The organism is Enterobacter genomosp. O (assembly GCF_001022965.1).
In the GTDB taxonomy this organism is placed as follows: domain Bacteria; phylum Pseudomonadota; class Gammaproteobacteria; order Enterobacterales; family Enterobacteriaceae; genus Enterobacter; species Enterobacter cloacae_L.
Window position 1 is genome coordinate 684,526 of the sequence record NZ_LECZ01000026.1, and the last position, 403,970, is coordinate 1,088,495.

A 403,970-nucleotide genomic window follows, 5' to 3' on the forward strand; every position below is an offset into this window, starting at 1 on the left:
ACAATCAGTAAGCTTAAACTCTTGGCAATCCGCACTCTATAGCTGCCTCTCAGAAAATGAGTGGTTCTGTGAGGTTAGATTTAGGTTGTAGAAAAGGTTTTCAGCCAATATCAGCGAGAAATTATATGATGAATTACTATTTTTCTGGCGATAATTGTGTCAAGTCAATTTTTCGCTCATAGCAGCCCCAGACCTCACGGCACTGCAGGAGGTCCGCTCCGTGCTAGGAGCGGATGTTACCACTTCAGGACCTTGTTAATTAGCGAGACTAGTTACTACGTAGCCGCTCTAGTCATCATCTCCCTGCCTCTCAGGTATTAAATCGTTGAAGGAAATAGTATTACTCTTAGGTTTCTCTTCAGTTGGAAGTTCAGCTACTCTTAATTTGAGCGGCATGGGACAGACAACACCACTAAAAATACATGTTCCTGTAGATAGTGTGGGAATCGACTCTTCAGTCAGACGGTCTATATATGATACCGATTTTTCAATTGCGTAGAGATCATTCTGATTAATAAGGCGATGAATAAAATAATTGTGTGCTTGTGATATAATTGTCGACGATATATCATTAGGGCGTTGGCTGGAAATTGTGATGAAAACTCCAAATTTCCTCCCCTCCTTTATGATTTCCTCAAAGGTTTCCAGACGATAATCTTTCCAACTTTCTGTTTCTCGAAAAGAAGTATTAGACAAAATATTGTGGGCTTCATCTATAATGATGTGCAGTGTAGATGTCTCGGTAGACATTTTCTTCATATTGTAAGCCCACTTGGCTATCAAAAGAGGAAGCGTTTTTTTCATGGTTATATTAACCATGTTTAGATTCAAAACCGTGAAATTATATTCTCCCCAAAAATCAAACTGTCCTGAAGTGTCAAAAATTTTGGCTATGTCTTTACGGTTTGCACTCATTCTGTTTATAACTGGTGAAATATGTTCAGGGTTAGACTTGTTGGATAAATACTCCTGAATTAACTGTAAGTACATAAAATCCAACAGATCTTCAATCATATCATTTTTAAATAAAAAATTGCTTGCGAGAGTAAATAGATAGGAGCGCTCCGTATCAGCCTCAGCATTGAATATGATACCAGTCCTCAATTTCCATTTATATGCAGTTGAATGATACTCAAGATCAGATATAAGTTCTGGGTCATCATTAAAAATTGGACTGAAAAATTGATTTATAGCATCGCATTTGGGCTTATCCCCACTAAAGAGATTCTGCCTAACTCTTTTCTTCAGGATATTACGCATAAACTCAAGAGGATTGGCAGAGGTCATCACCTTCTTGCGAAATTCAAGAACTCGCTTCAGAAATGGTTTCTGTGTTTTGTCTGTTGCATCGGTTAGAACGGAGAGCATATCATGCTCAAGCAGAACCTCTCTGGGTAAAGGAAGTTTGTCACCACCTGCATGATGTGTGTTGAGATTATAAACCGTCTTCTCGTTAGTAATGCATTGTGGGGCGGTATACTCTCCATTAAAATCAAATAGAATAAATTTACATCTTTCCCTAAAATGGTTGCCGAGAATATATTTAACCTGGGCAGTACCTGCTTTGTATAGCGCGGCTAGGGTGTTTGACTTTCCGCTACCAGTATTACCGAAAATTGCAATGTGCGAATTAATAAGGCCATTGATTGGTAGTGCAATCTCAATATCTTCAAGGTCTGTACGAGTAAACCTCATTACAGTTTCGTCTGCATCAGCTATCTGATGCACCGTATGTATCATCTCTTCAGTCACTACGAAGGCTTCATTGCCGATGAGAGGTAGTTCACGCGAGCCACCAATGAAGCAACCAGTACGATCAATGTAACCCGTCAGAGTTGATGTCAGGTATCGCCGATATCGCCAAGCATCACTGCCGCTCCCACCGAGATGTTTTTCCTCAATGACTCGTTCCGCTTCAACCTTGCCGATCAGGCTCATGAAACCTTTTTTTATTTCAATGAAGCTACCCACTGATACATTTCTTAGAACTTTCCCATGATAAAATAAATCACTGAGATTTTTGTTTTTATCTACCAAAATGGTCACAGCGCGTCCAGAAACCTCGCAGACTTCGCCTATACGGAGCACCGCTTCCTCTTCAGTAAAGTGCCTGCTCATCTCGAGCCTCCCAGATAGCACGTGATAATGTTATTCATTACCGAGAAATCAACATTTCCTCCCGGGCGATAAATAACCTCTACGTTTGAGTAATCTCGAAATCTCTCCATAAATCCGCTAACACTGGCCTCATCGTAAGCAAAAATCAGCAGTTTCAGGGTAGCGTTTCGTAAGGCTTTTTTAGTTATTGTTTCAAGGTGCTCATCAGCAAACGAGAACCCAAAGACAATTAGCAGGGTTGCTTCTTTATCAAGCTCATTGGAATAGGTTCTCAGTAAATCATAATAAACGTTCTGTAGTAGAGTCTCTTTAAACTTCTCCTTGCGTGGAAGAATAAGTGTATGAGCAAGTACCCATTCTTTCATTTCGGCTGGGGTGGGAAAGTTAAACGGCTTAATATCTGCAATGCGATAAATAATCTTTCCTTTAGAATGTTTCCAAGAGAGTGACCCATGAAGTTTTATAAGGTTAACAGTAGGAAGTTCAACTTTATAATTATACAGATTCCCAGTTGCACTTACCGAATGGTTAAAGCTGCCCGCATCAAATTCCTGATCTCCCCAAACATTTGATCTTCTATTAAAACCATCATTAAAAAGAATGTTATTATTACGAGTGGCTGCTTCTTCAATGAATAAATCATAATTAGTTGTAAAAACGTTAATACGCCTCGGAAGTAGGCCAGTCCGGCGTCGAGTCAGTATCTTTTCCAGTGAAGACATAAAAGCATCATAATTCTTACGGGTACATTCTAAATTGGTGATCACCTGAGGTGCGAAGGGGGCACCATGGCCGCGCTGCAGCATGCATTCATGAGGAAGCCAAACAGCTGATAAAAAGTCAGTGCCCATCCTGAAGTATTCTTCTTCCTGCTCATCATTAATAAGTTGCTGAAGGTCCGTTTCGATTGTCCCCAGTACTTTAATCGCAGGGAGGGATGCACCAGAACCGATGAGAAAGTTAATGTTAGCTGACTGAAATACCCGCTCAAAGTAGTCTCGGTCACTATCGTTACCGTAGTATGCGCGCTTAGCTGCCATTTTACCCTTCTATAAAACATTGGATTTATCTGTAAGTTATTTAATCTTAACGCTGAGCTCAATACTTTGACATCACTTCTTCAGGCGATTGTGATGATTTCTTCTTGAGCAAAAGTACACTCGGGGAGTAGACCCTTCGTGCCACAAGCTTTCTAACTATCCTCAAAAAATAGGTCTTAAAAGTGCGCCAACAAAGTTGCAAGGTCCGCTCATCGCTCATAACTGCCATTCACAACCCTTATGGTTGAAAAGGCAGACATGAGCTATGGGGACCAGCAATAATGAAAGAAATTGGATCTGTTGGCGCGTGGCGAACAAGGCACATAGGGCCGGAACAAAAAAGCCCGCAAAAGTGATTTTTCACGTCACTAGGGAGCCAAGACTGCTTTGCGTATCCTTTGGGTCTCCTCACAGTCTGGTCGGTGTGCTACTGAGACAGTTAAATTCCTGTTGTTGCTAGTGGTGTTCTATAACTGTCCAATCACGATTGGCGGAGCTGGATTGAAGCGACATTAAATGCTAACTGTCTGATTTATCTTATTAAGTAGTGGTAATCAATGCCTCAGCAGTATTTGGCAAAGATTAGCCCTGCTTTAAGACTCAAAGCACTGTTTATAGAAACAGTATTTCTATGATCTGCATCACGATTAGTCCTTGCAATAATGTTGTTATCGATTTTTTTCTGGAATACTATATGTAGTTGTAATTGTTCGTAGGCTGTCAATATATTGTATTTCTCTTGGAGATATTCTATGGCTATTAACAAAAAGCGATCCTCACCTAAGCTCGCCTCTCAAGCAGCGAAAGCTCTACAAGATGAAAACTCATCTGAAATCAAGAAGAAGCTTGCTGCTTCTGTTGTCGCACAAGCCCGGACTGGTAAGCAAACTGGTTCTGAGATGGAGACATTAGCTTCCGATGTTATGAAAAGTTCAAAGTATAGCGAGGAAACCAAAAGCTATGCTGCGTCATTGTTGTCGCAGTCGAATAAACCTCGTTAAGTTCAGCTAAAGGAATCAATAAGTGGCAAGGACTGAAGAGGAGCGAGCTCAAGCAACATCAATTTTCGCTACTTACAAAGCTGAAGTTGATAAGCGTGAGCTTTCTAATACTGACAATTATGATAAGAACATACTGACGTTATCATCTGCTGGCCTTGCCATCTCATTAACTGTCTTTAAAGATATAGCCCCTCATAATCAAACGGCACATATTTGGCTGCTTTACTCTGCATGGGTATTATTTGGATGTGCAATATTATCAACAATATTCAGTTTCTTGATTAGTAATGCAGCACTGAGGGCTCAGTTAGAAATAGCTCATAAATATTACATCGAAGAAGATGAAAGTGTTTTTGGGAAAGTAAGCCTCAAATCAAAGGCTTTGGATTGGGTGAATAGGTTTTCAGGTGGTTTTTTTGTTTTAGCTATAATCTCGGTCATTACATTTGGTGTGATCAACTTTGATAGAAGAACGGAGGTAAGCAAAAGCGATATGGTTAATAAAACGCAGCAAATTAATAACGATGGGGTGCCACCACCAATGATGCAAAGAGTACCTGTTGATAAAGGTGCTACGGTCCCCCTCATGCAACCAGTAACACAAACAAATCAGACAGATGCAACAGTAAACGGTACTCCTTCACCTACAACATCTACTGATTCCGCCAAAAACTAAATTAACGTCAGGAGCTAACTTGAACGATAAATCTAAGGTAATACACTCAGGCTTAGGGATGGATGGGGCAATTATGCCTTCCATGCAGCGTGTATTTGTAGGAAATGGTGCAAATGTTCCTCAGATGCAGGCGATCCCTACCGCCCGAGCTTCGCAACAATCATCTGGAGGAACTACTCAGCAACCTTCCACAACTTCGTCCAATAGCCGCGAATAAATAAGGAGCCTAGTAATGAGTTCAAATAATTACAAAACAGTTCGTATTGGAGATGGTGCCATATCACCTCTGATGGTTAAAGTATCAAACTCTAGCATTGAGAAACACGGCGCAACGATGCCGAAAATGCAGCCAGTTCCCAGTCAATCATCAGGCAGTGCTCCCTCAGCCGCTAAAACAACGAATAATAAACAGTAGCCTAACCATCGATACGGGCCTTTGCGCTGAAGTAAAGGCTTGTCATTACACAAATACATGACTTGCTCCCCATTGACTTAAACACCGCTATTTGAGTAATGCCTCTGTAAGTATCCCTGTAAAACGGCCCCTCGCTTTCTGCGCCCACTTAGGTTTGACAGTGCAATACGTTTAGTTCAACTAGTATTACTTCTGATATATCATTTTATGATGACGTGCAGGACGGGGGATTCTGGTAACGGTAAGAAGTGAAAGGGAAGAAGATCTTGCTGCAGGTGGGCGGACTGGTGAAGATTCCCATGTGATTGGTGGAGGACATATGCTGTCAGGTTTTCCCGCTTACTATAGGGGATTTCCCCACCTTATTCCCCGCGACAAAATCACGTTAAGACCAGCGGATTAAGGTGAAATGATAATTCCCCCGTTTTCCCCGTATTTTCTACTTCATTACGAATGATCTGAGAGAAAGGAACCGTAGAGGACCGTAGAAAGACCGTAGAAAGACCGTAGCAGTGAGGTTAGGAAAAGGTACATCAGAGGATGTTGAGGGGTCTAAAAGTAACGAACATCTGCGAAAATGGCGAGAAATCCAGCAAACAAATAACGTGTTGCAACGACCAGAAATCTACCGTAGCTAAGAAAGGAAAAAGCCCCGCTTTGCAGCGAGGCCTTATGAATATTGGTGCCCGGACTCGGAATCGAACCAAGGACACGGGGATTTTCAATCCCCTGCTCTACCGACTGAGCTATCCGGGCAACGGGGCGCATTAAACCCGATTCACTCTCCGCCGTCAACGAAAAATGTTGTTTTCGTTACAGACTGCGCAATCTCTCACCATTTCGCCGCTTCCTTAAGCGAAAAAGTGCGTCCAGAGCGCGGAGAGCGGCATGGCAAGTAGCAGCGCGGGCAGCATGTTCACCACGGCAAACATCTTAATCCCGCAAATGCGCAAGCCTGTCGCCAGCAGCAGCAGGCCGCCGACGGCGGTGAAGTCCGCCATCATCGCCGGCGTGGTCAGCGGGAGAATCAGGGTGGCGCAGGTGGCGAGTGCCAGCTGGATAAGCAGCATCGGGACGCAAATCGCCGCAACGGCGACGCCAAGGGTGGTGGCGAAAATGGTGGCGGTGAAGAAATCCAGAAACGCTTTCGCAATCAATATGCTCGGATCGCCCGTCATGCCTTCCTGCATCGAACCGAAAATCCCGGTGCCGCTGGCGCAAAACAGAATGATGATGGCGACATAGTTCTGGATAAACGACTCGTGCGTGCCGTGTTTCGCCTTACCGCCCGGTCGGGCAATCAGGTTTTTGGCTTTACTCACCGCACTGTTAATGCCTTTTTCCAGATAGCAAAATTCGCCAACGAGCGCGCCGAGAAGGGTGGCCAGCACCATCACGGGCAGGTTGGCGCATTTGATCACTAAAAGAATCCCGATCCCTAACGATGCCAGGCCGAATATTGAGGGCATAGAGGTGCGAATACGCTCCGGCAGCCGCTGGCTCAGCACTGCGCCGAGTACGCCGCCCAGCAATACGGCGCCTGCGTTGATAAATGGCCCGATAACCACGCTTAACTCCTGTTACTTACTCATTGGTATTGCATGATTATGACATGCTTCTGCTTTATGGCCGTTAGGTTTGGGTGATTAATTGCATAAGGATTCCCTGTTGCGGCTAAAAATAAAAGGTGACATTATTGCGCGAATTTTCTCCTCCTGTCTCACCGCTCGGTGAGGGTAACTGCGCTTATGAAAACCTTGAAAATCGCCGTCAGCCGCGAGCTGCTCTCTACCGTGTCTACGCACCGTGAAAAGGTGACGCTGGATAACACGGATTTCACCGATGTGGCGGCCGTCGTCATGACGACGACGGAAAGTCGCAGCGGCATTCTTGCGTTGCTGAAACGCACGGGCTTTCAGCTTCCGGTGTTCATTTTCTCGCAGGAGCCCACGGAAGTGCCCGATGGCGCTACCGCGGTCATCTCGGGTAAAGCTCAGGAGTTTCTGGAGCTGGAGACCGCAGCCAGCCGTTACGAAGAGAACCTGCTGCCGCCGTTTTTCGACACCCTGAGCCAGTATGTTGAAATGGGCAACAGCACCTTTGCCTGTCCGGGCCACCAGCACGGCGCGTTTTTCAAAAAGCACCCGGCAGGGCGCCAGTTCTATGACTTCTTCGGCGAGAACGTGTTCCGCGCCGATATGTGCAACGCCGACGTCAAGCTCGGTGATTTGCTGATCCACGAGGGATCCGCCAAGCATGCGCAAAAATTTGCGGCAAAAGTGTTCAACGCGGATAAAACCTACTTCGTGCTGAACGGTACGTCGGCGGCCAATAAGGTGGTGACCAACGCCCTGCTGACTCGCGGCGACCTGGTGCTGTTCGATCGTAACAATCATAAATCCAACCACCACGGGGCGCTGATCCAGGCGGGTGCCACGCCGGTTTATCTTGAGGCAGCGCGTAACCCGTTCGGCTTTATTGGCGGGATTGACGAGCACTGCTTTGACGATGGGTATCTGCGGGAGCTGATCCGCGAGGCGGCGCCGGAAAAGGCCGACGTGGCACGGCCGTTCCGCCTGGCGATCATTCAGCTTGGCACCTACGACGGGACGATCTACAACGCCCGTCAGGTGATCGACAAGATCGGCCACCTGTGCGACTACATTCTGTTTGACTCCGCGTGGGTGGGCTACGAGCAGTTCATTCCGATGATGGCGGAAACGTCCCCGCTGTTACTGGAGCTGAACGAGAACGATCCGGGCATTTTTGTCACCCAGTCGGTGCATAAACAGCAGGCCGGGTTCTCGCAAACGTCGCAGATCCATAAAAAGGATAACCACATTCGCGGCCAGGCGCGTTTCTGCCCGCACAAGCGTCTTAACAACGCGTTTATGCTGCATGCTTCAACCAGCCCGTTCTATCCGCTGTTCGCGGCGCTGGATGTGAACGCAAAAATCCACGAAGGGGAAAGCGGGCGCAGGCTGTGGGCGGAGTGCGTCGAGCTGGGGATTGAAGCGCGCAAGGCGATCGTTGCGAATTGCCACATGATCAAACCGTTTATCCCACCGGTGGTGGCGGGGCGGCCGTGGCAGGATCATCCGACTCACGCTATTGCCAGCGAGCTGCGCTTCTTCAGCTTTGAGCCGGGTGCCAAATGGCACGGGTTTGAGGGCTATGCCCGCGAGCAGTACTTTGTCGACCCGTGCAAGCTGCTGCTGACCACGCCGGGCATCGATGCCGAAACGGGGGAGTACACGGATTTCGGTATCCCGGCGACGATTCTGGCGCACTATCTGCGTGAAAACGGCATCGTGCCGGAAAAATGCGACCTCAACTCGATCCTGTTCCTGCTGACGCCTGCCGAAAGCAGCGAGAAGCTGGCGCAGCTGGTGGCGATGCTGGGGCAGTTTGAACAGCACATTGAGGACGATACGCCGCTGGCGGACGTGCTGCCGACCATCTTCCAGAAATACCCGGTGCGCTACCGGGATTACACGCTCCGACAGCTTTGCCAGGAGATGCACGATCTCTACGTCAGCTTTGACGTAAAAGATTTGCAGAAGGCGATGTTCCGTAAGGAGAGCCTGCCGGAAGTGGTGATGAACCCGCAGGATGCAAACCGGGCCTATATTCGCGGGGAGGTGGAGCTGGTTCGCATACGGGATGCCGCAGGGCGCATTGCCGCCGAAGGGGCGCTGCCCTATCCGCCAGGCGTGCTGTGCGTGGTGCCGGGTGAAGTCTGGGGCGGGGCGGTGCAGCGTTACTTCCTGGCGCTGGAGGAGGGCATCAACCTGCTGCCGGGCTTCTCGCCGGAGCTGCAGGGCGTGTACAGCGAGAAGGATGCCGACGGGATTAAGCGGCTGTATGGGTATGTATTAAAGTAGACCCTCTCTCTAACGTAGGCCGGGTAAGCGTTAGCGCCACCCGGCGATTTGCCCGGTGGCGCAAGCTTACCGGGCCTACAATTCTGCTCAGGCTTCTGCGCGGCGGTACATCCTCCTCGGATGCCCAATCTTGCCGTACAGCATCTCCACGCTGAGAAACCCGGTCTCCACGCAGTGCTCCAGATAGCGCCGGGTGGTGGTTTTACTCAGTCCCGTCTCGCTCACGACTTCATCCACGGTAAAGCAGTGCGTTGCTTTGTCGTTAAACAGCGTCTGCACGCGCGCCAGCGTATTTTCCTCAATGCCCTTGCTGCCGTTGTCCTGGCGGTAGTTTTTCGCCTGCAGCTGATAGAGCGAATCGACGTTCTGCTGGTCGACAATCTTCCAGACGCGCTGCTGTTCGGCAAACTGCACGAACCGCTCCAGCGACTGGCTGAGCCGCTTCCAGGAGACGGGTTTGAGAATGTAGTCGAACGCGCCGTTGCGGATCGCCTGGCTGCAGGTGTCCATATCGCTGGCGGCGGTAATAAAAATCACCGAGCAGTTGGCGCGGGCCAGCATGGGGTTATTAATCAGCGAGATCCCTTTGCCGTCAGGCAGATAGTTATCCAGCAGCACGAGCTGCGGCTGTTTGCTTTCAAGCTCAGCCTGGGCCGCTGCCAGCGACGAGGCAATGCCCACCAGCCTCAGACGCGGATGCTTGCCTATCAGCTCCGCGTGCAGTTGCGCCAGCTCGCTCTCGTCTTCAACAATCAGTACGTCGATAAGTTCATGTTGCATAGTCGGTGTCTTCCAGTTGCCGGGCGATTCCCGTGGCAGGGATAAACAATGAGAAAATGGTGCCGCGCGGCGTATTATCGGCAACTTCTATTGCGCCGCCAGCCTGTGTGACATAGCTTTCGATCAGATACAGGCCAATCCCATGATCGCCGCGTGTTTTGGTGGTGATGCCGCGTTCAAAGATCCTGTCGCGGATCTCCGGTTTAATGCCAACGCCCTGGTCGGCCACTTCAATAATCAGCTCCTGTTCGCTGAGTTTTATCAGCACCTCCACCGGCGCATGGGGAAGCGGTGAGCGCTGCGTCGCTTCGATGGCGTTATCCAGCAGGTTGCCAATAATCGAAATCAGCTCTTGCTCCCCCAGTGGAAGGAACGGCCTGTCCAGACGACACGCCGGGTCGAAACACAGCTCGACGCCTTTCTCCCGCGCGCGGGCGGCTTTGCCCAGCAGCAAGCCGCACAGGGTCGGGGAACTGAAGCGCGAAGAGATAAAGTCCAGCAGCTCCTGGGCATGCTCCGACTGGGCCTGAATGTAGCCAATGGCCTCCTCATAGCGGCCCATATGCAGCAGACCGGAGAGCGTGGTCATTCGGTTTAACTGCTCGTGGCGCATAATGCGCAGGTTATCGACATAGCGTTTTACCTGGCTGAGCTGGGCGCTCAGCGAGTCGATCTCGTTGCGATCGCGGAAGGTGATCACCCAGCCCTGCAGCGATCCCTCAAGCATGATGTGCACCCGGCTGGCAATCACCGTGAGATCGTTAAAACGGCAAATCTCGTCATGGGTATCTTTCGCCAGCATCGTTTGCGTATCGAAGAACGGGACCGGATCGATAACCTGGCTTATCAGCTGCCCGCGCAGCTCCCGGGCCGGCTGGCTCAGGCCCAGCAGCTTGCGCGCCGCCTGGTTGATCACTTCAATCCGCCGCCGATCGTCAATGGCAATCACCCCTTCATAAATAGACTCCATCAGCGCCTTCTGCTGGCGCACCAGCAGCCCGATCTCTCGCGGCTCGAGGGAGAAGATCTGCTTCTTAATGCTGCGGGTAAAGAACCAGGAGAAGACAAACAGGGCAAACAGCAGCAGCACGGCGGCAATCAGGATATTGACCACTTTAGTGACGGTAATGGTATCAAGGTAGCTGGTGAGATAGCCTACCGAAACAATGCCGACCACCTGCCCGGCATCGTTGAAGATGGGGGCCTTACTGCGCAGCGAAATGCCCAGCCCCCCTTTACGGATGGTGGTGGTGCTTTTACCCTGTAAAACGGCCTCATTGTCACCGCCTACCAGCGTCGTACCCACTCTGTCGGCAAAGACGGAGTGAAAAAGATGCTGGCCCTTATTATCGCCTATGACAATAAAGCTGGCGTCACTGTGCGCGGACATCTTCTGCATAAAATCATGGATGGCGCTGATATTCTTTTGTTCGACTTCATCACGTAATGTCGGAATAAGCGCAATCTCTTCAGCCTGTATTTTGGCGCGGGCGCTCATTTCCTGATAAAGCTGTTTGCCGACATCGGCATAATAATATCCGCCCAGTAGCGCAAAAAGTACTGAGAAAAAGGCAACCAGCGAAATAAACAGCTTAATCTGGAAAGAGACTTTCATAACTATCACGCGAGGTAGCGACAAAGATCGCCAATATATCATCTTTTTTCGTGCGGATGCCCGCTTTGCCGAAAACTTGTGATCCCTTGCACAGCAGGGGCTGTAAAAGATTTATCCTAAAGGCTAACGTGCCTCAGGCTGCACAAGTAAATGTTATTTGTTTGTTCAATTCAGAAAAGAAACCATAAAAACCACGACAATAAATAAGGCATAAATCACATTAAATAAAAGAAACCATTAAAACCATAGTGGCCATTAAAACTTCGCTTTTAATATGCCATTCCTCACATAAAGTAAGCCTTTGTGACTCTAAGCTGAACGCACAAAATAACTAAGGGGCTTATTATGAGCACAACTGACGATTCTTTCTCTGTTACCCACGACCCGATTGAAATTCAGCGACCTTCGCTCAAAGAGCGCTGGTGGCATATTATGGATACCTGGAAAATCGGGATTATTCCTCTGCCGCTGTTCGTTCTGGCGGGCGTACTGATTGCCATTGATTGCCTGGGTGGAAAACTGCCGAGCGATATCGTGGTGATGGTGGCGACGCTGGCCTTCTTCGGCTTCGCCTGCGGCGAGTTTGGCAAACGCCTGCCGATTGTCGGCAAGCTCGGCGCGGCGGCAATTTGCGCTACCTTTATCCCTTCCGCGCTGGTCTATTACGGTCTGCTGCCGGACGTGGTGGTCGAGTCCACCACCAAGTTCTACAAATCCACCAACATTCTCTATCTCTACATCTGCTGCATTATTGTCGGCAGCATCATGAGCATGAACCGCACGGTGCTGATCCAGGGCTTCCTGCGCATCTTCTTCCCGATGCTGTGCGGTGAAATCGTCGGCATGCTGGTGGGGATGGGCGTCGGCCTGGCGCTGGGTCTTGAGCCGTTCCAGATCTTCTTCTTTATCATTCTGCCGATTATGGCGGGCGGGGTAGGGGAAGGGGCGATCCCGCTTTCCATCGGCTATGCCACCCTGCTGCATATGGACCAGGGCGTGGCGCTCGGTCGCGTGTTGCCGATGGTGATGCTCGGCGGTCTGACGGCGATCATCATCTCCGGCTGCCTGAACCAGCTTGGTAAACGCTACCCGCACCTGACCGGTGAAGGCCAGCTGATGCCTAACCGCGCGAATGCAGATGCTACCGTCTCTCAGCCTGCGTTCTCCGGCAAGGCGGACGTGACCACCATCGCCTCTGGCGCGCTGCTGGCGGTGCTGCTCTACATGCTGGGCATGCTCGGCCACAAGCTGATTGGCCTGCCTGCTCCGGTCGGCATGCTGTTTATGGCGGTGCTGGTGAAGCTCTGCAACGGCGCCTCTCCACGCCTGCTGGAAGGCTCGCAGGTGGTGTACAAATTCTTCCAGACCTCCGTGACCTACCCGATTCTCTTCGCCGTTGGCGTGGCCATCACCCCGTGGCATGAACTGGTGGCGGCGTTCACCGTCAGCAACCTGCTGGTGATTGTCAGCACCGTTTCTGCACTGGTCGCCACGGGCTTCTTCGTCGGCAAAAAGATTGGTATGCACCCGATTGATGTCGCCATCGTCTCCTGCTGCCAGAGCGGCCAGGGCGGTACCGGCGACGTGGCGATCCTGACCGCAGGCAACCGCATGAGCCTGATGCCATTCGCCCAGATTGCTACCCGTATCGGCGGCGCGATTAACGTCTCTATCTCACTGCTGATTCTGGGCAACTTCCTCGTTTAAGTTTTCAGGAAAGAACAATGAAACTCGCAAGCTTTTTATACCAGGGAAAACGCAGCTACGGCATCGTCCAGGCCGACGGCGTGATTGACTTAGGCCGCCGTCTCGGCGACCGCTACGGCGACCTCAAGGCGCTGCTGCAGGGCAACGGGCTGGCGCAGGCCACCCGTTATCTGAACGATGCCGTGGACGTGCCGCTGAGCGCCATCACCTTCTTACCTGTGATCGTGCAGCCGGAAAAAATCCTCTGCGTGGGCATGAACTACGCCGACAAGCGCAAGGAGTTTGACCAGCATAACCCGGCCCCGACGCTGTTTGTCCGCTTCCCGGATTCACAGACCGGACACAACGAGCCGGTGCTGAAGCCGCGCCACTCCAGCGAATTCGACTACGAAGGCGAGCTGGCGGTGATCATCGGCAAAGGCGGGGAGAACATCAGCCGCGACGACGCCCTGCGCCACGTGGCCGGGTACAGTTGCTACATGGACGGCTCCGCCCGCGACTGGCAGCACACCTGGTTTACGGCCGGTAAAAACTGGCGTCAGACCGGCGCGTTCGGCCCGTGGATGGCAACGGCCGATGAGATCCCGGACCCGCACCAGCTTGCGATCCGCACCTGGCTGAACGGCCGCATGGTGCAGGAAGACAACACCAGCAGCATGATCCACAAGGTTGCGGAGCTGATCGAGTACATCAGCACCTTTACCCGCTTAAGCCCGGGCGACGTGATCATCACCGGCTCTCCTGGCGGCGTGGGTAAAAAGCGTAACCCGCCGCTGTTTATGAAAGAGGGCGATCGCATTGAGGTGGAGATCGAGCATATCGGTCATCTGAGTAACGTGATTGTGGAAGCGCCAGCCGTCGGGCTTGCGGCGGCACACTGAGAAAGGCGGCATGAACAGTCAACCCATCGATTTTCGCCACACGCTGGTGGCGAAGCACCCGGAACGCTTAAGCCAGATCCGTTACCTGCTGGCAGACAGCGGCCTTGGCCTGGACAACGACATCACGCTGTTTGTCGAAGCCTGGTCCGGCCCGCAGCTGGTGGGTTGCGCAGGGCTTGCCGCCAACGTCATCAAATGCGTGGCGGTCAACGAGCAGCTTCGCGGCGAGAACCTCAGCGCGCGGCTGCTAGCGGAAGTGCAAAATGCGGCGCTGGAGCGCGGCCATTTTCACCTCTTCCTCTGCACCCGCCCGTGCAACCGGGAGCGCTTTGCCCGCAGCGGCTTCTGGCCGATTGCCCAGAGCGGAAACAACGCCGTGCTGATGGAGAACACCCCGCAGGGGATCGAGCGCTACTGCCGTTCGCTCTCGGCGAAGCGCAGGTGCGGGGAAAACATTGGCGCGATAGTGATGAACGCCAATCCGTTCACCCTCGGCCACCGCCATCTGGTGGAGCAGGCGGCGGCGCGGTGCGACGCCCTGCACCTGTTCGTGGTGCGAGAAGACGCGTCGTTCTTCCCGTTCAGCGCCCGCCTCGAGATGGTGCGCGCGGGCGTGGCGCACCTGCCGAACGTCGTGGTGCATGAAGGGTCGCAGTACATCATCTCCCGCGCCACCTTCCCGGCCTACTTCCTGAAGGAGACCGGCAAAGTACAGCAGGCGTGGAGCGAGATCGACGTGCTGATCTTCCGGGACTTTATCGCCCCGGCGCTGGGCATCACGCATCGCTTTATCGGCTCGGAGCCCTTTTGCGACATCACCCGTCAGTACAACCAGACGCTGCACGACCTGCTGGCCTCGCATATCGAGGTGGTGGAAATGCCGCGCATCAAGGCCACCGGCAACGCCATTTCGGCGTCCGAAGTGCGCCGCTTACTGAAGACACAGCAGTTTTCCCGGATCCGGGAGATCGTCCCGGACTCCACCTTCGCGCATCTCGAAGCACATTACCGTGCGAGTGCGGAAGTCGCTTAACTACCAGGAATTTATCATGAAAATTGTAAGGGAGGCGCTGGCCGGAACGCAGGAGTCCAGCGACCTGATGGTGAAAATCGCTCCCGCTCACGGCGAGCTGGAGATAGTCATCCACAGTGAAGTGATTAAGCAGTTTGGCGAGCAAATTCGCCAGGTGGTCAACGACACATTGCGCGCCATGAACGTGCACCAGGGACTTATCATTATTGAAGACAAAGGGGCGCTGGACTGTGTGATCCGCGCTCGCCTGCAAAGCGCGCTGATGCGTGCCGCCGATGACCAGGCCATCAACTGGGGGGCGCTGAAATGAGCAAACTCCGCCGCAGTATGCTGTTCCTGCCGGGCGCCAACGCCGCCATGCTCTCAACCGCGTTTATCTACCGCCCGGACTCCATCATGTTTGACCTTGAAGACGCCGTTGCCCTGCGCGAGAAAGACACCGCGCGCATGCTGGTGTTCCACGCGCTGCAGCACCCGATGTATCAGGATATCGAAACCGTGGTGCGCATTAACCCGCTCAGCACGCCGTTTGGCCTGCTGGATCTGGAGGCCGCCGTGCGGGCCGGCGTGGACGTGATCCGTCTGCCGAAGACCGACACTCCGGACGATATCTACGAACTGGAAGGTCACCTCGAGCGTATCGAGCAGGAGTGCGGCCGCGAGGTCGGCTCCACCCGCGTGATGGCGGCGATTGAATCGGCCATTGGCGTGATTAACGCGGTGGCGATTGCACGCAGCTCTCCGCGCCTGATCGGGATTGCGCTGGCCGCCTTTGACTATGTGATGGACATGCAGACCGAGCGCGGCGACGGCACCGAGCTGTTCTACGCCCGTTGCGCCGTGCTGCACGCCGCCCGCGCCGCGGGCATCGACGCCTTCGACGTGGTGTGGTCAGACGTTAACGACGAGACCGGGTTCCTGCGCGAGGTCGATCTGATCCGCAAGATGGGCTTCAACGGCAAATCGCTGATTAACCCGCGCCAGATTGACCTGCTGCACAACGCCTACGCCCCGACGCAGGAAGAGGTGGATCACGCTAAGCGGGTGATTGAGGCGGCAGAAGAGGGCGAGCGTAACGGCCTGGGCGTGGTGTCGCTCAACGGCAAAATGGTGGATGCACCGATTATTAACCACGCGCAGGTGGTGCTGGAGCGCGCGGCGGCCTCCGGCGTGCGTCGGTAAGGATGAGATGATGAATCAGACAGAACTTCTTCACGTGAATTTTCCCCATCTGCGGGACTTAAAACCGTTTGATACTGCCCACAGCGCGACGCCGTGGCTGGCGGACAGTGACGCGAAGCACAGCCGCAAACTCTGTGCCTCCATTGAAGAGGCGGTTAAGCGCTGCGGCCTGCAGGACGGCATGACCATCTCCTTCCACCACGCGTTCCGCGAAGGCGACCGGGTGATCAACACCGTCGTGGCGCTGCTGGCGCGGATGGGTTTTAAAAACCTGACGCTGGCCTCCAGCTCGCTGATGACCTGCAACGACGCGCTGATCGAACATATTGAAAGCGGCGTTATCACCCGGATTTACACCTCCGGGATGCGCGGCAGGCTGGCGGAGGCCATCTCCCACGGGCTGATGGACGAGCCGGTGCAAATTCACTCCCACGGCGGGCGCGTGAAGCTGCTCCAGGACGGGGAGCTGAATATCGACGTGGCGTTTCTCGGCGTGCCGTGCAGCGATGAATTTGGCAACGCCAACGGCACGCACGGTAAATCCTGCTGCGGCTCGCTGGGCTACGCCATGGTGGATGCGCACTTTGCCCGCAAGGTGGTGCTGCTGACCGAAGAGCTGGTGCCGTTCCCCAATATGCCCGCCAGCCTGGTGCAGGACCAGGTGGACTACATTGTGCAGGTCGACAGCGTGGGCGATCCGGCGAAAATCAGCGTCGGCGCGGCGCGCGTCACCAGCAACCCGCGCGAGCTGATGATCGCCCGCTACGCGGCGGATGTGATTGAGCACTCCGGCTACTTTAAACCGGGCTTCTCGATGCAGACCGGCTCCGGCGCGGCGGCGACCGCCTGCACGCGCTTTATGGAGGAGAAAATGGAGCGCAGCGGCGTGAAGGCGCGCTTTGCGCTCGGCGGCATCACCGGCAGCCTGGTGGATTTGCACGAGAAGGGGCTGATCGAAAAGCTGCTCGATACCCAGTGCTTTGACGGCCAGGCGGCGGCCTCGCTGGCGCGCAACCCGAACCACGTGGAGATCTCCACTAACGTCTACGCCAACCCCGGCAGCAAGGCGGCAAGCTGCGACCAGCTCGACGTGGTGATCCTCAGCGCCCTGGAAATTGACGTCGATTTCAACGTCAACGTCATCACCGGCTCCGACGGCGTGATGCGCGGTGCGTCCGGCGGGCACTGCGACGTGGCCGCCGCGGCGAACCTGACCATCGTGGTTGCGCCGCTGCTGCGCAGCCGCATACCGACGGTCGTGAAGCGCGTCACCACGCGCCTCACCCCGGGGGAGAGCATCGACGTGCTGGTCACCGACCACGGTATTGCGGTCAACCCGGCGCGCCCGGAGATCCGCGAAAGACTCATGGAAGCAGGGCTGAAGATCGTGGATATCAACGCGCTCTTTGAGCGGGCGATTTCCCTGACAGGTGAACCTAAACCGATTGAATTTACCGACAAAATCGTCGGGGTGATCCGCTACCGCGACGGCAGCGTGATCGACACCGTACGACAGGTGAAGGAGTAAGTATGATTTCAGCGACACCCGTGCGGGCGGGTGTCAGCCTGGACGAACTGCTGGCGGCGAAAGAGCGCCGCGCAGCGCGCCAGGCTGACATGCTTGAGCACTATCAACAACCGGTGATTTCCCTCACGCTGGTCACGCCTGGGGAGATCAAAGACAGCCTGCGCTATCGCAACACCATGGGCGTGGCGCTGCAGATGTGCGATCAGCTGCTGTGGGAAAACCGCTGGCAGGTGCTGGACCGCCAGGTGCTGTGGCTCCCGACCGGGCCGGAAGCCATGTGGTGCGTGGCCCATCCTGCTGTGGAAATCAAAGCGCACTGCGCGGAGCTGGAGCAGACGCACCCGCTCGGCAGGCTGTGGGATCTGGATGTGATCTGCCCGCAGCACGGCCACGTCGGGCGTCAGTCGCTGGGGACCAATCTTCGACGCTGCCTGATCTGCGACGAGCCCGCACACGCCTGCTCCCGCTCGCGCAATCATCCCGTTGAGCAGGTGGTTTCCCGCGTGGAGAAGACGATCGATGACTGGTTTGCTCGCGACTAAACCCCGCCCGGCTGACGTGCCCGCGCTTGCCGAAGCGGCGCTGTGGCAGGAGCTGGAGCTGACGCCCAAGCCGGGGTTGGTAGACAAGCTTAATAACGGTTCCCATCGAGATATGGACCACGCGCTGTTTGTCCGCAGCATCGCGGCGATTGCGCCGTGGTTTTCGCGCTTTGCCGAGCTCGGTCGCGCGCATGCAGATAAACCTGCTGCCGAACAGTTAAGGATTATCCGGCCGATGGGGATGGCCTGCGAGCAGGCGATGTACGCCGCGACGAACGGAGTGAACACGCACAAGGGCGGGATTTTTGCCCTGGGTTTACTGTGCTTCGCCGCCGGGCGTGTGAAAGATATCTCCGCAGACAGCCTCTGTTGTGAGGTGAGTAACATCTGCAGCGGGCTGGTGTCGCGGGAGCTGGCCGGGCGCAGCGGACAGGCGACGGCGGGGGAGCGGCAGTATCAGCGGTACGGATTTACCGGCGCGCGCGGTGAGGCTGAGAGCGGCTTTGCGACGGCGCGTAAGGCGATGGCGCAGTGGAACGGACGTTCACTTCACGGCCTGCTGTTACGCCTGATGGCGATAAATCAGGACAGCAATCTGGTTTCGCGCGGCGGCATTGAGGGGCTGCGCTACGTTCAGGGCTATGCGCGGGAACTGCTGGCTGACGGCTGGGACCGCGAGGCGTTGCTCAGAATGGATAACGCATTGATTGAACGGAACCTGAGCCCCGGCGGCAGCGCGGATTTACTGTCGGTGGGGTGGGTGCTCTCTGCAATAAAATAGCCGGGTGGCGGCTACGCCTTACCCGGCCTACGGTCTGGTTTTGTAGGCCCGGTAAGCGCAGCGCCACCGGGCATAACAATCAATGCGCGATCGGCTGTGCACCATTCGGCACGCGAACGTGCTTGTACTTGAACAGCACGATAAACGCGAAGAACAGCACCAGCGAGTACGCCGCGAAGATCAGCCACACCGGCTGCCAGTTGGTGATACCGTTGGTGGTGTACATCTCAACCACTTTACCGCTCACCACACCGCCCAGAATACAGCCGAAGCCGTTGGTCATCATCAGGAACATGCCCTGCGCGCTGGCGCGGATTTCAGGCTTCACCTCTTTTTCCACAAACACGGAACCCGAGATGTTGAAGAAGTCGAAGGCGCAGCCGTAAACAATCATCGACAGAACCAGCAGCACGGTGCCGAACGGGCTTGGGTCGCCGTAGGCGAACAGACCGAAGCGCAACATCCACGCCGCGATACTGATCAGCATAACGTTCTTGATGCCGTAGCGGCTCAGGAAGAACGGGATGGTCAGGATGAACAGCGTCTCAGAGATCTGAGAGATGGACATCATCACTGACGCATGCTCAACGATAAAGCTGCCGGAGAACAGCGGGTTGTTATCGAAGCTGTGCAGGAAGGTGTTGCCGAACATGTTGGTGATCTGCAGTTCCGCGCCCAGCAGCATGGAGAAGATAAAGAAGATCGCCATGCGTTTGTTTTTAAACAGCGCGAAGGCATCCAGGCCGAGCATGGTGCTCCAGCTCTGGTTTTTCTGCTGGTTTGAAACCGGAATGGTTGGCAGCGTCAGGGTGAACAGCGCCAGCACCACGGAGAGCGCAGCACCGATGTAGAGCTGCATATGGCTCAGTTCAAAGCCCGCGAAGCTCACGCCCCACATCGCCATGATAAAGCCGATGGTGCCCCAGATACGGATTGGCGGGAAATCAGTCACGATATCCATATCCGCAGATTTCAGGCGGTAGTAGGAGATGGTGTTGATCAGCCCAAGCGTTGGCATATAGGCCAGCGAGTTAAGCAGGATCACCATGAACATCGCCCCCGGCGTGGTCACCTGGGCTGCCATAAACAGCGTCCCCGCGCCCACCAGATGGCAAAGCATGTACAGCCATTTGGCACTTAACCATTTATCCGCCACGATCCCCAGCAGCGTTGGCATGAAGACAGCCGCAATACCGAGCGAGCTGTATACGGCACCGATTGACGCACCGTCGAACTTGAGCGTCACAAACATATAGGAGCCGAGTGTAGTCAGCCAGCTACCCCACAGGCAGAACTGCAGAAACGACAATATTTTAAGCTGCAGCTTAAGGTTCATGTTACTTTCCTCACAAGTGAGCGGGAGATATGTTGTTATAGAAACATTCAGGGTTGTTATTTGATGCAATTCTATCAGTTGGCAACGATATGTTTTGTTACCTCCCGCAAAAAAATGCAATCCACATTAATTTGCAGTTTGGATTGTGATGCAAATAACATTTTCGTATGGGTGGTGATGAATGAGTGCGGCCTGATGCCCTCACCCTAACCCTCTCCCAGAGGGAGAGGGAACTTGAATACCCTCTCCCTCTGGGAGAGGGCAGGGTGAGGGGTAGTTCTAGCGACGACGGTAGTTCTTCTGCGCTGTATTCACTTTATACAGATAACGACGGGATTCCGCAGACGGGTGGCGAGTGGTGAGGGTGGCGTACACATCCCCCGGCGCCATGCTGTTGATGATATTTGCGGCCTGCACTTTGTCATTCGAGAACACGCGCAGCACGCTGCCCGCGCCGCCGTTATAGGCGGTGATCACCGCATAGCGGCGCGAGGTTGGGTTATCAATCCCGCCCAGGTAGACATTGTTCAGCATCGCCAGATAGGCCGTGCCGGTATCAATGTTGCTCTGCGGATCGAACAGATAGCTGCGGCTCGGCGTGCCGGATTTCCCCTGCGCGCGGAAGACGTCTTTACCGGCGCTGTGCTGCACAACCTGCATCAGCCCCAGGGCGTCGGAACGGCTCACCGCGTACGGGTTGAACGAGGATTCGGTCTGCATAATCGCCAGGATCAGCGACTCATCCACGCCGTACTTGCGCGAAGCCTGACGCACCATCCCAATGTACTTATGCGCACGCTTGTCGAGGTGGTTCGGGACGAGGTTGATGGTGACGCTGTAGATAATCTTCAGGCCGTTAGAGCGGCTTTTCAGGCGCGTCTGCAGCAGGTAGTCGGCAAATTTCGTGGCGCGACCTTCCCAGCGGATTGGCTGACCGGTCTGATCCACAACCTGACCGTACAGGAACGGTTCTTTGGAAATGGTGATATCGTCGGCATCTGAGTAGAGATCGATAGAGCCCGGATCGTCACCCATCAGCAGGGTTTTGATAATTGCCTGACGGAGCCGTGCCGCAGGGTCTGTGCCTGCAATGGTCTCAATCGTGATCGTACCCTCATCAAAGTTGATGTGGCTACGGGTCTGATAGGCATCGGTGTACTTAACGTAGTCCTTAGGTCCGGCAATAAGAACTTCGTTAAATCCCCATATATTCTCGATGTTGTGGGCAAACTGCCCCATCAAAATGTCAAAACCGTTGGTGTCCTTGATCCAGGCTTCGTTGTAATCTTCGCCTTTTTTTGACGAACACGAGACAAGCAACGGCGCAACAAGGGCTAGCGCTAAAAGTTTTTTCATCATTCCGGGAGTGCGTGTTGTGTTTGCTTTAACGGCGGGGTTTCCCCCGCACGCTGTTATTTTTCCGGTGGCGTATAGCCTTCGATGTGCACGTCTTTACCTTCGAACAGGAAGCTCACCATCTCCTGCTCCAGCAGCTTCCGGTGTTCCGGGTTCATCATGCTGAGTTTTTTCTCGTTGATCAGCATGGTCTGCTTTTTCTGCCACTGTCCCCAGGCTTCTTTGGAGATCTCATTGTAGATGCGTTTACCCAGGTCGCCCGGATAAAGCTGGAAATCCTGGCCTTCAGCGTCACGCTGCAGGAAAGTACAAAAAATCGTTCTGGCCATACTCATTCCTCTTTTTTAGCCGATGCTAAACCATTGCACCGGCACGTAATTGCTGTAACAGGCGCTCCACGGGAGCCGCCAGCCCGACTGATGGCGGTTGCGCTAAGTTATACCAGAGAGCGGTGCCTTCATCCATGCACGAGGTGAATGAGGACACGGGAAGCCACATCGGCACAATATCCAGGTGGAAATGGCTGAAGGTGTGGCGAAACGCGGTCAGCTGCGTCAGGTTATCGGCAGCAATCCCGCGCTGTTTAAGCCATTCACGCAGCAGCGCTTCATTTTCAAACTGTGGGAAGCAGTATAGACCGCCCCACAGGCCGCTCGGTGGACGCTGGGCCAGGAAGACGTCGTCGCCGTGCTGCATCAGCAGCATATAGCCGGTGCGCTCCGGCAGCGTCTGCTTGGGTTTCTTACCGGGATACTGCGCCCACGAATGGTTGGCATACGCCACGCAGAGATTATTTACCGGGCAGAGTTCGCATTTCGGCTTTGAGCGCGTGCAGACCATCGCGCCGAGATCCATCATCGCCTGATTAAAACGCTCCACGCCGTTGGCTGGGGTGACATCTTCACTGATCTCCCAAAGACGTTTTTCAACGTCCTTCTTCCCCGGCCAGCCTTCTACGGCGTAGCAGCGCGCCAGCACGCGCTTCACGTTGCCGTCGAGGATCGGGAAATGCTTGCCTAAAGAGAGGGAGAGAATGGCACCTGCGGTTGAACGTCCGACGCCGGGCAAGTCCGCCACCTCGTCAAAAGTTTCCGGGAATTTACCGTTGTGGCGCGTCGCGACCTGCTGTGCCGCTTTGTGCAGATTGCGCGCGCGGGCGTAGTAGCCAAGCCCGGTCCACAGGTGCAGCACCTCGTCCAGCGGCGCGTTCGCCAGATCGGTCACCGTCGGGAAGCGCGCCATGAAACGCTCAAAGTAAGGGATCACCGTGGCGACCTGCGTTTGTTGCAACATCACTTCGGAGAGCCATACTTTGTAAGGCGTTTTTTCAATTTGCCAGGGCAGGGTTTTACGCCCGTATTTGTCGTACCAGTCCAGCACCTGGGCTGAAAATTGAGAGGCTTGCATGGTCATCGATTCGCATAATCAGGGACGCCGATTGCAGCACAGCGTCAATCTGCTGTAAACCGGATCTTTCCCATGCTTGCATAGAAGCCTTAACTTTGGATAATGCCCGTTTCCCGAACATTCTCACAAGCAGACAACTCTTTTATGAAAAACGACGTCATTTCACCGGAATTTGATGAAAACGGTCGCCCGCTGCGCCGTATTCGCAGCTTTGTCCGCCGTCAGGGTCGCCTGACAAAAGGGCAGCAACACGCGCTGGACAACTACTGGCCGGTGATGGGCGTTGAGTTCAGCGAGCAGCCTCTGGACTTTGCCGGGCTTTTTGGCCGCGAAGCGCCGGTCACGCTTGAGATCGGTTTTGGTATGGGTACCTCGCTGGTGGCCATGGCTAAAGCGCGTCCTGAGCAGAACTTCCTCGGTATCGAAGTACACTCCCCGGGCGTCGGCGCGTGTCTCGCAACGGCTCATGAAGAGGGCGTTGAGAACCTGCGCGTGATGTGTCACGACGCGGTAGAAGTGCTGCACAAAATGATTCCTGACAATTCTTTAACCATGGTTCAGCTCTTTTTCCCTGACCCGTGGCACAAAGCACGTCATAATAAACGCCGTATCGTTCAGGCGCCGTTTGCCGAGCTGGTAAAAAGTAAGCTGAAGCTCGGCGGTGTCTTCCATATGGCGACCGACTGGGAACCGTATGCGGAACATATGCTGGAAGTGATGTCGTCTCTGGAGGGTTACAAAAACCAGTCTGCGAGCAACGACTATGTACCGCGTCCGGAATCGCGTCCGGTAACGAAATTTGAACAGCGTGGCCATCGTCTTGGTCACGGTGTATGGGACTTAATGTTCGAGAGGGTGAAATAATGGCAAAGAACCGTAGCCGTCGTCTGCGTAAAAAAATGCACATCGAAGAATTCCAGGAAGTGGGTTTCTCCGTTGCGTGGCGTTTCCCGGAAGGCACCAGTGTAGAACAGATCGATCGGGACGTAGATGCGTTCATCAATGACGTGATCGAGCCTAACAAGCTGGCCTTCGACGGTAGCGGCTACCTGGCATGGGAAGGTCTGATCTGCACCCAGGAAGTGGGTAAATGCACCGAAGAACATCAGGCGCTGGTACGTAAATGGCTGGAAGAACACAAGCTGGAAGATGTCCGCGTCAGCGAACTTTTCGACGTTTGGTGGGACTAATAAAGTAGTCAAGGGCCAGCATTAGCTGGCCCATTTTGTCTGAGGGAGTGTTTAAGATGCGCAAAACGTTGCTGGCCGTTGCTTTGATGGCTACCGGATTCACCGCCCATGCGGAGTATAAATGTAGCGTCACCCCGCGTGATGACGTGGTGTTAAGCCCGCAAACCGTGCAGGTCAAAGGCGAGAACGGCAATCTGGTGATTACGCCGGAAGGAAACGTCACCTTTAACGGCAAACAGTACAACCTGACAGCCGCACAGCGTGAGCAGGCGAAAGACTACCAGGCCGATTTGCGTACCGCCCTGCCATGGATTAACGACGGCGCGCTGACGCGCGTTGAGAAAAGCCGCGTCGCGCTGGACAAGATCATTACCAAAGAGGTGGGTGAGAGCAGCAATATGCGCACCCGCCTGACCAAGCTCGATAAGCAGCTCAAAGAGCAGATGAACCGGATTATCGAGACGCGCACCGACGGCCTTACGTTCCACTACAAGGCGATTGATCAGGTCCGCGCTGACGGGCAGCAGCTGGTGAACCAGGCGATGGGCGGCATCCTGCAGGACAGCATAAACGAGATGGGCGCCAAAGCGGTGCTGAAAGGCGGCGGTAACCCGCTTCAGGGCGTGCTGGGCAGTCTGGGCGGCCTGCAAACCTCCATTCAGAACGAGTGGAAGAACCAGGAAGATGATTTCCAGAAGTTCGGTAAAGACGTGTGTAAACGCGTGGTGTCGCTGGAAGATAGCCGGAAGGCGCTGGTGGGGACGCTGAAGTAAGGTTTCTGCGCGCTGGGCCCCTCACCCCGGCCCTCTCCCTGTGGGAGAGGGTTAGGGTGAGGGTATCAGGCTCTGCAGTCGTTGCAGTATAACCATCATCACCTCCTCCTCATTTGCCCTAAATTCATTATTCCAGAACCGTAAAACGTCCCAGCCGTTTGCATTTAAGAACGTGGTTCTTCGTAAGTCATACGCCTCTTTTTCCTGATGTTGCCCTCCATCCAGCTCAACGATCAGCTTCGCCTTAAAGCAGGCAAAATCGACGATATATGTGCCAACCGGCATCTGACGGCGAAACTTATACCCAAAGAAGCGACGACCTCTGAGCAAATACCAGAGGCGTAATTCTTCGGGCGTCATTTGTTTGCGGAGTTGTTTTGATTTGTCCATCCCCACACTCTGCCAGCCTTTCCCTCAGCCAGCAGAACGGGATGCGAAATCCTGAATCAGCCTTCAGGAATCTTCGGCGAGGAACAGCTCAAGAAGGGAGTTTAAGAACAGTTTGCCGTGCTCGGTAATCTGCCAGTATTCCTCACATTCCGTGAGATACCCCTGCGCCAGCGCTTCGTCAATCTGCGGGCGAATCACCGCTTCCGGCAGCCCGGTGTAACGCGCAAACTCTGCACGTGGCGCGGCTTCCAGCAGGCGGAAGCGGTTCATAAAGAACTCAAACGGCTTATCCGCCGCCTCGACGTCATGCTGACGCTCAAGGTAACGGCCTTCCATATATCCGCGCGGATGGCGAGTCTTCGCCGTGCGCAGAATGCGCCCGTCAGGGAAGGTGACCTTACCGTGCGCGCCGCAGCCAATCCCCAGATAGTCGCCAAACCGCCAGTAGTTCAGGTTGTGCTGACACTGGTAGCCCGGCTTCGCGTAGGCCGACGTTTCATACTGCTGATAGCCTGCGGCAGTTAACAGCTGATGGCCCTGCTCGAAGATATCCCACAGCGCATCGTCATCCGGCAGCACAGGGGGACGCGAACCGAACAGCGTGTTTGGCTCGATGGTGAGCTGGTACCACGAAAGATGCGGCGGGTTAAGTTCAATCGCCTGGCGCAGATCGTCCAGCGCCTCTTCCAGCGACTGGTCCGGCAGGCCGTGCATCAGATCCAGGTTAAAGCTGCGAAGGTTAAGCCCCGTCGCCAGGTGTGCCGCACGCTTCGCCTCTTCCGGGCCGTGAATGCGCCCCAGGCGTTTCAGTTTCGGCTCGCTAAAGCTCTGCACGCCGATGGAGATGCGGTTCACCCCCGCGCGCTGATACTCGACAAAACGGTCGGCCTCAACGGTGCCGGGGTTGGCTTCCATCGTAATTTCAGCATCCGCTGCCAGGTTCAGACGTGCGCGCACGCCGTCCAGCAGCGTCTGCATCGCCGGGCCGGACAGCAGGCTCGGCGTACCGCCACCAATGAAAATGGTCTTAACTTCACGTCCCTGTGCGTAAGGTACATCGGCGTCCAGGTCGGCCAGCAGATGCGCAACATAGTCATCGTGCGGCACTTCGCCCTTCAGCGCGTGCGAGTTGAAATCGCAGTACGGGCATTTCTGCACGCACCACGGGATATGAATATAAAGACTCAGAGGTGGCAAATTAGCCATTACGCAGTGCTTCCAGTAACAGTTTCAGCGCGCGTCCACGGTGGGATATCGCGCTTTTTTCTTCGCGGGTCAGTTCCGCAGCGGTTTTGCTCTCGGACGGGACATAGAAAATCGGGTCGTAGCCAAAGCCACCGTTGCCTGCCGCTTCGCGGGTAATCATCCCCGGCCAGCTGCCGTGGCAGACGATGGGGGTTGGGTCTTCAGCGTGACGCATATAGACCAGCACGCAGTGGAACTGCGCGGTACGCTGCTCGTCAGGCACGTCCTTCAGCGCGACAAGCAGCTTTTCCAGATTCTGCTGGTCGGTAGCGTCAACGCCGGAATAGCGTGCAGAGTAAATCCCCGGCGCGCCGCCGAGAAAATCAACGGCCAGGCCGGAGTCGTCGGCAATTGCGGGCAGGCCCGTAATCTGCGCGGCATGGCGTGCTTTCAGGATCGCGTTTTCGATAAACGTCAGCCCCGTCTCTTCGGCGGAATCCACGCCAAGATCGGTCTGAGCGACCACATCCAGCCCAAAATCATTTAATAGCGAGGCCAGCTCGCGCACTTTACCGGCGTTACCGGTCGCGAGAACAACTTTCTGCATGGTTTAGTCCTGTTCTGTCAAAGCCGCGACTTCCGTCGGGATCGATTGCGGGTTGAGGATTTTTACCTGTTTATGCCGCCCCAGCTCGCCTTTTTCAATGATGACCTGGCTTTTAGCCACGCGAAACTGTTTTGCCAGATATTTGGTCAGATGCGCGTTCGCCTGGCCGTCAACGGGTGGGGCAGTGATGGCGACTTTTAACTCGTCGCCATGCAGTCCAACAATACTGTCGCGGCTGGCTTTCGGCTGTATATACAGCCGCAAAACCAGCCCGTCAGCGCAGGTGCTTACTGCACTCATAGCGCCATCCACAGCCCCGGCAGCAGCATATCGCCCGTGGACTGTAACAGCTCAGCGATCCCCATATTGACCACATAGAGCAGCAGAACCAGGATCATCGGGGAAAAGTCGATGCCGCCCATAGACGGAAGCAGGTTACGGATTGGACGCAGCAGCGGTTCGGCCAGCTGAATCAATGCGTACTCTACCGGGCTGCGCCCCTGACTGACCCAGCTCATGATTGCCATGACCAGCAGCACCCAGAAAATCAGCAGACCGACGGTTTTGATCAGAATCAGGACGGCGGCAATCCAGATAATCGGCTGGAAGGTGATGACCATAAACAGCACGATTGCTTTGATAACGCTCAGAATAAACGCCACCAGCAGAGACGAACTGTCGATGGGACCCATTGCCGGGATAATACGGCGCAGCGGTCCGACAATAGGTTGCGTGATTTTCACGACAAACTGGGAGAACGGATTGTAAAAGTCACAGCGGGCCCACTGCATCCAGACGCGCAGCAAAAGCGCCATCGTATACAGCTCAAGCACTGTAGAGAGCAGGAAAGTCAACGTCTTCATGGCGTTCCTCAGGTTTCCTTATTATTGGGTGTAGTCGCGCGCACCGAAAATGGCTGTACCGATGCGCACCATAGTGCTGCCTGCCGCGATGGCGGCTTCCATATCATCCGACATGCCCAGAGAAAGCGTGTCTACCGTGTCATAGCGCGCTTTAAGCGCCTCAAATGCTACAGCCATTTGCTGTGCCACGGCAAACTGCCTTTCATAACTTGACTCAGGCGCCGGGATTGCCATCAGCCCGCGCAGGGTTAAGCGCGGCAGTGCGGCTACCTCTGCTGCCAGCGCCTCCAACTCGCTCAGCGCAATGCCGGACTTGCTGTTTTCGTCGCTAATGTTGACCTGAATCAGCACGTTAAGCGCAGGCATCTCCGCCGGACGCTGGTCATTCAGGCGGGTAGCAATGCGCAGACGATCAATGGTGTGGCACCAGTCGAAGTGCTCTGCCACCAGACGGCTTTTGTTCGACTGCAGGGGACCAATAAAGTGCCACTGCAGATGCGTATTCCCCTGTTCCTGGAAGTAGCGAATTTTATCCACGCCTTCCTGGACGTAGTTCTCACCAAACGCCCGCTGGCCTGCATCAATGGCTTCTGCGATGGCGCTCGCAGGCTTCGTTTTGCTGACTGCAAGTAACGTAATTTCTTCTGAAGCACGGCCGCAACGCGCTGCGGCGGCTGAGATTTTGTCCCGGACCTGTGCCAGGTTATGCGCAATGTCGTTCATTTTCCGAGGAGTAGTCTATGGATGTGGAAGAAATGGTGGCGCTTAGTGTAAAGCATAATGTCTCCGATCTACACCTGTGCAGTGATTCACCACCCCGCTGGCGTATTTCAGGCCGCCTTGAGCCGGCACCGTTTCCGCCGCCTGACGTCGAAGCGTTGTTAAAAGCGTGGCTCAACGACGAGCAGCAGGGAATATGGTGGGCAAGCGGGCAGGTAGATTTTGCCGCGACGGTGGCGGGGGGCCAGCGCCTGCGCGGCAGTGCCTTTAAGCAGATGAACGGTGTCTCTGTGGCACTTCGGCTGTTGCCGCGTACCTGTCCACAGCTCGTTTCGCTGGGCGTGCCGCGGGCAATCCCGGAACTGTTATCCAATGAGGCCGGGTTGATTCTGGTGACCGGGGCGACGGGCAGCGGCAAATCCACTACGCTCGCGGCAATGGTCGATTTCCTCAACCACCATACCGACGGCCATATTCTCACGCTCGAAGATCCGGTGGAGTTTATCTACCAGAGTGAACGCTGCCTGATACAGCAGCGGGAGATGGGGCAGCACAGCCCGTCATTTGCTGAAGCGCTGCGCAGCGCGTTGCGCGAGGATCCGGACGTGATTCTGCTGGGGGAACTGCGCGACAGCGAAACGATCCGCCTGGCGCTGACGGCAGCGGAAACCGGGCATCTGGTGCTGGCGACGCTGCATACGCGCGGGGCATCGCAGGCGATTGAACGGCTGGTCGATACGTTCCCGGCGCAGGAGAAAGATCCGGTGCGTAACCAGCTGGCCGGCAGCCTGCGGGCGGTACTGGCGCAGAAGCTGGTTCCTGACTTACAGGATGGGCGCGTCGCGCTGTATGAACTGCTGGTGAACACCGCCGCAGCGGCGAATCTCATTCGCGAAGGAAAAACATGGCAACTGCCCGGCATCATTCAAACCGGTCAGCAGGCAGGTATGCAGAACTTTGACCAGAGCCTGGCGGAGAGACGGGCGCAGGGGCGGCTGTAGGCCCCTGTGCTCAATAGCCCTGTTCGAAATAGCTTTCGAGGATGATAACGGCAGAAGCGGAGTCTACGCTGCCTTTGTTGAGCGCCCGGAAGCCGCCGTGCTCAAACAGACCCGCGCGCGCTTCAACGGTGCTGAGACGCTCGTCGTGAAGCTTCACGGAGACGCCAAAGCGGCCATGGATTTTATTGGCAAACTTACGCGCCCGGGCGGTAAGCGGCTGTTCCGTGCCGTCCATGTTCAGCGGCAGCCCAACAATCACGTCGTCCGGCTGCCACTCTTTGAGCAGACGCTCAATGAGGTTCCAGTCTGGCGTGCCGTCGTTGGCCTTCAGGGCCGTAAGCGGGCGTGCGGTACCGGTGATGCGCTGACCAATGGCGACGCCAATGCTCTTCGTACCGAAATCGAAGGCCAGAAGTGTTCCGCTCATCAGGCGTGCCCCGCGACGCCAGGCATGGTCAGAATATCAATGCCAATCAGCTTCGCCGCGTCACGCCAGCGATCGGCGATAGGGGTTTTAAACAGGATATTCATGTCCGCAGGGGCGGTAAGCCAGGCATTATCGAGGATCTCTTGCTCAAGCTGGCCTTTCTCCCACGAAGAATAGCCCAGCGCCACCAGCACTTCAGAAGGCTGCTCAGCGGTGCCCAGCGTTTCCAGCACGTCGCGCGAGGTGGTGATGACGGTGTTATCCGAAATTCGAATACTGGAGGAGAATACCGGCGGCGTATGGAGGATGAAACCGCGATCTTCTGCGAGAGGTCCACCCAGCATCACGGGTTTATCGAGCCGGATCTCCGGCAAGCGCGCTTCAGCCGGGATTTTCAGCTTGTCCAGAATCCCTTCAACCTGAAGGTTTTCCAGCGGTTTGTTGATGATAATGCCCATCGCGCCGTCTTCATTGTATTCACAAATATAAACCACAGCGCGGCGAAAAATCGGGTCCTGGAGAGCAGGCATGGCAATAAGAAAGTGATGCTGTAAATTCATTGTCAGAGGTACTGTTTCCTGGTTTAAAAAGCGACAGCGACCAGTATGCGGAGAAACCCGGGCGCTGTCACTCATTGGTGGGTTATTTCTGCAGGCGTTTTTCGATAGCGTCCATCAGCATTCCGGTAATGGAGACCGGGAATTCCGCTTCAATTTCACGAATGCAGGTCGGGCTGGTGACGTTCACTTCCGTCAGGCGGTCGCCGATGATATCCAGGCCAACGAAGATCAGGCCCTTGGCCTTGAGGAGCGGACCGACGCGGCGGGCAATTTCCCAGTCGCTTTCGGTCAACGGGCGCGGCTCGCCGCGGCCACCGGCGGCCAGATTACCGCGGGTTTCGCCACCCTGCGGGATACGTGCCAGGCAGTAAGGAACCGGTTCGCCATCCACCACCAGAACGCGTTTGTCGCCGTCTTTGATCGCCGGAATATAGTTCTGCGCCATGCAGTAGCGGGTGCCCAACTCGGTCAGCGTTTCGGCAATCACGCCAATGTTCGGGTCGCCTTCCTTCACGCGGAAAATCGACGCGCCGCCCATGCCGTCCAGCGGCTTCATGATGATATCGCCGTGCTTCTGCCAGAATTCCTTTAGCTGGGCTTTGCTGCGGGTTACCAGCGTTTCAGGCGTCAGGTCAGAGAACCAGGCGGTGTAGAGCTTCTCGTTGCAGTCGCGCAGGCTTTGCGGTTTGTTGACGATCAGCGTTCCTTTCTCTTCAGCACGCTCGAGGATATAGGTGCAGTAGATGTACTCGGTGTCGAACGGCGGATCTTTACGCATCAGAATGACGTTGAGATCGGCAAGCGCAATGTCCTGCTCTGTGCCGAATTCGTACCATTTGTCGTAGTTCTGCTCGACGTTAACGATGCGGGTGCGCGCGCGGGCTTCACCGTTGATCAGGTAAAGATCGTTCATCTCCATATAGTGGAGTTCATAGCCGCGACGCTGCGCTTCCAGCAGCATGGCGAAGCTGGAATCTTTCTTGATGTTAATGTTTGCGATGGGGTCCATCACGATGCCGAGCTTGATCATCTTTCTCTCCAATATGCGTCAACCCAGATCGCCAAACCGTACCTGTAGCGCGGTAATGGCCGTGAGTGCCGTTGTCTCAGTGCGCAGAACGCGAGGTCCCAACAGAATATCAGTAAACTGGTAACGTGCCGTCATCGCAATTTCGTCCGCCGAAAGCCCACCTTCGGGGCCAATCAGCAGGCGTACGCGCTCAACGGGCAAGGGCAGCGTATTGATGCTGGCGCTGGCGCGCGGATGAAGATTGAGTTTAAGTCCACTGTCCTCTTCTGCACACCAGTCTTCCAGATCCATCGCCGGGCGGATCTCCGGAATACGGTTGCGGCCACTCTGTTCACAAGCCGCAATGGCAATTTTCTGCCACTGCTGAAGCTTTTTGTTCAGACGTTCCGCATCCAGTTTAACGCCACAGCGCTCAGAAAAAAGTGGCGTAATGAGGCTTACACCCAGTTCAATGGATTTCTGAATCGTGAACTCCATCTTTTCCCCGCGCGACATGACCTGACCCAGATGAATGTGCAGCGGTGATTCGCGGTCATCTACTTCGCCACGCAGCACGTTAACGTGCACGCTTTTTTTATCGGACCGCGTAATTTGTGCGTCGAAAACCTGGTTTGAGCCGTCGAACAGCTGAATGGCCTGACCTGCGCCCATGCGCAGCACGCGGCCAACGTGGTTGGCGGCGTCATCAGACAGGGCGATTTCGCGACCTGCGGTAATCGGTTCAGGATGGTAAATGCGGGGAATGCGCATAGTCAGAAATTCCGTGTGTAATACGATGTAAGCAATTGCCGCTAGTGTAGGTTAGCTCTTTTGCGCCTGGCAAGCTCGCTGGACGTAAGGGTTATAATTCCCCTGAACCCTGGCGATGCGTTCGTCGCGCTGGCACTCCCACTCCGTCACCGGGTATTGCTTGTCCCAGGCGTTGAACAGCTGCGTCTGCTGGCGGGAGAGGTTGAGGTCGTAACGGTCACGCATATAGAAATAGGTGCGGGCAATGCTGCCGCGCGCGCGGGCAGGGGGCTCGGCGACTTTCTCTTTAAAATCCACCTTCATTCCGCACTGGCCGTACTGGCCTTCGCCACCGTTCCACTGGCTGTACATGAAATTGCCGCGGTCACCGTTCACTTCACCCACGGCGGGCTGCAGGTTATGCATATCGCTTTCCATCTGGCGATAAACCGGATCTTTGGAACAGTTTTTACGTCCGCCGTCCTGCCAGCACTGGCGCTGGTGGCCAAACTGCCACGCCGGGACGACATGTTCCCATTCAATGCGGCTGGCGCGGTTTTCATTTTTACGCACCTTATAGCCGCAGGACTCAAGGTCAACGACCCCTTTTTTACCCTGCCAGTTAATTTTACAGCCGCAGTAGAAATCGCCCGGGACGTCAGCGTTGACCTTTACACCAGCCGCTTTGGCCTGAGAGAAACTGTTGATACCGTCGGCCAGCGCGTGGCCTGAGAGCGCCGTCGTCAAAAAGGCGACCGCGAGAGAAACATTACGGGACATCTTACACTCCGTGTCAAAACGAGCCCGCAACGTAACGAATGTTGTTCCTGTATGCAATCAGTCAGATCAGGAAAGTTCCTGAAAGTTCAGATGATTAGTCCGCAACCAGCGGTTCGCCGCATTTGACGCAGCGGTAGGTCGCCTCGCCGCGCACCACGCGGTTATGGCGGCGGACGGTAAGCTGGTGCTGCTGGCACTGGCAGCGGTAGGGGAAGGTATTGCGGCGTACCGATTCCAGCTCGAACTGATGGGTACGGCGCGCCGGAACGCCGAGCACCGCCTCCATCATCCACTTCCACTCTTTCCCGTGGGGGGCGACGCGCCCGAAGTGCTTCCAGACCAGCAGATGCGCCAGCTCGTGCGGCACCACTTCCTCAATAAACGCCTGCTGGTTTTCCATCATCAGGACCGGGTTAAGGCGGATCTCATAAGACTCGAGCCAGGCGGTACCGGCCGCGGTGCCACGCTGCTGATAAACGATCCTGGGTTCAGGGTAATTGCGACCGAGCTTCAGGTTCGCCTGGGCGAGCTTTTCCCGCAGGCTGCGCATAACGGCCTGCTGAAGGGCGATGGGGAGACGGGGAGCTTTCATAGGGGCAGAGCATAAAGCGCGAAGCGGGGAGGTGCAAGGGGCACCTCCCGCGTGAGGATTAGTCGTGGGCGCCGATTTCGCGCAGAGGACGACCTTTCATCAGGTTACGTTCAATATGTTCCAGGGACACATGTTTGGTTTCTGGAACCAGCCAGATGGTCAGCACGATAAAGAAGATGTTTAGACCCGCGTAGACCCAGAAGGTGTTCGCGTTGCCCAGGGTGTTGAGCATGGTCAGGAAGGTTGCGCCGACGATCATGTTGGCAATCCAGTTCGTTGCGGTAGAGCAGGTGATACCAAAATCACGCCCTTTCAGCGGCTGGATCTCAGAGCACAGCACCCAAATCAGCGGGCCGGCGCTCATCGCAAACCCGACGATAAACATCAGCAGCATGCCTACCGCGAAGTACTGGGCGGTTGGTGAGTGAATGCCCACATGCATCATTGTACCGAGGACACCCATACCGGCCGCCATCACCAGGAAGCCCAGCGTCAGCGTTGGCTTACGTCCCCAGCGGTCCACCAGGCCGATGGCGATAAAGGTCGCCAGCACGTTGGTCAGGCCCACGATGACGGTCCCCCACATCTGCTCAGTGGTGTTGGTATAACCCGCCAGCTCAAAGATTTTTGGCGCGTAATACATGATGACGTTCATCCCGGTGAACTGCTGCATGACCTGAAGCAGTACGCCGAGGAAAACCGCGCGACGGAAGTTGCTGTTCTCTTTAAACAGCGCCCAGCCAGACTGTTTGACCTTCAGGCTTTCGCGGATCTCTTCCAGCTCGTTTTTCGCTTCCGCACTGGTATCGCGCAGGCGCATCAGCACGCGTTCGGCATCGTGGAATCGACGTTTCGCGGCAAACCAGCGCGGGCTGTCCGGCAGGAAGAAGACGCCAATCAGCAGCAGAATGGCCGGGATGATGATCACGCCAAGCATCCAGCGCCATGCGCCGCTGTAGCTAAATGCGGTGTCGGAAAGGTACGCGCCCAAAATACCGATGGTGATCATCAGCTGGTACATCGAAATCATACTGCCGCGGATTTTCTCCGGCGCGATTTCAGACAGGTACAGCGGTGCGGTATATGACGCCACGCCCACGGCCAGACCGAGCAGAACGCGGGAAACCAGCAGGACCTCAACGTTAGGCGCCGCGGCAGAGAAGAGTGAACCGGCAACGAACAGAATAGCGCCGATCATCAGGCTCTTCTTACGCCCGAGCTTGAAGGAGAGCCAGCCGCTGCCGACGGCACCGACGGCAGCACCAAACATCATGGAGCTGACCACCCACTCCTGGGTGTGAGCGCTGATCTGGAACTCTTCTGTGATGAAAGGTAATGCACCGGCAATCACGCCGATATCCAGGCCAAAAAGTAATCCTGCCAGGGCTGCGAGGAAACAGACGAAGAATGTCATCGCCTTGTTGGACGTACGCCCCTGTTTTTTATTGTCAGGCATTATGCCCTCCAGTTGGGTTATCAGTTTTATTGAGGTTAAGGGTAGGTGAGCGACCCGTAAAAATATGTGAGATTAATCACATAGGTGTAATCGGTTACACAAGTGTGCATCCGTAAATAAAATTAAAGCTTTGAAAATATAGAGGTAAATGAGGTGACATGCATCGCGAAAGAATACATTTCAGACTTAACTGAAAGGGGGTGTAACAGCAGAAGAAAAGCGATCGTGCAAAGAGAATATTCTGAAAGCGGGAGGCATCCGTTGTGGTGTAATCGGTTCCAAATGGTACGCCTTTCAGCCGGGTGGCGGCTGCGCCTTACCCGGCCTACAAATACCGCAAAACCCGTAGGCCCGCGCAAGCGAAGCGCCGCCGGGCAAAGATGACCGCACAAATGCAAAAGGCCAGCCCGAAGGCTGGCCTTTTCTAAAGCAAACGGTCGATTACTTCAGACCGGCAGCTTCACGCAGCAGGGCGGCTTTGTCGGTTTTTTCCCATGGGAAATGTTCACGACCAAAGTGACCGTATGCCGCGGTTTCTTTGTAGATTGGGTGCAGCAGATCCAGCATCTGAATCAGGCCGTATGGACGCAGGTCGAAGAACTCGCGCACCAGCAGGGTCAGCTGTTCTGAAGGCACTTTCTCAGTACCAAAGGTTTCAACCATGATGGAGGTTGGCTCAGCCACGCCGATAGCGTAGGAAACCTGGATCTCACAGCGGTCAGCCAGGCCGGCAGCAACGATGTTTTTCGCAACATAACGCGCCGCATACGCAGCAGAACGGTCAACTTTAGACGGATCTTTACCGGAGAATGCACCGCCGCCGTGACGCGCCATGCCGCCGTAGGTATCAACGATGATTTTACGACCGGTCAGACCGCAGTCACCCATTGGGCCGCCGATAACGAAACGTCCGGTTGGGTTGATGAAGTATTTGGTTGCGCTGCTCAGCCACTCGGTAGGCAGCACCGGCTTGATGATCTCTTCCATCACTGCTTCCTGCAGGGATTTCTGATCGATATCTTCGGAATGCTGGGTAGACAGAACTACCGCGTCAATACCGACGATTTTGCCGTCGTCATACTGGAAGGTCACCTGGCTTTTTGCATCCGGACGCAGCCACGGCAGGGTGCCGTTTTTACGCACTTCAGCCTGACGCTGCACCAGACGGTGTGCGTAGGTCACCGGTGCTGGCATCAGCACGTCGGTTTCGTTGGTTGCATAGCCGAACATCAGGCCCTGGTCGCCCGCGCCCTGTTCCAGCGGATCGGCACGGTCAACGCCCTGGTTGATGTCCGGAGACTGTTTGCCAATCGCGCTCAGTACCGCGCAGGAGTTGGCATCAAAGCCCATATCAGAATGCACATAGCCGATCTCACGCACCGTGTTACGGGTGATCTCTTCGATATCAACCCATGCGCTGGTGGTGATCTCACCGCCAACCAGAACCATGCCGGTTTTGACATAGGTTTCACACGCTACGCGCGCTTTTGGATCCTGAGTCAGGATCGCATCCAGCACCGCATCGGAGATTTGGTCAGCAATTTTATCAGGATGTCCTTCTGATACAGACTCGGACGTAAACAGGTGTTTTGCCATGTTTTATTTCACCTAAGAGGAATTTGGTTAGCTCAAGCTGCTGTGTGGAATAGCCAAAGGAGATAATTCTACCAAGGCCTGCAGGTTTTTGACACTGGCAGTATGAGTGTTAATCAGTATAGATGGATTAACATCTGGATGGCTATTTTAGGTCACTTCTTCGCCCGATTTCCAGTTTTTTTTGATTCATCTCTCACTGCGTTGAAATGGCGGCTGGAAATTTTTCCTGACGCTGCCGGCAACACGCGCATTTTTGTTTTGCTTTTTAGCCCCCTTCTCGGTATAAAACGCGGCGCGCGGCTCATATAAAATAAGCGCTCGATGAACTCATCGTGTCGCCACTTCCAGCCGGGTTAAGCAGTGAACTTTTAGCTTTGGCTTGTGGTCCGTTTCAGCAGAGGCGGCCGTGGAGGTGATACGAGATAATGAACCATCGTTTTCCGCACATTCAGCGCAGCCGTTCTGGCGCGCATTTGATTCCCGCAACCCGCATTTCTAGTCTGCAAACCTGCCGATGTTATACCCATCTCGGCGCTTCTCAGGATTCAAGGGCCGGTTACGCTCTGTGAAAACTGAACAAGGGCGCTCTTGTTAATACAAGAGTTTTCTCGTGGTTTCGCCGAACCTTGTCATACAGAGTTCGGATACGTGTTTTACAATGATATGAATAAGAAACCGGTCGCACGGTCTGGATTTCAGCATACTCTGCTGGGAAACGGAGCCGTTTATGGGTTGTTATCGCCGTATAACGCTGCGATAGTAGTCAACTGTTTTACACTTAATACAAAGAGTTGAGGTTCGCTATGTCTGACGACATGTCTTCTTTTTCGCCTTCGTCAGCGGGCGAACGGGGTGTACTACGTTCTATGCAGGAGGTTGCGATGAGCTCCCAGGAAGCCAGCAAGATGCTGCGCACTTACAATATTGCCTGGTGGGGCAATAACTACTACGACGTCAACGAACTGGGCCACATCAGCGTCTGCCCGGACCCGGACGTCCCTGAAGCGCGCGTGGATCTCGCTAAGCTGGTAAAAGCCCGCGAAGCACAGGGCCAGCGTTTGCCTGCACTGTTCTGCTTCCCGCAGATCCTGCAACATCGCCTGCGTTCTATTAACGCCGCGTTCAAGCGCGCGCGTGAATCCTATGGCTACAAAGGCGACTACTTCCTGGTTTACCCGATCAAGGTGAACCAGCACCGCCGTGTGATTGAATCCCTGATCCACTCCGGCGAACCGCTGGGTCTGGAAGCGGGCTCCAAAGCGGAACTGATGGCCGTTCTGGCGCACGCGGGCATGACCCGTTCGGTGATCGTGTGCAACGGCTATAAAGACCGTGAATACATTCGCCTGGCGCTGATCGGTGAGAAGATGGGCCACAAGGTCTATCTGGTTATCGAGAAGATGACTGAAATCGCGATCGTGCTGGAAGAGGCCGAACGTCTGAACGTGGTGCCGCGCCTTGGCGTGCGTGCGCGTCTGGCGTCGCAGGGTTCCGGTAAGTGGCAGTCCTCCGGCGGTGAAAAATCCAAGTTCGGCCTGGCGGCGAACCAGGTGCTGCAGCTGGTGGAGATCCTCCGCGAGCGCGGTCGTCTGGACAGCATTCAGCTGCTGCACTTCCACCTCGGTTCGCAGATGGCCAACATTCGCGATATCGCCACCGGCGTGCGTGAATCAGCGCGTTTCTACGTTGAGCTGCACAAGCTTGGCGTGAACATTCAGTGCTTCGACGTGGGCGGCGGCCTGGGCGTGGACTATGAAGGTACCCGCTCGCAGTCTGACTGCTCGGTGAACTACGGCCTGAACGAATACGCGAATAACATCATTTGGGCGATCGGCGACGCCTGTGAAGAGAACGGCCTGCCGCACCCGACGGTGATCACCGAATCCGGTCGCGCGGTGACCGCGCACCATACGGTGCTGGTCTCTAACATTATCGGCGTTGAGCGCAGCGAAACCACCGAAGCGACGCCTCCGGCAGACGATGCCCCGCGTTCCCTGCAAAGCATGTGGGAAACCTGGCAGGAGATGCACGAGCCGGGCACGCGTCGTTCCCTGCGCGAATGGCTGCACGACAGCCAGATGGATCTCCACGACATTCACGTCGGCTACTCTTCAGGCACCTTCAGCCTGCAGGAGCGCGCGTGGGCCGAGCAGCTCTATCTGAACATGTGCCATGAAGTGCAGAAGCAGCTCGACCCGAGCAACCGCGCGCACCGTCCGATTATCGACGAGCTGCAGGAGCGCATGGCGGACAAGATTTACGTCAACTTCTCGCTGTTCCAGTCGATGCCGGATGCCTGGGGTATCGATCAGCTGTTCCCGGTTCTGCCGCTGGAAGGGCTGAACCACGCTCCGGAACGTCGTGCGGTGCTGCTGGACATCACCTGTGATTCCGACGGCGCAATCGACCACTACGTTGACGGCGACGGTATCGCAACAACGATGCCAATGCCGGAATACGACCCGGAGAACCCGCCAATGCTGGGCTTCTTTATGGTCGGGGCGTATCAGGAGATCCTCGGCAACATGCACAACCTGTTCGGCGATACCGAAGCGGTTGACGTGTTTGTCTTCCCTGACGGCAGCGTGGAAGTTGAGCTGTCCGACGAAGGGGACACCGTGGCGGACATGCTGGAATACGTGCAGCTGGATCCGAAAACGCTGCTGACCCAGTTCCGCGACCAGGTGAAAAACACCGGTCTGGACGACGCGCTGCAGCAGCAGTTCCTGGAAGAGTTTGAAGCGGGTCTGTACGGGTACACCTACCTGGAAGACGAGTAGGTTAACCTCCCTCTCCCGGTGGGAGAGGGGCGGGGTGAGGGCAGCAGGCTGCTGTGCCGCTGATGCCCGGTGGCGCTGTGCTTACCGGGCCTACGTATGTAGGCCGGATAAGGCGGAGCCGTCATCCGGCAGAATGCTATACTCACTTGAACCCGCATGCATTACCGGCGATAATTCGCCCCAATTAGCGATTTACGAATCAATCCCTTCCTCGTCGGGTTTAACGACGCGGAGGGGATTTTTTTTCATCTGTTTTTAATGTATCGACTTTAAAAGAGGTCAGGACATGAGCACTTTAGGTCATCAGTACGATAACTCTCTGGTATCTAACGCGTTTGGTTTTTTACGCCTTCCGATGAACTTCCAGCCGTACGACAGCGACGCTGACTGGGTCATCACCGGCGTGCCGTTCGACATGGCAACCTCCGGCCGCGCGGGCGGTCGTCACGGCCCGGCAGCGATCCGTCAGGTTTCTACCAACCTGGCGTGGGAGCACAACCGTTTCCCGTGGAACTTCGACATGCGCGAGCGCCTGAACGTGGTGGACTGCGGTGACCTGGTGTACGCCTTCGGTGACGCGCGTGAGATGAGCGAAAAGCTGCAGGCCCACGCCGAGAAGCTGCTGGCTGCTGGCAAGCGCATGCTCTCCTTCGGCGGTGACCACTTCGTGACCCTGCCGCTGCTGCGCGCTCACGCCAAGCACTTCGGTAAAATGGCGCTGGTGCACTTCGATGCGCATACCGACACCTACGCGAACGGCTGCGAGTTTGACCACGGCACCATGTTCTTCACCGCGCCGAACGAAGGCCTGATCGACCCGAATCATTCCGTGCAGATCGGCATCCGCACCGAGTTCGACAAAGACAACGGCTTCACCGTGCTGGATGCGGGCCAGGTCAACGATCGCGGCGTGGACGATATTCTGGCGCAGGTTAAGCAGATCGTCGGCGATATGCCTGTGTACCTGACTTTCGACATCGACTGCCTGGATCCGGCCTTTGCGCCGGGTACCGGTACGCCGGTGATCGGCGGCCTGACCTCAGACCGCGCCATCAAGCTGGTGCGCGGCCTGAAGGATCTGAACATTGTCGGGATGGACGTGGTGGAAGTGGCGCCTGCCTATGACCAGTCCGAGATCACCGCGCTGGCCGCGGCGACCCTGGCGCTGGAAATGCTCTACATCCAGGCGGCGAAAAAAGGCGAATAAGCCTTACGCGCTGAGTGCTGCTGCGCGACGCATGCGCAGCAGCAACATTCCGCCCGCCAGCAGGGTGATAGCCTGCGACACGACCAGCACCGAAAAACCTGAACTGACCGATCCCGCCGATTTCATCACTATCCCCATCAGCAGCGGAATAAACGCCGCGCAAATATTCCCAATCCCATTAATTATGCCGTATGCGCTACCTACCGCTTCCCTCGCGGCGTGGTGCTGGATCACGGCGGGTATCGCGGCGCCCTGCAGTCCCCAGAAAGCGTTGGCGGACAGCATAAACAGCGCCAGCCATGCGGGCTGATGGCTGAGCATCAGCGCGACCACGGACAGCGCCGTCAGCGCCCCGCCCACCACAAACAGCACCGGTGCCTGCTCCGGGCGCATTTTATCGAGCAGCACGCCGCCCATGAACTTGGACCCCAGGCTCAGGAGGAAGGGAATGGCCGCAAGCATGCCCGTGGCGTGCAGCGAGAAGTGGTGCTCGTCACGCAGCCATGCAGGCAGCCACGCGCTGCTGCCCCACAGATAGCTCAGCGTGGCGATTTCAACCAGCAGGATCCAGCCCAGCAGCGGCGTTTGCCAGGCGAGCGTGAAGGTGCGGGCAAACCCCGGTTTTTTCACCGTTGAGCGGCTGCGAGGTGCAGGAAGAAAACGCCAGATTAACCCGCCGCCCAGCAGCAGATTGACTGCCGCCAGCGCATAGAACGAGCCGGCCCAGCCCAGATGCGCCATCAGCCAGGTGACCATCGGGAAGCCCACGGCCAGCCCGAGGGAGACGCCCAGCGCGGTCACGGCGTTGGGCTTGCCGATCTCCTCTGCGCGAAAGCTGTCGCTGATAAAGCGCGTCTTCAGCGAAAAGAGCGGTCCTTCGGCAATACCCAAAATCACGCGAGCGATGAGCATGCCCATCAGCGATCCCAGCAGCGGAGAAACCGCGCAGACCGCGGCCCAAATCGCAATGCTGCTTAATAATCCCTGCCGATAATGGAGCTTGCTTTCAATAACTGGCGTTAATAATAAAGCCGAAAACCCATAACCCAGCAGAAAGCAGGTCATGAGCATTCCCTGTAACATTCTGTTTTCATTTAGCTGAAAATGTTCGGCAAATTCCGGGTTTAAAATCATTACCGAAATATTTACCCGGTCAACGTAGGAAATAATAATGAGTAATAACAGTGCAATTGTGCCTTGCCATCTTGCCGTCATAAATCCTGCCTTGTGCGTGCGGTTATTTATATTTTTATGAGAGTGATTGTCACGGAGCTAAAATGGTTCACCTGTGAAACTCATTGTTTATTAACAATAAAATAAAAATGAGTTTCACAGGTGAAACACGATTCTCTGCAACTCTTTTATTTTTAAGGAAGAAAAACAAAAGAAGTCAATATCTCTTTCTTTAAATTTAAAACCATCGATAAAACGTATTCATTCACGCTGCAATAATGAAAATTTCATATCGCTGCATTTTTTCGTGATCCTTTGCACACTTAGTTAATTAATTACTGTCTTATTAACAAATTTGTCACATTGGCGCTTGACGAAACATTCATCGCTTTTATATTGACCGTATTAAATAAGAAACAGAGTTTCATATATGAAACAAAAGCCTGGAGGATCGTGATGAGCTGGATAGGCGTATGTGACGCAGAACAAGTACAGGAAGATTTCCCTTTTAGCGGCAGCGTAGACGGCAAAGAGATCGGCGTTTATTTGATTGACGGTGAATATTACGCGCTGGAAGACGTATGTCCGCACGCATATGCCCTGCTGAGCCAGGGCTTTGTGGAAGACGGCAAAGTTGAATGCCCCCTGCACGAGGCGGTGTTCGACGTCAAAACCGGCCAGTGCCTGCACGGCCCCGGAGGTCGCAACCTCAACCGCTACCCGGTTCGGGTGTTTGAAAACCAAATCCAGATTACCTTCGTCGAGGAGACCGTGGCATGAGCGATACCCTGAACTACAACCCGGCGCTGCCGGAAAGCCGTCAGTTTACCCCGCCTGCCGAGGGCGGTAACGGTGCCATCCATAAGCCGGGTGAGTACCAGAACCTGATCTGGCAAACCCGCAGCCGCGTGCCGGAAAGCTGGGAAGTGAACCTGATTGCCACGCTGGAAAATCTCTTCGAACAGGGCGTTGAAACCCTACCGGAACTGGTGAACGGCCTGAACGCGGTGCGCATGCACGACCAGCAGGGCGAGCCGTGGAGCGACGCCAGCTTCCAGGCATTCTTACAGGTTAACGGCTACTGAGGACAACGCGATGACGACTACCGTACAAAACTATCTCGATAAAGGCCTGCGAGGCCTCTGGTATCCGGTACTGGCGAGCTGGGAAGTGCAGTCTGCTCCTGTGGGCATTACCCGCCTGGGCGAGCAGATTGTGGTCTGGCGCAATAAAGATGGCCAGGTACAGGCGCTGGAAGACCGCTGCCCGCACCGCGGCGCGCGCCTGTCGATGGGCTGGAACCTTGGCGACCGCATCGCCTGCTGGTATCACGGCGTGGAAGTGGCGGGCAACGGCGAGGTGAAAGATGTGCCCGCCGTGGACAAATGTCCGCTGGTCGGCCAGCAGTGCGTGCGCAGCTATAACGTGCAGGAAGTGCACGGCGCGATCTTCCTGTGGTTCGGCGTCACCGCTGACCAGCAGCCGGACGAGCTGGCCTTCCCGGATGAGCTCGCCGACGCGGAGAATTTCAGCAACTTCCTTTGCACCGCCGCGTGGAAATGCAATTACCAGTACGCGCTGGAAAACGTGATGGACCCGATGCACGGCACCTATCTGCATTCGTCGTCGCACTCGATGGCGGAAGGGGATCGCAAGGCCGACATGGTGCTCCAGCCGACCAAAACCGGCTTCATTTTCGAGAAAAAAGGGCAGAGCGGCGTCAACTTCGACTGGGTCGAGCTGGGCAACAGCGGCACCTGCTGGATGCGCCTCTCCATTCCCTATAAGAAGCGCTTCGGACCGGGCGGCCACTTCTTTATCGTCGGCATGGTGGTCCCGGAAGATAACGACAACTGCCGCGTCTTCTTCTGGCGCATCCGCCGCGTGCAGGGCTGGCAGCGCGACATGTGGCGCTTCATGTACCGTAACCGCCTGGAAAAACTGCACTGGGAAGTGCTGGAGCAGGACCGCGTGGTGCTGGAAAGCCTGGCCCCAAACGCACGTGACCATGAATACCTGTACCAGCACGATGTCGGCCTCTCCCGCCTGCGCCGCATGATGCAAAAGGCGGCGAAAGAGCAGCTGGCGTTGCGCGAAGAACAGCAGGGAGCCGCCTGATGAACGGGCTGCTGAGCGGCAAGCGCATCGTGGTGACCGGCGCCGCGCGCGGGCTGGGCTATCACTTTGCCAAAGCCTGCGCGGAGCAGGGCGCCGCGGTAGTGATGTGCGACATCCTCGAAGGCGAGCTGGCTGAAAGCGCGCACGGGCTGGGCGAGCAGGGTTACGCGATCGAATCGCACGTCATCGATCTGGCCGATCCGCATTCCATAGAGCGGGTGTTCAGCGCCATTGGCGAGCGGGGGCAGATTGACGGCCTGGTGAACAACGCGGCGATGGCGACCGGCGTGGGAGGCAAAAACATGCTCGATTACGATCCGGATCTCTGGGATCGGGTGATGAGTGTGAACGTCAAAGGCACCTGGCTGGTGACGCGCGCCGCCGTGCCGCTGCTGCGCGAAGGAGCCGGGATTGTAAACGTGGCGTCCGACACCGCGCTGTGGGGCGCGCCGCGCCTGATGGCCTACGTCGCCAGCAAGGGCGCGGTGATTGCCATGACCCGCTCAATGGCGCGCGAGCTGGGTGAAAAACGCATTCGAATCAACGCCATCGCTCCGGGATTAACCCGCGTTGAGGCAACCGAATATGTGCCGGCCGAGCGGCATCAGCTTTACGAAAACGGTCGCGCATTAACGGGGGCGCAGCAGCCGGAAGATGTCACCGGCAGCGTGGTCTGGCTGTTAAGCGACCTGTCGCGGTTCATCACCGGGCAGCTGATCCCGGTCAACGGCGGTTTTGTCTTTAACTAAGGTAGGGCGATGATGGCAAACGATCGGGAAGTGAAGTATCTGGTGCCGGGGCTGGAGCGCGGTTTACAGCTGCTGTTGGCCTTCGGCGAGCAGCATCGCGAACTGACCTTTGCCGAGCTGCACCGGCTGGTGGATATGCCGAAGGCGACCGCCTACCGCGTGGTACAGACGCTGGAGTTTATGGGCTTTCTGGAGCGCAACGCGCGCACCAATACCTTCTCGCTGGGCATGAACGTGCTGCGCCTCGGCTTTGAGTACATCGCCTCGCTGGACGTGGCCCAGGTTGGCCAGCCGGTGATCGAGCAGCTGCGCGACGTAAGCCAGTGCAGCAGCCACCTGGCGATCCGCGACGGGCGCGACATTATCTACATCGCCCGCGTCAGCGCCGCCGGGTCGCGTATCAATCAGGTCAGCATTGGCACCCGTCTTCCGGTGCACTGCACCTCGCTTGGCCGTATGCTGCTGACCGATATTTCCCGCGCCGATTTTGAACAGCTGTTCCCGCACGAGCGCCTGCCGGGCAACACGCCGGGGCAGCTTCACGACCGCGAAGCCCTGTGGCAGATGGTGCAGCAGGACAAAGCCCGCGGGTACGTGATCGGCGAATCCTTCTTCCGCCACGGCATCTCCTCCATTGTTTACCCGGTGTATGACCGAAGCCATCGCGTGGCGGCGGTGGTCAGCATTCTGGTGCCGTCGGAAGAGATCCCGCAGGCCGACCGCGAGCGCCTGCAAAACGAGGTTCGCCTCGCGGCGGATAAAATTTCTGGCTTCTTAGGGTACCTGTCACAGGCCAGTTAAATCAGTGAATTAACGTCAGGCGCTTGACTGCGTCGGGCATGTTTTACGCCCAATTTGGGCCAGATGAGGCAACGAACGATGAGTGTAACCGGAATTGAAAAGCTGGAATTTGGCGTGGAAGACCTGACGCACTGCGCCAAATTTATGCGTGATTTTGGCCTGACGGGCGATGCCAGCGGCCAGCGTTTTACCACCCTGAGCGGCGCGCGCGTGGAGCTTAACCCGATCGACAGCCCCGACCTGCCGCCGGCGTTTGAAGCGGGCAACACCCTGCGCCGCATGACCTGGGCGGTGGCTACCCGGGAAGACCTGGAGGCGCTGCGCCCGAAGCTTGCGCAGCAGCCCGGCTTTCGCGAAGTGGGTGACGCGCTGGAGTGCCTCGACCCGAACGGCATGACGCTGCGCGTGCAGGTCAGCCAGCAGACCGACGTGGAGCTGAACGTTGAACCGATCAACCAGTGGGGCGACGTTCGCCGGATCGACACGCCCAGTCCGGTTTACGATCGCGCCCAGCCCATCAACGTGGGGCACGTGGTGTTCTTCGTGGAGGAGCTGGCGGCGGTGGAAAAATTCTACCGCGAGGTGCTCGGCTTCCAGGTCTCGGACCGCTACATCAACCGCGCCGTGTTCCTGCGCTGCGGCACGCGCGGCGGCCATCACAACCTGTTCCTGCTGCAGCTGCCGAACCGCAAGCGGGGTCTGAATCACGTGGCCTTCACCGTGCGCGACATCCACGAGGTGATCGGCGGCGGTATCGCGATGAATAAAAATGAATGGAGCACCTTTATCGGGCCGGGCCGCCATCCGGTGTCGTCGGCATACTTCTGGTACGTCAACAGCCCGACCGGCGGCGCGTTTGAGTATTACACCAACGACGACTATTTGACTGAAAGCTGGCAGCCGCGCGAGCTGGAGCACTCGCTGGTTTCCTTTACCGAATGGGCGGTGGAAGGCGGTATCGACCACGATACGCGCCGCCAGCAGAAAAAGCCGGAGGCGGTATGACGTCGCGCATTGTCATTATCGGCGGCGGCCAGGCGGGCGGCTGGGCTGCGAAAACCCTGCGCGACGAGGGCTTCGACGGCGAGATTTGCGTGGTGGCGGAAGAGGAATGGGATTTCTACGAGCGCCCGCCGCTGTCAAAAGCGTCTTTGCTGGAGCCGGACGCGGCGCTCCCAAGGCTGTTTACCGACGAGGCGCAGCAGGCGCTGAACCTGAGCTGGTACCGCCCGCTGCGCGCAGAGCAGATCGACCGCGAGGCGAAAACCGTGCGTTTGAGCAACGGCGAACGTCTTAGTTACAACATTCTTTTAATTGCCACCGGAGGGCGGGCGCGCGTGCCGGGTGAGGTGTGGGCGGCGCATCCGCAGGTCTATACCCTGCGCCACTGGCAGGACGCGCAGCGCCTGAAAGGTCGGCTGGCGGAAAGCCAAACCCTGGCGATTGTCGGCGGCGGCTGGATCGGCCTGGAAATTGCCGCGTCCGCACGCAAAAGCGGCGTGGCGGTCACCCTGTTCGAGCAGCAGCCCGCGCTCTGCATGCGCTCGGTGAGCGGCGAGGTGTCGCAGCGCTTAGAGGCTATCCATCGCGAGCAAGGCGTGGATATCCGTACCGGCTGCGGCGCGCTGGAGCTGGAGGACGATAACGGCCTGCCGGTTATCCACTGCGACGGCCAGCGTGAAACCTTTGATGCGGTGGTGGTGGGGATCGGCGTCGATCTCAATCTGGAGCTGGCCCGCGACGCGGGGCTGAAAACCGGGCGCGGGATCGTCGTGGATGCCCAGGGGCGAACGTCGGATCCGTACATTTTTGCCGCCGGCGATGTGGCGCAGCATCATCACTACGGCCTGTGCATTCAGTCCTGGGCCTTCGCCCAGAACCAGGCGGTGGCGACGGCGAAAGCGATGCTCAACCCCGATGCGCCGGGCTACGACGACGCGCCGTGGCTGTGGTCGGATCAATATCAGCACAATATCCAGATCCTCGGCATTCCGCAGCCGGGCAGCAGAACGGTCGTGCGTGAAGAGGCGCTGTACTTCTCGCTGGACGACAACGGGCGGCTGACGCAGCTGGTGGCGTTCAACGACGCGCGCACTGTCAAGCTGGCGAAGCGCTGGATGGCAGCGGGGCGGGATTTATCGGATGTACCGCTCGCCGACCCGGCTTTTTCACTGATGTCATTGCGATAGCTAACCCGCACCCGTAGGGGGAGACATGACCACATTAGAGACCAACACCGCGCCCGCTGAGGCAAGCGGTGAGGGAACCCGCACGCCCGAAAAAGCGGTGCGCTGGGCCATCCCGCTGTCGCTGCTGGCCTGCGTGCTGCTGGCCTTTTTCGACAAAATCAGCATTGCGGCGCTGTTTTCCGACGGCCATTTCCAGCAGGCGATGGGCATCGATTTCGACACCACGCGCCTCGGCATTCTGATGAGCGCCTTCCTGCTGAGCTACGGCTTTTCGTCGGTCTTCCTCAGCGGGCTGGGGGACAAAATTGCGCCGCTGCGCCTGCTCACCGGGATGATGGTGGTGTGGTGCGCGCTGATGGTGGCGATGGGCTTTACCCATAACTACACGCTGATGATCGTTCTGCGCATCCTGCTGGGCGTGGCGGAAGGGCCGCTGTTCCCGCTGGCCTTCGCCATCGTGCGCCACAACTTCCCGCAGCATCTGCAGGCGCGGGCCACCATGCTGTGGCTGCTGGGCACACCGGTGGGCGCGGCGATTGGCTTCCCGCTCTCCCTCTGGCTGCTGAACACCTTCGGCTGGCAGAGCACCTTCTTTGTGATGGCGATGCTGACCGTGCCGGTGCTTATCTTCGTGCGCGTCGGCCTGCGCGGGATCCGCCTGGAAGCGAAACCCGGTACCTCGCAGGCGTCCCAGGACGAGCGGCGCGCGGCGCGGCGCGAGCTGTTCGTCAGCCCGCACTTCTGGATCATCTGCATCTTTAACATCGCCTTTCTGACCTACCTGTGGGGCATCAACGGCTGGCTGCCGGGCTACCTGATTAAGGGCAAAGGCATTCACCTGGAGCACGCGGGCTGGCTGTCGTCGATGCCGTTCATCGCCATGCTGGCGGGGGAAGTGATTGGCGCGTGGCTCTCTGACCGGGTCGATAAGCGCGCGGCGGCCTGCTTTATCTCGATGGCGGGCGCAGCGGTAGGCCTGGCGGCGGTGATGCACCTCGACACCCCGCTGGCCGTCATCGCGGCGATGAGCTTCAGCACCTTTATGTGGGGCACCGGCGCACCCAACATTTTCGCCCTGCTGGCAAAGGCCACCCATCCGCGGGTGAGCGCCACGGCAGGCGGCATTTTCAACGGGCTGGGAAACTTTGCGGGCGCGCTGTCGCCGGCGGTGATGGGCGCGCTTATCGCCTTCACCCACAGCATGGATTCCGGGCTGATTTTTCTGGCGGTGATGGCGGCGGTGGGCTGCGTCCTGTTACTGCCGCTGCTGAGACGTTACTGAGGAGAGTGTCATGACTGATTCAACCGTAACCAACACAAAAGGCATCAAACCTGACCACCTGACGATGGAAGAGTGGGTCGAGTCGCGCATTGCGCGCTTCGAAGGCCGCAAGTACGACTGGAACGCGCTGAAGTTCCAGGCCGATTTTGACCCGAAATACCGCCGCGCGCAGATGCGCTATATCGGCACCGGCGCAACGGGCGTCGCGAACGACACCAACACCGTGCAGGCGGACCATTTTACCTTCTCCACCATGGTACTGCCGTCGAAGTGCGAAGGGCCGCTGCACCTGCACGACGACGTGGAAGAGGTGTTCTTCATGCTTAAAGGGCAGATCACGCTGATGATCCAGGACGGCGAGAACTACACCGAAACCGTGCTGCGCGAGCGTGACCTGATCTCCGTTCCGCCGGGCATCTATCGCGGGCTGTTTAACCACGGGGAAGAAGAGGCGCTGATGTGCGTCATGCTGGGGACCAACAAGCCAGAAATCCCGACCTATCCATCCGACCATCCGCTTTCGAAAGTGAAGCGGAACTAAGGGGGCATGATGACGGGTTTTCGTGAACAGGGAAGCGGCATTCCGCTGATGCTGCTGCACGGCATCAGTTCCGGCGCGGCCTCCTGGCACAAGCAGATGGCGCTGGCAGGTTTCCGCGTGCTGGCGTGGGACATGCCCGGTTATGGCGAAAGCCCGATGCTGGCGGTGGAGCGCGCGAACGCCAGGGATTACGCCGACGCGCTGGCGGCGATGCTTGACCGCGCTGGCGTCTGGCAGGCGGTACTGGTCGGCCATTCGCTCGGCGCACTGGTTGCCAGCGCCTTTGCGGCGAAATTCCCGGAGCGCGTGCTGCATCTGGTGCTGGCGGACGCCGCCCAGGGCTACGGCAATGCCGCGCCGGAGCAGCGCGAGCAGGTCTGGCGCAGCCGCGAGCAGCAGATAGCGCTCGGCGGCGACATCCTCGCTCAGACCCGCGCCGCGAAGCTGCTGCGCCCCGGCGCGCGCGCGGAGGATATCGCTGTCGTCGCGGCGGGCATGCGCGGGCTGCGCCCGGAAGGCTACCTCGCTGCCGCGTGGATGCTGGCGCATGACGACATTCACGGCTGGCTTAAGCGCTACGCCGGTAATTTTGAAGTCTGGTGCGGCGAGCAGGATGCCATCACCCAGCCCGAACTGGTGCACGGGCTGGCGCTGCGCTACGGCATGCCGTTTACCGTGATTCCCCAGGCCGGGCACGCCAGCTATCTCGATAACGACGCGTTTTTTAACCAACAGCTTTTACGCATTAACGAAGAGGTGCGCGATGAATGCACAAATTGACGGGCGCGTAGCGGTCGTTACCGGCGGTTCTTCTGGCATTGGCTTTGAAACGCTGCGCCTGCTGCTGGGCGAGGGGGCAAAAGTGGCCTTCTGCGGCCGCGACCCTGACCGGCTCGCCAGCGCCCACGCGGCGCTGCACAACGAATACCCCGACGGGGAGGTTTTCTCTTACCGCTGCGACGTGCTGAAGGCCGACGAGGTTCAGGCCTTTGCGGACGCCGTTCAGGCGCGCTTCGGCGCGGCGGACATGCTGATCAACAACGCCGGGCAGGGCTACGTGGCGCACTTCCAGGATACCCCGCGCGAGGCGTGGCTCCACGAAGCCGAGCTCAAGCTGTTTGGGGTGATCAACCCGGTACAGGCGTTTCAGCCTCTGCTGGAGCAGTCCGACATCGCCTCCATCACCTGCGTGAACTCCCTGCTGGCGCTGCAGCCCGAGGAGCACATGATTGCCACCTCTGCCGCGCGCGCCGCGCTGCTGAACATGACGCTCACGCTTTCGAAAGAGCTGGTGGGCAAAGGCATCCGCGTGAACTCCATTTTGCTCGGCATGGTGGAATCCGGGCAGTGGCAGCGCCGCTTTGAGAACCGGACGGATAAAAGCCAGAGCTGGCCGGAGTGGACGGCGGAGATCGCGCGCAAACGAGGCATCCCGATGGCCCGCCTCGGCAAGCCGCAGGAGCCCGCGCAGGCGCTGCTGTTCCTCGCCTCGCCGCTGGCTTCGTTTACAACCGGTGCCGCGCTGGACGTTTCCGGCGGCTTCTGCCGCCATCTGTAAGGACGCATCATGAAAAAAATCATGTTAATCGGTTTTGGCGCCATGGCGCAGGCGGTGATTGAGCGTCTGCCTGCCGGCGTGGCAATCGGCTGGATTGTGGCGCGTGAAGCTCACCACGCCGCCATTCATGCACAGTTTGGCGATGCGGTGGTGGCGCTGGCCTCTCCGATGGATTGCGCGCAAACGCCGGACCTGGTGCTGGAGTGCGCCAGCCAGCAGGCGGTGGCGCAGTACGGCGAAGGCATTCTGCGTCGCGGCTGGCATCTGGCGATTATCTCCACCGGCGCGCTGGCGGATAGCGCGCTGGAGCAGCGTCTGCTCGCGGCGGGCGGCAGGCTGACGCTGCTCTCGGGTGCGGTTGCCGGCATTGACGGGCTGGCGGCGGCGAAAGAGGGCGGGCTTGAGCGCGTGACCTACCGGTCGCGCAAAAGCCCGGCCAGCTGGCGCGGCAGCTACGCCGAACAGCTTATCGATCTCAGTTCGGTATCAGAGGCGAAGGTTTTCTTTGAGGGCAGCGCCCGCGAGGCGGCGCGTCTGTTTCCGGCCAACGCCAACGTGGCGGCAACCGTGGCGCTCGGCGGTGTGGGAATGGACAACACGCGCGTGCAGCTGATGGTCGACCCGGCCACGACACGCAACACCCACACGCTGCACGTTGAAGGAATGTTTGGCGAGTTCCACCTGGAGCTGAGCGGGCTGCCTCTGGCCAGCAACCCGAAAACCTCCACCCTGGCGGCACTGAGCGCGGTCCGCGCCTGCCGCGAGCTGGCCCTGAGCTGAGGAGTGACGATGGACGAACTGAAGATTTTTATCGGCGGCCAGTGGCGACGCGGCAGCGGTAACCCGATGCAAAGCCACTTTCCGGCAGACGGGTCGATCAACGCTGTGCTGAACGCGGCAAGTCTGGACGACCTGCAGGAGGCGATTGACGCCGGAGAGCGCGCCTGGCGGGGGCCTGCCTGGCGCAACAGCCTGCCGCATATGCGCGCGAAGATCCTGCACAAGGTTGCCGATCTGATTGAATCCCGCGTCGACGAGCTGGCGCAGATGCAGAGCCGCGATAACGGGAAGCCGCTGGCGGAAGCGCGCGGGCTGGTGCTGAGCGCGGCGGGAACGGCGCGCTACTTTGCCGCCGCCTGCGAGCTGCTGGAAGGGGAACTTCCGACTCCGCGTCAGCCTGATTTGCTGACGCTGAGCTGCTATGAGCCGCTCGGCGTGGTGGCCGCCATCACGCCGTGGAACTCGCCGATTGCCAGCGAGATGCAGAAGGTCGCGCCGGCCATCGCGGCGGGTAACGCGGTGATCCTGAAGCCTGCCGAAGCGACGCCGCTGATGGCGCTGGAGCTGGCGCGCATCTTTGAGCAGGCAGGGCTGCCCGCCGGGCTGCTGAGCGTGCTGCCGGGCAAAGGCTCGGTGATTGGCGATGCGCTGGCGCGTCACCCTAAAGTGCGCAAAATCTCCTTTACCGGCGGCACCACCACGGGCCGCCATCTGGCGCACGTCGCGGCAGAAAAGCTGATCCCGGCATCGCTGGAGCTGGGCGGCAAATCCCCGACTATCGTGCTGGAAGATGCCGATATTGAACGGGCCGCGCGCGGGATCTGCTACGGCATTTTCAGCTCCGCGGGGCAGGCGTGCATTGCCGGTTCGCGGCTGTTTATCCACGAGAGCATTTACGCCCCGCTGATGGCGCGGCTGCTGGAATTAACCCGCGGCCTGCGCGTCGGGCATCCGTTTACCGACGGCGTCCACGTTGGGCCGCTGATCAATGACAGGCATCGTCAGAGCGTGCAGGAATATGTCGAGCTGGCGAAGCGCGAGGGGGGCCGCGTGCTGTGCGGCGGGGAGATCCCGGCCGATCCTAATCTTGCTAACGGCAACTTCTTCCAGCCCACGATTATCGAAGGGCTGAGCAACAGCGCCCGCGCCTGCCAGGAGGAGATCTTCGGCCCGGTGCTGGTGGCGATGCCGTTTCGCGATGAAGCCACGCTTATCCGCGAGGCGAACGACTCGGTTTACGGCCTGGCCGCGGGGATCTGGACGCGGGATACCGGACGCGCGCTGCGCCTGAGCGAGCAGCTGGAGGCGGGCACGGTGTGGATCAACACCTACAAGGTTTTTGCCATTTCGACCCCGTTCGGGGGCTTTAAAGAGAGCGGTCTGGGCCGCGAAAAAGGCATTCAGGGGCTGAAAGCCTGGATGCAGCAAAAGAGCATTTATCTGGCGACGGGTAACGGCGTCAACCACTGGTGCGACTGAGAAAGGGTGAGCAATGAGCGAAATGATAACCGTCGGCGACGCCATCGCCAGAACGCTGGAGCAGTATCAGGTTGAGGCCATCTACGGCGTCATCTCCATTCACAACCTGCCGATCGCCGATGCGGTAGGGCAGCGCGGCAACATCCGCTTCGTGCCCGCACGCGGCGAAGCCGGTTCCGTCACCATGGCCGATGCCCACGGGCGCTTTTCCGGCCTCGGCGTGGCGCTGACCAGCACCGGCGCGGGGGCGGGCAACGCGGTAGGCGCGCTGGTGGAAGCGATGAACGCCTGCACGCCGCTGCTGCACTTAACCGGGCAGGTGGAAAAGGCCTGGCTGGACGCCGACACCGGGTTTATCCATGAAACCCGCGACCAGTTGACCTTCCTGAAGGCCAGCTCAAAGCGGGCGTACCGCATCAGCAACGCTAACCAGGCGATGGCCATTCTGCACAAAGCCATTCAGGAGGCCCAGACGCCGCCGTGCGGGCCGGTCTCTGTGGAAATCCCGATTGATATTCAGGGTGCGAAAATTCCGCTGTCGCTGGTGACGAAACCGGTGAAACCGGCTTCGGTTCAAGCCGTCGATCCCACGACGGTTGACGCACTGTGGGCGCAGCTTAAGCTGGCAAAACAGCCGCTGCTGTGGCTGGGCGGTGGGGCGCTGGGCAGCGCCGACTCCGTGAAAAAACTGGCGGATGCGGGCATCACCGTTATCTCCAGCACCCACGCGCGCGGCGTGCTGCCGGACGGCCATCGCGCCAGCCTGCGGGCGTTCCATAACTCGCCGTCGGTTGAGGGGCTTATCGCGCAGTGTGACTTTACGCTGGTGGCGGGCTCGCGCCTGCGCAGCAACGAAACCCGCTCCTGGACGCTTGAGCTACCGTCCCCGCGCGTGCAGATTGATATCGACCCGGCGGCGGCAAGCCGTAACTATCTGATGGACAACACGCTGGTCGCCGACTGTTCCGCGTTGCTTAGCGCGCTGGCCGACAAGGCCCAGGGCCGCGAGTGGGGCGACGCGCAGTGGGATGCCCAGGTGCGGCAGGCGGTTGAGCAAGCCGAGCAGGGGCTGCGCGAGCAGTGCGGCGCCTACGCGAAGCTTAACGACGCCATCGAGAAGGCGCTGCCGAAGGACGGCCTGCTGGTGCGCGATATTACCGTGTCCGGCAGCCTGTGGGGGAGCCGGCTGTTCCGCGCCAACGGCCCGCTGATGAACATTCACTCTCTGGCCGGGGCGATAGGCATGGGCCTGCCGATGGCGATCGGCACCTCGATTGCCAACCCGCAGCGCAAGGTTGTGGGGCTGGTGGGCGACGGCGGCCTGAGCCTGAACCTTGGCGAGCTGGCGACGCTGGCGCAGGAGAAAGCCAACGTGACGCTGCTTATCATGAACGATGGCGGGTACGGGGTCATGCGCGGCATTCAGGATAAATATTTCGGCGGGCGGCAGTATTACAACGAGCTGCATACCCCGGACTTCACCCTGCTGGCACAGGCAATTGGCCTGCAGGCGTGGAGCGTTGAGCGGGCGGAGGATTTTGATGCCGTGATGACGGAGGCGCTGGCGATGCCGGGGCCGTCGGTGGTGGAAGTGCGAATGGGGCAAATTGGCGCCCTGAAGTTCGCCGGGCCGCCGCAGAAGACGCTTTACTGATCTGTTTGTGAGCACGAGCATATCGTGCTCACGGCTTACTGGTAGTCAATCTGGAGAATACCCGGGGCTGAAAATTTACCGGTCTGAATGTTGTCACTTAGCTTAAGCAACTGCGCGTTCAGATGGATGGTCGCGCTGTTGTTACCGTTTACAGAGCTGCTGAGTGTGTTAGAACCGTCGGCTTTAAGCTGTTTGTTATTGGTGTCGGTTATTTTGACCCCGACGCCCATGCTTGTGCCACTATTTTTCAGGTACCCGGTACTGCTATCGTAATTATTGGCGGTCAGTTTAAAATTTGCTTGTACAGTATTCACGCAATTCGCCAAATTCACTGCGAAAGGAATGACGCTGGTTGTCCCTTTTTGGAGATCGGAGGTCGTGTAGTCGCCCAGGTTAACGGTATTGCCTGATGCATTTTCGCTTCCAAGCGCTGCCTTACAGGTGGGAAGTCGTAAATCTGCAGTGAAAGATGAACTGGAAACGGCAACACCAATATTGTCATCACCGTCAGAGTTGTCGCCATAAACAAAATGGCCGATGGTACCCGTGGTTTTTGGCGTAATTTTCGTGACCCCGTTGGGGCGGTACGCTGAGCTTTGATAAAGCGCAACATAAAAATAGTGACCGCGGCCGTCTAAAGGACTCGTCTCGGAATTCTTATAAAGTTTCGTCAAGTTAGTGCTGGCAGGGATATAGCCAGAAGAATCAGTTCCCCCGTTGGCAGCGATCTCTATAGCATAGTAAATGCCAGGAACATTCGTTTCAAAGAGCCCGGCATTATAGCTCGTGGTAGCGTTACTGAAACTAATACTCGTTGCGGGGGAGATATCCGCCCAGCCGTTCAGACTGAAGCCATCCGGGCCTAGATTACATGTGGTCGCTGCGGAGACACCGGTAAAACGCTGCCTTGTCGTCAGCCAACCGCTTTGTCCTGCTGGCAATGGGTTTAGCGTCCCTATGGTTGCGGTTTGCATAGTATAGGTTCTGGGAATGGTGAAAAAGCATTCTCGATCAAGAGCAGCATAGCTGGTACTGCAGCTGAAGCCGACAGTGATAATGATTATTTTCAGAAATAGATTCGTGCAAGAAAATCCATTTTTCATCGTAATATATTTCCCACAATAATATTTGAAAAATTAATCGTGCGTTGATTATTCGCTTACTTGAGTCGAGGAGCAATGATTGTTTTTGATTTCATTAAAATGAAATATTTTGTAAAATTTATGCTTTATGTAAAAAGTATTATTTTTCTTGAGGTTGGTTTTTTTTGACGTGGGAATAGAGCAGCTTGTGGCTGGAGTATAATAAGATATGCCTTATTTATAAGGGGCGCTTTTTTACCGTTGCGCGTTGCCGCACGCCATATATTGAGTCGGCATGCGGCATCATTTTAAAGATTCATCTCTGAAGACCGTTTACTTTATTCCATCTGCGGCCATACGGTCGCGAATATGTTGTGCACGCTCTTCTGAGGCTGGGTGATCGTCAAACATGGAGCTTTGGCGTCCCGCTTCCAGTTTGGCCAGCTTTTCGAAGCTGGTGGCTAAACCTGATGGATTAATACCGCGTTTGCGCAACAGGTCGTAGGAGTAATCATCCGCTTCGGACTCCTGACGCTGTGAGAACTGGGAGTTAACCAGCTTTTCGCCCACATCGCCAAGCTGTGACTGTGACAGGCTGCCAACGATACCGCCCGCAGAGGCCGCCGCTGCGCGGATGGCATTGGTGCCTAAGGCAACCTGCATCCCTTTCTTCACGTGGCCGAGTGCAACGTGGCCCATTTCATGGCCGATAACCGCTTCGACTTCATTGTCGGTCATCATATCCATCAGCCCGCTGTAGACGCGGATACAGCCATTTGCCATGGCGAACGCGTTCACGTCTTTCGCCATGTAAACCTTGTAGTTCACCGGCTGGCCGTTGATGTTATCGCCCAGCGCGGAAGCGATCTTATTCAGACGCTGCGTGTAGGAACTGTTAGCCGGCGCAAGCGTGGCTTTTCCGTCCATATCTTTACAGGCCTGGTCGCTCAGCGCTTTTACCTGCGCGTCGCTCAGGGAATAGGCCTGAAAGGCTTCTGCGCCTGAGGTCATCAGGCCGTTAGAATCCATATTCTGACAGCCGCTCAGCAGGAGCGTTGTACCCAGGGCCAGCACTATTGCACGCATTTTCATGATGTTGCTTCCGTACTCGTTAATCTGAATAAAATCCGAAAAATGCACCGTCAGCGAAGCCGGTGTCGGGCTAAGTATAAGGAAGATCTACGAGGCCGGGCGAGCAGATTGCGCAACATGCGAGCATGATCCAGAGATTTCTTAAGCTGCAAAAGAATGCTCCATGTACATGGCATGCCGCTTGGGTTACATTGTTGGCACTTTTTTCCGGCGTAGCCCAAAACGCGCTGTCGTCAAGGGCATGGCCTTTAACAGTCCGATCTGGAGTTAAAATGTCCTCACGTAAAGAGCTTGCTAATGCTATTCGTGCGCTGAGCATGGACGCAGTACAGAAAGCCAAATCCGGTCACCCTGGCGCCCCTATGGGTATGGCTGATATCGCCGAAGTCCTGTGGCGCGATTTCCTGAACCACAACCCGCAGAACCCGTCATGGGCTGACCGCGACCGTTTCGTACTGTCTAACGGCCACGGCTCTATGCTGATTTATAGCCTGCTGCATCTCACTGGCTACGATCTGCCTATCGAAGAGCTGAAAAACTTCCGTCAGCTGCACTCCAAAACTCCAGGTCACCCGGAAGTGGGCTACACCGCTGGCGTAGAAACCACCACCGGCCCACTGGGTCAGGGTATTGCTAACGCAGTGGGTATGGCGATTGCTGAGAAGACCCTGGCGGCGCAGTTCAACCGTCCTGGTCACGACATCGTTGACCACTTCACCTACGCGTTCATGGGCGACGGCTGCATGATGGAAGGCATTTCTCACGAAGTGTGCTCCCTGGCAGGTACCCTGAAGCTGGGCAAACTGGTTGCGTTCTATGACGACAACGGTATCTCCATCGACGGTCACGTTGAAGGCTGGTTCACTGATGACACCGCTAAACGTTTTGAAGCCTACGGCTGGCACGTTGTGCGTGGCGTTGATGGCCACGATGCTGACTCGATTAAACGTGCTGTAGAAGAAGCGCGCGCAGTGACTGACAAACCGTCCCTGCTGATGTGCAAAACCATCATCGGCTTCGGTTCACCGAACAAAGCGGGTACGCATGACTCCCACGGTGCGCCACTGGGCGACGCGGAAATTGCGCTGACCCGTGAAGCGTTGGGCTGGAAACACCCTGCATTCGAAATCCCATCTGACATTTATGCGCAGTGGGATGCAAAAGAAGCGGGTCAGGCGAAAGAAGCAGCATGGAACGAGAAGTTCGCTGCTTACGCGAAAGCCTTCCCACAGGAAGCGGCTGAATTCACCCGCCGTATGAAAGGCGACATGCCGTCTGACTTCGACGCGAAAGCGAACGAGTTCATCGCTAAGCTGCAGGCGAACCCATCTAAAATCGCTAGCCGTAAAGCATCTCAGAACGCGATCGAAGCGTTCGGTCCTTGGCTTCCAGAATTCCTGGGCGGCTCCGCTGACCTGGCACCTTCCAACCTGACCCTGTGGTCCGGTTCTAAGCCAATCAACGAAAATACCGCCGGTAACTACATCCATTACGGTGTACGTGAATTCGGTATGACGGCTATCGCGAACGGTATCTCCCTGCACGGCGGTTTCCTGCCGTACACCTCTACCTTCCTGATGTTCGTGGAATATGCACGTAACGCCGTGCGTATGGCTGCGCTGATGAAACAGCGTCAGGTGATGGTCTACACCCACGACTCCATCGGTCTGGGCGAAGACGGTCCGACTCACCAGCCGGTAGAGCAGGTGGCTTCCCTGCGCGTAACGCCGAACATGAGCACATGGCGTCCATGTGACCAGGTTGAATCTGCCGTTGCCTGGAAATACGGTGTTGAGCGTCATGACGGCCCAACTGCACTGATCCTCTCCCGTCAGAACCTGGCGCAGCAGGATCGTACTCCAGAGCAGCTGGCGAACATCGCTCGCGGTGGCTACGTGCTGAAAGATTGCGCAGGCCAGCCTGAGCTGATCTTCATCGCAACCGGTTCTGAAGTTGAGCTGGCTGTCGCGGCCTGGGACAAACTGACTGCCGAAGGCGTGAAGGCGCGCGTGGTATCCATGCCGTCTACCGATGCGTTCGACAAGCAGGATGCCGCTTACCGTGAATCCGTTCTGCCTAAGGCTGTTACCGCTCGTGTTGCAGTGGAAGCGGGTATCGCTGACTACTGGTTCAAATACGTGGGCCTGAACGGCGCTATCGTCGGCATGACCACCTTCGGTGAATCTGCTCCGGCAGAGCTGCTGTTCGAAGAGTTCGGCTTCACCGTAGAGAACGTTGTCGCGAAGGCGAAAGAACTGCTGTAATTGTTTGTACGGTGCGGGCTGATGCCCTCACCCCAACCCTCTCCCACCGGGAGAGGGTGCAAACACTAAAAACGGTAACCCTCGGGTTACCGTTTTGCTTTTCCCTCGCCGTGAATTATTCCACCTAAAATGTGACGCAAGTCATATAGCTCGCTTATTCATCTGGACAGACATTCCTTTTATTCCCCGATTCGCTTATTCTTGCTGAAGCGTTTCAGTCGATTAAATGTTCGACAATTGACCAATCAATCGCAGTTTGTGACAGCAAGGATTCCCCTTCGGGCGTAGCTGGATTACTCTTTCAGCCACCTCAGACTCAGGGATAGCTTTGCAGGAGATCTATGACCGTACGCGTAGCGATTAATGGCTTCGGTCGCATCGGGCGTAATGTGGTTCGTGCTTTGTATGAATCCGGACGTCGGGCGGAAATAACCGTGGTGGCAATCAATGAACTGGCGGATGCTACGGGCATGGCGCATTTGTTGAAATATGATACCAGCCACGGACGATTCGCCTGGGATGTTCGCCAGGAAAGAGATCAGCTGTTTGTCGGCGACGATGCCATACGCGTACTGCATGAGAGCAGCATCGCCGGGCTACCGTGGCGTGAACTGGGTGTGGATGTGGTGCTTGACTGTACCGGCGTGTACGGCAGCCGCGAACACGGTGAAGCGCACCTTGCGGCAGGCGCGAAAAAAGTCCTGTTTTCTCATCCCGGCAGTAACGACCTCGACGCGACCGTCGTGTTTGGCGTCAACCAGCATGAGCTGCAAGCCGAACACCGCATTGTCTCCAACGCCTCCTGCACGACTAACTGCATTATTCCGGTCATCAAACTGTTAGACGATGCGTATGGCATTGAATCTGGCACCGTGACCACGATTCATTCCGCCATGCACGATCAGCAAGTTATTGACGCTTACCACCCGGATTTACGGCGCACGCGTGCAGCGAGCCAGTCAATCATTCCGGTGGACACAAAGCTGGCTGCAGGGATCACCCGAATTTTTCCGCAGTTCAATGACCGTTTTGAAGCGATTGCCGTGCGTGTTCCGACGATCAACGTCACCGCAATCGACCTTAGCGTGACGGTAAAAAAACCGGTAAAAGCCTGTGAAGTCAACCTCTTGCTGCAAAAAGCGGCACAGGGGGCATTTCATGGTATAGTTGACTATACGGAATTACCGTTGGTCTCAGTGGATTTTAACCACGACCCGCACAGCGCCATTGTTGATGGCACTCAAACGCGCGTCAGTGGCGCACACCTTATCAAGACGCTGGTCTGGTGTGATAACGAATGGGGCTTTGCTAACCGAATGCTCGACACCACGTTAGCAATGGCCGCTCAAGGTTTCAGGTAAGACGCATCGTGCGTCTGCAAAACTTTAAGAATCAACGAGAGGATTCACCATGTCTGTAATTAAGATGACCGATCTGGATCTGGCTGGTAAACGCGTTTTCATCCGTGCCGATCTGAACGTACCGGTTAAAGATGGCAAAGTGACCAGCGACGCGCGTATTCGTGCATCTCTGCCAACCATCGAACTGGCTCTGAAGCAGGGCGCTAAAGTGATGGTAACCTCCCACCTGGGTCGTCCAACCGAAGGCGAGTACAACGAAGAGTTCTCTCTGCTGCCGGTTGTTAATTACCTGAAAGACAAACTGTCTAACCCTGTTCGCCTGGTGAAAGATTACCTGGACGGCGTTGAAGTCGCTGCCGGTGAACTGGTTGTTCTGGAAAACGTTCGCTTCAACAAAGGCGAGAAGAAAGACGACGAAGCACTCTCCAAAAAATACGCTGCACTGTGCGACGTATTCGTGATGGATGCTTTCGGTACGGCTCACCGTGCGCAGGCGTCTACCCACGGTATCGGTAAATTTGCTGACGTTGCGTGTGCCGGTCCTCTGCTGGCTGACGAACTGGAAGCGCTGGGTAAAGCACTGAAAGAACCCGCTCGTCCAATGGTTGCTATCGTTGGTGGTTCTAAAGTTTCTACCAAACTGACCGTTCTGGATTCCCTGTCTAAAATCGCTGACCAGCTGATCGTTGGCGGTGGTATCGCGAACACCTTCGTTGCCGCCCAGGGCCACAACGTCGGTAAATCCCTGTACGAAGCAGACCTGGTTGACGAAGCGAAACGCCTGCTGAGCACCTGCGATATCCCGGTTCCAACTGACGTTCGCGTAGCGACCGAGTTCTCTGAAACTGCGACGGCGACCCTGAAGTCTGTAAACGACATCAAAGACGAAGAGCAGATTCTGGACCTGGGCGACGTTTCTGCACAGAAACTGGCTGAAATCCTGAAAAACGCAAAAACTATCCTGTGGAACGGTCCTGTTGGCGTGTTCGAATTCCCGAACTTCCGCAAAGGTACTGAAATCGTTGCTAACGCTATCGCAGACAGCGAAGCGTTCTCTATCGCAGGCGGTGGTGACACCCTGGCAGCAATCGACCTGTTCGGTATCGCTGACAAGATCTCCTACATCTCCACTGGTGGCGGCGCATTCCTCGAATTCGTGGAAGGCAAAGTACTGCCAGCAGTAGCAATGCTCGAAGAGCGCGCTAAGAAGTAAGCCATTCAAGGGCAGGGAAACCTGCCCAAATTTCAGCGCGCTTTTAAGAGCTCGCACCTTTTCTAACGGCCGAAGATACAGGACTAAGCAACATGTCTAAAATTTTTGATTTCGTAAAACCTGGCGTTATCACTGGTGATGACGTACAGAAAGTGTTCCAGGTAGCTAAAGAAAACAACTTCGCTCTGCCAGCAGTTAACTGCGTGGGTACCGACTCCATTAACGCCGTACTGGAAACTGCTGCTAAAGTTAAAGCACCGGTTATCGTTCAGTTCTCCAACGGCGGCGCTGCGTTCATCGCTGGTAAAGGCGTGAAAACTGACGTTCCTCAGGGCGCGGCTATCCTGGGTGCTATCTCTGGTGCGCACCACGTACACCAGATGGCTGAACACTACGGTGTTCCAGTTATTCTGCATACTGACCACTGCGCGAAGAAACTGCTGCCGTGGATCGACGGTCTGCTGGACGCGGGTGAAAAACACTTCGCGGCTACCGGTAAGCCACTGTTCTCTTCTCACATGATCGACCTGTCTGAAGAGTCCCTGCACGAAAACATCGAAATCTGCTCCAAATACCTGGCGCGCATGGCCAAAATGGACATGACCCTGGAAATTGAACTGGGTTGCACCGGTGGTGAAGAAGATGGCGTGGACAACAGCCACATGGACGCTTCTGCACTGTACACCCAGCCAGAAGACGTTGATTACGCTTACACCGAGCTGAGCAAAATCAGCCCACGCTTCACCATTGCAGCGTCCTTCGGTAACGTGCACGGCGTTTACAAACCAGGTAACGTGGTTCTGACCCCAACCATCCTGCGTGATTCTCAGGAATACGTTTCTAAGAAACACAACCTGCCGCACAACAGCCTGAACTTCGTCTTCCACGGCGGTTCCGGTTCTTCTGCTCAGGAAATCAAAGACTCCGTAAGCTACGGCGTGGTGAAAATGAACATCGATACCGACACCCAGTGGGCAACCTGGGACGGTATCCTGCAATACTACAAAACCAACGAAGCTTACCTGCAGGGCCAGCTGGGCAACCCGAAAGGCGAAGACCAGCCGAACAAGAAATACTACGATCCACGCGTATGGCTGCGCGCAGCGCAGACGTCCATGGTGACTCGTCTGGAGCAGGCTTTCAAAGAACTGAACGCGATCGACGTTCTGTAATTTGAGCTGCTAACAGCATCAGAAGGCCCGCAAATGCGGGCCTTTTTTTATGCATTTTCAATATCCTGCCAGAGCAGTTTTTGTGATCTGTTTGGCAAATCGGGTGCTTTTTGTTTACCCTTTACTGACCTGCCTGTCTCCATGGGGGATGGATTTTGTGTTTTGGTTTAACAAAAGGAAGAATAAATGGAACAACTCGATGTTGTAGACAGCATCAATAACGCCGGTAACTGGCTGGTGCGTAACCAGGCACTGTTGCTGAGCTACGCCGTGAACATCGTCGCGGCGATTGCCATCATCATCGTCGGGATGATTGTGGCGCGTATTGTATCGAACGCGGTCAACCGCGTGATGCTGGCCCGTCACATTGACGCCACGGTCGCTGACTTCCTCTCTGCACTGGTCCGCTACGGCATAATCGCCTTTACGCTGATTGCCGCGCTGGGGCGCGTAGGGGTACAGACCGCGTCCGTGATTGCCGTACTTGGTGCCGCCGGCCTGGCCATTGGTCTGGCGCTGCAGGGCTCGCTGTCGAACCTGGCGGCAGGCGTTCTGCTGGTCACCTTCCGTCCGTTCCGCTCGGGCGAATACGTTGATCTTGGCGGCATTGCCGGAACCGTGCTGCAGGTGCAGATTTTCTCAACGACCATGCGTACCGTTGATGGCCGCATCGTGGTCGTGCCGAACGGGAAAATTATTGCAGGCAACATTATTAACTTCTCCCGCGAGCCGGTGCGTCGTAACGAGCTGATCGTCAGCGTGGCGTACGACTCCGACATCGATCAGGTGAAGTCGCTGATTAGCAATATCATTGCCTCAGACGATCGCATTCTGAAGGATAAAGAGCAGACCGTTCGCCTCAACGAACTGGGTGCATCTTCTATTAACTTTGTGGTGCGTATCTGGAGCAAGAGCAGCGATCTGCAAAACGTGTACTGGGACGTGCTGGAGCGTATCAAGCGCGACTTCGACGCTAACGGCATCAGCTTCCCGTACCCGCAGATGGACGTAAACGTCAAAAAAGTTAAAGAAGCAGAATAACTTCACCAGCAGGCCCGGTAAGCGCCAGTGCCACCGGGCTTTTCTTTTATTAGCCATGCTAATCCTCAATTAATATTATCCATTTCCTCTAATGTGATTCGCGCAGTATAGTCTGCTCCCAGGACAACACTGTGAGAATTTCGTCATGTTATCGTATTACTTTCAAGGGCTTGCCTTAGGTGCGGCCATGATCCTTCCCCTCGGCCCGCAAAATGCGTTTGTGATGAACCAGGGCATCCGCCGCCAGTATCATCTGATGATTGCCCTGCTGTGTGCGGTAAGTGATTTACTGCTGATTTGCGCAGGAATTTTTGGCGGCAGTGCACTGCTGATGCAGTCTCCCTGGCTGCTGGCGCTGGTCACCTGGGGCGGCGTGGCGTTTCTGCTCTGGTATGGCTTTGGCGCGCTGAAAACGGCCATGAGCAGCAACCTCGAACTGGCGAGCGCGGAAGTGATGAAGCAGGGGCGCTGGAAGATCATCGTCACCATGCTGGCGGTGACCTGGCTTAACCCGCATGTCTATCTTGATACCTTCGTAGTGCTGGGCAGCCTGGGCGGACAGCTGGACGTTGAGCCTAAGCGCTGGTTTGCGCTCGGCACGGTCAGCGCCTCTTTCCTCTGGTTCTTCGGTCTTGCCATTCTGGCGGCATGGCTGGCGCCTCGTCTGAGGACTGCCAAAGCCCAGCGCATCATTAATACCCTGGTGGGGCTGGTGATGTGGTTTATTGCTTTTCAGCTGGCAAAAGAGGGCATTCACCACGTCCAGGTATTGTTCAACTAATCCTTGTCTTATGGACAACTGAGCAGGACCCGCTAAGCTTGCTGGCATGCGCCCTGTTATCGGGCACTCTTTGCAACATGGAGGAATAACAGTGAAGTTTAAAGTGATGGCCCTGGCGGCATTAGTAAGTTTGGGTGCGGTATATGTTCAGGCTGGTGAACTGCCGGATGGCCCGCACATCGTCACTTCAGGCACCGCAAGCGTGGATGCGGTACCCGATGTTGCAACGCTGGCAATTGAAGTGAATGTGGCTGCGAAAGATGCGGCGTCTGCCAAGAAGCAGGCTGACGATCGTGTTGCGCAATATCTCTCATTCCTCGAGCAGAACGGTGTCGGTAAAAAAGATATCAACTCCGCTAACCTGCGTACTCAACCCGATTACGACTATCAGAATGGCAAAAGCATCCTGAAAGGCTACCGTGCCGTGCGTACCGTTGAAGTGACCGTGCGCCAGCTGGATAAGCTGAACGCCTTGCTGGACGGCGCGCTGAAGGCGGGACTGAACGAAATCCGTTCCGTGTCGCTGGGCGTTGCGCAACCTGAGAAATACAAAGACGAAGCGCGTAAAGCGGCAATTGACGATGCTATTCACCAGGCGGAACAGCTGGCTTCTGGCTTTAAGAGCAAGCTCGGCCCGGTATACAGCGTGCGTTACCACGTCTCTAACTACCAGCCAAGCCCGATGGTGCGGATGATGAAGGCCGATGCGGCGCCGGTATCCGCTCAGGAAACTTACGAGCAGCCAACGATCCAGTTCGACGATCAGGTGGATGTGGTGTTCCAGCTGGAGCCTGTTGCAGCACAGCCGAAACCGGCTCAGTAATCTGTAGGCCGGGTAAGGCGAAGCCGCCACCCGGCTTATTTTTTAATCCTGCCTCAACACCTTATGCCCAAACGCCAGCAGCGCGTCGGTGACGTTGCGCATCATGCGGCTTTCCGGCGCAAAACGGTGCCAGTAGAGCATCCGACGCTGATACAGCCCTGGCGTCAGGTCAATCAGCTCACCGCTTTTCAACTCTTTCTCGATCTGCAGGTGCGGGATCATGCAGCAGGTCGTGCCCTGGCGCGCAAGCTGCACAAACGCTTCGGACGAGTTAACGATATGACACGGCACGCTGCCCGGCGGCAAATCGAAGTTTTGCTGCAGGAACGCCTGGTGCATATCGTCCAGATGGTCGAACGCCACGGCAGGCGCTTTCAGCAGCGCGGCGCGGGTCACGCCGTTGGGGAAATAGCGCTCGGCAAAGGCTTTTGAACCGACAAACAGGTAATCCAGCGCGCCCAACTGATCCACCAGGCAGCTTGGCAGCGCCTGAGGCTGGATACTGACCGCCCCGACCACTTCACCGCGACGCAGGCGTTCCTGGGTACGGGTTTCATCTTCAACCTGCAAATTCAGACGGATAGGGGAATCTGCTAATACCGGCGCAAGGGCCGGCAGCAGCCAGGTTGCCAGACTGTCGGCGTTGACCGCCAGCGAGAGCAGCAGCGGCGTGGAGCCTGTTTGTTCGTCACCGAGCCATTCATCTTCCAGCAGTTCAACCTGACGCAGCAGGGCGAGGAGCTTTTGCCCTTGCTCCGTTGGGCGAGGCGGCACGGTACGCACCAGCAGTGGCTGGCCGAACATGTTTTCAAGCTGTTTGATACGCTGCGATACGGCGGACTGCGTGATGCAAAGCTTTTGCGCCGCGCGCTCAAAACCTCGTTCACGAATAACTGCATCAAGTGCCTGTAGTGTTCTGTAGTCCGGACGTTTCATTGCTCTGGCTGGCTCCTTAATTTTGCTTAATCTGCACTATGACACAATTTTCCCTTCGTGGCAGACGAATTCCATTCGACGTGTTCTATAATGCGCCCTGAGTTTTCACACCACAGGCAAAACGATCATGACGCAGGATGAACTGAAAAAAGCAGTAGGATGGGCCGCTCTCCAGTATGTACAGCCGGGTACTATTGTCGGTGTTGGTACCGGGTCAACGGCGGCACACTTTATCGATGCGCTGGGCACGATGAAAGGGCAGATTGAGGGCGCGGTGTCCAGCTCTGATGCTTCCACGGAAAAGCTGAAAAGCCTCGGCATTACCGTTTTCGATCTGAACGAAGTTGACCGTCTGGGCATTTACGTTGATGGCGCGGATGAGATCAACGGCCACATGCAGATGATCAAAGGCGGCGGCGCGGCGCTGACGCGTGAAAAAATCATCGCCTCCGTTGCGGATAAATTCATCTGCATCGCTGATGCCTCCAAACAGGTCGATATTCTGGGTAATTTCCCGCTGCCGGTCGAGGTGATCCCGATGGCGCGCAGCGCCGTGGCGCGTGAGCTGGTAAAACTTGGCGGGCGTCCGGAATATCGCCAGGGCGTGGTGACCGATAACGGCAATGTGATCCTTGACGTTCACGGTCTGGAAATTCTCGACGCGATTGCGCTGGAAAACGCCATCAACGGTATTCCAGGCGTAGTAACCGTAGGGTTATTCGCCAACCGCGGCGCGGATGTCGCGCTGATCGGCACGGCTGACGGCGTGAAAACCATCGTAAAATGATCTGACGGGGGGAGTCCTCCCCCCGCTAAAAATATTTTGAAAAGCTAAATTCGGTGACTTGTGTCACGTTTTTATGCCTCGTTTGCCGATCCTGCCACGTACGTAAATTTCTGCAGCATTTTCCTCTGTCATTTTGCCCTGTATGACTTTTCTTCAGAGTGCCGACGCAAACGTTCATATTGCTGCAATAGTTTTTTTTGATATGTTGGCTACAGCGGATTTCAATCCAGCACAACAACAGTTCAGATAAAATACAGGGTCGGGTAAATGGCAAAGGTATCACTGGAGAAAGACAAGATTAAATTTCTGCTCGTAGAAGGCGTGCATCAAAAAGCACTCGATAGCCTTCGCGCAGCAGGTTACACCAACATCGAATTTCACAAAGGCGCGCTGGATACCGAAGAGCTGAAAGCGTCCATCCGTGATGCCCACTTCATTGGCCTGCGATCCCGTACCCACCTGACTGAAGATGTGATTGCCGCGGCGGAAAAGCTGGTTGCCATCGGCTGTTTCTGCATCGGTACCAACCAGGTTGACCTGAATGCAGCCGCTAAGCGCGGTATTCCTGTATTTAACGCCCCGTTCTCCAACACCCGTTCCGTGGCGGAGTTAGTGATTGGCGAGCTGCTGCTGCTGCTGCGCGGTATTCCTGAAGCTAACGCCAAAGCGCACCGTGGCGTGTGGAACAAACTGGCGTCTGGCTCTTTCGAAGCGCGCGGTAAAAAGCTGGGGATTATCGGTTACGGCCATATCGGTACGCAGCTGGGCATCCTGGCGGAATCTCTCGGGATGCATGTCTTTTTCTACGACATTGAAAGCAAACTGCCGCTGGGCAATGCGACCCAGGTTCAACACCTTTCTGACCTGCTGAACATGAGCGATGTGGTCAGCCTGCACGTGCCGGAAAATGCCTCCACCAAAAACATGATGGGCGCGGAAGAGCTGGCGCTGATGAAGCCGGGTTCGCTGCTGATCAACGCCGCGCGCGGTACAGTTGTCGACATTCCGGCACTGTGTGATGCGCTAAAACGCAAGCATCTGGCGGGCGCGGCGATTGACGTCTTCCCGACGGAGCCAGCGACCAACAGCGATCCGTTTACCTCTCCGCTGTGCGAGTTCGATAACGTGATCCTGACGCCGCACATCGGTGGTTCAACTCAGGAAGCGCAGGAGAACATCGGTCTGGAAGTGGCGGGCAAACTGAGCAAATACTCCGACAATGGCTCTACGCTCTCTGCAGTGAACTTCCCGGAAGTGTCTTTGCCGCTGCACGGTGGCCGTCGTCTGCTGCACATTCACGAAAACCGTCCGGGTGTGCTGACCGCCATCAACCAGATCTTTGCCGAGCAGAGCGTCAACATTGCCGCGCAGTATCTGCAAACCAACTCGCAGATGGGCTACGTGGTTATTGATATCGAAGCGGATGAAGACGTTGCAGAGAAAGCGCTGCAGAGCATGAAGGCCATTCCGGGGACGATTCGCGCGCGTCTGCTGTACTAATTGTGCGAGGTAAATGCAAAACGGTAACGATAGTTACCGTTTTTTATGTTTTCACCCTCTCCCTGTGGGAGAGGGCTGAGGTGAGGGTATCAGGCTGCACGCCTGTTTCACCACTCCCACAACTTTGATGGCGTTACCACCGCCGGCAACGGCACATCCCATTTCTCCACCGGCAATGCCTCCACGCCCTGACAATCATGCGCATAACCCACCGGCTGTAGCCCGTACTGCTGCCAGTTTTGCAGTGTTCTGTCGTAAAAACCGCCGCCCATTCCCAGGCGCTGACCCTGCTCATCAAACGCCACCAGCGGCGTGACCAGCACATCCAGCTCTGCCAGCGGGAGCACGTCGCGCACGTCGAGTTTCGGTTCGGTGATTTTCAGACGGTTCACCACCAGCTCGCTGTGCGGGTGATAGTGCAGGAACAGCAGGTTGCCTTCGCTAAACGGATGCAGCACTGGCAGATAAACCTTCTTCCCGGCGCGCCAGAGCTGCTCAATGAGCGGTTGGGTATCCAGTTCGCCATCAAACGAGAGAAACAGGGCAACAGTATGCGCCATAACGACAGGGGGATAAGCCATCATACGGGCGGCAGCCTGCTGGGCAAAATGCGCTTGCTGATCGGAGGTTAACGCGCGGCGGCGTTGACGAATTAACTGACGGATGTCCTGGCGTGAAGCAGAAGCTTCAGGAAGTTGAGTCATGGTAGTCGGTAGAAGAAAAGAGAGGGAATCTCCGAGATGCCGCCGCAGGCTGTAACCCTTGAACCCTTGGTTCAAGGTGAATGTGTCGTCATAGTTTTAAGGCTTCTCGGACGGACCGAGCATGCTCACCAACCATGGAGCGCCACATTCTTGTGGTATGAAATATCGGCTCAGGGGACTGGCCCGCTTGCGAACATCTCAGAGAAATTTTGTCTTCACAGTTACTCTACCATAGTCAACTGAGAAGTGTTATTCAAACTTTGGTCCCGGTCTTTCGGGAGTGCGACCTTGATCAAGCAATGCCTGTTCTATGGTCTGCTGGAGCATTTTAATGCGTTGCTCCATGCTTGCCGCGTAGTCGCGGGTCTTCGCTTTTTCCTGAGTCAGTTCATAGCTGATGTTCAACGCGGCGATGAAAACCAGCTGCTCAGTATTTGTGACTCTAGTGCGTTCTTTTAGATCTTGCAACCGCTGATTCAAATCGTCCGCTGCCTGATTCAAAGCATCCCTTTGTTCAGGCGGACAATTCACTCGCAGTGAACGGCCAAAAATCTGGAGATCGACGGGTTGTGCAGACATGCCACCTTCCTGCTGATTGACTGCGCTGCCTTCGCTTACTGCCCCGGGGGCTGCGAAGGGGCGACACTATAGCTACCCTGATGTGAAGATACAAGCCCTTTTCTGGTATCACCAGGGTCCAAAGTGGTAGCATATCATGAAACTTCCCCCTTTGATGACGAATGCTCATGTCTATACAGAACGAAATGCCTGGTTACAAGGATTTAAACCAGTTACTGAACCAGCAGGGAATCGGTTTAACCTCTGCCGAAATGCACGGTCTGATCAGTGGCATGCTGTGTGGCGGAAACAGCGACAGCTCATGGCAGCCGCTGATCCACGACCTCACGAATGAAGGGCTGGCGTTTGGTCACGAGCTGGCGGAAGCGCTGCGTAAAATGCACGCCGCCATCAGCGATTCGCTGGAAGACGATGGCTTCCTTTTTCAGCTTTATCTGCCTGAAGGCGACGACGTCAGCGTGTTCGATCGCGCCGATGCGCTGGCGGGTTGGGTAAACCACTATCTGCTGGGTCTGGGCGTAACGCAGCCTAAACTGGATAAAGTGACCGGCGAAGCGGGTGAAGCGATCGACGACCTGCGCAACATTGCCCAGCTTGGCTACGATGAAGACGAAGACCAGGAAGAGCTGGAAATGTCTCTTGAGGAGATTATCGAGTACGTGCGCGTGGCGGCACTTCTGTGCCACGACAACTTTACGCGCTCGCAGCCGACCGCGCCGGAAGTCCGCAAGCCAACCTTACATTAAGAAAAATAACGCACAGGAGGGTGTCATGGTTATCTCGAGTCAAGAGTATTCGCGCCGCCGTCAGGCGCTGCTGGCGAAAATGCAGCCGGGCAGCGCGGCGCTGATTTTTGCTGCGCCCGAAGTGACGCGCAGCGCCGACAGCGAATATCCCTATCGCCAGAGCAGCGATTTCTGGTACTTCACCGGCTTTAACGAGCCGGAAGCGGTACTGGTGCTGATTAAGAGCAATGACACCCACAACCACAGCGTGATATTCAACCGCGTGCGCGATCTGACGGCCGAAATCTGGTTTGGCCGCCGCCTGGGCCAGGAGGCCGCACCGGCGAAGCTGGGCGTTGACCGCGCGCTGGCGTTTAGCGAAATCAACCAGCAGCTCTATCAACTGCTTAACGGCCTCGACGTGCTCTATCACGCGCAGGGCGAATACGCGTACGCCGATGAGATTGTTTTCACCGCGTTGGATAAGCTGCGCAAGGGCTCGCGGCAGAACCTGTCCGCGCCCGCAACCCTCACTGACTGGCGTCCGGTGGTGCATGAGATGCGCCTGTTCAAGTCTGAAGAAGAACTGAACGTGATGCGCCGTGCGGGCGAAATCAGCGCCCTGGCGCACACTCGCGCCATGGAGAAGTGCCGTCCCGGCATGTTTGAATACCAGCTTGAAGGCGAAATTCACCACGAATTTAACCGCCACGGCGCGCGCTATCCCTCTTACAACACCATCGTTGGCGGCGGGGAAAACGGCTGCATTCTGCACTACACCGAAAACGAAAGTGCGCTGCGCGACGGCGATCTGGTGCTCATTGATGCCGGCTGCGAGTATCAGGGCTACGCGGGGGACATCACCCGCACCTTCCCGGTGAACGGTAAATTCTCACCGGCGCAGCGCGCGATTTACGACATCGTCCTGGAATCGCTTGAAACGGCGCTCAGGTTGTATCGTCCGGGTACCTCCATGCAGGAAGTGACCGGTGAAGTGGTGCGCATCATGATTACCGGCCTGGTCAGGCTCGGTATCCTGAAAGGCGATGTAGAGACCCTGATTGCTGAAAATGCGCATCGACCGTACTTTATGCACGGCCTGAGCCACTGGCTGGGGCTGGACGTGCATGACGTTGGGGCATACGGTACCGACCGCTCGCGCGTGCTGGAGCCGGGCATGGTGTTAACCGTGGAGCCTGGTTTGTATATCGCTCCGGATGCCGACGTGCCTGAAGAGTACCGCGGGATTGGCATCCGTATTGAAGACGACATTGTCATTACCGAAACCGGTAACGAAAACCTGACCGCGAGCGTCGTAAAAAGCGCTGACGATATCGAGGCGCTGATGGCAGCGGCGCGCGCATGAGCGTGATCGTCGTGGGCGGCGGCATGACCGGGGCCACGCTGGCGCTGGCCATTTCGCATTTGACGAAGGGCCAACTGCCGGTGCACCTGGTGGAAGCCGTTGCGCCAGAGGCGTCGAACCATCCCGGTTTTGATGCCCGCGCCATTGCGCTGGCGCAGGGGACGTGCCAGCAGCTTTCGCGCATTGGTATCTGGCAGGCGATAGCCGACCGAGCCACTGCGATCGGTACCGTTCACGTCAGCGATCGCGGCCATGCTGGCTTTGTCACGCTGGACGCGCAGGATTACCGTATTGATGCCCTGGGCCAGGTCGTTGAGCTACACGACGTAGGATTACGCCTGTTCCGCCTGCTTCAGGACGCGCCGGGCGTCACGCTGCATTGTCCGGCGCGCGTGGCAAGCGTAAGCCGCAGTGAAGCGTCGGTCAGCGTGACGCTGGAAAACGGCACCGTGCTTGATGGCCAGCTTCTGGTTGCCGCGGACGGCTCGCGCTCGGCGCTCGGCGCCCAGTGTGGCGTAGAGTGGCGTCAGCAGCCTTACGGGCAGGTGGCGGTCATTGCGAACGTCTCTACCGCAGCCGAACACAACGGGCGGGCGTTTGAGCGCTTTACGCAGCACGGCCCGCTGGCGATGCTGCCGATGTCGGACGGGCGCTGCTCGCTGGTCTGGTGCCACCCGCAGGATAGGGCTGAAGAGGTTAAGGCCTGGTCAGACGACCGTTTTTGTACCGAGCTGCAAAGAGCCTTTGGCTGGCGGCTGGGGCGCATTACCCATGCCGGCAAGCGGACGGTATACCCGCTTTCGCTGACTACATCCTCGCAGTCCATCTCCCATCGTCTGGCGCTTGTCGGTAATGCCGCGCAGACGCTGCATCCTATCGCGGGTCAGGGGTTCAACCTTGGGTTACGCGACGTGATGAGTCTGGCGGAAACGCTTTCTCAGGCGTGGGGCGAGCAAAAAGACTGTGGCGCATACCCGGTGCTCAGCCATTACCAGAAGCGCCGCCAGGCGGATAAAGAGGCGACGATTGGCGTCACCGATGGCCTGGTTCATCTGTTTGCCAATCGCTGGGCGCCGCTGGTTGCGGGCCGCAACCTCGGGCTGATGGCGATGGAATTATTCATTCCGGCACGTGACGTGCTGGCGCAGCGGACTCTTGGTTGGGTCGCGCGTTAAGGAGTTATCACCGTGCAAAATGTTGATGTCGCCATTGTTGGCGGCGGTATGGTAGGACTGGCGCTGGCCTGTGGCTTGCAGGGCAGCGGCCTGCGCGTGGCGGTGCTGGAGCAAAAGCAGCCTCAGCCCGTAGCCCAGGATGCACCGCCGGAACTGCGCGTCTCGGCCATTAATGCAGCCAGCGAAAAGCTGCTGACGCACCTTGGCGTCTGGTCGGATATTGTGGCGCAGCGTGCCAGCTGCTATCACGGTATGGAAGTGTGGGATAAAGACAGCTTTGGTCATATTGCTTTTGATGATGAAAGCATGGGCTATAGCCACCTTGGCCACATTATCGAGAATGCCGTTATCCATCATGCGCTGTGGCAAAAAGCGCAGTCCTGTAGCGATGTCACCCTAATGGCACCCGCGCAAATCCAGCAGGTAGCGTGGGGCGAAAACGAGGCGTTTATCACCCTGCAAAGCGGCGACATGCTGACCGCGCGTCTGGTGGTGGGGGCTGATGGCGCGAACTCCTGGCTGCGCAACAAGGCGGATATCCCGCTGACTTACTGGGATTACCGTCATCACGCGCTGGTCGCGACAATCCGCACCGAAGAGCCGCACGGCGGCGTGGCGCGGCAAATTTTCCACAACGACGGCATTCTGGCGTTCCTGCCGCTTGCCGATCCGCACCTGTGCTCGATTGTCTGGTCGCTGGTGCCGGGAAAAGCCCGGCTGATGCAGGAGGCGACGCCGGACGCCTTTAATCAGGCGCTGTGCGTGGCGTTTGATAACCGCCTTGGCTTGTGCACGCTCGAAAGCGAGCGGCAGGTATTCCCGTTAACCGGCCGCTACGCGCGCCAGTTTGCGGCGCACCGTCTGGCATTGGTAGGAGATGCGGCTCACACCATTCATCCGCTGGCCGGGCAGGGCGTTAACCTTGGCTTTATGGACGCGGCGGAGCTGGTGGAAGAACTGCGTCGCCTGCATCGCGAAGGGAAGGATATCGGCCAGCATCTCTATCTGCGTCGCTACGAACGCAGCCGCAAGCACAGCGCGGCGATGATGCTGGCGGGTATGCAGGGCTTCCGCGAGCTGTTTGCCGGTGCTAATCCGGCGAAAAAACTGCTGCGCGACATCGGCCTCAAGCTTGCCGATACCCTTCCGGGTGTGAAGCCTCAGCTCCTTCGCCAGGCTATGGGTCTTAACGACCTGCCGGACTGGCTACGCTAATTTAGACCCCCGTCACACTTTATTTTCCCGGCCTCTGCGCCGGGGAAATTCCCTCGTTTGAAATAATCTAATTTCACTGCTTTTTTCGCATTAGATAATCTAATGTCGTGTTTTTCCCGTCACGGAAATTCGGCCCATTTTTCCGCATGAAATATCACCATGTGCTAAATCCTGTTAGCGTGATGTTAATTTTGTGCGGGTTTAATCGCATTTTTCCAGTGAATAACTCTGTAGGCTTTTTAGCGTTTTTTGGTCATAAGCTAATGTGATGACCCGTTTTACCTTATGGTTAACCGCCGGTTTCGGTGGTAAGTTCAGGTAAAAGAGAACGTTTGCGTCGGTGCCTGATAACGGGGCCGATACCGGGTTTCACGGTGAATTTTTTCAACGAGGACAAGATGGCTCAACAGACTCCTTTGTACGAACAACACGTGTTATGCGGCGCCCGCATGGTGGACTTCCACGGCTGGATGATGCCGCTGCACTACGGCTCGCAGATTGATGAGCACCACGCGGTGCGCACCGATGCCGGTATGTTCGACGTGTCCCACATGACAATTGTCGATCTGCGCGGCAGCCGCACCCGGGAGTTTTTGCGTTATCTGCTGGCAAACGACGTCGCCAAACTGAAGACGCCGGGTAAAGCGCTCTATACCGGCATGCTGAATGCCTCCGGCGGCGTGATTGATGACCTTATCGTCTATTATTTCACTGAAGACTTCTTCCGCCTCGTTGTAAACTCCGCCACCCGCGAAAAAGACCTCTCCTGGATCACCCAACACGCCGAACCTTACGCCATCGACATCACCGTCCGTGATGACCTGTCGCTGATCGCCGTGCAGGGACCGAACGCGCAGGCGAAAGCCGCATCTCTGTTCAGCGACGAGCAGCGCAAAGCAACCGAAGGCATGAAGCCGTTCTTCGGGGTGCAGGCGGGCGATCTGTTTATCGCCACCACCGGCTACACCGGTGAAGCGGGCTACGAAATTGCCATGCCAAACGAGAAGGCTGCTGATTTCTGGCGTGCGCTGGTGGAAGCGGGCGTGAAGCCTGCGGGTCTGGGCGCGCGCGATACGCTGCGTCTGGAGGCGGGCATGAACCTCTATGGCCAGGAGATGGATGAGGGAGTCTCTCCGCTGGCCGCAAACATGGGCTGGACCATCGCGTGGGAACCGGCTGACCGTGAATTTATTGGCCGTGAAGCGTTGGAGATGCAGCGCGAAAAAGGCACTGAACAGCTGGTGGGCCTGGTGATGACTGAGAAGGGCGTGCTGCGCGGTGAACTGCCTGTACGTTTTACCGATGCCGACGGCAATCACCGCGAAGGCGTGATCACCAGCGGTACCTTCTCCCCGACGCTGGGCTACAGTATTGCACTGGCACGCGTGCCGGCAGGCATTGGCGAAACGGCGGTGGTGCAAATCCGCAACCGTGAAATGCCGGTTAACGTAACCAAACCGATTTTTGTTCGCGCCGGTAAGCCGGTCGCCTAATCATTTTTATCAGGAGAACTTCAATGAGCAATGTGCCAGCAGAACTGAAATACAGTAAAGAACACGAGTGGCTGCGCAAAGAGGCGGACGGCACTTACACCGTAGGGATCACCGAGCACGCGCAGGAGCTGCTGGGCGACATGGTGTTTGTTGACCTGCCTGAAGTGGGCGCAACCGTCAGCGCGGGCGACGACTGCGCCGTGGCGGAGTCCGTAAAAGCGGCATCCGACATCTACGCACCGGTAAGCGGTGAAATTGTCGCCGTCAACGACGCACTGAGCGACTCCCCGGAGCTGGTCAACAGCGAGCCTTATGAAGGCGGCTGGATCTTCAAGATCAAAGCCAGCGACGAATCGCAGGTTGCCGCGCTGCTGGATGCGACCGCGTACGAAGCCCTGTTAGAAGACGAGTAATTGTTAATCCCCCTCTCCCTTTGGGAGAGGGCAGGGGTGAGGGTGCCCATCTTCCCCTCACCCTAACCCTCTCCCAAAGGGAGAGGGAACTTAAATTCACTGCACGTTTCAGGAACCATCGCTCATGACACAGACTTTAAGCCAGCTTGAAAACCGTGGCGCCTTCATTGAACGTCACATTGGGCCGGATGCTCAGCAACAGCAGGAGATGCTGAAGACGGTTGGCGCGGATTCATTAAACGCACTGATCGGCCAGATTGTGCCAAAAGACATCCAGCTTGCCACGCCGCCTCAGGTGGGTGAAGCCACCACGGAATTCGCCGCGCTGGCGGAGCTGAAGGCGATCGCCGGCCTGAACAAGCGCTATAAGTCTTACATTGGCATGGGCTACACCAACGTGCAGTTGCCGCCGGTCATCCTGCGCAACATGCTGGAAAACCCGGGCTGGTACACCGCCTATACCCCGTATCAGCCAGAAGTCTCCCAGGGCCGCCTGGAAGCGCTGCTGAACTTCCAGCAGGTAACGCTGGATCTGACCGGTATGGATATCGCCTCCGCGTCTCTGCTGGATGAAGCGACCGCCGCCGCCGAAGCAATGGCGATGGCAAAACGAGTCAGCAAGCTTAAAAATGCCAACCGCTTCTTCGTGGCGGCGGACGTACATCCGCAGACGCTGGACGTGGTGCGCACCCGTGCGGAAACCTTCGGCTTTGACGTGATTGTCGACGACGCTGACAAGGTGCTGGATCACCAGGACGTCTTCGGCGTGCTGCTGCAGCAGGTGGGCACTACCGGTGAAGTACATGATTACAGCGCGCTGATCGCCGAGCTGAAGGCCCGCAAAGTGGTCGTCAGCGTTGCTGCCGATTTTATGGCGCTGGTGCTGCTGACGGCGCCGGGCAAACAGGGCGCGGATATCGTATTCGGCTCTGCGCAGCGCTTCGGCGTACCGATGGGCTACGGCGGCCCGCACGCGGCGTTCTTCGGCGCGAAAGATGAATTCAAACGCTCCATGCCTGGCCGCATCATCGGCGTATCGAAAGATGCCGCCGGTAACACCGCGCTGCGCATGGCGATGCAGACTCGCGAGCAACACATTCGCCGCGAGAAAGCGAACTCCAATATCTGTACCTCGCAGGTGCTGCTGGCAAACATCGCCAGCCTGTACGCCGTGTTCCACGGCCCGGCTGGCCTGAAGCGTATTGCCAGCCGCATTCACCGCCTGGCCGATATTCTGGCCTGCGGCCTGCAGCAGAAAGGCTTTAAGCTGCGCCATGCCCACTACTTTGACACGCTGTGTGTGGAAGTGGCAGACAAAGCGGCCGTGCTGGCTCGTGCGGATGCAGCAGAGATCAACCTGCGCAGCGACATCCACAACGCCGTCGGCATTACGCTGGATGAAAGCACCACCCGCGACGATATCCTGAACCTGTTCAGCGTGCTGCTGGGTGACGCGCACGGCCTGGACATTGACGCGCTCGACAAAGAGGTCGCGCTCGACAGCCGCTCCATTCAGGAAAGCATGCTGCGTAACGATGCCATCCTGACGCACCCGGTCTTTAATCGCTATCACAGCGAAACCGAGATGATGCGTTACATGCACTCTCTGGAACGCAAAGATCTGGCGCTGAATCAGGCGATGATCCCGCTGGGTTCCTGCACCATGAAGCTGAACGCCGCGGCAGAGATGATCCCTATCACCTGGCCTGAATTCTCCGAGCTTCACCCGTTCTGCCCGCCAGAGCAGGCGGAAGGTTATCATATGATGATCAACCAGCTTTCCGACTGGCTGGTGAAGCTGACCGGCTATGACGCGCTCTGCATGCAGCCGAACTCCGGCGCGCAGGGGGAATACGCGGGCCTGCTGGCAATTCGTCACTATCACGAAAGCCGCAACGAAGGGCATCGCGATATCTGCCTGATCCCAAGCTCCGCGCACGGTACCAACCCGGCCTCTGCCCAGATGGCGGGCATGGAAGTGGTGGTTGTAGCGTGCGATAAGAACGGCAACATCGATTTGGCCGACCTGCGCGCGAAAGCCGAGCAGGCGGGCGACAAGCTTTCCTGCATCATGGTGACCTATCCGTCCACCCACGGCGTGTACGAAGAGACCATCCGCGAAGTGTGCGAAGTGGTGCATCAGTTCGGCGGTCAGGTATACCTCGACGGCGCGAACATGAACGCGCAGGTGGGCATTACCTCTCCGGGCTTTATCGGTGCGGACGTGTCGCACCTGAACCTGCACAAAACCTTCTGCATCCCGCACGGCGGTGGCGGCCCGGGCATGGGTCCTATCGGCGTGAAAGCGCACCTGGCGCCGTTTGTCCCAGGCCACAGCGTTGTGCAGATCGAAGGCATGCTGACCCGTCAGGGCGCGGTCTCTGCGGCACCGTTCGGCAGCGCCTCTATCCTGCCAATCAGCTGGATGTACATCCGCATGATGGGCGCAGAAGGGCTGAAGCAGGCGAGCCAGGTGGCGATCCTGAATGCCAACTACATTGCGACTCGCCTGAAGTCTGCCTTCCCGGTGCTCTACACCGGCCGCGATGGCCGCGTGGCGCACGAGTGCATTCTGGATATTCGTCCGCTGAAAGAGCAGACCGGCATTAGCGAGCTGGATATCGCCAAACGCCTGATCGACTACGGCTTCCACGCGCCAACCATGTCGTTCCCGGTAGCGGGTACGCTGATGGTGGAGCCAACGGAGTCCGAGAGCAAAGCCGAACTGGACCGCTTTATTGACGCGATGCTGGCCATCCGCATGGAGATCGACCGCGTGCAGGACGGCGAGTGGACGCTGGAAGATAACCCGCTGGTTAACGCCCCGCACACCCAGCACGAAATGGTGGCAGAGTGGAACCACGGCTATTCCCGCGAGCTGGCGGTCTTCCCGGCAGGCGTGGCAAACAAATACTGGCCGACCGTGAAGCGTCTTGATGACGTGTACGGCGACCGTAACCTGTTCTGCTCCTGCGTGCCGATGAGCGAATACCAGTAATATTGCTGATGTAGTAACGTAGGCCGGGTAAGGCGAAGCCGCCACCCGGCTTTTTTATTGGGAGAAAAAATGGGCATTGCACTTGTGACCGGCGCCAGCCGGGGCATTGGGAAAGCCACCGCGCTGCAGCTGGCACGCGAAGGCTATACCGTGGCGGTGAACTATCATCACAACATTAAGGCCGCGACGGACGTTATCAAACAGATTGTCGATGCGGGAGGCAAAGCCTTCGCCGTTCGCGCGGACATTAGCGATGAAGCCCAGGTGCTGGCGATGTTTGACAGTATCGATCGTGAAGGCGAGCCGCTTACCGCGCTGGTCAATAATGCGGGGATTCTATTTGAGCAGTCGACTATTGAGAATTTGTCTGCAGAGCGCATTAACCGCGTCCTGGCGACCAACGTCACGGGCTACTTCCTCTGCTGCCGGGAAGCGGTAAAACGCATGTCCTTCAAACATGGCGGCAAGGGCGGGGCGGTAGTGAATGTCTCGTCAGCGGCATCCCGCCTGGGCGCGCCGGGTGAATATGTGGATTATGCTGCCTCTAAGGGAGCGGTGGATTCGCTGACAACCGGTTTAGCGCTGGAGGTGGCGGCGCAGGGCATTCGCGTAAACTGCGTGCGACCGGGACTGATTTATACCGACATCCACGCCTCAGGCGGGGAGCCGGGACGCGTGGATCGCGTGAAATCGCTGCTGCCGATGCAGCGCGGCGGCCAGCCGGAAGAGGTGGCCCAGGCGATTGCCTGGCTGCTGAGCGAGAAGGCGTCGTACGTGACGGGGAGTTTTTTAGAGTTGGCGGGCGGGAAATAAGCCCCTAACCCTAACCCTCTCCCAAAGGGAGAGGGGATCAATCGTAGGCCCGGTAAGCGCAGCGCCACCGGGCAAAAATTACAGCGCCTCGCCGTTGCTGGCAATCACGCCCTTATACCACTCGAAGCTTTTCTTGCGTGAACGCGACATGTCGCCCGTACCGTCGTCGTGTTTATTCACGTAGATAAAGCCGTAGCGCTTGCTGTACTGGCCGGTGGTAAATGACACGCAGTCGATACATCCCCATGGCGTATAGCCCATCAGATCCACGCCATCGTGCGTCACGGCTTTGATCATCTCTTCCACGTGGGCACGCAGATAGTCGATACGATAGTCATCGTTGATGCTGCCGTCCTCTTCGACTTTATCGTAAGCGCCGAAACCGTTTTCAACGATAAACAGCGGCTTCTGGTAACGCTCATACAGTTCGCAAAGAGAATAGCGCAGGCCAACCGGATCTATCTGCCAGCCCCAGTCGGACGCCTTCACGTGCGGGTTCGGCACGCTGCCCTCGAAACCGGAAATCGCATCCCCGGTGCCGCCTTCCGCTTTCACCGCGTTGGTCATGTAGTAGCTAAAACCCAGGTAATCGCAGGTGCCTTCGCGCAGGATCTGCTCGTCGTTCGCCTCCATTTTGATGGCGAACCCGCGGCGCTCCCACTCATTCAGGACGTAAGACGGGTAGTAACCCCGCAGCTGGACGTCGGTAAAGACATAGCGCTCGCGCATCGATTCCTGGGCGAACATCACGTCTTCCGGCTTGCAGGAGAATGGATAGAGCGCCACCATGGCCAGCATGCAGCCGACTTTCATCTCCGGGTTGATGCGGCGCGCGGCTTTCACCGCCAGGGCGCTGGCCACAAACTGGTGGTGCAGCACCTGATACATGGTCTCTTCCGGGTTTTCGTGTTCGGTATAGACCACGCCGGAGCAGCAGTAGCCGAACAGCGGCGCACGCCAGTTACGCTGGTTGTTGATTTCGTTGAAGGTCATCCAGTATTTGACCTTGTTTTTGTAGCGCTCAAAAACCACTTCCGCGAAGCGCACAAAGAAATCGACCACTTTACGGTTGGTCCAGCTGCCGTACTCCTGAACCAGGTGCAGCGGCATTTCGAAGTGGGAGAGGGTGATCACCGGTTCGATGTTGTATTTCAGCAGCTCATCGAACATGTCGTCGTAGAACTTCAGCCCTTCTTCATTTGGCTGCGTTTCGTCACCTTTCGGGAAGATGCGCGTCCAGGCAATAGAGGTGCGGAAACACTTGAAGCCCATCTCGGCAAATAGCTTGATGTCTTCTTTATAGTGGCCGTGGAAGTCGATGGCTTCATGGTTCGGGTAATATTTACCCGGCACCACGTCCTGCGTGATTTCACGCGGCACGCCGTGGGCGCCGCCGGTCAATACGTCGCAAATGCTGGGCCCTTTACCGCCTTTGTTCCAGCCGCCTTCAACCTGGTGAGCGGCAACGGCGCCACCCCATAAAAAATCTTTTGGTAAGGTTAATTTTTTCATCGCTGCTATTCTCAATAAATGGCTTATTGGCATCGAGTCTAGCAAAGCGAAATTAAATGTCACGATATAACAAATTGGGCATAATGTGATTTGTTACATCTAAAAAACAGGGTGTTTTATTCTGTGAGTTTCTTCGCCAGTTTACGCCCGAGAGATTCCAGAATATAGATGACGGGAATTTGCGTGGTAATATCGTAGACGCCCCCAATACGCGTCTGGGGCACATGCCAGGAGAGATTAAAATCCGCCAGTTTTGCCAGACGCGAGTGCTCGTGGCTGGTAATGGAGAGCACCTTGCAGTGATGCAGGCTGAACTGGCTGGCGAAGCGCAGGATCTCCTCGGTCTCGCCCGAAACCGAGAGCACAATCGCCAGCGCATTTTTTGCCATATCGTTGGTGACCGGGAAATAAGGGTCGTCAATATGGTTACTGAATTTGCCAATATTAGAAAAGAAGCGTGCGCCATATTTTGCCAGCGAGCCAGATGTTCCCGCGCCGACGAATATAATTCGCTCGGAAGACAATATAATCTCCACAGCCTCATCTAATAATGTATCGAACTCTTCATTGTTAACGCTTTTAAAGAAGCTGATAATTTCACTGGCACCGAAATTAGCCTGCTGGGGCTCATTCTGCTCTAAATAGAGCTTAAAGCGCACGCGAAACTCCGAGTAGCCTTCGCAGTTGAGTTTGCGGCAAAAGCGCAGGATAGTGGTGGTTGAGACGCCCGCCGCATCCGCCAGCTCGCGGATGGTCATATACATCACTTTGTCACGGTTTTTAATGACATAGTTGTAAACCATCATCTCCAGGTTATTGAGACTGGCAATGGCGGAGTGGGAGAACATGCTCACAGTGGCTAAACTCACTCATCAGACTTTTCTTCAGGGAATAATAACATGCAGTCAAACGACATCACTTTTTTTCAGCGCTTTCAGGACGACATTCTGGCGGGACGCAAGACCATCACTATCCGGGATAAAAGTGAATCCCATTTCAAAACCGGCGATATCCTGCGGGTGGGGCGTTATGAGGATGATGGTTACTTTTGCACCATTGAAGTAACAGGAACGTCAGCCGTTACGCTCGCGACATTGACGCAAAAACACGCAGAACAGGAGAACATGTCCCTGGATACACTGAAAAGCGTGATTGCAGAGATCTACCCCAACCAGAACCAGTTTTATGTGATTGATTTTAAACGTCTATAATTTAATTCGAAACGCGCGTTCGCTGAAATTAAAGTGTAACTATCTGATTGTAATTTAGAAACGTTATGTTTAACTTTATTTTAGCTAACAGGTGTTCACTGGAATCATTCTCAGTTAGCATAGTCTTGCGATGAATAATCATCTTTTGTTTTCCCGGAGTTTCGTATGGTGAGCAGACCATTAATCGCACAGGGATATTCGCTGGCTGAGGAAATAGCCAACAGCATCAGCCACGGCATTGGCCTGGTGTTTGGGATTGTCGGTTTAGTGTTATTGCTGGTGCAGGCGGTTGACGCCAATGCCAGCGCGATGGCCATTACCAGCTACAGCCTGTATGGCGGGAGTATGATCCTGCTGTTCCTGGCGTCTACGCTGTATCACGCGGTTCCGCATCAGCGGGCCAAGATGTGGCTCAAGAAATTTGACCACTGCGCGATCTATCTTCTTATTGCAGGCACCTACACGCCGTTTCTGCTGGTGGGGCTCAATTCACCGCTCTCGCGTGGCCTGATGATTGTGATCTGGAGCCTGGCGCTGCTGGGGATCCTGTTCAAGTTAACTATTGCACACCGCTTTAAGGTGCTGTCGCTGGTCACCTATCTGACGATGGGCTGGCTGTCGCTGATCGTGGTGTATCAGCTGGCGATTAAACTGGCGGTAGGGGGCGTGACGCTTCTGGCCTTAGGCGGCGTGGTCTATTCGCTTGGCGTAATTTTCTACGTCTGCAAGCGTATTCCATACAACCATGCCATCTGGCACGGCTTTGTGCTGGGGGGCAGCGTGTGCCACTTTCTGGCGATTTATTTGTATGTGGGGCAAGTTTAGTTTTTACACCTTGCGGCCTGTTGCCCTCACCCCAACCCTCTCCCACTGGGAGAGGGAGGACACCAAAGGCTTACTCTTCCAGTGAATACGGCAGCGGCTCGATACTCAGCGTATTCGCGTCGTCGCGCACGCGGAACACGCTGTCGGCTTCCATGTCGTTATTCATGACGGCCTGCACCAGAAGACGTCCATCATCCAGCTGTACGGCGGCCAAAACGGTGCCGGTACGGCGCCAGTTTTCACCCATCTTCAGCTCTAAATCTTCACCTGCTTCCGGTACGCGGCTGGCGTGGCCCGCGAGCGTCCACAGCGCGCGCTTGTTAGCCCCGCGGAATTTTGCCCGCGCGACCATCTCCTGGCCGGTGTAACAGCCTTTTTTAAAGCTGATGCCGCCCAGCGCCTGCAGGTTGGTTGCCTGCGGAATAAACTGCGCGCTGTTTGCGGCGTCAATGACCGGCAAACCCGCTTCGATGTTCAGCGCCAGCCACTGCTGACTGTTGTTCAGCTGCGCTTCGCCGCGCAGCGCCTCGGTCACGCGTTCGGCAGTGGCGGTATCCGTGACTAACAGGAAACGCTCCGCCGGGTGTTCAAACCACAGGATGGAGGTCGCGCCTTCGCTGACCACCTGCTTTTCTGCATCCGGCAGTTCGCTAAAGAGATTTTTCAATGCTGCACGCGCCTGGAAGCCCGCCACGCCGAGCAGGACATGTTCGTCGTCCGCGGCGATGGTGACTTTGGAAAAAACGGCGTACTTTTTCAGCTCTTTGAGCTGGGCGTCTCGCAGGCTGCGGCGCTCAATAAAGGCAAAGCCATCCTGACGGCGGAACAGGCGCAGGTTGCTCCACATTTTGCCTTTAGGGTCGCAATGCGCGGCCAGCAGATGCTGGTGTTCGGTCATCTGACTGACGTCAGCGGTCACCTGGCCCTGCAGGTATTTTTCGGCGTCGGCACCGGCGAGCGTTGCCAGTGCCCAGTCATCAAGAGAAATAAGCGTCAGCGGCAGACGCGCAGAGGCGGCGGGCTGGCGAGGAGAAAATGGTGTAAATGCCATAACGATATCCTGAATTGCTTAACGCTTTGATAATACCTAATGGTAAAAGAGCCTGCAGGCAATGCAAGCGCTTTCAACAGGCCATTTGTGCCATAAACCGGTTATGCGTAGCGCTACGCAAAATAGTGTAATCCGCTGTCTTTGTAGGGATTATTCTGGAAGCCAGCTCGTCGATCGCAATATTCCAGTAAAGAAACGGTCAAAAACACGTTACACTAGCTGGTGTCCCCGTAGAGAAATTAAGAACACGGAACGGGGTGCCGACTGTGCCAAACGTAATGCAGGAAACTGAACATGGATATTAACAACAAGGCCCGTATTCACTGGGCGTGCCGTCGCGGCATGCGTGAACTTGATATTTCCATTATGCCTTTCTTCGAATATGAGTATGACAGCTTAAGCGATGAGGATAAGCGTCTGTTTGTTCGCCTGCTTGAGTCTGACGATCCGGATTTATTCAACTGGCTGATGAACCACGGCAAACCCGCCGACACCGAGTTGCAACGGATGGTGCAATTAATTCAAACACGGAATCGGGAACGTGGTCCTGTGGCAATCTGATCTTCGCGTCTCGTGGCGCTCGCAGTGGATGTCCTTATTGCTCCACGGCCTGGTTGCGGCCTTAGTGCTACTGATGCCGTGGCCGCTGAGCTATACGCCTCTGTGGCTGCTGTTACTTTCGTTCGTCGTTTTCGACAGCGTACGCAGCCAGCGCCGCATCAATGCCCGTCAGGGAGAGATCAAATTACTGATGGATTCCCGCCTGCGCTGGCAGGGAAAAGAGTGGGATATTGTCGGTATGCCCTGGATGCTTAACTCCGGCATGATGTTGCGGTTACGTAAGGTTGACGGCGGGCGTTGCCAGCATCTGTGGCTGGCGGCTGACAGTATGGATGCTGCCGAGTGGCGAGACCTGCGCCGGATGTTATTGCAACAGACGACGCAGGGGTAATACGCGTTAGCTAAACTTTTCTGCCATTTCGCCGAGAATCTGCTCGCACCAGGTTTGCAGGCGCTCATCGCTGAGATCGTACTGGTTGGTTTCATCCAGCGCGAGCCCAACAAACAGCTCGCCGTCGGCAATAATCGGTTTTTTACTGGTGAACTCGTAGCCTTCGGTTGGCCAGTAGCCGATGAACGACACCCCTTTGGTCGCCAGTTTGTCGTGCAGCATGCCGAGAGCGTCCAGGAACCATTCCCCGTAACCCAGCTGATCCCCCATGCCGTACATGGCAACGATTTTGCCGTCGAGGTTGAGCGTATCAAGCTGGTCCCAGATTGCTTCCCAGTCTTCCTGTATCTCGCCGAAATCCCATGTCGGGATGCCGAGGATCAACACGTCGTACTGCTCCATCAGCGTGAGCGCGTCATCTTTCAGGTTATGCAACGTCACCAGTTCCGGGCCAATGATGTCGCGAATTTTCTCTGCCGCCATTTCGGTGTAGCAGGTGCTGGAACCATAAAACAGACCAATATTCATCGCGTATCTATCTCAATTCTTGCTTTGACTTTGCGCGTAGTGTACCAGAAACAGGTCGCAATCAGGCATAATGGCCTGACTGCAGAATCAAAGGGGCCGATGTGGAAAAGGATCTCGCACTGATCGAACAGTTTCTCGATGCACTGTGGCTGGAGAAAAATCTGGCTGAGAATACGCTCAGCGCCTACCGTCGCGATCTCACCATGCTGGTGGAGTGGCTTGCGCACAGAGGGTTGTCCCTTGCGAGCGCGCAAAGCGACGATCTGCAGGCGCTGCTTGGGGAACGTATCGCGGGAGGCTACAAAGCCACCAGCTCCGCACGTTTGCTCAGCGCAATGCGTCGCCTGTTCCAGCACCTTTACCGTGAGAAAATTCGCGAAGACGATCCCAGCGCGCTGCTGGCGTCCCCCAAACTCCCGCAGCGGCTGCCGAAAGATCTCAGCGAAGCACAAGTTGAGAGATTATTACAGTCACCGGCTGTTGACCTGCCGCTGGAGTTACGCGATAAAGCCATGCTTGAGCTATTGTATGCTACCGGCTTGCGCGTTTCGGAACTGGTGGGCCTGACGATGAGCGACATCAGCCTGCGTCAGGGCGTGGTGCGCGTCATCGGCAAAGGAAACAAGGAAAGACTGGTACCGCTGGGTGAAGAGGCGGTTTACTGGCTGGAAACGTATCTGGAGCATGGTCGCCCGTGGTTGCTCAACGGGGTGTCTATCGACGTTCTGTTTCCGAGCCAGCGCGCGCAGCAGATGACCCGGCAAACGTTCTGGCATCGCATTAAGCATTACGCCACGCTGGCCGGTATCGACAGTGAAAAGCTGTCGCCGCACGTATTGCGTCATGCCTTCGCGACGCATCTGTTAAACCACGGCGCTGATTTACGCGTGGTGCAGATGCTGCTGGGACACAGCGATCTTTCTACGACGCAAATTTACACCCATGTCGCGACGGAACGCCTGCGGCAGCTACACCAACAGCACCACCCTCGTGCGTGAGTGCCGACGAATTGTAACAGGATCAACTATGAAAAAGTCTTTCGCGCTGTTCACCCTGCTGGCAGCCTCATTTACCGGTTTCGCCCATGCTGACGACGCCGCCATCAAACAGTCGCTGACCAAGCTTGGTGTTACCGGTAGCGATATTCAGCCTGCGCCAGTTGCCGGCATGAAAACGGTACTGACCAACAGCGGCGTGCTGTACGTTACCGAAGACGGCAAGCACATTATTCAGGGGCCAATGTACGACGTGAGCGGCGCGCAGCCGGTCAACGTCACCAACCAGCTGTTGATGAAAAACCTGAACGCGCTCGAAAAAGAGATGATCGTCTATAAAGCCGCGCAGGAAAAACATGTCATTACCGTCTTCACCGACATCACCTGCGGCTACTGCCACAAGCTGCATGAAGAGATGAAAGACTACAACGCGCTGGGCATTACCGTGCGTTACCTGGCCTTCCCACGCGCGGGCGTGCAGAGCCAGCCGGAGCAGGACATGAAGGCTATCTGGTGTGCAAAAGACCGCAACAAAGCGTTTGACGACGCGATGAACGGTAAAGGGGTTAAACCCGCTTCCTGCGACATTGACATTGCAAACCACTACGCGCTGGGCGTGCAGTTTGGCGTGAACGGTACGCCAGCGATTGTCCTGAGCAACGGCTATGTTGTTCCGGGCTATCAGGGACCAAAAGAGATGAAAGAGTTCCTCGACGCGCACCAGAAACAGTTTGGTGGTAAATAATCCGCGTGAAAGCCCCCATAAAATTGCGCCGCCGCGAGGCGGTTGAACAGGTTGATTTGCCGGACGATCTCCCTGCGCTGCTGAAGCGGCTCTACGCCAGCCGAGGCGTGCGTTCCGCTGAAGATCTTGAACGCAGCGTAAAAGGGATGCTTCCCTGGCAGCAGCTGAACGGTATCGAAAAAGCTACCGACATGCTCTACACCGCGCTGCGTGAAGGTACGCGCATTGTGGTGGTAGGGGATTTTGATGCCGACGGCGCAACCAGCACCGCGCTGAGCGTACTTAGCCTGCGCGCGCTGGGCTGCGATAACGTCACTTATCTGGTGCCGAACCGTTTTGAAGACGGCTACGGCCTCAGCCCGGAGGTGGTCGACCAGGCCCACGCCCGCGGTGCGCAGATGATCATGACCGTGGATAACGGCATTTCATCCCATGCGGGTGTCGATCATGCTCACGCGCTGGGGATCCCGGTACTGGTCACCGATCACCACCTGCCGGGCGAAACGCTGCCGGATGCGGAAGCCATCATTAACCCGAACCTGCGCGACTGCGATTTCCCCTCGAAATCACTGGCGGGCGTGGGCGTGGCGTTTTATCTGATGCTGGCGTTGCGTACCCTGTTACGCGATAAGGGCTGGTTCGACTCTCGCGGTATTGCCGTGCCGAACCTGGCCGAATATCTCGACCTGGTGGCGCTGGGTACCGTAGCGGACGTGGTCCCGCTCGATACCAATAACCGTATCCTGACCTGGCAGGGCTTAAGCCGCATTCGGGCGGGCAAGTGCCGTCCGGGGATCAAGGCGCTGCTGGAGATTGCCAACCGCGATCCGCTCAAGCTGGCGGCAAGCGATCTCGGCTTTGCCCTCGGGCCGCGTCTCAACGCTGCCGGAAGGCTGGACGATATGTCCGTTGGGGTCGCGCTGCTGCTGTGCGATAACATTGGTGAAGCACGCGTGCTGGCCAACGAGCTGGACGCTCTGAACCAGACACGTAAAGAGATTGAGCAGGGGATGCAGGCCGAAGCGCTGACCCTGTGCGAAAAGCTTGAGCGCAGCGGCGATACGCTGCCGGGTGGCCTGGCGATGTACCATCCTGAGTGGCACCAGGGCGTGGTCGGCATACTGGCTTCGCGGATTAAAGAGCGCTTCCACCGGCCGGTGATTGCGTTCGCCCCTGCAGGCGACGGCACGCTGAAAGGCTCTGGCCGTTCGATTCAGGGGCTGCACATGCGCGATGCGCTGGAGCGGCTCGATACGCTGTATCCGGGTCTGATGATCAAGTTCGGCGGCCATGCAATGGCGGCGGGCCTGTCGCTGGAAGAGGCGAAATTCGACGAGTTTCAGCGTCTGTTTGGTGAGCTAGTGACCGACTGGATTGATCCGGCCCTGTTGCAGGGAGAAGTGGTGTCCGACGGCGAGCTCTCACCGCTTGAGATGACGATGGACGTGGCGCAAATGCTGCGCGATGCCGGTCCGTGGGGGCAGATGTTCCCAGAACCGTTGTTCGACGGCCGCTTCCGCCTGCTGCAGCAGCGTATCGTCGGCGAACGTCATCTGAAAGTGATGGTTGAGCCCGTGGGCGGTGGACCGCTGCTGGACGGCATTGCCTTCAACGTTGACACGGCGGTATGGCCGGACAACGGCGTGCGCGAGGTCGAGCTGGCGTACAAACTGGATATCAACGAGTTTCGCGGTAACCGCACCCTTCAGATCATCATCGACAATATCTGGCCAATTTAGCGGCAGTAATCTCTATAAAAAAGGGCGTGGATTCGGTACAATCCCGCTCTTATCACCGCATTTTGACAAGTCCATAAAAGAAAACAGACCATGTTTGAAATTAATCCGGTAAAAAACCGTATTCAGGACCTCACGGAGCGCTCTGACGTTCTTAGGGGGTATCTTTGACTACGATGCCAAGAAAGAGCGTCTTGAAGAAGTAAACGCCGAGCTGGAACAGCCGGACGTCTGGAACGAACCTGAACGCGCACAGGCGCTGGGTAAAGAGCGTTCCTCTCTCGAAGCTATCGTAGATACGCTGGATCAAATGGCTCAGGGGCTGGAAGATGTTTCCGGTTTGCTGGAGCTAGCCGTCGAAGCCGACGACGAAGAAACCTTTAACGAAGCCGTGGCAGAACTCGACGTGCTGGAAGAGAAGCTGGCGCAGCTTGAATTCCGTCGTATGTTCTCCGGCGAATACGACAGCGCTGACTGCTATCTCGATATTCAGGCTGGTTCTGGCGGTACCGAAGCGCAGGACTGGGCCAGCATGCTGACGCGTATGTACCTGCGTTGGGCTGAAGCGCGCGGCTTCAAAACCGAAATTATCGAAGAGTCTGAAGGTGAAGTTGCGGGTCTGAAATCCGTCACCATCAAGATCATCGGTGACTACGCCTACGGCTGGCTGCGTACCGAAACCGGCGTTCACCGCCTGGTGCGTAAGAGCCCGTTCGACTCAGGCGGTCGTCGTCATACTTCCTTCAGCTCCGCGTTTGTCTATCCGGAAGTTGATGAAGATATTGATATCGAAATTAACCCGGCGGACCTGCGTATCGACGTTTACCGCGCATCCGGCGCGGGTGGTCAGCACGTTAACCGTACGGAATCTGCGGTGCGTATTACCCACATTCCAACCGGGCTGGTAACGCAATGCCAGAACGACCGTTCCCAGCATAAGAACAAAGACCAGGCCATGAAGCAGATGAAAGCGAAGCTTTATGAGCTGGAGATGCAGAAGAAAAATGCTGAGAAACAGGCGATGGAAGATAACAAGTCTGACATCGGTTGGGGCAGCCAGATCCGTTCTTACGTCCTTGATGACTCCCGCATCAAAGACCTGCGTACCGGGGTTGAAACCCGCAACACGCAGGCGGTGCTGGACGGCAGCCTGGACCAATTTATCGAAGCAAGTTTGAAAGCAGGGTTATGAGGAACCAACATGTCTGAACAACAAGCACAGGGCGCTGACGCGGTAGTCGATCTTAACAACGAACTGAAAACCCGCCGCGAGAAGCTGGCAGCGCTGCGCGAGCAGGGCGTGCCGTTCCCGAACGATTTTCGTCGTGACCACACCTCAGACCAACTGCACGCAGACTTCGACGCTAAAGAGAACGAAGAGCTGGAAGCGCTGAACGTTGAAGTGGCCGTTGCTGGCCGCATGATGACCCGTCGTATTATGGGTAAAGCCTCCTTCGTCACTCTGCAGGACGTTGGCGGCCGTATTCAGCTGTACGTTTCCCGTGACGATCTGCCGGAAGGCATCTACAACGAGCAGTTCAAGAAGTGGGACCTGGGCGATATCCTGGGTGCGAAAGGTAAGCTGTTCAAAACCAAAACCGGTGAACTGTCTATCCACTGCACTGAGCTGCGTCTGCTGACCAAAGCCCTGCGCCCGCTGCCGGACAAATTCCACGGCCTGCAGGATCAGGAAGCGCGCTATCGTCAGCGCTACCTGGATCTCATCTCTAATGATGAATCCCGCAAGACCTTCAAAATTCGCTCCCAGATCATGGCCGGTATTCGCCAGTTCATGGTTAACCGCGACTTTATGGAAGTAGAAACCCCGATGATGCAGGTGATCCCTGGCGGCGCGTCTGCGCGTCCATTCATCACCCATCACAACGCCCTGGACCTGGACATGTACCTGCGTATCGCGCCGGAACTGTACCTGAAGCGTCTGGTGGTTGGTGGTTTCGATCGCGTGTTCGAGATCAACCGTAACTTCCGTAACGAAGGTATCTCCGTTCGTCATAACCCAGAGTTCACCATGATGGAACTCTATATGGCGTACGCGGATTACAAAGATCTGATCGAGCTGACCGAATCCCTGTTCCGTACCCTGGCGCAGGATATTCTGGGCACCACGCAGGTCCCTTACGGTGAAGAAGTCTTCGACTTCGGCAAGCCGTTCGAAAAACTGACCATGCGCGAAGCGATCAAAAAATATCGTCCGGAAACCAACATGGCCGATCTGGATAACTTCGATTCTGCGAAAGCGATCGCCGAAAGCATCGGTATCAAGGTTGAGAAGAGCTGGGGTCTGGGCCGTATCGTGACCGAGATCTTCGAAGAAGTGGCCGAAGCGCACCTGATTCAGCCGACCTTCATCACCGAATACCCGGCTGAAGTCTCTCCGCTGGCGCGTCGTAATGACGAGAACCCGGAAATTACCGATCGCTTTGAGTTCTTCATCGGCGGCCGTGAAATCGGTAACGGCTTTAGCGAGTTGAACGACGCGGAAGACCAGGCGCAGCGCTTCCAGGATCAGGTTGACGCGAAAGCGGCAGGCGACGACGAAGCGATGTTCTTCGACGAAGACTACGTGACCGCGCTGGAGCACGGTCTGCCGCCAACGGCGGGTCTGGGTATTGGTATCGACCGTATGGTCATGCTGTTCACCAACAGCCACACCATCCGTGACGTGATCCTGTTCCCGGCGATGCGCCCGGTGAAATAAAACTAAGATGTGAAAAAAGCCCCGAAAGGGGCTTTTTTATTGCGCGGCGAACGCTCTGAGGGCGTCTCGCGCGGCCGTCGCTTCCAGCACCATCCACGGGCTAAAGCTCCAGGGCGCGGCATCCAGGGCGCGGAATAACGATTCCAGCGTAACCCACTCAAACGCCATCACTTCATCGTGATTAATCCGCAGTTCGCTGGTGATGCGGGCCGCGAATACCGGGCAAATTTCGTTTTCAACGATCCCGGAAGGATCGGTTTCCCGGTAACGAAACTCGGATGCCACGGGGGTGATATCGGTAATTTCAGCGCCGATCTCAAAGCGGCAGCGCCGGATAATGGCCTCTTCCGTCGCTTCACCCGATTGCGGGTGACCACAGACGGAGTTCGTCCAGACGCCCGGCCAGGCTTTTTTGCTTAACGCGCGCCGGGTCACCAGACATTCACCGCTGGCGTTAAACAGCCAGGAGGAGAACGCCAGATGCAGAGGGGTTTGGGTCGTGTGCGCGGCGTACTTTTCCTGAGTGCCAATCACCATTCCCTGGTCATTTACCAAAATAACGTGTTCTTGAATACTCATTCCTGCTCCAGTGCCAACGATGCGGATGGTTCTGCACCATCAGCAGAGCAGTATTATACGGCATTCTTATACGAACGGTTTGTCTCCAGGAGCGGAAAAGGGCTGACCCTTATCTCTTCGGGCTGGTATCATAGAACGCCATTCACGCTGACCGAGGATCTGTTTTGTTTGCAGGAAGCCTGACGAGAAACCCCATCACCGCCATTTTTTGCCTGACGCTGACGCTTTTACTGGCTGGCTGTTCAGGAAGCAAATCGTCGGATATGGGCAGCCATTCCGGTTCGGTCTATACCGTTAAGCGCGGGGATACGCTGTACCGCATTTCGCGCGCAACGGGGACCAGCGTGAAGGACCTGGCGCGGCTGAATAACCTCTCTCCGCCCTACACCATTGAGGTGGGGCAGCAGCTGAAGGTAAGCGGCGGATCGTCCTCAGGCAAAAAATCCTCCTCGAAGGGCAAAACCGCTAAGGTGACGCCGTCTTACGCGGTGCCGCAGTCATCCTGGCCGCCGGTCGGTCAACGCTGCTGGATCTGGCCTGCCAGCGGTAAAGTGGTGCTGCCGTACTCCCTGTCTGAGGGCGGTAACAAAGGTATTGATATCGCTGCCGCGCGCGGTACGCCGGTTTATGCTTCCGGTGCCGGGAAGGTGGTGTACGTCGGTAACCAGCTACGCGGCTACGGTAACCTGATCATGATTAAGCATGGCGAAGACTACATCACGGCCTATGCGCACAACGACACGATGCTGGTCAACAACGGGCAGAACGTCAAAGCAGGGCAGAAGATTGCCACTATGGGCAGTACGGGCACGGACTCGGTGAAGCTGCACTTCCAGATTCGCTATAAAGCGACGGCCATCGATCCGCAGCGTTATCTTCCTGCGCCCGGCAGCAAGCCGAAGTGCTAAGTGATTATTTAATCGCCGGTTAGTTGTGAAGAGGCTTGTATGAAGAGGCGTAAGGTCTATAATGCCTTACGCACCTCAAAGCGGGCGTAGTTCAATGGTAGAACGAGAGCTTCCCAAGCTCTATACGAGGGTTCGATTCCCTTCGCCCGCTCCAGCTTCACGCTTACTACACTCAATTATTCCCAGAATCAATCAGCAGTCTCAGCATTCCACAACGAGATAACTATGTTACTGGTCTTTGGCGGTCTACCCGGCACCGGGAAATCAACCATTGCTCGCCGCCAGGCCTGGGGAGAGGTCGCGACCGAGAACGCCATAGGTCTCTATCTGGGTCAGCGTTCTGGCGATCGGTCGGCACGTCTGTTTAAAGGCCGTAACGCCCATAGCCTGTTCAATATCCCTACTGGTAAACACCGTTACCAGAGCAATAACTTTTTTTCATAGCATTTTCTTCCTGGTTTTAAGTAAGGATAGGCTGTTCCGGGTGTAGTATTGCCTGGAAAAATTTATAAGAAATATCAGACAGGGTCGGATAATAAAGTTTCTTTTTGATAGTATTAAATGCATTTCATTTAAGATTGTTGATGACTATTGCGAAGTGATTAGTTGAGTTCTTTATTTCAATCACCAGTATTTAGGTTCTTTTATTCTGCATGAATTTAAATTGCAAAATGCCCGACGCGATTTAAGATTTTTAATTCAATGAGATAAGCCAGCGTACGTCTTTGCTGGCCTGGATGGTGTGGACATGTTGGTTTGCGGAATAAGAACGCTTTCAGAAAGCGTGATTCAGCGGTAGCAGAGAAACACGGGGCGCTTTCCTACAGTAAACAGGAAGCTGTTCTTCCCCTGCGGCAGGACGGTATAGGTAATACTTTTCTCTGGGTATACGTAAAAATCTGGAAGCACTTCAGCCAGATCCTCATCAGAGACGGAATTATCGTTAAATATTTTATTCACTTTTACCGAGTAAAAATGAAGGGCGTCTTTGTTTTCAGTCCAGGTATAGGACACGTCCCGGCGAATTACCCCCTTAACCGTATCATCCTGAGCATAAGTCCCGTTTATTGATACCACGCCGGTTTGTGTTTCAAGCGAGTAAATGAAATCAAGCGTCACGTTGGCACGAACATTGTTGTGATAGAGAACAATGGATGCTGAACAGATCTCAGAGTTTTGCCTCTTTTCTGCCCACAGATGCAATAGCCATGAGATGAATAAGCCTGAGACAAAAAGCAGCAGGCAGGCGAGGGCAATCGTTTTTTTAGTCACTAGTTTTTCCACCGAAAATAGAGCGTGACGCACCGTGAGTTTTCTGAGGTTTCAAAAGGTTCTCTGCAAATTAATGCCGAAAGTGCAGGGGCAGTACTGGAAGAGAGGAAGTAAATCCACGGGTATTTTTTGCAATCCAGACCGGTCTGCAGGATCGTGTTTTTGGCTTTCGTAAAACCGCCCGTTTTTTTGATGTCATCATTTTGAGAGACAAAATGGCACTCATTCTCATTTCTTATGATGGTATAGTCGTTAAAAAAATCCCTTTCTGAATGTGGCGTCCACGGCAGATGGAACATGGATAAACCAAGGCCAAAGGAAAGCAATAGCAGAAGGGCAATGCGCGAGTTTTGCACCCATTTCCTGTTTACTGTGCCTGTCCCTGCCTTTGCTACGGATGCAGGTAATGCATTCGCCGTCATTTCAGGCTCAGGTATTAATGCTTCACCCGGTGACGGGTCGACAAACTGCTGTTCCGGCGGCTCTTCTTCGGTAGCGACTCTGGTCACCTTAACGCTGCTGTCAATCTGGAAACCCTTGCGTGGCACCGTGGACACGAGCGTTTCGTCGGCTTCTCCGACGGTGCGAAGCCCGCGACGAATGATAGATATGTTCTGATAAAGCGTATTTGTCGGAACGAGCATGCCGTCTTCAGCCCACACAAAGGTGAATAATTCTTTTTGCGTAACGACGTTGGGCCAGGATTCCAGTAATAGTGTTAAGCAACGGCTGGCCGGGGCGGTAATGATTACGCTCAGCTCGGGTTTGCTTACTGAGGCTAACGTGTTTTTTTCTGGATGGAACTTTATCCTGTCGTTAATTATCCAGAACATATATCAGTTACCGTCTCGAAAAGAGGATTTCACATTATTTAAGAATTATATCCTCAAAGTTTACATTGTCAAAGCCGTGCGTAAGCGTCTCAAAACATGTTTTAGCGTAGTTTTTTAGTCCTCTTTTCAGAATATCTTTCAATAAGGTCATTCGCAACCTGCTTCTACAGGGAAGGGCTGCGTATGCCCTGGCTGTAATAAATAGAGGCTGCAAGCGCACCGGAACGACGGAAGAGAAGGACATAATATAATATGAAATAGTGCGAAGGGTATTAAATGGCATTAATGTTAATTCTGTGATTTTATTTTAAAGGCTCTCGCTATTTAAATATTTTAACAGGGTCGTGCTGTTTGCTGAATTAAAATGTGAAGAATAAAAAGGCTGCATTACGCAGCCTTTATTATCAGTTTTTAGGGAACACCCACACATGCTTCTCAGGCAGCGAAAGATGGCAGTGCTGCGGGTCGCGAACCTCATGCCCATACGCGCGGATGACAAAATCATCTCCCACCGTGCGGAACAGGTACTCCCAGCGGTCGCCGAGATACATGCTGGTGAGCAGCGGCAGCTCAAGCTGATTTTCCCCAGGCCCCTCGACCACCGCCACGCGCTCGACGCGGATCACCGCCGTGGCTTCATCACCGCTCTGCACCCCTTCACCGGCCTGGCCCCACAGCACCCAGCCTTTTCCTTCGATACGCGCTCTGCCGTCGCGCACTTCGGTGACTTTGCCGTGCAGGCGGTTGTTGCTGCCCATAAACTCGGCGGTAAACAGCGTTTTTGGCGATCCGTACATCTCCTGCGGCGTGCCCTGTTGCTCAATTTTGCCGTTGTTCAGTAGCAGGATGCGGTCAGAAATGGACATCGCTTCGTTCTGGTCGTGCGTCACCATCAGCGCCGATAGCCCGAGCTTGATAATCAGCTCGCGCAGGAACACGCGGGCCTCTTCGCGCAGCTTGGCGTCGAGGTTTGAAAGCGGTTCGTCCAGCAAAATCACCGGCGGGTTGTAGACCAGCGCCCGGCCAATCGCTACGCGCTGCTGCTGCCCACCGGAGAGCTGGTGCGGGTGACGTTTGCCAAGATGGCCCAGACCAAGCTGGTCCAGCACGTCCTGCACGCGCTGCTGGATCTCTTTGGCCGGGACTTTGCGCAGCTTGAGCGGATAGGCCACGTTTTCAAAAACGGTTTTGTGCGGCCACAGGGCATAGGACTGGAACACCAGCCCCAGGTTACGCTCTTCCGCCGGGACCTCGCTGCGCGGCGTACCGTCGTAAACTTTATTTTTACCAATGACAATCGACCCCTGGGTCGGTTTTTCCAGGCCCGCGACGGCGCGCAGCAGGGTGGTTTTGCCGCTGCCGGAGGGGCCCAGCAGGGAGACCACTTCGCCGCGCTTCAGGTTCATGGAGACACCTTTTAAAACAGGATTGTCGCCGTAGGTTAAGTGCAGATCGTCAACCGCTAATTCAATCATGTATTTTGACTCCGAAACGAAGGGCAATGCCCAGACCTACCACGACCAGCAGGATGTTAATGAAAGAGAGCGCCGCCACGATATCGATGGCACCCGCCGCCCAGAGGGAAACCAGCATCGAGCCGATGGTTTCCGTGCCGGGTGAAAGCAGGTACACACCCGTTGAGTATTCGCGCTCAAAGATCAGGAACATCAGCAGCCACGAACCGATCAGACCGTAGCGGGAGAGCGGAATGGTGACGTGGCGGGTGATCTGCCCGCGCGTCGCCCCGGTGCTGCGCGCCGCCTCTTCAAGCTCCGGCGCCACCTGTAACAGCGTGGAAGAGATAAGCCTCAGGCCGTAAGCCATCCACACCACGGTATAGGCCAGCCAGACGCTGAAAATAGTGCTGCGAAGCGAGCGCAGCCAGACGATGAGGTTTTCGCGCATCCAGTCGGACCAGGCAAAGCCGGAAAGCCAGCCGGATTTCAGCGCGTTATCGAGCCACATCGGCAGGAACAGGAACACCCACAGGAACGCCAGACCCGCCAGCAGGCCGGGCACGGCGCGCGGCACCAGCACGCTGTAGTCGAGGAAACGCGTGGTGTTGTCCGGCTTGCGGTGCATGGCAATGCCGACAAACAGGTAGCACACCACGGCCAGCGCGCCGCCAATTACCCCAATCGCCATGGAGTTGACGATGGCGCGCAGCAGGTTGGGCTGGGACCAGATGGTGCGGAAGGTGTTCAGCGAAAGTTCATCCCACAGCGAAACGCCCACGCCCCAGTTGGAGATAAACGCGCGCAGCACCACGCCGAGCAGCGGAACGCCGATGGTCACGGTGAGCCAGAAGGCAATCACTCCGCCAGCCACCCAGCGCCATTTGCCCAGCGGTAGCGCGCGTGCCTGAGAAGCCTTCCCCTTCATGGTGACGAAGCGGTTGGCGGTGCGCATCAGGCGACGCTGGAGCATCACCAGAGGGATGGTGATGCAGATCAGCACCACGGCAACCGCCGCCATCAGGTTATAGGAAGGGGTACCCATCTTGTTCGTCAGCTTATAGAGATAGGTCGCCAGCACCATATTGCCTTCCGGGTCGCCGAGCACCAGCATCAGGCCGAACACCTCCAGCCCGAGGAAGAACAGCAGCACGGTGGCGTACAGAATGGACGGGCGTACCATCGGCAGGCTGACGGAGGACATTACCTGCCAGGGAGAGGCTCCCGCGGTACGCGCGGCCTCTTCCACATCGGAGCCCACGCTGCGCAGCGCTGACGAGATATACAGATAGGCGTGCGGCACGTGCGTCAGGCCGGCAATGACCACAATGCTCGACATGTCGTAGATATTCCACGGCACAAAGCCAATCAGCGCCTCAGCCCACTGGGAGAGAAAGCCCACCGGACCGGCGGCCACCACGTAGCCGAAGCCCAGCACCATCGGTGACACGAAAATTGGGACCAGGATCAGCGGCTCAATCAACCGGCGACCGGGCAGGTCGGTACGCACCATCAGGAAGGCCAGCACGCCGCCCAGCGGGATAGAGATAAAGACCAGCCCGAAAGCCAGAATAAAGCCGCTTTTCAGGGCCTTATAAAAATCAGGGTCAGTGAAAATAAAATCAAATGATTCAAAGCTCCACTCTTTTGACGGAGAAAAGAACGGGGCGGACAGGAAGCTCTGGATCACGATAAACGACAGCGGCGTGTAGATAACCAGGGCGGTTATCAGCACGACGATGCCTCGCGGCAGGCTTTGCCACTTTCTGCGTAATGTGTTCATGGGGTATCCCTGGTATTGCAGCCCAGATAAATGAACTCGGTCGATAAGGGAGCGCGGCGGCCTGCGCCGCGCTCAGACGCTTATTTGCCTGCGGCGGTACGCCACTCTTTGATGTACTCCAGGCGTTTTTTCGGCTGCAGGTAGTCCAGCAGCGTTTCATCAACCGGGATCGGCTTCAGCGCGTTGCCGAGGATTTTGGTCAGGCCGTCGATATCATTTTTCCCTTCGATATCGTTACGAATGGAGGGAATGTCCGCCTGATTGGCGAGAATGCTTTGCCCATGTTCAGACAGCACATAGTCCAGCCACAGTTTTGCCGCATTGCTGTTTTGCGATTGCTGGCTGATGAACGACACGCGCGACAGCACCAGGGTGTAATCTTTTGGATAGGAAATGCCGAGCGACGGATCGTTCTTCGCACGCGCTTCCGCATAAGAACCGAGGATATTAAAGCCGATCAGGTTTTCCCCGGAGGAGACGCGCTCCATCATGGTACCGGTAGACGACTGCACCGATAAGCCACCTTTGGCGACGTCGGCCAGGGTTTTAAAGTAATTAGGATCGGCATTGTGATCCTGGACCGAGAGCATAAAGCCCAGACCCGACTTTTCGATGTCGTAGGTGGTGACTTTGTTCTTGAATTTGTCCGTCTGGCTGGCAATCAGCTTCGCCAGCGCGGCGTGAGAATCCGGTACGTCACCGGCCGGGATCAGGCGCTTGTTGTAGATAAAGACCACCGGCTCATAGGTGGTGCCGTAGGCCTTATCTTTCCAGACCGCCCATTTCGGCAGCTGACTTTGCTCCGGAGATTTGTACTCCATGGCGTAGTCGGTGGCGAGCTTCAGGCCGGTGTCCATAGAGGAGCTCCAGACCACGTCGCCGCTCACGCCGCCGGAGGCCTGTTCGCTGATGAAACGGTTGTACAGCTCGGTGCTGTTCATATCGTTGTATTCAACTTTAATGCCCGGGTAGGTTTTTTCGAAGCCCTGGATCAGCGGCCCGGCAGCTTTGATGTCGGTGGTGGAGTAAATGACAACCTTGCCCTCTTTTGTCGCGGCATCGACAACCTTTTGATACTCGGCAGGATAACCCTGCGGCAGGGCAGACAGTGCAGAAGCAGAGAACAGTACGGTAGCGGTAATCAGAGAAATTCGGAATGTGTTCGACATTATAGTTAACCTTTTAGTTACATTTGAGGAACTAATTGTCAACATAGCGCAGTGCGCTCCGCCCACAATAGGGGGGAGCGGATAATGGTTCCGAAGTGTGATTGTCGCCGTCGTTTCAGCAATTAACACCATAAAATCCGCGAACGTTAGCCTACGAACGGTTGCAGATTACGGTTTATCGGGGGTTTTGCGGTATAACCTTCGCGGATGACCAATATTGCCATACAGCATTTCGACGCAAATTAACCCGCTCTCCACGCAGTATTCAAGATAGCGACGCCCCGTGGTTTTGCTGATCCCCACGCTTTCCACCACCTCTTCAACCGACATCGCACTGTCGGGACGATCGGCGAACAGGCGTTTAATCCGCTCCAGCGTCTGGGGCTCAATGCCCTTCGTCGACGGCGTAAGCGAGGACTCCGCGGCAGGCAGGTTAAACAGGCGATCCAGCGCATGCTGATCGACCACCTTCACCTGCTGCACGGTGTGGATGAAGCGCATAAACCGCTCCAGCGAGGCGTGCAGACGCTGGAAAAAGACGGGCTTAATCAGATAGTCAAACGCGCCGCTGCGCATGGCGTGGCTGCAGGTCTGCATATCGCTGGCGGCGGTGATGAAGATCACCGAGCATTCATAGCTTTTCAGCAGCGGATTATCGATTAATTCCACTCCCTTGCCGTCCGGGAGATAGTTATCCAGTAGGATAAGCCGCGGCTGATATTGGCGGATCAGGCTGTGCGCCTGTTCGATTGACGCGGCGATGCCCACCACGCGTAAATGAAAATTCTGCTCGATATACTCGCGATGCAGCTCCGCCAGGTGCGGCTCATCCTCAACGATCACAACATCAAGTGCTCGGGTCATGCTTTAGCCCATTCGGAATAAACACAGAAAAAATAGTCCCTTGTGGCGTGTTGTCGGCAATCTCAATGCTGCCGCCGGCCTTATCGATATATCCTGCCACCAGAAACAGGCCAATACCGTGCTCGGTACCCACAATGTCGTTTTCACTTTCTGGCTTGCTGCTAAATCCCTGGCGGAAAATATGCGGCTTCATCGCATCCTCCACCCCGCAGCCCCGGTCGGCCACCTCGATCAGCAGCTCCTGGTTACGGTCAGAAATGTAGAGTTCTACCGGCGCGGGGACCGGTGCGTTGAGGGTCGCATCCACGGCGTTATCCAGCAAATTACCGATAACCGACATCAGCTCCGTTTCATTGAGCGCAGCAGGCATGCGGATAAGCTGGCAGGCGGGATCAAACAGCAGCTCAATGCCTTTTTCACGCGCGCTGACGTATTTTCCGAGCAGCAGCCCGCACAGCGCGGGGGAGACAAAGCGGGCAGAGACAAAATCCAGCACGCGCTGCGCGCCTTCTGACTGCACCTGAATGTAGCGGATCGCCTCGTCATAGTGTTTCATCTGCAGCAGCCCCACCAGCGTGGCGGTCCAGTTCAGCTGTTCGTGGCGCATAATGCGCAGGTTATCCGCATAGCGCTTGATCTGACTAAGCTGGCTGCTGAGCGTGTTAATGTCGTTTTTGTCGCGAAAGCTATACACCCAGCCGCTTTCAACGCCGGGCTCGACCTCAATCGCGACGCGGTTGACGATCACCTCCCGCTGGTTCAGCACGGCAATCTGGTCGTGGCTGCCACTGCTCACCGAGGCGTAGCGCTGGGATAAAAACCCCGGCGACGTCTGCAGAACGTCTTCCAGCGGTTTGCCGATAAGGTCATTCTCACTTTGCCGAATATCCAGCATCTCTCGCGCGGCGCGGTTTATTAGAATCAGTTGCTTCTCCTGATTGACGGCAAATACCCCTTCGTACATGGCTTCTAATAGCGCCCTTTGCTGCAACACCAGCTGAGCGATATCTTTTGGCTCAAGCCGGAACATCTGTTTTTTGAGATTGCGGGTAAACAGCCAGGAGAAAATAAACAGCAGTAGCAGAAGCGCAATGCCGTACAGCCCGGACTGCCAGAGTATGCGGGCGTTAATATTGGCAATATACGACGTCAGATAGCCGACCGAGACAATGCCAATTACCTGATGCTGCGCGTTAAATATCGGGGCTTTGCTGCGCAGCGACACGCCAATTCCGCCCTGACGTACGGAGATAATGGTTTTGCCTTTTAACACCTCCGCGTTATCCCCGCCGATCATCGGTAAATTAATGCGCTCCGGAGATTCCGAGTGATAAAGGTGCTGCTCGCGCGTATCGCCAATCACAATATAGCTGGCATCGCTTTCGGCGCGCAGCGGCTGAATTAACCGGGCTATCCCCGGAATATCTCTGGCCGCTACCATGGCCGCCAGGCCCGGCATCAGCGCGATCTGGCTAGCCTGAACCCGGGCGCGCTGGCCGAGATCGTGATGAAGCTGCCGGTCAATAAAATGAAACAGGATCGTTCCCAGCAGAACTAACAGCAGGCAAGAGAAGCACACCAGCGCTAAAAATAGCTTTACCTGAAAAGAGAGTCTGCGTTTCATTCAACCTGCGATAGCTTTATAAGTGACACATTTGCGGAGCCTGACATGGGCTCATAGCGGACGCAATCCGGCGAGAAAAGAGTTGTGACCTGGCTTTTCGTTTTCGGCGTTATAGATATCAGGATCCCGTAAGGCTATGCTTCATTCAGCACGATAATAATTACAGAGGCAATGTCATGGATAAAGAGCTACTGGATGCGGGCTACCGGGCCTATACCGGCGAGAAAATTGACGTTTACTTCAACACCGGGATCTGCAAACACTCGGGTAACTGCGTGCGTGGGAGCGCAAAGCTGTTTAATCTGAAGCGTAAACCGTGGATTATTCCCGATGAAGTGGACGTTGAAACGGTTGTACGCGTGATTGATACCTGCCCGAGCGGTGCGCTGAAGTATCGCCAAAAATAAGCGAGGAACCATGGATATTCTGGAAGGCCATAATAAGTTTTACGTGAATGATGCGAACGGCAACCAGGTCGCGGAGATTGTCTTCGTGCCGACCGGCGAGCATCTGAGCATTATCGAGCACACCGATGTGGATGAGAGCCTGAAAGGGCAGGGCGTCGGTAAACAGCTGGTGGCGAAAGTGGTGGAGAAGATGCGCGGTGAGAACCGTAAAATTATCCCGCTGTGCCCGTTCGCGAAACATGAATTTGATAAAACGCGGGAATATGACGATATTCGGGCGTAAATAACACCGGCGATGGCCGGTGTTTTTTTATCTCACCTGCTCAAACAGCAATACCAGCGCGATCAGCACCATCAACCCTCCCGATGCCCTGCTCACCAGCCGCGCCGCCTGTGGCCGAGTCGCCAGCACCGCTTTCGAACCATACCCCACCAGCAGGTAGACCAGGGTACAGGTAATAAGATGCATTATCCCAAGCGCAGACATCTGCGTTGCTATCGACCAGCTTCCGGTCGGGTCTGTAAATTGCGGAAGCAGGGCCAGGAACAGCAAAAAAACTTTCGGGTTTAGGCCGCTAATGCAGAGCCCTTTCATCGCCCACTGCGTCCAGTTTCCCGCGTGTTGGGTGGCCTTTTCCGGTGCGGCCGGGTGTCGCAGCAACGTTATGCCAAGCCACAGCAGATACAGGGCTCCCGCCACGGTCAGCCCGGCTAACGCCAGCGGATGTTGGGCAATCAATACCCCCACGCCTGCCACCACAATCAGCGTGGCTAATAGATGCCCGGACATAAGCCCCATCACCGCCGGGACCACGCGGCGCCCGTTAATCCCGGCGCTAATGGCGTAGGCCCAGTCGGCTCCCGGGGTCATGATGAGCAGAAAAGAAACCACCCAAAAGCCGGCCACAATACTCATTTCCATCGTCCTGAAAACTCCCGCAGTGCGTCAAACGTTGCGAAAAAGAATATCGCTAACACTGCGAAATAGGCTTTCAATGTTATGCTCATAACACGGTGAAATTGAGAAAATCTTCCACATGGATAGCATCGATCGAAAAATTCTTGCTGAGCTGCAGTCTGATGGCCGCCTGTCGCTTACCGAGCTGGCTGAACGGGTGAATCTGAGCCTGTCGCCGTGCCATCGTCGCGTGCGGGCGCTGGAGCAAAGCGGGGCTATAACGGGATACCGTGCCAGCCTGGACCCCGCCAAAATGGGGTTTAACTTCCTGGCGATAGTGTTTGCGACTCTGAAAGAGGGTGACCGCAAGGCGGTTAGCGCGTTTGAAGAAGCGGTGGAGGAGATCCCGCAGATCGTGCTGGCCCAGCGCCTGTTTGGCGATCCTGACTATCTGATGCACGTCGTGACCCGTGACCTTCCCGCTTTCCAGAAGCTTTACGACGAGAAGCTCTCCGCCATGCCCGGCGTGCAGCATCTTCGCTCTACGCTTGTTATGAAAACGGTGGTGCAGGACAGGCCTTTTCCGCTGTAATGGCCTGCCCGGCAGAGCGCCGGACAGGAAAGGGAATTAGCCGACAAACATCACCGACACGCACAGCACGCCGACGATCAGCGTCAGCAGGTTGCCAATGGAGCGGTACTGTTTCAGTGAGGGAATGAGATACGTCGACAGCGTCGGCATGATGAACAGGATCATGGCGATAAGCGGGCCGCTGATGGCGTAAATCATCGAAATGGCGTTCGGGTTAATGCAGCAGACCGCAAAGGTGATTAACGACACCCCCATAATGGAAATCGCGCGGTTAAAGGCGCGGCTCTTTTTCACACCCACCTGATTGAGCGACGACTTCACGATCTCCGTTGCCCCTTCAATCACCCCAAAATAGGTGCCAAGGAACGATTTCGACATCGCAATAATCGCCACGATAATTCCGGAAATGCCCAGCCAGGCCGGAGAAGAGGGCATCATCGACAGCGCCGACAGGATCGTGACCCCTTCCTCTTTGGCGGCCACAATGTACGAAGGCGGGATAGAGAGCAGGCAGCTGAAGACGAAGAACAGCACGCTCAGGCAGATAATCAGGTACGCCACCTTCATGATTTTCTTGCATTTAGCCATGGCCTCGTCCCCGAACTTCTCGCGGCGGTCAACGGCGAACGTCGAGATAATCGGGGTATGGCTGAACGCGAACACCATCACCGGAATCGAAATCCACACCTGATGCAGGGTATGGCGATCGAACGCCATCTGGCTGGTGAGCAGCGAGGGCTGCCAGCTGCCGGTCAGATAGAGCGAAACAAACAGGAAATAGGCAATCAGCGGAAACACCAGGAAGCCCATCACTTTTATCGTGATATGCCGCCCCATCAGGAAGATCAGGTTCAGGACCAGCACCACGCCAAGGCTGACCAGCACGCGAACGGTGGTGTCTACCGTCAGGTGTTTCGCCAGCTGTTCCGTTAACGAGTTGGTGATGGCCACCGCATAAATCTGCACCACCACAAAGAAGGCGATGAAATAGAGCGTGGTGATCAGATTGCCAATCTTCCTGCCGTAGTAATGCGAGACGGCACCCGTGATCCCTTCATTGCCTTTTGTTTTTGACGACAGGATAAATTGCGCCAGCGCCCGGTGCGGCCAGTAGGTTAATGGGTAGGCCACAAGGGCGGTAATAAACAGGACAATAGCGCCTGCGGAGCCCAGCTGGATGGGCAGGAAAAGCGTTCCTGCGCCCACGGCCGTGCCGTAGAGAGCGAAACTCCAGAGAGTCTCATCTTTTGACCAAATTTTCGACATTAGAGCAACGTTTCAACTATCAAACCAACAGAATGGAGTGCAATTTACCATAGTTATGCGTGGAGAGCGCAGTTGCTTCGAAGGGGACTGGCCGGAACGGGCGTCCGGCCAGAGGAGGTTTAGCCTGCCAGGGCGCGTCGTTGCTGGCGACGCTTAAGGAATTTCTCGCGCAGGCTATCGTACGCCCAGTTGTAGAACATGGTGTACGGCAGGAAGAACAGGAAGAAACCTATTTCCAGTGTGAATGCCTGAAGCAGCGTGACGCCCAGCACGGCGGCAACAATCGACACGCCAATCACAATAAAGCCGCATTCGAACCCCAGCGCATGCAGCGCACGCACTTTTGCCGTCCGTTTTACGCGCTGAACCGGCCAGAAACGGTCGAAGCCGAAGTTATAAATGATGTTCCAGACCATGGCCGTGGTGGCCAGGATAATAGTCAACCCACCCATCTCAACTACGGAACGCTGCATAAGCCACGCCGCCGTGGGGGCGAGTATTGCCGTCGCGATCCCTTCGAAGCAGACAGCGTGAAAGATCCGCTCCGGTAGTTTACGTTGGAGTGCATCCTGATGTTGCATAGTGATAGACCTCATTAATTCGCCGATGTGGGCGTTGATGTAGCCTATTTTCATCGCTAAAGCTGATATATTAAAGATAGTATCCATCGCTAAAGTAGATAGGTTATGCGCTATTCACCCGAAGCCCTTACCGCCTTTGTTGAGACCGTTGCGGCCGGATCTTTTTCGGCTGCCGCACGCCGGCTGCGTAAAAGCCAGTCGACGATCAGCACGTCCATTGCCAATCTTGAAGCCGACCTGGGATTCGAGCTGTTTGACCGCTCAGCGCGTCAGCCGGTGTTAACGGCCCAGGGGGAACAGGTGCTGGGCTACGTGCAGGCCATCCTTGCCGCCAGCACGCGGCTGGATGAGCTGGCGGTGTCGCTCACGGCGCAAACGGAGGCGCGTCTGACGTTTGTCCTTTCCGATACCCTCAACCCGGACGTGCTGGAAGAGATGATGAAACAGTTTGACGCGCGCTTTCCCCATACGGAATTCGAATGTCTGATTGGCGAGGAGGAGGACGTGATCGACCTGCTGCAAAAGGAGCGAGCGCAGATTGGTCTGACGGAGGCGCGAGACGGCTACCCCACCGATATTGGCGCCACCCGGCTGCCGATGCAGACCCGCATGGCAGTCTATGTCGCGACCACGCACCCGCTGGCCGGACAAGATGACGTTCAGCATGACGAGCTCCATGCCTGGCGTGAGCTGCGGCTTAGCACCTATCTTGAGCGCGAGGCTGAAATCGCGCGCGGGCCCGTCTGGTCAGCACCGAATTACCTGTTACTCTTGAGTATGGCGGTACAGGGATTTGGCTGGTGCGTGTTACCGTGCGCGCTGGTGGATGAATTTGCCGCCGCGAAATCCCTGGTACAGCTCAATGTGCCAGGCTGGCCGCGGGCGATCGGCATCGATCTGCTGTGGAATAAACGATCCCCTCCCGGCGTGGCCGGAAGCTGGCTGCGGCAGTATCTGCAGGATGCGCGCTGATCCTTGTGATTAAACTCACTATTTTTAAACAATTAAGATAATTGCCAGTAACAATCCTCTACTATCGTCATGTCATTTAACACAGAGGTCGTGATGAAAGATGTCGTAATAGTGGGTGCGTTGCGTACAGCTATCGGCTGTTTTCAGGGAGCGCTTGCGCGTCACTCGGCGGTTGACCTGGGAAGCGTGGTGGTGAAAGCGCTGGTGGAACGCAGCGGGATCGCAGCCCATGAAGTGGATGAGGTGATCCTGGGACAGGTGCTCACGGCCGGTGCCGGGCAAAACCCTGCGCGCCAGGCGGCGCTCAAGGGCGGGCTGCCCAATACCGTTTCCGCCATAACCATCAACGACGTCTGTGGGTCAGGATTAAAAGCGCTGCATCTCGCCACGCAGGCCATTCAGTGCGGTGAAGCGGATGTGGTCATCGCCGGCGGACAGGAGAATATGAGCCGCGCGCCGCACGTATTGACCGACAGCCGTACCGGCGCGCAGCTGGGCAACAGCCAGCTGCTCGACAGCCTGGTGCATGACGGGCTGTGGGATGCGTTCAACGACTACCATATGGGCGTGACGGCGGAAAACCTGGCGCGCGAGTACGGCATCAGCCGTGAGCTGCAGGACGCGTATGCGCTAAGCTCGCAGCAAAAAGCGCGTGCGGCGATAGATTCCGGTCGTTTTCGCGACGAAATTGTCCCGGTCAGCACCCGGCGTCAGAGCGGCGAAGTTATCGTCGTGGACACCGATGAACAGCCGCGCACCGACGCCAGCGCTGAAGGCCTGGCGAGGCTGAATCCGGCTTTTGAAACGCAGGGCTCGGTCACGGCGGGAAATGCCTCTTCTATTAACGACGGCGCTGCGGCCGTCATGATGATGAGCGAAAGCAAAGCCCTCGAACTCGACCTTCCCGTATTAGCCCGCATTAAGGCCTTCGCCAGCGTGGGGGTTGATCCTGCGCTAATGGGGATTGCGCCGGTCTACGCGACGCGCCGCTGCCTGGATCGTGCGGGGTGGCAGCTTGCTGATGTGGATCTGATTGAGGTGAACGAAGCCTTTGCCGCGCAGGCGATCTCGGTCGGCAAAATGCTGGAGTGGGATCCGCTGCGGGTCAACGTTAACGGTGGGGCGATTGCGCTGGGACATCCTATCGGCGCGTCCGGGTGCCGAATCCTGGTTTCGCTGGTTCACGAAATGAAAAAACGCAACGCCCGTAAAGGGATTGCCACCCTCTGTATAGGCGGTGGGCAAGGGGTGGCGCTGGCCATCGAACGTTAATCTTTCCTCACTAAAAAAACCTCCTTCGGGAGGTTTTTTTTATCGTGCTCTTTTTCTCCCGGCGGTTATACCGTGATCCGCACATCATTTTCGCGATAAACAAAAATAAAAATGAAACGTTGTTTTAAATATAATTGAAAAGCCCACTTTATGCCGATAGTATGTGTTCAATACGAAAAACGGAACGCTGTTTCGTTTATTTTCTGCCTTCGGGCATGACCACATCTGGAGGTTACCGTGGACGTCAGAGAAAGCATCCACAGTGCGCACGCCAAAACGCTGGATACTCAGGGGCTGCGCAATGCGTTTTTAGTCGAGCAGGTGTTCGAGGCCGATAAGTACACCATGGTTTATAGCCATATCGACCGCATTATCGTGGGCGGGATTATGCCCGTCGCGAAAGCCGTCTCCGTGGGCGGCGAAGTCGGTAAACAGCTGGGGGTAAGCTATTTCCTCGAGCGTCGCGAGCTCGGCGTGATTAACATCGGCGGGCCGGGCACCATCACCGTGGACGGACAGTGCTATGAGATTGGTCATCGCGAGGCGTTGTACGTGGGTAAAGGTGCGAAAGACGTGGTCTTTGCCAGCATCGACGGCAGCAGGCCTGCGAAGTTTTACTACAACTGCGCGCCGGCTCACGTCACCTTTCCAACCAAAAAAGTGACCCCGGCAGACGTCGCGCCCGTCACGCTTGGCGACAACCTCACCAGCAACCGCCGCACCATCAATAAGTACTTCGTGCCAGACGTGCTGGAGACCTGCCAGCTCAGCATGGGGTTGACCGAACTTGCGCCGGGCAACCTGTGGAACACCATGCCGTGCCATACCCACGAGCGCCGGATGGAAGTCTACTTCTACTTCAACATGGAAGAGGACGCCTGCGTGTTCCACATGATGGGACAACCGCAGGAAACGCGCCATATCGTGATGCACAACGAGCAGGCGGTGATTTCGCCGAGCTGGTCCATTCACTCCGGCGTAGGGACGAAAGCCTATACCTTTATCTGGGGGATGGTGGGGGAAAACCAGGTCTTTGATGACATGGACCACGTTGCAGTCAGCGATCTGCGCTAGTCGCGGGCGGTGAAGTAAAAACCTGCCTGTGAGTGACAGGCTCTCAAAGAGTAAGGAACAAACATGATTCTGGATTCATTCTCTCTGCAGGGTAAAGTGGCCGTGGTTTCCGGGTGTGACACCGGGCTGGGGCAGGGGATGGCGTTAGGCCTGGCGGAAGCGGGCTGCGATATCGTGGGTATCAACATTGTTGAGCCAACGGAAACCATCGAGCGTGTGACCGCGCTGGGCCGCCGTTTCCTGAGCCTGACCGCTGACCTGCGTAAAATCGACGCCATTCCTGAACTGCTGGATCGCGCGGTGGCTGAATTTGGTCATATCGACATTCTGGTGAACAATGCCGGGCTGATTCGCCGCGAAGATGCGATCAGCTTCAGCGAGCGCGACTGGGACGACGTGATGGATTTGAACATCAAGAGCGTATTTTTTATGTCCCAGGCGGCGGCAAAGCATTTTATTGCCCAGGGGAAAGGCGGCAAGATCGTTAATATTGCCTCCATGCTCTCGTTCCAGGGCGGAATCCGCGTGCCGTCTTATACCGCGTCCAAAAGCGCAGTAATGGGCGTGACTCGCCTGCTGGCGAACGAATGGGCGAAGCATAATATCAATGTGAATGCCATTGCACCGGGCTACATGGCGACCAACAACACGCAGCAGCTGCGCGCCGACGAGCAGCGCAGCGCGGAAATCCTCGACCGCATTCCGGCGGGGCGCTGGGGCCTCCCACGCGATCTGATGGGGCCAGTGGTCTTTCTGGCCTCATCGGCATCGGACTATATCAACGGCTACACCGTGGCAGTTGATGGCGGCTGGCTGGCGCGGTAGCCCGTTTCGGTCAAATACCTCTGCTTTCGGGCGGAGGTTTTTTTTGCTCAAAAATTGTCAAAGTCCATATGGATAAACACGAAAAATCCATACTAAAAAATCATGAATGACTGCCATCACACTTTTAATTCTGAAAAATGAATGTATTAGTAAAATAATGTGATTATTCAGCGTTAGTTGAAATTGTAATGTCCATCACAGATCGCTATGTCGCAGCGAAATAGTCCATATCTTCACCTTTTCCCACCTGACACTTTTTCTCCCTATCTCGTAATTTCACTTAACGCATTTCACTGTTCAGGCAGGAAACCATGACATCAATAAATGACTCTACCCTTATGCCCGCGGCGCTGCGCGATACGCGCCGCATGAATCAGTTTGTCTCCATCGCCGCCGCCGTGGCGGGCCTGTTATTCGGGCTGGATATCGGCGTGATTGCCGGCGCATTACCGTTTATTACCGATCACTTTACCCTGAGTAGCCGCCTGCAGGAGTGGGTGGTGAGCAGCATGATGCTCGGCGCGGCTATCGGCGCGCTGTTCAACGGCTGGCTCTCGTTTCGTCTGGGGCGCAAATACAGCCTGATGGTCGGGGCGGTTCTGTTTGTTGCGGGCTCCATTGGCTCCGCGTTTGCCGCGAACGTTGAAGTGCTGCTGCTCTCCCGCGTGCTGCTGGGCGTGGCGGTGGGGATTGCCTCTTATACGGCGCCGCTTTATCTCTCCGAAATGGCAAGTGAGAACGTGCGCGGGAAGATGATCAGCATGTACCAGCTGATGGTTACGCTGGGTATTGTGCTGGCGTTCCTGTCCGACACGTACTTTAGCTACAGCGGCAACTGGCGCGCAATGCTGGGCGTGCTGGCGCTACCGGCGCTGGTGCTGATCGTGCTGGTGGTTTTCCTGCCGAACAGTCCGCGCTGGCTGGCGCAAAAAGGGCGCCACGTGGAGGCGGAAGAGGTGCTGCGCATGCTGCGCGACACCTCGGAAAAAGCGCGTGAAGAGCTGAATGAGATCCGCGAAAGCCTGAAGCTGAAGCAGGGGGGCTGGGCGTTGTTTAAGATCAACCGCAACGTGCGCCGCGCGGTCTTCCTCGGCATGCTGCTACAGGCGATGCAGCAATTCACCGGCATGAACATCATCATGTACTACGCGCCACGCATTTTCAAAATGGCCGGGTTCACCACCACGGAACAGCAGATGATAGCCACCCTGGTGGTCGGGCTGACCTTCATGTTCGCCACCTTTATCGCCGTATTCACCGTGGATAAAGCCGGACGTAAGCCGGCGCTGAAAATTGGCTTCAGCGTGATGGCGCTCGGCACGCTGATCCTCGGCTACTGCCTGATGCAGTTTGATAACGGCACGGCCTCAAGCGGTCTCTCCTGGCTCTCTGTCGGTATGACCATGATGTGTATTGCAGGATACGCGATGAGCGCCGCGCCCGTGGTGTGGATCCTGTGCTCTGAAATTCAGCCGCTCAAATGCCGTGACTTTGGCATCACCTGTTCCACGACCACCAACTGGGTGTCCAACATGATCATCGGTGCGACTTTCCTGACCCTGCTGGACGCGATTGGCGCGGCGGGAACGTTCTGGCTCTATACGGTGCTGAACGTGGCGTTTATTGGCGTCACGTTCTGGCTGATCCCGGAAACCAAAGGCGTGACGCTGGAACATATCGAGCGCAAGCTGATGGCAGGGGAGAAACTGCGGAATATCGGCGTGTGATCGTCTGGCCTGTTTAAGCGTTTAATTCAGTCAGAGTTGGTAAGACGGTGCTTTATTACAATAGTAACGTAATGAAACTCACTACCAACTCTGGCAGGGGGAGATAAATATAGGGATTTGAACTTAAGATAATTCTTAGGATAATGTATCATCGGACCACCGCTATTATTTGCGCAAAATGAAACGCATCCTAAAAAGAAAAATGCCTATGTCTGAGATGGATATCAAAAAAAGCACAGATCTTGATTTTCCCCGTTATGCCACCCCGGTTGTACACGCTAAAGAGATAGATCTTTTGGGCCTGGTTGAGGTGCTGTTAGCGGCGAAAAAGCGCATCGTTGCCGTTACCCTTGCGTTCACCCTGGTAGGGCTTGCCGTTTCATTTTTACTGCCGCAGAAATGGACAAGTAAAGCCGTGATCACGCAGGCAGAACAGCTGCAGTGGAACCCGCTGCGTCAGATGCTGGTTGAGTTACAGGTGCTTGACGTGGATGCGAAAATTTCCCGCCCTGAAGTCTTTGACCTGTTTATCAAAAAGTTTCAGTCTCAGTCATTGCTCGAAGAGTACATGAAAACCTCTCCTTACGTGACGTCGCAGCTGGAAGGCGCGGAGGTGGACCCGCTTGAGCTGCATCGGGCGATAGTCAACATCTCAGAAAGAATGAAAGCGGTGAACGACACTCAGGCAAAAGATGCGGATAAAATGCCGTATGTCTCCTGGACATTAAGCTTCACTGCGCCGACCGCGGGCGATGCCCAATCCGTCCTGCAGGGATATATCAATTATATCGCTGCGATTGTCGAGAAAGAGACGGTGCAGAATATCCGCAGCCAGATCGCTCTGAAAACGAAAGCCGTTGAGCAGCAGCTGGAGCTGGATCGCGTCCGCCTGACCAATATTCACAATACCAACCTGCAGCGACTGAATTATTCGCTGTCAGTGGCGAATGCTGCAGGCATCAAGAAGCCGGTTTACAGCAACGGCCAGGCGGTGAAGGATGATCCTGATTACTCTGTTGCGCTCGGCGCTGACGGGATTGCGCAAAAACTGCAGATAGAAAAAAATCTGAAGGACGTGACCGAGCTGAATGCAGATTTCCAGAACCGGGAATACTATCTGGCAAAGCTGAAAAAACTCTCTTTTGCCGATGTCCAGCTTGAGCCATTCAGGTACCAGCTTTCTCCCTCTATGCCGGTGAAAAAAGATGGCACTGGTAAAGCCCTGATTGTCCTTCTGTCGGCGATCCTGGGCGGGCTGTTTGCCTGCGGTAGCGTTTTACTGCGCGAAGCGATGCTCACCCGTAATCCGCTGCCGGAGCCGGTGACGGAATAAACTCTGCAGTTTAAAAAAGGCGCTGAATACAGCGCCTTTTTTTATTGGCGTTGGTTGTGCTAGAAAGAGAGACCAGAGATAAGGAGGGATGATGAAAACGATTGGCCTGTTAGGTGGAATGAGCTGGGAATCGACAATCCCGTATTACCGCCTGATTAACGAAGGGGTAAAGCAGCGCCTGGGTGGTCTGCATTCCGCGAGCCTGCTGCTGCACAGCGTTGATTTTCATGAAATCGAAGCCTGCCAGTCGAGCGGCGAGTGGGATAAAGCCGGGGAGATGCTAGCCCAGGCAGCGCTGGGACTGGAGCGTGCCGGTGCCGAGGGGATATTGCTTTGTACCAATACCATGCACAAAGTGGCATCGCATATCGAGGACCGCTGCTCGCTGCCGTTCCTGCATATTGCTGACGCGACCGGGCGTGCGATTACGGCATCCGGGATGAAGCGCGTGGCGCTGCTGGGCACGCGCTACACCATGGAACAGGATTTTTATCGCGGGCGTTTGCAGGATGAGTTTGGCATCGAAAGCCTGATCCCGGATGAAGCCGACCGGGCGCGCATCAACCAGATTATCTTTGACGAACTCTGCCTCGGCACCTTCAGCGAGTCTTCCCGGGCGTATTACGTCAGCGTGATTGAAAAGCTGGCGCAGCAGGGGGCAGAAGGCGTAATTTTCGGCTGCACCGAGATTGGCCTGCTGGTGCCGGCCGATCGAAGCCCCGTTCCGGTATTTGATACCGCCGCCATCCATGCAGCGGACGCCGTGGAGTTTATGCTGTCATAACGGGTTTTGCAGGTCAGGTAAGCGAAGCGCCACCTGGCGCGCGTGCTCAATCAAGTGTTCGGTAAAAGCCTCCACCAGCGCGGAAGCCGGACGGTGCAGCGGGCGAATCAGGCTAACGGTGAACGGGACGGAAACGCTAAAGCGGCGGATGACGATCCCGTTTCCGGCATAGTCCATCGCCGTGAGCGGGTTCACGACCGCGACGCCGACGCCCGCCCGCACCATCGCGCAAATCGAGGCCGCGCTGTGCGTCTCCACCACCATTCTCCGTTTTACCTGATGATCGGCAAACAGGGTGTCCAGGAGCTGTCGGTAGCTGTCGGTCTGCGACAGGCTAATGTAGTTTTCCCCATGAAAATCCTCTGGCGTGAGCACCGCCTTACCGGCAAGCGGATGTCCGGCGGGCAAAACGCACACTTCATCTAAAGAGAGCAATTCCAGGCGTTCCGTTCCCGCTGGGGTGGAGAGGGTTTCGGTTAGTCCTAAATCATGGCGCTGTGCCGAAAGCCACTCTTCCAGCAGAGGCGATTCCTGCGGCACGATGGTGAGGCTGACCTCCGGATATCGGGCCAGGAAAGGCTGCAGCAGCATGGGCAGGAACGACTGCGAAAAGACGGGCAGACAGACGATGGACAACTCGCCCTGACGAAACTCGCGCAGGCTTTCCGCTGCACTCACTATTCTGTCCAGCCCGTACCAGGAGCGCTGCACTTCTTCGAACAGACGTAACCCCTGCACCGTCGGGTGAAGCCTGCCCCGGGTACGTTCAAACAGCTTCAGCCCCAGTACCTTTTCGAAGCGAGCCAGCTCGCGGCTTACCGTCGGCTGCGAGGTATGGAGCATCTGCGCGGCTTCGGTGAGATTGCCGGTGGTCATGACGGCATGAAAAATCTCGATATGGCGTAAGTTGACGGCGGGCATAGGTCACCTGAGGAGGTAATAGTATCCATATCATTTTTGCATAGACTCGCCATAAAACGATATTTTTTATTCTGTTCACGCTGTGGCGTAATCATCAAAACGCCTTTATCCGGAGAAGACCATGCCACGCCCGCTGAACCAGACCGATACCGATTTGAACGCTGATAACCTCCTGCGCCTGCCTGCCGAGTTTGGCTGCCCCGTCTGGGTCTACGACGCGCAGATTGTTCGCGAGAAAATTGCGGCACTGCATCAGTTTGACGTGGTGCGTTTTGCCCAGAAGGCGTGCTCCAATATTCATATTCTGCGCCTGATGCGCGAGCAGGGGGTAAAGGTTGACTCCGTTTCGCTCGGCGAAATCGAGCGCGCGCTTTCGGCCGGATTCGATCCGAAAGCCGATAGCGATGCGATCGTCTTTACCGCTGATGTGATCGACGATGCCACCCTGGCGCGCGTCCACGAGTTGCAGATCCCGGTGAATGCGGGTTCTGTGGATATGCTGGAGCAGCTTGGACAGGTTTCTCCTGGCCACCGCGTCTGGCTGCGCGTGAACCCGGGCTTTGGTCATGGCCACAGCCAAAAAACCAACACCGGCGGTGAAAACAGCAAGCACGGGATCTGGTATGCCGATATGCCTGCTGCGCTGGAGGTGCTCCAGCGTTACAATCTGAAGCTGGTGGGCATTCATATGCACATTGGCTCTGGCGTGGACTACGGCCACCTCGAGCAGGTGTGCGGTGCGATGGTGCGCCAGGTGGTCGATTTTGGTCAGGATCTGGAGGCGATCTCTGCCGGCGGCGGTCTCTCCATCCCTTATCGCGAAGGGGAAGAGGCGATCGATACCGATCACTATTACGGCCTGTGGAGCGCCGCCCGCGACCAAATCGCCGCGCATCTGGGCCACGGGGTGAAGCTGGAAATTGAGCCGGGTCGTTTCCTGGTAGCCGAGGCCGGCGTACTGGTTTCGCAGGTGCGCAGCGTGAAAGAGATGGGGTCTCGCCACTTCGTATTGATTGACGCAGGTTTTAACGATCTGATGCGTCCATCGATGTACGGCAGCTATCACCACATTACGGCGCTGGCTGCCGACGGCCGCGATTTAACGCAGGCGCCGCGCGTTGAGACGGTCGTTGCGGGGCCGCTGTGCGAATCGGGCGATGTGTTTACCCAGCAGGAAGGCGGCAAAGTGGAAACCCGCGCGCTGCCAGAGGTCAAGCCGGGTGATTATCTCGTGCTGCATGATACCGGAGCCTACGGGGCGTCTATGTCATCTAACTACAATAGCCGCCCGCTGCTGCCGGAAGTGCTGTTTGATAACGGCAAGGCGCGGCTGATCCGCCGTCGCCAGACCATTCAGGAGCTGCTGGCGCTCGAGCTCGTTTGAGTAAAGTAGGGCCCGGTGGTGACCGAATCGCGTAATACCAGCGTGCCGGTAAACGGCGGGATGGCATCGACCGGCTGGTTTTTTGCCAGCCGGATCGCCTGATCGATGGCCGTGACAATCATATTATCGATAGGCAGATACACCGATGAAAGCGCAGGCTCCAGCCATTTCGCGCTTGGGGCATCGTCAAAGCCAAACAGTGAAATATCCTGTGGGATTTTCAGCCCCGCCTGGTGCAACGCTTTGGACGCACCCAGCGCCATATCATCGTTACAGGCAAACAGGGCGCTGAACGAAACACCGTCGGCAATCAGCTCTTTGCATAGCTCATATCCCCGCGTCATTCCCGCATCGCCGTACTTTATCCGACGCTCGTCCAGACGAATGCCGTGCTTTTCCAGCGCCTTGCGATAGCCCATTAGCCTCGCTTTCCCGGTTGGGGTGTGGATCGGGACGGTGATACAGGCGATCTCCCGGTGGCCCTGATTGATCAGGTAATCCACGGCCTTAAACGCGGCATCCTGCTGTTCGAAGAACACGCAGCGATCCGGCGCCAGGCTGACTTCACGGTTAATGACCACCAGCGGCGTTTGCACGGTGTTCATCAGCTTGATGATCGCTTTTTCGCTCATATAGCGCGTGTAAAGCACGATGGCATCGCACTGGCGATCGGCCAGCATTTGCACCGCCTGCTCTTCCTGCTCCGGCGCGTCGTGGCCGTCGGTGACGATCAGCTGTTTTCCGTGGGTTTCGGTCTGCCGCGATGCCTGTTGCAGAAGGCGACCAAAGTAAAAGCCATCGAAGGTGGAGACGACCAGACCAATGCTGTTGCTGGTCTGGTTTGCCAGCGAGCGCGCGAGAAAGTTTGGGCGGTAGCCCAGCTCTTCCATCGCAGCAAATACCTGCTGGCGCGTACTCTCTTTAACCTGACCTGTGCCGTTCAGCACGCGCGATACCGTGGCCTTTGACACGCCCGCACGCAGTGAGACATCCAGCATTGTTGCCATTCTACATTCCTGATTCCACGTAATGATCTGCAGTTTAACACAGACCTCACGGCGTATAAGCGACGCGGGAGGCGCAAAAATTCCGCCACGATCACGCTTTTTGGTAAGGATCGCTCAGCGCGGGATAAATGTCTTTAAGTGGTATACCAAAATAGTCAAAAGTATTCATCTGGAATACCTCTTTCCTCGTTGAGAGCTTAATCACAGAACGTAAAGCCCCTTAAAGCTATTTTTGGTATGCCAATAGTATCCGGCTGACCCTCTTATTCCATAAAAGCCCTTTTACTGAGGTATTACCCTATGGCATTACAGGAAAAACTGATCGACGCTCTGGGCAGTTTCGCCACTACGTTCAACAGCTATCGCTATATTATGGCGATCAAGTCTGCCTTCATTACCTTAATGCCGGTCATCATCGTTGGCGCATTTTCGGTACTGATCTCCAACATGGTACTGGATCCGAAAAACGGCCTGGCGAGCTTCCAGTCCCTGTCATTTCTCGCAGTGCTGAAACCAATAACCAGCGCGCTTAATTACGCGACCCTGAATTTCCTCAATATTGGCGCGGTGTTTTTAATCGGCATCGAGCTGGGGCGTATTAATGGCATAAAATCATTGTTCCCCGGCCTGCTGGCGGTGATCTGCTTTATCTGCGTGACGCCGACCACCGTGGAAATGCTGGTGGATGGGGAAATGCACGTGGTGAAGGATGTCCTGCTGCGTCAGTTCTCCGATACCCGCAGCCTGTTCCTCGGCATGTTTATCGCCATTCTTTCGGTAGAAATCTACTGCTGGCTGGAAAACCGCAAAGGGCTAAAGATCAGAATGCCGGATACCGTGCCGCCTAACGTGGCCGCGTCGTTCTCCGCGCTGATCCCGGCGATCATCACAACCACTGCCATTGCCACCTTCGGCTTCGTATTCCATCAAATCACCGGCATGTATCTCTACGATGCGGTCTATCAGGTGGTGCAACAGCCGCTGGAGCGCGTGGTGCAAAGCCTGCCGGGCATTCTGCTGCTGATGTTTGTGGCTCAGCTGTTCTGGGTGATTGGCATTCATGGCAACCAGATGATTAAGCCCATCCGCGAGCCGCTGCTGCTGGGGGCGATCACCGTCAACATGAGCGCCTTCGAGCAGGGTAAAGAGGTCCCGAACATCATCACTATGCCGTTCTGGGACGTGTATATGAGCATCGGCGGATCGGGGCTCACCATCGGTTTGCTGATCGCGGTGATGATTGCCACCAAACGTAAAGAGATGAAGGAGATCGCCAAACTCTCTATCGGCCCCGGCATCTTTAACATTAACGAGCCGGTGATCTTCGGCATGCCAATCATGCTTAACCCGATCCTCGCTATTCCCTTCATCATCACCCCGCTGGTGACCGGATCGATTGGCTACTTTGCAACGGTAACCGGTTTTGCCGGTAAAGCCGTGGTGATGGTGCCATGGACCACGCCGCCGCTGATTAACGCCTGGCTTTCCACCGCAGGGTCGATGGGGGCGGTGATCACCCAGCTTATTTGCATCGTTACTGCCGTCATTATCTATCTGCCGTTTGTGAAGATTGCCTCACGCCGCGCAGAGCAGGCCGCGCTGCAGCAAGCTACCGATAACGTATGAGGATGCGATGAGCACAAAAAAGATAACTCTGCCGCAGGATTTTATTCTCGGCGCGGCGGCGTCAGCCTGGCAAACCGAAGGCTGGAGCGGCAAAAAACCGGGCCAGGATTCGTGGATAGACCTCTGGTATAAGAACGATCGTCACGTCTGGCACAACGGCTATGGCCCGGCGGTGGCGACCGATTTTATCAATCGCTTCCGTGAAGATGTGGCCCTGATGAAGCAGGCGGGGCTGACGCATTACCGGACCTCGATCAACTGGTCCCGTTTTTTGACCGATTATGAAAATGCGACGGTGGATGAGGAGTACGCCGCGTATTACGCCGACCTGTTTGATGAAATGCACCGTCAGGGCATTGAGCCGATGATCTGCCTGGAACACTACGAGCTTCCCGGCGTGCTGCTTGAAAAATACGGCGGCTGGGCGTCGAAGCACGTGGTTGAGCTGTTTGTCCGCTATGCGGAAAAGGTGTTTGAACGCTTCCACGGCAAAGTGACCCGCTGGTTTACCTTCAACGAACCGATTGTGGTCCAGACCCGCGTCTACCTCGACGCGCTGCGCTGGCCGTACGAGCAGAACACTGGCACCTGGATGCAGTGGAATCACCACAAGGTGCTGGCGACGGCGAAGGTAGTGACGCTGTTTCGCGCCAAAGGTTACCGCGGCTCGGTGGGCTGTATTCTTAACCCGGAAGTCACGTATCCGCGCTCCCGCGCGCCACATGACGTGCGGGCGGCAGAAATGTACGATCTGTTCTACAACCGCGTCTTTCTCGATCCGCTGGTGCACGGGCATTATCCGCCGGCGCTTTTTACCCTGCTGGAACAGCACCAGGTGCAGTGGGACTACACGGCAGACGAGCTGGCGCTGATCGCGGAAAACACCGTTGATGAGCTGGGGATTAACCTGTATTACCCGCACCGCGTAAAAGCCCCCTCCCGCGCCTGGCACCCGGAGACGCCGTTCCACCCGGCCTACTACTATGAGCCGTTTGAGCTGCCGGGGCGGCGGATGAACCCTTCCCGCGGCTGGGAGATTTACCCGCGCATTATCTACGACATGGCGATGCGGATTAAGCAGGAATACCGCAACATCGACTGGTTCGTGGCGGAAAGCGGGATGGGCGTGGAAAACGAAGCGCGGTTTCGCAACGATGACGGCATCATCGACGACAGCTACCGCATTGCGTTTATCAGCGAGCACCTTTACTACGCGCTGCTGGCGCGGGAGGCGGGGGCGAACTGTCACGGCTATATGCTGTGGGCCTTTACCGACAATGTCTCGCCCATGAACGCCTTCAAAAATCGCTATGGTCTGATTGAGATTGATCTGGACGACAACCGCGCCCGGCGAGCGAAAAAATCGGCAACCTGGTTTCGCCAGCTGCGCGATACCCGCGTCCTCACGCTCAGCGTTGACGATGAATGGAAGTAGGCGAAAAACAGGTGGGTTCTGGTAAAATAGCCTACAAACTGGCCGGGAGGACGCCTGGCCTGCGCATTAACTGAAAAAACAGGTGGTAACGTGGATAAGGCTGTCATCCTGCCGGAAAAAAAACAGTACCAGGAAATTGGCGAGGATTTGCGGGCGCAGATTATCCAGGGGCACTATCCCGTTGGTTCCCGTCTGCCGCCGGAGCGAAATATCGCTGAGACGTATGGCGTGAGCCGCACCATCGTGCGCGAGGCGCTGCTGATGCTGGAGTTACAGGGTACGGTAGATATCCGTCAGGGGTCCGGCGTGTACGTCATGCGCATCCCGGAAGAACACGAGAACGAAGAAGAGCGTTTTCTTAACAGCGACGTGGGGCCGTTTGAAATCCTGCAGGCGCGCCAGCTTCTTGAAAGCAATATTGCCGCGTTTGCCGCCAAAATGGCGACGCGTGCCGATATCGACAACCTGCGCCGGATTATCGAGCAGGAGCAGCGCGCGATAGCCGCCGACGACTACAGCCAGGATAACAACAAGATGTTCCACCTGGTGCTGGCGGGTGCAACGCAAAACCAGATGCTGCTGGCGACGGTGGAAAGTATCTGGCACCACATGGACAGCAGCCCGCTATGGCAGCAGTTTAATGTTCACATCGCCAGCCGCGCATACCGTCTGAAATGGCTGGGCGACAGGCAAACTATCCTTGCGGCGCTCCGTCGTCGCGACGTGATGGGGGCCTGGCAGGCGATGTTCCAGCACCTCGAAAATGTCAAAAAGAGCTTGCTTGAACTCTCGGATGAAGATGCGCCAGATTTTGACGGCTATCTGTTTGAGTCCGTGCCGATTTTTCAGGGGAAACTGGTATGACGATTTTGCCTCTTTACACCGCGCCTCAGTATGCGGAGCAGGTGACAGACTGGATCTGGCAGGCCTTTGGCGAGGGGCTTCCCCGTGAATTTTTCCACAGCATCGTTGAGCACAGCCAGACGCCGGGAGCATTACCCTTGACCTTTATTGCCGTTGAAGGCGAACGACTTCTCGGCACGGTGGGGCTCTGGCGCTGCGATTTGATCAGCCGACAGGATCTCTGCCCGTGGCTGGCGGCGCTGTACGTTGACGACGCGGCGCGTGGAAAAGGGCTGGCGGGGCAGCTTCAGCAGTATGTTATGAGCTATGCCGCGCAGGCCGGGTACGAGGAGCTCCATCTGTGGTCTGCCTGCCGCGACTTCTATGAACGTTACGGCTGGCAGTACGTTGGCGATGCGCTCGAATACCCGAACAAGACGGTACACCTTTACCGCTATTCGCTCTGCGCTTCTGCAGGGGATGCAACGGAGTGACGGCGCACCAGGGTTGGGCTGAAGAGATGGGTAATATCCGGCGGCTGGCGTTGCTCCGCCAGCGCTAGCGCCAGCTCGGCGGCCTGCGTTGCCATCGTGATGATTGGATAACGTACGGTGGTCAGGCGCGGTCGCACGTAGCGGGAGACCAGCACATCATCAAAGCCAATCAGCGAGATTTCTGCCGGCACCTCAACCCCGTTGTCGTTCAGCACCCCCATTGCGCCTGCGGCCATGGAGTCGTTATAGCTGGCCACCGCCGTGAAATTGCGTCCGCGGCCCAGCAGCTCGGTCATGGCCTGCTCACCGCCGCTCTCATCCGGTTCACCGTAGGCCACCAGGCGGTCGTTGCACGGCAGGCCGTTTTCGCGCAGGGCATCGTAGTAGCCCTGCAGGCGGTCTTCCGCATCAGAAATCGGGTGATTGGAACAGAGATAACCAATTCGGGTATGGCCCTGCTGAATCAGATGGCGGGTCGCAAGCCAGGCACCGTAGCGGTCGTCGAGCGCCACACAGCGTTTTTCAAAACCGGGGATAATACGGTTGATGATTACCATCCCGGGAATTTGCTTCATCAGATGAATCAGTTCGGCATCCGGGATCATTTTGGCGTGCACAACCAGCGCCGCGCAGCGGTGGCGGATCAGCTGCTCAATGGCCTGGCGTTCTTTTTGTTCATTGTGATAGCCATTGCCGATCAGCAAAAAATTGCCTGTCTGATACGAAACCTGTTCAACCGCTTTTACCATGGCGCCGAAAAAGGGGTCAGAAACATCTCCCACCACCAGCCCAATGGTTTCAGTGGACTGCTGGGCGAGCGCGCGGGCGTTGGCATTGGGATGATAGTTAAGGGATTCCATGGCGCTTTGTACCGCCTGGCGTGATGCGTCACTGGCTTTTGGGGAGTTGTTAATCACGCGCGAGACGGTTGCCACCGACACGCCTGCCAGACGGGCCACATCCTTTATTGTCGCCATTCATTACCTTCTTATTGGGGGTAAGCGTTTACACACCAAATAGTGTTGCGGAAAAGCAGCGCGCATTCAAGGGGAGTGGGATTCTGCACTCCACAAACGTGACGCAGGACAACCCTGATGGTGTAATCGTTACACGCGTAGTCATGTCTGAAGAATGTCAATCTGAACCTTTAGTTACACTTTGCCTCAGGCTGTTGCGATTGTCTGATAGCGAGGGCGTTAAAGAGGTTGATACAGTCGAGATCCCAGAGGTATTGATAGGTGGAATCAGCTCCGGTTGATTAACACGATTTACACCAACCTGCGTTTTTACGCAGGTTTTTTTTTGCCTGACAGTTCAACCTGTAACAGCAACAGAGAATATTCACACCTGGTTGCACTTAGGCTCATTCCCTTGCGTTTTCCTGCTGGCGAAGCGCAGTGCCAACAGCCAAAATCAAGATCCCAGAGGTATTGATTGGTGAGAATTCTTAGTACGGTTTCGTACTCATCTCTTGCACCAACCTGCGCGGATGCGCAGGTTTTTTTTCGCCTCTATTTTTGCTTGTCGCTCCCGTATCACTTCTCGTGTAATCTGCCACCATTTACTATCAACCCTTCACACTGGCTGGCAAAGGGAGTTGAGATGCTATTTGGGTTCTTCCGTACACTTTTCCATATTCTCTTTCGCATCCGCGTGACTGGCGATGCCCAGGCGCTTCGCGGTGAACGCGTTTTAATCACTCCAAATCATGTTTCCTTTATCGATGGCATCCTGCTGGCGCTGTTTTTGCCCGTGCGCCCGGTGTTTGCGGTCTATACCTCCATCAGCCAGCAGTGGTACATGCGCTGGCTCACGCCGTTGATTGATTTTGTGCCGCTCGACCCGACAAAGCCGATGATGATTAAGCATCTGGTGCGTCTGGTAGAGCAGGGGCGTCCGGTGGTTATTTTCCCGGAAGGGCGCATTTCAGTGACCGGTTCACTGATGAAGATCTACGACGGCGCGGGGTTTGTCGCGGCGAAATCAAAAGCGACCGTGGTGCCGCTGCGTATTGAAGGGGCGGAGCTGACCCATTTCAGCCGTCTGAAGGGGCGGGTGAAACAGCGTCTGTTCCCAAAAATCACGCTGCATCTTCTGCCGCCAACGTCGCTACCGATGCCCGACGCGCCGCGTGCCCGCGATCGCCGTAAAATCGCCGGGGAAATGCTGCATCAGATTATGATGGAAGCGCGTATGGCCGTTCGTCCGCGCGAAACGCTGTACGAATCTCTGCTTTCAGCGCAGTACCGCTACGGCGCGAAGAAAAACTGTATCGAAGACATCAACTTTACCCCGGATACCTATCGCAAGCTGCTCACCAAGACCCTGTTTGTAGGCCGCATTCTTGAGAAGTACAGCAAGAAGGGCGAAAAGATTGGCCTGATGTTGCCTAACGCGGGCATCAGCGCGGCGGTGATTTTTGGTGCGGTTTCCCGGGGCCGTATTCCGGCAATGATGAATTACACGGCGGGCGTGAAAGGGCTGACCAGCGCCATTACCGCCGCCCAGATTAATACCGTCTTTACCTCCCGTCAGTTCCTGGACAAGGGCAAGCTCTGGCATCTTCCCGAGCAGCTCACCCAGGTGCGCTGGGTCTTCCTGGAAGATCTGAAAGCGGACGTGACCACCGGTGACAAGCTGTGGATTTTTGCTCACCTGCTGATGCCGCGTCTGGCCCAGGTCAAACAGCAGCCCGAAGATGACGCGATTATCCTCTTCACGTCGGGGTCTGAGGGCAACCCGAAAGGCGTTGTCCACAGCCACAAAAGCATTCTGGCGAACGTTGAACAGATCAAAAGCATTGCTGACTTTACCGCGGATGACCGTTTTATGTCGGCGCTGCCGCTGTTCCACTCCTTTGGCCTGACGGTGGGGCTGTTTACGCCGCTGCTGACCGGCGCGGAAGTGTTCCTCTATCCAAGCCCGCTGCATTACCGCATCGTGCCTGAGCTGGTGTATGACCGTAACTGCACCGTCCTGTTCGGGACCTCAACCTTCCTGGGTAACTATGCGCGTTTTGCCAACCCGTATGATTTCTACCGCGTGCGGTATGTGGTGGCTGGCGCGGAAAAACTGCAGGAGAGCACGCGTCAGATTTGGCAGGACAAGTTTGGCCTGCGCATCCTCGAAGGCTATGGCGTTACCGAGTGCGCGCCCGTGGTCTCGATTAACGTGCCGATGGCGGCGAAACCGGGTACGGTTGGCCGAATTCTGCCGGGAATGGACGCGCGTCTGCTGGCCGTGCCGGGCATTGAGGACGGCGGCCGTCTGCAGCTGAAGGGGCCAAACGTGATGAACGGTTATCTGCGCGTGGAAAACCCCGGCGTGCTGGAGGTCCCGACGGCGGAAAACGTCAACGGCGAGATTGAAACCGGCTGGTACGACACCGGTGATATTGTCCGTTTTGATGAACAAGGCTTTGTTCAGATTCAGGGGCGTGCAAAACGCTTCGCCAAAATTGCCGGTGAAATGGTCTCTCTGGAAATGGTTGAGCAACTGGCGACGGCCGTATCCGCCGATAAAATGCATGCGACCGTGGTGAAGAGTGATGCCAGCAAAGGCGAGGCGCTGGTGCTGTTCACGACCGACAGCGAGCTTAAGCGCGACAGGCTGCTTAGCTATGCGCGTGAACATGGTATTCCTGAGCTTGCAGTCCCGCGCGATATTCGCTACCTGAAGCAGCTTCCGGTGCTGGGGAGCGGGAAGCCTGATTTCGTGACCCTGAAAGGCATGGTTGAAGAGGCGGAGCAGCAAAATGCGTGAGTCAGTACACACTAACACTTCACTCAGGTCGAAAGGCATGATGGCCGTCATTGCCGCGCAGTTTCTCTCTGCGTTCGGCGATAACGCCCTGTTGTTTGCCACTCTGGCGCTGCTGAAAGCCGAGTTTTACCCCGACTGGAGTCAGCCGATCCTGCAGATGGTGTTTGTGGGCGCTTACATTATCTTTGCCCCGTTTGTGGGGCAGGTGGCGGACAGTTTCCCGAAAGGTCGGGTGATGATGTTTGCCAACGGCCTCAAGCTTCTGGGTGCCGCCAGCATTTGCTTTGGTTTCAATCCGTTTATTGGCTACACGCTGGTGGGCATTGGCGCCGCCGCCTACTCCCCGGCGAAGTATGGCATTCTCGGAGAGTTGACCACGGGTGATAAGCTGGTGAAAGCCAATGGCCTGATGGAGTCGTCAACCATTGCTGCTATCCTGCTTGGCTCCGTTGCGGGCGGCGTACTGGCCGACTGGCATGTCCTGGCAGCGCTGGGCGTATGTGCGGTGGTGTATGGCGGCGCGGTCGTCGCTAACCTGTTCATCCCGAAACTTCCGGTGGCTCGCCCGGGGCAATCCTGGCGCTTTAAGCCGATGACCGGCAGTTTCTTTAATGCCTGCCGCGTGCTGTGGCGTAACGGAGAAACGCGTTTCTCCCTGATGGGGACCAGTATGTTCTGGGGCGCGGGCGTTACGCTGCGCTTCCTGCTGGTCCTGTGGGTGCCGGTGGCACTGGGTATTACTGACAACGCGACGCCGACGTATCTTAATGCGATGGTGGCCATCGGCATTGTAGTCGGGGCCGGCGCTGCGGCGAAGCTGGTGACCCTCGAGACGGTAGCACGCTGTATGCCCGCAGGGATCCTGATTGGCGTCGTGGTGCTTATTTTTTCCCTGCAGCATGCGTTATTGCCCGCTTATGTCCTCCTCGTCCTGATTGGCATTCTGGGGGGCTTCTTCGTGGTGCCGCTGAACGCGTTGCTGCAGGAGCGTGGCAAGCAGACCGTCGGGGCGGGAAATGCCATCGCGGTTCAAAACCTGGGTGAAAACCTGGCAATGCTGTTGATGCTGGGATTTTACTCGCTGGCGGTAAAAGTCGGTGTACCGGTGGTGGGGATTGGCGTCGGGTTTGGCGGGCTGTTCGCTCTGGCGATTGCGGGCTTGTGGATCTGGCAGCGTCGGCGTTGATATGTGCGGCCTGATGCCCTCACCCCGGCCCTCTCCCACAGGGAGAGGGAGCAAACCCTAAAAACGGCAACGTGCGTTGCCGTTTTGCTTTTATTACGGCGCAGGATACGTATAAACCTGGTGCACCGCTTCAATCTCCGCTAACACCTCTTCACTCAGGTTCAGATGGAAACTCTCAATATTGGTTTTCAGCTGTTCCATGGTGGTCGCGCCCAGCAGGGTGCTGGCGACAAACGGCTGACGACGCACGAAGGCAAGCGCCATCTGTGCAGGGTCAAGACCGTGACGCTTTGCGATATCCACATAGGCTGCAACGGCTTTTTGGGTCTGCTCGCCGCTGTAGCGGGTAAAGCGGCTAAAGAGGGTGTTACGCGCTCCGGCCGGCTTCGCGCCGTTCAGGTATTTCCCCGTCAGCGTGCCAAAGCCGAGACAGGAATAGGCGAGCAGTTCCACTTCTTCATACTGTGTTACTTCGGCCAGGCCTACCTCATAGCTGCGGTTAAGCAGGCTGTACGGATTCTGGATGGTGACGATGCGCGGTAGATCGTGTTTATCCGCCAGGTGCAGATAGCGCATTACCCCAAAGGCCGTTTCGTTAGATACGCCAATATAGCGAATTTTTCCCGCGCGCTGGCACTCGGTTAGCGCCTCCAGGGTTTCCAGCAGCGTAACGGCGGGGGCGCTTTCGTTCCAGCTGTAGCCGAGCTTACCGAAGCAGTTGGTTGGACGCTGCGGCCAGTGCACCTGGTAGAGGTCGAGATAGTCGGTTTGCAGACGCTTCAGGCTGGCATCCAGCGCGGCGCGGATATTCTTGCGATCGAGAACTTGATTCGGGCGGATCCCGGCATCGTTGTTGCGCGCGGGGCCACTGACTTTTGAGGCAATTACCAGCTTTTCACGGTTACCGTGTTTTGCCAGCCAGTTACCGACGTAGGTTTCGGTAAGTCCCTGCGTTTCCGGACGTGGCGGAACAGGGTACATCTCTGCGACATCAATCAGGTTAATGCCCTGGCTGACGGCATAATCGAGTTGTGCATGGGCATCGGCTTCGCTGTTTTGTTCACCAAATGTCATCGTGCCCAACCCCAGTTGGCTTATTTCCAGAGCGCTGTGGGGGATACGGTGATAATGCATAGCCGGCTTCCTCATTAGACATATAGACCGCGTCAGGGTGTACCCGACAAAGGAATATAAACATGGCAGAGGGGAAGCAAAAGGGGAAGGAAAAAATCAAAAAGGCCAGCAAGCTACTGACCTCTCTCTGTTTATCGCTCGATAATTTGCGAGACTTCGTCGCGATTGATCTGCATTTTATTGCCTTCCTGGTCGCGATAGCTGACCAGACCGGTATCATCGTCGACTTCGGGTTTACCGTCAGTCAGGATCATTCGCCCGTCTTTTGTCGCCATAACGTAATCGCTACTACAGCCCGATACGGCAAATGCTAAACCGACTGCTGAAACTAACACTGCCCATTTTTTCATCGTTATCGTCCTCATCTGGCTCGTATCAAATCATAGTTTAGTTTTAACCCGATATGGCAACAGGAGGAAGCGGTAAAATCTTAAAAACCAGGTGATTATGTTTGGGAGCTCGCAAAATAAGTAAAAAACTATGTTTTTAGAAGAAAATGACGAGCAAGAAGCGCGCCGGTGAAATTCTTTTTAAGATAAAAACCGCGCGGTAAGGTCAGTATCGGCTCGCCCTGCGCGCCGATTGCCTCGGTGAGCGCTTTACTGTTAGCCGCCTTCGGGCGCAGCTGTAACACTTCACCGTGACGGGCGGTAATGCGCTCTACCTGCCCAAGCACAATCATGTCCATCAGTTCCTCCCAGTCCAGACGCAGCTGGTGCTCTTCATCGTCGCTCGGGCTCCAGAGCAGCGGTGCGCCAACGCGACGATCGGCCAGCGGGATCTGACGCTCTCCTTCAACCGGAACCCACAGGACTCGCTTCAGCTTGTGGCGGACGTGGCTGGTTTCCCACGTTACGCCAGTATTGCCGGTTAATGGCGCAACGCAGACGAAGGTGGTCTCAAGGGGCTTCCCCAGGCTGTCGATGGGAATGGTTTTTAACTCTACGCCAAGCGCGGCAAAATCCTGCTCTGGTTTGCTCCCCGCGCTGGCACCCAGCCACAGCTCAAGCAGCATGCCGATCCAGCCTTTATCCCGTTTCAGATCCTTCGGGATCTGAAGCCCTGCCATTGCCGCCAGCTCGCCAAGCGAAAAGCCTGCCAGGCGCTGTGCCTGCTGAAGCAGCTGGCTTTCGCTAGAGGGAGGTAAGAGCAAGGGTGTAAGCGGATGCATGACGGTAACCTTTTGATTAAAAAATAAACGAAGAAATTGTCCCCTGTGGATAGAGTTTAACTTTTTCTGTACCAATATGACATCTCTATGATTTATAGGATTTTTTATAGGGTTGAAATCGTTTCACTTTCGTCAGAAAACGGGTTGTTCAAATCTGGTCACTGACAATGAACAGGATCTTACACCATGTTATCCACAGAAAAGTGGGATAACTGGGCATAACCCTGACTACTGTTTCAATTTACAGCCTTGACGTGCGATGAAAATCGAATTTTCAAACAAATTGTGACTAACTTATTGGCACAATCTGTGGATAAAACCGACGCTGTTCGATCTTTCATCAGTACGACGATCCCTGATGTGATGATCGTCACGCTATTCTGTTTTTTGTTGATGCAAACATGTTTAAATATATGAAAATAATGGTTTTATATAAATTGGCTTTAAGGTGATGTTAGACGGCGATGAAGGTTGTTCATCGGTAATCAGACACTTCTTCACAACTATATCCACAGAAAAGGTGAATAAAATTCCCTTTGCTGTCTCTCATCTGTTTATAACTCAGCACTTATTTGTGAGTTATTCAAATGTTATTAGGCTGCAGCCCTGTAAGAGAGTGGTTTACCGCCTCCCTGTAGTGTGAAACAATCATTCATATATAAGGTTTAGTTTGGGGTAGTCCGGTGATTGATGACGATGGCTACCGCCCGAACGTAGGAATAGTAATTTGTAATCGTCAGGGCCAGGTAATGTGGGCCCGGCGATATGGTCAGCACTCCTGGCAGTTCCCGCAAGGCGGGATCAACCCGGGAGAGTCCCCAGAACAAGCGATGTACCGGGAGCTTTTTGAAGAGGTCGGTTTAAGCCGTAAAGATGTTCGCATCCTGGCTTCGACCCGCAACTGGTTGCGTTACAAGTTACCGAAACGTTTGGTGCGTTGGGACACAAAGCCGGTTTGTATCGGCCAGAAACAGAAGTGGTTTCTGTTGCAGTTGGTGGGCAACGATTCAGACATCAATATGCAAACCAGCAGTACGCCGGAGTTCGATGGCTGGCGCTGGGTGAGCTATTGGTATCCTGTTCGTCAGGTCGTGTCATTTAAACGCGATGTTTACCGTAGGGTGATGAAAGAGTTTGCAAGTGTGGTGATGCAGCTTCAGGAGATCCCGCCTAAGCCGCAGAGCGCACCTGCCTGGCGACGTAAAAGAGGTTAAGCTACGCAAATCATGCTCACCCGCTTGCGAGAAATAGTCGAGAAGGTGGCCAGCGCGCCGCGTCTGAACGAGGCGCTGAATATTCTGGTCACTGACATCTGCCTTGCGATGGAAACCGAGGTCTGTTCGGTGTATCTGGCCGACCACGATCGGCGCTGCTATTACCTGATGGCGACCCGTGGTTTGAAAAAACCACGTGGACGCGCCGTCACGCTCGCATTTGATGAAGGTATCGTGGGGCTGGTTGGGCGACTGGCTGAACCCATCAACCTTGCTGACGCGCAAAAACACCCCAGCTTTAAATACATCCCTTCCGTAAAAGAAGAGCGCTTCCGCGCTTTCCTTGGCGTGCCAATTATCCAGCGTCGCCAGCTGCTCGGCGTGCTGGTTGTTCAGCAGCGCGAGCTACGTCAGTACGATGAAAGCGAAGAGTCTTTCCTCGTGACGCTGGCCACGCAGATGGCGGCGATCCTCTCTCAGTCTCAGCTTGCCGCACTCTTTGGCCAGTACCGCCATACGCGCATTCGCGCCCTTCCGGCATCCCCAGGCGTGGCGATTGCTGAAGGCTGGATGGATGCCACGCTGCCGTTGATGGAGCAGGTTTACGAAGCCTCAACGCTTGATGAAGCGCTTGAGCGCGAGCGCCTTACCGCCGCGCTGGAAGAGGCGGCAAATGAATTTCGCCGTTACAGCAAGCGCTTTGCCGCAGGCGCGCAAAAAGAGACGGCGGCCATCTTCGACCTCTATTCGCACCTGCTCTCCGATGCGCGTCTGCGTCGTGAGCTTTTTGCGGAAGTGGATAAAGGCTCGGTCGCGGAGTGGGCGGTTAAGAAGGTCATCGAAAAGTTTGCCGACCAATTTGCGGCACTGACTGACGGTTACCTGAAAGAGCGCGCAGGCGATCTGCGAGCCCTGGGGCAGCGCCTGCTGTTCCATCTTGATGACACTATTCAGGGCCCGAACGCCTGGCCAAAACGGTTTGTTCTGGTTGCCGATGAACTCTCGGCTACGACGCTGGCTGAACTGCCTCAGGACAGGCTGGCCGGTGTCGTGGTGCGCGATGGTGCAGCCAACTCTCATGCCGCCATTATGGTGCGCGCGCTGGGTATTCCCACCGTTATGGGGGCGGATATCCAGCCGTCGGTACTGCACCGACGTACGCTGGTGGTTGACGGCTACCGCGGTGAGCTGCTGGTCGATCCTGAGCCGGTTCTGCTCCAGGAATACCAGCGTCTTATCAGCGAAGAGAATGAATTAAGCAAGCTGGCAGAAGATGACGTTAACCTGCCCGCACAGCTTAAAAGCGGTGAGCGGATCAAAGTGATGCTCAATGCCGGGTTAAGCCCCGAGCACGAAGAGAAGCTCGGCAGCCGCATCGACGGTATCGGCTTATACCGCACTGAAATTCCGTTCATGCTGCAGAGCGGTTTCCCCTCCGAAGAGGAGCAGGTGGCGCAGTATCAGGGGATGCTGCAGATGTTTAACGACAAACCTGTCACCCTGCGTACCCTGGACGTCGGGGCAGATAAACAGCTGCCCTATATGCCGATCAGCGAAGAAAACCCGTGTCTGGGCTGGCGTGGGATCCGCATTACGCTCGATCAGCCTGAGATCTTCCTGATCCAGGTGCGCGCCATGCTGCGCGCAAATGCGGCGACGGGCAACCTCAGCATCTTACTGCCGATGGTCACCAGCATTGATGAGATCGACGAGTCACGTCGACTGATCGAACGCGCTGGCCGTGAAGTGGAAGAGATGATTGGCTATGCCATCCCGAAACCGCGGATTGGCGTGATGCTCGAAGTGCCTTCCATGGTCTTTATGCTGCCGCAGCTGGCAAACCGCGTTGATTTTATCTCCGTCGGCACGAACGACCTGACGCAGTATATTCTGGCCGTCGACCGTAACAACACCCGCGTCGCCAGTATCTACGATAGCCTGCATCCGGCGATCATTCGCGCGCTGGCGATGATTGCCCGTGAAGCGGAGCAGTACGGCATTGATTTACGCCTGTGCGGTGAAATGGCGGGGGATTCAATGTGCGTTGCGATCCTGATTGGTCTGGGATATCGCCACTTGTCGATGAACGGCCGCGCCGTCGCACGCGTGAAGTACCTGTTGCGGCATATCGATATCGACGATGCCCGCGAGCTGGCTGAACGCAGCCTTGAGGCGCAGTTGGCCGCTGAGGTTCGCCACCAGGTCGCTGCGTTTATGGAACGACGCGGCATGGGCGGCCTGATCCGCGGCGGCCGCTAATTTGCATTTCTCCCTCTCCCCGTGGGAGAGGGCTGGGGTGAGGGCATCAGGCCGCACAATACCCTATACACATCTTTTACATCTCTGGCGCATCCTCCGCGCCCGCCTTATGCTATGATTCGCAACTTTGGAGCCTCTGCTTACGGCAGAATCGCATTTCTACCGCTGTCCACTTTCAGCGGAATAACAACATCTTGTGGTGACAGATGAACAGTGGTTATCTGCATTTTCCGGAATTTGATCCGGTCATTTTCTCAGTAGGACCTGTTTCGCTTCACTGGTACGGTCTGATGTACCTGGTGGGCTTCATTTTTGCCATGTGGCTCGCTGGCCGTCGCGCCAGTCGTCCTGGCAGCGGCTGGACTAAAAACGAAGTTGAAAACCTGCTTTATGCTGGCTTCCTCGGCGTGTTCCTCGGTGGCCGTATTGGGTACGTACTGTTCTATAACTTCCCGGTATTCCTGAACGATCCGCTCTATCTGTTCCGCGTGTGGGACGGCGGCATGTCCTTCCATGGCGGCCTGATCGGTGTGATCCTGGTGATGGTGATTTTTGCCAAACGTACCAAACGCAATTTCTTCCAGGTTTCAGATTTTATTGCACCGCTGATCCCGTTTGGGCTGGGGGCTGGTCGTCTGGGCAACTTCATCAACGGTGAGCTGTGGGGCCGCGTCGACCCGAGCGTGCCGTACACGATGCTCTTCCCGGGCTCTCGCGCAGAAGATATCGCGCTGCTGCCATCACACCCGGAGTGGCAATCCCTTTTCGATACCTACGGCGTTCTGCCGCGCCATATGTCTCAGCTGTACGAGCTGGCGCTTGAAGGCGTGGTGCTGTTTATCATTCTGAACCTGTTTATCCGCAAACCGCGTCCAATGGGGGCTGTATCCGGTCTGTTCCTGATTGGCTATGGCGCATTCCGTATCATCGTCGAGTTCTTCCGTCAGCCGGATGCGCAGTTTACCGGCGAGTGGGTACAGTACATCAGCATGGGGCAGATCCTCTCCATTCCGATGATTGTCGCGGGTGCCATTATGATGATTTGGGCGTATCGTCGTCGTCCACAGCAACAACTTTCCTGAGGAACCATGAAACAGTATCTTGAATTGATGAAAAAAGTGCTCGATGAGGGCACGCCAAAAAACGACCGCACCGGTACCGGTACGCTCTCCATTTTTGGCCACCAGATGCGCTTCAATCTGCAAGAAGGCTTCCCGCTGGTGACGACAAAGCGCTGCCACCTGCGCTCGATCATTCATGAACTGCTCTGGTTCCTGCAAGGCGATACCAACGTTGCGTATCTGCACGAAAATAACGTCTCCATCTGGGACGAATGGGCAGATGAAAACGGCAACCTGGGCCCGGTTTACGGCAAGCAGTGGCGCGCGTGGCCAACGCCTGACGGCCGCCATATTGACCAGATCACCACCGTGATGAACCAGCTGAAAAACGATCCGGACTCGCGCCGAATCATCGTTTCCGCCTGGAACGTGGGCGAGCTGGATAAAATGGCGCTGGCACCGTGCCACGCGTTCTTCCAGTTCTACGTGGCGGATGGCAAGCTTTCCTGCCAGCTCTACCAGCGTTCTTGCGACGTGTTCCTCGGCCTGCCGTTTAACATTGCAAGCTATGCGCTGTTAGTCCACATGATGGCGCAGCAGTGTGACCTGGAAGTGGGCGATTTCGTCTGGACCGGTGGGGACACCCATCTCTACAGCAACCATATGGAACAGACGCATCTCCAGCTGACGCGCGAACCGCGTGCGCTGCCGAAACTGATTATCAAACGCAAACCGGCGTCAATCTTCGATTACCGCTTTGATGATTTTGAGATTGAAGGTTACGACCCGCACCCTGGTATCAAAGCACCTGTTGCTATCTGATGCGATAAAGCGTGACACAACCGGTGCTTTTTAGCGCCGGTTTTTTTTCGTCTTCATCCCGTTTCCCGAAGCGCTATCCAGAAAGCGTGCAACGCGCTGCAACTCTCCCAATTCTGCGGATAACGCCTCGTAAAACAATAATTCGTTGCTCGTCATGTCCACGGCGCTTCGCCACACTCCCGGTATGAAAAAAGAGAACGGTTTTACGCTTATCGAAACGCTGGTCGCCATTTCCCTTGTCGTTATCCTCAGCGCCTCAGGACTGTACGGCTGGGACAGCTGGCAACGGCAGCAGCGGCTGTGGCAAACCGCCTGTAAGGTGCGAGATTACCTGCTGTTTCTGCGCAACCATGCCAACCGGTACAACCGCGACCACCAAATTACCCTTCTGCGGGAGGGCGGAAGAGACTGTCTGGTGAGTTCTGCTGTACAAGGCTGTGAGAAAGGCAGCCCCTTTGTACTGATCCCGCTCTGGCCTGACGTCAACGTGAGTGAGTCAACGCCGTCTCTCGGGTTCTATGGATTAAGGGATACGGCGTGGGCAGGGCGGATACGCGTTCAAAGCCGGGCAGGAGAATGGCTGGTTATTGTCTCAAACGGAGGACGCATCAGGATGTGTAAGGTCGCAGAGGGAGGTTTATGTTGAGGAGACAGCGCGGTTTCTCACTGACTGAAGTGCTGATTGCCACGGCGATAAGCAGCCTTTTATTGATAAGCTCATCGCGATTTTTACCCGGACTCCAGCGGGCTGTATTACTGCAATCCGGCCAGCGAGAGCTGGAAGAAGAGGTCTGGCAACGCTTGTTTGCCCTCGGAAAACAGCTTCAGCGCGCGGGATACTGCGCGGGTGACTGTCAGGGACAAGCGCTGATGACGGCAAGGCAGGGCAGTTGTGTCATTGTGCGGTGGGACGCCAACAGCAACGGCAAATGGGATAGTACAGCATCAGAAAATGACAGCACCGGTTTTCGTCTGGAATCAGGCGCGCTGGAAACCCTGCGTGGCGCAACGTCGTGTGAAGGAAAAGGATGGGAAAAGCTCACTGACCCGGACAGGCTTGTCATCACGCGCTTTGTGGTGAGCAAAGTTGAACATGCCGGTTTTGCGCCAGAGCTGAACATCGAACTGGCTGCCATTCGTAAAGGCGAACAGGGGGAACCCTGGCAGTCCTGGTACACGGTTACGGGTTACAACCTGTGAACCGACAGCGCGGGATGTCTTCGCTGGCTCTGGTTCTGCTTTTACTGGTGCTCGGGACCCTGATCCTCACCGGACTCAGCCAGCAGCTCACAACGTTTAGTGCGCTCGTTGGTGGTGAGAGTCGCTCGCTTCAGCAACAGGCGTCTGTGCAGTCGGCGCTTGAGTGGGGACGCGTTCAGCGCTGGTCAGCAGAGCCACAGGTTCAGTGCAAAAAAGCATCTTCGGGGCGGGTCTGTTTGCGCCGACTGAACGAGGCGCAGGTGTTACTGATTGCCGGAGACAACGACCTGCAGCTCTGGCGCGCAGGAGAGAGAGTGAACGGGGAAATTCGCTTTTCGCCTCACGGCTGGAGTGATTTTTGTCCACTGAAGGAGAGCGCGTTATGTCAGCTGCCGTGAACAGAGAAAAAGGGTTTAGCATGGTGGAGGTGCTGCTGGCGATGATGCTGCTGGTGATTGTCGTGACGGCGCTCTCGGGTTATCACCGGGCGCTGGCGGCGCGGTTTACCGTATTTAACCAGTATCGCCAGCTCTGGCACCATGCCTGGAATCAGTCACAGTTCTCAACAAATGTTCTCCCCGCAGGCTGGCAGGCCAGTCGGGGGCAGACAACGCTCGCCGGATGTGTCAGCATCACGGTTACACTTATTTCTCCTCTGGGGCGGCGCGGCGAGTTAACGCGTCTGCATTGCCCGGTTAGCCAGTAGTCGGGAGCGTCTATGTTAAGGGTTTACCACTCAAATCGTCTGGATGTGCTGGAAGCACTGATGGAATTTATCGTTGAGCGCGAGCGGCTTGACGATCCTTTTGAGCCTGAAATGGTGCTGGTGCAGAGCACCGGTATGGCACAGTGGCTGCAAATGTCGCTCTCCCGTAAATTTGGTATAGCCGCGAATATTGATTTCCCGCTGCCCGCGAGTTTTATCTGGGAGATGTTTGTTCGCGTATTGCCGGACATTCCGGAGCAAAGCGCCTTCAACAAGCAAGGCATGAGCTGGAAGCTTATGGCGCTGCTGCCAGAAATGCTGCAGCACGATGAGTTCGCCATGCTGCGCCACTACCTCAATCACGATACCGATAAACGCAAGCTGTTCCAGCTGGCCTCGCGCACTGCCGATCTTTATGACCAGTATCTGGTGTACCGCCCGGAATGGCTGACCCGCTGGGAAGCCGGCGAGCTTGTGGACGGGTTACCGGAGGCGCAGATCTGGCAGGCCCCGCTGTGGAAAGCGCTGGTGGAACATACGGAGAAACTTGGTCAGCCTAAGTGGCACCGTGCCAACCTCTATCAACGGTTTATCTCCATTTTGCAAAACAGCGATGAACGGCCGGCGCGGCTGCCCTCTCGCGTGTTTATTTGCGGTATTTCGGCGTTGCCGCCGGTTTACCTGCAGGCGCTGAATGCGCTGGGTAAGCATATCGACATTCATATTTTATTTACGAATCCATGTCGCCAGTACTGGGGCGATATTCAGGATGGCCGCTGGCTTTCCCGGCTTGTGACCCGCCAGAGGCGACGCCTTTTTGAAGAGCGTACCGTGCCTCTGTTTAAAGACGGAGCCTCTGCCGCGCAGCTGTTCGATGAAAACGGTATCCAGAACCTGCCGAATCCACTGCTTGCCTCATGGGGAAAACTGGGGCGTGATTACATTCACATGCTCTCAGACATTACGTCCTCAGGTGAAGGGGACGTGGATGCGTTTGTCGAGATTGCCCCGGATAGCCTGCTGCACAATATTCAGTTAGATATTCTGGATCTGGAAAACCGTGCCGTCATGGGCGTGACGGCGAACGAGTTTGAACGCAGCGACAGGAAACGGAAGCTGGAGGTTGACGATCGCAGTATCAGCCTCCACGTTTGCCATAGCCCGCAGCGTGAGGTTGAAGTGCTTCACGACCAGCTGCTGGCGATGCTACAGAATGATCCTGAGCTGACGCCGCGCGATATCGTGGTGATGGTGTCGGATATCGACAGCTACAGCCCCTTCATTCAGGCCGTCTTTGGCAGTGCGACGGGCGAGCGATACCTGCCTTACGCCATTTCGGACCGTCGCGCCCGTCAATCTCATCCGGTATTGCAGGCATTTATCACCTTGCTGTCCCTGCCGGATAGCCGGTTTATCTCCGAGGATGTCCTGGCGTTACTGGATGTTCCCGTGCTGGCCGCCCGCTTCAACATCAACGAAGAAGGGTTGCGCTACCTTCGCCAGTGGGTGAACGAGTCTGGCGTGCGTTGGGGCATTGACGACGATAACGTCCAGGAGTTCGAGCTTCCACCAACCGGGCAACACACGTGGCGATTTGGCCTGACGCGTATGCTGTTGGGCTACGCCATGGAAAGCAGCCAGGGCGAGTGGAACGAGGTTCTGCCTTACGATGAGTCCAGCGGGTTAATTGCTGAACTGGTTGGGCATTTAGCGTCGCTACTGATGCAGCTTAACCGCTGGCGTCGCGAGCTGATGCAGCCGCGTGCGCTTGAAGAGTGGCTCCCGATTTGCAGGGCGTTACTCACTGATTTCTTCCTGCCGGACAGCGACACCGAAGCGGCGATGGCGCTCATTGAAACGCAGTGGCAGGCTATCGTCGACGAGGGCGTAAACTCCCACTATCACGAGGCGATTCCTTTATCACTGCTGAGAGACGAGCTGACGCAGCGGCTTGACCAGGAGCGAATCAGCCAGCGTTTTCTGGCCGGCCCCATCAATATCTGCACTCTGATGCCAATGCGTTCTATCCCGTTTAAAGTGGTCTGCCTGTTGGGCATGAATGACGGCGTTTATCCGCGTGCGCTGGCTCCCCTGGGGTTTGATTTGATGAGCGCAGATCCAAAGCGGGGCGACCGTAGCCGGCGCGATGATGACCGCTATCTCTTCCTCGAAGCGCTCATTTCCGCACAGAACACGCTTTATATCAGCTACATCGGCCGTTCCATTCAGGACAACAGCGAGCGTTTCCCTTCCGTTCTGGTGCAGGAGCTGGTGGATTATATCGGCCAGAGCCACTACCTGCCGGGGGATGAAGAGCGCAACTGCGATGAAAGCGAGCAGAGGGTGAAAGCCCATATCACCTGTTTCCACAGCCGCATGCCGTTTGACCCGGTGAACTACGTTGCCAGCGAGCGCCAGAGCTATGCGCAGGAGTGGCTACCGGCGGCGAAAAAGGAGGGGAGCGCGCATACCGATTTCATTCAGGAACTTGACCCGCGGCCGATTGATACCCTGACCTTCGAACAGCTTCAGCGGTTTTGGGCGCATCCGGTGCGCGCTTTCTTCCAGCAACGATTACAGGTTAACTTCCGTTCTGAAGAGAGCGAAATTCCTGATGCAGAACCCTTTACGCTGGAAGGGCTGGAGCGCTATCAGCTAAACCTCCAACTGCTGAATGCGCTGGTTGAAGAGGAAGACGCTGACAAACTCTACCGCCGCTACCGTGCGGCAGGGCAACTGCCGTATGGGGCGTTCGGGGAGATCGTCTGGGAGGCACAGTGCCTGGAGATGACCGCTCTGGCCGAGCGCGTGAGAGAGTGCCGTCAGCCCGGAAAAAGTATTGAAATCGATCTCATGTGCAACGGTGTACAGCTCACGGGCTGGTTAACTCAGGTTCAGCCGGATGGGCTGCTGCGCTGGCGGCCCTCTATGCTGAGCGTTTCACAGGGGCTGCAACTCTGGCTGGAACATCTTGTCTACAGTGCGGGTGGTCATAAAGGCGAAAGCCGGATTTTCGTGCGCAAAGAGGGCGAGTGGCGCTTCCCGCCGATGGAGGCGGAGCAGGCGTTAAGTTACCTGTCTTTGTACATTGAGGGCTATCGTCAGGGAATGAACAAACCGCTCCTGCTGCTGCCGGAAAGCGGCGGTGCATGGATAAAAGCCTGTTATGACGCGCAGAATGATGCGATGTTAACGGACGAGGCCTCACTGCAGAAAGCGCGCAGTAAATTTATGCAGGCCTACGAAGGAAACATGATGGTGCGGGGGGAGGGTGAAGATGTCTGGTATCAGCGCTTATGGCGCACGCTTGAGCCAGAGTACTTCGAGACCATCAAGGAAGAGGCGCAACGCTATCTGTTACCGTTGTTCAAATTTAATCAGTCCTGAGTGCTGTATAAAAATTGCGCAGCACAGGGGGTTCATTTATGATGCACTTCTTATCACGGACTGATGTACCCAAAGAAAGAGATGCTGGTATGTCCAGCACGCAGTTTGTTAATGATGTATACCCTAAATAATTCGAGTTGCAGGAAGGCGGCAAGGGCGTGAATCCCCCGGAGCTTACACAAGTAAGTGACTGGGGTGAACGCGTGAAGCCAACGCACATGCAACTTGAAGTATGACGGGGATAGCCGTGATAAAGAGGTCGTAATGCCAGGCAGCACCTTGTTTAAAGCGTTGGTTTTGTTTGTCGCCCTTTGGGCACCTGTCACTCAGGCAGACTCCGGTTGGCAACCCGTTCAGGAAACTATCCGTAAGAGCGAAAAAGATACCCGTCAATATCAGGCTATTCGCCTTGATAACGGGATGACCGTGCTGCTGGTTTCCGACCCGCAGGCGGTAAAGTCCCTCTCGGCACTGGTGGTGCCTGTTGGGTCGCTGGAAGATCCTGAAACCCATCCTGGGCTTGCACACTATCTGGAACATATGACGCTGATGGGGTCAAAAAAATACCCGCAGCCAGATAGCCTGTCCGAATTTCTCAAGATGCATGGCGGCAGCCACAATGCCAGTACGGCACCGTACCGCACGGCCTTCTATCTCGAAGTCGAGAACGATGCGCTGGAAGGGGCGGTCGATCGTCTTGCTGACTCCATCGCCGCCCCGTTGCTGGATAAAAAATACGCCGATCGTGAACGCAATGCGGTGAATGCCGAGCTGACCATGGCCCGCTCGCGGGACGGTATGCGTATGGCGCAGGTGAGCGCCGAAACCATCAACCCTGCGCACCCGGGTTCTCGTTTCTCCGGCGGTAACCTGGAGACATTGAGCGATAAACCGAACAGCCCGGTTCTGGATGCGCTGCACGCGTTTCGCGATAAATACTACTCCGCCAACCTGATGAAAGCGGTTATCTACAGTAATAAACCGCTGCCAGAGCTGGCCGGCATGGCTGCCAAAACGTTTGGTCGGGTGCCAAATAAAAATATCGACCAGCCGCAAATAAATGTTCCGGTGGTGACGGAGGCGCAGAAAGGCATCGTGATCCACTACGTGCCCGCCCTGCCGCGCAAAGTGTTGCGCGTTGAATTCCGCATTGATAACAATACGGCGCAGTTTCGCAGTAAAACCGATGAGCTGGTGACCTATCTGATTGGTAACCGTAGCCCGGGTACGCTTTCTGACTGGCTGCAAAAACAAGGGCTGGTAGAAGGTATTCGCGCCGACTCCGATCCGGTTGTGAACGGCAATAGCGGCGTGCTGGCGATATCCGCAACCCTCACCGATAAAGGGCTGGCAAACCGTGATGAGGTGGTGGCGGCAATCTTCAGCTATCTCAGCCTGCTGCGTGATAAAGGCGTCGACAAGCGCTACTTTGATGAACTGGCGCACGTGCTGGATCTCGATTTCCGTTATCCGTCTATTACCCGCGATATGGATTACGTGGAGTGGCTGGCGGACACCATGATTCGCGTGCCGGTGGAGCACACCCTCGACGCGGTGAATATTGCTGACCGGTATGATGCCGAGGCGGTAAAAGCGCGCCTGGCGATGATGACGCCGGAGAATGCCCGTATCTGGTACATCAGCCCGGACGAACCGCATAACAAAACGGCTTATTTTGTCGATGCTCCATATCAGGTGGATAAAATCAGCGCTCAAACCTTCACCGACTGGCAGAAGAAAGCGGGAGAGATAGCGTTGCAGCTGCCTGAGCTGAACCCCTATATCCCGGATGATTTCTCGCTGATCAAAACCACGAAGGACTATCCGCACCCGGCGCTTATCATTGATGAGCCGACGCTGCGCGTGGTGTACACCCCAAGCCGCTATTTCGCCAGCGAGCCAAAAGTCGATGTCAGCGTGGTGCTGCGTAACCCGAAAGCAATGAATAGCGCTAAAAACCAGGTGATGTTTGCGCTCAACGACTATCTCGCCGGTATCGCGCTCGACCAGCTTAGCAACCAGGCGGCCGTAGGGGGAATCAGCTTCTCGACCAATGCCAACAACGGTTTGATGCTCAATGCAAACGGCTACACCCAGCGTCTGCCTCAGCTGTTCCAGGCACTGCTGGAGGGCTATTTCAGCTATACGCCTACGGAAGAACAGTTTGAGCAGGCCAAATCGTGGTATGCGCAAATGATGGACTCTGCGGAGAAGGGCAAAGCTTACGATCTGGCGCTCATGCCGGCGCAGATGCTGTCGCAAATTCCCTATTTCCAGCGGGAAGACCGCCGGGCCTTACTGCCCTCTATCACGTTAAAAGACGTGCTCGCTTACCGTGACGCGCTGAAAACCAATACGCGCCCAGAGTTCCTGATTGTCGGTAACATGAGCGAGGAGCAGGCCAAAACGCTGGCGGAGAACGTGCGCACTCAGCTCGGTTCGAAAGGCGACGAGTGGTGCCGCAACCAGGACGTTCTGGTTGAGAAAAAACAGAATGTGATTTTTGAAAAGGCGGGAAACAGTACGGATTCCGCCCTGGCCGCGGTATTTGTGCCAACGGGGTATGATGAATTCTCCAGTTCAGCGCAGAGTGCCGTGCTGGGCCAAATTATTCAGCCGTGGTTCTATAACCAGTTACGCACGGAAGAGCAGCTTGGCTACGCGGTGTTCGCTTTCTCCATGAATGTCGGTCGTCAGTGGGGGCTGGGTTTCCTGCTGCAAAGCAGCGATAAGCAGCCGGCGTATCTCTGGCAGCGTTATCAGGCCTTCTTCCCGCAGGTGGAGGCAAAACTGCGCGCGATGAAGCCGGAAGAGTTCGCCCAAATCCAGCAGGCCGTCATCGCGCAGGTGATGCAGCCGCCGCAGACGCTGGGTGAAGAAGCCTCACAGCTGAGCAAAGATTTCGATCGCGGTAATCTGAAATTTGATTCGCGTGATAAAGTAGTGGCCGAGATAAAACAGCTGACGCCGCAGAAGGTTGCCGACTTCTTCCATCAGGCGGTGATTAAGCCGCAGGGAATGACCATCCTTTCTCAGGTTTCCGGTAGCCAGAACGGGAAAACGGAGTACGTTAACCCGCATGGCTGGAAAGTCTGGAAGAGCGTCAGCGCGCTGCAGCAATCTATGCCCTGGAGTAAGAAAGAATGACCGATACCGCTGAGTCCCTTGATCCCTTACGTTTACCTCTGCAGGGTGAACGATTGATTGAAGCCTCAGCGGGAACGGGAAAAACCTTCACCATCGCCGCGCTCTATCTGCGCCTGCTGTTAGGGCTCGGCGGCAACGCCGCTTTTCCTCGTCCATTGAGCGTGGAAGAGCTGCTTGTGGTGACCTTCACCGAGGCCGCCACCGCAGAGCTGCGCGGCCGTATTCGCGCCAACATCCACGAGCTGCGCATCGCCTGTCTGCGTCAGAGTTCAGATAACCCCCTCTATGCCAGTCTTCTGGAAGAGATTGCCGACAAGCAGCAGGCCGCACAATGGCTGCTTCTGGCCGAGCGGCAGATGGATGAAGCGTCCGTCTTCACCATTCACGGTTTTTGCCAGCGCATGCTGAGCCTGAATGCGTTTGAGTCCGGCATGCTGTTTGAACAGCAGCTCATTGAAGATGAAACCGTGCTTCGCTATCAGGCCTGCGCGGACTTCTGGCGTCGCCATTGCTACCCGTTACAGCGCGATATCGCCGAAGCGGTACACGCGCTGTGGAAAGGCCCTGAGGCGCTGCTGCGCGCGATCGATCGCTATCTTCAGGGGGAAGCGCCGGTAATCAAATCTCCGCCGCCGGAGGATGAAACCCTGGCGTCACGCCATGAAAAAATCATCGCGCGAATTGTCGACATCAAGCAAAAGTGGATTGAGTCAGTCGGCGAAATTGACGCGATTATCGAAAATTCCGGGATTGACCGTCGCAAGTTTAACCGCGGCAATCAGGGGAAATGGATCGACAAGATCAGCGCCTGGGCGCAGGAAGATACGCGGGGCTACCAGCTCCCGGACGCGCTGGAGAAATTCTCCCGGCGTTTCCTCGTTGAGCGAACCAAACCCGACGGTATTGTGCCCGAGCATCCCCTATTTGTGGCGATTGAAACCCTGCTGGCTGAGCCCTTAACGCTCAACGATCTGATGATCACTCGTGCCATGACGGAGATCCGCGAAGCCGTCGCCCGCGAGAAACGCCGCAGGGGCGAACTGGGGTTTGACGATATGTTGAGCCGCCTTGATGCAGCGTTGTGCAGTGAAAATGGCGAGGCGCTTGCCGCCGCTATTCGCACTCGCTTCCCGGTGGCGATGATTGACGAATTTCAGGATACCGACCCTCAACAATACCGTATTTTTCGCCGTATCTGGCGCCAGCAGCCCGGCACCGCGCTGTTATTAATCGGCGATCCTAAACAGGCCATCTACGCCTTCCGCGGTGCGGATATTTTCACTTACATGAAGGCCCGCAGCGAAGTTGAGGCGCACTACACGCTGGATACCAACTGGCGTTCATCTCCCGGCATGGTGGAAAGCGTCAATGCGCTGTTCAGCCGCATGGATACGGCGTTTATGTTCCGGGAGATCCCGTTCCAGCCGGTAAAGTTTGCTGAGAGAAATGCCTCGTTGCGCTTCGAATTTAACGGCGAGACGCAGCCTGCCATGCGCTTCTGGCTGCTGGATGGGGATGGCTGCGGCGTCGCCGACTATCAAAATGCCATGGCCCAGCACTGTGCCGCGCAAATCCGTGACTGGCTCAGCGCGGGCGCACGCGGCGAGGCGGTACTCTGGAAAGGCCAGGATGCCATTCCCGTAAAGGCATCAGATATCACGGTGCTGGTGCGTAGCCGTCAGGAAGCCTCGCTTATCCGTGATGCCCTGACGTTACTGAATATCCCCTCCGTCTATCTTTCAAACCGCGACAGCGTGTTTGAAACGCTGGAAGCGCAGGAGATGCTTTGGCTGCTGCAGGCCGTGCTTGCCCCGGAGCGGGAAAGCACGCTGCGCAGCGCATTAGCCAGCGCGATGCTCGGGCTGAACGCGCGTGATATCGATGCGCTCAACAATGACGAGGCCGCGTGGGATGCCGTGGTGGAAGAGTTTGTTCGCTACCGGGAGAAATGGCAGAAGCGCGGCGTGATGGCAATGGTACGCGAGCTCATGGCACAGCGCCACATTGCGGAGAATATGCTGGCCACAGCGGGCGGTGAGCGCCGGCTGACCGATATCTTACATATCAGCGAACTCTTACAGGAAGCGGGCACGCAGCTGGAGAGCGAGCATGCTCTGGTGCGCTGGCTGGCGCAGCAGATTGCCGACCCGAACAGCAATTCGTCCAGCCAGCAGATGCGCCTTGAGAGCGATAAACATCTGGTGCAGATTGTCACCATTCACAAGTCGAAAGGGCTGGAGTATCCGCTGGTCTGGCTGCCGTTTATCGCCAATTACCGCGTGCAGGATCAGGCCTTTTACCACGATCGCGAGTCGTTCGAGGCGGTGCTCGATCTCAGCAACGCGGAGTCTAGCGTTGAGCTGGCAGAGGCCGAGCGTCTGGCGGAGGATTTACGCCTGCTCTACGTGGCGCTGACCCGTTCTGTCTGGCACTGCAGCCTGGGCGTTGCCCCTCTGTTCCGCCGTCGTGGCGAAAAAACGGGGGAGAGCGATTTTCACCTGAGCGCGCTGGGGCGGTTAATTCAGCACGGCGAACCGAAAGACGCAGCGGGTCTGCGCCAGTGTATCGAATCCCTTTGCACAGAGCATGTTGCCCTGCATATTCCGGCACAGCCGGATAATAGCCGCTGGCTAATGCCGGACCAGCGTGAGTCAGAGCTGCATGCCCGCCAGGTTGTCCGCACGATTGCCGATGACTGGCGCGTCACCAGCTATTCCGGTTTACAGCAGCACGGACAGAGTATTGCGCTGGATCTGATGCCAAAACTGGACGTGGATGCAGCGGGGACCGGTAGCATCCCCGTTGAGCCGGTGCTCACGCCGCACCAGTTCCCGCGCGGCGCCTCACCGGGCACGTTTTTGCACAGCCTGTTTGAAGAGCTGGATTTTACCCAGCCTGTCTCTGAAGAGTGGGTGCTGAAGATGTTGCAGAGTGGGGGCTATGACCCTCAATGGGTGCCGGTTCTGCGTGACTGGATCCACGCGGTTCTGCACGCTCCGCTCACGGAGCAGGGGATCGCCCTCAGCCAGTTGACCGCCAAAGATAAACAGGTGGAGATGGAGTTTTATCTCCCCATCGCCAGCCCGCTCAGGGCCGAGGCGCTTGATGTGCTAATCCGCGAGTACGATCCGCTATCCGCGGGCTGCCCGCCGCTGAACTTTCGTCAGGTGCAGGGGATGCTAAAAGGCTTTATCGACCTGGTTTTCCGCCATCAGGGGCGCTATTACCTGCTGGATTACAAATCGAACTGGCTGGGCGAAAACAGCGAAGCCTATACCCAACAGGCGATGGCGTCGGCCATGCAAATGCATCGCTACGATCTGCAGTACCAGCTTTATACCCTGGCGCTGCACCGTTACCTGCGCCATCGCATTGCCGATTACCGTTACGAAGACCATTTTGGCGGCGTAATTTACCTGTTCCTGCGCGGCGTGGATGCTAACGACCCGCGATCCGGCGTGTTTAGTACGCGGCCAGCTGCGGAACTGATTGAAAAAATGGATAACCTGTTTGCTGCAAGCACGGAGGAGGTGGCATGACGATGCAGGCGCTACTGCTGGAAGCGGTTGAACAACGATTACTGCGCCACCTTGACGTGCAGTTCGCCATGATGGTGGCAGGCGAAGAGCCTGCCGTGATGCTCGCCGCCGCCATTCTGAGTAAAGACGCGGGGGAAGGGCACGTGTGTCTGCCGCTGTCGCGTCTGGCGGTGGACGAGAAAATGCCTCCGGCTTTACAGGCGTGTTTCGCTTTGCTGGGTGAAAACGTGGACTGGGAAGTGAGATTGCTCAGTTCCCCTGCCGTTAGCGGAACCGATACCGGGACGCCGATGATCCTTATCGGCGAGCGTTTGTATCTTAACCGGCTGTGGCGTAACGAACTGACGGTGGCGCGCTTCTTCAGCGAGACGAATGCCCCGCTTCCCTGCGATGAAGCGCAGCTGCGGTACGTGCTGGATACGCTGTTTACCTCTGACGACGAAACAGACTGGCAGAAAGTGGCGGCAGCCGTGGCGTTAACGCGACGGATCTCGGTCATTTCTGGCGGCCCGGGCACCGGGAAAACGACCACCGTGGCAAAGCTGCTTGCGGCCCTGATTCAGCTTTCGGGCGAACAAAAGTGTCGTATTCGCCTGGCGGCCCCTACCGGTAAAGCGGCGGCTCGTCTGACGGAGTCGTTAGGCGGGGCGCTGCAAAAACTGCCGCTTACCGGGGATCAACTTGCGCTTTTCCCCAACGAAGCCAGCACGCTGCACCGGTTGCTTGGCGCGCAGCCGGGCAGCCAGCGCCTGCGTTATCATGCTGGTAACCCCCTGCACCTTGATGTGCTGGTGGTGGATGAAGCGTCGATGATTGACCTGACGATGATGTCGCGTTTGATCGATGCGCTTCCGCCTCACGCGCGCGTCATCTTTCTCGGCGATCGCGACCAGCTTGCCTCCGTGGAAGCGGGCGCCGTACTCGGCGATATCTGCACGTATGCCAGCCTGGGGTACACCGCTGAACGCGCGCAGGAGCTGGCCCGTCTGACCGGATGTTCGCTCGTCTCAGAAAACCATTCCCTTGCGGGGGCGCTGCGCGACAGCCTGTGTCTGCTGCAGAAGAGCTACCGTTTCGGCAGCAGCTCCGGCATCGGCCAGCTTGCGGCAGCGGTGAACCGCGGTGACCGGCACACAACCTGTGCGGTATTTGACGGTACCTTTACGGACATTGAGAAAAAATCGCTGCAAAGCGGAGAAGAGTATCAGGCGATGCTTGATGATGCCCTGCTGGGGTATCAGCACTTCCTGACGGGCGTACAGCAGCAAAGCGCGCCGGAGCAGGTGATTGCCGCGTTTGGCGAATACCAGCTGCTCTGTGCGCTGAGGGAAGGGCCATTTGGCGTTAGCGGCCTGAACGACAGGCTGGAACAGCTGCTGGCGCAAAAGCGTAAAATATACCGTACCCCGCATTCGCGCTGGTATGAAGGGCGTCCGGTGATGATCTCCCGCAACGACAGCGCGCTGGGGTTGTTTAACGGGGATATCGGGATTGCGCTCGATCGCGGTCAGGGCCTGCGCGTCTGGTTCCAGATGCCGGACGGCAGCGTGAAGTCTTTCCAGCCCAGCCGTTTGCCCGAGCATGAAACCGCGTGGGCGATGACGGTGCATAAATCTCAGGGCTCCGAGTTTAACCATGCGGCGCTGATCCTGCCCACGCAGCTTTCGCCCGTCATTACCCGCGAGCTGATTTATACCGCCATAACGCGCGCGCGTCAGCGCCTGTCGCTGTATACCGATGAACGCGTGCTGGTGCAGGCGATTGCCGCGCGCACGGAACGCCGAAGCGGGCTGAGCGCGATATTTGAGTCCCTCTGAACCACGTCAGAAATGCAGGCCGGGTAAGCGCAGCGCCACCCGGCAGTGTTGCATTATCCCAGGTCAGCCATCAGCACTTTTGAGCGGCGCTGATAGTTGTACATCTCTTTCTTCGTTTCCGGCAGAGAGTCGATATCCACAGGCGTGAATCCGCGCTCCTGGAACCAGTGAATGCTGCGCGTCGTCAGAACGAACAGCTTGCTCAGGCCCATCTGGCGCGCCTGTGCTGCCACGCGCTCAAGCAGCATTTCGCCGCGCGAAGAGCTCCGGTAATCAGGGTGCACCGCCACGCAGGCCATTTCACCGATCTTCTCTTCCGGGAACGGATAGAGGGCGGCGCAGGCAATGGTCAGGTTATCGCGCTGAATAATGGTGAATTTGTCGATCTCCATCTCCAGCTGCTCGCGCGAGCGACGCACCAGAATACCCTGCTGTTCGAGCGGGCGTATCAGCTCCAGAATGCCGCCGATGTCATTGATGGTGGCGCGGCGTATCTGCTCCGCGCTCTCCATCACAATCTGGGTGCCGATGCCGTCGCGGGAGAACAGCTCCTGCAGCAGGGCCCCGTCTTCCTGATAGCTGATCAGGTGGCTACGGCGCACGCCGCTGCGGCAGGCCTTCACCGCACCGCGCAAAAAACGCACGGTGCCGGAGTGGTAGTCTCCTTCTTCTTCCAGCGCTTCTACGCGGGCCTGAGCTTCATTCGGGAAGAGTTCCGGCACAATCGCTCCTTCAGCGTTTACGACCCCCTGGGAGGAGCAAAACCCAATCATTTTCTCCGCCTTCAGCTTGATTGCCAGCTGTGTGGCAATCTCTTCTGAGGTGAGGTTAAAGCTTTCACCGGTGACGGAAACTGCCACCGGGCCCATCAGCACGATGGCACCGCTGTCCAGCTGGCGGTGAATGGCATCTTCATCAATACGACGAATGCGGCCGCTGTGGCAATAGTCGACGCCGTCGTCCACGCCGAGCGGCTGGGCAATGATAAAGTTGCCGCTCACGACGTTGATATGCGCCCCCTGCAGCGGCGTGTTGTTCAGGCTCATCGACAGGCGCGCCGTAATATCCAGCTGCAGCAGACCCGCCGCCTGCTTCACCAGCTCAAGGGTTTTTGCATCCGTAACGCGGGTATGTTTGTGGTAAATCGGCTCGTGGTGATGAGCGGCCAGGTTAGCATCAATCTGCGGACGCGCGCCATAGACCACGACCAGGCGGATCCCGAGGCTGTGCAGCAGGCCAATGTCATTGACGATGCTGGAAAAATTTTCATGCTCAATGGCTTCGCCGCCAAGCATGATGACAAACGTTTTTCCCCGATGGGCGTTGATATAGGGAACAGAATGGCGGAATCCCTGGACCAGTTCGGTTCTACGTTCCTTCACCATGGCACAACCCTTAATGAATGTTTATTCGTAATTTCTGTATTTTTATTCGATTGTGGGCGCGTGTGCAAGCGCAAATTTTCCGCGACCCACAGAAAATGATAAGTAATCCGTGCGTTAGCGTATGATTGTTTACCCTTTTATAGATGACAGTTTATGCGTCATTCGTTAAAGTTTTCGGTCAATCTGGACGTTTTGTATATCAGTCAGTGTTCTTGCTCGGGAGAAGCATGTCGGGATCCAATTCAGCAATAAGCCGCCGCCGTTTGTTAAAAGGGGCCGGGGCAATGTGGTTGCTTAGCGTCAGTCAGGTCGGCCTCGCCGCCACGAGTCAGGTCGTCGCGGTGCGCGTCTGGCCGTCATCGACCTATACGCGCGTGACGGTCGAATCCAATCGCGTGCTGAAATATAAGCAATTTGCCCTCAGCAACCCTGAACGTGTGGTGGTGGATCTCGAAGGCGTTAACCTCAACTCCGTGCTTAAAGGAATGGCGGCGCAGATCCGCGGCGACGATCCGTTTATTAAATCGGCGCGCGTCGGGCAGTTTGATCCGCAAACCGTGCGCATGGTGTTTGAGCTGAAGCAGAACGTTAAGCCCCAGCTGTTTGCCCTTGCGCCGGTCGCCACGTTTAAAGAGCGTCTGGTGATGGATCTCTACCCGGCAAATGCGACGGATATCCAGGATCCGCTGCTTGCGCTGCTGGAGGATTACAACAAAGGCGATCTGCAGCGTCAGGTTCCGCCTGCGCAAAGCGGGCCGCAGCCGGGGAAAGCAGGGCGCGATCGTCCGATTGTGATCATGCTCGATCCTGGCCACGGCGGCGAAGATTCCGGTGCGGTGGGGAAATATCGCACGCGTGAAAAAGACGTGGTGCTGCAAATTGCCCGTCGTCTGAAGGCGTTGATTGATAAAGAAGGCAATATGCGCGCCTACATGACGCGTAATGAAGACATCTTTATTCCGCTGAAGGTCCGGGTGGCGAAGGCGCAGAAGCAGCGCGCCGATTTGTTCGTGTCGATCCATGCGGATGCGTTTACCAGCCGCCAGCCAAGCGGCTCGTCGGTGTTTGCGCTCTCAACTAAAGGCGCAACCAGTACCGCAGCAAGATTCCTGGCTGACAGCCAGAACGCCTCTGACCTCATTGGTGGCGTGAGCAAAAGCGGTGACCGCTACGTCGACCACACCATGTTCGATATGGTGCAGTCGTTGACCATCAACGACAGCCTGAAATTTGGTAAAGCGGTGCTGGGCAAGCTGGGCAACATCAATAAGCTGCATAAAAACAGCGTGGAACAGGCCGGGTTTGCGGTACTCAAGGCACCTGATATCCCGTCTATTCTGGTAGAAACCGCGTTTATCAGTAATGTGGAAGAGGAGCGCAAGCTCAAGACGGCAAAATTCCAGCAGGAAGTTGCGGAGTCGATTCTGGCGGGGATACGGGCGTATTTCTCAGACGGGGCGACGCTGGCGCGACGCGGGTAAATCTTTCAGCCGGGTTAACGCCCGGCAAATTCACAAATGACAGATACAAAAAAACACCCTTGAGGGTGTTTATTGTTTTAGAAGTGTTGGTTGCGGGGGCCGGATTTGAACCGACGACCTTCGGGTTATGAGCCCGACGAGCTACCAGGCTGCTCCACCCCGCGTCCGTGGATGCGCACTATACTCGGATAGGTTTGTGATGCAACCCCTTTTTCACATAAATCATGATTTTGTATGCAAATTGAACGACATGGCTCTGTTTGGGCTATTTTTTGCGCAAAATTTGCCAAAGGGCATGCGATCGCATTTCATTAGCCCTGGCGGTTTGTTATCTTCATCACGCGGAAATGGGCAACTTAAAGACGAGATATAATGAAAGGACGTTGGGCGAAGTATCTGATGACGGGCGCAATGGTAGCCATTCTTGCGGCCTGCTCTTCTAAACCGACCGATCGCGGTCAACAGTATAAAGACGGGAAGTTATCCCAGCCTTTCTCTTTAGTTAATCAACCTGATGCCGTTGGCGCACCGATTAACGCCGGCGATTTCTCCGAGCAGGTTTACCAGATCCGCAACGCGTCGCCGCGCCTGTATGGCTCTCAGAGTAGCGTCTATAGCGCGGTCCAGGACTGGCTGCGGGCGGGCGGTGATACGCGCAATATGCGCCAGTTTGGTATCGATGCATGGCAGATGGAAGGGGCGGATAACTACGGCAACGTCCAGTTCACCGGGTATTACACGCCTGTGATTCAGGCGCGACACACGCGTCAGGGCGAATTCCAGTATCCTATTTATCGCATGCCGCCAAAGCGGGGGCACCTGCCGTCCCGCGCCGAGATTTATTCCGGAGCGCTGAGCGAAAACTACGTTCTGGCCTACAGCAACTCCCTGATGGATAACTTCATCATGGACGTTCAGGGCAGCGGCTACATTGATTTTGGTGATGGTTCGCCGCTTAACTTCTTCAGCTATTCCGGTAAAAATGGCCACGCCTACCGCAGCATCGGCAAGGTGCTGATCGATCGCGGCGAAGTGAAGAAAGAAGACATGTCGATGCAGGCGATCCGCGAGTGGGGCGAAAAACACAGCGAGGCCGAGGTGCGCGAGCTGCTGGAGCAGAACCCGTCGTTTGTTTTCTTCAAACCGCAAAACTTCGCGCCGGTGAAAGGGGCCAGTGCCGTTCCGCTGATTGGCCGGGCGTCGGTGGCATCGGATCGTTCCATTATCCCTGCGGGTACTACGCTGCTGGCGGAAGTGCCTCTGCTGGACAACAACGGCAAATTCAACGGCCAGTATGAGCTGCGTCTGATGGTGGCGCTGGATGTCGGCGGAGCGATTAAAGGCCAGCACTTCGATATCTATCAGGGCATTGGCCCGGATGCCGGCCACCGCGCAGGCTGGTATAACCACTACGGACGCGTATGGGTGCTGAAAGCAGCGCCTGGCGCCGGAAACGTATTCAGCGGCTGATTGTGGTATTCTGAGCGGAATACGGATTACTGTTCAGGGTGAGGAAAACCTCACCCTTTTTACATTTGAGGTTTTATGTCTGTGGTAATCAGCGATGCCTGGCGCCAGCGTTTTGGCGGCACGGCACGTCTCTATGGTGAAAAAGCCCTGCAGCTGTTTGCGGATGCGCACGTCTGCGTCGTGGGCATTGGTGGTGTGGGGTCGTGGGCGGCAGAAGCGCTGGCGAGAACCGGTATTGGCGCAATCACGCTGATTGATATGGATGACGTGTGCGTCACCAACACCAACCGTCAAATCCATGCCCTGCGTGATAGCGTCGGCCTGGCAAAATCTGAGGTCATGGCGGAACGTATTCGCCTGATTAACCCGGAATGTCGGGTCACGGTGATTGATGATTTTGTGACGGCAGATAACGTCGCCGAATACATGAGCAAAGGCTATAGCTATGTGATTGACGCCATCGACAGCGTGCGTCCCAAAGCGGCGCTGATCGCGTACTGTCGTCGTTACAAGGTTCCACTGGTGACCACCGGCGGCGCGGGCGGGCAAATCGATCCGACGCAGATCCAGGTGGCCGATCTGGCGAAAACGATCCAGGATCCGCTGGCGGCCAAGCTGCGTGAACGCCTGAAGAGCGACTTTAACGTCGTGAAGAACAGCAAAGGCAAGCTGGGCGTTGACTGCGTGTTCTCGACCGAAGCGCTGGTCTACCCGCAGGCGGATGGTTCAGTCTGCGCGATGAAAAGCACGGCGGAAGGGCCAAAACGAATGGATTGCGCCTCAGGCTTTGGTGCGGCCACCATGGTGACCGCTTCCTTTGGCTTTGTGGCGGTGTCTCACGCCCTGAAGAAGATGATGGCGAAGGCGGAACGTCAGGCCTGAGCCTGACGTGCGGCATCCTGCACGGCTTCGCTTAGTGCGATAAGGCCCTGACCGCGCGAGGCGCTCAGCTGCGCGCGCAGTCCCAGCTCATCAAAGAGCGCCAGCGGCGAGCGCGTCAGCAGCTCCGCCGCGCTTTTTCCCTCGATGGCGGTTAACAGTACCGCCAGCAGCCCGCGTACGATACGCCCTTCGCTGTCGCCGAAGAAGTGCAGCTTCTCGCCAGTTACGCTTACGCCCAGCCAGACGCGGTTCTCACAGCCTGCAATCTCTTTTGCCTGCGCTTTAAGTTCGTCAGACAGGGTCGGTAGTTGCTTACCGAGAAGGATAAGCTGGCGATATTTATCCTCCCACTGCGAAAGCGGGGCGAAGGTCTGCTTTAAGGTCTCTTCTGTGATGACGGTGCCAAACGGATGTCCGGCTAAATCTGCGTGAGTCATTAATCCACCAGTATTTCAAGGGCGCGATCGACGGCGGCAACCAGCGCGTCGACGTCGTTTTGCGTATTATACGGCGCAAACGAGGCGCGCAGCGTACCGCTCACGCCAAGCGCCGCCAGAAGCGGCTGGGCGCAGTGCTGGCCGGCGCGCAGGGCAATGCCATACCCGGCCAGCAGCGTCACCATGTCGCTATGATGCACGCCCGCAAAATCAAAGGCGAGCAGGCTCGAGTCCTGCACGCGGAACGAGCGGAAACCCGGGCGCTTTTTGAGTTCTTCCTCTGCCAGCGTCGCCAGTCCCCGGCTCCAGCTTTCAGCCTGAACAATGTCTGTTTCAGCCAGCCACTCGAGCGCGGCGCTCAGGCCAATGACGCCGGCCACGTTCGGCGTCCCCGCCTCAAGACGGTAAGGTATTTCCTGAGTTTTAAAGCCCTCGAAGGTTACTTCGGTAATCATTTTGCCGCCGCCAAGCCACGGCGTCATTTGCGCCAGCAGTTCCGGTTTACCGTACAGCGCCCCGATACCGGTTGGCCCGTAGAGCTTATGTCCTGAGAAGGCATAAAAATCGATATCAAGCGCCTGCACGTCGGCCGGGAAATGCACCACGCCCTGCGCGCCGTCGACCATCACGACCATGCCGCTGGCATGCGCGATGCGAATGGCCTGCGCCAGGTCCGGGCAGCCGCCGGTAACGTTCGACATCTGCCCGAGCGCCAGAATGCGGCTGCGGGGAGTAATCAGCTCTGGTAGGCGGGCCACGTCGGGCAGAAGGTCTGAACCCAGAGGGAGTTTCACCACGCGTGCACCCGTTTGCTCAGCCACCATCAGCCACGGCACCAGGTTGGCGTGATGTTCCGCCTCGCTGACGATGATTTCGTCGTCCGGCTGAAGGAGTGGGCGTGCGTAGCACTGGGCCACCATATTGATGGCCTCGGTGGTGCCGCGCGTCCAGACGATGTTTTTCCCGCTTTCGGCATTGATCAGGCGCGCGACCTGATCGCGTGCGGCTTCATAGCGCGCGGTTAATCGCTGCGCTTCGGCAAACTGGCTGCGATGCACGTTGCCGGCGCTCAGGCTGTAGAACTGCTGCGTCGCCTCAATCACCGCCTGTGGCTTAAGGGCGGTGGCGGCGCTATCAAGGTAAATACCGGCATCGGCCAGCGCCGGAAACTGGGCGCGGAACTGCGCAGGACTGAAAGCGTTCATGGGATTCCTCATATCAATAATGCGATCGTCGCGCAATTTCAGCGGCAGGGCAAGGAGGTTGATATCTATCAGAATTGTCTGCTTATCCATATGACCCTGAAAAAGCAGGTTATGCTAAATAGTGTTAGGCGGATGTTTTAGCCTGTTATAAATCGAGGTTTGAATAGCATTAATTGCTAAAGGAGAATAATCATGAATAAGACAGCTGCAATCATTTCTGCCTGTGCGTTTACTTTTGCCCTGAGCGCCTGTTCTGGTAACAACTACGTCATGCACACCAACGATGGTCGTTCCATCGTTTCGGAAGGGAAACCGACAACCGATAACGATACCGGGATGATTTCATACAAAGATGCTAACGGGAACAAGCAGCAGATCAACCGCACGGACGTGAAAGAGATGAAAGAGATCGAGCATTAACAGATCGATAAGCAAAAAAAAGCACCGCAAATTGGCGGTGCTACATTAATCACTATGGACAGACAGGGTAAATGTACAGGAAGTGAAAAATTGGTAGCGTTGCTACCGTGGTCTGAATCGCAGACCAATTGCAAACACAACAACACAACATCACAACCGTAAGCCAAAAGCCCTTCAGAACACGCATTCCGAAAAAAGCTCTTCGTTCCGGCTCAGGAAGTGCCGCCACTATAGGTATTTGCTGGTAGTTCCTCAACGGACAAATTATAATGGCTCAGATAAAAAAAACTAATAGGTTAAACGTTGTTTCCTGTTTGTTAAAATCCGTTAACATCTAAGCCAGATAACCATGTCAAAGCGATTGCCACCCCTCAATGCATTACGTGTTTTTGATGCAGCAGCACGTCACCTGAGCTTTACCCGCGCAGCAGATGAGCTTTTTGTGACACAGGCCGCAGTAAGTCACCAAATCAAGTCTCTGGAGGATTTTCTGGGCCTTAAGCTGTTTCGCCGACGCAACCGTTCGTTGCTGTTGACCGAAGAGGGGCAGAGCTATTTTCAGGATATTAAAGAGATTTTTTCCCAGCTAACTGAAGCCACGCGCAAGCTTCAGGCCCGCAGTGCAAAAGGTGCCCTGACTGTCAGTTTATTGCCCAGTTTTGCCATTCAATGGCTGGTGCCGAGACTCTCAAGCTTTAACTCAGCTTATCCGGGGATCGACGTTCGAATCCAGGCGGTGGATCGTCAGGAAGACAAGCTGGCCGATGATGTGGACGTCGCTATTTTTTATGGTCGCGGTAACTGGCCGGGCTTGCGCGTCGAGAAATTATACGCAGAATATCTCCTGCCGGTCTGTTCTCCGCTGCTGCTAACGGGCGATAAGGCGCTGAAATCACCCGCTGACCTGGCTAAGCATACGCTTTTGCATGATGCTTCTCGCCGCGACTGGCAAACTTATACCCGTCAATTAGGTCTTACTCATATAAACGTGCAGCAGGGACCCATTTTTAGCCACAGTGCGATGGTGTTACAGGCTGCCATTCACGGGCAGGGCGTGGCGTTGGCGAACAACGTGATGGCGCAGTCCGAAATTGAGGCAGGCCGTCTGGTTTGCCCTTTTAATGATGTACTGGTCAGCAAGAATGCGTTTTATCTGGTTTGTCATGACAGTCAGGCAGAACTGGGTAAAATAGCCGCTTTCCGGCAGTGGATACTGGCGAAGGCGGCAAGCGAGCAAGAAAAATTCCGCTTCAGGTATGAACAATAACGTTTGTGTGCCGGGCACGCATCAATTCAGGACTTAAACATGACCAGCCGATTCATGCTGATTTTTGCCGCGGTGAGTGGCTTTATTTTTGTTGCACTGGGCGCTTTTGGCGCACATGTTTTAAGCAAGTCTTTGGGCGCAGTTGAGATGGGCTGGATCCAGACCGGCCTTGAATATCAGGCGTTCCATACGTTGGCTATTTTTGGGCTGGCGGTGGCGATGCAGCGCCGTATCAGCATCTGGTTTTACTGGAGCAGCGTCTTTCTGGCGCTGGGCACGGTGCTTTTCAGCGGCAGCCTTTACTGTCTGGCACTTTCGCATTTACGCCTGTGGGCGTTTGTTACACCTGTCGGCGGCGTCAGCTTCCTGGCGGGTTGGGTATTAATGTTTATCGGAGCTATCCGTCTGAAACGCAAGGGCGTTGTTCATGAATAAGGTTGTTTTATATTGTCGCCCGGGGTTTGAGAAAGAGTGCGCCGCGGAAATTACCGATAAAGCGGCGAAGCGCGAAGTCTTCGGCTTTGCCCGCGTGAAAGAGAACGCGGGCTATGTGGTATTCGAATGCTATCAACCTGAAGATGCAGATAAGCTGGCGCGCGAACTGCCGTTCAGCTCATTGATCTTCGCCCGCCAGATGTTTGTTGCGGGCGAGCTGCTGAAGGATCTTCCGCCGGAAGATCGCATCACGCCAATCGTCGGCATGCTGCAGGGCGTGGTGGAGAAGGGCGGCGATCTGCGCGTTGAAGTCGCGGATACCAACGAAAGCAAAGAGCTGATGAAGTTCTGTCGCAAGTTTACCGTGCCGCTGCGCGCGGCGCTGCGCGATGCGGGCGTGCTGACGAACTACGAAACGCCGAAGCGTCCGGTGGTGCATATCTTCTTTATTGCGCCGGGCTGCTGCTATACAGGCTACTCGTATACCACCAACAACTCTCCATTCTTTATGGGCATCCCGCGCCTGCGCTTCCCGGCCGATGCGCCAAGCCGATCCACCCTGAAGCTGGAAGAGGCGTTCCACGTCTTTATCCCGGCGGATGAGTGGGATGAGCGTCTGGCAAACGGCATGTACGCCGTCGATCTCGGCGCGTGCCCGGGGGGCTGGACCTATCAGCTGGTGAAACGCAATATGTGGGTCTCCTCTGTCGATAACGGCCCTATGGCGCAAAGCCTGATGGACACCGGGCAGGTTACCTGGCTGCGTGAAGATGGCTTCCGCTATCGCCCGAACCGTAACAACATCTCGTGGATGGTCTGCGATATGGTTGAGAAACCGGCAAAAGTGGCCGCGCTGATGGCCTCCTGGCTGGTGAACGGCTGGTGTCGCGAGACGATTTTCAACCTCAAGCTGCCGATGAAAAAGCGCTACGAAGAAGTGTCGCAGAACCTGGCCTATATTCAGGAGCAGATGGACGAACACGGTATTAACGTGGTCATTCAGGCGCGTCAGCTGTATCACGATCGTGAAGAGGTGACGGTGCATGTTCGTCGCTGGTGGGCGGCCGTGGGTGGGCGTCGCGACGAGCGATAGTGCGTGCTTTGTTTTGCCCGGTGGCGCTGCGCTTACCGGGCCTACAGAAAAGCGTTAACGCTCTAATCTCAACTGCTGTAAATTCCCGTCCAGCTGCAAATCCGTCTGTAGCGTCGCCACATCCCGGCAGATAAACGCCATCTCTTTATGCGCTTCCAGCTTTTTGCGCCATTTTTCCGGTACCTCATCCAGCCTGGCGTATATCCCCTCCAGGCTCTGAAAATCCGTCAGTAGCTGGGCGGCGCTCTTCGGCCCTATGCCCGCCACCCCCGGTACCTTCGAACTACTTATCCCCGCCAGCCCCCAGTAGTCGGGCAGCTGCTCAGGCGAGACGCCAAACTCACCGGCGATGAAGGGGGCGTCAAGCCAGCGTTTCTGGAAGTAATCGCGGATACGGATCGTGGGAGAGAGGAGCTGACAGTAGCCTTTATCGGTTGAGACGATTGTCGCCTGATGCCCGGCGCTGGCAATCTTTACCGCAAGCGTAGCCGCCAGGTCATCAGCCTCATTGCCGTGCGCGCCCCAGCAGGGGACACCGCGTTGTTCAAAGGCGGCGCGGATAACGGGCATTTCGGCATGCAGGTCGTCCGGCATTGGTGCACGTCCTGCCTTATAGTCCGGGAGGCGCTGATGCCGCCAGCCGCTGTTACGCGCTTCGTCATCAAACACGGCCACGGCATGCGTCGGTTCGCTGTGGCGGATAAGTTGCTCCAGCGCGTGCAGGCAGGTGTCCGTACAGGGCGTGCCCTGTACCGCATGGATCCGGCGAATCAGGTTGAGCGCGTCGACGATAAGCAAATGAACAGCCACAGATAATCTCCCTTAAATCTAATGGGTAAAGGGTATCACTGTCGGCAGGAGGAAACGAATAGCGTGAGGGAAAACAGGAAGAAGCCTCGCAAAACGAGGCTTCCTGAGAGGCTTAATCGCAGGTAACGATCTTCATCGCCAGGCCGCCGCGAGAGGTTTCGCGGTATTTGGCGTTCATATCTTTACCGGTTTCATACATGGTTTCGATAACCTTATCGAGACAGACGCGCGGCTCGCTGGTGCGGCGCAGCGCCATACGCGCCGCGTTCACCGCCTTCACGGAGGCAATCGCATTACGCTCGATGCACGGTACCTGTACTTGTCCGGCTACCGGGTCACAGGTCAGCCCCAGGTTGTGCTCCATGCCAATTTCGGCCGCGATGCACACCTGCGCCGGACTTGCGCCCAGGAGCTCTGCCAGGCCCGCCGCCGCCATGGAGCAGGCCACGCCGACTTCACCCTGACAGCCCACTTCCGCACCGGAAATGGACGCGTTCATCTTGTACAGGGAACCAATCGCGCTGGCGACCAGCAGGTAGCGCGCCAGAGAGTTCGCGTTCACTTCACGAATAAACTTGTCGTAGTACGCCAGCACTGCCGGAACAATGCCGCAGGCACCGTTGGTCGGTGCTGTCACAACGCGGCCGCCTGCGGCGTTCTCTTCGTTCACCGCCAGGGCGAACATGTTGATCCAGTCCACAACGGCCATCGGGTCCGTGGTCGTTTTGTCGGTGCTGACCAGCATACGGCGCAGTGCAGCCGCACGACGCGGCACGCGAAGCTTGCCCGGCAGAACGCCTTCGGTGGTGATGCCGCGCTCAATGCCGCCGCGCATCACTTCCCAGACGCTGGTGAAGTGCTGTTCCAGCTCTTCTTTACTGTGCAGGGCCAGCTCGTTTTTCATCATCAGGCCGGAGAGGGACAGGCCCGTCTCCTGGCAGTGACGCTGGAGGTCTGCCGCCGTTTTGTACGGATACGGCACCTCGACAGATGAGTTATCGGTTTGACCAAAGTGGTCTTCGTCGACGATAAAACCGCCGCCGATAGAGTAGTAAGTCTGGCTGTATACCGCTTTGTCGCCGGCCAGCGCAGTGATACGCATACCGTTTTCGTGCAGCGACAGGTTGTCCGCATGGAAATTCATGCAGTGGTCAACCGGGAATTCCACTTCGTGTTCGCCGTTTGCCAGCAGCAGGCGACCGTGGGTGTTGACGTCCTGGATGAAGCCAGGGATCGCATCAATATCAACGGTATCCGGCAGGTTTCCCGCCAGGCCCATGATAATGGCGATATCGGTATGGTGGCCTTTCCCGGTCAGGGAAAGCGAGCCGTACACATCGACAACCACGCGGGTGATGTCGTGCAGGATGCCGCGTGCAATCAAGTCATCCGTGAACTGCTTACCGGCTTTCATTGGTCCGACGGTGTGAGAGCTGGAAGGACCAATACCGATTTTGAAGATATCGAATACGCTAATCATGATGCGTCCATTGCTTTCAGTCAGAGAGGAAGGAGTGCGCCGTCCGGAGACGGCGCGGGTGATAATCAGAACATGGTGTACAGGGAGTAGAAGATCGCAGAGATTGCGATAAGCCCCATGATAACCACAAAGACGTTGCTTACATGACCGCTGTACTTACGCATAGCAGGGACTTTCTGAATCGCGTACATCGGCATCAGGAACAGAATCATCGCGATGATCGGGCCGCCCAGGGTTTCGATCATGCCCAGGATGCTTGGGTTCAGCGTTGCTACCGCCCAGGTGGTAAGCAGCATGAACAGCGCAGTGATTTTGTTCAGCTTGTTGATTTCAATGCTCTTGCCTTTACCGCGCAGAGATTTAATCACCATACCGTTGAAGCCTTCACGCGCGCCCAGATAGTGGCCGAGGAAGGATTTGGTGATAGCGATAATCGCGATAATAGGTGCCATCCACGCAATAACCGGTGCGTTAAAGTGGTTCGCCAGGTAAGACAGAATAGAGATGTTCTGCTCTTTCGCTGCCGCCAGATCCGCCGGAGAGAGGCTCAGTACGCAGCTGAAGACGAAGAACATAACGGTCAGTACCATCATGATGTGAGCGCGTGCCAGGATGCTGGAGCACTTCTTCTCTGCGCCATTACCGTACTCTTCACGTTTCGCAACGGCGAAGGAAGAGATGATTGGGGAGTGGTTGAAGGAGAAGACCATTACCGGAATCGCCAGCCAGAGGGTCATCAGCAAGCCGTTACCGGTTGCAGATGCGCTGCTCAGGGACAGGGTTTCCAGCGCTGCACCGTTCCACTGTGGGATCAGGTAGCAGGCCAGCACCATCAGTGCAATCACGAACGGGAACACCAGCACGCTCATCGCTTTCACGATCATCTGCTCACCGAAGCGCACGATGGTCATCATGCCCACAATCAGGATCAGAGACAGAATGGCACGCGGAGGCGGCGTCATGTGCAGCTGGTGCGCCATGAAGCTTTCTACGGTGTTGGTGATCGCCACGCTGTAAACCAGCAGGATTGGGTAAATCGCGAAGAAGTAGAGCAGGGTAATCAGTTTACCTGCGCCAACGCCGAAATGTTCTTCAACGACTTCGGTGATGTCTTCGCCCGGATTTTTACCGGACAGCACGAAGCGGGTCAGACCGCGGTGTGCGAAGAAGGTCATCGGGAAAGCAATGATAGCCATGATGATCAGCGGGATCAGACCGCCGACGCCTGCGTTGATAGGAAGGAACAGTACACCAGCGCCGATTGCTGTGCCGTAAAGGCCAAGCATCCACATGGTATCCGTTTTGCGCCAACCACTTCGGGATTCAATCGAAGCAACGGTGCTGGTTTGAGTGGTTTCCATCTGTATCTCCTGGAGGAAGCGAATTGTCAGGCTTTTTAGTCAAATCCGATGAAAAAGTGCCTGACGGTAATATGAAATTCGTTCAGTGACGGTTTTTTAATAATTTTCACCCGTAACTATTGGCGGGCGGAAAGATACATTCTAGTTATGAATCTATCAGTGATCCTGATCCCAAATGCAATAATCCACTTATGATGTGGGCATCTTTAGACCATTTATCTGTTAAAAAAACATCAAAGAGAATTTACGGGCGCGAAGGCTACCACTAACGACATGTGGGCTGAAAGACAGGCCCGCGATATAGGTGTCTTTGGCTGTAAAGAAATGGGTTTTTAGTATTTTCTGGCAGGTAATTTGGATTAAGGCTGATAATTTACGGTTGTTAAAACCAGGTAATCGTTTGCGTTTGTGAAAAAATTGTAAAAGACATAAGTGATGGCTATGAATTGCTTCAGTAATAAAAAAAGCCGGGACGCACGACAGGGCGGCCCGGCTTTGGTGAGACGCTGCTGAGCGTTATGTGCAGATTTCGTAGCAAGGAATATAGGCTGAGCCTGGGAGCTTCATGCGGTGCTGAGCGACGAAGCCCTGCAGCATGTCATCCATACGGCGCATCATCTCCGGGTCGCCGTGGATCTTGTACGGACCGTACTGCTCAATTGCGCGGATGCCGACTTCTTTGACGTTGCCCGCCACAATCCCGGAGAAGGCGCGACGCAGATCGGCCGCCAGGACTTCCACCGGCTGGTCCGGGTAGAGTTTCAGGTTCGCCATATTCTCGTGCGATGGCTCAAACGGGATCTGCAGGTCCGGCGCAATACGGATGGACCAGTTAAAGCTGTAGGCATCGCCAGTATCACGGCGGTTCTCTTTCACCAGCGGCATCGCTTTTTTCATCTGACGCGCCACTTCCGCGGCATCATCAATGATGATGCGATAGTGACGACGCGCGGCTTCGCCCAGCGTGTGCACGATAAACTCGTCAAGCACGCGGAAGTAGTCTGCGCTCTCTTTTGGCCCGGTCAGGATCAACGGCAGAACCTGATCTTTGTTGGCCGGGTTCATCAGAATCCCCAGCAGATAGAGCAGCTCTTCCGCTGTCCCTACGCCGCCCGGGAAGATGATAATGCCGTGTGCGATACGGACAAACGCCTCAAGACGTTTCTCGATATCCGGCATGATGATCAGCTCGTTTACCAGGGGGTTAGGTGGCTCAGCGGCGATGATAGACGGCTCGGTCATGCCGATAAACCGCCCCTCTTTATAACGCTGCTGCGCGTGCCCGACCGCCGCACCTTTCATGGGGGCTTCCATCGCACCCGGGCCACAGCCGGTACAGATATTCAGCTCGCGCAGGCCGAGCTGCGTCCCCACCCGACGGGCATAGAGATACTCGGTTTCGTTAATGGAGTGACCGCCCCAGCAAACGACCATGTTCGGCGCTTCGCCGACGTGCAGGGCGCGGGCGTTGCGCAAAATAGAGAACACCAGGTTGGTAATATGGACCGAGCTTTCCAGGTCGAGATGCTGGAAACGTCCTGCGTTGTGGATCTGCCCGTTAACAAACAGGATGTCACGCAGCACGGCAAACAGGTTAGCCTGAAGTGAACGAATGATGCGTCCATCGACGAAAGCGTCTTCCGGCGGGTTGATGACTTCAAGCTTCACGCCACGCTCGCGGCGCAGCACGTTGATATCAAAGCTTTCGAAGCGGGACAGCAGTTCTTTACTGTTATCTGTCAGGCTTCCGGAGTTCAGTACGGCAAGTGAACAGTTACGAAACAGTTGATAAAGATCGCTGCTGGCCGTGCGTTTAAGCATGTCCACTTCCAGCTGCGACAACATATCCATTGAGCCAAGCGGGCTAATATGTGTAATCAAGTGAGCTCCTTACGGGACGATTATCGTCTTTCCCTGTTGATTACAATAGCCCTGCCGCGTGACGTTTCACAACCTAAAGCGCGGAAGATACCGCGCATATTGTGAAAATATTTATATTACTGGCGTACCAGCCGACCCGTCGCAGGGACAAAGTCGGTATTGGTCCGCCACGGGTTGATATCCAGACCGCCGCGGCGGGTATAGCGCGCGTAAACGCTCAGTTTTTCTGGCTGGCAGAAACGCTGAATATCGCTAAAGATGCGCTCCACGCACTGTTCGTGGAATTCGTTGTGGTGGCGGAACGACACCAGATAGCGCAGCAGCTTTTCCCGGTCGATTTTCGGGCCGCGGTACTGGATCTGCACTGAACCCCAGTCTGGCTGGTGGGTAATCAGGCAGTTGGACTTCAGCAGATGGCTGACCAGCGTCTCTTCGACCACCTTTCCGCTTGCCGCGTTTTCGAGGTAATCGGCGCTGAATTCATAATTCTCCACCTCAATATCCTGATCGTCGATGCAGGTTCCGTTGAAGTGGGCAATCGGCTGGCCCTCCAGCTCGTGCAGGCGATACAGTGAAACGCTCACCTTGCCCTGTGCGCAGGCGCTTAAGTCGCGCTCCAGCGTGTGCTGAACGTCGTCCCAGCTGTTGAACTTAGTCTGGTTAAAGCTGTTGAGATAGAGTTTGAAGCTTTTGGATTCCACCAGATTCTGGCTGGCGTAATCCAGCTCAACGTGGCCCACCGCCACCTGCGGCAGCCCGCGCGCGTTGAGCCACGAGAGTTCGTACAGCGTCCAGATATCACCGCCGACAAAGGGCAGCGAGTCCGCATGCAGGCCCAGAGGATCGCGATTCAGGCTACGCGGCACGCCCTGCAGCAGGCTTGCATCGTAGGTATCGCGGTAGTCGGTCGATTTACCCAGCGTTAAGCCGGTTAACGCCTGATGATTTTCGTAAGACATGTTTCATAGCCACTTTACAGGTACACTTATGCCCTGAGTTTATCCTGTCTGACAAGAAGAGAGAAATCGGTGGACATCGAAACGGCAAATGCCCTTACTACCTTCACAACCCGCTATTGCGACGCATGGCATGAAAAGCAGGGCACGTGGCCGCAAAGCGCTGATTTATATGGCGTACCCTCGCCGTGCATTATCTCTTCATCTGACGATTACGTTATCTGGCAACCAAAGCCCAATGCCTGTGCGCAAAATGTAAATGCGGTTGAACGGGCGATGGACCTTGTGGTACAACCAGCGGTTCATGCGTTTTATGCCACGCAGTTTGCAGGGGACATGCCCGCGCGATTTGCTGATATCACGCTGACGCTGTTGCAGACCTGGAGCGAAGACGATCTGCAGCGTGTTCAGGAAAACCTGATTGGTCATCTGGTCACGCAAAAACGCCTTAAGCTTTCTCCGACGCTCTTTATCGCCACACTCGACAGCGAACTGGACGTTATCTCCGTCTGTAACCTGTCCGGCGAAGTCATTAAAGAGACTATCGGCACCCGCAATCGCGAGACCCTCGCCCCCTCACTTGCGGATTTCCTTACCCGACTTGAGCCACTTCTGTAATCCATGATGCTACAGCGCGTGTGAGAGATCTCTTACAAGGTTTGTGAGAGATCGCTGGAACATTCAGTATCGCCTCATTTAATTAAGATTAATATCACACTGTTTTTCAATGGATTACTAGTTATTAACCGCACTTTTAGGAATTTCTGACGGCTTACAACCCTGACAGGGTGGGTTGTAAGACGAAGCGGAATAGCGGATTCTATCTCCGTCGACAGGAAGCCGACACGAGAAACGAACATCAGGATGATGGCGTTTCTTACTCAGGACTCGTCAGGATGGCGCTGCAGGAAGGCTTCAGGATGAAGCAAGCGGATAACGCAGGATGCGTAAGGGACACCTCCAGGAAGGAGAACGAGAACCGGTCAGGATGGTCGGTGGGTCAGGAAGACCAGGACGTTTCAGGATGAAACAAACACGTCAGGAAGATGTGTGCAGGATGCACAGGTTTACGGATAACCAGGCCTTCGGGCTTCAGGAAAAGTTGTCACGGATGAGCAGGGAGCACGAATTGTAGCTGGAATGCTGCGAAACGAACCGGGAGCACTGTTTTTACAGTGCTCCCTTTTTTTATTTCTGCCTTCCGCAATGCTATGCTGCGCGCCGTTCACTTTTTCAGTTGAGGTTACCATGACGCAACACGATAGCGTTCGTGCTCAGTTGCACGCCATCGAAGCCCTTTTGCGCCAACATCAGCTGTGGCAGGAGACCGCGCCGCAGCCAGAAGCGTTCGCGAGCACCCAGCCCTTCTGCCTGGATACGCTGGCCCCGTTCGAGTGGCTGCAGTGGGTGTTAATTCCGCGCATGCACGCCCTGCTTGAGGGCGGTCATCCGCTGCCGCAGGCGTTTGCTGTCTCTCCCTATTATGAAATGGCGCTGGAGGCGACGCACCCCGCGCGCGACGTGATGCTGGCCGAACTGGAAAAACTGGATGCCCTGTTTGCCGGTGAAGATGCATGACGCTTGAGATCCTCTATCAGGACGAGTGGCTGGTGGCGGTGAACAAACCGTCAGGCTGGCTGGTGCACCGAAGCTGGCTGGATCGCGACGAGAAAGTGGTGGTGATGCAAACGGTGCGCGACCAGATTGGTCAGCATGTTTTTACCGCCCATCGTCTCGACAGGCCGACCTCCGGCGTGCTGCTGATGGGGCTGTCCAGCGAAGCTGGCCGTTTGCTGTCGCAGCAGTTCGAACAGCACCAGATCCAGAAACGCTACCACGCAATCGTCCGCGGCTGGCTGACAGACTCCGCCACGCTGGACTACCCGCTGGTGGAGGAGCTGGACAAAATCGCCGATAAATTTGCCCGCGATGGCAAAGGTCCGCAGCCCGCAGTGACGGATTATCGCGGCATGGCGACGACCGAAATGCCGGTGGCCACCAGCAAATTTCCGACCACACGCTACAGCCTGGTTGAGCTTTTGCCCAAAACCGGGCGTAAGCACCAGCTGCGACGCCATCTTGCGCATCTGCGTCACCCAATTATTGGCGACAGCAAACATGGGGATTTGCGTCAGAACCGCAGTGCTGCCGAGCATTTCGGCTGCGGCCGTCTGATGTTACACGCGAGCGAGCTCAGCCTGACGCACCCGTTTACCGGCGAACCGCTGACTATCCGCGCGGGGCTGGACGACGTCTGGATGCAGGCGCTGTCACAGTTTGGCTGGATGGGGCAACTCCCCAAAAATGAAAGGGTTGAGTTTATACCGGGCAACGTTCAGGATGAACGGTAAGCGCATTCATTATGGGAAAATTACATGGCTGAAGTAGGCATTTTTGTCGGCACAATGTACGGCAACTCGCTGCTGGTAGCGGAAGAGGCTGAGGCAATACTCGCCAGCCAGGGTCATAAAGCCACGGTCTATGAAGATCCAGAACTGGCAGACTGGGAAAAGTATAAAGATAAATACATTCTGGTGGTGACCTCCACCACCGGGCAGGGCGATCTACCGGACAGCATCGTGCCCCTGTTCCAGGGCATTAAGGACCAGCTTGGCTATCAGCCGGACGTGCACTACGGCATCATTGCCCTCGGCGACAGCTCTTACGCCAACTTCTGCGGCGGCGGAAAGCAGTTCGATGCGCTTCTGCAGGAGCAGAGCGCCCAGCGCGTCGGCGAGATGCTGCTGATTGACGCGGGTGAACACCCTGAACCCGAAAGCGAATCGAACCCGTGGGTGGAGAACTGGGCCTCACTTCTCAAATAACGCTCTGCCCGGCGGCGCTTCGCTTACCCGGGCCTACGGGTTTTCCAGAGGCCGGGTCAGGCGGAACCGCCACCCGGCAATACACCCCGCACCAAACGCCAATTCCGTGAACCACCTTCCACTATCCTGGGCTTATGCCATAAACAACCTCTCATACACCCTTAAATACTGTGTTTCTGCACGGTGAGGTGAAGAGGCACTCCTTCATATACTTTCCCGGTCACTATAAAACGGCTTCAGCCGTACCAAAACGACAAACACAAATCTCATTCTGATTACCCTACGGTGCTGTACAGAGTGAACCTGGCGAAAGCTATGTTTCAGGAGTGCAACAATGAGTACATTAAGCCACGCAGCGAGCGGCGCTGAAAAGCGCACCAATGCCCGCTACTGGATAGTGGTGATGCTGTTTATCGTCACGTCCTTTAACTATGGTGACCGCGCCACGCTGTCGATTGCGGGCTCGGAAATGGCAAAAGATATCGGCCTTGATCCCGTGGGCATGGGTTACGTTTTCTCCGCATTCTCATGGGCCTACGTCATCGGCCAAATTCCTGGCGGCTGGCTGCTGGACCGCTTTGGCTCTAAGCGCGTCTATTTCTGGTCCATCTTTATCTGGTCGATGTTTACCCTGTTGCAGGGCTTCGTCGATATCTTCAGCGGCTTCGGCATTATCGTGGCGCTCTTCACGCTGCGCTTCCTGGTGGGTTTAGCGGAAGCACCTTCCTTCCCGGGCAACAGCCGCATTGTGGCGGCATGGTTCCCGGCGCAGGAGAGGGGAACGGCGGTAGCGATTTTCAACTCCGCACAGTACTTCGCAACGGTGATTTTCGCGCCAATCATGGGCTGGCTGACGCATGAGGTGGGTTGGTCGCACGTCTTCTTCTTCATGGGCGGGCTTGGGATCGTCATCAGCTTCGTCTGGCTGAAAGTGATCCACGAACCCAACCAGCATCCTGGCGTGAACAAAAAAGAGCTGGAGTACATCGCGGAAGGCGGAGCGCTGATCAACATGGATCAGAAATCCGCAAAAGCAAAAGTCCCGTTCAGCCAGAAATGGGCGCAGATCAAACAGCTCGTCGGTTCGCGCATGATGATCGGCATCTATCTGGGCCAATACTGTATTAACGCCTTAACCTACTTTTTCATCACCTGGTTCCCGGTGTACCTCGTGCAGGCTCGCGGCATGTCGATTCTGAAAGCGGGATTTGTTGCCTCAGTTCCGGCAATCTGCGGCTTCGTCGGTGGCGTGCTCGGCGGGGTGATTTCCGACTGGCTGATGCGCCGTACGGGGTCACTGAACATCGCGCGTAAAACGCCGATTGTGCTCGGCATGCTGCTCTCCATGACCATGGTGTTCTGTAACTACGTCAGCGCGGAGTGGATGATTATCGGCTTTATGGCGATGGCCTTCTTCGGTAAAGGCATTGGCGCGCTGGGCTGGGCGGTGATGGCGGATACGGCGCCGAAGGAGATCAGCGGCCTGAGCGGCGGCCTGTTCAACATGTTCGGCAACATCTCCGGCATTGTGACGCCAATTGCTATCGGTTACATCGTCGGCACGACCGGCTCTTTCAACGGTGCGCTGATTTACGTAGGTGTGCATGCGCTGGTGGCGGTACTGAGCTACCTGGTGCTGGTGGGAGATATTAAACGCGTCGAACTTAAACCTGTTGCGGAGCGTGGATGATGACAACGCAATCGAGCCCAACCGTCACGGAGATGAAGGTCATTCCGGTGGCCGGGCAGGACAGCATGCTGCTCAACATTGGCGGTGCCCATAACGCCTGGTTCACCCGTAATATCGTCGTGCTGACAGACAGCGCAGGGCATACCGGCGTGGGCGAAGCGCCAGGCGGAGAGGTGATTTACCAGACGCTGGTCGACGCCATTCCGCAGGTGGTGGGCCAGGAAATTGCCCGCCTGAACAAGGTGGTTCAGCGGGTACATAAGGGCAATCAGTCGGCAGATTTTGATACGTTCGGTAAAGGTGCCTGGACGTTCGAACTGCGCGTCAACGCCGTCGCCGCGCTGGAGGCGGCCCTGCTCGATTTACTGGGCCAGGCGCTGAATGTCCCGGTCTGCGAGCTGCTGGGGCCTGGCAAACAGCGCGATGCGGTGACGGTGCTGGGGTACCTGTTCTATATCGGCGATCGCACTAAAACCGACCTGCCCTATCTGGAATCTACCACGGGCAGCCACGAGTGGTATCAGCTGCGCCATCAGGAGGCGCTCTCCAGGGAGGCCGTGGTCCGGCTGGCCGAGGCCGCGCAGGATCGCTACGGCTTTAAGGATTTCAAGCTGAAGGGCGGCGTGCTGCCCGGCGAGCAGGAGATTGAAACGGCCCGGGCGCTGAAGAAGCGCTTCCCGGATGCGCGCATCACCGTTGACCCTAACGGCGCATGGCTGCTGGATGAAGCGATTAGCCTGTGCAAAGGGCTGGGGGATGTCCTGACCTATGCGGAAGACCCCTGCGGCGCGGAGCAGGGCCTTTCGGGCCGCGAAGTGATGGCCGAGTTCCGTCGTGCCACCGGGCTGCCGGTGGCGACCAATATGATCGCTACTAACTGGCGCGAAATGGGCCATGCGGTGATGCTCAACGCCGTCGACATTCCGCTGGCGGATCCACACTTCTGGACGCTCTCGGGCGCGGTGCGTGTAGCGCAGCTGTGCGATGAGTGGGGCCTGACCTGGGGCTGTCACTCGAATAATCATTTCGACATTTCGCTGGCGATGTTTACCCACGTTGGCGCGGCAGCGCCGGGTAACCCGACCGCCATCGACACCCACTGGATTTGGCAAGAGGGGGAAGCCCGCCTGACGAAAAATCCGCTGGAAATCAAAAATGGCAAGATTGCCGTACCGGATGCACCGGGCCTGGGCGTGGAGCTTGACTGGGATCAGATCCATAAGGCCCATGAGGCGTATAAAAAATTGCCGGGCGGCGCGCGTAACGACGCGGGCCCGATGCAGTACCTTATTCCCGGCTGGACATTTGACCGTAAGCGCCCTGTTTTTGGACGTCACTGATAAAAGGATTGAACGATGAGTACTTTTTCTACCCCTGTAGTCACCGCCATGCAGATCGTTCCGGTTGCGGGCCATGACAGCATGTTGATGAACCTGAGCGGCGCGCATGCGCCATTCTTTACCCGCAATATTGTGATTATTAAAGACAATGCCGGCCATACCGGCGTGGGTGAAATTCCGGGCGGGGAGAAGATCCGCAAAACGCTGGAAGATGCCATTCCGCTGGTGGTGGGCAAAACGCTGGGTGAGTACAAAAATGTTCTCAATACCGTGCGCAATACCTTTGCCGATCGCGATGCCGGTGGCCGTGGCCTGCAGACCTTCGATCTGCGCACCACAATCCACGTGGTGACCGGTATTGAATCCGCCATGCTGGATCTGCTGGGCCAGCATCTGGGCGTTAACGTTGCGTCGCTGTTGGGCGAAGGGCAGCAGCGCAGCGAGGTCGAAATGCTGGGCTATCTGTTCTTTGTCGGCGACCGCAAGCTGACGCCGTTGCCGTATCAAAGCCAGCCGGACGATCAATACGACTGGTACCGGCTCCGCCACGACGAGGCGATGACCCCGGATGCGGTGGTACGTCTGGCTGAGGCCGCGTACGAAAAATATGGCTTCAATGATTTCAAACTGAAGGGCGGCGTGCTGGCAGGGGAAGAAGAGGCGGAAGCCGTCACCGCGCTGGCAAAACGTTTCCCGCAGGCGCGCGTAACGCTCGATCCGAACGGGGCCTGGTCCCTTAATGAAGCGATCGCGATCGGCAAGCAGCTGAAAGGCGTGCTGGCCTACGCGGAGGATCCGTGCGGGGCTGAGCAAGGCTTCTCTGGCCGGGAAGTGATGGCGGAATTCCGTCGCGCCACGGGGCTGCCGACCGCGACGAATATGATTGCCACCGACTGGCGTCAGATGGGACACACCCTGTCATTACAGTCTGTCGACATTCCGCTGGCTGACCCGCACTTCTGGACGATGCAGGGGTCGGTGCGCGTGGCGCAGATGTGCCACGAGTTTGGCCTGACCTGGGGCTCGCACTCCAACAACCACTTCGACGTGTCGCTGGCGATGTTCACTCACGTTGCCGCCGCCGCGCCGGGCAAGATTACCGCTATCGACACGCACTGGATCTGGCAGGAAGGTAACCAGCGCCTGACCAAAGCGCCGTTTGAGATAAAGGGGGGCATGGTGCAGGTGCCTTCAACGCCGGGATTGGGGGTTGAGCTGGATATGGACCAGGTCATGAAGGCTCACGAGCTGTATCAAAAACACGGCCTGGGCGCACGCGACGACGCGATGGCGATGCAGTATCTGATCCCGGACTGGACATTCGACAATAAACGCCCGTGCATGGTACGATAAACGCATTGGGACCGCTCCCACAAGCGGTCTTTTACGTGGTGTATGCTTAACGTAACGACTATGCGTAAGGATGGCTTATGAAAATTGTTATCGCACCGGACTCGTATAAGGAAAGTTTGAGTGCGCTTGAGGTTGCGACAGCGATAGAGCGTGGTTTTCGCGAGATCTTTCCCGAGGCGGTTTACGTCAAACTGCCGGTCGCGGACGGTGGCGAAGGGACGGTTGAGGCGATGATCGCGGCAACGCAGGGACGCATTGTACATGTTCCGGTGACCGACCCGCTGGGTGAGCGCGTGGAAGGGTTTTATGGCTTATCCGGTGACGAGCAGAGTGCTTTTATTGAAATGGCGGCTGCAAGCGGCCTGGAGTTGGTCGTCCCTTCGCAGCGTAATCCTCTGAAAACGACCTCCTGGGGCACGGGCGAACTTATTCGTCACGCGCTGGACGCAGGCGTTAAGCATATCATTATTGGCATTGGCGGCAGTGCGACCAATGACGGTGGCGCAGGGATGGTGCAGGCGCTGGGGGCAAAGCTGCTGGACGACAGCGGGCAGCCCCTTGGACAGGGCGGAAGCGAGCTGGGAAAACTTGCCCGTATCGACCTGAGCGGGCTGGATAAACGTCTGGCGGAGTGCCGGATAGAAGTCGCCTGTGATGTGACGAATCCGCTCATCGGAAAGGATGGTGCGTCAGCCGTATTTGGCCCGCAAAAGGGGGCCACGCCTGAGATGATCGTTACCCTGGACAACGCGCTCGCACAGTATGCGAGAGTCATTGCGCGGGATCTGGATATCGATGTGCTAAACCTTGCTGGCGGCGGCGCGGCGGGTGGCATGGGGGCAGCGCTGTACGCCTTTTGCGGCGCGCAGCTGCGCCAGGGTATTGAGATCGTGACCGATGCGCTACACCTGGCCGACCAGGTGGCCGATGCGGATCTGGTGATCACGGGAGAAGGTCGCATCGACAGCCAGACGATCCACGGTAAAGTCCCGGTGGGCGTGGCGAAAGTGGCAAAACGCTTTAACAAACCCGTCATCGGCATTGCGGGTAGCCTGACGGCGGACGTTGGCGTGGTACACGATCACGGGATTGATGCGGTGTTTAGCGTCATCTACACCATCTGCTCGCTGGAAGATGCGCTGGAAAATGCCAGCGAGAACGTCAGAATGACCGCAAGGAATATCGCGGCGGTGCTTAAAGTCGGACAGGGGATGTAGTTCTCCTTCTCCCTGTGGGCTGAGGGATCCCCGGTAATTTTTTTAACCGGAAGCTGTGAATGTTGCTTCAGGAAAATGAATGGTTTACAGCGATGTCCTGGTCCGGCTGTAAATCGCCGAAGCGTTTCCGTAGGGCCGGGGCGAGGCGCAGGGATGCGCCGAGAGGGCGTGGCCTGCAGGGATGCAGGCTCATGCCCGACCCGATAGTCTGAAGGAATAAGCTGAGGGCACCGCGAAGCGGCGATTTACCGCCGGGAGCCCGGGTCGCCAGAGTGGTGGCGATTGAGCCACCCTGGCACGTTCACAGTCCATGCGGTTACAGAGTAGCAAGGAACATAAAGTGAACGGAATTACCTCCACAACTGTATGTTCCCCCTCACCCCAGCCCTCTCCCTCAAGGGAGAGGGGGTCGTCCGTGCAGGCATTATTTTGTGGAGAACCCTCAGCCTTGTGGGAGAGGGGCGGGGTGAGGGCATCAGGCCGCACCTGCAATTGTAGGCCCAGTAAGCGTAGCGCCACCGGGCTTTTACCTCAGTTCCCTAACACCCTCATCGCTTCCCGCGTCACGTTATCCATCTCATCCAGCAGCTCCAGAAACTCCGGTTCAAGCTCCGATTCCGGGGTACCTGCACGCAGCTGCTGCTCCAGCAGCTGGCAGAGGTTTTTCAGCCGCGGTACGCCGCTGTACCCACAGCTACCGTGCAGCTTGTGGATCGCCTCCAGCAGTTCTTCCGGGTTTTCACCCACCAGCTGCTCCTCAACCTTGTTGCGAATTTCCGGTAGAAACGCGACCAGCATTTGCAGCATTTCGCGGGCCAAATCGGGTTTGCCTGCCGCCTGACGCAGCGCGAGCTGCCAGTCAAAGGTCGCGTTCTGATTGACGCTGATTTCAACCGGCTCACTGGACACCGTGTACGTCCCGCCAATATGACCCGGCTTATAGCGCAACAGCAGGTTATGAAGCTTCTCTTCATCGATTGGCTTCGCCAGATAGTCATTCATCCCGGCGCTCAGCAGCTTCTCTTTCTGGCCGGCCATCGCATGCGCGGTGACCGCAATAACCGGGGTTTGCTGCTGGTGCGGCAGCTGGTGGATCAGCTCACAGGCCCGAATGCCATCCATGCCCGGCATCTGAATATCCATCAGGATTAAATCGAACTGCATCTGCTTAGCCTGTTCAACCGCCTGCGCGCCGCTGGTGCACAGCTCAACGTGCTGAACCTGGTCCTCAAGCAATGCGCCAATGAGCTTCAGGTTTGCCGGATTATCATCCACCGCCATTACGCTCATCGGTAATTTTTGCTCGTCGTTAATCAGCGGGAGGGCATGCTGGCTAAGACGGCAGTACTCCGTGAGCGCGGGCAGCAGGCGGGTCGAGGTGAGCGGTTTAAGCAGACACGCGGCGGCCCCGTCATTTTTCAACTCTTCTGCATTGAGCTGGGCGTGGCAAGGCAGCGCCAGCAGCAGATAGTCGGTCATCGACGCGGCTTTCGCCAGCCGCTCCTGCTGCATGGTCAGTTCGCCGGTGAAGGTAACCGGGATCCCCATCAGCAGAATGTCGTAATGCTCAACGGCAAGGGCTGAGAAGGTAGGGCTGTAGACCACCTCCAGCGGCGTGGTGCTTAAGATATCGAGCGCGCACTGCGCTGCCGCCGCGTTCGGTTCAACGTAAGCAAGACGCTTGCCTTTCAGGCAGTCCGTCACCGGGCCATCGGTCAGCACGTTCGGATTGAGGTCCAGATTAATGTGGAACCAGAAGGTTGAACCGCGGTTTGGCTGGCTGTGGAAAGAGATATCGCCGCCCATCTCGTTCACCAGCCGCTGCGTGATCACCAGCCCCAGGCCGGTACCGCCATGACGGCGGGATATGCTGGCGTCCGCCTGACGGAACGCCTGGAACAGACGCGACTGATCCCGCTCCGGAATACCGATACCGGTATCGCGGATTTGAACTTCAATCTGGACCTTATTGCTGCTGATGGAGCGTTTCTCTACCAGAATGTCGATGTTACCGCTTTCGGTGAATTTAATGGCGTTCCCGACAAGGTTGGTAATGACCTGCTGCAGGCGCAGCGGATCGCCAATGACGTTATCCGGCACGTCGTTTTTAATATTGAGCGTCAGCTCAAGGCCTTTGTCGTGCGACGAGTGAGCGAGCAGCGTCACCACTTCATCAAGCGTGCTGCGCAGCGGGAACGGAATGCTTTCCAGGATAAGCTTGCCCGCTTCCAGCTTGGAGAAGTCCAGCACGTCGTTAATGATTGCCAGCAGGTTGTTGGCCGAGCGTTCAATGGTGTGCAGATGGTCGCGCTGCGTAGGGTTCAGCTCGCTTTTCAGGGTCAGGCGGGTAAAGCCGATCACGCCGTTGAGCGGCGTACGCAGCTCGTGCGACATATTGGCAAGGAATTCAGATTTAATACGCGCGGCTTCCTGAGCGCGCTTTTTCGCAAGATCCAGCTCAACGTTCTGAATCTCCATCTGCTCGAGCGTTTCGCGCAGGTCGGACGTGGCCTGGTCGACGTTATGCTGCATCTCTTCGTGGTACGCCGCCAGCGACATCGCCATCGAGTTGATGCCGTTTTTCAGCATATCCAGCTCGCCCAGCATAAATCCTTCCACGCGGCTGTCGAGCTGTCCCCGGCGGATGCGGTCAACCGTGTTGACCATGTTGCGGATAGGCCCCGTCACGTCGCGCATCAGACGCCAGCCGAAGATGAGCGCGATACCAATGCAGAACAGCATCATTACGCCAGAGATAAAGATTTCTTTGTATTGCTGCAGTCGGACCGACTTGAGATCCAGCTCCAGCGCCACATATCCCAGCATGTTATCGCTGGATTTGGCGTCAGATTGCGCGGACTCATCGGGTGAATAGCTTTCCGAAACGATCGGCGTGCGCAGAATCATGATATCGCCGCGCCGCAGCACGGTGAGGTGGCGTGGGAATGGCGTACCGTCCGGGATCTTCAGGGCAGCCGGATCGAGATGAAAATTCGAGGTCACAAACAGGCGGTTATGTTCATCGTACACGGAGATGGCGCGGACGATGTCCGAGTGACGGCGGTGGAGTACGCTGATTAATTGACCAATGGATTCGCGGTTTTGCAGGTTCATACCGTACTCGCTGGAGACGGCAAGCGGTTCGATAATGCTGGCTCCCGCATCTTCAAGCTGTCGCTGCAAATCGTTATAGCGGTGCACCACAAAGAAGATACTCAGCAGCAAACCGATGAGAACGGTGGGGGCGAGGATCAAAATCATCATGCGCGCGCGCAGGCTGTAGTTGGTCATGGCGTTCCGTTATGGGACAATTAAGATAATTATGTTTATTTGAGAAAAATCTCGGCGATGGCGCAATTCTACTCTGCAAAGCGACGCGTGACGACGCGTGAAATCATAACCGTTGAAGCCACGGACCTCGATCCTTTTGGTCAGGGGGTGGCACGTCACAACGGTAAGGCTCTGTTTATAACAGGTTTGCTGCCAACAGAACGAGCAGAAATTACGCTGACGGAAGATAAACGCCAGTTCGCGCGCGGGCAGGTTAAGCGTCGCCTCAACGACAGCCCGGAGCGCGTCAAGCCCCGCTGTGCGCATTTTGGCGTTTGCGGAGGCTGCCAGCAACAGCATGCGAGCACAGAATTACAGCAAAAAAGCAAAAGCAGCGCCCTGGCGCGCCTGCTTAAACATGACGTTAATGAGATCCTCGCCGACGAGCCATGGGGCTATCGCCGCCGCGCGCGCCTGAGCCTGAGCTATCAGCCTAAAACGGCGCGGCTGGAGATGGGATTCCGCAAGGCCGGCTCCAGCGACATCGTTAATGTGAAGCAGTGCCCCATTTTGGTGCCCCATCTTGAGGCGTTGCTTCCGGACGTGCGCACCTGCCTCTCTGAACTGGACGGCGTTCGCCACCTCGGGCACGTGGAACTGGTTATGGCAAACAATGGCCCGCTGATGGTCCTGCGCCATACCGCGCCGCTGTCGAAAAAAGATCGCGAAAAACTGGAACGCTTTTCGCATTCCCACGACCTGGCGCTTTTCCTGGCACCCCAAAGCGAGATACTTGAGCAGGTTACCGGTGAGGCGCCCTGGTATGCGTCAAACGGGCTACGCTTAACGTTCACCCCGCGGGATTTCATTCAGGTAAATGACGGCGTTAACCAGCAGATGGTTGAGAAAGCGCTGGCGTGGCTGGACGTTCAAAAAAGCGATCGGGTGCTCGACCTGTTCTGCGGAATGGGCAACTTCACGCTGCCGCTGGCGCGAGTGGCAGCCAGCGTCGTCGGCGTGGAAGGCGTTGACGCGCTGGTGGCGAAAGGGCAGGAGAACGCACAACAGAACGGCTTGCAAAATGTGACATTCTTTCATCAAAATCTTGAGGAAGATGTGACTCAACAGCCGTGGGCAAAGCAGGGCTTTGATAAAATTCTTCTCGACCCGGCGCGTGCAGGTGCCCCGGGTGTAATGCAGCATATAATTAAACTCGCGCCGAAGCGTGTGGTCTATGTTTCCTGTAACCCGGCAACGCTTGCCCGCGATAGCGAGGCATTACTCAGCGCGGGTTACCAGATTCAGCGTCTGGCAATGCTGGACATGTTCCCGCACACTGGGCATCTGGAATCGATGGTGTTGTTCGAGCACATTTAATGAGTTTGGCTTGTCGACTTCGACAGGCCCTGGTCCCTAAAGGAGAGGACAATGGTTGCGGTAAGAAGTGCACATCTGAATAAAGCTGGGGAATTTGACCCACAAAAATGGATCGCAAGTCTGGGAATTTCCAGCCAGCAGTCGTGTGAACGCTTAACCGAAACCTGGGCCTATTGTCTGCGCACCACGCAGGGGCATTCCGACGCCGATCTTCTCCTGTGGCGCGGCGTGGAGATGGTTGAAATCTTATCCATGCTGAACATGGACATCGAAACGCTGCAGGCCGCGCTTCTCTTCCCCCTCGCGGATGCGGACGTGGTCAGCGAAGACGTGCTTGGCGACAGCGTTGGGAAATCCGTTGTTGCCCTTATCCACGGCGTGCGCGATATGGCGGCCATTCGCCAGCTTAAAGCCGCGCATACCGATTCCGTCTCCTCAGAACAGGTCGATAACGTTCGCCGGATGCTGCTGGCCATGGTGGATGATTTCCGCTGCGTGGTCATCAAGCTTGCCGAGCGTATTGCTCACCTGCGTGAAGTGAAGGATGCGCCGGAAGACGAGCGCGTACTGGCTGCCAAAGAGTGTACGAACATTTATGCACCGCTGGCGAACCGCTTAGGGATTGGTCAGCTGAAGTGGGAGCTGGAAGATTACTGCTTCCGCTATCTGCATCCGGCGGAATACAAACGCATTGCCAAACTCCTGCACGAGCGCCGTATCGACCGCGAACACTATATCGATGAATTTGTCGGCGGTTTGCGGCAGGCGATGAAAGAAGAGAACGTGCGTGCTGAAGTCTACGGTCGACCAAAGCACATCTACAGCATCTGGCGCAAAATGCAGAAAAAACACCTCGCCTTTGACGAGCTGTTTGACGTGCGCGCCGTGCGTATCGTGGCGGAGCGTCTGCAGGATTGCTACGCCGCGCTGGGGATAGTACACACTCACTTCCGCCATCTGCCGGATGAGTTCGATGACTATGTCGCCAACCCGAAACCTAACGGCTACCAGTCTATCCATACCGTTGTGCTTGGCCCTGGCGGCAAAACGGTCGAGATTCAGATCCGCACCAGGCAGATGCACGAGGACGCTGAGCTGGGCGTCGCCGCGCACTGGAAATACAAGGAAGGCACGTCCGGCGGGGCGCGTTCAGGCCACGAAGACCGCATTGCCTGGCTGCGTAAGCTGATTGCGTGGCAGGAAGAGATGGCCGACTCCGGCGAGATGCTCGACGAAGTGCGCAGCCAGGTCTTCGACGACCGGGTGTATGTCTTTACCCCGAAAGGGGACGTTGTCGACCTGCCGGCAGGCTCCACGCCGCTCGATTTTGCCTACCACATCCACAGCGATGTGGGGCATCGCTGCATCGGGGCGAAAATTGGCGGCCGTATCGTACCGTTTACCTATCAGCTGCAGATGGGTGACCAGATTGAAATCATTACCCAGAAGCAGCCCAACCCGAGCAGGGACTGGCTTAACCCGAACCTGGGTTATGTCACCACCAGCCGCGGGCGCTCGAAAATTCACGCCTGGTTCCGTAAACAGGATCGTGACAAAAATATCCTTGCCGGTCGCCAGATCCTTGACGACGAGCTGGAGCATATCGGGATTAGCCTGAAAGAGGCGGAGAAATTCCTGCTGCCGCGCTACAACTTCAACGAGCTTGACGAGCTGTTAGCGGCCATTGGTGGCGGTGATATCCGTCTGAATCAGATGGTGAATTTCCTGCAGGCGCAGTTCAATAAGCCAAGTGCCGCAGAGCAGGACGCGGCGGCGCTGAAGCAGCTGCAGCAGAAAACCTACGCGCCGCAGCAGCGCAGCAAAGACAACGGCCGCGTGGTCGTCGAGGGCGTGGGCAATCTGATGCACCACATTGCTCGCTGCTGCCAGCCGATTCCGGGGGACGACATCGTCGGCTTTATCACTCAGGGGCGCGGGATCTCGATTCACCGCTCCGACTGCGACCAGCTTGCCGAGCTTCAGTCTCATGCGCCGGAGCGCATCGTGGAAGCGGTTTGGGGTGAAAGCTATTCCGCCGGTTACTCGCTGGTGGTTCGCGTTACCGCGAACGACCGCAGCGGTCTGCTGCGCGATATCACCACCATTCTCGCCAACGAGAAGGTCAACGTGCTGGGCGTCGCCAGCCGCAGCGATACCCGCGAGCAGCTTGCCACCATCGATATGACCATCGAAATCTATAACCTGCAGGTGCTGGGCCGCGTGCTTGGCAAACTGAACCAGGTGCCGGATGTGATTGACGCGCGTCGTCTGCACGGCGGTTAACCGCACTTTCTTATGTAGGCCGGGTAAGGCTTTGCCGCCACCCGGCTTGTTTTTTAATGGAACAGATTATGACTCAAATCGACCGCCTGCTCGGCATCATGAAACGTCTTCGCGACCCGGAAAACGGCTGCCCGTGGGACAAAGAGCAGACCTTTGCCACCATCGCCCCGTATACCCTCGAAGAGACCTATGAGGTGCTGGACGCCATTTCCCGCGAAGATTTTGACGACCTGCGCGGTGAGCTGGGCGATCTGCTCTTCCAGGTGGTGTTCTATGCGCAAATGGCGCAGGAGGAAGGGCGCTTTAACTTTGACGATATCTGCGCTGCCATCAGCGACAAGCTGGAGCGCCGTCATCCCCATATTTTCGGCGATGCCACCGCAGGGAACAGCACCGAGGTGCTGGCCCGCTGGGAGCAAATAAAAAGCGCCGAGCGCGCAGAAAAATCCCAGCACTCTGCGCTGGATGACATTCCGCTGAGCCTGCCCGCGCTGATGCGCGCGCATAAAATTCAGAAACGCTGCTCCGCCGTGGGCTTTGACTGGACCTCCCTCGGCCCGGTACTGGACAAAGTGCACGAAGAGATTGACGAAGTGATGCACGAAGCGCAGCAGGCGGTAGTGGATGAAGCGAAGCTTGAAGAAGAGATGGGCGATCTGCTGTTTGCAACCGTCAACCTTTCGCGCCACCTGGGTGTAAAAGCGGAAACGGCCCTGCAAAAAGCCAACATAAAATTCGAACGACGCTTTCGCGAAGTTGAGCGGATTGTGGCCTCGCGCGGCCTGGAAATGACCGGAATCGACCTCGAGGCGATGGAAGAAGTCTGGCAGGAAGTAAAACGCCAGGAATCTGATCTCTAACGGAATTTTGCGATCAAGCGCAATTTGTGTGATTTTTTAAATGACAAGCGCTTGATTTGCGTCAAAAACATTTACCCAAAAGGGGCTATTTTCTCACTCCTTATGTTTGTCATGGCCTGGAATGGAGACGGAGAATGAAAGTTTGTGGCGCTCGCCGTGTTCGGGTATACTACTTTCCCGTCCTGGTTATTCCATCGTTTCACCCTAACTTCTCAGGTTCAGCATGACAACGAACTATATTTTTGTGACCGGCGGGGTCGTATCCTCTCTGGGTAAAGGCATTGCCGCAGCCTCCCTCGCAGCCATTCTTGAAGCCCGTGGCCTCAATGTGACCATGATGAAACTGGATCCGTACATCAACGTCGATCCGGGCACCATGAGCCCAATCCAACACGGGGAAGTGTTCGTTACTGAAGACGGCGCTGAAACCGATCTGGATCTTGGCCACTACGAGCGTTTCATCCGCACCAAAATGACCCGTCGTAACAACTTCACGACTGGCCGCATCTACTCCGACGTTCTGCGTAAAGAGCGCCGTGGTGACTATCTGGGTGCAACCGTTCAGGTTATCCCGCACATCACTAACGCAATCAAAGAACGCATTGTTGCGGGTGGCGAAGGCCACGACGTGGTGCTGGTGGAAATCGGCGGTACCGTGGGTGATATCGAATCCCTGCCATTCCTGGAAGCGATTCGTCAGCTGGCGGTAGATATTGGCCGTGAACACGCGCTGTTCATGCACCTGACGCTGGTGCCTTACATGGCAGCCGCAGGTGAAGTGAAAACCAAGCCGACTCAGCACTCTGTGAAAGAGCTGCTCTCCATTGGTATTCAGCCAGACATCCTGGTTTGCCGCTCCGATCGCGCCGTTCCGGCGAACGAACGTGCGAAAATTGCATTGTTCTGTAACGTGCCTGAAAAAGCCGTTATTTCAATGAAAGACGTCGATTCCATTTATAAAATCCCGGGCCTGTTGAAATCTCAGGGCCTGGACGATTATATTTGTAAACGATTCAGCTTGAACTGTCCGGAAGCTAACCTGTCTGAATGGGAACAGGTTATTTACGAAGAAGCCAATCCGGCAGGCGAAGTGACTATCGGTATGGTCGGCAAGTACATTGAACTGCCGGATGCCTATAAGTCAGTGATCGAAGCGCTGAAACACGGTGGTCTGAAGAACCGTGTCTCCGTGAACATCAAGCTGATTGATTCACAGGATGTTGAAACGCGTGGCGTTGAAATCCTGAAAGATCTGGATGCTATTCTTATCCCGGGGGGCTTCGGCTACCGTGGTGTAGAAGGCAAGATCGCCACCGCGCGCTATGCGCGTGAAAACAATATTCCATACCTCGGCATCTGCCTGGGTATGCAGGTTGCGCTGATCGAATTTGCGCGCAACGTAGCGGGAATGGAAAACGCGAACTCTACGGAATTTGTGCCAGACTGTAAGTACCCTGTAGTGGCGCTTATCACTGAATGGCGTGACGAAGAAGGTAACGTCGAAGTCCGTACCGAGAAGAGCGATCTGGGTGGCACCATGCGTCTTGGCGCACAGGCCTGCCAGCTGTCTGACGATAGCGTGGTTCGCAAGCTGTATGGCGAGCCGGTCATCACCGAGCGCCATCGTCACCGCTATGAAGTCAACAACATGTTGTTGAAACCAATTGAAGCTGCGGGCCTGCGTGTTGCGGGCCGCTCCGGGGATGATCAGTTAGTCGAGATCATTGAAGTGCCAAACCATCCGTGGTTTGTCGCCTGCCAGTTCCACCCGGAATTTACTTCTACGCCACGTGACGGGCATCCGCTGTTTGCAGGCTTCGTGAAGGCCGCCAGCGAGTACCAGAAGCGTCAGGCGAAGTAAAAAAAGTTAGAACGACAACGCGTACCCCTGGTACGCGTTGTTTGTCTGGAGTTTTAGTTTAACTTGTACTGAGGAAAATCTAATGTCCAAAATCGTTAAAGTCATCGGTCGTGAAATCATCGACTCCCGTGGTAACCCGACCGTTGAAGCCGAAGTTCACCTGGAAGGTGGTTTCGTTGGTATGGCTGCTGCTCCATCAGGTGCTTCTACCGGTTCCCGCGAAGCGCTGGAACTGCGCGATGGCGACAAATCCCGCTTCCTGGGCAAAGGCGTACTGAAAGCGGTTGGCGCTGTAAACGGTCCTATTGCTCAGGCAATCATTGGCAAAGATGCCAAAGACCAGGCTGGCATCGACAAGATCATGATCGATCTGGACGGTACTGAAAACAAATCTAACTTCGGTGCGAACGCAATCCTGGCTGTTTCCCTGGCGAACGCCAAAGCAGCAGCTGCAGCGAAAGGTATGCCACTGTTCGAGCACATCGCTGAACTGAACGGCACCCCAGGCAAATACTCCATGCCTGTACCAATGATGAACATCATCAACGGTGGTGAGCACGCAGACAACAACGTTGATATTCAGGAATTTATGATTCAGCCAGTTGGCGCGAAATCCCTGAAAGAAGCGGTACGTATGGGTTCTGAAGTGTTCCACAACCTGGCTAAAGTTCTGAAAGCTAAAGGTATGAACACTGCTGTTGGTGACGAAGGTGGCTATGCGCCAAACCTGGGTTCTAACGCAGAAGCACTGGCTGTTATCGCAGAAGCTGTAAAAGCGGCTGGCTACGAGCTGGGCAAAGACATCACCCTGGCGATGGACTGTGCAGCATCTGAATTCTACAAAGACGGTAAATACGTTCTGGCTGGCGAAGGCAACAAAGCGTTCACCTCCGAAGAATTCACTCACTTCCTGGAAGACCTGACCAAACAGTACCCAATCGTTTCTATCGAAGACGGTCTGGACGAGTCTGACTGGGATGGTTTCGCATACCAGACTAAAGTACTGGGCGACAAAATCCAGCTGGTTGGTGACGATCTGTTCGTAACCAACACCAAGATCCTGAAAGAAGGCATCGAGAAAGGCATCGTTAACTCCATCCTGATCAAATTCAACCAGATCGGTTCTCTGACCGAAACTCTGGCTGCGATCAAAATGGCGAAAGACGCTGGCTACACCGCTGTTATCTCTCACCGTTCTGGCGAAACTGAAGACGCTACCATTGCCGACCTGGCTGTGGGTACCGCAGCAGGCCAGATCAAAACCGGTTCTATGAGCCGTTCTGACCGTGTTGCTAAATACAACCAGCTGATTCGTATCGAAGAAGCCCTGGGCGAAAAAGCACCATACAACGGTCGTAAAGAGATCAAAGGCCAGGCATAATTGCTTAAGCCTTAAAATGAAAATGCCAGTCGAATGACTGGCATTTTTTTTGGCTATTTAAAATCGACCGCCATTTGCTCCGGAATGGTCAGCCCCTGGGTGGTTTGCACGCAGCGGGCGATGTAATCCGTAAACCGGGGGGGTTTTGGCATCCCCATGCTCAGCAGCTTATCGTTACTAAAGCGCACGTTAAGCGTGGCAAACGCACCGTATAGCCGCATGGCTTTCAGCATCAGACGTTCGTTGCACGGGCCAAAAATAGTTTTCAGTTCGCGGCGCATTCTGACCAGCGTTTCGTAGCTGACCTGCGCGTATTTGTCACCGACAGGTGCTTTCTCCAGCGCTTGCGCCATTGCCTGATCGATATCCGCAAAGCGAACGCTGTTCTCTTCCCCGGCAGAAATGTGTACCACTTCTCCCGGACGTGCGTCGCTGGTAAGCAGCATTAACAGCGCATCCGCGCAATAATCCACCGGAACAACGTCGATTCTGTCCTCCATTGAGCACATAAACTTTTGCAGCATCAGGCCCATGCTGAAGACCCAGAAAATGCTGCTCGACGGCGTGCAGCCGTGACGGGTATGGCCGACAACGATGGACGGACGGGCGATAAGCAGCGGCAGGTCAGGACACTCCTGGCGCATCAGCTGTTCGATTGTCGACTTCGAAAAAGTGTATTCCACCAGGTGCTCGGCATTCTCTCTGAATTCGGCGCTTTCGGCGACCAGTGAATCCTGCTCCGGCGTGCATGACATTGCCGTGCCGACATGGAGGAAACGCTGTAGCGTTGAAACCTGCGCCATACGTCGCGCCAGCGCAAGCGTACCTTCAACGTTAACTTTCCAGATCAGTGGGTTATTGCCAAATGAGGCAACGGCTGCACAGTTAACGACATGCGTTACCTGGTCCAGGCGTGGATCGTTGAGAAAGGCTTCAGGCTGGCTGAGATCGCCAATGAGAATGTTATCCACGCTCAGGGTGGCCAGTTTGTCCTCAGGAACGTTGAACTTGCGCATGTTCTCCAGCACGCGCTCCAGCCCGCTTTGCGGATCGCCGGCGCGCGCGAGCAAAAGAAGTTTTACGGATCGATCGTGGGTCAGAATTTTTTCCAGTACTGCACCACCCAGAAATCCGGTCACGCCTGTAATCAATAACATCTTCATTAATACCGTCTCATTATGATTGATGAGGCGGATTGTAGGCGCGCAAAAGTAAACGGCATTTAAATAATAAAACGCCGAAACCGACAGCATCTTAAGCTTATTTTAAGGAAAGGAAATCAGGTGGAGTTATTGGACATTGCAGACAGGATAAAAATTCAATTTATTAATATTTATATTTTAACTTATTGATTTTCAATGTTTTTAAGGCTATTTCTCAGCAAGGGAATAGTAATTCAGAATGTAATAAATATAATACTTTGTTACACGAATCATTTACCGAATAAATGATTTAAATACTGCTTAACTAAAATCAGACGGCGTAAATCGCAGGCTATTTTATTTAGCCTGCGAAGGATTTTTAGAGCAACAGGGGAAGCGTGGCGCTGGCCGTTTGCTGGCTAACGTCACCGTAACGGCCGTCCAGCGCAATCATGGACGTGGTCAGCAACTCAACCAGCAGCATAACCCCAACCTTCGCATTGAGCGCGCCTGCGCTCAGTGGCCCTTCTGGCTTGGCGGCAACCAGCTGCATATCGCTCAGGGACGCCAGCGGGCTGCGGGGCGTATTGCTGAGCGCCAGGACCTTAACGCCGCGCTTGCGGGCCAGTTTCACCACGTGGAGTAAATCCCGCGTTGAACCCGAGCTGGAGATGGCCACGACCAGAGTCTCTTGCGAAAGCGTTGTCGCATTCATGGCTGCGCGATGCATATCGCTAAACAGCTGCGCGGGTTTACCCAGCCGAAGCAGCTTGTAGTGCAGATACTCACCGAGGATCGCGCTGGCTGCGACACCGTAAATCTGTACGGACTGCGCCTGATGCAGCGCCAGCGCGGCCTTTTCAAGCAGCCCGCGGTCGAGAAGTCTGGCGGTATCCTGCAAAGCCTGCACCGACTCATCCACGACGTTATCAATGTCATCCCCCGCCTGGCGCGCGGGCTGGCCCTGCTGAATATCCAGCGCAAGCGCCATTTTGAATTCGTTATAGCCCTTGCAGCCCAGCGTGCGGCAAAGACGCGTTACGCTGGCCTCGCTGGTGTGGCTCTCTCGCGCCAGTTCCGTGATCGTCAGGTAAAGCACCCGGGCAGGATCGTTGAGGACAAATTCGCCGAGTTTTTGTTGCGTTGGGCTGTATCCGGAAGCCTCCTGGCGGAGCTTCAGCAGCAGGTTTTCATGGTCCGACATGCCAGGTCCTTAATGTGTTTCTCTGCGCCTAGTGTGGCGGAAAGCGGGGGAAAGATGCCAGTCATTTTGAAAAAGTATGATCGGGCTCCTGGTTTATGATGATAATTTTCACTATTAAATATTAATGTGGTAAAAATTTTCATCGTTAAATAGGGGGATGAAAAAATGATGCAAATGTTCAGTGGGGCTTCTTCGGGTGGATGGTTTGAAAAAGCGCAGCGCTTTGGTAAATCCTTTATGTTGCCCATCGCCGTATTGCCCGCGGCGGGTCTGCTGCTGGGTATAGGCGGCGCGTTATCCAATCCCAATACGCTGACGGCTTATCCATTTTTAGATGTGGGCTGGCTGCAGGCGATTTTCACCATCATGAGCAGCGCCGGTTCAATTGTGTTTGCGAACCTCTCGGTGCTGTTTGCCGTTGGGGTGGCCGTAGGGCTGGCAAAAAGCGATAAGGGCACGGCTGGGCTGGCGGCGCTGCTCGCGTTTCTGGTGATGAATGCCACCATCAACGCGCTGCTGATCCTTACCGGCAAACTGGCGCATGAGAACCCTGGGGCCGTGGGGCAGGGCATGACGCTGGGTATTCAGACGCTGGAAACCGGCGTGTTTGGCGGCGTGGTGATTGGGCTGGTGACCTGTGCGCTCCATCATCGGTTTAATAAAATTGCGCTTCCGCAGTTTCTCGGGTTCTTTGGCGGCTCGCGCTTTGTCCCCATTATCAGCTCCCTGGCAGCGATACTCGTTGGGGCCGCAATGACCGTGGTCTGGCCGCATTTCCAGAAACTGATTTTTGGTCTCGGCGGGCTGGTGGATGCCACCGGCTATCTGGGCACCCTGCTGTACGGCTTCATTTTACGCATGCTGGGCCCGTTTGGTTTGCACCACATTTTCTATCTGCCGTTCTGGACCACCGCGCTTGGCGGCAGTGAAATCGTCAACGGTCATTTGGTTGAGGGCACACAGCGGATCTTCTTCGCCCAGCTGGCCGATCCCACCACGCGCCAGTTCTACGAAGGCACGTCACGCTTCATGTCCGGGCGCTTTATTACGATGATGTTTGGCCTGCTCGGCGCGTGTCTGGCGATGTACCACACGGCAAAACCCGAGAACAAAAAACGCGTTGCCGGGCTGCTGCTTTCTGCGGCGTTAACCTCGTTCCTGACGGGGATTACCGAACCCATCGAGTTCTCCTTCCTGTTTATTGCGCCGGTGCTCTACGTCATTCATGCGCTGTTTGACGGGCTGGCCTTCATGCTCGCGCACATGCTGCATATCACCATCGGGCAAACCTTCTCCGGCGGGTTTATCGACTTCGTGCTGTTCGGCATTTTGCAGGGCGAGGCCAAAACTAACTGGATGTTCGTTCCGCTGGTCGGCGTGCCGTGGTTCTTCCTTTACTACTTTACGTTCCGCTACCTGATTAACCGCTTCGATTTCGCCACGCCGGGCCGTGAAAAGGAGGCGGTGGCTGACGAGGTGACCCTCCCGCAAAGCGAACGCGCCGCGGCGGTGATCGCCGGATTAGGCGGAAAAGAGAATCTGGAAGAGGTGGACTGCTGCGCCACGCGTCTTCGCGTCACGGTCAAAGACGGCAGCAAGGTGAATGACGCGGCGCTGAAAGCCACAGGCGCGCGCGGCGTTATCGTGCGCGGTAACGGTGTTCAGGTCATTTATGGCCCGCACGTCACGATTATTAAAAACGAAGTGGAAGAGATCTTATCGTAATGAAAACTGTACTGGATAACCTGAAGGGAAAACTGGTCGTCTCCTGTCAGGCGCTGGAAAATGAACCGTTGCACAGCCCGTTTATTATGTCGCGAATGGCGCTGGCGGCGGCACAGGGCGGAGCCGCCGCCATTCGCGCCAACAGCGTGGTGGATATCGCGGCCATTAAACAGCAGGTGTCGCTGCCCGTTATCGGCATCATCAAACGGGATTATCCCGAGAGCGAGGTGTTTATCACCGCGACGATGAAAGAGGTGGATGAGCTCATGACCGTCGCCCCTGAAATCATTGCCGTTGACGCGACGGCGCGGGAACGCCCCGGGGGTGAAGCCCTGGGCGCGCTGGTCGCGCGCATCCGCTCACGTTATCCCTCGGTGCTGCTGATGGCGGATATTGCCTCCGTGGACGAGGCCGAGACGGCGCAGGCGCTGGGATTTGATTGCATCGGCACCACGCTCTATGGCTATACGGCGGACACCGCGGGCCATTCTCTTCCGGAGAATGACTGTGCGTTCCTCAAGGCGGTGCTGGCAGCGGTTACGGTTCCCGTGGTTGCCGAAGGCAACGTGGATACTCCCGAGCGTGCGGCCAGGTGCCTGGCGCTGGGCGCGCATACGGTCGTTGTCGGCGGAGCGATCACCCGTCCCCAGCAAATTACCGAACGGTTTATGGCGGCGATTGGCGCGCAAAGCACCGATGGAGCATGACCATCCGGCGGGGATCTGCGATACTTATCGTTTATCCCCTTTACTGAGATGACTATGCAGTACCCGATTAACGAGATGTTCCAGACCCTGCAAGGCGAGGGTTACTTTACCGGCGTTCCCGCTATTTTCATTCGTTTACAGGGATGCCCGGTTGGCTGTGCCTGGTGTGATACCAAACATACGTGGGATAAGCTCGCAGATCGGGAAGTGTCGCTGTTTAGCATTCTGGCGAAAACCAAAGAGAGCGATAAGTGGGGCGCGGGCAGTTCAGAAGATCTGCTGGCCATTATTGGTCGTCAGGGCTGGACGGCGCGCCACGTGGTGATCACCGGTGGAGAACCCTGCATCCACGATCTGACCCCGCTGACCGAGCTGCTCGAAAAGAACGGCTACAGCTGCCAGATTGAAACCAGCGGCACCCATGAAGTGCGCTGCTCGCACACCACCTGGGTGACGGTATCGCCAAAAGTGAATATGCGCGGCGGATACGACGTGCTGTCTCAAGCGCTGGAGCGCGCGGATGAGATCAAGCACCCGGTAGGGCGCGTGCGTGATATCGAAGCGCTGGATGAACTGCTGGCGACGCTGACGGACGAAAAGCAGCGGGTGATTGCCCTGCAGCCTATCAGCCAGAAAGAGGACGCGACGCGCCTGTGTATTGAAACCTGTATTGCGCGTAACTGGCGCTTATCAATGCAGACGCACAAGTACCTGAATATTGCCTAAAAAAAAAGCCCGGTGGTGCTTGCGCTTACCGGGCCTGCGGTTCGAGGCGTTTGTAGGCCGGGTAAGGCGAAGCCGCCACCCGGTAAGCATCACTCGCCGCGATACACGCAGCCTGCCGTACAGGTCTCTTTGATCATCACCGCGCTCAGCAGCGGTACCAGCGGTTTCATCTGATCCCAAATCCATTTTGCCAGAACTTCGCTGGTCGGGTTTTCAAGGCCCGGGATATCATTCAGGTAGTAATGATCCAGACGATCGTAGGTCGGTTTAAACGCCGCCTTCAGCTCGGCAAAATCCATGATCCAACCGGTATGCGGATCAACTTCACCGGTGATCTCAAGACGCACCATAAACGAATGCCCGTGCAGACGGCCACATTTATGTCCTTCAGGAACATGCGGAAGGTGGTGGGCGGCTTCGAAGGTGAAATCTTTAAACAGTGTGGTGGACATGATCGCTCTCAGTAATGCGGAAAAAACCGCCGCATAGTACCGGAAAGCACAATTTTTAGCATTAACTAAAACGGCTCTGAAACCTGAACGTCCATTAAACGGTGTTTTTCTCAGTTTTTATTAATAGATTTCATAGAGTTAATTAATCGGTTTTATCGCTAAGAATGATAACTAAAACAGGTTAGTCCATTTGGTTATTTATTATTTCCATCCCTTCTTTAATTGTTATTATCCTCGCCGTTAACCTTATCTCTAGTTTGGTCTTTTTGCATAAATTCCGCTTTGCTACTGGAACATAACAACGCATGACAACACAGGCCCCACCTTCAAATTTGCTTCCCCTGAACCCGGAGCAACTGGCGCGCCTTCAGGCTGCCACCTCTGATTTTTCTCCCACTCAGCTTGCCTGGGTCTCCGGTTATTTCTGGGGAATGCTCAATCAGCAGCCTGGCGCTGTGGCAGGGGCACCGGCAACGGCCGTTGAAATTCCGGCCATTACCCTGATTTCGGCTTCTCAGACGGGCAATGCCCGCCGCGTGGCCGAAGCGCTTCGTGACGACCTGCTGGCCGCCAAACTGAACGTGAACCTGGTCAACGCCGGGGATTATAAATTCAAGCAAATCGCGTCGGAAAAACTGCTGGTGGTTGTCGCCTCTACCCAGGGTGAAGGTGAACCCGCTGAAGAAGCGGTGGCGCTGCACAAGTTCCTGTTCTCGAAAAAAGCGCCAAAACTGGATGGCACCGCGTTTGCCGTCTTTGGGCTGGGCGATACCTCCTATGAATTCTTCTGCCAGTCCGGTAAAGACTTCGACAGCAAGCTGGCGGAGCTCGGTGCAGAGCGCCTGCTGGACCGCGTAGATGCGGATGTCGAGTACCAGCCCGCCGCCGCGGAATGGCGTGCGCGCATCGTTGAGGTGCTGAAAGCCCGCGTGCCGAAAGAGACGCCGGCGCAGGCCGCGTTCACCGCGACGGGTGCCGTTAACGACATTCACACCAGTCCGTACACCAAAGAGGCGCCGCTGGTCGCGAGCCTGGCGGTGAACCAGAAAATTACCGGCCGCGATTCAGAAAAAGACGTTCGGCATATCGAAATCGATCTCGGCGATTCTGGCCTGCGCTACCAGCCTGGCGATGCGCTGGGCGTCTGGTATCAGAACGATCCGGCGCTGGTGAAGGAGCTGGTTGAGCTACTGTGGCTGAAAGGCACGGAGCCCGTCACCGTCGACGGCAAAACCCAGCCGCTTTCAGACGCGCTGCAGTGGCATTTCGAGCTGACGGTGAACACCCCGAATATCGTCGAAAATTATGCCACCTTAACGCGCAGCGAATCGCTGCTGCCGCTGGTGGGTGACAAGGCGAAGCTGCAGCATTACGCGGCGACCACGCCGATTGTCGATATGGTGCGTTTCTCTCCGGCACAGCTGGACGCCGACGCGCTGATTGGCCTGCTGCGTCCGCTGACCCCGCGCCTGTACTCCATCGCCTCTTCCCAGGCAGAAGTGGAGAGCGAAGTGCATATCACCGTGGGCGTGGTGCGTTATGACATTGAAGGACGCGCCCGCACGGGTGGGGCATCAGGTTTCCTGGCTGACCGCGTGGAGGAAGACGGTGAGGTTCGCGTCTTTATCGAGCACAACGACAACTTCCGCCTGCCGACGAACCCGGAAACCCCGGTCATCATGATTGGCCCGGGCACCGGCATTGCGCCGTTCCGCGCTTTTATGCAGCAGCGCGCGGCGGACGAAGCGCCGGGTAAAAACTGGCTGTTCTTCGGCAACCCGCACTTTACGGAAGATTTCCTCTACCAGGTTGAATGGCAGCGCTATGTGAAAGAAGGCGTACTGACCCGCATCGATCTGGCCTGGTCCCGCGACCAGAAAGAAAAAGTATACGTACAAGACAAACTGCGCGAACAGGGCGCAGAGCTGTGGCGCTGGATCAATGACGGTGCCCACATTTATGTCTGCGGCGACGCCAATCGCATGGCGAAGGACGTTGAGCAGACACTGCTGGAAGTGATTGCCGAATTCGGCGGTATGGATGCCGAAACGGCGGATGAATTTTTAAGTGAGCTGCGCGTTGAGCGCCGTTATCAGCGAGATGTCTACTAATGAGCGAAAAACATCCAGGGCCACTGGTGGTCGAAGGTAAACTGACAGACGCCGAGCGCATGAAGCTGGAAAGCAACTACCTGCGCGGCACCATTGCTGAAGATCTGAATGACGGTCTCACCGGCGGTTTCAAAGGCGACAACTTCCTGCTGATCCGCTTCCACGGCATGTACCAGCAGGATGACCGCGACATTCGCGCCGAGCGTGCTGAACAGAAGCTGGAGCCGCGTCATGCGATGCTGCTGCGCTGCCGCCTGCCGGGCGGGGTGATCACCACGAAACAGTGGCAGGCCATCGACAAATTTGCAGGTGAAAACACAATTTACGGCAGCATCCGTCTGACCAACCGCCAGACCTTCCAGTTCCACGGTATTCTGAAGAAGAACGTGAAGCCGGTGCACCAGATGCTCCACTCCGTCGGGCTGGACGCGCTGGCGACCGCCAACGACATGAACCGTAACGTGCTCTGCACGTCGAACCCGTATGAGTCCGAGCTGCACGCCGAAGCGTACGAGTGGGCGAAGAAGATCTCCGAGCACCTGCTGCCGCGCACCCGCGCCTATGCGGAGATTTGGCTCGATCAGGAAAAAGTCGCGACCACGGACGAAGAGCCGATCCTGGGCCAGACCTACCTGCCGCGTAAGTTTAAAACTACTGTCGTGATCCCGCCGCAGAACGATATCGACCTGCACGCCAACGACATGAACTTCGTGGCGATTGCCGAGAACGGCAAGCTGGTCGGCTTTAACCTGCTGGTGGGCGGCGGCCTGTCCATTGAGCACGGTAACAAGAAAACCTATGCCCGCACCGCGAGCGAGTTCGGCTTCCTGCCGCTGGAGCACACGCTGGCCGTGGCCGAAGCCGTGGTCACTACCCAGCGCGACTGGGGCAACCGTACCGACCGTAAAAACGCGAAAACCAAATACACCCTGGAGCGCGTGGGCGTTGAGACGTTCAAAGAGGAAGTGGAGCGTCGTGCGGGGATCAAGTTTGAGCCTGTCCGCCCTTACGAATTCACTGGCCGCGGCGATCGCATTGGCTGGGTCAAAGGCATCGACAATAAATGGCACCTGACGCTGTTTATCGAAAACGGCCGTATTCTGGATTATCCGGGCCGCCCGCTGAAAACCGGTCTGCTGGAAATTGCGAAGATCCATAAAGGCGAGTTCCGCATTACCGCTAACCAGAACCTGATTATTGCCGGCGTGCCGGAGAGCCAAAAGGCGAAGATCGAGAAGCTGGCGCGCGAGCACGGGTTAATGGATGCGGTTAAACCGCAGCGTGAAAACTCGATGGCCTGCGTGTCGTTCCCGACCTGCCCGCTGGCGATGGCCGAAGCGGAACGTTTCCTGCCGTCATTTACTGACAAAGTGGAAGCGATTCTGGAAAAACACGGCATTCCGGACGAGCATATTGTTATGCGCGTCACCGGCTGTCCGAACGGCTGCGGTCGTGCGATGTTGGCCGAGCTCGGCCTGGTGGGCAAAGCGCCGGGTCGCTACAACGTACATCTGGGCGGTAACCGTATGGGAACGCGTATTCCGCGGATGTATCGCGAAAATATCACGGAACCGGAAATTCTCGATTCCATCGACGAGCTTGTCGGGCGCTGGGCGAAAGAGCGCGAAGCGGGTGAAGGCTTCGGCGACTTTACGGTGCGTGCGGGCATCATTCGCCCGGTGCTCGATCCCGCCAGGGATTTCTGGGAGTAACCACGAGAGGTAATTATGTCCGTACTCGATCTAAACGCCCTTAATGACCTGCCAAAAGTCGAACGCATTCTGGCGCTGGCAGAAACCAATGCTCACCTTGAAAAGCTGGACGCCGAAGGGCGCGTGGCGTGGGCGCTGGAAAACCTGCCGGGAGACTATGTGCTGTCGTCGAGCTTTGGTATTCAGGCGGCGGTCAGCCTGCATCTGGTGAATCAGATCCGTCCGGACATTCCGGTGATCCTCACCGATACCGGCTACCTGTTCCCGGAAACCTACCAGTTTATTGACGAGCTGACGGACAAGCTCAAGCTGAACCTCAAAGTTTACCGCGCGACGGAAAGCGCGGCCTGGCAGGAGGCGCGCTACGGCAAGCTGTGGGAGCAGGGCGTTGAGGGCATTGAGAAATACAATGAGATCAACAAAGTTGAGCCGATGAACCGGGCGTTGAAAGAGCTTAATGCGCAGACCTGGTTCGCGGGTTTGCGCCGCGAGCAGTCCGGCAGCCGCGCCACGCTGCCGGTGCTGGCAGTTCAGCGCGGGGTCTTTAAAGTGCTGCCGATTATCGACTGGGATAACCGGACGGTGTATCAGTACCTGCAAAAGCACGGGCTGAAGTACCATCCGCTGTGGGATCAGGGCTACCTGTCAGTGGGGGATACCCACACCACGCGCAAATGGGAACCGGGAATGGCGGAAGAAGAGACGCGATTCTTTGGGCTGAAGCGCGAGTGCGGGCTGCACGAAGGGTAATTTCATTGACTCCCCCTCACCCTAACCCTCTCCCCAAAGGGGAGAGGGGATCGCCCGGAGCCGTCTTTTCTCCCTCGCCCCTTTGGGGAGAGGGCAGGGGTGAGGGGAAAATACCGCTCTACGCTTTCCCCGCTTTCGCCAGCTCTTTCACCAGCGGCAGCATTACTTTCACTACATCTCGGCTGCGGTGTTCAATGCGCTGCGGCAGGGCGCTATCAATGTGCTGCTGATTATCCAGCATCACGTTATGCCAGCTTGTCCCGTTCGGGAAGGCTTTCGATTTTGCCCGCTGCTGATAGCCATCTTTCTTGCCCAATGCCCAGTTTGTTGCTTCGACGTACAGCACCGGAATGCCCGCTTTATCGAACACTTCTCCGTCGTTGCAGCAGCCCGTTCCCCGCGGATAGTCCGGATTACCGCCGGGGTTGCTGGTGGCATAAACCCCGTGGCTGCGGGCAATCGCCAGTGCCCGGTCGCGCGTCAGCTTCCGCACGGTACCCGGCGTACTCTGTCCGCTGTTGAAATAAAGCTTATCGCCGACGATCAGGTTATCGAGGTTGATCACCAGCAGCGTATTTTTCTTCTCTTCAGCGCTCATGCGCTTCAGGAGATTCTCAGCGCCAAGCTTGCCCTCTTCTTCTCCGCTGGTGGCAACGAAACGAATGCCATACTGGGTGGGAATATTCTTCATCCGCTCGGCCAGTTCGAGCATCACGCCCAGGCCTGCCGCGTTATCGTCCATGCCCTGCAGCGTCAGACCGCCGAGGTTGTTATCCGTATCGGCGTCACTCATCGGCGCGTAGGTATCAAGGTGCGCCATAATAATAATCTGCTCGTTTGCGCTACCTTCATGAGCTGCGATAACCGTACTGCCGGTCACGTTATGCCAGTTTTTGGTTTTATTTCTGGAGGTATAAACGTAGCGGCTGTGAAACGATCGGATATCGCTCTGGTAACCCATGTCGGCAAACTGCTGGCGAATATAGTCAGCGGAGAGCATTTCTGCCGGTGAGCCGGTCATGCGCCCGGGGAAAACGGTGGCAATGTGCCGCGCCTGCATATTGGCGATTTCACCATACGGTTGATTTTTTGCCTGAGCCGGAAGGATAAAGCAAACGCCGAGCGCCAGGGCAGCAATACGGTGGCGCGTTGCGGAAAACATAGTGAGTCCTTAAAAACAGAGCAAAATTTTGACCCGTCTAGTATGAAACTGTGATCGTCCTTACACAATTTGAATTGCTCTTAAATGCCCGAAATTTCGCGTGTTAAGCACTTTTTGATATTTGCTTTTCCATCGCGTTATTCCATTGAGTAACTACTCATTCCAATTCGTAATTTCATTCGCTCTAAGCCGCCCCCTATAGTCCCTCTATTCCTCGTTGTTAGTGAGTTGTTGCTTGTGGACTATCTGCCCTTATTTGCCGCGATTAAAGAGAAACCGGTGCTGGTTGTTGGTACGGGTGACATTGCCGATCGCAAAATCGCGTTTTTGCAGCGCGCGGGCGCGCGGGTGCAGGTCGTCGCAGCGGCAGATTTCGACGAGTCACAAATCGACAGCGTGGTGCTGGTGATTGCGGCAACTGAGGATCGCGAGCTGAACCGACGCGTTTCCGATGCCGCTCAGGCGCGTTACCGGCTGGTGAACGTGGTTGACGACCAGCCTTTGTGCTCGTTTATCTTCCCGTCGATTGTCGATCGCTCTCCGCTGCTGGTCGCCATCTCTTCCGGCGGTACCGCACCGGTACTGGCGCGCGTGCTGCGTGAAAAAATTGAAGCGCTGCTGCCGACCAGCCTTGGGCGGATGGCGGAAAAAGCCAGCTTCTGGCGTAACCACCTGAAAACCCGCCTGACCAGCGTGGCGGAGCGCCGTCGCTTCTGGGAGCGCGTGTTTCGCGGCCGCTTTGCCAGCCTGATGCATGCCGGTAACGAGACGGCGGCGCAAAAAATACTCGAAGACGAACTGGATAACCCCGGCAGTACGGGCGGGGAGATCATTCTGGTGGGCGCGGGGCCGGGCGATGCCGGGCTCCTGACGCTGCGCGGCCTGCAGGTGCTGCAGGACGCGGACGTGGTGTTCTATGACCATCTGGTTACCGACGGCGTGCGCGAGCTGATCCGTCGCGACGCGGAGCAAATCTGCGTCGGCAAACGGGCGGGCGAGCACTCCGTCCCGCAGCACGACACCAATCAGATGCTGATTGACGCCGCAAAAGCCGGAAAAACCGTGGTGCGCCTGAAAGGGGGCGATCCGTTTATTTTCGGCCGCGGCGGCGAAGAGCTGCAGGCGGCAGCCGAAGCCGGGGTACCGTTCCAGGTGGTGCCCGGTATCACGGCGGCCTCGGCGGTAACGGCCTACGCCGGTATTCCGCTGACCCACCGCGATTACGCCCAGAGCGTGACCTTTGTGACTGGCCACTACAAGGCGGACAGCACGCCGTTTGACTGGTCGCACCTCGCCCAGAGCCGACAGACGCTGGCTATCTACATGGGCACGATGAAGGCGGCGGACATCAGCGAACAGCTTATTCAGCACGGCCGCGCTGCGACGACGCCCGTGGCCGTCATTTCTCGCGGTACGCGCGTCGATCAGCACGTTGCTATCGGCACGCTTGACGATCTTGCAACCCTGGCGAAAGACGCCCCAATGCCCGCCCTGATCGTGGTGGGGGAAGTGGTGCAGCTTCACAGCACGCTCGCCTGGTTTCAGCACACAACCGACACAGAAGGCTTTGGCGCTTCTGTCATAAATTTGGCTTAAGGAACGGTTATGGACCAAAAACGTCTTACACACCTGCGGCAGCTCGAAGCGGAAAGTATCCATATTATCCGCGAAGTGGCCGCCGAGTTTTCTAACCCGGTGATGATGTACTCCATCGGTAAAGATTCCAGCGTCATGCTGCATCTGGCGCGTAAAGCGTTTTATCCGGGTACGCTGCCGTTCCCGCTGCTGCACGTGGATACCGGCTGGAAATTCCGCGAAATGTACGAGTTCCGCGACCGTACCGCGAAAGCCTACGGCTGCGAGCTGCTGGTGCATAAAAACCCGGAAGGGGTGGCGATGGGCATTAACCCGTTCGTGCACGGCAGCGCCAAGCACACCGATATCATGAAAACCGAAGGGCTGAAGCAGGCGCTGAATAAATACGGTTTTGATGCGGCCTTCGGCGGCGCGCGCCGTGACGAAGAGAAGTCCCGCGCCAAAGAGCGTATCTACTCCTTCCGCGACCGCTTCCACCGCTGGGACCCAAAAAACCAGCGTCCGGAGCTGTGGCACAACTACAACGGCCAGATCAACAAAGGCGAAAGCATTCGCGTCTTCCCGCTCTCCAACTGGACCGAGCTGGATATCTGGCAGTACATCTATCTGGAAAACATCGAGATCGTTCCGCTGTATCTGGCCGCCGAGCGTCCGGTGCTGGAGCGCGACGGCATGCTGATGATGATCGATGACGATCGCATCGACCTGCAGCCGGGTGAAGTGATCAAACAACAGATGGTACGCTTCCGTACCCTCGGCTGCTGGCCGCTGACCGGCGCGGTGGAATCCAGCGCGCAGACGCTGCCGGAGATCATCGAAGAGATGCTGGTGTCGACCACCAGCGAGCGACAGGGGCGCGTGATTGACCGCGACCAGGCAGGCTCCATGGAGCTGAAGAAACGTCAGGGTTATTTCTAAGGAGCCGCCATGAACACCACTATTGCTCAACAAATTGCCAACGAAGGCGGCGTGGAAGCGTATCTGCACGCCCAACAACATAAAAGTCTGCTGCGTTTTCTGACCTGCGGCAGCGTGGATGACGGGAAAAGCACCCTGATTGGCCGCCTGCTTCACGATACGCGCCAGATTTACGAAGATCAGCTCTCTTCCCTGCATAACGACAGTAAACGTCACGGTACCCAGGGCGAAAAGCTGGATCTGGCGCTGCTGGTGGATGGCCTGCAGGCGGAGCGCGAGCAGGGCATCACCATCGACGTGGCCTACCGCTACTTCTCCACCGAGAAGCGCAAATTTATTATCGCCGACACCCCGGGGCACGAGCAGTACACCCGCAATATGGCGACCGGTGCGTCGACATGCGACCTGGCGATCCTGCTGATCGACGCCCGTAAAGGCGTACTGGATCAGACCCGTCGCCACAGCTTTATCTCCACGCTGCTGGGGATCAAACACCTGGTGGTGGCGGTCAACAAGATGGATCTGGTTAACTTCAGCGAAGAGAAGTTCGAGGAGATTCGCCAGAGCTATCTGACCTTTGCCGAACAGCTGCCGGGCAACCTCGATATTCGCTTTGTGCCGCTCTCGGCGCTGGAAGGGGATAACGTTGCCTCCCAGAGCGCGAATATGCCGTGGTACAGCGGCCCGACGCTGCTGGAAGTGCTGGAAACCGTTGAGATCCAGCGCGTGGTCGACACCCAGCCGATGCGTTTCCCGGTGCAGTACGTGAACCGTCCTAACCTCGACTTCCGCGGCTTCTCCGGCACCCTCGCGTCAGGCTCCGTGAAGGTGGGTCAGCGCGTCAAGGTGCTGCCATCCGGCGTGGAATCGACCATCGCCCGCATCGTCACCTTTGACGGTGACCTGCAGGAAGCGGGCGCTGGTGAAGCGGTAACCCTGGTGCTGAAAGACGAAATTGATATCAGCCGGGGCGATCTGCTGGTGGATGCCCACGAAACGCTGGCGGCGGTGCAGGGCGCGTCCGTGGACGTGGTATGGATGGCGGAGCAGCCACTGACTGCGGGCCAGAGCTACGATATCAAAATTGCCGGCAAGAAAACCCGCGCCCGCGTGGACGGAATTCAGTTCCAGGTGGATATCAACAACCTGACCCAACGCGAGGTCACTGAGCTGCCGCTGAACGGCATTGGTCTGGTCGATCTGACCTTCGACGAACCGCTGGTGCTGGATCCGTATCAGCAGAACCCGGTCACGGGTGGGCTTATCTTTATCGACCGCCTGACGAACGTCACCGTCGGCGCGGGAATGGTGCGCGAGCCAAACGAGCAGGCGAGCGTGGCATCTGAATTCAGCGCCTTCGAGCTGGAACTGAACGCGCTGGTGCGTAAGCACTTCCCGCACTGGGGTGCCCGCGATCTGCTGGGAGGCAAGTAATGGCTGCCCATGATGAGAACGTCGTCTGGCATCCTCATCCGGTCACCGTCGCCCAGCGCGAACAGCTCCACGGTCACCGTGGGGTTGTGCTGTGGTTTACCGGGCTGTCCGGCTCGGGTAAATCGACGGTTGCAGGCGCTCTGGAAGAGGCGTTGCATCAGCAGGGCGTAAGCACGTACCTGCTGGATGGCGACAACGTGCGCCACGGCCTGTGCAGCGATTTAGGGTTCAGCGACGACGATCGTAAAGAGAACATCCGCCGGGTCGGGGAAGTCGCCAGCCTGATGGCCGACGCCGGGCTGGTGGTGCTGACTGCGTTTATCTCTCCGCACCGCGCCGAGCGTCAGATGGTGCGCGAGCGCGTGGGTCAGGATCGTTTTATCGAAGTGTTTGTCGACACCCCGCTGGAGGTTTGCGAGGCGCGCGATCCGAAAGGGCTGTACAAAAAAGCCCGGGCCGGTGAACTGCGCAACTTCACCGGAATTGACGCGGTATACGAAGCGCCTGAATCGCCAGAGATTCACCTCGAAGGTCAACAATTGGTAACAAATTTAGTAAGCCAATTATTAGACCTGCTGAGACGGGACGATATTATCAGATCCTGAGACGGTATCGTTCGGGAGCTGTCTTCCCGAACGATGAGTCACGGTCACAGGATTAGCTATGCGCAACAGTGAAAATTATATTATCACCACCGGGTCGGAGCCGCTTGCGACCGACGACGAAACGACCTGGTCATTTCCTGGGGCCATCATTGGCTTCGTCTCATGGCTGCTGGCGCTTGGCATCCCGTTTCTCATCTACGGCGGTAACACGCTGTTCTTCTTTCTCTACACCTGGCCTTTCTTCCTGGCCCTGATGCCCGTGGCGGTTGTCGTCGGCATTGCGCTGCACTCGCTGCTCAACGGCAGGCTTCTGTACAGTACCGCGATCACGATTGTGACGGTGGTCCTGATGTTTGGTCTGTTATTTTTGTGGCTCATGGGCTAACTTCAGCCATAATTCAAACCGTAACCAACTGTGTGACGATATTGTGCAGGACGATTCTGCGGAAAAAATGTGGTACATTTGCCCGCGATGTTGCGGCATCTCTGTTACCCCGGCGTAGTGCTCTGGGGAAGTCTTGGGATGAGGATGCCGTTTTTCAGGGGGCAGGATGGGTAAACTAACGCTGCTGTTGCTGGCTTTGCTAATCTGGCTGCAATATTCGCTGTGGTTCGGTAAGAACGGACTGCACGACTATAGCCGGGTGAGTGATGACGTCGCGGCTCAGCAGGCAACAAACGCCAAACTTAAGGCGCGAAACGATCAACTCTTTGCTGAAATTGATGACCTCAATGGCGGGCAAGAGGCGATTGAGGAACGCGCACGCAATGAACTCAGTATGACTAAGCCGGGCGAAACCTTTTATCGTCTGGTTCCGGATGCGTCTAAACGCAATCAGGGCTCAGCACAGAACAATCGATAATCAGGCCCAGGATTACGACATGGCAGCAACTTTTTCGGACGTATGTGCCGTGGTGCCGGCCGCAGGTTTTGGCCGGCGCATGCAAACAGAATGTCCCAAGCAGTACCTCTCTATTGGCGATAAAACGATCCTCGAGCACGCCGTGGCGGCGCTGCTGGCGCACCCCAGGGTGACGCACGTGGTCATCGCCATCAGCCCGGGCGATGCGCGCTTCGCGCAGCTACCGCTGGCAAATCACCCGCAGATTACCGTTGTCGACGGCGGTGCCGAGCGCGCCGATTCCGTGCTGGCGGGCATTCAGGCTGCCGGAAACGCGCAGTGGGTGCTGGTGCATGACGCGGCGCGTCCGTGCCTGCACCAGGACGATCTGGCGCGCCTGCTGGCGCTGAGTGAAACCAGTAACGTGGGTGGCATTCTGGCCGCCCCGGTGCGCGACACCATGAAGCGGGCCGAGCCGGGCAAACGGGCCATCGCCCATACCGTCGAGCGCGTCGATTTATGGCACGCGCTGACGCCACAGTTTTTTCCCCGCGAATTACTCCACGACTGCTTAACGCGTGCGCTGACTGAAGGGGCGACCATTACGGACGAGGCCTCTGCGCTGGAGTATTGCGGTTTCCACCCAACGCTTGTTGAAGGGCGTGCTGATAATATTAAAGTGACGCGTCCCGAGGATTTACAGCTCGCGGAATTCTATCTTACCCGTTCGACCCATCAGGAGAAGGCATAATGCGAATTGGACACGGTTTTGATGTACACGCCTTTGGCGGAGAAGGCCCAATTATCATTGGCGGCGTGCGCATTCCTTATGAAAAAGGACTGCTGGCCCATTCTGATGGCGACGTGGCGCTGCATGCGCTGACCGACGCGCTGCTCGGCGCGGCCGCGCTGGGAGATATCGGCAAGCTGTTCCCGGACACCGACCCGGCGTTTAAAGGCGCTGACAGCCGCGAGCTGCTGCGCGAAGCGTGGCGCCGCATTCAGGCTAAGGGCTACACCCTCGGCAACGTCGACGTGACGATTATCGCCCAAGCGCCGAAAATGCTGCCGCATATTCCGCAGATGCGCGTCTTTATTGCAGAAGATCTGGGCTGCCATATGGACGATGTCAACGTCAAAGCGACAACCACCGAGAAGCTGGGCTTTACCGGCCGCGGCGAAGGAATTGCCTGTGAAGCCGTGGCGCTGCTGGTGAAGGCGAGCAAATGACAGACTTCGACAACCTGACATATCTCCACGGTAAACCGCAGGGGAGCGGAGTGCTGAAAGCCAGCCCTGAAGACTTCCTCGTGGTGGAGGATCTGGGCTTTGAGCCGGATGGCGAAGGCGAACATATCCTGGTGCGTATTCTGAAAAATGGCTGCAATACCCGTTTCGTGGCCGATGCGCTGGCAAAATTCCTCAAAATTCACGCCCGCGAAGTCAGCTTTGCCGGGCAGAAAGATAAACACGCCGTCACTGAACAGTGGCTCTGCGCGCGCGTTCCGGGCAATACGATGCCTGATTTAAGTAAATTTGAGCTTGAAGGCTGTAAGGTACTGGAATTCGCCCGCCACAAGCGCAAACTGCGTCTGGGCGCGTTGAAAGGGAACGACTTTACGCTGGTGCTGCGCGAAGTGACCGACCGCGATGACGTCGAGAAGCGCCTGAATGCCATCAGCGCGCGGGGCGTGCCGAACTACTTTGGCGCGCAGCGCTTTGGTATCGGCGGCAGCAACCTGCAGGGTGCGCTGCGCTGGGCGCAAAGCGATGCGCCGGTTCGCGACAGGAATAAACGCAGTTTTTGGTTGTCGGCGGCCCGCAGTGCGTTGTTTAATCAGATTGTGAGCGAAAGGCTGAAAAAACCGGACGCGAATCAAGTTGTTGTTGGCGATGCGCTACAATTAGCGGGACGCGGAAGCTGGTTTGTGGCAACGGCTGAAGAAATGGCCGATGTTCAGTCGCGCGTGGACGCAAAAGCGCTGATGATTACCGCCGCGTTGCCCGGTACGGGCGACTGGGGAACCCAGGGCGAAGCCCTGGCTGCTGAGCAGTCTGCCGTCGCGGATGCGCAGGCATTACAATCCTTGCTGGTGCGGGAAAAAGTCGAAGCAGCACGCCGCGCGATGCTGCTCTATCCGCAGCAGTTAAGCTGGAACTGGTGGGATGACGTGACCGTCGAGTTACGCTTCTGGCTGCCGGCAGGTAGCTTTGCCACCAGTGTTGTCAGGGAACTTATCAACACCTCGGGTGATTATGCGAATATTGCTGAGTAACGATGACGGGATCCACGCGCCAGGCATTCAGACGCTGGCGAAACACCTTCGCGAATTCGCGGATGTGCAGGTCGTGGCTCCCGATCGTAACCGCAGTGGAGCGTCTAACTCGCTGACGCTTGAGTCGTCGCTTCGCACCTTTACCTTTGAAAATGGCGATATTGCCGTGCAGATGGGCACGCCAACCGACTGCGTTTTTCTGGGCGTGAACGCGCTGATGCGACCGCGTCCGGATATCGTCGTTTCCGGCATTAACGCCGGGCCCAACCTCGGCGATGACGTGATTTACTCCGGCACCGTGGCGGCCGCAATGGAAGGGCGCCATCTCGGATTTCCGGCGCTGGCGGTCTCGTTAAACGGCCACACGCACTACGACACCGCTGCCGCGGTAACCTGTTCGATCCTGCGAGCGCTTGGCCGTGAGCCGTTGCGCACCGGGCGTATCCTTAATATCAACGTGCCGGATCTTCCTCTTGATGAAATTAAAGGCATCCGCGTCACCCGTTGCGGGAGCCGGCATCCTGCCGATCAGGTGATCCCGCAGCAGGATCCTCGCGGCAACACGCTTTACTGGATTGGCCCTCCCGGCGATAAGTGCGATGCGGGTCCGGATACCGACTTTGCCGCCGTGGATGAAGGCTATGTTTCGGTTACCCCGCTGCACGTAGATTTAACCGCGTATAGCGCGCATGATGTGGTGTCGGGCTGGCTGGATCGCGCAGGAGTGAACGCGCAATGGTAAACAAACGTGTACAAACTCTTCTGGAACAACTCCGCGCGCAGGGGATCCGCGACGAGCACGTGCTTGAAGCGCTTGCTCAGGTTCCGCGTGAGAAATTTGTAGACGAGGCGTTTGAACACAAAGCGTGGGAAAACGTGGCGCTGCCCATCGGGCAGGGCCAGACGATTTCGCAGCCCTACATGGTGGCGCGCATGACGGAGCTGCTGGAGCTCACGCCCGACTCCCGCGTGCTGGAGATTGGCACCGGCTCGGGGTACCAAACCGCGATCCTGGCGCATCTGGTGCATCACGTGTGCTCCGTTGAGCGAATTAAAGGTTTACAGTGGCAGGCGCGTCGTCGCCTGAAACAACTTGATTTACATAATGTTTCGACACGACACGGTGATGGATGGCAGGGTTGGCAGGCTCGCGCCCCGTTTGACGCTATCATCGTGACGGCGGCCCCGCCTGAAATTCCTGCGGCACTGTTGTCGCAGCTGGATGAGGGGGGCATTCTTGTTCTGCCTGTCGGGGACGAGCAGCAGCTTTTGAAGCGCGTTCGTCGGCGCGGCGGCGAGTATATTATCGACACCGTGGAAGCCGTGCGCTTTGTGCCTCTGGTAAAGGGGGAGTTGGCCTGAGACTCGGAATTATCCAGGGTTATTAAGGCAAATTCAGCGTATGGTGTGGCGCGAAAGATTCGTGCCATCACGGTAAATTTTAAGTCACTGGTAGTTAACACATTCCTGGGGGATAAATGAGCGCGGGAAGCCCTAAATTCACCATCAGCCGTGTTGCGGCATTATCACTGGTTTCGCTCTGGCTGGCAGGCTGTACAAGTTCTAACAATGCTCCTGCGCCCGTCAGTTCCGTCGGTGGAAACAGCGGCTCCGGTAACACGTCCAGCGGAATGTTGATCACGCCGCCGCCTAAAATGGGTACTGCTGCACAGCAGCAAACACCACAAATTCAGCCTGTGCAACATCCTGTTACACAGCCAATGCAGGTTCAGCCAGTTGAACAGCCTGTTCAGACCCAAAATGGCCGCATAGTCTATAACCGCCAGTATGGGAACATTCCGAAAGGTAGCTATACCGGTGGCAGCACCTATACCGTGAAGCGCGGCGATACGCTGTTCTACATTGCCTGGATCACCGGGAACGATTTCCGTGACCTCGCCCAGCGCAATAACGTCCAGGCCCCGTACGGTCTGGAAGTTGGGCAAACGCTTCAGGTTGGCAACGCAACGGGTACGCCGCTCACGCCTGGCAACACCGTTTCTGCGGCCGACGTGACGGCGCAAAATAACAGCGTGAAGCCTGCACAAAAATCCACCACGGTGGTTGCTTCACAACCTGTAATTACGTATTCTGAGGATTCAGGTGATCAGACTGCTAACAAAATGTTGCCGAATAATAAAGGGACTGCGACTGTTGTCACAGCACCGGTAACGGCACCTGTGGTTAGCTCTACTGAACCGACTGCCAGCAGTATGACATCCAGTTCGCCAATCTCTGCATGGCGCTGGCCAACTGACGGCAAGGTTATCGAAAACTTCTCTTCCTCCGAAGGGGGAAATAAAGGGATCGATATCGCAGGGAGTAAAGGACAGGCTATCACCGCGACCGCAGATGGGCGCGTTGTGTATGCCGGTAACGCTCTGCGCGGTTACGGTAATCTTATTATCATCAAACATAACGATGATTACCTGAGTGCCTACGCCCATAACGACACAATGCTGGTCCGGGAACAACAAGAAGTTAAGGCGGGGCAAAAAATCGCTACCATGGGTAGCACCGGAACCAGTTCTACACGCTTGCATTTTGAAATTCGTTACAAGGGGAAATCCGTAAACCCGCTGCAGTATTTGCCGCAGCGATAATTTGACGGGGCATGCCAGCCAGGGTGTCTCGTTCAGGGATCACGGGTAGGAGCCACCTTTATGAGTCAGAATACGCTGAAAGTTCATGATTTAAATGAAGACGCGGAATTTGATGAGAACGGAGTAGAGGCTTTTGACGAAAAAGCCTTAGTAGAAGAGGAACCCAGTGATAACGATTTGGCTGAAGAAGAGCTGTTATCGCAGGGCGCCACACAGCGTGTACTGGACGCGACTCAGCTTTACCTTGGGGAGATTGGTTACTCCCCACTGCTAACGGCCGAAGAAGAAGTCTATTTCGCACGTCGTGCTTTGCGTGGTGATGTTGCCTCGCGTCGTCGCATGATTGAAAGTAACCTGCGACTGGTCGTGAAAATTGCCCGCCGTTACGGCAATCGTGGTCTGGCTCTGCTGGATCTGATTGAAGAGGGCAACTTAGGTCTCATCCGCGCAGTTGAGAAGTTTGACCCGGAACGCGGGTTCCGTTTCTCAACCTACGCGACCTGGTGGATTCGTCAGACCATCGAACGGGCTATTATGAACCAGACCCGTACGATTCGCCTGCCGATTCACATCGTCAAAGAGTTGAACGTGTATCTGCGTACCGCGCGCGAGTTGTCCCATAAGCTGGACCACGAGCCAAGCGCAGAAGAAATTGCCGAACAACTCGATAAACCGGTTGATGACGTAAGCCGTATGCTGCGTCTCAACGAGCGCATTACCTCCGTTGACACCCCGCTGGGTGGCGACTCCGAGAAAGCGCTGCTGGACATCCTGGCCGATGAAAAAGACAACGGCCCGGAAGACACCACGCAGGACGATGACATGAAACAGAGCATCGTCAAATGGCTGTTCGAACTGAACGCCAAACAGCGTGAAGTGCTGGCGCGTCGTTTCGGTTTACTGGGGTATGAAGCTGCGACACTGGAAGACGTCGGCCGCGAAATTGGCCTGACCCGTGAACGTGTTCGCCAGATTCAGGTTGAAGGTCTGCGCCGCCTGCGTGAAATCCTGCAGGGGCAAGGTCTGAATATCGAAGCGCTGTTCCGCGAATAAGCAACCTTTCGTCAAAAAAGGCCCGTCGTGAGACGGGCCTTTTTCTTTTGGGCTACGGCTGCGCCGTTTCGTGCAGCAGACGCCATGTTATCCGATTGCCTTCCTGATTAAGCACCGCGGTTGACCAGCGCACGTTGACGGGCTGGTCCGGCCGGGTTTGCGTCTCCCGATAGTGCAGCACCGCGCCGTGGGTCCATGCCTGTCGCGTCGTTAATTCATCAATGACGATCTTCAGGCCGGGACGGCTTCCGCGCTGGCTTTCCAGAAAACGGGCCAGAGCCTGATAGTCGAGAGGGGTACCACCCGGCGGGATCATCAGAAAATCCGGGCTGAAGCGGGCGAGCAGGGCGTCGTGATCGCCTTCGCCTTTGCCTAACCAGTCCTCAAGCGCAATGTGCAGGTCGATAATGTCGTGTTCGAAAGGCGTCATGAATTCTCCTGTCGCAGCTGGGTGAGCACCTGCGTATTGTTAAGACGAAAAACGTACATTACAGGCAGTAAGGTAATGCCTGCGGCAAAAATAAACATCCCGTGCCATGCGGCGAGCGGCGGCAGCCAGATCTGCGCCAGGTTCAGCGCCTGTGCCAGCAGCAGGGCGCCGACAAAAAAGCTCAACTGACGATTGAGATTCCACAGGGCGCTGGCATCCGGCATATCTTCCCGGCGCGTGGTCAGAAACGCGCTGCTCTGAGCCGTGCTGCTGCACAGGCTTCCTCCCGCGCCCATCAGGGTAAACGCGACGGCAGGCAACAGCGCTGACGAGCTGACATCAATCAAAAGCAGAATACCCGTCGCCTGCAGCAGGCAGCCGACGACAATCAGCGGTCGGGGGCCGATACGGTTAAAATAACGTCCCGTCGCCGTGATGGCTATAAACGATGCCACAGACCACGGCAGCATCAGCATTCCCGTTGCGGCCGGGCTCATGTTCGCCTCGTGCTGAAGATAAAACATCCCCGTGACGTTCACACCAATAAACATGCCGGGCACACAGACGTAGACAAGCATGGAAAAACGCAAAAGCGGGTCCGAGAGTAAGGGCAGGTTTAGCAGTCTGACCGCGTTCATCGTGGGTTTTTCGTGTTTTAGCCACAGACAGGCCAGAACAAAGGTCACGATAGCCACCGGGAGCGTGGCGAAAAATATCCATCGCCAGCTTAGCGTCTGTACCAGCAGTCCCCCGACAGCAGGAGAACAGGCGGGAGCAAGCAACGCTACCAGCATCACCGCCGAGGAGAGCCGGGCGCGTTCGTGAGGCTTAAACTGTTGCCAGGTCAGCGCCTGCCCGACGGGGATCAGTAAGCCTCCACCCACGCCCTGCAGCACGCGCCAAGCGATCAGGCTTTCAAGCGTTGCAGCCAGTCCTGCCGCGGCAGAGGCTGCGCTGAACAGAAAAAGCGAGAGCAGGATGACGCGCTTTGGCCCGATGCGGCGCGTCAGCACGCTGCTGAACGGGATCACCAGCGTCAGGCCGGCAATGTACCCGTTACTGACCCAGGCAAGGGCTGAAGGCGTGGTGTTAAAATCGTGTGCCATCGCCGGGAACGCGACGCTGGCAATAAACATGTTGATCAAATCAAGAAAAAAGCCTAGCAGATAGACTGCGGCGACTTTGCTGCGATACGTCATGATGGATCCTCCGGTGAGGTGGCGTATCGTATCGGCCGGTGAAGCACGAATAAACCTGACAAAGCACGATATACTGTCAAAATTATTTTGACGGTAAAAAGAGCGATGATGATTAACTTACAGCGCACGCAGATGTTTGTTGCGGTGGCCGACACCGGGAGCTTCACGGCGGCAGCGGATGCGATGGGCCTGACAAAAGCGGTGGTCAGCTTCAATATTCGCCAGCTCGAAGCTGAGCTGGGCGTCACCCTGCTGCTGCGATCCACCCGCCGTCTGACGTTAACCGAGGCGGGCGCGCTGTTTCATCAACGCAGCGTCGCGCTTCTGAAGGACGCAGAACAGTTGCAGGATGATGTCCGCGCCAACCATGCGGGGCTCACGGGGGAACTGCGGATCACGACCACGCCCGAGTATGGCTCGCAGGTCGTGGTGCCGCTGCTGGCCAGGTTTAGCCAGCAGCACCCGGATCTTCGCGTGCGTCATGTTTCGTCGTCACTGCACGCCGACCTTATCTCGGAGCGCTTTGACGTGGCCATCCGGCTGGGAACGCTTGCCGATTCACGCTACCACGCCGCGCTGATTTCGCACTTCTCCATTCTCCCCGTTGCGGCGCCCGAGTGGCTCGTGAGCCATCCGGTCGAATCGCTGGCGCAGCTGGCGCAGGCCGACTGGATTATTCACGAGCGCGTCGCATCGCCGCTGCGCTGGCAGGTGAAAGATGCCAGCGGCGCGCCTGAAACGCTGGAGATTAAAAAAGCGCCGCGTTTGTTTGCCGACAGCGCTCAGGCGCTTATGGCCTTTGCGCTTGCGGGAGGTGGGGTGGCGTTACTGCCGGAATGGCTGGCGCGCGATGCGCTTGCTGCGGGAAGACTTGTCCCGGTTTTACCGGAATATACCTTTGCGCAGCAGGGCATCTATGCGGTCTATCCGGATGCCCGGCATGTGCCAGCGAAGGTGCGCACCTTTATTGATTTTATGCGCACCAGCGTAAATTAACCGTGCATCATCTTTTTGATGAGGGCAGAGAACTGCTCCCGCTCGGCCTGAGAGAGACGGCCTAAAAACGCCTCATCCACCGCATTGCCCACCGGCTTACAGCCTGCAAGCAGGGCTTCACCTTCTGGCGTCAGGAAGACAAACCGGCGGCGCTTGTCTGCCGGGTCGTGCTCGCGCTTGACCAGCCCGCGCGCCTCCATGCGGCTCAGCATTTCCGCCAGGGTCGCTTTCGTGCTGACCGCCACTTCGGTCAATGCCACCTGTTCAATACCCGGATGCTCGGCAACTGAGCGCATAACCGCGTACTGCGGCTTGGTCAGTTCCGGTAAGGCATGCTGCCACTGCGCGGTATGCTGTTGAAAAAGCTGACGTAACAGGTGGAACGCCTCTTGTCTTAGTTCCATGAACACTCCGACGGGAAAAATCTCCCACTATGATAGCCGCTATTGCTCCGGATTTTAACGCGGCATTTTTTAGCTATTTGTGTGATCGTGTACGAACGATCTTGTCAGAAAAACGTTCCGGGAGTAGCTTATCTATAATGTTCGTGTACGAACAAATTGATTGAGGTGCTGAATGAGATTGATCGTGGGAATGACCGGGGCGACGGGCGCTCCGCTGGGCGTGGCGCTGCTGCAGGCGCTGCGGGAAATGCCGGAGGTGGAGACCCACCTGGTGATGTCGAAGTGGGCAAAAACCACCATCGAGCTGGAAACGCCCTTCACCGCGCAGGACGTTGCTGCCATGGCTGATGTTGTCCACAGTCCGGCCGATCAGGCCGCCACCATCTCCTCCGGTTCGTTTCGCACCGACGGCATGATCGTCATTCCCTGCAGCATGAAAACGCTGGCGGGTATCCGCGCTGGCTACGCCGAAGGGCTGGTGGGCCGTGCTGCAGATGTGGTGCTGAAAGAGGGGCGCAAGCTGGTGCTGGTTCCCCGTGAAACGCCGCTGAGCACCATTCATCTGGAGAACATGCTTGCGCTTTCCCGCATGGGCGTGGCGATGGTGCCGCCCATGCCTGCGTACTACAACCATCCGCAAACCGCCGATGACATCACTCAGCATATCGTGACGCGCGTGCTCGACCAGTTTGGTCTGGAGCATAAAAAGGCGCGCCGCTGGAACGGACTGCGCGAGGCGAAACATTTTTCACAGGAGACTAAAGATGGCATTTGATGATTTGAGAAGCTTCCTGCAGGCGCTCGATGAGCAAGGGCAACTGCTGAAAATTGAGGAAGAAGTGAACGCTGAGCCGGATCTGGCGGCGGCGGCCAACGCGACCGGACGCATAGGCGACGGCGCACCGGCGCTGTGGTTCGATAACATTCGCGGGTTTACCGATGCCCGCGTGGTGATGAACACCATCGGCTCCTGGCAAAACCACGCCATTTCGATGGGGCTACCGGCGAATACCCCGGTGAAAAAACAGATCGACGAGTTTATTCGCCGCTGGGATAAATTCCCGGTCACGCCTGAGCGCCGGGCCAACCCTGCATGGGCGCAGAATACGGTGGACGGTGAAGACATTAACCTGTTCGACATCCTGCCGCTGTTTCGCCTGAACGACGGGGACGGTGGTTTTTATCTCGACAAAGCGTGCGTTGTCTCGCGCGATCCGCTCGACCCGGATAACTTCGGCAAGCAGAACGTTGGGATCTACCGCATGGAAGTGAAGGGCAAGCGTAAGCTTGGCCTGCAGCCGGTACCGATGCACGATATCGCCCTGCATCTGCACAAAGCGGAAGAGCGTGGTGAAGACCTGCCGATTGCGATTACGCTGGGCAACGATCCGATTATTACCCTGATGGGCGCGACGCCGCTGAAATACGATCAATCCGAGTATGAAATGGCGGGAGCGCTGCGTGAAAGCCCGTACCCGATTGCGACCGCGCCGTTGACCGGCTTCGATGTGCCGTGGGGTTCAGAAGTGATCCTGGAAGGGGTGATTGAGGGCCGTAAGCGTGAAATCGAAGGACCGTTCGGTGAGTTTACCGGCCACTATTCGGGTGGTCGTAATATGACGGTCGTCCGTATTGATAAAGTCTCGTACCGCACCAAACCGATTTTCGAATCCCTCTACCTCGGCATGCCGTGGACCGAGATTGACTATCTGATGGGGCCAGCAACCTGTGTGCCGCTTTACCAGCAGCTGAAAGCCGAATTCCCGGAAGTGCAGGCGGTGAACGCGATGTACACCCACGGTCTGCTGGCGATCATCTCCACCAAAAAGCGTTACGGCGGTTTTGCCCGCGCGGTCGGTTTACGCGCCATGACCACGCCGCACGGTTTGGGCTACGTGAAGATGGTGATTATGGTGGATGAGGATGTCGATCCGTTCAACCTCCCACAGGTGATGTGGGCGCTGTCATCGAAGGTGAACCCGGCAGGAGATCTGGTGCAGCTGCCGAACATGTCGGTGCTTGAGCTTGACCCGGGATCCAGCCCGGCGGGCATTACCGACAAACTGATTATCGATGCCACCACGCCTGTCGCACCGGACACCCGTGGCCACTATAGCCAGCCGGTACAGGATCTCCCTGAAACCAAAGCCTGGGCTGAAAAACTGACCGCCATGCTGGCAGCACGTCAATAAGGAGTAAAAGATGATTTGTCCACGTTGTGCCGATGAGCATATTGAAGTGATGGCAACATCACCGGTGAAAGGGGTCTGGACGGTTTATCAGTGTCAGCATTGTCTGTATACCTGGCGCGATACCGAGCCGCTGCGTCGTACCAGCCGCGAGCACTACCCTGAAGCGTTTCGCATGACGCAGAAGGATATTGACGAGGCACCGCAGGTACCGACCATTCCACCGCTGCTGTAAAAAAAAATCCCGGTGGCGCTATGCTTACCGGGTGATAACATCGTGCGGTCTTTTGCCCGGTGGCGCTGCGCTTACCGGGCCTACGGGTTTTGTAGGTCGGGTAAGGCGAAGCCGCCACCCGACAAAACAGACCGCAGAAAACTACACCAGACTCTTCAGCCGATAAATCCACTCCAGCGCCTGTCGCGGTGTCAGGGAATCCGGGTCGAGGTTCTCCAGCGCTTCTACCGCCGGAGAGGTCTCTTCCGCTGGTGCCAGCAACGACATCTGCGTACCGTCAATCTGCGTCGCCGCCGCGTTTGGTGACAGGCTTTCCAGTTCACGCAGTTTCTGACGCGCGCGCTTGATCACCTCTTTCGGCACGCCTGCCAGCGCCGCGACGGCCAGACCATAGCTCTTGCTCGCTGCGCCCTCCTGCACCGTATGCATGAAGGCGATGGTATCGCCGTGCTCCAGCGCATCAAGGTGGACGTTTGCCACGCCTTCCATTTTCTCCGGCAGCTGCGTCAGCTCGAAATAGTGGGTAGCAAACAGCGTCATGGCCTTGATTTTATTCGCAAGGCTTTCAGCACAGGCCCAGGCCAGCGACAGGCCATCGTAGGTTGACGTTCCGCGTCCGACTTCGTCCATCAGCACCAGGCTGTGCTCCGTCGCGTTATGCAGAATGTTAGCCGTTTCGGTCATTTCGACCATGAAGGTTGAGCGGCCGCTCGCCAGATCGTCCGCTGCCCCGACGCGGGTAAAGATACGGTCGATAGGGCCAATCTCTACTTTTTGCGCCGGAACGTAGCTGCCGATATAGGCGAGCAGGGCGATTAGCGCCGTCTGACGCATATAGGTACTCTTACCGCCCATGTTCGGACCGGTAATAATCAACATTCTTCGCTGCGGCGACAGGCTCAGCGGGTTGGCGATGAACGGTTCGTTCAGCACCTGCTCAACCACCGGGTGACGGCCTTCAGTGATGCGAATGCCGGGCTTGTCGGTAAAGGTCGGACAGGTATAGTTCAGCGTTTCAGCGCGTTCTGCCAGATTCACCAGCACGTCCAGTTCCGCCAGCGCGCTGGCGCTCAGCTGCAGGTCGGCAAGGTGCGGCATCAGCATGTCAAACAGCTCTTCATACAGCTGTTTTTCCAGCGCCAGCGCTTTGCCTTTCGAGGTGAGAACTTTGTCCTCGTACTCTTTCAGTTCGGGGATAATATAGCGTTCAGCATTTTTCAGCGTCTGGCGACGCACGTAGTGAATCGGTGCCAGGTGGCTCTGCCCGCGGCTGATCTGAATGTAATAACCGTGTACCGCGTTATAGCCCACCTTCAGGGTGTCCAGCCCGAGGCGCTCGCGCTCGCGGATTTCCAGTTTATCAAGGTAGTCCGTCGCGCCGTCGGCCAGCGCGCGCCACTCGTCCAGCTCCTCGTTATAGCCCGGGGCAATTACGCCGCCATCACGCACCAGAACCGGAGGCGCATCGATAATGGCGCGTTCAAGCAGTTCGCGAAGCTCGGTAAATTCGCCCATGGTTTCTCGGAGCTTCTGTACCGGCGCGCTGTCAACGTCGCTCAGCTGTGCACGCAGCTCCGGCAGCTGCTGGAAGGCATGGCGCATCCGCGCGAGATCGCGTGGTCGCGCGGTTCGCAGAGCCAGACGGGCCAGGATACGCTCCATGTCCCCCACCTGGCGCAGGACAGGCTGCAGCTCGGTATAGCGATCCTGCAAAGCGGCAATTGTCTGCTGACGGCAAACAAGCGTGTCGGTATCGCGAACCGGCATATGCAGCCAGCGTTTCAGCATGCGGCTGCCCATTGGCGTCACCGTACTGTCGAGGACCGACGCGAGCGTATTTTCTACGCCCCCTGCCAGGTTCTGGGTAATCTCCAGGTTACGGCGCGTGGCGGCATCCATGATGATGCTGTCCTGCTGGCGCTCCATGGTGATAGAGCGGATATGCGGCAGGGCGGTGCGCTGGGTATCTTTCACGTACTGCAGAAGGCAACCTGCCGCACACAGCCCGCGCGGGGCATTTTCAACGCCAAAGCCAATCAGATCGCGGGTGCCAAACTGCAGATTCAGCTGCTGGCGCGCGGTATCAATTTCGAATTCCCACAGCGGACGACGGCGCAACCCGCGACGGCCTTCAATCAGCGCCATTTCGGCGAAATCTTCGGCATAGAGCAATTCTGCCGGGTTGGTGCGCTGCAGTTCGGCAGCCATCGTTTCTCGGTCAGCCGGTTCACTCAGACGAAAACGTCCGGAGCTGATGTCCAGCGTCGCGTAGCCAAACCCCTTGCCGTCCTGCCACAGCGCGGCAAGCAGGTTATCCTGGCGTTCCTGCAGCAGGGCTTCATCGCTGATGGTGCCTGGCGTGACGATGCGCACGACTTTGCGTTCAACCGGACCTTTCGAGGTCGCCGGATCGCCGATCTGTTCGCAGATGGCGACGGACTCACCCTGATTCACCAGCTTCGCCAGGTAATTCTCTACCGCGTGATGCGGGATACCCGCCATCGGGATGGGCTCGCCTGCCGATGCGCCTCGTTTGGTCAGCGAGATGTCGAGCAGCTGCGACGCGCGTTTGGCATCGTCATAAAACAGCTCGTAAAAATCGCCCATACGGTAAAACAGCAGGATTTCAGGATGCTGTGCTTTCAGCTTCAGATACTGCTGCATCATCGGCGTATGTGCGTCGAAATTGTCGATTGTGCTCATGGAGTTATGATGTCCATTTCTTTGAAAATAAAACGTTTTGAGCGGCTCAGTGGCCGTTTGTTCCTTCTATTGTCGCATGAAAAAAAGGTACGGCGCAGAAAAATGTCGTTGCTTTACGAGGTGCCTTCCGACATGAGCTCAATGACGATTTTTCCGTGCTCCACGCCCACTCTGACCCGGGAGTGGGTGGTAAACCCCGCCTGTTCAAGCCAGTCGCCTTTTAGGCTCAGCGCCGCATGCACGCTGTAACGCTTCGGTATCTTGGTATTGCGGTCTTCATGGCGCTTTCTAAAATATCCCACTTTTAAATGGCGATAGGGTTTGCTGCTCGCTCTCTCTTGCATAGGGTCTCCTGACAACACGGACAACGGTCATGTCTGATGCCTGTATAAAATACCAGTGATTGTCGGGCGGTGCAGGGCTAAAACTGGAATCAGCCTTCAGAAAACGGCATGCAACAACTGAAATTCTGCGCTTAAAGGTGTATCGTTAATGCACTTTATTATTCGGTGAGCCGTTATGTCCGGTAAACGCATATCACGAGAAAAAGAGACCATCGCGAAGATGATCGCGCTGTATGAAAAGCAGTGCCCGCAGGCTTCGCAGGACGCAGGGCATTATCAGGCGCTGAAGGCGTATGCGGATAAGCGCCTGGATAAATGCGTTTTTGGGGAGGAAAAGCCGGCCTGCAAACAGTGCCCGGTGCACTGCTACCAGGCAGCCAGACGCGAAGAGATGAAGCAGGTTATGCGCTGGGCAGGCCCGCGTATGTTATGGCGTCATCCCATCCTGACCGTTCGTCATCTGATTGATGACCGCCGTCCCGTGCCGGAACTGCCGGAGAAGTACCGTCCGAAAAAGTGACCGGTTCAGCGTCTCAGCGGGCGGCAAATTACGTTGAGGGCCAGCGCGCTAAAGAGCGGGAAAATTGCCAGCAGGAGCCAGGGGTATATCGCCTGCGTTGAGGGCACCAGAGCGCGATCCAGTAGATTGCCAAACAGTAAATTTCCAGCCAGTACCGCGACGCCTCCGGCAGTAGAGAGTGCGCCGTAGTGCGCCCCCAGCGTTGATTCCTCGGCGAAGCGCGGAATGAGATCTTTTGCCGATGGCACCAGCAGCATCTGTCCCAGCGTCAACAGCGTTACAAAACATACCGACGGCATAAGCCGCAGCCAGCCCTCAGGCGGTTCTGTCGCCGCAAACATCGCCACGCTCGCAAAGGCGGCGGAGAGCAGCAAGAAGCCCACCGGCAGAATTCTCACTGCCCCCACGCGTCGGGCGAAGCGGGCCAGCGGAAGCTGCAAAGTGATGATCAGCACCGAGGCCAGCATAAACAGCGGGCCAAGATCTTTCTCATTTCCGCCAGAGCGCTGGATTTCTACCGGCAGCGCCAGATAGAGCTGGTTATAGCTTAACAGCCACGAGCTGTAGGCAATGATAAAGGCGACAAAGCGCGGCTGGCGGAACGTCGTCCACCAGGGCTGTATGTTTAGCGTCTGTGAACGGTGGTGGGAAGCAGGAAGGCAGAAGTACAGCACCACCAGGGCAATAATGAAAACCCCTGCACCCGCCAGCGCCACCTGGCGGAAGCCAAGCCCCGTCAGCAGGGCACCGACAACCGGGCCCAGTACCGCGCCGAGTTCACCGCAGACGGCAAAGAGGGCAAACCACTCCGCCCTGCTGCGCTTGCCTCTCGCCTCGCTTTGCGTGCCTGCTTTTGCCAGCAGTGCCTCAATCGAGGGGGAGAACAATGCGCCGCCGATACCGGTCAGGCACGCCCCAAGAATGATGGGCCAGAGTGCGTGCCCGAACGCCAGCAGCAGATAGCCCGCGACGCGAATAACGCACCCGCTCAAAATAACGACTTTCGCGCCAAACCGGTCCGAGAGCGCACCGCCGACGATAAACATTCCCTGCTGGGAGAACGTGCGAAGGCCCAGGATCAGCCCGATAAGCCCGCCGGAGAGCAGCATATCGTCGCGCAGGAATATCGCCAGGAAGGGAACGACGGCGTAAAAGCCAATGTTAAAAACAAACTGGCTACCCAGTAAAACGGGCGGACAGAGCGTGGTGGCAGGGCGAAGGGGCATCGTCGTTCACTCGCCCCTACACGATAAAGTGAATGTGCTTTTTGCCATGGAACGGCGAGATCTCAATTTTGGTTTTGACCCGGAAGACATCCCACAGCAGCGACTCGGATAAAATGTCCTGCGGCGTTCCCGTCGCCACAATTTGCCCTTTCTGCATCACAATCAGCGAGTCACAGAACATCGAGGCGTGATTGAGATCGTGGATTGCGACAATGCTGGTGACCGGTAATTCGCTGATCAAATGCATCAGCTGCATCTGATGATGAATGTCCAGGTGATTTGTCGGTTCATCCAGCAGGATTTCAGTCGGGGTCTGGGCTAGCGCGCGGGCAATGTGTACGCGCTGGCGCTCGCCGCCGGAGAGGCTCAGCCAGCCCTGGTCGCTTTTATCCAGCATATCCACGCGCTGCAGGGCGGCGGTGACGGTCTCGTCATCGTGCGTGCTCCAGTTGGAAAAAGGGGAGTGGTGCGGAATACGCCCGAGCTTCACCACGTCGCGCACGCGCATATTGGCGTCGGTCATCCCGTGCTGTTCAACGAAGGCGACCCGGCGGGCAAGCTGCTTTTTGGCAATGCGAGAGATGTCCTGGCCGTCCAGCGTCACACAGCCCGCATCCGGGCGGCGCAGGCCTGCCAGAATGCGCAGAAGCGATGATTTACCGCAGCCGTTAGGGCCAAGCAGTCCTACCGTTTCTCCCCGTGACACCTTCAGCGAAACGTCATTAACGATGACTTTTTTACCCACCTTCCAGGTAATATTTTCAGCGCAGATACTCATCACTTATTCCTTGAGCGGTAGATAATCACGGCAAAGAACGGAACGCCAACCAGCGCGGTTACCACGCCCACGGGCAGGCTTTGCGGGGCAATCAGCATGCGCGAGGCGATATCTGCAAGCACCATCAGGATTGCGCCAGCCAGCGCGCTGGCAATCAGCAGCGTACGGTGCAGCGGCCCGAACAGGAAACGCATGACGTGCGGCACCACCAGCCCGACAAAGCCGATTGAGCCCGCCATGCTAACGATGGTCGCGGTAATCAGTGCGGTGGTGGTGAAGAGCGCCAGGCGCACCCACGGGACGGCGATGCCCAGCGACGCCGCGGCGTCATCGCCAAACGTAAAGGCATCCAGCGCCCGGGAATAGTAGAGGCAAATGGCTAGCCCAATCAGCACAACCACCAGTGCCAGCTGGAACTCAGGCCAGCGAACGCCGCTGAAGCTGCCCAGCAGCCAGAACATTACGTCGCGCGCCTGCTGCGCACTGGCGGAGGTGCTGATGGTGTAGGCGGTAATAGCATTAAACAGCTGAGAGGCGGCTACGCCCGCCAGAATGGTGCGTTCATTGCCGCCGCGCGCGCCGTTGGTCAGGAAGGCGACAAACGCAAAGGCGGCGAACGCCCCGGCAAAGGCGCCGGCGGAGAGCGACACCGCGCCGGTGCCGATCCCCAACACTACGACGGATACCGCCCCGGTCGACGCGCCCGCGGACACGCCAAGCACGTACGGCTCCGCCAGCGCGTTCTTCAGCAGGCTTTGCAATACGGCACCGCAGATGGCCAGCCCTGCGCCGCAGCAGGCTGCCACCAGCGCGCGGCTCAGGCGAAAGTCCCAGATAACGCTTTCATAGATGCGGTTGAGCGGAACCCCGGTGAACCCCATTTTATTGCTGATGGCATAAAAGACGTTCTGCATCGGGATGGACAGCTCGCCGACGCTGACGCTTAGCGCGATAACCAGAAATAACAGGACAAAGGCGAGCAGGCACGAGCTCGTCAGCACCAGGCTCTGCCGGGCCTGAAGAACGGCGGATGTCATCAGTTCAGCCCCAGTTTTCTGAGCTGTTCGCCGACCTGCTCAGCCCCGTAAATCGTTCGGATCGTCGGGTTCATCGCCTGGCCGTCCATCACCACGATATGGCCTTTTTTCACCGCATCCAGCTGGCTTACCGCCGGATCGCTCTTCAGGAATTTGATTTTTTCTTCCGCGTTATCCAGCGCCCAGCGGTTGCGGTCGAGGCTGGACACCACGATGACATCCGGATTTGCGGCAATAATGCTTTCCCAGCCGACGGTTGGCCATTCGGTCTCAGAAGTGATGGCGTTGTGCCCGCCCAGCACGTCAGCGATGAACCCTGAGGCGCTGTTTTTACCGCCGACGTAGGCGTCCGCAGAAGGGGATGAGCTGGAGAACCAGAAGACAAACGACAGGTCTTTTTTATTCTTGCTGAATTCCTTACGCAGGTCGGCCTCGCGTTTTTTGAAATCCGCAATGACGGCCTGGCCGCGATCTTCAACGTTGAAAATTTTAGCGAAATCCTCAATCTCTTTATAGAGATAGGTCATATCCCACAGCTTCTGGCGGCTGCCGTACATATCGCCGGCGGCCTTTTTGGTCGCGCACATGCCCGGTGATAAATAGCTGTTCACGCCGACGGTGGCCAGATCTTCACGCTTTGCGACCTTACTCTCCGGCCCAAGCAGCAGAGGAAGCTGGGCAGGAACAAAATCAGGGTTTTGCGACAGGATGGATTCCAGCGTCGGGATTTCTACCGTCAGGGTTTTGATTTTTGCATTCTGTTCCGCCAGCTGCGGCAGCACTTTGGTCGGCCAGAAGGCGCTAGCCTTCACCTTATCTTCCAGGCCCAGCAGGAGCAAAATTTCGACGGTGTTCTGACCCAGGGCCACGACGCGTTCCGGCGCTTTGTTGAACGTCTCTTTATAGCCACAGTTTTCAATCGTCAGGGGATAGGTGGTTGCCAGAGCAGAACCGACCGACGCAATCGCCAGGCCTAACGCGCAGATGACCTTTTTCATTAAACGCTACCCTTCATTAATATTATTGTTGTTGCAAATGAAACTCATTATTAAGGCGGAATTTTATACAGAGGAAACGATTTTGTGTCAATGAGGGACAGTTGCGCAGGGTAACGAATGGCGGTGTCAGAAAACACCGCCGGAATGCGGCCTTAAGCCAGGTTCTCTTTATCAATCCCAAGCCGCTTCATGCGCGACAGCAGGGTGGTGCGTTTTAACCCCAGGCGCTGGGCGGCACCTTTTGGTCCGGCGACCACGCCGTTGGTCTCTTTCAGCACGCGCATAATGAGCTGATATTCATCTTCTCCCTCTTTTGCTGTCTCGGCGGCGGGCGCGATCGCGTCAGGAAGGGTAACCTCAGGCAGGGAGAGCTGCAGCACATTGCCGCGCGTCAGCAGCACCGCGCGCTCAATGACGTTTTCCAGCTCGCGCACGTTGCCGGGCCATTCCATCGATGAAAGGGTGCGTAATGTCTCGGCAGGAATACTGTCGATGTTGCGTCCCATCCGGCGCGCAATCTTCGCGGTAAACGCTTTGACCAGCAGGGGAATATCTTCCGGGCGTTCGCGCAGCGGCGGCAGGAAGATCGGGAAGACGTTCAGGCGATAGTAAAGATCGCTGCGAAACTCGCGGTCGGCGACCATTTTTTTCAGGTCGCGGTTGGTGGCGGCAATCAGTCGCACGTCGGTCTGGATAAGCTTGTTGCTGCCCAGGCGCTCAAATTCCTGCTCCTGCAGGACGCGCAGCAGTTTCGGCTGTAGCTCCAGCGGCATATCGCCCACTTCGTCGAGGAACAGCGAGCTTTTGTCCGCCAGCTCGAAACGGCCCAGACGCTGGCTACTGGCCCCGGTAAACGCGCCGCGCTCGTGGCCGAACAGATCGCTTTCCAGCAGTCCCGCTGGCATCGCGGCGCAGTTCATCTTCACCATACGGCGGCTGTTGCGGTTGCTCAGGTTGTGGATGGCGCGGGCAATCAGCTCTTTACCCGTGCCGGTTTCGCCCAGGATCAGCACCGTGCTGTCGCTTTGCGCCACCATTTCAACCTGCTTGAGCACGCTGTACATGGCATCGCTGCGCCCGATGATTTCACCAAACTCGCTGTCCACGTTGTTGAGCTGTTCGGTCAGGGCCAGGTTCTCATCCACCAGCCGCTCTTTCAGGCGATGAATTTCCTGATAGGCGAGGGCGTTATCCAGGGCGATGGAAATACGCTCGGCGATCTGGCGCAGCAGCTTCAGGTTGGCGGTGGTGAATACGCCCTCCTCACACTGCGCCAGCTTCAGCACGCCGAGCATGGTGTCACCGGACATGAGGGGCAGCAGGCACAGCGTCTGAATTTTGTTACCCCAGGTGTTGAACAGCATCCGCTCGTACGGCGCGACCGGGTCCTGCTCGTTCAGGTTGAGCAGGAGGATCTCTTTGCTTTTGAAAACCCGCTCAGAAAGGGTGCCCGCTTCATCCACTTCACTCTGCTCATGGGCAGGGTTGGCCTCATCAAGATAGTGGGTGGAGTAGATATTGAGCTTGCCCTTGCGATGGCCGCGCAGCGCGATGCTGATAGCGTCGATTTTGAAATAGTGGTGGATCTCTTTTGAGACTTCGCTGACCAGCTCGTCCATGTCGAGCCGTGACAGCACGGCGTTGGTGATGGCGACCAGAATGCGGAAGTTGTCGCGCTCGCGGCTCAGCAGGTCGTAATCGACGTTATTGGTGACGCGGCTTTGGATCTGCTCCGCGACGACGGCCACAATCTGGGTAAAGGTGTGCAGGCGTTCGTACTCCGCCTCGCGCCAGGGCTGGTCGGTGGTGCGGATAAACTCGCAGCCGCCAAAAATCTGGCCCTCTGCCGCCAGCGGCAACATGCAGTAATGCCCGAAAGGCTGATAAAGGTTGCTCTCCGCAAGCCTCGGCCACGCCTGCCGGAACTCGTCAAAATTGCAGTGCAGCACTTCAGGCCGGGAGAGAATGCGGCGCACCGGGCCATGCGCCAGATACGTTTCGTCTTCGTATTCAAACGTTTTGCCATTATCGCGCGTTGAGTAGTAGCTCGCGCGATGCGTTCCGCTATGCCAGAGCACAATCGCGGCGCTGTCGGCCAGCGCCGACTGCCTGACCAGCCGCGTCAGGGCATCGCTCAGCGCGCCGAGATCGGGCTGCTGTAAAAGTGTGCGCGTGATGTCAAACAGGCCCTGCTGTCCAAGATCGCTCATCGGTGTATACGGCATATTGCTTTCCAATAGAAACTGGCAAAAAGAGACGTTCAGTGCTGACCGCTTTTGGCGCGGTTCTAGCAAATACGGGGTAAGGGTTCCGCGTGCGGCAGATCCAGCGTTCGTTTCACGCCGTAAAGCCCGGTCAGGCGCACCCCTTTGCGCTCAACCACTTCACCAATTATCGCCGCCTCGCGTCCTGACGGATGCGCCCGCAGCTGTTCAAGCACGGCGTGTGCCGCGGCGCGTTCAACGCCCACCACCAGCTTGCCTTCGTTGGCAAAGTTGAGCGGGTCAAGCCCCAGCAGTTCGCAAAGCCCGCGTACGGCGGGCTTAACGGGCAGACTGCGTTCGGTGAGCTCAATCCCGCACCCGCAGCTTGCCGCAAACTCATGGACTACGGCGTTTACGCCGCCTCGCGTCGCGTCCCGCAGGGTCTTCACGCCGGGGATCGCGCGCAGCGTCTGAATCAACGGGGTGAGTACCGCGCAGTCGCTGCGCAGTTCGCCGTCCAGCCCCAGGCCTTCGCGCAGGTTCAGGATGGTCGCCCCGTGGCAGCCCAGCGTTCCGGTCACGATCAGCACGTCGCCCACGCCGAGGCGCTGCGCGCCCCAGTGAATATCGGCGGGGATTGCCCCCATGCCGGCGGTGTTGATGAACAGCTTGTCGGCCGCGCCGCGCTGCACCACTTTGGTATCGCCGGTGACGATAGCAATCCCCGCCTCGCGCGCGGTCTGCGCCATGCTGTTGACCACCGCCGTCAGCGTCTCCATTGGCAACCCCTCTTCAAGGATAAACCCGCAGGAGAGGTAGCGCGGAATGGCGCCGCTGACGGCGACGTCGTTTGCCGTGCCGCAGACGGCGAGCTTGCCGATATCGCCGCCCGGGAAGAATAGCGGGTCAATCACGTAGCTGTCGGTGGAGAAGGCCAGCCTGTCGCCCTGCGCGGTGAGGGTCGAGAGGTCAATGCGCGCCTGGTCTTCCTGCTCGGCGAGCCAGGGGTTGTTGAAGGCTTCCATAAACAGCCGGCTAATCAGCTGCTGCATCGCCTGTCCGCCGCTGCCGTGCGCCATTTCAACCGTACTCATGCTTCACTCTCCTGGTTGCGATACTGATACCACGCGGCACACGCCCCTTCGGAGGAGACCATCAGCGCGCCAAACGCCGTTTGCGGATTACAGGTGTTGCCGTATAGCGGGCATTGATGAGGCTTGCATTTACCGGTGAGCACCTCGCCGCAGCGGGCACGGGGATCGTCGCAAACCTGCTGCGGCTGCGGGCGGAAATGCGCTTCGGCGTCGAACGCGCGATAGGCCGGGGTCAGGCGCACGCCGGATTCGGCAATCAGCCCCAGGCCACGCCATTCGCTGTCGCCTTCGACGCAAAACACGTCGGCTATCGCCTGCTGTGCCCGTTCATTGCCTGCATCCGGCACCACGCGGCGGTACTGGTTTTCCACTGCACTCAGGGCCGCTATTTTCTGCTCAACCAGCATGGCGACACCTTGCAGTAGATCAAGTGGTTCGAAACCAGCGACCACTAACGGACGATTGTACTGTTCAGCGATAAAACCGTAGGCATCTGTGCCAATCACCATGCTGACATGCCCCGGCGCCAGAAAGGCGTCAATTCCGTTTCCCGGCTCTTCCAGCAGGCTGCGCAGCGTGGGGATGAGCGTAATGTGCTGGCAGAAGAAGAAAAAGTTATCGACGCCGCGCGCTTTCGCCTGCTGCAGCGTGATGGCGGTGGCGGGCATGGTGGTTTCAAACCCCAGGCCAAAAAATACCACCTTGCGCGCGGGGTTATCCGCTGCCAGCGTCAGGGCATCCATCGGCGAATAGACTATCCGGATGTCGGCCCCGCGCGCTTTTGCCTGCAGCAGCGAGCCGTTTTTTCCCGGCACGCGCATCGCGTCGCCAAAGGTGCAGAAAATGACGTCGGGCCGGCTGGCAATCTCGATACAGCTATCGATGCGCCCCATCGGCAGAACGCAGACCGGGCAGCCGGGACCGTGGATAAACTCAATGTTGTCCGGCAGCAGCTGGTCGAGGCCAAATTTGAAAATGGCGTGCGTGTGTCCGCCGCACACCTCCATGATCCGCAGCGGTTTTTCCGCCGTGTAGTCCAGCAGCGCCGCGCGCGTTTTCAGATGCCCGATAAGCTGCATCACCTGTTCCGGCGCGCGATATTCATCAACGTAACGCATGATTATCGCTCCTCGCCGTACAGCAGCGCGCCCACGTCCGGCTCCACGTCGAACATGTTTTGCAACGCATCCAGCGTGTCGCGGGCTTCCGCTTCGTTAATTACGCTCATGGCAAACCCCACGTGCACCAGCACCCACTGGCCGAGACGCGATGCGCCGCTTTCATCGCTGCTGCCCACCAGCGTCAGGTCGACGTCGCGCAGGATGCCGCAGACCTCGACTTTGGCCTGATTACCGTCGATGGAGTGAATCTGTCCCGGTACGCCTATGCACATCGTTCGTTCTCCAGCCAGTGAAGCCAGCTGTCCATGCCGTCGCCGCGCGTGGCGGAGACCAGCAGAATGTTAATGTCCGGGTTCACCTCGCGGGCGTAGGCCAGGCACTTATCCACGTCGAAGTTCAGGTACGGCAGCAGGTCGACTTTGTTCAGCAGCATAATGGAGGCGGCGGCAAACATATGCGGGTACTTCAGCGGCTTGTCTTCGCCTTCGGTCACTGAAAGCACCGCGACTTTATGCTGTTCACCCAGGTCGAAGCTCGCCGGACAGACCAGGTTGCCGACGTTTTCAATAAACAGAATGCCGTTATCCGCCAGCGGCAGGCGCGGGGCGGCGTCGGCAATCATCTGGGCATCCAGGTGGCAGCCTTTGCCGGTGTTGACCTGAATCGCCGGGGTACCGGTTTCGCGAATGCGCGCCGCGTCGTTAACGGTTTGCTGGTCGCCTTCGATCACCGCGCAGGAGACGCGCCCGTTCAGGCGCTTGAGCGTTTCCGTGAGCAGCGTGGTTTTGCCGGAGCCGGGGCTGGAGACCAGGTTCAGCACCAGCTGTTTGCGGGTGGCAAAGCGGGCGCGGTTGCGGGCGGCAATCTGGTTATTTTTGTCCAGCACGTTGATTTCCACCTCCAGCATCTGGCGCTGGCTGATACCCGGCGCGTGGGTACCCGCTTCGCCGTGGCCGTAGTGCAGATCGCCCGCATCGGACCGTTGCGGGGCGAAAGCGATCCCGGTCAGTGCCGCAGAAGGGCGTGGGGCTGGTGAAAAGGGCGCGGAGCGAAACGCGGAGTGGGGACGGTGTTCATCCCCTTCTATATACAGGTTGCCTTCGGCGCAACCGCAGGTACTACACATACTTTACTCCTTCTCGATTTCGAGGCGTTGGATCTGCATACCGTCATCCGCCACGATGCGCAGCCCGGTGCTCTGGCACTGCGGACAGCGCTGAACCTTCGATGACAGCAGGGTGACGTACTGCTGGCACTGCCCGCACCAGCATTCTGCCTGCTGCTCTTCAATATGCAGTTCGCAACCTTCCGCCAGCGTGCCGCGGCACACCAGCTCAAAACAGAAATTCAGCGCGCTGGTCTCGACGCAGGAAAACGCCCCGACCTTCAGCCAGACGCCGGTGACGCGCTTCGCGTGGTTTTGCACTGCCTGCTGTTCGATAAGTTCCAGAGCCCGCTGGCAGAGGGTGATTTCGTGCATGACGCCTCCTCAATGAATTGCGCCATTGAATGCAATAACAGTGCCAGCTTGATTTTTGTTAAGGCGTGTCGATGTCAACGCTGTCGAAATGACACGTCGACACCGCGGCGTTGACAGCGTCTTTTTTGTTTAATTTCTTTAAAATCAGTCAAATAAAAACTGGCATGGAATCTGCTTAACAGCCGCTATCTCCATTAAACGGATACCTTTTATGACTATTTGGGAAATCAGCGAAAAAGCGGATTACATCGCGCAGCGTCATCAGCAGCTGCAGGACCAGTGGCACCTCTACTGCAACTCTCTGGTCCAGGGCATTACCCTGTCGAAAGCGCGCCTTCACCACGCGATGAGCTGTGCGGCGCAGGGCGATATGCGCTTTGTCCTCTTCGGCCATTTCATCATCAACGTTACCCTGGCGGATAACTTCAACAGCCACACCATTGAGTACCACCTCGAGACAAAAGACGGCCAAAAACAGTGTATTGCGAAGGCGCAGCTGATAGCCGATGGCATGGTGGACGGCCACGTCAGCAACCGCGATCGCCAGCAGGTGCTGGAGCACTATCTGGAAAAAATCGCGCCGGTTTATAACGGCCTGTACGCCGCCGTTGAGAACGATCTCCCGGTCAACCTGAAGCAGCTGATGGACGGAAATGCCTCAGCAAACGTGGCCTGACCGATGCGTGTCGAGAAGTGTCGACAAGACAGTTTTTCGTCAAAAATGACTATCACCAGAGGATGACCCGGTGAACCGTTTTGTAATTGCTGACTCGACGGTCTGTATTGGCTGTCGAACCTGTGAGGCGGCGTGTTCGGAAACGCATCGCCTGCATGGGCTGCAGTCCATGCCGCGCCTGCACGTCATGCGTAATGAAAAAGAGTCTGCCCCGCAGCTCTGCCACCATTGTGAAGATGCCCCCTGCGCGGGCGTCTGTCCCGTGAATGCCATCACCCGCGTTGATGGCGCTGTCCAGCTGAATGAAAGCCTGTGCGTAAGCTGCAAGCTGTGCGGCATTGCCTGCCCGTTCGGCGCGATTGAATTTTCCGGCAGCCGCCCGCTGCACATTCCGGCGAACGCCAACTCGCCAAAAGCCCCGCCCGCGCCGCCGGCGCCTGCGCGCGTAAGCACGCTGCTGGACTGGGTGCCCGGCGTCCGCGCCGTTGCGGTGAAGTGCGACCTGTGCAGCTTCGATGAGCAGGGACCGGCCTGCGTGCGCACCTGCCCAACCAAAGCGTTGATTCTGGTTAACATTCGCGACATCGCACGTACCAGCAAGCGTAAACGCGAGCTGACCATCAACAGTGATTTTGGCGACCTTTCTTTGCTACAGGCGCTTAACGAGGGGGCGAAATGAACGCGGCGATGATGATTACCAGCGCGATAGCCTGTTTTGCTGCCGCCGCCGTTCTGGCGCAGATCTTCTCTTTCCATAAAACCCTCAGCGGCTGGATCGCCGGAGTCGGCGGGGCGGTAGGTAGCCTGATGACGCTGGCGGCAGGCGGTGCCGTTCTGCTCGACGGGCAATCCGTTGACGCGCTCGTGCCGCTGATTCGCCACGCCGTTGAGATCACCCCGCTGAACGCCATCTGGCTGGTGACGTTCGGCCTGTGCGGGCTGTTTATCAGCCTGTTCAATATCGACTGGCACCGCCACCCGCACGCTAAAGCCAACGGCCTGCTGGTCAATCTGCTGATGGCGACGGCGGTCTGCACCGTTATCGCCAGCAACCTCGGCGCGCTGGTGGTGATGGCGGAGATCATGGCGCTCTGCGGCGTGTTCCTGACGGGCTGCAGCGCCTCCGGCAAGCTATGGTTTGCGCTGGGACGCCTGGGGACGCTGCTGCTGGCGCTGGCCTGCTGGCTGGTGTGGCAACGCTTCGGCACGCTGGACTTCGCTGCGCTCAACGGCCATCCGCTGGGGAATGACGTCTGGCTGCTGGGCGTGATTGGCTTTGGCCTGCTCGCCGGAATCATCCCGCTGCACGGCTGGGTGCCGCAGGCGCATGCAAATGCCTCCGCGCCCGCCGCCGCGCTGTTTTCTGTGGTGGTGATGAAGGTCGGTCTGTTCGGGATTCTGGCGATTACGCTGACCGGCGGCCAGCCGCCGCTGTGGTGGGGCGTCGTGCTGCTGGTCGCCGGGATGGTTACCGCCTTCGTCGGCGGTCTCTATGCGCTGATGGAGCACAATATCCAGCGTCTTCTGGCGTATCACACCCTCGAAAATATCGGCATCATCCTGCTCGGTCTTGGCGCGGGCGTGACCGGGCTGGCGCTGAATCAACCGGCGCTGATTGCCGCCGGCTTTATCGGCGGTCTCTATCACCTCGTCAACCACAGCCTGTTTAAAAGCACCCTGTTCCTCGGCGCGGGAAGCGTCTGGTTCCGCACCGGCCATCGGGATATTGAAAAGCTCGGTGGGATTGGCAAAAAGATGCCGGTGATTTCACTGGCGATGCTGGTCGGGCTGATGGCGATGGCCGCGCTGCCGCCGCTGAACGGCTTTGCCGGGGAGTGGGTGATCTATCAGTCCTTCTTCGCGCTCGGCCAGAGCGACGCGTTTATCGCCCGTCTGCTGGGGCCGCTGCTGGCGGTCGGGCTGGCGATTACCGGGGCGCTGGCGGTGATGTGCATGGCGAAAGTTTACGGCGTCACCTTCCTCGGCGCGCCGCGAACCCGCGAAGCTGAAAACGCCTGCTGCGCGCCGGGACTAATGTGTGCCAGCGTGGTTGCGCTGGCGCTATGCTGCATCGCGGGCGGCGTCGCCGCGCCGTGGCTGCTGCCGCTGCTGGGAAGCGCTATTCCGCTGCCGCTGACCGTGGCGAATACCACCGTCTCTCAGCCTATGATCGCGCTGCTGCTGATTGGCACACCGCTGCTGCCGCTCGTCCTGATGCTGTTCTTCAAACGCGACCGACTCTCTTCCCGCTCGCGCGGTGCGGCGTGGGCCTGCGGCTACGAACACGAACAGTCGATGGTCATCACCGCCCACGGTTTTGCCATGCCGGTAAAAGAAAACTTTGCCGCCGTGCTGAAGCTGCGCCACTGGCTGAACCCGGTGGCGTGGGTACCCGGCTGGCAGAACGCCGCCGCGCCCGCGCTGTTCCGCCGTCTGGCGGTCATCGAGCTGGCGGTGCTGGTAGTGATTGTGTTTTCACGAGGAGCCTGACATGAGTCTGTTACTGGCAATACTTCAGGCGCTGGTGCTGTTCGCCGCTGCGCCGCTGCTTTCCGGGGTGAGCCGCGTGGCGCGCGCCAGGATGCACAACCGTCGCGGGCCTGGCGTGCTTCAGGAGTACCGCGATCTCTTCAAACTGCTTTCTCGTCAGAGCGTGGCCCCGGACGCCGCAGGCTGGGTCTTCCGCCTGACGCCGTTTGTGATGGTGGGCGTGATGCTGACCATCGCTACCGCGCTGCCGGTGGTGACGGTGGGCTCGCCGCTGCCGGCGCTCGGCGATCTGATTACGCTGATTTACCTCTTCGCCATTGCCCGCTTCTTCTTTGCCATTGCGGGCCTGGACACCGGGAGCCCGTTTACCGGCATCGGCGCCAGCCGCGAGGCGATGCTGGGCGTGCTGGTTGAGCCCATCCTGCTGCTGGGGCTGTGGGTCGCCGCGCAGGTCGCGGGTTCCACCCATATCAGCTTTATCACCCACACCGTTTACCACTGGCCGGTTGCCCGCTCCATTCCGCTGGTGCTGGCGCTGTGCGCCTGCGCGTTCGCCACGTTTATCGAGATGGGCAAACTGCCGTTTGACCTTGCGGAAGCCGAGCAGGAGCTGCAGGAAGGGCCGCTCACCGAATACAGCGGCTACGGCTTTGCGGTGCTGAAGTGGGGCATCAGCCTCAAACAGCTGGTGGTGCTGCAGATGTTTGTCGGCGTCTTTTTCCCGTGGGGGCAGATGACGCACTTCTCCGCAGGCGGCCTTGTGCTGGCCGTGGTGGTGGCCGCCCTCAAGCTGCTGGTCGGCGTGCTGGTGATTGCCCTGTTTGAAAACAGCATGGCGCGCCTGCGTTTTATGGAAACGTCGCGCATCACCTGGGCCGGTTTTGGTTTTGCATTTTTAGCGTTCGTCTCCTTGCTGGTGGCGTGATTAAAGAGAGTTTTTATGTCTGAAGAAAAGAAAGGTCAGCAGTATCTCGCCGCGTTGCATCAGGCTTTCCCCGGCGTGGTGCTGGAGGAGTCCTGGCAAACCAAAGACCAGATCACCGTCACCGTAAAGGTGAACTATCTGCCGGAAGTGGTGGAGTTTCTCTACTACCAGCAGGGCGGCTGGCTGTCGGTGCTGTTCGGTAACGACGAGCGCCAGCTGTGCGGCAATTACGCCGTGTACTACGTGATGTCGATGGAGCAGGGGGAGAAGTGCTGGCTCACCGTGCGTGTCGAAGTTGACCCAAATAAGCCGGAATACCCGTCCGTCACGCCGCGCGTGCCTGCCGCCGTCTGGGGCGAGCGCGAAGTGCGCGACATGTACGGCCTGGTGCCGGTTGGCCTGCCGGACGAGCGCCGCCTGGTGCTGCCGGACGACTGGCCGGATGAACTCTACCCGCTGCGCAAAGACAGCATGGACTACCGCCAGCGCCCGGCGCCGACCACCGACAGCGAAACCTACGAGTTCATCAACGAGCTGGGCAGCAAGAAGAACAACGTGGTGCCGATCGGCCCGCTGCACGTCACCTCCGACGAACCGGGCCATTTCCGCCTGTTCGTCGACGGCGAGAATATCATCGACGCCGACTACCGACTGTTCTACGTCCACCGCGGCATGGAAAAGCTGGCGGAAACCCGCATGGGCTACAACGAAGTGACGTTCCTCTCTGACCGCGTTTGCGGCATCTGCGGCTTCGCCCACAGCACCGCCTATACCACCTCGGTGGAGAACAGCATGGGGATCGTGGTGCCGGAGCGAGCGCAGATGATCCGCGCTATTCTGCTGGAAGTGGAGCGCCTGCACTCGCACCTGCTGAACCTCGGCCTGGCGTGCCACTTCGTCGGCTTTGACTCCGGGTTTATGCAGTTCTTCCGCGTGCGCGAGGCGTCGATGAAAATGGCGGAGATCCTCACCGGGGCGCGCAAAACCTACGGCCTGAACCTGATCGGCGGGATCCGCCGCGACCTGCTGAAAGACGACATGATCCAGACCCGCCTTCTGGCGCAGCAGATGCGCCGCGACGTGCAGGAGCTGGTGGACATGCTGCTCAGCACGCCCAACATCGAGCAGCGCACCGTCGGCATCGGCCGCCTTGACCCGGAAATCGCCCGCGACTTCAGCAACGTCGGCCCGATGGTGCGCGCCAGCGGCCACGCCCGCGACACCCGCGCCGATCACCCGTTCGTCGGCTACGGCCTGCTGCCGATGACCGTGCACAGCGAGCAGGGCTGCGACGTCATCTCCCGCCTCAAGGTGCGCATCAACGAGGTGTTCACCGCGCTGAACATGATCGACTTTGGGCTCGATAACCTGCCGGGCGGCCCGCTGATGGTCGAGGGTTTCACCTACATTCCGAACCGTTTTGCCCTCGGCTTTGCCGAAGCGCCGCGCGGGGATGATATCCACTGGAGCATGACCGGCGACAACCAGAAGCTCTACCGCTGGCGCTGCCGTGCGGCCACCTACGCCAACTGGCCAACCCTGCGCTACATGCTGCGCGGCAACACGGTCTCCGATGCGCCGCTGATCATCGGCAGCCTCGACCCGTGCTACTCCTGCACCGACCGCATGACCGTCGTGGACGTGCGCAAGAAGAAAAGCCAGGTGGTGCCGTACAAAGAGCTTGAGCGCTACAGCATCGAGCGTAAGAACTCGCCGCTGAAATAAGGACTCGCCATGTTTACCTTTATCAAAAAAGTGATCAAAACCGGCACGCCTACCAGCCGCTATCCGCTGGAGCCGATGCCGGTGGATAAAAACTTTCGCGGCAAGCCGGAGCACAACCCGCAGCAGTGCATCGGCTGTGCGGCCTGCGTCAACGCCTGTCCGTCGAATGCCCTGACGGTAGAAACGGATCTCAAAACCGGCGAGCTGGCCTGGCAGTTTAACCTCGGGCGCTGCATCTTCTGCGGCCGCTGCGAAGAGGTCTGCCCGACGGTGGCCCTTCGCCTGTCTCAGGAGTACGAGCTGGCGGTGTGGAAGAAAGAGGATTTCCTCCAGCAGTCGCGCTTTGACCTGTGCAACTGCCGCGTCTGCCGGCGTCCGTTCGCCGTGCAAAAAGAGATCGACTACGCCATCGCGCTGCTGCAGCACAACGGCGATGCCCGCGCGGAGCACCATCGTGAAAGCTTTGAAACCTGCCCTGAGTGCAAGCGGCAGAAGTGCCTGCTGCCGTCCGACCGCATTGATATTACCCGCCATATGAGAGAGGCCAGCTGATGGACAATTTACTCGGCCCGCGCGACGCGAACGGCATTCCGGTGCCGATGACGGTCGACGAATCTATCGCCAGCATGAAGGCGTCGCTGCTGAAAAAAATCAAACGCTCGGCCTACGTCTACCGCGTGGACTGCGGCGGCTGCAACGGCTGCGAGATTGAGATCTTCGCCACCCTGTCACCGCTGTTTGACGCTGAGCGCTTCGGCATCAAGGTGGTGCCGTCTCCGCGCCATGCGGACATCCTGCTGTTTACCGGGGCAGTGACACGCGCCATGCGATCCCCCGCGCTGCGCGCCTGGCAGTCCGCGCCCGATCCGAAAATTTGCATCTCCTACGGGGCCTGCGGCAACAGCGGCGGCATCTTCCACGACCTTTACTGCGTCTGGGGCGGCACCGACAAAATCGTGCCGGTGGACGTCTACATCCCGGGCTGCCCGCCGACGCCTGCCGCGACGCTGTACGGCTTTGCGATGGCGCTCGGCCTGCTGGAGCAAAAAATCCACGCCCGCGAGCCGGGCGAGCTGGATAACCAGCCTGCGACCATCCTGCACCCGGACATGGTGCAGCCGCTGCGGGTCAAGGTCGATCGCACGGCGCGGAAACTGGCGGGCTACCGCTATGGCCGCCAGATTGCCGACGATTACCTGCGCCTGCTGAGCCAGGGCGAACATCAGGTGGCGCGCTGGCTGGAGGCGGAAAACGATCCGCGTCTCAATGAGATCGTGGCAAACCTGAACAGCATCGTGGATGAGGCGCGTATCCGATGAGTGAAACGGTGGTGTTCAGCCAGCTGAGCCGTAAGTTTATTGATGAGAACGATGCCACGCCGGATGCGGCGCAGCAGGTGGTCTATTACAGCCTGGCGATTGGGCACCACCTCGGGGTGATCGACTGCCTGGAGGCGGCGTTAAGCTGCCCGTGGCCTGAGTACCTGGCGTGGATCGCCACGCTGGAGGAGGGCAGTACGGCGCGGCGCAAAATGGAAGGCGTGCCGAAGTACGGCGAGATCGTTATCGACGCCAACCACATTGCGATGCTCGCCAACGCCTTTGACGCGGCGCTGAGCAGACAAACCCCCGAGCAGCAGACGTGGAGCAAAACGCTGCTCGGCATGCTGCATGATATTCATCAGGAGAGCGCCATCTACCTGATGGTGAGGAGATTACGTGACTGACGTTTTACTGTGCGTGGGCAACAGCATGATGGGCGACGACGGTGCGGGGCCGCTGCTCGCAGAGATGTGCGCCGCGAATCCGCAGGGCAGCTGGGTGGTGATTGACGGCGGCAGCGCGCCGGAAAACGACGTGGTCGCCATTCGCGAGCTACACCCGGAGAGGCTGTTAATCGTCGATGCCACCGATATGGGGCTCAACCCCGGCGAGATCCGCCTGATTGACCCGGACGACATCGCCGAGATGTTTATGATGACCACCCACAATATGCCGCTGAACTACCTGGTCGATCAGATTAAAGACGACGTGGGCGAGGTGCTGTTTTTGGGCATTCAGCCGGACATTGTTGGGTTTTATTACCCGATGACGCCGCCGGTGAAAGAGGCGGTGGACGTGGTGTATTCACGGCTTGCCGGGTGGGTTGGGAATGGGGGATTTTCTCCACTCTGAGCAGTGCCGGGTGGCGGCATTGCCTTACCCGGCCTACCAAACCCATCTCCCCCTCCCTGTGGGCTGAGGGTTCCACACAAAATAATGCCTGCAGGGACGACCCCCTCTCCCTTTGGGAGAGGGCTGGGGTGAGGGGGAACATACGGCTCTGGTGGTCATTCCGTTCACTTCATGTTCCTTGCTACTCTGTAACGACATGACCGGTGAACGTGCCAGGGTGGCTCAGTCGCCACCACCCTGGCGACCCGGGCTCCCGGCGGTAAATCGCCGCTTCGCGGTACCCTCGGCTTATTCCTTCAGGCTATCGGGTCGGGCATGAGCCTGCATCCCTGCAGGCCACGCCCTCTCGGCGCATCCCTGCGCCTCGCCCCGGCCTTACGGAAACGCCTCGGCGATTTACAGCCGGACCAGGGCATCGCTGTAATCCATTCATTTTCCTGAAGCAACATTCACCGCTTCCGGTTAAAAAAATTACTGGGGATCCCTCAGCCCTGTGGGAGAGGGCTGGGGTGAGGGCAACAGGCTAGTCGAGATCCGCCCCGTTACTCGCAATCACCTTCTTATACCACCCGAACGATTTCTTGCGCTTGCGGTCCAGCGTGCCGTTGCCCGCGTCGTCGCGGTCAACGTAGACAAAGCCGTAGCGCTTGCTCATCTCGCCCGTTGAGGCCGACACCAGGTCGATACAGCCCCAGGTGGTGTAGCCCATCAGCGGCACGCCGTCCTCAATCGCGTCGCCCATCGCGCGGATATGCTCGCGCAGATAGCTGATGCGGTAGTCGTCGTTGATTTCGCCGTTTTCATCAATCACGTCTTTCGCCCCGAGGCCGTTTTCCACCAGGAACAGCGGCTTCTGGTAGCGGTCGTACATCATGTTCATGGTGATGCGCAGGCCGAGCGGGTCAATGCCCCAGCCCCATTCGCTCACCTGAATGTGCGGGTTGCGCAGGGACTTCACGATGTTCGCCGCGCTGGTGTTGCCCGCGTTCATGTCCGCCGACGCGCAGCGCGAGGCGTAATAGCTGAACGAGACAAAATCGACGGTGTTTTTCAGCAGTTCATCGTCGCCCGGGTCTTTGACGATCGCCACGCCTTTCTCGCGGAACACGCGGGCGGAGTAGGCCGGATAGCGGCCGCGCGCCTGCACGTCGATAAAGAACAGGTTCTCGCGATCTTTCTCCAGCGCCATCCACACGTCTTCAGGTTTGCAGGAGTACGGGTAGAAATTGCCGCCCGCCAGCATGCAGCCCACCTGGTTTTCCGGGTTCACCTCGTGGGCGATTTTGGTCGCCAGCGCGCTCGCCACCAGCTCGTGGTGCGCGGCCTGGTATTTCACCTGATCTTCGTTTTCACCTTCCTCGAAAACCAGCCCCGCGCCGGAGAACGGGCTGTGCAGCATGATGTTGATTTCGTTGAAGGTCAGCCAGTATTTCACCAGCCCGTTAAACTCCTCAAAGCAGGTGCGGGCGTAGCGGGCGAAGAAATCGACCATCTTGCGGTTGCGCCAGGATCCGTACTCCGTCACCAGATGCATGGGGACGTCGAAGTGGCAGAGCGTGACCAGCGGCTCGATGTTGTACTTTTTGCACTCCTCAAACACCGCGCGATAGAAGGCAATGCCTTCCTTATTCGGCAGCGGTTCGTCGCCGTTCGGGTAGAGGCGGCTCCAGGCAATCGAGGTGCGGAACACCGTAAAGCCCATCTCCGCCATCAGGGCGATGTCTTCTTTATAGCGATGGTAAAAATCAATCGCCTCGTGGCTCGGGTAGAACTCGTCGTCACGCAGCGAAAAACGCTTTTCCTTACCGAGCTTCACCGCCAGGCGATTCGCGCCGTGGGGGATCATATCGACCGTCGTCAGCCCTTTGCCGCCTTCACGGTAAGCCCCTTCACTCTGGTTAGCGGCAAGCGCGCCGCCCCATAAAAATCCTTGTGGAAAAACAGACATTCTTACCTCGCTTTCAATTTATGCTTGTACCGCTTTGCTCTGGGCCGGTGCGGTCTGCAGGGCGCGCGCTTTTTCGGCGTCGTCTTCAACCGGGATATCTTCAAAACCGAGTATCAGGGTCAGAACAAACGACAGCACCACTGCCAGCCCCATCACGCCAAACACCCAGACGATGGTCATCGGGTTCGCCGGGTCAAAGAACTGCACGCTGGTAAACAGCCCCGGCGCCGCCATCGAGTGGCTGGCAAGACCCGCGATGCCGGCCACCGCGCCGCAGATAAAGCCGCTGATCAGGCTCGCAATCAGTGGACGTTTCAGGCGAATCGCCACGCCGTACAGCGCCGGTTCAGAGATCCCCGCCATAATGGCGGAGGCTGCCGCCGCCAGCGCCGTCTGGCGCAGCTCCGGGTTTTTGGTTTTCCACGCCACCGCCAGCGACGAACCGCCGAGCGACAGGTTGGCGCCGATTTCTGACGGCATCACCATCCCCTCTTTGCCCGTTTCGGCAATGGTCTGAATGATGGTCGGCGTAAAGACGCGGTGCATCCCGGTCATGACCAGCAGCGGCCACAGCGCGCCCATGATGGCAACGGAGAGCCAGCCCAGATAGCCGTGAATGGTGTAAACCAGCGCGGAGATGGCGCTACCGATCCAGATGCCCAGCGGCCCAATCAGCACGATGGCAAGCGGGGCGGCAATCAGCACGATCAGCATCGGCTTGAGGAAGTTTTTCGTTACCGCCGGCGTAATGCGATCGACCCAGCGTTCGATATAAGACAGGCACCAGGTCATCACCAGCGCGGGGATGACGGTGTAGGTGTATTTCACCGCCGTCACCGGGATAAAGGCGAACTCAACGTGCTCGCCCTGCGCGGCTTTCGCCATCAGCTCGATAAAACTCGGGTGGACCAGCACGCCCGCAATGGCTATCGCCAGCGACATGTTGGTTTTGAATTTTACCGCCGCTGAGGCCGCCACCATCAGCGGCAGGAAGAAGAACGCGCCGTCGCCGATGACGGTCAAAATGGTGAGCGTCGGCGCGCCTTTTGGCAGCACGCCGGTCATCTCAAGGATCATCGCCAGCAGTTTGACCATCGAGCCGCCGATGATCGCCGGGATCAGCGGCGACATGGTGCCGATCAGCGCATCGAGGATCCCGGCGCCAATGCGGCGCAGGGTCAGTTTTTGCGGACCTTCCGGTACGGCAGGTTGCAGGCTGGTTGGCAGCAGGCTCACCACCTCGCGGTACGCCTGGGACACGGTGTTGCCAATGATCACCTGGCACTGGTTGTCGTTGCGCACCACGCCGAGCACGCCGCTGATGCTTTTCAGGCGCGGGGCGTCGGTAAGGCTCTCGTCTTTCAGAACGAAGCGCAGACGCGTCATGCAGTGGGTGACGGCGACAATGTTCTCTTTGCCGCCCAGCGCGCTGACAACGTCGTTCGCCAGCGCGGCATAATTTTTGGCCATCGGATGTGATCCTGTTATCGTTGTGAGAAATGTAGGAAACCGGTTCCACATAATCATCATGAGTTTTTATGAATGAAACAAGATCGCTTTTTGACCATTTTTTCGTTTCGTGATGCGGATCGCAATGGAGTGCCAAAAGCGTGATTTCGCCGCTACGACAATTTCCCCGCGGTGCAGTACACTGCGCTCCATCAGATGCAGACGGAATAACAACATGACCACGATGCTTGAAGTGGCGAAGCGGGCAGGCGTTTCGAAAGCCACGGTGTCCCGGGTGCTGTCGGGAAATGGCTACGTCAGCCAGGAGACCAAAGACCGGGTGTTTCAGGCCATTGAAGAGAGCGGCTATCGTCCGAATTTACTGGCGCGCAACCTGGCGACCAAACGTACCCAGACGCTGGGGCTGGTGGTGACCAACACCCTTTATCACGGCGTTTACTTCAGCGAACTGCTGTTTCACGCCGCGCGCATGACCGAAGAGAAAGGGCGGCAGCTGATCCTCGCGGACGGCAAGCACAGCGCGGACGAAGAGCGCGAAGCGATCCAGTACCTGCTCGATATGCGCTGCGACGCGGTGATTATCTATCCGCGTTTCCTGAGCGTGGAAGAGATGGATGAGATCGTCGAGAAGTGCGAGCAGCCCATCATGGTGCTCAACCGCCGCCTGCGGAAAAACAGCAGCCACAGCGTCTGGTCCGATCATAAAGCCTCCAGCCAGGACGCGGTGGCGCAGCTGATTGCGAAAGGCCACCGGGAAATCGCGTTTATTACCGGTTCGCTGGATTCGCCGACCGGGGTTGAGCGTCTCTCCGGCTACAGGGACGCGCTGGCGCAGCACGGTATTCCGGTGCGCGAGGGGCTGATCGCGCAGGGGAAGTGGAACCCCGCCAGCGGCGCGGCGGCGGTGGCCGAACTGCTTGCGCGCGGCGAGCGCTTTACGGCGCTGGTGGCCAGTAATGACGATATGGCAATCGGTGCCATGAAGCAGCTGCACGACAGCGGCGTTGCTACCCCGGACGCGGTGTCGGTGATCGGTTTTGACGACGTGGCCATCGCGCCTTATATCGTGCCGTCGCTCTCCAGCGTTCGCATCCCGGTGACGGAGATGATCAAAGAAACCATCAGCCGCCTGATCTTCATGCTCGACGGCGGTGAGTTCAAATATCAGCAAACCTTCTCCGGCGAGCTTGTCCTGCGCGACTCGGTTATTGACGGCCCGCACCGCTGATGTCGACAGCTGTCATCGTCATAAGTGACGATGACAGCGCCGCTGTGATTTTTAAAATCGCTTTAAATCAATAGGTTAATAATTGGCACGGTTTATGAATATCTCCGCGCATAACTGTAATGCTGGAGAAGCAGATGAACCGTTTTATTATGGCCGATGCCAGTAAGTGTATTGGTTGCCGTACCTGTGAAGTGGCGTGCGTGGTTTCCCATCAGGCAGAGCAGGATTGCGCGTCGCTTACCCCTGACACCTTCCTGCCGCGCATCCACGTCATCAAAGGCGTGAATATTTCCACCGCCGCCATCTGTCGTCAGTGCGAAGACGCCCCGTGCGCGAACGTCTGCCCGAACGGGGCGATCAAACGCGAGAAAGGCTTTGTGCACGTAATGCAGGAGCGCTGCATTGGCTGCAAAACCTGCGTAGTCGCCTGTCCGTACGGCGCGATGGAGGTGGTGGTCCGTCCGGTGGTCCGCAACAGCGGCATGGGGCTGAGCGTGCGCGCGGAGAAAGCCGAAGCCAACAAATGTGACCTCTGCTACCACCGCGACGCTGGCCCGGCCTGCATGGAATCCTGTCCGACGCACGCGCTGGTCTGCGTGGATCGCGACAAGCTTGAGCAGATGAGCGCAGAAAAGCGCCGTCGCGCGGCGTTCGACACCTCCTCATCGCTGCTGTTCTGAGCCGTCATGTGCAGTAACGGCGTACAGCTGCGCGTGCGCGGCAAGGTGCAGGGCGTGGGGTTTCGTCCCTTCGTCTGGCAGCTGGCGCAACAGCTTCAGCTTGCAGGCGATGTCTGCAACGACGGAGAGGGCGTGCTGGTGCGCCTCGCGGGTAATGGGGGGGCCTTTACCGCGAGGCTGCATCAGGATTGCCCGCCGCTGGCACGCATTGATCGCGTTGAAGCGCAGCCGTTCACCTGGGCGCGCTTGCCGAAGGACTTTACCATCCGCCACAGCGCGGGCGGGGCGATGGACACCCAGATTGTGCCGGATGCCGCGACCTGTCCGGCGTGCCTGGCTGAAATGCGCGATCCGCGCGAGCGCCGCTATCGCTACCCGTTTATCAACTGCACCCACTGCGGGCCGCGTTTCACCATTATTCGCGCCATGCCCTATGACCGCCCGGCAACGTCGATGGCGGCATTCCCGCTCTGCGCGCCGTGTGAAGCGGAGTACCGCAACCCTGCCGACCGACGTTTTCACGCCCAGCCGGTCGCCTGCCCGGACTGCGGGCCCGCGCTTGAATGGCGGGCGGGCGACGTCACTGCTGCCGGTGAGGCTGCGCTGGGCGCGGCGGTGAAGACGCTGAAAAACGGCGGTATTGTCGCTATCAAAGGGCTGGGGGGCTTTCACCTCGCCTGTGACGCACGGAATCTCCAGGCGGTCGCGACGCTTCGCTCACGCAAGCAGCGTCCGGGTAAACCGCTGGCGGTGATGATCCCGAATGCCGACGCGTTACCCGCGTCGATTCAGAGGCTGCTCGGCTCACCTGCTGCGCCCATCGTGCTCACGCCGAAAGCCTGGCTGCCCGCGTTTCCCGACGCGATTGCCCCGGGTCTGGATGCGGTAGGCATCATGCTGCCCGCTAACCCGCTGCACCATTTACTGATGCAGGACTGCCGGCATCCGCTGGTGATGACCTCCGGCAACCTCAGCGGTCGTCCGCCGGCCATAACCAACGAGCAGGCGCTGGAAGAGCTCGGCGAAATTGCGGACGGCTTCCTGCTGCACAACCGCGACATCCTGCAGAGAATGGATGATTCGGTGCTGGATCGAGACGGGGCGGTGCTGCGCCGCGCGCGCGGCTTTGTGCCGGATGCCGTCACGCTGCCGGCAGGGTTTGACAATATCCCCGCCATGTTGGCTACCGGCGCGGAGATGAAGAATACCTTTTGCCTTGTGCGCGGGAACCAGGCGGTGCTGAGCCAGCACTTTGGCGATCTCGGTGACGACGGCGTCGAGGCGCAGTGGCGTTCGGCGCTGGCGGTGATGCAGCAGATCTACGCCTTTCAGCCGCAGCGAGTGGTGTGCGACGCGCACCCCGGCTACCACACCCGGCAATGGGCGCAGGAGCAGGCGCTGCCGGTTGAAACCGTGTTGCATCATCACGCCCACGCGGCGGCGTGCCTTGCTGAAAACGGCTGGCCGCGCGACGGCGGAGACGCTATCGCCCTGACGCTGGACGGAACGGGCATGGGCGAGAACGGCGCGCTGTGGGGCGGGGAGTGCCTGCGGGTGAACTATCTCGAGTGCGAACGTCTGGGAGGGCTGCCTGCCGTTGCGCTTCCGGGCGGCGATCTCGCGGCGCGGCAGCCGTGGCGCAACCTGCTCGCCCACTGTCTGGCGTTTGTCCCTGACTGGCAGCAATACCCGGAAACGCGCGCGGTGCAGGGCCAGAACTGGTCGCTGCTGGCGACGGCTATCCAGCGCGGCGTCAACGCGCCGCGGGCCTCGTCATGCGGTCGCCTGTTTGATGCGGTCGCCTGCGCGCTGGGTATCGACACGCAAACCTGGGAAGGCGAAGCGGCCTGCCGGCTGGAAGCGCTGGCATCGCAGTGCGCGGGTGTCGACCATCCAGTGACGCTGGACGCGGATAACCTCGCGCAATTCTGGCAGCAGTGGCTGAACTGGCGGGCGGAACCCAGCGCGCGCGCCTGGGCGTTTCACGATGCGCTGGCAAAAGGGCTGGCGGATCTCGCCGCGTTCCATGCCCGGCGCTTATCGCTTTCGACAATATGCCTCAGCGGCGGCGTGCTGCACAACCGTCTGCTGCGCGCGCGCCTGCGCCATTATCTTTCTGACTTTACGCTTCTTTTTCCTTCGCGCCTGCCTGCAGGCGACGGAGCGATCTCCTTTGGGCAGGCGGCGATCGCCGCTGCCCGGTCATGTTCAAAAAGGATTTAAAATGTTACGACTCTTACGCAATGAACCTCGCGCCGCACTTCTGCTGCTGGCTCTGGTAATGGCAAACCTGCTGGCCTGGGGATGGGCATGGCGAACCTTCAGCGACAGCACGGCGCTGATGGCGGCAAGCCTGCTGGCCTGGTGCTACGGGCTGCGTCATGCGGTGGATGCCGACCACATTGCAGCTATTGATACCGTGACGCGTAAGATGATGCAGCAGGGGAAACGCCCGTCCGGCGTCGGGGCATGGTTCTCGCTGGGGCACTCCACCATCGTGGTGCTGGCGTCCATTGCCATCGCCGCGACCGCCACGGCGTTTCAGAAGAATATGGCGTGGTTTCACGAGACCGGCAGCCTGATTGGCACGGCGGTGTCGGCGACCTTCCTGCTGGCGATGGCGCTGGTAAACATGGTGATCCTGCGCGGCGTCTGGCGCAGTTTCCAGGCGCTGAAAAACGGCAGGCCGGTGCAGGGAGACGTCACGCTCCCGGCGCAGGGTGGAGTGATGAACTGGCTGTTCGGCGCGACGTTCCGCCTGGTGAATAAAAGCTGGCAGATGTACCTGGTCGGTTTTCTGTTTGGCCTGGGGTTTGATACCGCGACCGAGATTGGCGTGTTGGGCATTTCTGCCGCCAGCGCCTCTCACGGGATGTCGGTCTGGGCAATCATGATCTTCCCGGCGCTCTTCGCGAGCGGCATGGCGCTGGTCGATACCCTCGACAATTTGCTGATGGTGGGCGCCTACGGCTGGGCGTTCAACAAGCCGCAGCGCAAGCTCTACTACAACATGACCATTACCGGCACTTCCGTGGTGGTGGCGCTGTTTATCGGCGGGCTGGAAGCGCTGGGTCTGCTGATGGATAAATTCGACCTCAGCGGCGGCGTCTGGGATGTGATTGGCGCGGTGAACGACAACCTGGGCAACGCCGGGTTTGTGGTGGTCGGGCTGTTTGTCGCCTGCTGGCTGATCTCCATGGTCAATTACCGCTGGCGCGGCTACGACGCGCTGGTGGTGCGCTCCTGAGCTGGCGGCAGCCAGGCGCGGGTAAAATCAAGCCAGCCGCTGGCGGTCAGCACAATGCCCTGCACGTTTTCCAGGGTGTTAAGACGATAGCGGTAGTGGAACAGCGGCGTGCAGGCGCCGCTTTCGAGCAGGCGCTGAAAGAAGGCGGGCAGATGCGTTCGCAGGCTCTCTTCGCTTTCGCAATAGGTCATCAGCGTCTGCTTCGCTTTTTGCCACGGGGCCTGCCCCAGCGCCGTGGCCCACGCGGGTTCTTCCGTAAACCACTCTGCCAGCGCAAACTCCGGCACCTCGCCCGCCAGATAATCCCCCAGTAAGATATCCGCCTGCGCCAGCGCGTCGGGGGCATGCCACGCCTCGCGGTCTTTCCGCTGGATGTTAACGTTACAGCCGCGCTTTTTCAGGCGCGTTTGCAGCATGCTGGCCAGATCGCACAGCCCTGGCGTGTCGTAACAGATCAGAGAAAGGGCCGCGGGGAGCGCCACGTCGGAGGCATCCGCAAGCGCGGGCGTTGTGATGCCGGGCAGGATCTCCGTGCGGGTATCGATATCGTCCCGGTGGACGTACTGCTGATTAATATGCTGAATTTCCTGACGCAGCCAGGCGGTCAGCGGCTGCGGCAACCCGGCGTTCAGCATCAGCCAGGCAAACCCGCCGCTGGTGGAGGTGACGGACTCCCGGGCATTTTCTCCTTTACCTACGGTGATCCACGCGGGTTTTTCCGGCTCGCTGCGGGTGCGCCAGAACTCTATCGCATGCAGCAGCGGGTGCGCCGCAAAGTACCACGGCTGGCGCTCAAGGCGCAGGTAGTGCGAGTGGTGGTGGGCTATAGCAAAGGGGCCTGCGCCGACGGTTGGCTGCTGCGGATGCGGCAGGCGACAGGCGTGATGCGCGAGACGATGCGCCAGCATGGCATCGGGCGCGCTGAGGACGATCTCCAGACACCAGGGGGCGACAAGCGACACCTGGCGAACGTGCTCGAGCCCCGCGCTGCGTGCCGGATCGGCCAACAGCTGGTGCAGCGCGGCGAGAATATCCTCATCGCTGATGGCTTGCCCGTTGTGCCAGTGCGCGCCGCTGCGCAGATAAAAACGCCAGCAGCGCATGTCGTCGCGGGTATCCCAGTGATGGGCTAAATCCGCGACCGGCTGCGGGTGGCCGGGCGAGTAGCGCGTCAGCCCCGCGTGAACCGCGCAGATAATATGCTGTTCGGCGCGGCGGCGCTGAAGGGCCGGGTGCAGCGACGCGAGCGGGCGATACCACGGAATGCGCAGCGTCGGCTGGTGCTTTAGCCATTTGCCGCCTAAAAACGGGGTGATGATGTGGTGCAGGCTGGCGGGGTCGCCGTCGGCCAGCTGCAGCGCGCTCTGGTAATCTCCTTTCTCCAGGCAGGCGTGCATCAGCGGCGCGCTCAGCTCGCTGGTGGTCGTCAGGCAGTGCAGGATGGCGCGATGCCCGCGCCCCGGCTGCGCGCTCCAGCTTAACCAGCCGCTTTGCGCGAGCTGGCGCAGCAGGGTGCGCGCATGGCGTTCGCTGCACAGCGCAACCTCCGCGACTTCAGCGATGGTCGTGGGCGCTGGCGCTGCACCATAGTGCTGATAAAGCCGTTGATACTGACGGATTTTCTGAAGCTGGCGCATAGCGGCATACCGATTTTTAAAAAGGATGATGAGAGTGTAGATTTTTTTGCGGAATAAATAAGGCCGGGATGAATAAAGTGTTCCGGTTTTATAACCCTCTCCCCGGAGGAGAGAGGGTGCGTATCAGTCTTCTAGCTGCGCCCGGATTTTCAGCGCAATGCTTTCGGCCTGAGGGCCCAGGATAACCTGCGCGTTCTGTGAACCCATCCTGAGAATGCCTTTAGCGCCTAACGCTTTCAGCGCTGTTTCATCCAGCACGCTGTTATCCGCAAGCGTCAGGCGCAGGCGGGTAATGCAGGCGTCGACAATCTTTAGATTCTGTTTGCCACCCAGCGCGGCGATATACTGCGCAATGGCTTCGCCCTGATCGTCAGAATCACCTGTCACCGTGTCATCGTCTTCACGGCCTGGCGTTTTCAGCTTAAAGAAGCGGATGGCGAAGGTGAACACCACAAAGTAAATAGCGAAGAACAGAACGATCAATGGGATAAGGATCCACGGTTTAGTGGCAAGTCCCCAGTTGAGAACGAAGTCGATAAGTCCGGCGGAAAAACCAAATCCGTGCAATACGCCGAGGCTGTTGGCGATCACCATGCTCACACCCGCCAGTACCGCATGCAGGGCATACAGCGCCGGGGCGAGGAACAGGAAGGAGAATTCGATTGGCTCGGTGATGCCGGTCAGGAAAGCGGTCAGCGCTACGGAAAGCAGCATCCCCCCTACCGCAGAGCGTCGTGCTTTTGGTGCCGCAAAGTACATCGCCAGTGCTGCACCCGGCAGGCCGCCCATAAAGATGGGGTACGCCCATGCCATGTATACGCCGGCGTGCGGATCGCCTGCGAAGAAACGGTTAAGATCGCCGCGGGTCAGATCGGTGGCAATTTGCGTAATACTGGAGCCGTCGATCCCCGGTACTGCCCCGCCTACCACCAGCCCCTTGACGACGTCAGGTGCCAGACAGATATTGTGTACCGCGCTGGCTGCATCATACGTCACCTTCAGGCAGTCGCCGAGGCTAAACCAGAAGACGGAATGCAGAATGTAGTGCAGGCCAAACGGAATCAGCGCGCGATTGAGTACGCCATAAATAAACCAGCCCGGCTCGCCGCTGCGGGACACCAGCAGGCTGAAGGAATCAATGCCGTGCTGCACGGATGGCCAGACGTAGCCGCAAATCCAGGCGATGAACAGGCAGATTAGCCCGGTCATGATGGGCACCAGGCGCTTGCCTGCAAAGAAGGCAAGGAAGTCCGGTAGTTTGGTATTCGAGAAGCGATTGTAGCAATGACCTGCCACCACGCCGGCAATGATCCCGGCGAAGAATGACATATTAATGGATGAGTTAATGACCGCTGTGGCTTTGGTGAGCACGAGGAAGCCGACGGCACCGGCAAGTGCCGCAGCACCTGCGTTATCTTTTGCCAGACCGATGGCAATGCCAAGCGCAAACAGCAGTGGCAGGCTGTCAAAAATGCCGCCACCGGCGCTGGCAATGAAAGGTATATTAAATACATCAGGCTGGCCGAGACGTAATAATATGGCTGCAACCGGCAAGGTTGCGATAGGTAACATCAGGGCTTTGCCCAGACGTTGCAGATAACTAAATGCATTCATATCAAGTGATTCCAAAAAGAACTTAATTTACGGCGAAAAATAACAGCTTTTCGATTCATGTGAAAGCAGCAGGAATAAAAATGTGATGTTGGGTTGTTAATTTTTTATTATATTCTTTGGATGGGGTGTTCCTTAAGTAAACAATGATGAGTTTGCTTATTTGTTCCGGTTTTTTTGGGCGCATTTATCGCATCGACACACCGGCAGCATCAGTTCACGCAGCCGCTCAATGCGATCCTCAGGGCTGAGCCATAGCCAGCGAAATAAAATGCGCTCTGCTTTTTTGGCCTGTTTAAAATAGCGAAAAAGATAGTTAAGATCTTCTGTGAAATGTGCCATGGAATATCTCCTGCTGATGAATATATCTACAGGGTAGGCCTTAATACGGGAATAAAACAGGACGGTGTTTTTCACCTGTTCCGCATTTATATATTAATGGAAGTAATAAATTAGGGATGACTAGCGATGATTTATCTGTTTTGCATTTATTTGATGAATAGAATGCGCAAAAAAAAACCCCGGGACAGCGGGGCGGCGGACAATAAAATCCAAAGGTTAAGTAAGCGTGGCAGGAGGCTACGGGTTAAGCGGGCAGCGATTTCAGCAGGGCGAAAGCCTCCTTCATCCGGTCTTCACTGACGACAAAAGCGCGCATCTGGCCCTCGTTATCCGCGCCTCGCGCGACCATGCCTTCCGGCTCGAGGGTGATTTGCCAGTTCAGATCCTTACGCTGGGTTTCACCGGCAAGATGCAGCGGTAATTCCGGCGTTTTGACTTTAACCAGCATGGCGGGTAATTTCAGCGGCGCGCTGCCGCCGAGCAGGTTTTTCGCCAGATACATCGCACTTAATTGAATCGGCTGTAAAAAGGGCAGCACCTGACCGTTAATTTCGGCGCAGTCCCCCAGCGCGTAAATATCGGGCTGCGTGGTTTGCAGGTAGCTATCTACCTTCACGCCGCGCTGTGTTTCCGCGCCGGCACGGTGAGCCAGCGCGGTTTCCGGACGCAGCCCCGTCGCGGCAACCACGACATCCACCTCAACGCTGCGGCCGCCGTCAAGCGATGCGCGAATGCCGCCTTCGGTTTTAGCGAGGCTCTGCAGCTGCGATTTGAGCAGCAGATGGACGCCCATGTCGGTCAAACGATGCTGCAGGCGGCTGCTTACCTCTGCGGGCATCAGCGCCGACAGAATGCTCGCCGCGTGGTCAACCAGGGTAACGGCCTTGCCTGCCCGGCAGAAATCCATCGCCAGCTCGGTGCCAATCAGGCCGCCGCCGACAATCATTACACGCTTTGCATCGCGCAACAGGGTTTCGCTGGCCTGATACTCCTGCTGGCTGTTGAGCGTTATCATCAGCTCGCGGCCTTCAACCGGCGGCACGAAAGCAGAGGCTCCCGTGGCCAGCACCAGCTTGTCGTACTGCCAGGTTTTCTCCTTCGCTTTCACCACGTGCGCGGCGGCGTCGATATCGGTGACCCAGGTGTACGGGAACAGACGCAGGTTAAACTGTTCCGCGAACTCCCCCGCCGTCTGGCGGGTGAGATCTTCGGCGCGCTGATTCTGGCTGATGACGTGGCTTAAATCAGGCTTGTTGTATTCGTCCATGCTGTCGGCGGCAATCACCGTCAGCGGCACGTTAGCATCCTGTTTGCGGATATTTTTCACCAGCTGGCGGGCGGCAAAGCCCGAGCCGATGATGACGATGCCGTTATTCATTTTGCCTCCGAACCCAGTTCATCAAAGACGTCTTTACCGAGGGAGCATTCCGGGCAGAGGAAGTTGTCCGGCACGTCACTCCACGGCGTGCCTGGCGCAACGTCCTGCAGCGGCTCGCCCAGCTCTGGGTCGTAGATCCACTGGCAGACGCTGCACTGCATGCGTGGGCCGAGATCGGCGGCGGCAGAACCACAGGCGGTCGCTTCAGGCGCTGGGGCTGCGGTAGGTGCGGCTTCCGGAAGCGGTGCAAGCGCCCACTGACGGGCAATATCGCGGCCGTGCTGGCGGCAGATCTCCAGGGCGTCGATATCCGGGCGCCACTTGGCCTTCAGGCTCATGGACATCTCAAAACCCGCATCCTGTAAGCGGGTGGAGAGACGGTCTACCGCGCCGCCGCTCCAGCCGTGAGAGCCAAAGGCGCTGGCGCGTTTATTACGGAAGCGCAGGCCGGTCATCTCTTCTACCAGACCGGCAATTTTCGGCATCATCACGTTGTTCATGGTGGAGGTACCCACCAGCACGCCTTTAGAGCGGAAAACGTTGGTGAGGATTTCGTTTTTATCGCTGCGCGCCACGTTGAAGATTTTCACCGCCACGTTCGGATCCACTTCGTTGATGCCCTGGGCAATAGCGTCCGCCATCATGCGGGTATTGTTGGACATGGTGTCGTAGAAAATCGTAATGCGGTCTTCCTGATAATCCGCCGCCCATTTCAGGTACAGCTCCACAATCTGGGTTGGGTTTTCACGCCACACCACGCCGTGGGAAGTGGCAATCATATCCACCGGCAGGTTAAAGCCGAGGATCTCGGTGATTTTAGGCGTCACCAGACGGCTGAACGGGGTCAGGATGTTGGCGTAGTAGCGCTGGCACTGTTCGAACAGTTCGGTCTGATCCACTTCGTCGTTGAACAGGCGCTCGTCGCAGTAGTGCTGGCCGAAGGCGTCGTTGCTGAACAGCACCGCATCGCCGGTCATGTAGGTCATCATGCTGTCCGGCCAGTGCAGCATCGGGGTTTCCACGAAGATCAGCTGTTTGCCGTTGCCGATATCCAGGGTGTCACCGGTTTTCACGGTGTGGAAATTCCACTCCGGATGGTGGTGGTGACCGTTGATCGAGTCGATGGCGTTGGTGGTGCAGTAGATTGGGGTGTTCGGAATGTAGGACATCAGCTCGGTCAGCGCGCCGGCGTGGTCCTCTTCCGCGTGGTTGATGATGATGTAGTCGATGGCGTCGAGATCGATTTCGCTGCGCAGGTTCTGCACGAACTCGCGGCTGAATTTGTGATCGACGGTATCGATCAGCACGTTTTTACCTTCCCGGATGAGATAGCTGTTGTAGCTGCTGCCGCGCAGCGTTTTGTACTCTGTCCCGTGGAAATCGCGTACTTCCCAGTCACGTTGACCAACCCAATGAATGTTATTTTTAACCAGAATAGACATAGCAACCTCAGCGTAATATCGCGTTTTTCAAATAAGATGGTTTGCTTATATCAAGTTGCGTGCCAACTTTTATTTTATTGATTTTACTGAATTATTGTTTTTATGACCCATAGTGGGTAGTCATTATGACTATTCATATTGCAGTCAATATGACAATATGTATTGTCAAAATGACAGCGAGGCAGACATGAGTTTTTCCGTAGACGTGCTGGCGAAGATCGCCATTGAACTGCAAACCGGTATCGGCCATCAGGACCGCTTTCAGCGGCTGATCTCCACGCTGCGCCACGTGTTGGCGTGCGATGCCTCAGCGCTGCTCCGCTACGAGGGGCGGCAGTTTATTCCGCTGGCTATCGACGGGCTGTCCAGGGACGTTCTCGGGCGGCGTTTTGCCCTTGATGGCCATCCGCGGCTGGAGACCATCGCCCGGGCCGGGGACGTGGTGCGGTTCCCGGCGGACAGCGATTTGCCCGACCCGTACGACGGGCTTATTCCGGGCCAGGAGAGCCTGAAGGTGCACGCCTGCATCGGCCTGCCGCTGTTTGCCGGGCAAAACCTGATTGGGGCACTGACGCTCGACGGCATGTCGCCGGACCAGTTCGACACCTTCAGCGACGAAGAGCTGCGCCTGATTGCCGCGCTGGCCGCCGGGGCGCTGAACAACGCCCTGCTGATTGAACAGCTGGAGAGCCAGAACATTCTTCCCGGCAGCCCGGCGGCGTTTGAGCAGGTGGCGCACACGGAGATGATTGGCCTTTCGCCGGGCATGGCGCAGCTCAAAAAGGAGATTGAGATTGTCGCCGCCTCCGATTTGAACGTGCTGATCTTCGGTGAAACCGGCACCGGTAAAGAGCTGGTGGCGAAGTCCATTCACGAAGCCTCGCCGCGCGCGGTGAACCCGCTGGTGTACCTCAACTGCGCCGCGTTGCCGGAAAGCGTGGCGGAAAGCGAGCTGTTTGGTCACGTCAAAGGGGCGTTTACCGGGGCCATCAGCAACCGTAGCGGCAAGTTTGAAATGGCCGATAACGGCACGCTGTTTCTGGATGAGATTGGTGAGCTTTCCCTGTCGTTACAGGCCAAGCTGCTGCGCGTGTTGCAGTACGGCGATATCCAGCGCGTGGGGGATGACCGCAGCCACAGAGTGGACGTGCGCGTGCTGGCGGCGACGAACCGCGACCTGCGTGAAGAGGTACTTGCCGGGAACTTCCGCGCTGACCTGTTCCACCGTCTGAGCGTGTTCCCGCTTACCGTGCCGCCGCTGCGCGAACGCGGGGACGACGTACTGCTGCTGGCGGGCTTTTTCTGCGAGCAGTGCCGTCTCAGGATGGGGCTTTCCCGCGTGGTTTTAAGCCCGGGGGCGAGAGCGCATCTGCTGAGCTACGGCTGGCCGGGCAACGTGCGCGAGCTGGAGCATGCGATTCACCGCGCGGTGGTGCTGGCGCGGGCGACGCGTTCGGGTGATGAGGTGGTGATCCACGCGCGCCACTTTGCGTTGCATGATGACGCCGTACAGACGGTGGCCCAGCGTGAGCCAGAGAGTGCAAATGAGAACCTGCGCGAGGCGACCGAAGCGTTCCAGCGCCAGATGATTACCCGCGCGCTGGAGCAGAACAACCGCAGCTGGGCGGCGTGCGCGCGGGCGCTGGAGATGGACGTCGCCAACCTGCACCGGCTGGCGAAACGTCTGGGGCTTAAATAATCCCGGCCTGGTAGAAATCCTGCAGGTTGATGGCGCCGCACAGCCTGCCGGCGTCATCCACCACCGGCGCGGCGGTGATTTTACGCTTCATCAGGCTCTCTTTGGCCTCAATGGCGCGGCTTTCGGCGTTCAGCGTCAGCCCGCCCTGGGTCATCGCTTCCGAAACCCGTGCTTCCAGCCTGCCGCCGCCCACCAGCCAGCGGCGCAGGTCGCCGTCGGTAAAGACGCCCTTCACGAAGCCGTCGCTGTCGCAAACCGCCACCAGGCCCAGGCCGGTGCGGCTGAGCTCCAGCATCGCGTCCATGACGCTGGTATCGAGTTTGACCTGCGGAATGGCATCGTCGGTGCGCATCAGGTGATGCACTTTATTGAGCAGCCGCGCGCCGAGGGCCCCCGCCGGGTGCGAACGGGCAAAATCTTCTTCATTAAAGCCGCGCGCCTGCATCACCGCCATGGCCAGCGCGTCGCCCATCATCAGGGTGTTAACGGTGCTGGAGGTCGGGGCGAGGTGCATCGGGCAGGCTTCGCGCTCGACGGAAATGTCCAGCGTTGCTTTGGCGGCCAGCGCCAGCGGCGAGCGGGATTTCCCGGTCATCGCCAGCAGGGCGACCGACTTTTCCTGCAGGCGCGGAATGATGAGATCCAGCTCTTTCGCCGAGCCGGAGTAGGAGATAAACAGCATCACGTCGCGGCTTTCAATCATCCCCAGATCGCCGTGCAGCGCTTCGGCCGGATGCACGAAGAAAGCAGGTGTCCCGGTGCTGGCCAGCGTCGCGGCGATCTTTTTGCCGATATGGCCGGATTTCCCGATCCCGGAGACAATTACCTTTCCTTCGCAGTGAATAATGGTGTTGGCCGCGCGAACAAACTCCTCGCCCAGGCGCTCCGGCAGGCGGCTGGCTTCCTGCAGCTCCAGCATCAGGGTCTGGCGGCCCGCGTTTAACAGAAAATCACTCATCTTTCTCTCCGGTTACGATCACGTCGATGCCTTTCTCTTCCAGCGCTTTTTTGAACGCCGGGTCGATACCCGCGTCGGTAATCAGCTTGTCGACGCTCTCCAGGCTACAGACAATATTGGGGCTTTTACGGCCAAACTTCGATGAGTCCGCCATCAGAATCACTTCCCGCGCGGCGTTGCACATCGCTTTGCTGACGCTGAACACCTCATTGAAGGTGGTGACGCCCGCGTTCAGGTCGATGCCGTCGGTGCCCATAAACAGTTTATCGAAGCTGAAGTGGTCGAAGGCGTTCTCCGCCAGCTGGCCGTGAAACGACGCGGATTTTTTACGGAAGGTGCCGCCGGGCATCAGGATGGTCTGTTCGCTGTCAAACTCCGACAGGGCGTTGACGATGTGCAGGCTGTTGGTCATCACCGTGATGTTATTAAAGCGGCTGAGCAGGGGGATCATCTGCAGGACGGTGCTGCCGGCGTCAAGGATAATGGAGTCGCCATCGTGGATAAATTTCACCGCCGCTTCGGCGATCAGCGCCTTCTGGTGGGTGTTGATCAGCGTTTTGTGATCGATTGGCGGGTCCGCTTCGTCCTTATTGAGCACCACGCCGCCGTAGGTTCGAATGACGGCGCCAGAGTTTTCGAGCAATACCAGATCCTTGCGTATTGTTGTGCCGGTGGTGTCAAAGTAGTGGGCCAGATCGTCTACCGAGCATTTTCCCTGCTTTTGCAGATGCTCAAGAATGGCCGCCTGCCGCTGACGAGGTTTCATAGGCGCTTCGTTCCTTAGGTTGCGAAATGATAATTTCGCAAGTCTATAGCTTTCACAACGAAATTATCCATGTTTCAGATTAAGCGCTAATGATAGTGCATTCTGACAGAGTGGATCATGGGGAAAGATCACATCAGGCCGCAATTCCTGCAATGAAATGCCGTTAATTGCCTGAATTTTCACCGGACGGGCGAAGACGGTCATGCCGCGCATGATGAGCGAATCGCAGACGTTATTATTTTCATCCAGCGCCACGGCGACGACGACCCGCGGTTTGAAGCGTCCGCCGGAACGCCCGACGCCCACGCGGCCTTTCTGACACAGGGCGTCAAACGCGCGGTTAAACTGGTGGATCTGCCAGCCGCCAAACGCCATCTGGCAGATCCAGGCGAGGGCGGCAACGGTGATGAGTGCGGTGACCATATCGGCTCCTTATTTTGTTCCCTCTCCCGGTGGGAGAGGGTTAGGGTGAGGGCATCAGCCCGCTCGATCAGAACATCACCTGCCCGCCGGTGACGTTGATCGACTGTCCGGTGCAGTACGAGGCTTTCGGGCTGGCGTAAAACAGCAGCATATTCAGCACGTCCTGATAGTCGCAGCCGCGCTTCAGCGGCACTTTATCGATGTAGTACTGCTCCACCTCTTCCGCTTTGATGCCAAGCTTGGTGGCGTACTGCGGCAGCAGGGACTGGAACATCGGCGATTTCAGCAGGTTGCCCAGCATCAGCGAGTGAACGGTAATCCCGTATTCGGCCAGATCCAGCGCCAGAGACTGCGTCAGCCCCACGCCGCCAAACTTCGCCGCGCTGTAGCCGGAGTTGTGCTTGCTGCCCACTTTCCCTGATTTTGAGTTGATCTGAATGATGCGTCCCTGAATGCCGTCGCGGATCATCAGACGGGAAAACTCGCGGGCGCAGAGGAAATAGCCCACCAGGTTCACCTGCAGCGAGCGGTCAAAATCCCCCAGCGCGAAATCGCTGATAAAGGCCGCTTTCGCAATCCCCGCGCTGTAGACCAGCAGATCGGTACGCCCAAAAATCTCGTCCACGCCGCGGGCCAGCGCCATCACGCTCTGCTCGCTGGTGGCGTCGGCACCAAAGCCGTACGCCATCCCTTCGCCAAACTCGGTGTTGATGGTGTCCGCCACGCGGGCGGCTTTTTCACTCTGAATGTCCACTACCGCCACGCGGTAACCTTCTGCGGCAAGCCCACGGCAGAGGAACTCGCCTAAGGTTTGTCCCCCACCAATGACAACGGCAACCTGACTCATGTGTATCTCCTTAATTACGCAACAAATTTTAACGTGCAGCCTGGGGTGACAGCCTGCGGAACCGGGCCCGCGACGTGAACCGTACCGGGATACTCCGCCTGCGGCTGGCCGTCGAAACGCAGGGTGATGTGGCCCAGCTCGCGCAGGTTTTGCTCGGCCACGTCGCCGACGGCGGTCACGGCATAGCGCGCCTCGCCCAGTTCAAGCTGGCTTCCTGCCTTCAGCTCACCGTTAAGCTCGCCGTGGCAGTGAATAAAACAAAACTCTTCGATATCCGCCGGGGCACCTTCCCGGAAGGTGATCAGCATCTGGTCGCTCAGCGCGTCGGCGGCGCTCTGGCCGATGCGGGTAATGGTGGTCTGGTAAATCACGGTCATGACAGGAACCTCTTATTGATAAATAAAGCCGGAGACAAACCAGGCAATCAGCACCGTCGGTGCGCCCGTCAGGAAACGGCTGACCAGGACGGACGGCACGCCCACGCGCACGGTGTCCTGCCGCGCTTCCGCCAGCGACAAACCAACCGGGATGAAGTCGCACGCCGCCTGCGCGTTAATGGCAAACAGGGCGGGCAGGGCGAGGTGCGGGGGAATGTTGCCCAGGCCAATCTGCACGCCAATCAGCACGCCGATGACCTGGGCAATCACCGCGCCCGGGCCGAGGAACGGCGACAGCAGCGGGAAGGAGCAGATCAGCGCCAGCGTCACCAGGCCGAGCGGGTGGCTGGCGAGCGGAGCGAGGCCGTGGGCAATCCAGTCGCCCAGGCCGGACGCCATGATGATGCCGATAAGCGCCGAGACGAACGCCATAAACGGCAGGATGGTTTTCAGCACCGTGTCGATGGTGTCGCGTCCGGACTGGAACAGCACCGCCACGGCGGAACCCATGCCCATCCCGACCTTCGCCAGCAGGCCGTCGCTCTGCTCGGTGATTTTCTTGCTGGTGTCGTACTCGCGCGGTGCCGCTTTTTGCGGCGCGGCAGTGCCATTCACCAGAGTGATGTTGTCCTCCTTCACGCCCGAGACATAAATGTCTTCAAGGATGTACTGCGCCAGCGGGCCTGATTTTCCGGTGGAGTGAATATTCACCGTCGGAATGCGGCGCTTCGGATAGATGCCGCAGCGCAGCGTGCCGCCGCAGTCGATGACCGCCACGCCGATTTCCGCTTCCGGCGGCTCGCCCTCTTTGAAGCCGTCGACCGCTTCCCAGCCGGTCAGCTCGCGCAGCTTATCGACGATCGCCGGGCGCGTGCCCGCGGTGATGTAGACGATCTTTTTGCCTTCGGTGGCGTCGAACTCCAGCGGGCCGCCCCAGCCGCCCGTGCCTTTCTCAATGCGGATCCGGTTCATGCTGTGGCTCCTGAAAGATGGACTTTTTGTTCAAGCTGGATGCCCATTTTTTTCTCGAAAATGGCGGTGGTGAGGTCCGTCACCCAGCCGCGGAAGAAGTTGGTCACCAGACCAACCAGCAGATAGCTCACCGCCAGCGGGCCGAGCGGCAGGCCAAGGGTGGTGAGGCCGCTGGCGATTCCGAGATAGACAAACAGCTCGCCGGGGTTGATGTGCGGGAACAGGCCGTTCATGGAATGGCAGCTGTAGGAGGCGGCGGCGTAATAGCTCGGCTTGTATTTTTCCGGCATGAAGCGACCGAGGCTTAAGGTCATCGGGTTGCAGAACACGAAGGTGCCGATGAAGGGTAAAACCAGGTAGCGGGACAGCGGGTTTCCGGCGCAGCGCTGGGCGAAGCGTTCAATGCGCTGCTGACCGATAAAGTTAATCAGCGCGTTCATGATCACCAGCAGGCTGATCAGCAGGGGCAGGATCCCGGTCACCATGCCGGTGAACACTTCTCCGCCTTTCTGAAACAGCCCGATGAACCACTCGGCGCCGTGGGTGATGGTTTCTATCATTCTTCTCTCCTGTGGGGCTTTTTTGTTTTTGTCTGACTGCGGTTAATAATAATCACTTTGAAAGGTTTTAAAGTGTTAATTAGATCTCACAATGAAAGAAAAATGGATTATTTTGAAAGTTAATTGATGGGGTGAATGGTTTTCGGTGGAAAAAAGGGCGGATTTGCGTTGGGGAGGTGCGTACCGCTTCCTTGAGGTGTTGCGGATGCTTTACCATACTGGGTTCTTATCGAACCCGTTAAATGGATGTCTCATGTTCAAGCGTCGTTATGCAGCGCTGTTGCCTGCGCTTATTCTGCTGTCTGCCTGTAGCAGCAAACCTAAGACCGAAGCCGTTCAGCAAACGGCGGGCGCGCCTTCCGGGGGATTCCTGCTGGAGCCGCAGCACAATATGATGCAGATGGGCGGCGACTTCGCGAATAACCCGGCGGCCGAGCAGTTCATCGATAAAATGGTGAGCAAACACGGCTTTGACAGACAGCAGCTGCACGAAATTTTGTCTCAGGCCAAGCGTCTGGACTACGTGCTGCGCCTGATGGACAGGCAGGCGCCGACGGCTCAGGTGCCGAGCGGGCCTAACGGAGCGTGGCTGCGCTATCGCAAACAGTTTATTACCCCGGACAACGTGCAAAACGGCGTGGCGTTCTGGAATCAGTATGAAGATGCGCTCAACCGCGCGTGGCAGGTGTACGGCGTACCGCCGGAAATCATCGTCGGGATTATCGGCGTGGAAACCCGCTGGGGCCGCGTGATGGGTAAAACCCGCATCCTCGACGCGCTGGCGACGCTCTCCTTTAACTACCCGCGCCGCGCGGAGTATTTCTCTTCCGAGCTGGAAACCTTCCTGCTGATGGCGCGCAACGAACAGGACGACCCGCTCGATCTTAAAGGGTCGTTTGCCGGCGCGATGGGCTACGGCCAGTTTATGCCGTCCTCCTATAAGCAGTATGCCGTCGACTTTAACGGGGATGGTCATATCAACCTGTGGGATCCGGTGGATGCCATCGGTAGCGTGGCGAACTACTTCAAAGCGCACGGCTGGACGCCGGGTGGTCAGGTTGCCGTTCAGGCAAACGGCGAGGCGTTTGGCCTGGAAAACGGCTTCAAAACCAAATACAGCGTTGCACAGCTGACGGCGGCGGGCTTAACGCCAACCCAGCCGCTGGGCAATGTTGACCAGGTGAGCCTGCTGCGCCTGGACGTGGGAACCGGCTATCAGTACTGGTATGGCATGCCGAACTTCTATGCGATTACCCGCTACAACCACAGCACCCACTACGCGATGGCGGTGTGGCAGCTGGGGCTGGCGGTATCGCAGGCCCGCGTGCCGGCAGCGTCGCCGTTTAGTCAGTAAGTCGTCTTATTCCTCCCTCTCCCTTTGGGAGAGGGCACCCCGCGCCCATCCAGGTTTTTTCAGAAACATTTCGCCACACTCCCTTTTCAAACGCGCCATTTACATCTCAATCGCCTTTCATTATTGTTATGTTATAACATTTAATGTGGTATCGAGATGTCAACATCCCTTTTTTCTCTCTCTGCTCTGGTTCGGCTTTTGCTGGCGCTGGTGCTTGTTGTTTTCATCGGGCTGGCCGTGCGCTGGGCGGTGGCATTGCCATGATTGTGATGAATGCGCTCACGGCGGGTTATGACCGCCAGCCCGTTACGCGCCCTCTTTCGGGTGTGATCGAACGGGGAAGCATGACCGCCATTATCGGCGCTAACGGCTGTGGGAAATCCACGCTGCTGAAAACGCTGGCGGGATTTATTCCTCCCGTGAGCGGCGGCTTTCGCTGGCAGGGAAAGCGCCCGGTGATTGGCTGGCTGGCGCAGCGTCACGCGCTGGAGGCGCAGTTTCCCCTGACCGTACAGGACGTCGTCAGCATGGGCTGCTGGCCGGGCATTTCGCTTTTTTCCGGGTTTCGCCGCGAAATGCGATTACGCATCAGGAGCGCGCTGGAGCGCGTCGGGCTGGAATCCATGGCGTTATCTACCATCGATGAACTCTCCGGCGGCCAGTTTCAGCGCATGCTGTTTGCCCGCGTACTGGTGCAGCAGGCGCCGCTGGTGATGCTCGATGAGCCCTTTACCGGCGTCGATGAAGCCACCTGCAACGTGTTAATGGATTTGATGCTGGAGATGTATATGCAGGGGCAAACGCTGCTCGCGGTACTGCACGACAGCGAGCGCGTGTCGCGCCACTTCCCGCAGACGTTACGGCTGGACGCCGACGTTCCCCAGTGGAAAACCGAGCGGGTGAGGGTGGCATGATCTGGCATCTCTTTTTCCAGCCGTTTATTGAGTACGGCTTTATGCGCCGCGCGCTGGTGGTTTGCCTGGCGCTTTCCGTCAGCACCACCGCGCTCGGCGTGTTTCTGCAGCTGCGTCGCATGAGTCTGATGGGTGACGCGCTTTCTCACGCCATTTTGCCGGGTGTCGCCGTGGGATACCTGCTCAGCGGCATGTCGCTGCTGGCAATGAGTATTGGCGGTTTTATCGCGGGAATTACCGTGGCGCTGATGGCCGGTCTGGTCAGTCGACGCACGCCTCTTAAGGAGGATGCCAGCTTTGCCGGGTTTTATCTTGGCTCACTGGCGCTGGGCGTTACGCTGGTGTCGCTTCGCGGGTCGAATGTCGATCTGCTGCATCTGCTGTTTGGATCCATCCTCGCCGTGGACAACGACGCCGCGCTGTTCGTCACGGGCGTTTGCATGTTCACCCTTATCACGCTGGCGGTTTTCTATCGCGGGCTGGTCACGGAAGCGTTTGATACCGCCTGGCTCCAGGTAAACGCCCGCTGGCTGCCTGGCCTGCTGCACGGACTGTTTCTGGCGCTGCTGGTTCTTAATCTGGTGGCCGGTTTTCAGGTCCTCGGCACGCTGATGGCCGTTGGGCTGATGATGCTGCCGGCTGTGGCGGCCCGCTGCTGGGTGCGCACGCTGCCGGGGTTGCTCCTGATGGCGGGCATCAGCGGTATTTTCTGCGCGTGGCTGGGGCTGAGCCTCTCCTGGGCACTGAGTTTACCTGCCGGGCCATCCATTGTGCTTACCGCCAGCGCGCTGTTCTTTATTTCCATTTTACTGGGTACGCGAAGCAGGCTCGCAGGCAGCCTGCGCGCGCTTTTTTAACGCAAGGGGAAACGATGAAACGTACAGGATTAGTCATGGCGCTCGCGCTGGGGATGATGTCACACGGCGTGATGGCCAAAACGCTGAATGTGGTCACCAGTTTTTCGATACTGGGGGATATCACGCAGGAGGTGGGCGGCGATCGCGTAAACGTGACGACGCTGGTGGGGCCGGACGGCGACCCGCATACCTTCGAGCCGTCACCGAAAGACAGCGCGGCGCTGAGCAAGGCTGATGTGGTGGTGGTGAACGGTCTGGGTCTGGAGGGCTGGCTCGACCGTCTGGTAAAGGCCTCCGGATTTAAAGGACAGCTAGTGGTGGCGTCGACCGGGGTGAAAACGCACACCCTTGAGGAAGAGGGCAAAACCGTGACCGATCCGCACGCGTGGAACAGCGCGGCGAACGGGGCGCTGTATGCGCAAAATATTCTGAACGGGCTGGTGAAAGCCGATCCGCAAGATAAAGCGGCGATCGAAGCTACCGGTAAGCCGTACATCGCGCAGCTGACGCAGCTGGATGGCTGGGCCAAAACGCGCTTTAGCCAGATCCCGCAGGCAAAGCGTAACGTGCTGACCAGCCATGACGCGTTCGGCTATTTCAGCCGCGCCTACGGCGTAAGGTTTATGGCGCCGCAGGGGCTGTCGTCTGAAAGCGAGGCCAGCGCGGCGCAGGTTGCTGAGATCATCAATCAGATTAAAGCCGACGGCGTGAAAACCTGGTTTATGGAGAATCAGCTCGATCCGCGGCTGGTGAAACAAATTGCGTCGGCGACGGGCGCGCAGCCAGGGGGCGAACTTTACCCGGAAGCGCTGTCGGCAAAAGGCGGAGTGGCAGACACCTACGTTAAGGCGTTTCGCCACAACGTGAATACCCTCGCTGACAGCATGAAATAGCATTCTTCCAGGCCGGTGCGTTCGCGCCGGCTTTTTTCTGAAGCCCCCTCGTAAAACCTGAAGCGTATCCCCATATCTGATGAGAAAGTGCTATCTTGTGCAGCACGTTTTTCTGATGCCTGGAGCGAGAATGACTGACCATGAATTGATGCAGCTGAGCGAGATAGTTGGCCTGGCGCTTAAGCAACGTGGTGCGACGATAACCACCGCAGAGTCCTGCACCGGCGGCTGGGTGGCGAAAGCGATTACCGATATTGCCGGCAGTTCCGCCTGGTTTGAACGTGGCTTTGTGACCTACAGTAACGAAGCTAAAGCACAGATGATTGGCGTTCGTGAATCCACGCTTGAACAGCATGGTGCGGTCAGCGAACCGGTGGTGATCGAGATGGCCATTGGTGCGCTCAAAGAGGCGCGGGCAGATTACGCGATTTCCATTAGCGGCATCGCAGGCCCGGACGGCGGCAGCGACGTGAAGCCTGTCGGCACCGTCTGGTTTGGGTTTGCCACCTCCAGAGGGGAGGGGATCACCCGCCGGGAGTGCTTTAGCGGCGATCGCGAAAGCGTGCGTCGTCAGGCCACCGTTTATGCGTTAAAAACGCTCTGGCAACAATTTCTACAAAACACTTGATACTGTATGACCATACAGTATAATTGCACCAACAGAACAGAAATCCACGGTGAAGCACAGTCGCTTCTCCCGGCATGACAGGAGTAATAATGGCTATCGACGAAAACAAACAGAAAGCGTTGGCGGCAGCACTGGGCCAGATCGAAAAGCAATTCGGTAAAGGCTCCATCATGCGCCTGGGTGAAGACCGTTCCATGGATGTGGAAACCATCTCCACCGGTTCGCTTTCTCTGGATATCGCGCTGGGCGCTGGCGGTCTGCCTATGGGCCGTATCGTAGAAATCTACGGGCCAGAGTCCTCCGGTAAAACCACCCTGACGCTGCAGGTGATTGCTGCGGCACAGCGCGAAGGTAAAACCTGTGCGTTTATCGATGCCGAGCACGCGCTGGATCCTGTTTATGCACGTAAGCTGGGCGTGGATATCGACAACCTGCTGTGTTCTCAGCCGGACACCGGTGAGCAGGCGCTGGAAATTTGCGATGCGCTGGCGCGTTCAGGTGCCGTTGACGTTATCGTGGTCGACTCCGTTGCTGCATTGACGCCAAAAGCCGAAATCGAAGGCGAAATCGGTGATTCTCACATGGGCCTCGCGGCACGTATGATGAGCCAGGCGATGCGTAAGCTGGCGGGTAACCTGAAGCAGTCCAATACGCTGCTGATCTTCATCAACCAGATCCGTATGAAAATTGGTGTGATGTTCGGTAACCCTGAAACCACCACCGGTGGTAACGCGCTGAAATTCTACGCGTCTGTCCGTTTGGATATCCGCCGTATCGGTGCGGTGAAAGAGGGCGAGAACGTCGTCGGCAGCGAAACCCGCGTGAAGGTTGTGAAGAACAAAATCGCTGCGCCGTTCAAACAGGCTGAATTCCAGATCCTCTACGGCGAAGGGATTAACTTCTTCGGTGAGCTGGTTGACCTGGGCGTGAAAGAGAAGCTGATCGAAAAAGCAGGCGCCTGGTATAGCTACAACGGTGACAAAATTGGTCAGGGTAAAGCGAATGCGATCTCTTGGCTGAAAGATAACCCGGCTGCGGCGAAAGAGATTGAGAAGAAAGTGCGTGAGCTTCTGCTGAACAACCAGGACTCTAAACCTGATTTCGTGGTTGATGCCGCGGATGCTGAAGAAACTAACGAAGACTTTTAATTCTCTCGTTTAACGATGAAGGGCTGCTGATGCGGCCCTTTTTGCATTTCTGAACCAGCAGGTTTTTTATGAGTGAACCTACATCACGTCGACCGGCATACTCACGCTTACTGGATCGTGCGGTACGCATTCTTGCCGTCCGCGACCACAGTGAACAGGAGCTACGGCGAAAACTGTCGGCTCCGGTGATGAGTAAAAACGGGCCAGAAGAGATTGATGCCACCGCGGAAGATTATGACCGCGTGATTGCCTGGTGCTATGAGCATCACTATCTCGATGACGAGCGTTTCGCCTCGCGGTTTCTTGCCAGCCGCGGTCGCAAAGGATATGGCCCCGCGCGTATCCGCCAGGAGCTGAACCAGAAAGGGGTCGCCCGGGAGTCGATTGAAAAAGCGATGCGCGAGTGCGAGATTGACTGGTGCGAACTGGCAAAAGAGCAGGCCATTCGTAAGTACGGTGAACCGCTGCCGCGTGATTTTTCAGAAAAAGTCAAAATCCAGCGCTTTTTGCTCTACCGCGGCTTTCTGATGGAAGATATTCAGGATATCTGGCGTAATTTTGCCGATTGAACGCATGCGGGATTTTACTTCCCACCAAAGAAAACTTATCTTATTCCCACTTTTTCCAGTAGCTGGTCTGTCCAACGGTTTACCGAAACGGGCTGGCTACGACATTTCGTTAGCTTGATTTCAGGATAATTATGAGCAAGAGCACCGCTGAGATCCGTCAGGCGTTTCTCGATTTTTTCCATAGTAAGGGACACCAGGTTGTTGCCAGCAGCTCCCTGGTACCGAACAACGATCCGACTCTGCTGTTTACCAACGCCGGGATGAACCAGTTCAAGGACGTGTTCCTTGGTCTCGACAAGCGTAATTATTCCCGCGCCACAACCTCACAGCGTTGCGTGCGTGCGGGCGGTAAACACAACGACCTGGAAAACGTCGGTTACACCGCGCGTCACCACACGTTCTTCGAAATGCTGGGTAACTTCAGCTTCGGCGACTACTTCAAACACGATGCCATTCAATATGCGTGGGAACTGCTGACCGGTGAAAACTGGTTCAACCTGCCGAAAGAGCGTCTGTGGGTTACCGTCTATGAAACCGATGACGAAGCCTACGAAATCTGGGAAAAAGAAGTCGGGATCCCGCGCGAGCGTATTATTCGCATCGGTGATAACAAAGGCGCGCCATACGCGTCTGACAACTTCTGGCAGATGGGTGACACCGGTCCTTGCGGTCCTTGCACTGAGATCTTCTACGATCACGGCGACCACATCTGGGGCGGCCCTCCAGGCAGCCCGGAAGAAGACGGCGATCGCTACATTGAGATCTGGAACATCGTCTTCATGCAGTTCAACCGTCAGGCCGACGGTACGATGGAGCCGCTGCCGAAACCTTCCGTTGATACCGGTATGGGTCTGGAGCGTATTGCCGCGGTTCTGCAGCACGTTAACTCCAACTACGAGATTGACCTGTTCAGCACCCTGATCAAAGCCGTTGCGGAAGTGACCGGCGCGACCGATCTGAACAACAAATCTCTTCGCGTTATCGCGGACCATATTCGTTCCTGTGCGTTCCTGATCGCTGATGGCGTTATCCCGTCGAATGAGAACCGTGGCTACGTGCTGCGTCGCATCATTCGTCGTGCCATCCGTCACGGCAACATGCTGGGCGCGAAGGACACTTTCTTCTATAAACTCGTTGGGCCACTGATTGGCGTAATGGGTGCCGCCGGTGATGAGCTGAAACGCCAGCAGGCACAGGTAGAGCAGGTTCTGAAAACCGAAGAAGAGCAGTTTGCTCGTACGCTGGAGCGCGGTCTGGCGCTGCTGGACGAAGAGCTGGCGAAACTGAAAGGCGACACGCTGGATGGCGAAACCGCTTTCCGACTGTACGACACCTATGGTTTCCCGGTTGACCTGACGGCGGACGTTTGCCGCGAGCGCAACATTAAAGTTGACGAAGCGGGCTTCGAAGCCGCGATGGAAGAGCAGCGTCGTCGCGCGCGCGAGTCCAGCGGTTTCGGTGCAGACTACAACGCGATGATCCGCGTTGATAGCGCGTCTGAATTCAAAGGTTATGAAGCGCTGGAGCTGACCGGCAAAGTGACTGCCCTGTTTGTTGACGGTAAAGCCGTAGACAGCATCAGCGCAGGTCAGGATGCTGTTGTCATTCTGGACAAAACGCCGTTCTATGCAGAATCCGGCGGTCAGGTTGGCGATAAAGGTGAGCTGAAAGGCAATGGCTTTAGCTTCAGCGTAAGCGACACCCAGAAATACGGTCAGGCGATCGGTCATCAGGGCAAACTGATTTCCGGTTCTCTGAAAGTGGGCGAGGGCGTTCAGGCTAACGTTGATGAAGCTCGCCGCGCGCGCATTCGTCTGAACCACTCTGCAACCCACCTGATGCACGCTGCTCTGCGCGACGTGCTGGGTACCCACGTTGCACAGAAAGGTTCTCTGGTAAACGACAAAGTGCTGCGTTTCGACTTCTCGCATTTTGAAGCGATGAAGCCGTCTGAAATCCGCGCAGTGGAAGATCTGGTGAACGCGCAGATCCGTCGTAACCTGCCAATCGAAACCCATATCATGGATCTTGAAGCGGCGAAGAAAAAAGGCGCGATGGCGCTGTTTGGTGAGAAATATGACGACCGCGTTCGCGTGCTGAGCATGGGCGACTTCTCTACCGAGCTGTGCGGCGGTACTCACGCCTCCCGCACCGGTGACATCGGCCTGTTCCGCATTGTTTCCGAGTCAGGTACGGCGGCCGGTGTGCGTCGTATCGAAGCGGTAACCGGTGAAGGTGCTATTGCCAGCCTGCATGCGCAGAGCGATCAGCTGCACGACATCGCGCAGCTGCTGAAAGGCGATAGCCAGAACCTGGGCGAGAAAGTGCGCGTGGCGCTGGATCGCACGCGTCAGCTGGAAAAAGAGCTGCAGCAGCTGAAAGAGCAGGCTGCGGCGCAGGAGAGTGCAAACCTCTCCAGCAAGGCTGTAGACATTAAGGGCGTCAAACTGCTGGTCAGCGATCTGGCGGGCGTTGAGCCTAAGATGCTGCGTACTATGGTCGACGATCTCAAGAACCAGCTTGGTTCTACCGTTATCGTGCTGGCGACAGTGGCAGAAGGTAAGGTTTCTCTGATTGCGGGCGTCTCTAAGGATGTGACCGACCGCGTAAAAGCAGGGGAACTGATTGGTATGGTCGCTCAGCAGGTGGGCGGCAAGGGTGGCGGTCGTCCGGACATGGCGCAAGCCGGTGGTACGGATGCGGCGGCACTCCCTGCAGCATTGGCCAGCGTTGAAAGCTGGGTAAGCGCGAAACTGTAATAACTACAAAGCACAAGCAGACGCCATAGCGGTAACGTTATGGCGTCTTGTTCACTGTGCTATCGATAACGATAAAGTCAGGTTGAGTTTGTGTATATCGGCTAAACTTACGTTTAACAGAATGTGATGCCGTGACTGCTTACACTTTACGTGTTTGTCATCGCTTACTTTTTGGCGTTATATGATGGATAATGCCGGGATACAAGAGACCCGACTCTTTTAATCTTTCAAGGAGCAAAGAATGCTGATTCTGACTCGTCGAGTTGGTGAGACCCTCATGATTGGGGATGAGGTCACCGTGACAGTTTTAGGGGTAAAGGGTAACCAGGTACGTATTGGTGTTAACGCTCCTAAAGAAGTATCTGTCCACCGTGAAGAGATCTACCAGCGTATCCAGGCTGAAAAATCCCAGCAGTCCAGTTACTGATATTGTCGCGTCTCGCTGTCGGGCGAGACGCAACCTCTTCCTTCATTTTCCCTGCTTAAAGTTACCGTTTAATTTCAATCGCTCTCTTTTTAACCACTCCTTTGCCCTTTACTCGTCTCAACACCGTCATTTCTGCCCAGGTTTTCTGTGAAGATGCCTGCAAAATCCGCTTATAAAACACCCTCTTTGCGGCTTTTACATGCGAATTGCGTGTGATTTGTGCAAACGATAAAAGCTTTTGGAAAATTGTTTGACTTATAAGTCCCAGAAAGTAATATATGCGCCACGCAGCGACGAGAAGCTCTTAACGAGTTACTCGAAGCACTCGAAAGAGGCGTTGTGTGGTGAGGTGGCCGAGAGGCTGAAGGCGCTCCCCTGCTAAGGGAGTATGCGGTCAAAAGCTGCATCCGGGGTTCGAATCCCCGCCTCACCGCCATTTTGCATCCGTAGCTCAGCTGGATAGAGTACTCGGCTACGAACCGAGCGGTCGGAGGTTCGAATCCTCCCGGATGCACCATCTATTACTTCATATTGCTTTAGAAGTGATATGAATATCGAGTAGTACAGTAGTAAATCCCGATGCATCCGTAGCTCAGCTGGATAGAGTACTCGGCTACGAACCGAGCGGTCGGAGGTTCGAATCCTCCCGGATGCACCATCTATTACTTCATATTGCTTTAGAAGTGATATGAATATCGAGTAGTACAGTAGTAAATCCCGATGCATCCGTAGCTCAGCTGGATAGAGTACTCGGCTACGAACCGAGCGGTCGGAGGTTCGAATCCTCCCGGATGCACCATCTCTTCTGTTGTTCCCTTCGATGTTTAGTTCTTAATCACTCTCGTTGTTATCACTTCGCAATCAGCGACAAAAATCCCCTTTTGCGATAAAGTAATGCTTTGTTAATCGTTTAGCGAGAGCACGATGTACGCACAGTATGACGGTTTGATCTTCGATATGGATGGCACCATCCTGGATACCGAACCCACGCATCGTCAAGCCTGGACTGACGTCCTGGGCCGCTACGGTATGCGTTTCGACCTTCAGGCGATGATCGCCCTTAACGGATCCCCAACCTGGCGTATTGCGCAGGCCGTGATTGAAATGAATCACGCCGATCTTGACCCGCACCTGCTCGCGCGTGAAAAAACCGATGCGGTAAAAGCCATGCTTTTAGATACCGTACGCCCGCTTCCGCTGATTGATGTCGTGAAAGAGTGGCACGGACGTCGTCCGATGTCGGTGGGAACGGGCAGCGAAAGCGCAATTGCAGAAGCTTTGCTCAATCATCTTGGCCTGCGCCACTATTTTTCTGCCGTGGTTGCCGCCGATCATGTTAAAAATCACAAGCCCGCACCGGACACCTTCCTGCTCTGCGCAGAGTTAATGGGCGTCCCGGCGGCAAAATGCGTTGTGTTTGAAGATGCCGATTTCGGTATTCAGGCCGCGCATGATGCCGGCATGGCCGCGGTGGATGTGCGCTTACTGTGAGTGACGCGCTGTCACTTGCTTCATTATTCGCCAGCAGTTTTTTAAGCGCCACGCTGTTACCGGGAAATTCGGAAGTGGTGCTGGTGGCGATGCTGTTGTCCGGCGTGAGTCAGCCCTGGTTGCTGGTATTAATAGCAACAATGGGTAATAGCCTTGGAGGGCTGACTAACGTTATTCTTGGGCGTTTCTTTCCGCTGCGTGAAAAATCGCGCTGGCAGGAAAAGGCAGTCGGCTGGCTAAAACGCTATGGCGCTGCCACGCTGTTATTAAGCTGGATGCCTGTAATAGGCGATTTACTGTGTCTGCTGGCGGGATGGATGCGCATCTCCTGGGGGCCAGTGCTCTTTTTTTTGTGCCTTGGCAAGGCGTTGCGCTATGTTCTCGTGGCATGGGCAACGCTGCAGGGTATGACGTGGTGGCACTAATTGGTGGAATGAATACGCGACCTTCAATCGTCAACCATTACAATTATGCTGAGTAACATTACTTTGACAGGCGGGAGGTCAATTTGATCCCGGACGTATCTCAGGCGCTGGCCTGGCTGGAAAACCACCCTCAGGCATTGAAGGGTATTCAGCGTGGTCTTGAGCGTGAAACGCTGCGCGTTAACGCGGACGGTAGCTTAGCGACAACGGGTCACCCGAAGGCGTTAGGCTCGGCGCTGACACATAAATGGATCACAACCGATTTCGCTGAAGCGCTGCTGGAGTTCATTACCCCAGTAGAGGGTGATATTGATCATATGCTGACGATCATGCGCGATATTCATCGCTACACCGCGCGTAATCTGGGCGACGAACGTATGTGGCCCCTCAGCATGCCGTGCTATATCGAGCAGGGCCAGGAAATTGAGCTGGCGCAGTACGGCACGTCAAATATTGGCCGGCTGAAGACGCTCTATCGTGAGGGGCTGAAAAACCGCTACGGCGCGTTGATGCAGACCATCTCTGGAGTGCATTACAACTTCTCGTTGCCGATGGCCTTCTGGCAGGCGAAATGCGGTGAAACCGATAAAGACGCCATCTCTGAAGGCTACTTCCGCCTGATCCGCAACTATTACCGTTTTGGCTGGGTGATCCCGTATCTGTTCGGCGCGTCGCCGGCCATTTGCTCATCATTCCTGCAGGGGAAACCGACCACGCTGCCGTTCGAGAAGACCGAGTGTGGGATGTACTATCTCCCGTACGCCACCTCTCTGCGCCTGAGCGATTTGGGTTATACCAATAAATCGCAAAGCAATCTCGGAATTACGTTTAACGAACTGCACGAATATGTGGCAGGATTGAAGCGGGCGATCAAAACTCCGTCGGAAGAGTACGAAAAAATCGGCCTCGAAAAAGACGGCAAGCGTCTGCAGATCAACAGCAATGTCCTGCAGATTGAAAATGAGCTGTATGCGCCAATTCGTCCTAAACGCGTGACGCGCAGCGGTGAAACCCCGTCGGACGCGCTGCAGCGCGGCGGGATTGAATACATTGAAGTGCGCTCGCTGGATATCAACCCGTTCTCACCGATTGGCGTTGATGAACAGCAGATTCGCTTCCTGGATCTGTTTATGGTCTGGTGCGTGCTGGCGGATGCGCCTGAAATGAGTTCAGACGAGCTGCTCTGTACCCGTACAAACTGGAATCGCGTGATTCTGGAAGGGCGTAAACCGGGTCTGACGCTGGGTATCGGCTGCGAAACCGCACAGTTCCCGCTGACGAAAGTCGGTAAAGACCTGTTCCGTGACCTGAAACGTGTTGCCCGGACGATGGACAGCATCGACGGCGGCGACGCGTATCAACAGATTTGCGACCAGCTGGTGGAATGCTTTGATAACCCGGAACTGACGTTCTCAGCACGCATTCTGCGTTCTATGATCGATCAGGGCATTGGCGGTACCGGACGATCGCTTGCGGCGGAATACCGTGAGATGCTGATGCATGAGCCATTAGAAGTCTTGAGCGAAGCGGATTTTGTAGCGGAACGCGATGCGTCCGTTGTGCGTCAGAAAGAGATTGAAGCGGCGGATACCGAGTCGTTTGAGGCGTTTCTGGCGAAGCAGGCTTAAGCAGAAAAGAAAAAGGCCACATCGCTGTGGCCAAAATATACATCTCTGAATTCAGGGATGATGATAACAAATGCGCGTCTTTCATATACTCAGACGCGCATTCTGTAGAAGAGTTCAGTTTATTTTAAAAAAAATCACTACCGGAGGTGACGTATGCCGTTATTAGATAGCTTTACTGTCGACCATACCCGTATGGAAGCACCTGCAGTCCGCGTGGCGAAGACCATGCACACTCCGCACGGCGACACGATCACCGTATTCGATCTGCGCTTCTGCGTGCCAAACAAAGAAGTGATGCCGGAGAAAGGCATTCATACGCTGGAACACCTGTTCGCTGGCTTCATGCGCGACCACCTGAACGGCAACGGCGTGGAGATCATCGATATCTCTCCGATGGGATGCCGCACCGGTTTCTACATGAGCCTGATTGGCGTGCCAGATGAGAAGCGCGTCGCGGATGCGTGGAAAGCGGCGATGCAGGACGTGCTGAAGGTGAAAGAGCAGAACCAGATCCCTGAGCTGAACGTTTACCAGTGCGGGACTTACCAGATGCACTCTCTGGAAGAAGCGCAGGAAATCGCGCGTCACATCATCGAGCGTGATGTTCGCGTGAACAGCAACGAAGAGCTGGCCCTGCCAAAAGAAAAACTGCAGGAACTGCACATCTAGTGCACCTTTTCCCTCTCCCTCAGGGAGAGGGTAGGGTGAGGGTGGTTTAACCCCATGACCACAACCACAACCTTCTCCTTTACCCATCGTCCCCTCGTTCCGTTTGCCCATGACTACGTTCATGGTGACAGCGAACCGTGGCATGAACATGACTGTGCGCAGCTGTTGCACACCCTGAGCGGCGTGGTACGGGTAGATACCGCATCGGGCTGCTGGGTAGTTCCTCCCGGCCGCGGCGTCTGGCTGCCGGCGGGTACCCGACACTCGCTGCGTATTACCGGCAACGTGGCGGCGCGAACGCTGTTTATCGATCCGCTGGCGCGGGCCGATCTCCCTGCTACCTGCCAGATCGTGCAGATCTCCCCGCTGCTGCGCGAGCTGATCCTTGCCGCCCTTGCTTTGCCTGAATCGTACTCACCCGGAAGCCGGGATGAACGCGTCTATGAGCTCATTCTTGATGAAATCCGCCTTATGCCGGTACTGCCGTTTCATCTGCCGGAGCCGGAAAGTGAACCGCTACGCCGTCTTTGCCAGCAGATCCGCCTGACGTCAGGGGAGAGCTGGGGCAGCGGAGAGGCGGCGGCCATGCTTGGCATGAGCGAGCGCACGATGAACCGCCATTTTCAGCAGCAGACGGGGTTAAGCTACGGTGAGTGGTTGAGAAGGGCGCGCCTGCTGGAGGCGCTACAGCGGCTGGCACAGGGCCAGCCGGTGCTGCGCGTGGCGCTGGAACTGGGTTACGGCAGCCACAGCGCCTTTACGGCCATGTTCCGCCGGGTGATGGGCATTTCACCCAGCGAATACTTCAAAGACAGCTAACCGCATTAAAAAGCGCCTGAAGCGAGGCGCGCGAGACGTCGCTGTCAATGCCCACGCCCCAGCGGCTGCTGCCGTCCTGGAACAGGCAGCGAATGTACGCCACCGAGCGGCTGTCGCTGCGCTCGCCTAACGTATGCTCGTGATAGTCCTTAATCACAAACGGCGCGTTAACCCAGCGGCTCAGGCCGTGAGCGGCGGCGGACAGCAGGCCGTTGCCCTGACCTTCCAGCTGGCGCGTTCCCCCTTGCGTGGCGACGCTTGCCGTCAAACGCAGCTGGCCGTCCTGCTGGCCATCGCTGCGATAGGATTGCAGCGCAAACGGCGGCGTTGCCACCAGGCCGTAGCGGGTGCGGAACAGCTGCCACAGCGCGTTTTGCGTCATCTCTTTTCCGTGGCGGTCCGTTTCCTGCTGCACGTGCTGGCTAAAATCCTGCTGCAGGGCGCGCGGCAGCTTCAGACCGTGATTTTGCTCAATAAGCCACGCGCTGCCGCTTTTCCCTGACTGGCTGTTCACCCGGATCACCGCTTCGTAGGTGCAGCCGATATCCTGCGGGTCCACGGGCAGGTAAGGCATCTCCCAGCGATCGCCGGGCCTGCGGGCATCAAAGCCTTTTTTGATCGCGTCCTGGTGCGAGCCGGAGAAGGCGGTATAGGCCAGCCGACCGGCCCACGGATGGCGCGGGTGCACCGGCAGCTGGTTGCAGGTTTCCACCACTTCCACCACCCGGTTCATATCGCTAAAGTCCAGATTCGGGCTAACGCCCTGGCTATAGAGGTTCATCGCCAGCGTCACCAGGCAGACGTTGCCCGTGCGCTCCCCGTTACCGAACAGACAGCCCTCCACGCGGTCAGCGCCCGCCATCACGGCAAGCTCGGCGCTGGCGACGCCGGTACCGCGGTCGTTATGCGGATGCACGCTGATGCAGACATCGCGGCGGCGGCTGAAGTGGCGGCAGAAATACTCAATCTGATCGGCATACACGTTCGGCGTGCTGACTTCGACGGTCGCGGGTAAGTTGATCACCATCGGTCGTTCGTCGCACGGCTGCCAGATTTCCGCCACGGCTTCACAAATCTCCAGCGCAAACTCCGGCTCGGTAAAGCAGAAGGTCTCTGGAGAGTATTCATACTGCCAGCGGGTGTCGGGGTTTTCCTCGCACAGCTTGCGAATAAGCCGCGTGGCGCGGGTCGCCAGCTCAACGATTTGCGCTTTCTCCATGCCGAACACCAGGCGGCGGAATAGCGGGGCGGTGGCGTTATACAGATGGACGGTCGCCTGCTTCGCGCCGCGTAACGATTCAAAGGTCCGGACGATCAGATCTTCCCGCGCCTGGGTTAATACCTGAATCGTGACGTCATCCGGGATGCGGTTCTCTTCGATCAGCTGGCGAACAAAGTTGAAATCCGTCTGCGAGGCGGAGGGAAAGGCGACCTCGATCTCTTTAAACCCGCAGCTCAGCAGCAAGTCCCAGAACTGCAGCTTGCGCGCGCTGTCCATCGGCTCGGCAAGGGCCTGGTTGCCGTCGCGTAAGTCGGTGGAGAGCCAGCGCGGCGCGCGGATGATGCGTTGCTCCGGCCAGCGACGGTCGGGCAGGGAAAGCGTGGGATAGGGCTGGTACTTGTCGGCGGGGGTGTTCAGCATGATGCGCTCCTGTTGTCTTTTCACTATCGTGAAGGGATTTCAGGAGCGCTGCTTTATCGGAACTGACAATCGCTGTCGCGTTCTGGACATCGGTGGCGATTGTTGCCCGGTGGCGGCTACGCCTTACCGGGCCTACGAGCATGTGCCCTTTTGTAGGCCGGGTAAGGCGTAGCCGCCACCCGGCATCCTGCGCACAGGACTAGTGCGCGCCACCGCCGCCGCTACCGGCGCCAAACGGTGGTTTAGCAAACCACACCAGCCCCAGCAGGACGATAAAGATCCCTGCCGATATCCAGAAAATCTCGTTGGCTGAGATAATCAGGCCCTGATTGGTGATCTGCTGGGCGATCCAGCCGGACGCCTGCTGCTCCGTCATCCCCATTCCCTCCAGCTGGCTATACATCTGCTGTGCGTTGGGGTTGAACGGGTTCACCGCTTCGGTGAGTTGAGCATGGTGCATCGATTCCCGGTTGGTCCACAGCGTCGTGGTGATCGACGTCCCGATGGAGCCCGCCAGCGTTCGGGTAAAGTTCGACAGGCTCGATGCCGCCGCCATGCGCTCAGGCGGTAAGCCGGAAAGCGTGATGGTGGTCAGTGGCATAAAGAAGCACGCCACGGCAAAGCCCTGAATAAACTGCGGCCACGCGGAGGCGCCAAAGTCCATTCCCGGTTCGAACGTGTACGCGCGCCAGTAGAAGCACACCGCGTACATGATGAAGCTGAACGTCACCAGCCGGCGCATGTCGAGCTTGTGGGCGAAACGGCCAATAATCGGCGACAGCAGAACCGGAATCAATCCAACTGGCGCCGAGGCTAAACCTGCCCAGGTTGCGGTATAGCCGTATACCTCCTGCAACAGCTGCGGCAGCAGAACGATCGCGCCGAAGTAGAGCATGTAGGCGAGGCTGATACACAGACAGCCGATGGTAAAGTTTCGCGACTTAAACAGCGACAGATCGACTATCGGGTTGTCGTCCGTCAGCTCCCAGACAATCAGGAAACTAATGGCGACGACGGCGACCACCGTCAGAACGATGATTTCCGAAGAGGCAAACCAGTCAAGCTCTTTACCCCGGTCGAGCATGATCTGCAGGCTACCGATGCCGACAACCAGCAGCGCCAGCCCGATACCGTCAATGCGCCGCTGTTCGGTACGCGTTTCGCGCCCGCGCAGAGACTGCAGCGTCATCAGTACTACCAGCGCACCGATGGGCACGTTGATAAAGAAGATCCAGCCCCAGTGGTAGTTATCGCTGATGTACCCGCCGAGGATCGGCCCGCAAATCGGCGCAACAATCACGGTCATCGACCACAGCGCCAGCGCGATAGAGCGTTTTGCCGGCGGGTAGTTGTTCAGCAGCAAGCTCTGCGACAGCGGAATCAACGGTCCGGCAACAATCCCCTGAATGACGCGGAAGAATATCAGCATCGTCAGGCTGCTGGACATGCCGCACGCCCAGGAGGCAAGAACGAACAATACCGTCGACCAGAGGAAGAGTTTTACTTCACCGACGCGCTTCGCCAGCCAGCCGGTAATCGGAATGGAGATGGCGTTTGCCACCCCAAACGAGGTAATGACCCAGGTCCCCTGGCTCAGCGACGAGCCAAGGTTACCGGCGATGGTCGGGATCGCCACGTTTGCGATGGTGGAGTCCAGCACCTGCATGAATGTCGCCAGCGACAGCGCAATGGTCATAATGACCAGCTGCGCGCCTTCCAGCGGTTTTTGCGGCTTTTGCTGTTGCATAACGCTCACCTTCGGATTAACCGGCGTTTGCCTTCACGATGTCATCGATCAGCTTGTTGACCGGATCGAGGCTAATTTCACGGGCGTTACTTTCATAAGCCGGGCTGCTACGCACCTGGCTTGCCAGGATCTGGCCGTCGCGGTTAGCGGTGTCGACCGTCACCAGCGTAGAGAGGCCGATACGCAGCGGGTGATCCGCCAGCTGTTTGGCATCCAGTTCGATACGTACGGGCAGACGCTGAACCACTTTGATCCAGTTACCGGTGGCGTTCTGCGCCGGCAGCAGGGAGAAGGCGCTGCCGGTTCCCATATCCAGACCGACCACTTTCCCGGTGTACTTAACGTCATCGCCGTAGATGTCGCTGACGACCGTCGCGGTCTGGCCGATACGCATATGGGCAAGCTGCGTCTCTTTAAAGTTGGCATCGACCCACAGATTGTCCGCCGGCACGACCGCCATCAGCGGCGTGGTTGGGCTAATCTGTGCCCCTGGCTGGACGGAACGGCGGGAGACATAGCCGGTCATCGGGCTGACGATTTTAGTACGCTGCAGGGCAAGCCATGCGTTGCGGACTTCGGTCGCCGCCTGCTGTACCGCTGGCTGGTTTTCCAGGCTGGTTCCCAGCACCATCGCCTGGTTGGCGTTGTACTGTTGAATAGCCACGTCCAGCTGTGCCTGAGCGCTGGCAACGGCGTCGCGCGCGTGCTGCAGCTCTTCACGGCCGATCAGGTTGGCGGTGCCGAGCGGCACGCGACGGTTCAGGTCGCTCTGCGCCTGGGCGAGTGCGGTTTTCTGCACGTCGATGTTGGCCTGCAACTGTTTACTGTTGATCATCAGCTGGCGGGTCTGACGGACGCTGGAGGCCAGCGCGGTCTGTGCTTTCTCAAACGCCTGCTGAGCGTCGGTTGGATCGAGGGTCACCAACACATCGCCTTTTTGCACAAAGTCGGTATTGTCAGCCCAGACTTTCGTCACGCTGCCCGACACCTGCGCCATAATTTGTACCTGGTTCCCTGCCACGTAGGCGTCGTCAGTCTCTTCAGCATGACGCAAGACTAAAAACCAATAGATCCCATATGCCACGGCAATAATGATAAAGAGCAAGGTCAACAGAAGAAGGGCGCTCTTACGTTTGCCCTTCTTGTTGGCCGGTTGCTGCGGGGTAGTGCTCTCCGCATTTGCGCTCATTGTTGTTCTCCACGATCTTCTTATTTTCACATCGGCTGAGCCGACCTGTTGTCAGAAAGGCCAGCAGTGTGACTTGCTGGCCTGTCGGTTTTCTTATAAATCTGGAATGGTGAGCGTGTCGTCGCGTTAGCGCAGCGCCTCAAGAACGGCGCCGTCTTCATCCATCTGGTCCAGACGGGTGAGCAGCTTGCGAGTGATGTGCTCAAGCTGGTCGCGCTCGGCGGTGCTGAGGGCAGACCAGAGTTTATGCAGGCAATTGTGCTGAGGTGGCAGCACCTCGCGCAGGAACTGGTGACCTTTATCGGTCAGTTGCAGATGCAGGCAGCGGCGATCGTTGTCGCTTTCACGGCGCTCAATCCAGCCACGCTTTTCAAGCTCATCGGCAATACGGGTCGCGTTGGTACGAGAAGAGCCCAGCGCGCAGCTCAGCTCGGAAGGCTGAATGCTGTGGTTTTCCTGAGACTCCAGCGTAATCAACGCCATAAACAACGTCTCGTTAATCCCTTGAGCTTTCAGCATTTTATTACGGTTTTCCAGTAGCTTACCCTGCATGTGCATGCACAGGCGAGTCAGCAGGATTTCCTGGTACGGGAAGTCCTCATGGCGACTGGCGCGGAATTTAAGCATTTGTTCAATGGGCGTAAACGAACTATCCATTTGGGCATAACCTCATTAATTACAGCCGATATAGTAACGATAGTGACAAATAATGTAAATGAATTATTTGTGCGGTTATATCCGCCAAATTAATGTCACCATCAGAAAGCGCCGGGTAAATCCGTGACCCGGTGAGCACAGAGAGCGTAGGGGGTGAACCCGCTGAAGAGAGGATGTGAGGACGGGGGTCTGAACTATTCATGCCGATTGTAAATATGTCACCCACATTAAAATTTCTGGGATAAATGATTACGTTTACATTAACAGACTGAAGGGCCTCTTTACACCCTAAGAGGCCCAACGCAATGTAAAACTTAGTGAATTGCATCCTGACGATGATAGCCGCGCCACCATACAAGCAGGTTGAGCGCGGCGACGATGGCCCCGATCCCGCACACGCCGGACCAGCCGGCATGCTGCCACGCCGAGGCGGAGATGAGCGAGCCCGCTGCGCCGCCGATAAAGTAGCTGGTCATGTATCCGGCCGTAAGGCGGTTACGCGCCTCTGGCTTCACGCGATAAATCACGGTCTGGTTGGTGATGTGAACGCCCTGCACGGTGAGATCGAGCACCAGAATACCGACGATCAGCGCCAGCACCGAGACGTGTCCGTACCAGATCGCCGCCCAGGAGAGCAGGAGTAAAACCAGCCCAGCGGAGGTGGTCAGGTGGGATTTGCCCTTGTCGGCCAGCCCGCCAGCGGGACGCGCGCCCAGCGCGCCTGCGGCACCGGCCAGGCCGAACAGGCCAATCACCCCTTCGGAATAATTGAACGGCGGGGCGGCAAGCAGAAACGCCATCGACGTCCACAGAATGCTGAAGTTAGCGAAGGTGAAACAGCCCAGCAGGGCGCGGGTGCGCAGGAGTTTATCCTGCGTGAACAGGCTGAACACGGAGGCCAGCAGCTGCGGATAGTTCAGGTGGTTCTCCTGCTTCACCTTCGGCAGGCCGCGCCACAGCGCCAGGGCCATGATGACCATCAGTACGCTCGCCACCCAGTAAACGGTGCGCCAGCCCCCGAGGCTTGCCAGCAGCCCGGCAACGGTACGCGCCAGCAAAATCCCCAGCAGCAGGCCGCTCATGATGGTACCCACGACCTTGCCGCGCTTTTCCGGGGAGGCGAGGGTCGCGGCGAGCGGCACCAGGATTTGCGCCACCACGGAGAACAGCCCCGTGAGCGCGGTACCGACGATCATCATCGTCAGCGACTGGCTGCTGGCGGTGATTAGCATTCCGCCGGCGGCCAGCAGGGTCATGGAGACGATCAGCATCCGGCGTTCAAACATATCGCCAAGCGGCACCAGGAACAGCAGCCCGGCGGCATAGCCAAGCTGCGCGGCCGTAACAATGAAGCCTGCGGAGCTGGCTGAAAGATTGAACGCGCGGGCGATGGTGTCGAGAAGAGGTTGCGCGTAATAGTTGCTGGCGACCGCCAGACCCGTTGCCACGGACATTAAAAGGATGAGTGCGGGGCTAAGCCCCTGAGTTGTTTTGGTCATGGGTTTCAGGAATCATTAGTTGAGTGATTATTTTTCCGGAAACCATCATACCGAATGATTGTGAATGTTGGGGGAGTGATGGGTGATGTATTGTGCGGTTTAGGTTGGGTGCGGTTTGATCCCCTCACCCCGACCCTCTCCCAAAGGGAGAGGGAGGTCAACGTTCCCTCTCCCCCTGGGAGAGGGTTAGGGTGAGGGAAAATGTTTTACTTCTGCGCCTCAAGCGCCTCTTTCACCCAGCCGTCAAACTGCTGCTGGTGGGCTTTGATCCAGCCATCCACGTGACCTTGAATATCGGCCTCAGACGATTTGCCCGCATGCATCATCGCGTTCTGGGCGTTGATGTCAGCCAGCGGCAGCTTCATCACCGAGAACAGCTTCGCCGCCGCCGGGTTTTTCTCCGCCCAGGCTTTGTTGGCGACGATGTGCATCGTGTTCACCGGGAAGCCGTAGTTCATGCCGTTCGGCAGTTTAGTGTCGATATCTTTCTGCTCGCCCGGCAGGGAGGAGAACGGTACCTGCAGCCACACCACGTCTTTACCCGGCTTCAGCACGTCGCTTACCCAGTACGGGGTCCAGGTGTAATAGATTACCGGTTTGCCCTCTTTGAAGCGGGCAATCGTGTCGGCCATCATCGCTGAATAGTTGCCGTGGCTCACGTCGACCGTTTTTGCCAGATCGAACGCTTTGTTCTGGTGGTTAATCACCGCTTCACAGCCCCAGCCCGGCGAGCAGCCCATCATGTCGGCTTTGCCGTCACCGTTGGTGTCGAACAGTTTAGCGATCTTCGGATCTTTCAGCTGCGCAATATTGGTGATGTGATACTGGTCGGCGGTTTTCTTGTCGATCAGATACCCCTGCGCCGCGCCGGTCACGAAGGTGCCTTCCCGGTAGAATTTCTTGTCGCCACCGGCAGCGGCATACATGTCGTCGTGCAGCGGCTGCCAGTTCACCGCGGTAAAGGTGGCATCACCGGAGGCAATCGAGGTGTAGCCCACGTTGTAATCCACTTCGCTCGGGGTGTTAACCGTGTAGCCGAGCTTCTCCAGCGCGCGGCTGACCAGCAGGGTCTGGAAGCTCTCTTCCGAAATGGTGCTCTGCACCGGCTGTACGGTAACGCCTTTGCCCGGCAGGTCAGCCGCAAACGTGCTGGTGGAGACAAGGGTGGCAAACGCTGTGGCAAAAAGTACGCTCTGTCGCATCGTTGTTCCTTATTTAATGAATGGGCGGGTGAGTAACCCGACGGGGCCGGTGGTATACCAGCGACGGTTGCCGCGACTGCGTGAATCACGACCGACGGCCTGTGTCAGGCGGTCAAGAATAATGGCGAGGATCACGATGCCCACGCCGCCGACGGTGGCAAGCCCCATGTCGAGACGGCCAATGCCGCGCAGCACCATCTGGCCCAGACCGCCGACGGCGATCATCGAGGCAATGACGACCATCGACAGCGCCAGCATCAGCGTCTGGTTAACGCCTGCCATAATGGTCGGCATCGCCAGCGGGAGCTGAACCTTAAACAGCAGCTGGCGAGGGCTGGCACCGAACGAGCGTGACGCTTCGATCAGATCCGCGGGCACCTGGTTTATCCCCAGAATGGTCAGACGAATAATCGGCGGCAGGGCGAAGATAATGGTCACCACCACCCCCGGCACGTTGCCGATGCCGAACAGCATCACGATAGGCACCAGATACACGAACGCCGGCGTGGTCTGCATCGCATCCAGCAGCGGACGAATAATCTTCGCCGCCCGCGGGCTACGCGCCAGCCAGATCCCCATCGGCAGGCCGATCGCCACGCAGAAGAGCAGGGCGGTCAGCACCAGCGCCAGGGTGATCATCGCCTGCGACCAGGCGCCAATCGCACCGATGGCAATCAGCGAGATCAGCGTGGCGATCCCCATCCCCGCGCTACCGAACTGCCAGGCGATCAGGGAGAACAGGATAATGGCGACCGGCGCCGGCATGCCCAGCATCAGCTGCTGGAAGCCGTTCAGGATGTAATCCACCGGGACGCGGATCCCCTGGAAGACCGGACGGAAGTGCGTGACCACCCAGTCGATCCCCTCTGTAACCCAGCTGTCCAGCGGGATCAGCGTCTTGTGGAACGGATCCATAATATTGAAGTGTTCTGGCGCAGGCGCGGGTGCGCTGTTCAGCCAGTCTGCCGCACCGCCGCCGTCGGCAGGGGCCGGCGTGGAACCCCACGCATCGGCAGATTGCGCAGCGCTGTCCGCTGCTTCAGGTGTACCCCACGGGTTAGATTGATCGGTCATTGTTTGCCCCCTCGCGATCTAAAGCCTGCAGCAACATCCGTTTTGAGATGATGCCGACGTACTGTTGTTCCTCGCCTACGACCGGCACGGCGCACGGCGCCTGGCCCACGTGTGAGAGCAACTCGCTGAGCGGCGTTTCGGCGTCCACGGCAAGCGGAGCGTCGATTAACGCCGCATCGATTCCCTGGTTCTCAGTGAGAGCCGTTTTCAGGGAGTCGATGGAGACAACGCCAACAAATTTATTGCCGCGTTCAACCAGATAGCCGTATTCACGGTCTTCGTCCTGCAGCAGCTTCAGCGCGGAGCGCGGGCCGAAACCTGGCGTTTTTCGAATAATGCCGTTTGGCGCTCGACGGGCAATATCCTTGGCGCTAAAGACCTGGCTAATATCCACGCCGCGGAAGAAGGTGCGCACATAATCATTGGCCGGATTATTGAGAATTTCATCCGGCGTGCCGACCTGCACCACTTCGCCATTTTGCATAATGGCAATACGGTCGCCAATACGCATGGCTTCATCCAGATCGTGGGAAATAAATACAATGGTTCGCTGATGTTTCGCCTGTAATTTTACCAGCTCATCCTGCATCTCGGTGCGAATTAATGGATCGAGAGCCGAGAAGGCTTCATCCATTAATAATATGTCCGGATTAATGGCTAATGCGCGGGCTAATCCTACGCGCTGGCGCATGCCGCCGGAAAGTTCATCCGGGTACGCATGCGCATAATTCTCCAGCCCAACCTGACGCAGCGCATCAAGGGCTTTTTCCTGACGTTCCTGAGCGGGCGTACCGGCTAATTCCATGCCAAAAGCGGTATTATCCAGCACCGTCATGTGCGGCATTAGCGCGAATGACTGGAACACCATCGCAATCTTCTTTCTGCGCACCTCGCGAAGCTCAGCGTCGGATATTCTGGCGATATCCACGCCGTCAATCAGCACCTGCCCGCGGGTGGGTTCAATCAGGCGATTGAGAAGGCGAACCATAGTGGATTTACCCGAGCCGGATAATCCCATGATGACAAAAATCTCGCCTTCTTCAATGGCCAGACTGGCGTCTTTAACGCCAAGCGATAGCCCGGTTTTTTCCAGAATTTGCTCTTTCGTAAGGCCTTTCTCAATATATTTGAATGCGCGCTGCGGATGCTCGCCAAATACTTTATAAAGATTTTTCACTTCTAATTTAATTGCCATGCAATAGAGAGTGTCCTGTTATTTGTTTATGTCGATATGATTACCATGGTAAATTGTTAACGGGCATAACCCTAACATACTCAGAATCTGAGACAACCCTGTGTTTGCTTATGGTATGAATTTTCAGGTAAGCGAAACGGCTGAATTTCCCATGATTAAAGGGCTGAGCGTGGTTTGAATTTTTCTCAATTTTTTGCTGCTGCATCGGGGAATTTCGCCTGAATCGGATGATTCAGGCGAATATGACGCGGAAATGACAGTGTAGTCGCTTTGTAAATATTAGAGAGAAAATTGTTGGGTTTATATTAAATTAACGAACGTTAGCGTTCATTAAAAATCCCAGTCTTCATCCTCCGTTTCCACCGCTTTGCCCATCACATACGATGAACCCGACCCGGAGAAGAAATCGTGGTTTTCGTCGGCGTTGGGCGACAGCGCGGACAGAATCGCCGGGTTCACCTCCGCCATCTCCGGCGGGAACAGCGCGTCGTAGCCGAGATTCATCAGCGCCTTGTTGGCGTTGTAGCAGAGGAAGGCTTTTACGTCTTCCTCCCAGCCGGTGCCGGCGTACAGTTCCTCGGTATAGCTCAGCTCGTTGTCGTAGAGATCCATCAGCAAATCGAGCGCAAACCCTTTGAGCTCCTCACGTTTCGCCTCGCTGACTTTCTCCAGCCCTTTCTGATACTTATAGCCGATGTAATACCCGTGTACCGCTTCATCCCGAATGATAAGGCGGATTAAATCGGCGGTGTTGGTCAGCTTGCCCCGGCTCGACCAGTACATGGGCAGCCAGAAGCCGGAATAGAAGAGGAAGGATTCCAGAAACACGCTGGCGATCTTCTTCTTCAGCGGCTCGTCGGCCCGGTAATATTCCAGCACCAGATCCGCCTTTCGCTGTAATGACTCGCTCTCTTCACTCCACGCGTAGGCGGCGTCCACGTCTTTGGTCTGGCAGAGCGTCGAAAAAATCGAGCTGTAGGAGCGGGCGTGCACCGCCTCCATAAAGCTGATGTTGGACATTACCGCCTCTTCGTGCGGCGTCAGCGCGTCACGCATGAGCGCGGGCGCCCCCACGGTATTTTGAACGGTGTCCAGCAGCGTCAGGCCGGTAAAGACGCGGATCGTCAGCTGCTGTTCGGCATGGCTGAGCGTTTGCCAGGCCGGGATATCGTTAGAGAGCGGGACCTTTTCCGGCAGCCAGAAGTTGCTGGTCAGCCGGTTCCACACTTCCAGATCTTTATCGTCCTGGATCTTGTTCCAGTTTACGGCGCTCACGCGTGACAGTTTCATCCTTTCTCCTTACAGCGCGCAGGACACGCAGCCTTCAATTTCGGTGCCTTCCAGCGCGAGCTGGCGCAGGCGAATGTAGTAGAGCGTTTTAATGCCTTTCTTCCAGGCGTAGATCTGCGCCCTGTTGATATCCCGCGTGGTGGCGGTGTCCGGGAAGAACAGCGTCAGCGACAGCCCCTGATCCACATGTTTCGTCGCCTCGGCGTAGGTATCGATGATTTTTTCCGGGCCAATCTCATACGCGTCCTGATACAGCGCCAGGTTCTCGTTGGTCATAAACGGCGCAGGGTAGTAAACGCGTCCGGTTTTGCCTTCCTTACGAATTTCAATTTTTGACACTATCGGGTGAATGCTCGACGTGGCGTGGTTGATGTAGGAAATCGATCCGGTCGGCGGCACGGCCTGCAGGTTCTGGTTATAGATGCCGTAGCGCATCACGTCATCACGCAGCTGCTGCCACATCTCGCGCGTGGGCAGAACGATCCCGGCGCGGGCAAACAGCTCACGCACTCGCGCCGTTTTCGGCTGCCAGTCGCCTTCAAGATATTGGCTGAAATACTCTCCGCTGGCGTAGCGGGAGTGCTCAAAGCCCGCGAAACGCTGGTTGCGCTCGCGCGCCAGCATCATCGAGGTGTGCAGCGCGTGCCAGGTTATGGTGTAAAAATAGAGGTTGGTGAAATCCAGCCCTTCCGGGCTGCCGTAAGCAATGCCTTCCCGCGCCAGATAGCCGTGCAGGTTCATCTGCCCAAGGCCGATGGCGTGCGACGCGGCGTTACCCGCCTCAATGGACGGCACGCTGCGGATGTGGCTCATGTCCGACACCGCCGTCAGGCCGCGAATGGCCGTCTCTACCGTGCGGCCAAAGTCGGGGGAATCCATGGTATGGGCGATATTCAGCGACCCGAGGTTGCAGGAGATATCTTTGCCGATATCCGCGTAGTCCAGATTCTCGTCGTAGGTAGACGCGCTGTTGACCTGCAAAATCTCCGAGCACAGGTTGCTCATGTTGATGCGCCCGGCAATCGGGTTGGCGCGGTTCACCGTGTCCTCGTACATGATGTACGGATAGCCGGACTCAAACTGAATTTCGGCAAGCGTCTGGAAGAAATCGCGGGCGTTGATGGTCTTTTTGCGAATGCGATCGTCGGCCACCAGTTCGTCGTAGAGCTCGCTGATGGCCACGTCGCCAAAGGCTTTGCCGTAAATTCGCTCGATGTCATACGGCGAGAAGAGCGCCATCTCGGCATTCTCTTTGGCAAGCTTAAAGGTGATGTCCGGGATCACTACGCCGAGCGACAGGGTTTTGATACGGATTTTTTCGTCGGCATTTTCGCGTTTGGTATCCAGAAACCGCAGAATGTCCGGATGGTGCGCATGCAGGTAAACCGCGCCCGCGCCCTGACGCGCGCCGAGCTGGTTGGCATAGGAGAACGCATCTTCCAGCATCTTCATCACCGGGATCACGCCGGAGGACTGGTTTTCGATGCGCTTGATCGGCGCGCCCGCTTCACGCAAGTTAGAGAGCAAGAACGCCACGCCGCCGCCGCGTTTCGAAAGCTGCAGCGCAGAATTCACCGCGCGGCCAATCGACTCCATATTGTCTTCAATGCGCAGCAGGAAGCAGGAGACCAGCTCGCCGCGCTGGGCCTTGCCACAGTTGAGGAAGGTAGGCGTGGCGGGCTGGAAGCGCCCGGAGAGGATCTCATCGGTGAGCTGTTCCGCCAGCGCTTTATCGCCCTGGGCCAGCGTCAGCGCCACCATCACTGTACGATCCTCAAAGCTTTCTAAGTAGCTTTTGCCGTCGAACGTCTTCAGTGTGTAGCTGGTGTAGTACTTCCACGCGCCGAGGAAGGTCTGGAAACGAAAACCGCTGGCGTGGGCGCGTTCAAACAGTCTTACTACGAAGGGGCGATCGTAGCGGGCCAGAACGCGCTCCTCGTAGTAGCCCTCGTTAACCAGATAGTCGAGACGCTCATTCTGGCTCGCGAAGGTTACGCTGTTGGGCCGCACGTGGGCGGCGAAAAAGGCGTCCACCGCCTCGCTGTCTTTATCAAACTGAATGCGCCCCTGACTGTCGTAGAGGTTAAGCATCGCGTTTAACGCGTGGTAATCCGGCGTCGCCTGAATTACCCGTTCTGCGGTTGTCGTTGCCAAAATTCGTTCACTCCTTTACGCACGTTTTCGACGTCCTGCTGCGTCCCCATCAGCTCAAAGCGATAGAGATACGGCACGCCGCATTTTTGAGAGATGACATCTCCGGCCCGGCCAAAGGCGTCGCCGAAATTGCGATTCCCCGCCGCGATCACGCCGCGAATCAGCTCGCGGTTATGGGGATCGTTCAGAAAGCGGATCACCTGGCGGGGTACAGCGCCCGCCGTACCGCCACCGCCATAGCTGGGCACCACCAGAATGTACGGCTCCTCTACCTGGATGCGCTCCCGCTCGTTCAGCGGAATGCGCACCGCAGGCAGCCCGACGCGCTCAATAAAGCGGAGCGTGTTTTCGGAGCTGCTGGAGAAGTAGACCAGCGCACTCATGCACGCGTGGCCTGAGCGCTCAGGCGGTTGATCATGTCCGGGCGAAAGCCAGACCAGCTGGTCTCCCCGGCGACAACGACCGGAAGCTGACGGAACCCCTGCGCGCGCAGGGTGTCGGCGGCCTCGGGCTGCAGGTCGATATTCACCATCTCAAAAGCCACGCCGCGGCTTTCCATCGCGCGTTTTGTGGCGTGGCACTGAACACAATCGTTACGAGTGTAAATAATAATGCTCATGATTCGTATTTCCATTTAAAATGAGAGAGCGGCGCGAATCATCGCGTCAGGTTGTGTGTATCTTGCTAAAGGGAATACTAGATGTAGTTGTCTTAAGTTTCAACCATACAAGATATGGGAAGTTCAGATTGATGTCGTCCCAATGATGAGCACAGCGGGGCAGGGCAGGCTATACGGGTTTTTCAGGCTATCAGGCAAAGAAAAGCCCCGGCAGCCACTGGCTGTCGGGGCAGAGAAACGCGTGAGGCTGCGTTATTTACGCAGGCTGAGCAGAGCGCCCACGAAGATACCGACCGCTGCGACCGTGCCCAGCGTACAGAGCGGTTTTTCGCGCACGAAGGTTGTGGCGCAGCTGACCGCATCGCAGGCCGCCTGCGTCGTCCGCGTACGGCCGTTAAGACGCGCGCGGGTTTCACGGAGCAGAGACTGAGCCTTACGCTTTGCGGCATCCGCTTCGTCCTTCGCGTCACTTCCCCAGGACTTCAGCACCTCTTCCAGCGTGTCCGCTAATTGGCTGACATCATTACGAATATCCTGAGCGTCGTCATTAATATCGTTTCGGTTCGGTCTGTTAAACATACGATCCTCCGTAAATTTGTGTTCCCGTTCAGTTTAGTTCAGAAATTTAATATCTGAAGCGCATCACGCGTTATCCGGCAGTTTATGGACTATTCTGAAAGCCCTGCTAATGCTGAATACTGTAAGGTTGCCGGGCAGGAAAAGATAACGAGGAAAAGATATGTATTTACGACCTGATGAGGTGGCGCGCGTTCTTGAAAAAGAGGGATTCACCATGGATGAGGTGACATCAAAAGCGTATGGATATCGCCGCGGCGAGAATTATGTTTACGTTAATCGTGAAGCCAGAATGGGACGTACCGCTCTCATTATTCACCCGACGCTGAAAGACAGAAGTCTGTCATTCGCTGAGCCTGCCTCGGATATTAAAACCTGCGATCATTATCAGCAATTTCCGCTCTATTTAGGCGGAGAGACGCATGAGCATTATGGTATTCCGCATGGCTTCAGCTCGCGCATGGCGCTGGAGCGGTTTTTGAAGGGACTGTTTGGCGACGTACAGTAAATTTGCGACTGGCGTTCGCCAGTCGCTTCACATCACGCTTTTGCCTGGCTGTACTGGCTGACCTTAAACAGGCGGCGACAGTAGTCGAGGAAATAGCCGTAAACCGCACCCATCAGCATTGAAATCACAATATTTGAACTGACCGCCGCCGCAATCTGGTGCCAGTCCGCGCCCACCGCCAGCAGAATGGCCACGTAAACCGGAGACTGGAACGTCACATACGCCAGCACGTCCGCCAGGTTTTTCACCCAGCCGGCGGGGCTGATACGCCGCGCGAAGCGCATGACCGCATCGCGGTATAATCCATAAGGCCAGGCAATAATAATATTGACCGGAATCGCCACCAGACGAGATGAAAGTGACTGCTCGAAGGTCATTCCGGAGAGGAATATTTCAATCAGCATGTTCACGACGGAACAGTAGACAACCATCGCGAAAGTATCCGCTACCGCATGGCGCAGGCGAGATTGCGGTGAGAACATGTCTGAACTCCTTGAGAAGAACACAAAAGAAACGATTTTCCCGAAGCGGTTAGTGCTTTAGGTTGGTTTGTTTGATGTGTATAGCGTATATCTCTATGTTTGAACTAACAACTAGTGATTAATTTTTATTTAATCGCGTTTTGTCGACAAAATTCTCTAAATTTGGTTGTTTTTTGTTCGGTTCGTTATAATCTGTCTCGAACAATGATTTTCATATAAAAATCAATCGATTGATGTTTGTGGTGCTGCGGTGGGACTCGGTTCACTTGCGGGTAGCGCAGGATGCTGAAATTTGGATTAAAGTTAACCCTTTATATTGTTGTGAGTATTGAATTCGGGCGTATGCCGCAGGCGTTATAAGATAATATTACCGGCGATATTTAAACTTATTAACAGTAAGGGCGTACAGCATCGCGGGTAGATATTTAAACAGAAATGAATTATTCTGTCGGCGATTTATCTATTTACCCTAAAGAAAAGGTTTTCAAATAATATGTCTTTGACGTTACAGAATCTTAATAATATCCGAACTCTGCGGGCCATGGCGCGCGAATTATCCCTGGACGTTCTTGAGGAAATGCTGGAAAAGGTCAGGGTCGTTGCCGAAGAGAAACGTAGTGAACTGGCGGAATTAGAGCAGCAGCGCGCTGAGCAGCAGGAGAAAATTAACGCCCTGCTGGAGCTGATGAAAGCCGACGGTATTTCACCGAATGACCTGCTGGGCACTGAGCTGGCGCAGGCGGGCAAGCCAGCGAAAAAACGCAAGCCGCGTGAAGCTAAATATCGCTTTATTGACCAGAACGGTGAAGAGAAAACGTGGACCGGCCAGGGCCGCACGCCGAAGCCTATTGCCAGCGCGCTGGCAAACGGTAAATCACTGGATGATTTTCTGATCTAATGCGTGAACCGGGCGGAATATTCCGCCCGGCTGTCTGTTCAGCAGACGCCAAAATCACCGTCTTCGGTATACGGCGCCAGATCGGCAGCTTTCAGAGTATATTTCTCGCCTTGCTCATTGCTGGCCTGTACCGCCACAATGCTGTCACCATTCACTTCGAGCACCTTCAGCTTTGGGCCGCCTTTGCGCGGTTGTACATAATCACCGACAGAAAACATATTACCTCCTCATCGTTTTAGCGATCTTCACCTTAGCCCACGTACGACGGTGGGTACAGCGTAATTCATCGTTTACTGCTTATGAGGTACGCCGGTTCCAGGGCATCACCTTGAGCAGCCGCGCCATGCCGCAAAAACCCGTCACACCCGCGAGCAGCAGCCCGGCCCCCACGAAACCGCTCAGCAGGAAAAAGCCGCTGGAGACGCTATAGCCCAGTACCACGCCGCAGAGAATGAGCAGCCCGGCGGCAATTTGCACCTGACGCATCAGCGGCAGCGGCTGGGATTTATCTTCGACGGTCTGTAGCCCGGCCTGCTTCCAGCCCTGAATGCCACCCTCGACCACAAAAGCCTGAGCGGGCGCGGCAGCCTGTGCAAGGCGATCGGCATTCCCCGAGGTCCGGGCGCCGGACTGACAGTGAAAAATCACCGTTTCACCTGCGTGCGTTTTAAGCCCACCGGGCAGAGTATCCAGCGGCACGGACTGCGCGACGGGAATATGCTCGCGGGCGTACTCGTCGGCATCGCGGATATCAATCAGTTTTGCGCCTTCAGCGACGCGGGCGCTGGCCTGGCGCGGGGAAAGAAGAGGAAGTGACATGGCGGCTCCTTACGGGCAATAAAGGGTTTTCAGGGTGCTGATAAGCTGATGCACCGCATCGTTTTTAATGAAATAAAGAATGCGCTGCGCGTCGCGGGTGCTGTCGATAAGGCCTTCCTCACGCATGCGCGCCAGGTGCTGCGACGTAGCGGACGCGCTAAGCCCCGTCGCACGCGCCAGTTCCCCCGCGCTGGTGCCGGGGGCACCGCACAGCGTGCAGAGGATCAGCAGCCGACGCGGGTTGCTCATTGCTTTTAAGAGTGCGGCGGCCTGCTCGGCGCTGGCCTGGAGTTGTTCAAGTTCAGTCATGGTAGTTTAGTATTTGCTTAATTAAGTAAATGCTAAACTAATCTAACGCTTTAAACCAGCGTCAAAAGCGTAAAAGAGGGTAAACGCGAGGTTAGGGACTGGTACAGACGGGTAAACGGGCTATGCTTAGAGAGTTCTCTTGATTATTTTCAATGGATTAGCTTGCACGGAGTTTTTATATGGGATTTTGGCGCATTGTTTTTACGATCCTCATACCGCCGCTGGGCGTGCTGTTGGGCAAAGGGTTTGGCTGGGCGTTTATTATCAACATTCTTCTGACGCTGCTGGGCTACTTCCCCGGCCTCATTCACGCGTTTTGGGTACAGAGCAAAAGCTAAGCGCGCCACAGTAAATCGCTATAGATATCGGTCAGCACGCCCGCTGGGCCAAACTGCTGTTTGATCCACCGCGTGACCTGACCGGTCGCGGCATGCTGCGTGGCGAGCAGCATGCGCGAGTCCTGACGCGGGTTATTAATCCGCCGCGTCACCAGCAGCCCGTCTTCCACTGCATCGCGCGTCATATATTCCGGTAAAAAACCTATCCCTTCCCCCAGGATCTGGCACTGGCATTTGGTGTTAAAGTCCGGCACCAGAATGGCCTCCTGTCCGTGCAGCAGCCAGCCGACCTTCTTATTAATCGTGTGTGCGGTATCTTCAACCATGATGTTGGGGTACAGGCGCAGCTGGCTCTCCGCTATCGGTTCCGGGACGAAGGCCAGCGGGTGTTCAGGCGAAATGGCGAACACCCAGCGGATGGCGCCGATCTCGGTGTAATCAATCCCGCCGCCGTCGAGCAGCGTGTCCGGTGCGCCAATCGCGATATTGGCCTGGTTGTTGATGATGGAGTCCCAGACGCCGTTATACACCTCGGTAGTAACGGTGATCTGGCAGGTAGGAAACTGCTTTTTCAGCACCTGCAGCAGCCGCGCGGTATGGCGCGGGGTGTATAAAAGCTGATTGATACAGATGCGCACCCGCGCCTCAATGCCCTGAGAAATGGTATCTATGCCGCGCTTGATGGCATGGAAATCATTCAGCAGGTCGGTCGCTTTGCGGTAAAAGTAAAACCCGGACTCGGTCAACTCAATGCTGCGCGTGTTGCGGACAAACAGCACCACGTCCAGCCCGGTTTCCATCCGCTTGATGGTGTAACTGATGGCCGAGGTAGTGACCCCAAGCTCGCTCGCCGCCTTGCTGAAGCTGCCGAAGCGTGCGGCGGTGGTAAAGGCCAGCAGGTTCTCTTCGGTAAAGATGGAATTCATATCGCTGCTCCCGTAAGCCATCAGTTTTGAACATATTTTAACAGCACCGTTACAATGCGCTTGATGTCGATCACAGTTCTGACGTTTAACGCCAGGCCGCGCGACATAAGGCTTTGTCAGACATAAGCAGAATGCAGCCTTGCGTGTTTAAAAGCCCCAAAACATAAGAAAAAGGTTGTACGGCCGCACGTTTTAGCTGAACTGTTGAATTTAACTCAACAATGAATTGACTGTCGATGAATCATTTTTAAGCGGATTCTTTTATGACCAGGCTGTTGCTATTCTCAGGTCAATAGAAATAAAAAACATCGGAGTCTGAATATGTCTGAAACTGAACTCGTTACTGAATTTCTGCTGGCGGCAGAAGAGGGCAATAGCGATGCGCTAAAAGCCTGCCTGGAGAGAGGCGTGGATATTAACGCCACCAACCGCCAGAAAAGAACGGCGGTTATTATTGCCAGCCTGAAAAAGCATTATTCCTGCGTGGCGCTATTAATTGCCGCCGGCGCGGATATTGATAAACAGGACCAGACCTGCTTTAACCCCTTCCTGATTAGCTGCCTGACCAACGATATTACCCTGCTGCGCCTCGTGCTTCCGGCAAACCCGGATCTTGAACGCCTGACGCGCTTTGGCGGCGTGGGCATTACGCCTGCCAGTGAAAAAGGGCACGTGGAGATCGTGCGCGAGCTGCTGGAAAAAACCGACATTAACGTCAATCACACCAACTTTGTCGGCTGGACGCCGCTGCTGGAAGCCATTGTGTTAAACGACGGCGGTGCAAAACAGCAGGAAATTGTGAAGCTGCTGCTGGAGCACGGGGCGAACCCGCACATGACCGATAAATACGGCAAAACCCCGCTCGAACTGGCGCGGGAAAAAGGCTTCGATGCGATAGCCGACCTGCTGCTGGCGGCGGGCGCGTAAAGCAATCGGCCAGCCGCGTCCGGCTGGCCGTTAATTTAAAAAGCATTTTTACCGACGTGCATTTTGCACGACGGCGGCCCCCTTTTATCCGCATCCAGGAGAAAATAATGCCAACGAAAATCGTGATTAAAAAGAACACCTATTTTGACTCCGTCTCATTAATGTCCGTTTCCACCAAAGCCAATAAATTACCGGGCGTCGAGCAGGCCTTTGTGGCGATGGCGACGGAAATGAATAAAGGCGTCTTAAAAAACCTCGGGCTATTAACGCCGGAATTAAACGAGGCTAAAAACGGCGACCTGATGATCGTGATTAAAGGCGACGCGGCCAATGATGAAACCCTGGCCGCTATTGAGGCGCTGTTCACCCGTAAAGAGAGCGCGGGCTCCCATGAAGCGCGCTACGCCACGATTGCCAGCGCCAAAAATCATCGTCCTGACGCAAACCTCGCGGTCATTTCGGTGAACGGTACCTTCGCCGCGCGCGAAGCGCGTCAGGCGCTGGAAAACGACCTTAACGTGATGCTCTTCTCCGACAACGTGTCGCTCGACGACGAGCTGGCGCTGAAGCAGCTCGCGCACAAGAAAGGGCTGCTGATGATGGGGCCGGACTGCGGCACCGCCATTATCAACGGCGCGGGGCTGTGCTTCGCCAACGCGGTGCGCCGCGGGCCGATTGGCATCGTCGGCGCATCGGGCACCGGCAGCCAGGAGCTGAGCGTTCGCATCCATGAGTTCGGCGGCGGCGTATCGCAGCTAATTGGCACCGGCGGGCGCGATCTCAGCGAGAAAATTGGCGGCCTGATGATGCTGGACGCCATCGACATGCTGGAAGCCGACGAGGTGACCCAGGTCATTGCACTTATCTCCAAGCCGCCTGCGCCCGCCGTTGCCGATAAAGTGCTGGCCCGCGCGCGCGCTTGCCGCAAGCCCGTTGTCGTTTGCTTCCTCGGCCGCAGCGAACCGCCGGCGGATGAAGACGGCCTGCAATTCGCGCGCGGCACCAAAGAGGCTGCGCTGAAGGCCGTCCTGCTTACCGGAATCAAAAAAGAGTCCCTGGACCTGCACCCGCTCAACTGGCCATTGATTGAAGAGGTGCGCGCCCGCCTGACCCCGCAGCAGAAGTACATTCGCGGCCTGTTCTGCGGTGGCACGCTGTGCGACGAGGCGATGTTCGCAGCACTGGAGAAGTTCGACAACGTTTACAGCAACATCCAGCCGGATCCGGCTAAGCGCCTGAAAGACATCAGCGTCAGTAAAGCCCATACCTTCCTCGACTTTGGCGATGATGACTTCACCAACGGCAAGCCGCACCCGATGATCGACCCGACCAACCGCATCAGCCGCCTGCTGCAGGAGGCCCGCGACCCGGAGGTCGGGGTGATTGTGATGGACTTCGTGCTGGGCTTTGGCGCGCACGAGGACCCTGTAGGGGTGATGCTCGACGCCATCAAAGAGGCGCAGGCGATTGCGAAAGCCGATAACCGTCCGCTGGAGATCCTCGGCTACGTGCTCGGCACCGACCAGGATCCGCAGCCGCTGGCGCAGCAGTGTCAGCTGCTCACCGACGCCGGCGTGATTTGGGCCAGCAGCAGCACCAACACCGGATTACTGGCTCGTGAATTTGTCTGCAAAGGGGAGAAAGCATAATGACGACCTTATTTAACCAGCCGCTGAACGTGATTAACGTCGGCATTGCAATGTTCAGCGACGATCTCAAAAAGCAGCACGTTCCCGCCACCCAGCTCGACTGGACGCCGCCGGGGCAGGGCAATATGCAGGTCGTTGGGGCGCTCGACCAGCTGGCCGAAAAACCGCTGGCGGAGAAAATCGCCGCCGCCAACCAAATCGCCCTTGAGCGCATTATTCAGTCTCATCCGGTGCTGGTGGGCTATGACCAGGCCATCAACGTTGTGCCGGGGATGACCCGCACCACCATTCTGCACGCCGGTCCGCCCGTCTCCTGGGAAAACATGTGCGGGGCGATGAAGGGCGCGGTCACCGGGGCGCTGGTGTTCGAAGGGCTGGCGACGGATCTGGAGGACGCGGCCAGGCTGGCGGCTTCAGGCGACATCACCTTCTCGCCGTGCCACGAGCACGACTGCGTGGGCTCCATGGCGGGCGTCACCTCCGCGTCGATGTTCATGCATATCGTTGAGAACAAAACCTACGGCAACCGCGCGTTCACCAACCTCAGCGAGCAGATGGCGAAGATCCTGCGCATGGGCGCCAACGACCAGAGCGTTATCGACCGTCTGAACTGGATGCGCGACGTGCTCGGCCCGATGCTGCGCGACGCCATGAAGATTATCGGCGAAATCGACCTGCGCCTGATGCTGGCGCAGGCGCTGCACATGGGCGACGAGTGCCACAACCGCAACAACGCGGGCACCACGCTGCTGATCCAGGCGCTGACGCCGGGGCTGATCCAAGCGGGCTATCCGGTGGAACAGCAGCGCGAGGTATTCGAGTTTGTCGCCAGCAGCGACTACTTCTCCGGCCCGACGTGGATGGCGATGTGTAAGGCCGCGCTGGACGCCGCCCACGGCATTGAGTACAGCACCGTCGTCACCACCATGGCGCGCAACGGCTACGAGTTTGGCCTGCGCATCTCCGGCCTGCCGGGACAGTGGTTCACCGGCCCGGCGCAGCAGGTGATTGGCCCGATGTTCGCAGGCTATAAGCCGGAAGACTCCGGGCTGGACATAGGCGACAGCGCGATTACCGAAACCTACGGCATCGGCGGCTTTGCGATGGCAACGGCCCCGGCAATTGTTGCCCTGGTGGGCGGCACGGTAGAGGAGGCCATCGACTTCTCCCGCCAGATGCGCGAAATCACCCTCGGCGAAAACCCGAACGTCACTATTCCGCTGCTCTCGTTTATGGGGATCCCGACCGCCATCGACATCACCAAAGTCGCCGGCACCGGCATTCTGCCGGTCATCAATACCGCCATTGCCCATAAAGATGCGGGCATCGGCATGATTGGGGCGGGCATCGTTCACCCGCCGTTTAGCTGTTTTGAAAAGGCGCTGTTGACCTTCCGCGATCGCTACTTTTTATAAGGCAAGCATCCATGAAAAACATGAAACTGGAGTGGAAAAGAGGTGACTGGGCAGCCTATTTCGGGTTGATGACCAACAACCTGACCAATTTGCTGACCATGATGGGGCTGCTCATTTTTGTCGTCGGCATCCCGAAGGAGATTGTTTATGGACGCATCGCGCCGGCCTTCGGGCTGGCGGTGCTGGCCGCGAGTATTTGCTACGCGTGGTTCGGCATGCAGATGGCGCGCCAGACCGGGCGCACGGACGTTACCGCGCTGCCGTCCGGCCCCAGCGCGCCGTCGATATTTACCGTGACCTTCCTGGTGCTGATGCCGGTGTATCAGCAAACGGGTGATGCGGAGTTCGCCATTCAGATTGGCCTGGTGTGGTGCTTTGTTGAGGCGATGATCCTGGCGGGCGGTTCGTTTTTAGGGGAAACCATCCGCAAGATGATCCCGCGCACGGTGCTGCTGTCGTGCCTGTCCGGCCTGGGCCTGCTGCTGCTGGCGATGAACCCGATGCTGCAGGCGTTCGAAGCGCCCACCGTGTCCTTTATCGTGCTGCTGCTGATCTTCATTAACTGGTTCGGTAAAAAGCCGATTTTCGCCAGAATTCCCACCGGTCTGCTGCTGCTGGTTGCCGGCACGGCCCTGGCGTGGATCTCCGGCCTGCAAAGTCCGGAAGCCATCAAAGCCTCGATGTCGTCGTTCGGCTTTAACCCGCCGCAGCTGCACGTGGACGGTTTCCTGCAGGGGCTGCCGCACGCGCTGCCGTATCTTGCCTCGGCGGTTCCGCTGGGCCTGGCAAACTACATCTTTGACCTGGAGAACATCGAAAGCGCCCACGCGGCGGGAGATGCCTACCCGACGCGCAAGGTGATGCTGGCGAACGGTCTGGCCTCCATGCTCGGCTGCCTGATGGGCAACCCGTTCCCGGTGACGGTCTACGTCGGCCACCCGGGCTGGAAAGCGATGGGCGCGAGCATCGGCTATACGCTGGCCTCTGGCGTGACCATGTTCATCGTGCCGCTGTTCGGGCTGGGGGCGTTTATGCTCGCCATCATTCCGATGACCGCCATCGTGCCGATTCTGGTGTTTATCGGCGTCGTCACCGCCAACCAGGTGGTGAGGGAAACGCCCAAAGTGGAGGTGCCCGTTATCTTCATCTGCCTGTTCCCGTGGATCGCCAACTGGGCGCTAACCATGATGAACAGCGTGATGGGCGCGGCGGGCACCAGCGCGGCGAAAATCGGCACCGACGTGCTGCACAGCAAAGGGATCTACTACGAAGGGTTGATGCATCTTGGCAACGGCGCGCCGCTCGCCAGCATGCTGTGGGGCTGTATCGCCATCTTTGCCATCATCAACAAGCCGCTGCGGGGCGCGATTGCCGCTGCCGTTGGGGCGCTTCTGGCGCTGTTTGGCGTAATCCACGCTCCGGTGGTGGGCTTTGCCGAAGGCAGTTCGCTGATGTTCGTGACGGCGTATCTGATGATGGGCGGCATGTTTGTGGTGAAGCATGTTCTCGACAGCCGGGAAGTGGCGAGCGCTGCGTCACCGGTTTCTGAATCCTGATAATGCCTGATGCCCTCACCCTAACCCTCTCCCTGTGGGAGAGGGCCGGGGTGAGGGCACCAGACCGCACCTTTTAAAGGAACCTGTATGAAAGAGCTTATGGTCGTCGCCATCGGCGGCAACAGCATTATCAAAGACAACGCCAGCCAGTCGGTTGAACATCAGGCGCAGGCGGTTAAAGCGGTGGCAGAGTCGGTGCTGGAGATGCTGGCATCCGACTATGACATTGTGCTCACGCACGGCAACGGCCCCCAGGTCGGGCTGGATCTGCGCCGCGCCGAAATCGCCCACGAACGGGAAGGGCTACCGCTGACGCCGCTGGCAAACTGCGTGGCGGACACCCAGGGCGGGATCGGCTACCTGATCCAGCAGGCGCTGAACAACCGCCTGGCCGCGCGCGGGGAGCAAAAAGCGGTCACGGTCGTCACGCAGGTTGAGGTGGATAAAAACGATCCCGGTTTCATAAACCCGACAAAACCCATCGGCGCCTTCTTCAGCGAGGCGCAGCGCGATGAGCTACAAATCGCCCACCCGGACTGGCGTTTCGTAGAAGACTCCGGTCGGGGCTATCGCCGCGTGGTGGCCTCACCCCAGCCGCTGCGGATTGTCGAATCGGAGGCCATCAAAACCCTGACGCAAAAAGGCTTTGTGGTGATCGGCGCGGGCGGCGGCGGGATCCCCGTTGTGCGCTCGGCGCAGGGCGATTACCAGAGCGTCGATGCGGTGATTGATAAAGATCTCTCCACCGCGCTGCTGGCGCGCGAGATCCGCGCCGACGTGCTGGTGATCACCACCGGGGTGGAGAGGGTGTGCGTCAACTTCGGCAAGCCGAACCAGCAGGCGCTGGACACCGTAACCGTGGCGCAGATGGCGCGCTACATGGAAGAGGGCCATTTCCCGGCGGGCAGCATGCTGCCCAAAATCGTCGCCTCGCTGGAGTTTTTACACCACGGCGGCAAGCGCGTGATTATCACCTCGCCGGACTGCCTGCCCGCGGCGCTGCGCGGGGAAACCGGTACCCATATTGTTAATGAAGGAAGATAAGATGAGTGAAAACAAAAGCCGCCGCGAATTCATCAGCCAGAGCGGCAAAATGGTCACCGCCTGCGCGCTGTTTGGCGCGACCGGAACCGTCGCGTATGCTTCTGACTCCGCAAAGCCAACCTGCGAGACCGGCAAACCGATGAACATCACCGCTAAGCATTACTATCTGGACAACGTGCTGCTCGAAGCCGGGTTTAACGTTGAGGGCAGCGTGGCGACAAGCACCCGCACCGAGCTGAAAACGATCGAGATTAGCGACGGGAAGATTGTCGCCCTGCGCGACAATAAAAGCCATGCCGATGCCACGCTGCCGCACTATGACGCGGGCGGCAAGCTGATGCTCCCGGCGATGCGCGATATGCACATCCACCTGGATAAAACCTTTTATGGCGGACCGTGGCGCTCCCTGAACCGTCCGGCGGGCACCACCATTCAGGACATGATCCGCCTCGAGCAAAAAATGCTGCCGGAGCTGCAGCCGTATACCCAGGAGCGGGCGGAAAAGCTGATCGACCTGATCCAGTCGAAAGGCTCCACCATCGCCCGCAGCCACTGCAATATCGAGCCGACCTCCGGCCTGAAGAATCTGGAAAATCTGCAGGCGGTTTTATCGCGCCGCAAGCCGGGCTTTGACTGTGAAATCGTTGCTTTCCCGCAGCACGGGCTGCTGCTGTCAAACTCAGAAAAACTGATGCGCGAAGCGATGCAGGCCGGGGCGCACTACGTGGGCGGGCTGGACCCCACCAGCGTCGACGGCGCGATGGAGAAATCCCTCGATCTGATGTTCCAGATTGCGCTGGACTACGGCAAAGGGGTGGACATTCACCTGCACGAAACCAGCCCGGCGGGCGTGGCGGCGGTGAATTACATGGTGGAAACCGTGGAGAAAACGCCGGCGCTGAAGGGCAAGCTGACCATCAGCCACGCCTTCGCGCTGGCAACGCTTAACGAACAGCAGGTGGATGAGATCGCCACCCGCATGGCGGCGCAGCAGGTGACCATTGCCTCCACCGTGCCGATTGGCACGCTGCATATGCCGCTGAAGCAGCTGCGCGATAAAGGCGTGTTTGTGATGACCGGCACCGACAGCGTGATTGACCACTGGTCGCCGTACGGCCTGGGGGACATGCTGGAAAAAGCCAATCTTTATGCCCAGCTCTACATCCGCCCGAACGAGCAGACCCTTTCCCGCGCATTAGGTATCGCCACCGGCGACGTGCTGCCGCTGAACGACAAGGGCGAACGCGTGTGGCCAAAAGCGCAGGACGAGGCCAGCTTTGTGCTGGTGGACGCCTCCTGTTCCGCCGAAGCCGTGGCGCGCATCTCCCCGCGTACCGCGACGTTCCATAAGGGGAATCTTGTTTGGGGCGTTGTGGGTTGACGTGCATTTCTCCCTCTCCCTATGGGAGAGGGTTGGGGTGAGGGCATCAGGCCGCAGGGAATGCTTTATACTGGGAGGCACATTGTTAAAGAGGGATCTGCCATGGCACAAAACATCTACGACAACCCGGCGTTTTTCGAAGGCTACGCCCAGCTTCCGCGCTCGGTACAGGGGCTGGACGGCGCGCCGGAGTGGCCCGCGCTGAAAAACATGCTGCCCGATCTCACCGGTAAATCGGTTGCCGATCTCGGCTGCGGCTACGGCTGGTTCTGCCGCGCCGCGCGTGAGCTGGGCGCGTCTGAAGTGACCGGCGTGGATATCTCGGAAAAGATGCTCGCCCGCGCCGCTGAGCTGACGCATGACGCCAGGATCCACTACCAGCGTAGCGATCTCGAATCGCTGACGCTCAGCGAGAACAGCTTCGATCTGGTCTATAGCTCCCTGGCGCTGCACTACCTGCCGGAGCTGGACACCCTGTTTGCTAAGGTTCAGCGCGCGCTCAAGCCCGGCGGCAGCCTGGTCTTTTCGATGGAGCACCCCATTTACACCAGCGCCACGCGTCAGGGCTGGCTGACCGACGATAACGGCGAGCGGTTCTGGGGTGTGAATCACTATCAGGACGAAGGCAAGCGCGTCAGCAACTGGCTGGCAGACGGGGTGATCAAGTATCACCGCACGCTGGGCACCACGCTTAACGCGCTCGTCAGGGCCGGGTTAACCATAAGCGAAGTCAACGAGTGGGGACCAACGCAGGCGCAGATTGACGCCTGGCCCGCGCTGGCCGAAGAGGCGGAACGCCCGATGCTGGCGTTGATCGCCGCGCGTAAGGCTTAATACCCGACCTTATACACTCGCCCGCTCTGCACGCCCTCCACGCTGCGGCGATAGGCGTTCGCCACGGTTGCCGCAGGGACGCTTTCGAAGCCCGGGAAGAAGCCGTCGTAGGTTTCGACGGATTCGGTGAGCACCGTCGGGCTAATCAGGTTGATGCGGATCCCGCGCGGCAGTTCACATGCCGCGGCGCGAACAAATCCTTCCAGCGCGGCATTCACCGTGGTGGCGTTCACGCCCTGGGCAATCGGCTCGTGCGCCACGATGCCGCTAATCAGGGTAATCGAGCCGCCTTCGTTCAGGTAATGCTGGCCGGTCAGCGCCAGGCGCACCTGCCCGAGCAGCTTATCCTGCAGGCCCTGATTGAAGTCGCTGTCCTTCATGGTCGCGAGCGGGCCAAAGTAGAGGCCGCCGCTGGCGGAGACAATGGCATCCACCGGGCCGATTTTCTCAAACAGCGCCTGAACGCTCGCCTGCGACGTAATATCCACCTGCTCGTCGCCCTGCGTGCGGCCGACGCGGATGATCTCGTGACGACGACCCAACTCTTCCGTTACCGCACGACCGACCGTACCGCTGGCACCAATAATGACGATTTTCATAGCCGACTCCTCATGTTGTGAGCCTTCATTCTTTAGTAAATTAAAATGCAGATAAACTGGGCTAAAGTTAGAAGATTACTAACCAGAGGTTTGGAATATGGATAAGCTTCGCAGCATGGAGACCTTTATTGCCGTGGTGGAAAGCGGCAGCTTCACTGGCGCGGCGGTACGGCTGGAGATGTCGGCGGTGATGGTGGGAAAGTACGTTGCGCTGCTGGAGTCTCAGCTCGGCACCCGCCTGCTGGAGCGCAACACGCGTCGCCAGAGCCTGACCGACGCCGGGCGGGTCTATTACGACGAGGCGAAGCGGGTGCTGGAGCAGGTGGCGATTGCCGAAAGCGCGGTTGAACGCCTGCGCGCCGCGCCTTCCGGCACCCTGCGGGTGACGGCGCCCACTTCGTTTGGCGGCAGCGCCATCGCACCGCTCACCGCCACTTTTTTACAACGCTACCCGGACGTGCGCGTTGAGCTGGATCTGACCAACCGGATGGTGGATCTGGTGGAGGAGGGCATCGATCTGGCCATTCGCATTGGCGACATTCACAACGACGATCTGGTGGCGAAATACCTCTGTCCTTACCGGATGGTGATCTGCGCCGCGCCGGACTACCTGGCGCGCTACGGTACGCCGCGAACCCCTGCCGATCTGGTGGATCATCTCTGCCTGTCCCACAGCGTGTGGACCGCACGCAACGAGTGGCGGCTGCCGGGCGTTGAAGGCGAGATGCGCTGGAAGCGGGATGCGGTCTTAAGATGCAACGATGGTTACGGGCTGCGGATGGCCGCAAGAGCGGGGGCGGGGCTGCTGCTGCAGCCGGAAGTGCTGGTGGCGGAAGATCTGGAAAGCGGCAGACTGGTGAGGGTGCTGGAGGAGTACATTCCGGCGCCGAGACCCGTGCACCTGCTGTGGCGTCAGGATTTACGACCGCTCCCTAAGCTTACGGAATTTATCGCCCATCTTCTGCTAAGATTGGGCACAATATAAAAAAAGAAGGTAAGCAAAGAATGTCTGTGAATAAACTCGCCAGCAGCGCGCAGGGCCTGCAATCATCTGCCATCCGTGAGTTATTAAAACATAGCAAAATGGCCGGCGTCATTTCGCTGGGTGGGGGCATTCCTAACCCGGCCTTGTTCGATCGCGAAGGCCTGAAAATTGCCGCTGATGCCGTATTATCACAGCATTTTGGAGAGGCCTTTCAGTACGGTCTGACCGAAGGTGTGCCGGGGCTGCGTGAAGAGATTCAGCGCATCTGTGAAGGGCGCGGGATCCGCTGCAAGGCAGATGACGTGGTCGTGACCTCCGGTTCGCAGCAATCGCTTGACGTGCTGGCGCGTGCACTGATTAACCCTGGCGATACCGTTGTCGTTGAGCGTCCAACCTATCTTGCCGCGCTGCAGGTGTTTGGCCTGGCGCAGGCGAATTTTGAATCCGTTGGCACCGATGGCGACGGAATGAACGTCGACGAGCTCGAAGCGCTGGTGGCCAAAAAAGCCATTAAAGCGGTGTATATCGTTCCCACCTTTGGTAACCCTGGCGGCGTGACGCTTTCTGAGGCGCGTCGTAAACAGCTGGTGGAACTCTCGAAGCGCCATGACTTCGTGATCATCGAAGACGATCCGTACAGCGAAATTAACTATACCGATGAAGTCTTCCGCCCGTTAATTGCCCATGCCAAAGATATCGGCAACGAAGAGAACGTGGTGTATACCTCAACTTTCTCTAAAATTCTTGCGCCGGGCACGCGCGTGGGCTGGGTGCTGGTGCCGGAATGGCTGAAGCGCGCGGTGGTGAACCTTAAGCAAACCACCGATCTGCACACCAGCACGCTGTCGCAGCTGATGACGTACGAATACCTCAAGACCGGCCGCATGGCCGATCAGATCAAAACGATCCGCGCAGCCTATCGCCAGAAATACCAGACGTTCGCCACGGAACTGGAAGCCGAGCTGGGCGATGTAATGACGTTCCACAAGCCGAAGGGCGGCATGTTCCTGTGGGCGAAGATGAAAAATGGTAGTAATACCACTCGCTGGCTGGAAAAGACGTTAAGTAACGGCGTAGTATTTGTGCCGGGCGAATTTTTCTACTGCAACGAGCCAGACCATTCGACGCTGCGTATGTCGTTTGTTACGCCAACGGATGAAGAACTGAAAGAAGCGGTTCGTCGCCTGAAAAAATCGCTGTAAAAGACCTGCGCATAACGGCCGGAACGCCGTTATGCGCAATACGCGTTCAGGGCGGCACGGGCCGCGATCGTTCATGGTGATCTCCATGTTTGAATTTCTGTTCGGTGTCGTTACGCACACGCCCGCCTGGGTGTGGGTGCTGTTTATCTTCCTTATCTCCCGCGGCATTAAAGCCCGCCGGCCCGCCACCGTTACGCTGGAGCGGCTTGCCATTATTCCGGGCATCTTTCTTATCTGGGATATCTACGATCTGGTGGTCTATCGCACGCTGACTCCCGGGACTGTCGCATTGTGGACGGCGGGGATCCTTGCCGGCGCAGCGCTCGGGTATCTCCTGATTAAGAAGGCGGTTATCACCCGCGCGGAGGCGCCGCGCAGCCTTTACCGCCAGGCCGACTACACCGCGCTGCCGTTTATGATGCTGGCATTCGGGGTGAAGTATGTGCTGGGCGTGATGAGCGCGGTCTCTCCCCAGACGATGCAGCAGCCCGCCATGAGCGCGCTGGCGATCGTCTCCGGCGGCGTGTTTGCAGGCGTCTTTATTGGGAAGTTTGCGCGCTATGTTGGGGTGTATAACCGTACCGTACCGCACCCGGCGGAGTGACGTTATTCTGACGCGTGTGCCAGCGTGCGATCTGCAGCATCACCGCTGAGGGCTCGCGTGACTTCATGGATCCGCCAGATTTTCCCTTCACGCAGCGAGGCAAACAGGTAAACCTCGATTTCTGCCTGACGATCATCGGGATACGTGACCGTCACGATATGCCGGTCAGCCAGAAGTTCGTCATGACAGGCTATGTCCGCCACGGTAAAGGCGATCGCGCGGATCTGTGAGCTTACGTGGCTCAGATGCTGGACAAAACCCCGGTAGTCAAGCGCGTGACCGTCCGTAAACTGCTGGTAATCGGGCGTAAATACTTCTGCTGGATCGATATCGCCATTGAATAAGCGGGTTAACAGGCAGGCCATCTTTTCGCGCTGCGCGGCGTTGTCGGTGTCGGCTATCAGGGACGTGATAATGCTCATGCGGGCTCCTTATGTGGTTGAATTACCATTATCCTTGACAGCCGAAGTCGCAGTTTCTGTAATGCGCCAATAAATAACGATTTTCGGTCAAAATAATATGGTCAGTACTGAAACGCTCCTTCATCCCGGCGGGTACCGAACGCCATGGCACAGTCATCGCACCGGCCAGTTGTGGCGCATTGCAACGGGGCTGCTGGTCATTGAGACGCGGCAGGCACGCTCGGTCGTACCGGCAAAACACATCGGCTGGATCCCTCCGAACCAGCAGCACGCCGCTTTTTCTGAAAGTGCGATAGAAGGCTGCGCTATCTATGTGGACCCCGCCTGGTGCGCAATGCTTCCCGATGCACCCGCGCTATTCGAGCCCGACGATCTCACCCATGCACTGTTTACCCGTTTATGTGTTGCAGAGAGCGAGTACGATCCGCGAAAACTTACTTTGCTGCTGGATGAGCTTGCCCGGACGCCCCAGGCTCACTTTTCTCTTCCCGTGCCGACGGATCCGCGTCTGAAGAACGTGGTCAGTCATTTGCTGCAGTTTGTCGATGATAACCAGACGGTCGAGAGCCATGCTATTCATGCTGGAATGAGCGTGCGTACGTTCAACCGTCGGTTTTGTGCCCAGACCGGAATGAACTTTGTTAACTGGCGGCAGCTGGCACGCGTCATGCGGGCAATGGAGTGGCTGGCGGCGGGGAAGCCGGTAGGGTGGATTGCGCTGTCCTGCGGCTACAGCAGCGTCAGCGCATTTATTGAGGTTTTCAGAGCATGGACCGGTAAAACGCCGGGGCAATGGGCGATTAAAGAAGGCCCTTTTGGGCGAAGGTAATGCGTGTGGCTTCGTTGAGATCCAGCGCTTTTAACGATTCCGGATTAACCCAGGCGATCTCCTGAAACTCTTCATTAAAGGTGACTTCCCGGTTGGCGCTGATGCAGTCGAAGATCAGATAGATCATGTAAATCTCCTCTGTGGTGCCATCGGCGTAGGTTTTCACCCTGATGTCATCGCGAAAAGCCCACGGCGTGACCGAGGCGATCTCCAGCGCTTCGCCAAGCTCTTCGCGGATCTCACGGCGCAACGCCTGTTCCATGGGTTCGCCCGGCTCCATTCCGCCACCGGAGAGAGCCCACTGGCCGGGGAACACGCCGCGATCGTTGGCCATTTTACACAGCAGGTAGGCACCGTCGTTCTGGATGATGGGGCAGACAATGGTTCGTTGGCGCATGATTTCTTCCTGAAAAATGAATTTGGGCTACTTTAGCAGATTGGGGGTGAGGGTTATGTTAGAGGTGTTCGATTCTCGCTCCCTGGTTTTCTTCGTTTTGTTGCAGATTCAGCCAGAATTCAATGCTGGTATCGAATGCGTTTGCCAGTTTTAACGCCATAACGGCGGTGAGTTTTATTTTTCATCCGCATGCAGGTGGTGTTGCGGTCTGATGCCCTCACCCCAACCCTCTCCCACAGGGAGAGGGAGATTAGAGCGTAGCCGCCACCCGGCAATCCAGGCTCAACGCTCCCTCAGCGCCTCCTTCGCCCGGTTAAACGGCTTGATCATATAATCCAGCACCGTTTTTTCTCCGGTCTTAATGTCCACCGTCGCAATCATCCCCGGCACAATTGAGAAGTGCCTGCCGGCCTTATTCACCAGATAATCCTGGCTGGTGCGGATAAACACCCGGTAATAGAACACCTCCGGCTTGGCCTCGTCCTGAATGGTATCCGGAGAAATCGTCTCCACCACCCCGTGCAGCCCGCCGTAAATGGCGTAATCGTAGGCGGTGATTTTGACCAGCGCCTCCTGGTTCGGGTGGATAAAGGCGATGTCGCGCGGCGACAGGCGGGTTTCAATCAGCAGGTGATCGTCCACCGGCACAATCTCCATTAGCTCGCCGTTGGGCGGGATCACGCCGCCGATGGTGGTGACCTTGATGTTTTTCACGATCCCGCGCACCGGGGATTTCACCGTCAGACGGGTGACGGAGTCCTGGCGGCCTTTGAGGATCGCCGAGACCATATCCACTTCCGCGTTGGCCTTGGAGAGCGCCTCGCGCGCCTGAACGTAATACTGCGAGCGCACGTCGGTGAGCTTCAGCTCCAGGTCGCTTTTCTGCCGCTGCAGGCGCAGGACCTCCACGTGGCTGGCGGCCCCGGTTTTGACCAGCCGCTGGGTGATGGCCAGCTCCTTATTGGCGAGATCGAGCGCGGCGCGCAGCTCCCGCTGGGTATCCTCCAGCTGCGCGCGGCGTGAGTTGTAGAGCCGCGTTTCGTCAGCAATCAGATCCGGCCATTTTGCCAGCGAAGGGGGAAACTTCAGCGGCAGATCGTTCACCTCGGCGTACAGGCGGGCGCTGGAGGCCAGTGAAGCGCGGTAGCGCGCCGCGCTTTCGCCGACGTTCGATTCGGAACGCGTCGGATCGAGGCGCGCCAGGACCTGCCCGGCCTGCACCTGATCGCCCTCGTGGACATTCAGCTCGGTGAGGATCCCGCCGTCCAGCGACTGTAACACCTGCTCTCGCGAGCTGGGGATCACCTTCCCGGAGCCGGTTGATACCTCATCCAGCACGCCAAACCACGCCCAGACGCCTAGCACCACGAACATCAGCAGCGAGAAGATCACGATCCGCCGCGCGCCGGTGTAGCCGCTTTCGGAGTCGAGGGCGTTATCCAGATCGTCCATTGCGGCAACGTCACGCTGACTGATTTTCATTTTTCCACTCCCGTCCGGTTGCTGCCTGCTGCTGCTGTTGCTGCATACGGCTGTTGTTCAGCGCCTGGGCTTTTGGCGCGTCCATTACCAGCATGCCTTCCTTGAGCACCACGACCCGCTCCACCAGCTCCAGCACCGGTACGCGGTGGGTGGCGACGATGAGGGTGCGATGGCCGAGCCAGTCGCCCAGCCGCTGGATAAATTCCCGTTCGGTGTGCTCGTCCAGCGAGGCGGTGGGTTCATCCATCAGCACGATATTCGGATCGCGCAGGAGCATACGCGCCAGCAGAATCGACTGGCGCTGCCCGCCGGAGAGCCCCACGCCGTTTTCCATGATCGGGTAGTCCAGCCCCTTGGGCAGCTTCTGCACGAAGCCCGCCGCGCCGGTCATCTCCAGCGCCTCGAAAATCTCTTCGTCGGTGGCGCGCGGCATGCCGAGGGTAATGTTTTCGCGCAGGGTGCCGTAAAACAGCCGCGCGTTCTGGGTCATAAAGCCGACGTTGCGCCGGACGTCGGCGACGTCGAGATGCGGCAGGCTGAAGCCGTCGAGCCGCAGCTCGCCGGCCGCCAGATCCATCCCGCCCGCCATGGCCTGCAGCAGGGTCGATTTCCCGGCGCCGTTGCGCCCGAGGATCGCCACTTTTTCGCCCGGTTTGATCTCCAGACGGTTAATGCGCAGCGCCATGCGCGGATCCTCCGGGTGATAGCGGAACTGCGCCTGTTCAAAGAGATAGTGTCCGCGCAGCACGTCCTGGCGAATTGGCGTCTCCTCGCGCTGGTTCTCGGTGGGCAGCTGCATGATGCTGTCCAGCCCCTCTTTTGCCGCTTTGACCTGCTGCCAGCGGGCCAGCACGCCGCAGAGCGTTGCCATCGGGGCGATCATGCGGGAGGCCAGCATCGACGCGGCGACCACTGAACCGGTGGTCAGGGTGCCGTCGATCACCATCGGCGCGCCGACCACGATCACGGCGGCGTAAACCAGGCTCTGGATGGTCATTCCCCAACTGATCAGGTTCTGCGTCAGCTCGCGGGTGCGCAGGCCGGATTCCGCGGTGATCTGGATATAGCTGTTCCACTGTTGCAAAAAGCGGTTTTCCGCCTGCATCAGCTTGATGTCCTCCAGCCCCTGAACGCTCTCCACCAGCACCGCGTTGCGCAGGGTTGATTCATGGGCTGACTGCTTCGCCAGCTCCGCCAGCTTCTTCTGCAGCAGCAGGCCGGGCAGAACCATGATCACCGCCGCCACCGGTGCGATCCACGCCAGCTGCGGAGCGATGATCGCCAGCACCACCACGAACAGTAAAAAGAAGGGCAGGTCGACAATCGTCGAGATGGTGGACGAGGTCACCATCTCGCGGATCTGCTCCAGCTCGCGCAGCTGGGAGATAAAGCTGCCGGTTGAGCGGGGGATAGCGCTGTTGCGCAGCCGCAGCGCGTGGCCGAATACGCGATCCGAAACGCGCATGTCCGAGCGCTTGCCCAGCAGATCCATAATGTGCCCGCGCGCCACGCGCAGCACGAAGCCAAACAGGGTGGCGATCAGCACGCCGATGGTCAGGACGTAAAGCGTCGGGTAGGACTGCGCGGGGATCACCCGGTCGTACACCTGCATGGAAAAAACGATCCCGGAGAGCGACAGCACGTTGATAAACAGCGCGGCGAGCATCACCCAGCTGTAGGGGCGCAAGTCGCGCATCACCAGCCGGTAGAGCCAGTCCGGGCGGTATTTAGAGATGTAGGCGTCGACGCGGCTGTCCTTCAGCGCGGCGAGTGGACGCAGGGCAATGACGTGGCGGATGGCGGGCAGCATCGCCGTCATCGACAGGCGGTTGGTGTAGGTCTCGTCGTCAAAGAAGCTGACCTCAAGGGTATCGTTGCCGTCGAAATGTTCGATCACGCCGATCCTGCCGTCATCCATCGCCACCACCACCGGCAGACGCCAGCTGTTGATCGCCTCCTGGCCGGCAGTAAGCAGCTGAAACGACAGCCCCGCCTCGCGTGCCAGCTGGGTGAGGGCGGGTACCATCGGTTTACCCTTCAGCCACGGCGCGCCCGCCAGCAGCGCGCCGGGAGAGCAAGAGACGCGGTAGCGCGTGGCGACAAAGCCAAAGGCCTGCGCCCACTGGACCAGGGCCTCATCCGTCATGTTTTCACCTTGCGGGATATCACGCTGCTTCATGGCTGGATCTCCACGGTCTGGATGGTGCGGTTATCAAGGTCGAACGCGTGACGCAGTTGCCCGGTGTTATAAAGGCAGTTGAGCTGCAGCTGGTGCAGCTGGCCGAGGGTCTGCTGCTGGGTGAAGCGCGCCTGGTAGACCTCCTGCTCGGCGTTGAGCACGTCGAGCAGCGGGCGCGAGCCGAGATCGAGATACTGCTGCTGGTACAGCTCGCGGGTGCGGGCGCTGAGCGCCTCCTGGCGACCCTGAATTTGCAGCGTGCTTTGCAGGCTCATCACCTGGCTGCGGGCTTCCAGCAGTTTCTGGCGGACGTCAAGACGCGTGCGCTGAATGGTGGACTGCGCCGCTTCCACCGCGTGTCCGGCGGCGTTACGCCGGGCGGTGAGGCCGCCGCCCTGATAGAGCGGCATCTGCACTTTTACCCATGCGGAATACTGGGTGCGATCCCGCGTGTCGCTGCCTGCATAGCGATCGTTCATGTAGTGACGCACCTCCGGCTCCAGCGAGACGGTTGGCGTCATCTGCGCGTCGGCGTAGTCGAGGTTAGCCTGGGCGACGTTAGCCTGCGCCCAGGCGGCGAGTACCGCGGGAACCAGACGGTCATCTGGCTCGGCGATGTCGCAGCTCCGGCCCAGCTTCTGCGGGAAATCATTGCTGATCGCGTTCAGGCTGTTCCAGCCGAGAAAGCTCATCAGCGTGGCGCGGGCGCTGTCCAGGCTGGCCTGGTACTGCATCAGCTGGGCGCGCGCGCCTTCGATACGGGCATCGGTCTGCACCACGTCAGAGAGCGAGGTGGCCCCTTCGTCATTACGCTGGCGGGTCAGCGTGCCGATGGAGGAGAGGGCCTCAAGCTGCTCTTTGGCGGTATCGACCATCTGCTGCCACGTTTGCACCTGCACCATGGCGATGGCGGTATCGTGGGCGATGGTGTCAATGCTCACCAGCACGTTGGCCTGCTGCTGGGCCACGCCGGCGCTCTCGGCGCGAACCTGGCTTGCCACCTTGCCGAAGTCGTAGAGCATTTGCGAGAGAGAAAGCACCAGCGACGGCGTAAAGCCGTTCTGGTCGCCGTCGTGGGAGTAACCATTGTCCACGCCGGCATTAATCTGCGGATAGTATTTTGATTTAGCGACGTCAACCTCTTCGCTCTGCTGGTACAGTTTTCCCACCGCTTCGCTGATGGCCGGGTGCCAGGTGACGGCGCGGTTGACGGCGTCGCCAAGCTGTAACGAGCCGGGAGCGGCTTTGCCGGCCACCGGGGCCACGCGGCCGTTGAGCGAGGGGAGTTCCTGCGTTTCGCGAAGCTGTCCGGTATTGATCGTTGCCGCCGGGTTCGCGCAGAGAGCGGGCACAGATATCAGGCAGCACGAGAGCCACCAGTAAGGCATCTTCATTCCCATGTCATGTCCCTAATAAAATAAGTACAGCTTTATTGTTATGCCCGGGCGCCGTGCGCCCGGGTCATCTGTTGCAGGTGCTATCAGGTAATGATGTGTTGCTGGTTTACAAGCTCGTCGTAGGTGGTTTGAACCCCATCAAGCGTAACGAGTGCAGTATTAGTGTAGGTGGCTCCTGCACCGTCACGGTCGATGGAGATCACGGTATTGCCATTACTATTAGTGACATGGAGATAATTTCCGAGCGTCGAGGCGCTACCGTTCCAGCCCACCAGCAGATCGCCGATGTCGATCTTATCTCCCTGCGCCAGCGAGAAGCCGGTCCAGTGATCCCCCGTCGCGCTGCTGACGTTACCCCCCGTGGCGTTGCCTGCGGTGCTGTTCAGCACCTGGTAAATCAGCGTATCGCCGTAGGCCGTACCGGTAATGGCGTCGTTATGCTCCGAGCTGATGAACTGCGGCGCCATATTGATGGTCAGCGTGGCGCTGTCCGTTTTCCCGTTGGCATCGGTCAGGGTGTAGTTGAAGGTCTCCTTCGAGGTGATGGTTGAGAGCGACACCCCGGTATTGAGGGTGTAGGTGTAGTGGCCGTCCGCGCCAATCGCCAGCGTGCCGTAATGGCCGGTAACGTTCACCGTTGCGCTGCCGTTATACGGATCCAGCGTGGTGGTCACGCCGTTGTAGCCGGTAACGCTCAGGCGAGTATCTACCGAGTGCAGCTGATCCATTGCCCCGGCGGAATCCGTGCCGTCGAAGATATTGCCGTTAACGAAGTGCCCGCTGGTGGCGTCGAACTGGCTGAGCGAGTAGGTGGTGCCGTTTACGCTTGGGGTAATGGTGATGTTACCCACGCTCAGTCCCGGTACGCTGCCGGTATAGCTCAGCGTATAGGTCCCGGCGTTGAGGTCCAGCCCGGTCAGCGGAACGTCGATGCTGCCGCCGAGCAGCGAGCCGCCGCTGAAGGAGCCGGTACGGATCGCGCCGTTGGCATCGCTAATCGTCCAGTTCACCGTCAGCCCGCCCAGCGCCAGCAACGAAGCAACGTTAAAGTGCAGCGACGCGTTATGCAGGGCGGTGTTCGGATCCACCACAAAGGTTCCGCTTCCGCTGCCCTGGGTTGATGAGAAAAGCGCGGTCGTCCAACTGGCGCTGCCGACGGTGGTATCGGAGTAGGTCGACGTGTGGTGTACCGAGGTGACATTCATCACGGCACTGACATCGTTAACCGCATCCATCGCCCGCGCGGTTGGGGTGATGTTGAGCGTCGCCGTGTCTTTCGACCCGTCTGGCGCGGTGATGGTGTAGACAAACGTATCCGGGGTGCTGATATGGTCCGCGCCCACGCCGCTCTTCAGGGTATAGGTGTACTGGCCGGACGAATCGATGGTCAGCGTGCCGTATTCACCCTGAATGGTGGTTGTTCCACTGCCGTTGACCGTCACGCCGTTCACGTCCGAGACCACAGTTCCCGCCGGAACAGGGTCGTTTGTCAGCACGTCGCCCGTGGTTGTCTCGCTGATGCTCGCCACGCTGTAGACGTGATCCTGCAGGACGCTCAGCGTGTAGGCCGTCAGAGCGGTGATCCCCGCCGCGGTGTTCAGCAGGAACAGGTACTCCCCGGCAGGCAGGTTCAGCGTCAGCTGAGGCGAGGTGCCCCCCAGCAGCGGGGCGCGCAGCCAGCCCGACTCGACGCGAACCTGCTCGAAGGTCTGGGTCGCGTTGTTGAACTTATAGACGTACAGATCGAACACCGACGCCAGCGCCACGCCGCCAACGGAGGCCTGGATGGTCATGGTGCGCGTCGTGCCTTCCTCCACGTTATAGATAATGGGGTTGGTCATGTCGTCCAGCAGGTTCAGCCCCAGCGTGTTGCCGAGATTAATGCCCACCAGAGTAAAGCCGCCCTGAGACGAGGTGCCGTTATTAATCTCGCTGACGGTGGTGTCAAAGGTCAGCGAGGCCGTGTCGTCAACGGCGACAATGCCGTTCGTTACGCTGCCCGCACCGAGCGACAGCACGAGGTTCGCCGACGCGCTCACGCCGTTATGGGTGATGGTGTAGGTGAAGCTCTCCGTGCGGCCAATCACCGCGGCGCTGGTGTCGGTAAGGTTGTAGGTGTAGCTGCCGTCGCGGTTAATGGTCAGCGTACCGTACTGCCCCTGTACGACCGTGCCGTCGGCGTTCACGCTGGTGGTCACCCCCAGGGCGTTAGTAACGGCGGAAACGGTGGTCCCGGCCGGCGCGTTGTCGCTGCCCGCGGTCGGGTCGGTATCGAGGATCACGTTGCCGTTCAGGCTGGTGTCGCCCGTTACGGTGCCCGCGCTTGTCTCTTTCACCGCCACGTCAAGGCTGGTGTAGGAGCCGGTGGCCAGCAGGTTGGTGTTATAGCTGAGCACGCGATAATCGCCGTTCGCCAGCCCGGTCAGGTTGAGCGATACGCCGGTGGCCCCCAGCGTCAGCAGGTCGGCAAACTGCGGTTGTCCGGTATCGATAACCGTGGTCCAGGTGCCGTTGACGCTGTCGAAGCGCTGCACCACCAGCTCAAGGGTGTTGAGCAGGGAGAGCACGGCGCCGGTGGCGTTGGCATTCACCACGATATCGGCACTGCCGCCGCTGCCTACCGTGAAGTCCACCTGCGCGGTGTCATTCCCCAGCAGCGTCAGGACATTGCCCACCGCACCCACCAGCAGGAAGCCATAATCGCTGTACTGGCTGTTGGTGACGGTGGCGGTGGTGCTGAGATCCAGCTCTTCGACGTTATTGCTGGCGGAGAGCGGTACTACCGGCGCGAGGACTGAACCAGGCAGAGAGGTATTGCCCGCGGCGTCGGTGGCGGTGATCTGCAGCGTCTGGCCTTCCGTCTGCTTGTTGAGGAAGGTGTAGCTGTAGGTCCCGTTGCTTCCTGCAGTGGTCGTCACCGTGGTGCCGTCGGCAAGGCGGATGGAGACGGTGCTGCCGGCCTCTGCATTCCCGGTCAACACGCTGCCGTCGGCGTTAATGGTGCCGGTCGGTGCCGTTGGCGCGGTGAGATCGACGATCACGGTGGTCGCGCCGGAAACCGGGCTGGTACCCGAACCGTTGCTCGCGGTGGCGGTAAAGGCGTGAGCGCCTTCGCCTAACGCCGGGGTGGTGAAGCTCCAGTTGCCTGAACCGTCCGCGACCACGGTGCCCATCGACACGCCGTTGTTATACAGCGTGACGGTGGAACCCGCCAGGGCGGTCCCGCTCAGGGTTGGGGTGGTATCGTCGGTGGTTTTGCCGTTGGTCAGATTGCCGGTCACGGTGCCCACGTTATCGTTGATGGTGGCGATAACCGGCGCGTTCGGGATCGGCGTGACGGGCGCAATCACCGAGGCGCTGACGCCGGCGTTACCGGCTTTGTCGGTGGCGTAGACCAGCAGGGAACCACCGTCGGTCTGCGCCGGGGTGATGGTCGCGTTAAAGTTCCCGCTTCCGTCCGCCGTTGCGGTACCGAGCACCGTTCCGGTACTGGTGGTGATGGTGACGGTACTGCCCGCTTCGGCGGTACCGGTGACGTGCGTCCCGTTGGTGATCACCGCAAGGCTGCCCGGTGCGCCAGGCGCGGTCAGATCCACCGTAATGGTGGTAGGGGCCGATGCCACGCTGGTGTTGCCCGCCGCATCCGTGGCGGTGGCGGTGAAGGTATGCGAGCCTTCCCCCAGCGTAGTGGTTTGCGGCAGCGTCCAGTTGCCGTTGGCGTCGGCGGTGACCGTGCCAACCAGGGTGCCACCGTCGTAGATGCGCACGGTGGCGTTGGCTTCGGCGGTACCGTTCAGCGTTGGGCGCGCGTCGTTGGTCGGGTTGCCGCCGGTTATCGGTCCGGTGATGCTGCCCACATCATCCACTACCGAGCTGATGGCCGGGGCCGCTGGCGCGGTGGCATCCACGTTAATCACATACCCGGTGGTAGGCGCGCTGGCGTTGCCGGCCGCATCCGTCGCGGTGAAGGTCAGACTGTGCTGCCCGTTAGCGAGCGGCGTGGTCGGCGTAAAGCTCCACGCTCCGCCGGTGGCGGTCACGCTGCCAATCTGCACGCCGTTATCGAAGATTTTCACCGTCGCGCCCGCTTCCGCCGTACCGGTCAGGGTCGGCTGCGCGTCGTTGGTTAACCCGCCGTCGCCGATCGGCGTGGCGGCATTACCGACGTCATCCACAATGCTGCTCAGCACCGGCTGCGCAGGCGGTGTGGTGTCGATAGTCAGGCTGAAGGTTGCTGACGGATCGCTGGTGTTGCCAGCCGCATCCGTCGCGCGGGCCGTGAAGCTGTGCGTGCCCGTCGCCAGCGTGGTGTTAAGCAGAATGCTCCAGCTTCCGCTGGCATCCGCGGTGCCTGTTCCCACAAGCGTTGTGCCTTCAAAGATATTGACGGTGGCAAACGGCTCGCTGGTCCCGACGAGACGTGGAATTGTGTCGTCGGTGGTCTGCCCGGAGCTGAGCGCTCCGGTAATGGTGCCCACATCGTCAATCGCCTGGCTGATAACCGGCGCGTTGGGAGGGGTGGTATCCACCACCAGCGTAAAGCCTGGCGAGGCCGGGCTGACGTTGCCGGCCGCATCGGTGGCCGTAGCGGTCCAGGTGTGGCTGCCGTTCGCCAGCGGCGTGGACGGCGTAAAGCTCCATGCGCCGCTGCCGTTCGCCGTGGCGGTGCCGACCTGCTGACCATTCTCGTAAATCGTAATGGTGGCATTGGCCGCCGCCGTACCCGTCAGCGTTGGCGTGGTGTCGTCGGTACTCTGTCCGGAGGTGAGCGGGGCCTGTACGCTGCCGGCATTGTCCGCCGCGGTCGAGATAACCGGCGCTGACGGCGCAATAGTGTCCACCGTCAGGTTAAACGGTGCCGTGGTGGCGCCCGTGTTGCCTGCCGCGTCGGTGGCGTTGAAGGTGATGGCGTGCGGCCCCTCGGCGAGCGCGGTGTCCGGGGTAAAGGTCCAGTTCCCCTGAGCGTTGACCACCGCGGTGCCAATCTCGCTGCCATCAACAATGATGTGCACCGTGGCACCGATTTCGCCCGTGCCGTTGAAGGTTGGACGCGCGTCGTTGGTGCTGTTGCCCGTGCTGAGCGTACCCGTCACCGGGCCGACATCGTCAATTACGCTAACGATCCCCGGCGCGGAAGGGCCCGTGGTATCGACCGTGAAGACGAAGACCGGCGAGTTGGCGGAGACGTTACCGGCGGCATCGCTGGCGTTGATGCGAATGTTATAGCTGCCATCCCCCAATCCTGGGTTAGGGGTAAAGCTCCAGTTGCCGTTAACGTCTACCGGGGCGGTGCCAATTTCCACGCCGTTGTTCAGAATGTGGATGGTACTGCCCGCGGTACCTCTCCCGGTGAGGGTTGGCGTGTCGTCATTGGTGACCTGGCCTGTCGTGAGATTCCCGACAATCCCGCCCGCCGCGTTGTCGCTGACGGTATCCAGCACAGGGACCGCGGGGGCCGTCAGGTCGACCACCACGCCCCACGTATTGGAGACCTGGCTGACGTTACCCTGCGGATCGGTGGCGATGACGGTAAAGCTGTGCAGCCCTTCACCGAGGGCGGTGTCAGGGGTAAACGTCCATGCGCCGGTGCCATCCGCGGTGACCACGGCAATCTGCGTGCCGCCGTCAAAGATCGTCACGACGCTGTTTGCATCTGCCGTACCGGTAATCGTTGGCGTCGCGTCGTTAGTCGGATCGCCGCTGACCACGGTGGTGGCCGCGTTGCCGACGTTATCGGTGACGTTGGTAATTGTCGGTGTGGTTGAGATCGTATCAACCACGACGGTAAAGCCTGCCGAAGGTCCGCTCTGGTTTCCGGCCGGATCGGTTTCGCGGATGGTCAGAACGTTATTACCCTCCGCCAGCACGGGCGTCGTGTAACTCCAGGTGCCCGTGCTGCCGACCTGCGTGGTCCCCAGCAGCACGCCGTTGCTGTAGACGGTGATGGTATCGCCCACCGCGCCGGTGCCGGTCAGAGTTGGCTGGTTGTCGTTGGTGGCCTGGCCGTTGGTCAATGGGCCGGTGCCAGGACCGACGTCATCAACCACCGCGCCAATGGTTGGGGTACCGGGAGCGGTGAGGTCGATGGTCACCGTGGCTGCCGGAGAGAGGCCGCTGGTAAAGAGGCCGACCGTGGTGGTGGCTTCAAAGAAGTGATTTCCTGGGCTCAGCGGTAACAGCAGCTGATAGCTCCATGTGCCGCCTGAGCCCACCGGGATAATCGCCAGCGGTATCAGGCTGCCGTCCTGGTAGAGCGTGACGGTACTGCCCGCGGGGGCCGTTCCGCTGATAACCGGGGCGGTATCGTCCGAGGTTTTACCCAGCACGTTGCCCGTTACGGTCCCGACATCGTCAGTGATGGCGGTGATGATTGGAACCTCTGGCAGATTGGATACCGTACCGCTGACGGTAAAGTCGGCCTCCGGGCTTGTACGCCCTGAGGCATCGGTTGCGGTCACGGTCAGGACAGCGCCATCCTGCTGAGCCGGGCTCAGCGCAATGGAGAAGTTGCCCCCAGTAGCCACCCCTGTACCGAGAACGTTGCCATTGCTGTCGGTCACGGTGACGGTTGCGCCCGCTTCGGCAGTGCCGGTCAACGGTGTACCTTCAATGGCTATACCGGAAACGACAGGTGCATCCGGATCGTTGGTATCCACCGTCACGCTAAGCGGGGCAGAATTGCCGGAGGTATTGCCCGCCGTATCAACCGCAGAGACGGTAAAGGTATGGGAGGTATCCGACAGCGTACTGCCTGCGGTCCAGCTCCATGAACCGTTCGGCTGTACCGTCACCGTTATGGGTGACGGGACACCGTCCACGGAAACGATCACCGTACTGCCCGGTTCGCCAGTGCCGGTGAGGGTTGGCGTACCATCGCGGGTGTAAAGGATGCTATTCGTGAACTGGCTGTCAGAGACCGCGTTAATCTGCGGTATTTCAGGTGCAATGCTATCGAGCGTGACGGTAAAGACCTGGCTGAGATCGCTGACGTTACCGGCGGCGTCTACTCCCGCAACGGTGATGTTCAGCTGGCCGTCAGTCTGGGTCGGCAGTGCAAGAGACCACTCACCGTTCGCCACGACGACTTGTCCGACCTTGACGCCGTTGTTATAGATGATTACCGTCTCGCCGTTGACGCCGGTTCCACCGACGGTCGGCGTGGTATCCGTGATAATACCGCCGCTCGGCTCGCCGCCGACGGCACTAATGACGGGGATATCCGGTGCCTCGGTATCCACAGTAATGGTAATTCCAGCCGAAGGATCAGAAACGTTGCCCGCCTCATCTGTCGCAGTGGCGGTAAATTCGTGGCTTCCCTCATCAATGCTGCTGTCAGGACGCCAGCTCCAGTTGCCAGTGCTGTCTACGGTGACGCGCCCCACTTCGGTGGCAGGCTGATTATTCACGCTGTCATAAATAATAATCACGTCGTTCGCCGTACCGGTGCCGCTGAGTACCGGACGCGGATCGTTAGTGGTTCCGCCATCGGCAACCGGACCGGTTATCTGGCTCACGCTGTCGGTCACGGTGGGGGCCGCAGGCGTGGCCGGTGGGTCGGTATCAATGGTGATGGTCACCGGCTGGGACGGGGCGCTTTCATTGCCCGCGCCATCCTTGTTGGTGACGGTGAGGGTGATGTCATAGGTTCCGGTCGCCAGCGGCGTCGTTGGCGTCCAGCTCCAGTTGCCGTCGCTGCCTACCGGGACCTCGTCAACTTTAACGCCGCCGATATAAATCGTGACGGTATCGCCCGCCTCCCCGGTGCCGCTCAGCGTTGGGGTGGTATCGCGGGTAACTTCTCCCGGGTTCAGCGCGACCTCGGTTGTACCGCCATCCGGATTGACGGTGACGGCCGGAGTGTCCGGCGTGGCAGGCGCGACGGTATCCACTACCAGGTCAAACGGATCGGAGACGGTGGTGTTCCCGGCGGCATCCGTGGCATGAACGGTGATCGAATGCGGGCCGTTGGTGAGCGGGGTGGTTGGCGTAAAGCTCCAGCCTCCGCTGCCGTCCAGGGTTGCGGTGCCGAGCAGAGTATTGCCGTCATAGAGGGTGATGATGGTGTCCGCTGGCGCGCTGCCTTGCAGCAGGGGCTGGGTGTCGTCCGTGGTATCGCCACTGTTGAGCGGTCCCTGCACGTCGCCAGCGTCATCGGTCACGGTGGCGATGGTCGCGGCAGGCGGCGGCGTGATATCGACCGTAAAGGTAAAGCCGCCCGAAGGGGAACTGCTGTTACCTGCCGCATCGGTCGCGACGACGGTTACGGTATGTTGCCCATTGCCAATCGGCGTGGTGGGGGTGAAGGTCCACGCGCCGTTGCTGTCTGCCACCGCCGTGCCAATGCCTGTACCGTCCAGACGAATGGTGACTGTCGCGCCCGGTTCTGCGGTGCCGTTAAGCGTCGGGGTCGGGTCGTTAGTGGTTTCACCGATGTCGAGCGCGCCGGTGCGGCCTTCAACATTATCCACCACCTGCGTAATGACCGGCGTGCCGGGGGCGACGCTGTCGACCGTAATGCTCCAGGTGTTAGAGGTTGCACTGGCGTTGCCTGCGGCGTCGATGGCTTTCGCGCTCAGCACATGTCCGCCTTCATGCAGATGCACGGTCGGGGTAAAGCTCCACTGACCGGAAGAGGGGATAACCAGCGTGCCGATTTGATCGCTGCCGCTGTAGATATAGAGCGTTGTGCCTGCTTCACCGGTACCGCTGATGGTAGGCGTTGCATCGTTGGTGAGCCCGCCCTGGCCGACAGGCCCCGTGGTGGCCGGGAAGTCATCGACCACCGAGAGAATCACCGGCGTTTGCGCCGGGGTAATGTCCGGCGCGAGCGCCGGCGTGGTTGGCCCGGTATTCCCGGCGGGGTCGGTCGCATCTGCCGTCAGGGCTTCGCCGTTGGCTTTTGGCGGGTTCAGCGTCACGCTAAAGTTGCCCTGGTCATCGGTGACTGCCTGACCTACGGTGACGCCGCCTTCGCGGATGGTTACGGTGCTTCCCGCTTCTGCGGTGCCGGTGACGGTGGTGCCATCCCCGGAAACGACCACGTTGTCCGGTGCAAGCGGCGCAGTGCTGTCCGGTGACGTGGCCGTACCCGGCAGGCTGACATTACCGGAGCCATCGGTGGAGATGACGGTCAGCACTTCGCCGTTGGTCTGGGCGGGGTTTATCGGCGTACTGAAGGTGCCGTCGCCGTTGGCTGTGGTTTCACCGATAACCGTGCCATCGGCTCCTTTAATGGTAACCGTGCTGCCCGGTTCCGCCGTGCCGCTGATGCTTTGTCCATCATCAGCGACCTGAAGGTTGCCGGGCGCCAGAGGTGGCGTGGTGTCTGCGGCGGTGACGGTCGCCGCCGGGCTCTGGTTGCCTGCGGCGTCAGAGGCCACGACCGAAATGAGCTGACCGTTGGTTTGCGCAGGGGAGAGCGTGGCGACAAAATTACCATTGCCGTCGGTTGTCGTGCGGCCAACGATCTCCCCGTTATTGTTGGTAATCACGATGCTGCTGTTAGGCTCGGCGGTACCGGTAATCTGCGTGCCTGCCGGGTTAAGGGTAATGACGGGAGTGTCCGGCGGTGTGGTATCCACGATGAAGACGATCGGCTGCGACATGGCGCTCTGGTTTCCGGCGCCATCGGTGCTCTGGACGGTAATGGAGTGAGAACCTTCCGCAAGCGGGCTGGTTGGCGTAATGGTCCAGGTGCCGTCTGGCTTAACGATCGCCTCGCCTACGAGCTTGCCATTATCATAAATGGAAATAGTGCTTCCGGGTTCTCCCCGGCCCGTCAGGCGCGGCTGAGTGGAGTCGGTAATCTGCCCCACGGCGAGGGCGCCTTTCAGCGAGCCGGTATCATCGTTAATCACGATGGCGCTGGGTGTGACCGGGGGAGTGAGATCCACGTTAAGGGTGAATGCGGGCGATGGGGTGCTGGTATTACCTGCCACATCCGTTGCCGTGACGGTGATCGAGTGGTTACCTTCACTGAGATTTACCGACGGGGTGAAGGTCCAGGTGCCGTTGCTGCCGGCCACTGCGGTGCCAATAGCGATAGAACCGTCATAAATGGTAATGGTGGAACCCGCTTCTGCGGTGCCGCTGATTTGTGGCCGCTGATCGTTGGTGTTGCCGCCGTTACTGATTGTTCCCGTCACCGGGCCGACATCGTCCGTTGCGCTGGTGATGACGGGGGCACCTGGCGCGGCTGTATCGACAATAAAGTTAAAGGCACCCGATGCCGGGCTGGTATTGCCAGCCGCATCGGTGGCGGTCGTGGTAATCGTGTGGCTGCCGTTAGCGAGATCGGTAGTCGGGGTAAAGCTCCAGCTACCTTTCGCATCCACCTGCGCGGTGCCAATCTTCTGGCCGTTATCGTAAAGGGTGATGGTGCTGCCGGGCTCGCCGATACCGCTTAAGGTCGGGCGGGCGTCGTCAGTACGCTGGCCGTTTTCCAGCGGGCCTGCCTTGTCGCCGACATCGTCATTGACTATCAGGATATCCGGAGCATCCGGCGCGGTGGTGTCCGGGGCGGTCACCGTTGTGCCCGGGCTGGTATTCCCCGATGGATCGGTAGCGGTGGCGGTAATCTGCTCGCCGTTGGTCAGCGGCGTCCCCAGGTCGATGGTGAATTTACCGTCGCTGCCGGTTTTACCCGTGCCAATCACATGGCCGTCGGCGTCTTTCAGCGTGATGGTACTGCCCGGTTCCGCGGTACCTGAGACGGTTTTACCATCCGCAGAGAACTGAAGACCGGTTGGGGCATTCGGCGGTGTCGTATCCGGATCGGAAGGGTTTGTCGGCGTGCCGGGGTTCGTGCCGTTGTCATTATCGTCATCACCACCGCCGCCGCCACCACCACTTGCCGCCGCCGCGATGCCGCCCGCGGCGACAATGCCGCCCAGTGCCCACGGCCAGATGGCGGCGCCACCGGCATCACTCCCGGACGAGGCAAGCAGCACGTCCGTTGAGGCGATAGATTCGTAGGTGGCGGCCCCGGTAGGATCTTCAATCCACCATAATGCGCCTTCGCTGTCCTGCAGAACCAGCTGGCTCGCCCCCTGAGCATCAGTGACGTAGAAGTTTTTAAGGGTAATCACCTCGCCGGAGTGGAGTGTGATCACCAGATCGTTACCGCTGCGGGCGAAATCGGCGACACTGGCCCGCTCGATATGAAGCTCAACGATAGAGGAATGGCTCAGCGTAACCTGGGTGCCTTCCGTGGTCGTTTCCACGCCAGTAAGTTTCGATATAACAGAGATTTGGCTCATTTAAGTATTACTCCAGCAGAAGTGTCGTGAACGGCGAGCAAGACGAGCCATCTCTGCTGAAGGTAAAGGGCGCCCCCGGCGCAGTTGCTGTTATAACGCAGCACTGACCGTTATTTTTAGCGCGCACGATGCCCGCCAGGATTTAGAGTGGCAACATCAGAGCGAATCTAATTACGTATCAAAGAGAACAGTTTTTATTCGTGTTTTTTGCCTTATAAAACCCTGTAATTAATAGAGGAATTGTTTTTGAGGATATAAAAATGATATAGACAGAAAACTGTAGTTGTGCAACTTAAGCTTTCGTAAATAGAGAGGTAAACAATGAAGTGGACATTGATGTATTGATGGTCTTTATAATTTTATTTTTTATCTTGTTGTTTTATAATGATTTTATTTTATGTGTTGGTGCTGGTAATTAATGCTGTTGTTGTGGTGTGATAATTGGTAGGGACCTCTTGGAATATAAATTAAAAGGCTATTGTTTATGCCTGCTTAATACGCATTTAAGTTAGGGTAACGTTTTTGATGTAAGATATATTATGTCATTTGTTAAATGAAAATATATTCTTATGCAGAATTAAAACTCTGCTAATGTGCGGAAAAAACAACGCCGGAGGGCAAGGATAAAATAACCTGTTTTATTTTCAATGCGGTTACGACATAAGCATGATTTTGGCCTGGCAAAAACTTCACCGAAGAACGAATAAAAATCATCAGTCGGGCGTTTACTGACGTCACTTCCTTTTACCCTGGAGCTTTATATGAACACGACCTCGCTTCGTTTGATCTCGGTGCTGATTTTTTCCCTGCTGTCTCCGCTGGCGCTGGCCATGGGCGATAATAGTACCGAGAGCAAAACGCCCGACTGTCCTTCCGGACAGGTGTATGACAGCGCAACCCAGAAATGCGTGCCGGACAAGAGCAGCAGCCTCAGCGACCAGGACAAAACCAACTATGCGTACCATCTCGCGAAGAAAGGGGAGTACCAGGCGGCGCTGAACCTGCTTGATTCGCTGAAAAATGGCAATACGGCTGAAGCGTGGAACTATCGCGGGTTCGCCACCCGCAAGCTTGGCCGCACGGACGAAGGCATTGGTTACTACCAGCGCGCGCTGGCTATCGCCCCGGATTATGCCAAAGCCCGGGAATATCTCGGTGAAGCGTGGATGGTGAAAGGACGGCCCGATCTCGCGAAAGAACAGCTGAAGGTGATTGCCGGTATTTGTGGCCAGTCCTGCGAGGAGTACCGTGACCTTCAGGCCGCCATCAACGGACATCCGGAATCCTGATTTTCTCGTGGAGGGAAAACACATCGCTACCCGTGAGGTTCGCCAACTGTTAGCCGAACACCTGCCGCGTCTCTGGCGCTATGGGCTGGTGCTGTCGCGAAACAGGGATATCGCCGAAGAGCTGGTTCAGTCCACCTGCGTCCGTGCGCTTGAAAGAAGCGGCCAGTATACGCCGGGCACGCGCATCGACAGGTGGCTGTTCGCGATCCTGCACTCCATCTGGATCTCTGAGCTTCGGGCACGGCACGTGCGTCAGGGGCAGGGGTTTGTGGCAAGCGACGAGCTTCTGGCCCCTGACACCCGTGAACAGGATGAAACGCGTCTGCATTACCTGAAGGTGATGCAGCGCGTCGGCGCACTCCCTGAAGCCCAGCGCAACGCGGTATTTTTGGTTTACGTCGAAGGCTTTACCTACCAGGAGGCGGCGGAGACCCTGGCGGTGCCCATTGGTACCGTGATGAGCCGACTGGCGACGGCGCGGGCAACGCTTGCCAGGTCCGTCGACGCACTGCCTCCGGTAAAGGAGAAACGCTCTTGAACTCGCACCGTTTTACACCGCCCTATAACGACGATGCTATCGTTGCATGGATAGATGGCGAGATGTGCCGCGCCGACGCGCAGCAGTTTGAAGAACAGTTGAAACGTGACGAACGCCTCGCCGGGCGAACCGACGAGCTGATGAAAAGCAGCCTGGATTACGCCGGGGCGTTTGCCTCCCTGCTGGATGACGCTCCCCTCGGAGCGATGCAGGCGCGTCTGGCGGCGCTTCCCGATCCACAGGCCTCCACGCCGGCTGGCGTGAGCAGGCGGTCGCTGATTGCGGCCTCGGTCAGCTTTTTGCTGGTCGGTTCCGGGCTGGGATATCTGCTGCGGCCCGCTTCAGCCCCTGACGATGAGAACGCCCATATTCGCGACCTCGAAGCGCAATATATGTCCCTTTACAGCGTCGAGACGCTGCTGGATATGGACAGCGCGGCGCCTGTCCTGCAGCGCGGGCTGGAAAGGGCAGCGCAGGACATCGGCGTGAAGCTGAACATGTCGCAGCTTGTCCTGCAGGGGGCAGAGCTAAAAATGGTGCGCATGCTGCGCTATGAAACCACCTCGATCGCGCAAATCGCGTGGATCGGCGCCGACTACGGCCCGCTGGCGCTCTGTATCTCCCCGGTTGATGAGAAGACGACGGCCTCTCTGCGCCAGGAGCAGCGGCACGGCATGAACCTGGCGTGGTGGCAGGATGCGGGATATCAGTTTGTACTGATTGGCCGCAACCCGCAGCCTCACCTGAGGGGAAGCGCGGAGCAGCTACAGCGCCTGATCTCAGGATGAGGGTACGCCGTGAGCCTGAATCGCAATGGCGATGGCAATACGATCGTCCACGACCAGGGCAAACTTATCCATCCCATAGGACGCGCGTGATATCGCCGTGGTGGCATCAAGCGTCAGAGCCTGCGCGTGCGGGTCTTTCACGACGGCCTCCAGGATCACTGGGCGGGCAATGTTGCGTACGGTGAGCGTGCCGAACACCCTGAACCGCCCGGCACCCACGTCGACTACGCGAGAGCTGATGAACTCGATAGTCGGGTAGCGCTCAGAATCAAAAAACATGTCGCTTTTCAGCTGCCAGGTGAGCAGCTTGTTTGAGGCCACCAGGGTTGCCACGGGAATGGTGACGTGGATGTGGTCGTCAACGTCGTTATTCGGATTGAGCGTCACGGCCCCCGTCACGCCGCTGAACGTCGCCCAGGAAAGGATGCCGCCGAAGGCATGCCACGATAGCCGAATGGCGGTGTTATCGGTGTCGATAAGGTAGCTTTTCGGGGCGGCCAGCGCCCACGGACAAACCAAAATCAGCAGTATCACCAGGCGTCGTAGCATTTCAGGATCTCTTTTAGGGGGGCAGGGAGTAAACGCGTCACCCCCTGGATCTATTCGGCTTTTCTGCGTCAGGATTTGACATCTTTTAATCGCGAGCGCGAAGGCGGAGCCGCATCGCATGAGCCTGGTGAGAAGTGTAGACGGCAGGAAGCAAAGCGGTGGGGAATAAAAAAGGCCGCGTGCGCGGCCTTTCGAAGGGATTACTCAGTGACTTTCTTTTCCAGCTCGCTGGCACCTTCTTTGGTTTTGTTCCAGCCTTTCTCTGCGCCTTCTTTGGTGGCATCCCACCCTTTCTCGGTGCCTTGCTTGGTTTTATGCCAGGCTTTCTGGGAATCTTCGCTGACCTTGCTGCCAAAGCTTTCGCTTTTACCTTCCGCAGCGTGCTTCTGTTTCAGCTTCAGCTCTTCACCTTTGTTCTGCTCTTCATGCAGTTTTTGCTTTGCCTCGTTGGCGTTTGCGTTCGCCGCCGCGACGGTATCGTCAGTTGCATGTGTGGTCGCAGCAAATACTGGGGAAGCCAGCAGAACGGCAGATAATGCGATAATTGTTTTTTTCATAATATCCTCATTTAACGTTATCGGTTATGAGCGTGGTTCAGCATGGCACAGGCGAAGCGGGATGGCTTTAGGAAAAAACTGTAATGAGATCAATGTGCCCTGATGAGGAGAATTTCGCCTGAGGATTATCCAAAGGATAAAAAGCCTATTTCAGCGAGGGCGGCAAGGGTCAGGAGAATGAAGATTATGACGGTTATGGGTTTGTACATATTTGGGTTCCTTCCGGGTTGGGCGGCTAATCCGTAGCGCTGTGTGGTGTTTTTTTATTCTGCATAGGGGGAGGGGCGGTGTCGTTGATGTTTGTCAAAGGGAGAGAGTACATTCCCAGGCGAGACGGTGAATGCGCTCTGTGAGGGCTGGACGTGATGATTGTGGCGGAGCGATCGAAGATTAAAAATATCTGGCCTGCCTATACCCTGCGCGATATTCTGTAATGCTTTGTCTTTTTTGTGAACAGGAAAAAGTATGCTAAGTACGTTACCCGATTTACACAGAAGTTTTGCAGAGCAACTCAAGCTTAAGTTTCAGTCTGACTCGCGGATTCACTCTCTTCTCGCTGGCGGCTCGCTTGTTCATGGCGGGTTCGATAAATACTCCGATCTCGATTTTGTCGTTGTGGTAGATCCTCTCTACTATGACGACATCATGGCGCAGCGTATTGTGCTCGCCGGAACGCTGGGCCATCTGCTCCATGCTTTCAACGGAGAACATGTCGGAGAGCCGCGTCTGCTTATCTGCCTGTATGGCCCCGAACTCCTTCACGTCGATCTGAAATTTGTCACCCTGGACATGCTCACTCAACGCGTTGAAGAGCCAGCAGTGCTGTTTACCCGTGATAACCTGGCTCTGGAACGACAACTGGCTAAATTTAAACCTCGCTGGCCTGATATGACGCCGGAGTGGTTTGAGTCCCGAGCCTGGATCTGGCTTCATTATGCGGTGGTGAAGCTGGGAAGGGGCGAACTTTTTGAAGCGATTGGCATGCTGTCATTCTTCCGGGAGCAAGTGCTGGGACCTATGCTGTTCCGTCGTGCAAACCTTCCGCAACGTGGTGTTCGCCGCATTGAATTCCATTGCATTGATCCTGATGGCCTGCTGACTTCCACGCTGGCAACGCACGATCGTGACTCCGTTAGCATGGCCATCAGTAAGGCTGTTGACGCGTATATCAATCTGCGGGCTGATGCGTTGCCGGAAAATATCGCAGACGATGCGGCACGCTGGGCGATTCTTGCCATGCTGAAAGCCGAAACCCAAACCTGAAAGGTTTTGGTCTGGTTCGCCCCGAGTTCAGACGACGTTTGCTGAAAAATGGTCGTCTGAATTTCGGTTGTGACGGTTTTACGGAATGCTTAGATTCATTTTCAATCTATCGAGAGGATATGGATATGAACTTTGCAGACCTCCACAACCAGCATGAACCCCTTCTTATCGCCAACGTCTGGGATGCCGCCAGTGCTGTCGCAGCGCAAGAGGCAGGTTATCAGGCACTGGGTACGTCCAGCGCAGCAATCGCGTCCACACTGGGATATGAAGACGGGCAGGGAATGCCGTTTGATGAGCTATTTTATATGGTCACCCGCATCCGGGCTGCCAGCAACCTGCCATTGAGCGTTGACATGGAAGCTGGGTATGGTGATTCAGCCGAAGAGATAACAGCCAATCTCAGGCACCTTGCTCAGACAGGCGTAGCAGGCGTTAACCTTGAAGACAGCAGAGTCATAGACGGGGTGCGTCAGCTTGAGGATGCCCTTGATTTTTCCTGTACCCTGAAAACAGTATGCGATGTGCTGAGAAGCGAAAATCATAGCCTGTTTCTGAACATCCGGACTGATACTTACCTGCTCGGGCATGAAGACGCGTTGCAGGAGACAATATTACGGGGTCAGCGCTATAAAGCTGCAGGTGCTGACGGCCTTTTTGTTCCCTGCCTGACGTCAGAGAAAGACATCAGCCTCATTGCAGAGGCAACGGATCTGCCTCTGAATGTCATGTGTATGCCCGAACTTCCGTCGTTCAACAGGCTGAAACGGGCCGGGGTAAGCCGTATTTCAATGGGCAATTTTGTTCATTCAGCTATTCAGTCAACGCTGACTGATGTTATGCATGCGATCCGATCTCGTCAGACGTTTGAAGGACTTTTTGGTGATGAAAATAACCGATAAGAATTTGTGTGATATCTGGTATCAGGCATTACTTGAACGTGCTTCAGAATATACTGGCGTGTTTTTTGTTGGCGTCAAAACCACGGGCGTATTCTGTATTTCAGTATGCCGGGCACGAAAGCCTAAACGTGAAAATGTCGAATTTTATAAAGATGCCAAATCTGCCCTTGCGGCCGGCTTTCGTCCCTGTAAGGTCTGCAGGCCTGCTGAAAATGCGCACAGCGCGCCATTATTTGTTGAACAGGCGCTTGCGCTTGTCAGGCGCGATATTAAATCCCGCGTAACGGACGCGGAGCTTCGTCAGCATGGGATCGGTCCGGAGCGGGTAAGACGCTGGTTTCTGCAACATCACGGCATCACTTTTCAGGCCTTCCAGCGAATGCAGCGGGTGAACGTTGCCCTGCAGGAGCTGAAAAGCGGACGAGCGGCGACTGACGTTGCGCTGGACAATGGCTATGAATCCCTGAGCGGGTTTGGTTATACCTACAAGCGGCTTACTGGCGCAGCGCCGACTCAGACAACCCAGGTGATTGTCATTCACCGGTTTACCACCACGCTTGGGCCGATGTTTGTCTGCGCAACAGAGCGGGGAGTCTGCCTGCTGGAGTTTACCGATCGCCGGATGTTAGAAACAGAATTTCGCGATATTCAGCGTTTATTTAACGCCAAAATAGTCACCGGAGAAAACAGCCATACCCGGCAGACGGTAAAAGAAATCAGCGAGTATTTTGCCGGAACCCGCCGACAGTTCGATCTCTCTATAGATGCTCCGGGCAGTGATTTTCAACAATCCGTCTGGCACGAGCTGCGTGCCGTTCCCTATGGACAGACTTCACACTATCAGGCCATTTCGCTACGGTTGAATAAGCCAAATGCTGTGCGCGCCGTCGCTGCTGCTAATGGTGCAAACCGAATTGCGATTGTGATCCCCTGCCACAGGATAATTGGAAAAGATGGCACGATGACGGGTTACGGAGGGGGGATTTCTCGAAAAGAATGGCTCATTGAGCATGAGAGGAAGAATGTTTAATGGTGGGACATTTTGAGGGTACAAAAAAGCCCGCAGAGCTTGCACTGAGCGGGCTTTCAGGACTTTATCAGACGCGGAGTTTGGATACTTCTCAGGAGCATTAATCTAGCTCAGCGGAAAGCCTTTTCATTCTGATAAATAGTGACTTCAGCTTACGTTTTCCGACGCCGGTGCGGCAGATATCGTTATGTACTTTTTCAGACCTGACTCCCGTTTAACCCCTTTTGGATCGGAAGCAAAAGGAAGCCGCAGACGAGGTGAATCTGATACTTTCAGTGTCCAGATATAATCCCCAATAAACCTGAAGCCCACGCTATCGTCAGTGACCTGGAGATCCGCAAAACTCCCTGTCGAGTACTCATTTCCCAAACGAACAATTTCTTTAAGCCCTTCATGAATGTCAATAAGGGCAATCGTCAGGGATTCCTCGAAAATAATGTCATCCGTCAGAAACAGGATGTAACGCGGTTCATTAACCTGGACCGCGGCTTCAAGCACTTGTCCCGGTACAATAATGCCTGTGCTTTTACCATTGAGCACAACATCAGATTGATACTGGGATACATCGGTAGCTTCGCGAACTTTAACCAATGATATTGAATTAATTTGTTTCATAATCAATTCCACAAACGTCCCATTTCCCATGCGGCAAGAGCGCCGCCGACGAAGCCACTAATAGCCACTGCAAACCGCGCCCGAAGCACCACTTGCGTAGGAGCCCCTCATTGAATGATAAGGCTGCCGGGCAATTTCTGAAATCCATTGAAGCCAAAAAAGCAACGTTGCTCAGGTCGGGAATATGACTCACATCTCCTAAACTCAACTTTAGGATAACGTTGTGGAGTATGTTTTGGACGATACCAAAGGCCAGTATTAGGATCTAGTTCACCAGCTTAAACAGGGAAAGGTTATGGATACGACCGAACAGTTAAACGGAACATACTTCATTTGATGGAATGAGCGTCGATAAAGAGGAGCTACTTTACTGGCTTATTCTGGATGAATTTAAAAAGCAGTTTAGTGATGTGATTGATTTGTTGGCAATTGCTTCCATGTTAGTCAGCTTGCCGGTAATCCCTGTCAGCGGGAAACTGGGGGCTGGTGCTGCAACCAGGGGGACAAGCCCGCTTTCTCTTGGGCTTCGTACGCTTATTCGACAGCGTTTTAAGCAGGGCCGTAGAACCATTACCTGGGCAAAACTTTTGCGTGGCGAATGGGCATACACAACCAGTATAGGAGCATACATCGGGAGATGGCTCCCTTGGGTTGGTGCCGTACTGACGGCCTATAACCTTGCCATGATCACCCATAACGTTATCCACCGTTATCAGCTTATTCTTGGACCAGGAGAAAGGTAATGACTGACAAAGCAGCACTCGTCAGAGAACTCATTAAAAAACACTTCTGGGAAATGTCTGACGATACTTCTGTAAGTACAGGTAAACAAAGTGTACTCCCGGAAGATATGACGGATTTTCTTGAGGAGTATTCAGAAAGTCTGGATGTGGATATGTCTGGCTTTGTCTTTAATCGATATTTTCCAAATGAGGGGATTCGCTTCCTGCCAAATGCCATATTGCCTCGCTATCTTAGAACAGATCATCATGCACCCGAACCGTTAACAGTAAGCATGCTTATCGATTCGGCAAATGCTGGTCGCTGGCTTTTTTAATAGGAAGGTAAAATGAACTGCGGCAATATCCGCCCTTTTTAGGGCTGATAATAGGCTGGTAGGTTATTTTTGTGAGTGACGACTACGGCCGCTGGAGCCTGCAAACGCTGTGCGAGATTATTGACGTGAAAAAGGAAATGAAACAGGCTGCCGGTTGCTACATTCGCTAGCCTGAGGAGGTGTAGCGCTTCAGCATCAATAATAAACTGAACGATTTTATGTAGACGCACGGCGGGAACACTCCAGGATAGAGGTTCGGATTTAATGAGTTGCCTTCAGACTTCGCGGGACAAATTGAGGGCACAAAAAAGCCCGCAGGGCTTGCGCCGTGCGGGCTCTTAGGACTTCATCGGATGACTCTGGTAATCACCGATGGAGAATTTTGGTGGAGCTGGCGGGAGTTGAACCCGCGTCAGTATTGATATAACTGATTGTAATATTTGATTTTTATTTGATGTAGATCACATACGTATCCTTTGTGGATTCTTTAAATCTGTGTTATTCGTGTAATATTAAATTTTAAATTAAAATGGATGTTTATAATGACCATTCAGGAAATAGTTCAACAACGGAATATTACTAAGTTATTTCATTTTACACACACTGATAATCTAGCCTCCATTATAGAGAGTGGGCTTTTATCGCGTTCAGACCTTGATGCCGAAGGGGATGACTACAGTTTCAATGATTCTGAAAGAATTGATGGGCATCTTGATGCGATATGTTTGTCAGTAAGTTTCCCTAATGCAAAAATGTTCTATAAATGTAGGATGTTAAAGCCTGGGAACTGGGTTATATTGGAAATTGACCCTTCAGTTCTTTGGGATAAGGATTGTGCATTTTATCCTACGAATGCAGCTTCAAATAATGTTCGTCTCAATGATCTTGAGTTAATGAAAGGAGCCGAAGCATTTAGCGCTTTATTTGCAAATGAAGTATATGGGACTACGAGAGAAGATTATCTTACGGATCAATATACAACAGATGTTCAAGCTGAAGTGTTAGTATTTGAAAAAATTGATCCATCATATATAGTGAAATATATACATCCTAACAAAGATTCATATAAACCATTTAAAGAGGAATATCCACAGACAAATCAACGCTACTATGCTAATCTTAATGGTAAGACGCTCTTCTCCCAGAGACATTATTGTTTAGGATAAGTTATGGCCGTTAGACCTGTTTTCATACCTACAAGCACTGGACAAGTCTTGTCAATTACGAAAGACGTAGATTTTCCTTGGTCCCCAGGGATGTCTAAGTCGCAAAAGCAAAAATCGATCAGGGCATTACATTCAGCTGCTAGTGGTCTGGGACTGTACTCTCTATTAGAAATATCGAGTAAATCCGAAGATATAAGAGGAGTGCAGCTTAGTGCATTTAATCTCAGAATCAAAACCAAAAAATTAGGTAAAGAATTTTCTGTTGAGTCAGCATTTCAGGCAAGTAAAGTTTTTGAAAATGGTGGGCCTTTTGTTGATATATTAGATAAAACTTCGATTGAAGCTAAAAAAGATATAAGACTTAAGGAGTCAGGAGGATTAGTAAGTTTTAATTTTTACAATACAATATGGCCACTTATCCCTAGAACAGCTTTTTATGATTGGCTGTATTTGAGTGCGCTCAATCAAAATAAAGATCTGGCTATGAATCTTTTAAATTTCGATGGTTTCACTGATATTGAATTTAACCCAGCTAAATCTATTAATTGTCAAGCAAGAACTGCAGCTCTATTTGTTTCTTTGGTTAAAAGAAATATGTTAGAAAAAGTTTTATCTTCGCAAAGTGAATTTCTTGCGGTGTTGGCATCACATTATGGGGTTGAGAATTACACAGTGCAAAATGTATTGATATGACTAATGGCCTGTAAAGGCCATTAGTCTAATCTTACATTAATCCTACTCTTAAGTTGGCCGAGGTATTCCCATCATATTCTTTTAGATATGAACCATAATGTCGAAATAACATTTCCGGACCTTTGTGCCCCATCTGTGTAGCTAGCCAGAATAGGTTTGCGCCTTGACTTATGTGCCGTGTGGCGAAGGTGTGTCGTGTCTGGTATGGGTTACGATATCTGATTCCTGCTTTACGTAGAGTAGGAACCCATGCTTTCTTCCTTATAGCATCTGCACTTGCCCAGGCTTTTCCCGTTTTGGGATCTACAAACACTGTCGCCTCCTTCATATACGAGAATGGCTTTTGGCTCGACAAGGCAAGCATCGCTTCGTTCGATAATTCGACCTTTCTAGTACCAGCCTTGGTTTTCGTTCCCTTGGTTATACCAGCTACACTGGCGCTTTGAACGTGAGCAGTTTTATGGATAAAATCGATATCCTTCCATCTAAGTGCGCATAGTTCAGAGCTACGCATTCCCGTATGAATCGCAAATCTGAATAAGTTTTCCCACTGCTTATTGCCAGCTGATGTTAAAAGGGCATTTACTTCAGCAGGGGTTAGTGGGTCAACAATGTAATCATTTTCTGTCTCAATCTCTTTGCTCCGGTATTGTGAAGCGGTGACCAGAGATACGGGGTTAATTTGTAAAACACCATCAATCAGATCGTTTGTGCGAATCAATATTCATTTATTGATCGTCCCTAACGATCAATTAGTTCATGGAGCGCCAAATGCTATATAACATCGGTACCATCGCCATTAACGGGAATACCGCAACCGGCACCGGCACAAACTGGACTGCTGTGGCCAGCCAGGTTCGCGCTGGCCAGACGATTATCCTCATGTCGAGCCCGGTTCAAATTTTCCAGATTTCAAGCGTGGACAGCTCCACCTCCATGACGGTTACACCTGCCGCCGCTCCGGCACTGAGTGGTCAGAAGTATGGAATCCTGGTGTCCGACAATATCTCTGTTGACGGGCTGGCACAGGCGATGTCGCAGCTCATCAAAGAGTATGACGAGAACATTGGCGCGTGGGAGACGTTCGCCACAACCTCAGCCAACCAGAACATTACCGTTACGATCAACGGCACCTCCGTAACTATCCCAAGCATCGGCAAACTGGCTCAGAAAGGTACCAATGGTGCTCTCCCGATTGACCAGGGCGGTACCGGGGCAACAACGGCAGAAGGCAGTCGCACAAACCTCGTCTTGGGAAAGAGCGCCACAAGGAACGTCGGAACGGCTGCCGGAACCGTGGCGGCCGGGGATGATTCGCGGTTGAATACTGTCGATAAAAAAACAGGGGGAAATGTTACCGGCAGTCTGATGGTAACTCAGGGCAATAGTATGGGAGTATCCACGCAGGAAGGTGGTGATAAGGCTGTTAAGCTATACAACATCACAGGGGATGGGACTGTAGGAAGTTATGTAAACGCTGTGGGAGGGGCTTGGTATAACGGGAACTGGTCTCCTGGCGGCGTTCGGGGAGTGGGACTAATTTAGACAGAGCGCAGTAAAATGTTAATAGCGGAACTGGTACGGCGGGTTCATTTTTATTTTACCCCGATGAGAGATTCAAATCATCTTCGTGTGGAGCTGATGGGGCTGGTTATGGTGGCTCATGGTCAGACATTAACACATGGCAAAGAAATATCTCTTTTTTCCGAGGTAACGTATCCGTTAATAATGATGCAGGGGTTATTCCTTTTGCCCGATGGCATAGTCAATGCAGTGGTGGATATTCTTCAACAGTAGGGCTTGGTTCTATAGCTACCGGGCCTAGTTCGTGGGCGGATGTAGCAATAACAACACTCGGGGATGGTGGTTCTGCCGGGCAACGCATATTTCAATTCACGACAGCAAACGGTGATATATACGCCAACGCTGGTGGAAATCTTTCCGGTAACTATATTTTCCAGAAGCAGCCTAACTGTGACATTACGCTGAAGCACGATATTAAATATGATGATGGTTATCAGTCATACGAGAATATCAGGAAATTCCTGCCAGCAACTTACGTCTACAACGATGACCCTCGTGAGAGAGTTCGCCGAGGTGTAATCGCTCAGGACGTCATGAAGATTGATAGGGAGTACGTAAAGCTGGTCCCTGCTGCGCCAAAGTTTGATAGCGAAGGAAACAGGGTTGATGCTGATGATACGTTGGCACTGGATAACAACGTCATCATGCTTGATACCGTGCTGGCATTGAACTACGTCATTAAACAGCTGGAGACAACACAGAAAGAGCTTCAGGAGCTTAAGCTAAAAATAGCGGAATCATGAAGTCTTAGCTTTCAGCCGCAGCCCGTGCAGGTACTCAACTGGCTTTGTCTCACCCAGGTCTGCTTACACTCTGCCATTATCGAAAAATTTACAAAAGAGATAATTCGAAACGAGAGAGAAACTTAGAAACGAAACGGCGAAGCTTTAAGCAGTGACGATAGGGCCTGTATCTTGAGGACACTGACAAATAAAACAACTGTATATAAAAACAGCATTTGAGGTGTGTGCAATGGAATTCATCAGGCCAACAGAACTGCGAGAAATTATCGCTCTCCCGCTTTTCAGTGACTTAGTTCAGTGTGGTTTCCCAAGCCCCGCAGTTGATTACGTTGAACAGCGTATCGATCTCAATGAGTTACTTGTCGCTCATCCGAGCTCCACCTATTTCGTCAAAGCCGCAGGTGATTCAATGATCGAAGCCGGGATCAGCGATGGTGATCTGCTGGTGGTGGACAGCTCGCGCACAGCTGAGCACGGTGACATTGTCATCGCCGCGGTGGAGGGGGAATTTACTGTTAAACGCCTGCAGCTACGCCCGACAGCCCAACTCATCCCAATGAACAGCGCCTAGCCCTATCATTGTAGGCAGCGAAGATACGCTGGACGTTTTCGGCGTCGTGACTTTCATCGTGAAATCGGCGAGCTGAATATGTTTGCGCTCTGTGATGTGAATTCGTTCTATGCATCATGTGAGACGGTGTTTCGGCCCGATTTGAGAGGCCGGCCAGTGGTTGTTCTTTCGAATAATGACGGCTGCGTCATCGCGCGCAGCGCCGAGGCCAAAGTGGCTGGAATTACCATGGGAGAGCCTTTCTTCAAACAAAAAGAGCTATTCCGGCGCGCTGGTGTTGTTTGCTTCAGCATTAACTACGAGCTGTACGCAGATATGTCGAATCGGGTAATGACGACGCTTGAGGAAATGAGTCCTCGTGTCGAAATTTACAGCATCGACGAAGCTTTTTGCGACCTGACGGGCGTTCGTAACTGTCGTGACCTTACCGAGTTCGGCAAAGAGATACGCGATACAGTTCTGAAGCGGACGCACCTAACAGTAGGGGTTGGCATCGCTCAGACAAAAACGCTCGCTAAGCTGGCTAATCACGCAGCGAAGAAGTGGCAGCGCCAGACTGGCGGAGTTGTTGATTTGTCCAATATCGATCGCCAGCGTCGGTTGTTGGCTATTGTGCCTGTGGAGGATGTATGGGGCGTCGGCAGGCGCATTAGCAAAAAGCTCAACGCAATGGGCATTAAAACAGCCCTCGACCTTTCGGAGCAGAGCACGTGGATTATCCGTAAACACTTTAACGTAGTACTCGAGCGAACGGTCCGGGAGTTGCGCGGCGAGCCTTGTCTTGATCTGGAAGAGTTTGCGCCGGCAAAGCAGGAAATTGTCTGCAGTCGGTCATTTGGCGAACGCGTCACCGAGTACGAACAGATGTGCCAGGCTATTTGCAGCTATGCGGCACGTGGCGCCGAAAAGCTTCGTGGTGAGCATCAGTATTGCCGCTTTATTTCTGCATTCGTGAAAACCTCTCCCTTTGCGCTTAACGAGCCGTATTACGGTAATAGCGCGTCAATGAAGCTTCTCACCCCAACACAAGATTCCCGAGACATCATTAACGCAGCTGTAAAGTGCCTGGACAAAATCTGGAAGGATGGCCACCGGTACCAGAAGGCAGGAATCATGCTTGGGGATTTTTTCAGCCAGGGGGTGGCCCAGCTCAACCTGTTCGATGAGACCGCGCCGCGGGCTGGTAGTGATAAACTGATGGAGGTTCTGGATCAACTCAATGCCAGGGACGGCAGAGGGACACTGTATTTCGCAGGGCAGGGCATTCAGCAGCAATGGCAGATGAAGCGTGAGATGCTGTCACCGCGATACACCACACGGATATCAGATGTTTTAAAGGTACAAATCCGTTAATTTTTTCTTTTTGTTCGGGTATAATTTAAAAATCTTCTATCTTATATTATCGGGAAAAAAATGAGTGAATCATTAAAGGATGAAAGTAATTCGATGCCTGGAGTTTCGGATTTGAATAAAGAGTTGAAGGATATTGGGGGCTCAAGTTGTGATGAATTAAAAAACGAAAATATATCTAAAGTTGAAAAGTTGGATGAGTCAATAGCACAAGCAAAACGCAAAAAAAAACTTGATGCGTATTTCATTTCAACATTAGTGATTTATAGCGGCGCTGGTTTTATTTATGCGAATATTGCAGGGGTTTCACTTTCATTTCTTTTCGGTTATTATTGGCCATCAATGCTTGGTGCATTAATGATGGTTCTTGGCGCTTATTATTTACTGAGAAGGACCGTTTCGCTTTCAAATAATTCCAAGAAAAAAGATTTCGTGGATGTTGATTATAAATATACGGAATTTACAAGCGATGGCAAAATTGACGGTAAATCATATGCTGATTTGAAAAAAATAACTACAGAATTAGCCGTGAAACTGAAAGGGGCCAAAAACAGAACGCAAGAAAAACGTGATAATGTAGAGAGCATCTTAAAGCAAACAATTACAACATTAGAGCAAAAAGCGAATGCCGCAGATGAAAAAGCTTCATTGTTACTTCAGCGAGGTGTATCGTACACCAAGTTCGGTATTGGTTATTACTTGCTATCTATATTGATTTGGCAGGCTATGTTTGTACACTATGGATTTAGGAAAGAGTACTTGTATGGGATATTATCTTGCTCTTTCTTATTTCTATTTATAGAGTTTTTAAGTGCTTGGTTTTTAAAGCAATACAAAAACTTCACTGATAATTCAGTCTATTTGCTTAAAATAAAATCTTTCTTTGATAGGTTTTTGATAGTCTATTCAATTGAATCAAAGGAAGGTGATAATGCAAGTGATATTAGAAATTCTTATGAAAAAACAATAGCGTTATTAAGTAAGGATTTGATATGGCCCGACGTGTCGGTTATTGAAAGTAAAGAGGCATCTTTTGCTAAAGACACAATTTCTAGCATTTCTGATTTGATAAATGCAGTAAACAAAAAAGAAGAAAAAGATAAAGAAAAGTCTAATTAGAATCATGATTGATAGGACCTATCAAATTTTGACTTTGATTTTTTGGATTACCAATGGCACGTGACACTGGCGTGCCATATAAACTTGTCGGCAGGCACTGCGCCGACGACAGCTATCTCTTCAGCTTCTTTCCCGCCTATATCCTCACGCATCCACTCGCGAGCCGCTTCCGGTGACAGAACCAGTGGCCGGCGATCGTGAATATCGACCAGACCTTTATCAGCTGCAGACGTCACGATGAGAAAACCTTTAGCATCGTCTCCACGCTCAAATGGTGTGCTGCCGATCGCTGCCATAAAGATGGGCTGACCGTCTGCCCGGTGAATGAAATATGGCTGCTTCTTGTCGACTTCCTTCTTCCACTAGAACCATCCATCAGCAAAGCAGATTGCCCGGCCATGCTGCCAGAGAGGCTTGAACATCCTGCTGGTGGCAGCCGTCTCGACGCGTGCGTTTATCAATGGTGCTTTATCCCACCACCCGGGCGCGTAAGACCACAGGACAGGATCAAGATGCAGTTTCTCGTCGCGTTCGCTCAGCAGCAGAACCTTAGTGCCGGGCGCGACGTTGTACCGTCCAATCGGCTCTGGGTCATATGCGATGTCACGATCGCCTTCGTCGACGAGATAAGCCAGATACTCTTCACGGGTTTGTGCTTGAGAAAAGCGTCCACACATAGAAACCTCCAGTCAAAGTTATAACTGAAAGTATAAGGCAGGGAGAAAAAACAGGTGCGCACCGAAACTTTATGATTTTGAAACAGGGTCATAATGAAGGAAGTCAGTGAGATGGTAAAGCGATGCATTGCGAAACTGGAAGGATCTACGCAAAGTTTCGAAAATAGTGTAAAGAGAAAATCTGACCCGGTAGTGGGTCCGGGGTTGCTGTGATGACATTAGGTTAATTCATTCATTTGTAAGCCACATATCAGACTCTTCAAACATTTCCTCCAGCATACGGTTCAACTTTTCACGGTCGCTTTTGCTGGCATCACTATTCAATCCGTTAGCCTGCATAGGTTTAACCTTCACTTCAGCATCAGGGAATATGAGATGAACTCACCTCGTTAGCTCAGCCAGAATAATTTCTCTGGCTCCATCCAAGCCTTGGACATTTCGCTTATCGTAAACCAACTCAACAAACATAACAGTCTCCTTAATCTGTTTAGAGGAGGTTATATTTTTCTGTAAAAATATACAGGATCAAGGCGAGTAAAACGATTTAAAGGATGGGATTTTTTCGTCCGATTGAACAGAAAGTACGGGCAATTATTCCCCAGTTTTTCCCCAATGTTTCCCCGTATAAAAATATCAATAAAAAAACCAGCCATAAGAGGCTGGTTTTCAATGTGTTTTTGGTCGGCACGAGAGGATTTGAACCTCCGACCCCCGACACCCCATGTCAGTTATGGTAGGTTGTAGTATTTTTTCAGAGCCGCGATTGCTAGCTGAGTTGCAGTAGCTATTCCTATTCCCAAAGTCCCATTAGCAGCTTTACTCGCAATATTGGCCAGCCATTTACTAACAGATTGACCATATTCCCCACGTTTGTTAGCTATTGGGCCATCTTCATCAATAGCAATTTCTAAATCGTCAACATCTGATTTAGAGAATCCCTGAGTTGAGAGATACTCTCTTAATGACTCAATGTCGTTTTTTACGACGTTGTTACTTACGGAGAATGAGTTTTCATTTCCGAAGTTTATGACGGTATTGTCGCCAAAGATTGAGTTATTGAACAATGAAGACGTATCGATATTTTTAAGTTTTTCTGTCATGTTTTTTTCGTCAGAAATTTCAGAAACTTGATCAGAAAGCTCAAGTATGAAATCAAGCAGACGTGATCTGACCTGAGTTAATATGGAAGTGAAGTTATGTAGTGCAATTTCTTTATAACAGCGTGTTAACTCATAGCCTTTATCGATACCTTTGCAATATTTAACCAACGCTAAATCCAAAGGAATTGGCTGCTGAAGAGTTTTGCTATCACCGGCGTTGGTTACCAAGTCTTCAATTTGACTGATAGAAATCCGGACTTCACTGGTTGTAGCGTCGTCATAGTCATCTTCACTTAGATAACCAATAGGTAACGGATAAGCACTGTAAAGACGAACGCTATTGTTCAGGTCTGCAAGAATTCTTGCGCCAACAATTCTATAATCGGGAAGGGTAACTGAATCAGGATAGCCATTAATTTCATGGTTTACCCATGCCGCAAGCTCCTTTTTCCCGATAGAGAAGAGCAGGATCTTCGTTTTTATGAGAGCATTAGTCGTGCCTTCATCACCAGAACTAAGAATCTGAATGATTTCTTGCAGTTGATTCATATGTCTTATCCCATAAAAAAGCCCGCGTTAGCGGGCTTCTGTGTAACTAAAGAGCCGCGGCTCCTTTGCGTATCCTTTTTTGTCTCATCACCGTCTGGTCGGTGTCCTGCCGAGACTGCTAACTTCCTGTTTTTGCTAGTGCTGTCCTAGCACTGTCCAATCATGATTGGTGGGCTGGCGGAGTCTGAATTGGTTGTGTAATTTATTGAATTAATTTGAATAACTGCTAGTTCAACTTTTCTTAGGGGCCTATTTGGGTGCCTAAAAGTTTTTTCTCCCTTTGATGAGAAAGAAGACGAGATAGGGACTGTGCGTGGTGATATCTAGTTGAGTCGTCACACTGAAAAACAGATTTGACCTGGTAACCATTTCTTGCGCAGCAAACGCGCCGCGCATATACGGTTTGGGCTTACCTTTTATCAAACGCTTAGACTACTATTCGCCTGCGAAATTTTTTGGATAAAAGCCATCATCACCAATGCAGCATCGAAAAATGCTTAATTAAAAATGCTCACGCCTGCATCCCCTTACCTCGTGCCAGGTTAATTCTTTCAACGCATTCCTTAAACGCTTTAAGTTGCTCCGTAGATAGTTCAGATTCATCAATTTTGACCAGAAGAGCGTTGAGAGAGCGTTCAATATCATTTTTAATTAACCGTAAGCAGATAACCTTAACCCAACGTGGAGAGAGCTTACTGAGGCCAATTGCTCTTGTGATTTGTAATTTCATGCGATGCCTCTCAACCGCCAGTGTGCCGGTTTTCAACCTCAGTTATAACACGCAATGGACAGGACTTCTGTTATTCCTTCGCCTAAAATTTAGCATGAAGCGCTTAGCTTGGGTGCAACCAGGATTTCATTAAACATCAAAATTAGTTTTGCATCATGACGCGCAAGCGCCACGTCATAACCAGAGTTACTAGTTCACCTCAAGGTAGTTTTTCATATTCTGACACAGGATGGGATATCTCCTTTGTGCCATAGTGGATGTTATTAATCTCATGCAGTATGGATTCACGAAAAATATACGTTAAATTTTGTCCTGATTGACACGGGATGAAAGCTCCTGATAGCTCTCTTTTCTCTCGCTGTAACGATCTGCAAGATAACCAGTTTGTCCCTTAAGCAGCACCGTGATTTTAAACAGCTCCTCGGCTACATCGACGATACGGTCATACCATGACGAAGGTTTCATTCGGCCGTTTTCGTCGAACTCTTGCCATGCCTTAGCAATGGAGGACTGGTTGGGGATAGTGAACATCCGCATCCATCGGCCCAGAATGCGCATTTGGTTCACCGCATTAAAGGACTGCGAACCACCGCAGACCTGCATCACTGCAAGTGTCTTGCCCTGCGAAGGACGAACCGCGCCTTCACTTAAGGGTATCCAGTCTATTTGCGCCTTCATCACCGCGCTCATCGTCCCATGCCGCTCAGGGGAACTCCACACCATCCCGTCACTCCATCTGACCAGGCCGCGTAGTTCGGTGACCTTAGGGTGCGTGTCTGGCGCATCATCAGGCAGGGGTAAACCAGAGGGGTTAAAGAATTCCACCTCCGCGCCCATTGCAGTCAGAAGACGACCGGCTTCCTCCGCGGCAAAGCGGCTGTAGGAGCGCTCTCTTACTGAGCCATACAGGATAAGAATCCGTGGTGGCGCTTGCAGGTTCAGGCGTTCAGCGATGTGTTGATCAAAGAATTCAATATTAAGGGCAGGAAATTGTTCCATTTTTCTCCTCCGGAGAGAGTAGATGATTTCAAATTTAACACATATGATTTATCATATATATATTCTAAAGGGAACGGAGTGAAAAATGCTACAACCTGTTCAGCTTTTCAAAATCCTGTCGGATGAAACTCGGCTCGCCATCGTCATGATTCTCCGGGAGTCAGGAGAACTGTGCGTTTGTGATATCTGCGCAGCCATTTCCGAATCACAACCCAAAGTCTCGCGACATATGGCTATCCTTCGTGAGGCCGGGCTGGTTCTGGACCGTCGTGAAGGCAAATGGATCCACTATCGTCTGTCACCCCACATACCGGCATGGGCAGCTGAGACAATCACGACGTCCTGGCAGTGTATGCGGGAGGATTTGTGTAAATGGCTAGATAAATCAGCCTGCATCTCCTGCTGAGAAAAGAAAACAAATTCACATAATCATATATAACGGAGTCTGAGATGCTTTTGGCGGGGAGTATATTTTTACTGACGTTGATACTGGTGATCTGGCAACCCGGAGGCCTGAGTATTGGCTGGAGTGCGAGTATCGGGGCTGTGCTGGCGCTGGTAACTGGAGTCATCCATATCGCTGATATTCCCGTTGTCTGGAATATCGTCTGGAACGCGACAGCGGCATTTATTGCGGTCATCATCATCAGCCTGCTGCTTGATGAGTCCGGCTTCTTTGAATGGGCCGCACTGCACGTCTCCCGCTGGGGTAACGGACGTGGCCGCCTTTTGTTTAGCTGGATAGTCTTGCTTGGGGCTGCTGTTGCTACACTGTTTGCCAATGACGGAGCCGCACTGATCCTGACGCCGATCGTAATTGCGATGCTGCTCGCACTGGGATTCAGTCAGGGCACGACACTGGCCTTTGTCATGGCCGCAGGATTTATTGCAGATACGGCTAGCCTGCCGCTCATTGTTTCTAACCTGGTGAATATCGTCTCGGCGGACTTTTTCGGTCTGGGCTTTACGCAGTATGCCTCCGTGATGATCCCCGTAGATGTGGCCGCGATTACGGCCACGCTGGTCATGCTGCATCTCTTCTTCCGCAGGGATATTCCGGTGACGTATGACGTTTCGCTGCTGAAGACGCCTGCCAGTGTGGTAAAGGATCCGGCAACGTTCAGGGCGGGCTGGATTGTCCTGTTTTTGCTGCTTGTCGGTTTCTTTGTTCTGGAACCTCTTGGGATCCCGATAAGTGCGATAGCCGCTACTGGCGCAGCAGTACTGTTCATAGTGGCGAAAAGAGGTCACGCCATCAACACAGGAAAAGTCCTGCGCGATGCACCATGGCAGATAGTTATTTTTTCACTGGGCATGTACCTGGTGGTCTATGGCCTGCGCAATGCAGGGCTCACGGAGTCTCTGTCTGACGTGCTAAACCTGCTGGCAGAAAAGGGGTTATGGGCAGCAACGTTCGGCACCGGCTTCCTGACCGCGTTCCTGTCGTCGGTAATGAATAACATGCCGACGGTGCTGATTGGTGCGCTGTCGATTGACGGAAGTACGGCGACAGGCGTCGTCAAAGAGGCAATGATTTATGCCAACGTGATTGGCTGCGATTTAGGCCCGAAAATCACTCCGATTGGCAGTCTGGCAACCCTGCTGTGGCTACATGTGCTGGCACAGAAAAACATGACCATCACCTGGGGATATTACTTCCGCACCGGCATAATCATGACCCTGCCCGTGCTTTTCGTCACTCTGGCTGTGCTGGCGTGGCGGCTCTCTGTCACCTTGTAGCGAGATATTGATATGAGCAATATTACCATCTATCACAACCCGGCCTGTGGCACCTCACGTAACACGCTGGAGATGATCCGCAACAGCGGCAACGAACCGACAATAATTTATTATCTCGATACTCCCCCGACCCGTGATGAGCTTATTAAACTTATTTCAGATATGGGGATTACAGTGCGCGCCTTGCTGCGTAAAAACGCTGAACCTTATGAACGCCTGGGTCTTGATGAAGAGAAATTTAGTGATGAGCAGTTGATTGATTTCATGCTTCAAGATCCAATCCTGATTAATCGGCCGGTAGTCGTTACGCCGCTCGGTACTCGTCTTTGCCGCCCTTCGGAAATAGTGCTGGATATTCTTCCGGAAGGTCAGAAAGGAGCGTTTACCAAAGAGGATGGCGAGAAGGTCATTGACGAAACGGGAAAGCGGGTTAGGTAATCTGTCCACTTCAAGATATCGGACGCCTGTTTAATCTACGAGGGCGTCCGCTTGCCGTTCACTAAAGACCTCCAGCCTACTAACCCCGTCCGCATTATGCTATGAGAGGAAAAACTGTGGTGTTGGCTGCATTACAACTGCGTAATGTCACCATTAATACCTTCTTTACCCAGTTTATAGCGCAACATAATCTCTTCATGAAACACCTTGTTGAAGCCGGTTACGAACCAGATGCTTCTCGACGATCCTCTAAGGATGGTTGTGGGCTATCCGTAAAAAGAGCCGGGTATGCCCGGCTCTTTTTTAGCTGATTTCGAAATCTTTTAATTCTCCACCTTCAGCAATCAGATTTGAGATCCGCTTCGGCATTCGCCCCTGACCTGACCATGTTTTTGACTCTCCAGTTTCGTCAGTATATCGATACTTCGCGGGGCGGGGGGAGCGCGTCCTTTTAGCCTTACCCGGAGAGCCAATAGCAGCTAAAAGTTCGGAGGGGTCGATACCCTCATCAAGCATCATCTGACGAAGTGTTTCCAGTTTATTGCGGCGCTGACTTTCATTTGCAAGACGTAATGTCTCTTCTTCTCGTCGTTCTATAAGAATAATTTTAAACTTTTCCAGAACATCTTCCAGTACATCTAATGACATTTCACGAGTCTGAGAACGTAAGGTACGGATATTGTTTAACTGTGTAAGAGCATCTGACATAAAGAGACCTTTTAAAGTTTTTTCGTTGTTCAGCAAATACCAATGTCGACGGTTGCTCATCAATCCGATTTTTCTTACTGAGCATTTTAATCCGATTGGTACATATTGTTATTAACGAGGTTTAGACTACTTATATAAATCTCTTATCGCAAGACAAAATTAAGAAGAATGTGCAAGAACTAAATTACAACTCCTACGAAATGTCCATGCATTTTTGAAGGTACTTAAAACTATGATGCCAGGAGTCATCCGGAGAGCCTTTTTATACCCTCATAACTTATTGCTTCAGTCACACCTGATGAGATTTAAAATGAGGAGAGACAGCGCCGCCACTTAGCAAGGTTTTCACAAATGGCAAGATGGCACGCAGGGGGGAGACACCTGCATTTTGTCAGAGGGTAGCGAATTACTCTCTCTTTATAGAGACGTTTCTAAAAAAGTGTAATGTAAAAAAAAAGCCTGCTGTTAGCAGGCCATAAATGCTTTTAACTCATTTTTTGTTCGATTCTGATAAATAGGATAAGCATGCAATTAAACGTGGAGCAGAGAGCATGACAAAAATTCTATAAATATTTCCTGGCCGCATCAAGTATCTCCTGTGACGTTAACTCCCTGTCAGTAGCCACGTAAACAATACCATGATCGCCAGTTAAGGAAGGAAAACCTGCAGACATAATCCGAAGATGTGTTTCTTCACCGTTTGGATATTCCTGCCTGATAGAGGATATACCTTCCAGAACGGTCATGACTTTACAGGATTCAGCATTAAAGAAAACAAGGACTTTAATCATATTCTATTACCCTGTTCTCTCGTGGATATTAACTGGCAGATGCCATTAAGGTCAAAGCCATTACGCACTTCTTATTTAACATGTGGTTAGCTTGTGCTTTTAGACTTTTTATGCAGTAGTACTGCACTTCATCACATCGCTTAGCATACTCATAATTTTGAAAAATATGCTGATCAGATATTAAGAATAAACGACTTTCATCTGATTTAAGTTATGGAACTGTCTACTCAGGAATAATCCTTCATCGTTATCGCAGGCCCACAATGATTTATTTATCGCAAAGTGTTACATTTGCAGCAGCAGGACCCTTGTCTCCGCGGTGAATGGCGAATTCAACTTTCTGACCTTCAAATAAAGTTTTAAAGTTGTCGCCATTAAGTGCAGACAAATGGACAAAGATATCTTTGCTGCCATCAAGAGGAGAGATGAAGCCAAAACCTTTGTCTTCGTTAAACCATTTAACCAAGCCCATAATTCTCGAGGTCATACTGACTCCGTTATACATGATTGTATTGATAGTAAACGTATAAGATTAAACGTATGGACTCAAAAGAGGGGATATCAACGATAGCGCCTGGTAATGAGAACTGCCCGGAAAATTTCTAACTTTCATTAGTACATCGAACTGATGGGATTCATTAAGACACAGGGAATCGATATAAGCAAATTATCTTTTAGCCGTCCAGAGGTCCTGCAGGGAAAATAAAAGTGGCTGAATGCCATTTTCAATGTATAGCCTTTACGTGTTTTCAATAAGGAATTGACTTGTCCTATAAAATGTCAGGAACTGTCAAAAGTTATGACATTCTTAGTGTTAAATGTCTCATCATCCCTTCTGATAGCCGAAAAGACGTTCTGCTTCACATTTCAGCCGTTAACTCTTGCTAATCAGAATTACTCATCCCTGGAAGCCGCATAGAGTCTTGCCGGATAAACGGTCTCAGGGGGCCTGTGGCTGCGAACATTTATCTTTCCTGATTTTCAGTATGTCAAAATAGATAGATTAAAACTTAACCACATGTGGTACGGTGAAGCTCATTCATTGAAAGGTTAATGGTTATGTCTGTTATCAATTACGCAATGAAATTCTTCAGCAGTGCGTCTACTGCCACTGCTGCCTGTCCTGTTTGTGGCTTAAAATCAGTACAACCGTTGTCAAAAATCCGGCTCAAGCAGACCATGCTTTGCCCCGGATGTAAGGCTCTGTTTATCTCCCGACGCTAGCTCGACCAAAATCGCAGAACAGAGCTCATGTCCTATACTTATGTTAGATTCCGGCAGCTGTTAAATCCCTGATGCCTGACGCCCATCCTGAGAGAACGTTTCTGAACTGATTTCGCAACTGCTCCTGCGCGCTAACGTCGCATCAGAGCAATGCTATGAAAATGATCCCCAGAGCGTGGTTTAACCGCTCCCGTATTCTGATGAATGCTGCCGAAAACATAACGTTTTCGGCGAACGATCCTGCCGGTGAAAGCTCGCCGCGGTCAGAACTCTTTTCGACCGTCCAGATGGAACGCTACGGCCAGAAGCTGGCGCGGACTCATAAAGTATCACCGGATAGGCATCCTTATTATCTTCTGAAACGGCTTGGCGACAATGAGGCCGTCATTACCCAAAACTGCTATGAGCTTAACGCGGGTAAAAAGACCAGTATCATGCCCGCCGGTGAATGGCTGCTGGACAATTATTATCTGATTGAGGAACAAATCCGCACTGTCCGCCAGCATCTGCCGAAAAGCTTTGGCAAAGGTCTTCCGTCGCTGGTATCGCCGTTGAATTGCCCACGAATTTATCATATTGCATCAGAGGCCATTGCTCACGGCGATGGCCGCTGGGATGCCGCCAGCCTGACCAGCTATCTCACTGCCTATCAACAGGTGACGCCGCTGACGCTGGGTGAAGTCTGGGCGTTACCGGGAATGCTGCGCCTGGCGCTGATTGAAAATCTTCGTCGTATCAGTATGGAAGTGATAAAAGCGCAGCAGGACAGAAACCTTGCTGATACGTGGATAACAAGGATTGTCGAATGCGCAGAGAGTGCGCCTGGTGATTTAATCATGGTGGTTGCCGATATGGCGCGCTCCCGACCTCCGTTAACCAGTGCGTTTGTCGCAGAGCTGGTGCGGCGCCTGCAGGGGCATGGCAACGCGCTGTCGTTACCTCTGACCTGGGTTGATCAGTGCCTTCGGGAACAGGGGATCACCACTGACGTTCTCATACATAGTTTCAATCAGCAGCTTGCCGCCAGCCAGCTGTCCGTCAGTAACAGCATCGCGGGCCTGCGTTTATTGAGTGAAACGGACTGGGCTGATTTCGCCGAAACGATAAGCGTTGTCGAACAGGCATTACGCAATGATCCTGCCGGCATCTATCCCCGGATGCACTTCAATACCCGGGATCATTACCGGCACGTAGTTGAGGTTCTGGCCAGAGACAGCGGTCTCAGCGAGCCTGAGGTTGCTGAGAAGGCGCTGGCGTTTTCAGAGGAAAAAGCGCCCGATACACCGGAGCATCATGTTGGTTATTATCTTGCGGGCGAAGGTCGACAGGCGCTGGATATTCATCTCCTGGCAGACACTTCAGGGCTCATACGCTTGCGGCACAGTTTCAACAGAATAACCCTGCTGTCATGGCTTGGAAGCCTGGCGTTGCTGACAACCGCAGCGACCGCAGCAATATTGCACGAAACCGCCATGCAGGGCGCAGACTGGCTATTGATCGCGGTGATATTACCTCTGATTATCGCATTAACTCAGTTAATGAGCGATTTGCTCAGTGATGCAACCACCCGTTTTCGCGTTCCTCGACCCTTGCCGGGGATGGATTTTTCAGCCGGTATTCCCGCTGACAGTGCCACCATGTTAGTCATTCCCTGCATGTTGACCAGCCACGAAAGTTTCAGCCAGCTCCTCACCAGTCTTGAAGTCTGCTGGTTGGGGAATGAAAACGAAAATCTCAGGTTCGCGCTGCTCACCGATTTTGCTGATTCTGAAAATGAACCCTCACCGGAAAGTCACGCGCTGCTCAGACAGGCTATCGCCGATACGCAGGCGCTTAATCGCCGCTACCCCTCCGGCCGACCACGTTTTTATCTGTTACATCGCCAGCCTGAATGGAACCCCTCGGAAGGAGCGTGGATGGGCTATGAACGCAAGCGGGGAAAACTGGCGTTACTGAACAGCTGGTTGCGCCATCCCGGAACGCAATTCGTCAGCGTTGCAGAGATGCCTGCCCACCTTTTACCGGGTCACATAAAATACGTCATTACCCTGGACTGCGATACGGTGCTCCCGCGCGATACGGCACACAAACTCGTCGCGACGATGGCGCATCCGCTGAATACGCCTGAGTATGATCCGGTACGCCAGAGGGTTGTCAAAGGATTCGGTATTTTACAGCCCGGTCTTGCGGAGGAGATACCACGCAACGGTCAGGGGCGTTACGCAGCCCTGCGCAGCAGCGTACCGGGCAATAACCCTTATTCGATGATGTCTTCGGATATTTATCAGGATCTCTTTGGGGAAGGCTCGTTTGTGGGCAAAGGGATTTACGATGTTGATATTTTTATGCAGGCCACTACCAACATCTGCCCGGAAAATCTGGTACTCAGCCACGATCTGCTTGAAGGATGCTATGCACGTTCGGGTCTGCTGAGCGAGGTGTTACTGTACGAACAGTACCCTAATAATTATCTGTCGGATGTTGCACGACGTTCACGCTGGATCCGGGGTGACTGGCAACTGCTTAACTGGCTAAAACCACGCGTCAGAAAAGCCGATGGAACCCGGGTCAGGAATCCGCTGACCGCGCTTTCTTACTGGAAATTACTCGATAATCTACGTCGCAGTCTGGTCGCCCCCTCCTTACTGGTATTGCTGTTCTTCACTCTGCTTTGGGTACCCAATCCGGTTTACTGGCTGGGCATACTGTTGCTGATATGGCTGTTGCCAGCCATCCTCTGCATCAGCCACGACCTTCTGCATAAACCTCTGCGTCGCCGCGTGAAGCCGCATCTGTTACTGGTGGGGGCGGGCGCACTAAAGCGTCTGTCAGGTATCAGCCTTAATTTTGCGATACTGCCGCACGAAGCCGGATATTCGCTGAAAGCGATCGCCGTGACGCTATGGCGACTGGGGATAAGCAGGCGTCATCTCAGCCAGTGGGTAAGCCACAGTCAGGACAGCGATCGGGCCAGACCCGCTGTTGCACGTTTTTATCAGGCGATGTGGCTGAACGTTGCCGGTGGCGTGGCGCTGACAATACTGACCGGACAATTTGCCCCCCAGCTGCTGTGGATTGCGTTACCGATCGGTTTGGTATGGTGTGTGGCACCGCTGCTGATGAGCTGGCTGAGTCGCCAGCCCGTGCGTAAGGTTTTTTCGCCTAATCAGGAACAAAAACAGCTGTTACGCCAGACAAGCCGTGAAATCTGGGCTTTTTTTGAAACATTTGCCACAGCAAAAGAGAACTGGCTTCCGCCTGATAATTATCAGGAAATACCACAACCGACGGTGGCACACCGAACTTCTCCTACCAATATTGGTCTTTCACTTATGGCTAACCTGACGGCATGGGACTTTGGCTACCTGCCTGGCGGAGAGGTGCTCCGGCGCGTGTCGCTCACGCTCGACACGCTGGATAAAATGGAGCACTACCGGGGCCATCTCTACAACTGGTATGACACCCGTACGCTGGTCCCCCTAAGTCCACGCTATATCTCCAGCGTCGACAGCGGCAATATGGCCGGGCATTTATTGACCCTGCGTGCAGGCCTGTCCGCCATGCGTCATCAGCCTGTTTTAAGCAACCAACAGATACTGGCAGGACTGAACGATACGCTGGATATTCTGGAAAAACAGTGGGGTAAGAACCCACCTGACAGCCTGAGACTGCTGCGCAAGCATTGCCTGAACGCGGTGTCGCTCTCTCCGCAGGCGCTTTTCAGCGAACTGAAAAGCATGCGCACCCAGTGCAACCATCTGACCAGCGCATGTCATCAGGGATCTCCTCTTCAGATGCGCTGGGCTGGACATCTGGAGCATCAACTGGTTCAGCTTTGCCATGAGTGGTCTCTGTTGCTTGGCTGGTTGCCTGCATCCTGGAATGAACAGACGCTGCCGACGCTGAGCGAGCTTGCCCGTCCGACATTAACCGGTACAGGAACGCCTCCGGCGTCAGTGGCGGAGCAGGCCCGAATGCGACTCAATATTATCACCGAGCTGGAACAGCGGCTGGATGAGCATGCCCGGATGGATTTCGCCTTTCTGTACAGTGAAGCAACCAGTCTGCTCAGCGTCGGTTATAACTGTGACACCAATATGCCTGACAAGAGCCACTACGATCTCCTGCCGTCTGAAATCCGCCTGACCAGTTTTCTTGCCATTGCGACTAATCAGCTGCCTCTTAAAAGCTGGTACGCGCTGGGTCGATTGTTTACCACGATTGATAATGAAACTGCCCTGATGTCATGGAGCGGATCCATGTTTGAATATCTGATGCCGAATCTGGTGATGCCCACCTGGCCCGGCAGCCTGCTCGATGAAATGAGTCAGTCGGCGGTTATGCGCCAGATTCACTGGGGGAAAGAACGCGGGGTACCATGGGGTGTTTCAGAGTCCGGCTATCATGCTTTTGATGTTCAGCATAATTATCAGTATCAGGCATTTGGCGTACCGGGGCTCGGTCTGCGCAGGGGACTTGCCGATGACATGGTTGTTGCTCCTTACGCCACGCTGCTGGCGCTGATGGTTTCCCCACAGAGAGCCTGTGAGAACCTGTTCAGGCTGCAAAAAAATGGTGCACGCGGAGAATACGGTTTTTATGAAGCGCTGGACTATACCCCCTCACGTCTTGCAACCGGTCAGCTCTATGCGGTGGTACAGTCCTGGATGGCGCATCACCAGGGTATGGCATTTCAGGCGCTGGCTCATGTGCTGCTTGACGCCCCCATGACTGAACGCTTTATGTCCAGCACGGTATTCCGGTCAGCGAGTCTGCTGTTACAGGAGCGCGTGCCGGATGCGGTCGATCTGTACAGTCCGCGCCGTCATTTTGAATCTCATGAGGGCATGGTCAAACCCGTCCGCTATGAACCCCGTATTTTCTATAGCGTGGATACTCCCGCCCCGGATATTCAACTGCTGTCCAACGGCCATTATCATCTGATGTTGACCGCGGGGGGCGGTGGTTACAGTCGCTGGAATGATATTGCACTAACGCGCTGGCGCAGTGATACCACCCGTGATAACTGGGGAGCATTCTGCTACATCCGCGATACCCAGACGGGAGATGTGTGGAGCAATACCTGGCAACCGACAGGCTACACCAGCGGACAAGACGAGGAAGTGTTGTTCACCGATGCGGGGGCAGAATTCAGACGCAGCTTCGGGGGACTCAGCGTCAAAACTCAGGTGGTGATCTCTCCGGAGGATGATGTTGAATTGCGACGGCTCACACTGATTCATCGTGGTCGCAAGCCTCGCTCTCTGGAGCTGACAACCTATGCTGAAGTGGTACTGGCACCTGATGCCAGCGATCTGGCACACCCGGCATTCAGCAATTTGTTTATTCAGACTGAGCTGGCTCCTGAGCGTGACGCTATTCTTTGCCACCGGCGCCCGCGCTCACCGGATGAACCGGGCCCTTGCCTGTTTCACATGATGGTGGTGCATGGCGATAACCGACATAACGTGTCGTTTGAAACGGACAGGGCAAGATTTATTGGACGTGGCAGAAACCCTGCGAATGCCCAGGCAATAGAGACGGGAGGGATGCTAGGCAACACGTCGGGCTCGGTGCTGGATCCGATACTGGCAATTCGCAACGCCATCATTCTGCAGCCGGGGCAGCCGGTTACGATTGATATCATTTATGGCATCAGCGAGACCCGTCAGCAGAGCCTGGCGTTGCTGGAGAAATATCGCGATTACCCTATCGCCGATCGCGTCTTTGAACTGGCCTGGTCTCACAGTCTGGTGGTATTGCGCCAGATGAACGCCAGTGAAGATGATGCCACGTTGTTCAATTGTCTCGCCAGCGCTGTGCTTTACCCTGTCCAGGAGCTGCGCGCCGAAGGACAGGCGATCGGCCGCAACCGGCGTGGCCAGTCCGGACTGTGGGGCTGGGCAATTTCAGGGGATCTGCCGATAGTGCTGCTGAGTATAACCAGCGAGGAAAGTATCACCTCAGTGACCACACTGATTCAGGCACACCGTTACTGGAGACAGAAAGGGCTGAATGTTGATTTGGTTATCCTGAATAACAGCCCCGGCGGCTACCAGCAGGGATTACAAAATCAGATTATGGAGTTAATTTATGCCGGGTCTGAAGCCAGTCTGCTGGATAAAAAGGGCGGGCTTTTTGTCCGCAACGGTGAGCATCTCTCTGCTGAGGATAAGTTGCTTTTGATGAGCGTGGCCTGTCTTTATCTTGATGACCGCGCAGGGGGTATTATTGAGCAGCTTAATCAGCGTATTCATACCCTGAAATCGCCGGCAAGGGCATTCATTCCGCGTGCTGTGCGCGAGCGTAATCAACATACGGACTGGAGCCCTGATACCAGTCAGTTATGCCATTTCAATGGGTACGGTGGATTTTCTCAGGATGGGCGGGAGTATCAGATCGTCCTTCGGGAAAATGCGCTTACACCGGCTCCCTGGTCGAACATACTGGCAAATTCCCGTTTTGGCAGCGTGATCTCAGAGGCAGGGCAGGCCTATACCTGGTATGAGAATGCCCATGAATACCGGTTGACACCGTGGGAGAACGATCCGGTGAGCGATCGCAGCGGCGAGGCATTTTACCTGCGCGATGAAGAGAGTGGGGAGTGCTGGTCGCCGACGGCTTTACCTGTTCGCGGACACGGTGATTACCTGACACGCCATGGTTTTGGCTACAGCGTTTTTGCCCATCGTGAGAGTGGTATAGACAGCGAGTTGACGGTCCTGGTTGCCGAAGCGGATCCGGTTAAACTGGTGCTCCTGACACTCAGTAACTCTTCGGGACGGACACGTCAACTTTCCGTCACAGGCTATGTAGAGTGGACGCTCGGAGAAACACGAACGCGCTCAGCCCCTCACATTGTGACACATGTGGCCAGAACGCCCGGGGGCTGCGGGGTGCTTGCGAATAACTTTTATGGTGATAATGGTGGCGGCCGAACTGCATTTTTTGCCGTCAGCGGTAATGACTGTTCTCTGACAGGGGACCGCCGGGAGTTTATTGGTCGTAATGGTTCCCTTCACGCCCCTTCGGCCATGAAACTGCAAAAGCTTTCTGGTAAGACGGGGGCCGGTCTGGATCCCTGCGGAGCGGTGCAATCGGCGGTTACATTAATTGACGGGGACCAGAGGACGTTTATTTTTATCCTCGGCACAGAGGAGAATGATGTTTGTGCTCAGGAGACGCTGGCCCGCTACATGAACGAGGATACGGTCCGCCAGGAGCTGAACCGGATTCATAATCACTGGCACAATGTTCTCGATAAAATCGTAGTTAACACCCCCGACACGTCCGTAAATTTACTGGTTAATGGCTGGCTGTTGTATCAGACGGTCGCCTGCCGTCTTATGGCCCGGAGTGGCTACTATCAGTCTGGCGGTGCATTTGGTTTTCGCGATCAGCTGCAGGATACGCTGGCTCTGAGCCACGCTGCTCCGGACCGGATGCGTGAACAGATAATACTCTGTGCATCACGGCAGTTTATCGAGGGGGATGTGCAACACTGGTGGCACCCGCCACACGGCAACGGTGTGCGTACCCGCTGTTCCGATGACTATCTTTGGCTGCCGCTTGCTGTTTGCCACTATGTTGAAACGACGGGGGATATGGATGCACTGGAAATACGCATTCCTTATCTGGAGGGACGCTCGCTTCAGCCTGGTGAAGAGTCTGTCTATGACACGCCGGTCATCAGCGGCACCGAAGAGACACTCTGGTTACACTGCGTCAAAGCTATTCACTATGGACTTCGCTTCGGGGAGCATGGCCTGCCGCTGATGGGGGCTGGTGACTGGAATGACGGGATGAACCGGGTGGGTATCGAAGGCAAAGGTGAAAGCGTCTGGCTGGGCTTCTTCCTGTACGACATTTTGCAGCGGTTTGCAGCGCTGGCGGAGCGCAGGCTGGATGAAAGCGTCGCCGCGATGTGCCGTTCACAGGCTCTGCGCCTGCAAAGTAATCTCGAAGCCCACGCCTGGGATGGGGAATGGTACCGGCGCGGGTATTTTGACGATGGTACTCCTCTGGGATCGAAAACCTCACAGGACTGCCGGATTGATGCGATTGCGCAGAGCTGGTCTGTATTGTCCGGCGCCGCGAGCCCGGGACGGTGCGCAAAGGCCATGCAGGCGCTGGATAAGCACCTTGTGGATAACGAAGGAGGGCTGATCAAACTGTTAACGCCTCCTTTCGACGGACACGGCCCAAATCCGGGCTACATACAGGGGTACCTGCCCGGTGTGCGGGAAAACGGAGGGCAGTATACGCATGGCGCCATCTGGGCAGTGATGGCCTTTGCCCGAATGGGGAATGCCGAACGAGCCTGGCAACTCTGGTCAATGCTCAACCCTGTAAATCATACCCTGAATGCGGACTCTGTCGGGATTTATAAAGCTGAGCCTTATGTCATGAGTGCTGATGTCTACAGCGTCGCTCCCCATACCGGACGTGCAGGGTGGAGCTGGTATACCGGTTCCGCAGGCTGGGCCTGGCGTTTACTTACCGAGGAATTACTGGGGATAAAACGTTCCGGCACTGACTTTAGTGTTCATGCCGGGTTACCGGATGAGTGGTCGTCTTTTTCTATGGCATATCAATATGGTGAAAGCCATTATCAGATTAGTGTTTCACGCGGCGATGCAGAATATTGCGTGACGCTGGATGGTGTTCTCCTCCCTGATGACAGAATACCGCTGAAGGATGATGGACAAAACCATACGGTTGAGATCATTCAGAACAGACACTGATCCCGGAGGTGCATTAACGTCTGCCGTTAATGCGCTGATTATCCCTGAGAACATCAATCGCAGTCTGCATGGCGATTTTGTCATCCCGCCTTTTTTGTTTGTCCTGCATGACCTGAAGGTATTCCAGCAAGGTGCGGGTATTAATCGGTCGGCCCTGTTTACCCACAGCCAGCACGGCTTCGCCAAGAATAATTTTCACAGGCGGTAGTTGTGCCGGATACCAGTCAAGGGTGTCTTCTGATTTCATCTTAAATTTCTCACGGAAGGGTAGTGTACCATAAATCAGACGTTCAATTTTCAATATCTGATAACCTCATTCAGACACAACTTAACATAACTTATGCCAGTTATTTTTATATTAAAGCGTATAATAATTACTGTATTCCTCAGAGAATTATTTATGTCTTATACAAATGGGCTCAGGTATTTTAAAGAAAGACCGGTTCATGTTGCCTGCCCGGTATGCGCACACAGAGCCGATCAGAAAGCAGGTAAACTAAGAAAAGATGCGGTTCTTGAGTGCCCTGCCTGCGGACTGTTGTTCAGACCTTCAGAATGCTGGTGTATCGGCGGCTGATCAGCTTCTGCCACTTAACGTCAGTGATGTCGGAAAATGACAACGTTCCTCGTGTACTGCAGTTGTCGAGGGTATTATAATGAAATCTAAAAAATCTGTTTTTATTGAAGGGCATATCATGTCGAACAGCTGTCACGGACAGGCTGGCCAACCTTTCTGTATTCACCGGGTCAGGTTTAGTAATGGTAAATATGCGATTATTCGGGTGGCATCCGGGATATGTTTCAAACCAGGCGAAATTATTCAACGAAACGATTGTGAGTGGTTTTATAAACTTACCAAAATTCGGCTTCTTTCTTTTGAGTACCTTGATGATGATGAATCAAGAAGACAATTCCTTGAGTATCAATGATAAAACCATGGATTTATAACAGAATAAACTTGCTGGCTTACAATTCATCCCTGGCTCTTTAAATTATTCACCAGTCATTGGAAAATATTTTTTCCTGAATTTAGATGGATTTAAATTATCTAAAACAAAATGTATCGCTAAAGACGAATTGCCTCATTGTTTTCCTTTTGCGTTATAACCTTCATTAGCATTAAGGAAATTTATGGCACAGACTTTTACTCATAATTTACTTCATCCTCGCCACTGGCTTACCTGGTCTGGTTTGGGTCTGCTGTGGCTTCTCGTTCAACTTCCTTACCCGGTTTTACATATTCTGGGTTCTGGCCTTGGAAAAATATCCAGACCCTTTCTGAAACGCCGGGAAGGAATTGCGATTAGAAATATCGAACTGTGCTTTCCCGAGATGACACCGTTTGCCCGGAGCCAGATGGTCAATAAAAACTTTGTTTCTCTCGGGCTGGGACTGATGGAAACAGGTATGGCCTGGTTCTGGAGCGATGCGAGAGTCAAAAAATGGTTTGATGTCGAAGGGCTTGAAAACCTGACCGGTGCGACAAGGGGAGTAATGGTTGTCGGGATTCATTTTATGTCCCTTGAGTTGTGTGGAAGAGTAATGGGGTTATGCCATCCTATGATGGCAACGTATCGTCCACACAATGATCCATTAATGGAATGGGTACAGACAAAAGGGCGTATGCGTTCAAATAAAGCTATGATTAATCGACGTAATTTATCTGGTTTTGTTCATGCGCTAAAAGCTGGTGAAGCCGTTTGGTTTGCACCAGACCAGGATTATGGGTCTAAAGGAAGCGTTTTTGCACCTTTTTTCTCGGTAAAAAAAGCAGCCACGACGAACGGAACGTATGCTCTGTCAAAACTCGCTGGTGCACACTTGATCACACTTAGCATGATTCGACGTAGCGATAAAAAAGGTTATCACATGTATATCAGCAATCCGTTGTCAGGCTATCCAGGGGAAGACAAGGTCGCCGCAGCGGCTTATATGAACAAGATCATCGAGCGTGAAATTCTCCGTGCTCCTGAGCAATACCTGTGGATGCATCGCAGGTTCAAAACGCGTCCTGAAGGCGAAGTCTCTTTATACAAATGAACCACTCTACTTGTCATGAGCCAGAATCTATCTTTCTTGCCACTGCGTATTTGTAAAAAATGCGATAAGGAATTTTCGATCGGATTCATGCTAACGATGGGTTGACTGACAGCCAAGGTTAATCAATTAAACCGGTTCGGATTTGAAGGTCCGTTTTTCGCTTATAGCTGCCATTCAAAGCGATAATAATTTTTGTATATTTTCTCTTCCACATGATGTCAGTTATCGGGAATGGTTTGACTATCCAGCAGGCATAGCATCCTTTACAGCTCGACAAACCGAACGCTCCGATAGGGTATGCAGGCACACGGATGGCGTGTAAAGCAGAGTGAAAAAGATGATCGATTAAACCGATCGATTTTATAAAATTGATCTGCAAAATGAATTATCCGGCACGCTAGTGCCTGTGCTAAATTCCCAGCAATTCATTTAACGTATTGTTTATTAGTTTATTTCCTGTCCTCTGGTGGGCGCCCTTCTTTTGTCCTGCGGGCACGGCATGGGAATGCGACAGCAGGTGATGGAATGAAAAGATGTGCCCGATGTAACAAGAAAAGAAGCATTCTGGACCGGATTTTCGGGCTGGATAAAGAATTTTGTGATGGCTGTCTGATGGTGGTTAACCAGGAAATCAGAGAAAAACGAGTGGTGTCCACACCAGCACGAAAATCACCGGGACGCTCTTCCTGACAATGTTTCGTACCCGGCAGGTTATTGCCTCTGATGGGGTAACAACTCTGAAGCTTCCCTCTGTTTACATTCCCTTTGATCAATGAAAATCAACATCGATATCAGCGTCATCATTCCTGCCTTCAATGCAGTTGACAGCATCGGGGCTCTGGTCCATACACTGCTTGGCGAAACAACGCTCAGTACTGAAATCATTGTTGTGGATGACGGTTCAACCGACGAAACATGGACGCTACTCAGCGCCATTACAGATGAACGGCTTATTCTCATTCGTCAGGAAAATCAGGGCGTGTATGCTGCCCGTAATGCTGCACTGGCGATTCACCGTGGTGAATGGGTGGTGTTCCTGGATGCGGATGACCGGGTTGCGGCAGATTTTCTGCAGGAGCGGCTGCGCACAGCCCGCGAAGCACAGGCCGATGTCGTCCTTTTCAATGCCCGGCATACAGACAGCGCCGGACATCTGCGGCATACCGTTCACCGCAGACAGCCTTACGGTCAGACGCTGACGGGTCAGCAGTGGATACGCCATTGCGTCAGTCAGAGGGAATGGCCGCATTATCTGTGGCTGCAGATAATCCGTTCAGCGTATATTCGCGAGCATGACCTGCGATTCCAGGAAGGGAAAAGCCACAAGGACATTCTCTGGACGATACAGCTTGCCGCCGCAGATGGCCGATTTTATTTCTCTGACAGACAGGATTACCTGTGGGTGAATAACCCGGCGTCAATTACCCACCGCCCGGATTATTACGATATCCGCGCGTTCAGCTATTGCGACGTGATTGCAGATATTCTGGCACTCAGTACACAGACGCAGTACCGATCTGTCAGACGAGCGCTGGTCAGGCATGCGCTGGTGGAAAGCCGCCATTTTCTGGGCCTGTACCGGCGCAGGGTGAATGACCGGCTGGCGGTCCGGGCGCGTTTTCGTGCGCGGATAGCCTTTCGCCATCTGGTATCCGGCGTGAGCAACCTGAGCGATGTCTTTTTCCTCCTGAAGCTGGTCCGCAATATTTATCTGCCTGGTGTCCGCAATACTCCCGCAGCCGTTTCGCAGGTGCGGCGTTAATCCATGGATATCGCAACGCTTCTGGCGCGGTCGTGGCAAACTGCGACAACGGGTGATGACTCCATTCGCTCCGCCAGGGATATCGTCGAACACTGGTATGATAAAGGCGGTGACCTCACCCGACGGACCCGACGGTTTATGCTGCGGGAATGCCTGTGGATAGCCGCACATTACCGGGACACTGAAACGGTACTCACCCGACAGTTTCGCCTGCTGGCCGTGTTACTGTATCTGGGCGGTTATTTTCCGAAAGGAAATGTCGACGGTATGCTCCCGGAGAAATGTTTCATTTTACTGAACGCCCCGGAATTAAGCCCCATCCTGACAGACGATACGGCCCCTGATGTTCTGGCGGCGTCCTGCCACACCCTCTTCTACCTCAGACGGATATCTCCGTTAAGGTGTTACCACCATACGCGCTGTCTGAGCGAACATCTTTTTCAACTAATGGAGATCTGATAAAAGCGCCAGTCTTTGTACTGGTACCTGAGGGGCTGATCGCTGACGGTGTTGGCGTCAACGATCAGGGCTAACGTCATTATTTCCCTCCGCTGAATCTGCCACCTGTGATGTCAGTAACGGTTTTATATCCCTTGCGGGTCATCAGCCCGGTAGCCTTCCGGTCTCGGAGCATATCAAGGCTGCCGATAAACGGAGACTGCTCTTTCACGCTGAAGCCGTGACGGTCAGTACGCACCAGGTCGTACTTTTCCACGATAAAATTCACCGCGTCACACAGTGAGATTCCCGCATCAATGTGTTTCTGGATCATACTGTCGTTGCCAAACGGTGTGTCGTTGAGGGTAAGGCCGTAGTGTTGCTCCAGCAGATACTCCAGTAATTTTTGCCAGATTTTGACTGATGACAGACGTGACGATGCCGCCCTTTGAGGGGGCAGGGATTGTATTTGCATGGTTTGCACTCTTTTGACGAAGGAAAAGCGTCCGGGGTTTATGCGGTTGTTGCAGACGCCGGATAAATTACGATATACAAATAGCCACAGGAACCGAGCGTATCGGCCTTACATATCAGCCCTTTTGCATGGAGCGTGATGCAGCGCTGAATGCGGGGCATGAGTTCGCTGCTGGTCAGCATGAGCTCCATCTGCTTCATCAGTAACGGAAATGCCTGGTCCAGATGGCGTAAATCTGAGTCATTAAATGTCCCGGTGGTGCTGGCGCGGTCAGCAAGGTAATGCAGGCGGTTACCCTCCTGTACCAGCCGGGCACCAAAACATGGCGTGACGTTGCGTCTGAGGCCCCACCAGGGTTCCGCGATGTTATGGTTGATTACACGGGTTGCTTTCTGCATGTAAGTACTCCTTAACGGTGAGTTAATTCAGGGTGACGCTGCGCAGGATCACATACGGACCGTTGCGGTCCTGTCGACGTTCAGCAAACACGGCCAGTACACCCCGGATATCCTGCACTTCCCTGCCGTAGTAATGGCAGATACTGCCGGACCACTTATATTTCCCGATACAGAAGCGAAACAGCCGGGACTCAGAATGCTGGCGGTATATCGCCATTGCCTGACGTTTGCTGATGATTTTCATCGTTATTCTCTCCCTAAAGCCAGCCACGCTCGGCAAACGAGACGATGTCCATGCCTCCCACTACCAGGTGGTCCAGCAGACAGATATCCACGAGTTTAAGTGCCTGCTTCAGATGGTCAGTAAGCAATCTGTCGGCATGGCTGGGTTCGGCATAACCTGACGGATGATTGTGTGAAAGCACGATGGCAGCCGCGTTGTATTTCAGTGCTGCCTTTATCACTTCACGGGGATGTACCTGCGTATGGTTGATGGTGCCGGTGAAGAGCGTTTCATGGGCAATAAGACGATGCTGGTTATCGAGGAAGAGCACCATGAATACTTCACGCTCCAGTGTGGCGAGCTGCAGGCGAAGCCAGTCGCGAACTGCATGGCTGGAGGTAAATGCCTCGCCGGGCTCGCGTAACTGGCGTTCCAGCAGGGTCAGAGCGCGTCTGATGGTGCGCTGCGCGGTGGGAGATATTCCCCCGCTGTCAGGGGGACACGTGGTGATATTCATTTGCTTTTCCTGTCTTTTGACGCGTTGGGAGGAAATGTGTTGTACAGTTTTTCGGCAACGACGAACTCGTCGTGCAGGGATTCAAACCATCACCAGATATGGAAGAGAGGGGTACCCGTCAGGAAATGCAGGAAGGGTTCGTCGGTCACAAGGTCACCGTCCTCATCCCTGACCGTTGTATTCCTCAGCGTATCCCACAGGGCATTAAGGTGAGACAGTTCATACGGCATGGCGGGATGCTCAGTCGATAATGCGCATGATGGCGCTGCATTCTGCGTGGTTCAGCGCATAGTCACGCAGACGCCAGTAATGTTCCGTCATGGAGTCGCATTCCGTGCGGCAAGCGTGATGACTGTAAGCGATAAGACAGACTGCAATCCCTGCAGCTTCGGCGCTCATGTCTGAGGCGTTGCCGTTCATGGCGTTGAACAGCGACCAGAAGACATCGTTGTCCGTTTCCGGAACCATGAAGGCCCCGCCGTTGCTGAGAGTATAAAAATTCCAGACACCGCCGCTGTAGTCAGCGCAGAACCGATCCATCCAAGCAAAGACCTGCGGTTCAAGGGTTATCCACTGCGGGATGTTGCCAAAGTGCTGCGGCCAGAACTCCACACGCTGTTCGTCTGGTACGGGCGCGGCTGTCAGAGCATGTGCAGAACCGTTATCGTCAGCCTGCAGAGGTAGCTGATTTTTATCGTTAATATTAATCATGTCGGTCATGTTAATTTTTCCTTATGCATGGAGATGTTGAATGGAAGACTCGGGCCGGGGATTGATTTCGGTGGCGGGGCGCGGGTTATTACCCGCCCAACAGGCCCATCATGTTTTCGGCCATCACCCAGAGCGCACGGTTTAACTTAACGTCGCCATCAATCCCGTTTACTGCGCGGGTATGGGTACGTTTACCCTGCGCGGTACGGCCACTTAGCCCGCCTTTCAGCAGGTTTTCCTGAATGCGCTGGTAGGTAGTCCACAGGTCATCGCTCTCGTCCTGCCAGCGGCGAGGTGCAAGGATTTGCGATTCAGTCACTGGCTGGTACTCTTCCCCAAAACGGTAGGCCAGCGCCGCTTTAGCAAGTGCATGCTGTGCTGGTGACGGGAGTTGCAGGGACTGCATAGCGTCACGTTTCTCTTCCACCCGGTCAAAGACGCTGAGCACCTCATAGGCACCCTCAATCACCTTCCCGACGACATCCCCCCTGTGTGGCACGCGGATCTCGCCAAACGACTGTCCGCAGACGAGCGAATTAGTGCAGACACTTCGGAATATCCCCGGCAGTAACTGAAAACTCGACGCGCCATCGTGCGAATTCAGAATGATGATTTCCGGCACCTGCTGACCGTTTATCTGACCGGCACGACGCAGGCGCAGCATATGCTTTGTATGTTCCCGTCGGCTCTGGTCGCGCACTCGTGACTGACAGGCAAAGAATGGCCGGAACCCTTCGCGTTTAAGGTTCTCCAGCAGGGTGATCGTGGGTATGTAGGTGTACTTTTCGCTTCTGGAGTCGTGCTTGTCTTCCCCGAAGATGCTGGGGACATGCTGCATCAGTTCTTCGTGGGTTAAGGGACGGTCACGGCGAATCTGGTTCACCCGACCAAAACGGCTGGCTAATCGCATAGTTGATTCCTCATCTGGTTAATCTGAAGGCATAAAAGCAAAAGCCCCTGCTCCGTGAGGAGGCAGGGGCTGGATGTGTTGTTCTCAATGAACGGATAGGGCGGGATTACAGCGTATCCAGAATCTTCAGTATCTGCGCCATCAGGGCGGAGATAAGTGCAGTGACCAGCAACGTGACCGCTTCCCGGGCTGTATCAATGCAGTCGTCATCGTAACCGGCCTGACGAAAGCGGATTTCAATATACTGCCGGGCATGATGTCCGCCGCACCAGGTCAGCGCCTGGCTCAGGGCGGTCACCAGCATTTTCAGAAAGGTCATAGGATTTACTCTGGACTGCGCAGCGGCAGCCCGTTGGTCATGTGGCATTTTTTAGGTTGGGAAACGTTAATCAGGGGCGGGGACTCAGTGGTAAGTGTAACGCCATCCCCCCTTATCAGTAGTGACGACGACTTCTGAAGCCACGCAGTTATTATAAAAACTCACGCTGACGGACTGCCCGTAACGCAGGGTGGCAGGCAAAATAGTTTCTTTATTACTGGAGTACAGATATTTCTGGTTGGCAATGCGACAGTTTCCCCGGTTCACGTCAATATTTTCGACTTTCACGGTGTTATCCAGTGCAGTGACCACGACCGTGACGTAGCGTGTTCCGGCAGGGTGAACCTGATTACTGGTCTCCACTTTGATGGATGGCGTTGGCTCTGCCAGCGCCAGGGCTGATAGTGCAAACAGTGCGGGCACCAGCATGTGTTTAAATTTCATAAACTGTTCCTTTTAAAAATAACGTAATCAACAGGTATTAAATTCAGATGCAGGCTAGAGTGCATCTTTACCCACGCAGCCGTGGGTCCCGAATACTGGCAATACCTTTGCTGCCCCAGCCAGCGTGAATGTGGCATCCTTAACACCGTCTCCGGTTACTGAGACCTGTTTGCCATTACGTAGCTGAGCCCAGGCCAGCGCCAGGTTATTACCGCCCACTCGACTGCCAGATTCGCTGATGTCGATGGGGGCTCCACCGTCGATACTGACCTGAAGGCTTTTATCTTCATCCATACTGACCTGATGCCCGCTGGCGTCAGTGAATATGACCGTGGCCGGTTGCGAGCCGTAATCCTCACAGGTCAGAGACAGTTGCGATTGACTTTCCCCATTGATAACAAACTCTGATACTCCCTGGCCCCAGCCCCGGGTCCAGGTGGTTTGATTACCGAAGGCCATTGCCACTGCCGGTACCAGCGCACAGGTCAGTAGTAAAGGGTGAATCATTTTTCTGTTCATTTTTGTGCACCTCTGGTTTTCGTAAAACGCTACCCGGAAAGGGTATCTGCATGATTTTTAGTAGAAGACAGACAGTCATAAGCATCCCGTTGGGATTTTATAGCTGCAAAAAAGAAGGGGATAACGATGAAATTCGATCGAACCGATCGACAAAATTGATCGTGGTTCAGTAAATATATTTACCGTAAACCTCGCCCGAGTTTATCGATGGTCCGGTTTCACTTCAGAAGGGTGATATATATCTGAGATTTTATTGAACACAGGCTGAGGAAATGCATCACTGAGGCGGTATGGCGCAGATACCGTCCTCTGTGACAGGAGGAACACTAAAAAAGCGGTTATAGAAGAGATTACAGGCTCTGTGGTCGCTAGTGTCAATGTGAAAATATTTTGCCATGTACTGGCTGAGTATATGCTGAAATTCGTCGTAGATTTGTTGAGACCCCCGCTTGTGCTTCACCCTGATTTCATCGACTAAACGATAACATTGCTCCAGCAGGCGGTCGCCGTCGCCGTTCAGCAACGCATGAAACGCGGCAACGGCAAATAATTCATTCGCAGGCCCGGCATTAAGCCAGATGCTGACTTCGGTACAAACCAGCGTTTCCCATAGTGACATCAAATTCAGGCGTAAGGCTTCCTCTTTTAACAGACGGGTTAGTGGAGGAAATGCGTAAATATCAGTGTCAAATAGCCTGCGTGACAGACTTAAATCAGCAAAGGCAAGATGCTTAACTCCGTACAATGCTTCCTGTACAGCATCTGAACCGTATTTATCCGTTAACGCTTTCAGTAAGGTCGATTTAACCGGTTGAGGTGTTTCCATTGCTTTTATGCCACTCAGCACTCCTGACTGACAGCAGGGGATAAAATCCTTCATCATCCGGTTTATAGCAGCAGGTGCGATGATAATGTTTCTGGCGATATTTGCACCGCCCTTAGAGTTAGGGTAAATGTGGCATAGCTCAAGATCCAGCCAGGGGATTAACCTTTTTGGCGTATCAGCAACTCTGTGCCCGTTCAGCGTATTATACGTTTTCTGGTGGTCAGCTTTGCGCTGATATAACCGAATGAGGTCTGCAATATCCGTCGGACCGGTGATACTCCCCAGTCCAAGGGAATTATTTTTTAGCATAGCTTCCACATTGAGCCAGTAAGAGTGCTTAACCAGTCTTATAATAGCATCGTCATCGATTAACCTCCGGGCTTTATCCCGATGTTCCTTACAACAATAAAACTGATTGCGGGTTTCAGATATACTGATACCACAGGCGGGATACTGGCATATTAATGCTGCTCTTTCCGTTCGTCTGGCTGCATTTAACTGTCTGCCCTGATAATGTGCCGGGCATAGCCGTAATATCCGTTCAGCGGGTGAATGGCCGATCTGTGCCATGCAGTTATTTCTTTTACATACGGCCATAATCAAACTCTTATTTAATATAATAATATCTTTGTTTTTATTGACAATAACGGTGATGATATTTTACGTATCATTAAATATATTTATTGGTTAACATAAATTAAATATTAATGTATTTGTCTCAAATGAGTAAGAAATACACCAGCAGAACTATTTTATTAAATTACAGGTTTTGATGGCTGTTAATGATTCATATCCACAGAGCTTTACACCTGCCGTCATTATCTTTTTTTACTACTGTATTCTGAGAAAACCCCGCGCAGATCGCGACCAGTAGCGACTGGCGCGGGGTTTTTGCCTCTGTGGTTGTTTTCGAAGACGTTTAACCAGTGTACGCTCTGGCCATCCGGGCCTCTGTAGTGAGATGTCCCGATTAATATTCCAGCCTGTTAAAGTCGAAGTATTCAAAACCATACCTGCCAGTGACATTCTCTGGCGATGCAATAATCGGATTATGTCCGTTCTCCAGGAATGCCGGTGGAATACACCATGAGTGGCGACATTCCAGGGAAGGCATGGCAATATACACCGCAGAATGACGGCCGGGACGAATAAAACAAATCAGACCCAGTGCGATTAACTGCTCAAGAACAGATTGTGATTTACTGGCGTCACGCAGCCGGTTCGGGCCGTTCCGGTTTACCTCATTTTTCCTGAGTGGATATCCCTCATTATCGAGAAATTTCTCCTTAAGCCACCTGAACATCTCGTAAACGTCCTCCATAAATGCATTCCGTTCAGAAGATGGGAAAAACAGCCTTTCCGCTTCTTCAAGATGCCATTCCACAATTTTGAAGGCGGCCTGGATGACCCCCCGCGAAATACATAAACTCTCAGGTGAATACATATATGTCAGAATGGCCGCAACCCTGAGGGCATTCGCCCCCGCTTTGGCTGCAATTTCACTGATATGCTCCATCTGCTGTCCGGGGGCTGTTTTACGGCTGAGCTCTGACTGTTTATCTGCCCAGTAAGTGGTCGCATCATCAGATAACCTGAGCGTTTGTTTCTGCGTATCGTGACTATAAAAACGCGCCTTTTGCTTATCAAGTAACTGGTTAATTTTACTGTGGAACACATTTAATGCTTCATCAGAATGAGCGTGGTCTGTATTTGTGCGGCGACGTCCCAGCGTGCTGATGGTATTGATATAAAGAAACCGCGACAGAAAACCACTTCCCTTGCTGAGTTCACCGTGGTTACGGCGGTAATTTTCAAAGACCGGGGGCTGAACCATTAATGCCAGGGTCAGGCAGGCGTTGATATCGTACTCCTCACCGCCCGGGCGGTGGTATTCATAGGTCTCCCCGTCCCAGGCTTTATTCAGTAAACCGAGGTTGTTTTTCAGATACCCTTTAAAAAAGGTAATTGCCTCATCTGAGAGCACCCCGGCTTCAGAATACCGGCTCAAACCTTCCAAGAGCGCCTTTGCGGTGGTGTCGTCATAAAGCATCGCCAGGCGGGTCGGAGGCTGCTGCCGGGTTTCTGCATGTTCATCTAACAGCCGTTCTTCCTCCGTCCCCTCAGAACCGCTTTTGATGGCAGTGTACAGATTACTGGTCAATGCTTTCTGGTGTATTTTCCAGATATTGTCAGCACGCAGGTGTGCCTTCATCAGACCGTCGTGCTGCTGCTTCATTTGCTCAGCGAACCGGTAAAAAGGCTTCATCACTTTTTTGCTGATACTGGTCTTACCTTCACCGGAGACCGCCAGCGTCAGTAAATACAGTGCACAGTGCATCGGATCCGATGAGTGTGGTGGTACCACCTCAATATGAGCCTGACAGGCGAGGGAAGAGGCTGCCAGTACGGCCCCCGCTATCAGTTCCGCCGGGATACCCGTCTCGTTATAAAGAGCATCAATGACATCCCGCATCACCGGCGGGAACGCGCAGACAGGGTAACCCTCCGGGGTTCTGTTTTGTACGGGAATATAAGGCTCCGGCATTTTCGGAATGACAGTGTGTGGCAGTATATTCTGCATGTAATATTCTCCTTGGTTACTGTTTTCAGTAACGGGTTAGTTGTGAATATAATAAAATAGCCAAGCGTCAAAATTTATTTAAAGTAATAATCTTACCCAATAAATAATCGCATTCAGTTTCCTTGCAACTGGCAAAAATATGTCGCAGCGAGCACATATTTAAATCAGAGACGTTGTTATATAACCTGCGTATCCTCCTTTAATTTTTACCAATACTATCTCATCGCTTATGATGCCTGCTGGCGTTCCAGCAGCCATGCATCCAGCTCTGACTCAAGCCAGCCGACGGACTGCATACCCAGCCTGCGCTGTTTCGGAAAGGTCGGGTCGTGGCGCGGCGACTTCGGGTTGATCCAGTCATAGATGGTTGAGCGGGCGATGCCCGTTTTGTTAACAACGGCGCGTATGCGCAGTATCCTGATGCTTTGTATGGTCGTACTCATTTGATTCCCTTTAGCGCTGCATGGATTGATAGTGTCACGGTACAGGGAGTAAAAATGATCGGGTAGACGCAGACCAAAAATACTAAATGATTTTGCTCAACGTACTTTTTAAGGAGATATTTTGTCTGATAACAACGAATTGTGTTCATGTGATGCTGAATGCACGGATGTTTTTTTCTCAATAGTTAAAGATCAGGTGCAGAGCATGTATTCCCTGCTTCATCAGGAAAAAAGACTTACCAGCGAAGAGGAAAAAAGACGAGTAAAACAATGGTTTCGGGATGCCTTGAGTGATATGAGGGGGTGGAGTCGAGAATCTAAAACCAGAATTGTTAATGGGAAGGTGAATGATTGTTACGAGCAGTCTCACCTTAAGGTCGGTGTTTTCGGAAAGGATATAGATTGTTACCTGGATGCTGCCGGAATCCTTTTCTGGTGGGGGCAATATGTCTGGAAGAGAGGTGGTCTGGGAGAAGGTATTCGCGCCATGCTGCGAGCAACTCACTGCCTGGGGGCATGGCAGGGAGCCCATCATCAACTCGATAAGCAAGAGGAGCATCGGTCACTCAGTGAAGTGCGGAGCGAGGCTGGAAAAAAAGGGGCAAAGTCTAAAAGGGAGTTGTTTGAACCAGTAAAAAAAGAATTTCTGTCCCTGATTGAGGAGCATATGCCCGCCGAAGGCTGGAAAAGCCGGGCCCAGGCAGTTGAGAGTGTTGAGTCTGAGTTACGTTTATTCATCGTCGGGCAGAAAATAAAGCCTGAACCGATTGATCTGGAACGTCTGATTGGTGACTGGTGTCGGGATAAAACGTCACCAGAATTTGGCAAACAAGTTAAGGAACTTTTAAAAAGGCCCGGAACTTGATTGCATCGGGAGACGGTTCAATGTTCTGAGGAGACGACGCTGGAGTGTATGATTGATTGTTAAAGCCTGTAAAACCCTCAACAGCGTATGGGAATCTGCTGCCTTACCAAAGGTTCCCTGCCGGAACAACAGCCAGTTAACGGCCACCAAATGGGGGGAACATATCAGTCTTAAGATATGCCTTGTCAGCCTGATTAACTTTGCTGGCTATGGATTGTTGTTTTGCCGGTATCACTGGGAAAAAGTTCGTCAGATAACTAAGGGCAGGGATAAGGCCAGAGGGGGGTCACCTTTGTTATTGTTGCTGATTGCAGACCGAGCGCAAAACCGTCTGCACTTCAGAGCAATCTAGGACCTTGATATGCAGGCTTATTATCGGGAATCCGTTGAGATTTTCTGTCTCAGTTCTTGCTTTCCCTCTTTATCTGACACTGCGTATTCATCTTGATCGCACAGTAAAAGTCTTCATAGTCTGACTGGGTGAGGAATGCTCTTCATTTCTTTACGGGAAATGCGAACAAATTCTGATGGATTTATAAAGTATTCAAATTTTCCAGTTAAAAATTCGATTATGTCTATTTCGATGCAATTTTTTCTGATTTTAATTCACATTTCATGGTTTTTATGCGAATTTTATCTGTGGTAGTTGCATGCGGCAGAAGGGCTCTCTATAATCTAAAAATCATTTAACTGGATAAGTATACAGGTGTCATGTGGAGAACTTTAAAATCGTAGCGGCTTTATGTCGGCAGATTATCAAGGATGGGGCCTCTGCAGGTGCTTTGCAGCAGATGGAGCGCCTTTATGATGCCCTCAGAAACGATCAGCAGGTTGCAGAAGCAAAGCTGCTCAGGGGACTGATTAACAAAGCCAGTACGCTCAATACCCTGGAGCCAGCCAGGGTTGAGCTCTCCCGTGTCTCATTTCTCAGAAAGCAGGAGCTCAGGGAAAACGTTAAAGTGCCTGTGGATAAAGAAAGTGGTTCTCCCCTTGCGCAGATCATTTTTCCGGAAGAGCTTGCCAATGCCGAGCTTCCGGTCATGCCCGACGAGCTGGCATCCGCGGTCAGTCAGCTGATTGAGCAATGGAATAATCTGGATAAACTGGCTCGGTTTGGTGTGATGCCATCGCTGAGCTGCCTGCTTTTCGGACTGCCGGGGACGGGTAAAACCATGCTTTCCTTTTATATCGCCAGGATGCTCGGATTACCGATCGTGCTGGCCAAGCTGGATGGGCTTGTTTCGTCTTTACTGGGTACCAGTGCAAGAAATATCAATAATCTGTTTGATTTTGCTGCTCAGTATGACTGCCTGCTGCTGCTGGACGAGTTTGATGCTGTGGCTAAAGCCCGCAATGACAAACATGAGGTCGGTGAAATCAAGCGTATCGTCAACACATTACTGCAGTGTATTGATGCCAGATCGAAGAGTGGTATGACGCTGGCAATTACCAATCATGAAGTATTACTGGATCCTGCAGTCTGGCGAAGATTTGAGATGCGTATACTGGTACCTAAGCCAAATTACGTAGCAAGGTTGAAGATTATTGAAAAATATATTAATCCCTTGAACTTTACGGCGGAAGAGATAAAATTTTTGACCGTACTGACAGATGGATTTAACGGTTCAGATATTCAGTTAATGTTAAATCACTTCAAGAGAATGTCCGCTATTGGTAACGCCGATCAGACTTTTATTGAGGCTGTTCGGTCATTTGCAGTCATTCATGCAGGCAGTGAAGTTAACGAATTCATGCAGTTGTTATCAAATAATCAGGACGCAGCAATAATGAGCTTGTTGCATAAAAAGCATGAGTTCACGCAAAAAGAGATTGCGCTGGTTTTTGACGTTACTCAGTCAAAAGTTTCCAGAAATATAAAAGAGTCCTGACTGTCGTCGGGAGGTTGATTGCTAAGGATTGGGTAACATATGAAAAGAAATAATCCGGTTCAGGTTATTTTAAATTCAGAGCAGTATAAAAATACGCCACAACGCAGAGCGATGGGTAACAATACTGATTTTTACGCTGATCGTGATGATGCCTTCAAAAAGCACAAAAGAAACCTCCTTGATGAAGTAGGAAATGTCAGAAGCCAGCTCAACCGGTCAGGTCACGATCTTGGCCTTGTGAAAGTTGAGCTTAATCCTCAGGCGCTGGCGAAATCTCACCGTCCCGTTGACTCTCTCTTTCCCGGAAGTAAAGCGCCTGTGGTGGGCGCCCTGGGAATAGGGGAGCTGCTCATACAGGTGACGGATAAAAATCTGGTTCATCTTTACAACAAAATTGATAGCGCTGAAGAATATACCAAAAAGGTATACGACGAAAAACTGCGCAAAAATGTCAATAAGCCCAGCGAAGCAAAAAGCGAGACGGGGGCAATTGACCGTATCAGTTTTTATGGCAGTGAAGAGAAAATTGCCTTTTCTGCGGAGGATAGCGCTGCCTGGCATGCCGATAAGGATGAGGGATTTGCCGGCTATCAGGTTGAACTGGTTGATTTCAGACCCGTTGACGCCAAGCTGTTTACCGTGACCAGCGATGCCATAAGTTCGATGAAGCGGTCTCTGAGGGAGCAGCTCAAGATGCTGGGGGCCGGCGTGTATGCGACAAAAATGAGCCGTTATCCGTCATCATCTGAAGCCATCATGATCCAGCTTCTCAGACCGGATTCAGGACACGATTTTAAGGTGGATTTTGACAAGAGGCTGGAGCTGAATTTTTTACCTTCTGACGTTGATTATTCCTCGAAAAGGCACAGGCTCCTGCTTTCTGTTCTTAGCGCAAGCCCGGTGGTGAAGCGTATTTCCCTGCCGCCAAAAATTTCCCGGGCGAACCCGTCACACTCTCCGGTGGAGATGGACTTCTCGCTGCCCGTCCGAACGGAGGGAGAAGATTATCCCCGTGTGGGCGTCATTGATAGTGGTATCCATCATGCCGAACTGGCCCAGTGGTGTGTGGAAGTATCCGATGGCTTTGAAGCTGAAGACTGCGATCCCAACCATGGCTCACAGGTGGCCAGCCTGCTGGTCTGTGGGGGCATGCTGAATCCGGAGCTTCCTCAGGTCGATGATGACGGTTGTCTGCTCTATGATATCTGGATCCCCGTTCACAACAGTAAATCCAATACGTTCACCAGCTATTTTTCCGACCCGGGTGACTTTTTCGACTGGCTGGATATTGAGGTTGGTGATGCGGTGGCGAAGGGGTTTCGCATCTTTAACTTCAGCCTCAACTTCCGCGAGTTTGTCCGCGATGATTCCTACAGCTTTGCCGCCACGCAAATCGACCGCATTTCCAAAAAATACGATGTGCTCTTTGTCATTTCTTCCGGAAACCTGCGTCCTATAGATTTCCGGGCCCCCTGGGCTTCAAGACCGGCTGCGCTGCATTTTTCTGACGTTGACAGGCTTTCTCAGCCTGCGGAGGCCGTCAGCGCCATTACCGTGGGAGCGGTAAATCCGCCTGGATGTGACATCAGCGTTCACGGTGCACCTACGGTCTATACCCGTCGCGGACCCGGAGTGGCCATGGGCGTAAAACCGGATGTGATCCACTATGGCGGGTACTCCCTGAAGACGGGGCGAACCGGACTGGTTTCCATTGACGGCAGCGGAGAACTCGTGGAAGAGGCGGGAACCAGTTTCTCTGCGCCCTTGGTATCCAAAATTCTTGCCAGTCTGGACCAAAGGACAGCAGGCAAACTGTCACGCAATTCTCTTGCCGCTATGCTGGTTCATCACTCAGACCTGACGCCGCCACTCAGAGATAAGAGCGTGGATATCTCTTCAGCAAGGCGATTCGCCGGATTCGGCATGCCACTGACCTCCCGCGATATGCTTCACAGTGACGACAGCAGTATTACGCTGGTGCTGAGCGGAAGCCTTAAGCGCAGCGAAGTACTGGAGTTTGATTTCAACTGGCCCCGTAGTCTGACCACGGAAGGCGGAAAGTGCCACGGTAAAGCCACGCTGACCATTGCCTACGATCCCGTCATTAATCAGAACTATGGCGCAGAATATTGCCGTGTCAACGTTGACGCTGTGCTTCAGCAGTTTAAGCGGGACTCTCAGACTGATGAATGGGCGTACCGGAAAAACTGCCAGTCAGTCTGGGACGTTCGCCTCGGTAAAGACGTTAACTATGAGAAAAGCCAAATTGACTTCGGCCTGAAGTGGTGGCCCGTCAAAAAATATGCGTTTGAAACCAAAACTAAGGCTGGCGTAGGTGCTTCTGACCAGTGGCGACTGAAAATCAGTTCAATCGAGAGAACGCCAGGAGAGTTTCCAGACGAGGAAGTTGGTTTTACCGCACTACTCACAATCGAAGATACACAGAACAGAACGAATGACCTTTTCAACGAGGTCAGACAGGAGCTCAGCGCTTATGGCATTGAGTTTGAGGATATTACCGTGACACAGCATCTCAATATTAGGGCAGGCCAATAATGTTAAACAGAAATCTAGAGGTTCTGACCTCCTACTTCAATGGCCTGTTGGAATCAGCGCCGCAGCATCGGGAAAATGTGACAACAATCCTTGCTCAGATTGAAATCATGAAATCGCGGCCAGTTTTCTCTATGGAGCCCTCGATTCTTCTTGCCCGCAAGGAAACCGATGAATGCACGATCTGCAAGAAGCAGGTGCTGTGTGATGAGTGAGCCAAAATGTTATTTTGTGGTTTCGCGATATCCCAATGATTCCGATCCTAAGGGAATTGGCTTTTCCCCTGTTGGCAACGGGAAGGTGCCTGAGGAATATCTGGCGTTTCGCCTTGATGTGGATCGTGTTGTTCAGACCGTTAATGCACTGTTTGAAAAGGATAAAGAAAAGCGGCTAGAAGTCTACGAGCAGGTATTTCAGGCTGCGAAGGTCTGTTTCTCAGGCCGGGAGGCTGACTTTGTTCCGGCAAGCCAAGCGCTCAGTGAGCTGAAAAAGACTATCCTGAGTTCGTCATGGACCTTGGTCAGAAACCGGATAATGGGGGTATACGGTCTCTATGCCCTGCTACTAATGATTATTCTGGGCGCAGCACAGTATTTTTATAATGCTGAACTGAAAAACGTACCCGCCGTGCTCATCGGGACCTGTATAGGTTCCTGGCTGTTTGTTTCAATCAAAACCAAAAGCATCGTATTTGATGAAATCTACGAGAACATCAGCCAGCATCGCAGTCTGCTAATGAGGCTGATTTACTGCTGCACACTGTCATCGGCTGTTACATTATGCCTTCTGGCAGGATTTTTTGAGATTAAACTCGGGGAAGTTTCAACGGCGCTGATCCCCGGTAACGCCATCATTGCGGTGGCGGCCGGGATTTTTTTTGGGCTGGGTGAATCTTCACTTGCCACAAAATTGTCAGGCAATGTTAAAGACGCTATTTAATCTCTGCGCCCGCAGAAATTGTTTGCAGCAATCTGCCATCTTGTCAGACAGTTTGCTGCACCGGCAGACCCTGTTCAAGGTCTCTGACATGCTTCATAAAGGATGATTATGGACGATAATGCGTACCCGCAGCGGCATCACTCCCACGTGACTGACAGTATAGCTAAAAGCATGCTCCGGCTCTTTATTCCGCCTGAATGGATACTGCGGGAGCTGTCTGAAAATGACTACGGCATTGATTTTCAGCTTGAGTTCACCAGCCCGGGCAATCAGGTTACGGGGCAGATTGTGGGGATTCAGCTTAAAGGCACCTCCACCGGAAATATGAGCAATCAGGGCAGCCATAGCGTTTCCGTTAAACGGAGTACGCTGAGGCTCTGGCGCAGTTATGAAGCACCTGTATTAATTGTTCTGGTTGATACCGTATCCGGCATGATTTACTCGAAATCAATTGAGCGCGAAATTCGACGGGATCCAGACAGATATATTCTAAGCAACTCAGAATCACTCAGCTTCACCTTCACTTCAGCCGACCTATTAACCAAGGAGAAAGCGTTCAATGACTACCAGAATGGTAAAATCCTGCGACGTATGGACCACGATTTGCCTTCAGTGATTCAGGTCCATCGTGACTTTATGAAGCTTTTCTGGCGTTACGGACGTGACGAGCATATGCCCGTAGACGGCGATGGCACATTCGATTTGGAAAACTTCGGAAAGCATAAGTACGAGCGTCAGTTGCGTGGTGTTTATTCGCGGATGCAAAAATTGAGTTATTTTCTTGGTCTCAGTTGGAATGTACTCACGGTTGAGGCAGTCATCCGTAATGAAAAATGGAATAGCTACGATGGGAATGAAATGATGGAGCATCATTTTACGTCTATTCTGGACCGGCTGGACATTCAGTTTCAGGATATCCTGGCACTCGTGCAAAAGATTGTAGTGGCTTACAAACGGTTCTGGGAGATGGCTGACCCGGAGCTGGTAAATTTTGCGCTGAATCCCTGCCCCATGCTGTCAAAGCTTACTTGGAATGAGCGCCGGAAGTATCTCGGTGATTAATTCTACTGCATTTCGTTTTGCTGATAACGGCAAATAGACACATTAGAGGGAAGAATGATGATTACCGCTGGATCCCGACTTAATAGCCTGTGCTATGAGTTTTTCATCGAATTTGCACGATATGAGTTCTGCCTCAAAATGACGGGTTTTACGCAGGGGGACGGGGCAGCAAAGGCCAACTGGGATCGCTATGCGGCTGAGGTTGAGGACATCGTCGCTTCGCCCGGAACCACAGAACTGGCCGGCGCTATTGACTACATTCTGAGTCATCCTCCCAAAAAGCAGATCGTCAGAAACGGTGAACTAGCCTGGGATGAAAGCCCCGTACAGAGCACAAGTAAGGCGCAGCTGGTCCTGCTGTTAATACGCAGAATACGAAACAACCTTTTCCACGGCGGGAAGTTTAATGGTCGCTGGTTTGAGCCTGAGCGAAGTGAACTTCTAATGCACCACGCGCTGATTATTTTAAAGGCCTGTGCTATGAACCATGCGGGTGTCAGTGAGGCTTATAACTGCATGGATGTATCTCTATAGTCCCCGCACCTTCGGGATGCTTATTCCTTGAGGGCTAAATTATCAAGTCGGTCTGAGTTCCACTTTCCATTCTGCTTTTATACGACCCGGCTGCAAGTGACCTGCTCCTTGCTGATAATGCGCCACAATGTTAGAAACTTCCGCTCTTGGCATGAAGTGGCCTGTGAGTCTGCATCGCGCCCAATATCTGGACACGATGCAGTTAGGGCATAGATAGTAATTTAATGCCTTTAGACCCACCTTCAATAATACTTCCACGGTCTGCCGCTTGAACAAAATTCGCCCACCACTGCATCATTGGGCGACGTTGTTCGAGATAGTCACTGCGGTTATAAGCACGACGCACCTCATTCTTATCCACATGGGCCAATGCCGCTTCAATAACATCAGGCGGAAAAGCCTGTTCATTAAGGGCTGTGCTGGCGATAGAACGCAAACCGTGTGAAACGAGCACACCACCAAAACCTGCACGTTTTAGCGATGCGTTAACGGTCTGACTATTCATCGGTTGGTTTGGCTTGATGCGGCTGGGAAAGATAAATTCTCGATTTTCACTTATCGGCTTCATCATCCCCAGTATCGCAATTGCTTCATCTGACAATGGAACAGTATGGTCGCGGTTCATTTTCATGCGTGCGGCAGGAATCTTCCATTCTCGTGCTTCTAGGTCTACCTCTTCCCAGCGAGCTTCAGCCGCTTCGGCAGGGCGGGTAATAGTAAGAAGTTGCCACATGAACAGGCAGCGTGTGGAAAGGCTAATGCTGGCCGTTCGCATTGTATGCATCAGTTGAGGTAGCTGATCAGGTCGAATGCTGGGCATGTTCTTTTTCTGAGGCTTCTCGAAGGCTTTACCGATATTAACGCTGGGAACAGCATCAATCAGCCCTGTGTTTTGGGCATAGATCATGACCTCATTAATGCGTTGGCACAGGCGACGAACGGTTTCCAGTGCTCCTCTGGCCTGAACTGGTTGGACGGCCTGAACCAGTGTATGAGCTTTAATATCGGTAACGCTAACGTCGCCAATCGCAGGAAAGATATCTCTTTCAAGAGAGCGCCAGATATCTTTCGCATAGTCCTTGGTAACACTGGCTTTCTTCACATTCCACCAACGTTCTGCCACGAGCTGGAAAGTATTAGTTTTGGCTTCAAGCGAACTACGCAGTTGTTCTTGCTGATGTTCCTGGGGATCGATTTGTTTCGCAAGAAGAGAACGGGATTCTGCCCGATAGCTTCGAGCATCGGCAAGCGTAACTGACGGGTAGGGGCCAATGCTCTTTTTCGCTCGCTTCTTGGTGACGGGGCGAATGTAGCGAAATTGCCAGATTTTACTCCCGCTGGATTTGATCAGTAGCTCAAGGCCATCGCCATCATAGAGCACATAGTCCGCTTCATTGGGTTTGGCAGATTCGATTTCCTTAACGGAGAGAGGTTTGGTTTGTCTTGCCATTGCCGGGTTTCCATAGTTTTAGGCACCTCAAAAACAATAAAGCTTTATGAGGTGCCTAACAAGGTGCCTAAAAGGTTCGGATTTAATTAGTTCTCTTCGGACTTCGCGGGACAAATTGAGGACACAAAAAAGCCCGCAGGGCTTGCGCCGTGCGGGCTTTCAGGACTTCATCGGATGACTCTGGTAATCACCGATGGAGAATTTTGGTGGAGCTGGCGGGAGTTGAACCCGCGTCCGAAATTTCTACATCCTCGGTACTACATGCTTAGTTTGTCTTTACATTCGCACGCCAGCTGCGGACAGACACGCCACTAACGAACTAGCCTGATTAGTTTTAACGCTTCAACCCCAGGCAGGGCTTCCACGCGATCTCTTTTGGGTTTGACCTCTCTTTGATCCCCGTCTTAAGAGCGGAAGCTAGGGAGAGAGGGCTCAGAGCAGGTTATTAAGCTGCTAAAGCGTAGTTTTCGTCGTTTGCGACTATTTTTTTGCGGCTTTTAACGAGGCAAACCGCCCCTCGGCATGCACCTTGGGTTTCGCAAATCCCGTCGAATCCAGAATCAGCCCCAATAGTGTTGAACTGAGTATACCAGATTTAACTTCCTGGATACCAGCCCGGAACGCTAACTTATTGAATAGTACAATAAGTGTGCAGAATCAACGTCCTGCGTTTTTCATGATGCGCGCTTTGTCCAGCTGCCACTCGCGCTCTTTCAGGTCAGTACGTTTGTCGTGCTGTTTTTTACCCTTCGCGACGCCAACTTTCACTTTGCACCAGGCGTTTTTCCAGTACAGCGACAGGGCGACCACGGTAAAACCTTCACGGTTAATACGTCCGTAGAGGGATTCTAGCTCACGCTTGTTCAGCAGAAGCTTGCGGGTGCGCGTAGGGTCACACACGTAGTGTGAAGAGGCGACGGTCAGCGGCGTAAAGTTCGCGCCGAACAGGAAGGCTTCGCCATCTTTCAGGATCACGTAGCTATCGCCGATGTTGGCTTTCCCGGCGCGCAGCGATTTTACTTCCCAGCCCTGCAACGCAAGGCCAGCTTCGAATTCTTCTTCAATGAAATACTCGTGGCGAGCACGCTTGTTGAGCGCAATGGTCGCCGAGCCTGGTTTATGTGCTTTTTTCTTCGTCATAAGTGTCGTAAAGCCGTCGGTAATCTGATTTCAAAAAGTCACCTCATTGCGTCCTGTGAGGTCTAACGCGCTATCTTAGCACGAGATGAGGCTTAGCGTTTTTTTAACAGGTGATAAATGTTATTATTTGTCCGTTGTGTGACCATGGGAAATGCTATGCCTCAGATTAGCCGTACTGCGCTTGTGCCTTACAGCGCGGAACAAATGTATCAGTTAGTGAACGATGTTCAGTCTTATCCAGAGTTTATTCCGGGGTGCACCGGGAGCCGCGTTCTGGAGTCGGGCCCGACGCAGATGACGGCGGCGGTGGATGTCTCCAAAGCGGGGATCAGCAAGACGTTCACCACCCGCAATACGCTGACCAGCAATCAGAGTATTTTGATGCATCTGGTGGATGGTCCGTTTAAAACCCTGATGGGGGGCTGGAAGTTTACGCCGCTGAGTGCAGACGCCTGTCGCATTGAGTTCCAGCTGGACTTTGAATTCACCAATAAGCTGATTGAGCTGGCGTTTGGCCGCATCTTTAAAGAGCTGGCCTCGAATATGGTTCAGGCGTTCACCACCCGCGCCAAAGAGGTTTACAGTGTCGCATAAGATAGCTGTTGAAGTGGTGTACGCATTGCCGGAGAAGCAGTACCTGCAGCGCGTAACGCTGGAAGAGGGCGCAACCGTTGAGGCGGCTATCCGTGCTTCCGGTATCCTTGAGCTTCGCAGCGATATTGACCTGGCTAAAAATAAGGTCGGGATTTACAGCCGTCCGGTGAAGCTGGGTGATGTGCTGAAAGAGGGCGACCGGGTGGAGATTTATCGTCCGCTGATTGCTGACCCGAAAGAGCTGCGTCGCCAGCGTGCGGAGAAATCTGGTAAGTAGCGGTTTCTTTCCCCGGTGGCGCTGCGCTTACTGGGGCTACGATTCTGCGCAAGAGTTCAGACACAAAAAAGGTGCTCAATGAGCACCTTTTTGCATTTCTGACGCCTGATTATTTGGTCAGGGCAGGCTTGTTGTCGATGTTGGTCAACACACCGGCGCTACTGAAGGTCAGCGTCAGGGTCTGCTGGGTCGCATCTTCATGCCCCGGCTTCTGACGGAATACATAGAACCAGGTGTTAGTGCCGAACGGGTCGGACATCATCGGGGTTCCCAGTGCATAAGCGACCTGCTGTTGTGTCATCCCCACACGGATTTTGGACACATCGTTAGGGGTAAGGTAGTTCCCCTGGTTGATGTCAGGACGGTAAACCACTTTCTCCAGAGTGGAACAGCCTGCGGTCAACATCAGAAGAACCGCTGCGGCAGCGGTCAGCATTTTACAACGCATAGTGATTTGATTCCTTTTCGGGCCCGAGCAGAACGCGGCTCATATGTAATATGCCGATGATAATAGACCTTGCCCCACTTTGAAACCGGTCTGGCGGCGTTTTTGTTGTTCTGTATGACCCTGCGATCCCGAAAAAGTTTATGCCGCCAGCAGTTCTTTCGCGTTCGCGAGCGTATTACGCGTGACTTCGCTGCCGCCGAGCAGGCGTGCCAGCTCCTGCAGACGCGCGCGTTTATCCAGCGGCTTCATGTGCGTTTCGGTCATTTCACCGTCGGTTTCTTTGCTGACGATAAAGTGATGATGGCCACAGCCCGCGACCTGCGGCAGGTGGGTTACACACATCACCTGCGTTGATTCGCCTAGCTGGCGCAGCAGTTTACCCACTACCGCTGCCGTTGGGCCGCTGATCCCCACATCCACTTCATCGAAAATCAGCGCCGGGGTTTCCATTTTACGCGCGGTAATGACCTGAATCGCCAGTGCAATGCGCGACAGCTCACCGCCGGAGGCGACTTTAGAAATCGCCTGAAGCGGCTGACCCGGGTTGGTGGTGACGCGGAATTCGATGCGATCCGCACCTTCTGCCGTCAGGTGGTTTTCTTCAAAGCGGACATCAATGGTGAATACGCCGTGCGGCATCGCCAGCGTATGCATGCTATCGGTGATGTGCTGGCTTAACTCCAGGGCGTAATGCTGACGGATTTCATGCAGCTTTTGCGCTGTCGCCAGCGCCTGTTCATGGTGCAGGTTCACCGCCAGAGAGAGGGTTTCCAGCGAGTCAGCCTGATCGTCAAGCTGCTGCTGTTCTTCCAGCAGAGACTGATAGTAGCCCGGCAGCTCTTCCGGCGTGACGTGGTGCTTGCGCGCCAGCGAGATCTGACGGGAGATGCGCTGTTCCAGCTCAAACAGACGGTTCGGGTCGAGATCGAGACGTTCGCAGTAGTGGCGCAGCTCGTCGCCGGCTTCGGAGATCTGAATGGCCGCTTCTTCCAGCATATCCAGAACGCCAGAGAGTTTGCTGTCCATGCCGACCAGTTCGGTAATCAGCTGACGAACGTTATACAGCTGGCTCTGGAGGTTCACGTCTTCGCCATCCGCCAGCAGGTTGAGCGCATTCTGGCTGGTTGAGAGCAGGTGGCCGCTGTTCGCCAGGCGTTTGTACTCTTCGTCGATTTGCTCAAACTCACCCGCCTGCGGGTTAAATTCGTTCAGCTCTTTAAGCTGGTACTCCAGCAGCTCCGCGCGTGCGGCGCGCTCCTGGCTCTGCTGCTGGTGCTGGGCGAGCTCGCGGCAGCTTTGATGCCACTGGCGATAGTGCTCCGCCATAAGCTGAGTAAGCGCATACTCACCCGCATAGCCATCGAGCAGCGCTTTCTGCTGTTCTGGTTTGACGAGTTGCTGATGCGCATGCTGACCGTGGATCTGGATAAGCAACTGGCCGAGTTCGCGCAGCTGGGAGAGCGGGACCGCCGTGCCGTTGATGAAGCCACGTGAACGACCGTCGCTGCTGATCACGCGGCGAAGTAAACACTCACGTCCATCTTCGAGCTGGTTCTGTTCCAGCCAGCGCTGGGCGGCAGGGGTATCTTTCAGGGAGAAGCGGGCGCACAGGTCGGCACGGTTTGCGCCCATGCGCACCATATCGCCCTCTGCACGGCCGCCAAGGCACAAGCCGAGGGCATCAATGGCAATGGATTTACCTGCACCGGTTTCCCCGGTGATCGCCGTCATGCCGCTGTGGAAATCGATCTCAAGCTCACGAACAATGGCAAAGTTGCTGATGGTCAGTTGTGCCAGCATAATTGTTTTCCTGTATGAAAAACCATAACTGTGTTTTTATACAGTATAAACTGGTTTTATATACAGTAAAGTCCTGGATGCAAAATCAGAACAATTTTTTTGACCAGCCAAGCTTCGAGCTTAATGTGTTGAAATAGCTGTAATCTTTCGGGTGAATAAGGTTCAGATGATAATCACACCGGCGAATCAGGACATCTTCACCTTCCTGGATCGGCAGCGCTATCTGGCTGTCGCAGCTGATTTCCAGGTCGTTACGGCGGTGCGAGAACCGCAGACGAATCGTGCTGTCGCCGTTGATAACCAGCGGGCGGGCCGAGAGCGTGTGCGGGAACATCGGCACCAGGGTAATGGCGTCCAGAGAAGGCGTCAGGATCGGGCCGCCGGCCGAAAGTGAGTAGGCCGTTGAGCCGGTCGGAGTGGAGATAATCAGCCCGTCAGAACGCTGGGAGAAGGCAAAGATTTCGTCGATATAGACTTCGAACTCGATCATGTGCGCCACTTTACCGGGGTGCAGCACGACCTCGTTAATCGCGGTGCTGATGCGTTTCTGACAGTCCTGCTGGCATACCTGCGCTTCCAGTAAAAAGCGTCTTTCACTGATATAGTGACCTTCCAGCACGTCGGCCAGCTGCTGCTGCGCATTGTCCGGGTCGAGATCGGTTAAAAAGCCGAGATTGCCACGGTTGATGCCGATGACCTTGATGTCATAGCGCGCCAGCGTGCGGGCCGCACCGAGCATGTTGCCGTCGCCGCCCACCACCACGGCGAGATCGGCCTGTTGGCCTATTTCCGCCAGCGTGCCGGTTTTGACGCTCTTAAGCTGCAGCTCCTGCGCAATCTGCTGCTCGACCATCACTTCATAGCCTTTGCTACACAACCAGCGATACAACATTTCATGTGTCGTCAATGCGGTAGGGTGACGCGGATGCCCGACGATCCCAATACACCTGAAATGATTATTCATTTTCTGGAGGTCCTTGTGCCTGATGAATGATGACAATCTGTCTTGTTCCCTTGAATCCCGGAAACTGATCCCCATAATAAGCGAAGTTAGCGAGATGAATGCAGAAAAACGCGGAGAAATTCATGAGTAGTAAAGAACAGAAAACGCCTGAGGGGCAAGCCCCTGAAGAAATTATCACGGAACAGCATGATGAAGTTGAGGCTGTAGAGCCAGACGCATCTGCTGAGCAGGTGGACCCGCGCGATGAAAAAATTGCGAATCTGGAAGCTCAACTGGTAGAAGCACAGAATCGCGAACGCGACGGTGTTCTGCGCATCAAGGCGGAAATGGAGAACCTGCGTCGTCGTACCGAGCAGGACGTTGAGAAGGCGCATAAATTTGCGCTGGAGAAGTTCGTCAACGAACTGCTGCCGGTGATTGATAGCCTCGATCGCGCGCTGGAAGTGGCTGACAAAGCAAATCCGGACAACGCGGCAATGATCGAAGGTATCGAACTGACGCTGAAATCCATGCTCGACGTGGTGCGCAAGTTTGGCGTGGAAGTGATTGCCGATACCAACGTTCCGCTGGATCCAAACGTTCACCAGGCGATTGCGATGGTGGAGTCAGAAGAGGTGGAAGCCGGTAAAGTGCTGGGAGTGATGCAGAAAGGTTACACCCTGAACGGCCGTACCATTCGCGCTGCGATGGTGACCGTGGCGAAAGCGAAAGCGTAATTTGCCATTCGTAGTACCGGGTGGCGGCGTTCGCCTCACCCGGTCTACAACCTTACTCAGCGATACTTTCGCGCAGCGGTTTCACGGGCAGGACTTTAACCTGCTTAATCATATTGTCCTGCACGTCCAGGATATCAATATCGTACTGCTCAATGCGCACCCGCGTGCCCGCCGCCGGGATCTCTTCCAGCGCTTCCAGAATCATCCCGTTAATCGTACGAGCCTCATCTTCCGGCAAATGCCAGTTAAACGCTTTGTTGAGTTCGCGAATGTTCGCGCTACCGTCAATCAGCACCGAACCGTCGTTTTGCGGGGTGACCTCTTCCGCGAGGGAAGGGGACATTGAAGTAGTAAAATCCCCGACAATCTCTTCCAGAATATCTTCGACCGTCACCAGCCCCTGAATATCGCCGTACTCGTTAACCACCAGGCCGACTTTCTTCTTGTTACGCTGGAATTTCACCAGCTGCGTGCTGAGCGGGGTGCCTTCCGGCACGTAGTAAATCTCGTCGGCGGCGCGCAGCATCACCTCTTTGGTGAACTCTTTTTTCTCGGTCATCAGACGGTACGCTTCGCGCACGCGCAGCATGCTGATGGCGTCATCCAGCGAGTCGCGGTACAGCACAATGCGCCCGTGCGGGGAGTGCGTCAGCTGGCGGACGATGGCTTTCCAGTCGTCATTGATGTCGATACCCACGATTTCGTTACGCGGCACCATGATGTCGTTCACGCTTACCTTTTCCAGATCCAGCACCGACAGGAGCATGTCCTGATTACGTCGGGAGATCTGCGAGCGGGATTCGTTCACGATGGTGCGAAGCTCGTCCTTGCTGAGCGCACTGCTGATGGTGACATCGGCTTTGATTCCCACCATCCGCATCAGCAGGCGCGTCACCATGTTCAGCAGCCAGACCAGCGGCATCATCAGGATCTGCAGCGGTGCCAGCAGGAAGCTGCTCGGGTAGGCGACTTTCTCAGGGTAAAGCGCAGCGATGGTTTTCGGCAGCACTTCGGCAAACACCAGCACCACGAACGTCAGCACGCCGGTGGCAATCGCGACCCCGGCGTTGCCGTACAGGCGCATCCCGACGATGGTACCGAGGGCAGAGGCCAGTATGTTGACGAGGTTGTTGCCGATGAGCACCAGGCTTATCAGGCGATCCGGCTTGCGGAGCAGCTTTTCAACGCGACGTGCGGCACGGTTACCCTGTTTAGCACGATGACGTAACCGGTAGCGGTTTAAGGTCATCATGCCGGTTTCCGAGCCGGAGAAATAGGCGGAGATGACCACCATGACGATCAGCGTAACGATCAGCGTGGTGGTAGAGATGTGTTCCAGGGGGAACTCCTTTGTTTCTTAGCCAGCAAATTGCTGTATGAAGCGGCTGCCAAAATAGGCAAGGGTGAGAATACCCGCACCCGCGACGTTGAACCAGACCACGCGGCGACCGCGCCAGCCTTCATGATAGTGGCCCCACAACAGGACAATATAGACAAACCACGCGATGATAGAGAGCACCGCTTTATCGATATTCTCCACGCTGAACAGGTTCTTCATGTAAAACAGGCCCGTGCAGAGCGTGAGCGTCAGCAGCACCACGCCTACCTGGGTGATGTGGAACATCTTACGCTCAATGACCATCAGCGGCGGCATCTCATGGTTAAACGCCAGCTTTTTGTTTTTCAACTGGTAGTCAATCCAGGCGAGCTGCATGGCGTAAAGCGCGGCGATGATCAGCGTCGCGTAGGCAAAGAGCGACAGGCCGATATGCACCAGCATCCCCGGCGTTGCCTCCAGATGCGTAATAAACTCATTGGGCATAAAGGTGGCTAAGGCCAGATTGATCAGCGCGAAGGCGTACACAATCGGCAGCAGCAGCCAGCCGCGATTTTTAGAGGCCACGATGGTCATCACCGTGCAGATCATCAGGCTGACCAGCGAGCCGACGTTGAGGACGCTCAGGTTTTGCACGCTGCCGTCGCCGGGGATGATGCGTGATTCCAGCGCAAACGCGTGGCTAATCAGTGCGATCACCGCAGAAAGAATAGCCATGCGCCGCCAGCCGCTGTTTTTTTGCAGCAGTCCGGGAACGATCAGCGCGAGGCTGACAGAGTAGGCAACAAGGGCGATCAGTGCGAAAACAGGCATATAGGCATCGACAGTTGTCTTAATAAGAAAGAGAAGCAGTATAACGTTACGTGACGCCTGCTCCAACCGTTGCATAACAACAAAGGCGCCTTCATGTTATACTCCGGCAAAATTCTGTGTATGTGTCGCTCATGGCGGCCCAACGTTTCTACTCAGGCGAGAGACAATGTTTGATAATTTAACCGATCGTTTGTCGCGCACGCTGCGCAACATCAGCGGCCGCGGACGCCTTACTGAAGAGAACATCAAGGAAACGCTGCGCGAAGTGCGCATGGCGCTGCTGGAAGCAGACGTGGCGTTGCCGGTTGTTCGTGATTTTATCAACCGCGTAAAAGAGAAGGCGGTTGGTCATGAAGTTAACAAGAGCCTGACCCCGGGTCAGGAGTTCGTCAAAATCGTTCGTAACGAACTGGTTTCGGCGATGGGTGAAGAGAACCAGGTGCTTAACCTGGCGGCTCAGCCTCCGGCCGTGGTGCTGATGGCGGGCCTGCAGGGTGCGGGTAAAACCACCAGCGTCGGTAAGCTGGGTAAATTCCTGCGTGAAAAGCACAAGAAGAAAGTGCTGGTGGTGTCTGCGGACGTCTATCGCCCGGCGGCGATCAAGCAGCTGGAAACCCTGGCCGAGCAGGTCGGCGTAGACTTCTTCCCGTCTGACGTGGCCCAGAAGCCTGTCGACATCGTTAACGCGGCGCTGAAAGAGGCGAAGCTGAAGTTCTACGACGTGCTGCTGGTGGATACCGCCGGTCGTCTGCACGTTGACGAAGCGATGATGGACGAGATCAAGCAGGTGCATGCCTCTATCAACCCGGTAGAGACCCTGTTCGTTGTCGACGCCATGACCGGTCAGGATGCGGCGAATACCGCGAAAGCGTTTAACGAAGCCCTGCCGTTAACCGGCGTGGTGCTGACCAAAGTGGACGGTGATGCCCGCGGCGGTGCGGCGCTCTCCATTCGTCACATCACCGGTAAGCCGATCAAATTCCTCGGCGTGGGCGAAAAAACCGAAGCGCTGGAGCCGTTCCATCCGGATCGTATTGCTTCCCGTATCCTCGGCATGGGCGACGTGCTGTCGCTGATCGAAGATATCGAGAGCAAGGTGGACCGCGCGCAGGCCGAGAAGCTCGCCAGCAAGCTGAAAAAAGGTGACGGTTTTGATCTCACCGACTTCCTTGAGCAGCTGCGTCAGATGAAAAACATGGGCGGCATGGCAAGCCTGATGGGCAAACTGCCGGGCATGGGCCAGATCCCTGACAACGTGAAAGCGCAGATGGATGACAAGGTGCTGGTGCGCATGGAGGCGATCATCAACTCGATGACCCTCAAAGAGCGTGCTAACCCGGACATCATCAAAGGCTCCCGTAAACGCCGTATCGCAGCCGGTTGCGGCATGCAGGTGCAGGACGTTAACCGCCTTCTGAAACAGTTCGACGACATGCAGCGCATGATGAAGAAAATGAAGAAAGGCGGCATGGCGAAGATGATGCGCGGCATGAAAGGCATGATGCCCCCTGGATTCCCAGGCAGATAAATCGTGTTTAATGCTCAGTATCAAGATGCTGATTGCATTTTCCCCAAAAATCAGTAAAATTTTCGGGCTTTTAATATGACACCCGGGCTCCGTTCCTCGATGGGGCCCGGTTGTTTTATTCACACAAGAGGATGTTATGGTAACTATTCGTTTAGCTCGTCACGGCGCTAAAAAGCGTCCGTTCTACCAGGTTGTTGTGACTGACAGCCGTAATGCACGCAACGGTCGCTTCATCGAGCGCGTTGGTTTCTTCAACCCACTGGCCGCTGGCGCAGAAGAAGAAACTCGTCTGGATCTGGATCGTATCGCTCACTGGGTTGGCCAGGGCGCTACTGTTTCCGATCGCGTTGCTACGCTGATCAAAGCAGCAAACAAAGCAGCTTAATCTGTCACGGTGGTCATGATGAGCAATAAAGCACCTGTTGAACCGATCGTATTGGGAAAAATGGGTTCTTGCTACGGTATCCGTGGTTGGCTCAGAGTGTTTTCCTCCACTGAAGACGCTGATAGCATTTTTAATTACCAGCCCTGGTTTATCCAGAAAGGCGGTAAGTGGGAAGAGGTCGAGCTGGAAAGCTGGCGTCACCACAATCAGGACATCATCATCAAGCTGAAAGGCGTTGACGATCGTGATGCCGCGAATGCGCTGACTAATTGTGAAATTGTCGTGGATTCGTCGCAGTTGCCACAGCTGGAAGAGGGTGACTACTACTGGAAAGACCTTATGGGTTGCCAGGTAGTGACCACTGAAGGCTACAGCCTGGGGAAAGTCATCGACATGATGGAAACCGGGTCAAATGACGTTCTCGTCATTAAGGCAAACCTGAAAGATGCATTTGGCATCAAGGAGCGGTTGGTTCCGTTCCTCGATGGACAGGTTATCAAGAAAGTCGATCTCGCTACTCAAACCATTGAAGTAGATTGGGATCCTGGTTTTTAAATTCTCCGGATAAACGGTAAAAGACGGCGCTATGTGGATTGGCATAATTAGCCTGTTTCCTGAAATGTTCCGCGCGATTACCGATTACGGGGTAACTGGCCGGGCAGTAAAGAATGGCCTGCTGAGCATCCAGAGCTGGAGTCCTCGTGACTTCACGCATGACCGGCACCGTACCGTGGACGATCGTCCTTACGGCGGCGGACCGGGGATGTTAATGATGGTGCAACCCTTACGGGACGCCATTCACACAGCAAAAGCCGCGGCAGGTGAAGGCGCAAAGGTGATTTATCTGTCACCTCAGGGACGCAAGCTTGATCAAGCGGGCGTGAGCGAACTGGCGACGAATCAAAAGCTGATTCTGGTCTGTGGTCGCTACGAAGGGATAGATGAGCGCGTAATTCAAACCGAGATTGACGAAGAATGGTCTATCGGCGATTACGTTCTCAGCGGTGGTGAGTTACCAGCAATGACGCTGATTGACTCCGTCGCCCGGTTCATTCCGGGTGTTCTGGGCCATGAAGCTTCGGCAACGGAAGATTCCTTTGCCGACGGGTTGCTGGACTGCCCACACTATACTCGTCCTGAAGTGTTAGAAGGAATGGAAGTACCGGCAGTGCTACTGTCTGGAAACCATGCCGAGATACGTCGCTGGCGTTTGAAGCAGTCGCTGGGCCGAACCTGGCTTAGAAGACCTGAACTTCTGGAAAACCTGGCTCTGACTGAAGAGCAAGCAAAGTTGCTGGCCGAGTTCAAAACTGAACACGCGCAACAGCAGCATGAACATGATGGGAATGCGTAATACGCTCCCGAATATCAGTTTACCCAGGATAAGAGATTAAATTATGAGCAACATTATTAAGCAACTTGAACAAGAGCAGATGAAGCAGGACGTACCTTCCTTCCGTCCAGGTGACACCGTGGAAGTGAAAGTATGGGTTGTTGAAGGTTCCAAAAAACGTCTGCAGGCATTCGAGGGCGTGGTTATCGCTATTCGTAACCGCGGTCTGCACTCTGCATTCACTGTTCGTAAAATTTCCAACGGCGAAGGCGTTGAGCGTGTCTTCCAGACTCACTCTCCGGTAGTTGACAGCATTGCTGTTAAACGTCGTGGTGCTGTACGTAAAGCTAAACTGTACTACCTGCGTGAGCGTACTGGTAAGTCTGCTCGTATTAAAGAGCGTCTGAACTAAGATTCGCTTAAGCGACATCCTGTTAGAAAGGGCTGGCCGAGAGGCTGGCCCTTTTTTTATCTCATCGCATCTCGCGCGTTAACCCTTTTTTCATAAATCATTTACAATGCTTGCCTCTTGAGTGGAGGGGAAGTGGATAACGTACTGCATCAGCATAACCGGAAACGCACAGCGGCCTTGACCGCGCTGTTTGCGATCCTGCTGATCGTGGTGGCGCCGCTTATCTCCGTCTCGCTGCAGAAAGATCCCATGAGCGCGATGCCGGGCATGCATCATGACATGAGCATGATGTCGATGGATGAGCATCATGGCGATATGCCCCACACGATGCCTGTCGACCATGCGGAAGCATGCGGCTACTGCGTGCTGTTAGCACATGTTCCTGGCGTGATGCTGGCGCTGATCGTCCTGCTCAGCGTGGTGCTGCAGAGGCTTCGCGTTAAGCCGCCGCGCCAGGCGGTCAGCCACTGGCACTTTTTCCCCTGGCTTTACCCTGATACCCGCGCACCGCCGCGGCAGTCTGCTTTTTCCCTTTAAAAAATATCGATAACTTTTTGCCTTAAAAAGGAAAAGTATGACTACCTGCACTCCGCGCGCGGCATGGGGAAACCTGCTGCGTCGCCTCCATTTCTATATTGGGCTGTTTGTCGGCCCGTTTATCTTCTTCGCCGCGCTGACCGGAACGCTGTATGTGGCGACCCCGCAGCTGGAGAATGCGCTCTACCGGCATGCGCTCCACGCGGACTCCGTGGGCGAGCCGCAGCCTCTGGCGGAGCAAATTGCCGTGGCGGAAAAAGCCGTTGGTTCAGATTTGCGTTTGCATGCCGTTCGTCCGGGGCTGGTTGAAGGCGAAACCACCCGCGTGATGTTTGCTGACCCAGCGCTTGGACCTTCGGAGAACCGGGCTATCTTTGTGGATCCGGTAAGCCTGGCGGTGCTGGGGGATATGACGGTGTACGGCACCAGCGGGATTTTACCGCTGCGTCAGACCATTGATTACCTGCATACGTCCCTGATGCTGGGCGACGTTGGGCGACTCTATAGTGAACTGGCTGCCTCCTGGATGTGGGGTGCCGCGCTGGGGGGAATTGCCCTGTGGTTTTACACCCGACCAAAGCGGCGGATCAACAATCGCTTCCAGAACCGGCGTCGCGTGCACGTGACGCTGGGCTGGACTCTGCTGGGCGGAATGCTGCTGTTCTCGGCAACCGGGCTGACCTGGTCGCAGTGGGCTGGCGGGAACGTTGACAGGCTGCGGGCTGAGATGAACTGGCTAACCCCGCAGGTGAACACGACGCTTTCCGGCCAACATGAGATCGTGGATGAACATGCCGAACACCGTGGTCATCACGGCGGAATGATGATGCCGGAAATGGCGATGGATCTGACGCAGTTTGATGGGGTGTTAAGCGCTGCGCGTAAAGCGGGGATTGATGCCAGCAAGCTGGAGATTCGCCCGGCGACAACGGCGGATCGCGCCTGGACCGTGACGGAAATCGATCGCAGCTGGCCGACCCAGGTGGATGCGGTTGCGGTCGATCCCACGACGATGCAGGTTCTGGACAGAACCCGGTTCGAGGATTTCCCGCTAATGGCAAAACTGACCCGCTGGGGCGTGGATTTCCATATGGGGATCTTATTCGGGCTGGTGAATCAGCTTCTGCTCGTGGCCTTCGGCCTTGCCCTGTGCGTGCTCATTATCTGGGGATACCGGATGTGGTGGATGCGTCGGCTGGCACAATCGGCAGTGAATCCGGTGCAGACGCTTTGCCAGAGCTGGCTGGCGCTGTCGGGATGGGGAAGAGGCGTGACGGCGTTGGTTAGCCTGCTGCTGGGGCTGGCCTTGCCCGTTATGGGCGTGAGTCTGGCGCTGTTTGTTCTGGTGGACTGGCTGCGCTGGCGAGCGGCAACGGGCGTGACGCTCGCCGAAACATCCGCTAAATAACCCTATGGCGTGCTGATAACCACTGCGACGCGGCGGTTTTCAGCACGCCCTTGCGGGGTACCGTTGCTGGCAACCGGGTATTTTTGACCTAATCCCCGCGTGGTGAGATTGCTGCGCGGGATATTCGCTCCCTTCGCCCAGGCGTCGGCCACGGCATTGGCGCGTTTTAACGACAGCGCTTCGTTGTAGCTTTCTTGACCGTAATTATCCGTGTGACCGTCCATTCGCGCGTGGTTCAGGCCGGTTTCCGCCAGGCGAGAGGCCATGGACTGGATCTGCGTTTCACTTTCCGGGCGCAGTCTGGCGTCATTTTTATCAAAGAGGATGGTATCCGACATACCAAGCGACCAGTCACCGTTCAGTTCGTTAAAACCGTAAGACTTCATCGCCGCAATTTGCTCTGGAGTGAATTTGCCTCCAGGCGGAGACTGACAGCCTGCCAGAACCAGTGAGGCCAGTACTAACGGCGCGAAGTATCGTTTTAACATAGTGTATCCTTTCTAACTTATTGTTTTAGTACGCTGGTTTTTAACCTGGTACATATTGCGGTCGGCCCTCTCCAGTAATGCTTCCACGGAAGCATTTTCCCACGCCAGAGCAAAGCCAATGCTGAGTGACATTGATGCTTTTTGTCCGTTATGAAGATCAAACGGACGGATAAACTGCTGCGAAAGCGCAGCACAAATGTGTTGAACCTCAAGCTCAGAGTGCACGCCGTAGAGCACCATGGCAAATTCATCACCGCCAAGGCGATAGGACTGATGACGTTTGTCACCAAACTCCATCATCCTGCTGGCGACTTCAATCAGTACGCAGTCACCTGCCGCGTGTCCCCAGGTGTCATTGATAAATTTAAAGTTATCACCGTCGAGGAAGAGCAGGGCCGAGTTTGTTTTGGCAGAAGGGTCGTTCATTAAGGCCGCAATGCTGTTACGAAACGCAGCGCGGTTGGCAAGACCGGTGAGCGGGTCGTGCATGGCGGTACGCAACAGCTGGGCATTTTTCGCCTGGAGTTTCAGCTGCCACTCTTCCATCTCATCCAGCAGGCTGTTGAAATCTTCACCAAACTGGTGAAATTCTTCGATACGGCCGTCTTTCACCCGGCGGGAGAAGTTGCGGTTAGTGCGTACGTCATGCACGACGTCGGTAATGTTTTGCAGAGCCGTTACCATGCCGCGATGTAAAGACTGGGTAATGGTGAGCGCGACGACGGTCGCAAAAAGAATGCAGCCGGTAAGCACGGCAAACGACATCCAGATGAAATGACTGATGAGACTGTCGCGCGCGGTAAGGCGGATTTCGCCGATCATCGCGCCGTTATGCATAATGGGCTGCGCAATAGGTACGGGGAAAAGCCAGCGGCTGACCAGCGCGCCCAGCGTGTCGTTGTTATCCTCCGGGTTCCAGGACCAGTAGGCAAACCGCTTTTTATGGGCGTTGATAACCTCAGCCACGGCAAACTGGCCCTGTTTGCCCAGGGCCGCAAGCGTTTCATTGGCTGCCAGCGAATCGTTGAAAACCAGCGAGGCTTCCAGGCTGTGGCTCATTGTTGCGCCGGTTAATTCAAGATTCTTTTGCGCATATTGTTTTAACGTCACGACGGAGGCAAAACAGAGCAATAGCCATATTAACGTCATGGTGATGATGACGCTTATCATACTGTTTCGCCTCAACGTTCTTTTAAACGTCGGACGTGGCGTTGAAGTGAAATCTTTATCCATGCTGCTTATTCCGTGCGAGCATTAATACATCCGGATTGACTCTTACGCCACTGCGCGTCAATGCATCCAGGTTAACGGAGAACCGTACCTGACCACGATCGATTATCAGGCAAAAGGCGCTGCCAATTACACATTCCGGATTTTGCTCTGAGATTAATAGCAAAGCTCTGCCCTGATATTGGCTTATTAATTCAAGTTGTTTTGCCGGTGATTCAGAACCGAAATATATCGCATCGCACGTCGCGGCCAGGGCTTCCCGATCGTTACGTACAATAACGGGAGTATAAGGTAACTCGCTATGTCCTTCGTCGCCGATGAGGGCGTGCGTATAGTGAGAAGTGGCATAGACGCAGAGTTTAGGCTGCCCGGAAAGCGACGGCCATCGCGTATAACTCACAATGCCTGAGACAATCGAGCGTACCGATTTATCCGTTTCCGTGAGCGTGCCTGCCGTCGCTGGGCCCACCATAAGAAACAGCATTAGCACCAGAGTGAGTCGGAACAAAGAGATCAAGAATAAATTTCTCACCAGAATCCGCCACATCGCTCCGGAAATAGATGTCCTTAAGAGTTGTGGGCAGAATACCATTGTTTATCAGAGCCGTCATTATGTCAGAAATAGCATCAGGTCGACCTAAGCTAAATCCTACTGTTGCTTATTTTCCGGGGGATAAAACAGACTTAATTTAGTCTGCTGGAACGCATACTTTCATCCATTCCTTCTTGCCATGACGCATGCAGTTTTGCTGCATTTTCAGCAGTATCGCAACTGGCAGGAAAAGATTTCCCCGCTAACCCCCATGCGTGAATAAATCCTTCTTCGCAGACTTTCTTCTGACCATCGGCATAGCCTCGAAGATATTCACTACGATCAACGTGTGGGTCGTTAAAACTATCGGACAGGGTCTGGTTATCTTTAACCGGCAGGCCGTTCAGGGCGTCTTCTTTACCTGCATCAAACCAGGATGGACTGGTCCAGTCGGGCTGGAAGGTATAAGGATTGATCTGGCAGCCCGATAAAAACAGCGACAACAGCGCGAGAGCAATTGAACGCATAGCCATTCTCCTTTTTTCTTCAGCATAGCCTGGCAAAAGAAAACCTGTATGTAATTTAAAGTTTACATTTTTATGGGCTGATTTTTGCAATAAACTGGCTTCTGTAAACTAATGTGTACGAATTTTGGATTGAAATGTTTACTTTTTATGGTATCGTGGTGTCACCTCTTTGAGGAAAACAACTATCGCAAACGAGCTTTACAGGATCGCCATCATGCAAAAAGACGCGCTGAACAACGTACATATCACTGACGAACAGGTTTTAATCACTCCGGACCAGCTGAAAGCGGAGTTTCCGCTGAGCGTCGCGCAGGAGGCTCAGATTGAGCACTCTCGCCAGACCATTTCTGACATTATCGCCGGCCGCGATCCGCGTCTGCTGGTGGTATGTGGTCCCTGCTCGATTCACGATCCTGAAACCGCCATTGAGTACGCTCGTCGCTTTAAAGCATTAGCGGAGGAGGTCAGCGATAGCCTCTATCTGGTGATGCGCGTCTATTTTGAGAAGCCACGTACGACCGTTGGCTGGAAAGGGTTGATTAACGATCCGCACATGGATGGCTCGTTTGATGTGGAAGCAGGCCTGAAGATTGCGCGTCGACTGCTGGTGGAGCTGGTCAGCATGGGGCTGCCGCTGGCAACCGAAGCGCTGGACCCGAACAGCCCGCAGTATTTGGGCGATCTGTTCAGCTGGTCCGCAATTGGCGCGCGTACCACGGAATCACAAACCCACCGCGAGATGGCGTCTGGCCTGTCGATGCCGGTTGGCTTTAAAAACGGTACCGATGGTAGCCTGGCGACGGCGATCAACGCCATGCGCGCTGCCGCAATGCCGCACCGTTTTGTCGGTATTAACCAGGCAGGCCAGGTGTGCCTCCTGCAAACGCAGGGCAACCCGGACGGTCATGTGATCCTGCGCGGTGGTAAAGCCCCCAACTACAGCCCGGCGGACGTAGCCCAGTGCGAAAAAGAGATGGAGCAGGCGGGACTGCGCCCGGCACTGATGGTAGATTGCAGTCATGGTAATTCGAATAAAGATTACCGTCGCCAGCCTGCGGTTGCGGAATCCGTGGTCGCCCAGATCAAAGATGGCAACCGTTCGATTATCGGTCTGATGATTGAGAGCAATATTCATGAAGGCAATCAATCATCTGAACAACCGCGCAGCGCAATGAAGCATGGCGTATCCGTGACGGATGCCTGCATCAGCTGGGAAACCACCGATGCCCTGCTGCGTGAGATCCATAAAGATTTAAACGGCCAGCTGGCGACGCGTCTGGCTTAAGAGGTTAGTTATGGTTGCTGAATTGACCGCGTTACGCGATCAAATTGATGAAGTGGATAAGGCGCTGCTGGACCTGCTGGCGCGCCGCATGGCACTGGTTGCCGAAGTCGGTGAGGTGAAAAGCAAATACGGCCTGCCGATTTACGTCCCGGAGCGCGAAGCCTCAATGCTGGCCTCCCGTCGTAAAGAGGCACAGGCGCTGGGTGTTTCGCCGGATTTGATTGAAGATGTCCTGCGTCGCGTAATGCGGGAATCCTATTCCAGCGAAAACGACAAGGGCTTCAAAACCCTTTGTCCGTCCCTGCGTCCGGTAGTGATTGTCGGCGGGGCAGGGCAGATGGGACGTCTGTTTGAAAAAATGCTGACGCTTTCTGGCTATCAGGTACGCATTCTGGAAAAAGAAGACTGGGCGCAGGCACCGGAACTGATGAAAGATGCCGGGATGGTTATCGTCAGCGTGCCGATCCACGTGACGGAGCAGATCATCGGGAAGCTTCCGCCTTTACCGAAAGATTGCATCCTGGTCGACCTGGCCTCCGTCAAAAATGGTCCGCTGCAAGCAATGCTAGCGGCGCATACCGGCCCGGTGCTGGGTCTGCACCCGATGTTTGGCCCGGACAGCGGCAGCCTGGCGAAGCAGGTGGTGGTTTACTGTGACGGTCGTCAGCCGGAAGCCTATCAGTGGTTCCTGGAACAGATTCAGGTCTGGGGAGCGCGGCTGCACCGCATCAGCGCGGTCGAGCACGATCAGAACATGGCGTTCATCCAGGCGCTGCGCCACTTCGCCACGTTTGCCTACGGTCTGCATCTGGCGGAAGAGAACGTGCAGCTTGAACAGCTGCTGGCGCTCTCTTCACCTATTTATCGTCTGGAGCTGGCGATGGTCGGGCGTCTGTTTGCGCAGGATCCGCAGCTTTACGCGGACATTATTATGTCGTCCGAAAACAATCTGGCGCTCATCAAGCGCTACTACCAGCGGTTTGGTGAAGCCATTACGCTGCTGGAGCACGGAGACAAACAGGCGTTTATCGACAGCTTCCGCAAGGTCGAACACTGGTTTGGCGATTACGCTCAGCGTTTCCAGAGTGAGAGCCGCACGCTGTTGCGCCAGGCAAATGACAGTCGCCAGTAATGCGATGATGTATATACTGAAAGCCAGCATTGCTGGCTTTTTTCATTTTGGGGAACTGTCATGGCTGAACCGCAGCTGCTGTTGAATTACACCGGGCATCTGCCTGAATGCCCGACGTGGAGCGCAGAAGAATGCGCGCTCTACTGGGCCGATATTCTGGAAGGGGAAATCCACCGATACCATCTGCCGACGGCGGAACACACCGTGCTCTCTTTTCATGAGGAGGTGGGTTGTTTCGCGCTGCGCGAGCGCGGCGGGTTTATCGTCGCCATGCGCAGCGGGATCTGGCTTGCCGATAAGCATGGCCTCCTGCAGCGCAAGGTGTGCGATAACCCCTCTAACCCTCAGCTGGCGCGTTTTAACGATGGGGGAACCGACAGTCAGGGGCGCTTCTATGCCGGGACCTTCTGGGGGCCGGGGGATTACAACGGTGCGCTGCTGATGCGTATCGATAACGATCTGACGCCGAAAGTGATCCAGTGCGATATTCACGGGCACAACGGCTTGGCGTTTAGCCCGGATAACCAGTGGATGTTTACCTCCGACACGCCAAACGGCGTGATTTATCGTACGCCGCTTGATGAGCAGGGCGAATCGGGAAGACGCGAGGTGTTTCGTCAGTTTAAAGAGGGCGAGGGGATACCGGACGGCGCGGCAATGGATGTGGAGGGCTGTTACTGGAGCGCGCTGTTTGACGGCTGGCGTATCGCGCGTTTTTCCCCAGAAGGGGAGCAGCTGGAAGAGTATGAAATGCCGGTACGTTGCCCGACGATGGTCTGTTTTGGCGGCGACGATATGAAAACGCTGTTCATCACCACCACGCGGGAAAATATGGATGCGGAGGAGGTGGCGAAGTATCCGCTCTCCGGCGCCATCTTCACCCTGCCCGTTAACGTGGCAGGGATGAAGAAAAGCCGCTTTATCGAACGTTAGCTCGGGTCGACTGGCACGACGTTTTCGCTCGGATAGCAGCCCAGCACTTTCATGGAGCGGGTGATTTCGCCCAGCTCGCGCAGGGCTTTCTGCATGGAAGCAGACTCCAGGTTGGCCTGGATATCGAGATAAAACATCTCTTCCCACGGATTACCGTGGATTGGACGTGATTCCAGCCTGGTCATGATCAGGTTGTGGTTACGCAGCACCAGCAGGGCTTCAACCAGCGCACCGGCCTGCTGCCCGGTCGCCATCAGCAGCGTGGTTTTGGCCGGTACCTGGTCTGACACGTTGATGGCCTTGCGGGCCAGCACCACGAAGCGGGTGATGTTTTGCGTCTGGTTTGCCAGGTTGCGCTCCAGCACCTGTAAACCATACAGCGCGCCGCCCGCTTCGCTGCCGAGCGCAGCAACGGCTGGGGAGTTAGCCTGCGCCACTTTTTCCATCGCCGCCGAGGTGCTTTCGGTGTACTCAATTTTCCAGTTCGGATAGCGGTTCAGGAACTGGCTGCACTGCTGGAACGGCTGTGGATGACTGTAAACCGTTTCAATCTTGCTCAGGTCCGTTGATCCGGAGACCAGCACGCAGTGATCGATGGGGATTGTCAGCTCACCAACCAGCGAAAGAGTGGTGTGCTGCAGCAAATCGTAGACGTCGTTGATGGCGCCGGAGCTGGTGTTTTCAATCGGTACCACGGCGTAATCCGCCTGGCCGGTCTCGACCTGGTTGAAAATATCGGCAAACTTCGCACAGCCGCTCTCAATAAATTCTTCAAAATGGCGTGCGGCATACTGACGTGCGGCCAGGTGAGAATACGAGCCCTTTGGCCCGAGGAAAGCGATACGTGCAGAGTGCGGATTGGTTTTGTTCAGATGCTGCTGGAGCAGCGCTTGCTGGGTTAGAACGGAGTCTTCAATGATGAGCTGGAACAACCGGGTGATGTAGTGGGCATCGAGGTGATGCGCTTTGCCGAGCTGAATGAGACGTTCCAGCAGATCGCGCTCGCGGTCAATATCGCGGACCGGGCGATGGGAGTCCAGCTTGGCTTTGCCCACTTCAACGGCGAGCGCGCGGCGTTCGGCCAGCAGCGCCAGCAGCTTCTCGTCCAGCGCGCTGATTTTTACTCGCAGATCCAGTAACGGGTTTTCCGGTGTCATAGTGTTGTCTGTCTCATTTTATCGTTATCAATAAAAAAGGCCTCCCGGTGTGGGAGGCCTTGTTGTTCGTCTTCGCATTCTTTATCACACGACGAAAAGCCTCCCGTTCAGGGGAAGGTAAAAAAGAATGCGAAGAAGAACGGCGTAAGTTTCATAAAGTCATCCTGTGATTGATACCGTTAAAGTACCCGTACTGTTTTCACCCTGTCAATAAAAAACAAAAAACGCGCCCGAAGGCGCGTTGGCGGTACACTCAATTTAAAGGATTACTCTTCTTCAACTTCTTCCGCGAAGCTGGCGTCTTTCACCGATGTTGTGGCGCGACGGGCTTCACCTTTGTGTTGCACTTTATTGAGCTGCCGTTCCAGCTTGTTGATCAAATCGTTAATTGCGGTGTACATATCCTCATGTTTTGCGCTGGCGACCAGATGGCCGTTTGGAGTATTGATAGTTGCGTCAGCGATGAAACCCTGCGGCTCCTTGGACAGGATGATATGTGGATTAATCAAATGAGTTTGCCATTTATCCAGTTTGGCGAGACGGTCTGCGACGTGCTGGCGAATTGCCGGAGTAATTTCCATTTGTTTACTGGTAATGTTCATTGTCATAAATTTTACCTCTTGTCTTTCCGTCTTGGTGATTCCAGCATACCCGACCTAATGTCAAAGTGTGTGATTTAGATCACGTTATTTTGTCGGTTTTTGTCAGGGAATCTTTTTTGTGAGGTAGGGCAGGAAGAGGTGAGATTTACCTTGTGGAAGGCAAAAATTGGGGCCATAGTTGACTGGATGTGTTGGGGCTAACGCGCTTCAGCGACGCTCTGAAACGAATAAAAAAACGGCAGCCTTCGGGCTGCCGTTTTGCATTGAGGCAATATCAGGTGTTGCTGCTGTTGGCAGCGATGATTTTCGCCACTTTATCAGCCTGAGCGGTCATCTGCATCTGACGGTAGGCATTTTCCATCAGCTTCAGGCCGTCGCGCGTTGCCTGGGTATCCGGATAATCACGCAGCATACCCTCTACGCGGTTAACCACGGCAACCCATGCACCACGGCGGGTATAGTATTCCGCCACGGAGTATTCATATTTCGCCAGACGATCTTTCAGGAACACCAGACGTTTGGTCGCGTCGGTCACGTACTGACTGTTCGGATAGCCGCGCACCAGTTTGGAGAAGTCATTGAAAGCATCACGCGCATGCTGCGGGTCACGGTCGGAACGATCCACGCCGAAGAAGCCCTGCAGAGCACTGTCGTCCAGCGCCATGTTGGTGAGGCCGCGCATGTACATCACATAGTCGATGTTAGGATGAGTCGGGTTCAGACGCATGAAACGATCGATGGTTGCCTGAGCCAGCGGCAGATCGGCATTTTTATAGTATGCGTAGATAAGATCTAACTGTACCTGCTGCGAATACGGACCAAATGGATAGCGATTATCCAACGCTTCCAGTTGCGTTATCGCCTGTTTCCAGTTACCGTCCTGCAACTTTTGTTGTGCAGTCGCATAGATTTCATTCGGCGGATTGTCAGGGACCTGTTCATTTGAACCGGAGCAGCCCACCAAAGCCAGGCTCAACGTGGCCGCTGCCACCAGATATTTCATGCGCGTCATGACGTTTTGACTTTCCTCAAATGTTTGTCCGGGAGAAACTCTGTTCCTGCTCCCGATTAAGACCAGCTACAATAGCACACTATATTAAACGGCAAAGCCGTAAAACCCAACGTTAAACGAAGAAGCAGTTTATGGCACAACGAGTAGAACTCACCGCAACAGTCTCCGAAAATCAGCTCGGTCAACGCTTAGATCAGGCTTTGGCCGAATTGTTCCCTGATTATTCGCGTTCACGCATAAAAGAATGGATCCTTGACCAGCGCGTGCTGGTAAACGGCAAGATCTGGGACAAACCAAAAGAGAAAGTGTTAGGTGGGGAAGCTGTCGCCATCAATGCTGAAATCGAAGAGGAAATCCGCTTCGAGCCGCAGGATATCCCACTGGACATCGTCTATGAAGATGATGACATTCTGGTGATCAACAAGCCGCGTGACCTGGTTGTTCACCCGGGTGCGGGGAACCCTGACGGTACGGTACTTAACGCACTTCTCCATTATTATCCGCCTATCGCGGATGTCCCGCGCGCGGGCATCGTGCATCGTCTGGATAAAGACACCACCGGCCTGATGGTGGTCGCGAAGACCGTGCCTGCTCAGACCCGTCTGGTGGAATCGCTGCAGCTGCGCGAAATCACCCGTGAGTATGAAGCGGTAGCCATTGGCCATATGACCTCTGGCGGTACGGTGGAAGAGCCAATCAGCCGTCACCCAACCAAACGTACCCATATGTCGGTGCATCCGATGGGTAAACCGGCAGTGACGCACTATCGCATTATGGAGCACTTCCGCATTCATACGCGTCTGCGTCTGCGTCTGGAAACTGGGCGTACTCACCAGATTCGTGTGCATATGGCTCACATTACCCATCCGCTGGTGGGGGATCAGGTCTACGGTGGTCGTCCACGTCCGCCTAAAGGTGCATCGGATGAGTTCATCAGCGTATTGCGTAAATTCGATCGTCAGGCACTGCACGCGACTATGCTGCGCCTTTACCACCCTATCACCGGTATTCAGATGGAGTGGCACGCGCCTATCCCGCAGGATATGGTGGACCTTATTGACGCGATGCGTGCTGATTTCGAAGAACATAAGGATCAAGTGGACTGGTTATGACCAAACTGATTGTCCCGGAGTGGCCATTGCCTGAAGGCGTGGCTGCCTGTAGTTCAACCCGTATTGGCGGCGTAAGCCAGGGGGCGTGGGAGTCTTTGAACCTCGGCGCACACTGTGGCGACAACCTGGAACACGTTGAAGAGAACCGCAGGCGTCTGTTTGCTGCGGGGAACTTGCCGTCGAAGCCGGTCTGGCTGGAACAGGTTCACGGTAACGCGGTGCTGAAGTTGACGGGAGAACCCTACGCTTCTAAACGCGCCGATGCCTCCTACAGTAATACTCCGGGAACGGTTTGTGCCGTAATGACCGCCGATTGTCTGCCGGTTCTGTTTTGTAACCGTTCAGGTACCGAGGTTGCAGCAGCCCATGCGGGCTGGCGTGGTCTGTGTGCAGGCGTGCTGGAAGAGACAATCGCCTGCTTTAACGATGAGCCCGCCAATATCATGGCCTGGCTTGGCCCGGCAATTGGTCCTCGCGCTTTTGAAGTGGGCCCAGAGGTCCGCGAAGCCTTTATGGAAAAAGATCCGCAAGCAGTGGAAGCCTTCCTGCCTTCCGGGGATAAATATCTGGCCGATATCTACCAGCTCGCTCGCCAGCGTTTGAATAACGTGGGCGTAACGCAGATCTCCGGCGGCGATCGCTGTACCTTCACCGAAAAGGGTGATTTTTTCTCCTATCGCCGCGACAAGACGACGGGTCGTATGGCAAGTTTTATTTGGCTGATATAACCTAAAGAATCAAGACGATCCGGCACGTGCCGTTTTCTTTTCACATAATTCAGGTCATTAACCTTGAATAATTGAGGGATGACCTCATTTAATCTCCAGTAGCAAATTTGACCTGTTATGGGAGGAGTTATGCGTCTGGATCGTCTTACTAATAAATTCCAGCTTGCTCTCGCCGATGCCCAGTCCCTCGCACTGGGGCACGACAACCAATTTATCGAACCTCTTCATTTAATGAGCGCCTTGCTGAACCAGGAAGGGGGATCGGTACGTCCTTTATTAACGTCTGCTGGCATTAATGCTGGCCAGTTACGCACCGCTATCGATCAGGCGCTGAGCCGTTTACCGCAGGTCGAAGGGACCGGCGGCGACGTTCAGCCGTCGCAGGATCTGGTGCGTGTGCTTAACCTTTGCGACAAGCTGGCGCAAAAACGTGGGGACAACTTTATTTCGTCAGAGCTGTTTGTTCTGGCGGCGCTTGAATCACGCGGTACCTTGACCGACCTGCTGAAATCTGCCGGTGCAACCACCGCCAATGTGACTCAGGCGATTGAGAAAATGCGCGGAGGTGAAAGCGTGAACGATCAGGGAGCCGAAGACCAACGTCAGGCTTTGAAGAAATTTACGGTCGATCTGACCGAACGAGCTGAACAGGGCAAACTTGACCCGGTGATCGGCCGTGACGAAGAGATTCGCCGTACTATTCAGGTACTGCAACGTCGTACTAAGAACAACCCGGTACTGATTGGTGAGCCGGGTGTCGGTAAAACCGCTATTGTTGAAGGTCTGGCGCAGCGTATCGTGAACGGTGAAGTGCCGGAAGGTCTGAAGGGACGCCGCGTACTGGCGCTGGATATGGGCGCGCTGGTGGCCGGTGCGAAATACCGCGGTGAGTTCGAAGAGCGTCTGAAAGGCGTGCTTAACGACCTGGCGAAACAGGAAGGCAACGTTATCCTGTTCATCGACGAACTGCACACCATGGTCGGTGCCGGTAAAGCGGACGGCGCGATGGATGCCGGGAACATGCTGAAACCTGCGCTGGCGCGTGGTGAGCTTCACTGCGTCGGTGCCACTACGCTGGACGAGTACCGTCAGTACATTGAGAAAGATGCTGCGCTGGAACGTCGTTTCCAGAAAGTGTTTGTTGCTGAGCCAAGCGTTGAAGATACCATCGCGATTTTGCGTGGCCTGAAAGAACGCTATGAACTGCACCACCATGTGCAGATCACTGACCCGGCCATCGTTGCGGCCGCGACGCTTTCGCATCGTTATATCGCGGATCGTCAGCTGCCAGATAAAGCCATCGACCTGATTGATGAGGCGGCATCAAGCATTCGTATGCAGATTGACTCGAAGCCGGAAGAGCTGGACAGGCTCGACCGACGCATTATTCAGCTCAAGCTGGAACAGCAGGCGCTGAAGAAAGAGTCTGATGAAGCCAGTAAGAAACGGCTGGATATGCTCAATGAAGAACTGGACGATAAAGAGCGCCAGTATTCTGAGTTAGAAGAAGAGTGGAAAGCCGAGAAGGCGTCCCTTTCTGGCACTCAGACCATTAAGGCCGAACTCGAACAGGCAAAAATTGCCATGGAGCAGGCTCGACGCGTGGGCGATCTGGCGCGAATGTCAGAGCTGCAGTACGGCAAAATACCTGAGTTGGAAAAACAGCTTGAGATTGCGACGCAATCGGAAGGTAAAACGATGCGTCTGTTACGTAATAAAGTGACGGATGCCGAAATCGCTGAAGTGCTTGCCCGCTGGACCGGTATTCCCGTGGCGCGCATGCTGGAAGGCGAGCGTGAAAAACTGCTGCGCATGGAGCAAGATCTCCACAATCGCGTAATTGGTCAGAACGAAGCGGTTGAAGCCGTATCCAACGCCATTCGTCGTAGCCGCGCGGGGTTGTCCGATCCGAATCGCCCGATTGGTTCGTTCCTGTTCCTGGGGCCGACCGGTGTTGGTAAAACCGAGCTGTGCAAAGCGCTGGCTAACTTTATGTTCGACAGCGACGATGCGATGGTCCGTATCGACATGTCGGAGTTTATGGAGAAACACTCCGTCTCGCGTCTGGTCGGTGCGCCTCCGGGATACGTCGGTTATGAGGAAGGGGGTTATCTGACTGAAGCGGTGCGCCGTCGTCCTTATTCCGTCATCCTGCTGGATGAGGTGGAAAAAGCGCATCCTGATGTGTTCAACATTCTGCTTCAGGTCCTGGATGATGGCCGACTGACCGACGGGCAGGGGAGAACGGTCGACTTCCGTAATACGGTTGTCATTATGACCTCGAACCTGGGTTCCGATTTGATTCAGGAACGTTTCGGCGAACTGGACTATAGCCATATGAAGGATCTGGTGCTCGGTGTGGTCAGCCAAAACTTCCGTCCGGAGTTCATCAACCGTATTGATGAAGTGGTGGTCTTCCATCCTCTGGGTGAGAAACACATTGCGTCGATTGCACAGATCCAGCTGCAGCGTCTGTATAAACGTCTGGAAGAGCGTGGATATGAAATTCACATCTCCGACGATGCGCTGAAGCTGCTGAGCGAGAATGGTTACGATCCGGTGTACGGGGCGCGTCCATTAAAACGCGCTATCCAGCAGCAGATCGAAAACCCGCTGGCGCAGCAAATCCTCTCCGGAGAGTTGATTCCAGGCAAAGTTATCCGTCTGGAAGCCAACGACGATCGCATTGTGGCAGTGCAGTAAGTCACAAAACGCAAAAACGAGCCGCTTGCGGCTCGTTTTTGTTTAAAAACCAGGCGAAAATTGAGTTCTGGAGTAAGGTTTGCCTGGAAAGTGAGCAGTCAGTAAATAATTTTCACTTTACCCTTGCAGGTTCGGAATAACTCCCTATAATGCGCCTCCACTGACACGGAACAACGGCACACACGCCGCCGGGTCAGCAGAGAAAAGCGAAAATAAACGCTTGACTCTGAAGCGGGAAAGCGTAATATGCACACCCCGCGCCGCAGCGAAAAGCGAAGCGGCACTGCTCTTTAACAATTTATCAGACAATCTGTGTGGGCACTCAAAGTGACATGGATTCTTAACGTCTTCGGACAATC

Annotated in this window: 381 protein-coding genes, 7 tRNA genes, 2 other RNA genes, 7 pseudogenes and 1 other annotated feature (1 of these 398 running past the window's edge); of the genes and pseudogenes, 233 read left to right on the forward strand and 164 right to left on the reverse strand. The window is 55.9% G+C overall.

From position 1 onward, the window contains the following. On the forward strand, positions 1-91 hold the end of the coding sequence (locus tag ABR39_RS25025) for an HNH endonuclease (RefSeq protein ID WP_072052121.1). Its footprint begins 752 nt before the window's first position; 91 of the gene's 843 nt are visible here — the last part of the coding sequence; the start codon falls outside the window, past its left edge; the stop codon is at positions 89-91. Between the two features lie 197 nt (positions 92-288). Here the strand turns inward: ABR39_RS25025 and ABR39_RS17045 are convergent, their stop codons facing one another. Next, the gene (locus ABR39_RS17045) at positions 289-2,118 is read right to left on the reverse strand and encodes an ATP-binding protein (RefSeq protein WP_047347881.1); all 1,830 of its coding nucleotides are present in this window, start codon (positions 2,116-2,118) and stop codon (positions 289-291) included. Further along, positions 2,115-3,158, reverse strand: a complete 1,044-nt coding sequence (locus ABR39_RS17050) for an SIR2 family protein (RefSeq protein ID WP_046091466.1) — start codon at positions 3,156-3,158, stop codon at positions 2,115-2,117. The genes ABR39_RS17045 and ABR39_RS17050 overlap by 4 nt, the downstream gene beginning before the upstream one ends. A gap of 752 nt (positions 3,159-3,910) precedes the next feature. Between ABR39_RS17050 and ABR39_RS25030 the strand changes: the two genes are divergently transcribed. The 3 genes from ABR39_RS25030 to ABR39_RS25900 all read left to right on the forward strand — a co-directional run bounded on the left by ABR39_RS25030 (position 3,911) and on the right by ABR39_RS25900 (position 5,250). Then, positions 3,911-4,159: a hypothetical protein gene (locus ABR39_RS25030; protein ID WP_072059256.1), complete on the forward strand. Its 249-nt coding sequence runs from the start codon at positions 3,911-3,913 to the stop codon at positions 4,157-4,159. 22 nt (positions 4,160-4,181) lie between these two features. Then, entirely contained in the window at positions 4,182-4,835 is a 654-nt protein-coding gene (locus ABR39_RS17055; RefSeq protein WP_047347882.1) for a hypothetical protein, read from the forward strand. Between the two features lie 232 nt (positions 4,836-5,067). After that, positions 5,068-5,250 (forward strand): hypothetical protein, encoded by a 183-nt coding sequence (locus tag ABR39_RS25900; RefSeq protein WP_128414885.1) that lies wholly within the window; start codon positions 5,068-5,070, stop codon positions 5,248-5,250. 680 nt (positions 5,251-5,930) lie between these two features. Here the strand turns inward: ABR39_RS25900 and ABR39_RS17060 are convergent. Continuing rightward, positions 5,931-6,006: transfer RNA gene (locus tag ABR39_RS17060), tRNA-Phe, on the reverse strand. Positions 6,007-6,101: 95 nt separating this feature from the next. After that, positions 6,102-6,818 (reverse strand): DUF554 domain-containing protein, encoded by a 717-nt coding sequence (locus tag ABR39_RS17065; RefSeq protein WP_047347883.1) that lies wholly within the window; start codon positions 6,816-6,818, stop codon positions 6,102-6,104. A gap of 180 nt (positions 6,819-6,998) precedes the next feature. Between ABR39_RS17065 and ABR39_RS17070 the strand changes: the two genes are divergently transcribed. Next, positions 6,999-9,134 (forward strand): ornithine decarboxylase, encoded by a 2,136-nt coding sequence (locus ABR39_RS17070; protein ID WP_047347884.1) that lies wholly within the window; start codon positions 6,999-7,001, stop codon positions 9,132-9,134. A gap of 87 nt (positions 9,135-9,221) precedes the next feature. Here ABR39_RS17070 and ABR39_RS17075 read toward each other — a convergent pair whose 3' ends face one another. Beyond that, positions 9,222-9,914 (reverse strand): response regulator, encoded by a 693-nt coding sequence (locus ABR39_RS17075; RefSeq protein WP_047347885.1) that lies wholly within the window; start codon positions 9,912-9,914, stop codon positions 9,222-9,224. Further along, positions 9,904-11,529: an ATP-binding protein gene (locus ABR39_RS17080; protein ID WP_047347886.1), complete on the reverse strand. Its 1,626-nt coding sequence runs from the start codon at positions 11,527-11,529 to the stop codon at positions 9,904-9,906. Before ABR39_RS17080 ends, ABR39_RS17075 begins: the two co-directional genes overlap by 11 nt. 345 nt (positions 11,530-11,874) lie before the next feature. On the opposite strand from ABR39_RS17080, the gene ABR39_RS17085 reads away from it, so the two are divergent. From ABR39_RS17085 to citG, 8 genes are read left to right on the forward strand one after another with little or no spacing between them, the layout of a single operon-like run. Beyond that, positions 11,875-13,236, forward strand: coding sequence for a 2-hydroxycarboxylate transporter family protein (locus ABR39_RS17085; RefSeq protein ID WP_047347887.1), 1,362 nt, complete (start codon positions 11,875-11,877; stop codon positions 13,234-13,236). Positions 13,237-13,253: 17 nt separating this feature from the next. After that, positions 13,254-14,117 carry a fumarylacetoacetate hydrolase family protein gene (locus ABR39_RS17090; protein ID WP_047347888.1) on the forward strand — a complete coding sequence of 288 codons (864 nt, stop codon included), beginning with the start codon at positions 13,254-13,256 and terminating at the stop codon, positions 14,115-14,117. Positions 14,118-14,127: 10 nt separating this feature from the next. Further along, complete coding sequence (citC, locus tag ABR39_RS17095; RefSeq protein ID WP_047347889.1) at positions 14,128-15,150, forward strand: [citrate (pro-3S)-lyase] ligase; 1,023 nt, start codon at positions 14,128-14,130, stop codon at positions 15,148-15,150. Between the two features lie 16 nt (positions 15,151-15,166). Next, a complete protein-coding gene (gene citD / locus ABR39_RS17100) occupies positions 15,167-15,460 on the forward strand; it encodes a citrate lyase acyl carrier protein (RefSeq protein ID WP_023333363.1) in 294 nt (97 codons plus the stop codon). Continuing rightward, positions 15,457-16,332, forward strand: coding sequence for a citrate (pro-3S)-lyase subunit beta (citE, locus tag ABR39_RS17105; RefSeq protein ID WP_047347890.1), 876 nt, complete (start codon positions 15,457-15,459; stop codon positions 16,330-16,332). The genes citD and citE overlap by 4 nt, the downstream gene beginning before the upstream one ends. Positions 16,333-16,342: 10 nt before the next feature. Further along, positions 16,343-17,860: a citrate lyase subunit alpha gene (citF, locus tag ABR39_RS17110; RefSeq protein WP_047347891.1), complete on the forward strand. Its 1,518-nt coding sequence runs from the start codon at positions 16,343-16,345 to the stop codon at positions 17,858-17,860. A 2-nt stretch (positions 17,861-17,862) separates the two neighbouring features. Next, complete coding sequence (citX, locus tag ABR39_RS17115) at positions 17,863-18,402, forward strand: citrate lyase holo-[acyl-carrier protein] synthase (protein ID WP_047347892.1); 540 nt, start codon at positions 17,863-17,865, stop codon at positions 18,400-18,402. Next, positions 18,380-19,183, forward strand: coding sequence for a triphosphoribosyl-dephospho-CoA synthase CitG (gene citG, locus ABR39_RS17120; protein WP_047347893.1), 804 nt, complete (start codon positions 18,380-18,382; stop codon positions 19,181-19,183). Before citX ends, citG begins: the two co-directional genes overlap by 23 nt. A gap of 79 nt (positions 19,184-19,262) precedes the next feature. Here the strand turns inward: citG and ABR39_RS17125 are convergent, their stop codons facing one another. The 4 genes from ABR39_RS17125 to mutY all read right to left on the reverse strand — a co-directional run bounded on the left by ABR39_RS17125 (position 19,263) and on the right by mutY (position 23,288). After that, positions 19,263-20,519 carry a nucleoside permease gene (locus ABR39_RS17125; RefSeq protein ID WP_047347894.1) on the reverse strand — a complete coding sequence of 419 codons (1,257 nt, stop codon included), beginning with the start codon at positions 20,517-20,519 and terminating at the stop codon, positions 19,263-19,265. Positions 20,520-20,798: 279 nt separating this feature from the next. Continuing rightward, entirely contained in the window at positions 20,799-21,875 is a 1,077-nt protein-coding gene (gene mltC / locus ABR39_RS17130; RefSeq protein ID WP_047347895.1) for a membrane-bound lytic murein transglycosylase MltC, read from the reverse strand. Positions 21,876-21,931: 56 nt separating this feature from the next. Beyond that, positions 21,932-22,204 (reverse strand): oxidative damage protection protein, encoded by a 273-nt coding sequence (locus tag ABR39_RS17135; protein WP_023309138.1) that lies wholly within the window; start codon positions 22,202-22,204, stop codon positions 21,932-21,934. 25 nt (positions 22,205-22,229) lie between these two features. Next, complete coding sequence (gene mutY, locus ABR39_RS17140) at positions 22,230-23,288, reverse strand: A/G-specific adenine glycosylase (protein WP_047347896.1); 1,059 nt, start codon at positions 23,286-23,288, stop codon at positions 22,230-22,232. A gap of 138 nt (positions 23,289-23,426) precedes the next feature. Here mutY and trmB point away from each other — a divergent pair, with 138 nt between their 5' ends. From trmB to ABR39_RS17155, 3 genes are read left to right on the forward strand one after another with little or no spacing between them, the layout of a single operon-like run. Continuing rightward, positions 23,427-24,146 (forward strand): tRNA (guanosine(46)-N7)-methyltransferase TrmB, encoded by a 720-nt coding sequence (trmB, locus tag ABR39_RS17145; protein ID WP_047347897.1) that lies wholly within the window; start codon positions 23,427-23,429, stop codon positions 24,144-24,146. Continuing rightward, a complete protein-coding gene (locus ABR39_RS17150; RefSeq protein WP_047347898.1) occupies positions 24,146-24,472 on the forward strand; it encodes a YggL family protein in 327 nt (108 codons plus the stop codon). The genes trmB and ABR39_RS17150 overlap by 1 nt, the downstream gene beginning before the upstream one ends. 56 nt (positions 24,473-24,528) lie before the next feature. Then, positions 24,529-25,245 carry a DUF2884 domain-containing protein gene (locus ABR39_RS17155; RefSeq protein ID WP_047347899.1) on the forward strand — a complete coding sequence of 239 codons (717 nt, stop codon included), beginning with the start codon at positions 24,529-24,531 and terminating at the stop codon, positions 25,243-25,245. A 51-nt stretch (positions 25,246-25,296) separates the two neighbouring features. Here the strand turns inward: ABR39_RS17155 and ABR39_RS17160 are convergent, their stop codons facing one another. From ABR39_RS17160 to ABR39_RS17185, 6 genes are all read right to left on the reverse strand, one after another. Then, entirely contained in the window at positions 25,297-25,635 is a 339-nt protein-coding gene (locus ABR39_RS17160; protein ID WP_047347900.1) for an endonuclease domain-containing protein, read from the reverse strand. A 63-nt stretch (positions 25,636-25,698) separates the two neighbouring features. Continuing rightward, entirely contained in the window at positions 25,699-26,841 is a 1,143-nt protein-coding gene (gene hemW / locus ABR39_RS17165; RefSeq protein WP_047347901.1) for a radical SAM family heme chaperone HemW, read from the reverse strand. Next, positions 26,834-27,427, reverse strand: a complete 594-nt coding sequence (locus ABR39_RS17170) for an XTP/dITP diphosphatase (RefSeq protein ID WP_047347902.1) — start codon at positions 27,425-27,427, stop codon at positions 26,834-26,836. Before ABR39_RS17170 ends, hemW begins: the two co-directional genes overlap by 8 nt. Before the next feature lie 3 nt (positions 27,428-27,430). Next, positions 27,431-27,727: a DUF167 family protein YggU gene (yggU, locus tag ABR39_RS17175; protein ID WP_014885193.1), complete on the reverse strand. Its 297-nt coding sequence runs from the start codon at positions 27,725-27,727 to the stop codon at positions 27,431-27,433. Then, entirely contained in the window at positions 27,724-28,290 is a 567-nt protein-coding gene (locus ABR39_RS17180) for a YggT family protein (protein WP_047347903.1), read from the reverse strand. The genes yggU and ABR39_RS17180 overlap by 4 nt, the downstream gene beginning before the upstream one ends. A gap of 21 nt (positions 28,291-28,311) precedes the next feature. Then, a complete protein-coding gene (locus ABR39_RS17185) occupies positions 28,312-29,013 on the reverse strand; it encodes a YggS family pyridoxal phosphate-dependent enzyme (protein ID WP_047347904.1) in 702 nt (233 codons plus the stop codon). A 17-nt stretch (positions 29,014-29,030) separates the two neighbouring features. On the opposite strand from ABR39_RS17185, the gene ABR39_RS17190 reads away from it, so the two are divergent. Next, positions 29,031-30,011: a type IV pilus twitching motility protein PilT gene (locus ABR39_RS17190; RefSeq protein ID WP_047347905.1), complete on the forward strand. Its 981-nt coding sequence runs from the start codon at positions 29,031-29,033 to the stop codon at positions 30,009-30,011. A 10-nt stretch (positions 30,012-30,021) separates the two neighbouring features. Here the strand turns inward: ABR39_RS17190 and ruvX are convergent, their stop codons facing one another. The 8 genes from ruvX to metK form a co-directional block, all read right to left on the reverse strand. Beyond that, positions 30,022-30,438: a Holliday junction resolvase RuvX gene (gene ruvX / locus ABR39_RS17195; protein WP_047347906.1), complete on the reverse strand. Its 417-nt coding sequence runs from the start codon at positions 30,436-30,438 to the stop codon at positions 30,022-30,024. Next, positions 30,438-30,998: a YqgE/AlgH family protein gene (locus ABR39_RS17200; RefSeq protein WP_008499752.1), complete on the reverse strand. Its 561-nt coding sequence runs from the start codon at positions 30,996-30,998 to the stop codon at positions 30,438-30,440. The genes ruvX and ABR39_RS17200 overlap by 1 nt, the downstream gene beginning before the upstream one ends. Positions 30,999-31,080: 82 nt before the next feature. After that, positions 31,081-32,028 carry a glutathione synthase gene (gshB, locus tag ABR39_RS17205; RefSeq protein ID WP_047347907.1) on the reverse strand — a complete coding sequence of 316 codons (948 nt, stop codon included), beginning with the start codon at positions 32,026-32,028 and terminating at the stop codon, positions 31,081-31,083. 18 nt (positions 32,029-32,046) lie between these two features. Continuing rightward, positions 32,047-32,778, reverse strand: a complete 732-nt coding sequence (rsmE, locus tag ABR39_RS17210; RefSeq protein WP_047347908.1) for a 16S rRNA (uracil(1498)-N(3))-methyltransferase — start codon at positions 32,776-32,778, stop codon at positions 32,047-32,049. Between the two features lie 51 nt (positions 32,779-32,829). Further along, a complete protein-coding gene (gene endA, locus ABR39_RS17215) occupies positions 32,830-33,537 on the reverse strand; it encodes a deoxyribonuclease I (RefSeq protein ID WP_047347909.1) in 708 nt (235 codons plus the stop codon). Between the two features lie 94 nt (positions 33,538-33,631). Beyond that, positions 33,632-34,129: a SprT family zinc-dependent metalloprotease gene (locus ABR39_RS17220; RefSeq protein ID WP_047347910.1), complete on the reverse strand. Its 498-nt coding sequence runs from the start codon at positions 34,127-34,129 to the stop codon at positions 33,632-33,634. 58 nt (positions 34,130-34,187) lie between these two features. Next, on the reverse strand, positions 34,188-35,585 hold the full coding sequence (gene galP, locus ABR39_RS17225; RefSeq protein WP_047347911.1) for a galactose/proton symporter: 1,398 nt from the start codon (positions 35,583-35,585) through the stop codon (positions 34,188-34,190). Positions 35,586-36,026: 441 nt separating this feature from the next. After that, positions 36,027-37,181 (reverse strand): methionine adenosyltransferase, encoded by a 1,155-nt coding sequence (gene metK, locus ABR39_RS17230; protein ID WP_047347912.1) that lies wholly within the window; start codon positions 37,179-37,181, stop codon positions 36,027-36,029. Between the two features lie 138 nt (positions 37,182-37,319). On the opposite strand from metK, the gene ABR39_RS24200 reads away from it, so the two are divergent. From ABR39_RS24200 to speB, 5 genes are all read left to right on the forward strand, one after another. Beyond that, positions 37,320-37,490, forward strand: coding sequence for a hypothetical protein (locus ABR39_RS24200; RefSeq protein ID WP_048339055.1), 171 nt, complete (start codon positions 37,320-37,322; stop codon positions 37,488-37,490). 116 nt (positions 37,491-37,606) lie between these two features. Next, positions 37,607-37,750, forward strand: coding sequence for a hypothetical protein (locus tag ABR39_RS26390; protein WP_420095149.1), 144 nt, complete (start codon positions 37,607-37,609; stop codon positions 37,748-37,750). A gap of 94 nt (positions 37,751-37,844) precedes the next feature. Further along, the gene (gene yqgB / locus ABR39_RS25035; protein ID WP_127312443.1) at positions 37,845-37,976 is read left to right on the forward strand and encodes an acid stress response protein YqgB; all 132 of its coding nucleotides are present in this window, start codon (positions 37,845-37,847) and stop codon (positions 37,974-37,976) included. Positions 37,977-37,984: 8 nt separating this feature from the next. After that, entirely contained in the window at positions 37,985-39,961 is a 1,977-nt protein-coding gene (gene speA, locus ABR39_RS17235; protein WP_048339056.1) for a biosynthetic arginine decarboxylase, read from the forward strand. Positions 39,962-40,247: 286 nt separating this feature from the next. Then, a complete protein-coding gene (gene speB, locus ABR39_RS17240; RefSeq protein WP_008499737.1) occupies positions 40,248-41,168 on the forward strand; it encodes an agmatinase in 921 nt (306 codons plus the stop codon). A gap of 3 nt (positions 41,169-41,171) precedes the next feature. Here speB and ABR39_RS17245 read toward each other — a convergent pair whose 3' ends face one another. Next, positions 41,172-42,383 carry an MFS transporter gene (locus tag ABR39_RS17245; protein WP_047347914.1) on the reverse strand — a complete coding sequence of 404 codons (1,212 nt, stop codon included), beginning with the start codon at positions 42,381-42,383 and terminating at the stop codon, positions 41,172-41,174. A 414-nt stretch (positions 42,384-42,797) separates the two neighbouring features. Here ABR39_RS17245 and ABR39_RS17250 point away from each other — a divergent pair, with 414 nt between their 5' ends. The 14 genes from ABR39_RS17250 to ABR39_RS17315 all read left to right on the forward strand — a co-directional run bounded on the left by ABR39_RS17250 (position 42,798) and on the right by ABR39_RS17315 (position 55,492). After that, complete coding sequence (locus tag ABR39_RS17250) at positions 42,798-43,121, forward strand: Rieske (2Fe-2S) protein (protein WP_023333340.1); 324 nt, start codon at positions 42,798-42,800, stop codon at positions 43,119-43,121. Beyond that, positions 43,118-43,426 (forward strand): recombinase-like helix-turn-helix domain-containing protein, encoded by a 309-nt coding sequence (locus ABR39_RS17255; RefSeq protein WP_023333339.1) that lies wholly within the window; start codon positions 43,118-43,120, stop codon positions 43,424-43,426. The genes ABR39_RS17250 and ABR39_RS17255 overlap by 4 nt, the downstream gene beginning before the upstream one ends. 10 nt (positions 43,427-43,436) lie before the next feature. After that, positions 43,437-44,459: an aromatic ring-hydroxylating oxygenase subunit alpha gene (locus tag ABR39_RS17260; protein WP_047347915.1), complete on the forward strand. Its 1,023-nt coding sequence runs from the start codon at positions 43,437-43,439 to the stop codon at positions 44,457-44,459. After that, positions 44,459-45,208 carry an SDR family oxidoreductase gene (locus tag ABR39_RS17265; RefSeq protein ID WP_047347916.1) on the forward strand — a complete coding sequence of 250 codons (750 nt, stop codon included), beginning with the start codon at positions 44,459-44,461 and terminating at the stop codon, positions 45,206-45,208. Before ABR39_RS17260 ends, ABR39_RS17265 begins: the two co-directional genes overlap by 1 nt. Before the next feature lie 12 nt (positions 45,209-45,220). Further along, on the forward strand, positions 45,221-46,009 hold the full coding sequence (locus ABR39_RS17270; protein ID WP_047348187.1) for an IclR family transcriptional regulator: 789 nt from the start codon (positions 45,221-45,223) through the stop codon (positions 46,007-46,009). 78 nt (positions 46,010-46,087) lie between these two features. After that, positions 46,088-47,014 (forward strand): VOC family protein, encoded by a 927-nt coding sequence (locus ABR39_RS17275; RefSeq protein ID WP_047347917.1) that lies wholly within the window; start codon positions 46,088-46,090, stop codon positions 47,012-47,014. Next, entirely contained in the window at positions 47,011-48,198 is a 1,188-nt protein-coding gene (locus ABR39_RS17280; RefSeq protein ID WP_047347918.1) for an NAD(P)/FAD-dependent oxidoreductase, read from the forward strand. Before ABR39_RS17275 ends, ABR39_RS17280 begins: the two co-directional genes overlap by 4 nt. A gap of 25 nt (positions 48,199-48,223) precedes the next feature. Further along, a complete protein-coding gene (locus tag ABR39_RS17285; protein WP_047347919.1) occupies positions 48,224-49,480 on the forward strand; it encodes an MFS transporter in 1,257 nt (418 codons plus the stop codon). A gap of 10 nt (positions 49,481-49,490) precedes the next feature. Further along, complete coding sequence (locus tag ABR39_RS17290) at positions 49,491-50,021, forward strand: cupin domain-containing protein (protein WP_047347920.1); 531 nt, start codon at positions 49,491-49,493, stop codon at positions 50,019-50,021. Positions 50,022-50,030: 9 nt separating this feature from the next. Beyond that, the gene (locus ABR39_RS17295) at positions 50,031-50,801 is read left to right on the forward strand and encodes an alpha/beta fold hydrolase (RefSeq protein ID WP_047347921.1); all 771 of its coding nucleotides are present in this window, start codon (positions 50,031-50,033) and stop codon (positions 50,799-50,801) included. Next, the gene (locus tag ABR39_RS17300; RefSeq protein ID WP_047347922.1) at positions 50,785-51,579 is read left to right on the forward strand and encodes an SDR family oxidoreductase; all 795 of its coding nucleotides are present in this window, start codon (positions 50,785-50,787) and stop codon (positions 51,577-51,579) included. Before ABR39_RS17295 ends, ABR39_RS17300 begins: the two co-directional genes overlap by 17 nt. Positions 51,580-51,588: 9 nt before the next feature. Further along, positions 51,589-52,359, forward strand: coding sequence for an aspartate dehydrogenase (locus ABR39_RS17305; RefSeq protein WP_047347923.1), 771 nt, complete (start codon positions 51,589-51,591; stop codon positions 52,357-52,359). Positions 52,360-52,368: 9 nt separating this feature from the next. After that, on the forward strand, positions 52,369-53,838 hold the full coding sequence (locus ABR39_RS17310; protein ID WP_047347924.1) for an aldehyde dehydrogenase: 1,470 nt from the start codon (positions 52,369-52,371) through the stop codon (positions 53,836-53,838). Positions 53,839-53,851: 13 nt separating this feature from the next. Continuing rightward, positions 53,852-55,492: a thiamine pyrophosphate-binding protein gene (locus ABR39_RS17315; protein WP_047347925.1), complete on the forward strand. Its 1,641-nt coding sequence runs from the start codon at positions 53,852-53,854 to the stop codon at positions 55,490-55,492. 35 nt (positions 55,493-55,527) lie between these two features. On the opposite strand, the gene ABR39_RS25440 is transcribed toward ABR39_RS17315, so the two are convergent. Both ABR39_RS25440 and ABR39_RS17325 read right to left on the reverse strand, forming a co-directional pair. After that, on the reverse strand, positions 55,528-56,466 hold the full coding sequence (locus tag ABR39_RS25440; protein ID WP_165587286.1) for a fimbrial protein: 939 nt from the start codon (positions 56,464-56,466) through the stop codon (positions 55,528-55,530). A 441-nt stretch (positions 56,467-56,907) separates the two neighbouring features. Then, entirely contained in the window at positions 56,908-57,666 is a 759-nt protein-coding gene (locus tag ABR39_RS17325) for a M48 family metallopeptidase (protein ID WP_047348188.1), read from the reverse strand. A gap of 272 nt (positions 57,667-57,938) precedes the next feature. Between ABR39_RS17325 and tkt the strand changes: the two genes are divergently transcribed. The 7 genes from tkt (at position 57,939) to ABR39_RS17360 (ending at position 66,321) form a co-directional block, all read left to right on the forward strand. Continuing rightward, positions 57,939-59,930 (forward strand): transketolase, encoded by a 1,992-nt coding sequence (gene tkt / locus ABR39_RS17330; protein WP_047347927.1) that lies wholly within the window; start codon positions 57,939-57,941, stop codon positions 59,928-59,930. A 341-nt stretch (positions 59,931-60,271) separates the two neighbouring features. Continuing rightward, entirely contained in the window at positions 60,272-61,291 is a 1,020-nt protein-coding gene (gene epd, locus ABR39_RS17335; protein WP_047347928.1) for an erythrose-4-phosphate dehydrogenase, read from the forward strand. 49 nt (positions 61,292-61,340) lie between these two features. Next, positions 61,341-62,504 carry a phosphoglycerate kinase gene (gene pgk, locus ABR39_RS17340; protein WP_047347929.1) on the forward strand — a complete coding sequence of 388 codons (1,164 nt, stop codon included), beginning with the start codon at positions 61,341-61,343 and terminating at the stop codon, positions 62,502-62,504. A gap of 92 nt (positions 62,505-62,596) precedes the next feature. Then, on the forward strand, positions 62,597-63,676 hold the full coding sequence (gene fbaA, locus ABR39_RS17345; protein ID WP_042715531.1) for a class II fructose-bisphosphate aldolase: 1,080 nt from the start codon (positions 62,597-62,599) through the stop codon (positions 63,674-63,676). Between the two features lie 186 nt (positions 63,677-63,862). Continuing rightward, positions 63,863-64,717 (forward strand): small-conductance mechanosensitive channel MscS, encoded by an 855-nt coding sequence (gene mscS / locus ABR39_RS17350; protein WP_047347930.1) that lies wholly within the window; start codon positions 63,863-63,865, stop codon positions 64,715-64,717. Between the two features lie 145 nt (positions 64,718-64,862). After that, a complete protein-coding gene (gene argO / locus ABR39_RS17355; protein WP_047347931.1) occupies positions 64,863-65,498 on the forward strand; it encodes an arginine exporter ArgO in 636 nt (211 codons plus the stop codon). 91 nt (positions 65,499-65,589) lie between these two features. Further along, entirely contained in the window at positions 65,590-66,321 is a 732-nt protein-coding gene (locus ABR39_RS17360; RefSeq protein WP_047347932.1) for an oxidative stress defense protein, read from the forward strand. A 42-nt stretch (positions 66,322-66,363) separates the two neighbouring features. Here the strand turns inward: ABR39_RS17360 and argP are convergent, their stop codons facing one another. Then, positions 66,364-67,257, reverse strand: coding sequence for a DNA-binding transcriptional regulator ArgP (gene argP, locus ABR39_RS17365; RefSeq protein WP_003860089.1), 894 nt, complete (start codon positions 67,255-67,257; stop codon positions 66,364-66,366). A gap of 127 nt (positions 67,258-67,384) precedes the next feature. Between argP and rpiA the strand changes: the two genes are divergently transcribed. Further along, positions 67,385-68,044 (forward strand): ribose-5-phosphate isomerase RpiA, encoded by a 660-nt coding sequence (gene rpiA, locus ABR39_RS17370; protein ID WP_047347933.1) that lies wholly within the window; start codon positions 67,385-67,387, stop codon positions 68,042-68,044. Between the two features lie 267 nt (positions 68,045-68,311). After that, positions 68,312-69,544 (forward strand): phosphoglycerate dehydrogenase, encoded by a 1,233-nt coding sequence (gene serA / locus ABR39_RS17375; RefSeq protein ID WP_047347934.1) that lies wholly within the window; start codon positions 68,312-68,314, stop codon positions 69,542-69,544. Between the two features lie 107 nt (positions 69,545-69,651). Here the strand turns inward: serA and ABR39_RS17380 are convergent, their stop codons facing one another. From ABR39_RS17380 to zapA, 3 genes are all read right to left on the reverse strand, one after another. After that, the gene (locus ABR39_RS17380; RefSeq protein WP_047347935.1) at positions 69,652-70,248 is read right to left on the reverse strand and encodes a 5-formyltetrahydrofolate cyclo-ligase; all 597 of its coding nucleotides are present in this window, start codon (positions 70,246-70,248) and stop codon (positions 69,652-69,654) included. Between the two features lie 24 nt (positions 70,249-70,272). Then, positions 70,273-70,456: non-coding RNA, 6S RNA (gene ssrS / locus ABR39_RS24410), on the reverse strand. 41 nt (positions 70,457-70,497) lie between these two features. Further along, the gene (gene zapA / locus ABR39_RS17385) at positions 70,498-70,827 is read right to left on the reverse strand and encodes a cell division protein ZapA (protein WP_014071673.1); all 330 of its coding nucleotides are present in this window, start codon (positions 70,825-70,827) and stop codon (positions 70,498-70,500) included. A 167-nt stretch (positions 70,828-70,994) separates the two neighbouring features. On the opposite strand from zapA, the gene ABR39_RS17390 reads away from it, so the two are divergent. The 8 genes from ABR39_RS17390 (at position 70,995) to ABR39_RS17425 (ending at position 81,025) form a co-directional block, all read left to right on the forward strand. Beyond that, positions 70,995-71,573 carry a YecA family protein gene (locus ABR39_RS17390; RefSeq protein ID WP_072250677.1) on the forward strand — a complete coding sequence of 193 codons (579 nt, stop codon included), beginning with the start codon at positions 70,995-70,997 and terminating at the stop codon, positions 71,571-71,573. 31 nt (positions 71,574-71,604) lie between these two features. After that, positions 71,605-72,918, forward strand: coding sequence for a Xaa-Pro aminopeptidase (gene pepP, locus ABR39_RS17395; RefSeq protein WP_123156796.1), 1,314 nt, complete (start codon positions 71,605-71,607; stop codon positions 72,916-72,918). After that, a complete protein-coding gene (gene ubiH / locus ABR39_RS17400; protein ID WP_047347938.1) occupies positions 72,915-74,093 on the forward strand; it encodes a 2-octaprenyl-6-methoxyphenyl hydroxylase in 1,179 nt (392 codons plus the stop codon). Before pepP ends, ubiH begins: the two co-directional genes overlap by 4 nt. Positions 74,094-74,105: 12 nt before the next feature. After that, a complete protein-coding gene (ubiI, locus tag ABR39_RS17405; protein WP_047347939.1) occupies positions 74,106-75,308 on the forward strand; it encodes an FAD-dependent 2-octaprenylphenol hydroxylase in 1,203 nt (400 codons plus the stop codon). A 398-nt stretch (positions 75,309-75,706) separates the two neighbouring features. Then, entirely contained in the window at positions 75,707-76,801 is a 1,095-nt protein-coding gene (gene gcvT, locus ABR39_RS17410; protein WP_047348189.1) for a glycine cleavage system aminomethyltransferase GcvT, read from the forward strand. Positions 76,802-76,824: 23 nt separating this feature from the next. Further along, positions 76,825-77,214 carry a glycine cleavage system protein GcvH gene (gcvH, locus tag ABR39_RS17415; RefSeq protein WP_014885143.1) on the forward strand — a complete coding sequence of 130 codons (390 nt, stop codon included), beginning with the start codon at positions 76,825-76,827 and terminating at the stop codon, positions 77,212-77,214. 124 nt (positions 77,215-77,338) lie between these two features. Next, on the forward strand, positions 77,339-80,212 hold the full coding sequence (gene gcvP / locus ABR39_RS17420) for an aminomethyl-transferring glycine dehydrogenase (protein WP_047347940.1): 2,874 nt from the start codon (positions 77,339-77,341) through the stop codon (positions 80,210-80,212). Between the two features lie 69 nt (positions 80,213-80,281). Continuing rightward, positions 80,282-81,025: an SDR family oxidoreductase gene (locus ABR39_RS17425; RefSeq protein ID WP_047347941.1), complete on the forward strand. Its 744-nt coding sequence runs from the start codon at positions 80,282-80,284 to the stop codon at positions 81,023-81,025. A gap of 78 nt (positions 81,026-81,103) precedes the next feature. On the opposite strand, the gene bglA is transcribed toward ABR39_RS17425, so the two are convergent. Then, positions 81,104-82,537, reverse strand: coding sequence for a 6-phospho-beta-glucosidase BglA (gene bglA, locus ABR39_RS17430; RefSeq protein ID WP_047347942.1), 1,434 nt, complete (start codon positions 82,535-82,537; stop codon positions 81,104-81,106). 116 nt (positions 82,538-82,653) lie between these two features. Beyond that, positions 82,654-83,385 carry a MurR/RpiR family transcriptional regulator gene (locus tag ABR39_RS17435; RefSeq protein ID WP_047347943.1) on the reverse strand — a complete coding sequence of 244 codons (732 nt, stop codon included), beginning with the start codon at positions 83,383-83,385 and terminating at the stop codon, positions 82,654-82,656. Between the two features lie 51 nt (positions 83,386-83,436). Here ABR39_RS17435 and yqfB point away from each other — a divergent pair, with 51 nt between their 5' ends. Both yqfB and trhA read left to right on the forward strand, forming a co-directional pair. After that, entirely contained in the window at positions 83,437-83,748 is a 312-nt protein-coding gene (yqfB, locus tag ABR39_RS17440; protein WP_047347944.1) for a N(4)-acetylcytidine aminohydrolase, read from the forward strand. A gap of 165 nt (positions 83,749-83,913) precedes the next feature. After that, entirely contained in the window at positions 83,914-84,573 is a 660-nt protein-coding gene (trhA, locus tag ABR39_RS17445) for a PAQR family membrane homeostasis protein TrhA (RefSeq protein ID WP_047347945.1), read from the forward strand. Positions 84,574-84,643: 70 nt separating this feature from the next. On the opposite strand, the gene ygfZ is transcribed toward trhA, so the two are convergent. Further along, positions 84,644-85,624 (reverse strand): tRNA-modifying protein YgfZ, encoded by a 981-nt coding sequence (gene ygfZ, locus ABR39_RS17450; RefSeq protein ID WP_047347946.1) that lies wholly within the window; start codon positions 85,622-85,624, stop codon positions 84,644-84,646. 294 nt (positions 85,625-85,918) lie between these two features. On the opposite strand from ygfZ, the gene sdhE reads away from it, so the two are divergent. Together sdhE and ABR39_RS17460 are read left to right on the forward strand one after the other, a co-directional pair. Further along, positions 85,919-86,185, forward strand: a complete 267-nt coding sequence (sdhE, locus tag ABR39_RS17455; protein ID WP_013098615.1) for an FAD assembly factor SdhE — start codon at positions 85,919-85,921, stop codon at positions 86,183-86,185. Next, positions 86,166-86,576: a protein YgfX gene (locus tag ABR39_RS17460; protein WP_047347947.1), complete on the forward strand. Its 411-nt coding sequence runs from the start codon at positions 86,166-86,168 to the stop codon at positions 86,574-86,576. Before sdhE ends, ABR39_RS17460 begins: the two co-directional genes overlap by 20 nt. A gap of 6 nt (positions 86,577-86,582) precedes the next feature. Here the strand turns inward: ABR39_RS17460 and fldB are convergent, their stop codons facing one another. Next, entirely contained in the window at positions 86,583-87,104 is a 522-nt protein-coding gene (gene fldB, locus ABR39_RS17465; protein ID WP_047347948.1) for a flavodoxin FldB, read from the reverse strand. Positions 87,105-87,205: 101 nt separating this feature from the next. On the opposite strand from fldB, the gene xerD reads away from it, so the two are divergent. From xerD to lysS, 5 genes are all read left to right on the forward strand, one after another. After that, positions 87,206-88,102, forward strand: coding sequence for a site-specific tyrosine recombinase XerD (gene xerD / locus ABR39_RS17470; protein WP_047347949.1), 897 nt, complete (start codon positions 87,206-87,208; stop codon positions 88,100-88,102). A 28-nt stretch (positions 88,103-88,130) separates the two neighbouring features. Next, a complete protein-coding gene (gene dsbC, locus ABR39_RS17475) occupies positions 88,131-88,844 on the forward strand; it encodes a bifunctional protein-disulfide isomerase/oxidoreductase DsbC (protein ID WP_047347950.1) in 714 nt (237 codons plus the stop codon). Positions 88,845-88,849: 5 nt separating this feature from the next. Next, a complete protein-coding gene (gene recJ, locus ABR39_RS17480) occupies positions 88,850-90,583 on the forward strand; it encodes a single-stranded-DNA-specific exonuclease RecJ (RefSeq protein WP_047347951.1) in 1,734 nt (577 codons plus the stop codon). 90 nt (positions 90,584-90,673) lie between these two features. Then, a protein-coding gene (gene prfB, locus ABR39_RS17485) for a peptide chain release factor 2 (protein ID WP_096151315.1) occupies positions 90,674-91,772 on the forward strand; the annotation gives its coding sequence in 2 pieces (ribosomal slippage) (positions 90,674-90,748 and positions 90,750-91,772; 1,098 coding nt in all). Between the two features lie 9 nt (positions 91,773-91,781). Next, on the forward strand, positions 91,782-93,299 hold the full coding sequence (gene lysS, locus ABR39_RS17490; RefSeq protein ID WP_023309094.1) for a lysine--tRNA ligase: 1,518 nt from the start codon (positions 91,782-91,784) through the stop codon (positions 93,297-93,299). A gap of 36 nt (positions 93,300-93,335) precedes the next feature. On the opposite strand, the gene idi is transcribed toward lysS, so the two are convergent. Then, positions 93,336-93,878, reverse strand: coding sequence for an isopentenyl-diphosphate Delta-isomerase (gene idi / locus ABR39_RS17495; protein WP_047347952.1), 543 nt, complete (start codon positions 93,876-93,878; stop codon positions 93,336-93,338). Positions 93,879-94,042: 164 nt separating this feature from the next. Here idi and actS point away from each other — a divergent pair, with 164 nt between their 5' ends. The 3 genes from actS to ABR39_RS17510 all read left to right on the forward strand — a co-directional run bounded on the left by actS (position 94,043) and on the right by ABR39_RS17510 (position 95,230). Then, positions 94,043-94,786, forward strand: a complete 744-nt coding sequence (actS, locus tag ABR39_RS17500) for an amidase activator ActS (RefSeq protein WP_047347953.1) — start codon at positions 94,043-94,045, stop codon at positions 94,784-94,786. Between the two features lie 80 nt (positions 94,787-94,866). Further along, positions 94,867-94,940 (forward strand) — tRNA-Gly (locus tag ABR39_RS17505). Between the two features lie 71 nt (positions 94,941-95,011). Further along, positions 95,012-95,230 carry a hypothetical protein gene (locus ABR39_RS17510; protein WP_047347954.1) on the forward strand — a complete coding sequence of 73 codons (219 nt, stop codon included), beginning with the start codon at positions 95,012-95,014 and terminating at the stop codon, positions 95,228-95,230. Positions 95,231-95,575: 345 nt separating this feature from the next. Here the strand turns inward: ABR39_RS17510 and ABR39_RS17515 are convergent, their stop codons facing one another. The 7 genes from ABR39_RS17515 to ABR39_RS17545 all read right to left on the reverse strand — a co-directional run bounded on the left by ABR39_RS17515 (position 95,576) and on the right by ABR39_RS17545 (position 103,785). Beyond that, positions 95,576-96,058: a hypothetical protein gene (locus tag ABR39_RS17515; protein WP_047347955.1), complete on the reverse strand. Its 483-nt coding sequence runs from the start codon at positions 96,056-96,058 to the stop codon at positions 95,576-95,578. Continuing rightward, the gene (locus ABR39_RS17520; protein WP_047347956.1) at positions 96,058-96,891 is read right to left on the reverse strand and encodes a winged helix-turn-helix domain-containing protein; all 834 of its coding nucleotides are present in this window, start codon (positions 96,889-96,891) and stop codon (positions 96,058-96,060) included. Before ABR39_RS17520 ends, ABR39_RS17515 begins: the two co-directional genes overlap by 1 nt. A gap of 404 nt (positions 96,892-97,295) precedes the next feature. Further along, positions 97,296-98,366: an ABC transporter ATP-binding protein gene (locus ABR39_RS17525; RefSeq protein WP_047347957.1), complete on the reverse strand. Its 1,071-nt coding sequence runs from the start codon at positions 98,364-98,366 to the stop codon at positions 97,296-97,298. Beyond that, entirely contained in the window at positions 98,359-100,128 is a 1,770-nt protein-coding gene (locus tag ABR39_RS17530) for an ABC transporter permease (protein WP_047347958.1), read from the reverse strand. The genes ABR39_RS17525 and ABR39_RS17530 overlap by 8 nt, the downstream gene beginning before the upstream one ends. Positions 100,129-100,208: 80 nt before the next feature. Then, positions 100,209-101,297, reverse strand: a complete 1,089-nt coding sequence (locus ABR39_RS17535; protein ID WP_047347959.1) for an ABC transporter substrate-binding protein — start codon at positions 101,295-101,297, stop codon at positions 100,209-100,211. Between the two features lie 168 nt (positions 101,298-101,465). Continuing rightward, positions 101,466-102,161 (reverse strand): response regulator, encoded by a 696-nt coding sequence (locus ABR39_RS17540; RefSeq protein WP_047347960.1) that lies wholly within the window; start codon positions 102,159-102,161, stop codon positions 101,466-101,468. Continuing rightward, positions 102,145-103,785, reverse strand: a complete 1,641-nt coding sequence (locus tag ABR39_RS17545; protein ID WP_047347961.1) for an ATP-binding protein — start codon at positions 103,783-103,785, stop codon at positions 102,145-102,147. The genes ABR39_RS17540 and ABR39_RS17545 overlap by 17 nt, the downstream gene beginning before the upstream one ends. Before the next feature lie 176 nt (positions 103,786-103,961). Between ABR39_RS17545 and yjdI the strand changes: the two genes are divergently transcribed. Beyond that, entirely contained in the window at positions 103,962-104,192 is a 231-nt protein-coding gene (gene yjdI, locus ABR39_RS17550) for a 4Fe-4S mono-cluster protein YjdI (RefSeq protein ID WP_008499689.1), read from the forward strand. Between the two features lie 10 nt (positions 104,193-104,202). Then, positions 104,203-104,475 (forward strand): GNAT family N-acetyltransferase, encoded by a 273-nt coding sequence (locus tag ABR39_RS17555; protein WP_008499687.1) that lies wholly within the window; start codon positions 104,203-104,205, stop codon positions 104,473-104,475. 27 nt (positions 104,476-104,502) lie between these two features. Here ABR39_RS17555 and ABR39_RS17560 read toward each other — a convergent pair whose 3' ends face one another. Then, positions 104,503-105,114 carry a LysE family translocator gene (locus ABR39_RS17560; RefSeq protein WP_047347962.1) on the reverse strand — a complete coding sequence of 204 codons (612 nt, stop codon included), beginning with the start codon at positions 105,112-105,114 and terminating at the stop codon, positions 104,503-104,505. Between the two features lie 115 nt (positions 105,115-105,229). Between ABR39_RS17560 and ABR39_RS17565 the strand changes: the two genes are divergently transcribed. Then, complete coding sequence (locus ABR39_RS17565) at positions 105,230-105,682, forward strand: Lrp/AsnC family transcriptional regulator (RefSeq protein WP_047347963.1); 453 nt, start codon at positions 105,230-105,232, stop codon at positions 105,680-105,682. Positions 105,683-105,718: 36 nt separating this feature from the next. Here the strand turns inward: ABR39_RS17565 and ABR39_RS17570 are convergent, their stop codons facing one another. Next, positions 105,719-106,948, reverse strand: coding sequence for an amino acid permease (locus ABR39_RS17570; protein WP_047347964.1), 1,230 nt, complete (start codon positions 106,946-106,948; stop codon positions 105,719-105,721). Between the two features lie 119 nt (positions 106,949-107,067). Next, positions 107,068-107,529 carry a multidrug/biocide efflux PACE transporter gene (locus tag ABR39_RS17575; RefSeq protein WP_047347965.1) on the reverse strand — a complete coding sequence of 154 codons (462 nt, stop codon included), beginning with the start codon at positions 107,527-107,529 and terminating at the stop codon, positions 107,068-107,070. Between the two features lie 105 nt (positions 107,530-107,634). Here ABR39_RS17575 and ABR39_RS17580 point away from each other — a divergent pair, with 105 nt between their 5' ends. From ABR39_RS17580 to ABR39_RS17610, 7 genes are all read left to right on the forward strand, one after another. Further along, entirely contained in the window at positions 107,635-108,501 is an 867-nt protein-coding gene (locus tag ABR39_RS17580) for a LysR family transcriptional regulator (RefSeq protein ID WP_047347966.1), read from the forward strand. A gap of 93 nt (positions 108,502-108,594) precedes the next feature. Beyond that, positions 108,595-109,773, forward strand: coding sequence for an acetyl-CoA C-acetyltransferase (locus tag ABR39_RS17585; RefSeq protein ID WP_047347967.1), 1,179 nt, complete (start codon positions 108,595-108,597; stop codon positions 109,771-109,773). A 237-nt stretch (positions 109,774-110,010) separates the two neighbouring features. Then, the gene (kduI, locus tag ABR39_RS17590) at positions 110,011-110,847 is read left to right on the forward strand and encodes a 5-dehydro-4-deoxy-D-glucuronate isomerase (RefSeq protein ID WP_047347968.1); all 837 of its coding nucleotides are present in this window, start codon (positions 110,011-110,013) and stop codon (positions 110,845-110,847) included. Between the two features lie 63 nt (positions 110,848-110,910). Then, a complete protein-coding gene (gene kduD, locus ABR39_RS17595) occupies positions 110,911-111,672 on the forward strand; it encodes a 2-dehydro-3-deoxy-D-gluconate 5-dehydrogenase KduD (protein ID WP_047347969.1) in 762 nt (253 codons plus the stop codon). Between the two features lie 293 nt (positions 111,673-111,965). Continuing rightward, positions 111,966-113,399: an arabinose-proton symporter AraE gene (araE, locus tag ABR39_RS17600; RefSeq protein ID WP_346417728.1), complete on the forward strand. Its 1,434-nt coding sequence runs from the start codon at positions 111,966-111,968 to the stop codon at positions 113,397-113,399. Positions 113,400-113,607: 208 nt separating this feature from the next. After that, positions 113,608-114,732 carry an LPS O-antigen length regulator Wzz(fepE) gene (gene wzz(fepE), locus ABR39_RS17605; protein ID WP_047347971.1) on the forward strand — a complete coding sequence of 375 codons (1,125 nt, stop codon included), beginning with the start codon at positions 113,608-113,610 and terminating at the stop codon, positions 114,730-114,732. Positions 114,733-114,823: 91 nt separating this feature from the next. Next, positions 114,824-115,516 (forward strand): aspartate/glutamate racemase, encoded by a 693-nt coding sequence (locus ABR39_RS17610; RefSeq protein WP_047347972.1) that lies wholly within the window; start codon positions 114,824-114,826, stop codon positions 115,514-115,516. On the opposite strand, the gene ABR39_RS17615 is transcribed toward ABR39_RS17610, so the two are convergent. Then, complete coding sequence (locus tag ABR39_RS17615) at positions 115,511-116,437, reverse strand: LysR family transcriptional regulator (protein WP_047347973.1); 927 nt, start codon at positions 116,435-116,437, stop codon at positions 115,511-115,513. The two genes, ABR39_RS17610 and ABR39_RS17615, sit on opposite strands and share 6 nt — an antisense overlap. Before the next feature lie 121 nt (positions 116,438-116,558). On the opposite strand from ABR39_RS17615, the gene lysA reads away from it, so the two are divergent. Beyond that, entirely contained in the window at positions 116,559-117,821 is a 1,263-nt protein-coding gene (gene lysA / locus ABR39_RS17620; RefSeq protein WP_047347974.1) for a diaminopimelate decarboxylase, read from the forward strand. Here lysA and ABR39_RS17625 read toward each other — a convergent pair. Continuing rightward, complete coding sequence (locus ABR39_RS17625) at positions 117,791-118,828, reverse strand: LacI family DNA-binding transcriptional regulator (RefSeq protein WP_047347975.1); 1,038 nt, start codon at positions 118,826-118,828, stop codon at positions 117,791-117,793. The genes lysA and ABR39_RS17625 overlap by 31 nt on opposite strands. Before the next feature lie 300 nt (positions 118,829-119,128). On the opposite strand from ABR39_RS17625, the gene ABR39_RS17630 reads away from it, so the two are divergent. From ABR39_RS17630 to ABR39_RS17645, 4 genes are all read left to right on the forward strand, one after another. Beyond that, positions 119,129-120,454, forward strand: a complete 1,326-nt coding sequence (locus ABR39_RS17630; RefSeq protein WP_047347976.1) for a PTS sugar transporter subunit IIC — start codon at positions 119,129-119,131, stop codon at positions 120,452-120,454. Positions 120,455-120,461: 7 nt separating this feature from the next. After that, positions 120,462-121,889, forward strand: coding sequence for a glycoside hydrolase family 1 protein (locus ABR39_RS17635; RefSeq protein WP_047347977.1), 1,428 nt, complete (start codon positions 120,462-120,464; stop codon positions 121,887-121,889). Positions 121,890-121,979: 90 nt separating this feature from the next. Continuing rightward, complete coding sequence (locus ABR39_RS17640) at positions 121,980-122,753, forward strand: GntR family transcriptional regulator (protein ID WP_047347978.1); 774 nt, start codon at positions 121,980-121,982, stop codon at positions 122,751-122,753. Next, positions 122,750-123,226 (forward strand): GNAT family N-acetyltransferase, encoded by a 477-nt coding sequence (locus ABR39_RS17645; protein ID WP_047347979.1) that lies wholly within the window; start codon positions 122,750-122,752, stop codon positions 123,224-123,226. Before ABR39_RS17640 ends, ABR39_RS17645 begins: the two co-directional genes overlap by 4 nt. Here the strand turns inward: ABR39_RS17645 and galR are convergent. Beyond that, positions 123,187-124,203, reverse strand: a complete 1,017-nt coding sequence (gene galR, locus ABR39_RS17650; protein WP_047347980.1) for an HTH-type transcriptional regulator GalR — start codon at positions 124,201-124,203, stop codon at positions 123,187-123,189. The genes ABR39_RS17645 and galR overlap by 40 nt on opposite strands. Before the next feature lie 625 nt (positions 124,204-124,828). On the opposite strand from galR, the gene aas reads away from it, so the two are divergent. Then, positions 124,829-126,988 (forward strand): bifunctional acyl-ACP--phospholipid O-acyltransferase/long-chain-fatty-acid--ACP ligase, encoded by a 2,160-nt coding sequence (gene aas / locus ABR39_RS17655; RefSeq protein WP_047347981.1) that lies wholly within the window; start codon positions 124,829-124,831, stop codon positions 126,986-126,988. Beyond that, the gene (lplT, locus tag ABR39_RS17660) at positions 126,981-128,174 is read left to right on the forward strand and encodes a lysophospholipid transporter LplT (RefSeq protein ID WP_047347982.1); all 1,194 of its coding nucleotides are present in this window, start codon (positions 126,981-126,983) and stop codon (positions 128,172-128,174) included. The genes aas and lplT overlap by 8 nt, the downstream gene beginning before the upstream one ends. A gap of 93 nt (positions 128,175-128,267) precedes the next feature. Here the strand turns inward: lplT and ABR39_RS17665 are convergent, their stop codons facing one another. The 4 genes and pseudogenes from ABR39_RS17665 to ABR39_RS26395 all read right to left on the reverse strand — a co-directional run bounded on the left by ABR39_RS17665 (position 128,268) and on the right by ABR39_RS26395 (position 130,720). Beyond that, positions 128,268-129,308: an NADP(H)-dependent aldo-keto reductase gene (locus ABR39_RS17665; RefSeq protein WP_047347983.1), complete on the reverse strand. Its 1,041-nt coding sequence runs from the start codon at positions 129,306-129,308 to the stop codon at positions 128,268-128,270. A gap of 131 nt (positions 129,309-129,439) precedes the next feature. Further along, positions 129,440-129,658 (reverse strand): YgdI/YgdR family lipoprotein, encoded by a 219-nt coding sequence (locus tag ABR39_RS24215; RefSeq protein WP_008499668.1) that lies wholly within the window; start codon positions 129,656-129,658, stop codon positions 129,440-129,442. A 128-nt stretch (positions 129,659-129,786) separates the two neighbouring features. Next, on the reverse strand, positions 129,787-130,479 hold the full coding sequence (gene mutH, locus ABR39_RS17675; RefSeq protein ID WP_047347985.1) for a DNA mismatch repair endonuclease MutH: 693 nt from the start codon (positions 130,477-130,479) through the stop codon (positions 129,787-129,789). An 85-nt stretch (positions 130,480-130,564) separates the two neighbouring features. Beyond that, positions 130,565-130,720, reverse strand: a pseudogene (locus tag ABR39_RS26395) (hypothetical protein). Positions 130,721-131,162: 442 nt separating this feature from the next. Between ABR39_RS26395 and rppH the strand changes: the two are divergent. The 12 genes from rppH to recD all read left to right on the forward strand — a co-directional run bounded on the left by rppH (position 131,163) and on the right by recD (position 149,631). Beyond that, entirely contained in the window at positions 131,163-131,693 is a 531-nt protein-coding gene (gene rppH / locus ABR39_RS17680; protein ID WP_013098553.1) for an RNA pyrophosphohydrolase, read from the forward strand. Between the two features lie 12 nt (positions 131,694-131,705). Beyond that, positions 131,706-133,952, forward strand: coding sequence for a phosphoenolpyruvate--protein phosphotransferase (gene ptsP / locus ABR39_RS17685; protein WP_047347986.1), 2,247 nt, complete (start codon positions 131,706-131,708; stop codon positions 133,950-133,952). Positions 133,953-134,158: 206 nt separating this feature from the next. Further along, on the forward strand, positions 134,159-135,034 hold the full coding sequence (lgt, locus tag ABR39_RS17690) for a prolipoprotein diacylglyceryl transferase (RefSeq protein ID WP_047347987.1): 876 nt from the start codon (positions 134,159-134,161) through the stop codon (positions 135,032-135,034). A 6-nt stretch (positions 135,035-135,040) separates the two neighbouring features. Continuing rightward, positions 135,041-135,835 (forward strand): thymidylate synthase, encoded by a 795-nt coding sequence (thyA, locus tag ABR39_RS17695; RefSeq protein ID WP_014885081.1) that lies wholly within the window; start codon positions 135,041-135,043, stop codon positions 135,833-135,835. Positions 135,836-136,019: 184 nt separating this feature from the next. Beyond that, positions 136,020-136,481: a prepilin peptidase-dependent protein gene (locus ABR39_RS17700; protein WP_047348190.1), complete on the forward strand. Its 462-nt coding sequence runs from the start codon at positions 136,020-136,022 to the stop codon at positions 136,479-136,481. Beyond that, positions 136,475-137,035, forward strand: coding sequence for a prepilin peptidase-dependent protein (locus ABR39_RS17705; RefSeq protein ID WP_047347988.1), 561 nt, complete (start codon positions 136,475-136,477; stop codon positions 137,033-137,035). The genes ABR39_RS17700 and ABR39_RS17705 overlap by 7 nt, the downstream gene beginning before the upstream one ends. Then, on the forward strand, positions 137,032-137,433 hold the full coding sequence (locus ABR39_RS17710; protein WP_047347989.1) for a DUF2509 family protein: 402 nt from the start codon (positions 137,032-137,034) through the stop codon (positions 137,431-137,433). Before ABR39_RS17705 ends, ABR39_RS17710 begins: the two co-directional genes overlap by 4 nt. Continuing rightward, complete coding sequence (locus ABR39_RS17715; protein ID WP_047347990.1) at positions 137,418-137,741, forward strand: prepilin-type N-terminal cleavage/methylation domain-containing protein; 324 nt, start codon at positions 137,418-137,420, stop codon at positions 137,739-137,741. Before ABR39_RS17710 ends, ABR39_RS17715 begins: the two co-directional genes overlap by 16 nt. Before the next feature lie 12 nt (positions 137,742-137,753). Next, positions 137,754-141,128, forward strand: a complete 3,375-nt coding sequence (gene recC, locus ABR39_RS17720; protein WP_047347991.1) for an exodeoxyribonuclease V subunit gamma — start codon at positions 137,754-137,756, stop codon at positions 141,126-141,128. 264 nt (positions 141,129-141,392) lie between these two features. Continuing rightward, a complete protein-coding gene (gene ptrA / locus ABR39_RS17725) occupies positions 141,393-144,275 on the forward strand; it encodes a pitrilysin (protein WP_047347992.1) in 2,883 nt (960 codons plus the stop codon). After that, entirely contained in the window at positions 144,272-147,814 is a 3,543-nt protein-coding gene (gene recB / locus ABR39_RS17730) for an exodeoxyribonuclease V subunit beta (RefSeq protein WP_047347993.1), read from the forward strand. Before ptrA ends, recB begins: the two co-directional genes overlap by 4 nt. Beyond that, the gene (gene recD, locus ABR39_RS17735) at positions 147,811-149,631 is read left to right on the forward strand and encodes an exodeoxyribonuclease V subunit alpha (protein ID WP_047347994.1); all 1,821 of its coding nucleotides are present in this window, start codon (positions 147,811-147,813) and stop codon (positions 149,629-149,631) included. Before recB ends, recD begins: the two co-directional genes overlap by 4 nt. A gap of 53 nt (positions 149,632-149,684) precedes the next feature. Here the strand turns inward: recD and argA are convergent, their stop codons facing one another. Further along, positions 149,685-151,016 (reverse strand): amino-acid N-acetyltransferase, encoded by a 1,332-nt coding sequence (argA, locus tag ABR39_RS17740; RefSeq protein WP_047347995.1) that lies wholly within the window; start codon positions 151,014-151,016, stop codon positions 149,685-149,687. Positions 151,017-151,243: 227 nt separating this feature from the next. Here argA and amiC point away from each other — a divergent pair, with 227 nt between their 5' ends. After that, a complete protein-coding gene (gene amiC / locus ABR39_RS17745; protein WP_029740496.1) occupies positions 151,244-152,497 on the forward strand; it encodes an N-acetylmuramoyl-L-alanine amidase AmiC in 1,254 nt (417 codons plus the stop codon). Between the two features lie 87 nt (positions 152,498-152,584). On the opposite strand, the gene ABR39_RS17750 is transcribed toward amiC, so the two are convergent. Continuing rightward, positions 152,585-152,661 (reverse strand) — tRNA-Met (locus tag ABR39_RS17750). Between the two features lie 208 nt (positions 152,662-152,869). Here ABR39_RS17750 and mltA point away from each other — a divergent pair. Next, complete coding sequence (gene mltA / locus ABR39_RS17755; RefSeq protein WP_047347996.1) at positions 152,870-153,967, forward strand: murein transglycosylase A; 1,098 nt, start codon at positions 152,870-152,872, stop codon at positions 153,965-153,967. A 75-nt stretch (positions 153,968-154,042) separates the two neighbouring features. Then, positions 154,043-154,849, forward strand: coding sequence for a tRNA cyclic N6-threonylcarbamoyladenosine(37) synthase TcdA (gene tcdA / locus ABR39_RS17760; protein ID WP_008499651.1), 807 nt, complete (start codon positions 154,043-154,045; stop codon positions 154,847-154,849). Here tcdA and csdE read toward each other — a convergent pair. Together csdE and csdA are read right to left on the reverse strand one after the other, a co-directional pair. Further along, positions 154,840-155,286 (reverse strand): cysteine desulfurase sulfur acceptor subunit CsdE, encoded by a 447-nt coding sequence (csdE, locus tag ABR39_RS17765; RefSeq protein ID WP_047347997.1) that lies wholly within the window; start codon positions 155,284-155,286, stop codon positions 154,840-154,842. The two genes, tcdA and csdE, sit on opposite strands and share 10 nt — an antisense overlap. Then, the gene (gene csdA / locus ABR39_RS17770; RefSeq protein ID WP_047348191.1) at positions 155,286-156,491 is read right to left on the reverse strand and encodes a cysteine desulfurase CsdA; all 1,206 of its coding nucleotides are present in this window, start codon (positions 156,489-156,491) and stop codon (positions 155,286-155,288) included. The genes csdE and csdA overlap by 1 nt, the downstream gene beginning before the upstream one ends. 192 nt (positions 156,492-156,683) lie before the next feature. Here csdA and ABR39_RS17775 point away from each other — a divergent pair, with 192 nt between their 5' ends. The 4 genes from ABR39_RS17775 to rlmM all read left to right on the forward strand — a co-directional run bounded on the left by ABR39_RS17775 (position 156,684) and on the right by rlmM (position 159,706). Then, the gene (locus ABR39_RS17775; protein ID WP_008499648.1) at positions 156,684-156,911 is read left to right on the forward strand and encodes a YgdI/YgdR family lipoprotein; all 228 of its coding nucleotides are present in this window, start codon (positions 156,684-156,686) and stop codon (positions 156,909-156,911) included. A 349-nt stretch (positions 156,912-157,260) separates the two neighbouring features. Then, positions 157,261-158,178 (forward strand): glycine cleavage system transcriptional regulator GcvA, encoded by a 918-nt coding sequence (gcvA, locus tag ABR39_RS17780; protein ID WP_047347998.1) that lies wholly within the window; start codon positions 157,261-157,263, stop codon positions 158,176-158,178. A gap of 39 nt (positions 158,179-158,217) precedes the next feature. After that, a complete protein-coding gene (locus ABR39_RS17785; protein WP_008499646.1) occupies positions 158,218-158,613 on the forward strand; it encodes a DUF423 domain-containing protein in 396 nt (131 codons plus the stop codon). Next, a complete protein-coding gene (gene rlmM / locus ABR39_RS17790; RefSeq protein WP_047347999.1) occupies positions 158,606-159,706 on the forward strand; it encodes a 23S rRNA (cytidine(2498)-2'-O)-methyltransferase RlmM in 1,101 nt (366 codons plus the stop codon). Before ABR39_RS17785 ends, rlmM begins: the two co-directional genes overlap by 8 nt. Before the next feature lie 54 nt (positions 159,707-159,760). On the opposite strand, the gene xni is transcribed toward rlmM, so the two are convergent. The 5 genes from xni to queF all read right to left on the reverse strand — a co-directional run bounded on the left by xni (position 159,761) and on the right by queF (position 166,197). Continuing rightward, positions 159,761-160,516: a flap endonuclease Xni gene (gene xni / locus ABR39_RS17795; RefSeq protein WP_047348000.1), complete on the reverse strand. Its 756-nt coding sequence runs from the start codon at positions 160,514-160,516 to the stop codon at positions 159,761-159,763. 112 nt (positions 160,517-160,628) lie between these two features. After that, the gene (gene sdaB, locus ABR39_RS17800) at positions 160,629-161,996 is read right to left on the reverse strand and encodes an L-serine ammonia-lyase II (protein ID WP_047348001.1); all 1,368 of its coding nucleotides are present in this window, start codon (positions 161,994-161,996) and stop codon (positions 160,629-160,631) included. A gap of 65 nt (positions 161,997-162,061) precedes the next feature. Then, positions 162,062-163,357 carry an HAAAP family serine/threonine permease gene (locus ABR39_RS17805; protein ID WP_047348002.1) on the reverse strand — a complete coding sequence of 432 codons (1,296 nt, stop codon included), beginning with the start codon at positions 163,355-163,357 and terminating at the stop codon, positions 162,062-162,064. 516 nt (positions 163,358-163,873) lie between these two features. After that, positions 163,874-165,238 (reverse strand): nucleotide 5'-monophosphate nucleosidase PpnN, encoded by a 1,365-nt coding sequence (gene ppnN, locus ABR39_RS17810; protein ID WP_047348003.1) that lies wholly within the window; start codon positions 165,236-165,238, stop codon positions 163,874-163,876. Between the two features lie 116 nt (positions 165,239-165,354). Next, positions 165,355-166,197: an NADPH-dependent 7-cyano-7-deazaguanine reductase QueF gene (gene queF / locus ABR39_RS17815; RefSeq protein ID WP_047348004.1), complete on the reverse strand. Its 843-nt coding sequence runs from the start codon at positions 166,195-166,197 to the stop codon at positions 165,355-165,357. Positions 166,198-166,266: 69 nt separating this feature from the next. Here queF and syd point away from each other — a divergent pair, with 69 nt between their 5' ends. The 8 genes from syd (at position 166,267) to ABR39_RS17855 (ending at position 174,619) form a co-directional block, all read left to right on the forward strand. Next, a complete protein-coding gene (syd, locus tag ABR39_RS17820) occupies positions 166,267-166,812 on the forward strand; it encodes a SecY-interacting protein (RefSeq protein ID WP_047348005.1) in 546 nt (181 codons plus the stop codon). A 630-nt stretch (positions 166,813-167,442) separates the two neighbouring features. Beyond that, positions 167,443-167,772: a YqcC family protein gene (locus tag ABR39_RS17825; RefSeq protein WP_047348192.1), complete on the forward strand. Its 330-nt coding sequence runs from the start codon at positions 167,443-167,445 to the stop codon at positions 167,770-167,772. Continuing rightward, a complete protein-coding gene (truC, locus tag ABR39_RS17830) occupies positions 167,769-168,545 on the forward strand; it encodes a tRNA pseudouridine(65) synthase TruC (protein WP_047348006.1) in 777 nt (258 codons plus the stop codon). Before ABR39_RS17825 ends, truC begins: the two co-directional genes overlap by 4 nt. Before the next feature lie 24 nt (positions 168,546-168,569). Then, positions 168,570-169,019 (forward strand): flavodoxin, encoded by a 450-nt coding sequence (locus tag ABR39_RS17835; RefSeq protein WP_023294459.1) that lies wholly within the window; start codon positions 168,570-168,572, stop codon positions 169,017-169,019. A 334-nt stretch (positions 169,020-169,353) separates the two neighbouring features. After that, complete coding sequence (gene gudP, locus ABR39_RS17840; RefSeq protein WP_023333247.1) at positions 169,354-170,709, forward strand: galactarate/glucarate/glycerate transporter GudP; 1,356 nt, start codon at positions 169,354-169,356, stop codon at positions 170,707-170,709. Then, entirely contained in the window at positions 170,709-172,049 is a 1,341-nt protein-coding gene (locus tag ABR39_RS17845; RefSeq protein WP_047348193.1) for an enolase C-terminal domain-like protein, read from the forward strand. The genes gudP and ABR39_RS17845 overlap by 1 nt, the downstream gene beginning before the upstream one ends. A 15-nt stretch (positions 172,050-172,064) precedes the next feature. After that, a complete protein-coding gene (gene gudD / locus ABR39_RS17850; RefSeq protein WP_047348007.1) occupies positions 172,065-173,402 on the forward strand; it encodes a glucarate dehydratase in 1,338 nt (445 codons plus the stop codon). A 77-nt stretch (positions 173,403-173,479) separates the two neighbouring features. Continuing rightward, on the forward strand, positions 173,480-174,619 hold the full coding sequence (locus tag ABR39_RS17855; RefSeq protein WP_047348008.1) for a glycerate kinase: 1,140 nt from the start codon (positions 173,480-173,482) through the stop codon (positions 174,617-174,619). A 531-nt stretch (positions 174,620-175,150) separates the two neighbouring features. On the opposite strand, the gene barA is transcribed toward ABR39_RS17855, so the two are convergent. Continuing rightward, positions 175,151-177,910, reverse strand: a complete 2,760-nt coding sequence (gene barA, locus ABR39_RS17860; RefSeq protein ID WP_047348009.1) for a two-component sensor histidine kinase BarA — start codon at positions 177,908-177,910, stop codon at positions 175,151-175,153. Positions 177,911-177,967: 57 nt separating this feature from the next. Here barA and rlmD point away from each other — a divergent pair, with 57 nt between their 5' ends. The 5 genes from rlmD (at position 177,968) to eno (ending at position 185,651) form a co-directional block, all read left to right on the forward strand. After that, positions 177,968-179,266 (forward strand): 23S rRNA (uracil(1939)-C(5))-methyltransferase RlmD, encoded by a 1,299-nt coding sequence (gene rlmD, locus ABR39_RS17865; RefSeq protein ID WP_047348010.1) that lies wholly within the window; start codon positions 177,968-177,970, stop codon positions 179,264-179,266. Positions 179,267-179,317: 51 nt separating this feature from the next. Further along, on the forward strand, positions 179,318-181,549 hold the full coding sequence (gene relA, locus ABR39_RS17870) for a GTP diphosphokinase (RefSeq protein ID WP_047348011.1): 2,232 nt from the start codon (positions 179,318-179,320) through the stop codon (positions 181,547-181,549). A 68-nt stretch (positions 181,550-181,617) separates the two neighbouring features. Further along, positions 181,618-182,409 (forward strand): nucleoside triphosphate pyrophosphohydrolase, encoded by a 792-nt coding sequence (gene mazG / locus ABR39_RS17875; RefSeq protein ID WP_047348012.1) that lies wholly within the window; start codon positions 181,618-181,620, stop codon positions 182,407-182,409. A 223-nt stretch (positions 182,410-182,632) separates the two neighbouring features. Then, positions 182,633-184,270, forward strand: a complete 1,638-nt coding sequence (gene pyrG / locus ABR39_RS17880) for a glutamine hydrolyzing CTP synthase (RefSeq protein WP_047348013.1) — start codon at positions 182,633-182,635, stop codon at positions 184,268-184,270. Between the two features lie 82 nt (positions 184,271-184,352). Then, on the forward strand, positions 184,353-185,651 hold the full coding sequence (gene eno, locus ABR39_RS17885; RefSeq protein WP_045330584.1) for a phosphopyruvate hydratase: 1,299 nt from the start codon (positions 184,353-184,355) through the stop codon (positions 185,649-185,651). A 53-nt stretch (positions 185,652-185,704) separates the two neighbouring features. Here the strand turns inward: eno and ABR39_RS17890 are convergent, their stop codons facing one another. Continuing rightward, positions 185,705-186,814, reverse strand: coding sequence for an SDR family oxidoreductase (locus ABR39_RS17890; protein WP_047348014.1), 1,110 nt, complete (start codon positions 186,812-186,814; stop codon positions 185,705-185,707). A 358-nt stretch (positions 186,815-187,172) separates the two neighbouring features. Further along, positions 187,173-187,997, reverse strand: coding sequence for a MurR/RpiR family transcriptional regulator (locus ABR39_RS17895; RefSeq protein WP_047348015.1), 825 nt, complete (start codon positions 187,995-187,997; stop codon positions 187,173-187,175). 165 nt (positions 187,998-188,162) lie between these two features. Here ABR39_RS17895 and ABR39_RS17900 point away from each other — a divergent pair, with 165 nt between their 5' ends. From ABR39_RS17900 to queE, 3 genes are read left to right on the forward strand one after another with little or no spacing between them, the layout of a single operon-like run. Then, positions 188,163-189,722 (forward strand): PTS transporter subunit EIIC, encoded by a 1,560-nt coding sequence (locus ABR39_RS17900; RefSeq protein ID WP_047348016.1) that lies wholly within the window; start codon positions 188,163-188,165, stop codon positions 189,720-189,722. Further along, entirely contained in the window at positions 189,722-190,429 is a 708-nt protein-coding gene (locus ABR39_RS17905) for an N-acetylmannosamine-6-phosphate 2-epimerase (RefSeq protein ID WP_047348017.1), read from the forward strand. Before ABR39_RS17900 ends, ABR39_RS17905 begins: the two co-directional genes overlap by 1 nt. A gap of 54 nt (positions 190,430-190,483) precedes the next feature. Beyond that, entirely contained in the window at positions 190,484-191,155 is a 672-nt protein-coding gene (queE, locus tag ABR39_RS17910) for a 7-carboxy-7-deazaguanine synthase QueE (protein WP_023309006.1), read from the forward strand. 89 nt (positions 191,156-191,244) lie between these two features. Here the strand turns inward: queE and queD are convergent, their stop codons facing one another. Next, the gene (queD, locus tag ABR39_RS17915) at positions 191,245-191,607 is read right to left on the reverse strand and encodes a 6-carboxytetrahydropterin synthase QueD (RefSeq protein WP_010434567.1); all 363 of its coding nucleotides are present in this window, start codon (positions 191,605-191,607) and stop codon (positions 191,245-191,247) included. A gap of 305 nt (positions 191,608-191,912) precedes the next feature. Between queD and cysJ the strand changes: the two genes are divergently transcribed. The 3 genes from cysJ to cysH are packed head-to-tail and all read left to right on the forward strand — an operon-like array spanning position 191,913 to position 196,180. Beyond that, positions 191,913-193,718: an NADPH-dependent assimilatory sulfite reductase flavoprotein subunit gene (cysJ, locus tag ABR39_RS17920; RefSeq protein ID WP_047348018.1), complete on the forward strand. Its 1,806-nt coding sequence runs from the start codon at positions 191,913-191,915 to the stop codon at positions 193,716-193,718. Then, positions 193,718-195,430 carry an assimilatory sulfite reductase (NADPH) hemoprotein subunit gene (cysI, locus tag ABR39_RS17925; protein ID WP_047348019.1) on the forward strand — a complete coding sequence of 571 codons (1,713 nt, stop codon included), beginning with the start codon at positions 193,718-193,720 and terminating at the stop codon, positions 195,428-195,430. The genes cysJ and cysI overlap by 1 nt, the downstream gene beginning before the upstream one ends. Before the next feature lie 15 nt (positions 195,431-195,445). Further along, a complete protein-coding gene (gene cysH / locus ABR39_RS17930; RefSeq protein WP_023308999.1) occupies positions 195,446-196,180 on the forward strand; it encodes a phosphoadenosine phosphosulfate reductase in 735 nt (244 codons plus the stop codon). 118 nt (positions 196,181-196,298) lie between these two features. On the opposite strand, the gene ABR39_RS17935 is transcribed toward cysH, so the two are convergent. Beyond that, positions 196,299-197,342, reverse strand: a complete 1,044-nt coding sequence (locus tag ABR39_RS17935) for an aminopeptidase (protein WP_047348020.1) — start codon at positions 197,340-197,342, stop codon at positions 196,299-196,301. Positions 197,343-197,588: 246 nt separating this feature from the next. Between ABR39_RS17935 and cysG the strand changes: the two genes are divergently transcribed. From cysG to rpoS, 13 genes are all read left to right on the forward strand, one after another. Further along, positions 197,589-198,938: a siroheme synthase CysG gene (gene cysG / locus ABR39_RS17940; protein WP_165587292.1), complete on the forward strand. Its 1,350-nt coding sequence runs from the start codon at positions 197,589-197,591 to the stop codon at positions 198,936-198,938. Between the two features lie 9 nt (positions 198,939-198,947). Continuing rightward, complete coding sequence (cysD, locus tag ABR39_RS17945; RefSeq protein ID WP_010434549.1) at positions 198,948-199,856, forward strand: sulfate adenylyltransferase subunit CysD; 909 nt, start codon at positions 198,948-198,950, stop codon at positions 199,854-199,856. A gap of 9 nt (positions 199,857-199,865) precedes the next feature. Further along, positions 199,866-201,290, forward strand: a complete 1,425-nt coding sequence (cysN, locus tag ABR39_RS17950) for a sulfate adenylyltransferase subunit CysN (protein WP_047348022.1) — start codon at positions 199,866-199,868, stop codon at positions 201,288-201,290. Further along, complete coding sequence (gene cysC, locus ABR39_RS17955) at positions 201,290-201,895, forward strand: adenylyl-sulfate kinase (RefSeq protein WP_021241908.1); 606 nt, start codon at positions 201,290-201,292, stop codon at positions 201,893-201,895. Before cysN ends, cysC begins: the two co-directional genes overlap by 1 nt. Positions 201,896-201,953: 58 nt before the next feature. Then, positions 201,954-202,280 (forward strand): DUF3561 family protein, encoded by a 327-nt coding sequence (locus ABR39_RS17960; RefSeq protein WP_045286500.1) that lies wholly within the window; start codon positions 201,954-201,956, stop codon positions 202,278-202,280. 166 nt (positions 202,281-202,446) lie between these two features. Then, a complete protein-coding gene (ftsB, locus tag ABR39_RS17965; RefSeq protein WP_008499609.1) occupies positions 202,447-202,758 on the forward strand; it encodes a cell division protein FtsB in 312 nt (103 codons plus the stop codon). Positions 202,759-202,777: 19 nt separating this feature from the next. Then, on the forward strand, positions 202,778-203,488 hold the full coding sequence (gene ispD / locus ABR39_RS17970) for a 2-C-methyl-D-erythritol 4-phosphate cytidylyltransferase (RefSeq protein ID WP_047348023.1): 711 nt from the start codon (positions 202,778-202,780) through the stop codon (positions 203,486-203,488). Beyond that, the gene (gene ispF / locus ABR39_RS17975; RefSeq protein ID WP_008499607.1) at positions 203,488-203,967 is read left to right on the forward strand and encodes a 2-C-methyl-D-erythritol 2,4-cyclodiphosphate synthase; all 480 of its coding nucleotides are present in this window, start codon (positions 203,488-203,490) and stop codon (positions 203,965-203,967) included. Before ispD ends, ispF begins: the two co-directional genes overlap by 1 nt. Next, a complete protein-coding gene (gene truD, locus ABR39_RS17980; RefSeq protein WP_047348024.1) occupies positions 203,964-205,013 on the forward strand; it encodes a tRNA pseudouridine(13) synthase TruD in 1,050 nt (349 codons plus the stop codon). The genes ispF and truD overlap by 4 nt, the downstream gene beginning before the upstream one ends. Beyond that, positions 204,994-205,755, forward strand: coding sequence for a 5'/3'-nucleotidase SurE (gene surE, locus ABR39_RS17985; protein WP_023308990.1), 762 nt, complete (start codon positions 204,994-204,996; stop codon positions 205,753-205,755). The genes truD and surE overlap by 20 nt, the downstream gene beginning before the upstream one ends. After that, entirely contained in the window at positions 205,749-206,375 is a 627-nt protein-coding gene (locus ABR39_RS17990; RefSeq protein ID WP_047348025.1) for a protein-L-isoaspartate(D-aspartate) O-methyltransferase, read from the forward strand. The genes surE and ABR39_RS17990 overlap by 7 nt, the downstream gene beginning before the upstream one ends. A gap of 116 nt (positions 206,376-206,491) precedes the next feature. Beyond that, on the forward strand, positions 206,492-207,616 hold the full coding sequence (gene nlpD, locus ABR39_RS17995; protein ID WP_047348026.1) for a murein hydrolase activator NlpD: 1,125 nt from the start codon (positions 206,492-206,494) through the stop codon (positions 207,614-207,616). Positions 207,617-207,676: 60 nt separating this feature from the next. After that, positions 207,677-208,669, forward strand: a complete 993-nt coding sequence (gene rpoS, locus ABR39_RS18000; RefSeq protein WP_008499600.1) for an RNA polymerase sigma factor RpoS — start codon at positions 207,677-207,679, stop codon at positions 208,667-208,669. 52 nt (positions 208,670-208,721) lie between these two features. Here the strand turns inward: rpoS and ABR39_RS18005 are convergent, their stop codons facing one another. Next, positions 208,722-209,099 (reverse strand): DUF4440 domain-containing protein, encoded by a 378-nt coding sequence (locus ABR39_RS18005; RefSeq protein ID WP_047348027.1) that lies wholly within the window; start codon positions 209,097-209,099, stop codon positions 208,722-208,724. Next, on the reverse strand, positions 209,096-210,298 hold the full coding sequence (locus tag ABR39_RS18010) for an MFS transporter (RefSeq protein WP_047348028.1): 1,203 nt from the start codon (positions 210,296-210,298) through the stop codon (positions 209,096-209,098). Before ABR39_RS18010 ends, ABR39_RS18005 begins: the two co-directional genes overlap by 4 nt. Positions 210,299-210,406: 108 nt before the next feature. On the opposite strand from ABR39_RS18010, the gene ABR39_RS18015 reads away from it, so the two are divergent. Next, a complete protein-coding gene (locus ABR39_RS18015; RefSeq protein WP_047348194.1) occupies positions 210,407-211,294 on the forward strand; it encodes a LysR family transcriptional regulator in 888 nt (295 codons plus the stop codon). Here ABR39_RS18015 and ABR39_RS18020 read toward each other — a convergent pair. Continuing rightward, complete coding sequence (locus ABR39_RS18020) at positions 211,291-211,698, reverse strand: MarR family winged helix-turn-helix transcriptional regulator (RefSeq protein ID WP_047348029.1); 408 nt, start codon at positions 211,696-211,698, stop codon at positions 211,291-211,293. The genes ABR39_RS18015 and ABR39_RS18020 overlap by 4 nt on opposite strands. Positions 211,699-211,870: 172 nt before the next feature. On the opposite strand from ABR39_RS18020, the gene ABR39_RS18025 reads away from it, so the two are divergent. The 3 genes from ABR39_RS18025 to ABR39_RS18035 are packed head-to-tail and all read left to right on the forward strand — an operon-like array spanning position 211,871 to position 214,122. Further along, positions 211,871-212,473, forward strand: coding sequence for a non-oxidative hydroxyarylic acid decarboxylases subunit B (locus ABR39_RS18025; protein WP_047348030.1), 603 nt, complete (start codon positions 211,871-211,873; stop codon positions 212,471-212,473). Next, complete coding sequence (locus tag ABR39_RS18030; RefSeq protein ID WP_047348031.1) at positions 212,463-213,890, forward strand: non-oxidative hydroxyarylic acid decarboxylases subunit C; 1,428 nt, start codon at positions 212,463-212,465, stop codon at positions 213,888-213,890. The genes ABR39_RS18025 and ABR39_RS18030 overlap by 11 nt, the downstream gene beginning before the upstream one ends. 10 nt (positions 213,891-213,900) lie before the next feature. Further along, a complete protein-coding gene (locus ABR39_RS18035) occupies positions 213,901-214,122 on the forward strand; it encodes a non-oxidative hydroxyarylic acid decarboxylases subunit D (RefSeq protein ID WP_003862116.1) in 222 nt (73 codons plus the stop codon). Positions 214,123-214,263: 141 nt separating this feature from the next. Here the strand turns inward: ABR39_RS18035 and mutS are convergent, their stop codons facing one another. Next, a complete protein-coding gene (gene mutS / locus ABR39_RS18040) occupies positions 214,264-216,825 on the reverse strand; it encodes a DNA mismatch repair protein MutS (RefSeq protein WP_047348032.1) in 2,562 nt (853 codons plus the stop codon). 113 nt (positions 216,826-216,938) lie between these two features. Next, positions 216,939-217,169: a SymE family type I addiction module toxin gene (locus tag ABR39_RS18045; RefSeq protein WP_047348033.1), complete on the reverse strand. Its 231-nt coding sequence runs from the start codon at positions 217,167-217,169 to the stop codon at positions 216,939-216,941. Positions 217,170-217,344: 175 nt separating this feature from the next. Between ABR39_RS18045 and ABR39_RS18050 the strand changes: the two genes are divergently transcribed. Beyond that, positions 217,345-217,689 (forward strand): nitrous oxide-stimulated promoter family protein, encoded by a 345-nt coding sequence (locus tag ABR39_RS18050; protein ID WP_047348034.1) that lies wholly within the window; start codon positions 217,345-217,347, stop codon positions 217,687-217,689. Positions 217,690-217,694: 5 nt separating this feature from the next. Here the strand turns inward: ABR39_RS18050 and ABR39_RS18055 are convergent, their stop codons facing one another. The 10 genes from ABR39_RS18055 to hypA form a co-directional block, all read right to left on the reverse strand. Beyond that, entirely contained in the window at positions 217,695-218,915 is a 1,221-nt protein-coding gene (locus ABR39_RS18055) for an MDR family MFS transporter (RefSeq protein WP_047348035.1), read from the reverse strand. A gap of 16 nt (positions 218,916-218,931) precedes the next feature. Continuing rightward, the gene (locus ABR39_RS18060) at positions 218,932-219,693 is read right to left on the reverse strand and encodes an ABC transporter ATP-binding protein (RefSeq protein WP_047348036.1); all 762 of its coding nucleotides are present in this window, start codon (positions 219,691-219,693) and stop codon (positions 218,932-218,934) included. After that, on the reverse strand, positions 219,693-220,730 hold the full coding sequence (locus ABR39_RS18065; protein ID WP_047348037.1) for a FecCD family ABC transporter permease: 1,038 nt from the start codon (positions 220,728-220,730) through the stop codon (positions 219,693-219,695). Before ABR39_RS18065 ends, ABR39_RS18060 begins: the two co-directional genes overlap by 1 nt. Then, complete coding sequence (locus ABR39_RS18070; RefSeq protein ID WP_047348038.1) at positions 220,730-221,728, reverse strand: ABC transporter substrate-binding protein; 999 nt, start codon at positions 221,726-221,728, stop codon at positions 220,730-220,732. The genes ABR39_RS18065 and ABR39_RS18070 overlap by 1 nt, the downstream gene beginning before the upstream one ends. A 152-nt stretch (positions 221,729-221,880) precedes the next feature. Further along, the gene (gene flhA, locus ABR39_RS18075; protein ID WP_047348039.1) at positions 221,881-223,953 is read right to left on the reverse strand and encodes a formate hydrogenlyase transcriptional activator FlhA; all 2,073 of its coding nucleotides are present in this window, start codon (positions 223,951-223,953) and stop codon (positions 221,881-221,883) included. A gap of 62 nt (positions 223,954-224,015) precedes the next feature. Then, the gene (gene hypE, locus ABR39_RS18080) at positions 224,016-225,026 is read right to left on the reverse strand and encodes a hydrogenase expression/formation protein HypE (protein WP_047348040.1); all 1,011 of its coding nucleotides are present in this window, start codon (positions 225,024-225,026) and stop codon (positions 224,016-224,018) included. Further along, positions 225,023-226,144, reverse strand: coding sequence for a hydrogenase formation protein HypD (gene hypD / locus ABR39_RS18085; RefSeq protein WP_047348041.1), 1,122 nt, complete (start codon positions 226,142-226,144; stop codon positions 225,023-225,025). The genes hypE and hypD overlap by 4 nt, the downstream gene beginning before the upstream one ends. 2 nt (positions 226,145-226,146) lie before the next feature. Beyond that, positions 226,147-226,419, reverse strand: coding sequence for a HypC/HybG/HupF family hydrogenase formation chaperone (locus tag ABR39_RS18090; protein ID WP_047348042.1), 273 nt, complete (start codon positions 226,417-226,419; stop codon positions 226,147-226,149). Continuing rightward, complete coding sequence (gene hypB / locus ABR39_RS18095) at positions 226,410-227,273, reverse strand: hydrogenase nickel incorporation protein HypB (protein WP_047348043.1); 864 nt, start codon at positions 227,271-227,273, stop codon at positions 226,410-226,412. The genes ABR39_RS18090 and hypB overlap by 10 nt, the downstream gene beginning before the upstream one ends. A gap of 3 nt (positions 227,274-227,276) precedes the next feature. Next, positions 227,277-227,627, reverse strand: a complete 351-nt coding sequence (hypA, locus tag ABR39_RS18100; protein ID WP_047348044.1) for a hydrogenase maturation nickel metallochaperone HypA — start codon at positions 227,625-227,627, stop codon at positions 227,277-227,279. A 211-nt stretch (positions 227,628-227,838) separates the two neighbouring features. On the opposite strand from hypA, the gene hycA reads away from it, so the two are divergent. The 9 genes from hycA to hycI all read left to right on the forward strand — a co-directional run bounded on the left by hycA (position 227,839) and on the right by hycI (position 235,617). Next, positions 227,839-228,303: a formate hydrogenlyase regulator HycA gene (hycA, locus tag ABR39_RS18105; RefSeq protein ID WP_047348045.1), complete on the forward strand. Its 465-nt coding sequence runs from the start codon at positions 227,839-227,841 to the stop codon at positions 228,301-228,303. A 70-nt stretch (positions 228,304-228,373) separates the two neighbouring features. Continuing rightward, a complete protein-coding gene (locus tag ABR39_RS18110; protein WP_047348046.1) occupies positions 228,374-228,982 on the forward strand; it encodes a 4Fe-4S dicluster domain-containing protein in 609 nt (202 codons plus the stop codon). Continuing rightward, on the forward strand, positions 228,979-230,793 hold the full coding sequence (gene hycC, locus ABR39_RS18115; protein WP_047348047.1) for a formate hydrogenlyase subunit 3: 1,815 nt from the start codon (positions 228,979-228,981) through the stop codon (positions 230,791-230,793). Before ABR39_RS18110 ends, hycC begins: the two co-directional genes overlap by 4 nt. Before the next feature lies 1 nt (position 230,794). After that, positions 230,795-231,718 carry a respiratory chain complex I subunit 1 family protein gene (locus ABR39_RS18120; protein ID WP_047348048.1) on the forward strand — a complete coding sequence of 308 codons (924 nt, stop codon included), beginning with the start codon at positions 230,795-230,797 and terminating at the stop codon, positions 231,716-231,718. Positions 231,719-231,733: 15 nt separating this feature from the next. Continuing rightward, on the forward strand, positions 231,734-233,443 hold the full coding sequence (gene hycE / locus ABR39_RS18125; protein ID WP_047348049.1) for a formate hydrogenlyase subunit HycE: 1,710 nt from the start codon (positions 231,734-231,736) through the stop codon (positions 233,441-233,443). A gap of 9 nt (positions 233,444-233,452) precedes the next feature. Continuing rightward, positions 233,453-233,995, forward strand: a complete 543-nt coding sequence (locus ABR39_RS18130) for a formate hydrogenlyase complex iron-sulfur subunit (RefSeq protein WP_047348050.1) — start codon at positions 233,453-233,455, stop codon at positions 233,993-233,995. Beyond that, complete coding sequence (locus ABR39_RS18135) at positions 233,995-234,762, forward strand: NADH-quinone oxidoreductase subunit B family protein (protein WP_047348051.1); 768 nt, start codon at positions 233,995-233,997, stop codon at positions 234,760-234,762. Before ABR39_RS18130 ends, ABR39_RS18135 begins: the two co-directional genes overlap by 1 nt. Continuing rightward, positions 234,759-235,169, forward strand: coding sequence for a formate hydrogenlyase maturation HycH family protein (locus tag ABR39_RS18140; RefSeq protein ID WP_047348052.1), 411 nt, complete (start codon positions 234,759-234,761; stop codon positions 235,167-235,169). Before ABR39_RS18135 ends, ABR39_RS18140 begins: the two co-directional genes overlap by 4 nt. Then, positions 235,162-235,617, forward strand: coding sequence for a hydrogenase maturation peptidase HycI (gene hycI, locus ABR39_RS18145; protein WP_047348053.1), 456 nt, complete (start codon positions 235,162-235,164; stop codon positions 235,615-235,617). Before ABR39_RS18140 ends, hycI begins: the two co-directional genes overlap by 8 nt. Before the next feature lie 523 nt (positions 235,618-236,140). On the opposite strand, the gene ABR39_RS18150 is transcribed toward hycI, so the two are convergent. Both ABR39_RS18150 and ascF read right to left on the reverse strand, forming a co-directional pair. Further along, entirely contained in the window at positions 236,141-237,565 is a 1,425-nt protein-coding gene (locus ABR39_RS18150; protein ID WP_047348054.1) for a 6-phospho-beta-glucosidase, read from the reverse strand. A gap of 18 nt (positions 237,566-237,583) precedes the next feature. Beyond that, a complete protein-coding gene (gene ascF / locus ABR39_RS18155; protein ID WP_047348055.1) occupies positions 237,584-239,035 on the reverse strand; it encodes a PTS cellobiose/arbutin/salicin transporter subunit IIBC in 1,452 nt (483 codons plus the stop codon). A 214-nt stretch (positions 239,036-239,249) separates the two neighbouring features. Between ascF and ABR39_RS18160 the strand changes: the two genes are divergently transcribed. The 4 genes from ABR39_RS18160 to ABR39_RS18175 all read left to right on the forward strand — a co-directional run bounded on the left by ABR39_RS18160 (position 239,250) and on the right by ABR39_RS18175 (position 244,190). Beyond that, positions 239,250-240,263 (forward strand): LacI family DNA-binding transcriptional regulator, encoded by a 1,014-nt coding sequence (locus ABR39_RS18160; RefSeq protein ID WP_047348056.1) that lies wholly within the window; start codon positions 239,250-239,252, stop codon positions 240,261-240,263. A 134-nt stretch (positions 240,264-240,397) separates the two neighbouring features. Then, complete coding sequence (hydN, locus tag ABR39_RS18165; RefSeq protein ID WP_047348057.1) at positions 240,398-240,943, forward strand: electron transport protein HydN; 546 nt, start codon at positions 240,398-240,400, stop codon at positions 240,941-240,943. A gap of 6 nt (positions 240,944-240,949) precedes the next feature. Then, entirely contained in the window at positions 240,950-243,166 is a 2,217-nt protein-coding gene (hypF, locus tag ABR39_RS18170) for a carbamoyltransferase HypF (protein WP_047348058.1), read from the forward strand. 1 nt (position 243,167) lies between these two features. Continuing rightward, a complete protein-coding gene (locus tag ABR39_RS18175) occupies positions 243,168-244,190 on the forward strand; it encodes a HoxN/HupN/NixA family nickel/cobalt transporter (RefSeq protein ID WP_047348059.1) in 1,023 nt (340 codons plus the stop codon). Here the strand turns inward: ABR39_RS18175 and ABR39_RS18180 are convergent. The 5 genes from ABR39_RS18180 to norV form a co-directional block, all read right to left on the reverse strand. After that, the gene (locus ABR39_RS18180; RefSeq protein ID WP_047348060.1) at positions 244,163-245,827 is read right to left on the reverse strand and encodes an SgrR family transcriptional regulator; all 1,665 of its coding nucleotides are present in this window, start codon (positions 245,825-245,827) and stop codon (positions 244,163-244,165) included. The two genes, ABR39_RS18175 and ABR39_RS18180, sit on opposite strands and share 28 nt — an antisense overlap. Positions 245,828-245,950: 123 nt before the next feature. Further along, positions 245,951-247,441, reverse strand: coding sequence for an N-acetylglucosamine-specific PTS transporter subunit IIBC (gene nagE / locus ABR39_RS18185; protein ID WP_047348061.1), 1,491 nt, complete (start codon positions 247,439-247,441; stop codon positions 245,951-245,953). A 156-nt stretch (positions 247,442-247,597) separates the two neighbouring features. Further along, the gene (locus ABR39_RS18190; protein WP_240477082.1) at positions 247,598-247,855 is read right to left on the reverse strand and encodes a hypothetical protein; all 258 of its coding nucleotides are present in this window, start codon (positions 247,853-247,855) and stop codon (positions 247,598-247,600) included. A gap of 169 nt (positions 247,856-248,024) precedes the next feature. Then, complete coding sequence (gene norW, locus ABR39_RS18195) at positions 248,025-249,158, reverse strand: NADH:flavorubredoxin reductase NorW (RefSeq protein ID WP_047348063.1); 1,134 nt, start codon at positions 249,156-249,158, stop codon at positions 248,025-248,027. Further along, positions 249,155-250,600: an anaerobic nitric oxide reductase flavorubredoxin gene (gene norV / locus ABR39_RS18200; RefSeq protein ID WP_047348064.1), complete on the reverse strand. Its 1,446-nt coding sequence runs from the start codon at positions 250,598-250,600 to the stop codon at positions 249,155-249,157. Before norV ends, norW begins: the two co-directional genes overlap by 4 nt. Positions 250,601-250,787: 187 nt before the next feature. Between norV and norR the strand changes: the two genes are divergently transcribed. After that, a complete protein-coding gene (norR, locus tag ABR39_RS18205; RefSeq protein ID WP_047348065.1) occupies positions 250,788-252,299 on the forward strand; it encodes a nitric oxide reductase transcriptional regulator NorR in 1,512 nt (503 codons plus the stop codon). Here norR and gutQ read toward each other — a convergent pair. The 7 genes from gutQ to srlA form a co-directional block, all read right to left on the reverse strand. After that, the gene (gene gutQ / locus ABR39_RS18210) at positions 252,292-253,257 is read right to left on the reverse strand and encodes an arabinose-5-phosphate isomerase GutQ (RefSeq protein ID WP_047348066.1); all 966 of its coding nucleotides are present in this window, start codon (positions 253,255-253,257) and stop codon (positions 252,292-252,294) included. The two genes, norR and gutQ, sit on opposite strands and share 8 nt — an antisense overlap. Continuing rightward, on the reverse strand, positions 253,250-254,023 hold the full coding sequence (srlR, locus tag ABR39_RS18215) for a glucitol operon DNA-binding transcriptional repressor SrlR (protein ID WP_028016820.1): 774 nt from the start codon (positions 254,021-254,023) through the stop codon (positions 253,250-253,252). The genes gutQ and srlR overlap by 8 nt, the downstream gene beginning before the upstream one ends. 63 nt (positions 254,024-254,086) lie before the next feature. Then, positions 254,087-254,446, reverse strand: a complete 360-nt coding sequence (gutM, locus tag ABR39_RS18220; protein ID WP_045286053.1) for a transcriptional regulator GutM — start codon at positions 254,444-254,446, stop codon at positions 254,087-254,089. Between the two features lie 67 nt (positions 254,447-254,513). Continuing rightward, positions 254,514-255,293: a sorbitol-6-phosphate dehydrogenase gene (srlD, locus tag ABR39_RS18225; protein ID WP_047348067.1), complete on the reverse strand. Its 780-nt coding sequence runs from the start codon at positions 255,291-255,293 to the stop codon at positions 254,514-254,516. Between the two features lie 14 nt (positions 255,294-255,307). After that, positions 255,308-255,670, reverse strand: coding sequence for a PTS glucitol/sorbitol transporter subunit IIA (gene srlB, locus ABR39_RS18230; RefSeq protein ID WP_008499554.1), 363 nt, complete (start codon positions 255,668-255,670; stop codon positions 255,308-255,310). A 12-nt stretch (positions 255,671-255,682) separates the two neighbouring features. Continuing rightward, positions 255,683-256,642: a PTS glucitol/sorbitol transporter subunit IIB gene (gene srlE / locus ABR39_RS18235; RefSeq protein ID WP_047348068.1), complete on the reverse strand. Its 960-nt coding sequence runs from the start codon at positions 256,640-256,642 to the stop codon at positions 255,683-255,685. Continuing rightward, positions 256,639-257,202, reverse strand: coding sequence for a PTS glucitol/sorbitol transporter subunit IIC (gene srlA, locus ABR39_RS18240; RefSeq protein ID WP_023333189.1), 564 nt, complete (start codon positions 257,200-257,202; stop codon positions 256,639-256,641). Before srlA ends, srlE begins: the two co-directional genes overlap by 4 nt. Positions 257,203-257,455: 253 nt before the next feature. On the opposite strand from srlA, the gene mltB reads away from it, so the two are divergent. The 18 genes from mltB to ABR39_RS18330 all read left to right on the forward strand — a co-directional run bounded on the left by mltB (position 257,456) and on the right by ABR39_RS18330 (position 271,783). Continuing rightward, a complete protein-coding gene (gene mltB / locus ABR39_RS18245) occupies positions 257,456-258,556 on the forward strand; it encodes a lytic murein transglycosylase B (RefSeq protein ID WP_205626274.1) in 1,101 nt (366 codons plus the stop codon). Positions 258,557-258,816: 260 nt separating this feature from the next. Continuing rightward, positions 258,817-259,470, forward strand: a complete 654-nt coding sequence (locus ABR39_RS18250; protein ID WP_047348070.1) for a metal ABC transporter ATP-binding protein — start codon at positions 258,817-258,819, stop codon at positions 259,468-259,470. Next, complete coding sequence (locus tag ABR39_RS18255; protein ID WP_047348071.1) at positions 259,467-260,327, forward strand: metal ABC transporter permease; 861 nt, start codon at positions 259,467-259,469, stop codon at positions 260,325-260,327. Before ABR39_RS18250 ends, ABR39_RS18255 begins: the two co-directional genes overlap by 4 nt. Before the next feature lie 14 nt (positions 260,328-260,341). Then, the gene (locus tag ABR39_RS18260) at positions 260,342-261,220 is read left to right on the forward strand and encodes a metal ABC transporter substrate-binding protein (protein WP_047348072.1); all 879 of its coding nucleotides are present in this window, start codon (positions 260,342-260,344) and stop codon (positions 261,218-261,220) included. Between the two features lie 130 nt (positions 261,221-261,350). Next, complete coding sequence (gene pncC, locus ABR39_RS18265; RefSeq protein ID WP_047348073.1) at positions 261,351-261,848, forward strand: nicotinamide-nucleotide amidase; 498 nt, start codon at positions 261,351-261,353, stop codon at positions 261,846-261,848. A gap of 89 nt (positions 261,849-261,937) precedes the next feature. After that, entirely contained in the window at positions 261,938-262,996 is a 1,059-nt protein-coding gene (recA, locus tag ABR39_RS18270; RefSeq protein WP_047348074.1) for a recombinase RecA, read from the forward strand. 68 nt (positions 262,997-263,064) lie between these two features. Continuing rightward, positions 263,065-263,565, forward strand: a complete 501-nt coding sequence (gene recX / locus ABR39_RS18275) for a recombination regulator RecX (protein WP_047348075.1) — start codon at positions 263,065-263,067, stop codon at positions 263,563-263,565. A gap of 131 nt (positions 263,566-263,696) precedes the next feature. After that, positions 263,697-266,324: an alanine--tRNA ligase gene (gene alaS / locus ABR39_RS18280; protein WP_047348076.1), complete on the forward strand. Its 2,628-nt coding sequence runs from the start codon at positions 263,697-263,699 to the stop codon at positions 266,322-266,324. A gap of 241 nt (positions 266,325-266,565) precedes the next feature. Beyond that, complete coding sequence (gene csrA, locus ABR39_RS18285; protein WP_000906486.1) at positions 266,566-266,751, forward strand: carbon storage regulator CsrA; 186 nt, start codon at positions 266,566-266,568, stop codon at positions 266,749-266,751. A gap of 343 nt (positions 266,752-267,094) precedes the next feature. After that, positions 267,095-267,187, forward strand: a tRNA-Ser gene (locus tag ABR39_RS18290). Positions 267,188-267,191: 4 nt separating this feature from the next. Then, positions 267,192-267,268, forward strand: a tRNA-Arg gene (locus tag ABR39_RS18295). Between the two features lie 64 nt (positions 267,269-267,332). Beyond that, positions 267,333-267,409: transfer RNA gene (locus ABR39_RS18300), tRNA-Arg, on the forward strand. A gap of 64 nt (positions 267,410-267,473) precedes the next feature. Next, positions 267,474-267,550: transfer RNA gene (locus tag ABR39_RS18305), tRNA-Arg, on the forward strand. Between the two features lie 125 nt (positions 267,551-267,675). Continuing rightward, entirely contained in the window at positions 267,676-268,242 is a 567-nt protein-coding gene (yqaB, locus tag ABR39_RS18310; protein WP_047348077.1) for a fructose-1-phosphate/6-phosphogluconate phosphatase, read from the forward strand. After that, positions 268,239-268,667: a YqaA family protein gene (locus tag ABR39_RS18315; protein WP_008499541.1), complete on the forward strand. Its 429-nt coding sequence runs from the start codon at positions 268,239-268,241 to the stop codon at positions 268,665-268,667. Before yqaB ends, ABR39_RS18315 begins: the two co-directional genes overlap by 4 nt. A gap of 83 nt (positions 268,668-268,750) precedes the next feature. After that, on the forward strand, positions 268,751-270,295 hold the full coding sequence (gene gshA / locus ABR39_RS18320) for a glutamate--cysteine ligase (protein ID WP_047348078.1): 1,545 nt from the start codon (positions 268,751-268,753) through the stop codon (positions 270,293-270,295). Positions 270,296-270,448: 153 nt separating this feature from the next. Next, entirely contained in the window at positions 270,449-270,964 is a 516-nt protein-coding gene (gene luxS, locus ABR39_RS18325; RefSeq protein ID WP_024907693.1) for an S-ribosylhomocysteine lyase, read from the forward strand. A 54-nt stretch (positions 270,965-271,018) separates the two neighbouring features. After that, complete coding sequence (locus ABR39_RS18330) at positions 271,019-271,783, forward strand: AraC family transcriptional regulator (protein ID WP_047348079.1); 765 nt, start codon at positions 271,019-271,021, stop codon at positions 271,781-271,783. On the opposite strand, the gene leuA is transcribed toward ABR39_RS18330, so the two are convergent. The 13 genes from leuA to ABR39_RS18395 form a co-directional block, all read right to left on the reverse strand. Beyond that, positions 271,770-273,425: a 2-isopropylmalate synthase gene (leuA, locus tag ABR39_RS18335; RefSeq protein ID WP_047348080.1), complete on the reverse strand. Its 1,656-nt coding sequence runs from the start codon at positions 273,423-273,425 to the stop codon at positions 271,770-271,772. The genes ABR39_RS18330 and leuA overlap by 14 nt on opposite strands. A 199-nt stretch (positions 273,426-273,624) precedes the next feature. Next, positions 273,625-275,172 carry a multidrug efflux MFS transporter permease subunit EmrB gene (gene emrB, locus ABR39_RS18340; protein WP_047348081.1) on the reverse strand — a complete coding sequence of 516 codons (1,548 nt, stop codon included), beginning with the start codon at positions 275,170-275,172 and terminating at the stop codon, positions 273,625-273,627. A gap of 16 nt (positions 275,173-275,188) precedes the next feature. Continuing rightward, positions 275,189-276,361 (reverse strand): multidrug efflux MFS transporter periplasmic adaptor subunit EmrA, encoded by a 1,173-nt coding sequence (emrA, locus tag ABR39_RS18345; RefSeq protein ID WP_045909303.1) that lies wholly within the window; start codon positions 276,359-276,361, stop codon positions 275,189-275,191. 126 nt (positions 276,362-276,487) lie between these two features. After that, positions 276,488-277,018: a transcriptional repressor MprA gene (gene mprA, locus ABR39_RS18350; RefSeq protein WP_023308933.1), complete on the reverse strand. Its 531-nt coding sequence runs from the start codon at positions 277,016-277,018 to the stop codon at positions 276,488-276,490. A gap of 314 nt (positions 277,019-277,332) precedes the next feature. After that, entirely contained in the window at positions 277,333-278,517 is a 1,185-nt protein-coding gene (locus ABR39_RS18355; RefSeq protein ID WP_047348082.1) for an MFS transporter, read from the reverse strand. A 206-nt stretch (positions 278,518-278,723) separates the two neighbouring features. After that, the gene (gene proX, locus ABR39_RS25725; protein ID WP_047348083.1) at positions 278,724-279,719 is read right to left on the reverse strand and encodes a glycine betaine/L-proline ABC transporter substrate-binding protein ProX; all 996 of its coding nucleotides are present in this window, start codon (positions 279,717-279,719) and stop codon (positions 278,724-278,726) included. Between the two features lie 9 nt (positions 279,720-279,728). Beyond that, positions 279,729-280,793, reverse strand: coding sequence for a glycine betaine/L-proline ABC transporter permease ProW (gene proW / locus ABR39_RS25730; protein WP_047348084.1), 1,065 nt, complete (start codon positions 280,791-280,793; stop codon positions 279,729-279,731). Beyond that, the gene (gene proV / locus ABR39_RS18370) at positions 280,777-281,988 is read right to left on the reverse strand and encodes a glycine betaine/L-proline ABC transporter ATP-binding protein ProV (RefSeq protein WP_047348085.1); all 1,212 of its coding nucleotides are present in this window, start codon (positions 281,986-281,988) and stop codon (positions 280,777-280,779) included. Before proV ends, proW begins: the two co-directional genes overlap by 17 nt. 330 nt (positions 281,989-282,318) lie before the next feature. Further along, positions 282,319-283,278: a class 1b ribonucleoside-diphosphate reductase subunit beta gene (gene nrdF / locus ABR39_RS18375; RefSeq protein WP_047348086.1), complete on the reverse strand. Its 960-nt coding sequence runs from the start codon at positions 283,276-283,278 to the stop codon at positions 282,319-282,321. Positions 283,279-283,287: 9 nt separating this feature from the next. Beyond that, positions 283,288-285,432, reverse strand: coding sequence for a class 1b ribonucleoside-diphosphate reductase subunit alpha (gene nrdE / locus ABR39_RS18380; RefSeq protein WP_047348087.1), 2,145 nt, complete (start codon positions 285,430-285,432; stop codon positions 283,288-283,290). Beyond that, positions 285,405-285,815 (reverse strand): class Ib ribonucleoside-diphosphate reductase assembly flavoprotein NrdI, encoded by a 411-nt coding sequence (nrdI, locus tag ABR39_RS18385; protein WP_047348088.1) that lies wholly within the window; start codon positions 285,813-285,815, stop codon positions 285,405-285,407. The genes nrdE and nrdI overlap by 28 nt, the downstream gene beginning before the upstream one ends. Next, a complete protein-coding gene (gene nrdH / locus ABR39_RS18390; RefSeq protein ID WP_047348089.1) occupies positions 285,812-286,051 on the reverse strand; it encodes a glutaredoxin-like protein NrdH in 240 nt (79 codons plus the stop codon). Before nrdH ends, nrdI begins: the two co-directional genes overlap by 4 nt. A gap of 252 nt (positions 286,052-286,303) precedes the next feature. Beyond that, positions 286,304-286,630, reverse strand: coding sequence for a DUF883 domain-containing protein (locus tag ABR39_RS18395; protein WP_008502569.1), 327 nt, complete (start codon positions 286,628-286,630; stop codon positions 286,304-286,306). Positions 286,631-286,790: 160 nt separating this feature from the next. On the opposite strand from ABR39_RS18395, the gene ABR39_RS18400 reads away from it, so the two are divergent. Beyond that, on the forward strand, positions 286,791-287,135 hold the full coding sequence (locus ABR39_RS18400; protein WP_006811693.1) for a DUF2002 family protein: 345 nt from the start codon (positions 286,791-286,793) through the stop codon (positions 287,133-287,135). Positions 287,136-287,167: 32 nt separating this feature from the next. On the opposite strand, the gene alaE is transcribed toward ABR39_RS18400, so the two are convergent. Beyond that, complete coding sequence (gene alaE, locus ABR39_RS18405; protein WP_047348090.1) at positions 287,168-287,617, reverse strand: L-alanine exporter AlaE; 450 nt, start codon at positions 287,615-287,617, stop codon at positions 287,168-287,170. 493 nt (positions 287,618-288,110) lie between these two features. On the opposite strand from alaE, the gene stpA reads away from it, so the two are divergent. After that, a complete protein-coding gene (gene stpA, locus ABR39_RS18410; protein ID WP_047348091.1) occupies positions 288,111-288,515 on the forward strand; it encodes a DNA-binding protein StpA in 405 nt (134 codons plus the stop codon). A gap of 38 nt (positions 288,516-288,553) precedes the next feature. On the opposite strand, the gene ABR39_RS18415 is transcribed toward stpA, so the two are convergent. From ABR39_RS18415 to ABR39_RS18425, 3 genes are all read right to left on the reverse strand, one after another. Then, a complete protein-coding gene (locus ABR39_RS18415; protein WP_047348092.1) occupies positions 288,554-288,733 on the reverse strand; it encodes a hypothetical protein in 180 nt (59 codons plus the stop codon). A gap of 79 nt (positions 288,734-288,812) precedes the next feature. Beyond that, on the reverse strand, positions 288,813-289,334 hold the full coding sequence (locus tag ABR39_RS18420) for a rhodanese family protein (protein ID WP_047348093.1): 522 nt from the start codon (positions 289,332-289,334) through the stop codon (positions 288,813-288,815). A 9-nt stretch (positions 289,335-289,343) separates the two neighbouring features. After that, positions 289,344-289,643 carry an ArsR/SmtB family transcription factor gene (locus ABR39_RS18425; protein ID WP_047348094.1) on the reverse strand — a complete coding sequence of 100 codons (300 nt, stop codon included), beginning with the start codon at positions 289,641-289,643 and terminating at the stop codon, positions 289,344-289,346. A gap of 179 nt (positions 289,644-289,822) precedes the next feature. Here ABR39_RS18425 and ABR39_RS18430 point away from each other — a divergent pair, with 179 nt between their 5' ends. Continuing rightward, positions 289,823-289,981, forward strand: coding sequence for a YqaE/Pmp3 family membrane protein (locus ABR39_RS18430; protein ID WP_023308917.1), 159 nt, complete (start codon positions 289,823-289,825; stop codon positions 289,979-289,981). Here ABR39_RS18430 and ABR39_RS18435 read toward each other — a convergent pair. Further along, positions 289,978-290,907, reverse strand: a complete 930-nt coding sequence (locus tag ABR39_RS18435; protein ID WP_047348195.1) for a LysR substrate-binding domain-containing protein — start codon at positions 290,905-290,907, stop codon at positions 289,978-289,980. The two genes, ABR39_RS18430 and ABR39_RS18435, sit on opposite strands and share 4 nt — an antisense overlap. 321 nt (positions 290,908-291,228) lie before the next feature. Between ABR39_RS18435 and ABR39_RS18440 the strand changes: the two genes are divergently transcribed. The 7 genes from ABR39_RS18440 (at position 291,229) to ABR39_RS18470 (ending at position 299,713) form a co-directional block, all read left to right on the forward strand. Beyond that, complete coding sequence (locus ABR39_RS18440) at positions 291,229-291,834, forward strand: ankyrin repeat domain-containing protein (protein ID WP_047348095.1); 606 nt, start codon at positions 291,229-291,231, stop codon at positions 291,832-291,834. Between the two features lie 107 nt (positions 291,835-291,941). Then, entirely contained in the window at positions 291,942-293,483 is a 1,542-nt protein-coding gene (gene fdrA / locus ABR39_RS18445; protein ID WP_047348096.1) for an acyl-CoA synthetase FdrA, read from the forward strand. Continuing rightward, positions 293,483-294,898 (forward strand): DUF1116 domain-containing protein, encoded by a 1,416-nt coding sequence (locus ABR39_RS18450; protein ID WP_047348097.1) that lies wholly within the window; start codon positions 293,483-293,485, stop codon positions 294,896-294,898. Before fdrA ends, ABR39_RS18450 begins: the two co-directional genes overlap by 1 nt. Positions 294,899-294,909: 11 nt before the next feature. Beyond that, entirely contained in the window at positions 294,910-296,454 is a 1,545-nt protein-coding gene (locus ABR39_RS18455; protein WP_047348098.1) for a hypothetical protein, read from the forward strand. 87 nt (positions 296,455-296,541) lie between these two features. Next, positions 296,542-297,498, forward strand: a complete 957-nt coding sequence (locus tag ABR39_RS18460) for a carbamate kinase family protein (RefSeq protein ID WP_047348099.1) — start codon at positions 296,542-296,544, stop codon at positions 297,496-297,498. 1 nt (position 297,499) lies between these two features. Next, positions 297,500-298,879, forward strand: coding sequence for an amidohydrolase family protein (locus ABR39_RS18465; protein ID WP_047348100.1), 1,380 nt, complete (start codon positions 297,500-297,502; stop codon positions 298,877-298,879). A gap of 102 nt (positions 298,880-298,981) precedes the next feature. After that, positions 298,982-299,713: a class I SAM-dependent methyltransferase gene (locus ABR39_RS18470; RefSeq protein WP_047348101.1), complete on the forward strand. Its 732-nt coding sequence runs from the start codon at positions 298,982-298,984 to the stop codon at positions 299,711-299,713. On the opposite strand, the gene ABR39_RS18475 is transcribed toward ABR39_RS18470, so the two are convergent. Then, on the reverse strand, positions 299,710-300,312 hold the full coding sequence (locus ABR39_RS18475) for a short chain dehydrogenase (protein WP_047348102.1): 603 nt from the start codon (positions 300,310-300,312) through the stop codon (positions 299,710-299,712). The genes ABR39_RS18470 and ABR39_RS18475 overlap by 4 nt on opposite strands. Before the next feature lie 97 nt (positions 300,313-300,409). Here ABR39_RS18475 and ABR39_RS18480 point away from each other — a divergent pair, with 97 nt between their 5' ends. The 3 genes from ABR39_RS18480 to ABR39_RS18490 all read left to right on the forward strand — a co-directional run bounded on the left by ABR39_RS18480 (position 300,410) and on the right by ABR39_RS18490 (position 303,103). Further along, a complete protein-coding gene (locus ABR39_RS18480; RefSeq protein ID WP_047348103.1) occupies positions 300,410-301,297 on the forward strand; it encodes a LysR family transcriptional regulator in 888 nt (295 codons plus the stop codon). Positions 301,298-301,317: 20 nt separating this feature from the next. After that, positions 301,318-302,499, forward strand: coding sequence for a PLP-dependent aminotransferase family protein (locus ABR39_RS18485; RefSeq protein ID WP_047348104.1), 1,182 nt, complete (start codon positions 301,318-301,320; stop codon positions 302,497-302,499). Between the two features lie 85 nt (positions 302,500-302,584). Continuing rightward, the gene (locus tag ABR39_RS18490) at positions 302,585-303,103 is read left to right on the forward strand and encodes a DUF6622 family protein (protein WP_047348196.1); all 519 of its coding nucleotides are present in this window, start codon (positions 302,585-302,587) and stop codon (positions 303,101-303,103) included. A 2-nt stretch (positions 303,104-303,105) separates the two neighbouring features. Here the strand turns inward: ABR39_RS18490 and ABR39_RS18495 are convergent, their stop codons facing one another. Next, on the reverse strand, positions 303,106-303,525 hold the full coding sequence (locus ABR39_RS18495) for a nuclear transport factor 2 family protein (protein WP_047348105.1): 420 nt from the start codon (positions 303,523-303,525) through the stop codon (positions 303,106-303,108). A gap of 97 nt (positions 303,526-303,622) precedes the next feature. Here ABR39_RS18495 and ABR39_RS18500 point away from each other — a divergent pair, with 97 nt between their 5' ends. Then, entirely contained in the window at positions 303,623-304,354 is a 732-nt protein-coding gene (locus tag ABR39_RS18500; protein ID WP_047348106.1) for an AraC family transcriptional regulator, read from the forward strand. Here the strand turns inward: ABR39_RS18500 and nudI are convergent. The 5 genes from nudI to ABR39_RS18525 form a co-directional block, all read right to left on the reverse strand. After that, positions 304,326-304,751 carry a nucleoside triphosphatase NudI gene (nudI, locus tag ABR39_RS18505; RefSeq protein ID WP_047348107.1) on the reverse strand — a complete coding sequence of 142 codons (426 nt, stop codon included), beginning with the start codon at positions 304,749-304,751 and terminating at the stop codon, positions 304,326-304,328. The genes ABR39_RS18500 and nudI overlap by 29 nt on opposite strands. A gap of 282 nt (positions 304,752-305,033) precedes the next feature. Further along, positions 305,034-306,203: an HlyD family efflux transporter periplasmic adaptor subunit gene (locus ABR39_RS18510; RefSeq protein WP_085930317.1), complete on the reverse strand. Its 1,170-nt coding sequence runs from the start codon at positions 306,201-306,203 to the stop codon at positions 305,034-305,036. Positions 306,204-306,213: 10 nt separating this feature from the next. Continuing rightward, positions 306,214-308,412 (reverse strand): type I secretion system permease/ATPase, encoded by a 2,199-nt coding sequence (locus ABR39_RS18515; RefSeq protein ID WP_047348108.1) that lies wholly within the window; start codon positions 308,410-308,412, stop codon positions 306,214-306,216. Then, entirely contained in the window at positions 308,409-309,812 is a 1,404-nt protein-coding gene (locus ABR39_RS18520; RefSeq protein ID WP_047348109.1) for a TolC family outer membrane protein, read from the reverse strand. The genes ABR39_RS18515 and ABR39_RS18520 overlap by 4 nt, the downstream gene beginning before the upstream one ends. A gap of 80 nt (positions 309,813-309,892) precedes the next feature. Beyond that, the gene (locus tag ABR39_RS18525; protein WP_047348110.1) at positions 309,893-321,067 is read right to left on the reverse strand and encodes a BapA/Bap/LapF family large adhesin; all 11,175 of its coding nucleotides are present in this window, start codon (positions 321,065-321,067) and stop codon (positions 309,893-309,895) included. Between the two features lie 761 nt (positions 321,068-321,828). On the opposite strand from ABR39_RS18525, the gene ABR39_RS18530 reads away from it, so the two are divergent. From ABR39_RS18530 to ABR39_RS18540, 3 genes are read left to right on the forward strand one after another with little or no spacing between them, the layout of a single operon-like run. Beyond that, complete coding sequence (locus ABR39_RS18530; protein WP_047348111.1) at positions 321,829-322,356, forward strand: tetratricopeptide repeat protein; 528 nt, start codon at positions 321,829-321,831, stop codon at positions 322,354-322,356. A gap of 7 nt (positions 322,357-322,363) precedes the next feature. After that, entirely contained in the window at positions 322,364-322,894 is a 531-nt protein-coding gene (locus tag ABR39_RS18535) for an RNA polymerase sigma factor (RefSeq protein WP_047348112.1), read from the forward strand. Beyond that, entirely contained in the window at positions 322,891-323,682 is a 792-nt protein-coding gene (locus ABR39_RS18540; RefSeq protein ID WP_047348113.1) for an anti-sigma factor family protein, read from the forward strand. The genes ABR39_RS18535 and ABR39_RS18540 overlap by 4 nt, the downstream gene beginning before the upstream one ends. Here the strand turns inward: ABR39_RS18540 and ABR39_RS18545 are convergent. Further along, a complete protein-coding gene (locus ABR39_RS18545) occupies positions 323,674-324,231 on the reverse strand; it encodes a YceI family protein (RefSeq protein ID WP_047348114.1) in 558 nt (185 codons plus the stop codon). The two genes, ABR39_RS18540 and ABR39_RS18545, sit on opposite strands and share 9 nt — an antisense overlap. Positions 324,232-324,431: 200 nt before the next feature. Next, positions 324,432-324,788, reverse strand: coding sequence for a hypothetical protein (locus ABR39_RS18550; RefSeq protein WP_047348115.1), 357 nt, complete (start codon positions 324,786-324,788; stop codon positions 324,432-324,434). A gap of 465 nt (positions 324,789-325,253) precedes the next feature. Here ABR39_RS18550 and ABR39_RS18555 point away from each other — a divergent pair, with 465 nt between their 5' ends. The 3 genes from ABR39_RS18555 (at position 325,254) to ABR39_RS18565 (ending at position 327,983) form a co-directional block, all read left to right on the forward strand. Beyond that, positions 325,254-326,051, forward strand: a complete 798-nt coding sequence (locus ABR39_RS18555) for a nucleotidyltransferase domain-containing protein (protein ID WP_047348116.1) — start codon at positions 325,254-325,256, stop codon at positions 326,049-326,051. 125 nt (positions 326,052-326,176) lie between these two features. Beyond that, a complete protein-coding gene (locus ABR39_RS18560) occupies positions 326,177-326,953 on the forward strand; it encodes an isocitrate lyase/PEP mutase family protein (RefSeq protein ID WP_047348117.1) in 777 nt (258 codons plus the stop codon). Beyond that, the gene (locus ABR39_RS18565) at positions 326,937-327,983 is read left to right on the forward strand and encodes a bifunctional transcriptional activator/DNA repair enzyme AdaA (protein WP_047348118.1); all 1,047 of its coding nucleotides are present in this window, start codon (positions 326,937-326,939) and stop codon (positions 327,981-327,983) included. Before ABR39_RS18560 ends, ABR39_RS18565 begins: the two co-directional genes overlap by 17 nt. A gap of 147 nt (positions 327,984-328,130) precedes the next feature. Here the strand turns inward: ABR39_RS18565 and ABR39_RS18570 are convergent, their stop codons facing one another. Then, positions 328,131-328,598, reverse strand: a complete 468-nt coding sequence (locus tag ABR39_RS18570; RefSeq protein WP_052952204.1) for a hypothetical protein — start codon at positions 328,596-328,598, stop codon at positions 328,131-328,133. 295 nt (positions 328,599-328,893) lie between these two features. On the opposite strand from ABR39_RS18570, the pseudogene ABR39_RS18575 reads away from it, so the two are divergent. From ABR39_RS18575 to ABR39_RS25070, 4 genes and pseudogenes are all read left to right on the forward strand, one after another. Next, positions 328,894-329,341: pseudogene (locus ABR39_RS18575) on the forward strand (STM2901 family protein). Continuing rightward, entirely contained in the window at positions 329,341-329,655 is a 315-nt protein-coding gene (locus tag ABR39_RS18580) for a DUF1493 family protein (RefSeq protein ID WP_047348120.1), read from the forward strand. The pseudogene ABR39_RS18575 and the gene ABR39_RS18580 overlap by 1 nt, the downstream one beginning before the upstream one ends. Positions 329,656-330,197: 542 nt before the next feature. Further along, positions 330,198-330,821, forward strand: a complete 624-nt coding sequence (locus tag ABR39_RS18585) for a DarT ssDNA thymidine ADP-ribosyltransferase family protein (RefSeq protein ID WP_047348121.1) — start codon at positions 330,198-330,200, stop codon at positions 330,819-330,821. Positions 330,822-330,824: 3 nt separating this feature from the next. Next, a complete protein-coding gene (locus tag ABR39_RS25070) occupies positions 330,825-331,514 on the forward strand; it encodes a DarT1-associated NADAR antitoxin family protein (RefSeq protein ID WP_072059260.1) in 690 nt (229 codons plus the stop codon). A 31-nt stretch (positions 331,515-331,545) separates the two neighbouring features. On the opposite strand, the pseudogene ABR39_RS18590 reads toward ABR39_RS25070, so the two are convergent. Continuing rightward, positions 331,546-332,211: pseudogene (locus ABR39_RS18590) on the reverse strand (site-specific integrase); the annotation flags it as partial. A gap of 74 nt (positions 332,212-332,285) precedes the next feature. Between ABR39_RS18590 and ABR39_RS18595 the strand changes: the two are divergent. The 5 genes and pseudogenes from ABR39_RS18595 (at position 332,286) to ABR39_RS24355 (ending at position 336,881) form a co-directional block, all read left to right on the forward strand. Further along, the gene (locus tag ABR39_RS18595) at positions 332,286-333,059 is read left to right on the forward strand and encodes a hypothetical protein (protein ID WP_240477083.1); all 774 of its coding nucleotides are present in this window, start codon (positions 332,286-332,288) and stop codon (positions 333,057-333,059) included. A gap of 440 nt (positions 333,060-333,499) precedes the next feature. Further along, positions 333,500-333,841, forward strand: a complete 342-nt coding sequence (locus tag ABR39_RS26400; RefSeq protein ID WP_430748979.1) for a tail fiber domain-containing protein — start codon at positions 333,500-333,502, stop codon at positions 333,839-333,841. A 229-nt stretch (positions 333,842-334,070) separates the two neighbouring features. Further along, positions 334,071-334,488: pseudogene (locus ABR39_RS18605) on the forward strand (translesion error-prone DNA polymerase V autoproteolytic subunit). A 2-nt stretch (positions 334,489-334,490) separates the two neighbouring features. Continuing rightward, positions 334,491-335,765: a Y-family DNA polymerase gene (locus tag ABR39_RS18610; protein WP_047348123.1), complete on the forward strand. Its 1,275-nt coding sequence runs from the start codon at positions 334,491-334,493 to the stop codon at positions 335,763-335,765. A gap of 60 nt (positions 335,766-335,825) precedes the next feature. After that, the gene (locus ABR39_RS24355) at positions 335,826-336,881 is read left to right on the forward strand and encodes a hypothetical protein (RefSeq protein WP_131701712.1); all 1,056 of its coding nucleotides are present in this window, start codon (positions 335,826-335,828) and stop codon (positions 336,879-336,881) included. On the opposite strand, the pseudogene ABR39_RS18620 reads toward ABR39_RS24355, so the two are convergent. From ABR39_RS18620 to arsH, 5 genes and pseudogenes are all read right to left on the reverse strand, one after another. Further along, positions 336,874-337,558, reverse strand: a pseudogene (locus ABR39_RS18620) (SOS response-associated peptidase). The gene ABR39_RS24355 and the pseudogene ABR39_RS18620 sit on opposite strands and share 8 nt — an antisense overlap. A 228-nt stretch (positions 337,559-337,786) precedes the next feature. Then, a pseudogene (locus tag ABR39_RS25075) lies at positions 337,787-338,026 on the reverse strand (DinI family protein). Positions 338,027-338,286: 260 nt separating this feature from the next. After that, on the reverse strand, positions 338,287-339,207 hold the full coding sequence (locus tag ABR39_RS18630) for a hypothetical protein (protein ID WP_047348124.1): 921 nt from the start codon (positions 339,205-339,207) through the stop codon (positions 338,287-338,289). A gap of 511 nt (positions 339,208-339,718) precedes the next feature. Then, positions 339,719-339,937 carry a hypothetical protein gene (locus ABR39_RS18635; RefSeq protein WP_010434242.1) on the reverse strand — a complete coding sequence of 73 codons (219 nt, stop codon included), beginning with the start codon at positions 339,935-339,937 and terminating at the stop codon, positions 339,719-339,721. A gap of 300 nt (positions 339,938-340,237) precedes the next feature. After that, positions 340,238-340,936, reverse strand: coding sequence for an arsenical resistance protein ArsH (gene arsH / locus ABR39_RS18640; protein ID WP_047057997.1), 699 nt, complete (start codon positions 340,934-340,936; stop codon positions 340,238-340,240). An 85-nt stretch (positions 340,937-341,021) separates the two neighbouring features. Between arsH and ABR39_RS18645 the strand changes: the two genes are divergently transcribed. From ABR39_RS18645 to arsC, 3 genes are read left to right on the forward strand one after another with little or no spacing between them, the layout of a single operon-like run. Further along, positions 341,022-341,342, forward strand: a complete 321-nt coding sequence (locus ABR39_RS18645) for a metalloregulator ArsR/SmtB family transcription factor (protein WP_047057998.1) — start codon at positions 341,022-341,024, stop codon at positions 341,340-341,342. Positions 341,343-341,386: 44 nt separating this feature from the next. Then, positions 341,387-342,676, forward strand: coding sequence for an arsenic transporter (locus tag ABR39_RS18650; RefSeq protein WP_047057999.1), 1,290 nt, complete (start codon positions 341,387-341,389; stop codon positions 342,674-342,676). A 12-nt stretch (positions 342,677-342,688) separates the two neighbouring features. After that, a complete protein-coding gene (arsC, locus tag ABR39_RS18655; RefSeq protein WP_024274588.1) occupies positions 342,689-343,114 on the forward strand; it encodes a glutaredoxin-dependent arsenate reductase in 426 nt (141 codons plus the stop codon). Positions 343,115-343,417: 303 nt separating this feature from the next. On the opposite strand, the gene ABR39_RS18660 is transcribed toward arsC, so the two are convergent. The 3 genes from ABR39_RS18660 to ABR39_RS18670 form a co-directional block, all read right to left on the reverse strand. Further along, entirely contained in the window at positions 343,418-343,822 is a 405-nt protein-coding gene (locus ABR39_RS18660; RefSeq protein ID WP_167337203.1) for an H-NS family nucleoid-associated regulatory protein, read from the reverse strand. A gap of 563 nt (positions 343,823-344,385) precedes the next feature. Continuing rightward, a complete protein-coding gene (locus ABR39_RS18665) occupies positions 344,386-344,613 on the reverse strand; it encodes a hypothetical protein (protein ID WP_010434226.1) in 228 nt (75 codons plus the stop codon). 268 nt (positions 344,614-344,881) lie between these two features. Beyond that, on the reverse strand, positions 344,882-345,100 hold the full coding sequence (locus ABR39_RS18670; protein ID WP_012543040.1) for a cold shock domain-containing protein: 219 nt from the start codon (positions 345,098-345,100) through the stop codon (positions 344,882-344,884). Positions 345,101-345,378: 278 nt separating this feature from the next. On the opposite strand from ABR39_RS18670, the pseudogene ABR39_RS26245 reads away from it, so the two are divergent. The 3 genes and pseudogenes from ABR39_RS26245 to ABR39_RS18675 all read left to right on the forward strand — a co-directional run bounded on the left by ABR39_RS26245 (position 345,379) and on the right by ABR39_RS18675 (position 354,581). Continuing rightward, positions 345,379-345,591: pseudogene (locus tag ABR39_RS26245) on the forward strand (cold shock domain-containing protein). Between the two features lie 81 nt (positions 345,592-345,672). Continuing rightward, positions 345,673-345,837 (forward strand): YnfU family zinc-binding protein, encoded by a 165-nt coding sequence (locus ABR39_RS26250; RefSeq protein WP_224246999.1) that lies wholly within the window; start codon positions 345,673-345,675, stop codon positions 345,835-345,837. Positions 345,838-345,992: 155 nt separating this feature from the next. Beyond that, the gene (locus ABR39_RS18675; RefSeq protein WP_047348126.1) at positions 345,993-354,581 is read left to right on the forward strand and encodes a GH36-type glycosyl hydrolase domain-containing protein; all 8,589 of its coding nucleotides are present in this window, start codon (positions 345,993-345,995) and stop codon (positions 354,579-354,581) included. A 13-nt stretch (positions 354,582-354,594) separates the two neighbouring features. Here ABR39_RS18675 and ABR39_RS18680 read toward each other — a convergent pair whose 3' ends face one another. Next, a complete protein-coding gene (locus ABR39_RS18680) occupies positions 354,595-354,828 on the reverse strand; it encodes a hypothetical protein (RefSeq protein ID WP_004132711.1) in 234 nt (77 codons plus the stop codon). Between the two features lie 153 nt (positions 354,829-354,981). Here ABR39_RS18680 and ABR39_RS26405 point away from each other — a divergent pair, with 153 nt between their 5' ends. From ABR39_RS26405 to ABR39_RS18700, 5 genes are all read left to right on the forward strand, one after another. Continuing rightward, positions 354,982-355,158 (forward strand): YnfU family zinc-binding protein, encoded by a 177-nt coding sequence (locus ABR39_RS26405; RefSeq protein WP_213076229.1) that lies wholly within the window; start codon positions 354,982-354,984, stop codon positions 355,156-355,158. Positions 355,159-355,237: 79 nt separating this feature from the next. Next, positions 355,238-355,510 carry a hypothetical protein gene (locus ABR39_RS26095; RefSeq protein ID WP_170833537.1) on the forward strand — a complete coding sequence of 91 codons (273 nt, stop codon included), beginning with the start codon at positions 355,238-355,240 and terminating at the stop codon, positions 355,508-355,510. A 202-nt stretch (positions 355,511-355,712) separates the two neighbouring features. Next, positions 355,713-356,621 carry a kdo(2)-lipid IV(A) palmitoleoyltransferase gene (gene lpxP, locus ABR39_RS18690; RefSeq protein ID WP_047058003.1) on the forward strand — a complete coding sequence of 303 codons (909 nt, stop codon included), beginning with the start codon at positions 355,713-355,715 and terminating at the stop codon, positions 356,619-356,621. A 772-nt stretch (positions 356,622-357,393) separates the two neighbouring features. Beyond that, complete coding sequence (locus ABR39_RS18695; RefSeq protein WP_047058004.1) at positions 357,394-358,383, forward strand: glycosyltransferase; 990 nt, start codon at positions 357,394-357,396, stop codon at positions 358,381-358,383. 3 nt (positions 358,384-358,386) lie between these two features. Further along, the gene (locus ABR39_RS18700) at positions 358,387-358,842 is read left to right on the forward strand and encodes a hypothetical protein (protein WP_223226960.1); all 456 of its coding nucleotides are present in this window, start codon (positions 358,387-358,389) and stop codon (positions 358,840-358,842) included. A 79-nt stretch (positions 358,843-358,921) separates the two neighbouring features. Here the strand turns inward: ABR39_RS18700 and ABR39_RS18705 are convergent, their stop codons facing one another. The 13 genes from ABR39_RS18705 to ABR39_RS18760 form a co-directional block, all read right to left on the reverse strand. Continuing rightward, positions 358,922-359,296, reverse strand: a complete 375-nt coding sequence (locus ABR39_RS18705; protein ID WP_047058005.1) for a TA system toxin CbtA family protein — start codon at positions 359,294-359,296, stop codon at positions 358,922-358,924. Between the two features lie 38 nt (positions 359,297-359,334). Further along, entirely contained in the window at positions 359,335-359,694 is a 360-nt protein-coding gene (locus ABR39_RS18710; protein WP_047058006.1) for a type IV toxin-antitoxin system YeeU family antitoxin, read from the reverse strand. A gap of 22 nt (positions 359,695-359,716) precedes the next feature. Beyond that, a complete protein-coding gene (locus ABR39_RS18715) occupies positions 359,717-359,938 on the reverse strand; it encodes a DUF987 domain-containing protein (RefSeq protein WP_047058007.1) in 222 nt (73 codons plus the stop codon). 13 nt (positions 359,939-359,951) lie between these two features. Then, entirely contained in the window at positions 359,952-360,434 is a 483-nt protein-coding gene (gene radC, locus ABR39_RS18720) for a RadC family protein (RefSeq protein ID WP_047058008.1), read from the reverse strand. A gap of 89 nt (positions 360,435-360,523) precedes the next feature. Then, a complete protein-coding gene (locus ABR39_RS26255) occupies positions 360,524-360,664 on the reverse strand; it encodes a hypothetical protein (protein ID WP_226863590.1) in 141 nt (46 codons plus the stop codon). A gap of 10 nt (positions 360,665-360,674) precedes the next feature. After that, positions 360,675-361,154 carry an antirestriction protein gene (locus tag ABR39_RS18725; RefSeq protein ID WP_075206252.1) on the reverse strand — a complete coding sequence of 160 codons (480 nt, stop codon included), beginning with the start codon at positions 361,152-361,154 and terminating at the stop codon, positions 360,675-360,677. A 79-nt stretch (positions 361,155-361,233) separates the two neighbouring features. Beyond that, entirely contained in the window at positions 361,234-362,055 is an 822-nt protein-coding gene (locus ABR39_RS18730; RefSeq protein WP_047058009.1) for a DUF932 domain-containing protein, read from the reverse strand. A gap of 106 nt (positions 362,056-362,161) precedes the next feature. Then, positions 362,162-362,374, reverse strand: coding sequence for a hypothetical protein (locus ABR39_RS18735; RefSeq protein ID WP_047058010.1), 213 nt, complete (start codon positions 362,372-362,374; stop codon positions 362,162-362,164). 84 nt (positions 362,375-362,458) lie between these two features. Continuing rightward, on the reverse strand, positions 362,459-362,818 hold the full coding sequence (locus ABR39_RS18740) for a hypothetical protein (RefSeq protein WP_004136901.1): 360 nt from the start codon (positions 362,816-362,818) through the stop codon (positions 362,459-362,461). Between the two features lie 54 nt (positions 362,819-362,872). Next, the gene (locus ABR39_RS18745; protein WP_004114621.1) at positions 362,873-363,337 is read right to left on the reverse strand and encodes a hypothetical protein; all 465 of its coding nucleotides are present in this window, start codon (positions 363,335-363,337) and stop codon (positions 362,873-362,875) included. A gap of 277 nt (positions 363,338-363,614) precedes the next feature. After that, positions 363,615-364,733, reverse strand: a complete 1,119-nt coding sequence (locus tag ABR39_RS18750) for a hypothetical protein (RefSeq protein WP_224247001.1) — start codon at positions 364,731-364,733, stop codon at positions 363,615-363,617. A 400-nt stretch (positions 364,734-365,133) separates the two neighbouring features. After that, a complete protein-coding gene (locus ABR39_RS18755) occupies positions 365,134-366,744 on the reverse strand; it encodes a YfjI family protein (RefSeq protein WP_047348128.1) in 1,611 nt (536 codons plus the stop codon). A gap of 227 nt (positions 366,745-366,971) precedes the next feature. After that, a complete protein-coding gene (locus ABR39_RS18760) occupies positions 366,972-367,187 on the reverse strand; it encodes a helix-turn-helix transcriptional regulator (protein ID WP_047348129.1) in 216 nt (71 codons plus the stop codon). 121 nt (positions 367,188-367,308) lie between these two features. Between ABR39_RS18760 and ABR39_RS18765 the strand changes: the two genes are divergently transcribed. The 7 genes from ABR39_RS18765 to ABR39_RS18795 all read left to right on the forward strand — a co-directional run bounded on the left by ABR39_RS18765 (position 367,309) and on the right by ABR39_RS18795 (position 375,029). After that, positions 367,309-368,052 carry a hypothetical protein gene (locus tag ABR39_RS18765; RefSeq protein WP_131701714.1) on the forward strand — a complete coding sequence of 248 codons (744 nt, stop codon included), beginning with the start codon at positions 367,309-367,311 and terminating at the stop codon, positions 368,050-368,052. A gap of 713 nt (positions 368,053-368,765) precedes the next feature. Next, complete coding sequence (locus tag ABR39_RS18770; protein ID WP_047348131.1) at positions 368,766-369,941, forward strand: AAA family ATPase; 1,176 nt, start codon at positions 368,766-368,768, stop codon at positions 369,939-369,941. A gap of 39 nt (positions 369,942-369,980) precedes the next feature. Then, positions 369,981-372,497 (forward strand): S8 family peptidase, encoded by a 2,517-nt coding sequence (locus ABR39_RS18775; protein WP_047348132.1) that lies wholly within the window; start codon positions 369,981-369,983, stop codon positions 372,495-372,497. After that, positions 372,497-372,709, forward strand: a complete 213-nt coding sequence (locus tag ABR39_RS18780; RefSeq protein ID WP_047348133.1) for a hypothetical protein — start codon at positions 372,497-372,499, stop codon at positions 372,707-372,709. The genes ABR39_RS18775 and ABR39_RS18780 overlap by 1 nt, the downstream gene beginning before the upstream one ends. Continuing rightward, entirely contained in the window at positions 372,702-373,433 is a 732-nt protein-coding gene (locus ABR39_RS18785) for a hypothetical protein (protein WP_047348134.1), read from the forward strand. Before ABR39_RS18780 ends, ABR39_RS18785 begins: the two co-directional genes overlap by 8 nt. Before the next feature lie 108 nt (positions 373,434-373,541). Further along, a complete protein-coding gene (locus ABR39_RS18790; RefSeq protein WP_047348135.1) occupies positions 373,542-374,495 on the forward strand; it encodes a DUF4365 domain-containing protein in 954 nt (317 codons plus the stop codon). Between the two features lie 54 nt (positions 374,496-374,549). Beyond that, positions 374,550-375,029, forward strand: coding sequence for a hypothetical protein (locus ABR39_RS18795; RefSeq protein WP_224247006.1), 480 nt, complete (start codon positions 374,550-374,552; stop codon positions 375,027-375,029). A gap of 202 nt (positions 375,030-375,231) precedes the next feature. Here the strand turns inward: ABR39_RS18795 and ABR39_RS18800 are convergent, their stop codons facing one another. The 3 genes from ABR39_RS18800 to smpB form a co-directional block, all read right to left on the reverse strand. Beyond that, entirely contained in the window at positions 375,232-376,479 is a 1,248-nt protein-coding gene (locus ABR39_RS18800; protein ID WP_047348137.1) for an integrase domain-containing protein, read from the reverse strand. A 204-nt stretch (positions 376,480-376,683) separates the two neighbouring features. Next, positions 376,684-377,047, reverse strand: a transfer-messenger RNA (tmRNA) gene (gene ssrA, locus ABR39_RS24420). Between the two features lie 89 nt (positions 377,048-377,136). Continuing rightward, positions 377,137-377,619 (reverse strand): SsrA-binding protein SmpB, encoded by a 483-nt coding sequence (smpB, locus tag ABR39_RS18805; protein WP_008502505.1) that lies wholly within the window; start codon positions 377,617-377,619, stop codon positions 377,137-377,139. A gap of 156 nt (positions 377,620-377,775) precedes the next feature. On the opposite strand from smpB, the gene ABR39_RS18810 reads away from it, so the two are divergent. Together ABR39_RS18810 and ABR39_RS18815 are read left to right on the forward strand one after the other, a co-directional pair. Further along, the gene (locus ABR39_RS18810) at positions 377,776-378,213 is read left to right on the forward strand and encodes a type II toxin-antitoxin system RatA family toxin (RefSeq protein WP_024908332.1); all 438 of its coding nucleotides are present in this window, start codon (positions 377,776-377,778) and stop codon (positions 378,211-378,213) included. Beyond that, positions 378,203-378,490 (forward strand): RnfH family protein, encoded by a 288-nt coding sequence (locus ABR39_RS18815; protein ID WP_025759268.1) that lies wholly within the window; start codon positions 378,203-378,205, stop codon positions 378,488-378,490. The genes ABR39_RS18810 and ABR39_RS18815 overlap by 11 nt, the downstream gene beginning before the upstream one ends. Positions 378,491-378,599: 109 nt before the next feature. Here the strand turns inward: ABR39_RS18815 and bamE are convergent, their stop codons facing one another. From bamE to nadK, 3 genes are all read right to left on the reverse strand, one after another. Then, a complete protein-coding gene (bamE, locus tag ABR39_RS18820) occupies positions 378,600-378,938 on the reverse strand; it encodes an outer membrane protein assembly factor BamE (protein ID WP_008502502.1) in 339 nt (112 codons plus the stop codon). Between the two features lie 138 nt (positions 378,939-379,076). Next, a complete protein-coding gene (gene recN, locus ABR39_RS18825) occupies positions 379,077-380,738 on the reverse strand; it encodes a DNA repair protein RecN (protein WP_047348138.1) in 1,662 nt (553 codons plus the stop codon). A gap of 85 nt (positions 380,739-380,823) precedes the next feature. Continuing rightward, entirely contained in the window at positions 380,824-381,702 is an 879-nt protein-coding gene (gene nadK / locus ABR39_RS18830) for an NAD(+) kinase (protein ID WP_047348139.1), read from the reverse strand. Between the two features lie 122 nt (positions 381,703-381,824). Between nadK and grpE the strand changes: the two genes are divergently transcribed. Next, on the forward strand, positions 381,825-382,418 hold the full coding sequence (gene grpE, locus ABR39_RS18835) for a nucleotide exchange factor GrpE (protein ID WP_023333122.1): 594 nt from the start codon (positions 381,825-381,827) through the stop codon (positions 382,416-382,418). A gap of 52 nt (positions 382,419-382,470) precedes the next feature. Here grpE and ABR39_RS18840 read toward each other — a convergent pair whose 3' ends face one another. Together ABR39_RS18840 and ABR39_RS18845 are read right to left on the reverse strand one after the other, a co-directional pair. Beyond that, positions 382,471-383,757 (reverse strand): HlyC/CorC family transporter, encoded by a 1,287-nt coding sequence (locus tag ABR39_RS18840; protein ID WP_047348141.1) that lies wholly within the window; start codon positions 383,755-383,757, stop codon positions 382,471-382,473. A gap of 18 nt (positions 383,758-383,775) precedes the next feature. Next, positions 383,776-384,567, reverse strand: coding sequence for a cytochrome C assembly family protein (locus ABR39_RS18845; protein ID WP_047348200.1), 792 nt, complete (start codon positions 384,565-384,567; stop codon positions 383,776-383,778). Positions 384,568-384,733: 166 nt separating this feature from the next. On the opposite strand from ABR39_RS18845, the gene ffh reads away from it, so the two are divergent. The 7 genes from ffh (at position 384,734) to ABR39_RS18880 (ending at position 390,170) form a co-directional block, all read left to right on the forward strand. Next, positions 384,734-386,095, forward strand: coding sequence for a signal recognition particle protein (ffh, locus tag ABR39_RS18850; RefSeq protein ID WP_014884878.1), 1,362 nt, complete (start codon positions 384,734-384,736; stop codon positions 386,093-386,095). Between the two features lie 136 nt (positions 386,096-386,231). Further along, a complete protein-coding gene (gene rpsP, locus ABR39_RS18855) occupies positions 386,232-386,480 on the forward strand; it encodes a 30S ribosomal protein S16 (protein WP_003863133.1) in 249 nt (82 codons plus the stop codon). A 15-nt stretch (positions 386,481-386,495) separates the two neighbouring features. Then, the gene (gene rimM, locus ABR39_RS18860; protein ID WP_047348142.1) at positions 386,496-387,035 is read left to right on the forward strand and encodes a ribosome maturation factor RimM; all 540 of its coding nucleotides are present in this window, start codon (positions 386,496-386,498) and stop codon (positions 387,033-387,035) included. A 31-nt stretch (positions 387,036-387,066) separates the two neighbouring features. Then, the gene (gene trmD / locus ABR39_RS18865; protein WP_008502493.1) at positions 387,067-387,834 is read left to right on the forward strand and encodes a tRNA (guanosine(37)-N1)-methyltransferase TrmD; all 768 of its coding nucleotides are present in this window, start codon (positions 387,067-387,069) and stop codon (positions 387,832-387,834) included. 43 nt (positions 387,835-387,877) lie between these two features. Further along, the gene (gene rplS / locus ABR39_RS18870; RefSeq protein ID WP_002914145.1) at positions 387,878-388,225 is read left to right on the forward strand and encodes a 50S ribosomal protein L19; all 348 of its coding nucleotides are present in this window, start codon (positions 387,878-387,880) and stop codon (positions 388,223-388,225) included. Between the two features lie 132 nt (positions 388,226-388,357). Then, positions 388,358-388,762 carry a DUF2946 domain-containing protein gene (locus ABR39_RS18875; RefSeq protein WP_047348143.1) on the forward strand — a complete coding sequence of 135 codons (405 nt, stop codon included), beginning with the start codon at positions 388,358-388,360 and terminating at the stop codon, positions 388,760-388,762. A gap of 37 nt (positions 388,763-388,799) precedes the next feature. Continuing rightward, entirely contained in the window at positions 388,800-390,170 is a 1,371-nt protein-coding gene (locus ABR39_RS18880) for a PepSY-associated TM helix domain-containing protein (RefSeq protein ID WP_047348144.1), read from the forward strand. Between the two features lie 2 nt (positions 390,171-390,172). Here the strand turns inward: ABR39_RS18880 and ABR39_RS18885 are convergent, their stop codons facing one another. The 4 genes from ABR39_RS18885 to ABR39_RS18900 form a co-directional block, all read right to left on the reverse strand. Beyond that, the gene (locus tag ABR39_RS18885) at positions 390,173-390,658 is read right to left on the reverse strand and encodes an OmpA family protein (RefSeq protein WP_047348145.1); all 486 of its coding nucleotides are present in this window, start codon (positions 390,656-390,658) and stop codon (positions 390,173-390,175) included. Positions 390,659-390,670: 12 nt separating this feature from the next. After that, positions 390,671-391,891 carry a diguanylate cyclase DgcN gene (gene dgcN, locus ABR39_RS18890; RefSeq protein ID WP_047348146.1) on the reverse strand — a complete coding sequence of 407 codons (1,221 nt, stop codon included), beginning with the start codon at positions 391,889-391,891 and terminating at the stop codon, positions 390,671-390,673. After that, positions 391,884-392,435 (reverse strand): YfiR family protein, encoded by a 552-nt coding sequence (locus tag ABR39_RS18895; protein WP_240477084.1) that lies wholly within the window; start codon positions 392,433-392,435, stop codon positions 391,884-391,886. The genes dgcN and ABR39_RS18895 overlap by 8 nt, the downstream gene beginning before the upstream one ends. Before the next feature lie 137 nt (positions 392,436-392,572). Beyond that, positions 392,573-392,947, reverse strand: coding sequence for a DUF2799 domain-containing protein (locus tag ABR39_RS18900; RefSeq protein WP_047348148.1), 375 nt, complete (start codon positions 392,945-392,947; stop codon positions 392,573-392,575). A gap of 214 nt (positions 392,948-393,161) precedes the next feature. Between ABR39_RS18900 and aroF the strand changes: the two genes are divergently transcribed. From aroF to ABR39_RS18915, 3 genes are read left to right on the forward strand one after another with little or no spacing between them, the layout of a single operon-like run. Beyond that, positions 393,162-394,232, forward strand: a complete 1,071-nt coding sequence (gene aroF / locus ABR39_RS18905) for a 3-deoxy-7-phosphoheptulonate synthase AroF (RefSeq protein ID WP_014832942.1) — start codon at positions 393,162-393,164, stop codon at positions 394,230-394,232. Positions 394,233-394,242: 10 nt separating this feature from the next. Beyond that, positions 394,243-395,364, forward strand: coding sequence for a bifunctional chorismate mutase/prephenate dehydrogenase (gene tyrA / locus ABR39_RS18910; RefSeq protein WP_025759253.1), 1,122 nt, complete (start codon positions 394,243-394,245; stop codon positions 395,362-395,364). A 60-nt stretch (positions 395,365-395,424) separates the two neighbouring features. Next, on the forward strand, positions 395,425-396,297 hold the full coding sequence (locus ABR39_RS18915) for an SMP-30/gluconolactonase/LRE family protein (protein WP_047348149.1): 873 nt from the start codon (positions 395,425-395,427) through the stop codon (positions 396,295-396,297). Here the strand turns inward: ABR39_RS18915 and pheA are convergent. The 4 genes from pheA to bamD all read right to left on the reverse strand — a co-directional run bounded on the left by pheA (position 396,294) and on the right by bamD (position 399,068). Further along, a complete protein-coding gene (pheA, locus tag ABR39_RS18920) occupies positions 396,294-397,454 on the reverse strand; it encodes a bifunctional chorismate mutase/prephenate dehydratase (RefSeq protein ID WP_047348150.1) in 1,161 nt (386 codons plus the stop codon). The genes ABR39_RS18915 and pheA overlap by 4 nt on opposite strands. Before the next feature lie 30 nt (positions 397,455-397,484). Further along, positions 397,485-397,610: a sequence feature (Phe leader region), on the reverse strand. After that, on the reverse strand, positions 397,562-397,609 hold the full coding sequence (gene pheL, locus ABR39_RS25740) for a pheA operon leader peptide PheL (RefSeq protein ID WP_100249759.1): 48 nt from the start codon (positions 397,607-397,609) through the stop codon (positions 397,562-397,564). (Overlaps the previous feature by 48 nt.) 110 nt (positions 397,611-397,720) lie before the next feature. Beyond that, positions 397,721-398,062: a ribosome-associated translation inhibitor RaiA gene (gene raiA / locus ABR39_RS18925; RefSeq protein WP_008502470.1), complete on the reverse strand. Its 342-nt coding sequence runs from the start codon at positions 398,060-398,062 to the stop codon at positions 397,721-397,723. A gap of 268 nt (positions 398,063-398,330) precedes the next feature. After that, positions 398,331-399,068: an outer membrane protein assembly factor BamD gene (gene bamD / locus ABR39_RS18930; protein WP_013098339.1), complete on the reverse strand. Its 738-nt coding sequence runs from the start codon at positions 399,066-399,068 to the stop codon at positions 398,331-398,333. A 131-nt stretch (positions 399,069-399,199) separates the two neighbouring features. On the opposite strand from bamD, the gene rluD reads away from it, so the two are divergent. The 3 genes from rluD to clpB all read left to right on the forward strand — a co-directional run bounded on the left by rluD (position 399,200) and on the right by clpB (position 403,611). Then, positions 399,200-400,180: a 23S rRNA pseudouridine(1911/1915/1917) synthase RluD gene (gene rluD / locus ABR39_RS18935; RefSeq protein WP_023308866.1), complete on the forward strand. Its 981-nt coding sequence runs from the start codon at positions 399,200-399,202 to the stop codon at positions 400,178-400,180. Continuing rightward, positions 400,177-400,908 carry a purine nucleoside phosphorylase YfiH gene (gene yfiH, locus ABR39_RS18940; protein ID WP_047348151.1) on the forward strand — a complete coding sequence of 244 codons (732 nt, stop codon included), beginning with the start codon at positions 400,177-400,179 and terminating at the stop codon, positions 400,906-400,908. The genes rluD and yfiH overlap by 4 nt, the downstream gene beginning before the upstream one ends. Positions 400,909-401,037: 129 nt before the next feature. Beyond that, complete coding sequence (gene clpB / locus ABR39_RS18945) at positions 401,038-403,611, forward strand: ATP-dependent chaperone ClpB (RefSeq protein WP_047348152.1); 2,574 nt, start codon at positions 401,038-401,040, stop codon at positions 403,609-403,611. A gap of 144 nt (positions 403,612-403,755) precedes the next feature. Here the strand turns inward: clpB and ABR39_RS26100 are convergent. Beyond that, positions 403,756-403,970, reverse strand: a 215-nt coding sequence (locus ABR39_RS26100; protein WP_205626275.1) for a hypothetical protein, incomplete at its 5' end; no start/stop codon positions are given.

Coding starts and splice junctions, on each gene's coding strand:
- ABR39_RS17045 (WP_047347881.1), bottom strand. CDS start 2,118: ATGAGCAGGCACTTTACTGAAGAGGAAGCGGTGCTCCGTATAGGCGAA.
- ABR39_RS17050 (WP_046091466.1), bottom strand. CDS start 3,158: ATGGCAGCTAAGCGCGCATACTACGGTAACGATAGTGACCGAGACTAC.
- ABR39_RS25030 (WP_072059256.1), top strand. CDS start 3,911: ATGGCTATTAACAAAAAGCGATCCTCACCTAAGCTCGCCTCTCAAGCA.
- ABR39_RS25900 (WP_128414885.1), top strand. CDS start 5,068: ATGAGTTCAAATAATTACAAAACAGTTCGTATTGGAGATGGTGCCATA.
- ABR39_RS17070 (WP_047347884.1), top strand. CDS start 6,999: ATGAAAACCTTGAAAATCGCCGTCAGCCGCGAGCTGCTCTCTACCGTG.
- ABR39_RS17075 (WP_047347885.1), bottom strand. CDS start 9,914: ATGCAACATGAACTTATCGACGTACTGATTGTTGAAGACGAGAGCGAG.
- ABR39_RS17080 (WP_047347886.1), bottom strand. CDS start 11,529: ATGAAAGTCTCTTTCCAGATTAAGCTGTTTATTTCGCTGGTTGCCTTT.
- ABR39_RS17085 (WP_047347887.1), top strand. CDS start 11,875: ATGAGCACAACTGACGATTCTTTCTCTGTTACCCACGACCCGATTGAA.
- ABR39_RS17090 (WP_047347888.1), top strand. CDS start 13,254: ATGAAACTCGCAAGCTTTTTATACCAGGGAAAACGCAGCTACGGCATC.
- citC (WP_047347889.1), top strand. CDS start 14,128: ATGAACAGTCAACCCATCGATTTTCGCCACACGCTGGTGGCGAAGCAC.
- citD (WP_023333363.1), top strand. CDS start 15,167: ATGAAAATTGTAAGGGAGGCGCTGGCCGGAACGCAGGAGTCCAGCGAC.
- citE (WP_047347890.1), top strand. CDS start 15,457: ATGAGCAAACTCCGCCGCAGTATGCTGTTCCTGCCGGGCGCCAACGCC.
- citF (WP_047347891.1), top strand. CDS start 16,343: ATGAATCAGACAGAACTTCTTCACGTGAATTTTCCCCATCTGCGGGAC.
- citX (WP_047347892.1), top strand. CDS start 17,863: ATGATTTCAGCGACACCCGTGCGGGCGGGTGTCAGCCTGGACGAACTG.
- citG (WP_047347893.1), top strand. CDS start 18,380: ATGACTGGTTTGCTCGCGACTAAACCCCGCCCGGCTGACGTGCCCGCG.
- ABR39_RS17125 (WP_047347894.1), bottom strand. CDS start 20,519: ATGAACCTTAAGCTGCAGCTTAAAATATTGTCGTTTCTGCAGTTCTGC.
- mltC (WP_047347895.1), bottom strand. CDS start 21,875: ATGAAAAAACTTTTAGCGCTAGCCCTTGTTGCGCCGTTGCTTGTCTCG.
- ABR39_RS17135 (WP_023309138.1), bottom strand. CDS start 22,204: ATGGCCAGAACGATTTTTTGTACTTTCCTGCAGCGTGACGCTGAAGGC.
- mutY (WP_047347896.1), bottom strand. CDS start 23,288: ATGACCATGCAAGCCTCTCAATTTTCAGCCCAGGTGCTGGACTGGTAC.
- trmB (WP_047347897.1), top strand. CDS start 23,427: ATGAAAAACGACGTCATTTCACCGGAATTTGATGAAAACGGTCGCCCG.
- ABR39_RS17150 (WP_047347898.1), top strand. CDS start 24,146: ATGGCAAAGAACCGTAGCCGTCGTCTGCGTAAAAAAATGCACATCGAA.
- ABR39_RS17155 (WP_047347899.1), top strand. CDS start 24,529: ATGCGCAAAACGTTGCTGGCCGTTGCTTTGATGGCTACCGGATTCACC.
- ABR39_RS17160 (WP_047347900.1), bottom strand. CDS start 25,635: ATGGACAAATCAAAACAACTCCGCAAACAAATGACGCCCGAAGAATTA.
- hemW (WP_047347901.1), bottom strand. CDS start 26,841: ATGGCTAATTTGCCACCTCTGAGTCTTTATATTCATATCCCGTGGTGC.
- ABR39_RS17170 (WP_047347902.1), bottom strand. CDS start 27,427: ATGCAGAAAGTTGTTCTCGCGACCGGTAACGCCGGTAAAGTGCGCGAG.
- yggU (WP_014885193.1), bottom strand. CDS start 27,727: ATGAGTGCAGTAAGCACCTGCGCTGACGGGCTGGTTTTGCGGCTGTAT.
- ABR39_RS17180 (WP_047347903.1), bottom strand. CDS start 28,290: ATGAAGACGTTGACTTTCCTGCTCTCTACAGTGCTTGAGCTGTATACG.
- ABR39_RS17185 (WP_047347904.1), bottom strand. CDS start 29,013: ATGAACGACATTGCGCATAACCTGGCACAGGTCCGGGACAAAATCTCA.
- ABR39_RS17190 (WP_047347905.1), top strand. CDS start 29,031: ATGGATGTGGAAGAAATGGTGGCGCTTAGTGTAAAGCATAATGTCTCC.
- ruvX (WP_047347906.1), bottom strand. CDS start 30,438: ATGAGCGGAACACTTCTGGCCTTCGATTTCGGTACGAAGAGCATTGGC.
- ABR39_RS17200 (WP_008499752.1), bottom strand. CDS start 30,998: ATGAATTTACAGCATCACTTTCTTATTGCCATGCCTGCTCTCCAGGAC.
- gshB (WP_047347907.1), bottom strand. CDS start 32,028: ATGATCAAGCTCGGCATCGTGATGGACCCCATCGCAAACATTAACATC.
- rsmE (WP_047347908.1), bottom strand. CDS start 32,778: ATGCGCATTCCCCGCATTTACCATCCTGAACCGATTACCGCAGGTCGC.
- endA (WP_047347909.1), bottom strand. CDS start 33,537: ATGTCCCGTAATGTTTCTCTCGCGGTCGCCTTTTTGACGACGGCGCTC.
- ABR39_RS17220 (WP_047347910.1), bottom strand. CDS start 34,129: ATGAAAGCTCCCCGTCTCCCCATCGCCCTTCAGCAGGCCGTTATGCGC.
- galP (WP_047347911.1), bottom strand. CDS start 35,585: ATGCCTGACAATAAAAAACAGGGGCGTACGTCCAACAAGGCGATGACA.
- metK (WP_047347912.1), bottom strand. CDS start 37,181: ATGGCAAAACACCTGTTTACGTCCGAGTCTGTATCAGAAGGACATCCT.
- ABR39_RS24200 (WP_048339055.1), top strand. CDS start 37,320: ATGGCTATTTTAGGTCACTTCTTCGCCCGATTTCCAGTTTTTTTTGAT.
- ABR39_RS26390 (WP_420095149.1), top strand. CDS start 37,607: ATGAACCATCGTTTTCCGCACATTCAGCGCAGCCGTTCTGGCGCGCAT.
- yqgB (WP_127312443.1), top strand. CDS start 37,845: ATGAATAAGAAACCGGTCGCACGGTCTGGATTTCAGCATACTCTGCTG.
- speA (WP_048339056.1), top strand. CDS start 37,985: ATGTCTGACGACATGTCTTCTTTTTCGCCTTCGTCAGCGGGCGAACGG.
- speB (WP_008499737.1), top strand. CDS start 40,248: ATGAGCACTTTAGGTCATCAGTACGATAACTCTCTGGTATCTAACGCG.
- ABR39_RS17245 (WP_047347914.1), bottom strand. CDS start 42,383: ATGACGGCAAGATGGCAAGGCACAATTGCACTGTTATTACTCATTATT.
- ABR39_RS17250 (WP_023333340.1), top strand. CDS start 42,798: ATGAGCTGGATAGGCGTATGTGACGCAGAACAAGTACAGGAAGATTTC.
- ABR39_RS17255 (WP_023333339.1), top strand. CDS start 43,118: ATGAGCGATACCCTGAACTACAACCCGGCGCTGCCGGAAAGCCGTCAG.
- ABR39_RS17260 (WP_047347915.1), top strand. CDS start 43,437: ATGACGACTACCGTACAAAACTATCTCGATAAAGGCCTGCGAGGCCTC.
- ABR39_RS17265 (WP_047347916.1), top strand. CDS start 44,459: ATGAACGGGCTGCTGAGCGGCAAGCGCATCGTGGTGACCGGCGCCGCG.
- ABR39_RS17270 (WP_047348187.1), top strand. CDS start 45,221: ATGGCAAACGATCGGGAAGTGAAGTATCTGGTGCCGGGGCTGGAGCGC.
- ABR39_RS17275 (WP_047347917.1), top strand. CDS start 46,088: ATGAGTGTAACCGGAATTGAAAAGCTGGAATTTGGCGTGGAAGACCTG.
- ABR39_RS17280 (WP_047347918.1), top strand. CDS start 47,011: ATGACGTCGCGCATTGTCATTATCGGCGGCGGCCAGGCGGGCGGCTGG.
- ABR39_RS17285 (WP_047347919.1), top strand. CDS start 48,224: ATGACCACATTAGAGACCAACACCGCGCCCGCTGAGGCAAGCGGTGAG.
- ABR39_RS17290 (WP_047347920.1), top strand. CDS start 49,491: ATGACTGATTCAACCGTAACCAACACAAAAGGCATCAAACCTGACCAC.
- ABR39_RS17295 (WP_047347921.1), top strand. CDS start 50,031: ATGACGGGTTTTCGTGAACAGGGAAGCGGCATTCCGCTGATGCTGCTG.
- ABR39_RS17300 (WP_047347922.1), top strand. CDS start 50,785: ATGAATGCACAAATTGACGGGCGCGTAGCGGTCGTTACCGGCGGTTCT.
- ABR39_RS17305 (WP_047347923.1), top strand. CDS start 51,589: ATGAAAAAAATCATGTTAATCGGTTTTGGCGCCATGGCGCAGGCGGTG.
- ABR39_RS17310 (WP_047347924.1), top strand. CDS start 52,369: ATGGACGAACTGAAGATTTTTATCGGCGGCCAGTGGCGACGCGGCAGC.
- ABR39_RS17315 (WP_047347925.1), top strand. CDS start 53,852: ATGAGCGAAATGATAACCGTCGGCGACGCCATCGCCAGAACGCTGGAG.
- ABR39_RS25440 (WP_165587286.1), bottom strand. CDS start 56,466: ATGCAAACCGCAACCATAGGGACGCTAAACCCATTGCCAGCAGGACAA.
- ABR39_RS17325 (WP_047348188.1), bottom strand. CDS start 57,666: ATGAAAATGCGTGCAATAGTGCTGGCCCTGGGTACAACGCTCCTGCTG.
- tkt (WP_047347927.1), top strand. CDS start 57,939: ATGTCCTCACGTAAAGAGCTTGCTAATGCTATTCGTGCGCTGAGCATG.
- epd (WP_047347928.1), top strand. CDS start 60,272: ATGACCGTACGCGTAGCGATTAATGGCTTCGGTCGCATCGGGCGTAAT.
- pgk (WP_047347929.1), top strand. CDS start 61,341: ATGTCTGTAATTAAGATGACCGATCTGGATCTGGCTGGTAAACGCGTT.
- fbaA (WP_042715531.1), top strand. CDS start 62,597: ATGTCTAAAATTTTTGATTTCGTAAAACCTGGCGTTATCACTGGTGAT.
- mscS (WP_047347930.1), top strand. CDS start 63,863: ATGGAACAACTCGATGTTGTAGACAGCATCAATAACGCCGGTAACTGG.
- argO (WP_047347931.1), top strand. CDS start 64,863: ATGTTATCGTATTACTTTCAAGGGCTTGCCTTAGGTGCGGCCATGATC.
- argP (WP_003860089.1), bottom strand. CDS start 67,257: ATGAAACGTCCGGACTACAGAACACTACAGGCACTTGATGCAGTTATT.
- rpiA (WP_047347933.1), top strand. CDS start 67,385: ATGACGCAGGATGAACTGAAAAAAGCAGTAGGATGGGCCGCTCTCCAG.
- serA (WP_047347934.1), top strand. CDS start 68,312: ATGGCAAAGGTATCACTGGAGAAAGACAAGATTAAATTTCTGCTCGTA.
- ABR39_RS17380 (WP_047347935.1), bottom strand. CDS start 70,248: ATGACTCAACTTCCTGAAGCTTCTGCTTCACGCCAGGACATCCGTCAG.
- zapA (WP_014071673.1), bottom strand. CDS start 70,827: ATGTCTGCACAACCCGTCGATCTCCAGATTTTTGGCCGTTCACTGCGA.
- ABR39_RS17390 (WP_072250677.1), top strand. CDS start 70,995: ATGTCTATACAGAACGAAATGCCTGGTTACAAGGATTTAAACCAGTTA.
- ubiH (WP_047347938.1), top strand. CDS start 72,915: ATGAGCGTGATCGTCGTGGGCGGCGGCATGACCGGGGCCACGCTGGCG.
- gcvT (WP_047348189.1), top strand. CDS start 75,707: ATGGCTCAACAGACTCCTTTGTACGAACAACACGTGTTATGCGGCGCC.
- gcvH (WP_014885143.1), top strand. CDS start 76,825: ATGAGCAATGTGCCAGCAGAACTGAAATACAGTAAAGAACACGAGTGG.
- gcvP (WP_047347940.1), top strand. CDS start 77,339: ATGACACAGACTTTAAGCCAGCTTGAAAACCGTGGCGCCTTCATTGAA.
- ABR39_RS17425 (WP_047347941.1), top strand. CDS start 80,282: ATGGGCATTGCACTTGTGACCGGCGCCAGCCGGGGCATTGGGAAAGCC.
- bglA (WP_047347942.1), bottom strand. CDS start 82,537: ATGAAAAAATTAACCTTACCAAAAGATTTTTTATGGGGTGGCGCCGTT.
- ABR39_RS17435 (WP_047347943.1), bottom strand. CDS start 83,385: ATGTTCTCCCACTCCGCCATTGCCAGTCTCAATAACCTGGAGATGATG.
- yqfB (WP_047347944.1), top strand. CDS start 83,437: ATGCAGTCAAACGACATCACTTTTTTTCAGCGCTTTCAGGACGACATT.
- trhA (WP_047347945.1), top strand. CDS start 83,914: ATGGTGAGCAGACCATTAATCGCACAGGGATATTCGCTGGCTGAGGAA.
- ygfZ (WP_047347946.1), bottom strand. CDS start 85,624: ATGGCATTTACACCATTTTCTCCTCGCCAGCCCGCCGCCTCTGCGCGT.
- sdhE (WP_013098615.1), top strand. CDS start 85,919: ATGGATATTAACAACAAGGCCCGTATTCACTGGGCGTGCCGTCGCGGC.
- fldB (WP_047347948.1), bottom strand. CDS start 87,104: ATGAATATTGGTCTGTTTTATGGTTCCAGCACCTGCTACACCGAAATG.
- dsbC (WP_047347950.1), top strand. CDS start 88,131: ATGAAAAAGTCTTTCGCGCTGTTCACCCTGCTGGCAGCCTCATTTACC.
- lysS (WP_023309094.1), top strand. CDS start 91,782: ATGTCTGAACAACAAGCACAGGGCGCTGACGCGGTAGTCGATCTTAAC.
- idi (WP_047347952.1), bottom strand. CDS start 93,878: ATGAGTATTCAAGAACACGTTATTTTGGTAAATGACCAGGGAATGGTG.
- ABR39_RS17510 (WP_047347954.1), top strand. CDS start 95,012: ATGTTACTGGTCTTTGGCGGTCTACCCGGCACCGGGAAATCAACCATT.
- ABR39_RS17520 (WP_047347956.1), bottom strand. CDS start 96,891: ATGTTCTGGATAATTAACGACAGGATAAAGTTCCATCCAGAAAAAAAC.
- ABR39_RS17525 (WP_047347957.1), bottom strand. CDS start 98,366: ATGATTGAATTAGCGGTTGACGATCTGCACTTAACCTACGGCGACAAT.
- ABR39_RS17530 (WP_047347958.1), bottom strand. CDS start 100,128: ATGAACACATTACGCAGAAAGTGGCAAAGCCTGCCGCGAGGCATCGTC.
- ABR39_RS17535 (WP_047347959.1), bottom strand. CDS start 101,297: ATGTCGAACACATTCCGAATTTCTCTGATTACCGCTACCGTACTGTTC.
- ABR39_RS17540 (WP_047347960.1), bottom strand. CDS start 102,161: ATGACCCGAGCACTTGATGTTGTGATCGTTGAGGATGAGCCGCACCTG.
- ABR39_RS17545 (WP_047347961.1), bottom strand. CDS start 103,785: ATGAAACGCAGACTCTCTTTTCAGGTAAAGCTATTTTTAGCGCTGGTG.
- yjdI (WP_008499689.1), top strand. CDS start 103,962: ATGGATAAAGAGCTACTGGATGCGGGCTACCGGGCCTATACCGGCGAG.
- ABR39_RS17555 (WP_008499687.1), top strand. CDS start 104,203: ATGGATATTCTGGAAGGCCATAATAAGTTTTACGTGAATGATGCGAAC.
- ABR39_RS17560 (WP_047347962.1), bottom strand. CDS start 105,114: ATGGAAATGAGTATTGTGGCCGGCTTTTGGGTGGTTTCTTTTCTGCTC.
- ABR39_RS17565 (WP_047347963.1), top strand. CDS start 105,230: ATGGATAGCATCGATCGAAAAATTCTTGCTGAGCTGCAGTCTGATGGC.
- ABR39_RS17570 (WP_047347964.1), bottom strand. CDS start 106,948: ATGTCGAAAATTTGGTCAAAAGATGAGACTCTCTGGAGTTTCGCTCTC.
- ABR39_RS17575 (WP_047347965.1), bottom strand. CDS start 107,529: ATGCAACATCAGGATGCACTCCAACGTAAACTACCGGAGCGGATCTTT.
- ABR39_RS17580 (WP_047347966.1), top strand. CDS start 107,635: ATGCGCTATTCACCCGAAGCCCTTACCGCCTTTGTTGAGACCGTTGCG.
- ABR39_RS17585 (WP_047347967.1), top strand. CDS start 108,595: ATGAAAGATGTCGTAATAGTGGGTGCGTTGCGTACAGCTATCGGCTGT.
- kduD (WP_047347969.1), top strand. CDS start 110,911: ATGATTCTGGATTCATTCTCTCTGCAGGGTAAAGTGGCCGTGGTTTCC.
- ABR39_RS17610 (WP_047347972.1), top strand. CDS start 114,824: ATGAAAACGATTGGCCTGTTAGGTGGAATGAGCTGGGAATCGACAATC.
- ABR39_RS17615 (WP_047347973.1), bottom strand. CDS start 116,437: ATGCCCGCCGTCAACTTACGCCATATCGAGATTTTTCATGCCGTCATG.
- lysA (WP_047347974.1), top strand. CDS start 116,559: ATGCCACGCCCGCTGAACCAGACCGATACCGATTTGAACGCTGATAAC.
- ABR39_RS17625 (WP_047347975.1), bottom strand. CDS start 118,828: ATGGCAACAATGCTGGATGTCTCACTGCGTGCGGGCGTGTCAAAGGCC.
- ABR39_RS17630 (WP_047347976.1), top strand. CDS start 119,129: ATGGCATTACAGGAAAAACTGATCGACGCTCTGGGCAGTTTCGCCACT.
- ABR39_RS17635 (WP_047347977.1), top strand. CDS start 120,462: ATGAGCACAAAAAAGATAACTCTGCCGCAGGATTTTATTCTCGGCGCG.
- ABR39_RS17645 (WP_047347979.1), top strand. CDS start 122,750: ATGACGATTTTGCCTCTTTACACCGCGCCTCAGTATGCGGAGCAGGTG.
- galR (WP_047347980.1), bottom strand. CDS start 124,203: ATGGCGACAATAAAGGATGTGGCCCGTCTGGCAGGCGTGTCGGTGGCA.
- aas (WP_047347981.1), top strand. CDS start 124,829: ATGCTATTTGGGTTCTTCCGTACACTTTTCCATATTCTCTTTCGCATC.
- lplT (WP_047347982.1), top strand. CDS start 126,981: ATGCGTGAGTCAGTACACACTAACACTTCACTCAGGTCGAAAGGCATG.
- ABR39_RS17665 (WP_047347983.1), bottom strand. CDS start 129,308: ATGCATTATCACCGTATCCCCCACAGCGCTCTGGAAATAAGCCAACTG.
- ABR39_RS24215 (WP_008499668.1), bottom strand. CDS start 129,658: ATGAAAAAATGGGCAGTGTTAGTTTCAGCAGTCGGTTTAGCATTTGCC.
- mutH (WP_047347985.1), bottom strand. CDS start 130,479: ATGCATCCGCTTACACCCTTGCTCTTACCTCCCTCTAGCGAAAGCCAG.
- ptsP (WP_047347986.1), top strand. CDS start 131,706: ATGCTCACCCGCTTGCGAGAAATAGTCGAGAAGGTGGCCAGCGCGCCG.
- lgt (WP_047347987.1), top strand. CDS start 134,159: ATGAACAGTGGTTATCTGCATTTTCCGGAATTTGATCCGGTCATTTTC.
- thyA (WP_014885081.1), top strand. CDS start 135,041: ATGAAACAGTATCTTGAATTGATGAAAAAAGTGCTCGATGAGGGCACG.
- ABR39_RS17700 (WP_047348190.1), top strand. CDS start 136,020: ATGAAAAAAGAGAACGGTTTTACGCTTATCGAAACGCTGGTCGCCATT.
- ABR39_RS17705 (WP_047347988.1), top strand. CDS start 136,475: ATGTTGAGGAGACAGCGCGGTTTCTCACTGACTGAAGTGCTGATTGCC.
- ABR39_RS17715 (WP_047347990.1), top strand. CDS start 137,418: ATGTCAGCTGCCGTGAACAGAGAAAAAGGGTTTAGCATGGTGGAGGTG.
- recC (WP_047347991.1), top strand. CDS start 137,754: ATGTTAAGGGTTTACCACTCAAATCGTCTGGATGTGCTGGAAGCACTG.
- ptrA (WP_047347992.1), top strand. CDS start 141,393: ATGCCAGGCAGCACCTTGTTTAAAGCGTTGGTTTTGTTTGTCGCCCTT.
- recB (WP_047347993.1), top strand. CDS start 144,272: ATGACCGATACCGCTGAGTCCCTTGATCCCTTACGTTTACCTCTGCAG.
- recD (WP_047347994.1), top strand. CDS start 147,811: ATGACGATGCAGGCGCTACTGCTGGAAGCGGTTGAACAACGATTACTG.
- argA (WP_047347995.1), bottom strand. CDS start 151,016: ATGGTGAAGGAACGTAGAACCGAACTGGTCCAGGGATTCCGCCATTCT.
- amiC (WP_029740496.1), top strand. CDS start 151,244: ATGTCGGGATCCAATTCAGCAATAAGCCGCCGCCGTTTGTTAAAAGGG.
- mltA (WP_047347996.1), top strand. CDS start 152,870: ATGAAAGGACGTTGGGCGAAGTATCTGATGACGGGCGCAATGGTAGCC.
- tcdA (WP_008499651.1), top strand. CDS start 154,043: ATGTCTGTGGTAATCAGCGATGCCTGGCGCCAGCGTTTTGGCGGCACG.
- csdE (WP_047347997.1), bottom strand. CDS start 155,286: ATGACTCACGCAGATTTAGCCGGACATCCGTTTGGCACCGTCATCACA.
- csdA (WP_047348191.1), bottom strand. CDS start 156,491: ATGAACGCTTTCAGTCCTGCGCAGTTCCGCGCCCAGTTTCCGGCGCTG.
- ABR39_RS17775 (WP_008499648.1), top strand. CDS start 156,684: ATGAATAAGACAGCTGCAATCATTTCTGCCTGTGCGTTTACTTTTGCC.
- gcvA (WP_047347998.1), top strand. CDS start 157,261: ATGTCAAAGCGATTGCCACCCCTCAATGCATTACGTGTTTTTGATGCA.
- ABR39_RS17785 (WP_008499646.1), top strand. CDS start 158,218: ATGACCAGCCGATTCATGCTGATTTTTGCCGCGGTGAGTGGCTTTATT.
- rlmM (WP_047347999.1), top strand. CDS start 158,606: ATGAATAAGGTTGTTTTATATTGTCGCCCGGGGTTTGAGAAAGAGTGC.
- sdaB (WP_047348001.1), bottom strand. CDS start 161,996: ATGATTAGCGTATTCGATATCTTCAAAATCGGTATTGGTCCTTCCAGC.
- ABR39_RS17805 (WP_047348002.1), bottom strand. CDS start 163,357: ATGGAAACCACTCAAACCAGCACCGTTGCTTCGATTGAATCCCGAAGT.
- queF (WP_047348004.1), bottom strand. CDS start 166,197: ATGTCTTACGAAAATCATCAGGCGTTAACCGGCTTAACGCTGGGTAAA.
- ABR39_RS17825 (WP_047348192.1), top strand. CDS start 167,443: ATGACGCAACACGATAGCGTTCGTGCTCAGTTGCACGCCATCGAAGCC.
- truC (WP_047348006.1), top strand. CDS start 167,769: ATGACGCTTGAGATCCTCTATCAGGACGAGTGGCTGGTGGCGGTGAAC.
- ABR39_RS17835 (WP_023294459.1), top strand. CDS start 168,570: ATGGCTGAAGTAGGCATTTTTGTCGGCACAATGTACGGCAACTCGCTG.
- gudP (WP_023333247.1), top strand. CDS start 169,354: ATGAGTACATTAAGCCACGCAGCGAGCGGCGCTGAAAAGCGCACCAAT.
- ABR39_RS17845 (WP_047348193.1), top strand. CDS start 170,709: ATGACAACGCAATCGAGCCCAACCGTCACGGAGATGAAGGTCATTCCG.
- gudD (WP_047348007.1), top strand. CDS start 172,065: ATGAGTACTTTTTCTACCCCTGTAGTCACCGCCATGCAGATCGTTCCG.
- ABR39_RS17855 (WP_047348008.1), top strand. CDS start 173,480: ATGAAAATTGTTATCGCACCGGACTCGTATAAGGAAAGTTTGAGTGCG.
- barA (WP_047348009.1), bottom strand. CDS start 177,910: ATGACCAACTACAGCCTGCGCGCGCGCATGATGATTTTGATCCTCGCC.
- rlmD (WP_047348010.1), top strand. CDS start 177,968: ATGGCGCAATTCTACTCTGCAAAGCGACGCGTGACGACGCGTGAAATC.
- relA (WP_047348011.1), top strand. CDS start 179,318: ATGGTTGCGGTAAGAAGTGCACATCTGAATAAAGCTGGGGAATTTGAC.
- mazG (WP_047348012.1), top strand. CDS start 181,618: ATGACTCAAATCGACCGCCTGCTCGGCATCATGAAACGTCTTCGCGAC.
- pyrG (WP_047348013.1), top strand. CDS start 182,633: ATGACAACGAACTATATTTTTGTGACCGGCGGGGTCGTATCCTCTCTG.
- eno (WP_045330584.1), top strand. CDS start 184,353: ATGTCCAAAATCGTTAAAGTCATCGGTCGTGAAATCATCGACTCCCGT.
- ABR39_RS17890 (WP_047348014.1), bottom strand. CDS start 186,814: ATGAAGATGTTATTGATTACAGGCGTGACCGGATTTCTGGGTGGTGCA.
- ABR39_RS17895 (WP_047348015.1), bottom strand. CDS start 187,997: ATGTCGGACCATGAAAACCTGCTGCTGAAGCTCCGCCAGGAGGCTTCC.
- ABR39_RS17900 (WP_047348016.1), top strand. CDS start 188,163: ATGATGCAAATGTTCAGTGGGGCTTCTTCGGGTGGATGGTTTGAAAAA.
- ABR39_RS17905 (WP_047348017.1), top strand. CDS start 189,722: ATGAAAACTGTACTGGATAACCTGAAGGGAAAACTGGTCGTCTCCTGT.
- queE (WP_023309006.1), top strand. CDS start 190,484: ATGCAGTACCCGATTAACGAGATGTTCCAGACCCTGCAAGGCGAGGGT.
- queD (WP_010434567.1), bottom strand. CDS start 191,607: ATGTCCACCACACTGTTTAAAGATTTCACCTTCGAAGCCGCCCACCAC.
- cysJ (WP_047348018.1), top strand. CDS start 191,913: ATGACAACACAGGCCCCACCTTCAAATTTGCTTCCCCTGAACCCGGAG.
- cysI (WP_047348019.1), top strand. CDS start 193,718: ATGAGCGAAAAACATCCAGGGCCACTGGTGGTCGAAGGTAAACTGACA.
- cysH (WP_023308999.1), top strand. CDS start 195,446: ATGTCCGTACTCGATCTAAACGCCCTTAATGACCTGCCAAAAGTCGAA.
- ABR39_RS17935 (WP_047348020.1), bottom strand. CDS start 197,342: ATGTTTTCCGCAACGCGCCACCGTATTGCTGCCCTGGCGCTCGGCGTT.
- cysD (WP_010434549.1), top strand. CDS start 198,948: ATGGACCAAAAACGTCTTACACACCTGCGGCAGCTCGAAGCGGAAAGT.
- cysN (WP_047348022.1), top strand. CDS start 199,866: ATGAACACCACTATTGCTCAACAAATTGCCAACGAAGGCGGCGTGGAA.
- cysC (WP_021241908.1), top strand. CDS start 201,290: ATGGCTGCCCATGATGAGAACGTCGTCTGGCATCCTCATCCGGTCACC.
- ABR39_RS17960 (WP_045286500.1), top strand. CDS start 201,954: ATGCGCAACAGTGAAAATTATATTATCACCACCGGGTCGGAGCCGCTT.
- ftsB (WP_008499609.1), top strand. CDS start 202,447: ATGGGTAAACTAACGCTGCTGTTGCTGGCTTTGCTAATCTGGCTGCAA.
- ispD (WP_047348023.1), top strand. CDS start 202,778: ATGGCAGCAACTTTTTCGGACGTATGTGCCGTGGTGCCGGCCGCAGGT.
- ispF (WP_008499607.1), top strand. CDS start 203,488: ATGCGAATTGGACACGGTTTTGATGTACACGCCTTTGGCGGAGAAGGC.
- truD (WP_047348024.1), top strand. CDS start 203,964: ATGACAGACTTCGACAACCTGACATATCTCCACGGTAAACCGCAGGGG.
- surE (WP_023308990.1), top strand. CDS start 204,994: ATGCGAATATTGCTGAGTAACGATGACGGGATCCACGCGCCAGGCATT.
- ABR39_RS17990 (WP_047348025.1), top strand. CDS start 205,749: ATGGTAAACAAACGTGTACAAACTCTTCTGGAACAACTCCGCGCGCAG.
- nlpD (WP_047348026.1), top strand. CDS start 206,492: ATGAGCGCGGGAAGCCCTAAATTCACCATCAGCCGTGTTGCGGCATTA.
- rpoS (WP_008499600.1), top strand. CDS start 207,677: ATGAGTCAGAATACGCTGAAAGTTCATGATTTAAATGAAGACGCGGAA.
- ABR39_RS18005 (WP_047348027.1), bottom strand. CDS start 209,099: ATGACGCCTTTCGAACACGACATTATCGACCTGCACATTGCGCTTGAG.
- ABR39_RS18010 (WP_047348028.1), bottom strand. CDS start 210,298: ATGACGTATCGCAGCAAAGTCGCCGCAGTCTATCTGCTAGGCTTTTTT.
- ABR39_RS18015 (WP_047348194.1), top strand. CDS start 210,407: ATGATTAACTTACAGCGCACGCAGATGTTTGTTGCGGTGGCCGACACC.
- ABR39_RS18020 (WP_047348029.1), bottom strand. CDS start 211,698: ATGGAACTAAGACAAGAGGCGTTCCACCTGTTACGTCAGCTTTTTCAA.
- ABR39_RS18025 (WP_047348030.1), top strand. CDS start 211,871: ATGAGATTGATCGTGGGAATGACCGGGGCGACGGGCGCTCCGCTGGGC.
- ABR39_RS18030 (WP_047348031.1), top strand. CDS start 212,463: ATGGCATTTGATGATTTGAGAAGCTTCCTGCAGGCGCTCGATGAGCAA.
- ABR39_RS18035 (WP_003862116.1), top strand. CDS start 213,901: ATGATTTGTCCACGTTGTGCCGATGAGCATATTGAAGTGATGGCAACA.
- mutS (WP_047348032.1), bottom strand. CDS start 216,825: ATGAGCACAATCGACAATTTCGACGCACATACGCCGATGATGCAGCAG.
- ABR39_RS18045 (WP_047348033.1), bottom strand. CDS start 217,169: ATGCAAGAGAGAGCGAGCAGCAAACCCTATCGCCATTTAAAAGTGGGA.
- ABR39_RS18050 (WP_047348034.1), top strand. CDS start 217,345: ATGTCCGGTAAACGCATATCACGAGAAAAAGAGACCATCGCGAAGATG.
- ABR39_RS18055 (WP_047348035.1), bottom strand. CDS start 218,915: ATGCCCCTTCGCCCTGCCACCACGCTCTGTCCGCCCGTTTTACTGGGT.
- ABR39_RS18060 (WP_047348036.1), bottom strand. CDS start 219,693: ATGAGTATCTGCGCTGAAAATATTACCTGGAAGGTGGGTAAAAAAGTC.
- ABR39_RS18065 (WP_047348037.1), bottom strand. CDS start 220,730: ATGACATCCGCCGTTCTTCAGGCCCGGCAGAGCCTGGTGCTGACGAGC.
- ABR39_RS18070 (WP_047348038.1), bottom strand. CDS start 221,728: ATGAAAAAGGTCATCTGCGCGTTAGGCCTGGCGATTGCGTCGGTCGGT.
- flhA (WP_047348039.1), bottom strand. CDS start 223,953: ATGCCGTATACACCGATGAGCGATCTTGGACAGCAGGGCCTGTTTGAC.
- hypE (WP_047348040.1), bottom strand. CDS start 225,026: ATGAGTACGGTTGAAATGGCGCACGGCAGCGGCGGACAGGCGATGCAG.
- hypD (WP_047348041.1), bottom strand. CDS start 226,144: ATGCGTTACGTTGATGAATATCGCGCGCCGGAACAGGTGATGCAGCTT.
- ABR39_RS18090 (WP_047348042.1), bottom strand. CDS start 226,419: ATGTGCATAGGCGTACCGGGACAGATTCACTCCATCGACGGTAATCAG.
- hypB (WP_047348043.1), bottom strand. CDS start 227,273: ATGTGTAGTACCTGCGGTTGCGCCGAAGGCAACCTGTATATAGAAGGG.
- hypA (WP_047348044.1), bottom strand. CDS start 227,627: ATGCACGAAATCACCCTCTGCCAGCGGGCTCTGGAACTTATCGAACAG.
- hycA (WP_047348045.1), top strand. CDS start 227,839: ATGACTATTTGGGAAATCAGCGAAAAAGCGGATTACATCGCGCAGCGT.
- hycC (WP_047348047.1), top strand. CDS start 228,979: ATGAACGCGGCGATGATGATTACCAGCGCGATAGCCTGTTTTGCTGCC.
- ABR39_RS18120 (WP_047348048.1), top strand. CDS start 230,795: ATGAGTCTGTTACTGGCAATACTTCAGGCGCTGGTGCTGTTCGCCGCT.
- hycE (WP_047348049.1), top strand. CDS start 231,734: ATGTCTGAAGAAAAGAAAGGTCAGCAGTATCTCGCCGCGTTGCATCAG.
- ABR39_RS18130 (WP_047348050.1), top strand. CDS start 233,453: ATGTTTACCTTTATCAAAAAAGTGATCAAAACCGGCACGCCTACCAGC.
- ABR39_RS18135 (WP_047348051.1), top strand. CDS start 233,995: ATGGACAATTTACTCGGCCCGCGCGACGCGAACGGCATTCCGGTGCCG.
- ABR39_RS18140 (WP_047348052.1), top strand. CDS start 234,759: ATGAGTGAAACGGTGGTGTTCAGCCAGCTGAGCCGTAAGTTTATTGAT.
- ABR39_RS18150 (WP_047348054.1), bottom strand. CDS start 237,565: ATGTCTGTTTTTCCACAAGGATTTTTATGGGGCGGCGCGCTTGCCGCT.
- ascF (WP_047348055.1), bottom strand. CDS start 239,035: ATGGCCAAAAATTATGCCGCGCTGGCGAACGACGTTGTCAGCGCGCTG.
- ABR39_RS18160 (WP_047348056.1), top strand. CDS start 239,250: ATGACCACGATGCTTGAAGTGGCGAAGCGGGCAGGCGTTTCGAAAGCC.
- hydN (WP_047348057.1), top strand. CDS start 240,398: ATGAACCGTTTTATTATGGCCGATGCCAGTAAGTGTATTGGTTGCCGT.
- hypF (WP_047348058.1), top strand. CDS start 240,950: ATGTGCAGTAACGGCGTACAGCTGCGCGTGCGCGGCAAGGTGCAGGGC.
- ABR39_RS18175 (WP_047348059.1), top strand. CDS start 243,168: ATGTTACGACTCTTACGCAATGAACCTCGCGCCGCACTTCTGCTGCTG.
- ABR39_RS18180 (WP_047348060.1), bottom strand. CDS start 245,827: ATGCGCCAGCTTCAGAAAATCCGTCAGTATCAACGGCTTTATCAGCAC.
- nagE (WP_047348061.1), bottom strand. CDS start 247,441: ATGAATGCATTTAGTTATCTGCAACGTCTGGGCAAAGCCCTGATGTTA.
- norW (WP_047348063.1), bottom strand. CDS start 249,158: ATGAATAACGGCATCGTCATCATCGGCTCGGGCTTTGCCGCCCGCCAG.
- norV (WP_047348064.1), bottom strand. CDS start 250,600: ATGTCTATTCTGGTTAAAAATAACATTCATTGGGTTGGTCAACGTGAC.
- norR (WP_047348065.1), top strand. CDS start 250,788: ATGAGTTTTTCCGTAGACGTGCTGGCGAAGATCGCCATTGAACTGCAA.
- gutQ (WP_047348066.1), bottom strand. CDS start 253,257: ATGAGTGATTTTCTGTTAAACGCGGGCCGCCAGACCCTGATGCTGGAG.
- srlR (WP_028016820.1), bottom strand. CDS start 254,023: ATGAAACCTCGTCAGCGGCAGGCGGCCATTCTTGAGCATCTGCAAAAG.
- gutM (WP_045286053.1), bottom strand. CDS start 254,446: ATGGTCACCGCACTCATCACCGTTGCCGCCCTCGCCTGGATCTGCCAG.
- srlD (WP_047348067.1), bottom strand. CDS start 255,293: ATGAGTCAGGTTGCCGTTGTCATTGGTGGGGGACAAACCTTAGGCGAG.
- srlB (WP_008499554.1), bottom strand. CDS start 255,670: ATGACCGTGATTTACCAGACCACCATTACCCGCATCGGCCAGAGCGCC.
- srlE (WP_047348068.1), bottom strand. CDS start 256,642: ATGAACCGGATCCGCATTGAGAAAGGCACGGGCGGCTGGGGCGGCCCG.
- srlA (WP_023333189.1), bottom strand. CDS start 257,202: ATGATAGAAACCATCACCCACGGCGCCGAGTGGTTCATCGGGCTGTTT.
- mltB (WP_205626274.1), top strand. CDS start 257,456: ATGTTCAAGCGTCGTTATGCAGCGCTGTTGCCTGCGCTTATTCTGCTG.
- ABR39_RS18250 (WP_047348070.1), top strand. CDS start 258,817: ATGATTGTGATGAATGCGCTCACGGCGGGTTATGACCGCCAGCCCGTT.
- ABR39_RS18255 (WP_047348071.1), top strand. CDS start 259,467: ATGATCTGGCATCTCTTTTTCCAGCCGTTTATTGAGTACGGCTTTATG.
- ABR39_RS18260 (WP_047348072.1), top strand. CDS start 260,342: ATGAAACGTACAGGATTAGTCATGGCGCTCGCGCTGGGGATGATGTCA.
- pncC (WP_047348073.1), top strand. CDS start 261,351: ATGACTGACCATGAATTGATGCAGCTGAGCGAGATAGTTGGCCTGGCG.
- recA (WP_047348074.1), top strand. CDS start 261,938: ATGGCTATCGACGAAAACAAACAGAAAGCGTTGGCGGCAGCACTGGGC.
- recX (WP_047348075.1), top strand. CDS start 263,065: ATGAGTGAACCTACATCACGTCGACCGGCATACTCACGCTTACTGGAT.
- alaS (WP_047348076.1), top strand. CDS start 263,697: ATGAGCAAGAGCACCGCTGAGATCCGTCAGGCGTTTCTCGATTTTTTC.
- csrA (WP_000906486.1), top strand. CDS start 266,566: ATGCTGATTCTGACTCGTCGAGTTGGTGAGACCCTCATGATTGGGGAT.
- yqaB (WP_047348077.1), top strand. CDS start 267,676: ATGTACGCACAGTATGACGGTTTGATCTTCGATATGGATGGCACCATC.
- luxS (WP_024907693.1), top strand. CDS start 270,449: ATGCCGTTATTAGATAGCTTTACTGTCGACCATACCCGTATGGAAGCA.
- ABR39_RS18330 (WP_047348079.1), top strand. CDS start 271,019: ATGACCACAACCACAACCTTCTCCTTTACCCATCGTCCCCTCGTTCCG.
- leuA (WP_047348080.1), bottom strand. CDS start 273,425: ATGCTGAACACCCCCGCCGACAAGTACCAGCCCTATCCCACGCTTTCC.
- emrB (WP_047348081.1), bottom strand. CDS start 275,172: ATGCAACAGCAAAAGCCGCAAAAACCGCTGGAAGGCGCGCAGCTGGTC.
- emrA (WP_045909303.1), bottom strand. CDS start 276,361: ATGAGCGCAAATGCGGAGAGCACTACCCCGCAGCAACCGGCCAACAAG.
- mprA (WP_023308933.1), bottom strand. CDS start 277,018: ATGGATAGTTCGTTTACGCCCATTGAACAAATGCTTAAATTCCGCGCC.
- ABR39_RS18355 (WP_047348082.1), bottom strand. CDS start 278,517: ATGACCAAAACAACTCAGGGGCTTAGCCCCGCACTCATCCTTTTAATG.
- proX (WP_047348083.1), bottom strand. CDS start 279,719: ATGCGACAGAGCGTACTTTTTGCCACAGCGTTTGCCACCCTTGTCTCC.
- proW (WP_047348084.1), bottom strand. CDS start 280,793: ATGACCGATCAATCTAACCCGTGGGGTACACCTGAAGCAGCGGACAGC.
- proV (WP_047348085.1), bottom strand. CDS start 281,988: ATGGCAATTAAATTAGAAGTGAAAAATCTTTATAAAGTATTTGGCGAG.
- nrdF (WP_047348086.1), bottom strand. CDS start 283,278: ATGAAACTGTCACGCGTGAGCGCCGTAAACTGGAACAAGATCCAGGAC.
- nrdI (WP_047348088.1), bottom strand. CDS start 285,815: ATGAGTGCGCTGGTCTACTTCTCCAGCAGCTCCGAAAACACGCTCCGC.
- nrdH (WP_047348089.1), bottom strand. CDS start 286,051: ATGAGCATTATTATTTACACTCGTAACGATTGTGTTCAGTGCCACGCC.
- ABR39_RS18395 (WP_008502569.1), bottom strand. CDS start 286,630: ATGTTTAACAGACCGAACCGAAACGATATTAATGACGACGCTCAGGAT.
- ABR39_RS18400 (WP_006811693.1), top strand. CDS start 286,791: ATGTATTTACGACCTGATGAGGTGGCGCGCGTTCTTGAAAAAGAGGGA.
- alaE (WP_047348090.1), bottom strand. CDS start 287,617: ATGTTCTCACCGCAATCTCGCCTGCGCCATGCGGTAGCGGATACTTTC.
- stpA (WP_047348091.1), top strand. CDS start 288,111: ATGTCTTTGACGTTACAGAATCTTAATAATATCCGAACTCTGCGGGCC.
- ABR39_RS18415 (WP_047348092.1), bottom strand. CDS start 288,733: ATGTTTTCTGTCGGTGATTATGTACAACCGCGCAAAGGCGGCCCAAAG.
- ABR39_RS18420 (WP_047348093.1), bottom strand. CDS start 289,334: ATGTCACTTCCTCTTCTTTCCCCGCGCCAGGCCAGCGCCCGCGTCGCT.
- ABR39_RS18425 (WP_047348094.1), bottom strand. CDS start 289,643: ATGACTGAACTTGAACAACTCCAGGCCAGCGCCGAGCAGGCCGCCGCA.
- ABR39_RS18430 (WP_023308917.1), top strand. CDS start 289,823: ATGGGATTTTGGCGCATTGTTTTTACGATCCTCATACCGCCGCTGGGC.
- ABR39_RS18435 (WP_047348195.1), bottom strand. CDS start 290,907: ATGAATTCCATCTTTACCGAAGAGAACCTGCTGGCCTTTACCACCGCC.
- ABR39_RS18440 (WP_047348095.1), top strand. CDS start 291,229: ATGTCTGAAACTGAACTCGTTACTGAATTTCTGCTGGCGGCAGAAGAG.
- fdrA (WP_047348096.1), top strand. CDS start 291,942: ATGCCAACGAAAATCGTGATTAAAAAGAACACCTATTTTGACTCCGTC.
- ABR39_RS18450 (WP_047348097.1), top strand. CDS start 293,483: ATGACGACCTTATTTAACCAGCCGCTGAACGTGATTAACGTCGGCATT.
- ABR39_RS18455 (WP_047348098.1), top strand. CDS start 294,910: ATGAAAAACATGAAACTGGAGTGGAAAAGAGGTGACTGGGCAGCCTAT.
- ABR39_RS18460 (WP_047348099.1), top strand. CDS start 296,542: ATGAAAGAGCTTATGGTCGTCGCCATCGGCGGCAACAGCATTATCAAA.
- ABR39_RS18465 (WP_047348100.1), top strand. CDS start 297,500: ATGAGTGAAAACAAAAGCCGCCGCGAATTCATCAGCCAGAGCGGCAAA.
- ABR39_RS18470 (WP_047348101.1), top strand. CDS start 298,982: ATGGCACAAAACATCTACGACAACCCGGCGTTTTTCGAAGGCTACGCC.
- ABR39_RS18475 (WP_047348102.1), bottom strand. CDS start 300,312: ATGAAAATCGTCATTATTGGTGCCAGCGGTACGGTCGGTCGTGCGGTA.
- ABR39_RS18480 (WP_047348103.1), top strand. CDS start 300,410: ATGGATAAGCTTCGCAGCATGGAGACCTTTATTGCCGTGGTGGAAAGC.
- ABR39_RS18485 (WP_047348104.1), top strand. CDS start 301,318: ATGTCTGTGAATAAACTCGCCAGCAGCGCGCAGGGCCTGCAATCATCT.
- ABR39_RS18490 (WP_047348196.1), top strand. CDS start 302,585: ATGTTTGAATTTCTGTTCGGTGTCGTTACGCACACGCCCGCCTGGGTG.
- ABR39_RS18495 (WP_047348105.1), bottom strand. CDS start 303,525: ATGAGCATTATCACGTCCCTGATAGCCGACACCGACAACGCCGCGCAG.
- ABR39_RS18500 (WP_047348106.1), top strand. CDS start 303,623: ATGGTCAGTACTGAAACGCTCCTTCATCCCGGCGGGTACCGAACGCCA.
- nudI (WP_047348107.1), bottom strand. CDS start 304,751: ATGCGCCAACGAACCATTGTCTGCCCCATCATCCAGAACGACGGTGCC.
- ABR39_RS18510 (WP_085930317.1), bottom strand. CDS start 306,203: ATGGACGATCTGGATAACGCCCTCGACTCCGAAAGCGGCTACACCGGC.
- ABR39_RS18515 (WP_047348108.1), bottom strand. CDS start 308,412: ATGAAGCAGCGTGATATCCCGCAAGGTGAAAACATGACGGATGAGGCC.
- ABR39_RS18520 (WP_047348109.1), bottom strand. CDS start 309,812: ATGGGAATGAAGATGCCTTACTGGTGGCTCTCGTGCTGCCTGATATCT.
- ABR39_RS18525 (WP_047348110.1), bottom strand. CDS start 321,067: ATGAGCCAAATCTCTGTTATATCGAAACTTACTGGCGTGGAAACGACC.
- ABR39_RS18530 (WP_047348111.1), top strand. CDS start 321,829: ATGAACACGACCTCGCTTCGTTTGATCTCGGTGCTGATTTTTTCCCTG.
- ABR39_RS18545 (WP_047348114.1), bottom strand. CDS start 324,231: ATGCTACGACGCCTGGTGATACTGCTGATTTTGGTTTGTCCGTGGGCG.
- ABR39_RS18550 (WP_047348115.1), bottom strand. CDS start 324,788: ATGAAAAAAACAATTATCGCATTATCTGCCGTTCTGCTGGCTTCCCCA.
- ABR39_RS18555 (WP_047348116.1), top strand. CDS start 325,254: ATGCTAAGTACGTTACCCGATTTACACAGAAGTTTTGCAGAGCAACTC.
- ABR39_RS18560 (WP_047348117.1), top strand. CDS start 326,177: ATGAACTTTGCAGACCTCCACAACCAGCATGAACCCCTTCTTATCGCC.
- ABR39_RS18565 (WP_047348118.1), top strand. CDS start 326,937: ATGAAAATAACCGATAAGAATTTGTGTGATATCTGGTATCAGGCATTA.
- ABR39_RS18570 (WP_052952204.1), bottom strand. CDS start 328,598: ATGAAACAAATTAATTCAATATCATTGGTTAAAGTTCGCGAAGCTACC.
- ABR39_RS18580 (WP_047348120.1), top strand. CDS start 329,341: ATGACTGACAAAGCAGCACTCGTCAGAGAACTCATTAAAAAACACTTC.
- ABR39_RS18585 (WP_047348121.1), top strand. CDS start 330,198: ATGACCATTCAGGAAATAGTTCAACAACGGAATATTACTAAGTTATTT.
- ABR39_RS25070 (WP_072059260.1), top strand. CDS start 330,825: ATGGCCGTTAGACCTGTTTTCATACCTACAAGCACTGGACAAGTCTTG.
- ABR39_RS18595 (WP_240477083.1), top strand. CDS start 332,286: ATGCTATATAACATCGGTACCATCGCCATTAACGGGAATACCGCAACC.
- ABR39_RS18610 (WP_047348123.1), top strand. CDS start 334,491: ATGTTTGCGCTCTGTGATGTGAATTCGTTCTATGCATCATGTGAGACG.
- ABR39_RS24355 (WP_131701712.1), top strand. CDS start 335,826: ATGAGTGAATCATTAAAGGATGAAAGTAATTCGATGCCTGGAGTTTCG.
- ABR39_RS18630 (WP_047348124.1), bottom strand. CDS start 339,207: ATGAATCAACTGCAAGAAATCATTCAGATTCTTAGTTCTGGTGATGAA.
- ABR39_RS18635 (WP_010434242.1), bottom strand. CDS start 339,937: ATGAAATTACAAATCACAAGAGCAATTGGCCTCAGTAAGCTCTCTCCA.
- arsH (WP_047057997.1), bottom strand. CDS start 340,936: ATGGAACAATTTCCTGCCCTTAATATTGAATTCTTTGATCAACACATC.
- ABR39_RS18645 (WP_047057998.1), top strand. CDS start 341,022: ATGCTACAACCTGTTCAGCTTTTCAAAATCCTGTCGGATGAAACTCGG.
- ABR39_RS18650 (WP_047057999.1), top strand. CDS start 341,387: ATGCTTTTGGCGGGGAGTATATTTTTACTGACGTTGATACTGGTGATC.
- arsC (WP_024274588.1), top strand. CDS start 342,689: ATGAGCAATATTACCATCTATCACAACCCGGCCTGTGGCACCTCACGT.
- ABR39_RS18660 (WP_167337203.1), bottom strand. CDS start 343,822: ATGTCAGATGCTCTTACACAGTTAAACAATATCCGTACCTTACGTTCT.
- ABR39_RS18665 (WP_010434226.1), bottom strand. CDS start 344,613: ATGATTAAAGTCCTTGTTTTCTTTAATGCTGAATCCTGTAAAGTCATG.
- ABR39_RS18670 (WP_012543040.1), bottom strand. CDS start 345,100: ATGACCTCGAGAATTATGGGCTTGGTTAAATGGTTTAACGAAGACAAA.
- ABR39_RS26250 (WP_224246999.1), top strand. CDS start 345,673: ATGTCTGTTATCAATTACGCAATGAAATTCTTCAGCAGTGCGTCTACT.
- ABR39_RS18675 (WP_047348126.1), top strand. CDS start 345,993: ATGAAAATGATCCCCAGAGCGTGGTTTAACCGCTCCCGTATTCTGATG.
- ABR39_RS18680 (WP_004132711.1), bottom strand. CDS start 354,828: ATGAAATCAGAAGACACCCTTGACTGGTATCCGGCACAACTACCGCCT.
- ABR39_RS26405 (WP_213076229.1), top strand. CDS start 354,982: ATGTCTTATACAAATGGGCTCAGGTATTTTAAAGAAAGACCGGTTCAT.
- ABR39_RS26095 (WP_170833537.1), top strand. CDS start 355,238: ATGAAATCTAAAAAATCTGTTTTTATTGAAGGGCATATCATGTCGAAC.
- lpxP (WP_047058003.1), top strand. CDS start 355,713: ATGGCACAGACTTTTACTCATAATTTACTTCATCCTCGCCACTGGCTT.
- ABR39_RS18695 (WP_047058004.1), top strand. CDS start 357,394: ATGAAAATCAACATCGATATCAGCGTCATCATTCCTGCCTTCAATGCA.
- ABR39_RS18700 (WP_223226960.1), top strand. CDS start 358,387: ATGGATATCGCAACGCTTCTGGCGCGGTCGTGGCAAACTGCGACAACG.
- ABR39_RS18705 (WP_047058005.1), bottom strand. CDS start 359,296: ATGCAAATACAATCCCTGCCCCCTCAAAGGGCGGCATCGTCACGTCTG.
- ABR39_RS18710 (WP_047058006.1), bottom strand. CDS start 359,694: ATGCAGAAAGCAACCCGTGTAATCAACCATAACATCGCGGAACCCTGG.
- ABR39_RS18715 (WP_047058007.1), bottom strand. CDS start 359,938: ATGAAAATCATCAGCAAACGTCAGGCAATGGCGATATACCGCCAGCAT.
- radC (WP_047058008.1), bottom strand. CDS start 360,434: ATGAATATCACCACGTGTCCCCCTGACAGCGGGGGAATATCTCCCACC.
- ABR39_RS26255 (WP_226863590.1), bottom strand. CDS start 360,664: ATGCCGTATGAACTGTCTCACCTTAATGCCCTGTGGGATACGCTGAGG.
- ABR39_RS18725 (WP_075206252.1), bottom strand. CDS start 361,154: ATGACCGACATGATTAATATTAACGATAAAAATCAGCTACCTCTGCAG.
- ABR39_RS18730 (WP_047058009.1), bottom strand. CDS start 362,055: ATGCGATTAGCCAGCCGTTTTGGTCGGGTGAACCAGATTCGCCGTGAC.
- ABR39_RS18735 (WP_047058010.1), bottom strand. CDS start 362,374: ATGACCTTTCTGAAAATGCTGGTGACCGCCCTGAGCCAGGCGCTGACC.
- ABR39_RS18740 (WP_004136901.1), bottom strand. CDS start 362,818: ATGAAATTTAAACACATGCTGGTGCCCGCACTGTTTGCACTATCAGCC.
- ABR39_RS18745 (WP_004114621.1), bottom strand. CDS start 363,337: ATGAACAGAAAAATGATTCACCCTTTACTACTGACCTGTGCGCTGGTA.
- ABR39_RS18750 (WP_224247001.1), bottom strand. CDS start 364,733: ATGGCACAGATCGGCCATTCACCCGCTGAACGGATATTACGGCTATGC.
- ABR39_RS18755 (WP_047348128.1), bottom strand. CDS start 366,744: ATGCAGAATATACTGCCACACACTGTCATTCCGAAAATGCCGGAGCCT.
- ABR39_RS18760 (WP_047348129.1), bottom strand. CDS start 367,187: ATGAGTACGACCATACAAAGCATCAGGATACTGCGCATACGCGCCGTT.
- ABR39_RS18775 (WP_047348132.1), top strand. CDS start 369,981: ATGAAAAGAAATAATCCGGTTCAGGTTATTTTAAATTCAGAGCAGTAT.
- ABR39_RS18780 (WP_047348133.1), top strand. CDS start 372,497: ATGTTAAACAGAAATCTAGAGGTTCTGACCTCCTACTTCAATGGCCTG.
- ABR39_RS18785 (WP_047348134.1), top strand. CDS start 372,702: ATGAGTGAGCCAAAATGTTATTTTGTGGTTTCGCGATATCCCAATGAT.
- ABR39_RS18790 (WP_047348135.1), top strand. CDS start 373,542: ATGGACGATAATGCGTACCCGCAGCGGCATCACTCCCACGTGACTGAC.
- ABR39_RS18795 (WP_224247006.1), top strand. CDS start 374,550: ATGATGATTACCGCTGGATCCCGACTTAATAGCCTGTGCTATGAGTTT.
- ABR39_RS18800 (WP_047348137.1), bottom strand. CDS start 376,479: ATGGCAAGACAAACCAAACCTCTCTCCGTTAAGGAAATCGAATCTGCC.
- smpB (WP_008502505.1), bottom strand. CDS start 377,619: ATGACGAAGAAAAAAGCACATAAACCAGGCTCGGCGACCATTGCGCTC.
- ABR39_RS18810 (WP_024908332.1), top strand. CDS start 377,776: ATGCCTCAGATTAGCCGTACTGCGCTTGTGCCTTACAGCGCGGAACAA.
- bamE (WP_008502502.1), bottom strand. CDS start 378,938: ATGCGTTGTAAAATGCTGACCGCTGCCGCAGCGGTTCTTCTGATGTTG.
- recN (WP_047348138.1), bottom strand. CDS start 380,738: ATGCTGGCACAACTGACCATCAGCAACTTTGCCATTGTTCGTGAGCTT.
- nadK (WP_047348139.1), bottom strand. CDS start 381,702: ATGAATAATCATTTCAGGTGTATTGGGATCGTCGGGCATCCGCGTCAC.
- grpE (WP_023333122.1), top strand. CDS start 381,825: ATGAGTAGTAAAGAACAGAAAACGCCTGAGGGGCAAGCCCCTGAAGAA.
- ABR39_RS18845 (WP_047348200.1), bottom strand. CDS start 384,567: ATGCCTGTTTTCGCACTGATCGCCCTTGTTGCCTACTCTGTCAGCCTC.
- ffh (WP_014884878.1), top strand. CDS start 384,734: ATGTTTGATAATTTAACCGATCGTTTGTCGCGCACGCTGCGCAACATC.
- rpsP (WP_003863133.1), top strand. CDS start 386,232: ATGGTAACTATTCGTTTAGCTCGTCACGGCGCTAAAAAGCGTCCGTTC.
- rimM (WP_047348142.1), top strand. CDS start 386,496: ATGATGAGCAATAAAGCACCTGTTGAACCGATCGTATTGGGAAAAATG.
- trmD (WP_008502493.1), top strand. CDS start 387,067: ATGTGGATTGGCATAATTAGCCTGTTTCCTGAAATGTTCCGCGCGATT.
- rplS (WP_002914145.1), top strand. CDS start 387,878: ATGAGCAACATTATTAAGCAACTTGAACAAGAGCAGATGAAGCAGGAC.
- ABR39_RS18880 (WP_047348144.1), top strand. CDS start 388,800: ATGACTACCTGCACTCCGCGCGCGGCATGGGGAAACCTGCTGCGTCGC.
- ABR39_RS18885 (WP_047348145.1), bottom strand. CDS start 390,658: ATGTTAAAACGATACTTCGCGCCGTTAGTACTGGCCTCACTGGTTCTG.
- dgcN (WP_047348146.1), bottom strand. CDS start 391,891: ATGGATAAAGATTTCACTTCAACGCCACGTCCGACGTTTAAAAGAACG.
- ABR39_RS18895 (WP_240477084.1), bottom strand. CDS start 392,435: ATGTGGCGGATTCTGGTGAGAAATTTATTCTTGATCTCTTTGTTCCGA.
- ABR39_RS18900 (WP_047348148.1), bottom strand. CDS start 392,947: ATGCGTTCAATTGCTCTCGCGCTGTTGTCGCTGTTTTTATCGGGCTGC.
- aroF (WP_014832942.1), top strand. CDS start 393,162: ATGCAAAAAGACGCGCTGAACAACGTACATATCACTGACGAACAGGTT.
- tyrA (WP_025759253.1), top strand. CDS start 394,243: ATGGTTGCTGAATTGACCGCGTTACGCGATCAAATTGATGAAGTGGAT.
- ABR39_RS18915 (WP_047348149.1), top strand. CDS start 395,425: ATGGCTGAACCGCAGCTGCTGTTGAATTACACCGGGCATCTGCCTGAA.
- pheA (WP_047348150.1), bottom strand. CDS start 397,454: ATGACACCGGAAAACCCGTTACTGGATCTGCGAGTAAAAATCAGCGCG.
- raiA (WP_008502470.1), bottom strand. CDS start 398,062: ATGACAATGAACATTACCAGTAAACAAATGGAAATTACTCCGGCAATT.
- bamD (WP_013098339.1), bottom strand. CDS start 399,068: ATGACGCGCATGAAATATCTGGTGGCAGCGGCCACGTTGAGCCTGGCT.
- rluD (WP_023308866.1), top strand. CDS start 399,200: ATGGCACAACGAGTAGAACTCACCGCAACAGTCTCCGAAAATCAGCTC.
- yfiH (WP_047348151.1), top strand. CDS start 400,177: ATGACCAAACTGATTGTCCCGGAGTGGCCATTGCCTGAAGGCGTGGCT.
- clpB (WP_047348152.1), top strand. CDS start 401,038: ATGCGTCTGGATCGTCTTACTAATAAATTCCAGCTTGCTCTCGCCGAT.